The following is a 461373-nucleotide window of genomic DNA, read 5'->3' on the forward strand; positions in this document are numbered from 1 at the left end:
CGTCAGCAAAACGAATATCGCCCTGCACGCTGTTGCGGCCAATGCCGGTCACCCTGACGGTGCCGCCTTTGATCGCGCCCGCAGCCAGGAAGTAAGAAGCTGACGACGCGTCGCCTTCTACAAGATAGTTGCCTGGAGACAGATACTGCTGCGCGCCGCGCACCACAAAGCGCTGATAAGACTGGTTTTCCACCTCAACACCAAAGGTTTTCATCAGGTGCAGCGTGATATCAATGTACGGCTTAGAGACCAGGTCGCCTTTAATGCTAATGACGGTATCCTGTGGTGCCAGCGGTGCGGTCATCAGCAGTGCCGTCAGGAACTGGCTGGAGACGCTACCGTCCACCTCAACATTACCGCCAGTGAAACCACCGCGCAGACGCAGTGGCGGGTAGTTTTCCTGCTCAAGATAATCAATTTGCGCGCCGCCCTGACGCAGGGCATCCACCAGATGGCCGATCGGGCGCTCTTTCATGCGCGGCTCGCCGGTCAGCACAATATCGTTGCTTCCCAGGCACAACGCCGCCGCCAGCGGGCGCATTGCCGTACCGGCATTGCCCAGGAATAGCTCCAGCGCCTCAGCAGAACGTAACGCACCGCCGTTACCGGTGACTTCACAACGGGTACGATCCTCAGACAGCGTGTAATGAACTCCCAACGCTTTCAGCGCATTGAGCATATGGCGCACGTCATCGCTGTCCAGCAGGTTGGTGAGGACAGTGGTGCCGTTTGCCAGAGCTGCCAGCAGCAGAGCGCGGTTCGAGACACTTTTTGAACCAGGCAGATTAATGGTGCCATCTACCCGCGCGATAGGTTGTAACGTCAGGGATTCCATGAAACTCAACTCTCAACTCAACATAATAAAAAACCCGCAGCAAAACTGCGGGGGTGAAAAAAACAGCCAGTTAACCGTGACGACGCTCGAAGTCGATCATGAAATCAGTCAGAGCCTTAACGCCTTCCAGCGGCATGGCGTTATAGATAGAGGCACGCATACCGCCCACTACACGGTGACCTTTCAGCGCGTGCAGGCCCGCGGCGAACGACTCTTCCAGGAACACGCTGTCCAGGTTACTGTCCGCCAGCTGGAACGGCACGTTCATACGTGAACGGTTAGCTTTGGCCACGTCGTTACGGTAGAAATCGCTCTTGTCGATCGCGCCGTACAGCAGTTCGGCTTTCTGCTGATTAATCTTGTCCATCTCCGCCACGCCGCCTTTTTGCTTCAGCCATTTGAAGACCAGGCCGGAAAGATACCAGGCAAACGTGGGCGGGGTGTTGAACATAGAGTCGTTATCGTTCAGGACGGTGTAGTCCAGAATCGACGGGCAGGACTTATGGGCTTTGCCCAGCAGGTCTTCACGCACGATGACGATGGTCAGGCCCGCGGGGCCGATATTTTTCTGCGCACCCGCGTAGATCACACCGTAGCGGCTGACGTCCAGCGGCGTGGAGAGAATGGTGGAGGAGAAGTCCGCGGTCACAACCACGTTTTCGCCAAAGTCTGGCTCTTCGTGAATGGCGATGCCGTCAATGGTTTCGTTCGGGCAGTAGTGGAGATACGCCGCGTTGTCAGAAAGCTGCCATTCGCTCATCGGCTTCACGGCGCGCAGCCCGTCAACGGTCACTTTGGCATCGATGACGTTCGGCGTGCAGTATTTATGCGCTTCTTTTACCGCACTGGCGGCCCAGTAGCCGGCATCAACGTAGTCAGCGGTGGTTTTGTCGCCCAGCAGGTTGAGCGGGATGCCCGCAAACTGGCCGCGTCCACCGCCGTGACAGAACAATACTTTGTAGTTCGAGGGAATGTTCAGCAGATCGCGAAAATCCTTTTCTGCCTCTTCCGCCACCTGGATAAACGCTTTACCACGGTGGCTGATTTCCATCACCGACGTACCCAGACCGTTCCAGTCACAAAGTTCCTGTTGAGCCTGTTTGAGTACGTCTGCCGGTAACATTGCCGGACCTGAACTGAAATTAAAGACTTGAGCCATTTCCCCTCACCACGCTAAATGCCATAAGTTATAACTGTGGATATCGGTTTTATCATTCAGTGACACGCGCCGCAATGTCTAAAACTTTTGACCGGAGAAATGTGTCCCTCGTCACACAAAACAATCTGCCGTACCGTTGTTATAAAACCGACAAAACCGCTGTCAGATGATGCGTTTAGCCCGGCTAACCTTCGTCCATTCTGGATTCGCACAGCGGGGGCATAATTGATGAGCGCCGGCCTGCATGACCACCACGTGGCTGCATTTTATGCAGGCATACTCCCCCGCGTCAGGCACGGTCTTGTACCGTTCAATGAGCATATCCGGCAGGATGCACAGTCCGGGCTTCACTTCCTCGTCGGGGTAGTAGTAGACGCTGATTTGACCGTTCGTTTCCATAATTGCCAGACGCACCTGGCCCAGCTGTTCAACGCTGCTTATGCGAAGCTCCATAAAGAACTCAAACTCCGTCATATTGGCGCGTTGCACATTCTCCCAGGCCAGCTGTCCGTCTTCGACTATAACCACCGGTTTCCCTTCGAACAGATCCTCTAGCTTTTCGCTTTTCGACATAAGCCACATGACCAGACGGTACAGCAGCGCAAGCGTTACGAAGACAATAAAGACCGGCACCATCGGCACATCGTCATAAAAGGCAACATCCCCTGCCGCCGACCCCAGCGTCAGGATGATCAGCACCTCAAACAGCGACATCTGGCGAACGCCGCGACGCCCGGTGATTTTCAGAAACAGGAAGACGAGCACAAAGGTGTACAGGCTGCGCAGCGCCACTTCGCCTAAAAACTCTGGTGGGACTTTATCAAACGCCATCCGCTGGAGATCAAATGCTTTCATTTTTCTATGCCTTAACAGTAGGTTACTGTCTATAAGCATAGCCCAGCCATTTATTTTCGCCGGAGATAGCACCCGTCACGCAAAACCCGTATCATTGCGCGCTTTACGTACGATAAAAGTGAACGCCATGACTCAAACGTTTATCCCCGGCAAAGACGCCGCTCTGGAAGATTCCATCGCTCGCTTCCAGCAGAAACTGACCGACCTGGGCTTTAATATCGAAGAAGCCTCCTGGCTGAACCCGGTGCCTCACGTCTGGTCTGTGCACATTCGCGACAAAGACTGCGCGCTGTGCTTTACCAACGGTAAAGGCGCAACCAAAAAAGCGGCGCTGGCCTCTGCGCTGGGCGAGTATTTTGAACGTCTGTCGACCAACTACTTTTTCGCCGACTTCTGGCTGGGCGATACCATCGCCAACGGCCCGTTCGTTCACTATCCGAATGAAAAATGGTTCCCGCTGACTGAAGACGACGAACTGCCGGAAGGCATTCTTGATGCCCGCCTGCGCGCGTTCTACGATCCGGAAAACGAACTGACCGCCAGCATGCTGATCGATTTACAGTCCGGCAATGAAGACCGCGGGATCTGTGCCCTGCCGTTCACACGCCAGTCTGATGAGCAGACCGTTTATATTCCGATGAACATCGTCGGCAACCTGTATGTGTCCAACGGCATGTCCGCCGGTAACACCCGCAACGAAGCGCGCGTGCAGGGATTATCTGAAGTCTTCGAACGCCACATCAAAAATCGCATTATTGCTGAGCCCATCAGCCTGCCGGAGATCCCGGCTGACGTGCTTGCGCGCTACCCGGGCGTGGTGGAATCCATCGCTAAACTGGAAGCGGAAGGTTTCCCTATCTTTGCCTATGACGGTTCACTGGGCGGCAAATATCCGGTTATCTGCGTCGTGCTGTTCAACCCGGCAAACGGCACCTGCTTTGCCTCCTTCGGCGCGCATCCGGACTTTGGCGTGGCGCTGGAGCGTACCGTCACCGAACTGCTGCAGGGTCGTAGCCTGAAGGATCTCGACGTGTTTACACCGCCAACCTTTGATGACGAAGAAGTGGCCGAGCATACCAACCTCGAAACGCACTTCATCGACTCCAGCGGTTTGATCTCCTGGGATATGTTCAAGCAGGATGCAGACTATCCGTTCGTGGACTGGAGCTTTGCCGGTACCACGGAAGAAGAGTTCGCCACCCTGATGGCGATCTTCAACGCCGAAGATCGCGAAGTCTACATTGCCGACTATGAACATCTGGGCGTTTACGCGTGCCGTATTATCGTGCCGGGCATGTCCGACATCTATCCGGCAGAAGATCTGTGGCTGGCAAACAACAGCATGGGTGCGCACCTGCGCGAAACCCTGCTGGCCCTGCCGGGCAGCGAGTGGGATAAAGAGGATTATCTGAACCTGATCGCCCAACTGGACGAAGAAGGCCACGATGATTTCACCCGCGTGCGCGAGCTGCTGGGTCTGGCAACCGGTAAGGATAACGGCTGGTACACGCTGCGCATCGGCGAACTGAAGGCGATGCTGGCGCTGGCGGGCGGCGATCTGGATCAGGCCCTGGCCTGGACAGAATGGACGATGGAATTTAACCAGTCAGTCTTCTCTGCCGAGCGCACTAACTATTACCGTTGCCTGCAAACGTTGCTTCTGCTGTCTCAGGAAGACGGCCGTGAACCACTGCAGTACCTGAATGCGTTTGTGCGTATGTACGGTGCAGACGCCGTTGAGGCCGCCAGCGCGGCGCTGAGCGGTGAAGCGCCATTCTATGGCCTGCAGGCGGTAGACAGCGATCTGAAAGCCTTCCCGGCACATCAGTCTCTGCTCAACGCCTATGAAAAATTACAGAAGGCAAAAGCCGCTTACTGGTCAAAATAAGCGCATATAACATTAATGGCAGTAGGCGTATTCACTCGCCTGAGCTATATTACGGGGCAATTTCATTGCCCCTTTTTTTATTTTTTCACGCAATGACGTTTGATTGTAATAATTAAGTTAACCACGGGTAAATATAATAATACTTACCTGCGTTTTACTGTTACTTATTATGGCAAATACTCCATTTTAATTAACTGTTTTAAGGGAGGCGGACTGAAAAAATTCAACTCTTTTCATAACTTTTAAAATTTATTTTTATACGGATAATCAAATACTTACTCCGCTTTTGCTGTAAAACCATACACACTGCGGGCCTATAAGCCAGGCGAGATATGATCTATATCAATTTCTCTTCTATAATGCTTTGTTAGTATCTCGTCGCCGACTTAATAAAGAGAGAGTTAGTGTGAAAGCTGACAACCCTTTTGATCTATTACTCCCCGCTGCGATGGCGAAAGTTGCCGAAGAAGCGGGTGTCTATAAAGCAACGAAACATCCGATGAAGACGTTCTATCTGGCGATCACGGCTGGTGTGTTCATCTCTATCGCTTTCGTCTTCTATATCACCGCTACCACCGGTACTGCCGCGATGCCTTACGGCATAGCCAAACTGATTGGCGGCATCTGCTTCTCGCTGGGTTTGATTCTTTGCGTCATCTGCGGCGCCGATCTCTTCACCTCAACGGTGTTGATTGTTGTGGCGAAAGCCAGCGGAAGGATCACCTGGGGTCAACTGGCGCGCAACTGGCTTAACGTCTACGTTGGTAACCTGATTGGCTGTCTGCTCTTTGTTCTGTTGATGTGGCTTTCTGGCGAGTACATGACCGCCAACGGCGGCTGGGGGCTTAACGTCCTGCAAACCGCTGACCACAAAATGCACCATACATTTATCGAAGCCGTTGCTCTCGGCATCCTTGCTAACCTGATGGTCTGCCTGGCGGTGTGGATGAGCTACTCTGGTCGTAGCCTGATGGATAAAGCCATGATTATGGTTCTGCCGGTTGCGATGTTTGTTGCCAGCGGCTTTGAGCACAGTATTGCGAATATGTTCATGATCCCGATGGGGATTGTTATCCGCAACTTTGCAAGCCCGGAGTTCTGGACTGCTGTTGGTTCAACCCCGGAAAGTTTCTCTCACCTGACTATTATGAATTTCATTACCGATAACCTGATCCCCGTCACTATCGGGAACATTATCGGTGGGGGTCTGTTAGTTGGGTTGACATACTGGGTCATTTACCTGCGTGGCGGCGACCATCATTGATGGTTGTCTCAGGCAGTAAATAAAAAATCCACTTAAGAAGGTAGGTGTTACATGTCCGAGCTTAATGAAAAGTTAGCCACAGCCTGGGAAGGTTTTACAAAAGGTGACTGGCAGAATGAAGTAAACGTCCGTGACTTCATTCAGAAAAACTATACCCCGTATGAAGGTGACGAATCCTTCCTGGCTGGTGCAACTGACGCAACCACCAAGCTGTGGGACAGCGTAATGGAAGGCGTTAAACTGGAAAACCGCACTCACGCGCCAGTTGATTTTGACACCTCCGTTGCTTCCACCATCACTTCTCACGATGCTGGCTACATCAACAAAGCCCTTGAGAAAATCGTTGGTCTGCAAACTGAAGCACCACTGAAACGCGCAATCATCCCGTTCGGTGGTATCAAAATGGTTGAAGGTTCCTGCAAAGCGTATAACCGCGAGCTGGACCCAATGCTGAAAAAAATCTTCACCGAATACCGTAAAACCCACAACCAGGGTGTATTCGATGTTTACACCAAAGACATTCTGAACTGCCGTAAATCTGGCGTTCTGACTGGTCTGCCAGATGCATATGGCCGTGGCCGTATCATCGGTGACTACCGTCGCGTTGCGCTGTACGGTATCGACTTCCTGATGAAAGACAAATACGCGCAGTTCGTCTCCCTGCAGTCCGATCTGGAGAACGGCGTAAACCTGGAAGCGACTATCCGTCTGCGTGAAGAGATTGCTGAACAGCACCGCGCGCTGGGTCAGATCAAAGAGATGGCGGCTAAATACGGCTGCGATATCTCCGGTCCTGCTACCAACGCTCAGGAAGCTATCCAGTGGACCTACTTCGGCTACCTGGCCGCGGTTAAGTCTCAGAACGGTGCTGCGATGTCCTTCGGCCGCGTATCCACCTTCCTGGATGCGTACATCGAACGTGACCTGAAAGCGGGTAAAATCACCGAGCAAGACGCTCAGGAAATGATTGACCACCTGGTCATGAAACTGCGTATGGTTCGCTTCCTGCGTACCCCAGAATATGATGAGCTGTTCTCTGGTGACCCAATCTGGGCAACAGAATCTATCGGTGGTATGGGCGTAGATGGCCGTACTCTGGTAACCAAAAACAGCTTCCGCTTCCTGAACACCCTGTACACCATGGGCCCTTCTCCGGAGCCGAACATCACCGTTCTGTGGTCTGAAAAACTGCCTCTGAACTTCAAGAAATTCGCCGCTAAAGTGTCCATCGACACCTCTTCTCTGCAGTACGAGAACGATGACCTGATGCGTCCTGACTTCAACAACGACGACTACGCTATCGCTTGCTGCGTAAGCCCAATGGTTGTTGGTAAACAAATGCAGTTCTTCGGTGCGCGTGCAAACCTGGCGAAAACCATGCTGTACGCAATCAACGGCGGCGTTGATGAAAAACTGAAAATGCAGGTTGGTCCTAAGTCTGAACCAATCAAAGGCGACGTGCTGAACTATGACGAAGTTATGGATCGCATGGACCACTTCATGGACTGGCTGGCTAAGCAGTACGTGACTGCGCTGAACGTTATCCACTACATGCACGACAAGTACAGCTACGAAGCTTCTCTGATGGCGCTGCACGACCGTGACGTTGTTCGCACCATGGCATGCGGTATCGCAGGTCTGTCCGTTGCGGCTGACTCCCTGTCCGCAATCAAATATGCGAAAGTTAAACCAATTCGTGACGAAGATGGTCTGGCTATCGACTTCGAAATCGAAGGCGAATATCCGCAGTTTGGTAACAACGACGCTCGCGTTGATGACATGGCGGTTGACCTGGTAGAACGTTTCATGAAGAAAATTCAGAAACTCACTACCTACCGTAACGCTATCCCGACTCAGTCTGTTCTGACCATCACCTCTAACGTTGTGTATGGTAAGAAAACCGGTAACACCCCAGACGGTCGTCGTGCTGGCGCGCCATTTGGCCCAGGTGCTAACCCAATGCACGGTCGTGACCAGAAAGGTGCTGTTGCCTCTCTGACCTCCGTTGCTAAACTGCCGTTTGCTTACGCGAAGGATGGTATCTCTTACACCTTCTCTATCGTGCCAAACGCGCTGGGTAAAGATGACGAAGTACGTAAAACTAACCTCGCGGGTCTGATGGATGGTTACTTCCACCACGAAGCGTCCATCGAAGGTGGTCAGCACCTGAACGTGAACGTAATGAACCGTGAAATGCTGCTCGACGCAATGGAACATCCTGAGAAATATCCTCAGCTGACCATCCGCGTATCTGGCTACGCAGTACGTTTTAACTCCCTGACTAAAGAACAGCAGCAGGACGTTATCACCCGTACTTTCACTCAGTCCATGTAACTGGAATTGACTGAAATCACGCGTTAAAAAGCGTACAATAAAGGCTCCACGTCAGTGGGGCCTTTTTCTTCCCCACCCCAGTCTCTTTTGGCCGCTATCTATACTGAATGGATAACAGCCAAAACAGACTCGACATAGCCTTTGAGCTGTGCACCTACACAGGCCCCTGGATGGGCCAAATTCGGAGATATCACCGCAATGTCAATTATTGGTCGCATTCACTCCTTTGAATCCTGTGGCACTGTCGATGGCCCGGGGATCCGCTTTATTACATTTTTCCAGGGCTGCCTGATGCGCTGCCTGTACTGCCATAACCGCGATACCTGGGATACCCATGGCGGCAAAGAAGTCACCGTGGAAGATCTGATGAAAGAGGTGGTGACCTATCGCCACTTTATGAACGCGTCCGGCGGCGGTGTGACGGCATCCGGCGGTGAAGCCATTCTTCAGGCTGAGTTTGTGCGCGACTGGTTCCGCGCCTGCCACAAAGAGGGCATTCATACCTGTCTCGACACCAACGGCTTCGTGCGCCGCTACGATCCGGTTATCGACGAGCTGCTTGAAGTCACCGATCTGGTGATGCTCGATCTCAAACAAATGAACGACGAAATCCACCAGAATCTGGTTGGCGTTTCGAACCACCGCACGCTGGAGTTTGCCAAATACATTGCCAACAAAGGCGTCAAAACCTGGATCCGCTACGTGGTGGTGCCGGGCTGGTCAGATGATGACGATTCCGCGCATCGTCTGGGCGAATTTACCCGCGATATGGGCAACGTAGAGAAAATTGAACTCCTGCCCTATCACGAGCTGGGTAAACATAAATGGGTGGCGATGGGCGAAGAGTACAAGCTGGATGGCGTGAAGCCGCCGAAAAAAGAGACGATGGAACGCGTCAAAGGTATTCTTGAGCAGTACGGCCACAAGGTTATGTATTAAATAAAAGGCCCGGTTCTCACCGGGCCTTTTAATATTCTATTCAAAGACGCCGTTAATAACGGCAGTCACAATTGCCGTACTCAGGGCAATTAACACCAGGTCGTCACCCACCACGCGCCATTCATATCCCGGGTAGGACGGAAGCTGGCCCAGCATTGAGGCCGGCACGGCTTTCTTCGCTATGCCCGGAGGCAGCGGCTTTCCGCGCGCCAGGTTTTTCGCGATCCCCGGAGGCAGAGAATCATAGCCCGTTAAGCCGTAATTCAGTGCCAGATGGCGGGCACGATCGAAGCTAACGCGAGCGTCGACGTCATTACCGACATCTTTGCTGTTTTTAAAGCTCTTGTCCGATTTTCCTGGGTTATCCTGACCTTTATTTTGCTTATTACCATGGTTACCAGCGTTGCCGTTACCATGATTGCCGCTATTACCCTGCCCGCCACCGTTTCCGTGCCCACCGCCATTCCCGTTTCCAGGATTGGCCATGACCGGAGCCGTTGCAAACGTTAAAGACAACACTACGGCAAGCGCGGTAGTGGAAAAACGACGAGTAGACATGATTGCTGCCTTTTAGTGGGAGAACTCATCTGAATTATCGCCAGGCGGGTAAAACTCACAATAAGTAAAAGTCTTATATGTGACAGGGACAAAAAAGCCCGTCATCGACAGGCTTTTAATTAATCAGGCGTGTGCCACAGGCGTTGGATGTTCGCCGACTTTGCGCAGCAGCATTAACAGATAGATAAACGATACGCTGGCGATCATGATAAACAGCAGGTTATCGGAATAATTTTGCATGAGCATGGCGGTAAAGGTCGGACCGAGCAAACTGCCGATGGTGTAGCTCAGCAATAATGCCTGGTTCATCGCCACCAGCTGATGATGCTCAACTTTCTCACAGGCCCAGGCCATCGCAACCGGATAGAGCGTAAAGCCCGCAGCACCCAGAATGAACAGCGCAGGCGCCATCGCGGCGTTGCTGAGCATGGCGAGACATCCCATGATCACCACAAAAACCTGAACGCGCAGCACCAGCAGGCGACCAAAGCGATCGGCCAGTCGACCGATCGGCCATTGACCGACGATCCCTGCGCTGACCATCACCGCCATCCAGAAGCCAATCCCGGAATCGCTAACGCCCTGATGGTTAAGATAGAGCGGCATCAGGCCATAGAGTGAGCCCAGCACGATCCCGGAGATAATGCAGCCGTTCACGCCTAAACGTGCCTGGCGAAGCCTCAGCATTGGCCAGACGTGGGTGGCCTCCTGATGCTCGCTGTTCTGGTTCACGATACGGGTGAAGAGCAGCGGCAGGATCGCGGCCAGCACCATCCCCGTCACCCACGGCAGAACGCTCATCAGGTCGGTTGGGAATTTACTGACCATTAGCTGGCCGAAGACGGTACCCACGTAATAAACCATCATATAGGCGGCCAGCAGGCGCCCACGGTTACGGGAAGTACCGCTGCACATCAGGGCGCTTTCAACCACTACCCAGATCATCGCGCAGCCGACGCCCGCAATAAAGCGCCAGACCATCCAGCTCCAGAAGCCGACCATCAGGCCTAAACCGACGCATCCGGCGGCAAAAATCAGCGAGGCCAGATAATAGCTGCGGTTAAAACCAAAACGCTTAATAAGGCTGCCCGTTAATAAGGTACCCAGCAGGTTTCCGGTAAAAAAGGACGAGCTAACCATACCCACCTGCCAGGTCGGTAAGTTTTCATGGGCGAGCCATAGCGGGACGAGTGTGTTTAACACCGCGATCGCCAGGGTCAGCAAAAGCAAGCCACAGAGCAGCAAAAGCACCGGGCGGGTATAGGTGGTCATGGATTAAAAACCGTGAGGAAGTTCAGATTTCGTGCGCATCATGCCACCGGCAAAAACAAAGTCAATCCACCGATTCAGGCGTCACGCACGATATGCGCCATGTCGATTTAAAAAACTCATCCTGCTAATGCAAAGCCTGCTACAGATATTAATTATCTATTTGTTTTTATTTATTTCAGGGAATTTTTAATACGAAACGTCAGTCGAAAAATTTCATGAATGAAAAAAGAAAAGCCGGGCGCTATGTCCCGGCTTTTTATAACAAAAAATGAAATTAGCTGGCGATAGCCATACCGACGGTCATATGCAGACCATAAAACACGCCGCGACCAATCAGCTCCCCGGCCAGCACCAGCACAAAGGCCAGTGAAAGCAACGGCAGCGCAGGCTGGTAACCTTTGAGCTGAGGTGCAATCCAGCACACCAGCGCAGCCGCCAGCAACACCACGCGCCAGGCCATCAGCGCACCGTAGTCCGGCACCAGCGCAGAGGCCTGCTGGATAGAGCTGTGGATGGTGGCCAGCTCAGCCCCCTGCATCAACGCCACAACAGCACTGATGACCAGCGCCAGCAGCGAGACCGCTGGCAGCAGATGCATTCCCCAGCCGTCCACCCCAGCGACGCGCAGCAGCAGATAGCCCAGCAGAGGACCGCCGATAAACATCGTCAGGAAGAAGCTCATCGGCGTCCAGACGCTGTACCAGGTAGGAACGGTATCAATGGTGTTGTACACCCGAACCATCATCCATACGAATACCACGCCCAGAACCATGGTGACGATGAGCCACAGCGCGCGTAACCCTGACGGCAGCTTTTTCAGCGCCGCCAGCAGCCAGCCCAGCCCGCCCACGGCAAAGAAGATTGCGCCACTGGCAATCTCGTTACTCAGCGAAGAGGCACCAACTCGATTCAGGGAGTTGAACGCACGCATCGGCGAGCCCAGGTGCAGCGTGGAGGCGATAAACCCAATGCCCATCAAAACCCATAGCCCAAACATACTCAATACCAGACGCTGCTGCTGTTCGGCACTGAGATTACCTTTCATTAGCGCCAGCGCGAGTACGATAAAACCACCGACCACGCACTGCCCAAACACCGTGAAGATCATCAGCGGCCATTCATGCCATCCACTTCCCATCTCATACCTCCTTCGGGTTTGCCAGATAGCCGGTGGTGTCACCCGTCGGACGGCTGTTGGCGTTAGGTTTGATCACAATGCTCAGCTTCGTAAAGTGCGCAGACGGCAGCGGCGCAACGGCGGCAAGCTGGCCGTGCTTCTTGCGCAGCTCCTCAATCGGGCCGAAGTCCAGCGCGCGCAGCGGGCAGGACTCGACGCAGATCGGCTTTTTGCCGTCCGCCACGCGGCTGTGGCAGCCGTCGCACTTGGTCATGTGGCCTTTGGCGGCGTTGTACTGCGGCGCGCCGTACGGGCAGGCCATGTGGCAGTAGCGGCAGCCGATGCAGACATCCTCGTCCACCACCACAAAACCGTCGTCACGCTTGTGCATCGCGCCGCTCGGGCAGACCTTGGTGCAGGCCGGATCTTCGCAGTGATTGCAGGCAATCGACAGATAGTAGGCAAAGACGTTCTGATGCCAGACGCCGTTATCCTCCTGCCAGTCTCCGCCCGCGTATTCGTAAATACGGCGGAAGCTGACGTCCGGGGTTAAGTCTTTGTAGTCCTTACAGGCCAGCTCGCAGGTTTTGCACCCGGTGCACCGGCTGGAATCAATAAAAAATCCATACTGGGTTGTCATCGGTTACTCCTTACGCCTTTTCAACCTGAACGAGGTTTGTGTGGGACGGGTTGCCCTTCGCCAGCGGCGACGGGCGCTGCGTGGTCAGAACGTTGATGCAGCCCGCCTGGTCAATACGGTTTGCATCCGGGTTATACCAGGCCCCTTCCCCCAGCGCGACTACGCCAGGCATCATGCGCGGAGTCACTTTCGCTTCGATATGCACCTCTCCACGCCCGTTGAAGATGCGAACGCGATCGCCATTACTGATGCCGCGCGCTTTCGCATCCATCGGGTTGATCCACATTTCCTGCCGGCATGCGGCTTTCAGCACGTCAACGTTGCCGTAGGTGGAGTGCACGCGAGCCTTATAGTGGAAACCGGTCAGCTGTAGCGGGAATTTCTCCGTCAGCGGATCGTTGTAGTTTTCAAATCCGGGGGTGTAGATCGGCAGCGGATCGATAACGTCCCCTTCCGGCAATTCCCAGGACGCGGCAATGTTTGCCAGCGCTTCGGAGTAGATCTCGATTTTGCCCGACGGCGTGGTCAGCGGATTCGCCTGCGGATCGTCGCGGAAGGCTTTATACGCCACATGATGCCCTTGCGGATCGCGCTGCTTGTACATGCCCTGCTTGCGGAAGGTATCGAAGTCCGGCAGGTCAGGAATGGCTTTGCGGGAAAGCTCGTGCAGATGGCGCATCCACCCTTCCTGAGTGCGCCCCTCGGTGAACTGCTGTTCAACGCCAAGACGTTTCGCCAGTTCGGAGGTCATCTCATAGATGGTTTTGCACTCGAAGCGCGGCTTGATGGCCTGATCAGTGAAAATCACGTAGGACATGTTGCCGCAGGAGGCGTCCAGCGCGAAGTCCATCTGCTCAGACGCGGTGCAGTCCGGCAGCAGAATATCGGCATACTTCGCTGACGAGGTCATGTGGCAGTCAATCACCACAATCATTTCGCACTTCTTGTCGTCCTGAAGGATGTCATGGGTGCGGTTAATGTCAGAGTGCTGGTTGATCAGACAGTTACCGGCATAGTTCCAGATCATCTTGATCGGCACGTCCAGCTTGTCTTTCCCCCGCACGCCGTCGCGCAGCGCGGTCATTTCAGGGCCGCGCTCGATCGCGTCGGTCCACATAAACATCGAGATGCTGGTCTCAACCGGGTTATCCAGCGTCGGCATCCGTTCAAACGGCAGAGAATAGGAGCCTTCACGCGCGCCGGAGTTACCGCCGTGAATACCCACGTTACCGGTCAAAATTGACAGCATGGAGATGGCGCGGGTGGCGATTTCGCCGTTCGCGTGACGCTGTGGTCCCCAGCCCTGGCTGATATAGGCCGGTTTTGCCGATCCAATTTCACGCCCCAACTGAACGATACGTTCGACGGGAATACCGGTGATGGTGGATGCCCACTCCGGCGTTTTCGCTACGCCGTCGCTGCCCTTACCGAGAATATAGGCTTTGTAATGTCCGTTAGCCGGCGCGCTGGCCGGGAGGGTTTTCTCGTCGTAACCGACGCAGTATTTATCCAGGAAGGGCTGATCGACCAGGTTTTCGGTGATCATCACATACGCCAGCGCGTTTACCAGCGCCGCATCGGTCCCCGGACGGATTGGGATCCACTCATCTTCTCGCCCTGCCCCGGTATCGGTATAACGCGGATCGATGATGATCATGCGGGCATTGGATTTAGCCCGGGCCTGCTCCAGGTAATACGTTACCCCACCGCCGCTCATGCGGGTTTCACCCGGGTTGTTACCGAACAGCACCACCAGCTTGCTGTTTTCGATATCGGACGGACTGTTACCGTCTGCCCAGCCGCCATAGGTGTAGTTCAGGCCCGCAGCGATTTGCGCAGAAGAGTAGTCACCATAGTGGTTAAGGTAGCCGCCACAGCAGTTCATCAGGCGCGCCACCAGCGTCTTACCCGGCGGCCAGGAGCGGGTCATGGTACCGCCAAGCGTCCCGGTGCCGTAGTTCAGGTAGATGGACTCGTTGCCGTACTCTTTAATCAGGCGCTGCATGTTCGTCGCGATGATATCGTAGGCTTCGTCCCAGCTGATGCGCTCGAACTTTCCTTCCCCACGCTTGCCGACGCGCTTCATCGGATATTTCAGACGATCCGGATTATAAACACGTCGGCGCATTGAGCGGCCACGCAGACATGCCCGCACCTGGTGTAACCCTTCGTAGCTATCGTCACCGGTATTGTCGGTTTCGACATATTTGATTTCACCGTCCACGACGTGCATGCGCAGCGGACAGCGGCTACCGCAGTTGACGGTACAGGCACTCCACACCACTTTTTCCGGACCTGAGGCTGGAGACAGAGCCTCCGCCGCCGACGCCAGTCGGGTAAAAGGGAGCGTAAAGGCGCTGCTGGCTACGGCCAGGCCACCGATTGCCGTGGTTTTCATCAACCCACGGCGAGTGACCTCGGCAGCCATTAACGCTTCAGGCGCTTTGATTTTCATAAAGACTCACTTTGGTTGCTCACAAAGAAAAGAGAGGCGGCGGAAACCGCTATATAGATTTATTTACAACGAATCTTTTCGTTTTCAGTTTTTTATGCTGTCTTTCATTCAAAGGAGTATTACTACTTTAGAGGGAGGGGGTATTGCGTCGTATCAAATCACAGGCATAAAAAAAGCGCCCTGAGGCGCTTTTTTGTTTTAAAGCAGGTTATTAACCGATGTACTGCTGGCCTTTCATATAAGGGCGCAGCACTTCAGGGATCTCAATTCGGCCGTCTGCCTGCTGGTAGTTTTCCATCACCGCAACCAGCGTACGCCCTACAGCCAGACCGGAGCCGTTCAGGGTATGCACCAGACGGGTTTTCTTGTCGGATTTGCTGCGGCAACGAGCCTGCATGCGACGCGCCTGGAAATCCCAGACGTTAGAGCAGGAGGAGATTTCACGGTAGGTGTTCTGCGCAGGCACCCAGACTTCCAGGTCGAAGGTTTTACAGGCACCGAAGCCCATATCACCCGTGCACAGCGCCATACGGCGGTACGGCAGGCCCAGCAGCTCCAGCACTTTTTCCGCGTGGCCGGTCATCTCTTCCAGCGCGTCCATGGACGTTTCCGGACGAACGATCTGCACCATTTCAACTTTATCGAACTGGTGCATACGGATCAGACCGCGGGTATCACGGCCGTAAGAACCCGCTTCAGAACGGAAGCACGGAGAGTGCGCGGTCAGCTTGATTGGCAGATCGTCTTCGTCAATGATTTCATCACGCACGAGGTTAGTCAGCGGCACTTCCGCCGTTGGGATCAGCGCGTAGTTGCTGCTGTCTGCTTCCTCGTCCAGCGGACGGGTATGGAACAGATCGCCGGCAAATTTCGGCAGCTGGCCCGTACCGTACAGCGTATCGTGGTTAACCAGATACGGAACGTAGGTTTCGCTATAGCCGTGCTGTTCGGTGTGCAGATCCAGCATGAACTGCGCCAGCGCGCGGTGCAGGTGAGCGATCTGACCTTTCATCACCACGAAACGAGACCCGGTCAGCTTAACCGCAGCCGCAAAGTCCAGGCCCGCGTGCATTTCGCCCAGGGTCACGTGATCGCGAACCTCGAAGTCGAACTCGCGAGGCGTACCCCAGCGTTTCACCTCAACGTTGTCGTTCTCGTCTTTGCCGACAGGCACGCTGTCGTCAGGAATGTTCGGGATCGCCAGCGCGATATCACGAATTTCGGCCTGAAGAACGTCCAGTTCCGCTTTCGCCTGATCCAGCTCTTCACCCAGCTTGTTCACTTCCAGGCGTAATGGCTCAATATCTTCCCCGCGCGCTTTCGCCTGGCCGATGGATTTCGATCGAGAATTACGCTCTGCCTGCAGATTTTCAGTTTGTACCTGCAGAACTTTACGACGCTCTTCAAGAGCGCGCAGCTTATCTACATCCAGCTTAAAGCCCCGGCGTGCCAGTTTTTCAGCGACTGCGTCTGGCTCATTACGCAGCAGATTGGGATCGAGCATGCTTATCCTGTGCTTATCGAATTAAAATAGGAAAAAGTGGCCACAGCCTGCGGCCACAGGGATACTATGCCAACATTACCGCAACGACTGAGCTAACGGTAGCGTTTTATAGGGCTATTTTGATCCTGTCCAGCCAGCCAGGCGAGCTTTTCGCCAATCTTGCCTTCAAGACCTCTGTTTGTAGGGTGGTAATAGCGGGTTTGTGCCATCTCCTGCGGGAAATATTCCTCTCCGGCGGCGTAGGCATTTGGCTCATCATGGGCGTAGCGATACTCCTGCCCGTAGCCCATCTCTTTCATCAGTTTTGTCGGTGCATTGCGCAAATGAACCGGTACATCATAATCCGGACGCTCGCGCGCATCCGACATCGCCGCTTTGAAGGCAGTGTATACCGCGTTACTTTTCGGCGCGCAGGCCAGATAAACAATAGCCTGGGCAATGGCGCGTTCGCCTTCCGCAGGCCCAACTCGGGTAAAGCAGTCCCAGGCGGAGATGGCGACCTGCATGGCGCGCGGATCGGCATTGCCGACATCCTCCGACGCAATCGCCAGGCAGCGACGCGCGACGTATAGCGGATCGCCACCTGCGGTGATAATACGCGCGTACCAGTAGAGCGCCGCATCCGGGGCGCTGCCGCGCACGGATTTATGCAGCGCGGAGATCAGATCGTAAAAACGGTCGCCTTTATTGTCGAAACGCGCGCTGCGCTCACCGGCAATTTCGGTGAGCAGTTCAGGCTTCAAAACGCGCTTGCCTGCATCGTCCACTTCGGCCATATCGGCCATCATTTCCAGCGTGTTCAGCGCCCGACGGGCATCGCCGTTCACCAGTTCAGCAATCGCACGGCGCGTTTCATCCGGAAGAACGATATCCTGCCCGCCGTAGCCGCGGGCCTTGTCCTCCATCGCCTGCGTCAGAACCTTTTCGATATCTTCCGTGGTCAGCGACTTAAGCAGATAAACACGAGCACGGGAAAGCAGCGCGGAGTTCAGCTCAAACGACGGGTTTTCGGTAGTCGCGCCGATGAAGAAAATCGTGCCGTCTTCAATGTGCGGCAGGAAGGCATCCTGCTGGCTCTTGTTGAAGCGGTGAACTTCGTCGACAAACAGAATGGTGCGACGTCCGGCATTGCGGTTTTGTCGCGCCCGCTCGATCGCCTCGCGGATCTCTTTCACGCCCGACGTGACGGCCGAAATGCGTTCGACATCCGCACTGGCATAACGGGCGATAACTTCAGCGAGAGTGGTTTTACCGGTTCCGGGAGGGCCCCAGAGGATCATGGAGTGCAGATGCCCCGCTTCAATAGCGCGCGGCAAGGGTTTCCCCGCAGCCAGCAGATGTTGCTGGCCGATGTACTGCGCTAAATTTTCTGGCCGCATACGGGCGGCCAGAGGTTGAAACGCATTATCTGAAAAATCGAGCGACAGATTGCTCACTCACGCCTCTCACTTATTGCGTTGGTCGTCCACCGTTACGCCCTGCGGCGGGGTAAAGGTGAATTTTGATGCGTCTACAGCGCCGTTTTGCTGAGACTTAAGCTGATAGCTACTGCGCTGATCGTCCTGCTCAACCGCACCGAACTGGTTGATGGTACCGTTGCTGCTCACGTTGATGGTGAACTGCTTCAGGTTGCCGTTACTGCCTTTAGGCGTCAGGACAAACTCATCACCGTTTTGTTTGATGTTGTACTGCTGCCAGTCGCTGGTCTGGTTACGAGCGATCAGCATAAACGGGGTATTGCTGGTGGCATCTTTCAGCCAGGTAGCGGTCGCCTGCTCAACAAACGGGTTGTAGAACCACAGAGTTTTACCGTCAGAGACCAGAACGCTCTCGTCCGGCTGGGTCATATGCCAGTTGAACAGGTTCGGGCGTTTCACCCACAAATCCCCCTGACCTTCCTGCACCGCGTTGCCGCTGCCGTCAGTCACTTTTTGCGTGAAGCTGGCGTGGAAGCTGCTTACTTTGTCCAGTCGGCTTTTAAGGTCGCTGGCCGCATCAGCCCAGACGCTGCTGGCAACAAAACTGGAGAGTAATGCACAGGCGATGGCGATTTTTTTCATTGTTATTCCTTAAAATACGTCTTCCCGATATGGGGTTTCCGTTTCCATTCTGGACCTGCCCGAAGGCAGGCGACAGAAGAATATGCTTAATTTTTGCTGATTTACCCTTCTTTGCAATCGCTGAAGGTTATTCAAACGGCGGCGGCGCCAGCACTTCACGGTTGCCGTTATGTCCCTGCTCGCTGACGATGCCCTGAGCTTCCATTTGCTCAATGATACGCGCCGCGCGGTTGTAGCCGATACGGAACTGACGCTGTACGCCAGAGATAGAGGCTTTACGCTTTTCGGTGACGAAGTTAACCGCCTGGTCAAATAACGGATCCAGCTCTTCACCGCCGTCAAAGCCACCGCCGCCGCCTTCGCTTTCGCTGTCGGAGGTAATGCCGTCCACGTACTGCGGACGTCCGCGCGCTTTCCAGTCCTGCACCACGGCGTGAACTTCCTGATCGCGAACAAACGCGCCGTGAACACGCACCGGAGAGGTGGAATTCGGGCCAGAATAGAGCATATCACCCATCCCCAGCAGCGATTCAGCACCGCCCTGGTCAAGGATAGTACGCGAGTCGATTTTGCTCGACACGGTAAACGCGATACGGGTTGGGATGTTTGCCTTAATAAGACCCGTGATGACGTCCACGGACGGACGCTGCGTTGCCAGCACCAGGTGAATACCCGCCGCACGCGCTTTCTGTGCCAGACGCGCGATGAGTTCTTCCACTTTCTTACCGACGGTCATCATCAGGCCGGCAAATTCATCCACCAGCACCACGATGTAAGGCAGTTTTTCCAGAACCGGATGCTGGGCATCCATGCTGTCACCCGGCTTCCAGTATGGGTCCGGAATCGGACGGCCCATGCGCGCCGCCTCGGCGATTTTCTCGTTATAGCCGGCCAGGTTACGCACGCCCAGCGCCGACATCAGCTTGTAGCGACGCTCCATTTCATTAACGCTCCAGCGCAATGCGTTGGCGGCGTCCTTCATGTCGGTTACCACTTCCGTTAACAGGTGCGGAATGCCTTCGTAGACGGACAGCTCGAGCATTTTGGGGTCGATCATGATGAAGCGTACATCTTCAGGCTGCGCCTTGTAGAGCATACTGAGGATCATGGCGTTCACGCCGACCGATTTACCGGAGCCGGTAGTACCCGCAACCAGCAGGTGGGGCATCTTCGCGAGATCGGCAACGACCGGATCGCCAGCGATATCTTTACCCAGCACCACGGTCAGCGGAGACGGGTTATCGCGGAATTTGGTGTTATCCAGAACCTCACGCAGATAAACGGTCTGGCGTTTCTTGTTTGGCAGCTCAAGGCCAACGTAAGGTTTGCCTGGAATGACCTCCACCACGCGCACCGCCACGGTCGACAGGGAACGCGCCAGGTCACGGGACAGGTTTGAAATACGCGCTGCTTTTACGCCCGGCGCCAGGTTCAGTTCGAAACGGGTGATTACCGGGCCTGGCGAATAGTTCACTACATCAGCCTTGATGCGGAAATCAGCCAGACGCGCTTCAACGAGACGAGCCATCTGCTCAAGGGCAAAGGTATCCACCGGCTCGACTTCTGCCGGCGGCGGCGTTAACAGATCCAGAGACGGCAGCGGCGTGCTTGGGCGCTGCAGCGGACGGCTGTCACCATTACGCATCAGCAGCGGGTGAATCAGGCTCTCCTGCGGCTGTGGGGCTGGCTGCTGGAACTGCGGCGGTTGGGCCGGCTGCTGCGGCTGAACATGAGCCTGCGGTGCCGGCTGCTGCGGCTGAACATGAGCCTGTGGCTGCGGCGTCTGACGCACCGGTTCAACGTCTGGCATCACGCCCGGCGTGAACAGCGGTTCGCTCGGCCCGTCATCCACCAGATCTTTCATCGGTGAAAATTCAAAATCCGACAGCGAGAACGGGTTTGCCCCCGACGGCTGCTCGCCGGAATAACGCTGCTGCTGCGTTGCCGCGAACTGACGCGCTAATTCCGCTTCGGCTGCATCATCCTCATCCTGACGGGGGTGAACATCGTGTTGATACTCGTCGCCATAGCGCTGATTCTGCTGGGCGGCGAACTGACGCGCCAGCTCGTCCTGATGCTGTTCGTCAGCATCATCGTCGTATTCATTCTCACGCGCTTTCACTTCCGCCATACGCTGTGAAGGCAGTTTGATGCCGTACGACGCCAGCTCGCGGCGGGTCGGTACGCGAACGCGATTAGGGCGCGGCAGTTGAGGACCAATCCCCTCTTTCACCTGAGGACGCGGCGTACCGTCAGTCGCCGGGCTGAATAACGGAGCGGACGCGGCGGCGGCGGCGGTTGCCTGCTTCAGGGTTTCAGTTGCGGAAGCAACGGCTGGCGCTGGCTCAACAGGAGGAACGGCCGCGGAAGGGGCTTTTGCAGCAGGCTCCTGTACCGGCTCAGGTACGGGCTGATACCAGGCGGCAAGCTGCTCGCGCTCGCGGGCACGGCGCTCTTCCACTTCTTCAAAATAGTACAGCGGCGGACGAGACGGCTTCGCTTCTTCAACCACTTCAGGCTCAGGCTGCGGCGCAACGTATGGCTGTTCAGGCTCAACGTGTTCAGGTGCATAAGCCTGATACGGTTGTTGCGGCTCGCTGACAGGCTCGGGCGGCTGATAAGCTTGTTGCCACTGCTCCTGCTGGACTGGGATGTAGCTTTCAGGCTCTGGCGCAATGGTTGGCTCCGGCGTATGAACGCCAGGCGCGGTTTGCCAGTCGACCTGCGGCTGCTGAATCACGGACTCCGGCGCCGGAACTGGCGAGGACGGCATCACGGCTTCAACGGGCGCAGCATAGGCCTGCGCGGCCGTGGTTGCAGCGGCCGCAGCGGCTACCGGTTCAGTAACGGAATGGCCATTCAGCAGCGGATCGTACTCGTCATACTCGCCAGGGGTAGCTCGATTGCCGGAGAAAAGTACGTCATCAGGATCCACGGCCGCACCGCGATACTCAATCTGCTCCTCTTCATCCATGCGCTTGCCGGAGAAAAGCGCGGCATCCGTTTTACGGCCTAACGGGTTAGCAAATTTTTCGGCAACGCGCTGGCGGCGCGCCAGGGCACCTCGCAGGATACGCGCGCGACGGGACTCGCGACGCTCGGCGGGCGCATCGTCTTCTTCATACTCATCTTCGTATTCGTCTTCATCGACCCACGTATCGTCACGACGCGTGCGGTTGCTGGCAAATGTCAGAAAGGTCAGGATAAAGCTGCCAATTTTTTCAGCGATGCTCACCCAGGACCAGCCGGTAAACAGCGTCAGCCCTGCCGCCCAGATACAGAGCAGCGCCAGCGTGCCGCCGCTGCTGTGAAGCATCGGCTGCAGGGCGGAGCTCAACAGGCTGCCAATCACCCCACCGGAGGCGAAGTACCAGATATCATCAGCGTTAATCGCCGCCAGCCCACAGGAGGTGAGGATGAGCGCCAGCGCGCCTATCAGGCGTAGCGAAACGGCAAAGTAGTCGATGTAGTCGTCATTCTGCCGATGACGCCAGGCAAACCAGCATCCGCCAATAATGATGACGGGAATGGTGTACGCCATTACACCGAAAATAAAGAACAGCGTATCCGCAAGCCAGGCGCCGGGCACGCCGCCTAAGTTATGGATAGGCTCATGCCATGCGGTTTGCGACCAGCTGGGATCGGAGGGGTTAAAACTGAGTAAGGCAGCCATCAGCCAGACGGCAAAAAGGGCAATAACGATCAGTAACGCCTCAAGGAGACGACGTCCGCTGCTTAGCTTAGATAATGTGACTTCTTTGTCTTCAGTGTATTCCTGGCTCAAGAAAGGCTCTCCAGGTATCAGGCATGTCCTGCCTGTTTGCTAAAACGGACAACAGCGCCGGGTGTCCCCGGCACTGTTGCTGTATGGATTAACAGGAGTGTAATCAAACTACACTGATTTTGCACCTGTTCCGTGTTAGCGCGTCTTAATAACCAGACGATTGCTCTGTTTGACCTCTTCCATCACCACATAAGTACGGGTGTCGTTCACGCCTGGCAGACGCAGCAGGGTTTCGCCCAGCAGCTTACGGTAGGCGGACATATCAGGCACGCGGGTTTTCAACAGGTAGTCGAAATCACCGGAAACCAGATGACACTCTTGAATTTCTTCAAGTTTTTGTACAGCGGCGTTAAATTGCTCAAACACATCCGGTGCACCACGATTCAGAGTAATCTCAACAAATACCAGAAGTGAGGCATCCAGATAATGCGGGTTCAACAGAGCCGTATAGCCCTGAATAAAACCCTGTCTTTCCAGTCGACGCACACGCTCAAGGCACGGCGTCGGGGAAAGTCCCACACGTTTTGAAAGCTCGACGTTGGAAATACGCCCATCCTTTTGCAATTCATTAAGAATGTTACGATCGATACGGTCGAGATCTTTGCCAGGGCGCTTCTTGCTATCTACCATTATTATTGTCTCTCTGTATTCCTTCCCTACTCCTGCCTGGACCCTGTGCACATCACTGTTCAGAGCCTGTACCCGTTATTTATCACATCGCATGGTTATGTATTAGACGCGATGTGGATTCGGGTTCTGCGGTAAGAAGACCGTTGCCTGAAGGCAGTCACAGACATCACGTATGGCGTCTGTCCACACCATGCGTAGATTTCACTGACCCGGTAAAAATGGCATTTACGTGCATGTCTATGCGACATCCCGTACACGCGTCTTTTTTTCTTCCTTGAATGTTTTCGCAAAAGCGCAGGGGATTGTCAAAGCAAAACATCGATTTTTAGTACAAGATGCCGGATATTCATTACGGAGGGGTATTAATCCTCATTTTTCTGCCTTATAAACGAGCGCTTTTCAGTAGCAGACGTAATGTGAACGCGGCAGATCCATCGGGCGCGGCTATTGCATATATCGGAAGCAAAACTGCGGCGCTCTTTTTTTACGGCAACAAATTCCCTACAATCCAGCCCATTGCCTGCCAACAACAATGGGGATCTCATGGGCACGACCAAACACAGTAAGCTGCTAATCCTTGGTTCTGGACCTGCGGGATATACCGCAGCGGTCTATGCTGCACGCGCTAACCTGCAGCCGGTACTGATTACCGGTATGGAAAAAGGCGGTCAGCTGACCACCACCACGGAAGTGGAAAACTGGCCGGGCAACCCGAACGACCTGACCGGGCCGCTGCTGATGGAGCGCATGCACGAGCATGCCACTAAATTCGAAACCGAAATTCTGTTCGATCACATTAATAAAGTGGATCTACAGAACCGTCCGTTCCGTTTGACGGGCGACAACGGTGAATACACCTGCGATGCGCTGATCGTCGCCACGGGCGCCTCTGCCCGCTATCTCGGCCTGCCGTCTGAAGAAGCCTTTAAAGGCCGCGGCGTCTCTGCCTGCGCAACCTGCGACGGTTTCTTCTATCGCAACCAGAAAGTCGCGGTTATCGGCGGCGGCAACACCGCTGTGGAAGAAGCGCTGTATCTGGCGAACATCGCCTCTGAAGTACACCTGATCCACCGTCGCGACACCTTCCGCGCGGAAAAGATCCTGATCAAACGACTGATGGACAAAGTGGCGAGCGGCAACATTGTGCTGCACACCAACCGTACTCTGGAAGAAGTGACCGGCGATCAGATGGGCGTGGCGGGTCTGCGTATCCGCGATACCCAGAATACCGATAACGTCGAAACGCTGGAAGTGGCTGGCCTGTTTGTGGCGATCGGCCACAGCCCGAACACGGCTATCTTCGAAGGCCAGCTGGAGCTGGAAAACGGCTACATTAAAGTGCAGTCCGGGATCCACGGCAACGCCACGCAGACCAGCGTTCCGGGCGTCTTCGCAGCAGGCGACGTGATGGACCATATTTATCGTCAGGCGATCACCTCTGCGGGCACCGGCTGTATGGCCGCGCTGGACGCTGAACGCTATCTGGATGGGCTGGCTGAACAGGGTAAATAATCTTTACAAGTCAGTAACAAACGTAAATAAAGGCGGCCACTGGTCGCCTTTATTTTTCCCCACGTGTAACATGCAGATGTCTAATTTCTTATAACGTCACCTGCAAAATACGCAATGGAAAAAACCCGTCAACAAGAGTTAACACGCTGGCTCAAACAGCAAAGCGTTCTTTCCCGCCGCTGGCTTATGATCTCCCGCATTCTGGGATTTATCAGCGGTCTGTTGATTGTTGCCCAGGCATGGCTGCTGGCCCGCATTCTCAACCATATGATTATGGAGAACATCCCGCGCGAGGCGCTGCTGTTGCCTTTTATCGTTCTGGTGCTGGTTTTCGTTCTGCGTGCGTGGGTCGTCTGGCTGCGTGAGCGGGTTGGGTTCCATGCCGGACAGCACATCCGCTATGAAATCCGGCGCAAGGTGCTTGACCGGCTTTCTGAAGCCGGGCCTGCGTGGATCCAGGGTAAACCGGCCGGCAGCTGGGCGACGCTGATCCTTGAGCAAATCGACGATATGCACGATTACTATGCGCGCTATCTTCCCCAGATGGCGCTGGCGGTTTTTGTGCCCCTTTCGATTGTTATCGCCATTTTCCCGGTCAACTGGGTGGCGGCACTGATCCTGCTGGGCACCGCCCCGCTGATCCCGCTGTTTATGGCAATGGTCGGTATGGGCGCGGCAGATGCTAACCGCCGCAACTTCCTGGCGCTGGGTCGGCTGAGCGGACATTTCCTCGATCGCCTGCGCGGTATGGAAACGCTGCGTATCTTTGGTCGCGGTGAGGCGGAAACCGAAAACATTCGCCTGGCGTCCCAGGACTTCCGTCAGCGCACCATGGAGGTCCTGCGCCTGGCGTTCCTCTCTTCCGGCGTGCTCGAATTCTTCACCTCCCTGTCAATTGCCCTGGTGGCGGTCTACTTTGGCTTCTCCTATCTCGGCGCGCTGGATTTCGGCCACTACGGTACGGCGGTGACGCTTTCTGCCGGATTCCTGGCACTGATCCTGGCCCCGGAATTTTTCCAGCCATTGCGCGATCTCGGCACCTTCTATCACGCCAAAGCGCAGGCGGTGGGCGCTGCCGATAGCCTGAAAACCTTCATGGAAACGCCGCTGGCGCATCCGGAGCGCGGTGAAGTCACGCTGAATACCAGCGATCCCGTTACCCTTGAAGCGCAGGATTTTTCCATCCTGTCGCCTGAAGGCAAGGTGCTGGCTGGTCCACTGAACTTTACCCTGCCTGCGGGTCAACGGGTCGTGCTGGTGGGCACCAGCGGCTCGGGTAAAAGCTCGCTGCTGAACGCGTTGTCAGGCTTTATGGCCTACACCGGATCCCTGCGCGTGAATAAAACGGAGCTGCGCGAGCTCGATCCCGAAGCCTGGCGTAAGCAGCTGAGCTGGGTGGGGCAAAACCCACAGCTGCCTGCCTCAACGCTGCGTGAAAACGTGCTCCTCGCGCGCCCGGACGCGCGTGAAGATGAACTGCAGTCGGTTCTCGATCGCGCCTGGGTCAGCGAATTTTTACCGCTGCTGCCGCAGGGTGTTGATACCGTGGTGGGCGATCAGTCTGCCGGGCTGTCGGTCGGCCAGGCGCAGCGCGTTGCGGTGGCCCGTGCGTTGCTGAACCCCTGTCAGCTGATGCTGCTGGACGAACCCGCGGCCAGCCTGGATGCCCACAGCGAGCAGCGCGTAATGGATGCGCTTAACGCCGCATCACAGCAGCAAACCACGCTGATGGTCACCCACCAGCTTGAAGGCATCGCCGACTGGGACCAGATTTGGGTGATGGATAACGGTCAACTCGTTGAGCAAGGCGATTATGCCGCGCTTGTTGCCGCGCAGGGCCCGTTTGCCGCCCTGCTGGCGAATCGTCAGGAGGACATCTGATGCGCGCCCTGCTTCCCTATCTCGCACTGTACAAACGCCACAAATGGATGCTGACGCTCGGCATTGTGCTGGCTATCGTCACCCTGCTTGCCAGCATCGGCCTGCTTACGCTTTCCGGCTGGTTCCTTTCCGCGTCTGCGGCGGTGGGCTTCGCCGGGCTGTACAGCTTCAACTACATGCTTCCTGCCGCAGGCGTACGCGGCACCGCGATTACCCGAACCGCCGGGCGTTACTTCGAGCGTCTTGTCAGCCACGACGCGACCTTCCGCGTCCTGCAACACCTGCGTATTTACACCTTCAGCAAGCTTCTGCCCCTCTCCCCTGCCGGGCTGGCGCGTTTTCGTCAGGGCGAGTTGCTCAACCGCGTGGTCGCGGATGTGGATACGCTGGATCACCTCTACCTGCGCGTAATTTCACCCATGGTGGGCGCGTTTGTGGTGATCGTGGTGGTCACGCTGGGGCTGTGTATTCTGGATGTTCCCATCGCGCTGACCCTGGGCGGCATCATGCTGATGACGCTGATTATTTTACCGCCGCTGTTTTATCGCGCCGGTAAAACCACTGGGGAAAACCTGACGCGTCTGCGCGGTGAGTATCGCCAGCAGCTCACCTCCTGGCTGCAGGGTCAGGCCGAACTGAGCATCTTTGGTGCCAGCAAGCGCTACCGCGCCCGGATGGAAAGCACCGAGCTTAACTGGCACGAGGCCCAGCGCCGCCAGTCTGAGCTGACCGCGTTCTCTCAGGCGCTGATGATGTTAATCGGCGGTATTGCCGTCATCGCCATGCTCTGGATGGCCTCCGGCGGCGTGGGCGGTAACGCCCAGCCGGGCCCGCTGATTGCGCTGTTTGTTTTCTGCGCCCTTGCCGCCTTTGAAGCTTTAGCCCCGGTTACGGGTGCGTTTCAGCATCTGGGTCAGGTTATTGCCTCTGCACTACGCATAACGGATATTGCGGAGCAGGAGCCGGAAGTGAAGTTCAGCAGCGGAGAAACCGCGGTACCGGAGCAGGTGGCGCTAACGCTCAGCGATGTCACTTTCGCCTATGACAGGCAGGCGCAAAACGCGCTGGAAGGCATCACGCTTTCCGTAAACGCCGGGCAGCGCATCGCGATCCTTGGCCGCACGGGATGTGGAAAATCAACGCTTCTGCAGCTTCTTACGCGCGCGTGGGACCCGCAGCAGGGTGAGATTCGCTTTAACGATACCCGGCTGGCTGACTTTAGCGAAGCGGCCTTGCGTAAAACCGTCAGCGTCGTGCCCCAGCGGGTGCATCTGTTCAGCGCCACGCTACGCGACAACCTCCTTCTCGCTGCGCCAGCGGCCTCTGACGATGCGCTACGGGGGATGCTTGAGCAGGTCGGGCTGCACAAGCTGCTTGAGGATGACGGACTCAACGCCTGGCTCGGTGAAGGGGGTCGCCAGCTCTCCGGCGGTGAGCTTCGCCGTCTGGCGATTGCCCGGGCGCTGCTGCACGACGCGCCGCTGATGCTGCTCGATGAGCCAACGGAAGGTCTGGACGCGACAACCGAGAGCCAAATTCTTGATTTACTGGCAAACGTGATGAAAGGCAAAACCGTGCTGATGGTCACACACCGCCTGCGTGGACTCGCGAGTTTCGATCGCATAATTGTGATGGACAACGGACACATTATTGAGCAAGGTAGTCACGCAGAGCTGCTGGCAAAACAGGGTCGCTACTACCAGTTTAAACAGCGTCTGTAGGCTATATTTGTAGCGTCCTCACTCGCGTACTGGAGTTACGTTGTCATGCGCCTGGTCCAGCTTTCTCGCCATAATATTGCGTTCCCTTCCCCGGAGGGAGCGCTACGTGAACCTAACGGCCTGCTGGCGCTGGGCGGCGATCTCAGCCCGGCACGGCTCTTAATGGCTTACCAGCGCGGTATTTTCCCGTGGTTTTCTCCCGGCGACCCGATTTTATGGTGGTCTCCCGACCCGCGAGCCGTTCTGTGGCCTGGGCAGTTTCACTTGAGCCGCAGCATGAAGCGCTTTCACGCAAAATCACCCTATCGCGTCACGCTTAATCACGCCTTCGGGCAGGTCATTGAAGGATGCGCTGAAGATCGTCACGAAGGCACCTGGATAACCCGCGATATCATTATTGCCTACCATCAGCTACACGAGCTGGGCTACGCGCATTCCGTCGAAGTGTGGCACGGCGAGGATCTCGTTGGCGGCATGTACGGCGTGGCGCAGGGCACGCTGTTCTGCGGTGAATCGATGTTCTCCCGCGCCACCAACGCCTCGAAAACCGCGCTGCTGGTTTTTTGCGAGGAATTTGCCCGGCGCGGTGGACAGCTGATGGATTGTCAGGTGCTGAACGAGCACACCGCCTCGCTCGGTGCCGTTGAAATCTCCCGTCGACACTACATCGAACATCTGGATCGGTGCCGCGCTGAGACCCTTCCGCGCGATTTTTGGATCCCCAGAGCGCTCTTTATGCCCGATGCCTAAATGTTTTCCGCATATTTTTTATGAGGGTGTTATAATTATGCCGCAGAGTAGCTTCTGCCTGTTGCCCCGCCGCCGTTTGGGACCCCCGCTTCAGATAACGTCCTGACGTTTATCCTGTTGTTCCCCTTTACGAATGCGCTTTCCGTTCGGTTGTACCGTGACGCTTGGGCAATGCGCTGAAACTGTTTTGCTGCGTTTTAAACGCGCAATTCTTTACTTAATTGATGAATTTCGGCATTATCTTGCCGGTTCAAAACTTGGTAGTGATACCCCAGAGGATTAGATGGCCAAAGAAGACAATATTGAAATGCAGGGTACCGTACTTGATACGTTGCCTAATACCATGTTTCGCGTAGAACTGGAAAACGGTCACGTGGTAACTGCGCACATCTCCGGTAAAATGCGCAAAAACTATATCCGCATTTTGACGGGCGACAAAGTGACTGTTGAACTGACCCCGTACGACCTGAGCAAAGGCCGCATTGTCTTCCGTAGTCGCTAATTGTTTTCGCCTGTAATGGCAGATGAATATTAAATAAGGCCGGGAATATCCCGGCCTTATTTTTTTGTTAGCGCAGTCGATTATTTGAGCAACTGTTTGAGTTTCGTTTCAGCTAAGGTGCTGTCTGTTCGACAGTGCAGAGAGTAAGAGGTGTAAAGGCCTTATTTTCTATTTTGCTAAGCTGCCAGTACGGCAGTGCACATTGACGGGATGCGCAGGGTGCTGTCCAGTTCTTTCTTAGCTGCCTGTACGGCAGTGCACCGGGTAGTCGATATCGTCGCGTTCACGGTGGCTTTCTAAGCTGCCTGTACGGCAGTGCACGATGGCGTGAAAAGGCTGGTGGTCATCCTGATTTTCTAAGCTGCCTGTACGGCAGTGCACCCTGAGCGAAACCAGACCAGCGCATGCGTGACTTTCTAAGCTGCCTGTACGGCAGTGCACCGGTATACCTTTCCCGCCCTTGCCCGGTTTGATTTCTAAGCTGCCTGTACGGCAGTGCACTCTGACCTGGGCTGTTTAGATATCGGCTGCGTTTTCTAAGCTGCCTGTACGGCAGTGCACAAAACTCCGGTCTAAAACCCGTCCGTTGGCGGTTTCTAAGCTGCCTGTACGGCAGTGCACCGTTTACGGACGTTTTGAACGTCCGTTTTAACTTTCTAAGCTGCCTGTACGGCAGTGCACGCCAACCTATTGCACGTCAACGGAACGATAAATTTCTAAGCTGCCTGTACGGCAGTGCACACCATTACGGACGCCCTGGGGCAGACAGTGAATTTCTAAGCTGCCTGTACGGCAGTGCACGCTGTAGTTCCAAAGCAGCCACGCCTTCTGATTTTCTAAGCTGCCTGTACGGCAGTGCACAAAAGCCAGCGACAGGCTGGCAATGTGAGGGTTTTCTAAGCTGCCTGTACGGCAGTGCACGTCCTTGTAGAACGGCACATCCATAATTTTACTTTCTAAGCTGCCTGTACGGCAGTGCACTGAAATAATATCTCTACACCTTGATGATTTTCATACAAAAAAAGCTAAAAACCCTTCTCTGCCCCTCTTTTTCAGCCAGTAAAATACTCATTTAAAATCAATGAATTAAAATAAGTTAAAAATTAGGGTCAAACGCCCTTTTCTCATAAACTACCCGGCATAAAAAACAGCCATTCCATCACACCTGACAAATGACTATACTTACCCATGACAAATGACATTACTAAGGAGGTACTATGAGAACATGGGTCCCCGCGCAAAAACCTGCTGATAACACGCTGTGGCGCTATGCTGGTTTACCTGCAAACAGAGGTATGCGGCTGATTCAATATCTTAACCAGGGTTTACCCGTCAGCGTCCTCGAAAATATCCATGAGTGGACGGCCATGTCGAAAGCAGATATTTTGCGCGTTACAGGGATTAATGAGCGTAACGTTGCCCGACGCAAAAGCGCGGGACGGACGCTGACGCCAGATGAGAGCGAACGCGTGGCCCGTTTTGTTCGGGTGCTGGATGCTGCCGTCGATTATTTTGGCAGTAAAGAAGATGCGTGGAACTGGCTGCAGGCACCTGTGCGCGGGCTTGGGAATGTTGCGCCTGTCGACCTGATAGCCACGGAAACCGGTGCGCTGGAAGTCACCGATTTGATTGGTCGACTCGAACACGGAGTGTTCGCATGATTTTTTATCGCCTGGTGACGGGACGCTATGCCAGTGAAGCGTGGAGTGGAAGTGGTGCAAACCAGTATGGCGGGCGCTGGAATCATAAAGGCCATCCAGCTGTGTATGTTTCCACCTCCATTTCACTGGCCTCACTGGAAATTTTGGTACACGTCAGAAAAGATACCGTGCTGAATCAGTACCAGCTTTTCAGTATTGATATCCCGGATGAACAGATCGATTATCTGGATAAAACGTGGCTACCCGAGGACTGGCAGGAAAATCCAGCCCCCGTATCGACAATGGATCTAGGAACCGGGTGGTTGCAGGCTAACAGGGCCCTAGCTCTTATCTTACCTTCCTGTATCATCCCTTATGAAAACAATGCCATTCTTAACCCCTTACACCCTGCATTCCACACGGCACTCAATTCAGTTCAGCAACTGCCCTTTATTTTTGATACCCGACTGGCTGAAAAAACCGCACCCTGAACGCTGATGCGGTTATGCATCTCAGAACCAGGGAACCGTTGCCGTCGCGCTGAGTCCGTAGCTCGTAAACAGCCCGGAGACAGGTGCAGAGAGCAACTCTCCATGGCGAATAAAGAGTTTAAAAGACTGGCCCGTAGAGAGACTGCGCAGGTTAAGCCAGGGTAAATCCGTCCTCGCCTCCTGCATCGTCAGAAGACGCTGTTGCGCCTCCTCCTCTGTTAACCATCCTTTTTTAACCGAGCGTCGCATGAGCCTCTGCGCGCTACTTTTCACCTGGACGCGGCTTACACAGCGCCACTGGCTGACGTCAGGCACGGGCTGGATGCCCGAGGACATGCAGTAGTCACTTAATCCTTTTCGCCATATGAGTGATTCGAGATCGCTTAACGCCGGGTGAGTACCGTGCAGTCGTAACACCGGGCCGGACTTAATGCCATACTCAGGGAAGCTGATACCAATATCCCCCTGCCCTCGCTGCCCAAGCGCGCGGTGCAGTTTAGCCACCAGCGCGGCCATCAGCATCTCCTCGCTAAACTCCGGGTCGGGTAGGACGCGGATCTCAAGATAGTGATCCATAACCACTCCTTACTCGCCCTTTTCACCAAATACGCCGCCACGGATCAGGACGGCCATCACGTAATGTTGCTGATCAACATCCGGCTTCTGGCCTTTCGTGACCCAGTTGTCGAGGAGAGTGTAGAAATCCATTTTCTCTTTCGGTTGGCGACACGCCACACCGCGGCTGGTGACTGAGCCATAAGGTTCAACGGCTATCGCGCCCAGTTCATCAACTTTTGGATGCCAGGTATCGATAGTACGGATCGCATTGCCAATTTTTTGCGAGTGCATACCGGCGACGTCATCCACCTGATAAAGCAGACGGCTTTTGCTGCTATTGCTGTCCAGCACCAATTCCTGCGATGGGAAGATCTCCTGCCCTGCGCCGAGAAGCACCTGTGCTTCTACGTTAAGCAGAACAAATCCGTTACCGCTCAGTCCTTTCTCAATTTCCTGAGCCAGCTGGGTGAGTTGTTTATCGCAGGCGGTAAAATCACGTAATCCGTAGCCGTACGCGTCAAAGGTCCACAGCTGGCGGCCAGTGATTTTTACAACAATCTTTTCAGCACCGACACGGTTACGCCATAAAAAACGTCCGTTTGCCAGATTGGTTGCGTAACGACGCGCCAGTTCAGTAAAACCGTGTTCACTAATATACCCATCAATGACCTGCTGAAGTTCATCCTGATAAGTACGGTCGTTACACACCGAAGGCGTGGAGAGATTTCCCAACACGCGCAGGGTAAATTTAACCTGTAAGGTATCCGCGTCCGCAGGCAGCGACGCCACATCTACACGCTGGAGATTGGCTTTCTGGATCTCAGCATCCAGTTTTGCCGTATCGTTGGTAAGTGCGTTTTTGAGACGGTTTGAGATCGTACCGCGTACCGCTTTTTCCTGAATCCTGATCGGTTGCCAGATCTCTCCTTCCCAACTTCCTGAATACATCACCGCATCCGAGGTCGCCAGTTTACGTTCAAATGCCAGTACAGATGCCGTTTTAACGGCAGTGGGTGCCTTTGCCATAGATAAGTCCTTTTTAATTTAAATGTTCAGATGTCATCGGCGCGCCCGCGCCCTGACAGTAGTAACCTGTTTCCGTCGTGCGATAACGCCAGAAAATGTCTTCTAATGACCGAACTCGGTGCAGACCGCACCACTCGCCTATGCCATACACCGCTTCGGTAAACGCAAAGGGTGTTTCTGCATCACGCGCGTTTGCGACCACACCCGGAGCATACAATTCTGAGATGCGCTGATAACCGGTCATTAATGGCACCAGATACCCGGGTTTAGGTTTGGGAACGTAGAGCCAACTGGCCGGATCCCCTTCCCTGATATCGCCCTCGTCCGGCGTTTCGGCCTGCATTTTCAACGCCGCGAAATCGAGCCAGGCATCAAGCAGCGTGGCATCAGGATTGCTTTCAAGAAGCGTTTGATGATGTTCGCTCAGCCAGCGGCTGCGATCGCGCAGGGCAAAGCCCGGCATCAGTTGCCACTGTAATCGGCTCATCTCCTGAGCGCTGGCAGGCATCGCCATAACCGAAATATTCTGGATATCGACGATGATCCCCCCCGCCAGTCGAAGCGTCGGGCATATCTGAGACAGAAACTCGGCGAGGTCGCGCTGCCCGTATTCACCGTTTGGGATTTCCCCATGACACTCCAGCAGCAATGAAACCGTCATATGCATGCGGCCCTCTTCATTAAAGGAGGCCGTTTTCGCTTCACGGGTAAGGGGATTGCGGGTCAGGGCGAACTGATAATCGCGGCCAGACGTATGCGCGTGGATCTGGTGCTCGTGGCTCACGACGGCACAGCCATCAATGCGCAGCCCATGCTTTTCTGTCAACCTGCGCGACAAAGCATGGGAAAACCCCACAAAATGGGTGATCGCAGGGAAACCCCAGGTCAGGCCAGCAATCGCGTTGGCGTTTTCAACTCTCACACGGCGAAGCAGAATCAGTGAGCTCATTTCAGCGCCTCCTGGATAATTTTTTCCATCTCTCGGAGGTTGGCCCGTAAGCGCTCGCGGGTTTCCCATTCACGTTTTTCCACAGCACCTAAATCCGGCATCGACTTGCGCAGACGTGCGTTCAGCCAAAGGGAAAAATCTTCTGCCACAGCGTCCTGCCAGTCGTCTTTTTCACGCTCAAGACGAAAGGCTTCGTCTGTTTTTGTACGCCAGGGATCGAGCCAGAGCTGTTGATGGGGTTTCAGATCGGGACAGTTAAGCGTCCAGTTCTGCGCGGTTTCACGTTGAAAGTCAGATGCGATCTCGAACAAGAGATCGATAATTATATTGATATAGCCATCGCGGGCTTCGCGAATACGAAAACTGGTGTAATCGCCCGCTTTCGTCAGTAATGACACAAGCAAATGAATATGACTCTTCGCACGGCGGTCAAATTGCCCACCTCTGGCGAAAACAGAACGTAAACTCGTTGGCGGCTTTTCTGCCCTTTTCCACTGCGGCGGCTGGCAGGAAAGTAGCCAGCTCCGTCCACCGCGCACGCTGTTGAGATAGGAAATGTTTTGCGGTTTCGTACCACCGAAGTGTATTTCCGCTGAATCAGGGAATAACGTCAGCGGAGTGGGATGCCAGGTTTTCTCGCGCCTGGCTTTCCAGATGGCTTTAACATCGCCTCCAAAACGGAAGGCAATCATTTTCTGATGCAGGGCGTGAATAAGTGAGGTGGCAAACAGCGGGCTTAAGAGATGGTAATCATCATCAACCGGAAAATAATTCTGTTTCGCCAGCTTGTGTGAAGCTGGTTCGCCGGGCGTCAATGCACGGGAAAATCCGGCAATCCATTCGCTCAGTTGACTGGCGTCATCGGTAAAAGCAGCCAGCGCAGCGCGATCGCCACGTTTTAGACTAGCTAGTAGAGAATCACCATCTTCTACCCGCGTTTGCAGCAGTTTCGCGACGTCCAGTGCAGCGGCGTTACCCACCGCATCCGTTTCCAGACCTGACAGCGTCGCTGTGCTGAGATACCCTTCCTTAGCCACTGCCTCGCTGTAGATACTGCTACTTTTTGAATCCCCGTGGGTAAACTTCGCCGCATGGGTCACGAGGTTAATTTGTCCGGCTCGCTTCGCGGCATCCGTCAGCCATGCTTTCGGCTCATAGCGAAGCTCCAGTTCCCGGCGTTCTGCCGCAAGCGTTGCGCTATCAATATCGCTGCGCTTTGCGGCCTCTTTATCAAATGCTTCCAGCTTTATTTGCCGTCGTTCGGCAATAAAAGCTGTAATAAATGAGAATAGTGTTCCTTCTTTCATATATCACCCTAACTCTTGCACCTATAATCAATAAAAATATAAATCGCGCAATTATATTTAATATAAATAGCCAGAATAAAAACAAAACAGAATCATAACTAAGAAAAATAAAAACCTGATAATAATCATCGCAGTGAAACATTCCTTTATCTGAGTAAAAATAAAGTACTCCATTTCAAAACGTTCATCCACACCTATATTAGGCTTTTACCTTTAAACGACATACTCTTGCCAAAAAACCTTAAATAAATATAATGCTTATCTACTGTCGCCTAGACAGCTTAGAAGTATATGAGGCTCTTATCATTTATTTTATACTGCTGAACAAGCAGCTCGCGCCCGCGTTAGAGGGCGCGAAACACACCTAACATCGAGTGATATAGCCATTGTTCCGTCTCCTCCTCCCTGCTGACTCTTAACGTAATTTCACCATACCGTCGCGACACCGCAGCCAACTCCATTTGCTTCGTCTCGGCCAGCGCCTGTAATACCCCGGCATAATCAATTGCAATCCACGGTTCTACGCCGTGAGCCATTGATAACGGCTGTTCGCAAAACCGTTCCGAAGATTTCGGTTCACTATTTTCCTGAAGCAAACAAAATACGGGTTCGTCATCTTCTTCTTTCATTGTCAGATAAAATGACTCCTGCGGTGATGAAGCGCGAAACGGTGTCCGCCGCTGCAACTCACTATTCCACGTCAGCGGTAGCCGCCACCACGACGCGGCCACCACATCTGATTTATCGCCACCGTCCAGCAGCACGGCGCGCAACCGGGCATGCTCCAGCGTCGCCAGCACATTGCCGGGCAGATTTTCAACGATGCGCGGTATTGCATTTAGCGTGCGATAGCCCTCTTCACTGAGCAGCTCATGGAGATCGTGATGAGGCAGAAGATGGTGTTCGGTTTCAAATCCTGGCTTACAATAAGCCACCTTTTCTCCACGGAGCGCGCGCACGTTGCGTTCCAGAATCACCAGATTTTCAGTATCCGGAACGATCTGGCGATGGCGCTGAATACGCCCCGCAAACTGTATAAGTGAACGCATCGAGCTCGGCTCGATAATCCCCCAGTCGGCATCAAAATCGCGCCCGACTTCGAGAACGGATGTTCCGAGCACGACAAAAAGATGATGCTGTTCCGGTGACGTCAGCGCCTGCCTAACTTCAGGCAACTGCCAGACCTGATCCGGTTTGTGTCGCGTGAACGCGGCATCGAGTCGTTTTTCAATCGCCGCACGCACCGCCAGCGGGTGCTGGCTGTGGTACACGCAATAATGAATGCGGTAATTGTCCGGAGAAGGTAATGCCATCAGCGCCTGCGCGACGGCAACCAGCGGATTGATGTTCGCCATCCTCACCAGACCAAATGACACGGTTTTGCCGCTTTTATGCGAGCTGTGATGATGACCGTGCAGAGCGATTGTTTGCTGGTGCAACGTCTGCGCCAGTGCAGAGACAACGTCGGTAGCACAGGAAGCGTGCGGCTCCACGGCGGCCAATTTACCCAGACGAAGCTGAGGCTGCTTTGGCAGACGTTTAATCCGCTGCCTGACAAAATCGCCATGCGCCTGACGGAATTGAGCATCGTCGGCCAATTCCTGCGACTGCGCGCCGTACTCATCAAACCAGGCACAACAGATACTCACAGGTCTGCCTGAAAGACCACAAGCCACCTGCCATGCTTTGCGACCTTCACGGTAGACCTCAAACAGCGCTTCCGTGAGTGCAGGAGGAAGCGTCGCGGAGGAAAGCAGCACGCGAGAACCGAGCATTCCCGCCCAGTTCACCAGCCGGCACAGGGCATGTAAATCCTCGACGTCGAAATCATCAGGCTCATCAAGTACCAGATCGCTGGTCAGCAAACGCAACATGGCAGGGATCTGCCTGCCGCCGCGTATGCTTTCCGTTGCTGGCATCAGATGATCGATCGTTGTCACCAGCACCGGGGCACTGACAAGACGATTAAGCGCTGGTTCTTTCGCAAGCCACTGCTGAGCGATACCGCTACTGGTCGCCCCTTCGTAATGCACGTAGTGATGGCTGGCGAAGAACGTTTCGTCGCTGGCACTGCGGGTATCTTCGGCGTCATTCCCCTGATAGAGCTCCTTCACTGCTGCGGCACCGGTCACCACGGCCAGCGTATCGTCATCCAGCATCAGGCGCGACTGCAAAGCCTGACCCGTCTGCAGCGTCAGCGTGCGTAACCCCAGCGCCACGCTGAAACGACACCCTGCCTGCTCATCTGCCAGAGCGTACATAATTCGGGCATTGGCAAAGGTTTTACCGCATCCGGTCGAGGCCATATTGATGCCGAAGAAGCCCTGCTCAGCACTCTTCTCGCGCAGAGAAGACGCAACGTCCCACGCCTTGTTTTGCCAGTGAAAACGCTCTTCTTTCGCTCGTTCCCGGAACGTTTTATGCCGGGCGATGGCAGGTAATGAACGGCGCAACGCCGGAAGAGAGCGCCCCATCAACAGCGCATGATGGGCGACACCAACATTGTGCTCATCAAGTTTTTGGTTAAGCTCGGTTCCGTGGTGAGTGTTAGCCCACGCCTGTAAGGCATCATCCTGCCATCCGGAATAAGCTGGTTGAGAGGAGTAAACGCGATCGGCCAGCATTAGCGACAGGCGGGCGAGATGGAGGGTGAAGATATTATCCATCGTTCCCGCGTGAAGCAGCGCAGGCAGATTCCGGATGCGTTTACCAATCTGTCGGGCCTTCTCGCGCCAGGTTTTACTTTTTAGCGGCGTACCGTGGGGAAATTTCCAGACATTTTTAAAATCACGCTCTTTCCATTGATGGTTTTCGGTGGATTTATGATTAAGCGAGTTCCAGTCTGCGTTCAGCTGTTTCTCAAACCAACCTTCGCAGTAGATCATCTGAGGACGTGTCGAATATGACTGCGGTAAACGGTGATGCGACAAAATCAGCCATACCACCACTTTAGCCACAGGCGGGAGCTCCCCCAAAGGCTGCAGTTCTTGTCTGTGTCCATCTTCAGCGCTTTCAACATGGCCTTTTCGTCAGCGGCTTTTAGCTGAGTGAGGGATGCCAGCCACTGTTCATCGGTTTGTTTTCCTACAAACGCCTCGAACAGACGAACCGAGATCCACTCATGACGATACGGCTGGCAAATGTGCTTACTTTCACCCTTAAGCGTCTGCTGGAAGCACATCCCCGCTTTACCAAAATCATGAAACAGCCCGGCAATCGCTGCCAGCAAGGCGATGCTTTCCGCGCTGTGCCAGCGGTGTTCACTGTCGTTCTGGATAATTTACAGGGTCGTGCGATTCGTTGGCACGCGCCCTTGCGCGTTAAAACGACGCAAATTCCCGACAATCCACAGCAGTTCACTTTGACCGTTTTTTTTCAACCAGTGGCAGGCCACGGCGGTGTTACGACGTGCCGTTTTACGCAGCAGCTTGCGCAGCGTGATGGCGCCTTCCATCGTCATCGTCGTCTGCCACGCCGCGTCCCCCGTGCGCTCAGCGAACTGATCGATAATCTGGCAGCTTTGCTCGCGCGCACGTTTGGTACACCGAGAGATAATCAGCACATTCATTTTGCGACGTCCGCCAGCGAGTGCGAGGTTTCCTGCAAGGTGGCGATCATCACATCCAGCGCATCGGACTGCTGAAACGCGTTAATGCAGCGCTGACGAAACTGTTGATTATCCTCACCTTCCATAGCCGCAATAAATGCCTGCGGCATAACGAGGGCATCTTTTATTAAATCGGCAATATCAAACACCAGCCCACCACGACGGGTTTTACCGTGCATAACCGCCAGACCATGAGGGATCCCCGTCACCCATGCCGCAACTGCGGCCAGTCCGTATGCCAGATAATTGCCCTGATCGAGAAAACGGTTCGCCATATCTGCACCACCGCCCCGTTTGGCTCGGGTAAAACAGCCATAGCCCACCGTCTGGCTGGCCAGTTTGTAGAGCGATTTTGTGAGCTGTGCTTCCTGAAGCATCAGCGACGTATGATCTTGCGCGTTTTCCATACCCTGCCTTGCACGCTCCAGAATAGTCTCCAGCGCACCCCGATCGGGCTGAAAAGACGTTTCTCGCTGCATCCGCAGCCCTGCCCACTGTTTTTCGATTTGCTGTAAACGAATAAACTGAAACTGCTTTGCTGCCTGCAGACGTTTCTCTTCATCAAACCAGAATGAGACCCAGTTTTGTAAATATCCCGTCGGGCGGTATTCGCTTTGCGGGCAAAGCCATGAGACGTCAATATCCACCTCGTTCGCGGAATAAAGCGGCGTGCCGTCCGTTCCACAAAAACCAACCATCACGCCTGCTCGCGCGAACTCGCGCATTGCCATTTGCGTAACGGATGTTCCCATACCCAGCATCACTGCCGTGGTATTGGCGATGGGAATATTCCAGTAAAACGATTCTTTGCCTTCCTGAGTGACATATTCAACGCGCCCACCATTGACCTGAATACGACATTTCTCCAGGTAATAGATGTTGGCGCGTTTTGAATGGAGAATGGTTTTCAAGTCTGTAGGGGTGATGCTGTTTACGGACATGGCAAGGGCTTTTATTTCAAGGTGTTGAATGCGCGGTATGTTATCGAAAATAAGATGAAAACAAATGTGATGGGTATCAAATGAACAGTAATTGCAGTGATTATTAAGCGAAAAACACTCTTTCTCTTTGAGATGTTATTTTTACGAATAATATATAAGTAGAGATATAATTTGCGAGTGAATATATTTTTTATTTAATCTGAAAAATAGAGGGTGTAAGTGTGATGGTATTTAATGTTTAAATAAATAGAATGAATATTTGTAAGGGGATTTGTTTGTGCTGCTTGTGCGGCAGTGAACGCAGCTGTGACAAGATGAGGAGGTCAGATTGTTTTCTAAGCTGCCTGTACGGCAGTGAACTCAGTGGGTTATCGCGTGCTGGCCGCGCGGCTTTTCTAAGCTGCCTGTACGGCAGTGAACCATGTTCGCACCTGTTTGGTGCTGGTTGATTATTTCTAAGCTGCCTGTACGGCAGTGAACAAAGGTTATCGCTGTGGCAGTGGGACGCTGTGTTTCTAAGCTGCCAGTACGGCAGTGAACTTCATAAGTTCGGATATATGCAGCCAGTAAGCTTTCTAAGCTGCCTGTACGGCAGTGAACACGCGGGTGAGCTGAAGTTTGAAGGGCCAAAATTTCTAAGCTGCCTGTACGGCAGTGAACAATCGTAAACGTCACCGGATGCGGCAGGATAATTTCTAAGCTGCCTGTACGGCAGTGAACTTACGCCACCGGCTTGCATGAATTGGTTCACTTTTCTAAGCTGCCTGTACGGCAGTGAACGCCTCCCTTAATTCCTGTAAAAATTTCCGCATTTTCTAAGCTGCCTGTACGGCAGTGAACATGCGCGCCATCCTGGAAGAACTGAAACGTAATTTCTAAGCTGCCTGTACGGCAGTGAACAACTGCTGCATGCGATGGTGGCGATCAGGTCATTTCTAAGCTGCCTGTACGGCAGTGAACAATGGCTGCGTCTAGCGGCACGGAGGGCGCATTTTCTAAGCTGCCTGTACGGCAGTGAACACACGGAAATCAGCGAGTACCTCATCGCCCGCTTTCTAAGCTGCCTGTACGGCAGTGAACGTATGCAAAGTATGTCGCCCCGGTTGGCGCTTTTTCTAAGCTGCCTGTACGGCAGTGAACATGCTTCTCGTGCTGCAAGAGATGGGTTCAGCTTTCTAAGCTGCCTGTACGGCAGTGAACTGAAAGGAAACCACGCCATCTTATTGTTAGAAAAGAAAATAATCAACTTTTGCGCATAAAACCCTTTTTTCTGAAACGTAAATCCACACCTTATAAATCAATGATTTACGTTTACATCAAAAAAAGGGTTAAACCATTGGCGTCAGAGGAGCTTCCCCGATGCCTCAGATCGCACTCAGGAAATAATGTGCATTATCTTTTCTGAAGGTTGAGGTGCAAAGACATCTGCCGCCATTGAATGCGTAATGTCATGGAGCAACCCCGTCAAATGCGGCAACATATCGCGGTCAAAATGCGACACCAGCAGCACATGGTTTAACGCCCGGCAGTAGTCGCATTTCGTTTCGGTATCCTCCAGCAGCCACTCTTTTTGTCGCGGTTGCTCCGCGTCGTCCTCAAATTCAACCACCTGAAAATCACGCATTGATTCTGCAAGGCCGGTTTTAACTTCTTCCAGATAAGCCCCGAGGCAACGGCAAACGGGCTGCGTTTGTGGGAGCGAATGGCAGTCAAGCAGGATTTCGGTGAGCAGGTTGCAGCGTTTGGCAAGGGTTGGGAGATCGGGGTTGAGGGAGAGTTCGCTATAAAACTGGGAAGATTATTATTTTCCATTTGATTATGACTCCGTGTGAAATTATGAGATCTCCACCCGAACGCCAACTCAGGTGGCAGACTGAACCGGTTTGGCGTACCGACCCACACGGAAAATCGGCGCTTCAACAGAAGCCCCGGTTCAGCCCACCATAATTGAGTCTGCGGATTATATCGCTAGCTTTCAAAAGTGTGAACGAACCTGATGATAGTTGAACGTATCAACATCATTTCTCGTGTGTAATCAGGACGCCAATCCCGGCACCTGATTTTGCAGGTGCGCCGCCATTTTATGCCTGTAAATTTATCCAGCAACAAACCTCGAAAGAAAATGGAAAGCGCCTCGCAAAATTCCTCTGCGGTCTGTTGCCCTCACCCCAACCCTCTCCCACAAGGAGAGGGAGAAAACACTAAAAACGACAACACTGTTGTCGTTTTGCTTTTACCCTGGCACGCATAAAAAAACCGGGCTTTTGCCCGGTTTTTAGACCTACGTAAGAAATCAGTGAGCCGCTTCCGGCTTGTGCTTCGCCGCACTCTGGAAATCGTACGTCAGTTCGTTCTTCGCCTGATCCAGCCCCACCGTGACCTGGCCGCCGTCCACCAGCGAGCCAAACAGCAGCTCGTTCGCCAGCGGCTTCTTCAGGTTGTCCTGAATCACGCGCGCCATCGGACGGGCACCCATCGCCCGGTCGTAGCCTTTCTCGGCCAGCCAGTTGCGGGCCTCCTGGCTGACTTCCAGCGACACGCCTTTCTGATCCAGCTGAACCTGCAGTTCGACGATGAACTTATCCACCACCTGATGGATCACCTCGGTAGACAGGTGATCGAACCAGATGATGTTGTCCAGACGGTTACGGAACTCCGGCGTGAAGATCTTCTTGATCTCCTCCATCGCATCGGTGCTGTTATCCTGGTGGATCAGGCCGATGGATTTACGCTCGGTTTCACGCACGCCGGCGTTGGTGGTCATCACCAGCACCACGTTGCGGAAGTCCGCCTTGCGCCCGTTGTTGTCGGTCAGCGTCCCGTTGTCCATCACCTGCAGCAGGATGTTGAACACGTCCGGGTGCGCCTTCTCGATTTCATCGAGCAGCAGTACCGCGTGCGGATGCTTGATCACCGCGTCGGTGAGCAGGCCGCCCTGGTCAAAGCCCACATAGCCCGGAGGCGCACCAATCAAGCGGCTGACGGTGTGACGCTCCATATACTCGGACATATCAAAGCGCAGCAGCTCGATGCCCAGCGCTTTGGAGAGCTGAACCGTCACCTCGGTTTTCCCGACGCCGGTCGGGCCGGCAAACAGGAAGGAACCAACGGGCTTGTGGTCATGCCCCAGTCCGGCACGGGCCATCTTGATCGCTTCGGTTAAGGCCTCAATGGCCTTATCCTGACCAAAGACCAGCATTTTCAGGCGATTGCCGAGAGTGCGCAGCGTGTCGCGGTCGCTCTGGGAAACGCTCTTCTCAGGGATACGCGCGATGCGGGCCACCACGGACTCGATATCCGCCACGTTAACGGTTTTCTTACGCTTGCTGGCCGGCATCAGGCGCGCACGCGCTCCCGCCTCATCAATTACGTCAATCGCCTTATCCGGCAGATGACGATCGTTGATGTATTTCACCGCCAGCTCCACCGCCGCACGTACCGCTTTCGCGGTGTAACGCACGTCGTGGTGCGCTTCGTACTTGGTTTTCAGGCCGTTGATGATCTGCACCGTTTCGTCGACGGACGGCTCGGTGACGTCGATTTTCTGGAAACGACGCGCCAGCGCACGATCTTTTTCAAAGATGTTGCTGAACTCCTGGTACGTTGTGGAGCCCATTACGCGGATCTTGCCGCTGGAGAGCAGCGGCTTGATCAGGTTAGCCGCATCCACCTGGCCACCGGAGGCCGCCCCTGCGCCGATGATGGTGTGGATCTCATCGATAAACAGGATGCTGTTGGTGTCCTGCTCCAGCTGTTTTAACAGCGCCTTGAAGCGTTTTTCAAAATCACCACGGTACTTGGTGCCCGCCAGCAGCGAGCCAATATCCAGCGAGTAGATGGTGCAGTCAGCAATCACTTCCGGCACGTCGCCCTGCACAATGCGCCAGGCCAGCCCTTCAGCAATCGCGGTCTTGCCCACGCCGGATTCACCCACCAGCAGCGGGTTGTTCTTACGGCGGCGGCACAGCACCTGTATGGCGCGCTCCAGCTCTTTGTCGCGGCCAATCAGCGGGTCGATTCCGCCCACGCGAGCAAGCTGATTAAGGTTGGTGGTGAAGTTTTCCATACGATCCTCCCCGCCTGCTTGCTCTTCGCTGTTGTTGATCGGGTTGCTGGAGTCGGATGCCTGGTTAGGCTCGTCTTTTCGCGTTCCGTGAGAAATAAAGTTGACCACGTCGAGTCGGCTGACTTCATGTTTGCGCAGCAGGTAGGCCGCCTGGGACTCCTGCTCGCTGAAGATGGCGACCAGCACATTTGCGCCCGTCACTTCGCTACGCCCGGAAGACTGGACGTGGAAAACCGCGCGCTGCAGCACGCGCTGGAAGCTGAGCGTCGGCTGCGTGTCGCGCTCTTCTTCACTGGCTGGCAGCACCGGTGTGGTTTGTTCGATGAAGGCTTCGAGTTCCTGACGTAGCGCCACCAGATCCACGGAGCAGGCTTCCAGCGCTTCGCGGGCAGATGGGTTGCTTAGCAACGCGAGCAGCAGGTGCTCGACGGTCATAAACTCATGTCGGTGCTCACGCGCTCTGGCGAAAGCCATGTTTAAACTGAGTTCCAGTTCTTGATTGAGCATAGGCACCTCCCCCAATTTTATGCCTTATCAGGCCTTTTCCAGCGTACACAGCAACGGATGCTCGTTCTCCCTTGCATAGTCGTTCACCATCGCCACTTTGGTTTCCGCGACCTCGGCAGTAAAGATGCCGCAGATCGCTTTGCCACGATAATGAACGGTAAGCATCAGTTGCGTTGCACGTTCTACATCATAAGAAAAGAACTTTTGTAGCACGTCAATAACAAATTCCATCGGCGTGTAATCATCGTTCATTAACATAACTTTATACATAGATGGCGGTTTTAGCGCGTCGCGCACCTTATCTTCCGCCAGCTGGTCAAAATCCAGCCAATCGTTGGTCTTACCCATTATGCATAACCACTTTGAATCTACCTCAGATGTTAGATAACAATCATCTATTACTGTCATCCGCGATGTCTGTCACAAACTGTTGCAATAGCGTTAACTGCCTCAAATTTTGGTTGATTATTGTCCCAACTCGAGCGCCAAACGCTTGACGGCTTCTTCCGTTTCTCTAAATTGTACAAGCGTGAGATGGCGAGCTTTTGAACAGCCCCCACTCCACCACCGGTTCATTCCATCTTAACTTATAAGATTTACGAAGGATGTCGAAGCATGGAAATGGGTACTGTTAAGTGGTTCAACAACGCCAAGGGGTTTGGCTTCATCTGCCCCGAAGGCGGCGGCGAGGATATCTTCGCTCACTATTCCACCATTCAGATGGATGGTTACAGGACGCTCAAAGCCGGGCAGTCCGTCCGGTTCGATGTACACCAGGGGCCAAAAGGCAATCACGCCAGTCTTATCGTGCCCGTTGAAGCAGAAACGGTTGCATAGCTCTCTGTTTCATTGTGTACACCCCGCAGGCAAAATGCCAGCCCGATCGGCTGGCATTTTTATTTTCGGGCTATTCCCGCGCCAGCGCATCCACCGGATCCAGCCGTGCCGCGTTTCGCGCAGGCAGCCAGCCAAACAAAATCCCGGTAAAGGTGGAACATAAAAACGCGGTGAGTATCGCCATTGGCGAAAAGCCAATTTCCCAGCCGGGTAAAAACAGCTGGAGCGCAAAGGCAATCAGCATTGAAAGCGCAATGCCCATCGCGCCGCCCACCAGGCATACCAGCACCGCCTCAATCAAAAACTGCTGAAGCACGTCGCTGGCTCTGGCCCCCACCGCCATGCGGATGCCGATCTCCCGCGTTCGTTCGGTCACCGACACCAGCATGATGTTCATCACCCCGATCCCGCCGACGACCAGCGAAATCACCGCCACCAGCGTCAGGAACATCTGAAGAGTACGTGTGGTCTTTTCCGCCGTTTTCAAGAGGCCGTCCATGTTCCAGGTAAAGAAGTCTTTCTTTCCGTGGCGCAGGGTTAACAGCCGCTCCAGCTGCTGTTCCGCCAGCGCGCTGTCGTAGCCTTCCTTCACCCGCACGGTGATGGAGTTGAGCCAGGACTGCCCCATAATGCGCCCGGAAATGGTGCTGTACGGTAGCCAGACGCGCAGGATCTTGCTGCTGCCAAACATCGACTGTTTCTCTTCCGCCACGCCAATCACCGTAGCGGGCATGTTGCCCACCAGGATCACTTCCCCGACCACGCGGGTTTTATTCGGGAAAAGCTGCCTGCGCGAGTTCGCGTCCAGCACCACCACCTGCGCCCTGCCCGCCAGCTGTTCGGCGTTGAAGGTTGCCCCTTCGCTGAAGGTCATGCCGTAGACGTTGAAGTAATCTCCGCTGACGCCGTTAGCGCTGGCCGCTACGTCGATGTTGCCGTAGCGCAGACGCAGGTTCTGCGAAACGGCAGGCGTGGCGGAGTTCACCCACGGCTGCTTCTGAATAGCCGCCAGGTCGTCGTACTTCAGCGCCTGCTGATACTGCGGCTCGTCGTCGCCAAAATCTTTCCCGGGGTAGACGTCAATGGTATTCGTCCCGATGGCGCGAATATCCGCCAGCACCAGCTGTTTCGCCGCGTCTCCCACCACCACAATCGACACCACCGAGGCGATACCGATGATAATGCCGAGCATGGTCAGCAGGGTGCGCATCTTGTTGGCCGCCATCGCCAGCCAGGCCATGGTCAGCGCCTCGCGAAAGCCGCTCGAAAATTGCCCCCAGCCGGTTGAGGCAGGCAGCGCTTCTTTCGGCGCGGCCGCTCTGGACTCACGCGGCGGCGGGTTGCTGACCAGCTCGCCGTCGTGGATCTCAATAATCCGTTCAGCCTGCGCCGCCACCTGCGGATCGTGGGTGACGATAATCACCGTATGCCCCTGATCGCGAAGCTGGTGAAGGATCGCCATGACCTCTTCACCGGAACGGCTGTCGAGCGCGCCGGTCGGTTCATCGGCCAGGATAACCTGGCCACCGTTCATCAGCGCACGGGCAATACTTACGCGCTGCTGCTGACCGCCGGAAAGCTGTGAGGGCTGATAATCCACCCGCTCCGCCAGCCCGAGACGCGTTAACAGCGCCTTCGCGCGCTCGAGGCGCTTTTTACGCTCGACGCCCGCATACACCGCGGGCACCTCCACGTTCTGCGCCGCGCTGAGGTGAGAAAGCAGATGGTAACGCTGGAAGATAAAGCCAAAGTGTTCGCGGCGCAGCTTCGCCAGCGCGTCGCCGTCCAGGGTGGAGACGTCCGTTCCCGCCACGCGATAGGTACCGCTGGTGGGTTTATCCAGACAGCCGAGAATGTTCATCAGCGTCGATTTACCGGACCCCGAAGCCCCGACAATCGCCACCATTTCACCCGCTTCCACGCGCAGGGAGATGCCTTTCAGCACCTCCACCGGCCCGTCGCCGGACGGGTAGCTGCGGCGAATATCATTCAGCTCAAGCAGCGCCGTCATTGCGCGGCTCCGGGCAGGCTTTCGCTGATGACCACTTCCTCACCCTCTTCCAGCCCTTTCACCACCACCACGTCGGTGTCGTTACGCGCGCCAATCACCACTTCCCGCTCGCGGGTTTCGCCGTTGCGCAGCACTTTAACCTTGTAGCGATTGTCCCCGGCGGATTCGCCCAGCGCGGAGAGCGGAACCGTCAGCACGTTTTTGACGCCGGTGAGCTGAATATGCACCTGTGCGGTCATGTCCAGACGCAGCACGCCCTGCGGGTTCGGCACCTCAAATCGCGCATAGTAGAAGATGGCGTCGTTCACCTTCTCCGGCGTCGGCAGGATATCCTTCAGCGCCCCTTCATAGCGGGTTTGCGGATCGCCCAGCACCGTAAACCAGGCCTTCTGGCCAGGCTTAAGGTGAATCACGTCCGCTTCGGATACCTGGGCTTTCACCAGCATGGTGCTCATGTCCGCCAGGGTCAGAATGTTTGGCGCCTGCTGCGCGGCGATAACCGTCTGGCCCTGCAGGGTGGTAATCTGCGTCACTTCCCCGGCCATTGGCGCCACGATTTTCGTGTAGTCGAGGTTGGTTTTCGCCGTGTCCAGCGAGGCCTGATTGCGCTTGATTTGCGCGTCGATGGTGCCAATCTGCGCCTGCTTCACCGCCAGCTCCGTGGCGGCGGTATCCAGATCCTGTTTTGAGATGGCCTGCGTTTTCGCCAGCGCCTGCTGACGCTTCAGGGTGACCTGAGCGAGATTCCGCTCCGCCTGAGCCTGAGCGCGCTGCGCGCGCAGCTCCATCAGCGTGGCTTCCACCTCGCGGATCTGGTTTTCAGCCTGTTCAGGATCGATCACGCCCAGCAGCTGGCCTTTTTTAACCTTATCGCCAATCTCAACCGACAGCGTTTTAAGCTGGCCGCTAACCTGCGCGCCCACGTCAACCTTGCGCAGGGCGTCCAGCTTCCCCGTCGCCAGCACGTTTTGTTGCAGCTCGCCCGGGCGAACAATCAGCGTTTGATACTGCGGTACCGGCGCGTTCAGCACCTTCCATACCCAGAATCCGCCCGCTAACACCACTATCGCCAGCAGCAGAAACAGCTTTCTGCGTTTTCCCTTCAGGTTCATAAATATTCCAAATAGTTGTTCTGGCTATCATCAACGTTGATTTTATCTAAACCACTCATCAACGAAACCCCCGATCGCCGTAATCGTCGGGAATTGTTTACCCAGCGTTGATAAAGCCCCTGCTGAAATAGCGATCTTCCACCAGAAGCAGGATCTAACATGTCTTCCATCGTCGATACACCTTATTCAACGCTGTCTCAGCCAAAATCGGGCTGGCAACTGTTCAAAAGCCTGGCATCGGGAACCCTCACGCCGGGGCTGGCGTGGCAAAATCCGGCCTATCGACGAAAGTTTATGCTGCGCTCGCTGGCGACGCCGCTCACCACGTCGCGCCTGCTGGCAAACCTCGCAAAGCAGCCCCGCCTGATGCAGATCCTGGAGGTGCAGCCCGGCCTGCCGTGCCGTCTGCATCGACCGTGGCTGACCGTCAACATGGGCCGTCAGCATACGCTGGAAGCCCTGAACTATCACTATCAGATGATGAGCCGCCATCTTCCCGCGCCGCTTCTGAACGGCTATCTCTCTGGTGAGGGCATCACGCTGGTGACGTTAACCGGCAAAGACGAACAGCAGTTTAGCGTTTGCCTGCGGGCAGACGCGTTTCTGGATAAAGAAGGCGAAGCCACCCTGACCTTTGTCGATTGTCAGAACACGGTGCTGGCCGAGCTGACCTTTACGCTCTGCAACTATGAAGGGAAACCATCGCTGTTTATCGGCGGAATGCAGGGAGCGAAAGCGCATGTCCCGCACGAGCAGATCCAGCTCGCCACGAAAGCCTGCCACGGCCTGTTCCCGAAACGTCTGCTGGTTGAAGCGGTAATGATCCTCGCCGACGCCTTCCCGGTAGAACAGATCCTCGCCGTGAGTAACGCCACCCATATCTACCGCAGCTGGCGTTACCGCAGGAAAAAAGAGGGAAAACTGCTGGCGGATTACGACAGCTTCTGGCGCTCTCTTGGCGGAGAACGTCTGGATAACGGCAACTTTGCCCTGCCGCTGGCCATGCCGCGCAAGCCGATGGAAGAGATCGCGAGTAAAAAGCGATCCGAATACCGCCGTCGCTATGCGCTGCTTGATAGCCTTATCCAGCAGGTTTCACGGACGACCGGCCGTTAATCGGCCCTCCCGCGCGCCAGCCAGAGGACGCGGGAGAACATTTTACGCAGCAGCGTGGGCACGGATTCTACGCCCCGCCTTCCCGCTTCCGTCGCCACCTCTATGGCTAAATCCGGTTTTGACGACCGGTGGATCGCTTTGGCGATCACCCGGCGCATGTTCATTGGCACATCCACCGGGATCATCGCCACGCGGTGGAAAACGTCGTCAAAGCCCTGGCGGTACATAAAGTGCTCCATGTCCATCGCCGGCAGCGCGGTCAGATGGTCACGCTCCGCTTCCCGATCGTTATTGAGCAGGCCGCGCACGGTCGCCGCATATTTTTTCCCGGCCTCATCACCATCCACCAGCACGTGCCATTCAATCCCCATCCGGCGGGCGAACTTGATCAGCGGTTTCAGGCCAGACTGCGCAAACTCGATGACCTTGACCCCTTCGGCGTCGAAGTGGTGCCCGCACTGGCGCGCCAGCTCGTTAATCACCCAGGTTTCGGTTTCCCCTTCCACCAGCAGCCAGCAGCGGGCAAACAGCGACGACGCGCGGTTAAAACGGATATGGAACGCAATCCGTCGGCCATCCTCGGCGTTCAGCCCGCCCGGTCCAAGCCGGTAGGCGGTGACGCGCGACGATTCACGCACCAGACGGCAGACATATTCCACCGGCGTCAGGGATAGCAGCTCGCCGGAATTGGTGGTAGTCACGCGCTGCAGGGGGAGCAGGTTCAGCAGATGCCATGCCACGGAGAGCATGATCGGGTGCAGACGCGTCTCCGGATCTTCCACCAGCAGCAGCGGACGCGCGTCCCGGTCGAGGCGCACCGTGCCTTTCGCCTGTAAAAGCGTGGAGAATAATCCCAGCAGGATCACCCTGTGCGAGCGCCCGCCGGGGCGGTCGATCATGCGGTTGATGATATCAAGATAGCGCCAGCTTCGCTGCTCATCGTGCGAGCGGCGGCGCATCAGACGGTGACGAGACGGCCCCGTTCCCTGCTCGGAAAAGTAGTGCTCCAGCAGCTGAACCATGGCGGAAAGCCCCTGACGGATCTGGCCGTCGGTAAGGTTCTGCGGGCGCGAAACCAGCTCGCGGGCGAGGAAATCGAGCTCGCGGGCGGTGACCTCCACCTCCGGCATATCCGGCACGGTGCCGTTTCGGATCCGGCGCATAAAGCGCGCGTCGCGTAAGCGCAGCACGGGGGACAGGCGGATCAGATGACGGGCCAGCTCGTCGATGTTGTCGAGCAGGATCGGATTCCCCTTCTCATCGAGGAATTCACGCAGGGTTAGCACCCCTTCGTTGTGCGCCATTTCGCCTTCAAGGCGATAGAAAATACGGTGGAAGCCATCTTCACAGGGCACCCAGCAGGGGGACATCGGCCGGTAACGGCGCACGCGATGGCGGCCGGGTTCGGCCTCGCGGAAGGTCAAAATAATATGCAGATGCTTTTCGCGTCCGTTGACATCGCCCGGCGGAAACCAGAAGTCATCGTGGACGAAGTGGTACAGATTCTCCTCAGGCGAAAGCAGCAGCGTCAGGGCATCCAGCAGGCTGGATTTCCCCCAGGCATTTTCGCCGATAAGAACGTTGTTCTGTTCCAGCTGCAGCGACAGGCGGTTAATGCCGCGAAACCCGACAATCTCCACACGTTCGAGTAGCATAAATCCCCCGCAATTCGTCGACTTTTCCTTCAGGTTATCAGCAGTATAGCGGTACGGGGTCCGGCTGGACACTGCTATATCCCCCTGTTGCTGGTTCTGAGCACAAAAAATTCAGAATTTACCCATCAACTTTCATTTGAAAAAGCCCCTTCCGGACAAGATACTTCCGCCCGAGAATTGGACTACGATCGTTTTACCTCCAGTTTGAACAAGGAATGACATCACATTGCCTTAAATCAAATTTACTCAATTTATTTAAGTGGCGAAGGGATGTTATTGGTTTTTAAAATAATGACTCTTTGAGTCGTCATCCCTTTATGGCGATATAACCCGTGCGCGGGAAAGCGCGCGGACGTTTATTATTGAGGTGGTTATGTTCAGAAAATTAGCGGCAGAATGTTTTGGTACATTCTGGCTGGTGTTTGGCGGCTGCGGTAGCGCAGTACTGGCAGCAGCATTCCCGGAATTAGGTATTGGTTTTGTCGGTGTTGCACTGGCATTTGGTCTGACGGTTCTCACTATGGCCTATGCGGTAGGCCATATTTCAGGCGGTCATTTTAATCCGGCCGTAACGTTAGGCTTATGGGCGGGCGGCCGTTTCCCGGCAAAAGATATTATTGGCTATATTATTGCTCAGGTTATTGGCGGCATTTTTGCTGCGGCGGTTCTGTACGTCATTGCCAGCGGTAAAGCAGGCTTCGACGCCGCGGCCAGCGGTTTTGCGTCGAACGGTTTCGGCGAGCACTCACCGGGCGGCTACTCTATGCTGTCTGCTATCGTGATTGAAATTGTGCTGACCGCAGGGTTCCTGATGGTGATCCACGGCGCAACGGACAAGTATGCTCCTGCCGGCTTCGCGCCCATCGCGATTGGTCTGGCGCTGACGCTGATCCACCTGATTTCCATTCCGGTGACCAACACCTCCGTTAACCCGGCGCGCAGCACCGCGGTAGCTATCTTCCAGGGCGGCTGGGCGCTTGAACAGCTGTGGCTGTTCTGGGTGATGCCGATCGTTGGCGGTATTCTGGGCGGCGTGCTGTACCGTACCCTGCTGGAAAAACGCGATTAATGGTTTTATCCCTCTCCCCTGGGAGAGGGCCTGAGTGAGTGCAGCAAGCCGCACAACCTCATTTATACAAGCCGGGTCAGGCGCAGCCGCCACCCGGCTTTTTTGTCGCTTTACTGAGATGCCTTTATTGGGTAGTGTCTTTGACGCTTAACCGACACTCAAAAGGACGGCTGTTCATGTTCTCAGGACTCCTCATCATTCTTTTGCCCCTTATTTTGGGCTACCTTATTCCGCTGCGTCATGAATCGGCCTTAAGGCTTATTAATCGTTTTCTCAGCTGGATTGTTTACGTCATTCTGTTCTTTATGGGGATCAGCCTGGCCTTCCTGGATAATCTGGCGACGAACCTGCTTTCCATCCTGCATTATTCTGCGGTCACGGTAGTGGTTATTTTGCTGTGCAATATTGCGGCCCTGTCCTGGCTGGAGCGCACTATTCCCTGGAAAAATCACCATCAACAGGAAAAGCTCCCTTCCCGTATTGCGATGGCGCTTGAATCATTAAAGCTGTGCGGCGTTGTGGTTCTCGGTTTTTTGCTCGGGCTGACAGGGCTGGCATTCTTGCAGCATGCCACCGAAGCCAGCGAATATACGCTTATATTCCTGCTCTTCCTGATTGGTATTCAGCTTCGAAATAACGGCATGACGCTAAAGCAGATTGTCCTCAACCGTCGCGGAATGATTGTGGCCGTTATTGTTGTGGCCAGCTCGCTGGTCGCGGGGGTGATTAATGCCTTTATTCTCGATCTGCCGCTGAAAACCAGCCTGGCAATGGCGTCCGGTTTTGGCTGGTATTCTCTCTCCGGCATTCTGCTCACCGAGTCGTTCGGTCCGGCGATTGGCAGCGCCGCCTTCTTTAACGATCTGGCGCGCGAGCTGATCGCCATCATGCTCATTCCCGGCCTTGTGCGCCGCAGCCGCTCGACCGCGCTGGGCCTGTGTGGTGCCACCTCAATGGACTTTACCCTGCCGGTATTACAGCGATCGGGTGGGCTGGAGATGGTTCCTGCCGCCATCGTGCACGGCTTTATTCTGAGCCTTCTGGTGCCGATTCTGATGGCATTCTTCTCCGCCTGATACTGCGCTGGCGGCAGTGAACCTGCCGCCAAAATTGCGCTAAATCAATATCCCTCCATTTAATGCAAGAAAGCCCTTTTCACCGTTCTGTCGCAGGCATAATCTTAAACATGCATTTAAAATATAACTTTAACAGGTGTGATTATGTTCTGTGTGCAATGTGAACAAACCATCCGTACCCCGGCAGGCAACGGCTGCTCCTGGGCGCAGGGTATGTGCGGTAAAACCGCAGAGACGTCAGATCTCCAGGATCTGCTGATTGCTACGCTACAAGGCTTGTCCGCATGGGCCAGCAAGGCCCGCGAATATGGCATTGTCGATCACTACGTCGACAGCTTTGCGCCGCGCGCATTTTTCTCCACGCTGACTAACGTTAACTTCGATTCTCCGCGCATTGTGGGCTATGCCCGCGAAGCGATTGCCCTGCGTGAAGCCCTTAAAGCACAGTGCCTGAACGCCGACGCCGCTGCCCGCGTCGACAACCCGATGGCGGAACTGCAGCTGGTAAGCGACGACCTGGGCGAACTGCAGCGTCAGGCGGCAGAATTTACCCCGAATAAAGACAAAGCAGAGATTGGCGAGAACATCCTTGGCCTGCGTCTGCTCTGCCTGTACGGCCTGAAAGGTGCGGCGGCCTATATGGAACACGCGCACGTTCTCGGCCAGTACGACAACGACATCTACGCCCAGCACCACAAAATCATGGCATGGCTCGGCACCTGGCCTTCCGATATGAACGCGCTGCTTGAGTGCTCAATGGAAATCGGCCAGATGAACTTCAGGGTGATGAGCATTCTGGATGCCGGTGAAACCAGCACCTACGGCCACCCGACCCCGACGCAGGTCAACGTGAAGGCGACCGAGGGCAAATGTATCCTGATTTCCGGCCATGACCTGAAGGATCTCTACAACCTGCTGAAGCAGACCGAAGGCACCGGCGTTAACGTTTATACACACGGTGAAATGCTGCCCGCGCACGGTTATCCGGAGCTGCGCAAGTTTAAGCATCTGGTGGGTAACTACGGCAGCGGCTGGCAGAACCAGCAGGTTGAGTTCGCCCGCTTCCCGGGCCCGATTGTCATGACCTCTAACTGCATCATTGACCCAACCGTGGGCGCGTACGATGACCGTATCTGGACCCGCAGCATCGTCGGCTGGCCGGGCGTAAGCCACCTCGACGGCGACGATTTTGGTCCGGTCATCGCTCAGGCACAGCAGATGGCTGGCTTCCCGTACAGCGAAATTCCGCACCTCATCACCGTCGGCTTTGGCCGCGAAACCCTGCTGGGCGCCGCAGATTCTCTGATTGACCTCGTCAGCCGTGAGAAGCTGCGCCACATCTTCCTGATTGGCGGCTGCGACGGCGCGCGCGGCGAGCGTAACTACTTCACCGATTTCGCCACCAGCGTGCCGGAAGACTGCCTGATCCTGACGCTGGCCTGCGGCAAATACCGTTTCAACAAGCTGGACTTCGGCAACATCGAAGGTCTGCCGCGCCTGGTGGACGCGGGCCAGTGTAACGATGCGTACTCAGCAATTATTCTGGCGGTCACGCTGGCGGAGAAGCTGGGCTGCGGCGTGAACGACCTGCCGCTGTCGCTGGTGCTCTCCTGGTTCGAGCAGAAAGCGATCGTAATTCTGCTGACCCTGCTCTCTCTCGGCGTGACCAACATCGTCACCGGACCGACCGCGCCAGGCTTCCTGACGCCGGACCTGCTGGCCGTGCTGAACGAGAAGTTTGGCCTGCGTTCCGTGACCAACGTTGAAGACGATATGAAGCAGCTGCTGAGCGCGTAAGGAGTAATTCATGACCATGCCAACCTCTCAGTGCCCATGGCGGATGCAGGTTCATCACATCCATCAGGAGACTCCGGATGTGTGGACGCTGTCGCTGCTGTGCCATGACTACTATCCGTACCGTGCCGGTCAGTTTGCGCTGGTCAGCGTCCGTAATTCGGCGGATACCCTGCGCGCCTACACCATCTCCTCCACGCCGGGCGTGAGCGAATATATTACGCTCACCGTCCGCCGCATAGATGACGGCGCGGGCTCGCAGTGGCTCACCCGCGACGTGAAGCGCGGGGATTATATCTGGCTGTCAGACGCGCAGGGCGACTTCACCTGCGACGATAAGACGGAAGATAAATTCCTGCTGCTGGCAGCGGGCTGCGGCGTCACGCCGATTATGTCGATGCGCCGCTGGCTGGCGAAATATCGTCCGCAGGCCGACGTGCAGACCATCTTCAGCGTGCGCTCGCCGGAAGATGTCATTTTTGCCGAAGAATGGCGCAACTACCCGGTGACGCTGGTCGCGGAAAACAACGCCACGCATGGCTTTGTCGCGGGACGTCTGAGCCGCGAGCTGCTGCAAAGCGTGCCGGACATTGCAAACCGCACCGTGATGACCTGCGGCCCGGCGCCGTACATGGACATTGCTGAGAAGGAAGTGAAGGCCCTAGGCGTAACCCGCTTCTTCAAAGAGCAGTTCTTCACGCCGGTAGCCGAAGCGGCGACCAGCGGCGTGAAGTTCACCAAACTGCAGCCGGCGCAGACCTTCTTTGGCCGCGTGGGCACCACGCTGCTGGAAGCGCTGGAAAGTAACAAGGTGCCGGTAGTGGCCGCCTGCCGCGCGGGCGTGTGCGGATGCTGTAAAACGAAGGTCATTTCCGGGGAATACAGCGTGACCAGCACCATGACGCTGACCGAAGCAGAGATTGCGGAAGGCTACGTGCTGGCGTGTTCCTGCCATCCTCAGGGTGACCTGGTACTGGCATAAACGGTAAGCGCTCGAAGGTAAGCCCGGCAGGCGATCGCGTCTGCCGGGCTTTTTTTATCCGCAAATGCCGCCCGCCGGGGGCATGGAGCAGCCAATACGGTGACTTTCTTCTAAGCTTGTAGGCGATATCACAAAAAGGAGATGGACACCCATGAAACAGACCGTGGCTGCATACATAGCGAAAACCCTGGAACAGGCGGGCGTAAAACGTATCTGGGGCGTCACCGGCGATTCCCTGAACGGACTCAGCGACAGCCTCAATAAAATGAAAACCATCGAATGGATGCCGACTCGCCACGAAGAGGTCGCCGCCTTCGCCGCGGGGGCCGAAGCGCAGCTCACGGGCGAACTTGCCGTTTGTGCCGGCTCCTGCGGACCGGGCAACCTGCACCTCATCAATGGCCTTTTCGACTGCCACCGCAACCACGTTCCGGTGCTGGCGATTGCCGCCCACATTCCCTCATCTGAAATCGGCAGCGGCTATTTTCAGGAGACGCATCCGCAGGAGCTGTTCCGTGAATGCAGCCACTACTGCGAGCTGGTCTCGTCGCCGGAGCAGATCCCACAGGTGCTGGCCATCGCCATGCGCAAAGCCGTCCTCAATCGCGGGGTTTCTGTGGTCGTCCTGCCGGGTGACGTGGCGCTGAAGGCCGCTCCCGAAACCGCCACCACCCACTGGTACTCTGCCCCGCAGCCGACCGTCACCCCCGCCGCTGAAGAGCTTAAGAAGCTGGCGCAGCTGCTGCGTTACTCCAGCAATATCGCCCTGATGTGCGGTAGCGGCTGCGCCGGCGCGCATGACGAGCTGGTGGCGTTTGCCGGCAAGCTGAAAGCGCCAGTCGTTCACGCCCTGCGCGGTAAAGAGCACGTGGAGTACGATAACCCTTACGATGTGGGGATGACCGGGCTGATCGGTTTTTCCAGCGGCTTCCACACGATGATGAACGCCGATACGCTGATCCTTCTCGGCACCCAGTTCCCGTACCGCGCGTTTTACCCGACGGATGCCAAAATCATTCAGATTGACATTAACCCCGGCAGTATCGGCGCGCACAGCAAGGTTGATATGGCGCTCATCGGCGATATTAAATCCACCCTCGCCGCCCTGCTGCCGCTGCTGGAAGAAAAGACGGACCGCAAGTTCCTCGATAAGGCCCTGAGCGATTACCGCGACGCGCGTAAGGGGCTGGACGATCTCGCCAAACCGAGCGACAAAGCCATCCACCCGCAGTATCTGGCGCAGCAGATAAGTCGCTTTGCCGATGACGATGCCGTTTTCACCTGCGACGTCGGCACGCCAACCGTCTGGGCAGCGCGCTACCTGAAGATGAACGGTAAACGCCGCCTGCTCGGTTCCTTCAACCACGGCTCGATGGCCAACGCCATGCCGCAGGCGCTGGGCGCAAAAGCGACGGCACCGGAACGTCAGGTCGTGGCGATGTGCGGCGACGGCGGGTTCAGCATGCTGATGGGGGATTTCCTGTCGGTGGCGCAGATGAAGCTGCCGCTGAAAATCGTGGTCTTCAACAACAGCGTGCTGGGCTTCGTGGCGATGGAGATGAAGGCCGGAGGCTACCTCACGGACGGCACCGAGCTGCACGACACCAATTTCGCCCGCATCGCCGAAGCCTGCGGTATTACCGGTATTCGGGTCGAAAAAGCGTCTGAGGTGGACGAGGCGCTGCAGCGCGCCTTCTCCATCGACGGTCCGGTGCTGGTGGACGTGGTGGTTGCCAAAGAAGAGCTGGCCATCCCGCCGCAGATCAAGCTGGAGCAGGCAAAAGGCTTTAGCCTCTACATGCTGCGCGCCATCATCAGCGGACGCGGTGACGAGGTGATCGAACTGGCAAAAACCAACTGGCTCAGGTAAAACATCTGGCATCGCCTTTTTAACTATAAGGACATGCCATGATTGATTTACGTAGTGATACCGTTACCCGCCCGGGTCGCGCCATGCTCGACGCGATGATGGCCGCCCCGGTCGGCGACGACGTCTACGGCGATGACCCGACGGTCAACGAGCTGCAGCGCTATGCGGCAGAGCTCAGCGGCAAGGAGGCTGCCCTGTTCCTGCCCACCGGCACGCAGGCTAACCTGGTGGCGCTGCTCAGCCACTGCGAGCGCGGCGAAGAGTATATCGTCGGCCAGGGGGCGCATAACTACCTGTACGAAGCTGGCGGCGCGGCGGTGCTCGGCAGCATTCAGCCGCAGCCGATCGATGCCGCACCGGACGGCTCCCTGCCGCTCGATAAGGTCGCCGCGAAAATCAAAGCCGACGATATTCACTTCGCCCGCACCAGGCTGCTCAGCCTGGAAAACACCCACAACGGTAAGGTTCTGCCGCGCGAGTACCTGAAAGCGGCGTGGGAGTTTACCCGCGAGCGCGGGCTCGGCCTGCACGTTGACGGGGCGCGCATCTTTAACGCCGTGGTCGAGTACGGCTGCGAGCTGAAAGCGATCGCGCAATATTGCGACTCGTTCACCATTTGTCTCTCTAAAGGGCTGGGCACCCCCGTGGGTTCGCTGCTGGTGGGCGATGCGGACTACATCAAACGCGCCAACCGCTGGCGTAAAATGACCGGCGGCGGAATGCGTCAGGCGGGTATTCTGGCGGCCGCCGGGCTGTACGCGCTGAAAAACAACGTGACGCGCCTTAAAGAGGATCACGATAACGCCGCGTGGATGGCGGCGCGGCTGCGCGAAATCGGCGCAGACGTCATGCGTCACGACACCAACATGCTGTTTGTCCGCGTCGGAGATGAGCACGCCGCCGCGCTGGGCGAATTTATGAAGGCGCGTGGGGTGCTGATCAACGCCTCCCCGGTTGTGCGCCTGGTGATGCATCTCGACGTTAACCGCGAACAGCTAACCGGGGTGGTAAAACACTGGCAGGCGTTTTTACAGCGTTAAGGAGCATACCGTGCCGCAACGAATTCTGGTGCTCGGCGCCAGCGGGTATATCGGTCAGCATCTGACCGCTGCGCTAAGCCAGCAGGGGCATCGGGTGCTGGCAGCGGCACGCAACACTGAACGCCTGCAAAAGCTCAGCCTGCCGGGCGTTACCTGTCACAGCGTCGATCTCAACTGGCCGAAGGAGCTTCCCGCGCTGCTGGAAGGGGTTGATACGCTTTACTACCTGGTCCACAGCATGGGCGAAGGCGGCGATTTTATCGCCCACGAGCGGCAGGTGGCGATGAACGTCCGCGATGCCCTGCTGCAAACCCCGGTGAAGCAGGCGATCTTTTTAAGCTCGCTTCAGGCGCCCGCCGACGAGCAGTCCGACCACCTGCGCGCCCGCCAGCTGACGGCGGAGACGTTGCGCAGCGCGAATATTCCCGTTACCGAACTGCGGGCGGGGATCATCGTCGGCGCGGGATCCGCCGCGTTCGAAGTGATGCGCGATATGGTCTACAACCTGCCGGTGCTGACCCCGCCGCGCTGGGTACGCTCGCGCACCACGCCCATCGCGCTGGAGAATTTACTCCACTATCTGGTGGCGTTGCTGGATCACCCGGCAGAGCAGCACCGCGTGCTGGAGGCGGCTGGCCCGCAGGTGCTGAGCTATCAGGAGCAGTTCGAGCATTTTATGCGCGTCAGCGGTCGCCGCCGCTGGCTGGTACCCGTCCCCTTTCCTACCCGCTGGATATCGGTGTGGTTTTTAAACGTCATTACCTCGGTTCCCCCGACCACCGCAAAGGCGCTGATCCAGGGGCTGAAGCACGACCTGCTGGCGGACGATCGCGAACTGCGCGCATTAATCCCCCAGGAGCTGATCCGCTTTGACGACGCGGTGCGCCGTACCCTGAAAGAAGAAGAGAAGCTGGTGAACTCCAGCGACTGGGGCTACGACGCGCAGGCCCTTGCCCGCTGGCGGCCCGAGTACGGCTACTACCCGAAGCAGGCCGGCTGTACGGTAAAAACCACGGCCAGCCTGGAGGCCCTGTGGGAGGTCGTGAACCAGATTGGCGGCAAAGAGCGTTATTTCTTCGGCAATATTCTCTGGCAAACGCGCGGCGCGCTGGATCTGCTGGTCGGTCACCGGCTGGCAAAAGGCCGCCCTGCGCATCCTTATCTTCAGGTAGGGGATACCGTCGACAGCTGGAAGGTGATTATCGTCGAGCCACAAAAGCGGCTGGCGCTGCTGTTCGGCATGAAGGCGCCGGGGCTTGGGCGGCTCTGCTTTACCCTCAGTGACAAAGGCGACCATCGTGAACTGGACGTTCGGGCGTGGTGGCATCCGCACGGAATGCCCGGTCTGTTTTACTGGCTGCTCATGATCCCGGCACACCTGTTTATCTTCCGCGGCATGGCGAAACGTATTGCGCAACTGGCAGAAGAAAAGCGGGAAAATAACTAAATAAAACTCTTAATCTTTCACCTTTCCCATTGCAACACATCGTAATTCACGAAAGAATGCGCACGAAATTCTTTTCAACACAGTGGATTGTTATGAAGGTACTGGTTACCGGGGCGACCAGCGGCTTAGGCCGAAATGCGGTCGAGTTTCTGCGCAACAAGGGCATCAGCGTGAGGGCCACCGGTCGCAATGAGGCGATGGGCAAGCTTCTGCAAAAAATGGGCGCTGAATTTGTCCATGCCGATCTGACGGAGCTGGTCTCCTCTCAGGCTAAGGTGATGCTCGCCGGAATTGATACACTGTGGCACTGCTCCAGCTTTACCTCCCCGTGGGGCACGCAGGAAGCCTTCGATCTCGCTAACGTGCGCACCACGCGTCGTCTGGGCGAGTGGGCCGTCGCCTGGGGCGTGCGTAACTTTATCCATATCTCCTCTCCGTCGCTCTATTTCGACTATCACCACCATCGGGATATCCAGGAAGATTTCCGTCCGGCGCGTTTTGCCTGTGAATTTGCCCGCAGCAAGGCGGCCGGTGAAGAGGTGATCGACCTGCTGGCGCAGTCAAACCCGCATACCCGCTTTACGGTGCTGCGCCCACAGAGCCTGTTCGGGCCGCACGATAAAGTGTTCATTCCGCGACTGGCGCAGATGATGCACCATTACGGCAGCGTTCTCCTGCCGCGCGGCGGTGATGCGCTGGTTGACATGACCTATTACGAAAACGCCGTACACGCCATGTGGCTGGCGAGCCAGCCGGACTGCGATAAGCTGGCGTCGGGCCGCGCGTATAACATCACCAACGGCGAACCCTGCACGCTGCGCAGCATTGTGCAAAGGCTGATTGACGAGCTAAAAATCGACTGCCGCATTCGTTCCGTTCCATACCCGATGCTGGACATGATCGCCCGCAGCATGGAGCGCTTTGGCAGCAAATCGGCGAAGGAGCCTGCGCTGACCCACTACGGCGTATCTAAGCTGAATTTTGACTTCACGCTGGATATTTCGCGCGCGGAGAACGAGCTGGGGTATAAGCCGATTGTGACGCTGGATGAAGGAATTGTGCGCACCGCCGCGTGGCTGCGGGATCATGGGAAGCTGCATCGGTAGTTAATTGGGTGCGGCCTTGTGCCCTCACCCCGGCCCTCTCCCACAGGGTTGAGGGATCCCCCTAAAATAATGCCTGCACGGATGACCCCCTCTCCCTTGAGGGAGAGGGTTGGGGTGAGGGGGAACATATGGCTGTAGAGGTAATTCCGTTCACTTTATGTTCCTTGCTACTCTGTAACGGCATCACTTGTGAACGTGCCATGGCGGCTCAGTCGCCGCCGCCCTGGCGACCCGGGCTCCCGGCGGTAAATCGCCGCTTCGCGGTGCCCTCGGCTTATTCCTTCCGGCTTATCGGGGACGGGCGGATGTAACGTCCCTGTAAAGCCGCCCTCTCGGCGCATCCATGCGCCTCGCCCCGGCCTGCAGGAAACGCCTCAGCGATTTACAGCCGGACCAGGGCGTCGCTGACAGCCCTCAGTCATGCAGAAGCAACATTATTGCTTCTGCATTAAAAAATTACTGGGGATCTCTCAGCCCACAGGGAGAGGGCGTAAATACGAAAACGGCAACCTTTCGGTTGCCGTTTGCTGTTTATAATGCCGTCCAGGCTTCTGCCCATGCCAGGCCTGCACCTGGTTCATAGTACAGCGGTGCGTTGTTACACCAGCCGCTGTACGGGAACGGTTTGCACTGGAACAGTTTACCGTGGTTGTTCACGATATCGCCTGCGCCGTACTTGCTGTTCGCGCTCCACGCCGGATAATCGCCGGAAGTGCCTTCGTCATTAGACGGGGTGGCGGCTTTAGCTTTCACGTTCAGCAGGTAAGAGGTGGTGCTGCTCAGCTCGCCGTCGCTCACGGTCAGGCTGATTTCATACTGCTGCGCCGTTGTCGCTTCTGGCGCGCTGAAGGTCACAACCGCCTTATCATCGCCGGTAACGGTCTGGCCGTCCTGGGAACGCCAGGTATAGGTCAGCTTGTTGCCGTCTTCGTCGGTAGAGCCTTCCGCGCTCAGGGAGACCTGCGCACCGGCTTCAACCGCACCGATTGGACCGGCAATCTGCGCCACAGGCGCGTGGTTTACCACCGCCGGGATGTCATCCGGCACGGGTGCCGGGGTTTCATCCGGTGTAGGTGTCGGCGCTGGCGTCTCATCTTCAGACGGGGCTGGAGCAGGAGCCGGGGTTTCATCCGGTACGACCGCTGAACCGTCGTCGTTAACGATGTTCACGTTGAAGAACTTCTGTACACACTTGGTGTAGTCACCGTCTTTAAAGGCGCTGAACGGCGTCTGGTAACCCACCAGCTGGCAAGCGTAGGTCTTGCCGTCAGGGGTATCCGCGCTCCATCCCCAGTCCTGCTCCCAGTAGATCTTCAGCGCGCCTGCGCCACCTTCATCGAACTGCTTCATGTTGGCACAGCCAAGCACTTCGTCAGCCGGTACGGGGACTTTCAGGTAGTTAGCGAACTCTTTGTAGTATTTGATACGGTTCTGAGACTGGGCAATTTCAGTCGGACCGCCGCACTCTACGCCGCCGTTGATGATCTGGGTGGTCACGCCGAAGCCAGGGGCAAGGCCGTTGGCTTTATCGTGATCGTTCGGCTGCCAGGTGCCGTCGATAACCTGGAGCATGCTTGGTTTTGGCGGCTGTGGATAGGCGAAGAAGAAGATCGCGCTTGCCAGGTTCAGCCAGGTATCCGCCACCAGCTCAGGCTTGTCGAGCAGGACGCGAACGTCGCCGTACATCGCTTCAGAGAACGGGCCGTAGTTATAGTTGTAGGACAGCTGCTTGGCGCCGCGGCCGAAGTAGCTCAGGAAGTCGCCATCTTTGTCTTTACCGCACGGCCAGGTCTGACCCTGCCAGACGTCCGGGTTACATTCCCCGTTATAGCCGCCCTTCTGGCCTTCGCTCCAGCCCATCTCGCGCACGTAAACCAGCGCCTGACGCCATTCGGCTTCCGGACGCCAGCTTTCGTGTCCGCCGGTTTCCTGTGCGAAGTGAGCAAACATGGTTGCCAGCTCTTTACGGCAGATCGCCTCGCTGTCGCGGCCGTCGTTGTAGGTGTCGCACAGCGCCGGGAATTTACCCACGGCCTTCAGGAAGTTGCTGTAGCTGTAATCCTTCGCGCGCAGCGGGAACAGGTATTCCCAGTCGCTCTCTTTAAGGATCCCTTCAACGCGCTTCACGTTTGTCGGGTTGGCTGCACGGCCTGGCTCAATCTGCTCAACCTGAGCGTTGTCCAGCGTACGGATGGTATCCTTCACGGATTTCATCAGTGGGAAATCGGTGAGCTCTTTTTCCTTTTTAGCCAGATCGCTGGCTTTCATGGTGTAAGGCTCGCTGCTTTCCGCCTTCAGCATGGTGGCCTGAGCAATAACCGGTGCTACGCAGGCACCGGCAATAAGCACGCTCAGTAATGTCCTTTTATTCATCTCGGTTTTTCCTGTTAATTTCGATAAAATTAAATAAATCCAAACTTATTTATTAATCCGTTAATAAATAAACTCCAGACAGCTGTTTTTCATTTTCTGAAGAATACGTGCGGGTACTCTTCAAAAAAGAAAAAACTCACCAGTTGGTTTTGTCACGGGCCGCCAGTTTTAACTGCTGATACTTACGCCAGACCTTATGGGCATATACCATTCGCCTGGGGTAATTTTCTTTTTTAAGCCCGGCGTTATATGCGCCTACGGCTTCCCAGTTATACCCATAAACCTTGATCATACCCGACAGAATGGAGGCGCCAACCATAATGGAGGTGCAGGGTTCCGTCATCAGGCGATACTCGTTAATCCCCCGGCGCTCGAGCTCGGGAAAATGCGAGCTGTTAATTTGCATTAATCCGACATCGCGCGTTCCGTCATGATTGATGCCTACGGCGCGTGGGTTCATTCCCGATTCCACATTCGCGATGGCGTAGAGCAAAAACGGGTCAATATGGTAATACTGCGACGCTTTATTCCAGCAATTGGCAAACGCGCTATGGCTTAATAGCAGTAACAGAAACAGCAACCTTTTCATTATTCACCTGCGTGGTCGGTTTTTATTCTCCTCAAACACGTCCTGTTAAGTTTTTTGAATTTACTGACCACACCCGAAGCGGGGTGTGGTCAGTTATTGTGGGCTGATATCACACCCACAATTTCAGGCTCAGAAGATTATTTGCAGTCTGCTGACGCGCCTTCTTTCACCCATACATCGCTGTTGCCTGGTTTGTCACCCTTGGTCCACCATTTCGCGCGGTACTCGAAACCTTCATAGGTTGTCTTGTCACCACCGTTGTAGACCATGTCGGAGCGCCAGTTCATTTTCACCTGGCTGACCAGCTCCCATGCGTCGGCGTTAAAGCCAGGCTTGTTGCCCTGAGTCCAGTACTTCGCTTTCCATACCAGATTATCGGAGCTGACCATGTCGCCGTTGTTGTAGATTTTGCTGGATTCCCATGCCGCGTATTTGCTGGCATTGGCGTCAGCCGGGCTATCGCAGCTGCCGGTTGCAGTCCCTTCATCAGACGGCGTGTTACCTTCATCGGATGGCGTGTTGCCTTCGTCAGACGGGGTATTGTCTTCATCAGGCACAATCGGGGTAGCTTTCGGCGTTACGGTAACCTGCACGTTAGACTGTACGCTGGTTTTGCCGTCGCTTACGACAACGCTCAGGGTGTAGGTAGAGTCAGTCGTTACGTCCGGCGCGGTGATCTGTACGCTGGAGGTATCAGTACCGGTTGCGTGCATATCAGACGGAACGCTCCACGCGTAGGTCAGTGCATCACCGTCCGGATCCGCCGCCTGCACGTTCAGGGCAAACGTCTGACCGGCTTCCAGAGTCACGTTCTGCATCTGGTTAACGACCGGCGCCTGGTTGGCCTTCGGCGCTTTGTTCAGAACCTGCACGTCAGCGGTGCTGCTCAGGCCTTTCGCATCGGTCACGGTCAGACGGAACGCCAGGGTCTGGTTGCTGGTCACAGCGCCTACGGAGAAGGTCGCTTTCGCTTTGGTGCTGTTGGTCAGGGTAACGCTTGGGCCAGAGATCTGGGTCCACTTGTAGGTCAGCGCATCGCCATCAGGATCGGTTGACGCAGAGCCATCCAGGGTTACGGAAGCAGGACCGGTCACGGTTTGATCCGCCGCGGAAGCAACAGGCGCATGGTTGGTCACCACCGGCTCTGGCGTAACGCTACCCATCAGGCTTTCGTTCATCGCGTTCAGGATGTCGCCGTTATCGGAGTCGATAGACCACGCGAACAGGCCGCCCAGGTTTTTCGCCAGAACGTACTTGCCTTTAGCCGTTGTGGAACGGGCATCTTCATAAGAGATCAGCTCGCCGGTGGATTTGTTGAATACGTATGGCGCTTCAGCGTCTGCGTCGTAGCCGTATTCCCAGCCTGGCTTGCCCTTGTACTCGTTCACAATCTGGCGATAGTCAACCACGCCAGGTTCCCAGGTGCCTTTCACGCCGCCAGTCGCGGTACCGGTGAACGGGTTGTTACCGGTATAGCCGTGAACGCCAGTCCAGCCGCGACCGTACATGCCTGCACCCACGACGATTTTGCCTGGCTGTACGCCCTGCTCCAGCAGCGCGTTAACGCCATTTTCGGTGGTGTAGTTGGTCTCCGGACGCCATGCTGGCGCATGCAGCGCGGCCTGGTGACCCAGATCGGTCATGCTCCACGCGCCGTAGAAGTCGTAGCTCATCAGGAAGATGTGATCGAGGTACTGCTGCGCCGTGGTGTAGTCCACGTCTTCGATCTTATCTTTACCCGCGCCGATGGCGCTGGTCAGCTCATAGGTACGGCCGGTTTCAGCGGACAGGTCGTTCAGCATGGTGCGCAGCTCGTGCATCAGCGCGGTATAGGTTGCTTTATCCACCTGCGGGTTGCCCAGCGATTCATTCACGCCGCCGCCGCCCGGGAATTCCCAGTCGATATCCACGCCGTCGAAGAATTTCCAGGTTTTCAGGAAGTCTTTAACAGAGGAGACGAAACGTGCGCGGATGGCGGTATCGTTCATGTGGTGGAACGGATCGGACATGGTCCAGCCGCCGATGGATGGCAGGATCTTCAGGTCAGGATGGGCTTTTTTCAGCGCCATCAGCTGGCCGAAGTTGCCTTTGTACGGGTCGTCCCAGTTAGACACGCCGGACTGTGGTTTCTGCAGCGCAGCCCACGGGTCATGGATAGCCACGGTGAAGTCAGGGCGGCCCGCGCAGGCTTTTTGCAGGTTGGCGAAGCTGTTGCCGTTTTCAACGGTTTTCAGACCGTCGTTAATGCCGTCGCCGCCGCAGATTGGAATGAAGCCGTACAGGATGTGGTTCAGGTTAGACGCAGGGATTTTATCCACCGGGAAGTTACGGCCATATACGCCCCATTCAGGGAAGTAAGCGGCAACCACTTTATCGGTATGTTTTGCGAAGGTTTTGTTGTTTTCCTGCAGCGGGGTATTCAGCGGCAGGAGGTGGCTACCGTCGGTATCGGCCACGACGATCAGCTTGCTTGCGCTTTTGGTACAGCCGCTGTTGTTACAGAGCTCAACCTGCTCCTGGTAGCGACCGCCTTTTTTCACCTTGAAGGTGGCGGAACCGGATGCGCCGGCAGCACCGGACCATACGGTTTTGCCGTCCAGCAGCACTTTACCGGAGGTAGGCGCGTCGCCGCTCCAGACGTTCCACTCAACCTTAACGTCGACGCCGTCGTTATGCACCTTAACGAGGTTACCGTAGTCCACTACCGCCTGATCCACTTCAACGATAGCAAATTTGTCGTTACCGCTGCTGATTGAAGGCGTACCCGGCGCTGCGGCGAATGCAGAGCCGGAAACGGCTGCTACAAAGAGCGCCAGATAAGTAGGCTTCATAAATTTCATTATTAATTCCTGATAATATTATTTGCGAAAATTAAAACAACCATGCTTTCCATATCGCATGGGCGAGTACTGAATATATTATTTAACTAAAACCAAGAGTCATTTTTAATTATTCTAATAATATCCTCCATAAAATAGACATGAGCGATAATCCTTACAGCTTGTGCTTATAACAATACGCCGGGAATCCATATAAGTCCTTTCATTCCCTTGCCGAAAAAACTTTAAAAAAAACTTGACCAGTTAAATCAGAATGTGAATTGCAGCGTCTGTAGAATAAAAATAACCAATCCCGCCAGTGACAGCATCGGGCCGAATGGGAGGATATTCTGTTTATTAACGGATTTATAAAAAAGACAATACAGCGCAATACCGCTTAACGCCGCGGCAAGTAACAGTGAGGGCAATGCCTGCCAGCCGCACCATGCGCCCAGCGCAGCCAGCAGCTTGAAGTCGCCATAGCCTAATCCTTCGCGGCCCGTCGTCAGGCGAAATCCCCAGTAGAGCAGCCACAGGGACAGGTAACCCGCCACCGCGCCAGACACGGCATCCGTCAGGGGCAGCGTATGGCAAAACGCGTGATACAGCAGGCCAGCCCAGAGCAGCGGCTGGGTCAGACAGTCCGGCAGAAGCAGATGTTTTGCATCGATGGTGGCGAGCGGCAGCAGGCCGCACCACAGCACCCACAGCGCTAGCAGGCCCGCCAGCGACGGCGCAAACGCCGCCGTCAGGGCAAAAAAGAGCGCGCTCGACAGCTCAAGAAACAACAGCCGCACCGGTATCGCCGCTTTACAGCAGCGGCACCGGCCGCGCAGGGCGCACCAGCTCAGAACAGGAATATTCTCCCACCACGAGAGGCGATGCGAACACGCCGGGCAGTGAGACGCCGGAAAAAGCAGGTTACCCGCCCCCTCCTCTTCTTTTACAAGCGGAGGAATACGCTCTGCCACTACCCCTAAAAAGCTGCCGATAATGCTCCCCAGCGCGCCGCTCATCAGGCACAGCGCGGGCAGATTGCCAGTCTGAAGCAGCATCAGCGGGTTCATGCCACTTTCGCCCAGGACAGTTTAATCTGTGCCTTCACGTCGCTGAGATGATCCACCGGGACAAGATCCATTTTTTCCAGACGTACGCCGGAGGTTAAATTCACTTCCCTGAGCCAGTTTTTCAGTTCATACACGTTAATTCTGTCGATATTAAACGTCATAGACTGGCCGTCCTGCTGAATATTGCTCAGGCTAATGTGGATCTCTTTCGCGCTTTCTTCCACCACGCTGCGGGGATTACTGGTTTTTACTACTTTGGCCTGAAGATGGTTTTTATTAATTTCTGCACGCATCCAGTTCAGGGTCTGCTTTTGTTTCTGCAGCGTGCTGCGTTCATTTTTAATAATATTATCCAGAGGCGTCATCACCCCGTACCAGATAATGGCGCAGCAAAGCGCCGCCCCGCACGCTGCAAACAGTTTTCGCTCGCGCGGGCTATAGTTCCGGTAGCGGGCCTTTAATTGTCCTATTTTCTCTTTCATTTATATTTCCCTGTGATGATGGCAGCATAGGGCGCCTCACTGGAAACCGGCTGCAGCGTAAAGTCGAAGGTATCACTGGCCTTATTGACGAACGCCTGTAACGCAGCGGGATCCGTGGCGCTAATGTTCAGCGTCAGCTGATTCTGCGTGTCGTCATAGCCGACTTCACTCAGTTCAACCGAAGGGAGAGAGGCTTTGATCTGCTCCAGCGCGTCCAGCTGAAGAAAGACGCCTTTTTTCTCTTTCTTAATGTTCTGTCCGAAGTGGTACTTAAGGTTGGTCTTCTGCCGGAGGGTTGGAAAATAGTGCTGCGCCAGTTCAACCATCTGCTGGCGGGCCAGGTTTTCCTGATGGGCCAGCATCCAGGCCATGCCGATGCGGGGGCCAAGCAGCAGCCCCAGGCTCAGTACCGCCACGGCGGCGACAGCCGATTTCGGATAACGGAAACCGCCATGCGTTCCGCCGGCTAAGAATTCACCGTGCAGCAGGTTCGCCCTGCAGCTTTTCCACTGCGGCTGGATCAGCACCAGCGGGTGCTGCCAGGCCAGCTTTTCATCCACCTGCACGCCCGCAGGCGCATCGCCGTAGCAGACGCGCACACCCACGCCCTGCTGGCTTAACAGCAGCGGCAGCAGCCCGGCGTCGGTTTCACAGGCGCCAGACGGCGAGTAACGCATCCAGTAACCGTCATCGGTTGAGACCAGCGTAGTGCCACCGTCCTTTACCGGGAGCAGGAACGCATCCGGCAGTACCTGCACCACCGTCAGCCCGGCGTCAGCGCAGCGGTTAAGCCAGTAACGGAGGCGGTCGGCATCAATCGCGACGGCGTCCACTTCCCGTCCTTTCCTGTTCAGCACCGTCCAGTGAAGGTTGTCCACGTCGCCGATCAGCGTCTCTTCCGCCAGCCAGGAAAATTCGGCGCCGCCTTTTTTGGGCAGCGTGAAGTGACGAAAGATCATCTCGCTGGCGGGCAGCAGCAGGCACACCCTGGCGGCCAGCGCGTTTTCCGCGAGATCCGCCAGGGACGCCAGCCCCCGCAGCTGTTCCACGTGCTCGCTACCGGACTCGCACCACATTATGTTCCCGTCCTCGCGCGTGTCGGGACGAATAAAAAGCACCTGTTTCATAGAGTTCGTCTTGTGTTATTCAACCATTCGGTAGCGACGTTGCCAGGTAATCACCTTCCCGGCTTCATTATCAACATGAAGCTGGCTGACGACGCGCAGCGTTAAATCATCGGTATTGCCGGTGCTGTTGACCCGGAAATAATTACTGTTCACCGCCAGAAACGCCTGCACCTGCCTGAGGGCGTCTTTGGTCTGCGGATAATTCGTCTCCAGCTCTTTCAGAAACGCCTCCATCGACTCCCAGCCCTCTTCCGGGCGGGAGGCAAGTAGCCGCGTGGCTTCATCAACGCTGAGCGAGCCGACAAACAGCGCCGACAGCAGCGGCGCCTGTTCTTCCGTGAGCGTATTGACATCCACCTTGCTGGCGCTGTCGGGTAACGCGCACAGCACCTTACTGACCCTGCCGTATGCCGACGCCGGAAACGCGGGCAGCAGCTTTAGCTCTCCCGCGGTGCGCATCATCTGGTTCGCGGGCTGCCGGGCAGGCTCAACGCCGGCCCAGGCGTCCGCCTCCAGCCCCTCTTTGGCCGTGGTGGTATCGCCATCGAGATAGTCCAGCAACTGCTGGTAAATCTCCTCTGCGTCCCCGGAGGAAATGCCGCTGTCGGCCAGCAGCTGCTCGACGATGCGCTCTTTCACCGGCTTTTCCGGCAGCGCCCCCGCCGCCTGGGCGGCGGGCGTCGGATCGGCGGCCAGTAAATTGTTCACGTTAAAGCAGGTCTGGGCGTCCGCAATCTGGCTCACCACGGTGAAGTTTTCGCCTTCGGTTTCAACCGGCTCTGTCCACTCGCCCTTCGGCGACAGCCCCTTGCTCTCGCCGCTGGCGTAGGTCTGGAGCCGATCTTCAATCGCTTTTTGCTGGCTCTGAATGGACCAGCGCAGCTGCTGCTGGCTTACCTGATAACGGGTTTTCTGAAGGTTGCGGCAGAACTGCTGGCTGATTTTGGCGGCCAGCGCCGACATCATGACCAGCAAAATTAGCACCACCAGCAGCGCGACGCCGCGCTGTTTTCGAACCGATTTTCCGCTCATTTTTTCTCTCCTGACGGGGCGGTTACCGGCTGCGGCTGTGCTGGCGTCGCCGCATCGGCAGGCGTCGCAGGCGCTGGTTCTTTTGGCGCATCCGGCGCGGCTGGCGCGTCCGGCACGTCACCCGGCGTGGTAAAGACCCAGCGCCAGGTATCGCCATTCTCCATGGTCAGCAGCAGCTCCACGCCGTCCGGCTGATGCGCCGTATCGGTCCATTTGTCCAGCCAGCTCGCCTTCCAGAAGCGCCACGACGCCTCTTTGACGTCGCTGAGGATCGGCACCTCTTCCGGCTTCGCCTCCTCAGGAGCATCGATGACCGGCCAGATGTCCCGCCACAGCTTTTTGTCCTTAAGCCGCCAGCGCACGCGCTCAAGCTGGACCTGGCCGCTCACGCCGTTCAGCGTGGTCAGCTCCAGCGCGTCGTCATGCTGCACGAAAACCTCAGGCTCGTTGCGCGGGGCACGCGCCTGAAGCTGAAAGAAATCACGCTCCAGCAGGTTATAGGCGCGCTGAAGCTGGTTTAACCGGGTGGCCGCTACGTCGGTTGCGTTCGACGTGCGCATGGCCCCGTCGAGGATCTGCCACGCCAGGGTGCTGATGACCGCGAAGATGGTCAGCGCAATCATGATCTCCAGCAGCGTAAAGCCCTGCTGACGCTGAACGTGCTTACTCATTTACCTCTCCGGGTTCTGTCACCTGCAGGGTAATTACCGGCTTATCTTCCTCGCCCTCTGCATACACCTGCACGTCGTCGGCAAAGCGATTTTCCGCAGTCCTGACCCGCTGCCTGCGCCAGGTCCAGCTTCTGCCGCCCATCGTCTCCGTACCGGACTGCATCGCGTCCGGGAACGGCGTATTGCTCAGCCGGGCTTCCGCCAGCTGGTTTTCCGCCACCCAGCTGGCCTGGAGCGTATCGCCCAGGCCGTGAGTGAAGCGCACGTTCAGCGAGACGGAATTCATCAGCGCCAGCGCGGCGGTGGAGAAGATGACCAGGGCGACCATCACCTCCAGCAGGGTCATCCCCCGTTCTTTGCGTTTAGCCATCGTTCTCTACCGAAACAGGAGAAGCCCCCTGCGACACCACGCGAAAGCGCTGCTTTTTATCGAAGCTCTGCAGAGAAAGCGTGAAGCGGCTAATCTCCCCGTCCGGCAAAAAGACAATCTGCGGCGTCGCGTCCGTTGTCGCGGCCATGCGCTGCGGTGACAGCGAGACGTGCATCTCTTCCGGGAACTGGCCGTGGGTGATGATGCGCCCGGCGGTTAAGGGCTCCCAGCGGCGCTCGCCCTCTTTTCCGGCCCAGGTCACCAGCTGATATTCTGAGGTGGTGAGCACCAGCCCGACGATATTGCCGTCCATCACCGCACGGTCTGAACCATATTCAACGAGGGCTTTAAGCTGCTGACCGAAAATATCCGCGCCGCTGCGCGATGGAATAGTTGACACCACCATCATGGCGCAGGAGGCAAATATCACCAGCGCCAGAATAATTTCCAGTAAGGTAAACCCACGTTGCTTATTCATTACTTCTCTTTTTTATCTAAAGACCAGTTGGTAATATCATCAGCCGTATTGGCTTCGGCATCCGGGCCTGCGGAGAAAACATCCACCGCACCGTGTTCACCAGGGCTAACCAGAATATAATCATTCCCCCACGGATCTTCCGGCAGGCGGCGAATATAGCCATCGTCACGGTAGTTTTTCGGGATGGGCGCGATGTCGGGTTTAGTGACCAGCGCCTGCAGGCCCTGCTCCGTCGTGGGGTAGCGGTGGTTATCCAGCTTGTACATATCCAGAGAGCCTTCCAGCGCTACAATATCGCTGGTCGCTTTCTGGGCATCGGCCTTTTCTTTATTCCCCATCAAGTTTGGCACCACCATACTGGCGAGCACCCCAAGAATAACGATGACCACCATTAATTCGAGCAGCGTAAACCCGGCCTGACCTTTCAGGCTGTTTCGTTTTAAAGCCATATTTAACCCACCATATTATTGAGCTGAAGAAGCGGCTGTAATATTGACAGTACGATAAATAAAACTACCGTCGCCATTGTCACCACCAGCGCCGGTTCAAATACCGACAGCGTTAACGTAATTCGATGCTGTAATGCCGATTCCTGATTTTCCGCGGCGCGATCCATTAATGAACCCAATTCCCCGCTCTCTTCGCCGGAGGCAATCATGTACAGCATGGTCGGCGGAAAGAGCTTTGCCTGATCCAGAGCGTTATACAGCGACGCCCCCTGGCGCACGGTATCCGCCGCCTGCTCCAGCACCTGCCGGGCATGGAGGTTCTCGATGCCGTCCATTGCGATATACATGCCCTCCAGCAGCGGCACGCTGCTGGCCTGGAGGATGCTGAGCGTGCGGATATAGCGCGCGCTGTTGATGGCGCAGACCAGCTTTTTGATCGGCGAGCCATTCACCAGCCAGCTGTGCCAGCGAAAGCGGTTCGCCGCCTTCTTCACCCACGCCTTAAAGCCCACGATTGCGCCAAACAGGCCACCCGCGATGTAGATCCCGTACGCCTGCAGGAAATCACTCACCGCAATCAGCGTGCGGGTGGTGATCGGCAGCTGCTGTTTCATATGCACAAACTGCTCGATTACCTGCGGCACTACGGCCACCAGCAGGATGGAGATCACCGCCACGGCAACCACAGTCAGGGTGATCGGATAAACCATCGCCTGCGTCAGCTTGCTTTTCATCTTCTGACGCTGCTCGTTGTATTCCGCCAGCTTCTCCAGCACATCGCCGAGATGGCCGGTTTTTTCCCCGGCCATCACCAGCGTGCAGTACAGCTTGTCGAAGGTGCGCGGGAACTGGCTGAAGGCGTCAAAGAGCGTATGGCCCTCCACCACCTTCTCGCGGATCTCCGTCACCATCGCCGCCAGCTTTTTGTCTTCCGTCTGCTTTGAAATGGCCTTCAGGGCGCTTTCCAGCGGCAGCGACGCGTTAACCAGCGTCGACAGCTGGCGGGTAAACATCGACAGCACCGGCGTGGAGAGCTTAGCCCCGGTTTTCGCTTTTCCGGCCGTCGACGTTTCACGGGTTTCGGTGATGGTGAGCGGCATCAGCTTCTGCTCGCGCAGCGACTGGCGCACCTGCTTCGGCCCTTCCGCCTGCAGCGTGCCGCGCCGGGTTTTCCCCGCGGCATCGGTGGCGGTCCACGCGTAAAAAGCCATTATTCATCGCCCCCACGCTCGGCGGTCACGCGCATCACCTCTTCGAGCGACGTGATGCCGCTGATAACCTTCAGCAGCCCGTTTTCGCGCAGGCTGTAGGCCTGCCTGAAAAGCTCGGTCTCAATGGACATTTCATCTTTGTCTTCGTGAATGGCGCGGCGCATGGCGCTGTCGACCACCAGAAACTCGTGAATGCCCGCGCGCCCCTGATACCCGCTCTGGCGGCAGTGCTCGCAGCCAGCGGCGCGGTAGATGGCCTTCGGCGGCTTATCCATAAAGCTAAACAGCGCTTTTTCATTGTCATCCAGCGGACTGGTGGTACGGCAGTGCGGACACAGCCGACGCACCAGACGCTGGGCAATGACGCCGAGTAGCGACGAACCGATCAAAAAGGACTCGAGGCCCATATCCCGCAGGCGGGTGATGGCCCCCGCCGCACTGTTGGTGTGCAGCGTAGACATGACCAGGTGACCGGTAAGCGACGCCTGCACCGCGATTTGCGCGGTTTCGCCGTCACGAATTTCCCCGATCATCACCACGTCCGGATCCTGACGCAAAATGGCGCGCAGGCCGCGGGCAAAGGTCATGTCCACGCGCGGGTTGACCTGCGTCTGCCCCACCCCTTCCAGCTCGTATTCAATCGGATCTTCAACGGTCAGGATGTTGCGTTCATGCCCGTTGAGCGCCGACAGAATGGCGTACAGGGTGGTACTTTTACCGGAGCCTGTCGGCCCGGTGACGAGGATAATGCCGTGCGGGCGGCCGATCAGCCCTTTCAGTTTTTCCAGCTCTTCATCGATAAGCCCGAGCTTGTTGATGTCCGGCTTCAGGTTGCTCTTATCGAGCAGGCGCATAACGACGCGCTCGCCGTACTGAGACGGAATGGTCGACACGCGCACGTCGATGGCCTTGCGGCCGATGCGCAGCGAGATACGGCCATCCTGCGGCAGACGTTTCTCCGCGATGTCCAGCTTTGACATAACCTTGATACGCGACACCAGCAGCGGCGCCAGCTTCCGCGCGGGCTGCAGTACCGGGCGCAGCACGCCGTCAACGCGAAAGCGAATGCTGAGCGTGCGCTCGAAGGTTTCGATGTGTATATCCGACGCCCCGTCTTTTACCGCTTCGCCGAGAATGGCGTTGATCAGGCGGATCACCGGCGAATTTTCGTCGTTATCCAGCAGATCTTCGTTGTCCGGGATCTCCTCGGTTAACGCCATCAGATCGATATCGGCATCCATATCGTCCACCAGCTGCTGCGAAACGCCGCTGTTCTGCTGCCAGATTTTGGCCAGCATCTCGTCAAACGCTTCCGCGCTCAGGGCCTGGGGCTCAAACGTGCGCCCCAGCACCCGGCGCATCTCCAGCAGGGCAAACGCGGGCACGTCCTCGCGAATATAGACCGCGTCGTTCCAGTAAAGGATACCGTTGTCTTTCGCATAGCCGCTGGTGCAGAGCTGTTTCGTCAGTTCATCCACGCGTCACCTCCCCCTACTCTTTGAAGGGATTGCGGGTGGTGGCAGGTGCGCTCACGCCGACCGGCTGAGAATGATCCTGCTTTGGATAGGCAGGCAGGACGGCGTTATCGGTGTTCTCAACGATGCCGAGCTTTTTCTCCTCCAGGCGCTGCCGCTGGCGCGCGCGGATCTGGTCGCATTTCTCCTTCGTCGCCGCGCTGTAGTTGTCGTCATCGCGCAGCACGGTGGTATGGATGAACACCATCAGATTGCGCTTCGACGTATCCTCCGAGGTATAGCGGAACAGCTGTCCCACCAGCGGCAGATCGCCCAGCAGCGGCACTTTCGACACGTTCTGTTTGCTGACGTTTTCCATCAGACCGCCCAGCACCACCGTCTGGCCGCTGTGGACCATCACTTCGTTATTGATGGTGCGGGTATTGAAGGTTGGGCCCAGGCTGGCGTCTTCGGTGGCGCTGGCGTCAACGCTGGAGACTTCCTGCTCGATCTTAAGGTGGATCATGTCCCCGTCGTTGATCTGCGGAACAATCTTCAGCTTGGTACCGACGGTTTTACGCTCAACCGAGTTAAAGACGTTGTCGCCGCTGGTGGTCTGGGAACCCGACAGTACCGGCACGTCCTGACCCACGTTGAACGACGCCTCTTTGTTATCCAGCGTCACCACGCTTGGCGTGGAGAGAATATCGTTCTTGCCGCTGGTGGAGAGCGCGGTCAGCAGCGCGCCATAGTCACCGTTAAAGAAGCCGGTCGCCAGGCCGGTAAAGGAAGCCCCTTTCATCGTGCCGTTTTTGATCTGGCTAATGGGCAGACCGGTAGATCCGAACTGCACGCCGCCGTGCTTGCCGGTCCACTGCACGCCTAAATCCATGCCGTTACCGTCCTGTACTTCGGCGATGATGGCTTCCACCAGCACCTGCGGACGGCGAATATCCAGCTTGTCGATCACCTTCTCCAGCGAGTTCATGACGTTTGGCTGGGCGGTGATCACCAGGGAGTTGGTGGACTCATCGGCGGTGATGTTCAGCTCGCTGCTGGTGGTTGCGGTTTTGCTTTTCGGCGTACCGGCTTTGTCCTTCAGCTGCTCGCCAATACCGGTCAGCACCGGCACCACCTTCGTGGCGTTGGCGTACTTCAGGTAGAAGACGCGGGTATTACCCTCGTTGTTCTGCTCGCGATCGAGCTGGCCAATCAGCGAGCGGGTACGCGCGCGCGCGTCTTCGCTACCGCTGATCACCAGGCTATTGGTTTCATCATCGGCCACCACCTTGGTCGCCAGCTGCGGCGCGTTCTGCCCCTTCTGCTCCTCGTTGTTGAGGTTGTTCAGCATATCGGAAAGCTCTTTGGCGGAGGCATAGCGCAGAGGCACAATTTCGCGACGCTGCATGCCGGAACGATCTACGCGCTCAACCAGATCTACCAGCCGGTTCACCACCGAGGCTTTACCGGTTAACAGCAGCACGTTAGATGGTTCAAAGTGGACCACGTTACCGATCCCCGAGGCATCGTTCAGCTGGCGCAGCAGCGGTGCCAGCTCGCGCACGGGGACATTCTCCATGCGCACCACGCGGGTGATGATCTCATCCCCTTTGCCCGGGTTTTTACTGTCGGCCACCGGAACGCCCGCGGTCCGCGCCACGCTTGAACGCACCACTTTGACCATGCCGTTATCCATCGGAATAACCGACAGGCCATAGAGATCCAGCACGCTCAGGAAGAACTGATAATATTCCTCTTCCGTCAGCACGTTGTAGGTTCTGACCGAGACGGTGCCCTGAACGGACGGGTCGACCAGAATCGTTTTATTCAGATTGCGACTTACCGTATCGATAAATTCGCGGATATCGGTATTTTTAAAACTGGCGCTAAAGTTAGCTGCGAGCAGCGAACTGGAATATAACGACAATGCGGTCAGCGCCACGCACGCCCAAGGAAATTTCTTCATGATTTACACTTGTTAATTGTTTAGAACATTAACCCGAATATTTTCAAGGTGAGCGTGCCGTCTGACGACGACCTCCGCTTCTTTCATTTTCGACCAGTTGGCGATAATATTTTTCGCCTGCGCTTCTTTCGTCATATCGACGTCATTGATTTTCACCACCACGTCGCCCCGTTCCAGCCCTGTACTGCTGTAAAAAGGAGACGCATTCCGTGGATTAATATTAAAGCCCTCCAGCTGGCCCTTATCGACTAACGGCTTTAACACCAGATAATCATCGAGATGCAGGCTGTCCGCGCCCGCGTCTTTTTTCGATTTCGTTACCGGTCCGCTCTCTGCGCCACCCTTAAAATATGGCGGTTGCTTAAGGGCCAGCTTCTGCTCTACCCCCTCATACTTCACCACCACGTTATCTTTATTTATTTCATCGACATAGGCGTTATCATAGCCAACCAGCGGCTCCCCTTCCCGATAGCTCTGCTGGCCTGCGGGCGTCTTGATAACGGCAAAGGACAGCCAGGACTCATCGCTGCTGATGATGCCCTCGATTTCGGCGGAAAGCGGGGCTTTTGCGGCGGCGGGCATCTCGCTTTGACGCACCGCTGCGGTGAAAAGCCCGAAAGGTTTCTGAACGTCACGTTTTTGGAGCGGAGACTGTTCAGCTTTCGCTAACTTATTCGTGACCTTCTTATATTCTTTATAAACGACGTAACCCTGCTGGCTGCAAAAAATCAGCATAACGAGCATGATGCAGGGCGTCATTAGCCTGGAAAGGAATGCGTTCCTCATTATTTATCTGGCCTTTAGCAAAGCAGAAATAAGCAGCGATGCGCTGCATGACGTAGTGGGCAAATAATAGTAAGCCTGCTAACGAGCAACCAGTTGCTTCGCCATCAACTTTAATGAAGAAAATGATTGACCGGAAAAAAGACGAGTGTTAGAGGCTGATAGCAGGTTATTTTTACTCTGGCGTTAAATTGACCAGGGGAAGACATTACCTTACTTTCCGTCCATTGCTATTAAAGAGAAGAGACGGTCAGTCGCTATGTATCAGAGCCATTTTAAATTCACCACCCCTCCGTTCAGAAAAATTACCCGCAGGTCGGGTGATTTTCTCGTGCCTTATCATCAGGACGTGTTCAATCTTCTGAAAGAAAAAAGCCAGCAGGCAGGGATCACCGGGCTCTTTTACCACGACAATGAGCTGCTGGGGCAGTTCAGCGATGCGCTGAAGGCCAGCAGCAACGCCGTCATTTCCGTTAATGCGTTTCCAAAGCTGAGCGCCAGCAGCCTGCTGTTCAAGCTCAACCCTTCGGCACAGGAGAAGCATAAACGCCAGGCGGTCGACGCCATTATTCGCCAGTGGCGAGAGGCAAAGTCATCCCGTAAGGTGCTGGTGATTACCCACGCGCAGGCGATGAAAGCCAGCGGGTATGACGTGCTGGGCATGCTGCTCACGCGCGCCCAGGAGCTGGAGGTGCGTCTGTCCATCGTCCTGATGGGCAGCGGCGATGTGGATATGGCGCTAAAAAATTCCGCATTGCAGGAATTTGTGCTGACCTGCCACACCCTTCGCGGGCTGGTCTGTCGTGAATACCTGAGCTATGTGCAGGCTCAGTGCGAAGAGCACGGCGCAGAGACATCGCCGCTGACGCCCGCCCGCGTGAAAAAGATCCACACCCTGACTAAGGGCAACGTCTGCAAGCTGAACCAGCTGGCGCATCTGGCCATGCTGGCGGCGTGGACCGAGCGCGCACCGACCGTCGGGCCGCGTCATTTGCGTCTGGCCACCGGTGAAGTGCTTCCGGCACCGAAGCGCGGCAAGACGCTGGCCTCGGTCGGGCTGTTTGCCTCCGTTCTCTTCGCCGCCTGCGGCTGGATGATGACGTCGTCCATCACGGCAAAACTGCCGGTTGCTCTCCCGGTGCCCGCCGCCTGGAAACAGCAGGTCAAAACGCCAGAGGCGCCGGCGCTGCCGGTCATCGAGAACGAGGTGGTTAACCAGCCTGATGCCATGCATCAGCTGTACGCCATGTGGGGATATGACGCCTCCGCAGAGGATGCGCTTTGCCAGAACGCGGCAAAAGTGAACCTGATGTGTAAGCAGGGCACCGCCACGCTGGCGGCGCTGGAAGCCGTAGGGTATCCCTGGGTGAGTGAACTTAAAACGGGCGACCATATTAACTACGCGGTGGTCGCCCGGGCAGGAAAAACGTCGCTGGATCTGCTCATGAACAACCGGACCTGGCAGGTGAGCCGTGCATGGTATAACCAGCACGCCACGGGTGAGTACACCCTCCTCCACCGCCTGACGCCGTCCGGCAAAGATGAAATCACCGCCGCCAGCGACGGTAACGATCTGCAATGGCTTGATCGGCAGCTGAGCCTGGCGCTGGGCGAAAGCGAAACGCACGACAGGCGCTGGACGGCGGAGCTGATGAAGCGCACCCGCGATTTCCAGGCGAAGATGCATCTTCACGTCGACGGCATTCCGGGCGAAGACACGCTGATGCAGCTGATGCGCGAAACCCACATTGCGCCGAGCGTCCTGATTCAGGCCTCGCAGGCCACCCCGACCACGCAAGAGAAGCACGCATAATGTCTACTATCTGTCTCGCTGCCCAGCGCAGCTATACCACCGGGCAACCGGTCTGGTTTTCCTGGCGACTGCCCTCGTTCAGTAAGATCGTCAGCGTCTTCGCGCTCTGGTGTCTGGGAGCGTGCGCGCTGATCGTCGCCGGGCTTTACGCGCACGTGTACTGGAACCTGCGTCACCCTGCACCGGAGATTAAAAAAGCCAGCGTCGCGAAGCCAGAAACGGGCCTGTCGGATATGCATTATATCTATGTGACGAAGCCGTTCCCGCACCCCGAGCCGCAGCCGGTGAAAGTGCAGCAGGATTTACCGCCGTTAGAGACTATGCCGCTAAACAATGAAGAAAATGACTGGCAGCAGGCTCCCGATGGGGCGTTACCGGAGAGTTCCGTCGCGCACGACACCTCACGCGATACCTTACCCGGTACCGAAGCCCACGCGCGGGCTACGGATCCTGACCATGACGGTGCGTTAAAAGCGATGTTGATGCAGGCGCTGAAAGAACAACAGCAGGATATTTCGCAGGGAAAAGTGCCTGCGCCACCGGTTGATGAAACGCAGAGTGCGTCTCCTTCCGGCATGAAAGGAGACGCAGGAGGGGATTAGTATTTTTCGGGTAAGGTCGTCAGGCTAAGCAGCCGTCCTTTCTCTACCACGATATATTGACCTTTTTGAGATCGGAGAGAATTTTAATGATGGTGCTGCGCGCCAGGTTGGTGTATTCCTGAATATAATCATAAATATTAATGTCGCGCTGGTGCTGGACAATCAGTTCATTAATTTCAATTAAGAACTCACGCACGACGGAATAAGCGCTGCGGGCCACTAGAACATCGTCACGTTTGCTGAGCATGCAAATATACCATGCCAATACTTTGGTTAACTGAGGCCATAACCCATGCTGGGTCATTAAACGGTTAAATTCTTCTTTATTGATCGTGCGTACAACCGTATTGCTGCGTACCACGCCGTGCATATGGGCTGAATTATAAAAAATAGCGGAGAGACCGAAGATGCATTGCCCTTGCAGGGTAAACATGCATAAATCATCAGAGGTGCGGCGGAACTCAATTTCACCGCTAATGATAATATGAATGTTATCAGAATTAGCCGTTGATATTTTTTGCCATTTTTTTAACGTTTTCTCTTCATGTCCAGACGTTGCTAAAACTATGGCGTTCATTTCATCATAAGGACGTGTTTTCTTACCGAAAATACTTAACATTGTTATACCCAATTAAGATGTTAGAATGTGTAATTGCTCGACAAATAAAGATATTGTCGCGAAATGAGTTTTGTATTCTTTTAAAAATCAAAAAAACCAAACGAGAGCTGTTTTTTTAATTTGATTCATGCTGTGAATCGATGAATCCATCTTAAATGAGGGCGATTTTAAATCAATTAACTTAAAATGAATTGAGAATTTACTTAAGGTTAATCCGATGATTAATCATGAAAACGTACTCCTTCAGGGGTAATCCTGAGGATTACCCCTGCCCGTATTTCTCTAAAAGCGCTTCGGCAATGGCCATCGTTTCCATATCTGCAGTGCCGTTCCATAGCTGGGGACGGAAATGCATCTGGAACACCATAATGATGCGCTTCTGCTGCTCTGGCGTGCTGTTTTCAGGCACCTCGTAGCCGTAGCGCGCCAGCAGATCGAGCAACGCCGCGGTATCCACCGGCTGATAGCGTGGCCGCCCGTTGAGGTAGAAATTCACGCGCGCCGGATCGGGCCAGGCACCGATGCCGTGGCTCGCCAGCTCGCGCCACGGGAACAACGGGCCAGGATCGTCTTTACGCTGCGGGGCAATGTCGGCATGGGCCACGACGTTCTGCGGCTTAATGTCGTAACGGGCAATGATGTCTCTGGCGAGAGGGATCAGCGCCGCGATTTGCGCCGGCTCAAAGGGCGTGAAGGTTTTGACGCCGTCGCTTTTCTGCCAGCCGCGGTTTTCCAGCTCAATGCCGACGGACGTATCATTTATACGGTTGGTGCCGCGCCAGAAGCTGATGCCGGCATGCCAGGCCAGCTCGCTCTCCGGCACCAGCTGCCAGATGCGCGGTTTGCCCGCCGGGGCGGGGGGCCTGGCGGGGATAAGATAGTGCGAGCTGACGTTTTTATCGGTCAGGGTCGCAAGCGACGTGTCGAAATCGTCCGCGGTGTAGTGGATCACCAGCACCTTTATACGCGGGTATGCCGCCTGCGCCTGATGGCGCGTATCCAGCTCGTAAGCACCTTTATCAACGATGCCTTTTTCCTGGGCGCATCCTGCCAGCAGCAAGGCCAGCAGGAGGGGCAAGAGCGAACGCTTCATCGGCGGGTTTTTACCGCCGTGCCGCTTACGCTCACCATCAGCATGCTGGCATCTTTACCGACCGTTTCGTAGTCAATATCAATACCCACCACCGCATCCGCACCCAGCGCTTTGGCCTGCTCGCCCAGCTCCTGAAACGCGATGTCTCGGGCTTTGCGCAGCTCTTTTTCGTACGCGCCGGAACGTCCGCCAACGATGTCGCGAATGCCGGCAAAGAAGTCACGGAAGATGTTTGCACCCAGTATTGCCTCACCGGTGACCACGCCGCAGTATTCGACGATCTGCTGTCCTTCCAGGGTTGGGGTTGTTGAAAACTGCATACTTTCTCTCCTTCTTTAACGTTCAATGCGTTAGCTACAGCATTATCGGTCCGTTACGCTATGATTGAAAGGATAGTTAATAAATAAGGAAATCAACATGCGCTACTCTGCTTTAACGCTTTTAGTGCCATGCGCGCTGGTGCTCAGCGCCTGCACCACTCCGGTCACGCCGGCCTTTAAGGATATCGGAACCCGCAGCGGCCCCTGCATCGAGGGCGGCCCGGACGCCGTGGCGCAACAATTCTATGATTACCGCATTCAGCACCGCGGCAATGACCTCACCGCCCTGCGCCCGTACCTGAGCGATAGCCTGGCGAAGCTGCTTAACGACGCTTCCCGCGATCCGCAGCATAACGCGCTGCTCTCATCCGATCCGTTCTCCAGCCGCGCCACGCTGCCGGACAGCGCTGAGGTTGCCAGCGCGTCCACGATCCCAAATACCGACGCGCGCAACATACCGCTGCGTGTGAAGCTCACGCAGGGCACCCAGACCTGGCAGGATGAAGTGCTGATGATCCGCGAAGGCCAGTGCTGGGCCGTCGATGATGTCCGTTACGTTGGCGGCAGCGTTCACGCCCCGGCAGGCACCCTTCGCCAGTCGATTGAGAACCGCTAACTCATCGTTAAATAAACGTTAACCCCGTAAAATGTCCGGCATTTCAGGCGGAATGCCGACATTTATTCTCGCCCCCCCTTCCCCTTCGCTATTTTGTGCTATGTTTAAGAGTAAACACGGGTTATATTTAACTTTTAACGCAGAAATATTGCATAACTATTCTGTCAACGGTACTATCTGCGGCCTCAATTGCTATAGATTGCCTGGATGAGTAAAGACTGCCCCGATGAGTATTAAACTAAACGGCATTAACTGCTTCTACGGCGCACACCAGGCGCTGTTCGACATTACGCTGAGCTGCCCGGAGGGCGAAACGCTGGTTTTGCTCGGCCCTAGCGGCGCGGGTAAAAGCTCCCTTCTGCGCGTGCTTAATCTTCTTGAAATGCCCCGCTCGGGGACGCTGGCCATCGCCGGTAACCATTTTGACTTCGCGAAAACGCCGTCTGATAAAGCCATCCGTGAACTGCGTCAAAACGTGGGCATGGTTTTCCAGCAATACAACCTTTGGCCGCACCTGACGGTGGTGCAAAACCTGATTGAAGCCCCATGCCGCGTGCTCGGTTTAAGCAAAGACCAGGCGATGGCGCGTGCCGAAAAGCTGCTGGAGCGCCTGCGCCTTAAGCCCTACAGCGACCGCTATCCTCTGCACCTTTCCGGCGGCCAGCAACAGCGCGTGGCCATTGCCCGCGCGCTGATGATGGAGCCAGCGGTGCTGCTGTTTGACGAGCCAACCGCGGCGCTGGGTCCGGAAATTACTGCCCAGATCGTTAGCATCATTCGTGAGCTGGCGGAAACCAACATTACTCAGGTCATCGTGACCCACGAGGTGGAAGTGGCGCGCAAAACCGCCAGCCGAGTGGTTTACATGGAAAACGGGTATATCGTTGAACAAGGTGATGCGAGCTGCTTCACAAACCCGCAAACCGATGCCTTCAAAAACTACTTATCACACTGATGTGTTAGGGAAATTATAATGAAAAAAGTATTGATTGCCGCGCTGCTTGCTAGCGTCAGCCTTTCCGCTACCGCAGCCCAGACCATCCGTTTCGCCACCGAAGCGTCCTACCCTCCGTTTGAATCCATTGATGCGAACAACAAGATCGTTGGCTTCGACGTGGACCTGGCAAATGCCCTGTGTAAAGAGATCGACGCGACCTGTACCTTCAGCAACCAGGCGTTCGACAGCCTGATCCCAAGCCTGAAGTTCCGTCGTATCGATGCCGTGATGGCCGGTATGGACATCACCCCGGAGCGTGAAAAGCAGGTTCTGTTCACTACCCCTTACTATGACAACTCTGCCCTGTTTATCGGTCAGAAAGGTAAATACGCCTCGGTCGATCTGCTGAAAGGCAAGAAAGTGGGCGTACAGAACGGCACCACGCACCAGAAATTCATCATGGATAAGCATCCGGAAATCACCACCGTGCCGTATGACAGCTACCAGAATGCGAAGCTGGATCTGCAAAACGGTCGTATCGATGCCGTCTTTGGGGATACCGCTGTGGTAACCGAATGGCTGAAAGCGAACGACAAGCTGGCCGCCGTGGGTGACAAAGTGACCGATAAAGACTACTTCGGTACAGGTCTGGGTATTGCCGTGCGTCAGGGCAACACCGAGCTGCAGCAGAAATTCAACGCTGCGCTGGAAAAAGTGAAGAAAGACGGCACCTACGAAACCATCTACAAAAAATGGTTCCAGAAGTAATTCCTGATGAATGAAATTTTTCCTTTAGCAAGCGCCGCCGGGATGACCGTCGGCCTTGCCGTTTGTGCACTGATTATCGGCCTCGCGCTGGCGATGTTCTTTGCGGTGTGGGAGTCCGTTAAGTGGCGCCCCGTCGCATGGCTCGGCTCAGCGCTGGTGACCGTGCTGCGCGGGCTGCCGGAAATTCTGGTGGTCCTGTTTATCTATTTCGGCTCCTCGCAGCTGCTGTTAACGCTGTCGGACGGCTTCACCATTAATCTCGGCTTTGCGCAGATCCCGGTGCAGATGCAGATTGAGAACTTTGACGTCAGCCCGTTCCTGTGCGGCGTGATTGCGCTCTCCCTGCTCTATTCGGCCTATGCCTCACAGACCCTGCGCGGCGCGCTGAAAGCGGTACCGCAGGGACAGTGGGAATCCGGCCAGGCGCTGGGCATGTCGAAGGCGGCGATCTTCTTCCGCCTGGTGATGCCGCAGATGTGGCGTCATGCCCTGCCGGGTTTAGGGAACCAGTGGCTTGTGCTGCTGAAAGACACCGCGCTGGTGAGCCTGATAAGCGTAAATGATTTGATGCTGCAAACCAAAAGCATCGCTACCCGCACCCAGGAGCCGTTTACCTGGTACATTGTGGCGGCGGCTATCTACCTGGCGATCACGTTGCTGAGTCAGTACATCCTCAAGCGCATCGACCTGCGTGCAACGCGTTTTGAACGGAGGCCAGGCTGATGCTGGATTATTTACCCGAACTGATGAAAGGGCTGCACACCAGCCTGACGCTGACCGTGGCGTCTATCATCGTGGCGCTGATCCTGGCGCTGTTCTTCACCATCGTCCTGACGCTGAAAACGCCAGTACTGGTGTGGATTGTCCGCGGCTACATTACGCTGTTTACCGGTACGCCGCTGCTGGTGCAGATCTTCCTGATTTACTACGGCCCGGGGCAGTTCCCGTCGTTGCAGAACTATCCGGTTATCTGGCACCTGCTCTCTGAGCCGTGGCTGTGCGCCCTGATTGCCCTCTCGCTGAACAGCGCGGCCTACACCACGCAGCTGTTCTACGGCGCGATCCGCGCCATCCCGGAAGGCCAGTGGCAGTCCTGCGGTGCGCTGGGGATGAGCAAAAAGGACACGCTGGCGATCCTGCTGCCCTACGCGTTTAAGCGCGCGCTGTCCTCTTATTCGAACGAGGTCGTCCTGGTGTTCAAAAGTACCTCGCTGGCCTACACCATCACCCTGATGGAGGTGATGGGCCACGGGCAGCTGCTGTACGGGCGTACCTACGACGTGATGGTGTTCGGTGCGGCTGGCCTGGTGTATCTGGTGGTCAACGGTCTGCTGACGCTGATGATGCGCCTGATCGAGCGTAAGGCGCTGGCGTTTGAGCGCAGAAATTAACCGGGCAGATGCATAAACCATATATTCAAAGGCGGATAACCTGATGGGTTGTCCGCTTTTTTTTATTCAGCAATTAATATTTAATCATATTTATTGCATATAAATTCATTAAGTGGCATTGTACCTCCATGCCGCAGACACGGCGCATAATGACAAGACAGACGGGAGCTTCACAATGAAAAAGTTAGTTCTGGCCGCACTACTCGCTACCTTCGCCGCTGGCGCATCAGCCGCAGATAAAATCAGTTTCGGCGTTTCTGCCACCTATCCGCCGTTTGAATCGCTGGATGCCAGCAACCAGATCGTCGGCTTCGACATCGACCTGGCGAAAGCGCTGTGCAAGCAGATGCAGGCCGACTGCACCTTTACTAACCACGCGTTTGACAGCCTGATCCCGTCCCTGAAGTTTAAAAAATACGACGCGGTGATCTCCGGTATGGACATCACGCCAGAGCGCAGCAAGCAGGTGGCCTTCACCGACCCGTACTACGCCAACTCGGCGGTGGTGATTGCGAAGAAAGGGGCTTATAAATCCTTCGACGAGCTGAAGGGCAAACGCATCGGCATGGAAAACGGCACCACGCACCAGAAGTACCTGCAGGACAAACATCCTGAAGTGAAAACCGTGGCCTATGACAGCTACCAGAACGCGATCATCGACCTGAAAAATGGCCGTATCGACGGGGTATTCGGCGACACCGCCGTGGTGAACGAGTGGCTGAAAACCAACCCGCAGCTGGGAACGGCAACGGAGAAAGTAACCGATCCGCAGTATTTCGGCACCGGTCTGGGCATTGCGGTTCGTCCGGATAACAAGGCGCTGCTGGAAAAACTGAACGGCGCGCTGAAAGCGATCAAAGCTGACGGCACGTACCAGAAAATCAGCGAGCAGTGGTTCCCGCAGTAACCTCTTTTTGTCGGGTGGTCCGGCCTGCGGGGGTGGTCTGTAGGCCGGATAAGCGCAGCGCCACCCGGCAATTTCTCACAGCGGCACGAAGAATCTGAACCGCGCCCCGCTCGCCGACTCCATCAGCCCAACCCCTCCACCGTGCAGCTCCAGCATTCTTTTCACGATTAACAGCCCTAACCCGCCCCGGTTTTCCCGCGCCGCCTGCGGCTGTAGCGCCGAAGGACGCTGGAACAGATCGTCGCGCAGCGCCGCATCGACGCCCGTTCCGCTGTCAGCCACTTCAACCTGCAGCCGATCGTTCTCCTGCCACACCGCCAGCCGAATATCGCCCCCCGCTGGCGTATGGCGTATCGCGTTATCCAGCAGGTTGGTGACCACCCGTTCAATCATGGACACGTCGGCGTTCACCAGCGGCAGCGGCCCGGGGACATCAATATGCAGGTTCAGCTCACGCGTGCGGGCGGCCAGTTCAAACTTCTGCGCGACGTCAGATATCAGCTCCGCCATCGCAAAACGCTCGCGCTGGGGCCTGATGCCGCCGTGCTCAAGACGCGCCAGTTCGAACAGCTGCTGCGAGAGATGACGCACCTTTTGCCCCTGACGCAGCGCGGTGGCAAGATATTGCTGATGCTCCTGCGGCGTCAGCGTCGCGGATTTGAGCGAGAGAGTTTCGAGATAGCCCAGCAGGGAGGTCAGCGGCGTGCGCAGATCGTGTGAAATATTGGCGATAAACTCCCGGCGCTGGCGGTCGCTGTCCGCCAGCCGATCCCACTGGGAGGTGATTTTGCGCGCCAGCTCGATAAAGCTGTTGCGCAGGATTGCCACTTCATCCCGGCCGGCAGCCTCCAGCGGCTGGGCCGCCAGCCGCCCGATCGCGCTGATGCTGTCCTGCTCAAGCCCGGCCACGTCCTTCGTCAGCTGTTTAACCGGACGCGTTACCCAGTACCAGAGCAGCAGCCCCGCCAGCAGGCCAAACAGCGCCACCAGCAGCATGGACCACAGCGCCGTACTCCAGAGCGCCTTATGCCAGGCCATCTCCGCCAGCGCGTTGGACTCCTCCCCCTGCAAAATAATGTACAGATACCCCTTCAGCTCGCCGTCCTGCCGCAGCGGCGTGGCGCTGAACACCTTCCTGTTCTGGCTGCGGGGATCGTCGCCGAATACCGGCATCACCGTCCCGCTCAGGAAGCTCTGTATCGGAGCGAGGTCAATTTTTTGCCGCTTGATGTGGCCCGGCGGCGCGGCGTCTGCCAGCACGTCGCCATCGGGCGAGACGACGTAAAGCTCAACGCTCGGGTTAAAGGTCATTAGCCTATCGAACAGCGGCTTTAAGGCGCCCCGATCGACCCTGCCCTGCGCATCCAGAATCGGTTCCCGCTGGACGATCTGCTGGGCCAGTCCGCCGGAGAGCCGCTGCACCATCGCGTTACCGTACTGCATGCTGCTGTAGAGCTGCACCGCGCAGGCCACGGTAGCGCAGAGCAGCAGTAACGCCGTAAACAGCAGCGTCAGGCGCTGGCTCAGGCTAAAGCGACGCATCATGGTTCAGCTCCGCAAATTTGTAGCCTTTGCCCCACACGGTGCGAACGATCTCCGGTTCGGCGGCATCTTTTTCAATTTTGATGCGCAGGCGGTTGATGTGGGTGTTAACGGTGTGTTCGTAGCCTTCGTGCTGATAGCCCCACACCTGCTCCAGCAGGGCCAGACGCGAGAAGACCTCGCCAGGATGGCGGGCAAAGAAATAGAGCAGTTCAAACTCGCGCGGAGTGAGGTCGACGAGCTGACCGTGCAGGCGCACGGTGCGCGCCAGCGGATCGATAGTCAGGCCGTGCGCCTGAATAATGCCGTCCGTCTGCGCCTGCCCCATCGCCTGCTGGCGGCGGAACAGCGCCTTAATGCGGGCAATCAGCTCCTGCACCGAGAAGGGTTTTGCCAGGTAGTCATCCGCCCCGGTTTCCAGGCCGGTAATACGATCGGTTTCGCTGCTGCGGGCGCTAATGATGATTATCGGCAGGTAGCGGGTCATCTGGCGGATACGGCGACAAATCTCCAGGCCGTCGACGTTAGGCAGCATCAGATCGAGGATCACCGCGTCCCACGGCTGTTTTTCCAGAAGCGGTAACGCCTTTCCCCCGTCCGGCTCGTGGGTAATGGCATAGCCTTCGTCTTCTAAGTTGAGTCGCAGAAGCGCCGCGATATCGTGGTCATCTTCCACCAGCAGGATCTGCTTCATGGGTAAGCCTTCATTCAATTTTTATGACGTAAGCTTACCTGATTTCGCAGGGATGAAGAGTTCACATTTTGTTTAAGATTTCACGAGCAACGTCAGCACTTCGTAATGCGCGGTGTGCGGGAACATATCAAAGAGCTGAACGCGCTCAATGCGGTAACCCGGCAGGCTGGCGATATCTTTCGCCATGGTTTGTGCGTTACAGCTGGAGTAGACGATAACGCCCGGCGCCATCTGGCTCAGGTAGTCGCAGAGCGCCTGGCCAATGCCCCGGCGCGGCGGGTTGACCAGCACCAGCTCCGGCACGTTGCCCTGCCCGGTGGCGAACCGGGTGGAGTCGAGCGCCTGAAAGCGCAGGTTCGTTAACCCCAGCTCCGCGGCGGACTGCTTCGCGCAGGCAATCGCCTCGGCAGAAATTTCAATCCCGGTGAGCTGCATGTCCGGCGTGGCGCAGTGCAGGCCAAAGCCGCCGACGCCGCAGAACAGATCCCACATGTGATGAACATGCAGCGCGCGCACCCAGTCGCGCGCGGTGGCGTACAGCGCGCTGGCAACGGCCGGGTTAGTCTGGAAGAAGCTTTGCGGACGGATCCACAGCGGCACGTCGTTGAAACGCTCCGCCAGCGCATGCTGTTCGGTGAAGAATATCTCTTTCTCCCCTTCCATGATAGCCATATGCACCGGCTGAATATTGGCGGTGATGACCCTGAGCTGCGGCAGCCGCGCCTGGAGCCACGGCAGCGCCGCGCGCAGCTGCTCCAGTTTGCTTTCCGAACGCAGCACGAAGCGCAGCATCATGCCGCCGTCGATCTGGCTTTCGGTAAGCAGGAGGTATTTCAGCTCGCCGCGCCTGCGGGCGACGCTGTAGGGCGTTAACCCCGCGCGGGCGATAAACGGCTTAAGCGCGGCAAACACCGGCTCAAACGAGGCGGGATACAGCGGGCAGGCGGTGAGGTCTTCCGGGGTGCCGTCACGGTGCAGCATGCCCAGCAGCGGCTTTTCGACGCTGCCGCTGACCACCATTTTGGCTTTATTACGAAAGCCCTGCTCCGGCCCGCTGACGGGTGCGCACCACTCGCCCACCGCGTGGCCGGCAAGCAGCTGCTGGAGATCGGCCATTTTGGCGGTGAGTTGTTGAGAGACCGGCTGTTCTATCCACTGACAGGAGCGGCAGCGGCCGGCGTCATAGAGTGCGCACTGCATAGGAAAACCTTAAGGATCACGAGGGCTGCGATTATACACATTATTGCAGGCGGAAGAACCGCCGACTGGAGGCCGGGATAAAAAGCAGGCACAAGACCAGCATGTCCGGCAGCTTCTGCATGACCAGTGAATGGAAAATTTCGCGGCGGGAGCTGCCGGGAATGCTGAACAGTTCAGGATAACCATAGCCCAGCGAGGCGGCCCACAGATAGCTGGCTGCGGCGATCTGCGTCAGCAGATAGACCCATCGCGCCCAGTTGCGCCCTTTTACCAGCGAGAACGCGCAGTAGATTTCAATAAACACCAGCATCAGGCTGCTGAGAAACACCAGCGTCAGATTCCACGTCTGCGCGCTGCGGTGAATAAATTCCCCCATCCCGCGCGGGCCCAGCGTGTTCATTATCATCAGCACGTCCAGGCAGCGGATCATAATAATGGCGAGCGCCGCCACCTGCACCAGCGCAGGAACGTTCGGACGAGCGTGCGAATGACGTGTTTTTTGCAAGAATCCCAATGTTTTTACTTCCCTGAAAAACAGTGCCGCGTCATACGCGGCACATCACTGGAAATAATAATTCCTTCAGCCGCGTCTTGCACGCTGGATATCGCGCATGCGCTGCTTTTCCGCGCGCGCCATCAAATACCAGGCGATAAATCCGACAATTCCGACCACGCCGAGGATGATGGACGCCAGGGCGTTGATTTCCGGATTCACCCCCATGCGCACGCTGGAGAAGACCAGCATCGGCAGCGTCGTCGCGCCCGGGCCCGAGACAAAGCTGGCGATAACCAGGTCGTCGAGCGAGAGCGTGAACGCCAGCAGCCAGCCGGAGATCACCGCAGGCATAATCATCGGCAGCGTGATGATGAAGAAAACCTTCAGCGGCGTTGCGCCAAGATCCATCGCCGCCTCTTCAATGGAGCGATCCAGCTCGCGCAGGCGCGAGGAGATCACCACCGCCACGTACGCCGTACAGAAGGTAACGTGCGCCAGCCAGATGGTAAGCATACCGCGATCCGCCGGCCAGCCGATGGCGTGCGCCAGCGCCACGAACAGCAGCAGCAGCGACAGGCCGGTGATCACGTCCGGCATCACCAGCGGCGCGGTGATCATAAACGCAAAGCCGTTGGCCCCGCGGAAGCGGCCAAAGCGCACCATCACCAGCGCGGCAATCGTGCCCAGCACGCAGGCCATCGTCGCCGCCAGCGCCGCAATGGTCAGGCTTAGCCCGACTGCGCTCATCATCGCATCGTCATGGAACAGCGCGCTGTACCAGCGCGTGGACCAGCCCGCCCAGACGGTGACCAGCTTCGAGCTGTTGAACGAGTAGATCACCAGCATCAGCATTGGCGCGTACAGGAAGGTAAAGCCAATCACCAGGATCAGGATTCGCCACGGAGAGCGTACTACCGGCAGGTTGTTCATCCGTGGTCTCCCATCTGCTTCTGCTGGTGTTTATGGAACCACATGATCGGCACGATCAGCAGCAGGAGCATGACGATCGCCACCGCCGAGGCCACCGGCCAGTCGCGGTTATTAAAGAACTCCTGCCACAGCACGCGGCCAATCATAATGCTGTCCGGCCCGCCGAGCAGTTCGGGGATCACAAACTCCCCCACCGCCGGGATAAAGACCAGCATCGACCCGGCAATGATCCCGCCCCTGGTCAGCGGCACGATGACGCTGAAGAAGGTCTTCAGCGGACGCGCGCCAAGATCGAGCGAGGCTTCCACCAGCGAGTAGTCAATACGCGTCAGGGCCGTGTAAATCGGCAGCACCATAAACGGCAGGTAGGCATAAACAATCCCGATATACACCGCGAGGTTGGTGTGCAGGATCGTCAGCGGCTGGTCGATAACGCCAAGCCACAGCAGGACGTTATTCAGTATGCCGTTATTTTTCAGGATCCCCATCCAGGCGTACACGCGGATGAGGAACGAGGTCCACGACGGAAGGATCACCAGCAGCAGTAGAATGTTTCGCGTCGACGGCTTGCTGTGCGCCACCGCCCACGCCAGCGGGTAGCCCATCAGCAGACAGCAGATCGTGGAGACCGCCGCCACCTGTAACGACTGCAAGTAGGCTTCAAAATAAAGCGGATCCTCGGTCAGCTGCAGGAAATTACCGAGGTTTAAGGTCAGCGTAAACTGTCCGTCCGCCCACTCCCACAGATCGGTGTACGGCGGGATCGCCCGCACCATCTCCGCCAGGCTGATCTTAAAGACGATCAGGAACGGCAGCAGAAACAGCAGGATCAGCCAGATATACGGCATGGCGATGACCAGCTTGCGGCCGTGTGCCATCTGCGTGCGCGCCAGCCAGTGCGCGAAACCGCCCGGCGTTTTGACGCGGGCTGGAGGTTCAAGTGTACTCATGACCGCTCCTTATACCGTCAGGACTACGCAGCTGTCCGCATCCCAGCACAGGCTCACCTCGTCGCCCCAGGTCGGCTGTCCCTTGCGATACCGGTGTTCGTTCTGCAGCTGGGCGCTGAGCATCTGCCCGCTTTTCAGGCGCACGTGGTAGATAGAAAGGTCGCCCAGGTAGGCAATGTGCACCACTTCGCCCACGGCAAAGTTGTAGCCATCGGCGGGCGGCTCATCGCAGAGCATGATTTTTTCCGGGCGCAGAGCAACGTAGACCGGCACGTTGTCCATCACGGCGTTATCCGGATCCACCTTAAGCGGGTGCACCAGCCCCGGCGATTCGATCACCAGGCCGTCCTCCTCACGCGCTTTCAGCAGCCCTTCGAAGACGTTCACCGAGCCGATAAACTCCGCGCTGTAGCGGGTGGTCGGGTGCTCGTAGATCTCCTCCGGCTCGCCAATCTGCACGAACTTACCGCGATTCATGATCGCAATGCGCCCGGCCATGGTCATCGCCTCTTCCTGGTCATGGGTCACCATCACGCAGGTTGCCCCCACGCGCTCGAGAATATCCACCACCTCAAGCTGCATACGGTCGCGCAGCTTTTTATCCAGCGCACCCATCGGTTCGTCGAGCAGTAAGAGCTTCGGACGCTTGGCAAGGCTTCTCGCCAGCGCCACGCGCTGACGCTGGCCGCCGGAAAGCTGGTGCGGCTTACGCTTCGCGAACTCCTGCATGTGCACCAGGCTCAGCATCTCTGCCACGCGCGCGGTGATTTCGGCTTTCGGCAGTTTGTCCTGCTTCAGGCCGAAGGCGATGTTCTGCTCAACGGTCATGTGCGGAAACAGCGCGTAGGACTGGAACATCATGTTAATGGGCCGCTGGTACGGCGGCACGCTGGAAAGATCGACACCGTCGAGCACAATCTGCCCGGCGGTCGGCTGTTCAAACCCGGCGAGCATGCGCAGCAGGGTCGATTTACCGCAGCCGGACGCGCCGAGGAGAGCAAAAATCTCACCCTTGTAGATCGTCAGGCTGACGTCGTCCACGGCATGCTGACCGTCGAAGGACTTGGTGAGGTTACGAATTTCAAGAAGCGGGGTCAGCGCTTTACGGACTTTCGCCTGCGGGCGGGGGATCGCGTCATTCACGGGGTGCTCTCCGGCAGAAAACAAATCATGGTGCAGGCGCACCAGAACGGTGCGCCCGTTGCCGGGAGCGCTACGCGTGCCCGGCCTACAGCTCACGGGTAATTACTTACCGCTTTTCACCTTCGTCCACGCGCGGGTACGCACGCGGTCAATTTTAGGTTCCTGCACCTTCAGGGTGAACAGCTTGGCAAACACGTCGGCCGGCGGATAAATGGCCGGGTTATTACGGATCTCCTCGCTGACCATCGGCACGGAGGCCTTGTTACCGTTGGCGTAGTAGACGTGATCGCTGATGTGGGCAATCACTTCCGGACGCATCAGGTAGTTGAGGAACTGATACGCTTCTTCTTTGTTTTTCGCATCAGCCGGCATGGCGAAGACGTCGAAGAAGGCCAGCGCCCCCTCTTTCGGTATGAAGTAGGAGACATTCACGCCGTTTTTCGCCTCTTTCGCGCGGTTCGCCGCCTGCCAGACGTCGCCTGCCCAGCCGATCGCCACGCAGATGTCGCCGTTTGCCAGGTCGTTAATGTACTGAGAGGAGTGGAAGTAGCGAATATTCGGACGCAGCTTCAGCAGCAGATCGGTTGCCGGGCCGGTGTAGTCGTCGGCCTTGCTGCTGTTCGGATCTTTGCCGAGATAGTTAAGCACGGTGGCAAAAATTTCTTCCGGGGCATCGAGGAAAGAGACGCCGCAGCTTTTCAGCTTTTCAAGGTTTTCCGGCTTCAGCACCACGTCCCAGCTGTCCAGCTTAACGTCCGGGCCCAGAGCGGCTTTGACCTTATCCACGTTGTAGCCAATACCGGTGGTCGCCCACAGATAAGGCATCGCGTATTTGTTCTCCGGATCGTGTTTGGCAATCAGCTTCAGCACCTCCGGGTCGAGGTTTTTCCAGTTCGGTAATTTGCTCTTGTCCAGCGGCTGGAAGACGCCGGCGGTCAGCTGACGCTCCAGGAAGCTGGCGGAGGGCACCACCAGGTCAAAACCGGTGCTGCCCGCCATCAGTTTGCCTTCCAGCACCTCGTTGGAGTCGAAGACGTCGTAGACCACCTTAATGCCGGTCTCTTTTTCAAAACTGGCGACGGTGTCCGGCGCAATATAGTCAGACCAGTTATAGACGTGCAGCGTTTTTTGTTCCGCAGCGAGCGTGCCGGCAGAGACGGCCATCAGAGCACCCGCAACCAGACCCGATAACCATTTTTTATTCAAGGCGATCATATTGTTATTCCTTCTGAAAGCTCGTTAACAAACGAACCAAAACTGTGCAGCCTGAAGATATGCAATAATCATGCATAGTTTGTCGCTCTGCCTGAAATAAAAATAACCCCCTTTATCCGGCAGGTCCGCTCGCTTTTTTAAGCATCGCAAGAATAACTGTAGCCCGTGTCTCCGGCTATAGCCCAGACGAAAAAACGCCTTTTATCAATTTTTTATGCAGATTATGTCTACGTGATAAGCCGAAATGGCCTGAGGGGAGGTGAAAGATTCTTTAAAGAAAGGTTAAAAGCAGCAGAAAAAATGGCGTTATGCAGCCGCTCTGGCAGCGACTGCGCAAAAGTCAGACAGCCCTAGTGGAGAAAATTGGGTGCTGCATCTTTATTCTCAGCATCATCTTCCGCGCTGTACAGCAGGTGATGCGCGTTGGCTTCCATCATCACCATGGAAATTTGCTCTTCGCTCAGGCGCATAAACCAGGCGAACTGCTTAAAGGAGAGCCCGGCACCGGAGAATAATGACTGGCAAACCACCAGCTTCGGCAGATTATCATCCTGTATGTCGAGAAACGCTTTCACGGTCAAAGAACTGGCGTTAATCGCTGACAGGTCGGACGCCAGCGCCAGCAGCGCGGAAGGCTTCACCTCGGCCAGGGCCGAGAAAAGAATCACGTCGTTAATCAGATCGATTTTGGCATCGAAAATACCGTCGAAATTTTGCATGTGAGGCAGATGCAGCGCCTGGCAGGAGTCGCATTCGAAAAAAGTAATACCGGCATCATCGAGCCATTGACGTAACGTATCCAGTGTAGGTACGACCTGTAAATCCATCGCTGTGCAGCCTCTTAAATAAAAACGGTGTTCAGATTACGCAAAAAGCGCGCGCCGATCCATTCAACCGCCCGTTTTCAGGCAGAATCCCGGCGTAGCATGGCGTTCAATCCATGCAATCATTTTACCTGCAATATCGACGCCTGTGGTTTTTTCCACCCCTTCCAGCCCCGGAGAGGCGTTCACTTCCATCACCAGCGGGCCGCGCTCGGCGCGCAGCAGATCGACACCCGCCACGTCCAGCCCCAGCGTCTGCGCGGCTTTCACCGCAATCTCGCGCTCGCGCTCGCTGATGACGGCAACCCGGGCGATGCCGCCACGGTGCAGGTTGGAGCGGAAGTCGCCCTCTTTAGCCTGCCGCTCAATGGCGGCTACCACCTCATCGCCGACCACAAAGCAGCGAATGTCGCGCCCTCTGGCCTCTTTAATATACTCCTGCACCAGGATATGGGCATTCAGGCCACGAAAGGCGTCAATCACGCTTTCGGCCGCCTGGCGCGTCTCCGCCAGTACCACCCCAATACCCTGCGTGCCTTCAACCAGCTTAATTACCAGAGGTGCTCCACCCACCATGTCGATCAGATCGCTGGTGTCGTCCGGCGAATGGGCAATGCCGGTAACGGGCAGATCGATTCCCTGACGCGCGAGCAGCTGTAGCGATCGCAGCTTATCGCGGGCGCGGGAAATCGCCACGGACTCGTTGAGCGGATAGCTGCCCAGCATTTCAAACTGACGCAGCGCGGCCGTGCCGTAATAGGTTATCTGGGAGCCAATGCGGGGGATCACCGCATCAAAATGCGGGAGCTTGCGGCCTTTGTAATGAATCGACGACGCCGCTGGGTCGATGTTCATATAGCAGGACATCGGATCGAGAATCTCAACCTGATGCCCGCGTTTCGCCGCCGCTTCTCGCAGGCGCTTGCATGAATAGAGCGTTCCATCCCGGGACAATATGGCAATTTTCACCCTGCACCTCTCTGAAGACATGGGAAAGCCTGCCTATCATACACGAGGCGCAGGAGGAATGGACTATCGCGTCGCCCAGCCCTGCTTGTGCAGATATTCAAGAATGAACGGGCGGCTTTCCTTAACGATGGTGCGGCGGATATGGTCACTCCAGGTGTCGCGGCGGTTATTGCTGTCGCGCGTTAAATAGTAGTTCGCCAGCTCTTCGTCATACTGGTCCAGCACGTTCGGATCGACCGGCTGGTAATGATTCTCGTGCACCAGCATCGCTGCAGGAATACGCGGCTTGAGATCCGGGTTATCCGCCGGCCAGCCAAGGCACAGGCCAAACAGCGGCAGCACGTGCTTCGGAAGCTTCAGCAGTTCCGTCACGCTTTCGATATTGTTGCGCAGCCCGCCGATATACACCCCGCCAAGCCCCAACGACTCAGCCGCCGTGAAGGCGTTTTGCGCCATCAGCGCGGTATCCACCACGCCCAGCAGCAGCTGTTCCGCCAGCCCCAGCTCCGCCTCCGGGCAGATTTGCAGGTGGCGGTTAAAATCGGCGCAGAATACCCAGAACTCGGCCGCCTGAGCGACGTGCTTTTGCCCGCCCGTCAGGGTCACCAGCTGTTCACGCATTGCCGGATCGGTGATGCGGATAATCGAGCTGCACTGCAAAAAGCTGGAGCTGGAGGTGCCTCTTGCGCTGTCGATGATCGCTTCCCGCTGTGCCTGGGTAATGGGCTCATCGGTGAAATGGCGAATGGAACGGTGGGAACGAAGCAGGTCAATGGTTGGCGTCATCTTGTCTCTCTTTGTGTTGCGTAAAACGTATGGCAGCCAGTATAGGCAATGATCTGCGCGATGTAATTGGCGAAACATAGCCTGACTGTATCAAAGTGACAGGTGAAACCTTCTTTCCATGACGGCAGGTTATCGTGCACTATAGGCGATATTCGCCGTCAGGCTTGTTTTTTGAGGAGAGAGAAATGTTTGCAGTAATTTTTGGTCGTCCAGGATGCCCTTACTGTGTGCGCGCTAAAGAGCTGGCTGAGAAACTGACTGAAGAGCGTGATGATTTCAACTTCCGTTACGTTGACATCCACGCGGAAGGCATCAGCAAAGCCGATCTGGAAAAAACCGTTGGCAAGCCGGTTGAAACCGTGCCGCAGATCTTCCTCGATCAGAAACACATCGGCGGCTGCACAGATTTTGAAGCCTACGCCAAAGAGCATCTGGGCCTGTTTGCCGCTCAGTAATGCGAAGACGCCCTCTCCCCGAGGGCGTTTTTATTTACGTGGCTTGCGCTGTTGCAGCAGGCTACGCGTAAATAAGAAGCACAGCGCCCCCAGCGCGCACCAGAAAACGCCGCTCATTAACCACGCCACTTCCTGCCAGACGCTTCTCGACGAAAGAAACAGTACGCGCATCAGGAGCAGACAGAGGGGGGCCGCAAGCATCGCCCCGATAAGCGGCATGATCACCTCACCTTTTCGCGAGAGAAAACTGGCCACGACCCCCGGCAGGATGAAAAAGAGCAGGCCCAGCTCCGGATGACCAGAAGCTCTGAAGGCTCCCTTCACATTAAAAGCTAACGACATGCAAACGACCGTAAACAGCAAAAAACAGCTGATTGCGCCCGCCCAGTTTCGCTTAATGTTCAAATTATCCTCCTGACTTCCTCTCTATCAAATACACACTCGTCCAGCGGACGCCCAGTCAGATAAAGCAAAGTGGCAATCCTTGCCAAAGGCCGCATGCAGTGATGCGATAATAGGTAGCTGTCGAAAGCTAATACGATTAAACTAACCGCTTGCTATTGGTTTAGGGAAATTATCAGGGAGCGAGACGCGTTAGCGTTTGTCCCTGACCGTAAAAACAGTAGCCCAAATAGTCCTTTCATTCAACAACTTACTGGTAAACAAGAAGTTAGCCTCCGTGAATATAAACGTCGCAGACTTGTTAAATGGGAATTACATCCTGTTATTATTTGTGGTACTGGCGCTGGGCCTTTGTCTGGGTAAATTACGCCTGGGTTCAGTTCAACTTGGTAATTCCATTGGCGTTTTAGTCGTCTCCTTATTATTAGGTCAGCAGCATTTCAGCATTAACACGGACGCGCTTAACTTAGGTTTCATGCTGTTTATTTTTTGCGTAGGCGTGGAAGCCGGTCCGAACTTTTTTTCAATTTTCTTCCGTGACGGCAAAAATTACCTGATGCTGGCGCTGGTGATGGTCGGCAGCGCACTGCTGATTGCGTTAGGGCTGGGCAAGCTGTTTGGCTGGGACATTGGCTTAACGGCGGGTATGCTGGCGGGCTCGATGACTTCCACGCCGGTGCTGGTCGGCGCCGGCGATACGCTTCGCCATTCGGGCATGGCTGGGACGCAGCTTTCCACCGCGCTGGACAACCTGAGCCTGGGCTATGCCCTGACCTATCTGATTGGTCTGGTGAGCCTGATTGTTGGCGCGCGCTATTTGCCAAAACTTCAGCATCAGGATCTCCAGACCAGCGCCCAGACCATCGCCCGCGAGCGCGGCCTGGACACGGACTCCAAACGTAAGGTCTACCTGCCGGTTATCCGCGCTTACCGCGTCGGGCCGGAGCTGGTTGCCTGGACCGACGGGAAAAACCTGCGCGAGCTGGGGATTTACCGTCAGACCGGCTGCTATATCGAACGTATCCGTCGTAACGGCATCCTGGCGAACCCGGACGGTGATGCGGTGCTCCAGATGGGCGATGATATTGCCCTCGTCGGCTACCCGGACGCTCACGCGCGCCTCGATCCCAGCTTCCGCAACGGGAAAGAGGTGTTCGACCGCGACCTGCTGGACATGCGTATCGTTACCGAAGAGATTGTGGTGAAAAACCACAACGCCGTGGGCCGCCGCCTGGCGCAGCTGAAGCTGACCGACCACGGCTGTTTCCTCAACCGCGTGATCCGCAGCCAGATTGAAATGCCTATCGACGACAACGTGGTTCTCAACAAAGGCGACGTGTTGCAGGTCAGCGGCGATGCCCGGCGCGTCAAAACCGTTGCCGACCGTATCGGCTTTATCTCGATTCACAGCCAGGTGACGGACCTGTTAGCCTTCTGCGCGTTCTTCATTGTTGGCCTGATGATTGGGATGATCACCTTCCAGTTCAGCAACTTTAGCTTCGGCATCGGTAACGCTGCCGGCCTGCTGTTCGCCGGGATCATGCTGGGCTTCCTGCGAGCGAACCATCCTACCTTCGGCTATATCCCGCAGGGTGCGCTGAACATGGTGAAGGAGTTCGGCCTGATGGTCTTTATGGCGGGAGTAGGCTTAAGCGCCGGTAGCGGCATTGGTAACGGCCTGGGCGCCGTTGGCTGGCAAATGTTGGTTTCCGGACTTATCGTCAGCCTGGTACCGGTGGTGCTCTGCTTCCTGTTCGGGGCCTACGTGCTGCGCATGAACCGCGCCCTGCTCTTCGGGGCGATGATGGGCGCGCGCACCTGCGCCCCGGCGATGGAAATCATCAGCGACACCGCGCGCAGCAACATCCCGGCGCTGGGATATGCAGGCACCTACGCCATCGCAAACGTGCTGCTGACGCTGGCGGGTACGCTGATCGTCATTATATGGCCTGGACTCGGATAACTCTTAAGTTTGCGCGTAGTGGAAAAAATTTTCGTTACGCGCAGAACTTTTTACGCAGGGTGCAGTCATAACTAGTGCCACTGCTTTTCTTTGATGTCCCCAATTTGTGGAGCCCATCAACCCCGCCGTTTTGGTTCAAGGTTGATGGGTTTTTTGTTGCCTGAAATTCACCCATCTTACCATTTCCGCTTCCCCCTCCTCACGTAAACACATATGATTTAATGCATATGACAGAAAAACACGCAGGATCGCCAGATGCTTCACCCCGTTCAGCTCTTCAAAACCCTCTCCGACGAAACGCGGCTCTCCATCGTCATGCTTCTGCGTGAAGCGGGGGAGCTGTGCGTCTGCGATCTCTGCTCCGCCACCGGCGAGCCGCAGCCGAAAGTCTCCCGCCATATGGCATTGCTCCGGGAGTCCGGGCTGGTCATCGATCGCCGGGAGGGAAAATGGGTCCATTACCGGTTATCTCCGAACATGCCCGCGTGGGCAGCGTCCGTTATCGATAACAGCTGGAACTGCCTGCGGGAAGAGACCCGCCTGAAGCTGAAAAGCAACCTTCCGGGTGCGTGTTAAGAAGAATACATTCACAAAATCAGATATAATGGAGTAGACGATGTTTCTGGCAGGGGCGATTTTTTTATTCACACTGGTGCTGGTCATCTGGCAACCCAAAGGGCTCAGCATCGGCTGGAGCGCGACCCTTGGCGCCGCGCTGGCGCTGGCGAGCGGCGTTATCCACGTTAACGATATACCGGTGGTCTGGAATATTGTCTGGAACGCCACGGCCACGTTTATCGCGGTGATCGTTATCAGCCTGCTGCTGGATGAGTCCGGCTTTTTCGAGTGGGCGGCGCTGCACGTTGCCCGCTGGGGAAACGGTCGGGGGCGGTTGCTGTTTACCTGGATCGTGCTGCTGGGGGCAGCCGTTGCGGCGCTGTTCGCCAATGACGGTGCGGCGCTGATCCTGACGCCTATCGTTATCGCCATGCTGCTGGCGCTCGGGTTCAGCAAGCAGGCGACGCTGGCGTTTGTGATGGCGGCAGGCTTTATCGCCGATACCGCCAGCCTGCCGCTGATTGTATCCAACCTGGTCAACATTGTGTCGGCAGACTTCTTTACGCTGGGGTTCAGCGAATACGCCTCGGTGATGATCCCGGTTGATATCGCCGCGATTGCCGCAACGCTGGTCATGCTGCACCTGTTCTTTCGCAAGGACATTCCTCCGACGTACGATCTGTCGAAACTCCGGGAGCCGGCGCGGGCCATTAACGATCTGCCAACCTTCCGAACGGGCTGGATCGTCCTTGTATTACTCCTGATCGGCTTCTTTGTGCTTGAGCCTCTCGGCATTCCCGTCAGCGCCATCGCGAGTGCGGGCGCGCTGATTTTGTTTGCCGTCGCAAAACGCGGGCACGCGATTGATACCGGTAAGGTGCTGCGCGGCGCGCCGTGGCAGATCGTTATCTTCTCGCTGGGAATGTACCTGGTGGTGTATGGCCTGCGCAACGCCGGGCTGACGGAGTCTCTCTCCGGCGTGCTGGATCGCTTAGCCGGATACGGGCTCTGGGCCACCACGCTGGGAACCGGATTTATCACCGCCTTCCTGTCGTCCATAATGAACAATATGCCAACGGTGCTGATTGGCGCCCTCTCCATTGAAGGCAGCTCGGCAACGGGATTGATTAAAGAGGCGATGATTTACGCTAACGTGATTGGCTGCGATCTGGGACCGAAAATCACGCCCGTCGGCAGCCTTGCCACCCTGCTCTGGCTCCATGTGCTGGCGCAAAAAAACATGACGATCGGCTGGGGCTACTATTTTCGGACGGGCATTATAATGACGCTGCCGGTCCTGTTTGTAACGCTCGCCGCGCTGGCGTTACGTCTCTCCGTCACACTGTAGTGAGTACCTGATATGAGCAACATTACCATCTACCACAACCCGGCCTGCGGCACGTCGCGCAATACGCTGGAGATGATCCGCAACAGCGGCACCGAACCCGAAATTATTTTGTATCTCGAGTCTCCGCCCTCTCGCGACGAGCTGGTGACGCTGCTTGCCGACATGGGTATTACCCCCCGCGACCTGCTGCGAAAAAACGTCGAGCCTTATGACCAGCTGGGCCTGGCGGAAGACAGGTTTAGCGACAGCCAGCTCGTTGACTACATGCTGCAATATCCGATCCTGATTAATCGCCCGATTGTCGTTACCCCACTGGGAACGAGGCTGTGTCGCCCCTCGGAGCGCGTGCTGGATATTCTGCCCGACGCCCAAAAAGGGGCGTTTACCAAAGAGGATGGCGAAGCGGTCGTGGACGCTTCCGGTCAAAAAATTAAGGGCCGTTAACGTCACGGCGCCCTGCCGTTAATCGCAGGGCGCCTGCTCCCGCGCAATACGGCCCACCATCGCCCGGATTTCCTCCCGGGTTAAGGGCGCGCGGTCGGTTACAAAATGCAGGGTCATCCCTTCGATAAACGCGTCCAGCGCGCGGGCGGTGGCCGGATCAAACCACTGCTCAAGCGTGGTCTGACTCATCTTCATCCAGTCCTGCATGACCGTGCGCAGCGCGTTGCTGCGGTGCATAAAGGCATATAGCTGGTACATCAGCGCCATATTGTGCGGGGTGGTCACCGCTGAGCTGTGGATCAGCGTGGTTATCGCCTCGCACGCCCTCTCCCGCCCGGTAACGCCTGCAAAGAAATCCCGGTACTGCTGCGACATCTGCTGCGTAAACCAGGTGAACGCCTCTTCCAGCAGCGGCTCCATACCGTCGAAATAGTAGGTCATCGACCCCAGCGGCACGCCTGCGCAGGTTGCAATCTTGCGGTGCGTGACGGCGTGTATACCGTACTCGGCGATGGTGTCCAGCGTCGCCTGGAGGATCTTCTCCCGACGGTTGGGGTCGTTCGGTGGTCTGCTCATAAAATCCTCATCCGGTTTATGTACAAATGTACACAAAGTTGCTAGTGTTGTCGCTATCGTTGTACTTCTGGTGCTGACCCCAATGACGCTGACTTCTCCTCGCAAAGCCCTGCAACTTCGCATGTGGGCGCTGTTTATGTTCTTCTTTATCCCCGGGCTGCTGATGGCCTCATGGGCGACGCGCACGCCCGCAATCCGCGATACGCTCTCCGTCTCCACGGTGGAAATGGGGATTGTGCTGTTTGGCCTGTCGATTGGCTCGATGAGCGGCATCCTGTGCTCGGCCTGGCTGGTGAAGCGCTTTGGCACCCGCACGGTGATCCGCACCACCATGTGCTTCGCCGTAGTCGGTATGCTCGCGCTGAGCGTGGCGCTGTGGTTTGCCTCCCCCCTGATGTTCGCCCTCGGACTGATGGTGTTCGGCGGCAGCTTTGGAGCAGCAGAAGTGGCCATTAACGTTGAAGGGGCCGCCGTCGAGCAGGAGATGAACAAAACGGTGCTGCCGATGATGCATGGCTTTTACAGCCTCGGCACGCTGGCGGGCGCGGGCGTGGGGATGGCGCTGACGGCGCTGGGCATTGCCGCCAATGTGCACATATTACTGGCGGCGCTGGTCTGCATTATCCCCATCCTCACCGGCATCCGGGCTATTCCCGCCGGTACGGGACAAAACGCCTCGGATGAACAAAAGTCTGCGGCAAAAGGGTTGCCCTTCTACCGCGATCTCCAGCTGATGCTGATTGGCGTGGTGGTGCTGGCGATGGCGTTTGCGGAAGGCTCCGCCAACGACTGGCTTCCGCTGCTGATGGTGGACGGGCACGGCTTTAGCCCCACCTCCGGCTCGCTGATATACGCCGGCTTTACGCTCGGTATGACCGTCGGACGCTTTACCGGCGGCTGGTTTATCGACCGCTACAGCCGCGTCGCGGTGGTGCGTGCCAGCGCCCTGCTGGGCGGGCTGGGCATCGCGATGATTATCTTTGTGGACGTAGACTGGATTGCCGGCGTGTCGGTGATCCTGTGGGGGCTGGGCGCCTCTCTCGGCTTCCCGCTGACCATTTCTGCCGCCAGCGATACCGGCCCGGATGCGCCAACCCGCGTAAGCGTCGTGGCGACCACCGGCTACCTTGCCTTCCTGGTGGGGCCGCCGCTGCTTGGGTTCCTCGGCGAGCACTACGGGTTGCGCAGCGCCATGCTGGTGGTATTAGGGTTAGTGATTATTGCCGCACTGGTGGCGCGCGCGGTGGCAAAACCGGACGCTGAACAAACGACAATGGAGAAGGGATATGAGCGTTAAGCTGATTGCAGTCGACATGGATGGCTCCTTCCTGAGCGATGCGAAAACCTACAATCGGGCGCGTTTTCTGGCGCAGTACGCGCGCATGAAGGCGCAAGGCATTCGTTTTGTGGTGGCCAGCGGAAACCAGTATTACCAGCTGATCTCATTTTTCCCGGAGATCGCCCACGAGATCGCCTTTGTCGCCGAAAACGGCGGCTGGGTCGTTGATGCCGGTGAAGATGTATTTAACGGCGAGCTGTCGAAAGAGCACTTTTTGACCGTCGCCACCCTGTTAAACGACGTTCCCGGCATAGAGATTATCGCCTGCGGAAAAAACAGCGCCTACACGCTGAAAACCTATGACGACCTCTTTAAAGAGATTGCCCTGAAGTACTATCACCGTCTTGAAAGCGTCAGCAGTTTTGACAACCTCAACGATATTTTCTTCAAGTTCGGGCTTAACGTCTCGGACGACGAAATACCGCGCATTCAGGCGCTGCTGCATGAAAAGCTTGGCGACATCATGGTGCCGGTGACCACCGGACACGGCAGTATCGACCTGATTATCCCCGGCGTGCATAAAGCTAACGGCCTGCGGATCCTTCAGGCGCGCTGGGGCATTGAGAACAGCGAGGTGGTGGCCTTTGGCGACAGCGGTAACGACGTGGAGATGTTGCGCCAGGCAGGGTATGACTTCGCGATGGCCAATGCCAAACCGCACATTAAAGCGGTGGCCCGCTTTGAGGCGCCGAATAATAATGACGAAGGCGTGCTGGACGTGATTGATAAGGTGCTGAACGGGGAAGCGCCGTTTAATTGATTTCGTGCGCTCTGGTCCCCTCACCCTAACCCTCTCCCCGTGTACGGTCCGGGGACATAGTGAACACTTGTTCGGGGACATGGTAGACACTTACAACTAAGGCATAAGAACCCGTTTATGGAGTCGCTTATGCCCTGGGATGCGAGAGATACCATGTCATTACGTACCGAGTTTGTTTTGTTCGCCTCGCAGGACGGGGCGAACATCCGTTCCCTCTGCCGTCACTTTGGCATTTCACCTGCGACCGGCTACAAGTGGCTTCGCCGCTGGGGAGAGGAAGGTGCCTCCGGCCTTCAGGACCGCCCGCGCATACCGCACCATTCCCCGAACCGCTCATCTGACGACATCACTGCCCTGCTGCGTATGGCCCATGGCCGCCATCAACGCTGGGGCGCACGCAAGATAAAGCACTGGCTCGAAGACCAGGGGCACACTATGCCCGCCTTCAGCACCGTCCATAACCTTATGGCCCGCCATGGTCTGCTGCCGGGCACTTCACCGGGCATTCCCGTCACGGGACGGTTCGAACATGACGCGCCGAACCGCCTCTGGCAGATGGATTTTAAGGGCCACTTTCCCTTTGGCGGGGGCCGCTGCCATCCGCTCACCCTGCTGGACGACCACTCCCGTTTTTCCCTGTGCCTGGCGCACTGTACCGATGAACGGCGCGAGACCGTGCAGCAGCAGCTGGTCAGCGTGTTTGAGCGTTACGGCCTGCCGGACCGGATGACAATGGACAACGGCGCCCCGTGGGGAGACACCACCGGCACCTGGACGGGGCTGGAGCTGTGGCTGATGCGTCTGGGTATCCGGGTGGGGCACTCCCGGCCGTATCATCCGCAGACGCAGGGCAAGCTGGAGCGTTTTCACCGCAGCCTGAAGACGGAGGTGCTGCAGGGGAAGTGGTTTGCGAACGAGGGCGAGCTGCAGCGCGCCTTCGACCACTGGCGGACGGTATATAACCTTGAACGCCCGCATGAGGCGCTGGATATGGCGGTGCCGGGCTCGCGGTATAAGCCGTCTGTACGGCAGTACAGCGGCAACACACCGCCCCCGGAATACGACGAGGGCGTGATGGTCAGGAAAGTGGATATCAGCGGAAAGCTGAGCGTGAAAGGGGTAAGTCTGAGCGCAGGCAAGGCGTTCAGGGGAGAACGGGTCGGGCTGAAGGAGATGCAGGAAGACGGCCGCTACGAGGTGTGGTGGTACAGCACGAAAGTGGGGGTGATCGACCTGAAGAAAAAGTCGATCACCATGGGTAAAGGATGTTAAAAAGTGTTCACCATGTCCCCGAACACCTGTCTACCATGTCCCCGGACCGTACACCCCGGAGGGGCGAGGGGATTGCTTAGTGCTCGCATTAATTTGTGGGGAACCCTCTCCCACCGGGAGAGGGAATAAGGATTACGGTTGCAGCGCGCTTCCTACGCGTTTGTCTTTCAGGAACACCACCATTAACCCTACCCACAGCAGGCCGTTGGCGAGGTTGAACAGGCTGAACAGCCCGTTGCCGCCAAGCGCGTAAGCGTGCTTGCTCACCTCAATACCGACGGTGAAAATCAGCATTTGCAGCATGCCCATCGCGGCAGACACCGTGCCTTTACTCATTTCACTGGCGAACAGCGTCAGGCGCACCAGGCCGGCATTCGCCACGCCAATACCAAACGCGTATACACTTAGCCCCGCGGTCATCCAGAGGTAGGCATGAGACGAGGCTACGGTCGCCGCCGCCGCAATAATCAGCCCTGCCGCAATGGGCCAGCCGCCCATAATAATCAGCGAACGCACGGTGCGACGCGACGTCATACGCGCCAGCACCAGGTTACCGATAATCAGCGCGCCGAAAATCGGCACCTGCAACAGGCCATACTCATAGCTGCTAAGCTGCTCGCCGCTGATGATGATGACCGGCGACTGGGCAATCCACGCCAGCAGAGGCAGGCTGACGAAGCCCGTCGCCAGCGCGCCCGCCACAAAACGGCCGTTCTTCAGCACCGCTTTATAATCACGCCCCAGCTCTTTAAGCGAGAGCTTTTCTCCCAGGCGGGTGGCGGTCTCCGGCATCGCGCGGTGCAGACCAAAGAAGGAGACGGCCGCGAGCGCGGCAAAAAGCACAAACATCCCCTCCCACGGCGCAACGTGCACCCATGCGGCTCCCACCAGCGGACCCAGAAGCGGTGCAATCAGCGCCACGTTCGCCATCAGCGCGGTGATCTTGATGCACACCGCCTCCTCGAACGACTCCTGAATGGCGGCATAGCCCACGGCGCCGATAAAGCACAGGCTCACGCCCTGAAGGAAGCGCAGCAGGGTGAACTGCTCAATGTTTTGTGCCAGCAGCGTGGCGAGACAGGTAACGATAAACCACACCACGCCCGTCAGCATTACCGGACGGCGGCCAATACGATCCGACAGCGGCCCTAACAGCCACTGTAAAAACATGCCGCCCGCGAGATAGGCGGTCATGGATGTCGGCACCCACTCAATACCTGCGTTGTACTGCTCAACAACGGCCAGCATGCCAGGCTGGATCATGTCGTTGCCGATATAGGTAGAAAATTCGTAGAGCACCAGACACAGAGGAAAAAGTAACGCCTGACGACCCAGACGATTACCGGAAGAAGAACGGTTTATCATGCAATCTCTTTAGTATGAAAAAATCGCGATGAGTGTAATGAATTGCCGCTGTCTGAGATAGCACATTAGCGTGAAATAACAGAAATAAAGCACTTATCGTTGTTGTTTAAGGTTTCCTTAAGTTGGCCTCTCTATGATAGAGCCATTTCACGCTACCGATCGAAATCATGACACACGTCGCCAGCCCTTCAGAATTATCTAAGTTACCGACAACTAAGACAAAACGACTTTACCGTTTGCCGACCCGCTTTTATGGTTATCAGCTTTTCGTGCTGATCGTTCTTGCCCTGCTTTTTACCTGGCTTTCGCGCGATGAATCGCTCGACCGGTGGATAACCGGCTTCTGGTATGACGCCGCGGCGCACCAGTTTCCGCTACAGCAAAACCCGCTGCTGGATCTGCTGAACCATCGGCTGGCGAAATACGTGGCCATTGCGCTGGCCGCCGTGGCGCTTGTTTACGGCGCATTCAGGCGCAATGCCGGGCTGGTAACGGCCGCGCTGCTGATGGGCCTGGGAGCGCTGGTGGTCGGCGCGCTGAAAAGCCTCAGCCACCACAGCTGCCCGTGGGATCTGGTGGAGTATGGCGGCAAAGCCGTTTCGTACCCCCTGTTCAGCGCCGTTCCGGCAGACAGCGGGCCGGGGCGCTGCTTTCCCGGCGGCCACGCCTCGAGCGGCTTTATGATTATGGGGCTGTTTTTTGCCTTCTGGCGCGAACGTCCGCGCCTGGCCTGGGCCTTCGTCGCGCTGGGTGCGGCGATGGGCCTTTTGATGGGCTTCGGGCAGGTGATGCGCGGGGCACATTTTTTCTCTCACAACCTGTGGGCCGGGTGGTGGGTCTGGTTTTCCCAGGTGCTGGTTTACGGGCTGGTTTCTACCTGGTTTGCTAAAGAGTAACGATACTATGTTAGAGAATCTGAACTACGAACTGTTTTACCTGCTCAACGCCACGCCATCGTCACCGGAATGGATGATTGACCTCGCCACCTTCATTGCGAAGGATGTGATCAGCATTGTACCGGCTCTCGCCGCGATCCTCTGGCTATGGGGGCCACGCACACAGGTTACCGCGCAGCGCCACCTGGTGATCAAAATGGCGATGGCGATCGGCGTCAGCGTACTGGCAAGCTACGCGCTGGGCCACGCCTTCCCGCACGACCGGCCGTTTGTCGAACGCGTCGGCTACAACTTCCTGCACCATGCGCCGGATGACTCGTTCCCGAGCGATCACGGCACGGTTATTTTCACCTTCGCGCTGGCGTTCCTGTTCTGGCATCGCCTGTGGTCCGGGGCGGTGCTGATGGGAGTGGCGCTCGCCATCGCCTGGTCCCGCGTATACCTGGGCGTGCACTGGCCGCTGGATATGGTCGGCGGTTTCCTGGTCGGTCTGATGGGCTGCGTCAGCGCGGCCATCATGTGGAGCCTCTTTGGTCCGGCGCTTTATCGTGGATTATCACAGGCCTATCGCGTTCTGTTTGCCCTCCCGATCCGCAAAGGCTGGATACGTGACTAACCCCGGTCCGTCAGGTTACACTTGAGCCCCCGCCCTGCGGGGGCTCACTTTTTTAGCCCGAGGATCTATGGAAACACGCCGCGATGACCGCATTGCTCAGCTGCTCCAGGCGCTGAAGCGCAGCGATAAGCTGCATCTCAAGGAAGCCGCCAGCCTGCTCGGCGTGTCTGAAATGACCATTCGCCGCGATCTGAACAGCGACAGCGCTCCCGTTGTGCTGCTGGGTGGGTATATCGTCCTTGAACCGCGTAGCGCCAGCCACTACCTGTTAAGCGATCAAAAAACGCGGCTGGTGGAAGAGAAGCGCAAAGCCGCGCGGCTCGCCGCCTCGCTGGTGCAGCCGCATCAGACGCTGTTTTTTGACTGCGGAACAACTACCCCGTGGATCATCGAGGCCATCGACAGCACCCTTCCTTTTACCGCCGTCTGTTATTCCCTGAACACCTTTCTGGCGCTACAGGAGAAACCGGCGTGCCGGGTGATTTTATGCGGCGGTGAGTTTCACGCCAGCAATGCCATCTTCAAGCCGCTGAACATTCAGGACACGCTCAGCAACCTCTGCCCTGATATCGCCTTTTACTCTGCGGCGGGCGTGAACGTGCAGCAGGGGGCGACCTGTTTTAACCTCGAAGAGCTGCCGGTGAAACACTGGGCGCTTAACGCCGCGCAGCACCACGTGCTGGTGGTTGACCACAGTAAGTTTGGCAAGGTGCGCCCGGCAAGGATGGGGGAACTGTCGCGCTTCGACGCCATCGTGAGCGATTGCCGACCGGACGACGAGATTGTGGCCCATGCGAAGGCGCAGCAGGTGAAGTTGATGTATTAAGCGGGGTGCGGCCTGCTGCCCTCTCCCGCAGGGAGAGGGAGAAAACCCATAAGGTTTAGCTAAACCAGCTGCCGAACCATCCGTGGAATTTCATCAGGACGAAATCCCACATCCGGCTGAAGAAGCCGCCCTCTTCCACCGCTTCCATCACCACCAGCGGACGCTGTTCAATCGACTTACCGTTGAGCTGGAAATCAATCGTCCCGACCACCTGGCCTTTTTTCAGCGGCGCGGTGAGCTGCGGATCGGTCAGGGTATAGCTGGCTTTCAGGTTTTTCAGCTGGCCGCGAGGAATGGTCACGGAACCCGCTTCGCCCGCCCCCAGGCTCACTTCGCGCTTGTCGCCAAACCAGACGCGCTGGCTTACAAAGGTGGCGTCCGGCTTAATCGGCGTGACGGTTTCAAAGAAGCGGAAGCCCCAGGTCAGCAGCTTTTCTGATTCGTTAAAGCGAATGCGGTCGGTTTTAGTGCCCAGCACCACCGAAATCAGGCGCATATCGCCCTGGGTTGCGGAGGCCACGAGGTTATATCCCGCCCCGGCGGTTGTCCCCGTTTTCATACCGTCCACGTTGACGTTGCTGCTCCACAGCAGGCGGTTACGGTTAGGCTGGCGAATATTGTTGAAGGTAAACTCTTTCTCTTTATGGATGGCGTATTCATCCGGAACGTCATGGATCAGCGCTTTGCCCAGCAGCGCCATATCACGCGCGGTACTGAACTGACCCGGCGCGTCCAGGCCGTGAACGGTTTTAAACGTGGTGTTGGTCAGGCCCAGTTTTTGCGCGTAGCCGTTCATTAAGCCAATAAATGAATCCTGACTGCCCGCCACGTAATCGGCCAGCGCGATACAGGCATCATTTCCTGACTGGATAATGACCCCTTTATTCAGATCGGAAACGGACACCTGGTCGCCGGGCTTCAGGAACATAACGGACGAGCCTCGCAGCGCCGGGTTGCCGGTCGCCCAGGCGTCTTTCCCGACGGTGACCATGTCATCCAGCTTGATCTTGCCCGCTTTCAGCGCCTGGCCAACCACATAGCTGGTCATTATTTTCGTCAGGCTCGCCGGGTCGAGTTTTTCGTCGGCGTTACCCTCTGCCAGCACTTTTCCGCTGGCGTAATCCATCAGGATCCAGGCGCGCGCATCGACAGGTGGCGCTTCGGGCGCCGTCTGTTCCGCCGCATAGAGCGTTGGGGCAAAAAGGAAAAGCAGCGCCGAGCCTGCCGCCAGGCTGCGCAGAGAAGAAGTTTTTTGCGTCATAAATGCCACCCGAGTGTCCATTCTAAAAATCACGTCACAATCACCGTGTCGCAAGAAGCGATGAGTAATAGCGCACTACAGCGTTCAAAGAAACCTGTTCCAGGTAAAGTTTTTAAAGTTTATGCAATAACATTCAGATACGCTTTGATTACGGCGTTTTTTTTAGCATCTGTTGCGTAATTGTTAGGTTTATCTCACCATGGCAAAAAGCTGACTCGGATTCACATCTCATCGGGAGTAAATATGATTACGCTGTGGGGCAGGAACAATTCGACAAACGTGAAGAAAGTGCTCTGGACGCTGGAGGAGCTGGATTTACCGTTCAATCAAATCATGGCCGGATTGTCGTTCGGCGTGAATAAGGACGCTGACTATCTGGCGATGAATCCAAACGGGCTGGTGCCGCCGCTGCGTGATGATGAGACGGACGCCACGCTGTGGGAGTCCAATACCATCGTGCGTTACCTTGCCGCTCAGTACGGCCAGGGCCGCCTGTGGGTAGAAAACCCGGCCCGGCGCGCCCAGGGTGAAAAATGGATGGACTGGGCAAACCAGACGCTTTCCCCAACCCACCGCGTGATCCTGATGGGGCTGATCCGCACGCCGGAAGCCGAACGTGACTATCCTGCCATTCACGCCGCGCAGGACGCCTGCGAATCGCTGTTTGCCATGATGGACGACGAACTGGCGAAGCACGCCTGGTTCTCCGGCGACGCGTTTGGCGTGGGCGATATCGCCGTCGCCCCTTTTGTCTGGAACCTGACCAATATGGGGCTGAGCTGGGCTCCGCGCCCGCACCTTGAGCGCTGGATCCGCCAGCTCAGCGAACGTCCGGCTTACCGTAACGTGGTGATGATCCCGGTGAGCTGATTACGCGCCGGACGGGCTGACCTTCAGCAGCTGCCCGTCCGTCTCGTCGGTCAGCACGTACAGATAGCCATCCGGCCCCACGCGCACGTCGCGAATACGCTGATTTTTATCACCAAGAATGCGCCCGTCCTCCGTCACCTTATTGCCATCCACGCTCAGCACGATGATGTCTTTCTCCTTCAGCGCGCCAATAAACAGCTTGTTTTTCCACTGCGGGAAAACGTCGCTATTGTAGAAGGCCATACCGCTGACGGCCGGCGAGACCTTCCAGACAAACAGCGGCTTTTCCGTGCCCTCAACGTGCTCGCCTTTCGCTTCCGGGATTTTCAGGCCGCTGTAGTTGATGCCGTGGGTCGCCATCGGCCAGCCGTAGTTTTTCCCCTTCTCAGGAATGTTGATCTCATCCCCGCCGCGCGGGCCGTGTTCGTTGAGCCACAGCGTGTCGCTCCACGGGTTCATCGCCATCCCCTGCGGATTACGAATGCCGTAAGACCAGATTTCGGGGCGCGCCCCGGCGGTATTCACAAACGGGTTATCCGGCGGCACTTTCCCGTCTTCCGTCAGGCGCACCACCTTGCCCTGAAGCTTATCCAGATCCTGCGCCGTCGGGCGCTGGTTGTTTTCACCAAGGCCAATAAAGAGGTGGCCTTTGCCGTCAAACACCAGCCGTCCGCCAAAGTGGTTGCCGGTGGAGAGCTTCGGCATCTGGCGGAACACCACCTGGAATCCCTCAATGCGCGACAGGTCATCGCTCAGCCGCCCGTAGCCTACCGCGGTCCCCGCTTTTCCGTCATTATCTGCCTCGGAGAAGCTTAGCCAGACCCGCCGCGACCGTTCAAAATCCGGGGCCAGCACCACGTCCAGCAGGCCGCCCTGGCCGCTCGCCCACACCTTCGGCACGCCAACAATCGGATCGGAGAGCCCTTTCCCTGCCTGCCAGTGCTTAAGCTGCCCGTCCTTTAGCGTGACCAGCAGCCCCTTATTGTCCGGAAGAAAAGCGAGCGACCAGGGGTGATCGAGCCTGGTCTGTAACACCTCGACGTTTACCGGTTCTGGCGCAGCAAGGAGCGAAACGGGGAAAAGCAGTACGGGCAGGAAAAACAGTGAGGAACGAGGCATAACGCACTCCTTTATCGGCATATGGCTTAAAGATTAGCCACTGTTACCGGGCGCGTTAATACTTTTACAAAAGCTTAAGCAAAAGGGGGAGTTGCCTCCCCCGGGTTCATTGCCGGACAAGGGTTTCAGGCTTGTTCAGACACATGATGCAAAGAGAGAGCGTTGTCAGGCAGTTTTCAAGCTTCTCTGCGTTAACCGCAATAAAATTTGGGCAGTCGTGACGTCCGTTCATCAAACAAACCCCTGCTATGGAGAGCACCTCGGCGGAACGGCGCAGCGCCGTCAGCTCGCTGTCGGCGTATTGCGCTTTCAGGTCCGGTGCTTTTTCACGCATGTAATTGCAAAGTTCAAACAGGTTATCACGCAGATTTTCGCTTTCGCTGACTGACATATACCCTTTCGCCTTGCGGAGTTGCAGATAAGCAGCCAGGTCGAGTCGGGCGTTGACCAGCTTGTTAAGCAGATCGCGTTTCAGTCTGTCAACGGACATGCTATTTCCTCCTCTGTCAGCCATGGTACCACCTTCAGAATACGGTTAATTTTTGTACAATTTAATGCCTGAGATCAATAAACGTTAACTGATTAACATTATTTACAATGTTACAACGAATGGCGCATTCAACTGAGCCATAAAGAATGTATAAATCCCCCGCGATACGCTGTAAAATCCCGCCCTGATAATTCCATAATTGATGAATTTTTAATCTATGAGCAATGTTATGCACCAGCCGAAAATCGGCTTTGTCTCCCTGGGCTGCCCGAAAAACCTGGTGGATTCCGAACGCATCCTGACTGAACTTCGCACCGAAGGCTATGACGTGGTGCCAAGCTACGACAACGCCGACATGGTGATCGTCAACACCTGCGGGTTCATCGACAGCGCGGTCCAGGAGTCGCTGGAAGCCATTGGTGAAGCCCTGACGGAAAACGGCAAGGTGATTGTTACCGGCTGCCTGGGTGCAAAAGTGGATCAGATCCGCGAGGTGCACCCGAAGGTGCTGGAGATCACCGGGCCGCACAGCTACGAGCAGGTGCTGGAACATGTTCATCACTACGTACCAAAGCCAAAGCACAACCCGTTCCTGAGCCTGGTGCCGGAACAGGGCGTGAAGCTGACGCCGCGCCACTACGCGTACTTAAAAATTTCCGAAGGCTGCAACCACCGCTGCACCTTCTGCATCATCCCGTCGATGCGTGGCGATCTGGTAAGCCGTCCGATTGGTGAAGTGCTGGCAGAGGCCAAACGCCTCGCCGATGCGGGCGTCAAGGAGCTACTGGTCATCTCCCAGGACACCTCCGCCTACGGCGTGGACGTGAAGCACCGCGCCGGCTTCCACAACGGCGAGCCGGTGAAAACCAGCATGGTTGGCCTGTGCGAGCAGCTCGCTAAGCTCGGGATCTGGACGCGACTGCACTACGTCTACCCGTACCCGCACGTTGATGACGTGATCCCGCTGATGGCGGAAGGCAAAATCCTGCCGTACCTCGACATCCCGCTCCAGCACGCCAGCCCGCGTATTCTGAAGCTGATGAAGCGTCCTGGCTCCGTTGACCGCCAGCTGGCGCGCATCAAACAGTGGCGCGAAATCTGCCCTGACCTGACCCTGCGTTCCACCTTTATCGTCGGCTTCCCGGGGGAAACCGAAAAAGACTTCCAGATGCTGCTCGACTTCCTGAAGGAAGCGCGCCTGGACCGCGTAGGCTGCTTCAAGTACAGCCCGGTTGAAGGCGCAACCGCCAACGAGCTGGCGGATCAGGTACCGGAAGAGGTGAAAGAGGAGCGCTGGAACCGCTTTATGCAGCTGCAACAGCAGATCTCTGCTGAACGCCTGCAGGAGAAAGTGGGCCGCGAGATTCTGGTCATCATCGACGAGGTGGATGAAGAAGGCGCGATTGGCCGCAGCATGGCGGATGCCCCTGAAATCGACGGCGCGGTTTATCTGAACGGTGAAACCAGCGTCAAGCCGGGCGACATCATTCGCGTGAAGGTTGAAAACGCCGACGAATATGACCTGTGGGGCAGCCGGGTTTAATTTCTACCCCCTCACCCCAGGAAAAAGACCGCACCGATCAGTCCCCTCTCCCTTTTGGGGAGAGGGTTAGGGTGAGGGGCAAACCGTAAGGTCCCGCAAAACCTACCCTTTAATCCTCGGATCCAGCGCGTCGCGCAGCCCGTCACCAAGTAAATTAAACGCCAGCACGGTGAGGAAAATCGCCAGGCTCGGGAAGATCGCCACGTGCGGCGCAATCACCATATCCGCCCTCGCCTCGTTCAGCATCGCACCCCACTCCGGCGTCGGCGGCTGAGCCCCTAACCCCAAAAACGACAGGCTCGCCGCCGAGATAATCGACACGCCAATGCGCATGGTGAAGTAGACCACGATGGACGACACCGTCCCCGGCAGAATATGGCTGAACAGGATGGTGGCATCGCTGGCCCCCATACTGCGTGCCGACTCGATAAAGGTCTGCTGCTTGAGCACCAGCGTGTTGCCACGCACCAGGCGAGCGAAGGCGGGTATGGAAAATACCGCCACGGCGATGATGACGTTCGCCATGCCGCTGCCCATCACCGCCACCACGGCAATGGCCAGCAGAATGCCGGGAAAAGCAAAAAGCACGTCGCAGATGCGCATGATGATGCGATCCCACCAGCCTTCGTAGTACCCGGCCACCAGCCCCAGCACGGTGCCAATCGCCGCGCCTATCAGCACCGCAAAAACCCCGGCCGCCAGCGAGATTTGCGCCCCTACCAGCACGCGGCTGAAAATATCGCGCCCGAGCGAGTCCACGCCAAACCAGTGCATCATCGACGGGCCATCGTTCAGACGGTCGTAGTCGAAGTAGTTTTCCGCATCAAACGGGGCTATCCACGGTGCAACCATCGCCACCAGGATCAGCAGCAACACGAACAGCCCGGCGACCATCGCGACCGGCTGACGGCGGAATCGCCGCCAGAACTCAACCCACGGGGTGCGAATATGGTCCGGCCTGATCCCCGGCATAGCGTTCAAAATGGCCTGACGACGCCAGTTCAATAATCGCATCTTATTTATACCTGATAGCCGGGTTAATGGCGGCGTAGAGCACGTCCACCACGAGATTGATAAGAATAAATTCCAGCGAGAAAAGCAGGACTTCCGCCTGAATCACCGGGTAGTCGCGCATGTCGACCGAGTCGACCAGCAGACGCCCCAGCCCCGGCCAGTTGAAGACCTTCTCTACCACGATAGAGCCGCCCAGCAGAAAGCCAAACTGAAGCCCCATCATCGTCACCACCGGGATCATCGCGTTACGAAAACCGTGCTTGAGGATGACCCATTTCTCGCTAACCCCTTTCGCCCGCGCGGTGCGAATATAATCTTCGCTCAGCACGTCAACAAACGAGGCGCGGGTGAAGCGGGCCATCACTGCCGCAACGGCTGCGCCAAGCGTCATGGAGGGGAGAATGTAGTGCTTCCAGGTGTCGGCCCCGACGGTGGGCAACCAGCCCAGCTCGACGGAGAAAATCTGCATCAGCAGCATGCCCAGCGCAAACGCCGGGAAAGAGATGCCGGTGACCGCCAGCGCCATGCCGATTTTATCCGGCCAGCGGTTGCGCCAGACGGCGGCCACAATCCCTGCGCCCAGGCCAAATATCACCGCCCAGCCCATGCTGGCAAGCGTCAGCCAGAAGGTCGGCATAAAGCGGCTGGCAATCTCCTCCGACACCGGCCGACGCGACACCATCGAGATGCCAAAGTCACCTTGCAGTACGTTACCAATGTAATGCAGAAACTGCCGGTACAGCGGCTGGTCAAGCCCCAGCTGTTTACGCACCAGCTCGATAACCGTCGCGTCCGCTTCCGGCCCGGCAATTAACCGCGCCGGATCGCCGGGCAGCATGTGGACAAACAAAAACACCAGCACGGCCACAATCAGCAGCGTCGGGATTAGCCCCAGCAGGCGTTTACACACATAATTCAACATGAGTTTTATTTTAGATCCGCGTCGTCAAAGCTAAAGCCGGTATCCGGCATGATGTAAAAGCCGGTCAGCGCTTTGTTATGGGCCGACACCAGCTTTTCCACCACCAGCGGCACCCACGGCGACTCTTTCCAGATGATGTCCTGCGCCTCCTTGTACAGGCGCGCTTTCTCTTCCGGTTTGGTGGTTTTCAGGGCCGCGGCCAGATCCTTATCCACCTGCGGATTGCTGTAGAACGCGGTGTTGAACAGCGTTGGCGGCCAGTTCTGGGAAGCAAACAGCGGCGACAGCGACCAGTCCGCTTCACCGGTTGAAGCGGTCCAGCCGGTATAGAACATCCGCACGTTGCTCTCTTTCTGCCCTTTGCCTTCCACCTCTGCCGCGCGCTGCCCGGCATCCATCGCCGTGACCCGCGCTTTGATGCCCACCTGCGCCAGCTGCTGCTGTGTGAACTGCAGCACCTTCTGAGCGGTACTGTGATTATGCGACGACCACAGCGTGGTGCTGAAACCGTCTGGATAGCCCGCCTCTTTCAGCAGCTCCCGCGCTTTTGCCGGATCGTACGGCCACGGCTGATAGCTCTGGGCGTATTCGATGGTCGGCGGCATCACGCCCGTCGCCGGAGTGGCGTAGCCCGCAAAGGCAACCTTCACCAGCGCCTGACGGTTAATGGCGTAGTTAATGGCTTCCCGCACCTTCGGATTATCAAACGGTTTTTGCGTAACGTTCATGCTGATGTAGCGCTGCATAATCGACGGACTGGCCACCAGCTCCAGCCTGCTGTTTTTCGCCAGCAGCGCCGCCTGCTCGTACGGGATCGGGAAGGCAAACTGCGCTTCGCCGGTTTGCAGCATCGCCGCGCGGGTATTGTTGTCCACGACCGGGCGCCAGGTGATGGAATCCAGCTTCGGCAGCCCCTGCTGCCAGTATCCGGCGAACTTTTTCACCTTCACAAAATCGGTCTGGTTCCAGGTGAGCAGCTCGTACGGCCCGGTTCCCACCGGGTGGAAGCCAATCTCTTTGCCGTATTTTTTCAGGGCGGCGGGCGAAATCATGGCCGTCGCCGGATGCGCCAGAATATTGATAAACGCCGAGAACGGCTCTTTCAGAACGATCTTCACCGTCGCCGGATCGACCACCTCGGTACGGGCAATATTTTTATACAGGTTGTAGCGCTTAAGGCCGTTTTCCGGATTGCTGGCACGGTCGAGGTTAATCTTAACCGCCCCGGCGTTGAAGTCGGTGCCGTCCTGGAACTTCACGCCGGTACGGAGCTTAACGGTATAAACCAGCCCGTCGTCCGAAACGGTGTACCCTTCCGCCAGCACGTTTTTCAGCTTCATCTCTCTGTCCAGGCCAAACAGCCCCTGATAGAACGATTTCGCCACCGCCTGTGAAAGGGTGTCGTTCGCATCGTACGGATCCAGCGTCGTGAAGTTTGACCCCACTGCCACCACCACGTCTTTAGCAGCGAACGCGGGGGCGGCGGCCAGCGCGGCCGTCACGCTCGCGGCCAGCAGCCATTTACGAGCAACAAAAGGAACCATTGTGTTCTCCTGCCTGTTGTAGGTTATAACCGCGAGAATGCATTGTCCTGACGCGGTGGTGCGACAAAATGACCGGGACCGACCTCACGCAGCGCCACGCGCTCCAGGGTTTCGCCCCGTTTACGAATATTGCTCGGCATGTCGTCCTGCAGCAGCACGCGCTGGGCGTGTCGATGCTCCGGATCGGCAACCGGTACGGCGGACATCAGCTTGCGGGTGTACGGGTGCTGCGGGTTTTCAAACACCGCCCGACGCGGGCCGATTTCAACAATCTGGCCCATGTACATCACCGCCACGCGATGGCTGATACGCTCCACTACCGCCATATCGTGGGAGATGAACAGAAACGCAATGCCCATATCCCGCTGCAGGTCGAGCAGCAGGTTAATGATTTGCGCGCGGATAGAGACGTCCAGCGCCGAAACGGACTCGTCGGCGATCACCACCTTCGGGTTCAGCGCCAGCGCGCGCGCGATGCAGATGCGCTGCCGCTGCCCGCCAGAAAATTCGTGCGGATAACGCCAGGCATGCTCCGGCTTCAGGCCCACGCGCTCCAGCAGCCACGCGACGCGGCGCTGGGCGGCCTCGCCGTCGAGCAGGTTATGCACCCGCAGCGGCTCCATGATCGAGTACCCCACCGTATGGCGCGGATCGAGCGACGCGTAAGGATCCTGGAAAATAAACTGAATATCCCGGCGCACCGCCTGCAGCTTGCTGTTGGGAAGCGTATCGATACGCTCGCCGTTGAAGGTGATGCTCCCCTCCTGCGACTCCACCAGCCTGAGCAGCGCCCGACCGGTGGTGGATTTACCGCAGCCGGACTCCCCCACCAGCGCCAGCGTTTCGCCCGGCCAGAGATCAAAGCTGACGTTCTCGACCGCGTGCACTTCGCGCTTCACGCGATTCAGGATCCCGCTTCGCAGCGGGAAGCGGGTCACCAGGTCGCGCACTTCGAGAATCGGCCTGCCGGGTACCACCGTATCCTGCACGGTTTCATCTTCCTGCTGCGCCTGCTGGCTCGGGGAAATCAGCGGAAAGCGGCGCGGAAAATCGCTGCCGTTCATGGCGCCCAGGCGCGGGACCGCCGCCAGCAGCGCTTTGGTATAAGGATGAACAGGCGCATGAAATATCTGCTCAACCGTGCCGGTTTCCACGGCATGGCCCTGATGCATGACCAGCACCCGATCGGCAATATCCGCGACCACGCCCATGTCGTGGGTGATAAAGATCACCCCCATCTCCATCTCCTGTTGCAGCACCTTTATCAGCTGCAGGATCTGGGCCTGAATGGTCACGTCCAGCGCCGTCGTCGGTTCGTCGGCAATCAGTACCGCCGGACGGCACGACAGCGCCATCGCAATCATTACCCGCTGGCGCATACCGCCAGACAGCTGATGCGGATAGCGGGACAAAATCGCGTGCGCCTCGGGAATACGCACCAGCTCCAGCATTCGCCTGGCTTCGTTGAGGGCCTCATCGCCGTTCAGCCCCTGGTGCAGGCGAATAGACTCGGCAATCTGCTCCCCCACCGGAAAGACCGGGTTCAGGGAGGTCATCGGCTCCTGGAAAATCATGGCGATATCCGCCCCGCGCACGCCCTGCATCTGCGACGCGCTGAGCTCGTTGAGGTCGATAACCTGGCGGTTCCTGCGGCGGAGCAGGATCTGTTCGCTGGTGACCCGCCCGCCCGTCTGCTCAAGCAGACGCATCAGCGCCAGCGCGGTCACGGATTTACCCGAACCGGACTCGCCGACTATCGCCAGCGTTTCGCCACGGTTGAGCGAAAACGACAGGTCCTGAACCGCCGGGATAAACTGCCGCTCTTCCTGAAAGGCAATATTCAGCTGATGAACAGCCAACACTTCCCGGCTGTCCAGCTCTTCACTGTGCGGCACGCGGCGCCCCCTTATTCACGATAAATTCCTGTGCTGGGCGCATCGCCGGCATACCCCCACGCCCGGTACATCCCTTCGCTGTTGAACGGCAGGGCTACGTTTCCTTCGCGATCCACCGCAATCAGGCCACCTTCGCCGCCCAGCGCCGGCAGCTTTTCCATCACCACCCGCTCGCAGGCCTCGCTCAGGCTTAAACCGCCGTAATCCATCAGCGCGGTGATGTCGTACGCCGCCAGCGCCCGAATAAACACCTCGCCGGTGCCGGTGCACGACACTGCAGCCGTGGCGTTATTGGCGTAGCATCCTGCGCCCGGCAGCGGGCTGTCGCCCACCCGTCCCGGCAGCTTGTTGGTCATACCGCCCGTTGACGTTGCGGCAGCGAGGTTACCGGCTTTATCCAGCGCCACCGCGCCTACCGTGCCCATTTTGCTGCGTTCATCCAGCGGCGCGGAATGATCAAGCTGCGTCATCCCCGCGGTACGGGCCTCCAGCAGCTGGCGGTAACGCTCCTCGGTGGAAAAAAGATCGGGCGAGACCGCGTCCATTCCGCGTTCGACGGCAAATTGCTCCGCCCCCGCGCCCGTCAGCAGCACGTGCGGGCTTTGCTCCATCACCAGGCGCGCGGCAAGTACGGGGTTACGCAGGCGGCTGACGCCTGCCACCGCCCCCGCTTTCAGGGTGACGCCGTCCATCACGCAGGCATCCAGCTCGTGCGTTTCATCCCGCGTAAAGACCGAGCCAATCCCGGCATTAAACAGCGGGCACTCCTCCAGCAGCCGCACCGCCTCGGTCACCACGTCCAGCGCGCTTTCGCCCGCTTCCAGCATCCGCTGGCCGGTTTCCACAATAGCGTTCAGCGCATCTATATAACGCTTTTCCTGCTCGGGACTGAGCTGTGCACGGGTGATTGCCCCGGCACCGCCATGAATTGCGATAACCGCTTTACTCATTTCGCATCACCCATCAGCCTGGCTGGCTGCTTTTTCTATAAATATCATTATCGTCGATGAAACTTCAGATGATTTTTGAATATAGAAAGACGCAACTGTGATGTAAAGCGTACACCCATCGGGTCATACAGTTAGCCGCACTTTTCTGCCATAATGGGCGCTTTCGTTGTTACTCCGCAGGAGCCCACCATGGATTTTACCGCCGGACTGATGCCGCTTGAGACGGCACTCTCGCAGATGCTTGACCGCATTACTCCACTGCACGACGTTGAAACGCTGCCCCTTGTGCGCTGTTTTGGCCGTATTGCCGCGCGCGATATCGTCTCGCCGATGAACGTGCCGGGGTTCGATAACGCGGCGATGGACGGCTACGCCGTGCGTCTGGCAGATCTGCAACCGGGTGCGCCGCTGCCCGTGGCGGGTAAATCGTTTGCCGGGCAGCCGTTCAGCGGTGAATGGCCTGGGGGCACCTGCGTGCGCATCATGACCGGCGCGCCGGTGCCAAAGGGCTGCGAAGCGGTGGTGATGCAGGAAGAGACCGAACAAACGGACGACTGCGTGCGCTTTACCGCCAGCGTCAAAGCGGGACAGAATATCCGCCGCACCGGGGAGGACATTACCCTCGGCGCGACGGTCTTTGCCGCCGGGCAAAAATTGACCGTCGCCGAACTGCCGGTCCTGGCGTCGCTTGGCATCGCGGAGATCGACGTGGTTCGCAAAGTGCGCGTGGCGGTGTTCTCCACGGGAGACGAGCTACAGCTGCCGGGCCAGCCGCTGAACGAGGGGCAGATTTATGACACCAACCGTCTGGCGGTTCACCTGATGCTGGAGCAGCTGGGCTGCGAGGTGATTAACCTGGGCATCATTCCTGACGATCCGGAAAAACTGCGCGCGGCGTTCATCGAGGCTGACGCGTCTGCCGACGTGGTGATTAGCTCCGGCGGCGTATCGGTTGGCGAAGCGGACTACACCAAAACCCTGCTTGAAGAGCTGGGCGAAATCGCCTTCTGGAAGCTGGCGATTAAGCCGGGCAAACCGTTCGCGTTTGGCAAGCTTCCGCACAGCTGGTTCTGCGGCCTGCCGGGTAACCCGGTCTCTGCCGCGCTGACCTTCTACCAGCTGGTCATTCCGCTGCTGACGCGGCTTTCCGGCAACAAGGCCAGCCCGCTGCCGGTACGCCAGCGCGCGCGTGCGGCAACGCGCCTGAAAAAATCCCCGGGTCGTCTCGACTTCCAGCGCGGCATCCTGACGCGCAACGCCGACGGCGAGCTGGAGGTGAGCACCACCGGGCATCAGGGCTCGCACATCTTCAGCTCCTTCAGCCAGGGTAACTGTTTTATCGTGCTGGAGCGCGAGCGCGGCCACGTAGAGGCGGGCGAATGGGTCGAAGTGGAATGCTTTAACCACCTGTTCGGAGGCTGATATGGCGGTGGAGCTGAGCGACCAGGAGATGATGCGTTACAACCGCCAGATTGTGCTGCGCGGGTTTGATTTCGAGGGCCAGGAAGCGCTCAAGTCTGCCCGCGTGCTGGTTGTTGGTCTCGGCGGGCTGGGCTGCGCTGCCGCACAATACCTCGCCGCGGCGGGCGTGGGCAGCATGACGCTGCTGGATTTCGATACCGTGTCGGTGTCTAACCTGCAGCGTCAGACGCTGCACAGCGACGCGACCGTTGGCCAGCCGAAAGTAGAGTCCGCCGGGGTGTCGCTGGCGCGCATTAACCCTGACGTTCAGCTCACCCTGATTGATGCCCAGCTGGATGACGAGGCGCTGTTTGCGCAGATTGCGCAGCACGATCTGGTGCTGGATTGCACCGACAACGTCGCCGTTCGCAACCAGCTAAACACCGGCTGTTTTACCCACAAAACGCCGCTGGTGTCCGGCGCGGCAATCCGCATGGAAGGACAGATTAGCGTCTTCACCTATGCTGAAGGCGAACCGTGCTACCGCTGCCTGAGCCGTCTGTTTGGTGAAAATGCGCTGACCTGCGTTGAGGCGGGCGTGATGGCGCCGCTAGTCGGCGTGATTGGTTCGCTGCAGGCGATGGAAGCGATTAAGGTGCTGGCGCACTACGGCACGCCTGCGGCGGGGAAAATCGTGATGTATGACGCAATGACCTGCCAGTTCCGCGAGATGAAGCTGATGCGTAATCCGGGGTGCGAGGTGTGCGGAGGTTAAAGCAAACGGCAACCTTCAGGTTGCCGTTTTAGTGTTTGCTCCCTCTCCCTGTGGGAGAGGGTTGGGGTGAGGGCATCAGGCCGCCCCCGTCAGATCGACGTCCGTCCAAATGCCCCCTGCCAGTCCTGCTCAAACTTCACAATCGCCGCATCCACAGCCGGAGAGGTAATAAACTGCTGCGCCACGTCCAGCGGCAGCGTGATGGACTCGCACCCTGCCAGCAGGCAGTCCAGCGCCTGACGCGGGGTTTTGAAGCTCGCCGCCAGCACCTTTGACTGCGGGGCATGCAGCGTCAGCAGCTGCTGTAATTCCACAACGGTCTGGATCCCGTCTCCGCCCTGCGCGTCCACGCGGTTAACGTAAGGCGCGACATAGTCTGCTCCCGCCAGCGCGGACAGCATCCCCTGGGCAGCGCCGTATACCGCCGTGCCCAGCGTCGGGATCCCTTCTGCCTTCAGCATTTTGATCGCCGCCAGCCCTTCAGCGGTCACGGGCACTTTTACCACCAGATCGTTAATAATCGCGCGCAGCTTGCGGGCGTCTTCTACCATCCCTTCGGCGGTGGTCGCCATCACCTGCGCGAACAGGCGGCCTTTGCCGCCCAGCGCGTCGTGCAGCGCCGGCAGCAGCTCTTCCAGAGGAATTTTACCCGCCGCCACAATGCTCGGGTTCGTGGTCACGCCCGCCAGCGGGAAGATACGCGCCAGCTTTTTGACTGCCGCAACGTCAGATGTGTCGAGATAAAGTTCCATGATGTCACCCTCAAAATTAGCCTGCACTTACCCTATCACGACAAAACCTGCTCAGGAGTTGACCCATATCAAGATAACTTTCATTCGAAAGTAATTTAATCTTCATATGTAATTAGAGGGCGAGAATATGATCTTCAATATACAGCGTTACTCCACCCACGACGGCCCGGGTATTCGTACCGTGGTATTCCTGAAAGGCTGCTCGCTGGGCTGTCGCTGGTGCCAGAACCCGGAAAGCCGCGCCCGCACGCGGGACGTGCTGTTTGACGCGCGTCTGTGCCTGGAGGGCTGTGACCTGTGCCAGCAGGTGGCGCAAGGCTGTATCGACCGCACGCTGAACGGGCTGGTCATCCATCGGGAGAAGCTTGACGACGCCACGCTCGATGCCCTTACCGACTGCTGCCCGACCCAGGCGCTCACCGTCTGCGGTGAAGAGAAGCGGGTTGAAGAGATTATGGCAACGGTCCTGCGCGATAAGTCCTTCTACGACCGCAGCGGCGGCGGGATCACCCTCTCCGGCGGCGAACCGTTTATGAACCCCGAAATGGCGCGTGCCCTGTTCAAAGCCAGCCACGAGCAGGGTATCCACACCGCCGTCGAAACCTGTCTTCACGTGCCGTGGCGCTATATCGAGCCCTCTTTACCGTACGTCGATCTGTTCCTCGCCGACCTGAAGCACGTCGACGGTGAGGTTTTCAAGCAGTGGACGGACGGCTCGGCAAAACGCATCCTGGACAACCTGAAACGCCTGGCCGCTGCCGGGAAAAAAATCACCATCCGCGTGCCGCTGATCCAGGGCTTTAACGCCGATGAAGCCTCTGTTACCGCCATTACCAACTTCGCCGCCGACGAACTCGGCGTTCACGACATTCACTTTCTGCCGTATCACACGCTGGGCATGAACAAATACACCCTGCTCGGCCAACCCTACTCTGCCCCTGACAAACCGCTGGATAACCCTGCCCTGCTGGACTTCGCACAGCAGTACGCCTGCCAGAAAGGGTTAACCGCGACCTTACGAGGATAACACTATGACAACCCTGAATCTCAACACCCTCAGCGAGCGCATCAAGGCGCACAAAATGGCGCTGGTGCATATCGTCAAGCCGCCGGTCTGCACCGAGCGCGCCCGGCACTACACCGAAATGTATCAGCAGCATCTGGACAAGCCGATTCCGGTACGCCGCGCGCTGGCGCTGGCGCACCACCTGGCCGAGCGTACCATCTGGATCAAACACGACGAGCTGATCGTCGGTAACCAGGCAAGCGAAGTCCGCGCCGCACCGATCTTCCCGGAATACACCGTTTCCTGGATTGAGAAAGAGATTGACGATCTGGCGGACCGTCCGGGGGCGGGCTTTGCGGTAAGCGAAGAGAACAAGCGCGTTCTGCATGAGATCTGCCCGTGGTGGCGCGGCCAGACGGTGCAGGATCGCTGCTACGGCATGTTCACCGACGAGCAGAAAAGCCTGCTGGAGACCGGCATCATCAAGGCTGAAGGCAACATGACCTCCGGCGACGCGCACCTGGCGGTGAACTTCCCGCTGCTGCTGGAAAAAGGGCTCGACGGCCTGCGCGCGAAGGTGGCCGAGCGCCGCTCGCGCATCAACCTGACGGTGCTGGAAGACCTGCACGGTGATCAGTTCCTGAAGGCGATTGATATCGTGCTGGACGCGGTTAGCCTGCATATCGAACGTTTCGCGGCCCTGGCGCGCGAAATGGCCGCCGGCGAAACCCGCGAAAGCCGCCGCGACGAGCTGCTGGCCATTGCGGAAAACTGCGACATCATTGCCCACCAGCCGCCAAAAACCTTCTGGCAGGCGCTGCAGCTGTGCTACTTCATTCAGCTGATCCTGCAAATTGAATCCAACGGCCACTCCGTGTCGTTTGCCCGCATGGATCAGTACCTTTATCCGTACTACCGCCGCGACGTGGAGCTGGACCAGAGCCTGGATCGCGAGCACGCCATCGAGCTGCTGCACAGCTGCTGGCTGAAGCTGCTGGAAGTGAACAAGATCCGCTCCGGCTCGCACTCTAAAGCCTCGGCGGGCAGCCCGCTGTATCAGAACGTCACCATCGGCGGCCAGAAGCTGGTCAACGGTGAGCCGATGGACGCGGTTAACCCGCTCTCTTACGCGATTCTGGAATCCTGCGGTCGCCTGCGCTCCACCCAGCCGAACCTGAGCGTGCGTTACCACGCGGGTATGAGCAGCGATTTCCTCGATGCCTGCGTGCAGGTGATCCGCTGCGGCTTCGGCATGCCGGCGTTCAATAACGATGAAATCGTGATCCCGGAATTCATCAAGCTCGGCGTTGAACGAGACGACGCCTACGACTACGCGGCCATCGGCTGCATCGAAACCGCAGTCGGCGGCAAGTGGGGCTACCGCTGCACCGGCATGAGCTTTATCAACTTCGCCCGCGTCATGCTGGCGGCGCTGGAAGGCGGCCGCGACGCCACCAGCGGCAAGGTATTCCTGCCGCAGGAGAAAGCCCTCTCTGCCGGTAACTTCGTCAACTTCGATGAAGTCATGGCGGCCTGGGATACCCAGATCCGCTACTACACCCGCAAATCCATCGAGATTGAGTACGTGGTGGACACCATGCTGGAAGAGAACGTCCACGACATTCTCTGCTCGGCGCTGGTGGATGACTGCATCGAACGCGCGAAAAGCATCAAGCAGGGCGGCGCGAAGTATGACTGGGTGTCCGGCCTGCAGGTGGGGATCGCCAACCTCGGCAACAGCCTGGCGGCGGTGAAGAAACTGGTATTTGAGCAGGGCGTCATCGGCCAGCAGCAGCTGGCGGCGGCGCTGGCGGACGACTTCGAGGGGCTGACCCACGAGCAGCTGCGCCAGCGCCTGATTAACGGCGCGCCGAAGTACGGTAACGATGACGACGGCGTGGACATGCTGCTGACCCGCGCTTATCAGACCTACATTGAGGAGCTGAAGCAGTATCACAACCCGCGCTACGGCCGTGGTCCGACCGGCGGTAACTACTACGCGGGCACGTCATCCATCTCCGCAAACGTGCCGTTTGGCGCAGCGACGATGGCGACGCCGGACGGACGTAAAGCGCACACCCCGCTGGCGGAAGGGGCAAGCCCGGCTTCCGGTACGGACCATCTCGGCCCGACGGCGGTTATCGGCTCCGTGGGTAAGCTGCCTACCGGGGCGATCCTGGGCGGCGTGCTGCTTAACCAGAAGCTGAACCCGTCGACGCTGGAAAACGACAGCGACCGCCAGAAGCTGATGGTGCTGCTGCGTACCTTCTTTGAGGTGCACAAAGGCTGGCATATTCAGTACAACATCGTCTCGCGTGAAACGCTGCTGGAAGCGAAGAAACACCCTGACCAGTACCGCGATCTGGTGGTGCGCGTGGCGGGCTACTCGGCGTTCTTTACCGCCCTTTCCCCGGATGCGCAGGACGATATTATCGCCCGTACCGAGCATACGCTGTAACGAAGCATCCCCTCTCCTACAGGGAGAAGGGAAAAAAGACTAAAGCGGCAACGTCGGTTGCCGCTTTGCTTTTACTTTCGAATGAAATTAAATTTGTGCTCCCCGTCACCTTGTTATTAGAATGTTTCAAAACGCAGTGACCCAGGAGCACAGTATGACCGTAAAAGTTATCGTCACCGATATGGACGGAACTTTCCTTGATGATGCCAAGCAGTACGATCGTGACCGCTTCCAGGCACAGTTTGAACAGCTTAAAGCCCGCAACATTGAGTTTGTCGTTGCCAGCGGCAACCAGTATTACCAGCTCATCTCCTTTTTCCCGGAGCTGAAAAACCAGATCTCCTTCGTGGCGGAAAACGGCGCGCTGGTTTTCGATCATGGTGAACAAATTTTCCACGGCGAGCTGACCCGCCATGAGTCGCAGATCGTGTTTGGCGAACTGCTGAAAGACAAAGGGCTGAATTTTGTGGCCTGCGGTCTGGAGAGCGCCTACGTCAGCGACCAGGCGCCGGACGCGTTCGTGGCGCTGATGTCAAAGCACTATCACCGCTTAAAGCGTATCGGCGACTACCGCGACATTGACGACGTGCTGTTTAAGTTCTCTCTTAACCTGCCGGACAGCGATATCCCGAATCTGGTCGATAAACTGCACGAGTCCCTGGACGGCATCATGAAGCCTGTTACCAGCGGCTTCGGCTTTGTCGATTTGATTATCCCCGGCCTGCACAAAGCCAACGGCATCAGCCGCCTGCTGAAACGCTGGAAAGTCTCCCCGCAGGAGTGCGTGGGCATCGGCGACAGCGGCAACGATGCCGAGATGCTAAAGCTGGTGAAATATTCCTTTGCCATGGGCAACGCGGCAGAAAGCATCAAAGAAATCAGCCGCTACAGCACCGACAATAACAACCACCAGGGCGCGCTGAACGTCATTCAGGCCGTACTCGACAACCACTCCCCGTTCGACGCCTGATCCTCTCCTCGCCGGAGCCTTGCTCCGGCCTCTCACTCTTTTTCCGTCCTGTGGCTTGCGTCAAGTTTTTAAACTTGCATTAACTTAATTTTAACTTAAAGTATCACTTGTAGACAATTTTACTTTCGAATGAAAGATGCGAGGCAGTTATGACCTTTACCAGTGAAACGTTGCCGGCGGATCACAAAGCGGCAATCCGTCAGTTAAAACGTGAGTTACGCGCGCAGATCGGCGACGTGCAGGCGGTGTTTAATAAGCTCAGCGATAAAATTGCCACCCGCGTGGCGGAAATCAACGCCCTTAAGAACAAAGGCGAAACCGTCTGGCCAGTGATCCCATTCGCGGATGTGAAAAACGGCACCCTCACCGACGCTCAGCGCGAGGCCGTTAAACGCCGCGGCTGCGCGGTGATCAAAGGTCACTTCCCGCGCGAGCAGGCGCTGGCGTGGGATCGGTCGATGCTCGATTACCTCGACCTCAACAGGTTTGACGAGGTTTACAACGGTCCGGGAGATAACTTCTTCGGCACCTTAACGGCCTCTCGTCCGGAGATTTACCCCATTTACTGGTCTCAGGCGCAAATGCAGGCGCGCCAGAGCGAAGAGATGGCGCAGGTGCAGTCGTTCCTGAACCGCTTATGGACATTCGAGAGCAACGGCAAGCAGTGGTTTAACCCGGACGTGAGCGTGATCTACCCGGACCGCATCCGTCGTCGTCCGCCGGGAACCACATCGAAAGGGCTTGGCGCGCATACCGATTCCGGCGCGCTGGAGCGCTGGCTGCTGCCGGCCTATCAGCAGGTCTTTGCCCGCGTCTTTGACGGCAACGTGGAAAAATACGATCCGTGGAACGCCGCGCACCGTACCGAAGTGGAAGAGTACACGGTGGATAACACCACTAAATGCTCGGTGTTCCGCACCTTCCAGGGCTGGACGGCGCTGTCGGACATGATCCCCGGCCAGGGGCTGCTGCACGTGGTGCCGATCCCGGAAGCGATGGCCTATATTCTGCTGCGACCGCTGCTGGACGACGTGCCGGAAGATGAGCTGTGCGGCGTGGCGCCGGGGCGCGTGCTGCCGATATCCGAGAAGTGGCATCCGCTGCTCATCGAAGCGCTGACCAGCATTCCGGCGCTGGAGGCGGGCGATTCCGTCTGGTGGCACTGCGACGTGATCCACTCCGTCGCGCCGGTTGAGAACCAGCAGGGCTGGGGCAACGTAATGTACATTCCCGCCGCGCCGATGTGCGAGAAGAATCTCGCCTACGCGAAAAAGGTGAAGGAAGCGCTGGAAACCGGCGCGTCGCCGGGAGATTTCCCGCGCGAGGATTATGAAAAGAGCTGGCAGGGCCGCTTTACCGTGAGCGATCTGAACATCCACGGCAAGCGCGCGCTGGGCATGGCTTAACTGTCGTACAGCCCTTCCCGCTCAACGGCGGTGCGTCGTTTCCCCTGACGTATCCGCCGTACCGACTCCCGCACCGTCAGCGTGCCGTTAAGCAGCAACGTTCCCACCGGCGCGTCCGGGCGCATCAGCCGCTGCTGAAGCATATATACCGCTTCCGTCCCCAGCTCGTCACGCGGGACATGTACCGCGGTCAGCGGCACGTCCTGAATGGCCGCCAGATTAAAACCGTCGATGCTCATCACGGAGACATCCTGCGGCACGCGCAGGCCCTGCTTTTGCAGGGCGCTGATGGTGCCCGCGGCCATAAAATCGCCGCCTACCAGGAATGCCGTGGGCAGATCGTTGCCTTTCTGCTGGTTAAGCCACTCGGTCACCCGCTGCTCCGCTTCTCGTGCGCTGAAGCTCGATACCACCAGCAGATCGCGACGGTCGCTAAACGTCAGGTTATGGGCGCTCCACGCGTCGCGGATCCCCGACAGGCGCTGCTCCATGGTGTAGCGCCGCAGGCAGAGCACGTTCATCACCTCGCGGTGCCCCATCTCGAACAGGTAATCCGCTGCCCGCTCGCCAATGGCGCGATGATCCGGCGCAACGGCAGGCAGGCGCATGTGCCGGTCCCGGCAGTTAATCAGCATGCAGGGCTTCCCCACGTCCACCGCCAGATCGTGGATATGCGGATCGTCGATGCCGAGGAGGATCGCCGCCTGGGTGTCCGCCTCGTTTATTCGCGCCAGAAACAGCTGGGCGTCGCTGTCGTTTTCTTCCAGCGCGCAGTAGCGCAGCCGAACCTCGTGCGAGGCAAGCCCTTTGCTAACGCTCTGGATCACGCGGTAGTAAAAGATGTCGGACCGCTCGTCAAACGCCCGCTGTGGAGCAAATACCACCAGGCTGTTAAGCAGCAGGCGCCCCGCCGCCATGCCCTCCATCACCCCAAGCTCCCGCGCGCACGCCAGCACCTTTGCGCGCGCTTTTTCGCTGGTGTTGGCCTTTCCCGCCAGCACGCGGGAAACGGTGCTGATGGAGAGCTGGGTACGGGCAGCGATTTCGGTGATTTTAAGCCTTTTGTCCATTTTGTGATCTGGCTCCATATGTGAAATGAAAAAATTTTCACAGTGTGTTTATCAGGTAATAGCTTAGCTGAAGGCCATAATGCCCAAAAACGCCCCGCATTTATGAGAAAGTTTGCACAAAATCCACTATTCCCTGCCCGTTTTCTTTCATAAGGTGAACCTGTCACACAACTTCCATACTAGTTGTATAGCAGCCTAAGTCTCTAAAACCGATAACTTTCAAAAACCTGACGCTGCGTGACGCCTGAACCTTTGTCCCCTTACCGTCCGTCTTGTGGAGAAGAAAATGAGTCAGGACATCAATAACACCCTTGCGACAAGCAAAACGCGTCGCGTCATCAAGAACCTGCGCTGGTACGTGCTGGTGCTGTTCCTTCTTGGCGTGACCGTCAACTACATCACCCGAAACTCTTTAGGCATTCTCGCTCCGGAGCTGAAGGAGAGCCTTGGGATCACCACCGAGCAATACTCCTGGATCGTCGGCGCGTTCCAGATTGCCTATACCATTTTCCAGCCCCTGTGCGGCTGGCTGATTGACGTTATTGGCCTGAAGATTGGCTTTATGGTCTGCGCCGGGATCTGGGCGCTGATGTGTATCTTCCACGCGGGCGCCGGAAGCTGGCTGCACCTCGCTATTCTGCGCTTCTTTATGGGGGCTTCCGAAGCCGCCGCGACGCCGGCAAACGCCAAAACCATCGGTGAATGGTTCCCGAAATCAGAGCGCCCCGTCGCCGCAGGCTGGGCGGGCGTGGGCTTCTCCGTCGGCGCGATGCTGGCCCCGCCTATCATCTACTTTGCCCACGCGTCGTTTGGCTGGCAGGGCGCGTTTATGTTTACCGGCGTGCTGGCGCTGGTGTGGGTGATCCTCTGGTGGGCGTTCTACCACAACCCGGAGCAGCACCCGAACCTCAGCAGCGATGAGCTGGCGTTTATCAAGCAGGATAATGAACCGCCTGCGGTAAAACTGCCGTTCCTGACCGCGCTGAAAACCGTCTCGAAGAACAAACGCTTTTACGGTATCGCCATTCCGGCCTTTATGGCGGAACCGGCCTGGGCGGTGCTGAGCTTCTGGGTGCCGCTCTACCTCGCCAAAGAGCACGGCATGGACCTGAAGCAGATCGCGATGTTCGCCTGGCTGCCGTTCATGGCCGCCGATCTCGGCAGCGTGGCGAGCGGCTACCTCACCCGCCTCTACACCCGCTGGTTTGGCTGCACGCGCGTTAACTCGGTCGTGGCAAGCTCCGTAACCGGGGCATTTCTGATGATTTCCCTGGCGGTCGTGGCCGTGACCCGCGATCCGTATATCACCATCGTGCTGATCTCCATCGGCGGCTTCGGGCACCAGATCATCTCCTGCATGCTGAGCGCCCTGGTCGTGGAGTCGTTTGATAAGGGCCAGATGGCGACCGTCAACGGCATGCGCGGCTCGGCGGCGTGGATCGCCAGCTTCCTGTTCTCTCTGTTAATCGGCGTGACCGCCGACAAAATCGGCTTCAACCCGCTCTTTATCGCCATGGGTTTCTTCGACCTGATTGGCGCTGTTTTCCTGGTGGCATTTATTGCTGAACGTCGCGCCAAGCGCGCCTGATAGTGGATGTATTGCATATGAAAACCCTGAAAAACTGGACCGTCGATAAACAGTCGGCGAATCATCTGGAACTGCTGGTGGATAATCAGCATCGCCTGTGCCTGTACGTGCTGGAAGAGAACCTGTTCCGCGTGCTGATCAAACGTAAAGGAGAGCTGGCGCTGGACCGTACCTGGAGCATCGCCCCTGAGCAGGACGTGCCGTGGGAAGGCCGTCGTCGTGACGATATTAGCGGGTTCTCCTGCCCTGCCTGGACGCTGGCGCAGGAGGGCGACACGTTAACCGTAGCGACAGAACAGCTGCGCGTAACCGTTCATCAGCCCCTGTGGCTCGAGTGGCACTACCGTAACGACGCGGGCGAGTGGCAGCCGCTGGTCCAGGATCGTCCGACCAGCGCCTACCTGCTGAACGCCCACGGCAACGGCGTGGCGCACTATCTGAGCCGCCGCCAGGACGAGCGTTTCTATGGCCTCGGCGAGAAAGCGGGTGATTTACAGCGCAACGGCAAACGCTATGAGATGCGCAACCTCGACGCGATGGGTTACAACGCGGCCAGCACCGATCCGCTGTACAAGCACATCCCGTTTACCCTTACCCGCCGCGACGACGTGAGCTACGGCCTGTTTTACGACAACCTGAGCAGCTGCTGGCTGGATCTGGGCAACGAGATCGACAACTACCACACCGCCTACCGCCGCTGGCAGGCGGAAGCGGGCGATATTGATTACTACCTCTTTACCGGCAGCCGCGCGCTGGACGTCACTAAGGCCTTCGTTCGCCTGACCGGGAAAACGCTGTTCGGGCCGAAATGGAGCCTGGGCTACAGCGGCTCGACCATGCACTACACCGACGCGCCGGACGCGCAGAACCAGCTGATGAACTTCATCCGCCTGTGCGACGAGCACGCCATTCCGTGCGACTCGTTCCAGCTCTCCTCCGGCTATACCTCCATCAACGGCAAGCGCTACGTCTTTAACTGGAACTACGACAAGGTGCCGCAGCCGAAGGCAATGAGCCAGGCGTTCCACGACGCGGGGCTGCGGCTTGCGGCCAACATCAAGCCGTGCCTGCTGCAGGATCACCCGCGCTACGGTGAAGTGGCGGAACGCGGCCTGTTCATTCGTGATTCAGAAACCGATGCACCGGAACGTTCAAGCTTCTGGGACGACGAAGGGTCGCACCTCGACTTTACCAACCCGCAGACGGTGCAGTGGTGGCAGAACGGCGTGACCACGCAGCTGCTGGAGATGGGCATCGACTCAACCTGGAACGACAATAACGAGTACGAGGTGTGGGACGGAGAAGCGCGCTGCTATGGCTTCGGCAGGGAGATCGCCATCAAGCACATTCGGCCGGTGATGCCCCTGCTGATGATGCGCGCCTCGCTGGAAGCGCAGCAGCGCTTCGCGCCGGAGAAACGTCCTTATCTGATCTCCCGCTCTGGCTGCGCGGGGATGCAGCGCTACGTACAGACCTGGAGCGGCGACAACCGCACCAGCTGGGACACCCTGCGCTATAACATCCGCATGGGGCTGGGCATGAGCCTGTCCGGGCTGTTTAACGTCGGCCATGACGTCGGCGGTTTCTCCGGGGATAAACCCGATGCCGAGCTGTTTGTGCGCTGGGTGCAGAACGGCGTGATGCATCCGCGCTTTACCATCCATTCCTGGAATGACGATCGCACGGTGAACGAGCCGTGGATGTATCCGGGCGTCACGCCTGCCATCCGCAGCGCGATTGAGCTGCGCTACCGCCTGCTGCCGTATCTCTACACCCTGCTCTGGCAGGCGCACGCCGACGACGAGCCGATGCTGCGCCCGACCTTCCTCGATCACGAGCACGATGCGCAGACCTTCGAAGAGTGCGACGAGTTCCTGCTGGGCCGCGACCTGCTGGTGGCAAGCGTTGTGGAAGCCGGGCAGCGCGAGCGCCGCCTCTGGCTGCCGGACAACGAAACCGGCTGGTACGATTTTTACACTCACGAGTGGTTCTCCGGCGGACAGTGGATCGTCCGCAACGCGCCGCTGGAGCAGCTGCCGCTGCTGGTGCGTGCAGGAGCGGGCCTGCCGCTCAGCGAACGCATCCGGCACGTGAGCGCCGATAAAGACGATACCCGCGAGCTGAAGCTGTTCCCGGTGAAAGGCGTCGGCACCAGCACCGGTCTGCTGTTTGAAGACGACGGTGAAAGCTGGGGCTACCAGAACGGCAACGCGCTGTGGGTAGAGTGGGAAATGGTGTGCGACGCGACAACCATTAACCTGAAGGTCAACGCGCGCGGCGACTATCGCCCGGCGTGGAAAGCGCTGAAGGTGTCGTTGCCGGCGGGGGAAAAACGCAAGCTGCTGGTGAATGGGGTTGAAGGGGGCGAATGGGTGGTGTAGTTCGGCCTGATGCCCTCACCCTAACCCTCTCCCACGGGGAGAGGGGATAGAACGTAGGCCGGGTAAGGCGAAGCCGCCACCCGGTTTTTTTAACTCTCAATACCTTTGCTGCACAGATAATCTTCGTAGTTACCGGTGAAGTCCACCACGCGCTCTGGCGTAATTTCAATCACGCGGGTCGCCAGCGAGCTGACGAACTCACGGTCGTGGGAAACGAAGATCAGGGTGCCCTGATACATCTCCAGCGCCATGTTCAGCGATTCGATAGATTCCATATCCAGGTGGTTGGTCGGTTCGTCCATCACCAGGATGTTCGGTTTTTCCATCATCAGCTTGCCGAACAGCATACGGCCCTTCTCTCCACCGGAGAGCACTTTAGCAGGCTTCTTGATGTCATCCTGGCTGAACAGCAGGCGCCCCAGAATGCTGCGCACCGCCTGCTCGTCGTCGCCTTCCTGCTTCCACTGGCTCATCCAGTCGAAGACGGTGAGGTCGTTTTCGAATTCGTATTCATGGTCCTGCGCGTAATAACCAATCTGCGCGTTTTCAGACCACTTCACGGTACCGTTGTCCGGCTGCAGTTCGCCGACCAGGGTTTTCAGCATGGTGGATTTACCCACGCCGTTAGCGCCCAGAATGGCAATCTTCTCGCCCACTTCCAGCAACAGGTTGAAGTTTTTAAACAGCGGACCCTCATCGAAGCCTTTGGTAAGGGCTTCCACTTCCAGCGCGTTACGGAACAGTTTCTTGTCCTGCTCGAAGCGGATGAACGGGTTTTGACGGCTGGAGGCTTTAACTTCTTCCAGCTTGATTTTGTCAATCTGACGGGCGCGCGAGGTGGCCTGACGCGATTTAGAGGCGTTGGCGCTAAAGCGGCTGACGAAGGATTGCAGGTCGGCAATCTGCGCTTTCTTCTTGGCGTTGTCGGCCAGCAGACGTTCACGCGCCTGGGTTGCCGCCGTCATGTATTCGTCGTAGTTGCCCGGGTAGACGCGCAGCTCGCCGTAGTCCAGATCCGCCATGTGGGTACAAACCATGTTCAGGAAGTGACGGTCGTGCGAGATGATGATCATGGTGCTGTCGCGATCGTTCAGCGTCTGCTCCAGCCAGCGGATGGTGTCGATGTCCAGGTTGTTCGTTGGTTCGTCAAGCAGCAGGATGTCCGGGTTAGAGAACAGCGCCTGGGCCAGCAGCACGCGCAGCTTCCAGCCTGGCGCGACTTCGCTCATCGGGCCGTAATGCTGTTCGACCGGAATGCCCACGCCCAGCAGCAGTTCGCCCGCACGCGCTTCCGCGGAGTAGCCGTCCATCTCGCCGTACTGGGTCTCCAGATCGGCCACTTTATAGCCGTCTTCTTCGCTCATTTCGGCGAGACCGTAGATACGATCGCGCTCCTGCTTCACTTCCCACAGCTCCGCGTGCCCCATGATCACGGTGTCGAGCACGGTAAACTCTTCGAAGGCGAACTGATCCTGACGCAGCTTACCGATGCGCTCGTTCGGATCGAGCGACACGTTGCCCAGCGTCGGCTCTAAATCGCCGCCGAGGATCTTCATAAAGGTGGATTTTCCGCTACCGTTGGCACCAATCAGGCCGTAACGGTTGCCGCCGCCAAATTTGACGGAAATATTTTCGAACAGCGGCTTACTGCCAAACTGCATAGTGACGTTGCTGGTAACTAACACGGAGAGATTCCTGCGAAAAGTGTGATAAACGCGGCATTATGCCACAATTCCGAATTGAGATCCCGTGTTGCGGCAATCCACTAAACTTTAACAAATTCGAAAAAAATGTGATTTCGTACACATCTGAATTCACTGTTAGCGGGAATGCACATATAATGCGCTCCCATTACAGATTCAGTCTTATCAACTCATCGCCGGAATGGCTTAGATACCTCGCATAACATGAACATGAAATTAACAACGCTTTTTGCGGCGGCGTTAGCCGTAGTAGGTTTTTGTAAGACCGCTTCTGCGGTGACGTATCCCCTGCCTACGGACGGTAGCCGTCTGGTGGGTGAAAACCAGGTGGTGACGGTACCGGAAGGCAACACCCAGCCGCTGGAGTACTTTGCGGCGCAGTACCAGCTCGGCCTGTCTAACATGATGGAAGCTAACCCGGGCGTTGACCCGTATCTGCCGAAAGCGGGAACCGTGCTCAACATTCCACAGCAGCTGATCCTGCCGGACACCGTGCACGAAGGTATCGTGATTAACAGCGCCGAAATGCGTCTGTATTACTACCCGAAAGGCACCAACACCGTGATCGTGCTGCCAATCGGTATCGGCCAGCTGGGCAAAGATACCCCGCTGAACTGGACCACCAAAGTTGAGCGCAAGAAAGCGGGCCCGACCTGGACGCCAACGGCCAAAATGCACGCCGAGTACATCGCTGCGGGCGAGCCGCTCCCGGCAGTTGTGCCTGCCGGCCCGGATAACCCGATGGGCCTGTACGCGCTGTACATTGGCCGTCTGTATGCGATTCACGGGACCAACGCCAACTTCGGTATCGGCCTGCGCGTAAGCCACGGCTGCGTGCGTCTGCGTAACGAAGACATTAAGTTCCTGTTCGAAAACGTGCCGGTCGGTACGCGCGTGCAGTTCATCAACGAACCGGTGAAGGCGACGTCAGAGCCTGACGGCAGCCGTTACATTGAAGTGCACAACCCGCTGTCCACCAGCGAAGAGCAGATCAACAACAACGAAATCGTACCGATTAAGCTGACCAGCGCGGTGCAGTCCGTTACCTCTCAGGCGGATGTAGAAACGACGGTCGTTGACCAGGCGATTCAGAACCGTTCCGGTATGCCTGTGCGCCTGAACTAATCGCGAAACGCGTAAAAAAAGCGGGCTTTGATGCCCGCTTTTTTTTATCCGTTATTGACGATAACGATGCCGCCGTGGTCGTAACGATAGTGACAGTGCGCGTACTCCAGCGGCGTACCGTCCTCCAGATAGATCACCTGCTCCACCTCCAGCACCGGATCGGTTTGCTCGCAGACAAGATGCTGCATATCCAGCGCGCTGGGCTTCAGCGCCCGCACCACGCGATACGACCCCATGATCTTCAGCCCCAGCGTCTCCTGAACATACCGGAACACCGAACTCTCAAGATGGGTTTTATTCAGGCCGGGCACCAGGCTGAGCGGCATCACGGTGGAATCAAGCGACATCGGCTCGCCGTTCAGCAAGCGCAGACGGATAAAATCGTAAACCGGCGTATCCGGGTTAATCATCAGCGACGCCTGCTCTTTCTCGTTCGGGAAGCGCAGCTCAAAGTGCACCACCTGACTGCTCACCGTGCCCAGATGTTCCCAGGTTTTCGTGGCGCCGAAGTAGTCGCTGCCGGAGAGATCCCACTGCGACAGCTGAAGGAAGTTTTTGCGGATAAACGTGCCCTGCCCCTGGCGGGTATACACCAGCCCTTCAACGATCAGCTGGCGCATCGCCTGCTGAATGGTCATCCGGCTGGTGCTGAACTCCGCCGCCAGCGCAAACTGGTCCGGCAGCGGTTCATTGGCGGCGTACTGCTGGCTGATAATCCGTTTCTTAATTTCCCGCGCTATGGTGATGTACTTCGCCGCCATCGTCCTTCCTTATGATTAGTTTTTTGTCCCGCTGTTTTTCAGGGCCACTCGCTCGGCAACGTTGAGGAAAGGCAGGTAGAAGAATACACCAAATACGATGATTGCCAACTGCACCACCACGGCGCGCCAGTCCCCCGCCGTCGCCAGCCAGGCGCTGAGGAGCGGCGGGGTTGTCCACGGGATCATCACCACGCAGCGCGACATCAGCCCAAGCGTGGTACAGAGCCAGGCGAAGTAAATGCCGATGGCGGGCAGCAGCACAAACGGGATCATCAGCGGCAGGTTAAAGACAATCGGCAGGCCGAAAATCACCGGCTCGTTGATGTTAAACAGGCCCGGCGCCAGCGACAGACGCGCCACCTGCTTCGCCGACCGCTGCCGCGAGAAGATGAAGATAGCAATCAGCAGCGAGATGGTGCTGCCCGTTCCGCCCACCATGCCAAAGGTCGGAACGAAGATACTGTTGATGATGTGCGGGATCGGCTGACCACCGGCAAAGGCCAGCATGTTTTCGTTGGTGTTAATCAGCAGAAACGGCTCCAGCACCACGCTGTTCACCACCGACTGGTGAATACCGAGCGTGAACAGGAAGTTGCCGAAGCTGTAGATAAAAATCGTCCCCGGCAGGCTGGTGTTAATCAGCCGCAGCGGCTGCTGAATAAACGTGGTAATGAGGTGGATCAGATCCGTGTGCAGCACGTTTGCCAGCAGCGCCGCCAGCACCGCAAACAGCGACAGCGTAAGGATTGTCGGGATCAGCGCGGTGAAAGACTGGCTGACCGCCGGCGGCACGTTCTCTCCCAGCGAGATATGCAGCACCCTGAGCCGCGAAATGGCGATAAACAGCTCGGTTGAAAGCAGCCCAATCAGCACGCCGGCGAAAATGCCGGTGGAGCCGATATTGGCGAAGGTCAGCACCTGCGTAACGTTTACCGCGGCGTCGCTGCCGACGGGCGTAAGCGGGACGCGCATCGGCATCATAATGATAAAGCTGCTGACGGCGATAACCACTGCCGAGACCGGATTGTCGAAATCTTTGTTGCGCGCCAGCGACCAGGCAATCATCGGCGCCAGCAGCAGCGCGGCGATATTCAGCGTGCCGTTGACGATCGCCTCGCCCCACACCTTAAATCTCACCAGCGTGTCGCCTTCAAAAAGCCACGGGAAGACCACGTTGTTCACCAGCACCGCCAGGCCGGCGAGGATGAAAATCGGCATTACCGTGGCGAAGGCGTCGCGCAGGGAGCGAAGGTGCACCTGGTTTGCCAGGCGCGCCGAGAACGCTACAAATTTATCGACAAAAGACTGCATGTGCGGTGTGATTTTTGTTTCAGACATAGCGGAGAGTTCCCATCAATCAGTCACAAAAACGGCCCGGCAGCGTACGGCTTACATCTCGCGTCCGTTGGTATGGATGACCTGTTTTAACCACGCGTAGCTTTTCTTCGGCACGCGCTTCAGGTCTTTCAGGTCATGGTTTTCGCGGTTGACGTAGACCACGCCGTAGCGCTTACGCATGTCCCCCTGCGAACTGAGAATGTCGATCAACCCCCAGCCGAGATAGCCCATAACTTCAGCACCATCCTCAAAAATGGCGGCCTTCATGGCCTCGATATGCGCCCGGTGATAGTCGATGCGGTAGGTGTCGTCGATCGGGTTTACGCCGTCCCAGGATTCAATCACCCCGATGCCGTTTTCAATCGGGAACACCGGCATCCGCCAGTCGTTGGCGTAGCGGGTGATGATGGTGCGAAAGCCCAGCGGATCGATCTGCCAGTTCCACTCGGTGGCTTTCAGGTACGGGTTATTTTTCTCGCCGTGCAGCAGGTAATAGTTCACCGGCGTGCCGTCCGGGATCGCATCGCTGTCGAGCGTTTTGCTGGCATAGTAGCTGAAGGCCATAAAGTCGTTTTTGGTTCTCGCGAACAGCGCAAGATCCTCAGCACGGTAGATATCGCCGAACCCTTCCTGCTCCACCACCGCCATGACCGCCGGGCTGTAGCCCTGGCCGGCAAAGACGCGCAGCAGGTTCTGGTTGAGAAATTCGTCGTACTGCAGGGCGCAGAAGACATCGCGCGGTTTGCAGGTGGCCGGGTAAACCAGCTGGTGCGCCAGCATGCCGCCCATCAGCTGGCCCGGCTTTGTCTGGTGCAGGTATTCGGTTAACGCCATGTGCGCCACCATCGCATGGTGCTGGAGCTCATACAGCTCGCGCAGGGTTTGCTCCCCTTTCATATAGCCGGAGATGCGGAAGGCTTCCGGCATATGGAAAATGTTCTGCTCGTTGAAGGTCAGCCAGTACTTCACGCGGTCGCCGAAGCAGTCGATCATCTTTTTACCGTAGCGGATAAAGGCCTCCACCACGCGGCGATCGTTAAAGCCGTTGTACTCCTGCGCCAGCGACAGCGGCATATCGAAATGGTACAGGCAGATCATCGGCTCTATACCGCGGGCGATCAGATCGTCGATGAAGCGGCCGTAAAAGGCGATGCCTTCCTCGTTGAACTCGCCGTCGCCCTGCGGACAGACCCGGCTCCAGGAAATCTGGAAACGGTAGCAGTTCATACCCAGATCCTGCATCAGGTCGAAGTCTTCCCGGTACCGGTGGTAGGAATCCGTGGCAACTTTCCAGTCGGAGATGTTTTCTCCCGCCTCGCGGATGTCGTAGACCGACATTCCCTTTCCGCCCTCATTCCAGGCCCCTTCCGTCTGCATGCTGGATACCGAGTTGCCCCATAAAAAGTTGGCCGGCAGCAATTTGTTCATGCTCTCTCCCTATATGACTAGTCATTTAAAATATTATGACTAGTCATATAGGTGAAGATGAAATGTCGATCAAAGGGGAGGATCGTTTTTTGTGAGCGGCGCAATAAAAATGCGTTCGCCGCGATCGGGACCGGCTCACTGGTGCTGATGTACTAAAACGCCGCACGCGCGCCGGGCATTATCCCACGGGTACGGCTTAAGAGCTGGGCATCGGCTGGCGTTAACGCCAGCATGATGGGACTGGAGCCAGTTCCAGCAGCCCAGTGCATTGGCGGGGTCAAGCTATTGCGGTAATTGTCGAAGTTATTTAACGGTTCGCCACCGTTGACCCGGCAAAAGATTTTGTCGGCTCAAGTAGCATGAAAGCTACCGGTCGAAGATGCGTGGAGTTACCGGCACCCGGCACGTATCAGCCCTGCAATACAAAATCGTAAGGCAAGGTGTTACAATCCTTAGCGTTCTCTTCTGAACATTCAAATACAATGATGAATAAAATTCTGGTCAGTGCCTGCCTGATGGGGCTTAAAGTCCGTTATAACGGAAAAGAGAAAGCGCAGATGAGTCAACAACTTGCTCTCTGGCAACAGGAGCAGCGCCTGGTGATTCACTGCCCTGAGCTAGCTGCCGGGCTACCCGTTCCGAGACCACCTGCGGAGATTGTGTCGGCCGATGGTAGAGACGTAATGTGCGGACAAGCCAGAATAATTGAAAATACTGGAACGGATGTAACTGCTCATTATCAGCTTGCAGCCTGGCTCGCTCTGCGAGCAGCACGAGAATCAGGATGTGCAGCAGCATTGTTAACTGATGGTAGCCCAACGTGCGGAAGTCAGTTTATCTATAACGGTTCTTTCAGCAATCAGCTTAAATCGGGTATGGGAGTGGCGGCATCACTGCTCTCCGATCATGGTATTGCGGTATTTTCCGAAACCCAGTTTGCGGAGCTTGTTATCTGGATTCAAGAACGGGAACGAGCGGTTAACCACATAGAGCGCAATTCTGTTCAGAATAGGTGTGATCTTTAAGCCCGCAAGGTCGAGCAGGTAAGAACAAGTGAAAAATTCACTTGTTCTTTCGAATTAATAAAAAGGGATTTGTTTATTAACGCATGCTTTTATATCAAAAATTTTAATTACTCGTTTGAGCTTCCCACAGCATTGCCTTTTGCTCATATGAGACTTTGGCTTTAGGGGAATCATCTGCAATCTGTGAACGTCGTATAAAAGCCAACTGCTCGCGAACATCTGAAACCTCTTTACGAGCTTCAGCACGTGAAAGCTCCAGCTTGTTTGCTTTTTCCTGAGAGCGAGCCAATTCTTGATTTAGCTTATGAATTTGTTCTTTAGCTATGCTTTCATGCGATTCAAGCTTTGCAGCTAAAGTAACCTGTTCATTTCTTGCTCGTTTCAATTCTGAAGTAAGTTGTCTCTCTTTCTCTGCAGCCTGGTCCAGGCGAAGTCGCATCCCAGTCAAATTATTTTCATATGATTGTCTTTCCTGTTGCAGCGTTTGTTCAACAGAACGCAGTGACTCCTGAATGCCGTTTACTAATTTTTCTGTAGTTTCTTCGCGCTGTCGTATTGTTTGATCCTGAGCCTGAACTCTTTCTTTGAGTTGATTAATTTCCATACCGCGTTGACGGGACAAAAGTCTCTCAGATTCAAGAGATTGCGCTAGCCAGGTATTTTCAGAAAAAGCTTCCCGAAGTTTTTCTTCAAGCTCTTCAACTGTCTGCGCAGCATCAGCGAGCTCACGTTCTGCTTGTGCCGTTTGTTCTCCGGCAGCTCGGGTGACTTCTGATACTCGTCGCTCTGCTGCTCGTACAGCTTTGTTGTTTAATTCAGTTGCCAAATGAACGATACGTTCAGTAAGGGATGCTGCTACGGTTTTAACTTCCTCAGCTACTTCTACAGGGAGACCATCACCACTATTTACATTTATACTCGAATGTGATGTCTGGTATTCATCCCAAACTTGCTTCAATGTTCCCGGGTTTCCACCTCCAATTCGATTACGGAGTGCAAAGCCTGTAACGTTTCGTCCTTCACTTTGCAATGCAATGCCCGCATCGATAACTTGTTTTGGTTCATATTCTGCATCAATCATAGCGCTCTCACAATAATTTAATCATTAGTCTAAAAAATGCTAACTACCAGACCAAAAATCACAACAATGATAAAAAATACAACCAGTACTTTTGTACCTTTCTTTTTGTGGCATTTAAGTGACTCATGTAAATCCTTTTTAGTCACTACCTCAGAAATTAGTTGTTGCAAGTAAAACAGTTCTTCAGTGACCAGAGAGAAAGCCTCAAGACATTTATCTGAAGATTCTTCGTCACGTTTGATATTTTCTGTACCCTTAGGGTTATTTAAGCAATCTTCGCCCTCATTATCTGGGAATAACATTTGCCACTGGATTATTATGTCGTTAGCCATCCCCACTCTCCTTTTTCTGCAGTTTTGCCATCCAGTCAAAAACAATCATACTGTGATATCGGCTGATGTAACCACAATGCGTGCAAACAGTGAGATATTCTGCATTGTCTGGAGTAATATCAAATGCATGATTAATTGACTGATACCATACATAATGCCCCTTACCACCATCCATTTCTCTGGTAGGTATATATAACTTGTTTATCCCACATGATAAACATACCTTACTGGCCTCCCTTTCCAATAAAAATTCACGGAAGATCTCTGGACTAACCTGAGAGAAAATATGGTATAAAGACTCATCTTTGCTTGCGCATGCAACTTTTTCTATTTCACACACAAAATAAACCCTTTGAGATTTTTTATTATAAAAGCCCCTTACTTAAAGACTATAACTCTAAATAAGAAAGCTTTCTGTTTGCTGGCATCTCTTAAAGTTAAGAGATGCCGCATTTTTTATTATTTAATATTCACATTTACAAAATATTCTTTACCTAAAATCTTACCATTACCTAACCAGTCAACACCTCTAACTCTTAACAACGGCACACTCCCTGCCTGGGATAGTTCATAACCGTTAGAATCGAGTACAGCGAAAGAATTATCTTTTACTACAAAACTAACGAAATGGTTATTATTCGAAGCAGACGTAAGTAATTTAATTTTATTCAGATAAGACGGTGCGTGCTCGGTAACAATTTGGACGACTTTTTGCTGCCAGCCAGAAAAAGTGCTAATATCCTTCGATACTTCCATATTTGCAGCAATCACTCCGAACAATTCAGCATCAGCTTGTGCAATATTGAGACGAGACTGTGCACTACGGAAAAATCGTTGCTGATCCAGTTGATGTTGTTCCTGCTTTGTTTCTTCTGCTGCTTCTTTTTTCTTCCAGAATTTCCAGCTTTCAGAATCTGACGGTTTCTTAACACTCTCAGATTTTACTGGCATCATCCAGGCTGAGGTATTAACTGTATCGAACAGCGTTGAAGCCATCCAGGCAGTACAGATCGATTGCTGGCTTCTCAAATCACTGTTTAAAAGCACGGCAGTACTGCGATCTAGTTTCTCATCTTTTAAAGAATTAACAACGTCATCTTTATTTTTTGCTCCCTGAGCAATAGCGCATATCTCCTGCATTAACACATCATTTCGCTTCCCATTTACACTCGGAGTCATACGAATAAGCGTTTCTGCAATAATATTATATGAAGGAATCGATAGCGTTTTTGCTGCCTCCTGCGGAGCACCTAACACTACATTTGATGAGCAGAGGATTCCCAATCCCGCTGCAATCATGATCTTATTGAATTCACTCATTTATAATCCCTTATTAGTTTAGTTCAACAGTAACTCGGCGGTTTGGAGCCAGACACTCCACAACGGCTAGTGTTTTTGGACCCGCGCAATATTTAATGGCATTGCTCTCTCCCATTCCATATGCTTTTACAGCATTAGAAGGAATACCATTTTTAACCAGTAGTGATTTTACAGCTATTGCTCTTTTATAAGATAATGTTTCGTTTTCAGCCGCCCCCCCAAAACGATCTGTATAACCAGTAACAATAACATTTTGCCTTTTAAAATCAGGATTAAGTTCTAATATTTCCTTAGCAAGTGCTTCTATTTTACCCGAGCCAGCTATATTTAGACTAGCACTTCCAAATGCGAATAATGACTCTGCACTTAAATCCTTATGTAGCACTACTTTGTTTGTCTTGGCTGATGGCGTTAATTTTGCAAGACAGTCTTCCGGCTTAAAATAAAAACCACGAGCTTTCATTTTATCATCAAAAGTGATTTTGTATTGGCATGTCATTACTTCCCCACCAGGAGCATTAAAATGGAGTATATAATCCCACTCTTTTACAAATAAAACTCCCTCATGAAAATGAGGCGCCCCCATCAGTTCGTAAATCTGCGCCTTCGTCATATTATCTCTTACAAGCGACAGATTTTCTAATGAAACATAGGAACCTTCCTCCCTAACAGCGGATATCATTTGAGGAAATTTTGGTGATCCTGTTTTTCCAGAATCACTAACTTCACTCAATGTTCTGGTACAGCCGGCCACCAGAATAACAGCCATAAGCGGCCAATGAGAAAAAAGGTTTTTTTTCTTAGTCATAATATATTTATCTCAGTTTTACCAAGCCGGGTTAGACACCCGGCCTGGTCAGAACAATCAGATCACCACTGGTAACCGACGCCTACGTTGACACCATAATCACCCTGCGAGCTTGAGCTACCCGACAGTTTGGTAACCCATTTTCCGTTATCAGAAATAACAGAAACACCTAATGCCACAGCTGATTCTCCCTGGAATGTTCCTCCTCCCATCGCCACCATACTTGCACCCGGCGAATAAGGTTGCGGTAAACCAGCCATAGCCATTGCTCCAGCTACGCCAGCGCTCATTTTACGTCCCTGCTTCTCGACCATATTTTTCAGCTGTCCGAACTTATTGTTCGTATTCTGATTAATCGTGCCAACAGCATCATTCAGTTGGGATACATTTACTGCATCAGTAGGTGCCTCACCTGCCGCAACATTAGTAATTTGACGTTCCGCCCCAATGGAACCTACAGAAACAGAGTTATCACGGTCGGCGATAGAATTTGCCCCCAATGAAACTGAGTTTTGCGATTTTGAGGAAGAGCCATTACCTAATGCAACGCTATTTTCGCCTGATGCAGAAGAATTAGTCCCCACTGACATACTGTTATTACCTGACGCTTTTGCGCCTGCGCCGCCAGCGAGTGAATCCTTTCCTGATGGATTAGGTCTGGAATTATTACTGGTATTATTTACCTGGAACATTCCATCCTTACCCTCACTAATATTAGTGATCGTACCGCCAATATTAGTAATTTCATCACGGACGCCATTTAACTGGCCAACGTTTACAGCATCTGTCTCTTTTTCCCCAGCGGCTACGTTCGTAATCTGTCTTTCATTCCCCTCACTGCCAACGGAAACCGTATTTTCACGGTCAGCAACAGAGCCAGCCCCCAGCGCCACTGAGTTTTTACCATTCTCAGTCACAACAGCACCAGAACCCAGTGCAACGGAATTTTCAGCCTTAGAAGTTGAATTTTCACCTATAGATACTGAAGCATTTCCTGTGGCCTCGGCATTATGTCCGTTTGCTAACGCGCCTGAGCCTGATGAAATAGCACCATTGCCACTTGCAATTGAATTATCACCAGACGCAACGGCATTAGGTCCAATAGCCACAGAGTCTGTTCCAGTAGCTTGAGAATCCGCTAATGTCGAATTGGTATGGAAATACTTCATCCCTGTGTTATAGATGTTGTTGATAATGACATCACCATAATCCTTTAACTGGCTGACATTGACAGCATCTGTAGCATCAGTACCAGCTGCAACATGAGTAATTTTTTTACCTCCCGCATCAATACCGTTCACTGTTATACTTGGACCGCCATTAATGACGAGACCGGTATTTCCAAGCATTACATTGCGACCGACCGTCAATCCATCGTTAGTCAGAACACTTTGTCCCGTCGTTACTGAACTCAGGACAAGATCTTCATTGAGATCGTATGTAACCGTACCGTTCTCATGTTGCACTGTTAAATTGCCGGAAAGATCTGTTGGATTTTCATCTGCTGAAGCAAATGTAACAGTATCACCTGAATTAACCTCATAAGATGCCGCATAACCAAGGTCATTTGCATCACGGATATTCCAGCTACCACCTGCGCTTGCAGCGACTTCATTTAGCTGACCCAAGTTAACGGCATCATCTAAATTCTGCCCATCAGCCAGTCCGGTTATTCTGTTGCCATCGTTAATTGTGATATTTCCAAATTTCGGCGAGTCTGCAATTTCTATATTGAGATGACCGAAGCTATCAACGTTTGTCCGAATATTTCCACCACTGTAACTGCCTGCTGTGCTGCCCTCACCCAGCACATTCAGAGTGTCGCCCAGGTTCAGGTGGCCGCTGCCGGCGTTCCCTGCCAGGTTCAGCCCCTTCGTCGTCAGGTCGCTTCCCAGACTGGTCATCTGGTCCACATTCACCGCGTCGGTGCCCGCGACGCCCGGCGCCACGTTGCCGATCACCTTCCCGCCCGCGTCAATCCCGCCGGTGGTGATGGACGGGCCGTTCGCGATGGTCAGGCCGTCGGTGTTCAGCACGCTGTTGCCCGCGGTCACCGAGTCCAGATCCAGATCGCGGTTCAGGGTGAGGTTGATCACGCCCGCGTCGTCCGCCCCGGTCTGGGCCACGTCCAGGTTGCCGTCCGCCGAGGTGAACTTCACCTCGCCCGCCGGGCCGATGTTCGCCGCGTTACCCGCCGCGTCCGTCACGTTCCAGCCCGCATTGGCCACCGTGGCCACGTCGTCGAGCTGGTTCATGTTGACCGCATCGGTGCCCGCCACGCCCGGCGCCACGTTGCCAATTATTTTCCCGCCCGCGTCAATCCCGCCGGTGGTGATGGACGGGCCGTTCGCAATGGTCAGGCCGTCGGTGTTCAGCACGCTGTTGCCCGCGGTCACCGAGTCCAGATCCAGATCGCGGTTCAGGGTGAGGTTAATCACGCCCGCGTCGTCCGCCCCGGTCTGGTCCACGGCCAGGTTGCCGTCCGCCGAGGTGAACTTCACCTCGCCCGCCGGGCCGATGTTCGCCGCGTTACCCGCCGCGTCCGTCACGTTCCAGCCCGCGTTCGCCGCCGTGGCCACGTCGTCCAGCTGGTCCATATTGACCGCGTCCTTGCCGTCCACGCCGTCCTCAACCCCGCTGATACGACCGCTGTCGTTCACCGTGATATTGCCGAACTTCGGCGCGTCCGCCAGGGTGATGTTCAGGTTCCCCGCCGCATCCACCTCGGTCTTCAGGTTTGCCCCGCTGTAGCTGCCCGGGGTGCTGCCCCCGCCCAGCACGTTCAGGGTGTCGCCCAGGTTCAGGTGTCCGGCCCCGGTATTACCCGCCAGGTTCAGCCCCTTCGCCGTCAGGTCGCGGCCCTGGTCGGTCAGCTGGCTGACGTTCACCGCATCGGTGCCCGCCACGCCCGCCGCCACGTTGCCGATCACCTTCCCGCCCGCGTTGATGCCGCCAGTGGTGATGGACGGGCCGTTCGCGATGGTCAGGCCGTCGGTGTTCAGCACGCTGTTGCCCGCGGTCACCGAGTCCAGATCCAGATCGCGGTTCAGGGTGAGGTTAATCACGCCCGCGTCGTCCGCCCCGGTCTGGTCCACGGCCAGGTTGCCGTCCGCCGAGGTGAACTTCACCTCGCCCGCCGGGCCGATGTTCGCCGCATTACCCGCCGCGTCCGTCACGTTCCAGCCCGCATTGGCCACCGTGGCCACGTCGTCGAGCTGGTTCATGTTGACCGCGTCCTTGCCGTCCACGCCGTCCTCAACCCCGCTGATACGACCGCTGTCGTTCACCGTGATATTGCCGAACTTCGGCGCGTCCGCCAGGGTGATGTTCAGGTTGCCCGCCGCATCCACCTCGGTCTTCACGTTGGCCCCGCTGTAGCTGCCCGGGGTGCTGCCCCCGCCCAGCACGCTCAGGGTGTCGCCCAGGTTCAGGTGGCCGGTCCCGCTATTACCCGCCAGGTTCAGCCCCTTCGCCGTCAGGTCGCGGCCCTGGTCGGCCAGCTGGCTGACGTTCACCGCGTCGGTGCCCGCCACGCCCGCCGCCACGTTGCCAATCACCTTCCCGCCCGCGTCAATCCCGCCGGTGGTGATGCTCGGGCCGTTCGCGATGGTCAGCCCGTCGGTGTTCAGCACGCTGTTGCCCGCGGTCACCGAGTCAAGGTCCAGATCGCGGTTCAGGGTGAGGCTGATCACGCCCGCGTCGTCCGCCCCGGTCTGCGCCACAGCCAGGTTGCCGTCCGCCGAGGTGAACTTCACCTCGCCCGCCGGGCCGATGTTCGCCGCATTACCCGCCGCGTCCGTCACGTTCCAGCCCGCGTTCGCCACCGTGGCCACGTCGTCCAGCTGGTTCATGTTGACCGCGTCGGTGCCCGCCACGCCCGCCGCCACGTTGCCGATCACCTTCCCGCCCGCGTCGATGCCGCCGGTGGTGATGGACGGGCCATTCGCGATGGTCAGGCCGTCGGTGTTCAGCACGCTGTTGCCGGCGGTCACCGAGTCAAGGTCCAGATCGCGGTTCAGGGTGAGGCTGATCACGCCCGCGTCGTCCGCCCCGGTCTGGGCCACGTCCAGGTTGCCGTCCGCCGAGGTGAACTTCACCTCGCCCGCCGGGCCGATGTTCGCCGCGTTACCCGCCGCGTCCGTCACGTTCCAGCCCGCGTTCGCCACCGTGGCCACGTCGTCGAGCTGGTCCATGTTGACCGCGTCCTTGCCGTCGACGCCGTCCGCCACCCCGCTGATGCGGCCAGTGTCCCCGTCGTTGATGGTGACGTTGCCGAACTTCGGCGCGTCCGCCAGGGTGATGTTCAGGTTCCCCGCCGCATCCACCTCGGTCTTCAGGTTATCTCCGCTGTAGCTCCCCGCGGTGCTGCCCCCGCCCAGTACGCTCAGGGTGTCGCCCAGGTTCAGGTGGCCGGTCCCGGTATTACCCGCCAGGTTCAGCCCCTTCGCCGTCAGGTCGCGGCCCTGGTCGGCCAGCTGGCTGACGTTCACCGCATCGGTGCCCGCCACGCCCGGCGCCACGTTGCCAATCACCTTCCCGCCCGCGTCAATCCCGCCGGTGGTGATGCTCGGGCCGTTCGCAATGGTCAGGCCGTCGGTTTTCAGCACGCTGTTACCTGCGGTCACCGAGTCCAGATCCAGATCGCGGTTCAGGGTGAGATTGATCACGCCCGCGTCGTCCGCCCCGGTCTGGGCCACGGCCAGGTTGCCGTCCGCCGAGGTGAACTTCACCTCGCCCGCCGGGCCGATGTTCGCCGCGTTACCCGCCGCGTCCGTCACGTTCCAGCCCGCGTTCGCCGCCGTGGCCACGTCGTCCAGCTGGTCCATATTGACCGCGTCCTTGCCGTCCACGCCGTCCTCAACCCCGCTGATACGACCGCTGTCGTTCACCGTGATATTGCCGAACTTCGGCGCGTCCGCCAGGGTGATGTTCAGGTTCCCCGCCGCATCCACCTCGGTCTTCAGGTTTGCCCCGCTGTAGCTGCCCGGAGTGCTGCCCCCGCCGAGCACGCTCAGGGTGTCGCCCAGGTTCAGGTGTCCGGCCCCGGTATTACCCGCCAGGTTCAGCCCCTTCGCCGTCAGGTCGCGGCCCTGGTCGGTCAGCTGGCTGACGTTCACCGCGTCGGTGCCCGCGACGCCTGGCGCCACGTTGCCAATTATTTTCCCGCCCGCGTCGATGCCGTCGGTGGTGATGGACGGGCCGTTCGCAATGGTCAGGCCGTCGGTGTTCAGCACGCTGTTGCCCGCGGTCACCGAATCCACCGCCAGGTCGCGGTTCAGAGTAAACTCAACGTCACCAGCATTTGTGGAACCATTCTGTTCAACCGTCAAATTGTTATCTGTGGAAGAGAATTTAACTTCTCCATTTCCACTAATATTTGCTTTATTTCCGTTTTCATCGGTAACGAACCAGCCTGCGCTTGCTGAGATCACCGCGTTGTTTAACTGACCAACGTTTACTGCATCTGTATCCGCAGTACCTGCTGTAAGTCCGGTAATTTTTCCAGAGCCATTATCGTTAACAGTGACGTTGCCGAACTTCGGCGCGTCCGCCAGGGTGATGTTCAGATTCCCCGCCGCATCCACCTCGGTCTTCACGTTGGCCCCGCTGTAGCTGCCCGGGGTGCTGCCCCCGCCGAGCACGCTCAGGGTGTCGCCCAGGTTCAGGTGTCCGGTTCCGGTATTACCCGCCAGGTTCAGCCCCTTCGCTATCAGGTCGCGGCCCTGGTCGGCCAGCTGGCTGACGTTCACCGCGTCGGTGCCCGCCACGCCAGGCGCCACGTTGCCAATCACCTTCCCGCCCGCGTCGATGCCGCCGGTGGTGATGGACGGGCCGTTCGCAATGGTCAGGCCGTCGGTGTTCAGCACGCTGTTGCCCGCGGTCACCGAGTCCAGATCCAGATCGCGGTTCAGGGTGAGGTTAATCACGCCCGCGTCGTCCGCCCCGGTCTGCGCCACGTCCAGGTTGCCGTCCGCCGAGGTGAACTTCACCTCGCCCGCCGGGCCGATGTTCGCCGCGTTACCCGCCGCGTCCGTCACGTTCCAGCCCGCGTTCGCCACCGTGGCCACGTCGTCCAGCTGGTTCATGTTGACCGCGTCCTTGCCATCGACGCCGTCCTCAACCCCGCTGATACGACCGCTGTCGTTCACCGTGATATTGCCGAACTTCGGCGCGTCCGCCAGGGTGATGTTCAGGTTCCCCGCCGCATCGACATCGGTCTTCAGGTTTGCCCCGCTGTAGCTGCCCGGGGTGCTGCCCCCGCCGAGCACGCTCAGGGTGTCGCCCAGGTTCAGGTGCCCGGCCCCGGTATTACCCGCCAGGTTCAGCCCCTTCGCCGTCAGGTCGCGGCCCTGGTCGGTCAGCTGGCTGACGTTCACCGCATCGGTGCCCGCCACGCCCGCCGCCACGTTGCCGATCACCTTCCCGCCCGCGTCAATCCCGCCGGTGGTGATGCTCGGGCCGTTCGCGATGGTCAGCCCGTCCGTGTTCAGCACGCTGTTGCCCGCGTTCACCGAGTCCAGCGCCAGGTCGCGGTTCAGAGTAAACTCAACGTCACCAGCATTTGTGGAACCATTCTGTTCAACCGTCAAATTGTTATCTGTGGAAGAGAATTTAACTTCTCCATTTCCACTAATATTTGCTTTATTTCCGTTTTCATCGGTAACGAACCAGCCTGCGCTTGCTGAGATCACCGCGTTGTTCAACTGACCAACGTTTACTGCATCTGTATCCGCAGTACCTGCTGTAAGTCCGGTAATTTTTCCAGAGCCATTATCGTTAACAGTGACGTTGCCGAACTTCGGCGCGTCCGCCAGGGTGATGTTCAGGTTCCCCGCCGCATCGACATCGGTCTTCAGGTTTGCCCCGCTGTAGCTCCCCGCGGTGCTGCCCCCGCCGAGCACGCTCAGGGTGTCGCCCAGGTTCAGGTGCCCGGCCCCGGTATTACCCGCCAGGTTCAGCCCCTTCGCCGTCAGGTCGCGGCCCTGGTCGGTCAGCTGGCTGACGTTCACCGCGTCGGTGCCCGCCACGCCCGGCGCCACGTTGCCGATCACCTTCCCGCCCGCGTCAATCCCGCCGGTGGTGATGCTCGGGCCGTTCGCGATGGTCAGGCCGTCGGTGTTCAGCACGCTGTTGCCCGCGGTCACCGAGTCAAGGTCCAGATCGCGGTTCAGGGTGAGGCTGATCACGCCCGCGTCGTCCGCCCCGGTCTGCGCCACGTCCAGGTTGCCGTCCGCCGAGGTGAACTTCACCTCGCCCGCCGGGCCGATGTTCGCCGCGTTACCCGCCGCGTCCGTCACGTTCCAGCCCGCGTTCGCCGCAGTGGCCACGTCGTCGAGCTGGTTCATGTTGACCGCGTCCTTGCCGTCCACGCCGTCCTCAACCCCGCTGATGCGGCCAGTGTCCCCGTCGTTGATGGTGACGTTGCCGAACTTCGGCGCGTCCGCCAGGGTGATGTTCAGGTTGCCCGCCGCATCCACCTCGGTCTTCAGGTTTGCCCCGCTGTAGCTCCCCGCGGTGCTGCCCGCGCCGAGCACGCTCAGGGTGTCGCCCAGGTTCAGGTGTCCGGTCCCGGTATTACCCGCCAGGTTCAGCCCCTTCGCCGTCAGGTCGCGGCCCTGGTCGGTCAGCTGGCTGACGTTCACCGCGTCGGTGCCCGCGACGCCTGGCGCCACGTTGCCGATCACCTTCCCGCCCGCGTCGATGCCGCCGGTGGTGATGGACGGGCCGTTCGCGATGGTCAGGCCGTCGGTGTTCAGCACGCTGTTGCCCGCGGTCACCGAGTCCAGATCCAGATCGCGGTTCAGGGTGAGATTGATCACGCCCGCGTCGTCCGCCCCGGTCTGGGCCACGTCCAGGTTGCCGTCCGCCGAGGTGAACTTCACCTCGCCCGCCGGGCCGATGTTCGCCGCGTTACCCGCCGCGTCCGTCACGTTCCAGCCCGCGTTCGCCGCCGTGGCCACGTCGTCCAGCTGGTCCATATTGACCGCGTCCTTGCCGTCGACGCCGTCCTCAACCCCGCTGATACGACCGCTGTCGTTCACCGTGATATTGCCGAACTTCGGCGCGTCCGCCAGGGTAATGTTCAGGTTGCCCGCCGCATCGACATCGGTCTTCAGGTTGTCTCCGCTGTAGCTCCCCGCGGTGCTGCCCCCGCCCAGCACGCTCAGGGTATCGCCCAGGTTCAGGTGCCCGGCCCCGGTATTACCCGCCAGGTTCAGCCCCTTCGCCGTCAGGTCGCGGCCCTGGTCGGTCAGCTGGCTGACGTTCACCGCGTCGGTGCCCGCCACGCCCGGCGCCACGTTGCCGATCACCTTCCCGCCCGCGTCAATCCCGCCGGTGGTGATGCTCGGGCCGTTCGCGATGGTCAGGCCGTCATTGTTAACTATTGAATCGCCAGTTTTAATACTGCCACTATCGGTTAAATCGAGATTATTGTTTAACGCAACCTCAAGTACCCCAGCATCCGTAACACCTTTCTCATCGATTTGAATGTTGTTATTAGGTGTTTTGAACTGTAAAGAACCACCATTTTTAATAGAAACTCCATCACCATCGTTATCGAGGAAATTGAAGCTATTATCTAATACAAGCTGATCCATGGCATTCTGGAAAGCATAAAGCTGGGAACCATTTATTGCATCCGTACTGGATGCATTAACGCGACCAGCTGCAAGACTGGTAATAGTGCGCGTCACGCCGGTATCGGTATTACCAATACTCATAGTCGAAGTTGGGTTACCCCCTGCCATAGTATAAGATTGCCCACGTATCACTATTTCTGGGGTTTTGACAATCGCATCGGTTTTAGAACCAACACCTATAGCAATAGAATCAATGTCAGAAGCTTCTGCATTGTAACCAATAGCAATTGCGCCAGCAGCCGTTACATTTACACTCCCACCAATAGCAATCGCTTTTGGCGCATTATAAATAAGAGACTGCGCTCCTAAGTTAACAGCATATTCAGAGTTTTGAATTGTATTTACAGAACCCACAGAGGCAGCGAAGACACTGTTAAATATGCCATTCTTACCCATACTTCCAATATTACCAGAGTCAGCCCAACCAGCTCCGACGGTTACTGCATCATGACTATCAATTACCTGTAAATCATTACCAATTATAGTTGAATTATTGCTATTGGAATTAATTTTCCAGCCTACAGCAGTGATATCACCACTAGTTCCTTTAGAGTTTATACCAATAATTGTTGATTGGCCTGAAGCTAAACTTCCTGAACCAATTGCCATTGAACCAGATGCGCTCGGATAAGCACAGATGCCAGCAGTAACATCAGCTGTAGTACACAGTAAACCACCGTCTGCAGTATAAGCTGCATAAGCGGGAGATATACCACCTAACTCTGATAACATTAGAAATGCAGATGAAATAGCAGATAATCGAAAAAGCTTAAAAACCCCACAGGAAACCACAGCCCCACAAACGCTGTGACTTTTACCTTTTGAAACGGTGAGTTCACTGACAGGTATCAACATTCCCCTATCTGCATCCCATATCAATCTATATATTTTATTCATTTTCTTCCCTTAATTTTTCATAAAATAATATTTTTAAAGCTATAGTTGATGAAATGCCTCCCAATAGTTAGAGCAAATTAGAATGAAAAATTGTCCAGGTTATAAATCAACGCGCTGACGAACCATTGGCCTTATATGACATAAAGCTTTGACTATAGAGTATGCAGCTCCATCTCCAGACACTCTAAATTTCTGATAAGCAGAGCGCTTATAATAACTTACTCTCTTTCGCTCAATATCCTTCTGTAAATAGCTAAATCGTTTAAAAGTGAGTCCAAAATAGTTAAAAATAACCATCTCCTCTTTTTTCGACAAAGATGCTTCAGTCCTGGATAAAATAGCAGGAGTTTTGATAAAAAGTCTGTTCAGCCGATCCAGAGAAATATATCGATCGATAACCAAAGAATCTTTGTAAAAAAGAACCATGTCGTTTTTACTAAGGGTTCGAATAGAGTAGATTACATTGGTGTTATCTAAGCAAGATATTTCCTTAATGATATTTAAATCATCCACAGCTAAAAGAACAACATCATCCATAGTCCTGGCTGACGTAAGGAAAATATCTATTAACCCACCACGAGTCAGATCGTACAGGTAATAACATGTAACATTCAAATATCGTTTACCATTAAATAGAGACTGTAAACCTCTAATATAATAGTAATCGTCAGATATGATTTTAACATTCTTTCGCATAGACGCACCCTTATCCCTGGCCTCCAAATTTACTTAACAAAATGCAAAACTCTTTAACCGGAACTGGCTTTGAGTAATAAAAACCTTGCATTAAAGAAATGCCACACTCTTCAAGTGCATGTTGCTGGTTAGAATTTTCGACTCCTTCAGCAATAACTTTTACATCACAAAAACTCGATAGACTTACTATACTGTTAACTAGTTTCTTGTGTATTAATTCGTTTTTTTCAGTGATACGAGTTACAGAACGATCTAGTTTCAGCATCGCAACGTTAGTGATTCCAAAGTATCGCATTGCTGCGGAGTTTATCCCTGCATCATCAATAGCAATTTTTACACCAATTGAATCATAAAAAGCGATTGATTCGATTAACCCTTCCGTTAAATCCATAACATTTCTTTCGACGATCTCAAGCAACACTTCAACATTTGAAGGGAAGCAATGTTTAAATCTGACGATCTCTTTCTTCATCGCTTCTGACATAATCTGTGATGCAGTTATGTTCAATGTGAAAATAAACCCTTGCGGTATATTTCCTATAGCATTATATCGACTCAGTTGCTCAACTGTTTTAAGTAACAATTGCCTGGCGTAGAAATCTGCTCGACCCGGAGCTTCGAGTTCTTCTATTTGAAATTGATTTAGGATGTAACCTTTATTTGTCTCAACCCGACAAAGAATTTCTACGCCTGCAAGCGTGCCATCTAAAACATTAACAATCGGTTGCAAGAAGGGAGTTACATCCATTATAGATGCTGAGTTATAAACAGCATTGAACTCCATTCGAGACTTCCCACTATTGTTCGTTATCAGCATCGTACGTTCCCTTCTGGCCACCAGGTTGTGTTGCCCTGAACATGTATGTGTATGTTGTCAACGCCTGCGTTGATTGATCTAAACCAATGGTTACTTGCTGTAACACATTTTACATCACCCCTCCCCTTTCAGAATATTATATTAAACAAAAGCAAAAATACGGGATTAACATCTAGTGATATAAAAAAACAAAGACATTTAAACCATGAATATATAAAATACATAAAAGTATAAGATTATAATTTTACGAAACATCTCTATATTAATAAAAAAAGACTCACAAATTCCCCAAAAATATAAAAAATAATCAACAATTATCATCTTTGTTTATTTAACTTAGTGACATAGATTATTCTTATGATAAAGTAGCACTACTAAACAGGCGGGCAATAAATACACAAACTGTAGGCACAACAACTATATATAGGTCAGAAGGTTATGTTATATATTTTTAATGATAAGGTTGTTTATGATGATACTCAGTGTTCTTTAACCAACATTGATACTAATGATACAATACTGCTCCCGGCTACAGCCTCGCGGTTGTTATCACTATTCATTAAATATCAAGGAACTACGTTAACTCGCACCGAAATTTTAAACAGTGTCTGGGATGAATACGGATATAAGGCCTCGAACAATACTCTTTCACAATACATATCCCTTATCCGTAAAAACTTTCAACTTCTTGGAGACAATACTGAATTTCTGATAACTATACCGCGGACTGGATTTGTGCTGACAACGAAAGTCGAAGTCAGGCTAGTTGAAAGCTTAACTGATGCGTCTTCTTTTGTGTCTACATTGGATAACCCTTTGACACCTCTTGAACATTCGGAGTCGTTAGCTTCTTTCCATACCGAACATACCGATAATTCATTAATTATGACAAAAGATAATCTCAGTTCTTTATTGAAAGAAAATGATATTAAATACTTTCATTATATTAATGTGCTTTCATTCATCATACTTTGCTCTGTCCTGCTTTTATTTTACTTATATAGAGGGGAGATTAAAACTACGAAACTTTATCTGGCCGGAAAAATTGACTCCTGCTCAGTTTACACGCTTTATAAAAGCTCGAAGGATTTAATCGGTTCTAAATTAGTCACCATTGAACATATTGCTAAAGATAAATTACCATGCGTCGCTAATAACTTCTATATCTCACAACTTGAAGACAGTCTGCTTTATGATAAAACAGGTCGGTTATTTATTAGCCGATGTGGTTATCAGGATAATATATCTAAAGTTATCTCTACCTGTAAGAGCCTTTTTACTCATGAATAAAAAATATAAAATCTTGACGTGTTTTATTTTTATCACTCTTATAATAATCCTTACCGTTATTACCTTATGCTTTATCTCGAATAGTAATAATGTAAATTGTACTGCCGCCGTTGAAATGAACTCTCCAGGGGATCATGAATATACTTTTAATGGTACAATCAGCGTTAAGATCCGCCCAGGAACAGGCATGATCAGCATCTTTGGAACATCTGTATCAGCCAGGCAACCCGTTCCAATTAATAAACATCTTGTCAATCGCGACATAACCTTTAAGGTGCTTGGCAGAAACAAGAGTGATTTTTATTTATCTGATATATTAGTTTCTAAACACCCTGATGATAATATGACCCAAAATGAATCAGCAGGGTTATTGTTCGATCTGTTTGATTTTGAAAACAAAAGAATTACGATTCGAAAATATACAAACTCATTTATTATTGGGGATTTACCACTACCCTCCTTCATTTGCATTAAAAAGAAATAAAACACATTAAGCAATAATTATTGAATAATTTTGATTTGCGTGGATTAAAAAAGTATATGATGGGCTTTATCTTCGCCGCTACTTTCAGATTCTGGGAAAGCAGGTTATGCCTGTTAGACTCTTTCCAGTCTATTCCTTCATGCGCAGCTGGATTATTGCCAGCCCGTGGTTGCACTTACGGATTACCTGGAGAAGTATGAAGGGAACATCAGCGGGCTGCAGCCCTGGTGAATTACAAAACCAATATCAGCGCGCTGTCGTAGCGGCTATGAAAATTGCAGGTATTTCATTTACTGGAGTTTTCTGTTTGAACAAAAATGATGAGTACCATAACTTCTTAAGGCCTTCCCCCCCGGCAAGCGACGCGCCGCCGGGGGGGGAAGGAAGGTTACTGCTGCGCGAGCTGGCTGCGGCGATGCTCGCCCTGCCGCTCCAGCATCCAGCCCGGATATTCGCGCGGCAGCGCGCTGACGGCATCAAGCTCTCTAAGCTCGTCTTCGCTCAGGCGGATCCCGGTGGCGGCAATGTTGTCCTCCAGCTGCTCGACGCGCTTCGCGCCGATAATCACGCTGGTCACCGCTTTTTGATGCAGCAGCCACGCCAGCGCGATTTGCGCCACGGAAACGCCCTTACGCTCGGCAATGACGCGCATCACGTCCACGCAGTCGAAGGCGCGATCTTTATTCACCGGCGGGAAGTCAAACTCCAGTCGGCGGCCTCCGGTTTCGCTCTGCCCGTCACGACCGTATTTCCCGCTCAGCAGGCCGCCCGCCAGCGGGCTCCAGACCATCAGCCCGACGCCTTCGCTCTGCATCATCGGCACCAGCTCGCGCTCCAGGTCGCGTCCGGCGATGGTGTAATACGCCTGGAGTGAGGCGAAACGGGACAGGCCCAGGCGTTCGGAAATGCCCAGCGCTTTGGCAATCTGCCAGGCCGCCCAGTTAGAGACACCGATATAGCGAACGTGGCCGTGCTGCACCAGGTTATCCAGGGCGTGGAGGGTCTCTTCGATGGGGGTTGCCGGATCGAAGCCGTGTAGCTGATAGAGATCGATATGATCCAGCTGCAGGCGGCGCAGGCTCTCCTTCACGCTGCCGATAATGTGATAGCGCGAGCCACCGCGTGAGTTCACTCCCGCGGTACCCGTTTCGCCGAACACCTTGGTGGCGACCACCACGTTTTCGCGCGGGACGTTCAGGTTTTTCAGCGCCTGACCGAGGATCTCCTCCGAGCGTCCTTCCGAATAGACGTCGGCTGTGTCGATAAAGTTGATGCCGGCGTCCAGCGCGCGGCCCACCAGCTGCTCGGCGTCGTTTTGCCTGAGCTGGCCAATCTTGCCCCACATGCCGCCCTCGCCGCCGAAGGTCATGGTGCCGAGGCAGAGTTCTGAAACAAACAGTCCGGTATTGCCCAGTTTTTGATAACGCATAACGCTTTCCTCGCATGTCGATGGGTGTCCGTTAGTTATACCCGCCCCTCGGCCATCGCGAATGTGGCGTTCCTGTCCGTTTCTTGCCCAATCCTCCAAATCTATCCGCGCGGGGCGTCGCCAAAGACGGCGTAATCCGGGAGCTGCACCTGCTGATACGGCTCCCAGCCGCCGCCGAGGGCTTTGTAGAGCGCCACCAGGTCAAGCGCGCTCTGCACCTGCGCCTGCGCGCGCTGCTGCTGCGCCTGCGCCAGCTGCCGCTGGGCGTCCAGCACGTCGATAAAGCTGGCGATTCCCTGCCGGTAGCTGTCGCTCGCCAGGTCAAAGGCGTTTTGCAGCGCATCGATGGTTTTCGCGAGGCCCGCCTCACGCTGCTGGTCGGTGCGATAGCTCACCAGGGCATTTTCGACGTCGCCGAGCGCCGTCAGCACCGTCTGACGGTAGTCCAGTACCGCCGCGCCCTGCTGCGCGCGCGCCACCTTCACGCTGGAGACCAGCCGACCGCCCTGGAAGATGGGAATGGAAACCTGCGGGCCAAAGCTGTAGAAGTGGCTGCTCCAGTCGGTCAGCCAGCCGGATTCGCTGTTGCGCATGCCAAACTGACCGGAGAGGGTAAAGCTCGGGAACAGCTCCGCCACCGAGACGCCGATTTGCGCCGTGGCGGCATGGAGGTTCGCCTCCGCTTCGCGCACGTCCGGGCGACGCCGCGCCAGCGTTGACGGAATGCCCGTTTGCACAATATCTGGCAACGCGGGCATGGGCTGTGAAGACTGGAGTTCAGCATCCAGCGCGCCCGGCGGCTTGCCGAGGAGGATCGCCAGGCCGTTCATCGCCTGACGCGCCTGCGCCTCATACTGCGGCAGCTGGGCTTCAAGAGTGCCCAGCTGCGCCCGGGCGTTTTCCACGTCCATCTGCGGCGACAGCCCGCCGCGCTGGCGGCTCTCCGTGAGCGCCAGCGTCTGCCGGGCGCTCTCGATCTGGGTATTGAGCGTAGCGATGATGCTTTGCGCGCCATGCAGCTGTAGCCAGGCGCGAGCCACTTCCGCCTCCAGCGACACCAGCGCATCGTTACGCTGCTCGACTGCCGCCCTCTGCTGCGCCTCCGCCGCCTCCACCTGACGGCGCACCTTGCCCCACAGGTCGATTTCCCACCGGGCGTCAAAGCTGCCCTGATAAAGGTTGATCGGCTGCGTCAGCGGTCCTAACGCCCCCCGCAGCTGCGGATCGACGTTATCCAGCTGGTCGTACACGCCGTGGGATTTCAGCTCCCCTTCCAGGCCGAGCTGCTGGCGCGTGGCCTGCACGCTGCCGTTCACCGACGGGAAAAATGCCCCGCCCGCCTGGTTTATCTGTTCACGCGCGCCGGCAATGCGCAGTACCGCCTGCTGTAGCGTCAGGTTCCCGGCGATGGCGCGCTCAACCAGGCTATCGAGCTGCGGCGAGCCGAAGGTTTTCCACCAGCGCGGATTGGTCGCGGCGGAGGTAGTTTGCGATTTCACCGCGCCGTCGCCCTTATCGTTCCAGCGCGCGGCCGCAGGCGGTGCGGGCTGCTGGTAGTCCGGCCCGACGGCGCAGCCCACCAGCAGCATCATTATCATCAGGGGGTGTAAACGTCTGTGTATCATCAGTGTGCTCCTGCACTCCCCTCGCTCTTAACCGGCGAGAGCAACAAACAAAACGGAATCAGTAAAAAGGCCACCGCGCTCAGCAGGGTGAAGACGTCGATGTAGGCCAGGAAGCGCGACTGCTCGATCATCGTCTGGTACATCCGCCCGGTGGCAATGCCGGTCGGATCGCCCACCTGGGTGGTGAAGTTCTGGATCGCCTGCGCGCTTTCGCGTATCGCCAGCTGGAACTGTTCGTTAAACGGCGTAGCGTGGTACGCCAGGTGCGCGCTGTGCGCCTGCGAGCGCTCGGTAATGGCGGCCGTCGATAGCGAAATGCCAATCGAGCCTGCCACGTTGCGGAACATGGTGAATAGCGCAGCCGCATCGGCGTTGAGCCGCCTCGGAATCGAGATAAACGCGATGGTGGTCAGCGGCACGAACAGGAACCCCAGCCCAATCGACTGGGCGCTGCGGAACAGCACCAGGGTTTCGAAGTCAATATCCGGCGTCAGCGTGCGCGACCAGAAGAACGACACCGCCAGGCAGGTAAAGCCAAAGGCGATGATCCAGCGCGTCTGCACCACCGGCATCAGCTTCAGCACCAGCGGAATAGTTAAGACGATCAGCACCGCCCCGGGCGACAGCACCAGCCCGGACCAGGTGGCGGTATAGCCTAAATCCTGCTGCGCCAGCTGCGGGATAACAACCGAGCTGCCGTACAGGATCATCGCCATCCCCGCCATCAGCAGGCTGGAGACGGCGAAGTTACGGTCCTTCATGCAGTGCAGATCCACCACAGGCTTTTTGGCATACACCAGCCAGTAGATCGCGCCGATAATGCCGACCAGCGTCAGCACCGCAAAGGTGCGGATAAAGTTCGAGTAGAACCAGTCGTCGTCCTCGCCCCGGTCGAGCATCACCTGCAAACAGCCCAGACCGAGGGCGATCAGGCCGATCCCCATCCAGTCGACGGTGAGCTTCTCTTCCGATTTTTTCTCCCACGGCGGATCTTCCAGCAGCTGGTAGATCGCCAGCACCGTCACGATCCCCACCGGAATATTGATGAAGAACACCCAGCGCCAGGAGTAGTTATCGGTGATCCAGCCGCCCAGCGTCGGGCCAAGCACCGGCGCAACGATAATGGCAATCGACGAAAGACCGAAAGCTTTGCCCCTGTCCTCCGGCTTGAAGTAGTCGAGCAAAACCGACTGCTGCGTGGGCTGCAATCCGCCGCCGAAGAAGCCCTGCATCACGCGGAACAGGATAATTTGCCACAGCTCGGTGGCGATGCCGCACAGGAACGAGCAGATGGTGAACATGACGATGCAGATCAGGAAGAACTGCTTGCGGCCAAACAGGCGGCTCAGGAACGCCGAGATGGGCAGCACGATGCCGTTCGCCACCAGGTAGCTGGTGAGCACCCAGGTGGATTCGTCATAGCTGGCCGAAAGCGACCCCGCCACGTGCGGCAGCGCCACGTTGACGATGGTGGTGTCCAGAATTTCCATAAACACCGCCAGGGTGACCACAATCGCCACCGCCCACGGGTTGCTGGCGGGCTTCCAGTTTTCGTGGCTGCTGTCCGTCATTCCACGGTGACCTTCGGTTCAACCGACAGCCCCAGCGGCAGCGGCCTGTTCGGATCCAGCCCTTTATCAATGACGATTTTCACCGGCACGCGCTGAACGATCTTCACAAAGTTACCGGTAGCGTTTTCCGACGGGAAGGCGGAGAAGCGCGAGCCGCTGCCCTGCTGGATGCTGTCGATGTGGCCTTCCAGCGCCATATCCGGCCAGGCATCCACGGAGACGGTGACCCTATCTCCGGGCTTCATGCGCTCAAGCTGCGACTCCTTGAAGTTCGCCACTACCCACACGTTCGGGGACACCAGCGAGAACAGCGCCGTGCCCGCCTGCACCAGCGTGCCGGGCTGCACGTTGCGTTTGGTCACAAAGCCGTCGAACGGGGCGCGGACTTCGGTATAAGAGAGGTTCAGGTTGGCGGTTTCCAGCTGCGCTCTGGCCTGGTCGACCTGCCGCTCGCGGGCTTCGACGTTGGTCTCCTGCTGGCGAATTTGCAGCTGAACCTGCTCCGCCACCTCCAGCTGCGCCCGGGCGCTGGCAAGACCCGCCTGCGCGCTGCGCAGCTGGGCATTCGCGGAATCGATACTTTGCTGAGTGGTCGCGCGCGGGTCAACGCCGCGCTGGCGGCGATACTCCGCCTGCGCGTTCGCCATATCCGCCTGCGCTTTCAGCACCTGAGCCCTGGCTTCGTCGCGCTGGGCGGGATATTGCACCTTCGAGAGCGCCAGCTGCGCCTGAGCCTGATGCAGCTGAGCCTGCGCCAGCCCGAGCTCGGCCTTAGCCCGATCGCGCTGGGCGATGTTATCGCGAGGATCGATTACCACCAGCACGTCGCCTTTTTTCACGCGCTGGTTATCCCGCACGCGAAGCTCGGTAACGTAGCCCGCCGTTTTAGGGGCAATCGTCACCACGTCACCGTCGGTAAAGGCGTCGTCGGTGGTCTCTTCGTTACGGGTCAAAAACCACCACACCAGCGCCACAATCACCATCACGATGACCACGATGCCAAGGATAATTAACGGTTTTTTGCCCGGGCGCTTGCGCTCGTTATTATTGTTTTCCTGCTCGTCAGCAGGTGGGTTTTGATCTTCTGCCATAGTTCAGCAACGGTCCTGTCAGTGAGCGGCATCACACTATGCCGTTCACTAAAGCTAGGACGTTGCTATACATTTGCCAGGAAAAACTGACAAATTGCGCACTATATGAGAAGGAATAGTCCGAAACCGACCGCCGCTGACCAGAGCAGCATCGGGATTGACCAGAGATGGAAGCGCCACCAGATGCGGCGGTCGTTTGCCATACGCAGGGCGATCAGGTTCGCCAGCGAGCCGGGCAGCAGCCCAAAGCCACCGACGTTAACCGCCCAGGCCAGCAGCGCCGTAGGGGGAACATAGTTAAGCAGTAAAATGGTGGACGGCACGTTGCTGATGACCTGCGAAAGACCAATCGCCGTCAGCCACAGCCCCGCCTGGGACAGGCCGCTGACGCCGTGAAGAACGCTCTGCAATACCGGGAGCTGGATCAGCAGATGCACATCGATAAACATCGCCATAAAGACCAGCAGCAGCGTCCAGTCAACGCTCACCAGCACCCGCCGGGCGAGGAACAGGAAACCGCACGCCACCAGCAGCGCGCCCGCCAGGGCCTGGTTTAGCTCCAGCGCGGTGAGGAAAACGATATACAGGCCGAGGCAGCTCCAGACCAGGCGCGGCTGCCACTGCGGGCCGGCCGTACCGCTGTGGTACTGCAGCGATTTATTAGGGAAGGCAAACCAGCAGACCACCAGTAGCGTCAGCACGATCGCCAGCGCCAGCGGCGCCATCCGCCAGGTAAAGGCGGTAAACGACAGGCCGGAGCGTCCCCACAGCAAAATGTTCTGCGGGTTTCCAATCGGCGTGAGCAGCGAGCCGGCGTTAACGGCCAGCGCTTCAAAAATGATCAGACGGGTCACCGGAATTTCGCACAGCTTACGCAACGTGAGCGTAAGCGGCACCACGATAAACAGCGCCACGTCGTTGGTCAGAAACGTCGACAGCAGCGCCGCCGAGAAGACCATAAACAGCGCCAGCCTGCGCTCGGTGGCAAAGCGGCGCACCATTTTGCGCCCCAGGACGTCGAAATAGCCGCTCAGCTCAACGCCCTTGGTGAGCATCATCAGCCCGCTCAGGGTGATGATGGTGCGCCAGTCAATGGCCGCAGGCCAGGCCTGCGGCGCAAAGGGCACAAACAGGCTGAGCCCGACGCCAATAATAAGCAGCAGATGGAAAAAGCGATCGCGTTTCAGGGCCTGCAGGCCGGGGATGTTCATTCAGCGGAGGGACCGTATTTGAGCGTAAATTCGCGGAACCGTACCAGCGTCTCTTCGCTGACGTGGTGCTCCATCCCTTCGGCATCCCGACGGGCAATTTCCGGGCTCACGCCCAGCACCAGTAAAAAATTCTCGACGATCTGATGGCGCTCGCGGCTCTCCTGCGCCAGCTTTTCGCCTTCAGCGGTGAGGAACACCCCGCGCCACGGGATCATCTCGATCAGCCCTACCGACGCCAGACGTTTTAACATTTTGGCAACCGTTGGCTGTGAAACGCCCAGACGTGCGGCCATATCCACCTGACGCGCTTCCCCGACTTCACGAATCAGGTCGGAGATCAGCTCAACATAATCATCAATCAGCTCCCGGCGGTGCGCCTCACGCACCTGACGAAACCCTTCCACATGCTCTTCAACGTTCACCAGTTGCGTCGTTTTTTTAGTTGGCTTACCTGCGCGACGGTTCATTGTGCTTCCTCAATGGGGTTGACGCTTCCAGCGCCCTGTAACGGAGCGCACATTGTAAACCATAGCTCTACAAGCACAAAAAATTAACGAATTAGCCATAGCTATACAATATAGCCTGTGCTATATCTGTATGTAATGCAGTCACCCTTCACGGATCGAAGGGATCAAAAATCAGGAGGTCTTATGAACGAATTCAAGAGGTGTATGACCGTGTTTACCCACTCTCCCTTCAAAGTGCGCTTAATGCTGTTGAACATGCTGTGCGATATGTTTAACAACAAACCGCACCAGGACGACAAATCCTCCCACTAAGCGGCGTCGCGGCACGCCGCTTCATTTTCCCTTCACGCTTTCCCTGTAAACGGCCAATTCCCGATTATTTTTGCGGATTTGCAGCCCCCTTCGCAAAACATCTGTTTAGCAACTGTTGACCTTAATTCACGCTCGCACTATCTTCTTGCAGCCCTGCACAATTTGCGGCTCGCTGAAGCGGACCTCGCATTCCCTTTCCACGCACTGTCCGGCAGGCTTTGACCCTTGGCGCCAGGGTGAGCACATGGCGTTTTCGTGATAGTGATCTATGAACGTAACCCTGATTGATACGCTTGTTACCCGCAGCCGGGCCTTAAGCCCGTGGACGGGATTCTATTTTTTGCAGTCGCTGCTGATTAACTTTGCGCTTGGCTACCCCTTCAGTCTGCTTTATGCCGTCGCGTTCACCTGCATCCTGCACCTGCTGTGGCGAAGCGCACCGCGCGTGCAGAAAGTGCTTCTGGGTCTCTGCTCCCTGGTCGCCGCGGCCTATTTCCCGTTTGGCCAGGCGTATGGCGCGCCAAACTTTAATACCCTGCTGGCGCTGCACTCCACCAATATGGAAGAGTCCACGGAGATCCTGACGATCTTCCCGTGGTACAGCTACGTCGTTGGCCTTTTTATTTTTGCCCTTGGGGTGATTGCGGTTCGCCGTAAGCCGGATGCGAGAAAGGCGTGGGGTAAAATTGAAAGCCTGTGCCTGGCCTTCAGCGTGGTGACGTTTTTTGTCGCGCCGGTACAAAACCTGGCCTGGGGCGGCGTGTTTAAGCTTAAAGATACCGGGTATCCGGTGTTTCGCTTCGTCAAGGACGTGGTGGTCAATAACGAGGAAGTGCTCGACGAGCAGGCGCGCATGGCCGAGCTTTCCACGATGAAAGATACCTGGAACGTGCTGGCGGTGAAGCCGAAGTACCACACCTACGTCGTGGTGATCGGCGAAAGCGCGCGTCGCGATGCGCTTGGCGCGTTTGGCGGCCACTGGGACAACACGCCGTTTGCCAGCACCGTCAACGGCACGCTGTTTACCGACTACGTTGCCGCCAGCGGCTCGACGCAGAAATCCCTCGGCCTGACGCTTAACCGCGTGGTGGATGGCAAACCGCAGTTTCAGGATAATTTTGTCACGCTGGCTAACCGCGCCAGTTTCCAGACCTGGTGGTTCTCAAATCAGGGACAGATTGGTGAATACGATACCGCTATTGCCAGCATCGCGAAGCGTGCCGACGAGGTGCAGTTCCTGAAGAGCGGTGACTTTGAAGCGGATAAAAATACCAAAGATGAAGCGCTGCTGAAGATGACGGCGCAGGTTTTTGCCACCCAGCGCACCCAGCCGCAGCTGATTGTCCTGCATCTGATGGGGTCCCATCCGCAGGCCTGCGACCGCACGCAGGGTAAGTACGCCGACTTTGTGCAGTCGAAAGAGACCTCCTGCTACCTCTACACCATGACGCAAACCGACGATCTGCTCAGCAAGCTGTACGCGCAGCTGCGCAACAGCGGCGACAGCTTCTCCATGGTCTATTTCTCAGACCGCGGCCTGGCGTTTAAGGAGCGCGGCAAAGAGGTGCAGTATCTGGCGCACGATGATAAATTCCAGCAGAACTTCCAGGTGCCGTTCATGGTGCTGTCGAGCGATGACAAAACGCATCGCATCATTAAGGCACGCCGTTCCGCCAACGACTTCCTGAAATTCTTCTCACAGTGGACGGGCATTAAGGCGAAGGAGATAAAAAATGATTACCCGTTTATCTCCGGGAAGAAGGGTCCGCCAGTTTACATTACCAACTTCAGGTTACAGAAAGTTGACTATAACCATCTGGGGACGGATATTTTCGATATTAAGAGCAAGTGATCTCCGCTGACTCGGGCGGCCTGTTGCCCTCACCCGCGGGGAACGAACGTAAAAAACGGCAATCATGGATTGCCGTTTTGCTTTAAGCTTCTCAAAAAAAATCCGCCACAAGGGGCGGATTTTTTACTGGCTCACCGAAGTGATTAGAAGCGGTAACCTACGCCCGCGATCCAGGTGCCAACGTCAACGTTGCGGATACGGCTCTGCTCATAGGAGAAGTCCAGAGCAACGTTTTCGATTGGGTTGAACTGCATACCTGCGCCATAGGAGAAACCGTAGTCGCTGTTGCTAGCAGTACGGTTCAGACCCTGGTTTTCGGTCTGCTGGAATTTACCGTAGCCAACACCTACAACACCGTAGATGCTTGCCCAGTCATTCAGGCGGTAAGCAGGACCCGCGGTGATGCCGTAGTACTGACCTTTATTGTAAGAGCCATTTTCAGTACGATCTTTCTCGGTGTAGGTGAAAGAACCGATCACGCCCAGCGGGTTGTTGTCTTGCTCGTAACGGTACTTCAGGTTGAAACCGTTGGTTTTGTTCATCACGCCCTGCATATCGCTCTGAGCGTAACCACCAGTTACAGTTGAAGTTGCCGCTACAGCGGTACCTGCGGAAACAGCCAGAACAGCTGCCAGTGCTGAAAGACATGCAATTTTTTTCATAACCACCTCAAATGTGCTTCAAGTAAGTCCGTAAGTTTTAAATATATCAAAAAATTCTGTGAAACTCTTTGTTCTTCACGATGTCTAATGAGACCTTTCCTGTAACAGAACATTTCCAGAAGGCTCTATCTTGTTAAAATAACTCCAGATTTTCACCTTTTAACGCTAATAGTGCGCGCCATCGCCGTTACATTCATCCAGATTATTCCTAATCTTTCAGGCGATAAAATCATCAACCTTTCCTCATTTTACGGATTTTCCCTGGTTTTTTTTCAACAGTAGCTCAACCGTTGCAGCTTATTTCCATTACACTGCCACTTTTACCTCATTTGACATAAATTGACAGGAGAAAGGATGCCTGGTTTACCCCGCAAGTCTTCGGTCTGGATGCCGGTTGTAGTCATACTTATCGCGATGATGTCCATTCAGAGTGGCGCGTCGCTGGCGAAATCCCTCTTTCCGCTGGTCGGTGCGCCGGGCGTCACGGCGCTGCGCATCGCGTTAGGCACCCTGATCCTCGTGGTTATCTTTAAGCCCTGGCGGTTACGCTTTAAAAAGGAGCAGCGGCTGCCCCTGCTCTTTTATGGGCTGGCGCTGGGAGGGATGAACTATATGTTCTATCTCTCAATTCAGACCATCCCGCTGGGGATCGCGGTTGCGCTTGAATTTACCGGCCCGCTGGCCGTCGCCCTCTTCTCTTCCCGTCGTCCGGTAGACTTTATCTGGGTGATCCTTGCCGTGCTGGGGCTATGGTTCCTGCTGCCGCTGGGTCAAAGCGTGTCGCAAGTCGATTTAACGGGTGCCGCTCTGGCGCTGGGCGCAGGGGCGTGCTGGGCGGTTTACATACTAACCGGCCAGCGTGCAGGTGAAGAACACGGTCCGGCGACGGTCGCGTTAGGGTCGCTGATTGCCGCCATCATTTTTGTTCCGCTTGGCATGGCGCAGGCCACGGACTCAATATGGCAGTGGTCCATCCTGCCGGTGGGGCTGGCGGTCGCTATCCTCTCTACGGCGCTGCCCTACTCTCTGGAGATGATCGCCCTGACGCGCCTGCCCACGCGCATTTTCGGCACCCTGATGAGCATGGAACCCGCCCTGGCCGCCGTTTCGGGAATGATTTTCCTCGGCGAAACCCTGACGCTGGTGCAAACGCTGGCGCTCTGCTCCATTATTGCGGCATCAATGGGCTCCACGCTGACCATGCGTCCAGAACCTAAGGTTCAAAAAATCGACCTCGGCTAACCCCTTATATTCTGCATGGTTCATCCGCCATGCAGAATATACGCCGAATCCGTTCGCCCAAATACTTTCTTACAAAGTCGCCTTTATTGCTGAAATATGTCACCCGCCCGCCTTGCCAGAGGATAAATTAAGATTGATCTGCATCAATTTTTATAGATTCCTTTTATTTCAACTAGTTAATAATACAACCATCCTTTCGCTATTAAACCGATAGGCAGCGCCAAACCGCAGAGAAAAAATCCGGTGCTATACTTAGTTCCGTAATTACCTGGGACACAAACATCAAGAGGATATGAGATTATGAGTACCGCTAAACTGGTGAAAACGAAAGCGTCTAATCTGCTTTATACCCGTAACGATGTATCGGATAGCGATAAAAAGGCAACCATTGAGCTGCTGAATCGCCAGGTGGTCCAGTTCATCGATCTTTCGCTGATCACCAAACAGGCCCACTGGAATATGCGCGGTGCAAACTTTATTGCCGTTCATGAAATGCTGGATGGCTTCCGCACAGCACTGGTTACACACCTTGATACCATGGCCGAACGCGCCGTACAGCTGGGCGGCGTGGCGCTGGGCACCACGCAGGTGATCAACAGCAAAACGCCACTGAAAAGCTACCCGCTGGATATTCATACCGTTCAGGATCACCTGAAAGAGCTGGCGGACCGCTACGCGATCGTGGCCAACGACGTTCGTAAAGCCATCGGTGAAGCAAAAGATGAAGATACTGCTGATATCTTCACCGCCGCCTCCCGCGACCTGGATCAGTTCCTGTGGTTCATTGAGTCCAACATCGAATAATCCCTGCGGATTATCTGAATAGCCCTCGCCCCTGGCGGGGGTTTTGCACATTTATGGTGCGCACTTTTGGGCGAAACGGCCGCAAAAGTGAATAAAATGTAATAATCACCTCACACAACCGTTAACGGAAGATTGTTTTTCCGTCAGATTCTGCGCTAAATACCTCCCTGTCGGAAGCCCCTAACGAAGTGCACCAAAACGGTGCTCCATTCTGGTGCAACAAAACAGGATTGCCACGCTTATTGTGCAATGCGTGACATCATCTCCTTTGCAAAACAACAGGTTGTAAAACTGGCACGATTTTTTCATTGTGCCTGACGTTCTCGCAGGGGATCGCCCCGTGGATATAAAAGGAAATGCTATGAAGTCTGTATTAAAAGTTTCACTGGCTGCACTTACCCTGGCGTTTGCGGTGTCCTCTCAGGCCGCCGACAAGCTGGTTGTGGCGACTGACACGGCGTTCGTACCGTTTGAATTTAAGCAGGGTGATAAATACGTCGGTTTTGACGTCGATCTGTGGGCCGCTGTCGCAAAAGAACTCAAGCTGGACTACACCCTGAAGCCAATGGACTTCAGCGGCATCATCCCGGCGCTGCAAACCAAAAACGTTGACCTGGCGCTGGCCGGCATCACCATTACCGAAGAACGTAAAAAAGCGATCGATTTCTCTGACGGCTACTACAAAAGCGGCCTGCTGGTGATGGTGAAAGCGGACAACAACGACGTAAAAAGCGTGAAAGATCTGGACGGTAAAGTGGTCGCTGTGAAGAGCGGCACCGGTTCCGTTGATTACGCGAAAGCCAACATCAAAACCAAAGACCTGCGTCAGTTCCCGAACATCGACAACGCCTATATGGAACTCGGCACCAACCGCGCTGACGCGGTGCTGCACGATACCCCGAACATCCTGTACTTCATCAAAACCGCAGGCAACGGCAAGTTCAAAGCGGTAGGCGATTCTCTGGAAGCACAGCAGTACGGTATCGCGTTCCCGAAAGGCAGCGACGACCTGCGTAACAAGGTGAACGGCGCGCTGAAAACGCTGAAAGAGAACAGCACCTATAACGAAATCTACAAAAAATGGTTCGGTACCGAGCCTAAATAATTTTACCTGATCTCAGGTTTGTAACGCCCGGTGGCGCCCACGCTTGCCGGGCCTACGTTTTTTGTTTTTCACCACGGTATACAGGAATACATCATGCAGTTTGACTGGAGCGCCATCTGGCCTGCCATTCCTCTCTTGCTTGAAGGCGCCAAAATGACCCTATGGATCTCAGTCCTTGGTCTGGTTGGCGGGTTGATTATCGGTCTGGTGGCCGGTTTCGCTCGCACCTACGGCGGCTGGATTGCAAACCACATCGCACTGGTTTTCATCGAAGTGATCCGCGGCACCCCGATTGTGGTGCAGGTGATGTTTATCTACTTCGCCCTGCCAATGGCATTCACCGACCTGCGCATTGACCCGTTCAGCGCCGCCGTTGTGACCATAATGATCAACTCAGGTGCCTACATTGCGGAAATCACCCGCGGTGCGGTGCTGTCGATTCATAAAGGCTTCAGCGAAGCCGGCCTGGCGCTAGGCCTTTCACGTCGCGAAACGATCCGTCACGTGATCCTGCCGCTGGCGCTGCGCCGCATGCTGCCACCGCTGGGCAACCAGTGGATCATCAGTATCAAAGACACCTCGCTGTTCATTGTAATCGGCGTTGCCGAGCTGACCCGCCAGGGCCAGGAGATCATTGCGGGTAACTTCCGCGCCCTGGAAATCTGGAGTGCGGTCGCCGTTGTTTATCTGATTATCACGCTTGTCCTGAGCTTTGTTCTGCGTCGTCTTGAAAGAAGGATGAAAATCCTGTGATTGAATTTAAAAACGTTTCCAAGCACTTTGGCCCAACCCAGGTGCTGCACAATATTGATTTGAACATCAGGCAGGGTGAAGTGGTGGTCATTATCGGGCCGTCCGGCTCCGGTAAATCCACCCTGCTGCGCTGCATTAACAAGCTCGAAGAGATCACCAGCGGCGATTTAATCGTCGATGGTCTGAAGGTTAACGATCCGAAAGTGGACGAGCGCCTGATCCGCCAGGAAGCGGGCATGGTGTTCCAGCAGTTCTACCTGTTCCCGCACCTGACGGCGCTGGAAAACGTGATGTTCGGTCCGCTGCGCGTGCGCGGAGCCAGCAAAGCGGCGGCCGAAACGCTGGCCAAAGATCTGCTGGCAAAAGTGGGCCTGGCGGAGCGTGCCCATCACTATCCTTCCGAGCTGTCCGGCGGCCAGCAGCAGCGCGTGGCGATTGCCCGAGCGCTGGCGGTGAAGCCAAAAATGATGCTGTTTGATGAGCCAACCTCCGCACTCGACCCGGAGCTGCGTCACGAGGTGCTTAAGGTCATGCAGGATCTGGCGGAAGAAGGCATGACGATGGTTATCGTTACCCACGAAATCGGCTTTGCCGAAAAGGTGGCGTCCCGTCTGATCTTCATTGATAAAGGCCGTATCGCGGAAGACGGAAATCCGCAGGCGCTGATCGCGAACCCGCCAAGCCAGCGCCTCCAGGAATTCCTTCAGCACGTCTCCTGACAGCAGTACGCTAAGCCGGGCTTGCCCGGCTTTTTTACGCCGGATTGTTCCCAAAAACTCCCCTCCGCTTCTCGCCCTCTATACTTATCATTTTGCACGATATTTTTGTCGGAGGACGCCGTGCCGTGGATCCTGTTGCTCTTGTTTAGCCTGCTTAGCGCGCCATCGCTGGCTGTAACCATTCCTGGCGTCACCACCGGAGCCACCGCCACCCAGCAGAATGCGCCGCCGGAGCCAGACGCCGAAAAGAAAAAAGCCGCCTACAGCGCCCTGGCCGACGTGCTTGAGAACGACACGTCCCGGCAGGAGTTAATCGATCAGCTAAGGAAGGTGGCCGCCACGCCGCCTCAGGATCCGGTACCGAGCATAGCGCCGCCGCAGGTCGAAGAAGAAAAAACGGTGCTGGAAAACGTCACCGACATCAGCCGTCACTACGGTGAAGCGCTGTCGTCGCGTTTTGCCCAGCTCTACCGAAACCTGATTGGCACATCCCACAAGCCTTTTAACCCCCACACCTTCTCCGCTGCAGCCACGCAGTTTGCTATTCTGGCGGGTGCCGTATTCATTTTTTACTGGCTGCTGCGCCTGTGCGTCTGGCCGCTGTACCGAAAAATGGGCCAGTGGGGACGTAAAAAGAATCAGCAAAAAAGCAGCTGGTTACATCTTCCGGCGATGATTACCGGAGCCTTTATCATCGATTTGCTGCTGCTGGCGATGACGCTGTTTGTCGGCCAGCTGCTGGCAGACCGGCTTAACACCGGAAACAAAACCATCGCCTTTCAGCAGGCGCTGTTCCTCAACGCGTTTGCGCTGATAGAATTCTTTAAGGCCCTTCTGCGGCTGATCTTCTGCCCGCGCGTGCCGGATCTTCGCCCCTTCGCGATTCAGGATCGGAGCGCCAAATACTGGGCGGTGCGGCTCAGCGTGCTGAGCGGGTTAATTGGTTACGGCCTGCTGGTTGCCGTGCCGATTATTTCCAACCAGGTTAACGTGCAGTTTGGGGCGCTGGCGAACGTGCTAATCATGCTCTGTATAACCGTCTGGGCGCTGTACCTCATCTTCCATAATAAAAAAGCGATTACCGAGAGCCTGCTGCACCTGGCCGATCGCTCCCTCTCCTTTTTCAGCCTGTTTATCCGCGCCTTTGCCCTGGTGTGGCACTGGCTGGCCAGCGCCTATTTTATTGTGCTGTGCTTCTTCTCGCTGTTCGACCCGGGCAACAGCCTGAAGTTTATGATGGGGGCGACGTTTAAAAGCCTGGCGATTATCGGCATAGCGGCGTTTGTCTCCGGCCTGCTCTCCCGCTGGCTTTCGAAAACCATTACCCTGTCGCCGCCGGTTCAGCGGAATTACCCGGAGCTGCAAAAACGGGTTAACGGCTGGATGTCGGTCTCCCTGAAAGCGGCGCGTATTCTGACGGTCTGCGTGGCAATCATGCTGCTGCTGAACGCGTGGAGCCTGTTTGATTTCTGGAACTGGCTGCATAACGGCGCGGGGGAAAAGACCGTCGATATACTTATTCGTATCGCGCTGATCCTGTTCTTCTCCGCCGTCGGCTGGACGCTGCTGGCAAGCCTCATTGAGAACCGTCTGGTCTCGGATGTCCATGGCAGGCCGCTGCCCAGCGCCCGCGCCCGCACGCTGCTCACGCTGTTTCGCAACGCGCTGGCGGTGATCATCAGCACCATTACCATCATGATTGTGCTGTCGGAGATCGGCGTGAATATCGCCCCGCTGCTGGCAGGCGCCGGTGCCCTGGGGCTGGCGATCTCCTTCGGTTCGCAGACGCTGGTAAAAGATATTATCACCGGCATCTTTATCCAGTTTGAGAACGGGATGAACACCGGAGATCTCGTAACCATCGGGCCGCTCACCGGCACGGTGGAGCGGATGTCCATTCGCTCCGTCGGCGTGCGTCAGGACACCGGGGCGTACCACATCATTCCGTGGTCATCGATCACCACCTTTGCCAACTTTGTGCGCGGCATTGGTTCAGTGGTGGCGAACTACGACGTGGATCGCCATGAAGACGCGGAGAAAGCGAAGCAGGCGCTGCGGGACGCGGTGAGCGAACTGATGGAGATGGAGGATATTCGCGGGCTGGTGATTGGCGAGCCGTCGTTCGCCGGCATCGTCGGGCTGACGAATACCGCCTTTACCCTGCGCGTATCGTTCACCACCCAGCCGCTAAAGCAGTGGACGGTGCGCTTCGCGCTCGACAGCATGGTGAAAAAACACTTCGATCTGGCGGAGGTGCGCGCGCCGGTACAGACCTATCAGGTACTGCCATCGCCGGCTACGCCGCCACCGCCGCAGGCGCCGACGCTGTAATCGTTCTGCCCGGCGGCGCTACGCTTGCCGGGCCTGAAACCCTATTTGCGGCGTTTGTTATCGTCCATAAACGACCAGGCGATGAAGCGGCTCTGCTTCTGTCCCTGCGCCATCTCTTTTTTCACCACTTTTACGGCGCCGGCTTCGGTCAGCGCGCGGTAGAGCGGCGGCAGGTTATCGCCACGGGAGACCAGCGTCGTAAACCATTTCACCTGACGGCCAAAGCTTTTGCTTTCGGCAATCATGCGCAGAATGAACGCCACTTCCCCGCCCTCGCACCAGAGTTCCTGCTGCTGGCCGCCAAAGTTCAGCGCACCATCTTCAGCCTGGCCGAGATTACGACGCTTGCGCTCGCTTCCCGCGCGTGCGGAAGCGGCCGAGTCGTGGAACGGCGGGTTACACATGGTGGCATCGTAGCTTTCGTTCTTATGAATAATGCCGTTGAAAATGGCCGCGGCGTCCTTCTGACGGCGCAGACGAACGGCACGGCTTAAGCCCGGGTTGGCGTTGATAATGGCCTGCGCGCTGGCGAACGCGTCGGCACCGATCTCGCTGCCGGTAAACCGCCACTGGTATTCATGCGCGCCTATCAGCGGATAGATTAGGTTCGCGCCTGTACCGATATCAAGAACGGTGGCCTGGTTTGGCACCGCGCCGCCGTTGTCATCCGCCAGCAGATCGGCAAGGTGATGGACGTAATCCGCACGCCCCGGCACCGGTGGGCAGAGAAAGCCTTCAGGGATGTCCCAGTTCGCTACGCCATAAAAGTGGGCCAGCAGCGCCTTGTTCAGCGCTTTAACCGCCAGCGGATCGGCGAAGTTGATCGACGGTTCACCGGCAGGGGTCTGAACGATAAACGCCCGTAACTGAGGGCAGCTCAGGCACAGGGCATTCATGTCGTAGCGGCTACGGTGGCGGTTTCGCGGGTGCAATCCCGGCTTTTGGGAAGTCATGGCATTCTCCTTTAAACAGCCGCGTAAGATACCCTGTGAAGGCGCAGGGGTAAATATCTGTCTGAGAGGCGCAAAAAAACGACCAAAATCAGTGGCCTGTATGTCTATGATCTGTCAAGAAAATGTCAGATTATATCGTTCAAAAAATAAGCAGATCATCATCAAATTTTTGCGCTAAATCACACTCGTCAGGCTTCTAAACTTAAGGGGAATCACCTGTTGTTTCCCTCCTGAGGATGTGATTATGAAAAAGTATCTGACCTTTATTATTGCGGGTGCGCTGGCAGGCGCCTCGTTCTCTGCCTGGTCCGTTCAACCCCTGACCAACGGCAACGACACCAGCCAGCTGCGTGCGGCCGGGACCGTCTCCGTCAGCCGGGCTAGCAACCTTGATGACCTTCAGGACAAGCTGGCTGAAAAAGCCCGTCAGGAAGGAGCTAAAGGGTTTGTGGTGAACGCCGCCGGCGGGGATAACCACATGTACGGTACGGCGACCATCTATAAATAACCCCTTCCAGTCCCGAACTGCATCTGCCCGACGGATGCAGTTCTCTTTCTTTGCGCCTTGTCTGCGCGTTTTTTAACCCCATATTGATAATATGGCTTAAACCACTCAGGGGAACAGCATGGCTTCCGGTTGGGCGAATGACGACGCCGTTAATGAACAGATCAACAGTACTATTGAAGATGCCGTAGCGCGCGCACGCGGTGAAATTCCGCGCGGCGAAAGCCTGGCTGAATGCGAGGAGTGCGGGGAACCCATTCCCGAGGCGCGCCGTAAGGCCATTCCCGGCGTACGGCTTTGCATTGCCTGTCAGCAGGAGAAAGATTCAAAAAATGCATCACATTCAGGATATAATCGCAGAGGATCGAAAGACAGCCAGTTACGTTGACTTTCCTTTACCTAAGTTAACCGCGCAAGCGCTTAGCTTTACGCTCACGACTTTCAGCGAACCGCGTAGCAAAACGTGCCCTTCTCAGCGCTTCTGTAAAGCGCAGCCGCAAGAAGTGTAAATCGCACCTGCGAATTTATTAGTAATCAATAAGTTATTTGTCATTCAAATTTTTTGAGTAACCACGTCAATTCTCTTCGATTTTATCTTCCGCAAAAAAGCGTGATACTTATCACATCGACGGAACATCGTCCCCTTAACAGAATAACCTGCGAGAATTTGACAATGAAAACTATCAAATATGCTGTTGCCGCTGTTGCCCTGTCCGCTCTGTCCTTCGGCGCTTTCGCCGTAGAGCCGGTCTCTTCCACTCAGGCACAGAGCCTGAACAAAATAGGTGTGGTGAGTGCTGAAGGCGCGACCACGCTGGACGGTCTGGAAGCAAAACTGGCTGAGAAAGCAGCGGCTGCCGGCGCAAGTGGATACACCATTACCTCCGCTAACGGTAATAACAAACTGAGCGGTACCGCGGTTATCTACAAATAATCGAATGAATTATGCTCCCCCCTCACCATCCCTCTGGTGAGATGCTCCAACCCTCATTGACCCTGTTGTTGTTACCCTTTGCTTGCCCGTCCGCCACTGGACGGGCTTTTTTTTTGCTTAAAACGACTGCGCCACGCGCTGCATTCCCGCTTCCACCGTCTCCGCTTCCCCTGTCGCCACCAGGCAGCACGCCATTTGCAGCCTGATGGAGTGTGGAACAGGCACGTTTCCGGCGAGGCATTGCTCAATCCAGCGAGCGGTCGTATGCGGATCTTTCGCCTCGGGCAATATCACGCCGGTATTTTCCTCGCCGCGTTCCAGAATGGCGCGCGTTCCGGTGGAATCAATAAGCATAAGCTGAGGGCAACGCTGGGGATTGGCGTACACTTCCCCTTCCGTCCCGTGCATTAACAGCGCCCTTCCGCCAATGTCCTCAAAGAATTTACCCACGCGGGTGACGTATTCCGGGTGCGATACGCTGGAAAGGCGCAGCGCCGCATCTTCAGCAAACGGTGTCGCCAGCTTTGCCAGCGTGTGGGCGCTGTTACGGACCCCCATACGCCAGCGCATATCCAGCTGCTTTTCCAGCGGAGGACACAGCGCCCCGACCGGAATGTAGACCGGCTGATGTCCGTCAAGCCTGGCCTGCACCTGCCCGGCGTGCAGGGTTGGCGCTATGCCCAGCAGATCAAAGATTGTCTCAGTCAGGACGCGGGTTGGATCTTCCGTTACGCCATGCACAACAACCGGGAATCCGAGCCTGTGCAGCAATATTGCCAGCAGTGGCGTCAGGTTTGCCTGCTTGCGGGCACCGTTATAGCTTGGGATCACAATCGGCATCGGTTTTGCCGCCGGCGGCGTTAAGCGCAGCGTTTGCGCCTGCATGGCTTCATAAAAGCCGCGCATCTCCGCTTCACCTTCGCCTTTGATGCGTAGCGCAATCAGGATACCGCCCATCTCCAGATCGGGGACATCACCGTTTAGCATATGGGTGTACAGGGCCCGGGCCGTTTCCCGATCCAGGTCGCGGGCATGGTTCTTTCCACGCCCTACCTCTTTGATAATTTTACGATAATCCACGACATCTCTCCTTGCGGCTCTATGCAGATACTATAGCCCTGATAAATGTCGAGCGGGTAATCATTTTCCGCCCTTAGGTGCTGGAGCAGACGCTTCGAGGATAAAAATGGTCTGAAGAGAAATTGAACGAAAAATAAATCTCAGCGATAGTTCGCCCCGAATTAATCAGCCAGGTGATGATTAATGCGAGAAGTACCACACTTTCATTCAGAGGATTAAAATGAAAAAAATGATTATTGCGGGCATCGCTGCCGGGATGGCGTGTGCTTCCGTTTCTGCATTTGCATCAAGTGGTGAAGGACAAATTAATTTCACGGGTGAAATTATTGATTCCGCATGTACTGTTGTAAATGGTTTAAGCAATCCACTTAATGTTTCATTAGGTAAGGTGGCTAAATCTGCATTTTCGGGAAGTGGTTCGACGACGTCGACAACCCGCTTTAGCATTCAACTCAAAGATTGTCCTGAAACGGTCACCAGCGCCTCAGTGACTTTCGGTGGGACGCCTGACGGTAACAATAAGGATATCCTTGCGGTTACGTCAGGAACAGGCGCGGCGTCGGGAGTGGGAGTCCAGCTGCTGGATAAAACCCAAAACCCGCTGAGCTTATATACTGCTTCCACAGAATATGCGCTCACGCCAGGTGCCACAACGAACGATTTACAGTTTGGCGCACGCTATATCCAGACCGGAGACATCATTTCTGCCGGGCTGGCGAACGCCGCATCAACCTTCACCATCGTTTACAACTAATAAAACAGATATTAGCTACCCCAGTGGCTAATATCTGTTACTTCTTTATTACGGTGTCGCTATGCGCAAATATCTTCTGCTCTCCTCCTTTTTATTGATCACCACTGCCGCGCACGCCGGAATTACCATCGGCGGCACGCGCGTGGTATACCCGGAAAATAAAAAAGAATCTTCCATTGGTATCAGCAACCCGGACAATCTTGATTATCTGGTGCAGTCATGGGTAGAGACGGAAGATAACGCGCGGGAGAAAGCACCGTTTTTGATCACACCGCCGCTGTTCCGCCTGGACGGTAAACAGGACAACGTTCTGCGCATCATCCGGACCGGGGGAAATTTGCCTGCCGATCGTGAATCGCTTTTCTGGCTAAATATTAAATCTATTCCGTCTTCTAAGCGCAATGAAATCAGCAACACGCTGCAAATTGCCATTAAAACCCGAATTAAGCTTATCTATCGCCCGGCGGGTATTACCGGTAAACCGGAAGATGTTGCCGCGCAATTATCCTGGCACATGCAGGGTAACCAGCTTATTGTCAACAACCCTACGCCATTTTATATGAACTTCCAGGAAATAAAGCTGGACGGTAAAAAGGTTGACAAAGTCACCTATGCAGCCCCTGACAGTGAAACGCGTTTTGCTACCCCGGGAATATCACCGCGCGCTCGGTGAGCTGGAAAATCATTAATGACTACGGCGGCATTAGCCCGTCTTATACCGCAAAGATTAACTAACTCGCCGGGAATATCTGAACATCATTATGCGCTGGGAATATAGCACCGAACCACCCAAACAGCACGGACGCTCAATGCTAATTGCGCTGGGCTGTACCCTGCTGGGCGTTTGCGTGCAAAAAGTTCTGGCCGATGATTATTTCAACCCGGCGCTGCTGGATATTGACAACCCTGGACAGGGAAAAACCGACCTCAGTATTTACGAGATCGGCCCCGGTCAGGCTCCCGGTAAATATCACGTCGACGTCTACGTCAATAATAATAAAGTCGCCAGTAAAGAGATTGAGTTCACGCTAAAGAAAGACGCCAGCGGAAAATCGACGCTGCAGCCGTGCCTGAACGCGGCCCAGTTAAAAAGCTTCGGCATTAAAATTGATAAATTCGTGCAGGATGATAAGGCGCAGTGCATTGACCTGAGCGTTATCCCCTCCGCCAGCGCCACGTTTCACGTTAACCCTCAGCAGCTGCTGTTAAGCATCCCGCAGACCGCTATTACCCGTGTGCCGCGCGACTATGTCGACCCGCAGGAGTATGACGAGGGGATCAACGCCCTGCTGCTGAACTACAGCTTTACCGCCGGGGACAACCGCGGCAAGGGCGAGAACGGCACAGACCAGCGCAGCGAGTTTCTTAACCTGCGTCCCGGTCTTAACCTCGGGGCGTGGCGTTTGCGAAACTACTCCACCTGGAGCAAAACCAGCGGAGACGGTGACGCGGAGAGCCAGTTTTCTTCCGTGTACACCTACGTCCAGCGGGATATTATTTCCCTTGGCAGCAGCGTTAAATTCGGGCAAAGCTCGTCGCCTTCGGACGTGTTTGACAGCATTTCATTCACCGGGGCGCAGATCGCGTCGGACGACGATATGCTGCCGGACAGCATGAAAGGTTTTGCCCCCGTCATCCGCGGAACGGCACACAGCAACGCCCAGGTTATCGTCCGCCAGAACGGCTACGTCATCTATCAAAACTACGTTGCGCCGGGCCCGTTTGAAATAAACGACCTCTACCCCACCGGCGGTAGCGGGGACTTAAACGTCACCGTGAAAGAGACCGACGGCAGCGAACAGCATTTTGTGGTGCCCTACGCTTCGGTGCCGGTATTGCAGCGTGAGGGCCGCTTTAAGTACAGCCTCACCGCAGGACGCTACCGCAGCTACGACAGCGACGTCGAAAAAACGCCTTTCATGCAGGGTACGGCAATCTACGGGTTGCCTTACGGCTTTACTGCCTACGGCGGCGTGCAGGCCAGCCAGTATTACGATGCCCTTGCGCTGGGAGTCGGTAAGAATATCGGCGATCTCGGCGCGTTTTCGGTGGATGTCACCGGTGCCAAATCAGAGATGCAGGACAAGGCGCCGACCCACGGGCGCTCCTGGCGCATCCGCTACAGCAAAGATTTCGCCACCACCGGCACCCATTTTTCCATTGCCGGCTACCGCTACAACAGCAAAGGGTTTTATACGCTACAGGACACCCTGGATTCGCATACCCGCAATGACGACCGGGAAATGCCGGACACCCGACGCAGCCGGGAAGAGGCCACCGTCGATCAGTCCCTGGGCGGAAGGTTTGGATCCCTGACCCTGAGCCTGGTGAAGGAGAACTACTGGAATTCCAGCGAAAGCATGACGTCAGTGAACGTCGGCTATAACAACTCCTGGCACGGGGTGAGCTACGGCCTGAACTACGGACTCAATAAAAACACCCGTGACGGCAGCGACGACAATAACGAGAAAACCAGCGAGCAGACCATCGCCTTTAACGTCTCCGTGCCGCTCGATCGCTGGCTTCGCAACACCTGGGTCAACTACAACCTGAACAGCACGAAACACGACTCCACCCAAAGCGTGGGCCTGAACGGCACCGCGCTCGCCGGCGATAACCTCAGCTGGGGCGTCCAGCAGAGCCACGGTCAGAGCAGCGGCGACAGCACCAGCCTGAACGCCGATTACAAAGGCACCTACGGGGAGGTCAGCGCCGGATATTCACAGGATAGCCAGCAGCAGCAGCTTAACGTCGGCCTTCAGGGCAGCATGGTCGCTCATGCGCATGGCGTCACGCTGGGCCAGCCGATGGGCGAGACGGCCGCGCTGGTCGAAGCGCCGGGCGCAGACGACACGAACATTACCAATCAGACCGGCGTGAGCACCGATTTCCGCGGCTATGCCATCGTGCCGTACGTGTCGCCATACCGCCATAACACCCTTGCGCTCAACACCGAAACGCTGCCGGAAAAGGCGGACGTTGCTCAGGCCGCAAAAACCGTAACGCCGACGCGCGGGGCGATTGTTCGCGCGCATTACGAAACGCACGTGGGCAGCCGGGTATTAATTACGCTGAAACGCGCGGACGGACGCGCGATCCCGTTCGGCGCAACGGCATCGCAGCCCCATCAGGAGGGCGAATTTATCGTGGGCGATGGCGGGCAGGTTTATATGACCGGCATGCAGAAAAAAGGCAGGGTTGAGGTCAGCTGGGGGAAAACCGCCGACAGCCGCTGCTCCGCAACCTATCACCTTCCCGCAAAAGACGACGGGGCTGTTATTAACGTTACGGCGCGGTGCGTGTGAGACTTTTCGAGGTAAAAATGAACATATTGAGATTTGCCTTTGCGATGGTTGTCTTGCTCTCAGGCGCGTGCCTGATGCCGCATGCGCAGGCGGCAACCACCTGCGACAGCACCGACCTGCCTTATACCCTTGATGCAGGCACGCTTTCCGTCCCCACGACCCTCGACATTGGCGGCATCATCCCGGGGTCGGCAAAGACGCACACCGTTAACGGCAGCTGTGTCGGGCCAATGACTAATCACACCATTATTTCCTGCTATTACGGAACGGGAACGGAAGTGCCGGGCATGCCGGGCGTGTACTCAACCAACGTAGACGGCATTGGCATTGAGCTTCTGAACAGTAACGGGCAGATCGTTCGCGGAAAGGGCTACTCATGTGATACCTCCGCGACGCCCGTCGGGACGGTCAGCAGCGACAGCGGACAAACGTTCTCGTTCAGCTATACCCAGCGCTTAATCAAAACGGCGTCACACATCGGGAGCGGCACCCTGTCGGCGGCGATGGATCCCTTTGGATTCGGCGTTTTTCGTTCTGTCGGAATCTCTGGCGCGCGAAATACGAGCCACTATTCCGCCACGGTTAGCGAAAGAACGGCGACCTGCTCTATCGATCCCCTCAATCTGACGGTCTCACTCGGCGATTTCCCGGTATCACAGTTTACCCACGTGGGCAGCTATACGGCCTGGAAGTATTTCAGCATCACCACCACCTGCACGGAAGAGGTCAACCTTACGGCCTCGGTGACCAGCGCGAACGGCGTTAACGGCGTTAACGGCCAGTTTGGTGATGTCCTGAACCTTACGCCCGGCAGCGACAGCGCCACGGGCGTCGGGGTGCGAATGCTGCTTGACGGTGTCGATCTTAAATACGACTTCCCTATCCCGGTCGGTGGTAGAGCAGAGCCAGGCGTCCCGGATGTGATCCCGTTCGCCGTGCAGTATTACCAGACGGATGCCACCGTCACCGCGGGGAAAGCTAATACGATCGCCACAATCGATCTTGAATACCAGTGACGGAGCGAAGATGAAAACGTTACCCCTTTTACTCGCACTGACGAGCCTCCCGGCGGTCGCGACCGACGTTACGCTCAATATCGAAGGAAATATTTACGACACCACCTGTCAGGTGGACGGTGGCAGCCAGAATATGGTGGTGGATCTGGGGCAGGGCGTTGCCAGCGACTTCCGTGACATCGGCGATACCGGTCCGTGGAAAAAATTCGATTTAACGCTGACGAACTGCCCGCCCACGCTGACGGTCGCCACCGTTTCCGTTGACGGCCCGCGCGACAGGGACCATCCCTTCAAATTCGCCAATAGCGGCACCGCAACGGGGGTGGCGCTAGAGCTGGCCGATCGCCTGGACTACATCGTGCTTGCCCCCGAGGCCCGGTTCAGCGTGGTGATCGATGCCGGCACCCACACCGCCACTTTCCCCATGGCCGCACGCTATTACGCAACCGCCATGCCCGTGACTGCCGGCACGTTCAACAGCGTTGTTCAGGCCACCTTTACTTACCAGTAGGACCGCGCCCTCTGGCATGGATGCCTTTTTTACGCCCGGCGGCCAGTTTTGCCGGGCGTTTTTTCACTTCCGGTACCTCCGGCTGCTCAATCGGGAACACCGGCAGCGCGTTCAGCAGCCGCTGCCCGTAGTTTTTGGTGAGCAGACGCTTGTCGTATATCACCACTTCGCCCCAGCAGCCGTGGCTGCGAATAAGACGACCGACCTGCTGAATCAAGTTAAACGACGCCGCCGGCAGGCTTTGCACCTCAAACGGGTAGCGGTTGAGGCTTTTCAGCCACTCGCCTTCGGTGATGACTACCGGGCTGTCGATGGGCGGGAAGGCGATTTTATGAATATGCACCTGCGTCAGATAATCACCCTTGAGATCCAGACCTTCAGCAAAAGACTGAAGCCCCACCAGCACGCTGCGCTCGCCGTTATCAATCCGCTTGCGGTGGGTTTCCACCAGCCTGTAGCGCGGCTGGTCGCCCTGCACCAGCAGGAGTAAACGCAGATCGGTAACGTGCTCCAGAAAGCGCTGCATCGCGCGCCCGCTGGCAAACAGCACCAGCATGCCGGGGTATTTTTTGCTCTCGACCTGTTCGCGGAAGTAGGCCGCCATCTCCGCAATGTGCTGCTCTTCGTTGTCGATAAGCGGCTCAAAGTTCATGCGCGGGATGACCAGCTTGCCCTGCTCGCAGTGGTTAAACGGCGAGTCCAGCGCCACAAAGCGGTCGCCCGCTTTCTCTTTCAGGCCGCTCATCTCCTGCAGTCTTGAGAAGCTGTTCAGGGAACGCAGCGTCGCGGACGTCACCACCACGTGCGGCACGCTGCGCCAGATCAGCTTTTCCAGCTGATCCGCCACGCGGATGCCCACGCAGTGGAAGAACAGATGCACCTGCCCTTCCCGCACCTCGCGGGTCGCCCATTTCGTCACCGGCGCGCCGGAGGCCTGCGCCATCGAGGCCAGCCGCCAGAGCTTGCTCTGCGCTTCAAACATCCCCAGCACGCGGTTCATTTGCAGCAGAATGCGGTGCAAGCGCACCACGTCATGGGTACCGGTTTTCTCGCTGAGATCGTTTAAGAACATCTCCGCCAGCCCGCGCAGCTTTTCGAGGTGCTTCGCCAGCTGCTGGCAAATCTCCATTACCTCTTCCGGCAGCTCCCCCATCGCAAAGCGGTGTTCCGCCTCCTGGGCGGCGGGAAGATAGAGGTTGAGGATGTTATTCAGCGAGGAGATAAGGCCGTAAACCTCGTCGCAGTGCTCGCTCAGCCGCTCCGGGACCGCCAGCGGCGGCGTGGTTTTCGGGCGGAACTGCTCCATGCAGGTGGCCACCAGCTTGCAGAACAGATCCAGCTGTAGACGAAACCACGGCGCGGTGATTTCCGCGCTCATCTCCAGCGCGTCCCGCGCCACGTCGGGCAGATGGTGACCTTCGTCGAGCACCAGCAGCAGGTTTTTCGGCTCCGGCAGCACCGCTTCGCTCTCCAGCGCGGCCATCACCAGCGCGTGGTTTGCCACAACCACCTCCGCCTCCTGAATCTCGCGCCGGGCGACAAAGAACGGGCACTCGCGGTAGTAGTGACAGTTGCGGTTCAGGCAGCTCGCTTTATCGGTGCTGAGCCTGCGCCACAGGTCGTCGCTAATCGCCTGGCTGGTGTGATCCCGCAGGCCGTCCCACCTATAGCCGTCGAGCTCGGTTTTCAGCTTTGCACACAGCTCCTGCTCCGCCTTATTGTTTGGCGTCAGCTCGTCGTCGAGAAAGGCGAGCAGATCCTGCTGGGAAGGTTCACTGCTGGCCAGCGCCGCGAGGTTACGCGGACAAACATAGCGCCCGCGCCCAAAGGCGGCGGTGAACCGCAGGTCGGGGATGATTTTGCGCAGCAGCGGTAAATCTTTGCTGAAGATCTGATCCTGCAGCGCCACGTTGGCGGTGCTGACCACCAGCGTTTTGTCTTCTTCCCGGGCAATCGCGATGCCGGGAATGAGATACGACAGGGTTTTCCCGACCCCGGTCGGGGCTTCTATCGCCAGATGTCGCCCGTCGTCCCCGGCGAGCGTTTTAGCCACGTCGGCAATCATCTGCCGCTGCGGCGCTCGGGGGATAAAATCGGGGATCTGCTGCTGTAGCGCCTTATACCATGCGCCAATTTGCGCTTTTAGCGCCGCGGTTAAAGCCATCGGAAAACCTGGAATACTGTATAAACAGCCACTATTGTGGCACTTTCTTCCCGCTGCCGCAAAAAGAAAAGCCCGGCATTACGACCGGGCTTCCAGATTACTGCGGGTTAGCAGGCTTGCGCGGGCGGCGTCGGCGCTGCCCTTCCCCTGCCGGCTTCCCTTCGCCGCTGCGCCACGGGTTTTCACCGGCCGGTTTGCTGTCGTTATTACGACGCGGCGGTTTGCCCGGGGATTTCGCGGCGCCGCCTTCTGAACGACGCGGCTGCTGGCCGCGGCCGCCGCCGCCCTGACCGCGACCGCCGCCCTGGCGGCCGTTCTGAATCGGCTCGGCTTTGATTGACGGATCAACCTCATAGCCCGGGGTTTCGATGCGCGGGATCTCTTTCTTCAGCAGACGTTCAATATCGCGCAGCAGCTTGTGTTCATCCACGCAAACCAGAGAGAGCGCTTCACCGGTTGCCGCAGCACGGCCGGTACGGCCAATGCGGTGAACGTAGTCTTCCGGCACGTTTGGCAGCTCGTAGTTCACCACGTGCGGCAGCTCTTCAATGTCCAGACCGCGGGCGGCGATGTCGGTCGCCACCAGCACGCGGATATCGCCAGACTTAAAGTCCGCCAGCGCCCGGGTACGCGCGCCCTGGCTCTTGTTGCCGTGGATCGCCGCGCTGCGGATGCCGTCTTTGTTCAGCTGTTCCGCCAGGTGGTTCGCGCCGTGCTTGGTGCGGGTAAAGACCAGCACCTGCTGCCAGTTGCCCTGGCCGATCATCTGGGAGAGCAGCTCCCGCTTGCGTTTTTTATCAACGAAGTGAACGTGCTGCGTCACCTGCTCGGAGGCGGTATTGCGGCGCGCCACTTCCACTTCCAGCGGGTTATGCAGCAGCTTTTCCGCCAGCGCCTTGATCTCGTCGGAGAAGGTCGCGGAGAACAGCAGGTTCTGACGACGCGCGGGCAGCTTCGCCAGCACGCGGCGAATATCGTGAATAAAGCCCATGTCGAGCATGCGGTCCGCTTCGTCCAGCACCAGAATTTCGATGCTGTCCAGCTTCACCGCGTTCTGGTGTTCCAGATCCAGCAGACGGCCCGGCGTTGCCACCAGCACGTCCACGCCGCCGCGCAGCTTCATCATCTGTGGGTTAATGCTCACCCCACCGAACACCACCAGCGAACGGATGTTGAGGTAGCGGCTGTACTCACGCACGTTCTCGCCGATCTGTGCCGCCAGCTCGCGGGTTGGGGTAAGGATCAGGGCGCGTACCGGACGACGGCCTTTGGCGTGCGGCTGATTTTTTACCAGCAGCTCTAACAGCGGCAGGGTAAAGCCCGCGGTTTTACCGGTGCCGGTCTGGGCGCTGGCCATCAGGTCACGGCCCTGCAACACGGCCGGAATGGCCTGCTGCTGAATAGGGGTTGGCTCAACGTAGCCCTGCTCTGCGATGGCGCGCAGAATTTCCGGGTTCAGGCCAAGGGAATCAAAAGACATAAAAACTCCGAACCGCCCCGACCATCACAGGTGTAGTTTTCAGGGAGATATAACAAACGGGAAGGACAAAAACCACAATGTCACGAAGGTGCGGAGTGTAGCAGCTTTTGTGACGTGGCGCATAAAATATCCCCGGCGATGCCTCGACGTTTGCGCGATTCCGGCATAATCTTAATCAATCGATTGATTAATTTTTAATACCGCCATGAATACGACCCCAACGACAACCAAAGGCGAACAGGCAAAAAGCCAGCTTATCGCCGCCGCGCTGGCGCAGTTTGGTGAGTATGGCCTGCATGCCACCACGCGGGATATCGCCGCCCAGGCCGGACAGAACATTGCGGCCATTACCTACTATTTTGGCTCAAAAGAGGATTTGTACCTCGCCTGCGCCCAGTGGATCGCCGATTTTATTGGCACCCACTTTCGTTCGCACGTTGAAGAGGCCACCGCGCTGTTCAGCCAGCCAGAACCCGACCGTGCCGCCATCCGCCAGCTTATTCTTAACGCCTGTCACAACATGATCCGCCTGCTGACGCACGACGATACGCTGAACCTGAGCAGGTTTATCTCCCGCGAGCAGCTCTCCCCCACTGCCGCCTACCAGCTGGTTCACGAACAGGTGATCGCCCCGATGCACACCCATCTGACCCGGCTTGTCGCAGCCTATACCGGACGGGACGCCAGCGATACCGCCACCATTTTGCATACCCACGCCCTGTTGGGCGAAGTACTCGCCTTCCGTCTGGGGCGCGAAACCATCCTGTTACGTACGGGCTGGACACAATTCGATGAGGATAAAGCCGCGCAAATTAGCCAGGTCATTACCCGCCACGTTGATCTGATCCTGCAAGGCTTAACGCAAAGGAGCGAGAAGTCATGAAAAAACCTGTCGCCATCATTCTGGTGGTTGTTATTTTGCTTGCTGCGGGCATTGGCGGCTGGCTGTGGTATCAGAGCCAGCAGGATCGTGGCCTGACGCTCTACGGCAACGTTGATATCCGCACCGTGAATATGAGCTTCCGCGTCGGCGGCCGGCTGGCCTCGCTGAACGTTGACGAAGGCGATGCCATTAAAGCCGGGCAGACGCTGGGGATGCTGGACAAGGCCCCGTTTGAGAACGCCCTGATGCAGGCAAAAGCAGGCGTTTCGGTCGCGCAGGCGCAGTATGACCTGATGCTGGCGGGCTATCGCGATGAAGAAATTTCTCAGGCCGCCGCTGCCGTTAAGCAGGCGAAAGCCGCCTATGACTACGCGCAGAATTTCTACAACCGCCAGCAGGGGCTGTGGAAAAGCCGCACCATTTCCGCCAACGATCTGGAAAATGCGCGCTCATCCCGCGACCAGGCCCAGGCGACGCTGAAATCCGCGCAGGATAAGCTCAGCCAGTACCGCTCCGGTAACCGCGCGCAGGACATTACTCAGGCAAAAGCCAGCCTCGAACAGGCCCAGGCGCAGCTGGCCCAGGCGGAGCTGGATCTGCGCGATACCACCCTCATCGCCCCGTCTGACGGCACCCTGATGACCCGCGCCGTGGAGCCGGGCAGCATGCTCAGCGCGGGCAGCACCGTATTAACGCTCTCCTTAACGCGTCCGGTATGGGTGCGCGCCTACATTGATGAGCCCAATCTCGGCCAGATGCAGCCGGGCCGCGAGCTGCTGCTCTACACCGACGGTCGCCCGGACAGGCCGTATCACGGCAAGGTGGGCTTTGTCTCCCCAACGGCTGAATTTACGCCGAAAACGGTTGAAACCCCGGATCTGCGTACCGACCTGGTGTATCGCCTGCGCATTATCGTTACCGACGCGGACGACGCGCTGCGCCAGGGTATGCCCGTTACCGTGACCTTAAACGACGGGGAACGACATGAATGATGCGGTTATCCAGCTCAATAATCTGGTCAAACGCTTTGCGGGGATGGACAAACCGGCGGTCGCGCCGCTGAACTGTACCATTCACAAAGGCTATGTGACCGGGCTGGTCGGCCCGGACGGCGCGGGTAAAACCACGCTGATGCGGATGCTGGCCGGGCTGCTGAAGCCGGATGAAGGCGCGGCAAGCGTGCTTGGCCTCGATCCGATTAAAGACGACGCGGCGCTCCACGGCATGCTCGGCTATATGCCGCAGAAGTTTGGCCTGTACGAAGATTTGACGGTGATGGAAAACCTCAATCTGTACGCCGACCTGCGCAGCGTCACCGGCGAAACCCGGCAGAACACCTTTGCGCGCCTGCTGGAGTTTACCTCCCTCGGCCCGTTCACTGACCGGCTGGCGGGCAAGCTCTCCGGCGGGATGAAGCAGAAGCTGGGGCTGGCCTGTACGCTGGTGGGCGAGCCGAAAGTGCTGCTGCTGGATGAACCCGGCGTGGGCGTGGACCCGATTTCCCGCCGCGAGCTGTGGCAGATGGTGCACGAGCTGGCGGGCGACGGCATGCTTATCCTCTGGAGCACCTCCTACCTTGATGAAGCAGAACAGTGCCGCGACGTGCTGCTGATGAACGAAGGGGAACTGCTCTATCAGGGCGAACCCACTAAGCTGACGCAAACCATGGCCGGACGCAGCTTCCTGCTGCACAGCCCGCAGGAGTCGAACCGCAGACTGCTCCAGCGGGTGCTGAAGCTCCCGCAGATCAGCGACGGGATGATTCAGGGACGTTCGGTGCGGGCGATCCTCAAAAAAGAGGCCACCGCCGACGATATCCGCCGGGCGCAGGGTATGCCTGAAATTGAGATGCAGGAAACTACCCCGCGCTTTGAAGACGCGTTTATCGATCTGCTGGGGGGCGCGGGAACCTCGGAGTCGCCGCTTGGCGCCATTCTGCACACGGTTGAAGGCACGGCGGGCGAAACGGTGATTGAAGCGAAATCGCTCACCAAGAAATTTGGCGACTTCGCCGCCACCGACAACGTCAACTTTGCCGTGAAGCGCGGCGAGATTTTTGGCCTGCTGGGGCCGAACGGCGCGGGAAAATCGACCACCTTTAAAATGATGTGCGGCCTGCTGGTGCCGACCTCCGGCAAGGCGCTGGTGCTGGACATGGATCTCAAGGTCAGTTCCGGCAAGGCGCGCCAGCACCTGGGCTATATGGCGCAGAAGTTTTCCCTGTACGGCAACCTGACGGTTGAGCAGAACCTGCGCTTTTTCTCCGGCGTCTACGGCCTGCGGGGACGGGCGCAGAACGAGAAGATCGGCCGCATGTGCGACGCCTTCGGCCTGACCGACATCGCCTCCCAGGCGACCGACGCGCTGCCGCTCGGCTTCAAGCAGCGGCTGGCGCTGGCCTGCTCGTTGATGCATGAGCCGGATATCCTGTTTCTTGATGAACCCACCTCGGGCGTGGATCCCCTCACCCGCCGCGAGTTCTGGCTGCATATCAACAGCATGGTGGAGAAAGGGGTTACGGTGATGGTCACCACCCACTTTATGGACGAGGCGGAGTACTGTGACCGCATCGGGCTGGTTTACCGCGGCAAGCTGATTGCTCACGGCACGCCGGACGATCTGAAAGCGCAGGCCGCCGACGACGAACAGCCGGACCCGACCATGGAGCAGGCGTTTATCACCCTCATCCACGACTGGGATAAGGAGAATGCCCATGCGCAGTAACGCCCTCTCCTGGCGCCGGGTACGCGCCCTGTGCGTCAAAGAGACCCGCCAGATCGTGCGCGATCCCAGCAGCTGGCTGATTGCGGTGGTGATCCCCCTGCTGCTGCTGTTTATTTTCGGCTACGGCATTAACCTCGACTCCAGCAAGCTGCGGATCGGGATTTTGCTGGAGCAGCAGAGCGAAGAGGCGCTGGACTTCACCCACGCCATGACCGGCTCGCCCTACATCGATGCCACCATCAGCGACAGCCGACAGGAATTGATCCAGAAAATGCAGGCCGGGAAAATTCGCGGCCTGATCGTCATCCCGGTGGATTTCGCGGCCAACATGGCGCGCCCGGGCGCCGATGCGCCGATCCAGGTGATTACCGACGGCAGCGAGCCGAACACCGCGAACTTTGTGCAGGGCTACGCGGAGGGGATCTGGCAGCTATGGCAGTTGCAGCGCGCCGAGGACCGGGGGGAAAAGTTTGAACCGCTGATTGACGTGCAGACGCGCTACTGGTTTAACCCCGCCGCCATCAGCCAGCACTTTATTATTCCGGGCGCGGTGACCATCATCATGACGGTGATAGGGGCGATCCTCACCTCGCTGGTCATCGCCCGCGAATGGGAGCGCGGCACCATGGAGGCACTGCTCTCCACCGAAGTGACGCGCGTCGAGCTGCTGCTCTGCAAGCTCATCCCCTACTACTTCCTCGGCATGCTGGCGATGCTGCTCTGCATGCTTGTCGCGGTCTTTATCCTCGGCGTGCCGTACCGCGGTTCACTCATCGTGCTGTTCTTTATTACCAGCCTGTTTTTACTGAGCACGCTGGGAATGGGGCTGCTGATCTCCACCATCACCCGCAACCAGTTTAACGCCGCGCAGGTGGCGCTTAACGCCGCCTTCCTGCCGTCGATTATGTTATCCGGGTTTATCTTCCAGATAGACAGTATGCCCGCGGTGATCCGCGCCGTGACCTACGTCATCCCGGCGCGCTACTTTGTCAGCACGCTGCAAAGCCTGTTCCTGGCGGGGAATATTCCGGTGGTGCTGATTATTAACACCCTGTTCTTGATGGCGTCGGCGGTGATGTTTATCGGCCTGACGTGGCTGAAAACCAGACGGCGACTGGACTGAGGAGTAAGTATGTTTCACCGTTTATGGACACTGATCCGCAAAGAGCTGCAATCGCTGCTGCGCGAGCCGCAGACCCGCGCCATTCTGGTGCTGCCGGTGCTGCTTCAGGTTTTACTGTTTCCGTTTGCCGCCACGCTGGAGGTGACTAACGCCACCATCGCCGTCTACAACGAGGACAACGGCAGGCATTCCGTCGAGCTGACCCAGCGCTTCGCCCGCGCCAAAGCCTTTACCCACGTGCTTTTGCTGAAAAGCCCGCAGGAGATCCAGCCCACCATCGACACGCAGAAAGCGTTGCTGCTGGTGCGCTTCCCGGCGGATTTCTCCCGTAACCTGGACACCTTCCAGACCGCGCCGATGCAGCTGATCCTCGACGGGCGTAACTCCAACAGCGCCCAGATAGCGGCGAACTACCTGCAACAGGTGGTGAAGGATTACCAGCAGGAGCTGATGACGGGCAAACCTAAACCCAACAACAGCGAGCTGGTGGTGCGCAACTGGTATAACCCGAATCTGGACTACAAGTGGTTCGTGGTACCGTCGCTTATCGCCATGATCACCACCATCGGTGTGATGATCGTCACCTCGCTGTCCGTGGCCCGCGAGCGGGAACAAGGTACGCTCGATCAGCTGCTGGTCTCCCCGCTCGCCACCTGGCAGATCTTCGTCGGCAAGGCGGTGCCGGCGCTGATTGTCGCCACCTTCCAGGCCACCATCGTGCTGGGTATTGGGATTTGGGCCTACCAGATCCCGTTCGCCGGTTCGCTGGCGCTGTTTTACTTCACGATGGTGATTTACGGCCTGTCGCTGGTAGGGTTTGGACTGCTGATTTCCGCGCTCTGCTCCACGCAGCAGCAGGCGTTTATCGGGGTGTTTGTCTTTATGATGCCGGCGATTTTGCTTTCAGGGTACGTTTCGCCTGTTGAGAACATGCCGGTATGGCTACAGGATTTGACGTGGATAAACCCGATTCGTCACTTTACGGATATCACCAAGCAAATCTATCTGAAGGATGCGAGTCTGGATATTGTGTGGGGAAGCTTGTGGCCGCTACTGGTCATCGCGGCCACAACGGGCTCAGTGGCCTATGCGATGTTTAGACGAAACATCGCGTAGCTTTTTCTCTTTGGTGAGCAACGACACCACCGCAGGCCCTGCGAGGATAGCCAGACCCGCCAGGGCCAGCAGCAGGTTGTTTTGCAGCACGCGTGACAGCAGCCACAGGACGATCATTGCCGCACCGAAATACCAGGTGGTGGTGAGCTCTTCGAGCACATCACCCACTTCACGCCAGCGCGCGTCGTGATGACGCTGTAAAAACAGCATCGACAGCACGGTCACGCCGTAAAGCACGCATAAGCCTAAGCCAACACGCACCAGCGTGCCGCTCATCCAGCCCATCACCAGTACGGCCACGACCAGTAAATGCAACATTATCTGCCAGCAACTCAAACCGGTTGCGACACGAACGCGTTGTTGCCACTTCATGGCTTCTCTCCTGAAGGATTTTTCTCTGCTAATTCAGACTACCGCACTTTACGGAAAATTCCGTAACGCCGCATCTTTTTGTGACGCCTACTACACTTTATTTTCATCGGGATAGTCACCCAGGAAGGTGTTTATGAGCAAAAAAACGCAGCATTTCTCGCTTAAGGTGCTGACGATAAACATTCATAAGGGCTTCACAGCATTTAACCGCCGCTTCATTTTACCGGAGCTGCGCGACGCGGTACGCACCGTCAGCGCCGATATTGTCTGCCTGCAGGAGGTCATGGGCGCCCACGAGGTGCATCCGATGCATTTCGAAAACTGGCCCGACACGCCCCACTACGAATTTCTGGCGGATACCATGTGGAGCGATTACGCCTACGGGCGCAACGCGGTCTATCCGGAGGGGCATCACGGTAACGCCGTGCTGTCGCGTTATCCAATTGAACATTATGAGAATCGCGACGTCTCCGTTGGGGAGAGCGAAAAGCGCGGGCTGCTATACTGCCGCATCACGCCGCCGGACCTTGATTACCCCATACACGTGGGCTGCGTGCACCTGGGCCTGCGTGAAGCCCACCGTCAGGCCCAGCTGCAGATGCTGGCAGAGTGGACGAATGCGCTGCCCGAGGGCGAGCCCGTGGTGGTTGCCGGTGATTTCAACGACTGGCGGCAGCGCGCCAACCATCCGCTGAAGGTGAACGCGGGGCTGGAGGAGATTTTCACCCGCGCGCGCGGGCGTCCCGCACGGACGTTTCCGGTGCGCTTCCCCCTGCTGCGCCTGGACCGCATCTACGTTAAAAATGCCCATGCCAGCAGCCCGACGGCGCTGGCCTTACTCAACTGGCGACATCTCTCCGACCATGCCCCACTCAGCGCGGAGATACACTTATGAAATGCACATGGCAGGAAGGTAACCGCATTACGCTGCTGGAAAACGGCGATAACTTTTATCCGGCGGTCTTTGAGGCGATTAGCCACGCACAGCAGAAAGTATTCCTGGAAACGTTTATCTGGTTTGAAGACGACGTTGGCCGACAGCTGCACGGCACGCTGCTGCAGGCCGCCCGGCGCGGTATAAAAATCGAGGTTCTGCTCGACGGGTATGGCTCGCCGGATCTCAGCGATGAATTTGTTAATGAGCTCACCGCCGCGGGCGTGGTGTTCCGCTATTACGACCCCGGCCCGCGCCTGTTCGGCATGCGCACCAACCTGTTCCGCCGTATGCACCGCAAAATCGTGGTGGTGGACGAAACGGTAGCGTTCGTGGGCGGCATTAACTACTCCGCTGAGCATATGTCGGATTACGGTCCGGAGGCCAAGCAGGACTACGCCATCCGCATTGAAGGACCGGTGGTGCAGGACATTCAGCTGTTCGTGCTGGAAAACCTGCCCGGCAAAGAGGCCGCTCGCCGCTGGTGGCGACGCCGCCATCGCCCGGAAGAGAACCGCAAGCCGGGCGAAGCCCAGGCGCTGTTTGTCTGGCGGGACAACGAGGAGCATCGGGACGACATCGAGCGCCACTACCTGAAGATGCTGGCCAACGCCAAACGCGAGGTAATTATCGCCAACGCCTACTTCTTCCCCGGCTACCGTATTTTGCACGCCATGCGCAACGCGGCCCGACGCGGCGTGAGCGTGAAGCTCATCGTGCAGGGCGAGCCGGATATGCCGATTGTGAAGGTCGGTGCCCGTCTGCTCTACCGCTACCTGGTGAAAAGCGGCGTGCAGATCTATGAATATCGCCGCCGCCCGCTGCACGGCAAAGTGGCCGTTATGGATGACCACTGGGCAACCGTCGGCTCCAGCAACCTCGATCCGCTGAGCCTGTCGCTCAATCTGGAGGCGAACCTGATTATTCACGATCGCCAGTTTAACCAGACCCTGCGCGACAACCTTCAGGGGCTTATCAAGAATGACTGCGTGCGGGTGGATGAATCCATGGTGCCGAAACGCAGCTGGTGGAACGTTGGCATCGGCGTGGTGGTGTTCCACTTCCTGCGCCACTTCCCGGCGATGGTGGGCTGGCTGCCCGCGCACACGCCGAAGCTGGCGCTGGTTGATCCTCCGGTTCAACCCGAAATGGAAACCCAGGACCGCGTTGAAGCGGAAGATGGAGGGAAAACCTGATGTCAAAATCGCATCCTCGCTGGCGGCTGGCGAAAAAAATACTCACCTGGCTGTTCTTTATTGCCGTCGCGGTACTGCTGGTGGTGTACGCCCAGAAAGTGGACTGGGAAGAGGTGTGGAAAGTTATCCGCAACTACAACCGGATGGTGCTGCTGGGGGCCGTTGGGCTGGTCATCGTGAGCTACCTGATGTACGGCTGCTACGACCTGCTCGGGCGTGCCTACTGCGGCCATAAGCTGGCAAAGCGGCAGGTGATGCTGGTGTCGCTCATCTGCTACGCCTTCAACCTGACGCTGAGCACCTGGGTGGGCGGCATCGGCATGCGCTATCGCCTGTACTCGCGCCTCGGATTACCCGGCGGAACCATCACCCGCATTTTCTCGCTGAGTATCACCACCAACTGGCTGGGATACATCCTGCTGGGCGGGGTGATTTTCACCATCGGCGTCGTGCAGCTGCCTGCGCACTGGTATATCGATGAAGCAACGTTGCGCATTCTGGGCATTGTGCTGCTGTTGATTATCGCGGTCTATCTGTGGGCGTGCGCCTTTGCTAAACGTCGCCATATGACCATTAAAGGTCAGAAGCTGGTGCTGCCGTCGTGGAAGTTCGCCGTTCTGCAAATGGTGGTTTCCAGCGCCAACTGGATGGCGATGGGGGCAATTATCTGGCTGTTGATCGGGGAAGATGTGAACTACTTCTTCGTGCTGGGCGTGCTGCTGGTGAGCAGTATTGCCGGCGTGATAGTCCATATCCCGGCGGGCATTGGCGTGCTGGAGGCGGTATTTATTGCCCTGCTGGCCGGCGAGCATGTCTCTCAGGGAACGATCATCGCTGCCCTCCTTGCGTACCGCATGATCTACTACTTCCTGCCGCTGGCGCTGGCAACGGTCTGCTATCTGGTGCTGGAAAGTCGGGCGAAGAAGCTGCGGGCGAAGAACGAGAAGGCGATGGCAAAATAAAAGCAAAACGGCAACTTCGTTGCCGTTTTTAGGGTTTGTTCCCTCTCCCGTGGGAGAGGATCAGGGTGAGGGCATCAGACAGCGCCATCCTCACTAACGACGGTTGCCGAAAATACGCAGCAGCATCAGGAACAGATTGATAAAGTCCAGATAAAGCGTCAGCGCGCCCAGAATTGAATATTTGCGCAGGTTAGCACTGTCGCGAACGTCAATCTGTTCACCGATATTTTTTAGCTTCTGGGTGTCATAGGCGGTTAAGCCGACAAAGATGACGACACCGATATAGGTTACCGCCCACATCAGCGCTTCACTCTTCAGCCACAGGTTCACCAGCGACGCCAGCACAATCCCAATCAGCCCCATAAACAGCATGCTGCCGAAACCGCTCAGATCGCGTTTGGTGGTGTAGCCGTACAGGCTCATCACGCCAAACATTCCACCGGTCACCACAAACGTGCTGGCGATTGAGGAGTAGGTGTAGACGATGAAGATGCTGGAAAGCGTCAGCCCGGTCAGCGCCGAGTAGAGCATAAACAGCGTGGTCGCCATCCCCGCGCTGAGCTTGTGCACCAGCCCGGAGAGGACGAACACCAGCGCCAGCTGCGCGATAATCAGCCCAAAGAAGGTGATTTTGCTGGAGAAGATGAACATCATCAGTTCAGGCGTTTTTGCCGCATACCAGGCGATAAACGCGGTAAGCAGCAGGCCAACCGTCATCCAGCCATATACCTGAGCCATGTAGGTCTGCAACCCGCTACGGGTCTGCTGTACTATCGAATCGGAACGCGGAAATCGGTCCATGATTCACTCCTGATTAAGTAAACACACACGTTAAGACTAACACATCCTCATAAACCTGTTACCAGCGGCTGGCAGCCTGCTTGTCGCTGTCGCGCGATTCTACCCAGCGCTCGCCTTCCGGCGTCGCCTCACGCTTCCAGAACGGGGCTTTGGTTTTAAGGTAGTCCATGATGAACTCCCCTGCCGCAAAGGCGCTCCCGCGGTGCGCGCTGGTGACGCCGACAAACACAATCTCTTCGCCGGGCCACATCTCACCGATGCGATGAATAACCGTAACGCGCCCCAGCGGCCAGCGGCCTCGCGCCTCTTCCACGATCGCCGCCAGCGATTTTTCGGTCATCCCCGGATAGTGCTCGAGCGTCAACGCTTTTACGCTGTCGCCGAGGTTGTGGTTACGCACTTTTCCGGTGAAGGTCACGACCGCGCCGTCTTCATCGCGCTCTGCCAGCCAGCCGTATTCGGTACCAACGCTAAAGCGTTCAGGGCCGACCAGAATTCGGGTTTCCACCATTTTAACCCCCCGTAACCGGCGGGAAGAATGCCACTTCATCCCCTTCGGCCAGCGGGTGGGTCATTTCCACCAGCGTCTGGTTAACGGCGGCCAGCAGCTTGCCCTCGTCCAGCGCCAGCGCCCAGCGGTCGCTTTGCGCAGCCAGATGCGCGCGCAGGGCGGCGACGTTTTCAAAAGTAGCGTCCAGCGTCAGGCTGTCGGTATCCACCAGCTCGCGGACCTGGGCAAAAAAGAGCACCTTAATCATGGCTGTCCACCTTAAAATCACCGGATTTGCCGCCGCTTTTCGCCAGCAGACGCACCGGGCCAATCACCATATCCTTCTGCACCGCTTTGCACATATCGTAGATGGTCAGCGCCGCCACGGACGCTGCCGTCAGCGCCTCCATCTCCACGCCGGTCTTCCCGGTCAAGCGGCAGAGGGATTCAATACGCACGCGGTTATGCTCCGGCTGCGCCTGCAGGTTCACCTCCACCTTGCTGAGCATCAGCGGATGGCAAAGCGGGATTAAGTCCCAGGTACGTTTTGCAGCCTGAATACCGGCGATGCGGGCGGTGGCAAACACGTCGCCCTTGTGATGGCTGCCGTCGATAATCATCGCCAGCGTCTGCGGCAGCATAGTGACGAACGCTTCAGCGCGCGCCTCGCGCACCGTTTCAGCCTTGGCGGAGACATCCACCATATGCGCTTCGCCGGCGGCGTTAATGTGGGTCAGTTGTGACATAGCTTATTTCTTTAAATGGGGATGAAAATTACACGGACGGGTACGGGCATCCAGCTGCGGGGCAATAATATTCTCCCACGCGGTGCGGCAGGCCTTAGTCGAACCCGGCATGGCGAAGATCAGCGTGTTGTTCGCCACGCCCGCTACGGCGCGCGACTGAAGCGTGGAGGTGCCAATCTCTTCAAAGGAGAGCATGCGGAACACTTCACCGAAGCCTTCCACTTCGCGATCGAACAGCGGGAGCAGCGCTTCTGGCGCCTGGTCGCCTGCGGTAAAGCCGGTACCGCCGGTAATCAGCACCACCTGGACGTCCTCACCCGCAATCCACTGCGAGACCTGCGCGCGAATGGCGTAACGGTTCTCTTTGACGATCGCTTTATCAACAACCTGGTGTCCGGCTTCGTGTGCCGCCTCGCGCAGCCAGTGGCCGGAGGTGTCATCCTCTTCACCGCGACGATCGGAAACGGTAAGAATAGCAATGCGTGTCGGGATAAATTCTGCGCTTACCTGACTCATCTTCTGGTTCCTTCTAAAGCCTGATTACCCGCCGATATAAGACAGGTTCTGAGTAATTCCGGTATTGCCCTGATGCAGGAAATGGGTCTGCTTTTTGTGCGTCAGCGCCTCGGAAATGCGTGCTTCAAGCGCGTCCTGCTGGGCATCGTCTTCCAGCAAATCACGCAGATCGACGCCGCCATCTCCGAACAGGCAGAGGTGCAGTTTGCCCACGGAGGAGACGCGCAGGCGGTTGCAGCTGGCACAGAAGTCTTTCTCATAGGGCATGATAAGCCCGATTTCGCCTTCATAATCCGGGTGACAGAAGACCTGCGCCGGGCCATCGCTACGCTGGCGGATCTGATGGATCCAGCCGCGCTTCAGCAGTTCATCGCGCAGCACCATGCCGGAGATGTGATGCCGGCGGAACAGCTCGCTGCCCTCTCCGGTTTCCATCAGCTCAATAAAACGCAGTTGAATGCGGCGCGGTTTGATCCACGCCAGGAAGGTGTCCAGCTGATGGTGATTCACATCACGCATCAAAACGGTATTGACTTTGACCTTGTCGAAACCGGCCGTAAACGCCGCGTCAATGCCGTCCATCACCTGACGGAACTTGTCCTGGCCGGTAATGGCGTGGAACTGACGGGCGTCAAGGCTATCGACGCTGACGTTAATCGCCGTCAGGCCCGCTTCGCGCCAGTTCGCCACGTCGCGCGCCATGCGATAGCCATTGGTGGTCACCGCAATCTGGCGGATACGCTCGTTTTCGCGCACGGCGGCAATGATGTCAGGGAAATCACGACGCAGGGAGGGTTCTCCCCCGGTCAGACGGACCTTTTCCGTACCGAGTTCAGAGAACGCACGCGTGACGCGGCGCACTTCATCCACGGAGAGAAAGCCGTTATTGGTGACGCTGCCAGGCTTATAGCCGTCGGGCAGACAGTAGGTGCAACGGAAGTTACACACATCGGTAATCGACAAACGTAAGTAGAAAAACTTACGCGCGAAAGCATCAGTAAGTTGTGAAGCCATGTACACCTTTCCAGATACGGGAGGCACAGTCATTTCTTTCTGTACCCTGGTGGCAAATCCGCCACGGCCAGGGCGCCATATCTCTCGACACAGGCGCCAGGGCTAGAGTGTATGTTTTCAGTTTTGAAAACGTGGTTATGGCGATAGTAGCGTGGAAATCTCCACTGCGCCATTCTCGCTTTTCGCTATATAAATTTATACATAACGGTGTTATCGTGCATTTTCACTACAGAATACGCAAAAACAGCGCTTTCGCATTGATATACGTCATTATGGATTGTGAGAAGCATCGTCTTTTAGGGGTAGTTGCGTTACTGTGACGCAAGATAAAACAGGATAAGGAATGGGTATGCGCAATCGCACTTTTGCGGATCTGGACCGCGTGGTCGCACTTGGAGGAGGCCATGGCCTGGGTCGGGTTATGTCGTCGTTATCGTCACTTGGCTCACGCCTGACGGGCATCGTGACCACCACCGACAACGGCGGCTCCACCGGGCGGATCCGACGCGCCGAAGGCGGGATTGCCTGGGGTGACATGCGCAACTGTCTTAACCAGCTCATTACGGAGCCAAGCGTGGCCTCGGCGATGTTTGAGTACCGTTTTGGCGGGAATGGCGAACTTTCAGGCCATAACCTGGGAAATCTGATGTTAAAGGCGCTGGACCACCTGAGCGTGCGGCCTCTGGAGGCGATCAACTTAATTCGTAACCTCCTCAAAGTGGATGCGTTTCTGATCCCGATGTCGGAACAGCCGGTGGATTTGATGGCGATCGATGCCGACGATCACGAGGTATACGGCGAGGTGAATATCGATCAGCTTATTCTGCCGCCAAAAGAGTTGATGACCTACCCCAGCGTACACGCAACGCGTGAAGCGGTAGAAGCGATTGGCGAAGCCGATCTTATCCTGATTGGGCCGGGAAGTTTTTATACCAGCCTGATGCCGATCCTGCTGGTAAACGAGCTGGCGCAGGCGCTGCGCAGAACGCCCGCGCCCATGGTGTATATCGGTAATTTAGGTCGCGAACTCAGCCCGGCGGCGGCGAGCCTGTCGCTGGCAGACAAGCTTGAACTGATGGAGCAGTACGTCGGCAAAAAAATTATCGACGGTGTCGTGGTCGGGCCGAAAGTGGATGTGTCGGGAATTGGCGATCGCGTGGTGGTGCAGGAGCCGCTGGAGGCGAGCGACATTAAATACCGTCACGACCGCCATCTGCTGCGCGAGGCGCTGGAGAAGGCGATTCAGGAGTTGGGGTAGGATCGTTTTGTGCGGCCTGATGCCCTCTCCCACAGGGAGAGGACGAAAACACGCTGCTTTACCTAAGATGCGGCGATGAAGAGATCCCGCAGCTGATGCAGCTGGTCGCGGATTTGCGCCGCCTCTTCGAACTCCAGGTTCTGGGCGTGCTGCATCATCTGCCCTTCCAGCTCGTGGATCTTCTGCTGCAGCGCTTTCGGCGTCAGCGCGACGGTATCCTCTTCAACCACTGAACGGGCCTTGCCGCGGCCTTTCGCTTTGGTCTTCGCAATGTTCTGACCCAGCGCCAGAATATCCACCACCTTCTTGTTCAGCCCCTGCGGTGTAATGCCGTGCTCTTCGTTATAGCGCTGCTGCTTCTCGCGACGACGTTCCGTTTCGCCAATGGCTTTCGCCATCGACGGGGTAATTTTATCCCCGTACAGGATCGCCTTCCCGTTGACGTTACGCGCGGCGCGGCCAATGGTCTGGATCAGCGAACGCTCGGAGCGCAGGAAGCCCTCTTTGTCGGCGTCCAGAATGGCCACCAGAGAAACTTCCGGCATGTCCAGACCTTCTCGCAGAAGGTTGATCCCCACCAGCACGTCGAACTCGCCAAGACGCAGATCGCGGATAATCTCCATGCGCTCCACGGTATCGATATCCGAGTGCAGATAACGCACCTTCTCGCCGTGCTCTTCCAGATACTCCGTCAGATCTTCCGCCATGCGCTTGGTGAGCGTGGTAACCAGCACGCGCTCGTTGATGGCGGAACGGGCGCGAATTTCCGAGAGCAGGTCGTCCACCTGGGTTGCCACCGGACGCACTTCGATAATCGGATCCAGCAGCCCGGTCGGGCGCACCACCTGGTCCACCACGTCATCACCGGATTTTTCCAGCTCGTAGTTGCCCGGCGTTGCCGATACGTAGATAGTCTGCGGGGCAAGCGCCTCAAACTCTTCAAACTTCATCGGACGGTTATCCAGCGCTGACGGCAGACGGAACCCGTACTCCACCAGCGTCTCTTTACGCGCGCGGTCACCGCGGTACATCCCGCCGATCTGGGGGATGGTGACGTGGGATTCGTCGATCACCAGCAGGCCGTCCGCCGGAAGGTAGTCAAACAGCGTAGGCGGCGCTTCGCCCGGCCCGCGCCCGGAAAGATAGCGTGAGTAGTTTTCAATGCCGGAGCAGTATCCCAGCTCGTTCATCATCTCGATATCGAACTGGGTACGCTGGCTCAGGCGCTGCTCTTCCAGCAGCTTGTTGTTCGCCAGCAGCACCTTGCGGCGGTCCGCCAGCTCAACCTTGATCTCTTCCATCGCCTGCACGATACGCTCGCGTGGCGTGACGTAGTGCGTTTTCGGGTAGATGGTGAAGCGCTGGATAACGGACTCGACGTGGCCGGTCAGCGGATCGAACAGCGACAGCCGTTCCACCTCTTCGTCGAACAGCTCAACGCGCAGCGCCATGTCGTCCGATTCCGCCGGGAAGATGTCGATCACCTCACCGCGCACGCGGAAGGTCCCGCGCTGAAACGCCTGGTCGTTACGGGTGTACTGCAGCTCCGCCAGACGGCGCAAAATCGCGCGCTGATCGATGATCATCCCCTGCGTCAGGTGCAGCATCATCTTGAGATAGAGATCCGGATCGCCCAGGCCGTAGATCGCCGAAACCGAGGCCACCACCACCACGTCGCGACGCTCCAGCAGCGCTTTGGTCGCCGACAGACGCATCTGCTCAATGTGTTCATTCACCGAGGCATCTTTTTCGATGAACGTGTCGGAGCTGGGAACGTAGGCTTCCGGCTGGTAATAGTCGTAGTAGGAGACGAAATACTCTACGGCGTTTTCCGGGAAGAACTCTTTCATCTCACCGTACAGCTGCGCCGCCAGCGTTTTGTTGGGCGCCAGGACCATGGTTGGCCGCTGAAGATCGGCAATGACGTTGGCAATGGTAAACGTTTTACCCGAACCGGTTACTCCAAGCAGGGTCTGGTGCGCCAGCCCGTCTTCCAGCCCCTCTTCCAGGCGACGAATAGCCTCGGGCTGGTCCCCGGATGGACGGAAAGCAGAATTCAATTTGAACGGTTTACTCATGGGCAACGACCTGATGACGTAATAAGCGGCAGGTGAGTAATTTTACTCGTTGTGGCCAGGATTGCCAGTAAAAAACACTGGATGAAAAACCAGTAGCGTGTCAGGATATTTAGCGTAGCGGGGAGAGGTTTAGCGCGATCCCGACCAAAATTTTATATCAGACAAAATAAAACACCACGCTTTGGGGGTTATCCCCAGAACTATTACTTTTTTAACATTTGTCAAGGGACGATATGAAAGTTTTGTGGCAACCCGTCGTGGTGCGGTGCCGGGAATTGCATTTATCTAATTCGTTAATAAACAAAGACTATTTCATCAAGCCGCGTTTCGCATCAATTTGGGCGTAACCCGCGTATTCTCTCGCTTATCGCGTGTTTTCTAACTCTAATGCACAAGGTTATCCACAGGAATAGTGGATAACTGCCTCCAGCCCGTATGGCGCGTACTTCAGCAAATTCCCGGTTTTTCCCACGAAGCGGCGGTAAAAAATTTTTATCACTCTTTTTTGCCTGGAAAGCGCTCAATTTTTCATAAGCCGTCGGTGAGATCTTAATCACATTTCCGTCATTTTCCCCTGCACCACAATTCAACATGTTCGGCACCGGGAGCGTGCATTTGAAGCAGCCGTATTACTTTTAAGCAGTGTGTTATTCCTAAAAACGGCCTTTTTTTAATCATTATTCAGCTTCTGGCAGGCGTTTTGCAGACATCAACCTGAGCCTTACACCCACACATTTTTAAGGAGAGAAAGATGTTGAGTCTGCGTGCTGTAAATCAGTTTTACGGGAGCCAACATACGCTATGGAACGTGAATGTCGACTTTCCACAAGGGATCTGTACAGGCATCGTTGGCCTGCCCGGCATGGGCAAATCCACGCTCATGAACTGCATTACCGGAAAAGTGCCCGTCGAGAGCGGCACCATCATCTGGCATGAAGCCGGTGCGCCGCCGCGTAATTTGCTCAGCCCGTCGGCAGAACCCCCTGCGCCGCCAACGATAGGCTACGTCCCGCAGGATCGGCGGATATTTTCCCAGCTGACCATTGATGAAAACCTGCATATCGCCATGCGGGCGACGGGGAAACCCGATCCTGCCGCAAAAAGCGAGGCGTATGATCTGTTTCCGGAGCTGTATCCGCTGCGCCAGGTCCGCGCCGCTACGCTTTCGCCTGACGACCAGTATCGGCTGGCCCTGGCCAGCGCGCTGGTTAACCGCCCGCGGGTGCTGATCCTGGATGAGCCCATGCATGGCGCCGGGCAGAGTTTCGCCCACAGGCTGGGACAGCTGCTGTTGCGGCTGAATCGGGAGCTGGGAATGACGGTGCTGTTAGCGGAGCAGCAGCTGTCGTTTATCCGCCGGGTGGCGGACCGTTTCTGCATGCTCTATCGCGGGCGTAACGTGGCGCAGGGCCACGTTAACGAACTGAATGACGAGCTTATTGCACACTGGATGGCGCGGGACGTAAGGCGCTGAGATTGAGATACTGCCCGGTTTCCGCCTGCTCTGCACCGTCGGCAAGCCACGGGATCTCCCCCAGGAACGGCGCTGGCAGCATCCGCTTCAGCGTCGCCAGATACTCAGCATGGCGCTTACCCGGCGCAACCACGTCGTTGGCTATCCAGCCTGCCAGCGGCAGCCCGGCCTGCCGTACGGCCTGAGCGGTCAGCACGGCGTGGTTAATACACCCAAGCTTCACGCCAACCACCAGAATCACCGGGAGCCGTTCGGCCTGCACCCAGTCGGCAAACGTCTGCTGTTCCGAAAGCGGGGTAAACCAGCCGCCGGCCCCTTCCACCAGCACCCAGTCGGCCTGACTTTCAAGCGCGCGCAGGCCGGATGAGAGCACGGCGAACTCAATCGGACGGCCTTCATCAGCACTCACGATGTGCGGCGAGGTTGGCTCGGCAAAGGTGTAGGGATTTACCGCAGAATAGGCAAGGCTGAGGCTGCCGTTACGCTGTAGCGCCAGCGCGTCGGTATTGCGTAACCCCTCAGGGGTCATCTCGCTGCCGGAGGCCACGGGCTTATATCCGGCGGCCTTTTTCCCCAGCCGTTTCGCCGCCTGCAGCAGCGCGGCGCTGGCAACCGTTTTACCGACTTCGGTGTCCGTGCCGGTAACAAAATAACGTTCAGTCACGTTCAATAATCCCATGAAAAAGATGATAGGAGAGCGGGAACTGGCCCCGCGCCTGCGGCCAGGCCAGCTCCAGACGCTGTAGCTGACCGCGGGTGAGCGGCTTCTTCTCCCGCCCGGCGTGCAGGTGCGTGGCGCCAATGCCCTTCAGAGAGCGCATGGCGCTTAGCGCATCGCTAAATTCGAGGGTGACGGTCTGGGCCACGCCGCGATAGCGCCAGCCGTCCAGCGCCTGGATGACCTGCCCGTGGGAGAGAAACCGGTTGGCGTGCGGCTGCGCATCCACCGCCCTCCACGCCTGATTCAGCTCCGGCAGCGAACTTTTCAGCAGGGTGGTAAACGCCACCGTCCCGCCGGGCCGCGCCACGCGGTACAGCTCGCGCAGCGCCTGCGGCAGGCTGGTGCACCACTGCACCGCCAGATGGCTCCAGACCAGGTCGAACCGGGCGTCCGCCAGCGGAATGGACTCGATATCTGCCACCAGATAATGGTCCGCCGACTGCTGATGACGGGCTTCTTCCAGCATTCGCGAGGACAGATCCAGCGCCGTAACGTGGCTGCCGTTCTCGCGCCAGTAGCGGCTGTTGCTTCCCGGCCCGCAGCCCGCGTCCAGCACCTGCGCAAACCGTTTGTCGCCGAGCGCGGAGAGCAGCCCGCGCGCGCTCAGGCGCTGCAGCTCATCGTGCTGTGAATAGCTTTGCGCAGCCCGGCCAAACGCCGCGGCAACGGCCTGCTTATTGACGGGAGACATGCAGGGCCTCCAGAAGGGCGTCGATATCCCCGGCTTCGTGCGCTGCCGTGAGCGTCAGACGCAAACGCGCGGTGCCCGGCGGAACGGTAGGCGGACGGATAGCCGTCACCCACATTCCGCTTTCCCGCAGCGCCTGTGCCAGCGCCAGCGCCCGGTGGTTTTCGCCCACGATCAGAGGCTGTATGGCGCTTTGTGAATCGGTCAGGCGGAACGGGAGCTCGCTAATGCCCCGGCGAAAACGCTGAATATGTTCAGCCAGGCGCGCACGGCGTTCAGCCCCCTCTTCGCCGCGGATCACGGACAGTGACGCGCAAAGCGCCACGGCCTGCGCCGGGGGCATGCTGGTGCTGTAGATCAGATGCCGGGCGAACTGGACCAGGTAATCGGCCACCGGCTCGCTGCACAGCACCGCGGCGCCGCTAACGCCAAACCCTTTTCCGAAGGTAACCACCAGCAGCTCCGGCCTGACGCGCTGCCGGTACGCGCTTCCGCGCCCCTCTTCGCCAACGACGCCAGTGCCGTGGGCATCGTCAACCATCAGCCAGGCATTATGCCGTTTTGCGGCCTCGTGCAGGGCGGCGAGCGGCGCGCTGTCGCCATCCATGCTGAATATCCCTTCCGTCACCGCCAGCTGGAGACCTGTACCGTTTTTTTCCAGCAGGGCGTTCAGCTGAGCGACATCGTTATGGGCAAAACGCCGCAGCTGCGCCGGGCTGAGATGTGCCGCTTCGAGCAGCGAGGCGTGGCTCAGGCGGTCTGCAACAATGCGGTCCTCTTTGCCCATCAGGGCAGAAATTACCGCCTGATTGGCGGCAAAACCGGAGATAAACAGCAGCGCGCGCGGATAGCCCAGCCAGTCGGCCAGCGCCTCCTCCAGCGCCTGATGCGCGGCGGTGTAGCCGCTGACGTGCCCGGAGCCGCCGCTGCCCACGCCGTAACTTTCCGCGCCCTGCTGCCAGGCACGAACGACCTGCGGGTGCTGGCTCAGGCCAAGATAGTCGTTGCTGGAGAAATTGCAGAACCGCTGGCCTTCCCGGGTGAGAAAACGGCCTGCGCCGTGTTCCACCACCCCGCGTACCCGAAACGCATCCGCCGCCCGACGCTCGTCGAGCGCGGTACTGATGCGCGCCTGCCAGGTCATACGGCTGCCGCGTTGTAGAACCGATCGGTGTCGGCATTGAAAATCTGCTGCTCCAGCTGCTGCTGTTGCTCGTTATCCCCCGCCTGCACCCCGGTCTGGTGCGGGTTCAGCCCCAGCTTGCGGAACAGCTGAACGTCTTTGTCCTCTTCCGGGTTCGGCGTGGTCAGCAGCTTGCAGCCGTAGAAAATGGAGTTGGCCCCGGCCATAAAGCACATCGCCTGGGTCTGCTCGCTCATCTGCTCGCGACCGGCAGAAAGGCGAACGTAAGAGGTCGGCATCATGATGCGCGCCACCGCGATGGTGCGGATAAAATCAAACGCATCCACGTCGTCGTTATCCGCCAGCGGCGTGCCTTTCACCTTCACCAGCATGTTGATTGGCACGCTTTCCGGCGGGGTCGGCAGGTTCGCCAGCTGTAACAGCAGGCCGGCACGATCCTTCACCGTCTCGCCCAGGCCCACGATACCGCCGGAACAGACCTTGATCCCCGCGTCACGCACCTTATCCAGCGTGTCCAGACGCTCCTGATAGGTGCGCGTGGTGATGATGTTGCCGTAGAACTCCGGCGAGGTGTCGAGGTTGTGGTTGTAATAATCCAGCCCCGCCGCCGACAGACGCTGCGCCTGCTCGTCGTTCAGCGTGCCGAGCGTCATGCAGGCTTCGAGCCCCATCTCCTTCACGCCCTTTACCATCTGCTCCAGATACGGCATGTCGCGATCGCTGGGGTTTTTCCACGCCGCCCCCATGCAGAAACGGGTCGAGCCGGCGTTTTTTGCCTTACGCGCGGAGTCGAGCACCTGCTCCACCTCCATCAGGCGCTCGGATTCAAGTCCGGTTTTATAGCGCGCGCTTTGCGGGCAATATTTGCAGTCTTCCGGGCAGGCACCGGTTTTGATCGACAGCAGCGTGCTGACCTGAACATGGCGAGGGTCGAAGTGCTGACGGTGCACCTGCTGCGCTTCAAACATCAGCTCCAGGAAAGGTTTATTGAATAATTCAGTGACTTGCGACATCGTCCAGCGTGCGTGGTGAGCCATCGGGCTTCTCCAAAGGGTTTTGTTAATTGTCGGTTCGGTTTATACTTGTAAACCTAAAACTTTTCAAAATGGTTTACAAGTCGATTATGACCCAGGACGATCTCGCCTTCGACAGACAGCATATCTGGCACCCTTACACCTCCACGTCCCGTCCCCTTCCCGTCTATCCGGTGGCCTCCGCACACGGATGCGAGCTGCATCTCGCCAGCGGCGAGCGGCTTGTGGACGGAATGTCCTCCTGGTGGGCAGCGATCCATGGCTATAACCATCCGCGGCTGAACGCGGCGATGAAGTCCCAGATTGACCGGATGTCACACGTGATGTTTGGCGGGATCGCCCATCAGCCTGCGGTCGATCTGTGCCGCCGTCTGGTAGCGATGACTCCCGACGCGCTGGAGTGCGTGTTTCTTGCCGACTCCGGCTCGGTGGCCGTGGAGGTGGCAATGAAAATGGCGTTGCAGTACTGGCATGCGAAAGGCGAAACGCGCCAGCGGTTCCTCACCTTCCGCAACGGCTATCACGGCGACACCTTTGGCGCGATGTCGGTGTGCGATCCGGACAACTCCATGCACAGCCTGTGGAAAGGCTATCTGCCGGAAAACCTGTTTGCTCCGGCTCCGCAGAGCCGCTTCGACGGCGAATGGGACGAGATGGACATAGTGGGCTTTGCGCGGCTGATGGCGGCCCATCGCCATGAGATTGCTGCCGTGATTCTCGAGCCGATTGTGCAGGGCGCGGGCGGAATGCGGATGTACCATCCCGAATGGCTGAAGCGCATTCGAAAAATGTGCGACCGCGAGGGCATTCTGCTGATAGCCGATGAGATCGCCACCGGCTTTGGCCGCACCGGGAAGCTTTTCGCCTGCGAGCATGCGGGTATTGCGCCGGATATTCTGTGCCTGGGCAAAGCGTTGACCGGCGGCACCATGACGCTCTCCGCCACGCTTACCACACGCCACGTTGCCGACACCATCAGCGACGGCGAAGCGGGCTGTTTTATGCACGGCCCAACGTTTATGGGCAACCCGCTGGCCTGCGCGGTGGCAAGCGAAAGCCTCGCCATTCTGGAGAGCGGCGAATGGCAGGCGCAGGTGGCGGCGATTGAGGCGCAGCTGAAACAGGCGCTGAGCGCGGCGGCGGATGCGCCATACGTGACGGACGTCCGCGTGCTGGGCGCCATCGGCGTGGTCGAAACGACGCATCCGGTTAACATGGCCGCGTTGCAGCGCTTCTTCGTTGACCAGGGCGTGTGGGTGCGGCCGTTCGGTAAGCTGATCTACCTGATGCCCCCGTACAGCATATCGCAGGAGCAGTTACGCAAGCTCACGTCGGCGGTGGTTAAAGCCGTGACTATACCGGCGCATTTCACGATTTAACCCTATGGGTTACACTTTGTGAACGAGTGACTCACGAGGGTAAACCGTATGAAAATCATCAGCAAAGACTTACGCGACGGCGAAAAGCTGCCGGAACGACACGTTTTTAACGGGATGGGCTATCAGGGAGATAATATCTCTCCCCATCTGGCGTGGGACGATGTGCCCGCCGGAACCAAAAGCTTTGTCGTGACCTGCTACGATCCGGACGCCCCGACCGGCTCCGGCTGGTGGCACTGGATTGTGGCAAACCTGCCTGCGGATACGCGCGTGCTGCCGCAGGGTTCCGGCTCCGACCTGGTTGCCCTCCCTGAAGGTGCAATACAGACGCGCACTGATTTTGGCAAAGCGGGCTACGGCGGCGCGGCGCCGCCAAAAGGGGAAACCCACCGCTATATCTTCACGGTGCACGCGCTGGACGTGGATAAGATTGAGGTCGACGAAGGGGCAAGCGGCGCGATGGTGGGCTTTAACGTGCATTTCCATTCGCTCGGGAGCGCATCGATTACGGCGATGTATTCGTAATCCTGCGGTCTGATGGCCCCTCACCCCAGCCCTCTCCCACTGTACGGTCCGGGGACATGGTAGACAGGTGTTCGGGGACATGGTGAACACTTTTTAACATCCTTTACCCATGGTGATCGACTTTTTCTTCAGGTCGATCACCCCCACTTTCGTGCTGTACCACCACACCTCGTAGCGGCCGTCTTCCTGCATCTCCTTCAGCCCGACCCGTTCTCCCCTGAACGCCTTGCCTGCGCTCAGACTTACCCCTTTCACGCTCAGCTTTCCGCTGATATCCACTTTCCTGACCATCACGCCCTCGTCGTATTCCGGGGGCGGTGTGTTGCCGCTGTACTGCCGTGCAGACGGCTTATATCGCGAGCCCGGTACCGCCATATCCAGCGCCTCATGCGGGCGTTCAAGGTTATAGACCGTCCGCCAGTGGTCGAAGGCGCGCTGCAGTTCGCCCTCGTTCGCGAACCACTTCCCCTGCAGCACCTCCGTCTTCAGGCTGCGGTGAAAACGCTCCAGCTTGCCCTGCGTCTGCGGATGATACGGCCGGGAGCGCCCCACCCGGATACCATGGCGCATCAGCCACAGCTCCAGCGCCGTCCAGGTACCGGTGGTGTCTCCCCACGGTGAGCCGTTATCCATCGTCATCCGGTCCGGCAGGCCGTAACGCTCAAACACGCTGACCAGCTGCTGCTGCACGGTCTCGCGCCGTTCATCGGTACAGTGCGCCAGGCACAGGGAAAAACGGGAGTGGTCGTCCAGCAGGGTGAGCGGATGGCAGCGGCCCCCGCCAAAGGAAAAGTGGCCCTTAAAATCCATCTGCCAGAGCCGGTTCGGCGCGTCATGTTCGAACCGCCCCGTGGCGGGAATGCCCGGTAAAGTGCCCGGCAGCAGGCCGTGACGGGCCATCAGGTTATGAACGGTGCTGAAGGCGGGCATATGGTGCCCCTGGTCTTCCAGCCAGCGCTTTATCTTGCGTGCGCCCCAGCGTTGATGGCGGCCATGGGCCATACGCAGCAGGGCAGTGATGTCGTCAGATGAGCGGTTCGGGGAATGGTGCGGTATGCGCGGGCGGTCCTGAAGGCCGGAGGCACCTTCCTCTCCCCAGCGGCGAAGCCACTTGTAGCCGGTCGCAGGTGAAATGCCAAAGTGACGGCAGAGGGAACGGATGTTCGCCCCGTCCTGCGAGGCGAACAAAACAAACTCGGTACGTAATGACATGGTATCTCTCGCATCCCAGGGCATAAGCGACTCCATAAACGGGTTCTTATGCCTTAGTTGTAAGTGTCTACCATGTCCCCGAACAAGTGTTCACTATGTCCCCGGACCGTACACCCACGGGGAGAGGGTGTTCAAGTCCCCTCGCCCCTTTGGGGAGAGGGTTAGGGTGAGGGGAAACATCACAGCACCGGCGGCAGCAACCCCACCAGCCGTCCTTCGTCCAGAAGCTGCATCGCCTTATCAATATCCGGGGCAAAGAAGCGGTCGTCATCGTAGTGCGTAACGTGCTCGCGCAGCGCGTGACGCGCCTGCTCCAGCAGCGGGCTGGACGTCAGCCCTTCGCGCAGATCGATGCCCTGACACGCCGCCAGCCACTCTACCGCCAGCACGCCGCGGGTGTTGGCGGCCATCTCCCACAGGCGACGCCCGGCAGCCGGGGCCATCGAGACGTGATCCTCCTGGTTTGCGGAGGTGGGCAGGCTGTCCACGCTGTGCGGATGCGACAGCGCTTTGTTCTCGCTCGCCAGCGCCGCGGCGGTCACCTGGGCGATCATGAAGCCCGAGTTTACGCCGCCGTTGCGCACCAGGAACGGCGGCAGCTGGGACATATGCTTATCCATCATCAGCGCAATGCGGCGCTCGGACAGCGCGCCCACTTCGGCAACCGCCAGCGCAATATTATCCGCCGCCATCGCCACGGGTTCGGCGTGGAAGTTGCCCCCGGACACCACCTCGTTTTCCTGCGCAAACACCAGCGGGTTATCGGACACCGCATTGGCTTCCACCAGCAGCACCTCTGCCGCCTGACGAAGCTGCGTCAGGCACGCGCCCATCACCTGCGGCTGACAGCGCAGGGAATACGGATCCTGCACCTTCTCACAGTTGTGGTGTGAATCGGCAATGGCGCTGGTGTCGGTGAGCAGATGACGGTACATCGCGGCGGCATCAATCTGGCCGCGCTGGCCGCGCACCTCGTGAATACGCGCGTCGAACGGCCGACGCGAGCCGAGCACCGCCTCGGTGGTCAGCGCGCCGCAGACCACCGCCGACGCAAACAGATCTTCCGCTTCAAACAGGCCGCGCAGCGCGAAAGCCGTCGATGCCTGAGTGCCGTTGAGCAGTGCCAGCCCCTCTTTTGCCGCGAGGGTGACTGGCGCCAGCCCGGCTTTCTTCAGCGCCTCTCTGGCAGGCAGCCACTCCCCCTGCCAGCGGGCCTGGCCCTCGCCCAGCAGCAGCAGGGACATATGCGCCAGCGGCGCCAGATCGCCCGATGCACCGACGGAGCCTTTTGCCGGGATCCACGGATAAACTTCTGCATTAACCAGCGCCATCAGCGCCTGGATCACGCTCAGACGAATGCCGGAAAAACCGCGCGCCAGGCTGTTGATTTTCAACACCATCATCAGGCGGACAATGTCGTCGTCCAGCGGCTGGCCAACGCCCGCCGCGTGCGACAGCACCAGCGAACGCTGTAAATTCTCCAGATCGTGCGTGGCAATGCGGGTCTGGGCCAGCAGGCCAAAACCGGTGTTGATGCCGTAAGCGGTGCGCCCTTCAGCCACGATGGCCTCGACGCACGCCACGCTGTCGTTAATCGCACGGTGGGCGCTTTCATCAAGCGTGAGCGTGACCGGCTGGCGCCAGACGCGACGTAGCTGTTTGAGCGTCAGCGAGCCGGGAGTAACAGTTAAGGCGTTCATGCAGGCTTTCCTTCTGTGGCGGTAATCATCGGCAGGTTCAGCCCCTGCTCTCTGGCACAGTCAATGGCAATCTCGTAACCCGCATCCGCATGGCGCATTACGCCCGTCGCCGGGTCGTTGTGCAGCACGCGGGCAATGCGCGCGGCGGCTTCATCCGTTCCGTCACAGACGATGACCATCCCGGAGTGCTGGGAGAAGCCCATCCCGACGCCGCCGCCGTGGTGGAGAGACACCCAGGTTGCGCCGCTAGCGGTATTGAGTAGGGCATTCAGCAGCGGCCAGTCGGAGACCGCATCGGAGCCGTCGCGCATGGCTTCGGTTTCACGGTTCGGGCTGGCGACGGAGCCAGAGTCCAGGTGGTCGCGACCAATCACGATCGGCGCGGAGACTTCGCCGCTGCGCACCATTTCGTTAAAGGCCAGGCCGAGCTTTTGCCGCCACTCCAGCCCTACCCAGCAGATGCGCGCCGGTAAGCCCTGGAAGCTGATGCGTTCGCGGGCCATGTCCAGCCAGCGGTGCAGATGCTCGTCGTCGGCGACAATCTCCTTCACTTTAGCGTCGGTTTTATAGATATCCTCCGGATCGCCGGACAGGGCAACCCAGCGGAACGGCCCTATGCCGCGGCAGAACAGCGGACGAATATAGGCAGGCACGAAGCCGGGGAAGTCAAAGGCATTGCTGACGCCCATCTCTTTTGCCATCTGGCGGATGTTGTTGCCGTAATCAAAGACCGGAATGCCCATCCTGCTGAAGGCGAGCATCGCGGATACGTGTTCCGCCATCGAACGCTTGGCCGCCAGCACCGTGCCCTCCGGATCGGAATCCGCTTTTTGCTGGTACGTTTCCCAGCTCCAGCCTTTAGGCAGATAGCCGTGCAGCGGATCGTGGGCGCTGGTCTGGTCGGTAACGAGATCCGGGCGCACGCCGCGCGCCACCAGCTCCGGCAGAATATCCGCCGCGTTGCCGCACAGGACAACCGACACCGCTTTGCCTTCGGCGGTGTAGCGCTTAATTCGCGCCAGGGCGTCGTCAAGGTCGGTGGCCTGCTCGTCCACGTAGCGTGTGCGCAGACGGAAGTCGATGCGGCTCTGCTGGCATTCGATGTTCAGCGAGCAGGCTCCCGCCAGCGTTGCGGCCAGCGGCTGCGCGCCGCCCATGCCGCCCAGACCGGCGGTGAGCACCCAGCGGCCCTTCAGCGAGCCGCTATAGTGCTGGCGGCCTGCCTCCACGAAGGTTTCGTAGGTGCCCTGCACGATGCCCTGGCTGCCAATGTAGATCCAGCTGCCGGCGGTCATCTGGCCGTACATTGCCAGCCCTTTAGCGTCCAGCTCGTTAAAGTGCTCCCACGTCGCCCAGTGCGGCACCAGGTTGGAGTTGGCAATCAGCACGCGGGGCGCATTTTTGTGGGTTTTGAATACGCCGACCGGCTTGCCGGACTGCACCAGCAGGGTTTCGTCGTTTTCCAGATTCGTTAAAGACTCAACAATGGCGTCATAGCACGCCCAGTTGCGCGCGGCGCGGCCAATGCCGCCGTAAACCACCAGCTCGTGGGGGTTTTCTGCCACCTCAGGATCGAGGTTGTTCATCAACATGCGCAGCGGCGCTTCGGTGAGCCAGCTTTTTGCAGTGAGGGTGGTGCCGCGCGCGGCGCGGACATCCTGCTTGCGGTATTTATCTGACGACATTGTGTGTTCCTTATAAGGGACAGGTGATGCATTTAGATATACTTGTATAGACAAGCACACACAAGGCCGGATTTAACAGAAAAGATACAATTTTGCTATATTGCGTTAGCGATCACGCTTATCGATCTTATGACATAAAGTGGCCCTGCAGCCGGTAGCGATTCCCCGGGAACAGCAGCTTCGCGTGCGACACAATTTGCGAGGATGACCAGGTACGGCGGCGGATCAGCAGGCAGGGATCGTGCTCTTTAATGCGCAACAGCTCGCATTCCTGCGGCGTGGCGCGCACTGCCTCCACAATATGCTCCCCTTCCGTCAGCGGGGCGACGAGGGAGAGATACGCATGCGGCGTCGTTTGCGTGTAGTCCTGGTTAAGATAGTCCGGGATCAGCCCGGCGTTAACGCAGCGATCTTCAATTTGTACCGGAACGTCGTTCTCATAGTGCACCATCACCGAATGGAAGATGCGCGTGCCCTCCTTCACGTTCAGCTCAGCGGCCTGCCCGGCGCTGGCCTGCGTCTCCTCAAGCACCAGCACTTCGCAATGGTGCTGATGATGACGGGAGGTAATTTCATCGGCAATGCTGCGGATTTCAAACAGCGCCGATTGTCCTTTTGGCTCGGCAACAAAGGTTCCGACACCCTGCAAACGCACCAGCAGCCCTTCATCGGTAAGTTCGCGCAGCGCACGGTTGATGGTCATGCGGCTAAAGCCAAACTGCGCCACCAGCTCGGCTTCTGACGGAATGCGGTCGTGCGGACGCCAGACGCCCGCGGCGATTTTTTCACTGATCGCCTTTTTCACCTTTTCATAAAAAGGTGCGGGCGGGCTGGCCGGTTGCTGCGGTGAGCGTGAAAACATGCTGACTCCTGTAATGTTGTTATGCCCACCAGTGAGCTATTTGCCAGGCCAGTCGGGCGGCTAGCTTCGCGCCCTGACCGTCCCGATCGTAGTGCGGGTTAAATTCCACGAGATCTGCCGCCTGTAGTTTACCGCTTCGGCAGATACGCTCAATCACCGGCAAGAGATCCAGGGCCGGAACCCCCAGCGCCGCAGGGGCCGACACGGCGGGCATTTCTGCGCCGGGCAGCACATCGAGATCGATAGTGAGATAAACCCGGTCTGCCCCCGCGAGCACGCGGTCCAGGGAGGATAACGCATCGCGGCGAAAATGCAGATCTTCCACCAGCGTTACGTTTAGCCGCTCGGCTTCATCCCACAGCGCCTGCGTATTCGCCGCACGGCTTACGCCCAGGCAGGCGTAGTGAAACTCGCGCGATTGGGACGCGCAATAGTGCGCCAGCTGGCGGAACGGCGTGCCGGATGTCGCCCGATCAGCCTTGCGTAAATCCAGGTGCGCATCAAGGTTGATCGTCGCAACGCGTTCAGTGGCGAAGGCATCAAGCACGCCGCGCCCGTGCGCCCAGGCGGTTTCATGTCCGCCGCCGAAAATCAGGGTTCGCATCCCGGACTGCTGGCACGCGGTTACCGCATCGCTCAGCGCCCGCTGTGCCGCCTCCAGGGCGTTGCCTTCAACATAAACAGAGCCCATATCCACCAGCCGCGCGTGTCCCTGATGGCTTGCCATATTCGCCAGCGCGCCGCGCAGCACGTCTGGGGCCTGCGCGGCTCCGGGCCTGCCCTGGTTACGCTTTACCCCTTCATCACACTCAAAGCCCATCAGGGCGATGCCTGACGGCTCGGGGGAGAAGCGTTCACGCTGCCGTATCGTCTGGAAAAGGCGCTTTGCGGTGCTGGACTCGGCGCTGTCGTCACGCCCCTGCCAGACCTGCGGAGAAACGGGATGCCACAGCTTCATGCTATCTGCCCCCTAAATACGCGATGATATAAGGGATTACGCCCCGGCTCGTAAACCATCTCAACCGGATGATTGGCCTCCCAGACGACAAAGTCGGCCACGTAGCCCGCCTTCAACTGCCCGTGCGTCGCGCCGCGCCCCAGCGCCTGCGCGGCATGGCGCGTCACGCCTGCCCAGGCTTCTTCCGGCGTCAGGCCAAACTGGACGCAGGCCATATTCATCGCCAGATGCAGGCTGGCAAACGGGCTGGTGCCCGGATTGTAATCGGTGGCTACGGCCATCGGCACGCCCTGTTTTCTGAGCTGCTCCACCGGGGGACGCTGACGCTCCTGAAGAAAGTAGAACGCCCCCGGGAGTAATACGGCGACCGTGCCGCCGTGCGCCATCGCCTGGATCCCCGCCTCATCAAGGTACTCAATATGATCCGCGGAAAGCCCCCTGTAGCGGCTGACCAGCGCCGCACCGCCCAGGCTGGAGAGCTGCTCTACGTGCCCTTTTACCGGGATACCGAGCGCGGCGGCGGCCCGGAACAGGCGTTCGGTTTGTGCCGGGGTAAAGCCCACGTTTTCACAAAACACGTCCACCGCTTCAAACAGTTCTTTTTGCCAAAGCGCGGGGACGATCTCCTCACAGACCAGCGTCATATACGCGTCCGGATCCTGCCGGTACTCCGCAGGGACGGCGTGCGCCGCCAGCAGCGTCGGGCTGATGTCCACCAGGTTGTTCAGGCCGAGCTGGCGCGTAACCAGCAGCATTTTCTCTTCGGTATCGGCATTGAGCCCGTATCCCGATTTGATTTCAACGGTGGTTACCCCTTCGTTCATCAGGCGCCGGAGACGCTGCTGCGCCAGAGCCAGCAGGGTTTCCGGTGAACTGTTGCGGGTGGCCGTGACCGTGGCGTTAATCCCGCCCCCCTGAGCGCTAATGGTCTGATACGATACGCCGTTGAGCCGCTGCTCCCATTCCGCCGCGCGGTCGCCGCCGAACACCAGGTGGGTATGGCAGTCGATCAGGCCGGGAGTGACCAGACGCCCGTTGAGATCGACACACTGGCGATGCCCGGAGGGGACCTCTGATTCAGGAATAACGGCCAGAATCGTTTGGCCACGCACCACGAGAGCATGCTGCTCTTTCAGGCCATACGGTTCCGGTTCGCCTGCAACCAGGGTTGCCAGTCGGGCATTTCGCCATATCACATCGTCGGGATGAATCTGCTGCATGTGCCTTCCACTTGTCATGGGTTGTATAGACATTTATTTTCATCTGCCGCCGGCTGTCAACCGCCCTGAGGCAAAATGTTATTTATTTGTGATGACTTTCCCGTCCCCTCCGGGCAAAAGTGCAACTTTTCCCCTTTTTATCTTCCCGTTTCGCTCAACTTAGTATAAAAAAGCAGGCTATTTCGTCTATCCAGATAAGACTTGCATACCCAGGAGCATTACCTTGACTATTTCCAGGATTTCCCGTCTGGCGTTGGCACTTGCCTTTGGCGTGACTTTATCCGCGTGCAGCTCAACACCACCGGATCAGCAACCCTCTGAGCAGGTTGCTCCGGGCACCGCTTCCCGCCCTGTTCTGTCTGCGGATGAAGCGAAGAATTTCACCCGTGCGCACTATTTCTCGTCGATGGATCCAAACGCTGCCCCGTGGACGCCTTCTTCTATTAACCTGCCGAAACAGCCAGACTTCGTTGTTGGCCCGGCCGGGGCGCAGGGCGTCACGCACACCTCTATTCAGGCAGCGGTCGATGCGGCAATCACCAAACACAGCGCATCTCGTCAGTACATTGCGATCCTGCCGGGTGAATACGAAGGCACCGTGTACGTTCCGGCGGCCCCTGGCAGCATTACCATTTACGGCCTGGGCGAAAAAGCGGTCGACGTAAAAATTGGCCTGGCAATTGATTCAGAGCTCGACGGCGCGGCCTGGCGCCATCTGGTGAACCCGGCCGGCAAATACATGCCAGGCAAACCGGCGTGGTATATGTTTGATAAATGCCAGAGCAAGCGTGCCGCCACAGTTGGCGTGATGTGCTCGGCGGTATTCTGGTCTCAGAACAACGGCCTGCAGTTACAGAATCTGACCATTCAGAACACCCTGGGCGACAGCGTTGACGCAGGTAATCACCAGGCCGTGGCGCTGCGCAGCGATGGCGACAAGGTACAAATCAACAACGTCAATATTCTTGGCCGTCAGAACACCTTCTTCGTCACCAACAGCGGCGTGCAGAATACCCTCCAGAATAACCGCCTCACGCGCACCCTGGTTACCAACAGCTACGTTGAAGGTGATGTGGATATGGTGTCCGGTCGCGGTGCGGTGGTGTTCGAGAACACCGATTTCCGCGTGGTGAACTCGCGCACTCAGCAGGAAGGTTACGTGTTCGCGCCGGCCACGCAGTCCAACCTCTTCTATGGCTTCCTGGCCGTTAACAGCCGCTTTACGGCTGCCGGTGACGGCGTTGCGCAGCTTGGCCGCTCGCTGGACGTGGATTCCGCCACGAACGGTCAGGTGGTGATCCGCGACAGCGTGATTAACGAAGGCTTTAACGTGGCGAAACCGTGGGCAGACGCGGCGATCTCCAAACGTCCGTTCTCCGGCAACACCGGCACGGTGGATGATAAAGAGAAGGTGCAGCGCAATCTGAACGACGCTAACTTCAACCGCATGTGGGAATACAACAACCGCGGTCTGGGTAGCAAGGTGGTTGCCGAGCCGAAGCAGTAAAATAAGCGTAAAAGGGGGATTTTTAATCCCCCTTTTTACTGCGACTGGATACGTCAGGTACCGAACTTAAGAAACGCATCCAATAGTTGCATAATTGCAACCATGAGTTGCAGGAACAGAATTGCCCATTCCACACCGCTCATACGCCACTCCTTTGGTATAGAGCACTTCTCCTCTGGCTTACCTTTCCGCTGCCTGTCGCCCGAGGTGTGTTGGTTATGTTTTGATGTGCTCCGCAGTTTAGGCACTGTCGGCACCACCCGACAGCCAGGACTTAAAAAGGATCCTGAATTGCGGAACTGCAACACATCAAACCAACGCGCAGAATAATATCAGACCATCACTGTACATAAAAACAGTTGTGGCGAGTTTAGGAATTTATAAAGGGTAATCATATAATCAACTGATTTTATTACAAATATAGAGTTACCATCACGTCATAATTCCTTTTTTAGGCTGATGATGAATTTACATCATCCTAAGCCAATATTATGATGGCCGCGTTGGTTACGTTTTGATGTGCTCACCCGGCTACCACCGGGCGTAAAAAAACCTCGCATTTGCGAGGTTTTTTGCTTTCTGCGGATCAGTGCGCGTTAATCACAACCCACATTGGCCCCTGGCCGACCGCATAGCGCTCTTTCTCTTCCAGTAGCCCCTGCACACCCTTGATCTCATAAAGCGCGATGTGGTGGGATTTCTGCCCCGCCGCAATCAGGTATTTGCCGCTGTGATCGACATTAAAGCCGCGCGGCTGGGTCTCTGTCGGCTGGAAGCCCTCAATCGCCAGCACGCTGCCGTCTTCAGAGACGCTAAATACGGTGATCAGGCTGGAGGTACGGTCACAGGCATACAGGTGACGGCCATCCGGCGTGATATGAATATCGGCCGCCCAGCGGGTGTCGGAGAAGTCAGACGGCATCATGTCCAGCGTCTGCACGCACTCAATCTGACCGTTAGGATCTTTCAGCTCCCACACGTCTACCGAGCTGTTCAGCTCGTTTACCACGTAGGCATACTGCTGATTCGGATGGAAGACCATGTGGCGCGGGCCTGCCCCTTCCACGGTGGTCACTTCCGCCGGGCTTTGCGCGACCAGGTGGCCGTCTTCGCTCAGGGTGAACAGACAGATGCGATCCTGCTTCAGCGCCGGCACCCACAGCGTGCGGTTATCCGGGGAGATGTTAGCTGAGTGGCAACCTTCGAGCCCTTCCACCACGTCGACCGTTTCAACCGGAATACCGTCTTCCAGGCGGGTGACGCTCACGCAGCCTGCATTGTAGGAGCCGCTGAAGATAAAGTTGCCCTTATGGTCGGTAGAAATATGGGTCGGGCTGCCCGGCAGCGGTGCTTCTGCGGTATAGGTCAGCGCGCCATCATCCGGGGAGATGCGGTAGGCCAGAACGCGAAATTCCGGGCGCACGCCGACATAAAGAAAACGTTTATCCGGGCTGACGACCATCGGCTGAACCTGGCCTGGCACATCAACAACCTGAACCAGCGTAAGCGAACCTTCTGTATTCAAACGCCAGACATGGATCTGCTGACTTTCAGGACTGGCGGTATAAACGGTTTGTTTCATGAATACTCCTGATTATTTTTAACGGTGAATGCTGAATTGTAGTTCGGGATTTTGCAGGGATCCGCTCTCGGTGTACCATCCCGACAGGCCTTAAATTCAACATTAACCCGGAAGAAAAAATGACCTCGCGAGTGATTGCCCTGGATTTAGACGGAACACTGCTTACCCCTCAGAAAACCCTGCTCCCCTCTTCTCTCGAAGCCCTTAAAAGAGCCCAGGAAGCGGGGTATCAACTTCTCATCGTAACGGGTCGACATCACGTTGCCATTCATCCTTTTTATCAGGCACTGGGCTTAGATACACCTGCAATTTGTTGTAATGGCACCTATTTGTATGATTATCAGGCGAAAAAGGTTTTAACGTCCGATCCGCTTCCCGTTTCTCAGGCGCTGCAATTGATTGATTTACTGGATGAGCACGCCATTCATGGCCTGATGTACGTGGATAACGCCATGATGTATGAGCGCCCGACCGGCCACGTGATCCGCACCAGCAACTGGGCGCTGTCCCTGCCGGAAGCGCAGCGTCCGGTGTTCACTCAGGTATCTTCCCTGCGCCAGGCGGCGGAGGATGTCGACGCCATCTGGAAATTCGCCCTGACCGATGAAGACACCACCAAACTTAATACCTTCGCTAAACATGTCGAGCACACCCTGGGCCTGGAATGCGAATGGTCGTGGCACGATCAGGTAGATATTGCCCGTAAAGGCAACAGCAAAGGCAAACGGCTGACCCAGTTCGTTGAGTCTCAGGGCTGGTCAATGCGGGACGTGATTGCGTTTGGCGATAACTATAACGACATCAGCATGCTGGAAGCTGCCGGCACGGGCGTGGCGATGGGCAACGCCGATGACGCGGTGAAAGCGCGGGCTGACGTGGTGATTGGCGAGAACACCACCGACAGCATCGCGCAGTATATCTATACCCACCTGCTGTAATCAGGCGGTGATGGAGACGCTCTTGATTTGCGCGTAGAGCCACAGGCCAGGCCTGATGCCTAACTCATCCCTGGCCCACGGGCTGATGCGCGCCCACAGCGTTCTGCTGCCCACCTCCAGCTGCACTTCTACCTGACCGTTATCGTCAAAACACTGCGCCACTCTGGCGCGCAGTATATTGCGGATGCTGGTTTGCAGCGGCGGTTGCAGCACCAGAGAGACGTCCGACGCCTGAATGCGGATCCGTAAGGTCGACTGTAGCGGCGTGTCGATTTTATTGACCCACAGATGCTGATCGCCCAGCGCCAGCGCGGTCATCGCATAGTGCGGATGGTGTTCCAGCACGCTCACCTTCAGAATGCTGCTCTGCTGCTCCTTTGGCAGCCACGGATGCATGACGCTGCTGCCCCACACCTCTTCCAGGTTGCCAAAGGCCTTCACGCCGCCCGCTTCCAGCACCAGCACTTTGTCGGCCAGATGTAAGATCTCGTCCAGCGAATGGCTGACGTACAGCATTGGAACGTTGATTTCACGCGCCAGACGTTGCAGATACGGCAGCAGCTCGCGCTTGCGCGGAATATCCAGCGAGGCCAGCGGTTCATCCAGCAGCAGCAGTTCCGGCGCGGTTAACAAGGCGCGGCCAATCGCCACGCGCTGTTTTTCACCGCCCGACAGCGAAGACGGCAGGCGATCCAGCAGCGGCTCGATGCCCAGCAGCGCCACCAGCTTATCAAACTGTCCGGCCATGCTTTTCGCCATACCGTAGCGCAGGTTGCCGCGCACGCTGTAGTGGGGAAACAGGCGCGCGTCCTGAAACACATAGCCGATGCGGCGCTTCTCAGGTGCAAGGCAGATCTTCTTTTCTGCGTCATTCAGGACGCGGTTATTCAGCACAATGCGGCCGGACTGAGGACGCGTCAGGCCGCTAATCGCATTAATCAGCGACGTTTTGCCCGCCCCGGAAACGCCAAAAATAGCGGTGATGCCGCTGGCAGGCAGCGTTTCGTTCAGCGTCAACGTGTGGTTGCCCAGAGTCTGGGTAAAATTGAGTTCCAGCATCACTGTTTCCCCATCCGTTCACGGCTGAGGCGCGCCAGCCACTCGGACACCAGCAGCGAGACCAGGGCGAGCACGATCGAAATAATGCACAACCGGGCCGCCGCTCCTTCGCCGCCCGGCGTCTGAATCAGGGTATACATCGCCGACGGGATGGTACGCGTCTCGCCCGGAATGTTAGATACAAACGTGATAGTTGCACCAAACTCGCCCAGCGAACGGGCGAACGCCAGCACCGTGCCGACGATAATGCCCGGTAACGTGAGCGGCATCGTGATGGTCAGAAACACCCGCCAGCGGCCTGCGCCCAGCGTGCGGGCAGCCTGTTCTAAGCGGATATCAACCCCTTCCAGCGCCAGGCGGATGGCGCGCACCATCAGCGGGAAGGACATTACCGCCGCGGCAAGCACCGCGCCGCGCCAGCTGAAAGCAAAGGTGAGTCCAAACCAGTCGTACAGCCATTCACCGATAAAACCGCGCCTCCCCATTGAGACCAGCAGCAGATAGCCGACCACCACGGGCGGCAGCACGAGCGGGAGATGAAGAACGCTGTCGAGCAGGGCTTTGCCTGGAAACTTCACGCGAACCAGTAACCAGGCAAAGAACACCCCAAAGGGCAAGCTCAGCGCAACCGCCAGGGAAGAGACTTTCAGGCTCAGCAGCACGGCCTGCCATTCAGGTTCGGTCAATATCATTCGTGAGTCGTAAATCCGTAACGTTTAAAGATCGCGGACGCTTCCGGCCCCTTCAGGTAATCAACGAAGGCCGTCACGGTCGCATTTTTATGTCCATCAACTATCGCAACAGGATATTCCACTTTCTTATGCGAGTCTTCCGGGAAGGTGCCCACCACCTTCACGCCTTTACCGGCAACCGCATCAGAGCCATACACAATCCCGAGCGGGGCTTCGTTACGCTCTACCAGCGCCAGCGCGCCGCGCACGTCTTCCGCAGGTGCCAGCTTCGGCGACAGCGTCTCCCAGGCGCCCAGCTTTTGCAGCGCTTCCTTCGCATAAATCCCGGCCGGGACATGCGCGGGATCGCCTACCGCCAGACGGCCGCCGTTGAGCAGACGGGTCCAGTCCGTCTGTTTGTTAATGGCGATGTCGCCCTGCCTGCTGTTTGCAGGCGCGATCGCCACCAGGCTATTTCCCAGCAGGGTTTCACGGGTGTCCGTTTCAACAGCCTTTTTCTCAACCGCGTAATCCATCCATTTCTGGTCGGCAGAGATGAACAGATCGGCAGGCGCCCCGGCTTCAATCTGGCGGGCCAGCGTGGAAGAGGAGGCAAACGACGAAACGACCTCAACGTTTTTCTCTTTTTTGTATACCGCAGCAATATCCTGCATCGCGTTAGTCAGCGACGCCGCCGCAAAGACCGTGATTTTTCCCTCATCTGCCAGCGCGTGCCCGGTGAGTGAAAGCGTCAGCGTTGCCCCTGCGAAAAGGCGTACCCATGAACGTGCCATTTGAAGCTCCTGTGCGTATCGTTATATAAAAATAAATATAACGATATATCACAGGCGTTCCTAGCGCTAAATCGTACCGATTAATGAGTAAGCTCAAGGAACGTTGTAAATGATATCGGCGGAAAAGAGGGAAACTTGAGAGCAAAACGCCCGGGCTGGCCGGGCGTTTTGGAGGAAATTATTGCTGCTTTTTAGGCTGGTCCCGACGATGACCAATGTTCGAAAAGACGTTGAACACTTCACCCAGGCCGTAGATGGCACCGAGGATGATAGCCATCACTACTGGCACCATGATTACCGCGAATACCAGACTTTTCAACAACTCTAACATGGTTTTCTCCAGATCTTGTGAACGGCTTATTCTACCCTGAAAAGTAATAAAAACATCCCCTTTTGTGCGGTGCGCTTTGCGCATCAGGGCATTTGGGTCACAATAGCCTTTTTGCCGGGACACCGTTATGCAGGCCGAAATTCTCCTCACCCTACGACTTCAGCAGAAGCTTTTCGCCGATCCGCGACGCATCGCCCTGTTAAAACAAATAGAACAAACTGGCTCGATTAGCCAGGGAGCCAAAAACGCCGGCATCAGCTATAAAAGCGCCTGGGACGCGATCAACGAGATGAACACCCTGAGCGAGCAGACGCTGGTTGACCGTGCCACGGGCGGAAAAGGCGGCGGCGGCGCCGCGTTAACGCGCTACGGGCAACGGCTGATCCAGCTCTACGATTTACTGGCGCAGATCCAGCAAAAGGCATTTGATGTGTTAAGCGATGACGACAGCCTGCCGCTGGACAGCCTGCTGGCCGCCATCTCCCGCTTCTCGTTACAGACCAGCGCCCGTAACCAGTGGTTTGGTACGGTAACGGGACGCGATCGTTCCCGGGTGCAGGAGCACATTGAGATCCTGCTCGCAGACGGCACGACGCGCCTGAAAGCCGCCGTCACCGCGCAAAGCAGCCAACGCCTCGGGCTAAACGAAGGTAGCGAAGTGCTGATATTACTGAAGGCGCCCTGGATCGGCATCACGCGCTATCCCGAACATGCAGCAGAAGCGGATAACCAGTTGCGGGGAAGCATCAGCCATATTGTACGCGGTGAAGAACAGTGCGAGGTGCTGATGACCCTTGCGGACGGCCAGACGCTTTGCGCCACCGTTCCGGTAAACGACGCGGCTGAATTAGAAGAAGGTGCTGTCGTGACCGCATATTTCAATGCAGACCGGGTGATTATCGCCACATTGTGCTAAGCGCATTGACAATCCATCCGACTCTGGGTATCCCTGACATCTGTTGCTGCAAAAAATGGGATAACACATGTCATCATTGCATATTTCGCAAGGCACGTTTCGTCTTAGCGATACCCGTACCCTGTCGCTGCCTGAGTTAACCTTACGCGCCGGAGAAAGCTGGGCGTTTGTGGGCACTAACGGCAGCGGAAAATCAGCGCTGGCCCGCGCCCTGGCGGGGGAACTAACCCAGTTGAAGGGTGAGCGCGAGTGTGGCTTCACCCGGCTGACGCGCCTTTCCTTTGAGCAGCTGCAGAAGCTGGTCAGCGATGAGTGGCAGCGTAACAATACCGATATGCTCAGCCCTGGCGAAGAAGATACCGGCCGCACGACGGCGGAAATTATCCAGGATGAGATAAAAGATCCTGCCCGCTGCCGCCAGCTGGCGGAGCAGTTTGGCATTACCGCCCTGCTTACCCGACGCTTCAAATACCTTTCTACCGGCGAGACGCGCAAAGCGCTGCTGTGCCAGGCGCTGATGGGCGAGCCGGAACTCCTCATTCTGGATGAGCCGTTTGACGGCCTGGACGTACAGTCCCGCGCACAGCTGGCCGCGCTGCTGGCGAGGCTCAACCAGCAGGGATACACCGTTGTGCTGGTCCTTAACCGCTTTGATGAAATTCCTGATTTCGTACAGCACGCGGGCGTGCTGGCAGACTGTAGCCTGACCGAAACCGGGGAAAAAGCGACGCTGCTGCGCCAGGCGCTGGTTGCGCAGCTGGCGCACAGCGAAAAGCTGGACGGCATCGCCCTGCCGGAGCCGGATGCGCCATCGGCACGACGCGGGCTGGATCCCGATCAGCCGCGCATCGTACTGCGCGACGGCGTGGTGGCTTATGACGATCGCCCCATTCTTAATCACCTCAGCTGGACGGTTAATCCGGGTGAACACTGGCAGATCACCGGCCCCAACGGGGCGGGTAAATCCACGCTGCTGAGCCTGATTACCGGCGATCATCCGCAGGGGTACAGCAACGATCTGACCCTCTTCGGCCGCCGTCGCGGCAGCGGGGAAACCATCTGGGACATCAAAAAGCACATTGGCTATGTCAGCAGCAGCCTGCATCTGGATTACCGCGTGAGCACCACGGTGCGCAACGCGATCCTCTCCGGCTACTTTGATTCCATCGGCATTTATCAGGCGGTATCGGATAAGCAGCACAAGCTGGTACAGCAGTGGCTGGATATTCTGGGCATGGACAACCGGGTAGCCGACGCCCCGTTCCACAGCCTGTCGTGGGGGCAGCAGCGGCTGGCGTTAATCGTCCGCGCGCTGGTTAAACACCCTACGCTGCTGATTCTGGACGAACCGTTGCAGGGGCTGGATCCGCTGAACCGCCAGCTGATCCGCCGCTTTGTGGACGTACTGATTAGCGAGGGGGAAACCCAGCTGCTGTTCGTGTCGCACCACGCAGAGGATGCCCCGTCCTGCATTACCCACCGGCTGGAGTTTGTCCCTGACGGCGAGCGCTACCGCTATCTGCTCAGCAAAATCGATTAACTGCCGGAGGGCGCTGCCCTCCGCTTTTCAGATAACCTGCAACAATACATCTCTATCTCTTTGATCTAAAATGCACCCAGTCTGTGAAAAAGCGAGTTTGAAAAGCAGTGTAAACGATACCACTATTTTATCCCATGTCACACTTTTAGCGTCTCTGATATGCTATGGTTAATTCATACCATAAGCCTAATGGAGCGTAATATGCGAGTTCTGGTAACAGGTGGTAGCGGTTACATCGGAAGTCATACCTGTGTTCAACTGCTGCAAAGCGGCCACGATGTCGTCATCCTTGATAACCTGTGCAACAGCAAGCGCAGCGTGCTGCCCGTCATTGAACGCCTTTCGGGTAAACGACCGACCTTCGTGGAAGGCGATATCCGCAACGAAGCGTTAATGACCGAAATCCTTCGCGATCGCGAGATTGAGACCGTGATCCACTTCGCGGGCCTGAAGGCGGTTGGCGAATCGGTGGCTAAACCGCTTGAGTACTACGACAACAACGTTAACGGTACCCTGCGTCTGATTTCCGCCATGCGTGCCGCAAACGTCAAAAACTTTATCTTCAGCTCCTCCGCGACCGTCTACGGCGACCAGCCAAAAATTCCTTACGTTGAAAGCTTCCCGACCGGCACGCCACAAAGCCCGTATGGCAAAAGCAAGCTGATGGTGGAGCAGATCCTGACCGACCTGCAAAAATCGCAGCCCGACTGGAGCATTGCGCTGCTGCGCTACTTCAATCCGGTTGGCGCGCATCCGTCAGGCGATATGGGTGAGGATCCGCAGGGCATTCCTAACAACCTGATGCCGTATATCGCGCAGGTGGCCGTGGGCCGTCGTGATTCCCTGGCTATTTTTGGCAACGATTACCCCACCGAAGATGGCACCGGCGTGCGCGATTACATTCACGTCATGGATTTGGCCGACGGACACGTGGCGGCGATGCAGCAGCTGGCAGATAAACCTGGCGTGCATATTTATAACCTCGGCGCCGGGATCGGCAGCAGCGTGCTGGATGTGGTAAATGCCTTCAGCAAAGCCTGCGGCAAGCCGGTGAACTATCACTTCGCCCCCCGCCGTGATGGCGATCTCCCTGCGTACTGGGCCGATGCCACCAAAGCCGATAAAGAGCTTAACTGGCGTGTCACCCGCACGCTTGATGAAATGGCACAGGATACCTGGCACTGGCAGTCACGCCATCCGCAGGGCTATCCGGACTAAGGATTTGTCATGACGCAATTCAACCCCGTCGATCACCCGCATCGTCGTTTTAACCCGCTCAGCGGGCAATGGATTTTAGTTTCTCCGCATCGCGCCAAGCGCCCCTGGCAGGGCGCGCAGGAGACGCCTGCAAAACAGACGCTGCCTCAGAATGACCCGGACTGCTTCCTCTGTCCGGGCAATACGCGCGTGACGGGCGATAAAAACCCGGACTACAAAGGTACCTTCGTTTTTACTAACGATTTTGCGGCGCTGATGACCGACACGCCGGACGCGCCGGAAAGCCACGATCCGCTGATGCGCTGCGAAAGCGCCCGTGGCACCAGCCGCGTGATCTGCTTCTCTCCCGATCACAGCAAAACGCTGCCGGAGCTGAGCGTTGAGGCGCTGAAAGAGGTGGTGTCCACCTGGCAGGCGCAAACGGCGGAGCTGGGCCAGACCTACCCGTGGGTGCAGGTTTTTGAAAATAAAGGCGCGGCGATGGGCTGTTCTAACCCCCATCCGCACGGGCAGATCTGGGCGAACAGCTTCCTGCCAAATGAAGCCGAGCGCGAAGATCGTCTGCAAAAAGCGTATTTCACCCAGAACGGCTCACCGATGCTGGTGGATTATACCCGGCGGGAGCTGGCGGACGGCAGCCGTACCGTGGTGGAAACGGAACACTGGCTTGCCGTGGTGCCATACTGGGCGGCGTGGCCGTTTGAAACCCTGCTGCTGCCAAAAGCGCCTGTTCAGCGCATTACCGACCTCAGCGACGCCCAGCGAGACGACCTTGCGCTGGCGCTGAAGAAGCTGACCAGCCGTTACGACAACCTCTTCCAGAGTTCCTTCCCGTACTCCATGGGCTGGCACGGCGCGCCGTTTAACGGCGAAGAGAATCAACACTGGCAGCTGCATGCCCATTTTTACCCGCCGCTGCTGCGTTCCGCGACGGTACGTAAATTCATGGTGGGCTACGAAATGCTGGCGGAAACCCAGCGTGACCTGACGGCGGAACAGGCGGCAGAGCGTCTGCGTGCCGTTAGCGACGTCCACTACCGCGAATCAGGAGTCTAAAAATGAGTCTGAAAGATAAAACACAATCCCTGTTTGCTGAAAAATTTGGCTACCCTGCCACCCACGTTATCCAGGCGCCCGGCCGCGTTAACCTGATCGGTGAGCATACCGACTACAACGACGGTTTCGTGCTGCCATGCGCCATCGACTACCAGACGGTCATCAGCTGCGCGAAACGCGACGATCGTAAAGTACGGGTAATCGCCGCGGATTACGACAACGAAATTGACGAATTTTCCCTCGATGCGCCGATCGTCACCCACGAGAGCCAGCAGTGGGCCAACTATGTTCGCGGTGTGGTGAAGCACCTGCAAAAGCGCGACAAGAATTTCGGCGGGGCCGATCTGACGATCGGCGGCAACGTGCCGCAGGGTGCGGGATTGAGTTCATCTGCATCGCTGGAGGTCGCGGTTGGCACCGTGTTCCAGCAGCTTTATCATCTGCCGCTGGACGGCGCGCAGATCGCCCTGAACGGTCAGGAAGCGGAAAACCAGTTCGTGGGCTGCAACTGCGGCATTATGGATCAGCTGATCTCCGCGCTGGGCAAGAAAGATCATGCGCTGCTGATTGACTGCCGCTCCCTCGGAACCAAAGCGGTTCCGCTGCCGAAAGGGGCAGCTGTGGTGATCGTCAACAGTAACTTCAAGCGTACCCTGGTGGGCAGCGAATACAACACGCGTCGCGAACAGTGTGAAACCGGCGCGCGGTTCTTCCAGCAGCCGGCCCTGCGCGATGTTTCGCTTGAGGAGTTTAACAAGGTTGCCCACGAGCTGGATCCCGTGGTCACGAAGCGCGTGCGTCATATACTGACGGAAAATGCCCGTACCGTAGAGGCCGCCTCCGCGCTGGCGAAAGGTGACCTGAAGCGGATGGGCGAGCTGATGGCAGAATCTCATGCCTCCATGCGCGACGATTTCGAAATCACCGTGCCGCAAATCGACACGCTGGTTGAGATTGTAAAAGCCACGATTGGCGACAAAGGCGGGGTACGCATGACCGGCGGCGGGTTTGGCGGGTGTATCGTCGCCCTGATGCCGGAAGAGCTGGTCCCTGCCGTCCAGGACGCCGTGGCTAAGCAGTACGAAGCCAGAACGGGCATCAAAGAAACTTTCTACGTCTGTAAAGCATCACAAGGAGCCGGACAGTGCTAAACGAAACACCTACACTCGCACCGGATGGTCTGCCGTATCGCCTGTTAACCCTGCGCAACAGCGCCGGGATGGTGGTTACGCTGATGGACTGGGGCGCAACGCTACTTTCTGCCCGCGTGCCGATGCCTGACGGCAGCGTGCGCGAAACCCTGCTCGGCTGCGCGTCGCCAGAGCAGTATATCGAGCAGACCGCCTTTCTTGGCGCCTCCATAGGCCGCTACGCCAACCGCATTGCCAAAAGCCGCTTTGAGCTGGACGGCGCTGGATATTCGCTGCTTTCAAGCCAGGGCGAGAATCAGCTGCACGGCGGACCGGAAGGCTTTGATAAGCGCCGCTGGAAAATTGCGCAGCAAAATGACGGCGAAGTTTGGTTCTCTCTGGACTCCCTTGACGGAGACCAGGGCTACCCGGGCAATCTCACCGCGACCGCTCGCTTCACGCTGACCGAGGATAACCGCATCGTCATTGAGTACCGCGCAACGGTCGATAAGCCGTGCCCGGTCAACCTGACGAACCACGCCTATTTCAACCTCGACGGTAGCCAGAGCGATGTCCGCAGCCATAAGCTGCAAATCCTGGCGGAGGAATACCTGCCGGTCGATGAAGCAGGCATCCCCTATCAGGGGCTGAAACCGGTAAGCGGCAGTAGCTTCGATTTCCGTCAGCCGAAAACCATCGCGCAGGATTTCCTGAGCGATAACGATCAGCGCAAGGTGAAAGGTTACGACCACGCCTTCCTGTTGCAGGCAAAAGGCGATCTTGCTCAGCCTGCCGCACGGGTCTGGTCCGCTGATGAAAAGCTACAGATGACGGTGTACACCACCGCCCCTGCCCTGCAGTTCTATTCCGGTAACTATCTGGGTGGTACCACGGCGCGCGAGCACAACGCCTACAGCGACTGGCAGGGGCTGGCGCTGGAAAGCGAGTTTCTGCCGGACAGCCCTAACCATTCGGAATGGCCGCAGCCGGACTGCGTGCTGCGTCCGGGGGAAGAGTACGTTAGCGTCACCGAATACCATTTCGTTCCGCGCGCTTAAGCCCGGTGGCGCAAGCGTAGCGCCGCCATGTAAAAAGCGTCAGGCCCTCTCCGTGAGGGCTTTTTTATGCGCGTTTTGCTGAAAATAGCGACGATTGCAGACAAAATCATAACCCTGGATTCACATGCATCTTACACTCTCGAACTATTTTCGCTATGGTTAGGGTTAAGCGTTGCTGCTGGCACGGTCACGGCAATATAATGAGAATTGTTATCATTCAAAATGCTTGAGGAGTAAGAAATGGCTAATACTAAGCTTGTCCTGGTGCGCCACGGCGAAAGCCAGTGGAACAACGAAAACCGCTTCACCGGCTGGTATGACGTTGATCTGTCCGAAAAAGGCGTAAGCGAAGCGAAAGCGGCGGGTAAGCTGCTGAAGGAAGAAGGCTTCACCTTTGACTTTGCTTACACCTCTGTGCTGAAACGTGCCATCCATACCCTGTGGAACATTCTGGACGAGCTGGATCAGGCCTGGCTGCCGGTTGAGAAATCCTGGAAACTGAACGAGCGTCACTACGGTGCGCTGCAGGGTCTGAACAAAGCGGAAACCGCAGAAAAATATGGCGACGAGCAGGTTAAGCAGTGGCGTCGTGGTTTTGCGGTAACCCCACCAGAGCTGACCAAAGATGACGAGCGTTATCCGGGTCACGATCCGCGTTACGCGAAGCTGACAGAAGCCGAGCTGCCGCAGACCGAAAGCCTGGCGCTGACCATCGATCGCGTCGTGCCTTACTGGAACGAAACCATTCTGCCACGCCTGAAGAGCGGCGAGCGCGTCATTATCGCGGCTCACGGCAACTCCCTGCGTGCGCTGGTGAAATATCTGGACAACATGGGTGAAGATGAAATCCTCGAACTGAACATCCCTACCGGCGTGCCGCTGGTGTACGAGTTCGACGAAAACTTCAAACCAGTTAAACATTACTATCTGGGTAACGCTGACGAAATCGCTGCAAAAGCCGCGGCCGTCGCCAACCAGGGTAAAGCGAAGTAATTTTCGCGGACATAAAAAAAGCGTGGAGCAATCCACGCTTTTTTATTGCCTGGGGACATTTAGCCGCGACGCGCTTTTACCGCCCCGGCCAGCTGGCGCAGGATAGCGTCGGTATCATCCCAGCCAATGCAGGCATCGGTCACGCTCTTGCCGTAGACAAGCGGCTCGCTGCCCTCAAGATTCTGGTTGCCTTCCACCAGGTGGCTCTCAATCATCACCCCAATGACCGCGTGCTCACCGCCGGCGATTTGCTGACAAACATCCGCACCGACTTCCATCTGCTTTTTGAACTGTTTGCTCGAGTTCGCATGGCTGAAGTCGATCATCACCCGCGGCTCCAGGCCCGCTTTCTCCAGCCCGGCCTTCACTTCCGCCACATGTCTTGCGCTGTAGTTTGGCTCTTTGCCGCCGCGCAGAATGATATGGCAGTCACCGTTACCGCTGGTGTTCACGATGGCCGAATGGCCCCACTTGGTTACCGAGAGGAAGCAGTGTGGCGCGCCAGCCGCGTTGATCGCGTCAATGGCGACCTTGATGGTGCCGTCGGTGCCGTTTTTGAAACCAACCGGGCATGACAGGCCAGACGCCAGCTCGCGGTGAACCTGAGATTCCGTGGTACGCGCGCCAATCGCGCCCCAGCTCATCAGGTCAGCCAGATACTGCGGCGTGATCATATCAAGAAACTCACCGGCAGCAGGCAGCCCGCTGTCGTTGATCTCCAGCAGCAGCTTACGCGCAATACGCAGGCCGTCGTTGATCTGGAAGCTGTTATCCATATGCGGATCGTTGATCAGCCCTTTCCAGCCCACGGTGGTACGCGGTTTTTCAAAATAGACGCGCATCACGATTTCCAGCTCGCCTTTCAGCTCTCCGCGCAGGGCGAGCAGGCGCGCCGCGTACTCTTTGGCCGCGGCAGGATCGTGAATGGAGCATGGCCCAATCACCACCAGAAGACGATCGTCGCTACCTTTCAGGATCTTGTGGATCGCCTTGCGGGCATGGGACACCGTGTTGGCGGCATTTTCGGTGGCGGGGAATTTTTCAAGGAGCGCTACGGGAGGTAATAACTCATTGATCTCTTTAATGCGTAAATCGTCGTTCTGATAATTCATCTTGTTTCCGGCTCTGCCATATCTTTAGTAATGAAAGCAATGCTTTCAATCTAACTTGTCGGCCACGAAGTGTAAACGGGCTTTTACACTTCGCGCAGATAATTCCTGGAATTTACCAAAAATACGCAACAAAATAGCGAAAAATGAGATCTGGCCTAAGCTTTTTACTTGTAACGACTGATTTTAAATATTTATACGCGATCCCATTCTGACATTGCTCGGGAGTACGGGATCTTTCGCCACTGAACAAGATGCACTGTTGGAGAATGTTATCCAGCGTAACGATAAGAACAGGAGCACCATGATGAAAATGACGAAACTGACTACGCTTTTCCTGACGGCAACCCTTACCCTGGCAAGCGGCAGCGTACTGGCAGCCGATGCAAACTCTTCAGGCTCTACCAGCAACGGCGATGCTAATGCCGCTGCTGCTGCGGGCCAGGTCGCCCCGGATGCAAAAGAGAATATCGCCCCTAATAAGGTTGATAATAACGACATCAACACCGGCCACACCAACACCGGCGGGACAAATACCGGCACGATGAACCATGACGGCATGACCACCGACGAGGTTCACAAAAACTCAATGTGTAAAGACGGGAAATGCCCGGACCCGAATGACAAAGTAGGTAGCAATGCCGATACCAAAACGGACGGCACCACCCAGTAATCATCGGTAAGATGAAATAAGGAGAGCGCGTGCTCTCCTTTTTTATTTAAGCTCTTAAAAACGCTACACTAAAAATAATAATAAATCAGGAACGATACCATGGCGCACTCCCACTCTCATTCTTCCCCTTCCGGCGATGAAAACGCCAAACGGCTTCTGCTGGCTTTCGGCGTCACCGCCACGTTTATGGTGATCGAGGTTATCGGTGGATTGATATCCGGATCGCTGGCCCTGCTGGCCGATGCGGGGCATATGCTTACCGACGCCGCCGCCCTGCTGTTTGCCCTGCTTGCCGTGCAGTTTGCCCGCCGTCCCCCCAATGCCCGCCACACGTTTGGCTGGCTCAGGCTGACAACGCTTGCCGCCTTCGTAAATGCGATTGCGCTGGTGGTGATTACCCTTCTTATCGTCTGGGAAGCTATTCAGCGCTTCAGGCATCCGCAGCCGGTAGCCGGGACGACGATGATGGTCATTGCCATCGCCGGGTTACTGGCCAATATTCTGGCATTCTGGATTTTGCACCGCGGCAGCAGTGAAAAAAATCTGAACGTGCGGGCTGCGGCGCTGCATGTGCTGGGCGACCTGCTGGGCTCGGTTGGTGCGATTGTGGCCGCGCTGATTATTATGGGAACGGGATGGACACCTGTTGACCCGATTCTGTCGGTGCTGGTGTCGTGCCTGGTGTTACGCAGCGCCTGGCGCCTGTTAAAAGAGAGCGTGAATGAGCTTCTGGAGGGTGCGCCTACGTCCCTGGACATCGGCGAGCTCAAGCGCAATCTGTGTCGCTCCATTCCTGAAGTGCGTAACGTTCATCACGTTCACGTCTGGCTGGTAGGCGAGAAACCGCTTATGACGCTGCACGTTCAGGTTGTTCCGCCCCACAATCACGACGCGCTGCTTGAACGTATTCAGCACTTTCTTGAGCATCACTACGAGATTGCGCACTCCACCATACAGATGGAGTATCAGGCGTGTAGCGGGCCAGACTGCCACCTGAACGAGGCGCAGTCCGGCCATTCACACGCGCATCACCATTAGCGGGAAAGCGCGCGAGAGCCTCGCTCACGCGCGCTGTTAATCCACATGCGGCTACCGTTAAGGGCGATAAAGGTCAGCAGCATGTATTCCAGCGACATGGCATAAACGCCCTGACGGGCAAAAATCACCACGCTAATCACGTTGATGACCACCCACAGCAGCCAGTTTTCAACGTATTTACGGGTCATCAGGATCATTGCGGCAATTGACAGCACCATCATGCAGGAATCCCAGAACGGGAAGGCGTCCGGCTGAAGCGCAGGCATGGTGACGTTTAACCCCATACCGGACATCACCGAAACCGCAACGCGCGTCAGGAAGGCAAATACCGGATCGATATAGACTGTCATTAAGCCGATAGCCACCACGCAGACAGCGAGCCAGGCGATGGCTTTGGGCAGCGGCAGCCAGCGGATTTGCAGTTCCGCCTCCTGCTGACTGTTTTGCCGCGACCAGGCATACCAGCCATAGATATTGGCCGCAAAGAAGAACAGCTGCAAAAGCAGGCTGGCATAGAGCTGGATCTGGAAGAAGATAATTGCAAACAACGTGACGTTAATCAGCCCGAAAGCATAGTTACCGATCTTCTCAAGGCTGGCCAGCCAGATGCAGAGTAAACCGGCCAGCGTACCCACCGCCTCAATCCACGACAGGTCATAGCCGCCCGCACCAATCGGGATGTGAACCAGGATGTTCTGTGTGCTAAAAAAATCCATTTTTTCTCCGGGGCGTAACAGGTTAAGTACGTAGTGTAGCCGCAAAATCCAGCATACGGTTAAGCGGAATTAATGCACCTTCACGCAGAGCGGCATCCACATGGATCTCATGCGCGGCCCCACCGTTTTCCAGCCCCTCCGCAATGGCTTTCAGGCCATTCATCGCCATCCACGGGCAGTGGGCGCAGCTGCGGCACGTCGCCCCTTCTCCGGCGGTGGGGGCTTCAAGCAGTTCTTTTTCCGGCACGGCCTGCTGCATCTTGTAGAAGATACCGCGATCGGTCGCCACGATGAGCTGCTTGTGCGGCAGGGTTTTTGCGGCACTGATAAGCTGGCTGGTCGAGCCGACGGCATCCGCCATATCGACAATTGACTGCGGGGATTCCGGATGCACCAGGATAGCGGCGTCCGGGTATAGCCCTTTCATACGGGTGAGTGCCTGGGTCTTAAACTCGTCGTGAACGATACAGGCCCCCTGCCAGCACAGCACGTCAGCACCGGTCTGTTTTTGCACGTAGTTACCGAGATGGCGATCGGGTGCCCAGATGATTTTCTCCCCCAGGCTGTCCAGATGTTCAATCAGCTCAACGGCGATGCTGGACGTAACCACCCAGTCTGCACGCGCCTTTACCGCGGCGGACGTGTTGGCATAGACCACGACGGTCCGGTCCGGATGAGCATCGCAGAAGGCTGTGAATGCATCTGTCGGGCAGCCAAGATCGAGAGAACATTCCGCACTCAGCGTCGGCATCAGAATCGTTTTCTCAGGACTCAGGATTTTTGCCGTTTCGCCCATAAATCGCACGCCAGCGACCAGAAGCGTGGAAGCGGGATGTTTAGCACCGAAGCGCGCCATCTCCAGGGAATCCGAAATGCAGCCGCCCGTCTCTTCGGCCAGCTGCTGAATTTCCGGGTCGGTGTAGTAATGCGCCACCATCACCGCATCTCGCTCTTTCAGAAGGCGCTTGATTTTCTCACGGTAGAACTGCTTTTCATCCCGGCTTAGTGGCGCTGGCTTCGGCGGGAAGGGATAAATAGCGGCTTCGGGATCAAACATCACACTCATTATGGCTTCTCGTTTCACTGGCTTAACAATATTGCCTTTGTTTTGCAGGAGATAGCAAAAATGATGGCAACGGTGTTTTATATACTAAACAAGATAGCGAATTCGAGGCGAAATGTCATCGGGAATTGATGCCTGCAGCATTTGTCGGGCAACGGCCGGGGAACGACAGATAGCAAAAAAGCGCCTTTAGGGCGCTTTTTTACACTGGTGGGTCGTGCAGGATGACTCGGCTTCGCCTCGCCCTACGGGCCGTTGCTGAAGCAACGTTATCCTTCACGCTTAATATCTCGAGGAAGACATTAAAATTGGTGGGTCGTGCAGGATTCGAACCTGCGACCAATTGATTAAAAGTCAACTGCTCTACCAACTGAGCTAACGACCCCTTGCGGGATTTTTCTTCGAAGTGGTGGGTCGTGCAGGATTCGAACCTGCGACCAATTGATTAAAAGTCAACTGCTCTACCAACTGAGCTAACGACCCATTCGGGTGCTGACTTCGAAGATTTACTCGGTTCCACTTTTAAAGTGGTGGGTCGTGCAGGATGACTCGGCTTCGCCTCGCCCTACGGGCCGTTGCTGAAGCAACGTTATCCTTCACGTTTAATATCTCGAGTAAGACATTAAAATTGGTGGGTCGTGCAGGATTCGAACCTGCGACCAATTGATTAAAAGTCAACTGCTCTACCAACTGAGCTAACGACCCGAGTGGTGGGTGATGACGGGCTCGAACCGCCGACCCCCTCCGTGTAAAGGAGATGCTCTACCAACTAAGCTAATCACCCACTCTGTACTGCCGGAACTGCGTTAAGTGGTGGGTCGTGCAGGATTCGAACCTGCGACCAATTGATTAAAAGTCAACTGCTCTACCAACTGAGCTAACGACCCACTTTTATGCTGCTTTCACGTTGTTTGATATCCCGTGGCAACGGCGGCATATATTACTGATTTAAGAATTCAGCGCAACAAAAATTTCGATGAAGATCACTTAACTGCTTAGGAATCATGCTGCACGACCAGAAATAACGCGATTTCTGGTCATGCGATAATCAACCCATCGAAATCAAACGTTTTTGCGCCTGTTTGGCGCCGTCGGTGCCCGGGAATTTCGCAACCACCTGCTGATAAACCGCTTTGGCTTTTGCAGTGTCGCCTTTGTCCTGCATGATCACGCCGACTTTAAACATCGCATCAGGCGCTTTCGGTGATTTCGGGTAATTTTTCACCACAGAGGCAAAATAAAACGCCGCATCATCCTTTTTCCCCTTGTTGTAATTCAACTGACCCAGCCAGTAATTCGCATTTGGCTGGTAAGTGGAATCGGGGTACTTCTTCACGAAGTTCTGAAACGCAACGATAGCATCGTCCTGACGCGCCTTGTCCTGAACCAGGGCAATGGCCGCGTTGTAGTCCGTATTCGCGTCACCGCTCTGTACAGGCGCTCCAGACGACGCGGAGGGATCTGCCGCAGGTGCAGGCGTCGCCGCACCGCTTTGATCGCCTGCTGCGGGCTGTGCAGCCGCACCGCCGCTGCTCAGGCTATCCATCTGCGACAAGATTTGCTTCTGGCGTTCCACAACCTGATTAAGCTGATACTGACTCTCCTGGATCTGGCCACGAAGGGAATCGATATCGTTCTGGTTGTCGGAAAGTTGCTGCTGGAGTTGAGTTAAAAGCTGGCTGTGAGCGTTAGAGATACGCTCGAGTTGAGTGACCCGGTCTTCTACCGAGCCTGAGCCGACACTACTGATTGGTGCCTGAGCAAAAGCGGCCCAGGGGGCCGCTATTCCAACCAGTAACGACAGACTCATCAGATGATGTCTGAAGTTACTGCTCATGCAATTCTCTTAGTAAACGAGTACGGCACGACGGTTTTTGGAGTAAGCCGCTTCGTCGTGACCCAGTACTGCTGGTTTTTCTTTACCGTAAGAAACGATGGAGATCTGGTCAGCAGAAACGCCTTTACCCTGCAGGTACATTTTAACAGCGTTCGCACGACGTTCACCCAGGGAGATGTTGTACTCTGGAGTACCACGTTCGTCCGCGTGACCTTCTACGGTGACTTTGTAAGACGGGTTGCTACGCAGGAAGTTTGCGTGCGCATCCAGCATTGCAGCGAAGTCAGAACGGATGTCGTATTTATCCAGATCGAAGTAAACGATGTTGTTCTGCTGCAGCTGCTGCATCTGAAGACGCGCTTGCTCTTCAGAAGACATGTTGCCATTGCCGTTAGCGTCCATACCGGTGCCGGCACCCATCATGCCTTCGCCGCTCTGGTCATTGCTTGCGTTCTTGTTAGAAGAACACGCTGCGATTGCCATTACAGGCAGAGCGATCATCAGCCCCTTCAGCACTTTGTTCAGTTGCATTTCTAAGATTCCTTTAGTAATCAATTAATTATTATTACAGATACGGCGACCAGGCAGGTGATTTAACCTGTCCATCAGTTGCCGGAAGACGCGCTTTGAAACGCCCATCTGTAGAAACCAGATTCAGCACGGATCCCATCCCCTGAGAAGAGCTGTAGATTACCATAGTGCCGTTAGGTGCCAGACTTGGCGTTTCATCCAGGAACGTTGACGACAGTATTTGTACGCCCCCCGTTACCAGATCTTGTTTGGCAATGTGCTGCTGACCACCCGCAGTACTGACCATTACCATTGTTTTACCATCGGCACTGACGTCAGCATCCTGGTTCTGAGAACCTTCCCAGGTAATACGCTGCGCTGCTCCGCCGTTGATATTCATTTTATAGACTTGTGGACGACCCGCCTGGTCAGACGTAAAGGCGAGATTCTGGCTGTCCGGGAACCAGGTTGGTTCAGTATTGTTGCTACGGCCGTCCGTAATCTGGCGGATCTGACCAGATCCAATGTCCATCACATACAGGTTCAGGCTACCGGTTTTAGACAGGGCAAAGGCCAGCTTAGTCCCATCCGGAGAGAACGCAGGTGCACCGTTGTGGCGCGGGAATGAAGCAACCTGGCGCACGGCACCGTTAGACAGCGTCTGAATAACCAGCGCGGAACGGCCGCTCTCGAAGGTCACGTACGCCAGCTTAGAGCCGTCAGGAGACCATGCCGGAGACATCAGCGGCTGAGGAGAACGGTGAACGGTGAACTGGTTGTAGCCATCGTAGTCAGAGACGCGCAGCTCATACGGGAACTGTCCGCCGTTGGTCTGAACCACGTACGCGATACGGGTACGGAACGCACCTTTAATACCGGTCAGCTTCTCGAACACTTCGTCACTCGCCGTATGGCCAGCGTAGCGCAGCCACTGCTTGTTCACTTTATACGTGTTCTGAGCCAGAACGGTACCCGGCGCACCGCCGGTATCAACCAGCTGATACGCAACGTTATAGCCGCCGTCTGGTGCAGGCGTAACCTGACCGACAACTACCGCATCAATACCCAGTGCAGACCATGCAGCAGGCTGAACGTCCTGCGCAGTACCCGGCTGCTGAGGCAGGCGGGAACGATCTAATGGGTTAAATTTACCGCTGTTACGCAGGTCAGCTGCCACAATGCCGCCAATATCTTCAGGCGCAGCGCCCGGGCCTGCCCACTGGAACGGAACGACACCAATTGGACGCGCCGAGTCCACCCCCTGGGTGATCTCGATACGTACTTCTGCGTGCAGTACAGCTGCCCACAGCATTAAAAAACTAACTGCTACACGTAATGCCTGCTTCATCATATCTCCCTTATCTGGGTAACCTTACCCACGATAATTTAGCAGAATGTTAACAAACCCAAATAGACAAAACTACTTATCCTGTTTACGACCATAGACTGTTTTTCATACTTCCGTTAGAAGAGTTGATTACAGCTTAAAGTCCAGTTTGGCATCTTTTATCCTTTCATAAACAGCCTCACTAGGCGGTTTAGGAATGTTCGCCGATCTGGCTGCGGCCAGCGCAGCCTGACAGAGCGCAGGATCACCCCCTTCAGACGTCACGCTTTTCAACCTGCCGTCTGGCGCAAGATTGATGTGCAGTACGCATTGCTTGCCCTGATACAGGCCTGCATCAAAGAGTCGGCTCTGAATCGCAACCTGGATCTGCTTGGCATAAGCACTGATATCTGCACCTGTTGCCCCACCGTTGGCTCCGGAGGTACCGCTGTCTTTTGACGGCTGTCCATTTCCTTTCGCCCCACCGCCCGTTTTCGGTGCATTCTTACCGGAACTCAGGTCGCCCAGCAGATCGTCAACCCCTGCGGCTGCGGCAGCTTTCTCAGCGGCAGCGGCCTTTTTAGCAGCGGCTTTTTCGGCTGCTGCTTTCTTATCGGCAGCGGCTTTCTCAGCTGCAGCTTTTTTATCAGCAGCGGCTTTTTCCGCAGCGGCGGCTTTTTCTGCCGCAGCTTTCTCAGCGGCAGCCGCTTTCTTCGCCGCTTCGGCGGCCGCTTTTTTCTCTGCTTCCTGGGCGGCTTTCTTCGCGGCTTCTGCTTCGGCTTTCTTCTGTGCGTCAGCAGCGGCTTTTTTCACGGCTTCGGCTTCCGCTTTCTTCTTCGCATCAGCAGCGGCCTTCTTCGCGGCTTCTGCTTCGGCCTTCTTCTGCGCGTCAGCAGCGGCTTTTTTCGCTGCTTCTGCGGCTACTTTCGCCTGAGCATCTGCCTGCGCCTTAGCGTCTGCTGCGGCTTTGGCTGCCGCCTCCTCCGCCTGCTTCTGCTGTTCCTGCGCTTTCTTCGCTGCGGCTTCAGCCTGTTTCTGCTGCTCCGCCTGCTCTTTCGCGGCTTCCTGCGCCTGCAAACGCTCTTTCTCAAGCTGCTTCAAACGTTCCTGCTCGGCGGCCTGCTTTTCACGCAGCTCTTCCGCCTGCTGTTGCGCCTGTTTTTCACGCTGCTCTTCAGCGCGTTTTGCGCTCGCCTGCTGCTGTTGCTGACGATTATAGTTCTGCACTACCGCACCGGGATCTACCATGACGGCGTCGATGGATGAGCCTCCACCACCGCCCGATGCATCAATGTGCTCATCGAACGAACTCCAGATCAGCGCTGCAAAAAGAATCACGTGCAGCACTGCGGAGACGATTATCGCTCGCTTAAGCTTGTCGTTCTGTTCGGTTGCCTTTGACACTATCGGTTCCCAAAAACTACGCAGATGATCAAATAGGCTGAGTCATTAAGCCAACTGACTTAACGCCCGCGCTATGTAGCAAGTTCAGCGCTTTGATAATTTCATCATATGGTACGTCTTTCGCACCACCGATTAAGAAGACCGTCTTCGGATTTGACTCCAGGCGTCGTTGCGCTTCAGCAATAACCTGCTCTGGGGGGAGCTGATCCATACGATCCTTCTCGACCACCACGCTGTACTGCCCTACGCCGGAAACCTCAATGATGACCGGAGGATCGTCATTGGTGCTTACCGCCTGTGATTCTGTCGCATCCGGCAGATCAACTTCCACGCTCTGGGTGATGATGGGGGCTGTCGCCATAAAGATCAGCAGCAGCACCAGCAGCACGTCCAGTAACGGAACGATATTGATTTCGGACTTGAGCTCGCGACGACCTCGTCCACGCGATCTGGCCATGGTTTACCCCTTGTTGCTCTCGGTGCTGGTAAACGCCTGACGATGCAGAATCGCGGTGAACTCTTCCATAAAGTTGTCGTAGTTCAGTTCCAGTTTGTTCACGCGCTGGTTCAGACGGTTGTACGCCATCACCGCCGGAATTGCGGCGAACAGACCGATTGCGGTTGCGATCAGTGCTTCTGCGATACCCGGTGCTACCATCTGCAACGTTGCCTGCTTCACCGCGCCAAGGGCGATAAAGGCGTGCATGATCCCCCATACCGTACCAAACAGGCCGATATACGGGCTGATGGAGCCTACGGTGCCGAGGAATGGAATATGCGTTTCAAGATTTTCCAGCTCGCGGTTCATGGAGATGCGCATCGCACGCGACGCGCCTTCTACCACGGCTTCCGGCGCATGGCTGTTAGCACGGTGTAAGCGAGCAAACTCTTTGAAACCGCTGTAGAAAATTTGTTCGGAGCCAGAAAGGTTATCACGGCGTCCCTGGCTTTCCTGATACAGACGAGAAAGCTCAATACCCGACCAGAACTTATCTTCAAACGCTTCGGCTTCGCGCCCAGCGGCATTGAGGATACGCGTTCTCTGGATGATGATGGCCCAGGAAGCGATTGAAAAACCAATCAAAATCAACATGATAAGTTTAACCAGAAGGCTTGCCTTCAGGAACAAATCAAGGATATTCATGTCAGTCACTGCTTAAACTCCGCGACAATAGACTTAGGAAGCGCACGAGGCTTCATTATGGTTGGATCAACACAGACAATCAGGACTTCAGCTGAGTTCAGTACCGTGTTCTCTGCATTGACTATCCGCTGCGTGAAAACCAGTGAAGTTCCGCGCATTGATGTAATTTCAGTTTGGACTTCGAGCATATCGTCGAGTCTGGCAGGCGCAAAATACTCAAGCGTCATCTTGCGTACCACAAAGGCAACTCGCTCAGCCAACAGCACCTGTTGACTAAAGTGATGATGGCGCAGCATCTCTGTGCGTGCCCGTTCATAAAAAGCAACGTAGCTGGCGTGGTAGACCACACCACCGGCATCGGTATCTTCGTAATAGACACGTACCGGCCATCGAAACAGCGTTGTATTCACTTTACATCCCGGTAAAACATGAAAAGTTGGGGCTTTCAAACTTCGCTACTATACGCGCGGGAATGATGGTTTGGAATGGGGGAAAGTAAACGGAGAGTAAATTTTTATGGGCTCGGGTAAGCCCATATCGTTAACGGACATTTCTTATTCAGAAGAAGAAGAAAATCAAACCGGCGAGGAGGACCAGATCGGCAATCAGCGGACAGAAGATGCCCTGCCAGTGAATCGCTTTCGGTCGAAAGCCGACACCGTGAATGACCCCTGCACACACCGCCCACATCATCAGGAAGCCGTGCCAGATCTCAAGCTCGCTGGTTTTCGCCGCGAAGCGCGACGGGTCCCAGAAGATACAGCCTGCCAGCAGTAATGCCATCACTAAAGAAAGCGCCCGTAACGGGCGCTTATCCATTACCGCATATAACGTTGCGATAATGTTCATTAGTGTTTTTCTTCACCTGCTTTAGACGCTTCAACATGCTCAAGCGCCAGGGCAGTGATGACACCAAATGCACAGGCAAGAAGCGTCCCTAAAATCCATGCGAAATACCACATATTCAGCTCCTTACTTAATACATAGAGTGGGTGTTACTTTCGATATGTTCTTTAGTGATACGACCGAACATTTTCCAGTAACACCAGGAGGTGTAGAGCAGGATAATCGGTACGAATACACAAGCAACATACGTCATCAGGTTCAGCGTCAGCTGGCTGGACGTTGCATCCCACATGGTCAGGCTAGCGTTCATCATGGTGCTGGATGGCATCACGAACGGGAACATAGCAATACCGGCCGTCAGGATGATGCACGCCAGCGTCAGTGAAGAGAACACGAACGCCAGGGCGCCTTTCTCCAGACGAGACGTCAGCACGGTCAGCAGCGGCAGCAGCACACCCAGAGCCGGGATAGCCCACAGCGCAGGGGTATTATTGAAGTTCACCAGCCATGCACCTGCCTGACGCGCCACTTCTTTGGTCAGCGGGTTAGACGGTGCAGTGTGGTTGATGGCGGACGTCACCACGTAACCATCAATACCGTACACCACCCACACGCCGGCCAGCGCGAAGCAGACCAGCGTCACCAGCGCCGCAACCTGGGCGGTAGCACGGGAGCGCAGGTGCAGTTCACCCACGGTACGCATCTGCAGATACGTTGCGCCCTGCGTGATGATCATCGCCACGCTCACAACACCTGCCAGCAGACCAAACGGATTCAGCAGCTGGAAGAAGTTGCCGGTGTAGAACAGACGCATGTACTCGTCGACGTGGAACGGTACGCCCTGCAGCAGGTTACCGAATGCCACACCAATCACCAGCGGTGGAACGAAGCTACCAATAAAGATGCCCCAGTCCCACATGTTGCGCCAGCGGGTATCTTCAATCTTGGAACGGTAGTCGAAACCAACCGGACGGAAGAATAAAGACGCCAGCACCAGAATCATCGCCACATAGAAGCCGGAGAACGCAGCCGCGTAGACCATCGGCCAGGCCGCGAACAGCGCGCCGCCTGCGGTGATCAGCCACACCTGGTTACCGTCCCAGTGCGGGGCGATGGAGTTGATCATGATTCGACGCTCGGTGTCATTACGACCGAGGAAACGGGTGAGCATGCCCACGCCCATGTCGAAACCATCGGTGACCGCAAAACCGATCAGCAGAACACCGATCAGCAGCCACCAGACAAAACGCAATACTTCATAATCGATCATTTGATGACTCCTGTCTTAGCGTGCCGGCTGAGTAGTCACAGCAGACTGCTCGTAGTGGTAGCGACCGGTTTTCAGGCTGCTCGGGCCAAGGCGCGCGAACTTGAACATCAGGAACAGTTCAGCCACCAGGAACAGGGTGTACAGACCACAAATCAGCAGCATGGAGAAGATCAGGTCGCCTGCGGTCAGGGAGGAGTTCGCTACCGCCGTTGGCAGCACCTCACCAATCGCCCATGGCTGACGGCCATATTCCGCGACAAACCAGCCGGATTCGATAGCAATCCATGGCAGTGGGATACCGTACAGCGCCGTACGCAGCAGCCATTTTTTCTCACCGATACGGTTACGAATCACTGACCAGAACGAGGCCGCGATGATCAGCAGCATGATAATGCCGCAGCCCACCATGATACGGAACGCGAAGTACAACGGCGCAACGCGTGGAATAGAGTCTTTGGTTGCCATCTGGATCTGCGCTTCCGTCGCGTCGGAGACGTTCGGGGTATAGCGTTTCAGCAGCAGACCGTAACCGAGGTCTTTCTTCACGTCGTTAAACCGATCGCGAACGGCCTGGTCGGTAGAGCCGGCGCGCAGCTGCTCCAGCAGCGAGTAAGCTTTCATCCCGTTACGGATACGCTCTTCGTGCTGCACCATCAGATCTTTCAGGCCTGTGACCTGTTTATCGACGGAACGGGTGGCGATGATGCCCAGCGCGTAAGGAATTTGAATGGCGAAGCGGTTTTCCTGCGCGTCCTGATCGGGAATACCGAACAGGGTAAACGCTGCCGGCGCAGGCTGGGTTTCCCATTCCGCTTCAATCGCGGCCAGCTTGGTTTTCTGCACGTCGCCCATTTCGTAACCGGATTCATCACCCAGAACGATAACAGACAGAATTGCTGCCATACCGAAGCTTGCTGCGATAGCAAAAGAGCGTTTTGCGAAGGCGAAGTCACGACCGCGCAGCATGTAGTAGGAGCTGATGCCCAGTACGAACATGGCGCCGCACACATAGCCAGACGCTACGGTGTGTACGAATTTAACCTGAGCAACCGGGTTCAGGACCAGCTCAGCGAAGCTGACCATCTCCATACGCATGGTTTCGAAGTTGAAATCAGACGCGATGGGGTTTTGCATCCAGCCGTTCGCCACCAGGATCCACAGTGCGGACAGGTTGGAGCCTAATGCCACCAGCCAGGTTACCGCCATATGCTGGACTTTGCCCAGACGGTCCCAGCCGAAGAAGAACAGACCTACAAAGGTGGATTCGAGGAAGAAGGCCATCAGACCTTCAATGGCCAGCGGCGCACCGAAGATATCCCCAACGTAGTGGGAATAATAAGACCAGTTAGTCCCGAACTGGAACTCCATGGTCAGACCGGTTGCCACGCCCAGCGCAAAGTTGATACCAAACAACTTGCCCCAGAACTTGGTCATATCTTTATAAATCTGTTTGCCGGAGAGGACGTAAACCGTTTCCATGATTGCCAGCAGGAACGCCATACCGAGCGTCAGCGGTACAAACAGGAAGTGGTACATCGCGGTCAAGGCAAACTGTAAGCGCGACAGTTCGACTACGTCTAACATTATGACTCCTTGCTCATCGCATGAAGACTCCGAGAGTGGTTCCCGTTAGATAAGGATCCACACGCATGCCCCAATACAAAGTAATCTGCATCCCTTCTTCATTGCTTATTCCCGACAAGAAAAAAGCAGTGATGAAAGGTTACAAATACGTTAAGAAAAAACCAAATTGATCCCGCAAATATAATACACTGCAAAACCCTTACAATAAACAGGTTTTTATTCGAACAGATTTACGTTTTTCGACGGCGATCAATTTATAGCAAAATTACCACTTTTAGGCCATTTTGATCGGGAACAATTTAACGCCTTTTGGAGCCTTTTTCCAAGTATTAAGCATTGATTTAAATCAAAAACGGCCCACCCTGTTAATGATGTTTCTTTGTGATATGGATAGTAAAAACCATGTTAACGATATGTATATTGAAAGTCGTGAATGGTTATAAAAGGCAGAAGATAATATAAACAGATGTGATTTTTATTAACGCGGCAGGAAAAACGTATTTGGCATAAAGATAAACATATTATGTTATCCGCTTCACAGTATTTTTTTATTGCTGTGCTGGCAGGGTGCGTGGTTACATTTTATTCACTTTTAATGGTCTTGAAATTAACACCCCTGCGTGATTATTCATTAAAAAAGGCCGCCCCCTCTGCGGCCTTTTTATTGCGGCAAGCGTTACCGGTCAATCTTCAGGCTAAAAGTGCGCGACTGCCCGGGACGGAATGGCCCGGAAATGCCCGCCCCGCCCTCTCCTGCTGCGGCAAACCTCTCATTCATGTCCGTTTCGCCGCAGGCCTTAACCGCACGATTCACGGTAATCGCCACGTCACAGGAGCGGGTCTCCGAAGGGTTGTACAGGCGCAGAATCATCTCGTCACGATCTTCCGCCTTTTTAAGCGCGCTGAGTACACACCCGTTTGGCGCCAGCGTCAGCAGGCTGTAACTTGTAGGTGCGGTGACTGCGGCCCGGTTAAGCTTCATCGCATCCCACGGGATTTTGTTATAGCAGTGCACGGGCGTTAACCATGATTTCGCCTGCTGCGCAACGCCGGCACTGACAGGCGTACCGTTAAAGCTGAACAGGCTAAAGCGACAGGTTAGCTGACCACGCACCTGCGAATCCGGCACGGGCATTTTGATCCCGGACGGTCTGCCCGGTCGCAGAAGTAAATCCTCCTTCCCAAGCACCCCCACGCCGCGAAGCAGCGTCAGGGCGAAGGTTTTTTGACGCTCGCCAGTTACCTCAAATTCGCGCAACCCTTCGGTGAAAAGCGCCATTCCGTTGCGTCTTTCCTGAAGCACCGCGTAATTAAGCAGATTCCACACCGGCAGCGGCGCTTCCTTCCAGCCCTCCTCCTGCCAGCTGGCCATCGCCTCATCCCGTACGGGACGCGTCAGTGAACCGAACTGGGTGTCGGCTAACACCTCCTCTGTGGTGAAGGGCGTTGGGATCAGCACCCGAACACGATGGTCGTCCGCATGGTTTTCCAGACGCACCTCAACGTCAATACGCCGGCTGTTATGGGTGAGCGTAATCGTCATTTCAGCCTCAAGCGTCCCCGTCCGCTGACGCGCAGAACGTTCGGCAAGATTGGCCGGCACCGCCATACGATGGCGAATCACCGCCCTGCTCTGCCAGGCTTCGTGGAACACCTCCACCTGATGCTCGCCCTGCGCTGAAGTGAGTCTCCACTCCTCGCGCGAAGGCGAATAATCGTACTCATCGCCATCGTCCGAGCTCTCTTCAATTTCCAGCGCGCGGTCATAGATAAGTCCGGACGCTTTGTCGAGCAGGCGCAGGGTTCCGTCCCCATTCAGCGCAATCTCCCAGAACGCATTTTCCAGCAGGGCTTCCGGGGAATCTGCCGGTGCGAGCACCCTGCCGGCCACGTGCGGCTCGATATAAAGCGTGCGGTAACCCATTGACGGCAGGATTTGAGCGATCTGGATGTCAAATTCCATGAAGGGATCGTAGTTACCGTAATGCACAATCTGCCGGTCAATCAGACCGGGGTCGATCTCACGCGCGCCGCAGAGGTAATAAGGGATTTCATTGCCCCTGTCGTCAAGCAGGCGGAACCGGCTGGCGCGCAGACGCAGCGTGGTGTTAATGACTTCCTCGCGCGGCCACGGCGTCAGGTTAAACATCACCAGCTTGTCCTCATCGCTCTGCGGCATGTTGTCGACAATCTTGCGCATATAGAAGCGCGTCAGGTTATCGGCCATGTCTTCCGCCAGCTCGAAGCGGGACATCACCTCGCGGTGCACTTTGTCGCTACAGCAGCAGCCGATACTGTCGTGGGCGTGATTCTTGAGGATCTCCTTCCACATTTTTTCCAGCAAACCGTGGTGATACTCAAAGCCCAGCGTCCAGGCAAGCGTGGCCAGCGGCTCAAGCACGTTGACGATTTTATTCTCGATACGGGCGTGGGCGATCTTAATGTCCATCCGCGTAGAGCCAATCGTGCGGTGCACGCGCATGTATTTGCCGTCAATAAACTCCCCTTTCAGCGTCGCCAGCTCGTCGCGGCGCGCGTCGATGCGGTCAAACACCTCCTCAAAGCGGCTCATGACAAACTGACGCTGGGGATAGATTTCCCGAAGTTTATCCATCACCGCAAAAATGTTCTGCTGTAGCGGCATCTGGTCATGGCCGTTCGGCAGCAAAATTTCCTTCGTTACCGAGGCTTTTTCGAGCATCTCAAAATAGCTGTCGAGTCGTTTCCGCAGCCCGGCTTCATCCTCCGGTAAGTACTTACCAATCGCGTAACCCAGCGGCAGCACCTGCGCCGTAACTTCACTCCCGTCCTGGCTCTGCCAGAGGAATTCGGTTTTATCGGTACCGTGACGCTCGGAACAGCCGCGCCAGAACAGGGTGCGCGTGATGCCAAAACCGTTATAAATGTGCGGCAGCTGGGAAGACATCCCGAAGGAGTCCGGCAGATAGCCAATCTTCATCGGCTCGCCAAAGGCCATGCAGTCGCGAATGCCGTACATCAGATTTCGCACAATCGACTCACCGGAGACAATAGTGGTGTCCGTCTGGGTATACCACGGCCCGATGATGAGCTTTCCGGCCTCTACCAGCGCTTTCACGCGCGGCCTGCTTTCCGGCTTCACCGCAAAATAATCTTCCAGCACCGCCGTCTGGCCATCCAGGACGTAGTACTTATACTCCGCGTCCTGCTCAAGACGGGTGAGGATCTCTTCCATATTATTGACCAGAAGAATACGTGACGCTTCGGTGGTGAAGTACCACTCACGGTCCCAGTGCATATGTGGCGTGATATGAACGCGAGATACGGCTTTCATCTTCGTTTCCTGTCAGTGCGTGTTTAGGATGGAATGTCTTCGGCCACGTATTTGCCGCTCGCCACGGCCTGACGCCGCCAGAGCAGTAAAATAAGCGTGGAGATTGCGGAGCCGATCAGCGAGGCGCCAAACCAGCCCGCAGCGGCCGTCACGCCGCCGAGCCCGGCATCGTGCAGTAAGAAGAGGGAGAAAATACCGGCTCCCGGGGTGGAGAGCCCAATGCCCATCGCCCCGACAATCGCCCCGGTCGCCATTGACCCCAGAACAAATGAGCCGATGACACGCAGCGGATCCTCGATAGCCATCGGTATCGCCCCTTCCGTAATGCCCGCCAGCCCCAGTAGCCAGGTGGATTTTCCGGTTTCGATTTCGAACTGCTTAAACAGTTTCGGCGCCAGCATCGTTGACGCCGTGACGGTAAAGGCCGATACCATTTTGACGGAGGCAAAGATCGCATAAGGCCCGTAGACGCCGTTAGCCATCGCTCCCAGGCAAAATGCGTAAGAAGCCTTATTGACCGGCCCGCCCAGGTCAAATGAGCACATAAAGCCGAGGATCGCGCCCAGAAGCAGCGCATTTGCGCCGGACAGCCCGTTAAGCCAGGCGGTCAGCGCGGTATTGACCCAGGCCACCGGTTCGCCGATCGCAAACAGCATCAGGCTGCCTGCGCCGAGCACGCCGATCACCGGATAGAGATAAAAGGTCAGAAAGCCGTTGTAGCGGCTGCTCAGGCGAATATGATTTTTCACCCAGCGCATCAGGTAGCCTGCAATAAGCCCGCCGACGATTGCGCCCAGAAAACCGGCACCGATCGTATTGGCGGCTAAGCCGGCAGCGAAGCCCGGCGTGAGAGCAGGTTTATCCGCCAGCGAGTAAGCGGTATAGGCCGCCAGAACCGGCACCATCAGAATGCCGAGCATGCCGCCGCCCAGCTTACGGTACAACCACAGCCACGAGTTTTCCTGATCGAAGAGATGCTGTAAGCCCAGAACCTGCGCCAGCAGTACCGACACGGCCAGCACCGTACCGCCAGCGACAATCAGCGGTACCGCAAAGGAGATGCCGCTGAGAAGCGCCTGCTTAAGTTCCGTTTTAAGGCTCTTTTTCGCTTCAGTATCGGGATGCGCAAAACGCGCATCGGATAAAGGCCGTAGCGCCAGCGCGCGCTCAATGAGCGCTTCCGCGTGGCGCAACGGTTCCGCGACGGGAACGGAAATGGCGGGGATCCCGTGAAAGCGTTCGCTCTCTTTGATCGCCACGTCCGCAGCAAAGATGCAGGCTTTCGCCTCACGCAGCTGCTGCGCGGTGAGTCGCCCCTCAATGCCGTTCGCCCCCTGCTTCTCTACCACCACGTTGACGCCGAGCCGACGTCCCGCTTTTTCGAGATATTCCGCTGCCATATAGGTATGGGCGATCCCGGCCGGACAGGCGGTCACGCAGACGATGGTCGGGGCATTCACGGCGACGTCGGCCTCTTCAGTCTCCGGGTTCGTCTCCAGAGCAGCGAGCACCGCTTCCGGGCTGGTCGCCGTCATCACCCGGGCCCTGAGATCGTCGTCCGCCAGGCGAGAGGTCAGCGCCGTCAGCACCTGAATATGCGTCGATCCCGCCTGTGCGGGAGGAATGGCGAGCAGAAAAATCAGCTCAACCTCTTCAGGCCCGTCCACGCCCTCCCATGCCAGCGGTTCGCGCAGCGTTGCCACGGCAAAAGCCGCTTCCTTCACGACCGCTGATTTGCCATGAGGGACAGCCAGCCCCTCCCCCAGCGCTGTCGGGCCAAGCGATTCCCGATGGAACACTTCTGCCAGAAACGTATCGGCGTCGGCGATTTTGCCCAAGGCCACCAGCCGCATCGCAAGCTGGCGTATTGCCTCATCGCGGCCTGTAAACTGCGCCTGTACGCAGACAGCACGCGGATCGGTCAGGGTCGTCAGGTTCATAAAGATCCTCACATATGCAGAGTTATTGTCTGGGGAGGATTGTGGCAGACGAGATAATACATTTATGTGATCATTTTCACTTATAACTATATTTGTATGGTATTTGTATTATTTACAAATCATCCACTGAAGGCATAATTCCCTGAAAAGGTATTAAACAGGCGCGAAAGAATGGGCAATAAACCGAGGTACCGGCAGATCGCCGATGCGTTCCGCGAGAAAATCAATGCCGGTGAGTTAAAGCCAGGCGACGCCCTGCCGACGGAATCCAGCCTGCAGGAGGCGTTTAGCGTCAGCCGGGTCACCGTGCGGCAGGCGCTGAAGCTGCTCGCCGACGAGCAGATCATCGAAAGCATTCAGGGCAGTGGCTCGTATGTAAAAGAGGAGCGGGTGAATTACGACATTTATCAGCTCACCGGCTTTTACGAAAAGCTGGCGGATCGAAACGTCGATACGCACAGCGATGTAAAAATCTTCGAAGTGGTCAAGGCCGATGAGAGGCTCGCTGCAAGGCTGGCAATTAACCAGGATGACAAGGTCTGGCACGTCAAGCGCGTACGCTTCATCAGGGAAAAGCCGGTAAACCTGGAGGAGACATGGATGCCGCTGGCGATGTTCCCCGATCTTACCTGGGAAGTAATGGAAAATTCGAAATACCACTACGTTGAGCAGATCAAAAGGATGGTTATCGATCGCAGCGAGCAGGAGCTGGTTCCGATCATGCCCTCGGATGAGGCGATCGCCGCCCTGGCGCTCGATCCGGCGAAGCCGATTCTGGAAAAGGTCTCTCGCGGGTTCCTGAAAGACGGTCGGGTATTTGAATACAGTCGCAACGTGTTTAACTCTGACGACTACAGGTTCACCCTCGTCGCCAGGCGCAGACAATAAAAAAGGCCGCTTTACAGCGGCCAACCATGTCGAAACGGACATTTTTTTATACTTCAACGCCCCCCTTCCGGGGAGCAGAGAGGACTTACTTAATGATGGATTTCAGCGCTTCACCGATATCCGCCAGGCTGCGAACGGTTTTCACGCCTGCGGCTTCCAGTGCTGCGAATTTCTCATCAGCCGTACCTTTACCGCCGGCGATAATCGCCCCCGCGTGACCCATACGCTTGCCTTTCGGCGCGGTCACGCCCGCGATGTAGCCCACTACCGGCTTGGTCACGTGATCTTTGATGTAAGCAGCCGCTTCTTCTTCCGCGCTACCGCCGATCTCACCGATCATCACGATCGCTTCGGTCTGTGGATCTTCCTGGAACAGCTTCAGGATGTCGATGAAGTTAGAGCCCGGGATCGGATCACCGCCGATGCCCACGCAGGTGGACTGGCCGAAGCCGTAGTCGGTGGTCTGCTTAACCGCTTCATAGGTCAGGGTACCGGAGCGGGAAACGATGCCCACTTTACCCGGCTTGTGAATGTGGCCCGGCATGATGCCGATTTTGCATTCGCCTGGGGTGATTACGCCCGGGCAGTTCGGGCCGATCATGCGCACGCCCGCTTCATCCAGCTTCACCTTCACGGTCAGCATATCCAGCGTCGGGATACCTTCGGTGATGGTGATGATAAGCTTAATGCCTGCGTCGATCGCTTCCAGAATGGAGTCTTTGCAGAACGGAGCCGGAACGTAGATCACGGTCGCGGTAGCGCCGGTTGCTTCTACGGCTTCACGCACGGTGTTGAACACCGGCAGGCCCAGGTGCGTGGTGCCGCCTTTACCTGGCGTCACGCCGCCAACCATCTGCGTACCGTAGGCAATCGCCTGTTCAGAGTGGAAAGTCCCCTGGCTACCGGTGAAGCCCTGGCAGATAACCTTGGTATCTTTATTAATTAAAACGGACATTATTTCCCCTCCACTGCGGCAACAACCTGCTGAGCTGCATCCGTCAGACTTTTCGCTGCAATAATATTCAGGCCGCTGTCAGCCAGTTTTTTCGCGCCGAGTTCAGCGTTGTTCCCTTCCAGACGAACCACTACCGGAACGTTAACGCCCACTTCTTCTACCGCGCCGATGATACCGTCGGCGATCAGGTCGCAACGCACGATACCGCCGAAGATGTTAACCAGAACGGCTTTCACGTTGCTGTCAGAGAGAATGATTTTGAACGCTTCGGTTACGCGCTCTTTGGTTGCGCCACCGCCCACGTCGAGGAAGTTCGCCGGCTCACCGCCGTGCAGCTTAACGATGTCCATGGTACCCATTGCCAGGCCCGCGCCGTTAACCATGCAGCCGATGTTGCCGTCCAGCGCCACGTAGTTCAGTTCCCACTGTGCAGCCTGCGCTTCACGCGGATCTTCCTGAGACTGATCGCGCATTTCACGCAGATCGGACTGGCGGAACAGCGCGTTGCCGTCAGCGCCCAGCTTGCCGTCCAGGCAGATCAGATCGCCCTGGGTAGTGATCACCAGCGGGTTGATCTCGATCAGCGCCAGGTCGCGCTCCAGGAAGATGGTCGCCAGACCCATAAAGATCTTGGTGAACTGCTGAACCAGCTTGCCTTCCAGACCCAGCTTGAACGCCAGCTCGCGACCCTGGTAAGGCATTGGGCCGGCCAGCGGATCGATAGCGACTTTATGGATCAGGTGCGGGGTCTCTTCCGCTACTTTTTCAATTTCCACGCCGCCTTCGGTAGACGCCATGAACACCACGCGACGGGAGCTACGGTCCACCACGGCGCCGAGGTACAGTTCTTTTGCGATGTCGGTCGCAGCTTCAACCAGGATCTGGTTAACCGGCTGGCCGTTCGCATCCGTCTGGTAAGTTACCAGACGCTTGCCGAGCCAATGTTCAGCAAAGGCACGGATCTCTTCTTTGCTCTTAACAACCTTCACACCGCCCGCTTTACCACGGCCACCAGCGTGAACCTGACATTTAACTACCCACGGGCCGGAACCGATTTTAGATGCGGCTTCTTCTGCTTCACGCGGGGTAGTACAGGCATAACCCACCGGAGCCGGTAAGCCATACCGGGCAAACAGCTGTTTGGCCTGATATTCATGTAAGTTCATGTGTTCTATCCATCCTTCAGGGTAATCGTTATCTTCAAACCTGCAGGCCGGCGCAAGGCTTATCCGGCCTACAGGGCAGGTGACGCTAAAAGGGACTAGACGTCCAGCAGCAGACGCGTTGGATCTTCCAGCAGCTCTTTAATCGCTACCAGGAAGCCCACGGACTCGCGGCCGTCAATCAGGCGGTGATCGTAAGAGAGCGCCAGATACATCATTGGCAGGATCTCCACTTTACCGTCTACCGCCATAGGACGATCTTTAATGGCGTGCATACCCAGGATCGCGCTCTGCGGCGGGTTAATGATCGGGGTAGACATCAGCGAGCCGAACACGCCGCCGTTGGTAATGGTGAAGTTACCGCCGGTCAGGTCGTCTACGGTCAGCTTGCCGTCGCGGCCTTTCACGGCCAGCTCTTTGATTTTCTTCTCAATGTCAGCCATGCCCAGGGTATCCACATCACGCAGAACCGGGGTCACCAGGCCGCGTGGGGTAGAAACCGCCATGCTGACGTCGAAGTAGTTGTGGTAAACCACGTCATCGCCATCGATAGACGCGTTCACTTCCGGGTAGCGTTTCAACGCTTCAACCACCGCTTTCACGTAGAAGGACATAAAGCCCAGACGGATACCGTGACGTTTTTCAAACGCGTCACCGTACTGCTTGCGCAGGTCCATGATTGGCTTCATGTTGACTTCGTTAAACGTGGTCAGCATCGCGGTAGAATTTTTCGCTTCCAGCAGACGCTCGGCCACGCGCTTGCGCAGGCGGGTCATCGGCACGCGTTTTTCGCTACGTGCGCCAAGCTGAGGCTGTGCCGCTGGTGCTGCAGCAGGCGCTTTCGCTTCTGCTTTCGCATCAGAAGGCGCTTTTGCCAGATGCTTGTCGATATCTTCACGCGTCAGACGGCCGCCTACGCCGGTGCCTTTAATGGCTGCCGGATCGAGGCTGTGCTCGGCCAGCAGGCGACGGATCGCCGGGCTGAGCGCGTCGTTGCTTTGCTCTTCCAGAGAAGCCTGCTGGCGCTGGGCCGGCGTAGACGCCTTCTCTTCAGATTTGGCGCTGGACTCTTTGCCCGCGCTGTTGCCTTCACGCAGGCGACCCAGGATCTGGCGAGAGGTTACGGTCGTACCTTCATCTTCCAGGACCGCATCCAGAATGCCATCCGCTGAAGCCGGTACTTCCAGTACCACTTTGTCAGTTTCGATTTCTACCAGCACTTCGTCGCGGGTTACCGCGTCGCCTGGTTTTTTGTGCCAGGTGGCGACGGTTGCATCTGCTACGGACTCAGGCAGGTCGGGAACAAGAATATCTACGCTACTCATTATGTATCCTTTAATTAATCGACGTTCAGCGCGTCATTGACCAGATCTTGTTGCTGCTTCTGGTGAACGGACATATACCCTACCGCCGGAGAGGCGGAGGCCGGGCGACCTGCATAACGCAGAGCAGACCCAAATGGAATCACTTCACGGAAATGATGCTGGCTGCAATACCATGCGCCCTGGTTGAGCGGCTCTTCCTGGCACCAGACAAAATCATGTACGTGAGCGTACTGTTTCAGCACTTCCTGCATCGCCTGATGCGGGAACGGATAAAGCTGTTCGATACGCACGATGGCGACATCTTTCTGATCGTTCTTACGGCGCTGTTCCAGCAGGTCGTAATAAACCTTACCAGAACACATCACGACACGCTTAACGCCCTGCGGATCCAGTTCGTCAACTTCACCGATGGCCGGCAGGAAGGTGCCGTTTGCCAGCTCTTCCAGGCTGGAGACCGCCAGCGGATGGCGCAGCAGCGATTTCGGCGACATGACCACCAGCGGACGGCGCATACCGCGCAGCGCCTGACGACGCAGCATGTGGTAGACCTGAGCCGGGGTGGACGGCACGCAAACCTGCATGTTCTGTTCGGCGCAGAGCTGCAGATAACGTTCCAGACGCGCGGAGGAGTGCTCCGGCCCCTGCCCTTCATAACCGTGCGGCAGCAGCATCACCAGGCCACACATGCGGCCCCACTTCTGCTCACCGGAGGAGATGAACTGGTCGATAACCACCTGCGCACCGTTGGCGAAATCACCGAACTGCGCTTCCCAGATGGTCAGGGTGCGCGGCTCCGCGGTGGCGTAACCGTATTCGAACGCCAGTACCGCTTCCTCAGACAGCACGGAGTCCCAGACCTTGAACTGGCCCTGACCGTTATGCACGTGCTGAAGCGGAGTATAGGTTGAACCGTTAGACTGGTTGTGAACCACCGCGTGACGGTGGAAGAAGGTGCCTCGGCCCGCATCTTCACCGGACAGACGAACCGGAATGCCTTCATCAACCAGCGTCGCATAAGCCAGCGTTTCCGCGCCGCCCCAGTCGAACAGCTTCTCGCCCGCCGCCATCGCCTGGCGATCGCCATAGATTTTGGCCACGCGAGACTGCATCTCGATCGCTTCCGGCACGGTGCTGATGCGCTTAGCCAGCTCCTGCAGGCGCTTCATCTCTACCTTGTTCGGGTAGCTCTCGTCCCACTCGTGGTTGAGGTACGGCGACCAGGTGAAGGAGTGCATGTTCATTGGGCGCAGCTCTTTCACAACGCATTCACCCGCATCCAGCGCGTCGCGGTAGAGGTTGACCATCTCGGTCGCATCTTCCAGCGTCGCCACGTTTTCGCCTTCCAGCTTGTCAGCATAGATTTTACGCGGCGTCGGGTGTTTTTTGATTTTCTGATACATCAGAGGCTGGGTTGCACTTGGCTCATCCGCTTCGTTGTGGCCGTGGCGGCGATAGCAGAAGAGGTCAATGAACACATCACGCTTAAAGGTGTTACGGAAGTCCAGCGCCAGACGGGTAACAAAGGCAACGGCTTCCGGGTCATCCGCGTTAACGTGGAAGATTGGCGCCTGAACCATTTTACCGATGTCGGTGCAGTACGGGGTGGAGCGCGCATCCAGCGGGTTCGAGGTGGTGAAACCCACCTGGTTGTTGATCACGATGCGAACGGTACCGCCCACTTCATAACCACGCGCTTTCGACATGTTCAGGGTTTCCTGAACCACGCCCTGCCCTGTCACCGCCGCATCGCCGTGAATGGTGATTGGCAGCACTTTATTGCTGCTCGGCTCGTCCAGACGATCCAGACGCGCGCGCACGGACCCGATTACCACCGGGCTGACGATTTCGAGGTGTGACGGGTTAAACGCCAGCGCCAGGTGAACCTGGCCGCCCTCGGTTTCGATATCCGACGAGAAGCCCATGTGGTGCTTCACGTCACCGGTGCCAAGGTGCTCTTTATGTTTACCCGCAAACTCGTCAAACAGATCCTGCGGTTTTTTACCCAGCACGTTAACCAGCACGTTCAGACGGCCACGGTGCGCCATGCCCAGCACCACTTCGCGCGTGCCGCTCTTACCGGCATGACGAATCAGCTCTTTCAGCATCGGGACTAACGCATCGCCGCCTTCCAGTGAGAAGCGTTTCGCGCCCGGGAATTTTGCGCCCAGATAGCGCTCAAGGCCTTCGGCTGCGGTCAGTTCGCTCAGGAAACGTTTTTTCTCGTCTGCTGAGAAATTCGCGTGGCCCGCCACGGATTCGATACGCTGTTGGATCCAGCGTTTCTCTTCGGTGGAGGTAATGTGCATATATTCCGCGCCGATGGAGCCGCAGTAGGTTTGCTTGAGCGCATCAATCAGATCGCCCAGCTTCATCGTGTCTTTGCCGATGGCAAAAGAACCTACGTTAAAGCTTTCCTGGAAATCGGCCTCGGTCAGATCGTGATAGGCCGGATCGAGATCCGCCACACGTTCCTGCTGCCACAGTCCCAGCGGATCGAGATTCGCATGCTGGTGACCGCGGAAGCGATAAGCGTTGATAAGCTGCAGGACTTTAACCTGCTTCGCATTGGTGTCAGGGTCGGAAATCGCAGAAGAGTAACGTGAGGCATCCTTCGCCAGACGACGGAAATAATCACGTGTTTTGGAATGGAATTGATCCGGTTTGACCCCTGTACCAGGCAACTGCTGGAACATGGAACGCCAGTTTGCGTCCACTGAGTCAGGATCGGTTAAGAAGTCTTCATAGAGCTGTTCTATCCAGCTCTGGTTAGAACCAGAGAGGTAAGAAGAGTCCAGCCAGGCTTTCATTGCGCCGTTCTGCATCGTGATCCCTTAAGCATTTTTATGCTTACTTTCGCCGTAGAAACTACCACGCACAACACGTGTACGTGCCGGGGTTCACCTGCGAGCTCTTTTACTTTGGCCCGCGAAGGAACCTTTAGAAACTGTCTTAAGGGTTTCCCCTCACCCCGACCCTCTCCCACAGGGAGAGGGGGAAGGTCGTCGGCAGTTTTTGAAGATTTCCTGCAATCTGTTCCCTCTCCCTTTGGGAGAGGGTTAGGGTGAGGGGAACACCGCTCCCCTCTCACTACTTACGCACTGCGCTGCAGCAGCATCGACTTAATATGGCCGATGGCGCGCGTCGGGTTCAGCCCCTTAGGACACACACTGACGCAGTTCATGATGCTATGGCAGCGGAATACGCTGAAAGCGTCACTTAGCCCTTCCAGGCGGTTATCGGTTTCGGTATCGCGGCTGTCGATCAGGAAGCGATAGGCAGCCAGCAGACCCGCAGGGCCGATAAACTTGTCCGGGTTCCACCAGAATGACGGACACGACGTTGAACAACATGCACAGAGAATACACTCGTACAGCCCATCGAGTTTTTCACGCTGCTCGGGAGACTGTAAGTGCTCGCGAGCGGGTGGATTTTGCCCATTATTCAATAAGTAAGGCTTAATCTTCTCATATTGTGCATAGAATTGCCCCATGTCCACCACCAAATCACGCACGACAGGCAGGCCTGGCAGAGGACGGATAACAATTTTCTGGCCTGGGCGGTTTAGCGCTGAAATTGGCGTGATGCAGGCCAGGCCATTTTTGCCGTTCATGTTCACACCGTCGGAGCCACACACCCCTTCACGGCAGGAGCGGCGGAACGACAGGGTAGGATCTTTTTCTTTCAGCTGGATTAAGGCATCCAGCAGCATCATGTCACGACCTTCTTCCGCTTCCAGGGTGTAGTCCTGCATACGCGGAGCGTCATCAACATCCGGGTTATAACGATAAACTGAGAATTCGAGTTTCATTATCCTGTCTCCGCATTAGTAAGTACGAATCTTCGGCGGGAACGCCGGACGCAGTTTCGGTTCCATGTTGACGCTACGACGCGTCATGGATTCCGACTCTGGCAGATACAGGGAATGGCACAGCCAGTTTTCGTCATCACGATCCGGGAAGTCGAAGCGGCTATGCGCGCCGCGGCTTTCGGTACGGAAGTTAGCCGACATCGCGGTTGCGAACGCGGTTTCCATCAGGTTATCCAGCTCAAGGCACTCAACGCGCTGGGTGTTGAACTCGCTGGAGGTGTCGTCCAGACGGGCATTTTTCAGACGCTCGCGGATCGCTTTCAGCTGCTCCAGGCCTTTAGCCATGGCGTCACCTTCACGGAATACCGAGAAGTTGTGCTGCATGCATTCCTGCAGCGCTTTACGAATTTCCACCGGATCTTCGCCGTTACGGTTGCCATTCCAGCGGTTGAGACGCTCAAGAGAGGCATCAATTTCGTCGTCGGTCGCGTCACGCAGCGCGCCCTGCTCGGCGATGGATTCCTGCAGATGCAGACCCACCGCACGGCCAAACACCACCAGGTCCAGCAGGGAGTTGCCGCCCAGACGGTTTGCACCGTGAACGGATACGCAGGCAATTTCACCTACCGCGAACAGGCCAGGGATGACCACGTCTTCGCCCTGCTCGTTCACGGTCAGCGCCTGACCGGTCACTTTGGTCGGAATACCGCCCATCATGTAGTGGCAGGTTGGGATAACCGGAATCGGCTCTTTTACCGGGTCGACGTGGGCGAAGGTACGGGACAGCTCCAGAATGCCCGGCAGGCGGGATTCCAGCACCTCTTTACCCAAGTGGTCGAGCTTCAGCTTCGCGTGCGGACCCCATGGGCCATCGCAGCCGCGGCCTTCGCGGATTTCGATCATGATGGAACGCGCCACCACGTCGCGACCCGCCAGGTCTTTCGCGTTCGGGGCATAACGCTCCATGAAGCGCTCGCCGTGTTTGTTCAGCAGGTAGCCGCCTTCACCGCGGCAGCCTTCCGTGACCAGCACGCCCGCACCGGCGATACCGGTTGGGTGGAACTGCCACATCTCCATATCCTGCACCGGCACGCCGGCGCGGATTGCCATACCCACGCCGTCACCGGTGTTGATGTGGGCGTTGGTGGTGGACTGGTAAATACGGCCCGCGCCGCCGGTCGCCAGTACGGTTGCGCGGGCTTTGAAGTAGACTACCTCGCCGGTTTCAATGCACAGTGCGGTACAGCCCACCACTGCGCCATCGGCGTTTTTCACCAGATCCAGCGCATACCACTCGGAGAAGATGGTGGTGTGGTTTTTCAGGTTCTGCTGATACAGCGTGTGCAGCAGCGCGTGACCGGTACGGTCAGCCGCCGCCGCGGTGCGTGCCGCCTGCTCGCCGCCGAAGTTTTTCGACTGGCCGCCAAACGGACGCTGATAGATGGTGCCGTTTTCCAGACGGGAGAACGGCAGGCCCATGTGGTCCAGCTCCAGAATCGCTTCCGGGCCGGTTTTACACATGTATTCGATGGCATCCTGGTCGCCGATGTAATCGGAACCTTTTACCGTATCGTACATGTGCCATTCCCAGTTATCTTCATGGGAGTTACCCAGCGCAACGGTGATACCGCCCTGCGCGGACACAGTGTGGGAACGGGTCGGGAAGACTTTTGAGAGCAGCGCACAGGTCTGGCCGCTCTGGGAAATTTGCAGTGCGGCGCGCATACCTGCGCCACCCGCACCAATCACAACAGCATCAAATTCTCTGACTGGCAGTTTCATTACACACCCCACACCACAACAAATCCATAAATGACGTAAACCACCAAAGCAACAACAATAACAAGCTGAAGCGGAAGGCGAATCGCCAGCGGTTTAACGTAATCGGTCAACACCTGCCACATGCCAATCCAGGCATGAATAAGGATGGAGAACAGCGCCAGCAGGGTGAACACTTTGGTGAAGGCCGATCCGAAGAAACCACTCCAGATTTCCCACGTCAGCGTCCCGCTGGTCGCGAAGAAACCGATCATATAGATGATGTAAAGCGTGAGGACGATCGCGGTAGCGCGGACCAGAATGAAGTCATGTACGCCGTTGCGTCCTAATGCGGAGGCGTTGCTTACCATACGAGAACTCCTGCGAGAAGTGAAAGCACGACAGTGATCGCAAATGAAATGTTAGCGGTACGTTTTCCAGCCTCGAACGTCTCTTCCAGATAGCCAAAGTCCATCAGCATATGGCGAACGCCGCCAACAACGTGATAGGCCAGCGCGGTGAGAATGCCCCACATGATGAATTTCACGAAGAAGCTGTTCATGATGGCTGAGGCCTGGAGGAATCCTTCAGGGGATGAGAGGCTGGTTCCCAGTAACCACAGCAAAATACCGACCGCCACAAACGTAATCACACCTGAAACACGGTGCAGAATGGACGCTATTGCTGTTACAGGGAATCGGATCGTTTTGAGATCCAGATTGACAGGTCTTTGTTTTTTCACATTTCTTATCATGAATAACGCCCACATGCTGTTCTTATTGTTTCCTTCCTCCGGACTGCGATGCGGGTCAGACAGCGTTCCTTTTCTATAACTGCGCGTCATGCAAAACATTGCTTCCAAATGCTAAAACGACACGTTACAACGCTGGGTGGCTCGGGATTGCAGGGTGTTCCGGAGACCTGGCGGCAGTATAGGCCGTTCACAAAATCATTACAATTAACCTACATACAGTTTGTTGGGTTTTCTCTGGAACAGTGATCGGGGTCACGATAACAACATCTTTTTAATTTTTAATCATCTGATTTGACAAATGTTAAACAATATTGTTACAAACGTCATTAGAAAAGGCATATAATGCGCAAAAGTTATGAGGTCTTACTTTCACCTGACAAATAGTTATGTAACAGTGTGACGGTATTGACCGAAGTTATCAGGACAGTTATTAGTGATATACAGGTTTGAATAATTCGGACTGCAAAAACGCTGATTTGCTGTTGTTTCACTGATATTTCATTCGTTTACCTGCAAGGCGCCATAGCTCTGTACCCTGGTTTCTCCTCGTGAGCTGAGCGGTAAGCCAAATAACAATCTGGTAACGGTGATTAACAGCTGAATGCAAATCCGGTGAAAAGCAGTCTTAAGCATAAGGCGCTAAGGAGACCGTAAATGGCTGATACAAAGGCAAAACTCACCCTAAATGGTGATGATGCTATTGAACTGGATGTGCTAAAAGGCACGCTCGGTCAGGATGTTATTGATATCCGTACGCTGGGTTCTAAAGGGGTATTCACCTTTGACCCTGGATTCACCTCCACCGCATCTTGCGAATCCAAAATCACCTACATTGACGGTGACGAAGGTATCCTGCTCCATCGCGGCTTCCCCATCGATCAGTTAGCCACCGAATCCAACTATCTGGAAGTGTGCTACATCCTGCTGAACGGCGAAAAACCGACCCAGGCTGAATACGATGAATTCAAAACCACCGTGACCCGTCACACCATGATCCATGAGCAGATTACCCGTCTGTTCCATGCGTTTCGTCGTGACTCTCACCCGATGGCGGTCATGTGCGGTATTACCGGTGCGCTGGCGGCGTTCTACCACGATTCTCTGGACGTGAATAACCCGCGTCATCGTGATATCGCGGCGTTCCGTCTGCTGTCCAAAATGCCTACCATGGCGGCGATGTGCTACAAATACTCCATCGGCCAGCCGTTTGTTTATCCGCGTAACGACCTCTCCTACGCCGGTAACTTCCTGCGCATGATGTTCTCCACGCCGTGCGAAGAGTACGAAGTGAATCCGGTGCTGGAACGCGCAATGGACCGTATTCTGATCCTGCACGCTGACCACGAACAGAACGCGTCCACCTCTACCGTCCGTACCGCTGGCTCTTCAGGCGCGAACCCGTTCGCCTGTATTGCGGCGGGTATCGCCTCCCTGTGGGGACCGGCGCACGGCGGCGCGAACGAAGCGGCGCTGAAGATGCTGGAAGAGATCAGCTCCGTTGAGCACATTCCGGAATTCGTGCGTCGCGCGAAAGACAAGAATGACTCCTTCCGCCTGATGGGCTTTGGTCACCGCGTTTACAAAAACTACGACCCACGCGCAACCGTCATGCGCGAGACCTGCCACGAAGTGCTGAAAGAGCTGGGCACCAAAGATGACCTGCTGGAAGTGGCGATGGAGCTGGAGCACATCGCGCTGAACGACCCGTACTTCATCGAGAAGAAACTCTACCCGAACGTCGATTTCTACTCCGGTATCATTCTGAAAGCGATGGGCATTCCGTCCTCCATGTTCACCGTGATCTTCGCTATGGCACGTACCGTAGGCTGGATTGCGCACTGGAACGAAATGCACAGCGAAGGCATGAAAATCGCCCGTCCTCGTCAGCTGTATACCGGCTACGAGCAGCGCGACTTCAAGTCTGATATTAAGCGCTAACAGAAGCTGGGTAAGGCCCTCTCCCACAGGGTGAGGGTGAAAACATTAAAAACGGTAACTTACGGGTTACCGTTTTACTTTTATCTCTGGCAGTGCGGGCACCAGTAAAAGGGCCTCGACGAGAGCATCATCCTGTCGATAATCCCGCCGCATCGCTCACACTTTTTTCCCGCCCGATGAAACACCTTAAAGCGGAACTGCGCCCCGTGATGCCTGTTCTCATCCACCACGCCGCGCGTGCTGTAGGATAAGCGCGGAATATCGAGCAGCGCGTGGGACAGCGCGTCCAGCTGTTCATCGCTCAGCTGAGAGGCTTTACGCTGCGGCGCAAGCCCCACGCTCCAGAGGATTTCCACCCGCAGATAGTTGCCTAACCCGGCCAGGAACGCCTGGTCGAGCAGCAGCCCGGAAAATTGCCGGTTGCGGAACTTAGGGGATAACAGCCGGGCTTTAACGTCGCTCGCCGTCAGGCGCATGTCCAGCACGTCCGGCCCGACCCGCTGCAGGAACGGGTGCGTCAGCAGCTGCTCCGGCGTTAACATTTCGATATCCGACGCGCTGTAAAGCAGGATTGCTTTATCCGCCGTTTGCAGCCTGACGCGCAGCACGCGGGTGGTTTGCGGCTGCTCGTCTGCCTCCACCACGCGCCAGACGCCGTAAAGCTGATTGTGGCTGTATAACGTCAGGTTATGGGAAAAGTGGGTCAGCAACGCTTTACCGCGCGTTTCAATATGGGTCACCGTCTGCCCCACCAGCTGTGATTCGTACGGCTTCAGTTGAGGAAAGGCAAACCAGGCTTTTGTCAGGATTTTGCCCTTTATCGCCGCCTCCAGGCTATCCGCCGCGCGGCGGATCTCCGGACCTTCTGGCATAGTATTGTCCTTACATGATTATTCTGCGCTGACGAGAATGCCCTCTTCCGAGAACGCCGCCCGCAGGCGTCGCGCAAACCGGAGCGCATGCTCGCCGTCGCCGTGTAAACACACCGTATCGGCCTGAACGTTTGCCGCAGTACCATCTACGGCGATGACCCGCCCGGCGCGCACCATCTCCAGGGTCTGCGCCAGGGCCTTATCTTCGTCGGTAATCAGCGCGCCGGCCTGCGTACGCGGCACCAGGCTGCCATCCGGCTGGTATCCCCGGTCAGCAAATACTTCCTGTCGGGTGGTTAACCCCAGACGCGCGCCGGCGCGGATCAGTTCGCTGCCCGCCAGGCCCACCAGAATCAGCTGCGGATTGTAGTCCCGCACCGCGCGGGCGATGGCGTCCGCCAGCGCCGGATCCTTCGCCGCCTGGTTATAGAGCATGCCGTGCGGTTTCACGTGGCGCATCACGCCCTTCTCCGCGCGCACAATCGCGTCCAGCGCACCGGTCTGATAGAGCATTTGCGCGTACACCGTCTCAGGCGGCAGATCCATCGCCGTACGGCCAAAGTTTTCCCGGTCGGGAAAGCTGGGGTGAGCCCCAATCGCGACGCCGTTTTTAACGGCGGTACGCACGCTCTCCAGCATGGTCTGCGCGTCCCCCGCATGAAAACCGCAGGCGATGTTGACCGAGGAGACCAGCGTCATCAGCGCCGCATCGGCGCTGCTGCCCTCCCCCAGGTCGGCGTTCAGGTCAATCTTTACCATCGAGCCTCCACGCCAGCTGTTCGAGATAACGCTGCCGATCCTGTCGCGCCTTCAGCGCCTCCTCCAGCGAACACTGCACAAAATGAATCGGCTGGCCGAGGGGAATTTGCGCCAGATGGTAGCGATCCGCTTCGATGATGCAGGCAATGCGCGGATAACCGCCGGTGGTTTGCGCGTCGTTCATCAGCACAATAGGCTGACCGTTACCCGGCACCTGGATCACGCCCGGCAACAGCCCGTGGGAAAGCAGCTCCCGATCGGTCGTGCGGGTTAACGGCTGCCCCTGAAGGCGATACCCCATGCGGTTACTCTGCGGGCTGATCTTCCACGGCGAGCGCCAGAAAGACTCTTTTGAGGCCTCATCGAACTCATGATATTCCGGCCCCGGCAGGGCGCGGATCAGGTTCCCCCACAGCAGCTGCTTCACGCCCTGCGTGGTGGTGAAATGGCGCGCTGATGGCTTAATCGCCAGGCGATCGCCGTCGCGCAGCAGCCGTCCTTCATGTCCGCCCATTCCTGCTTTCTGGTCGGTACTAGCTGAGCCCAGCACCTCAGGCACGTCGATGCCCCCCGCCACCGCAAGGTAGCTGCGCACGCCGTGCAGAGGGCGTTTAAGCGTCAGACGCTGCCCGGCCTTCGCCCGCAGCCGCCAGCCGGTCCACACCGCTTTGCCGTCCAGCGTCGCGTCACAGCCCGCACCGGTTAAGGCAAACCAGGTTTCCTGACCAAACTCAATCACGCACTGGCCCAGCGTAATTTCTAACGCCGCCGTGCTGCCGGCGTTGCCTACCAGCAGGTTGGCAATCTCCAGCGACGGGCGGTCAAGCGCACCGCAGTAGCTCACGCCCGACTGACGCAGGCCAAAGCGCCCGGCATCCTGAACGGAGGTGTAAAGCCCGGCGCGAATAAGCGTTAACATACTCCCTCCTTCTGCGGGATAAAGCGCAGGGTGTCACCCGGACGCAGAAGTATTGGCGCGTCCTGGCCGGGCTCAAATAACGGCGTGGACGTGTGCCCGATAAGCTGCCAGCCTCCCGGCGAGGCGAGCGGATAAATTCCCGTCTGTTCACCGCCAATCGCCACCGTGCCCGCCGGTACGCTCAGGCGCGGCTCCGCGCGGCGCGGGGTATGCAGCTGAGGTGACAGCCCGCCAAGATACGGAAAGCCCGGCTGAAAACCCAAAAACCAGACGACATAATCGACGGCGCTATGCAGCTCCACAACCTGCTTTTCCGTAAGCCCACAGTGTTCAGCCACCACGCCCAGGTCGGGGCCGCCCTTGCCGCCATAGACGACCGGGATCTCAATCGTCCTCGACTCCGGCTCCAGCGCCTCGCTCTCCTCCCACCAGCGCTGCAGACGCTCAATCGCATCCAGCGCCCCCGCGTGCGGATTACGCAGCACCACGGTGATATTATTCATGCCCGGAATAGCTTCAACCACGCCGGGCAGATCGGGCAGACGCTGAGCCAGCCGCCAGATACGCTTTTGCGTGGCAAGCGTTACCGGAGGCTCAAGCTCCAGAACTACCGCGGTTTCACCCAGAAGATAACAACGCGCTCGCTGCACTTAACTACCTCTCATCAGGCCGGATTAGGGATATCAATAAAGGTCACATCCAGATCGGTATTTTCCGTCAGCCACTCGCTGAGGGCGCGGATGCCGCCGCGCTCGGTGGCGTGATGGCCTGCCGCGTAAAAGTGCAGGCCCTGTTCACGCGCAGAATGGATAGTCTGCTCGGAAACCTCGCCGGTAATGAAGGCGTCGACGCCGAATCGCGCCGCGCTATCAATAAAGCCCTGACCGCCGCCGGTGCACCAGGCCACGCGCTTCACGGTATCCGGCCCGGTATCGCCGCACCACAGCGGACGACGCCCCAGGCGCGCTTCGATCCATGAGGCCAGCTCCAGCCCCGGTACCGGCATTGACAGCTCGCCCCACGGAACCAGCGGCTCGATTTCGCCCATGACCGTGATGCCCAGCAGCTGCGCCAGCTGGACGTTATTGCCCAGTTCAGGGTGCGCATCCAGCGGCAGATGGTAACCGTACAGGTTGATGTCGTTCGCCAGCAGCGTTTTGAGGCGGTTGCGCTTCATGCCGCGAATTACGGGCGATTCGTTTTTCCAGAAATAGCCATGATGGACTATCACCGCGTCGGCTTCCTGACGCACCGCCTCGTCCAGCAGCGCCTGGCTTGCCGTCACGCCGGTGATAATTTTCTGCACCGTTTCGCGACCTTCCACCTGCATCCCGTTCGGGCCGTAGTCGCTAAAGGAGGTGGCGTTGAGTTTTTCGTTAATCAGGCGTTCCAGTTCACTGTTTTTCATCATCACTCTCTCAAGCTTTTCGGGCGGCTTCGTACGCCGCCAGCGTGGCGACGCGCGCCTGTTTATGGTCGACAACGGGACGGGGATAATCCAGGGTAACCCGCTGTTTATCCGCCCATGCCCAGGGGTCATGAATGGCTTTGGCGGGGACATCCTTCAGCTCAGGCAGCCAGCGGCGGATAAACGCGCCGTCAGCGTCAAATCGCTGTCCCTGCGTGGTCGGGTTAAAGATCCGGAAATAAGGAGCCGCGTCCGTTCCGGTGGAGGCCGCCCACTGCCAGCCGCCGTTATTCGCCGCCAGATCGCCATCGATGAGCTGAGAAATAAAATAGCGCTCTCCGATTCGCCAGTCGATAAGCAGATCCTTCACCAGGAAGCTGGCGGTTATCATGCGCAGACGGTTATGCATCCACCCGGTTTCATTCATCTGCCGCATAGCTGCATCAACAATCGGATAGCCGGTGCGTCCGCTCTGCCACGCCTTCAGCAGCTTTTCGTTGGACTGCCACTTTACGTTATCGGTCCAACGAATGAAGGGACGATGTTTACATAACTCAGGATGATACGTCATCAGGTGGCGATAAAACTCGCGCCAGATCAGCTCGTTCAGCCATACTGCGCCCGCGCCACCGTCCAGCGCCCGAGGCTGTTCCGCCAGCAGCCGGTGCAAGCACTGGCGCGGAGAGAGCGCGCCCAGCGCTAAACAGGCCGACAGGCGGCTGGTGCCTTCAATCGCCGGAAAATCCCGGCGCACCTCGTATTCAGCCGCGCCCTGTTTGCAGAAGTCGCGCAGCTGGGCAATAGCCGCTTTTTCGCTGGCGGGAAATAACGCTTCATCGAACGTCTGGCGGGGGTAATTCAGGCTGATTTCCGCCGGATCCGCTATCGTTTCTCCTCGCCCGGCAGGCGCGGGCACGCACTCGGGCAGCCCTTCCTTCAGGCGTTTGATAAAGGCATTTTTAAACGGCGTGAAAACTTTATACATCTCGTGATTGCCGTTCATTACGCTGCCCGGCGCGAGCATCACGCTGTCATCGAATCCTTCACAGACAACGCCCGCAAGGGTTTTCTCCAGCTGTCGGTCGCGCTGCTGCTCGTTAAATTCGTACTGGTAGTTGTAAAAAAGATGCGTTACCGCGTGCTGCCTGCAGATGGCCTGCAGCGTCTGAAGCTGCCCGGCAAAATCGTTCACCTCTTTGTAGATCAGCGGAATGCCTTTTTCGGCCAGCGAACGCTGCACATCGTTCAGGTACGCGTTGAGTAAAGCCGCCTGCCGGGGCGCCATATCGTGCTGACGCCACTGTTCAGGCGTGGCGATAAACAGGGCCAGCACCTTAGCGTCCCTGGCGCGGCAGGCGGCCGCGAGAGCGATGTTGTCGTGAATGCGTAAATCCGCGCGAAACCAAACCAGATGGGTGGGCATAAAACTCCTGGCAATTGTCCATTATGTCCGTAAGGGCATGCCGTAAAAGGAAAAAGGCACGCATTGAACTACTTTGCCATGAAGTGTAGACGGGATGAAATAAAAAAGGCCGCCCGAGGCGGCCTTAACGCTACTTGTCCTGCGTTAATACTTTTTGCAATTTTTTATGGCTACGTATCAGTAGAAGTCGCAGGTTGCCTTCTCGGCCTGATCCATCCATACCGGTTTCTCACTGGTTTTTGCCCAGACGCGGTGCAGATAGCTGTAAAAACGTGCGCGATCTTTCCAGAACAGCATCACCGGCAGGGCCAGCACGCCAGCCACTACGGCGAAAGTGCGACGCATGAAAATGATATGAGCCGGAAACTCTTTATAAAGATCCATATTTTTCTCCCCTGTAGTTGGCCGGAAACGTTCTCCGGAAAATGTGAAATCTGTGACCTGGATAAAATAATACCGCTTTGTTTGTAATTTTACTACTCATCCGACCACTCAATTTCATCCATTTAGTGAATATTTACATTCAAGCCGTAATTAAGTTACAAAAAAGTTAACGATTTACTTATCAATAGTTAAATCATGGTCTTTTCGTTTTTATACTTTTTTTACACCCGCCCCGCGGATTTTTGCGAAATCTTTGCGCCGTAAACCCTACCGTTAGCACCAATACAAATGTCACCCGGAGGTGGGTTATGAGTGCAGGTCTGATTGCCGGCATTGTGCTGGTGTTCCTGTTATTGGGTTATCTGGTTTATGCCCTGATTAATGCGGAGGCGTTCTGATGGCTGCTCAGGCGTTTTTGCTTATTGCGGGCTTTTTACTGGTGCTGTTTGTCCTTGCCAGGCCGCTGGGAACGGCGCTGGCGCGGCTGATCAACAACGTGCCCCTGCCGGGCACGGGCCACGCCGAAAACGGGTTATGGCGCGTGCTGGGCGTCAGCGACCGGGAAATGAACTGGCGGCAGTACCTGACGGCGATAGTGCTTCTGAATATCGTGGGTCTGGTCGTCCTATTCGCCATGCTGATGCTTCAGGGCAGCCTGCCGCTTAACCCGCAGCGGCTACCCGGCTTATCCTGGCATCTGGCGCTAAACACCGCGGTCAGCTTCGTTACTAACACCAACTGGCAATCCTATGCCGGTGAAACCACGCTCAGCTATTTCAGCCAGATGGCCGGATTAACCGTGCAAAACTTTCTCTCTGCGGCCAGCGGTATCGCGGTTATTTTTGCCCTGACGCGCGCCTTCGCCCGTCAGAATGTGGGCACGCTGGGCAACGCCTGGGTTGATATAACGCGTATCACCCTCTGGATCCTGGTTCCCGTGGCGCTGGTTATTGCCCTGTTCTTTATTCAGCAGGGCAGCCTGCAAAACCTGCTGCCTTATACCCCTTACACCTCGCTTGAAGGCGCCAGTGGCCTCCTGCCGATGGGGCCGGTGGCGTCGCAGGAAGCGATAAAGATGCTGGGCACCAACGGCGGCGGCTTCTTCAACGCCAACTCAGCCCATCCGTTTGAAAACCCAACGGCTCTCACCAACCTGGTCCAGATGCTGGCGATCTTCCTGATCCCCGCCGCGCTCTGCTTCGCCTTTGGCGATGTGGTTAACGATCGCCGTCAGGGACGCACGCTGCTGTGGGCCATGTCGTCGATCTTCGTGGTGTGCGTCGCGCTGGTGATGTGGGCCGAATGGCACGGCAACAGCCACTTCATACAGCTCGGGGCCAGCAGCAATATCAACATGGAAGGTAAAGAGAGCCGCTTCGGCATTCTTGCCAGCAGCCTCTATGCGGTAGTCACCACGGCGGCCTCCTGCGGGGCGGTGAACGCCATGCACGACTCTTTCACCGCGCTCGGCGGCATGATCCCGATGTGGCTGATGCAGATCGGCGAAGTGGTCTTCGGTGGGGTCGGCTCGGGTCTGTACGGCATGCTGCTGTTCGTTCTGCTGGCGGTATTTATCGCCGGGCTGATGATTGGCCGCACGCCTGAGTATCTCGGTAAAAAAATCGACGTGCGCGAGATGAAATTAACCGCGCTGGCGATCCTGGTTACCCCTGCCCTCGTGCTGCTCGGCACCGCGCTGGCGCTGATGACCGAAGCAGGCCGCAGCGGCATCTTCAACCCCGGCATCCACGGCTTTAGCGAAGTGCTTTACGCCGTATCGTCTGCGGCCAACAACAACGGCAGCGCCTTTGCAGGATTGAGCGCCAACTCGCCATTCTGGAACTGTCTGCTGGCGTTCTGCATGTTCGTGGGGCGTTTCGGCGTGATCGTTCCCGTCATGGCGATCGCCGGAGCGCTGGTGAATAAAAAAATTCAGCCGACCACTACCGGTACGTTACCGACTCACGGCGCGCTGTTTGTCGGTCTGCTGGTGGGTACCGTTCTGCTGGTGGGTGCCCTGACCTTTATCCCCGCCCTCGCGTTAGGCCCGGTCGCGGAAACTCTCTCTTTACGCTGATTTTGCGGAGAATTTGTCATGAGTCGTAAACAACTGGCCCTGCTCGAACCGACGTTAGTTCGTCAGGCCCTCATGGATGCGGTGAAAAAACTGAGCCCGCGCGTGCAGTGGCACAACCCGGTGATGTTTATCGTCTGGATAGGAAGTTTACTCACCACCGCGCTGGCGATTGCCATGGGAACGGGTCAACTGTCGGGGAATGCCACCTTCACCGCCGCCATCAGCCTGTGGCTGTGGTTTACCGTGCTGTTCGCCAACTTCGCCGAAGCGCTGGCGGAAGGCCGCAGTAAAGCGCAGGCCAACAGCCTGAAAGGGGTTAAAAAAACCGCTTTCGCGCGCAAATTACGCGAACCGAAATACGGCGCGCAGATGGATCGCGTCCCGGCAGACGAGCTGCGCAAGGGTGATGTGGTGCTGGTGGAAGCGGGCGACATCATCCCCTGCGACGGGGAAGTGATTGAAGGGGGGGCATCGGTTGACGAAAGCGCCATTACCGGGGAATCCGCGCCGGTTATACGTGAATCGGGTGGAGATTTCGCTTCCGTCACCGGCGGAACGCGCATCCTTTCCGACTGGCTGGTGATCCGGTGCAGCGTCAACCCGGGCGAAACCTTCCTCGACAGGATGATCGCCATGGTGGAAGGGGCACAGCGCCGTAAAACGCCGAACGAGATCGCCCTGACCATCCTGCTGGTGGCGCTCACCATCGTCTTCCTGCTGGCAACGGCAACCCTGTGGCCCTTCTCCGCCTACGGCGGCACGGCGGTCAGCATCACCGTGCTGGTCGCCCTGCTGGTGTGCCTGATCCCCACCACCATCGGCGGCCTGCTTTCGGCGATTGGCGTGGCGGGGATGAGCCGTATGCTGGGCGCGAACGTGATTGCCACCAGCGGACGCGCCGTTGAGGCGGCGGGTGACGTTGACGTGCTGCTGCTGGATAAAACCGGCACCATCACCCTTGGCAACCGTCAGGCATCCGAATTTTTACCGGCTCCCGGCGTGGATGAAAAAACGCTGGCCGACGCGGCGCAGCTCTCGTCTCTGGCCGATGAAACGCCGGAAGGTCGTAGCATCGTGGTTCTGGCCAAGCAGCGCTTCAACCTGCGCCAGCGCGACGTCCAGAGCCTGCAGGCCACGTTCGTCCCGTTCACGGCGCAAACCCGGATGAGCGGGATCAACATTCAGGACAGGATGATCCGCAAAGGGTCCGTTGATGCCATTCGCCGCCACGTTGAGGCGAATAACGGCCATTTCCCACCGGAAGTCGACAAATTGGTGGAAAGCATCGCGCGACAGGGGGCAACCCCGCTGGTGGTGGCGGAAGGTTCTCGCGTGCTCGGCGCGATCGCCCTGAAGGATATCGTAAAGGGCGGTATTAAAGAGCGTTTTGCCCAGATGCGGAAGATGGGCATTAAAACGGTGATGATCACCGGGGATAACCGTCTCACCGCGGCCGCCATTGCCGCCGAAGCGGGGGTGGATGATTTCCTCTCCGAGGCGACGCCGGAAGCGAAGCTGGCCCTGATCCGCCAGTATCAGGCGGAAGGCCGTCTGGTGGCGATGACCGGCGACGGCACCAACGATGCCCCGGCGCTGGCGCAGGCCGACGTGGCGGTAGCGATGAACTCCGGCACCCAGGCGGCAAAAGAGGCGGGCAACATGGTCGACCTTGACTCGAACCCGACCAAGCTCATCGAGGTGGTGCACATCGGGAAGCAGATGCTGATGACGCGCGGCTCGCTGACCACGTTCAGTATCGCCAACGACGTGGCGAAGTATTTCGCCATCATCCCGGCGGCTTTTGCAGCCACCTATCCGCAGCTGAATGCCCTGAACGTGATGCACCTGCACTCGCCGGCCTCGGCGATTCTGAGCGCGGTGATCTTCAACGCCCTGATTATTGTCTTCCTGATCCCGCTGGCGCTGAAGGGGGTGAGCTATAAGCCGCTAACGGCCGCCGCCATGCTGCGCCGCAACCTGTGGGTTTACGGTCTCGGCGGGCTGGTGGTGCCCTTTATCGGCATCAAGGTTATCGACGTGCTGTTAACGCTGTTCGGGCTGGTTTAAAAGGTGAATCAAATGACGATGTTACGTCCCGCTATACTGTTGTTTATTCTGCTGTCTCTGGTTACCGGCGGGCTTTACCCGCTGGCGACCACCGCGCTGGGCCAGTGGTGGTTTCAGGATCGGGCCAACGGCTCGCTGATTATTCAGAACGGTGAAAACCGGGGGTCGCGCCTGATTGGACAGAATTTCACAGAGGCACGCTACTTCCAGGGACGCCCTTCCGCCACTGCGGAAAGCCCGTATAATCCCATGGCGTCCGGCGGCAGTAACCTGGCGGGCAGCAATCCCGCGCTGGATAAAGCGGTAGCGGAACGCGTTGCCGCCCTGCGCGCCGCGAACCCGCAGGCCAGCCGGGAGGTGCCGGTTGAGCTGGTCACCGCCTCCGCGAGCGGCCTGGACTACAGCCTGACGCCGGAAGCGGTGGCCTGGCAAATCCCGCGCGTGGCCGCCGCCCGCCGGCTGCCCGTCGAACAGGTGAGCCAGCTGGTCGCAGAGCACACGCAAAAGCCGCTGGTCAGCGTCATCGGCATGCCGGTAGTGAACATTGTTGAGCTGAATCTGGCGCTGGACGCGCTAAGGAAAAACTAAATGACCGACGAGCCCATGCGCCCGGATCCGGACAGGCTGCTTGAACAGACGGCTGAAGCCCATCGCGGCAAGCTGAAAATTTTCTTCGGCGCCTGCGCGGGCGTCGGGAAAACCTTCGCCATGCTGACGGAAGCCCAGCGGCTGCGGGCGCAGGGGCTTGATATTCTCATCGGCGTGGTTGAAACCCACGGCCGCAAAGAGACCGCGGCGCTGCTGACGGGGCTTGCCACGCAGCCGCCCCGGCGCATCAGCCACCGCGGGCGGCTGGTGACGGAGTTCGATCTGGACGCGGCCCTCGCCCGCCGTCCCGCCCTGATTCTGATGGACGAGCTGGCGCACAGCAACGCGCCAGGCTCCCGTCACCCGAAGCGCTGGCAGGACGTTGAGGAATTACTTGAAGCCGGGATTGACGTTTTTACCACGGTGAACGTTCAACATCTGGAAAGCCTGAACGACGTGGTGAGCGGCGTAACGGGTATTCAGGTGCGGGAGACCGTTCCCGATCCGTTTTTCGATTCTGCCGATGAAGTGGTGCTGGTTGACCTGCCGCCGGACGATCTGCGCCAGCGCCTGCACGAGGGCAAGGTATATATTGCCGGCCAGGCCGAACGCGCCATTGAACATTTTTTCCGCAAAGGCAACCTGATTGCCCTGCGCGAGCTGGCCCTGCGCCGCACTGCCGATCGCGTTGATGACCAGATGCGCGCCTGGCGCGATCTGCAGGGGCGGGAGCGCGTCTGGCATACGCGGGACGCCATTCTGCTGTGCATCGGCCACGGCAGCGGCAATGAAAAGCTGGTCCGCACCGCCGCTCGTCTCGCGGCGAAGTTCGGCAGCGTCTGGCATGCGGTGTATGTCGAAACGCCACAGCTTCACGCCCTGCCGGAAAATCAGCGCCGCGCCATCCTGAGCGCGCTGCGGCTGGCGCAGGAGCTGGGCGCGGAAACGGCGACCCTCTCCGATCCGCAGGAGGATAAAGCCATCGTGCGCTACGCACGTGAGCACAATCTGGGCAAAATTGTTACCGGGCGTCGCCAGCACCGCCGCTGGTTTAGCCGTGAATCCTTTGCCGACAGGCTGGCGCGCCGCGCGCCGGATCTTGATTTAGTCATCGTCGCGCTGGACGACAGGCCCGCCCCCCTGCCCAACCGTGCGCCGGACGCGCGCACCTTTGGCGATAAATGGCGGATCCAGATCCGCGGCTGCCTGGTTGCCGTGGTGCTGTGCGCCCTGATTACGGTAATCGCCAGCCAGTGGCTGATCGCCTTCGACGCCGCCAACCTGGTCATGATCTATCTCCTGGGCGTAGTGGTGGTGGCCCTCTTTTACGGTCGCTGGCCGTCGGTGCTGGCAACGGTGATCAACGTCGTCAGCTTCGATCTGTTCTTCATTGCCCCGCGCGGGACGCTCGCCGTCTCGGACGTGCAGTACATTCTGACCTTTGCGGTGATGCTTACCGTCGGGCTGGTGATTGGGAATCTGACGGCGGGGGTACGCTACCAGGCCCGCATTGCCCGCTACCGCGAGCAGCGTACGCGCCATCTGTACGAGATGTCAAAATCGCTGGCGGTGGGCCGCACGCCGCTGGATATCGTCCAGACCAGCGAGCAGTTTATCCGCTCGACGTTTCATGCCGGTAACCTGATTTTGCTTCCCGACGAGCAGGGGCATCTTCGCCCCCTCACCTCCTCCTCGGGCATGACGCCGTGGGATGAAGCCATTGCCCGCTGGAGTTTCGATAAGGGGTTACCTGCCGGTGCCGGGACCGACACCCTGCCCGGCGTGCCTTACCAGATCCTGCCGCTGCGCAGCGCGGATAAAAATCACGGGCTGGTCATCGTGGAGCCGTCTAACCTGCGCCAGCTGATGATCCCCGAGCAGCAGCGTCTGCTGGAAACCTTCACGCTGCTGGTTGCCAGCGCCCTTGAGCGGCTGGCGCTCACGGCCAGCGAAGAGCAGGCGCGTCTGGCAAGCGAGCGCGAAAGCATTCGAAATTCGCTGCTGGCGGCGCTGTCCCACGATTTACGCACCCCGCTCACCGTGCTGTTTGGTCAGTCCGAAATTCTCACGCTGGATCTCGCGGCGGAAGGGTCAAAGCATGCGATGCAGGCCAGTGAAATTCGCCAGCACGTGCTGAATACCACGCGTCTGGTGAATAACCTGCTGGACATGGCGCGCATTCAGTCCGGCGGGTTTAACCTCAAAAAAGAGTGGCTCACGCTTGAGGAGGTCGTCGGAAGTGCGCTGAAGATGCTGGAGCCGGGGCTGGGCGGACGCCATATTGAACTGAACATGCCGGATCCCCTGACGTTAATTCACGTTGATGGCCCTCTGTTTGAGCGGGTGCTGATCAACCTGCTGGAAAATGCCGCGAAATATGCCGGAGCAAGGGCGCAGATTGGCATTACCGCCGCGATGGACGCGCAGGCGCTGCGGCTTGAAGTCTGGGACACCGGGCCGGGCATTCCCGCTGGCCAGGAACACGCCATTTTTGATAAATTCGCGCGCGGCAGTAAGGAGTCTGCTATTCCGGGCGTTGGGCTGGGGCTGGCGATCTGCCAGGCCATCGTCGACGTGCATGGCGGCACCATTTCGGCCGAGAACCGTCCGGAAGGTGGTGCCCGCTTTTGTGTTACACTTCCTCTTGAAACCCCACCAGAACTTGATGAATTGCCAGAGGATTTGTGATTAACGTTCTGATTGTTGAAGATGAGCTCGCTATCAGTCGATTTCTGCGCACCGCGCTGGAAGGCGACGGTTTGCGCGTTCACGAAGCCGGTACGCTTCAACGTGGGTTAATCGAAGCCGCGACCCGCAAGCCGGACCTGGTTATCCTGGACCTGGGGCTACCGGATGGCGACGGCATTGATTTTATTCGCGAGGTGCGTCAGTGGAGCCAGATGCCGATTCTGGTGCTCTCTGCCCGCACCGAAGAGACGGATAAAATCGCCGCGCTGGATGCCGGCGCGGATGATTACCTGATTAAGCCGTTTGGCATTGGCGAGCTGCAGGCGCGGCTTCGCGTCGCATTGCGTCGCCACAGCGCCACCGCGCCTTCCGATCCGGTATATACCTTTGGCGATATCCGGGTCGATCTTGCCGCCCGCCGCATCCTGCGGGGAGACGAAGAGATACACCTTACGCCTATAGAGTTTCGTCTTCTGGCCGTGCTGCTCAATAACCATGGAAAAGTGTTGACCCAGCGACAGCTGTTAAGCCAGGTCTGGGGACCGAATGCTGTCGAACATAGTCACTATTTACGCATTTATATGGGGCACCTTCGCCAGAAGCTTGAAGCCGACCCCGCGCGCCCTCGTCATTTATTAACAGAAACCGGTATCGGCTATCGTTTTATGATCTGAATAAGTATTCAGATTTATTTTCAATAATCCCTCCACGTCATCTTAATAAGCCATAAAAATAGCGACAAGTTTATTTTTATGGCTACGCACGGCTATTAAAAACACAAAGAAAACACTCAATTAACATGAAATCAACAAAACAGCATTTTGATCTGCATTATTCATCAAAAACGACTAATTATTTCTGTAATGATCGGTTAAGGGTGATCTAATTCACAGTTAATCGCTTTTTACCGGATAAAATGACCATGCTTTCAATTACTGAAAGGAAACTGAACATGGAAAACAATAACCGTTTAATGCCCCATATAAGGCGGACAACGCATATCATGATGTTTGCCCACCGAAACTGTTTTGACTTTCACCTCTTTAACGCCCGGTAGTCCTTCGACTTCTGGCGCATCTGCTTACAGGTCATCCTGAAACACGCTATTTTACAGGCTGTTGCCTGTGAACACCTGCGCTCATTTCTTGTAATTCAGATTCTCCGCATCCGGGCGGACTGAATTTCACTCAGCAAAAAGCAAATAACTGATTTCCGTATCAGCGGTCACGCTTTGCTTTTTTTCCGGAAACAATCGATTTCTTTCTCATAAGAAGTCGAGGGATCAATATTGCCTGAATAAAGAGAGAAAGATGAAAAAATTAAAAATTGCCGTCAGCCGTGCCTGTCCTGAATGTTTTACTACCCAGCGCGAAATGGTGGACGTTAACGCTTCGGATTATATTGACGTGGCGGCCGTGGTTCTGGCCGTCAGCGATATTTTCACTGGCGCAATTGAAGAGATAGAGGCCACGGGATTTGGCATCCCGGTGTTTATTGCCACGCATAAGGAAGAAATGGTTCCGGCTGAATTTTTGTCGCGTATTCACGGCGTTTTTGAGTACGCCGACAGCTGCAGTGCGTTCTACGGACGCCAGCTGGAAGCGGCCGCGCAGAAATACGAAACCCAGCTTCGTCCCCCGTTCTTCCGCGCGCTGGTCGATTACGTCCAGCAGGGCAACAGCGCGTTTGACTGTCCCGGGCATCAGGGAGGCCAGTTCTTCCGCCGCCATCCTGCCGGCAATCAGTTTGTTGATTTCTTTGGCGAAACGCTTTTTCGCTCCGATCTGTGCAACGCCGACGTGGCAATGGGCGACCTGCTGATCCACGAAGGCGCGCCGTGCATCGCCCAGCAGCATGCGGCAAAAGTCTTTAACGCTGACAAAACCTACTTCGTCCTGAACGGCACCTCCTCCTCCAATAAGGTGGTGCTGAACGCCCTGCTTACCCCTGGCGATCTGGTGCTGTTCGATCGTAATAACCACAAGTCTAACCACCACGGCGCGCTGTTGCAGGCGGGTGCAACGCCGGTGTACCTGGAAACGGCGCGCAACCCGTACGGCTTTATCGGCGGCATTGACGCACGCTGCTTTGAGGAGAGCTACCTGCGTGAGCTGGTGTCGGAGGTTGCGCCGGGCCGCGCGCGCGACGCACGTCCGTTCCGTCTGGCGGTGATCCAGCTGGGCACCTACGACGGCACCATTTATAACGCCCGTCAGGTGGTGGATAACATTGGCCACCTGTGTGACTACATTCTGTTTGACTCTGCGTGGGTCGGCTACGAGCAGTTTATCCCGATGATGGCCGACTGCTCGCCGCTGCTGCTGGAGCTGAACGAGAACGATCCGGGGATCCTGGTTACCCAGTCCGTGCATAAGCAGCAGGCGGGATTCTCGCAAACCTCGCAGATCCACAAGAAGGACAGCCACATCAAAGGCCAGCCGCGCTATGTCCCGCACAAGCGCCTCAACAACGCCTTTATGATGCACGCCTCCACCAGCCCGTTCTACCCGCTGTTTGCCGCGCTGGACATCAACGCCCGCATGCATGAGGGGCAAAGCGGCCGTAATATGTGGATGGACTGCGTGGTGACGGGCATTGAGGCACGCAAGCTGATCCTGGAAAATTGCCAGTTTATTCGTCCTTTCGTCCCTGAAACGGTTGACGGCAAGGCGTGGGAAAGCTGGGACACGGCGGAGATCGCGACGGATTTACGCTTCTTCCACTTCGTGCCGGGTGAGCGCTGGCACGCTTTTGAAGGCTACGCCGAGCACCAGTATTTTATCGATCCGTGCAAGCTGCTGCTGACCACGCCGGGAATAAACGCCCGCACCGGCGAGTATGACGATTTCGGCGTGCCCGCCACTATCCTTGCCAACTTCCTGCGTGAAAACGGCATCGTGCCGGAAAAATGCGACCTCAACTCCATTCTTTTCCTGCTCACCCCGGCGGAGGACATGGGCAAACTGCAGCAGCTGGTCGCCCAGTTGGTGCGCTTCGAAAAGCTGCTCCAGAGCGATGCGCCGCTGAAAGCGGTTCTCCCCTCTCTTTATAAGCAGCATCCGGAACGTTACGCGAATTACACCCTGCGCCAGATTTGCCAGGAGATGCACGACCTCTATGCCCGCCATAACGTCAAGCAGCTGCAAAAAGAGATGTTCCGCAAGTCCCACTTCCCGCGCGTGATGATGAACCCGCAGGAGGCGAACTACGCCTACCTGCGCGGGGAAGTCGAGCTGGTTTCCCTGCGCGATGCAGAAGGCCGTATCGCCGCGGAGGGGGCGCTCCCTTACCCACCGGGGGTGCTGTGCGTGGTCCCGGGGGAAGTCTGGGGCGGTTCCGTGCTGCGCTACTTTGCCGCGCTGGAGGACGGGATCAATCTGCTGCCGGGCTTTGCGCCGGAGCTACAGGGCGTGTACGTCGAGGAGCGTGACGGTCGTAAACAGGTGCGCTGCTACGTCATTAAACAACCTGCCGCTCAGCCCGCGCTGCTGAAAGGAGAAAAAGTATGAGTAAGGCCAACAAGATGGGCGTGGTGCAGCTGACAATTCTCACCATGGTGAACATGATGGGGTCCGGGATCATCATGCTGCCCACCAAGCTCGCCGAAGTGGGGACGATTTCGATTATCTCCTGGCTGGTCACCGCCGTGGGATCGATGGCGCTGGCGTGGGCGTTTGCCAAGTGTGGAATGTTCAGCCGCAAGTCAGGCGGCATGGGCGGCTACGCCGAATATGCGTTCGGCAAGTCCGGTAACTTTATGGCCAACTACACCTACGGCGTATCGCTGCTGATCGCTAACGTGGCGATTGCTATTTCCGCCGTCGGCTACGGCACGGAGCTGTTTGGCGCGACGCTCAGTCCGGTACAGATTGGTTTAGCCACCATCGGCGTGCTGTGGATCTGCACCGTCGCCAACTTCGGCGGCGCGCGCATCACCGGACAGCTCAGCAGCATCACCGTCTGGGGCGTGATCATCCCTGTGGTCGGCCTGTGCGTTATCGGCTGGTTCTGGTTCAGCCCGACGCTGTACGCGAACTCCTGGAACCCGCACCACGTGCCGTTCTTTTCCGCAGTCGGATCTTCTATCGCCATGACGCTGTGGGCCTTCCTCGGCCTGGAGTCGGCCTGCGCAAACGCTGAAGTGGTGGAAAATCCGGAGAAAAATGTCCCCATCGCGGTGCTCGGCGGAACGCTGGGCGCGGCGGTGATCTACATCATCTCCACTAACGTGATTGCGGGGATTGTGCCAAACGCGGATCTGGCAAACTCCACGGCACCGTTCGGGCTGGCCTTCGCGAAGATGTTCAACCCGGAGGTAGGGAAAGTCATCATGGGGCTGATGGTGATGTCCTGCTGCGGCTCGCTCCTCGGCTGGCAGTTCACCATCGCACAGGTGTTTAAATCTTCGGCTGACGAAGGCTACTTCCCGAAAATCTTCTCCCGGGTGACAAAAGCCGATGCGCCGGTGCAGGGCATGCTGGCCATTGCGATCGTCCAGAGCGGCCTGTCGTTAATGACAATCAGCCCGTCGCTGAACAGCCAGTTCAACGTGCTGGTCAACCTGGCGGTAGTAACGAACATCATTCCTTACATTCTGTCGATGGCGGCGCTGGTGATTATTCAGAAGGTGGCGAAAGTGGATCCGCGAAAGGCCCGGGCGGCAAATATTGTGGCGCTGACGGGGGCGATTTACAGCTTCTACGCGCTCTACTCTTCCGGTCAGGAAGCGATGCTGTACGGCGCGATGGTGACATTTATGGGCTGGACGCTGTACGGCCTGGTGTCGCCGAGATTTGAACTCAAGAATAAGCACGGCTAGGTAAAAGCAAAACGGCAACCCTGAGGTTGCCGTTTTCCATGTTTTCACCCTCTCCCTGTGGGAGAGGGCCGGGGTGAGGGCACCAGCCCGCACCAAACACCACTTACGCGTTTTTCAGCACTTCACTGACAATCTCAACCGCTTCTTTCTCAATCTGCTGGCGGTGCTCAGCGCCGAGGAAGCTTTCGCAGTAGATTTTGTACGCATCTTCCGTACCGGATGGACGCGCCGCGAACCAGCCGTTTTCAGTCATCACCTTCAGGCCGCCGATGGACGCGCCGTTGCCCGGTGCCGCCGTCAGACGCGCGGTGATCGGGTCACCCGCCAGCGTGCTTGCGCTGACCATCTCCGGAGAGAGTTTGGACAGGGCCGCCTTCTGGGCAGAGGTCGCGCCAGCCTGAATACGGTTGTAGCTTGGCGCACCAAAACGTTCCGCCAGCTCGTTGTAATGCTCCTGCGGGTTCTTGCCGGTGACAGCGGTGATTTCCGCGGCCAGCAGGCACATGATGATGCCGTCTTTATCGGTTGACCATGGGGTGCCGTCGAAGCGAAGGAAGGATGCTCCCGCGCTCTCTTCACCGCCAAAGCCGAAGCTGCCGTCGTGCAGACCGTCAACAAACCACTTAAAGCCCACCGGCACTTCCACCAGCTTGCGGCCCAGCGCGTCGACCACGCGGTCGATCATCGCGGAGGAAACCAGCGTTTTACCGACGGCGACCTCTTTGCCCCACTGCGGACGATGCTGGAACAGGTAGTTGATTGCCACAGCCAGGTAGTGGTTAGGGTTCATCAGACCCGCAGGGGTGACGATACCGTGGCGGTCGTAATCCGGATCGTTAGCAAACGCCAGGTCGAATTTGTCGCGCAGCGCCAGCAGGCCAGCCATTGCGCATTCAGAGGAGCAGTCCATACGGATCGCGCCGTCTTTATCCAGATGCATAAAGCGGAAGGTCTGGTCGACGTGATCGTTCACGATGGTGAGATCCAGCTTGTAATGCTCGGCAATACGCTTCCAGTATTCAATACCGGAGCCGCCCAGCGGATCCACGCCCAGCTTCAGGCCGGCTTTCTGGATGGCGGCCATATCAACGATATCCGCCAGCCCTTCCACAAACGGCTGCACCAGATCCTGCTCTTTCACATGACCGGAGGCCATGGCTTCATCCAGGGAGATACGCTTCACGCCGTCCAGGCCATTAGCCAGCAGCGCGTTCGCGCGATCTTCCACCACTTTCGTGACGTTGGTGTCTGCCGGGCCACCGTTCGGCGGGTTGTATTTGATACCGCCATCTTCCGGCGGGTTGTGGGACGGGGTGATGACGATACCGTCAGCCAGCGCGCCGCCTTTTTTGTTGTGTACCAGAATGGCGTTAGAAACCGCAGGCGTTGGCGTAAAGCCGTTGTTCTCCTGAACAATCACGTCCACGCCGTTCGCCGCCAGCACTTCCAGCACCGAGATAAAAGCGGGTTCAGACAGGGCGTGGGTATCTTTCCCAACGTAGCACGGACCGGTGACGCCATTTTTGGCGCGCTCTTCCGCGATGGCCTGAGCAATGGCCAGAATGTGCGGTTCGTTAAAGCTGTGGCGCGCCGCGCTGCCGCGGTGGCCAGATGTACCAAACTTCACTGCGTGTTCTGCGTTGCCCAGAACCGGTTTCAGCACGTAGTACTGCGCGGTCAGCTGAGCGACGTTAATCAAATCGCGTTGTTGTGCAGGTTGGCCTGCACGGCTGTGATTTGCCATTGCCTGGTCCTTCTGATGCAAGGGTTAAATTGTACCGCAAACCTTTTCGATCAACTCCGCCGGGAACTGCATGGACTGCATGATATGTTCGATCATGCTGCACTTGCGGCCCGTATTGGTATTGGTGATCACCCAGTATGGTGTACCGGGAACGTGTTTGGGTTTGGTTTGATTGCCATTTTGCAGCAGCGTCTGCTCGTCGCCGGCGAAGTAAACGCGAGTACGACCGTGGAGCGACTCTGTCGCCTCAGCAAACGCTTTGTTATCCAGTGAGTAAAGTGTAGACAGCACCAGCATAAAGCGGTTAACCGCCTTTTTCTGCTCTGCATATTCATCAGACAGCAGCAGCTCGCGCATGGCGCGCACTTTGTCTTTAGCCGGCATGACGGCAGGTTCTACTTGTGCGACAACGCTCGGCTGAGACACGACATCTTTAGAGACAGAAGCGGGCTGTGAGGCGGCGGAAATTTTAAGCATGCGCCGTAAAATGTCGGACGCGCTCTCCCCAATATGCCGCGTCTGGCTGGCAATATACTGATAGAGTTCGTCATCAACTTCGATTGTTTTCATCTTAATCCAGTGCGATATCTTATCTGAATACAAGTCATTGAGATTATAAGGTCTAATCCCAACAGCGGATAGCGTCAAACCAGGTTGGCGGCAAAAGTCGGATTAAACTGGATCCTTGCCCCCGGGCGGCAGAATGGTCAACATGATACCCTAACCTGACAAACCTAAAAAAAGAACTTTGCCATGAAATTGAATACCCGAGCGCAAACTGCACAATCGCCGAACAATAATTCTCCCATCGTACTGGTTCACGGCCTGTTTGGCAGCCTGGATAACCTGGGCGTGCTGGCGCGCGATTTGGTTACCGATCATGAAATTCTTCAGGTTGATATGCGAAACCACGGTCTTTCCGGGCGTTCAGAGGAGATGACCTACGCGGCCATGGCGCAGGATCTGCTGGACACGCTGGATGCGCACGATATCCAGACCGCGACGCTCATCGGGCACTCAATGGGCGGCAAGGCGGTGATGGCGCTCACCGCGCTCGCGCCCGAGCGCATTTCCGGGCTGGTGGTCATTGACGTTGCGCCCGTCAATTACGACGTTCGTCGCCACGATGAAATTTTTGCTGCGATCGGCGCCGTGACGGCGTCAGGCGCTTCCACCCGCCAGCAGGCGGCTGCCGTTATGCGCGACCATCTTGATGAAGAGGGCGTGGTGCAGTTCCTGTTGAAATCGTTTGTGGACGGACAATGGCGCTTTAACGTGCCGGTGCTGTGGGACCAATATTCGCACATCGTGGGCTGGGAGAATGTACCCGCCTGGCCGCACCCTACCCTCTTTATCCGTGGCGGTAACTCCCCCTACGTCACTGACGCGTACCGCGACACGCTGCTGGCGCAGTTCCCGCAGGCTCGCGCCCACGTGATTGCCGGTGCCGGGCACTGGGTGCACGCGGAAAAACCGGATGCCGTACTGCGCGCCATTCGTCGCTATCTCACTGATACTGCGAATTGATTAAAAAGCCAGCGACCGGAAGACGACGGGCTTCCAGTCGTTGGCGTGTGGATTTGGGTGATGTATGATGGCGCGCTTATCGCCCGGGCATTAGCAGGGCGGCGTGTTTCCCCCGAAGTCTCAGAATCATGGCCAAAGAACAAACGGACCGTACGACACTAGATCTGTTCGCGAATGAGCGTCGACCGGGACGACCGAAAACGAATCCGCTTTCGCGTGACGAACAGCTGCGTATTAATAAACGCAACCAGCTTAAACGCGATAAAAATCGTGGGCTTAAGCGTGTCGAACTGAAGCTGAATGCCGATGCCGTCGATGCGCTTAACGAGCTGGCTGAAGCACGCAACATCAGCCGCAGCGAACTGATCGAAGAGATGCTGATCGCCCAACTTGAGGCCTTACGCGGCAAGGCGTAACTCAGAAAATCCCCAATATTACCCTTTTCATGTAGCACAGAGTGCAGTCCTGCGTGATAGCTGTTTCCGCAGGGTTGCCAGTTCTGCTATTATTGCCCTTATCCGTGGACAATTTGCGCCACCATACCATTAAGTTTCAAGAGGTTATTTTACTCATGGCAATCATCGGCATTTTCTTTGGCAGTGATACCGGCAATACTGAAAATATCGCAAAAAACATTCAAAAACAGCTCGGTAAAGACGTTGCTGATGTGCATGACATCGCCAAGAGCAGCAAAGAAGATCTCGAGGGCTATGACATCCTGCTGCTGGGCATCCCGACCTGGTACTACGGCGAAGCGCAGTGTGACTGGGATGATTTCTTCCCGACGCTGGAAGAAGTCGACTTCAACGGCAAGCTGGTTGCCCTGTTCGGCTGTGGCGATCAGGAAGACTATGCTGAATACTTCTGTGATGCGCTGGGCACCATTCGCGACATCATTGAGCCACGCGGTGCGGCAATTGTCGGCCACTGGCCAACGGCGGGTTATCACTTCGAAGCCTCTAAAGGCCTGGCAGATGACGATCACTTCGTTGGCCTGGCGATTGACGAGGATCGTCAGCCAGAGCTGACCGCTGAGCGTGTTGAAAAATGGGTTAAGCAGATCCGCGAAGAGCTGAACCTGGACGACATTCTTAACGCCTGATTTCCCTGCGGCGCAGCTCCGGTTGCGCCCGTTTTCCAGGTTATACCGATTAAATTAATTGCTACAAACTTTTAACTTTTTCGTTCAGACCTGTACAATATCCCCCTGGTAAAAAGTGGGTGCCATCGAACAAGTTTGTTGGTGATACCACGTTTTTATAAGCATACTTTGCTTGAGACTTGCAGTTTTCATTTAGCCATGGCAGTTCTATAATGAGACGCATTATCCCAAGTGCATTTTCTGTCACTTCTTCTTTAGAAGTGAATCGTTTAGCAACAGGACAGATTCCGCATGACTGACAACAATACCGCATTAAAGAAAGCTGGCCTGAAAGTAACGCTTCCTCGGTTAAAAATCCTTGAAGTGCTTCAGGGGCCAGACAATCACCATGTCAGTGCGGAAGACCTTTACAAGCGTCTTATCGATATGGGTGAAGAGATTGGGCTGGCAACCGTCTATCGTGTGCTGAACCAGTTTGATGACGCGGGCATTGTTACTCGTCATAATTTCGAAGGCGGTAAATCCGTGTTCGAGCTGACTCAGCAGCATCACCACGATCACCTGATCTGCCTCGATTGCGGCAAGGTCATTGAATTTAGCGATGATTCCATTGAATCACGCCAGCGTGAAATCGCCGCCCGTCACGGCATTCGCCTGACTAACCACAGCCTGTACCTGTACGGTCACTGCGCTGAAGGTGATTGCCGCGAAAATGAACACGCGCACGACGCAAAATAAGTTAGCGTTCATACTCTGAGCCAGCCGAAAGGTTGGCTTTTTTTTGCCCAAAAAAAGCCCGGTGGCGCAGCGCCACCGGGCAGGATAACAGCAGGTTACTTACCGTTATTGCTTCGAATGTCTTCCCAAATCTTATCGCAACGCTTCGCCACTTCTTGGTCGTTACCCGTTTTACGCGCCTGAATGCAGGCCTGATAGTCCATCACGCGAACGGTTTCCTGCGTGGCGAACTGCTCGTGCGCCTTGTCTTTTTTCAGCACGTCCAGCACGCTCTGGCAGGCTTCAATCTTCTCAGGCGAGCCTTGCGCGGTATTGATGCAGGCGCTATACGCCTCCTTCAGGCGAGAATCTTCCTTTGGCGCCGGTTCCTGCGCGCACGCCACCAGCCCCGATGCCAGCAGCGCGACGATTACGATTTTTTTCATCATATTTAGTCTCCGGTTCGGCGGGAGCTAACCCGCCGGACTCTACATCAGAAGATGGTGAATGGCGCGATGACCATGAACTTCACGTCACGTTCATCCTGGAAGATGTTGCCGTAACCGCCCGCGTAGCTCGGGATATCGGAGTGGTTGTCATACTGGGTGAAGTGCAGCTTAAACATCGTGCCTTTCGCCCGGCCTTCCTGAAGGGTGTAAATCGCATCCAGACTGTATGAAGACTCCTTCAGACGGTAGTTCGGATCGTAGTAAGCGTCCGGCGTCGCCATATCCCCCGGCTTCGCGTCCCAGGCGTACGCGTAGGATGCCCCTACCGCCCAGCCCGGCAGGTTCCAGTTCTTCAGGTCATACATCGCGCCGAAGAAGACCGCTTTTTCACCGTCGGCGTTGAAGTCAGAGCGGTTATCCCACCAGATGTCCAGGCGACCGTTGGAGGAGGCGTAGGTTGGCGTCATACGCTGCAGGAAGTAGCCCTGCTGCCCTTCTGCCTTCACCCACGTCCCTTCCAGACGCAAATCGACCTGGCCTACCTTGTAGCCGAAGGTCAGCGCCTGCAGCCAGGCCGTACCGTCATAGATATCATTTACGCCGCCATCGCTGACCTTATCGCGCGTACCGTAGAACTGGTAGCTGGTGCTCAGCGGGCTGCCTGCGATATCAAATTTGTAGCTGGCTTTCGCAAAATACTGATCGATATAACCTTCAGCCTGACCAAAGGCAGCTTCCAGCACCAGATCGTTTTTGAAGTCATACTTCGCGCCGAGCGAGTGGAGATAGTCGACCTTTGTTTTCTTATCGTTTTGATAGAACTTGTCCATCTCAATGTGCCACGGCGCTTTGTACTCGTTGGTCCACATATAGGAGAAGCTCAGCGCACCCGCATCGCCGTAGTCAAAATTAGCGCCAGCTTCCGCCCCCTGATAGGTACCCGGCATAAAGCTCCAGTGCGGGGCTAACAGCGTCTGGCCGGTTGGCTGAATATAGCCACCACGCGCCCAGACCGGGCCATATTTGAATTTCGCAGCCGCTTTATACAGGCTGATGCCGCTTTTATCCCCGGACCAGTCTTCTTTATAAGCTTTGTTGCTGGAGGAGAAAGCAATTTCATTCGGGTGGCCGCTGTCGCCATTTTCCGCCATTTCAATTGCCGTAAATGCCGCAATATCCAGACCGAACATATCGGCGGCATATCCCGACTGGAAATCCAGATTGGCGTTCCAGGTGGAGTGAGAAAGGTTGGTTTTGTATTTATCTTCAGTGACGTCTTTACGGTCACGCTCACGCTGCCAGTAATAAATACCGCCCGTGAGGGTAGAATCTTCGATGAAACCGGCTGCTTTTGCTTCTGGCGCAACCACCAGTCCCGACATTGCTGTCACACCGGCGATAGCCAGCGCCAGCGCACTACGTTTGCCACTGAACGTACGCATAGATTATTCCTCTTTGACGAATTAAAACGCCTTAAACGGCGAAAAATAAAAAGACCAAACGGTCAGGGGTAGTCAGAAATACCCTCGAATTAACTACCGTCTTTAGGTTATTTTTCGCGACGCGAATTATCAATGCTTTTAATGAGGCAAAAGTCAGGATTATGACGAAGTGCACATATTTCGTAGCGGCTTGTAACAATTACCGCGGAGTGAGCGCTGGCGGGGAACAGACGCGTTTTCAGTAAGTAACAAGGTAATGAAGAATTTATTTTAAGCGGATTCCGTTTTTCATAAACAGAGAAACTTTTTTCAAAAAAATAAGTAGCACCACGTTGACCTGCATTTTTTATTTATACTTTTTCCCCCTTTGCTTAACGACATGATCGTTAAATAAAAAAACGCCGCATTACGCGGCGTTTGTTTCTCATTGACCAGTGCAGCGTTATTATTCGCCGATCTTAGTCCAGGTATCGCGCAGACCCACGGTACGATTAAATACCGGTTTTTCAGCCGTGCTGTAGCGGCTGTCCAGGCAGAAGTAACCTTCACGTTCGAACTGGAACGCTTTACCGGCTTCAGCGGCTTTCAGAGACGGTTCCGCGTAGCCCTGTTTGATGACCAGCGATTCCAGGTTGATGGTGGCGAGGAAGTCTTCCGCCGCGCCAGGGTTCGGCACGCTGAACAGGCGATCGTACAGGCGGATCTCAACCGGCAGCGCGTGCATTGCGCTCACCCAGTGAATAACGCCCTTCACTTTACGTCCATCCGCCGGATCTTTGCTCAACGTCTCTGCATCATAGGTACAGAAGATAGTCGTGATGTTACCTTCTACATCCTTCTCCACGCGCTCGGCTTTGATCACGTAGGCGTTGCGCAGGCGAACCTCTTTGCCCAGCACCAGACGCTTGTACTGCTTGTTCGCTTCTTCACGGAAGTCAGCGCGATCGATCCAGATTTCACCGCTGAACGGCACGTCACGGGTGCCCATTTCCGGTTTGTTCGGATGGTTTGGCATAGAGACCATTTCGCTGCCGCCGTGATAGTTTTCGATGACAAGCTTCACCGGATCGATAACCGCCATCGCGCGCGGCGCGTTTTCGTTCAGATCTTCACGAATGCAGGATTCCAGCGAGGCCATCTCAATGGTGTTGTCCTGCTTGGTGACGCCGATACGTTTGCAGAACTCGCGAATGGACGCGGCAGTATAACCACGACGACGCAGGCCCGAGATGGTCGGCATGCGCGGATCGTCCCAGCCTTCAACGTGCTTGTCGGTTACCAGCAGGTTCAGCTTACGCTTGGACATCACGGTGTATTCCAGATTCAGACGAGAGAACTCGTACTGACGCGGATGCACGGGGATCGTGATGTTATCCAGCACCCAGTCGTACAGACGACGGTTGTCCTGGAACTCCAGCGTGCACAGAGAGTGCGTAATGCCTTCCAGCGCATCGCTGATGCAGTGGGTGAAGTCGTACATCGGGTAGATGCACCACTTATTGCCGGTCTGATGGTGTTCCGCGAACTTAATGCGGTACAGCACCGGGTCGCGCATCACGATGAACGGTGACGCCATATCGATTTTGGCGCGCAGGCACGCTTTACCTTCTTCGAAGCCGCCGGCGCGCATTTTTTCAAACAGCGCCAGGTTCTCTTCCACGCTGCGATCGCGGAACGGGCTGTTTTTGCCAGGCTGAGTCAGCGTACCGCGATACTCACGGATTTCGTCAGCAGACAGCTCGTCAACGTAGGCCAGACCTTTGTTGATTAACTCAACCGCATAGGCGTACAGCCGATCGAAATAGTCAGAGGAGTAGCAGATATCGCCAGACCAGTTGAAGCCCAGCCACTGCACGTCGTTTTTGATCGACTCAACGTATTCGATGTCTTCTTTTACTGGGTTGGTGTCATCGAAACGCAGGTTGCACTGTCCCTGGTAATCCTGGGCGATGCCAAAGTTCAGGCAGATCGATTTAGCGTGACCAATGTGCAGGTAGCCGTTTGGCTCCGGCGGGAAACGCGTATGCACCGTGGTGTGCTTACCACTGGCCAGATCTTCATCGATGATCTGACGAATAAAGTTACTCGGGCGGGCTTCTGCCTCACTCATCGTGGATTCCTCAAAGCGTAAACAACGTATAACGGCATATGATCTTATAAGCCGGACGTAGTGACAACCCTTAAAACGTCCCGGAAGAAAATAATGGGGGCAAATGCTGCAAAAAAAAGCGGCGGAGGATATCCCCCGCCGCTAAAGGCATAACTCTACTCAGGAGCGATTACTTGCCTTTAATCTCATACAGTGGCGTTTGACCGGCAACCACCTGACCCTGCGCCTGGATAACCAGACCGCTGAAGTCGTCGATGTTGCTGCATACCACCGGGCTTATCATGGAGCGCGCATTGGCGTTCAGGTAATCCAGATCCATTTCCAGGATCGGCTGGCCTGCCACGACTTCAGCGCCCTCTTCCACCAGGCGAGTAAAGCCCTGACCGTTCAGCGCAACGGTGTCGATACCCATATGGACAACGATCTCCGCGCCTTTTTCCGTTTCCAGGCAGAACGCGTGGTTGGTGTTGAAGATTTTCACGATAGTACCGGCTGCCGGAGAGACCACGGTTTTGTCCGTAGGCTTCACCGCCACGCCGTCACCTACCGCCTTGCTGGCGAACGCTTCGTCAGGCACCTGCTCAAGCGCAACGACGTCACCTGTCACCGGAGAAACCAGCGCCGCGACGGTCACCGCATTTGGCACCGCCTGCGGTTTAGCAGCCGGAGCGTCAGCCACCGGTGCGCTATCCGCTGACGCGGCAGCAACCGGCCCACGGGCAACCACTTTTTTCATCTCGTCGCCGATAGATTCGGCTTTCGCACCCACGATGACCTGGATGGTTTGCTTGTTCAGCTTCACCACGCCAGACGCGCCCAGGCGTTTACACATTGCATCGCTTACGCGCGCAGAGTCGCCAACGGTCAGGCGCAGACGGGTAATACAGGCATCAATGGCTTTCAGGTTGTCGGTACCGCCTACCGCGGCAATGTAGCTGGTTGCCAGCTGGGTTAAACCTTCTTCGGTATTGCTGTTTGCTTCGCTGGTAACAACGTCGTCTTTCGTATCTTCACGGCCCGGCGTCTTCAGGTTAAACATGCGAATAACCGCGCTGAACAGAACGAAGTAGATAACGAAGAAGATCAGACCCATCACCACCAGCATCCAGACGTTGCTGCTTGCCGCCGGCAGGTTGTACATCAGCACGTAGTCGATAGCGCCTGCGGAGAAGGGGAAGCCAGCATGGATGCCCAGAAGAGTGGCAACAAACAGGCTGATACCGGTCAGGATGGCGTGCATGAGGTACAGCAGCGGAGCCAGGAACATGAACAGGAATTCCAGCGGCTCGGTCACGCCGGTCAGGAAGGCCGTTACCGCCACGGACAGCAGCATACCGCCAACCATTGGGCGACGCGCTTTCGGCGCGGCCAGGTACATCGCCAGCGCAGCGCCAGGCAGACCAAACATCATGATTGGGAAGAAGCCGGACATGAACATGCCCGCGGTGCCGTCGCCTGCGTAGAAGCGGTTGATATCACCGTGGAATACGGCGCCCGCCGCGTTGGTGAACTCACCAATCTGGAACCAGGCGATGGTGTTCAGCACCTGATGCAGGCCCGTTGGGATCAGCAGACGGTTGATGAAGCCGAAGATACCCGCACCCATTGCGCCCGCGGAAACGATCCACTCGCCACCCGCATGGATAGCGTGCTGCACCGGTGGCCACACGTAGCCAAAGATGGCGGCAAGGATCAGACAGAAAAAGCCCGTCGCGATCGGCACGAAGCGTTTTCCACCGAAGAAGCTCAGGAAGTCAGGGAGCTTGATACCCGCCCAACGGTTGTACACGGCACCACCGACGAGACCGGTAATGATACCCGCCAGTACGCCCATGTTGATTTCAGGGTTGATGGTCACCATCGCTTTTGTGAGGATGAAGTAACCTACGGCTCCGGCCAGTGCCGCAGCACCGGCGCTGTCTTTAGACCAGCTAGATGCCACACCGATGGCGAAAATCAGCGCCAGGTTGTCAAAAATTGCGCCGCCTGCCTGGGCGATAAACGGCACGTTGAGAAGATCGGGTTGCCCGAATCGCAGCAGGAGCGCTGCAACCGGTAGCACGGCGATAGGGAGCTGCAAAGCCCTACCGAGGCGCTGGAAAAAACCTAAAATATTCATCCTATTCCCCCTACGAGACCCGTTGTGAAGGCTCGCGCATAAACTATGTTTTTTATTGTGTCACGAACGATAGATACAGTTGATGATTCACTGGCAGTGTGAGTGTGTGAAAAATTAATTCGTATCGCAAATTAAACACCTATTTTTTGTGATTATTGTCACCAAATATCGTATTCAACCCTCCCTTTCACTGGCTAACGACGAAAACTTATTTTATCATTCAAAAAATCAAGACGGATTGATCCGGCCTGAAAGGTTCCAGGTTACGCTTAGTTCAGGTTGCACTAATCATCCGCCCACTTTTACTTAAACTTTAGAGGTGAATAATGAGACTGATTCCCCTGGCAACAGCTGAACAAGTCGGAAAATGGGCTGCACGTCATATCGTTAACCGCATCAACGCCTTCAAGCCAACTGCCGATCGTCCTTTCGTTCTCGGCCTTCCAACCGGCGGCACGCCGCTGACCGCGTATAAAGCGCTGGTGGAAATGCATAAAGCGGGCCAGGTTAGCTTCAAACACGTTGTGACCTTTAACATGGACGAATATGTCGGCCTGCCAAAGGAACATCCTGAAAGCTACCACAGCTTTATGCACCGCAACTTCTTCGATCACGTTGATATCCCGGCGGAAAATATTAACCTGCTGAATGGAAACGCGCCTGATATTGACGCAGAATGCCGTCAGTATGAAGAAAAAATCCGTTCTTACGGTAAAATCCACCTGTTTATGGGCGGCGTGGGCAACGATGGCCACATCGCGTTCAACGAACCGGCCTCTTCACTGGCATCCCGTACCCGTATCAAAACGCTGACCCACGACACGCGTGTGGCTAACTCCCGCTTCTTTGACGGCGACGTGAACCAGGTGCCTAAATACGCGCTGACCGTTGGCGTAGGCACCCTGCTGGATGCCGAAGAAGTAATGATTCTGGTGCTGGGAGCCGTGAAAGCGCAGGCGCTTCAGGCCGCTGTTGAAGGTAACGTAAACCACATGTGGACCATCAGCTGCCTGCAGCTGCATCCAAAATCAGTCATCGTGTGTGACGAACCGTCCACCATGGAACTGAAAGTGAAAACGCTGAAATACTTCAACGAGTTAGAAGCAGAGAACATCAAAGGTCTGTAATTGAATAACCGCCTCTTTATTCAGGGGCGGTCGCTTTTGTTAACCGGGGGTCAATATGTACGCTTTAACCCACGGTCGGATTTATACCGGCCATGAAATTCTGGATGACCATGCGATTGTTATCGCCAATGGCCTGATTGAACGTGTTTGCCCGCTGGCAGAACTGCCGCCGGAGATCGAACAGCGTTCTCTCAATGGAGCTGCGATCTCCCCCGGTTTCATCGACGTACAGCTTAACGGCTGCGGCGGTGTCCAGTTTAACGATACCCCAGAGGCGGTAACGGTTGAAACGCTGGAAATCATGCAAAAAGCCAATGAGAAATCGGGCTGCACCAGCTATCTGCCGACGCTTATCACCAGCAGCGACGACCTGATGAAGCAGGGTATCAGCGTCATGCGTGAGTACCAGGCAAAATATCCGAATCAGGCGCTGGGCCTGCATCTGGAAGGACCATGGCTGAACATGGTCAAGAAAGGCACCCATAACCCGAACTATGTGCGCAAGCCGGATGCCGAGCTGGTTGATTACCTGTGCGCCAACGCCGATGCGATCGTTAAAGTCACGCTGGCACCGGAAATGACCGGCACGGACGTTATCAGCAAACTGGCTGCCGCCGGGATTGTGGTATCAGCGGGTCACTCGAACGCCACGCTGAAGGAGGCGAAAGCCGGTTTCCGCGCAGGCATTACGTTTGCCACGCACCTTTACAACGCAATGCCGTACATCACCGGCCGCGAACCGGGCCTGGTTGGGGCTATTCTGGATGAGCCGGACGTCTACTGCGGCATTATCGCCGACGGTATGCATGTCGATTACGCTAACATCCGCAACGCCAAGCGCCTTAAGGGCGACAAGCTGTGCCTGGTAACCGATGCCACCGCACCGGCAGGGGCAAATATTGACCAGTTCATTTTTGCTGGTAAAACAATATACTACCGGAATGGACTGTGCGTGGATGAGAACGGCACGCTGAGCGGTTCTTCTCTGACGATGATCGAAGGGGTACGTAACCTCGTTGAGCATTGCGGAATTGCCCTTGATGAAGTGCTGCGTATGGCCACGCTTTATCCGGCACGCGCAATTGGCGTGGATAAACAGCTCGGTGGTATTGCACCCGGTATGGTTGCAAACCTGACGGCGTTCACACACGATTATAAAATTATTAAGACCATCGTTAATGGTAACGAGGTCGTCACTGAGTAAGTAAAAGTATGACACCAGGCGGACAAGCTCAAATCGGTAATGTCGATCTCGTTAAACAGCTTAACAGCGCGGCAGTTTATCGCCTGATTGACCAGCACGGGCCAATCTCACGCATTCAGATAGCCGAACAAAGCCAGCTTGCTCCCGCCAGCGTAACAAAAATTACGCGTCAGCTTATTGAGCGCGGCCTGATCAAAGAAGTCGATCAGCAGGCCTCCACCGGAGGCCGCCGCGCGATCTCCATCGTTACTGAAACCCGTAACTTTCAGGCGATTGGCGTCCGTTTAGGCCGTCATGACACCACGCTTACGCTCTACGATCTGAGCAGCAAAGCCATTGCCGAAGAGCACTACCCGCTTCCTGAACGCACTCAGGAGACGCTTGAACACGCCTTACTGAATACCATTGCGCACTTTATCGAAAGCTGTCAGCGCAAGATCCGCGAGCTGATTGCCATTTCGGTCATTCTGCCCGGCCTGGTCGACCCGGAGAGCGGCGTTATTCGCTACATGCCGCATATAAACGTGGAGAACTGGGGGCTGGTTGAGGCGCTGGAAAAGCGCTTTAAGCTGACCTGTTTTGTCGGTCACGATATCCGCTCACTGGCGCTGGCGGAGCACTACTTTGGTGCGAGCCAGGACTGCGAAGACTCCATTCTGGTGCGCGTGCATCGTGGTACAGGCGCTGGCATCATCTCTAACGGGCGCATTTTTATCGGTCGTAACGGCAACGTGGGCGAGATTGGCCATATCCAGGTTGAACCGCTCGGCGAGCGCTGCCACTGCGGTAACTTTGGCTGCCTCGAAACCGTGGCCGCCAATGCCGCCATTGAGCATCGCGTTCGCCATCTGCTGGAACAGGGTTACCAGAGCCGCGTTACGCTGGACGATTGTAAAATCGCCGCCATCTGCAAAGCCGCTAACAAAGGCGACGCGCTGGCCTGCGAAGTGATCGAACAGGTTGGTCGCCATCTGGGTAAAACCATCGCCATTGCCATCAACCTGTTTAATCCGCAGAAAGTGGTGATTGCCGGCGAGATCGTTGAAGCAGAAAAAGTACTGCTGCCGGCTATTGAAGGCTGCATCAATACCCAGGCGCTGAAAGCGTTTCGCCAGAACCTGCCGGTGGTGCGTTCTACGCTCGATCACCGCTCAGCGATTGGCGCGTTCGCGCTGGTAAAACGTGCGATGCTCAACGGGATCCTGCTCCAGCATTTGCTGGAATCCTGATCGGACCTTATAGTAACGCCTTCTTTTTTTGATGTCGGGTTGACCATGACCATTAAGAATGTAATTTGTGATATCGACGGCGTGCTGATGCACGACAACGTTGCCGTGCCGGGTGCTGCGGAGTTTCTTCATCGCATCATCGACAAAGGAATGCCACTGGTTCTTCTCACGAACTACCCTTCACAGACTGGTCAGGATCTGGCAAACCGCTTTGCGACTGCGGGCGTCAACGTACCGGACAGCGTGTTTTATACCTCCGCCATGGCAACGGCTGACTTCCTGAAGCGTCAGGAAGGCAAGAAAGCCTACGTGGTCGGCGAAGGTGCGCTGATCCATGAGCTCTACAAAGCGGGCTTTACCATTACCGATGTGAACCCGGACTTTGTCATCGTGGGCGAAACGCGTTCCTTTAACTGGGAGATGATGCATAAAGCAGCCTACTTTGTCGCAAGCGGCGCGCGCTTTATCGCCACCAACCCGGATACGCACGGCCGCGGCTTCTATCCGGCCTGCGGCGCACTGTGCGCCGGTATCGAAAAAATCTCCGGCCGTAAGCCGTTTGTTGTCGGTAAACCGAGCCCGTGGATCGTTCGTGCAGCGCTGAATACGATGCAGGCCCACTCTGAAGAGACCGTGATTGTCGGCGATAACCTGCGCACCGATATTCTGGCCGGCTTCCAGGCGGGGCTCGAAACGATACTGGTGCTCTCCGGCGTCTCGACGATTGACGATATCGACACCATGCCCTTCCGCCCAAGCTGGATATACCCTTCCGTCGACGAAATCGACGTTATTTGATCAAGAGCCACGCCTCAGGGCGTGGTTTTTTATTTCTGTAGCCAAAAAACACAGTCAAATCTAACAAAAAGCACCTTCCATTGAATAATCATCAATAAAACCGCACGAAACATACTCATTTTTTAAGATTCCGCAATCGTCATTGCACTTTTTGCGTATTCACCCGTAAAACGCTTGCGCCCTCTCCCCCTTTTGCGGCATTTTCATTAGCAAGCAACATCACAACGCAACAGGGTTAACGGAGAAGGTTATGTGTTCTATTTTTGGCGTACTGGATATTAAAACTGACGCGGGCGAACTGCGTAAAAAAGCACTTGAGCTGTCCCGCCTGATGCGCCATCGCGGTCCGGACTGGTCCGGCGTTTATGCCAGCGATAAAGCGATTCTGGCTCATGAACGTCTCTCCATTGTTGACGTCAACGCCGGTGCACAGCCGCTGTATAACGAGAAAAAAACGCACGCGCTGGCTGTGAACGGTGAAATCTACAACCATCAGGCGCTGCGCGCCGAGTACGGCGACCGCTACGCCTTCCAGACAGGCTCTGACTGTGAAGTGATCCTGGCGCTGTACCAGGAGAAAGGCCCGGAATTCCTCGACGACCTGCAGGGCATGTTTGCCTTCGCCCTGTACGACAGCGAAAAAGACGCTTACCTGATTGGCCGCGACCACATTGGTATCATTCCGCTGTACATGGGCCACGACGAGCACGGCAACTTCTACGTCGCGTCAGAGATGAAAGCGCTGGTGCCGGTTTGCCGCACCATTAAAGAGTTCCCGGCAGGCAGCTACCTGTGGAGCAAAGATGGCGAAATCCGTCAGTACTACCAGCGCGACTGGTTTGACTACGACGCGGTAAAAGACAACGTTACGGATAAAGCCGAACTGCGCCAGGCGCTGGAAGATTCCGTTAAGAGCCACCTGATGTCAGACGTGCCGTACGGCGTGCTGCTCTCCGGCGGGCTGGACTCCTCCGTGATCTCCGCCATCACCAAGAAATTCGCCGCGCGCCGCGTGGAAGATCAGGAGCGCTCTGAAGCCTGGTGGCCGCAGCTGCACTCCTTTGCCGTAGGCCTGGAAGGTGCGCCTGACCTGAAAGCCGCGCAGGAGGTGGCGAACCACCTCGGCACCGTGCACCATGAAATTCACTTCACCGTGCAGGAAGGCCTGGATGCGATTCGCGATGTGATCTACCACATTGAAACGTATGATGTGACCACCATCCGCGCCTCCACGCCGATGTATTTGATGTCGCGTAAGATCAAAGCGATGGGCATCAAGATGGTGCTCTCCGGCGAGGGTTCAGACGAGGTGTTCGGCGGCTACCTCTACTTCCACAAAGCGCCGAACGCCAAAGAGCTGCATGAAGAGACCGTGCGCAAGCTTCAGGCGCTGCACATGTTCGACTGCGCTCGCGCCAACAAAGCGATGTCCGCCTGGGGTGTGGAAGCCCGCGTGCCGTTCCTGGATAAGAATTTCCTCGACGTGGCGATGCGCATCAACCCGCAGGACAAAATGTGCGGCAACGGCAAAATGGAAAAACATATCCTGCGCGAATGTTTTGAATCCTACCTGCCGGCAAGCGTGGCGTGGCGTCAGAAAGAGCAATTCTCCGATGGCGTAGGCTACAGCTGGATCGACACCCTGAAGGAGGTGGCGGCGAAACAGGTTTCTGACCAACAGCTGGAAACCGCGAGCTTCCGCTTCCCGTACAACACGCCGGGCTCGAAAGAGGCGTATCTGTACCGTGAAATCTTTGAAGAACTGTTCCCGGTGCCAAGCGCAGCCGAGTGCGTTCCGGGTGGTCCATCTGTCGCCTGCTCGTCAGCCAAAGCCATTGAATGGGATGAATCTTTCAAGGCCATGAACGATCCGTCAGGACGGGCGGTAGGCGTACACCAGTCTGCCTATAAATAACGTTCAGATTGTCATCAGGCCCTCCGGGGCCTGATTTTTTTTGCCTCACTTTTCACCGCATAAAATCGATTAATAACCAATAATTGTCGAATATTCGGCCTCGCTGTTCGCAACCTAACCAAACAGTCACATTCCGGCTATTTTCATTGAAAAAGGTGTTGACGCTGCAAGGGTCTATACGCATAATGCGCCCCGCAACGCCGATAAGGTAACGCGAAAAAAAGATGGCTACGTAGCTCAGTTGGTTAGAGCACATCACTCATAATGATGGGGTCACAGGTTCGAATCCCGTCGTAGCCACCATCTTTTTTGCGGGAGTGGCGAAATTGGTAGACGCACCAGATTTAGGTTCTGGCGCCGCAAGGTGTGCGAGTTCAAGTCTCGCCTCCCGCACCATTCCCAGGTAAGCGTTGCACGGATGGGGTATCGCCAAGCGGTAAGGCACCGGTTTTTGATACCGGCATTCCCTGGTTCGAATCCAGGTACCCCAGCCATATTTCTTCGATTATGCGGTTCTCCGCGGTATTGGGGTATCGCCAAGCGGTAAGGCACCGGTTTTTGATACCGGCATTCCCTGGTTCGAATCCAGGTACCCCAGCCATCGAAGATTGCAGTACTGGCTACGTAGCTCAGTTGGTTAGAGCACATCACTCATAATGATGGGGTCACAGGTTCGAATCCCGTCGTAGCCACCATATTTACGTTATCGAATACTATTCGGTAAACTGAACATTGTTGGGGTATCGCCAAGCGGTAAGGCGCCGGATTCTGATTCCGGCATTCCGAGGTTCGAATCCTCGTACCCCAGCCATTTTAAAGTCGTTAAGCAGTACGTTTAACGCAATTGGGGTGTCGCCAAGCGGTAAGGCTCTGGTTTCTGATACCAGCATTCCGGGGTTCGAATCCCTGCACCCCAGCCACTTAAAACAAACAAGCCCGCTCTGCGGGCTTTTTTGTTTTTGTCGTCGGTGCGGTCTGGGCCCTCACCCTAACCCTCTCCCCGGAGGGACGAGGGAATAGTCGGAGCAAAGATTAGAGTCCGAGGGCGTATTTCAGAGCCTGACGCTTCAGGCCACCGGCGCGTTCCGCCGCCATCAATCCAATATTTCGCAATATACGCACCGGACCAACGTCATTGCTGAACCCGGCATAGAACAGATCCATCCCTGACTGCATAATGAAGTTATCCGCCATACGGCGCGTCTGGTAGCGCTTCAGCACCTGATGGCTGGCCCACGATTCCGCGTAGGCGCGGGCGTTACCTGCCACATCCAGTAGCGCGTCGACGTCACGGTATCCCAGGTTGACTCCCTGGCCTGCCAGCGGATGGATGGTGTGCGCCGCGTCCCCCACCAGGGCCAGCCCTTGACGGGCATACTGCAACGCATGGCGTCGCATCAGCGGGAATGCGCCCGCAGCAACCGGCGTGACATGCCCAAGGCGTTCCGGGAAGTGCAGCATAATCTCGCGCTGTAATTGTTCCATGCTCAGCCCCTGTAACTGACGAATACGCGCCGGCTTGTCGTACCACACCAGCGACGCCCAGTTATCAAACAGCGGCAAGAACGCATGAGGACCGTTCGGCGTAAAATGCTGCCAGGTGCTTTCGCCCGGCGCGGTCTCGCACTGGACGGTGATCAGCATGCAGGACTGATGATACTGCCAGGCATGGATGCCAATGCCCGCCATCTGCCTGACCTGCGAATTTGCACCATCCGCCCCCACCACCAGCTTCACGGCGAGTTCGTCGTCGTTGTCCAGCGTAAGAAGATAGCCGCCGTCATGACGATGAAGGGCTTTCAGCGAGGCCGGAACGCGAAGCGTCACCTTCGGGTGCGCCTCCAGCGCCTGCCAGAGCGCGAGCTGCAAGACGTTGTTTTCTACCATATAGCCCAGGCGCGGCAGCTTCAGCTCGGCGGCATCAAACGACACGTGAGCATTTTCCCACTCCCAGGTTTCAAGACGGCTATAGGGGTGCGCGCGCATCGCCAGCACCGCCTCCCAGACGCCCAGCCCGCGAAGCAAATCAACGGACGCCGCGCTAATGGCGGATATGCGCACGTCCGGCTTGCTGGCGGGATCGAATGCCGGCGGAGCAGCCTGTTCAATAACGGTTACGTCAAATCCCTGCTGCGCCAGCCCCAGCGCCAGCGCGCCGCCGACCATACCGCCGCCGACGACGGCAACTTCGGTGTGTTGGAGTGTCATGGTCACTATTCCTTATTGGAGAATGCCTTAAGTTTACCGGATTTTTGCGGTCCTGAGGTTGACAACCTTCATACTGGTCACAACCGCACCAAAGCATTACAATACGCGGCTTGCAATCCTGAGCTGAGCAAGTCGATGACCAAAAAACTCCATATAAAAACCTGGGGCTGTCAGATGAACGAATACGATTCATCCAAGATGGCCGATCTGCTGGATACCACCCACGGATACCAGCTGACTGAAAATGTGAAAGAAGCCGATGTGCTGCTGCTGAACACCTGTTCAATTCGTGAAAAAGCGCAGGAGAAAGTCTTTCATGTGTTAGGCCGCTGGAAACTGCTTAAGCGGAAAAATCCGGACCTGATCATTGGCGTTGGGGGCTGCGTTGCATCGCAGGAAGGTAAGCTGATCCGCCAGCGAGCACCCTATGTGGATATCGTCTTTGGCCCTCAGACCCTGCACCGCCTGCCAGAGATGATCAATCAGGTTCGCGGCAATCGCAGCCCGGTAGTGGACGTAAGCTTCCCGGAGATCGAGAAGTTTGACCGTCTGCCTGAGCCGCGCGCCGACGGCCCGACCGCATTCGTCTCCATCATGGAAGGCTGCAATAAATACTGTACTTACTGCGTGGTGCCTTATACCCGCGGTGAAGAGGTCAGCCGCCCGGCAGACGATATTCTGTTCGAAATCGCGCAGCTTGCCGCGCAGGGCGTGCGTGAAGTAAACCTGCTGGGCCAGAACGTGAACGCCTGGCGCGGTGAAAACTACGACGGTACCACGGGCAGCTTTGCAGAACTGCTGCGCCTGGTGGCCGCGATTGACGGCATCGACCGTATTCGCTTTACCACCAGCCATCCGATGGAGTTTACCGACGACATCATCGACGTTTACCGCGATACGCCGGAGCTGGTGAGCTTCCTGCACCTGCCGATTCAGTGCGGCTCTGACCGCGTGCTGAACCTGATGGGGCGTCCACATACGGTGCTGGAATACAAATCCACCATCCGTAAGCTGCGCGAAGCGCGTCCGGATATCCAGATCAGCTCCGACTTCATCGTTGGTTTCCCAGGCGAAACCGCTGAAGACTTCGAGCGCACCATGAAGCTCATCGGCGAAGTCAATTTTGACGTCAGCTACAGCTTCATCTTCTCCCCGCGTCCCGGAACCCCGGCGGCCGATATGGTTGACGATGTGCCGGAAGAAGAGAAAAAGCAGCGTCTGTATATTCTGCAGGAACGTATCAACCAGCAGGCCAACGCCTGGAGCCGTCGCATGCTCGGGACCGTCCAGCGTATTCTGGTGGAAGGTACCTCCCGTAAGAGCATTATGGAGCTATCCGGTCGTACCGAGAACAACCGCGTGGTGAACTTTGAAGGCACCCCGGACATGATCGGCAAATTTGTGGACGTGGAGATTGTCGACGTGCTCACCAACTCGCTGCGCGCGAAGCTGGTGCGTACCGAAGACGAAATGGGTCTGCGCATTGCTGAGACCCCGGAATCCGTTATCTCTCGCACCCGCAAAGTCAACGATTCTGGCGTAGGCATTTACCAGCCATAATCCTTCTGGCCTGCCTGTCCGGCAGGCCTTGTATTTCCTCTCAGCACCCCCAATATCTACCGTAACGCTTGCGCCTTTATTCTATGGCGTGAATAATTTCGGTAATGACCATTTTATTACGCCGTGTGGCCTCAGGTCAGTTAACCAATCAAAGAGGAACAGTTTGAACATAGATACGCGTGAAATTACCCTAACGCCCGCAGACAACGCTCGCCTGCTGAGCCTGTGCGGGCCGTTTGATGACAACATCAAGCAACTTGAGCGACGTCTGGGTATCGAAATCAATCGTCGCGATAACCATTTCAAACTCACCGGACGCCCTATCTGCGTCAACGCCGCGGCGGATATTCTGCGCAGCCTGTATGTTGATACCGCCCCGATGCGTGGCGAAATTCAGGATATTGAACCTGAACAAATTCACCTTGCCATCAAAGAGGCGCGCGTGCTCGAGCAGAGCGCAGAAAGCGTGCCGGACTACGGTAAGGCCATCAATATCAAAACCAAGCGCGGCGTGATTAAGCCTCGTACCCCAAACCAGGCGCAGTACATCGCCAACATTCTCGACCATGACATCACCTTCGGCGTGGGCCCGGCGGGTACGGGTAAAACCTATCTGGCGGTTGCCGCTGCGGTAGATGCGCTGGAGCGTCAGGAGATCCGCCGTATCCTGCTGACCCGTCCTGCTGTAGAAGCCGGTGAGAAACTCGGCTTCCTGCCGGGCGACTTAAGCCAGAAGGTGGATCCTTACCTGCGCCCGCTGTACGACGCGCTGTTCGAAATGCTGGGCTTCGAGAAAGTTGAGAAGCTCATCGAACGTAACGTGATTGAAGTCGCCCCGCTGGCCTACATGCGTGGCCGTACGCTTAACGATGCGTTCATCATTCTGGATGAAAGCCAGAACACCACCATCGAACAGATGAAGATGTTCCTGACGCGTATTGGCTTTAACTCGAAAGCGGTTATTACCGGTGACGTCACCCAGATTGACCTGCCGCGCAGCACCAAATCGGGTTTGCGTCATGCCATCGAAGTGCTGGCCGAGGTGGACGAAATCAGCTTTAACTTCTTCCACAGCGAAGACGTGGTACGCCACCCGGTGGTCGCGCGTATCGTTAACGCTTATGAGGCCTGGGAAGAGGCCGATCAGAAGCGCAGGGCCGAGCTGGCCGCAGAACGTAAGCGCGAAGCGCAGGAGCATGAACAGAAATGAGTCAGGTGATCCTCGATTTACAGCTGGCCTGTGAAGATAATTCCGGCATGCCGGAAGAGGCACAGTTTCAGAAATGGCTGGATGCCGTTATCCCCCAGTTTCAGGAAGAATCAGAAGTCACGATTCGCCTGGTGGATGAAGCGGAAAGCCACGAGCTTAACCTGACCTATCGCGGGAAAGATAAACCAACCAACGTGCTCTCTTTCCCGTTCGAAGCTCCTCCGGGCATCGAGATGCCATTGCTGGGAGATCTGATCATCTGCCGTCAGGTGGTTGAGCAGGAAGCCAAAGAGCAGCAAAAGCCGCTGGAGGCGCACTGGGCACACATGGTCGTGCACGGTAGCCTGCATCTTCTGGGTTACGACCATATTGAAGATGACGAAGCGGAAGAGATGGAATCCCTCGAGACAGAGATAATGCTTGCTCTGGGCTATGAGGATCCGTACATTGCCGAGAAAGAATAGTCAGTCACTGACTACCATGCCGCCGCGCAGGGATAGAGCGCGGCGGTTAACGTTGAACTAACAAGAGAACCCTTTACAAACGCCATGAGCGACGACAATTCACACAGTAGCGACACGACAACCACTAAAAAGGGATTTTTCTCCCTCATTCTGAACCAGCTTTTCCACGGCGAACCGAAAAACCGTGATGAACTGCTGGAGCTGATTCGTGATTCCGGGCAAAACGACCTTATCGACGAAGATACGCGCGAAATGCTCGAAGGGGTCATGGACATCGCCGACCAGCGCGTCCGCGACATTATGATCCCCCGCTCGCAGATGATTACCCTGAAACGCAACCAGACGCTGGACGAGTGCCTCGATGTGATCATCGAATCGGCCCACTCGCGCTTCCCGGTCATCAGCGAAGACAAAGATCACATTGAAGGGGTTTTGATGGCGAAAGATCTGCTGCCGTTTATGCGCAGCGATGCCGAAGCCTTCAGTATGGAAAAAGTGTTACGCCCGGCGGTGGTTGTGCCGGAAAGTAAACGTGTGGATCGGATGCTGAAGGAGTTCCGCTCCCAGCGCTACCACATGGCGATTGTGATTGATGAATTTGGTGGCGTTTCCGGTCTGGTCACGATTGAAGACATCCTTGAGCTGATCGTTGGCGAGATCGAAGACGAGTATGACGAAGAAGAGGATATCGACTTCCGTCAGCTGAGCCGCCACACCTGGACCGTGCGCGCGCTGGCCTCTATTGAGGACTTCAACGACACCTTTGGCACCAGCTTCAGCGATGAAGAGGTGGACACCATTGGTGGTCTGGTGATGCAGGCCTTCGGCCATCTTCCGGCCCGCGGTGAAACCGTTGACATCGATGGTTACCAGTTTAAGGTCGCCATGGCCGACAGCCGACGTATTATTCAGGTCCACGTCAGAATGCCGGACGACTCACCGGTGCCAAAACTGGAAGATTAATGTAAATGGCATTTGCCCCATTATTTGAACGCCAGCGCGTCCGTTTGCTGCAGGCGCTGTTATTCGGAGCCAGCGGTACGCTGGCTTTTTCTCCTTACGATATCTGGCCGGCCGCCCTTCTCTCGCTGATGGGGCTACAGGGTCTGACCCTGAACCGTCGTCCGGTACAGGCCGCCGCCATCGGCTACTTCTGGGGCCTGGGGCTGTTTGGCTCTGGTATTAACTGGGTCTACGTCAGCATCGCGCAGTTTGGCGGCATGCCGGGGCCGGTTAACGTCTTCCTGGTTGTGCTGCTCGCCGCGTATCTTTCGCTCTACACCGGCCTGTTCGCGGGGATCCTGTCCCGGCTGTGGCCAAAAACGACCTGGCTGCGCGTGGCGATAGCCGCTCCCGTTGTCTGGCAAATCACCGAGTTTCTGCGCGGCTGGGTACTCACCGGCTTCCCGTGGCTACAGTTCGGCTACAGCCAGATAGACGGCCCGCTGAAAGGCCTGGCCCCGGTCATGGGCGTGGAGGCGATTAACTTTCTGCTGATGGTGGTCAGCGGCCTGCTGGTGCTGGCGCTGGCTACGCGCAGCTGGAAACCGCTGGCAGCCGGGCTGATCCTCTTTGCCTTGCCCTTCCCGCTGCGTTATATCCAGTGGTTCACGCTGGAGCCCGCCCGCGCCACGCAGGTTTCTCTGGTGCAGGGCGATATCCCGCAGTCAATGAAATGGGACGAGAATCAGCTGCTGAACACGCTGAAAATCTACGCTAACGCCACCGAACAGGTGATGGGCAAATCGCAGCTCATCATCTGGCCCGAGTCAGCGATCCCTGACCTGGAGATCAACCAGCAGCCCTTCCTGAAGATGATGGACGATTTGCTGCGCGCACGTGGCAGCACCCTGATTACCGGCATCGTGGACGCGCGTCTGAACCAGCAGAACCGCTACGACACCTACAACACCATCATCACCCTCGGTAAGGACAGCGAATACAGCTATACCTCCACCAATCGCTACAACAAGAACCACCTTGTACCGTTTGGCGAGTTTGTTCCGCTGGAGTCGATACTGCGCCCGCTGGCACCGCTCTTCGATTTGCCGATGTCCTCGTTCAGCCGTGGCCCTTACGTTCAGCCGCAGCTGCACGCGCACGGTTTTGCCCTGACGGCCGCCATTTGCTACGAGATTATCCTCGGCGAGCAGGTGCGCGATAACTTCCGCCCGGATACCGACTACCTGCTGACCATCTCGAACGATGCGTGGTTCGGCAGGTCGATTGGCCCGTGGCAGCATTTCCAGATGGCGCGAATGCGTTCCCTGGAGCTGGCGCGTCCGCTGCTGCGCAGCACCAATAACGGCATCACCGCCGTGATTGGCCCGCAGGGCGAAATCCAGGCCATGATCCCGCAGTTCACCCGTGAAGTGCTGACCACTAAGGTCACGCCTGCCACGGGCCTGACGCCGTACGCCCGTACCGGCAACTGGCCACTGTGGATCCTGACCGCGCTGTTCGGTTTTGCCGCGGTGCTGATGAGCCTGCGTCAGCGTCGTAAATAACCCCTCACCCTAGCCCTCTCCCCCTGGGAGAGGGAACAGTCCACGCACAGTTTCACCATCCAGCTCCGCCTGTTCCCCTCTCCCTTCCTGGGTGAGGGTCAGGTTGAGGGTCAATTCTGGCACGCCTATTGCTTTGTTTATTCGCGCAAACGCAGTTTGGCTTAACGTGCAACCCTGTTGCACCAGCAACGATCGTCGGTAGCACCGAAACGGTGCAACGAGAGATTATTGCCTCTGAATGGTGCGGCGCGCTTCGCAAAAATAAACAATAACGCAGCAAAATCTTTACATTAAGCCAGACTAAATGTTAACAAGCTTGCATAACACTGCACTCGCATTGCGCGAGATATAACAACATCACAATGGGTATCAAAGCGTCACTGGCGCTGATAAGAAAGGAGTTGGGTATGCAATTACGTAAACTGGCCACAGCAATGCTGGTTATGGGAATGTCCGCGGGCGTCGTTCACGCTGAAGACGCTCCGGCAGCAGGAAGCACCCTCGACAAGATTGCCAAAAATGGCGTGATCGTGGTCGGCCACCGTGAATCTTCTGTCCCGTTCTCTTACTACGACAACACGCAAAAAGTCGTGGGCTATTCACAGGACTACTCCAACGCCATCGTTGAAGCTGTGAAGAAAAAGCTGAACAAACCTGACCTGCAGGTGAAGCTGATCCCCATCACTTCACAGAACCGTATTCCCCTGCTGCAAAACGGCACATTTGATTTCGAGTGTGGCTCCACCACCAACAACCTTGAGCGCCAGAAGCAGGCTGCCTTCTCCGACACCATTTTCGTTGTGGGAACCCGCCTGCTGACCAAAAAAGGCGGCGACATCAAAGACTTCGCTGACCTGAAAGGCAAAGCGGTTGTCGTGACCTCCGGTACCACGTCCGAAGTGCTGCTGCACAAGCTGAACGACGAGAAGAAAATGGACATGCGCATCATCAGCGCGAAAGACCATGGCGACTCCTTCCGTACGCTGGAAAGCGGCCGTGCCGTCGCGTTTATGATGGATGACGCGCTGCTGGCGGGCGAGCGCGCGAAGGCGAAAAAACCAGACAACTGGGAGATCGTAGGTACCGCGCAGTCGAAAGAAGCGTACGGCTGTATGCTGCGTAAAGGCGACGCGGACTTCAAGAAACTGATCGACGACACCATCGCTCAGGCGCAAACCTCTGGCGAAGCAGCCAAATGGTTCGACAAGTGGTTCAAAAACCCGATTCCACCAAAAAACCTGAACATGAACTTTGAACTGTCTGACGACATGAAGGCGCTGTTCAAATCACCAAACGACAAAGCTCTTAACTAATTAGAACGACAGGGGCGGGATCTCCTGCCCTCTCGATTGTCGGGAAGCATGGACAGACTATACGTTGAGTGGTCGTTCCCCACTCAGCGCAAAAATTGAGCTTCTCACCAATCTTCGAGGGTAGCGCTGCTACCCTCTTTTTTCTGGAGTTTACTATGTCAATTGACTGGAACTGGGGCATCTTCCTGCAACAGGCCCCGTTCGGCAACACCACCTATCTTGGCTGGCTGTGGAGCGGCTTTCAGGTTACCGTTGCGTTATCGATAACGGCGTGGATCATCGCGTTTTTTGTCGGTTCGCTGTTCGGCATTCTGCGTACCGTACCTAACCGTTTTCTCTCTTCGATTGGCACGCTGTATGTGGAACTGTTCCGTAACGTTCCGCTGATCGTGCAGTTCTTTACCTGGTATCTGGTGATCCCAGAACTGCTGCCGGAAGATCTCGGCATGTGGTTCAAGGCGGAACTGGATCCTAACGTACAATTCTTTGTCTCCTCCATGCTGTGTCTGGGGCTGTTCACCGCCGCGCGCGTCTGCGAGCAGGTGCGTGCCGCCATTCAGTCGCTGCCTCGCGGACAAAAGAATGCGGCGCTGGCGATGGGGCTGACCCTGCCACAAGCCTACCGTTACGTTCTCCTGCCTAACGCCTACCGCGTCATCGTTCCGCCAATGACCTCTGAGATGATGAACCTGGTGAAAAACTCGGCCATCGCCTCGACCATTGGTCTGGTCGATATGGCGGCGCAGGCTGGCAAGCTGCTGGACTACTCCGCTCACGCGTGGGAATCCTTTACGGCGATAACGCTCGCGTATGTTCTGATTAACGCTTTCATCATGCTGGTGATGAACCTGGTTGAACGCAAAGTACGCCTGCCGGGCAACCTGGGGGGCAAATAATGTACGAATTTGACTGGAGTTCTATTGTTCCCTCCATGCCCTATCTGCTGGACGGGCTGGCAATCACCTTAAAGATCACCGTCATTGCGGTTATCGTGGGTATTGTCTGGGGCACCCTGCTGGCGGTGATGCGCCTGTCGAGCTTTAAGCCGTTCGCCTGGTTTGCCACGGCTTACGTTAACGTGTTCCGCTCTATCCCGCTGGTGATGGTGCTGCTGTGGTTTTACCTGATTGTTCCCGGCTTTTTACAGAACGTGCTGGGGCTGTCGCCTAAAACCGACATCCGCCTGATCTCCGCCATGGTGGCATTTTCCATGTTTGAAGCCGCCTACTACTCCGAGATCATTCGTGCGGGTATTCAGAGCATCTCGCGCGGGCAGTCGAGCGCTGCGCTGGCGCTCGGTATGACGCACTGGCAGTCCATGAAGCTCATAATTCTGCCGCAGGCGTTCCGCGCCATGGTTCCGCTGTTGCTGACGCAGGGCATCGTACTGTTCCAGGATACCTCTCTGGTTTACGTGCTGAGCCTGGCAGACTTCTTCCGTACCGCCTCCACCATTGGCGAACGTGACGGAACGCAGGTTGAGATGATCCTCTTCGCGGGCGGGGTCTATTTTGTGATTAGTTTAAGCGCATCGCTGTTGGTCAGCTGGCTGAAGAAAAGGACGGTATAATGATTTCCCTGAAAAATGTTTCTAAATGGTATGGGCACTTTCAGGTGCTGACCGACTGCTCAACGGAAGTAAAAAAAGGCGATGTGGTGGTCGTATGCGGTCCGTCCGGTTCCGGTAAGTCCACGCTGATCAAAACCGTTAACGGTCTGGAACCCGTGCAGCAGGGCGAAATTGTCGTTAACGGCACCAAAGTTAATGACAGGAAAACCAACCTTGCCCAGCTTCGCTCCCACGTTGGAATGGTGTTCCAGCATTTTGAGCTGTTCCCGCACCTTTCCATCATTGAGAACCTGACGCTGGCGCAGGTAAAAGTGCTGAAGCGCGATAAAAAAGCGGCGCGAGAAAAGGGGCTGAAGCTGCTGGAACGCGTTGGCCTTTCTGCGCACTCGGATAAATTCCCCGCTCAGCTTTCCGGCGGCCAGCAGCAGCGCGTGGCTATCGCGCGCGCGCTGTGCATGGATCCGGTCGCAATGCTGTTCGATGAACCTACCTCCGCGCTCGATCCTGAGATGATCAACGAAGTGCTGGACGTGATGGTGGAGCTGGCGCACGAAGGGATGACCATGATGGTGGTGACGCACGAAATGGGCTTCGCCCGGAAGGTGGCTAACCGCGTCATCTTTATGGATGAGGGTAAAATTGTTGAAGACTCACCGAAAGAAGAGTTCTTCGCAAACCCGAAATCCGAACGCGCAAAAGACTTCCTCGCCAAAATCCTGCATTAATCCTCTCAGTGCGCAATCCGCGGATTGCGCACTGCCTCACGCTTTCACGTTCTTGTTCTCGTCGGCGTCACGGGGCAGCGTTAACCTTGTCACAAAATAACGCTACGTACGGAGAACGCCATGGCACAGCCTATTATTCTCGACTGCGATCCGGGTCATGATGACGCGATTGCACTCGTCCTCGCTCTTGCCTCCCCTGAACTTGAAGTCAAAGCCGTCACCTCGTCCGCCGGGAACCAGACGCCGGATAAAACCCTGCGCAACGTGCTGCGCATGCTGACGCTGTTGAAACGTACCGATATCCCTGTCGCCGGCGGCGCTGTTAAGCCGCTGATGCGCGATCTCATCATTGCGGACAACGTTCACGGGGAGAGTGGCCTGGATGGCCCGGCGCTGCCGGAGCCGGGCTTTACGCCACAACGCTGCACCGCCGTGGAGCTGATGGCAAAGGTGCTGCGTGAAAGCGCCGAGCCCGTAACGCTGGTCGCCACCGGCCCGCAGACGAACGTGGCCCTGCTGCTCAACAGCCATCCTGAACTGCACGGCAAAATCGCCCGGATCGTCATGATGGGCGGCGCGATGGGGCTGGGAAACTGGACGCCAGCGGCGGAGTTCAACATCTATGTTGACCCGGAAGCGGCGGAAATCGTCTTCCAGTCGGGCCTGCCGATTGTGATGGCGGGGCTGGATGTGACGCATCGGGCACAGATTATGGCGGACGATATTGAGCGCTTCCGTGCCATAGATAACCCGGTCGCCACCACGGTCGCAGAGCTGCTGGATTTCTTTATGGAGTATCACAAAGCGGAAAAATGGGGCTTCCGGGGCGCGCCGCTGCATGACCCCTGCACGATTGCCTGGCTGTTAAAACCGGAGATGTTTACCACGGTGGACAGGTGGGTGGGCGTTGAGACGCAGGGGAAATATACCCAGGGCATGACGGTGGTGGACTATTACTCGCTGACGGGAAATCAGCCGAATACGACGGTAATGGTGGATATCGATAGGCAAGCGTTTGTGGATCTGCTGGCGGAGAGGCTCGCATACTATAGTGCGGCCTGATGCCCTCACCCCAACCCTCTCCCACGGGGAGAGGGAGCAAACACTAAAAACGGCAACGTAATTGCCGTTTTGCTTTTACCTTTTGCGGCCTGATGCCCTCACCCCGGCCCTCTCCCACAGGGAGAGGGTGCAAACACTAAAAACGGCAACGTGATTGCCGTTTTGCTTTTACCTAGGGCTCAAACGGCCGACGCTGGAACTGATCGTGCCCGCACTTCGGACAGAGGGACAGCACCTCCGGCGTATAAACGGCAATATGGTGATGGCACTTCTCACAGACCAGGTTTCCCAGCCCCACGACTTCGCCGCTGTGATACACGCCATGGTGGTTCAAATCCTGGAACACCTCGCGCCACTCCAGCTGGGTTTTATCGGTAATATCCGCCAGCTCCTGCCACAGGCTCTCCTTAATGACCCGCATAAAGACGCTGTCGGCAATCTCGTCCTGACTCTCTTCGTAGCTACGCGCAAACTCCTCCAGGTCGCGGCGAACGGCGCGCGTCACCTCTTCCACTTCGGTTCGCGTTAACTCACCCGTTTGCGTCACGCGCGCGCGGGCCTGTTCAACCAGCGCGTCGATATCGCGCTCGCCGTTACGCAGCCGTTCCGTCAGTGTCGCCACCAGTTCGCGGTAAAATTGAGCAACCTTGTTCATCATTTTGCCTCCCGGGTAAGTAACTATTTCTAATAATAGACCTTATTTCGCCGCCGCTTTGTCAGGTGAAGCACAGACCCGGTAAATTCCTGCAAAGCGCATTTGTGCGAAAGGCTGTTTTGACGAAGACGTTTGGGCTATGCTATGCGGATCTGAATCACCACATCCATTGGCTACATTTGTAGCTGTATTGAACACAGGACCACTGGCTGCCATGCAAGAGCAATACCGCCCGGAAGAGATAGAATCAAAAGTCCAGCAACACTGGGACGAGAAGCGCACCTTTGAAGTAACCGAAGACGAGAGCAAAGAGAAGTATTACTGCCTGTCGATGCTTCCCTATCCTTCTGGTCGACTACACATGGGCCACGTGCGTAACTACACCATCGGCGACGTGATTGCACGCTACCAGCGCATGCTGGGCAAAAACGTGCTGCAGCCTATCGGCTGGGATGCGTTCGGCCTGCCTGCTGAAGGCGCGGCGGTTAAAAACAACACCGCACCGGCGCCGTGGACGTACGACAACATCGCGTACATGAAAAACCAGCTGAAAATGCTGGGCTTTGGCTATGACTGGAGCCGTGAACTGGCGACCTGTACGCCGGAATATTACCGCTGGGAGCAGAAGTTCTTCACCGAGCTGTACAAAAAAGGCCTGGTATACAAGAAAACCTCAGCCGTTAACTGGTGCCCGAACGACCAGACCGTTCTGGCGAACGAGCAGGTTATCGACGGCTGCTGCTGGCGCTGCGACACCAAAGTTGAACGTAAAGAGATCCCGCAGTGGTTTATTAAAATCACCGCTTACGCTGACGAGCTACTGAACGATCTGGACACGCTGGATCACTGGCCAGACACCGTTAAGACCATGCAGCGCAACTGGATCGGCCGTTCCGAGGGCGTGGAAATTACCTTCAACGTCGAGAATTACGACCAGACCCTGACCGTCTACACCACCCGTCCGGACACCTTCATGGGCGCGACCTATCTGGCAGTTGCCGCCGGTCACCCGCTGGCGCAGAAAGCGGCCGAAAACAACCCGGAACTGGCAGCCTTCATCGACGAATGCCGCAACACCAAAGTGGCCGAAGCGGACATGGCGACGATGGAGAAAAAAGGCGTTGCGACGGGCTTCTATGCTAAGCACCCGCTGACTGGCGAAGCGATCCCGGTCTGGGCGGCAAACTTCGTTCTGATGGAGTACGGCACCGGTGCGGTAATGGCGGTTCCGGGTCACGATCAGCGCGACTACGAGTTCGCCACCAAATACAACCTGCCGATCAAAGCCGTTATCCTGGCCGCAGACGGTTCCGAACCCGATCTGTCTGAGCAGGCGCTGACCGAAAAAGGCACCCTGTTTAACTCTGGCGAATTCAGCGGTCTGAGCTTCGAAGAGGGCTTCAACGCTATCGCCGATAAGCTGGCCTCGCTGGGCGTCGGCGAGCGTAAGGTGAACTATCGCCTGCGCGACTGGGGCGTTTCCCGTCAGCGTTACTGGGGTGCGCCAATTCCAATGGTGACCCTGGAAGACGGCACCGTAATGCCAACGCCAGAAGATCAGCTCCCGGTGATCCTGCCGGAAGATGTGGTCATGGACGGCATCACCAGCCCGATCAAAGCCGATCCTGAATGGGCAAAAACCACCGTTAACGGTCAGCCCGCGCTGCGTGAAACCGACACGTTTGACACCTTTATGGAATCTTCCTGGTACTACGCGCGCTACACCTGCCCGCAGTACAAGGAAGGCATGCTGGATTCCGAAGCGGCAAACTACTGGCTGCCGGTAGACATCTACATCGGTGGTATTGAACACGCCATCATGCACCTGCTCTACTTCCGCTTCTTCCACAAGCTGATGCGTGATGCAGGCCTCGTAAACTCTGACGAGCCAGCGAAACAGCTGCTGTGCCAGGGCATGGTGCTGGCAGATGCCTTCTACTATGTTGGCGCAAACGGCGAGCGCAACTGGGTTTCTCCGGTTGATGCGATCGTTGAGCGCGACGAGAAAGGCCGTATCGTTAAGGCGAAGGACGCTGAAGGTCATGAACTGGTTTATACCGGCATGAGCAAGATGTCCAAGTCTAAAAACAACGGTATTGACCCGCAGGTGATGGTTGAGCGTTACGGTGCCGACACCGTGCGTCTGTTTATGATGTTCGCCTCCCCGGCGGATATGACGCTGGAATGGCAGGAATCCGGCGTGGAAGGGGCAAACCGCTTCCTGAAACGCGTCTGGAAACTGGTATACGAGCACACCTCTCAGGGTGAGGCCCCAGCGCTGAACGTGGCTGCTCTGACGGAAGATCAGCAGGCGCTGCGTCGTGATGTTCATAAAACAATTGCGAAAGTGACCGATGATATTGGTCGTCGTCAGACCTTCAATACCGCAATTGCGGCTATTATGGAACTGATGAACAAGCTGGCGAAAGCCCCGCAGGACGGCGAGCAGGATCGCGCATTAATGCGTGAAGCGCTGCTGGCGGTTGTTCGCATGCTCAACCCGTTCACTCCGCACGTCAGCTTCACCCTGTGGCAGGAGCTGAAGGGCGAAGGCGATATCGACAACGCGCCGTGGCCGGTGGCTGATGAATCCGCTATGGTGGAAAACACCACCCTGGTTGTGGTGCAGGTTAACGGTAAAGTGCGCGGTAAAATCACCGTCGCGGTCGACGCAACCGAAGAACAGGTTCGCGAGCGCGCAGGCCAGGAGCATCTGGTCGCGAAATACCTTGAGGGCGTTACCGTACGTAAAGCAATCTACGTACCGGGTAAACTGCTGAATCTGGTCGTTGGCTAAGCGCGGGAGGAAACGTGCGACAACTGGCAACAATACTCTTATCTCTGGCGGTGCTTGTCACCGCTGGCTGCGGCTGGCATCTGCGCAACACTACGGCAGTGCCACCTCAGATGAAAACGATGATCTTCGACTCGTCCGATCCAAACGGACCGCTGAGCCGGGCTATCCGTAATCAGCTGCGTTTGAACGACGTTGAGCTAATTGAGAAAGGAACCCTGCGCCAGGATGTGCCTTCGCTTCGCGTCCTGTCATCGTCCCTGGCGAAAGACACGGCGTCGATCTTCCAGGACGGGCGAACGGCGGAATATCAGATGGTGCTGACCGTTAACGCAGCGGTCCTGATCCCGGGTAAAGACATTTATCCTATCAGTACCAAAGTCTACCGCTCGTTCTTTGATAACCCGCAAACGGCGCTGGCAAAAGATGCCGAAGAGCAGATTATCATCAAGGAGATGTACGATAGGGCGGCGGATCAGCTGATCCGTAAACTGCCTACTATCACAGCGTCGACGAAGGCAGGCCCTGACGTTATCGAAACACCGGATGCCCGCACGCCGGATATGCCAACGTCGCTGGGTAACTGATGATCAGGTTGTATCCTGAACAACTCCGCGCGCAGCTCAACGAAGGGCTGCGCGCGGCCTATCTGCTGCTCGGTAACGATCCGCTCTTGCTTCAGGAAAGCCTTGATGCTGTTCGCCATGCGGCCGCAGCGCAGGGCTTTGACGAGCACCACACTTTCCAGATTGATAACAGCACCGACTGGAACGCTGTCTTCTCGCTTTGTCAGGCCATGAGCCTCTTTGCTTCGCGCCAGACTATTCAGATCCTGCTGCCGGAGAACGGCCCTAACGCCGCCATCAATGAACAGCTGGCCATGCTGGTGAGTTTGCTACACAGCGATCTGCTGCTGATCGTGCGCGGCAACAAGCTTACCAAAGCGCAGGAGAATGCGGCCTGGTTTACCCAGCTCGCCACTCACGCGGTGCTGGTCACCTGCCAGACGCCAGAACAGGCGCATCTGCCAAAATGGGTTGCCGCGCGAGCGAAACAGCATAATCTGCAGCTGGATGATGCAGCCAATCAGCTTCTTTGCTACTGCTATGAAGGCAACCTTCTGGCGCTGGCGCAGGCCCTGGACAGGCTCTCCCTGCTGTGGCCTGACGGAAAGCTGACGCTGCCGCGCGTCGAACAGGCGGTGAACGATGCCGCGCACTTTACTCCCTTCCACTGGGTTGACGCGCTCCTGTCGGCGAAAAGCAAGCGAGCGCTGCATATTCTGCAACAGCTGCGCCTGGAAGGGAGTGAGCCGGTCATCCTGCTCCGCACGCTCCAGCGTGAGTTACTGCTGCTGAACAACCTCAAGCGCCAGTCCGCCCATGTGCCATTACGCACGCTGTTCGACAAGCATCGCGTCTGGCAAAACCGCCGGGCAATGACGACGGAAGCGATAAACCGCCTGAGCCACGAGCAGCTGCGTCAGGCCGTACAGCTTCTGATGCGCGCCGAGCTGACGCTGAAGCAGGATTACGGCCAGTCCGTCTGGGCGGAGCTGGAAAGCCTTTCTTTGCTGCTCTGCCATAAGGCGCTGGCAGATGTATTTATCGAAGGGTGATATGCAATCTTTACAGGCAATGTATGGCGGAACCTTCGACCCGGTGCACTATGGGCATCTTAAGCCGGTTGAAATCCTCGCGAATCTGATTGGTTTGCAGCGGGTAATCGTCATGCCCAATAACGTTCCGCCGCACCGTCCTCAGCCAGAAGCGACCAGCGCACAGCGCAAAGCGATGCTCGCCCTGGCCATCGCCGATAAGCCCCTCTTTACGCTTGACGAGCGCGAGCTGCGCCGGGATACGCCATCCTGGACATCCCAGACGCTGCGCGAATGGCGCGCTGAACAGGGCCCAGTGAAACCGCTGGCGTTTATTATCGGCCAGGATTCCCTGCTCAATTTTCCCAGCTGGTATCAGTACGACACCATTCTGGAAAACAGCCATCTGCTGGTCTGCCGCCGTCCGGGCTATCCGCTGACCATGCGTGAAGCGCAGCATCAGCAGTGGCTGGACGCGCACCTGACGGACAATATCGAAGACCTGCACAGGCTGCCCGCCGGTAAAATTTATCTCGCTGAAACGCCATGGTTTGATATTTCCGCAACGCTCATCCGCGAGCGGCTCCAGCAGGGTTTAGACTGTAGCGATCTGCTGCCCCCACCCGTGCTGGCGTATATCCACGCACAGGGGCTGTATCAGAAAAATACAGAGGCCTGAACATCGTCGGCGAAATTGTCTGTTATTGATTATCCTGCCTTGACAGGCTAAGCCATACTGATATCCTCCGCTGCCAGACTTTCCCGCCAGTCGTTGCTTTACAGAAATTGTTTTACAAAAATGGCGATGCAATCTCAGGCGGAGGGTGGGATGATACCCGCCTTCAAAAGCCGGGCGGTGACATTTGTCCCTCGGCTGACGTCAGTTCAGGTATACTGTCTGACCACGAATTCACAGTTGTACAATCTCATTCACCCAGGGGGAAAACTTGCAGGGTAAAGCACTCCAGGATTTTGTTATCGACAAAATTGATGACCTGAAAGGTCAGGACATCATCGCTATCGACGTTAAGGGTAAATCCAGCATCACCGACTGCATGATCATCTGCACCGGTACCTCAACTCGTCACGTTGTTTCGATTGCTGACCATGTTGTTCAGGAATCGCGCGCGGCAGGGCTGCTTCCGCTGGGCGTTGAAGGTGAAACGACCGCTGACTGGGTGGTTGTCGATCTCGGCGATGTTATTGTCCACGTCATGCAGGAAGAGAGCCGTCGCCTGTATGAGCTGGAAAAACTCTGGGGTTAATGCGTGAAGTTGCAGCTGGTCGCCGTCGGCACCAAAATGCCTGACTGGGTACAAACCGGTTTTACTGAATATCTGCGTCGTTTTCCTAAAGATATGCCGTTCGAACTGGTGGAGATCCCAGCAGGAAAGCGCGGCAAGAACGCGGATATCAAACGTATTCTCGATAAAGAGGGAGAGCTGATGCTGGCTGCCGCAGGCAAAAACCGCATCGTGACTCTCGACATCCCGGGCAAGCCCTGGGATACGCCGCAGCTGGCGCACGAACTGGAGCGCTGGAAACAGGATGGCCGTGACGTCAGCCTGTTGATTGGCGGACCGGAAGGGTTATCTCCCGCCTGCAAAGCGGCAGCAGAACAAAGTTGGTCACTCTCTGCGCTGACGCTGCCCCACCCGCTTGTGCGGGTTCTCGTGGCAGAAAGTCTGTATCGCGCATGGAGCATTACTACCAACCACCCTTATCACCGCGAGTAATGACTGACCAGGGTAATTTAAGCAGCGGATGAAACTACAGAATTCTTTTCGCGACTATACGGCTGAGTCCGCGCTGTTTGTGCGCCGGGCACTGGTCGCCTTTACGGGGATTTTGCTGCTTACCGGCGTGCTGATCGCCAACCTCTATAATCTGCAAATTGTCCGCTATACCGATTACCAGACCCGCTCAAACGAAAACCGTATCAAGCTGGTGCCCATCGCGCCCAGCCGCGGCATTATCTACGATCGTAACGGCACCCCGCTGGCGCTAAACCGCACCATCTACCAGATAGAGATGATGCCGGAGAAAGTCGATAACGTGCAGGATACGCTGAATGCGCTGAGAAGCGTCGTTGACCTTAATGACGATGACATCGCCGCGTTCAAAAAAGAGCGCGCACGTTCTCACCGCTTCACCTCGATTCCGGTTAAAACCAACCTGACGGAAGTGCAGGTCGCCCGTTTTGCCGTCAACCAGTACCGTTTCCCCGGCGTGGAAGTCAAAGGCTATAAGCGCCGATACTACCCTTACGGCTCCGCGCTGACGCACGTGATTGGCTACGTCTCCAAGATTAACGATAAAGACGTCGAACGCCTTGATAAAGACGGCAAGCTGGCCAACTATGCCGCCACGCACGACATTGGCAAGCTGGGGATCGAACGCTATTACGAAGATGTCCTGCACGGCCAGACCGGCTATGAAGAAGTTGAGGTAAACAACCGTGGCCGCGTGATCCGTCAGCTAAAAGAGGTGCCGCCGCAGGCGGGGCATGACGTCTATTTGACGATCGACCTGAAGCTTCAGCAGTATATCGAAACGCTGCTGGCGGGTAGCCGTGCTGCCGTTATCGTGACCGACCCGAGAACGGGCGGCATCCTGTCGATGGTTTCTATGCCAAGCTATGATCCGAACCTCTTCGTGGACGGCATCTCCAGCAAGGACTACTCCGGCCTGCTCAACGATCCAAACACCCCGCTGGTGAACCGCGCGACGCAGGGGGTTTATCCTCCGGCCTCAACGGTTAAACCGTATGTCGCCGTTTCTGCCCTGAGCGCGGGCGTCATTAACCGCAATACCAGCCTGTTTGACCCGGGCTGGTGGCAGCTGCCTGGCTCTGAAAAACGCTACCGCGACTGGAAAAAATGGGGCCACGGCCATCTGAACGTAACCAAATCGCTGGAAGAGTCTGCGGATACCTTCTTCTATCAGGTCGCCTACGACATGGGTATTGACCGTCTTTCTGAATGGATGAGCAAATTCGGCTACGGGCACTACACCGGTATCGATCTCGCGGAAGAGCGCTCCGGCAATATGCCAACCCGCGAATGGAAACAGAAGCGCTTTAAAAAGCCCTGGTATCAGGGTGACACCATTCCGGTAGGGATCGGCCAGGGCTACTGGACGGCAACGCCGTTGCAGATGAATAAGGCGATGATGATCCTTATTAACGATGGCGTGGTGAAAGTGCCGCACCTGCTGCAAAGCACCGTTGAAAACGGCAAAAAAGTGCCGTGGATACAGCCGCACGAGCCGCCGGTGGGCGATATCCACTCTGGCTTCTGGGAAATCGCGAAAGACGGAATGTACGGCGTAGCCAACCGCCCTAACGGGACGGCGCACAAATACTTCGCTGGCGCACCGTATAAAATCGCGGCCAAATCGGGTACTGCACAGGTCTTTGGTCTGAAAGCGAATGAAACCTATAACGCGCACAAAATTGCCGAACGTCTGCGTGACCATAAGCTCATGACAGCGTTTGCCCCTTATGATAACCCGCAGGTTGCGGTGGCGATGATTCTGGAAAACGGCGGCGCAGGCCCGGCGGTGGGGACCATCATGCGTCAAATCCTCGACCACATCATGCTGGGCGATAACAACACCGTACTGCCAGCCGAAAACCCGGCAGCCGCTGCGGCGGAGGACCAATAATCATGACGGATAATCCAAATAAAAAATCGTTGTGGGATAAGATCCACATCGACCCTGCCATGCTGCTGATCCTGCTGGCTCTGCTGGTTTACAGCGCTCTGGTTATCTGGAGCGCCAGCGGTCAGGACATCGGCATGATGGAGCGTAAAATCGGCCAGATCGCTATGGGCCTGGTCATTATGGTGGTGATGGCGCAAATACCGCCCCGCGTCTATGAAGGCTGGGCGCCCTATCTCTATATTTTCTGTATTATTTTGCTGGTGGCAGTCGATGCGTTCGGTGCCATATCCAAAGGCGCGCAACGCTGGCTGGATCTGGGGATTGTTCGCTTCCAGCCGTCGGAAATTGCCAAAATCGCCGTCCCGTTGATGGTTGCACGCTTTATCAACCGCGACGTCTGTCCGCCGTCGCTGAAAAATACCGCCATTGCGCTGGTGCTGATTTTCCTGCCAACGCTGCTGGTGGCCGCGCAGCCGGACCTCGGCACCTCGATTCTTATCGCCCTCTCCGGTCTTTTCGTGCTGTTCCTGTCCGGCCTGAGCTGGCGTTTGATCGGCATCGCGGTCGTCCTGCTGGCTGCCTTTATCCCTATTCTCTGGTTCTTCCTGATGCATGACTATCAGCGCCAGCGCGTGATGATGCTGCTCGATCCAGAGACCGATCCGCTGGGTGCAGGCTATCATATTATTCAGTCGAAGATTGCGATTGGCTCCGGCGGCCTGCGCGGAAAAGGCTGGCTGCACGGTACGCAGTCACAGCTTGAATTCTTACCGGAACGCCACACTGACTTTATCTTTGCCGTTCTGGCTGAGGAGTTAGGGCTGGTTGGCATCCTGGTTCTGCTTGGGCTGTACCTGCTGCTGATCATGCGCGGGCTCTATATTGCCGCACGGGCGCAGACCACCTTTGGCCGGGTAATGGCGGGTGGATTAATGTTAATTTTATTCGTTTATGTCTTCGTAAATATTGGTATGGTGAGTGGTATTCTGCCGGTTGTAGGCGTGCCGCTGCCGCTGGTGAGTTACGGGGGCTCGGCACTGATCGTGTTGATGGCCGGGTTTGGTATCGTAATGTCGATCCATACCCACAGGAAAATGTTGTCCAAAAGCGTATAAAAATAAGGGGATCGCAATGCGTAAGCAGTGGCTGGGGATCTGCATCGCTGCAAGTTTACTTGCAGCCTGCACAAGTGATGATGGTCAGCAACAGGCAACCGTCGCGCCGCCGCAGCCTGCGGTCTGTAACGGCCCGATTGTTGAAATTAGCGGTGCCGATCCCGTTTATGAACCGCTGAACCCCAGCGTGAATCAGGACTATCAGCGCGACGGCAAAAGCTACAAAATCGTTCAGGATCCCGCCCGTTTTAGCCAGGCCGGTCTTGCCGCCATCTATGATGCTGAGCCAGGCAGCAACCTGACCGCGTCAGGTGAAACCTTCGATCCGATGCAGATCACGGCGGCACACCCGACGCTGCCAATCCCAAGCTACGCGCGCATCACTAACCTGGCGAATGGTCGCATGATCGTAGTGCGTATTAACGACCGTGGCCCTTACGGTAACGACCGCGTTATCTCCCTGTCGCGCGCGGCGGCCGATCGTCTCAACACCTCTAATAATACCAAAGTGCGTATTGACCCAATCATCGTGGCGCAGGACGGTACGCTGTCCGGCCCGGGTACCGCCTGTACCACCGTTGCAAAACAGACCTACGCCCTGCCCGCTCGTCCGGACCTGAGCGGCGGCATGGGAGGCGCGTCAACGCCTTCAGAACCTGCTCAGCCGCAGGGCGAAGTGCGCGCCATCAGCAACGATACGCTGCAAAGCGACGATGCGACAGGCGCTCCGGTGAAAAGCAGCGGCTTTCTCGGCGCTCCCACCACGTTAGCCTCTGGCGTGATTGAATCAGATGAACCCGCTCCCGCGCCTGTCGTTGCGGCCCCCGCAGCACAACCCGCTCCGGTGACCGCCCCTGCTGCCACCCAAACTGCTGCACCCGCTGCGGCAAGCGGCAGCTACGTAGTTCAGGTGGGCGCCGTCAGCGATCGAGCCCGTGCAGAGCAGTATCAGCAGCGTTTAAGCCAGCAGTTTGGCGTGCCTGGCCGCGTAGAGCAAAACGGTGCGGTATGGCGTATCCAGATGGGTCCGTTTGCCGGTAAATCGCAGGCTGCGTCACTGCAGCAGCGCCTGCAGAGCGAGGCGCAACTTCAGTCGTTTATCACTGTTGCGAAGTAATTAATCGGTGGTATCCGAAATGTCAGTTTGTGTAAATGACGTTAACACTCTCATGATGAAAGTCGGATGCCTGCCTGTATAGCTTTTGCTATAGTAAGGCACTTTTTTAATTCCATCACGGATGTCGTAGTTCTGACCATGAAGACCACTTTTTCTGCTCGTTTTGTGCAGCGCATCGCGCTGACCACGGCCCTTTGCGCTGCTGCACTCTCCGCAGCACACGCGGATGACCTGAACATCAAGACCATGATCCCTGGCGTTCCGCAGATCGACGCGGAATCCTACATCCTGATTGACTACAACTCTGGCAAAGTTCTGGCAGAACAGAATGCCGATGTCCGACGCGATCCGGCCAGCCTGACCAAGATGATGACCAGCTACGTTATCGGCCAGGCAATGAAGGCAGGTAAATTCAAAGAAACCGACCTGGTGACTATTGGTAACGACGCGTGGGCAACCGGTAACCCGGTGTTTAAAGGTTCATCCCTGATGTTCCTGAAGCCAGGCATGCAGGTTCCGGTCTCTCAGCTGATCCGTGGTATTAACCTGCAATCCGGTAACGACGCCTGCGTGGCAATGGCCGATTTTGCGGCGGGTAGCCAGGATGCGTTTGTCGGTCTGATGAACAGCTACGTCTCCGCGCTGGGCCTCAAAAATACTCACTTCCAGACCGTACACGGCCTGGACGCAGAGGGCCAGTACAGCTCTGCGCGTGACATGGCGCTGATTGGTCAGGCGCTGATCCGTGACGTGCCGAACGAGTACTCTATCTACAAAGAGAAAGAGTTCACCTTTAACGGCATCCGTCAGACTAACCGTAACGGCCTGCTGTGGGATAACAGCCTGAACGTTGACGGCATTAAAACGGGCCACACCGACAAAGCCGGTTATAACCTGGTGGCTTCCGCGACCGAAGGCCAGATGCGCCTGATTTCTGCCGTGATGGGGGGCCGCACCTTTAAAGGACGCGAAACGGAAAGCAAAAAGCTGCTGACCTGGGGCTTCCGCTTCTTTGAAACCGTGAATCCGCTGAAGGCCGGTAAAGAGTTTGCCTCAGAACCCGTCTGGTTTGGCGACAATGACCGCGCCTCCCTGGGCGTCGATAAAGATCTTTATCTGACTATCCCACGCGGACGCATGAAGGATCTGAAAGCCAGCTACGTGCTGAACACCACAGAGCTGCACGCGCCGCTGCATAAAAACCAGGTCGTTGGCACCATCAACTTCCAGCTGGATGGCAAAACCATCGATCAGCGTCCACTGGTGGTGCTGGATGAAATTCCGGAAGGCAATTTCTTCGGCAAAATCATTGATTACATTAAGCTGATGTTCCACCACTGGTTTGGTTAAAAACTGAACACTTGAAAGTGTGATTTTGATCCCCATATACTACGTATCAGTAAAACTCCCGCCCCGTGGCGGGAGTTATTATTTTTTACACACACGCCGGAGCTGACATGAAAACCAAACTTAACGAACTGCTTGAATTCCCTACTCCATTTACTTACAAAGTGATGGGTCTGGCGAAACCTGAGCTGGTTGATCAGGTGGTTGAAGTGGTACAGCGCCATGCGCCGGGCGACTACTCTCCGTCGGTAAAACCGAGCAGCAAAGGTAACTACCACTCGGTCTCAATCACCATCACCGCCACGCACATTGAGCAGGTTGAAACGCTGTACGAAGAGCTTGGCAACATCGAAATTGTTCGTATGGTGCTGTAGTCCCTCTGCGGTTGCCCGGTTTGCCGGGTAACCCCTCTTCCCGCTGTGATATAATCCCCGCTACCTATTCTCCCCTGTCTTCGGAGACATCCTTTTGTACCAGGATAAAATTCTTGTCCGCCATCTTGGGCTACAGCCTTACGAGCCTGTCTCTCAGGCTATGCATGACTTTACCGATACGCGCGATGACGCCACCCCTGATGAAATCTGGCTGGTTGAACACCTGCCGGTGTTCACGCAAGGCCAGGCAGGAAAAGCCGAACATCTGCTGATGACGGGCGACATCCCGGTGATCCAGAGCGATCGCGGTGGACAGGTAACCTACCACGGTCCGGGACAGCAGGTTATGTATGTTTTGCTTAACCTGAAACGCAGAAAGCTGGGCGTGCGCGAGCTGGTGACATTGCTGGAACAAACCGTAGTGAACACGCTCGCTGAGTACGGCATTGACGCTCACCCCCGCGCTGATGCGCCGGGCGTCTACGTGGGTGAAATGAAGATCTGTTCGCTGGGCCTGCGTATCCGAAAGGGCTGCTCGTTCCACGGCCTGGCGCTGAATATCAATATGGATCTCGCCCCCTTCCAGCGCATCAACCCCTGCGGATACGCCGGCATGGAGATGACGCAAATGTGCCAGTGGGTCGAAGGCGCCACGCCTGAGGTTGTCTGGCCCGTGCTTCTGAAGAACTTTTTAGCGCTGCTTAACAATCCTGCCCACGAATATATTGCTGCTTAACCTGCTTCCGACAGTGGCTCATTTATTTGCTGAGCCACTGCTTAATTCCCGCATTTACGCTTTACAATAAACCGCATATTCTATATTTTCGAGTCGCCCATATATTAGCGCTACATATTAATTAGAACCTTAATAGTACCATCGACGGTAGCCTGTAACATGCGTGACAATCACCCAACTGCTTGTTTTCGATAATTAAGGGAAACATACCGAACACTTTACGAATCTCTGCAAGCATATTAAATAAATTCAACTATCATTCATATTGTGAATGGATACGGAGTAAGAGCGTGGAGCCTACTAATTTACCAGCCAAACGCCTGAATGAAACCAGCGGCGAAGATAAGCCGCAAATTTTTCGGACTTTACGTAATATTGATCTCAATTTATTGACTATTTTTGAGGCGGTATATGTCCATAAAGGTATCGTTAATGCTGCGAAAATTCTTAATCTCACGCCCTCCGCTATTAGCCAGTCCATTCAAAAATTGCGCGCTATATTTCCCGACCCTTTATTTATTCGTAAAGACCAGGGGGTAACGCCAACCGCGTACGCCACTCATCTCCATGAGTATATCAGCCAGGGTCTGGAATCGATTCTGGGCGCGCTGGATCTTACCGGCAGCTATGACAAGCAAAGAACCATCACCATTGGCACCTCTCCCTCGGTGGGCGTTCTGGTAATGCCGGCTATCTATCAGGCGATAAAGCAGCATGCGCCACAGCTGCTGATCCGCAACGTGCCCGTCAGCGATCCGGAAACCCAGCTGGCGCAGTTCCAGACGGATCTGATCATCGACAGCAACAGCTTCCAGGCCAGGGCGCTGGGGCAGCACGTCCTTTATTCCGACAGCCTGGCGCTCGTTTGCCGTCAACACCATCCGGCGTTGGGCGCGCCGCTGACGCCAGAAAATTTGCGCCAGTATGAACATGCGTCATTTATGGCCGAGGGGCAAAGGCAGGATCCGCTGCGACAGCGGATAGAGGAGCTGTTCCCGGACCGTCTGGTTAGCTTCAGCAGTTACAATATGTTTACCGTTGCGGCCCTGATTGGCAGCAGCGACCTGCTCTGTATCATGCCCGTAAGGCTCTTCGATCTGCTCCAGAAATGCTGGCCACTCGAGAACATTCCGCTGGGTCAGCTCAATACAGAATCTGTTGAAATCTCACTGCATTACAACAAGCTCAGCCTTCGCGATCCGGTACTGGAAAACGTCATTAACGTTATCCGCCAGGCTTTCTGATCCCGCCTTTCAGCACAAGCCCCTGCCGCACGCGGGGCAAAAGGCACAAAACAACAACTATTTTACAAATTGGCGACCTGGCAGGCTGCTTTATCGCCCCTTTAAATGATATACTGCCTGTCGTTCGTTCAAAAATAGTTGATAATTACAACATTCCCTTGAAATGAAACGCTTTCCTTCGATATTCGCAACTGGAACACGCACGCTATGAGTAAACCCATTGTGATGGAACGCGGTGTTAAATACCGCGATGCCGATAAAATGGCCCTTATCCCGGTTAAAAACGTGGCTACAGAGCGCGAGGCGCTGTTAAGAAAACCGGAATGGATGAAAATTAAACTTCCGGCTGACTCTTCGCGTATCCAGGGGATCAAAGCGGCGATGCGCAAAAATGGCCTTCACTCCGTCTGTGAAGAAGCCTCCTGCCCTAACCTTGCTGAATGTTTCAATCACGGTACCGCGACGTTTATGATTTTGGGTGCCATCTGTACCCGCCGCTGTCCGTTCTGTGACGTTGCCCATGGCCGTCCCGTTGCGCCTGACGCGAATGAACCGCAGAAGCTGGCGCAGACGATTGCCGATATGGCGCTGCGTTACGTTGTTATCACCTCCGTCGACCGTGATGACCTGCGCGATGGCGGTGCTCAGCACTTTGCTGACTGCATTACCGCGATCCGCGAAAAAAGCCCGAACATTAAGATTGAGACGCTGGTTCCGGACTTCCGTGGCCGTATGGACCGCGCGCTCGATATCCTGACCGCAACGCCACCAGACGTGTTCAACCACAACCTCGAGAACGTACCGCGTATTTATCGTCAGGTGCGTCCTGGTGCGGACTATAACTGGTCCCTGAAGCTGCTGGAGCGCTTTAAAGAAGCACATCCGCATATTCCTACCAAGTCTGGCCTGATGGTTGGCCTGGGGGAAACGAATGCCGAAATCATTGAAGTGATGCGCGATCTGCGCCGCCACGGCGTCACGATGCTGACCCTGGGCCAGTATTTGCAGCCAAGCCGTCACCATCTGCCCGTGCAGCGCTACGTGAGCCCGGACGAGTTCGACGAGATGAAAGCCGAAGCGATGGCGATGGGCTTTACCCACGCGGCCTGTGGTCCTTTCGTTCGCTCGTCATATCACGCCGATATGCAGGCGAAAGGCGAAGAAGTAAAATAAGCCCTGACATACTTTTTTACAGTTATAAAAAAAACCGGCCTCGTTAGCCGGTTTTTTTATGCAAGCCTTGCAGCATTGCCATTACTCTTTGTGGGACAGCTTCTGTGCCGTGATGTCGTCTTCGGCACTTTTCTTCGCTGCCGCGTCATCATCGTTCATTGCTTTCTTAAAGCCCTTAATGGCAGCACCCAGGTCTCCACCCAGCGTGCGTAACTTCTTGGTACCGAACAGCAGGACGACCAGTGCGGCAACCACCAGCAGTTTGGTAATACTAATCTCACCCATAAATACCTTCTTTACATGAAACAGGCTGCAAGTCAGCGCCAAAAACCTGAACGTATTAACGGACATTTGGCGCGCGCACACAATAGCAATCTGTAACAAGGTGAATCAAGCATTGTTGAAAAAAACATCATATTAATTGCGGTGGCGCAAACCTGCGGTTACGCAGAACGGGTAATTGCTGACGCGCAAGCGCTATTCGCGCTGAACTTATCTCCGTCATCAGTAACGCGGGCGCTTCCGCCGCCGCGGCAACGGTAACCCCCAGCGGATCGACTACTCTGCTCTGCCCGATATTCCTGTTACCACATTCCCCCGCGGCTACCACATAGCAGGTGGTATCCAGCGCGCGTGCGGCAAGCAGCGTCGCCCAGTGGTGCTCCTTAAGCGGTCCTTTGACCCAGGCAGCAGGCAGAACCAGCACCTCGGCTCCCTGCAACGCCAGGTTCAGCGCCAGCTCGGGAAAACGAATATCGTAGCAGGTCATTAGCCCGACGCTAAAACCCGCCACCTCAATCAGCGGCGGAATAACGCTGCCCGGATCGACCAGGCGCGACTCCTGAATGCTGAACGCATCGTACAGATGAAGTTTGCCGTAGCTCGCAACAATTGCGCCTTCACGTATGGCCACCAGCGTGTTGACCGCCCGCCCGGGCGTGGAGGGCACGTGGATGGTTAATATGGTGGTGAGCGAGTTGCCGACGCTCTCGGCCAGAAGTAGCTTTAAAAACGCCCCTTCCAGCATTTGCGCAGACTTTACCGACAGATCCGGGTCGCTGTCATCGCGTGCCAGTAACGCCTCAGGCAGCACCAGCAACGACGCCCCCATTTGCTTCGCCTGACGCATCAGGGAGACGCATTTACGCGCGTTTTCATTCCAGTCCGGCGTTACCGCAAACTGCCCTACCGCAACATACATAATTGTCTCCCGGTTAAAAACAGCGTTACACTCGACGCACTCACACATCAAATAGCAGGTATTGACAGTGTTACAACTACTTATAGCCGTTTTTATTGGCGGGGGCACGGGTAGCGTTGCACGGTGGCTCTTAAGCATGCGCTTTAACCCTCTGCATCAGGCCATACCGATGGGCACACTGGCAGCAAACCTGATTGGCGCATTTATTATCGGAATGGGGCTGGCCTGGTTTAACCGCATGACGTCTATCGACCCAATGTGGAAAGTGCTGATCACGACCGGGTTCTGCGGCGGGTTAACGACGTTTTCGACCTTCTCTGCGGAAGTTGTGTTTCTGTTTCAGGAAGGCCGCGTGGGCTGGGCGCTGGCGAACATTGCCGTTAACATGCTTGGATCGTTTGCGATGACCGCGATCGCGTTTTGGTTATTTTCTACCGCCAGCGCGCACTAAGCCCGCCAGCCTTAATGTTGGCTTAATTTTTCTCTGTCACTCTTGGCGCAAAACTGAACGAGGGTGATAGCATGAAGGAAAATCTGCTAAGCGCGGGAATGGTAGTGCTGAGCGTGTTAATCGTCGCCAGCTTTCTGAAAATCTATCTTACAGGTTGATTCAGAACGAAAAAAACCCGCTCAGTGAGCGGGTTTTGAAATTCTTGCTGACGCGTCTGAATTACAGAGCGATTACGTTAGCAGCAGAAGGGCCTTTGGCACCGTTAGTGATTTCAAACTCAACGCGCTGACCTTCAGCCAGAGTTTTGAAACCATTAGACTGGATTGCAGAGAAGTGTACGAACACGTCTTTGCTGCCATCTTCAGGAGTAATGAAACCGAATCCTTTGGACTCATTAAACCACTTAACGTTACCTTTAATCTTAGACATCAAAATTACCTTTACATTAAAAAACGACACAAATGCTGTGTCGGGTATCAGTACAACAATTGTGAGGCGTTTTGTCCAGCGGATCTTTGATAAAAAGTGACAAAAGTCGCGTTAATTTTCGCTGTCCGATTTTTATCCTTTACAATTCATTACCAGTGCATTTTTTGTCCAGCTCACCGTGCAAATTCAGTTAAAACTGAAAACGCATCCAGGCGAAGTAAACGTTTCCGTTGTTGTAGGTGCCCGGTATGTAGGTCATCTGGAACGTTGCCGGGCCATAACCGATAGAGGCGAGCGGCAGAAGCACCGGAACAGGAATGTATTTCCAGTTATCGCGTGCCGTAAACCCAGCCGTATAGCCCAGCCCCAGACGGAAGTTATCGTCTGATAACGGTCGCCAGGTCTTTTCCCAGCCGTAGCCGCCAATGGGCTCCCATTTGTTGTAGGAGTCCTTAAACGCCATCAGGTACAGGCCATGCCAGTTGCCTTTTTCATCCCAGCGAGACTGACCAAACCCGGCTCCCCACGGACGCTCGTTATAGCGGTCCGTTTTTTCTTTGTCGTAGGCAAAACGTGCATGCCAGGTAATGGCCGGAATGTAGAGATCGTAATGCTCGGGTTCGTTCCACGTTTGCGCAACATTGTCGGTGAACGTGGAGAACCAGCCTTTATCCGCAGTGCTGCTTTGCGCATTAACAACGGATGCGAAAGAGAGCTGACCAATAATAAACAATAAAATCAGGGGGAATTTAATTCGTACAATCACAATGCCATTACCATATTTAGTATTCGGTACAGACCTTAGCACAGAATACTTGAATGAATGCTTAACGGCATTGGTGTTATTCCTAATTAATCACGTACTATTAAGAACACTCTTATAAGATAAGACCAGCGTGCCTGAATAAGCACGAGCAGGTGACATATTTAACGCTGGCGTAACATTTCACACTGCGCCGCGACGCGCCGGTTCGGCTCCGGACCACGCCCACCGCCCTACACGACGGCCCCTCCCATAGCGGAGGCTATCTTCGGACACTCGCGCGGCACGGTATTCCCCCTCAGGCTTAACGCTGGAATATTTATTATTCGCAAGATTTAAAGAGAACCATAATTACGTGAAACTCTTCCACCATTCTGGAAAAGCAAATAAACCAGACCGCTAAGGCCGCTATTATTATCAGGACACCCGTTATCCGCTTAAAGGGTAACCATAAAAGGAAGAATATAAATATCAGCGCAACAGGCAGGGCTATTTTGAGCGTGGCCATTGCGCGTTTAATCTCATGGCGAGCGCGAGGATGCCCAAGCTGCCACTTCCCGGGGTTGCCTCACCGACGAAAACGACGGCGCGGATGCGGTTGCCGCGTCTGCCCGACCGGCTTTGCCAAACGCGCTCTGGCTTGCGGTACGGCAAACGGCAAGTAATAATCAAAAGATTAACACTTCACCCTCAAATTAATGACATGTAATCGCTATTAATCAGGTCAATAACGACTTAATATAAATGATGCAGGGTTAGCAAAAATATCGTCATCATCGCCTTTAGTAGTCGCTTTCTTGATTTTAATCAGCAAGAACAGGCCATTTATTCGGCACATTTCAGGCTTCTTTTTCTATTGATTATTTGTGCTCTCGGGCAGCAAGGATACAGGGGAAATCATGCTTACTTTTCTCGAACTCCTCATCGGAGTCGTGGTCATTGTCGGTGTAGCGCGCTACATCATCAAAGGGTACTCGGCCACCGGCGTGCTCTTCGTTGGCGGCCTGACGCTGCTGATTATCAGCGCGCTAATGGGCCATCAGGTTTTACCGGCCAGCGAAGCCAGCACCGGATATACCGCCACCGATATTGTGGAATATATTAAAATTCTGCTGATGAGCCGCGGCGGCGATCTGGGCATGATGATCATGATGCTCTGCGGTTTTGCGGCCTATATGACCCATATCGGCGCCAATGATATGGTCGTAAAGCTGGCCTCTAAGCCGCTGCAATATATTAATTCCCCCTACCTGCTGATGGTCGCGGCCTATTTCCTGGCCTGCCTGATGTCGTTAGCCGTTTCCTCCGCCACGGGTCTCGGCGTGCTGCTAATGGCGACGTTGTTCCCGGTGATGGTCAACGTCGGGATCAGCCGCGGCGCGGCAGCGGCTATCTGCGCCTCTCCGGCGGCGATTATCCTCTCCCCTACTTCCGGTGACGTAGTGCTGGCCGCGAAAGCGGCGGAAATGTCGCTGATTGACTTCGCCTTCAAGACCACGCTGCCGATCTCGATTACGGCCATTCTCGGCATGGGCGTGGCGCATTTCTTCTGGCAGCGCTATCTCGACAAGAAAGAGAACATCAGTCACGAGATGATGGACGTGAGTGAAATCACCACCACTGCCCCGGCCTTTTACTCCATCCTGCCGTTCACCCCGATTATTGGCGTGCTTATCTTTGACGGCAAATGGGGCCCGCAGCTGCACATCATCACCATTCTGGTGATCTGCATGCTGCTGGCGGCCCTGCTGGAATTTGTGCGTGGCTTCAATACGCAGAAAGTATTCTCCGGTCTGGAAGTCGCCTACCGCGGAATGGCCGATGCCTTCGCGGGCGTGGTAATGCTGCTGGTGGCCGCAGGCGTCTTTGCCCAGGGGCTGAGCACCATCGGCTTTATCCAGAGTTTGATCTCCATCGCCACCTCGTTCGGCTCGGCCAGCATTATCCTGATGCTGGTGCTGGTCGTGCTGACCATGCTGGCGGCAATGACAACCGGTTCCGGTAACGCCCCGTTCTACGCCTTCGTCGAGATGATCCCTAAACTGGCACACTCCTCCGGCATCAACCCGGCTTATCTCTCCATTCCGATGCTTCAGGCCTCTAACCTGGGTCGTACCATCTCTCCGGTATCGGGCGTGGTGGTGGCGGTTGCCGGAATGGCAAAAATCTCGCCTTTTGAAGTGGTAAAACGCACGTCGGTGCCGGTGCTGGTTGGCCTGATTATCGTCATTATCGCTACCGAAGTGCTGGTCCCCGGCGCTGCCTAAGCGAAATTCCTGATTTCCAAAAAGCGCCTGTTGGCGCTTTTTGTGCTTTAATAACCCCCAGAAATTAATCGCGCCCAACCAATCAGGAAAGAAAATGTTCAGGAAGGATATCGTTATCCCGTCTGGCGCAGTAGCGCTTGCACTCTGCGTATTCTCAACGCAGGCAGACCCGCTCAGGGCAACGCAGTATGCCGATTTCGATCGCTACGTTCTGGCCCTTTCCTGGCAAACCGGATTTTGCCAGAGCATGGTCGAACGTAACCGCAACGAGCCGGACGAATGCCGGCTGCAAAAAGAGAGCAGCAATAAAACCGATTTTCTGACCGTCCACGGCCTGTGGCCCGGCCTGCCTAAATCCATCGCCGCGCGCGGGGTGGATGAGCGCCGCTGGATGCGCTTCGGCTGCGCAACCCGCCCCGTGCCCGACATGCCGCAAGCAAAAGCCAGCCGCAAATGCGCCGCCGCAGAGACCGGTCTATCCCTGTCGGGCGCGGCGAAGCTGAACAGCGTGATGCCCGGCGCGGGCGGCAATTCCTGCCTTGAACGTTACGAATATGCGAAACATGGCGTCTGCTTCGGTTTTGATCCAGACGCCTACTTCGGCACCATGGTGCGCCTGAATCAGGAAGTGAAAAGCAGCGCGGCAGGGAAATTTCTGGCGGAAAACTATGGCAAAACCGTACGCCGCAGCGACTTTGATGCCGCCGTGGCTAAAAGCTGGGGCAAACAGAACGTGAAAGCGTTCAAGCTCACCTGCCATGGCAATCCGGCCTATCTGACCGAAATGCAGATCTCGCTTAAGTCCGACACCATTAACAATCCGCTCTCTGCCGGCTCTTTTGCACCACAGCCGCATCCGGGCAACTGCGGCAAACAGTTTGTGATTGATAAAGCCGGTTACTGACGCACCTGCGGGCAGATGCCGCATGGTGCGGCATCTCAGCCCCGACGCGCGTCCGGGCGCACCAGGTCAAAACGATGGCTGTCGCTGATGCCGTAGTAGGCCGACGGCCCGCCCGCACGCAGTATGGGCTGCGCTTTCGCGGTCTGGTAAATCCCCTCTTCCAGCAGCGTTTCGGCAATATGAACGCCAACGACTTCGCCAAGCACCAGCCAGGTATCAATCGGCGTGCCATCGGCGCCGGTAAGCTGAATACACTGTGATAAACGGCATTCAAAATTGACCGGGCTTTCAGCCACGCGCGGCGCGCCCACAAGCTGGCTGGCTGCGGGCGTCAGGCCTGCAAAGGTAAATTCATCTTCACCATGCGCAAGCGTGGCGGACGTTTCATTCATCGCCCCGGCCAGATCGCGCGTGGCGAGGTTCCAGACAAACTCCCCCGTTTCGGTAATATTGCGCACGCTGTCCTTCCAGCCGTTGCTGGAAAATCCAATTATCGGGGGACGATAGTTAAAGCAGTTAAAGAAGCTGTACGGGGCAAGGTTCAGCTGGCCGGCCTTGTCGCAGGACGAGATCCAGCCAATGGGACGCGGGCCGATAATGGCGTTCAGCGGGTCGTGCGGCAGGCCGTGTCCCTGAGAAGGTTGGTAAAAGTACATATTGCTCTCTCTGCGGTGGGGCTGCTATGCGCGTTGTCCTGGTTCGGTTTCCCCAGCGTAACCAAATTTCAGTGCAGCGTGAACCGGAACGCCTGGATTATTGCCAAAAATTCATATGGCGCATGAATGTGACGCTCATCACTTCAAACTTACCGGTTCAGACAGTATCATCAGACACGTTAAACCCTCGCTGCCAGACGGCGAGGGTTTTCTTTTGGATTGGTTTCTGCGTTACGCGCAGCATTAACGACATGGAGTAAAAATGTCCAGACCCACAATTATCATCAACGAACTCGACGCAGAACGTATTGACCGCCTGTTGGAAAAACCACAATTTGCCGCGCTGCCGGTCGCCGATGCGCTGAACGAGGAGTTAGACCGGGCGCAGATGTGTACGCCTGAGACCATGCCGCACGATGTGGTCACCATGAACAGCCGGGTGAGGTTCCGTAACCTGACTACCGGGGAAGAGCTGACCCGCACGCTGGTTTATCCGGCGCAGATGACCGACAGCAGCACGCAGCTTTCGGTTCTGGCTCCCGTGGGCGCGGCGCTGCTTGGGTTACGCACGGGCGATACCATCCACTGGGAACTGCCGGGCGGAGCCTCAGCCCACCTCGAAGTGCTCGAGCTGCTCTACCAGCCCGAAGCTGCCGGCGATTACCTGCGTTAATCCCTTCTGAACAAGCGCTCCCGCTTTGCACAGAGGATGCACCTGCATCCTCTTTCCGCAACCTCGTCGCGGCGGTGCTGTCGCTTAAACGCCACCGGTGAGCGACATCACACGACGCCGCCGGGGAAGGCATTCACCAGCCCCTTCACCTGCTGCTGCGCTGCCTCCGGCGTATCTGCCCCGGGCACCAGAATGACCTTGCGGCACTCCTCCTCCCGCTTTTCGAAAATCTTATAGGCACGCTCCGCATCCGCAAGCGGCAGGTAATGGGTCACAATGTCCTCCGGCGTCAACAGCCCTTTTTCGATAAGCGGCAGCAGTTCCCCCAGCCAGGCATGCACGTGCGTCTGCCCCATCTTAAAGCTCAGCCCCTTATCGAAGGCATCGCCAAACAGGAAGCCGTGAATGAAGCCGGCATAGACGCCCGGTACGCTGACCACGCCGCCGCGGCGCACCGCAGCGATACACTGACGCAGCGCCTTGCCGCTGCTGCCTTCAATTTTCAGGTTACTGAGGATCGTTTCCGTCGTGCTGCCCTTGGCCTCAAATCCGACGGCATCAATAACCGCATCCACCCCGCGCTGCCCGGCCGTCTGCTCGATAATTTTTTCCGCCGCGTCGTTATCGTCATCGAAGTTGATGGGAATGGCGCCGTAGCGCTCCTGGGCAAACCGCAGCCGATAGGGATGATGGTCAACCACAAAAATCTGCTCGGCCCCAAGCAGACGCGCGCAGGCAATGGTCAATAGCCCCACCGGCCCGGCACCGAATACGGCAACGCTGGAGCCTTTCTGGATCTGGGCATTTTTCGCCGCCTGCCAGGCGGTAGGCAGAATATCCGACAGGAACAGCGCTTTGTCGTCAGACAGCAGCTGCGGCACTTTAAACGGCCCCACGTTGCCTTTCGGCACGCGCACATACTCCGCTTGTCCGCCCGGTACGCCACCGTAAAGATGGCTGTAGCCAAACAGCGCCGCAGGGGCGGGAATTTGCTTTTTGTTCAGCGCCGCGCCCTGCCCGCGGTTCGTGTTTTCGCAGGCTGCGTACTGTTGCATCTGGCAAAAGAAGCAGTCGCCGCAGGCAATCACAAACGGGATCACCACCCGGTCCCCCTTCTGCACGTTTTTCACCTCGCTCCCGCACTCCACCACTTCGCCCATAAATTCATGACCAAAGATATCGCCGTGCTGAACCTTAGGAATTTTTCCGCGATACAGATGCAGATCGGAGCCACAGATTGCCGTGGCGGTTACGCGCAGGATGATATCGTCTGGCTGTTCAATGCCGGGATCGGGAACATTATCGACCCGAACATGGTGGGGACCGTGATAGGTAAGAGCTTTCATGCAACCTCCGAAAGGGTGTGGGTAAGCTTATAAAAGGGTAGCTACCTCACGGGATCTGCCCCGGAATCCGGCTGTTTTGAGATTTATCCTGGCGAGATAAAAAAGTGCTGTCGGGATTACAGAAACCATTTATATTTTGTGGTTGAATGATTACAGCGTTCATAAACAAGGAGAAACGGTTATGTATCAAACAATCATTATGCCGGTTGATGTTTTCGAAATGGAACTGAGTGATAAGGCTGTACGTCACGCGGAATTTCCCGCGCAGCAGGACGGGATTATTCATCTTCTGCACGTTTTGCCGGGCTCGGCCAGCCTGAGCCTGCACCGCTTTGCCGCCGACGTGCGTCGCTTCGAAGAGCATTTGCAGCACGAAGCCGAAACGCGCCTGCAAACCATGGTCGGGCATTTCAGCATCGATCCTTCCCGCATTAAAACGCACGTCCGCTTCGGTAGCGTACGCGACGCCGTTAACGAGCTTGCCGGGGAGCTGAACGCGGACGTGGTGGTGATCGGTTCGCGCAACCCGTCTATCACGACTCACCTGCTGGGGTCGAACGCGTCCAGCGTGATCCGCCACACCCACATTCCGGTGATGGTCGTCAGATAAAAAAGAGGCCACCTTTGGGTGGCCTCCTGTATTGCAGGTGTCGTCTTACTTTCTTTTATTATGCCGTTTTGGTGCGGATCAGATAATCAAACGCGCTCAGAGAGGCTTTCGCACCTTCGCCGGTTGCGATGATAATCTGCTTGTACGGTACGGTAGTGCAGTCGCCCGCCGCAAATACGCCCTTCACGCTGGTTTCGCATTTAGCATCAATCATGATTTCGCCCATGCGGTTGCGCTCAATCGCGCCGTCCAGCCAGGTGGTGTTAGGCAGCAGACCAATCTGTACGAAAATCCCCGAAAGCGAGACGCTATGCACATCGCCGCTGATACGGTCACGGTATTCCAGGCCGGTCACCTTGCTGCCGTCGCCCTTCACTTCCGTCGTCTGGGCATTCAGCACAATGTCGACGTTCTTCAGGCTACGGACTTTGTCCTGAAGGACCTGGTCCGCTTTCATCTCTGGCGCAAACTCGAGCAGCGTAACGTGTTCGACAATCCCGGCCAGGTCAATAGCCGCTTCCACGCCGGAGTTACCGCCGCCGATCACCGCCACGCGCTTGCCTTTGAACAGCGGGCCGTCGCAGTGCGGGCAGTAGGTCACACCCTTAGTACGATACTGATCTTCACCCGGCACGTTCATGTTGCGCCATTTCGCACCGGTGGCAATAATCACGCTGCGCGCTTTCAGCACCGCGCCAGAGGCGGTTTCAATCTGGTGTAAGCCACCCTCCACCGCCGCCGGAACCAGTTTGCTGGCGCTCTGGCTGTCGATAACGTCCACATCGTAATCGCTGACGTGCGCTTTCAGCGCGCCTGCCAGCTTCTGGCCTTCGGTTTTCGGTACGGAGATGTAGTTCTCGATGTCTACGGTATCCAGCACCTGGCCGCCGAAACGTTCGCCCATCAGGCCGGTACGGATCCCTTTACGTGCAGAATAAACCGCAGCCGCCGCGCCCGCCGGGCCGGAACCGACAATCAGCACATCGTATGCATCACGCTGGCTCAGCTCTTCCGCCGCGCGTTTTTCTGCGCCGGTATCCACTTTGGCAACGATTTCGGTCAGCGTCATGCGGCCCTGGCCGAACTCCTGGCCGTTCAGATAAACCGCCGGAACGCCCATCACGTTGCGTTCGGTGATTTCGTTCTGGAACGTACCGCCGTCAATCGCCGTGTGCTTAATGCGCGGGTTCAGAACCGACATCAGGTTCAGCGCCTGCACCACGTCCGGGCAGTTGTGGCAGGAGAGCGAGTAATAGGTTTCAAACTCAAAATCACCGTCAATATCGCGGATCTGCTCCAGCAGCGCCTGCGCTTCCTTAGACGGGTGTCCACCGGTCCACAGCAGCGCAAGAACCAGTGAGGTAAATTCGTGACCCAGCGGAGAGCCGGCAAAACGCGGCCCCTGGTCGGAGCCCGGGTTGGCGATCAGGAAAGAAGGCTTACGGACGGCAAGCGCGTTATCTTCCCTGAACGTCACCTTCGGCGACAGCTCGGCGATCTCTGTCAGCAGCGATTTGATTTCTGCCGATTTCGCGCTGTCGTCCAGCGTGGCAATCAGCTCAACTGGTTTGGTCAGTTTCTCAAGGTAGGCCTTGAGCTGGGTTTTCATGTTAGCGTCGAGCATTATTCTTCCCTCTCTTAAAACGTCATCATGCAAGCCGCCTTACAGGGCCGCCTGAATGCAACTTGCATCATGGTGCTGGAATGAAATGGGCGCAGGTGCGCCCATGTGTAGGCCCGTGCAGGCGTTGTGCCGCCGGGCTTTGCAGGCTTAAATCTTGCCGACCAGGTCCAGGGATGGAGCCAGCGTTGCTTCGCCTTCTTTCCATTTCGCCGGGCATACTTCGCCTGGGTGAGACGCAACGTACTGAGCCGCTTTCACCTTACGCAGCAGGTCAGACGCATCACGGCCGATACCTTCAGCGGTAACTTCGATAGCCTGGATAATGCCCTGCGGGTCAACAACGAAGGTGGCACGGTCAGCCAGGCCTTCATCTTCACGCATGTTGTCGAAGTTACGGGTCAGGGCGCCAGTCGGGTCGCCGATCATCGCGTATTTGATTTTCGCGATAGTTTCAGAGCTGCTGTGCCACGCTTTGTGGGTGAAGTGGGTATCGGTAGACACAGAGTAAACGTCTACGCCCAGCTTCTGCAGTTCTTCGTAGTGGTCTGCCACGTCGCCCAGTTCGGTCGGGCAAACGAAGGTGAAGTCAGCCGGATAGAAGAAGAACACGCTCCAGCGGCCTTCGGTATCTTTCTCGGTTACTTCAATGAACTCACCGTTTTTGAACGCCTGGTTTTTGAAAGGTTTAATTTTGGTGTTAATCAAGGACATCTGTACTTCCTCCGTGTTTTCGTTGAGATGTAAGGTAACCAACTTTCTTCATCGGGGCTAATGCGTATGCTTTATCAAATCAATCAGCCAAACCTAACAACCCGAACAAGACAACCATGTGAACGAAATGCGGGAAAGGCGCAAAAGTAAAAAGGCCGCCCCTTGGGGCGGCCCTGATACCTGAACTTCCCACAGGAACTTTCAGTGCCAGCCGGAGCTGGCGTTGCGTTGCGCTCTACATACCTTTATATCAAGGCCGTAACAGCACGTTGATTACAACACCGCCAACGGCACGGAGCAATCCGCCAGAGGGGCATTCGTGTCTATGGCTGTGATAGGTTTTACCGAACGCTGCATATGATGCCGTACAGACGCACCGGCGGGAAAAATAAGAATGAGTGATAAATACTTGTCTATATATAAATGACACTATTTTTATTCAATTCTGTTTTCTCTTTTAAAGATAAAAATACCTTAATACTCTTTGAAGAACTATTTCATTAATCTATCATCGTGATATATTAAGCCCATATTTAATGATAATTAAGCGAGTTAACCACCAGGATGGTAAATGGTTAACTAAGTTCTATAGTTATCAGTGATGAGATAACGCAACGCAGCACGCTCAGGATGAAAAATGGCAAACCTCTACGATCTCAAAAAATTCGACCTTAACCTGCTGGTCATATTCGAATGCATATACCAACATCTCAGCATCAGTAAGGCAGCGGAAACGCTCTACATTACGCCATCAGCAGTCAGCCAGTCGCTACAGCGGCTGCGTAACCAGCTCAACGATCCGCTGTTTATCCGCTCGGGCAAAGGGATCACGCCCACGACCGTAGGGGTCAATCTTCATCATCATCTTGAGCAAAACCTTAATCAGCTTGAGCAAACCATCAATATTATGCATGGGTCAGCGCTTAAGAAGAATTTTGTAATCTATTGCCTTCAGGTTCTGACAACCAACAATCTTATTAACCCCATGAAATTATTGATGAGGGAGCATAATTACGAGATTGAACTTCACGATATGCTGCTCTCTGCTGACTCTGCCGAAGACCTGCTTGCGTACCGCAAAGCCGACCTCATTTTCTCGATGGCCCCCGTCAGCAACCGCTCTATGGTTTGCGTTCCCTATGCTCGCTTCGACGTGATACACGTTTGCAGCCAGGATCATCCGCGTATAAAGGATTTTGCGACCTTAGAAGAACTTCAGGCCGAAAAATTTACGATGTTTATGAGCGATGCGGCGGGCGTTAAACACTATCAGTCAAAAACGGAAGAGGTCCATTCTGACAGGACGATCGGTTTTCGCACCGACTCGCTGTTTTCAATCATGGCTATGGTAAGCGCGTCCCATTTAATTGGATATGTGCCAGAAGCGCTGTTCACCAAATATCAGGACGTATTACGCCTTAAAAGAATTGAAACGCCCTTCACGCTGCCGCCTATCGAAGTATTTATGATCTATAACCGTTCCGCGCTTAACAGTTCAGTATTTTCGAAATTCATTGATGAAATCACCGAGAAGTGACGTGATATGGCTGTGGCCCTCACAGCCAGTTCATTGCTCTTAAATATCACTCCCACTTATAGTTATCGAAAACATTTTTATTTTTGATTTACCTGCCTTTATTTTCACTATTATTATTCTCTCTCCTGTATTGACACAACCATCCGGTATTTATTTCCAGGAGGAGTTTGCCCTTGTCAATTTATAAGTATCCACTCAATCAAAATGTCCTTGAAGCCGCGACAGAGCGCATTACGTGGGCACTTGAGCATTTACCCAGAGTCTGCGTTTCATTTTCAGGGGGCAAGGATTCCACCGTCATGCTCCATTTAACGGCGCAGCAGGCCCGAAAATTGGGAAAGAAAATCCACGTGCTCTTTATTGACTGGGAAGCGCAGTTCACCTCCACTATTGATCATGTGAATAACATGCTCGCGCTGTACGCGGATATCATTGAGAAAAGCTGGTGGGTAGCCCTGCCGCTGACCACGCAGAACTCGCTTTCACAATTCCAGCCAGAATGGCAGTGCTGGGAGCCGGGTAAAAACTGGGTGCGCCAGCCGCCTGCTGGTGCGGTGACCAGCCCGGACTACTTTGATTTCTATCAGCCGGGCATGACGTTTGAAGCCTTCGTCCGCGCCTTTTCCGACTGGTTTGCCAAAAAACGCCCTGCCGCCATGATGGTGGGCATCCGCGCCGACGAATCCTACAATCGCTTTTTGACTATCGCCAACGCGCGCAAGCAGCGCTTTGCGGATGACAAACCCTGGACGACCGTCGCTCCCGGCGGCCACGCCTGGTACGTCTATCCGCTTTACGACTGGAAAACCGCCGATATCTGGACATGGTTTGCCAAAACGGGCGGCTGCTATAACCCACTGTATGACCTGATGTTTCAGGCCGGCGTCCCCCCGCGCTATATGCGCATCTGCGAACCCTTCGGTCCCGAGCAGCGTCAGGGCCTGTGGCTGTATCACGTTGTCGAGCCGGAGCGCTGGGCAACCATGTGCGAACGCGCAAGCGGCGTGCGCAGCGGCGGCATCTACGCCGGGCAGGACAATCACTTTTATGGCCACCGCAAAATCCTGAAACCCGACGCGCTCAGCTGGCGAGCGTACGCCATGCTGCTCCTGGACAGCATGCCGCAGCCCACAGCGGAACATTACCGCAATAAAATCGCCGTTTATCTGCACTGGTATCAGAAGAGAGGCATGGCCGATATTCCCGACACCCAGGAGGGCGATATCGGCGCCAGGGATATTCCGTCCTGGCGACGGGTGTGCAAAGTATTGCTCAATAATGACTACTGGTGTCGTGCCCTTTCATTTAGTCCCAATAAACCGAAGCACTATCAGCGGTACAGCGAACGGATCAAATCTAAACGCAAGGAGTGGGGGATCTTATGCAACAGCGATTAATAAGCGAACTGAATAACTATCTTCAGTCGCTTTCCGAAGATGAACGTATTGAAGCCATTAACGCCTTTCGTCAGGCCATCCATGAAAATAGCCCTTTTCGCGAACAGCCTGTCGACTGCGTGCTGTGGATCAAACAGGAGGAGATCGGCGCGAATGATTACAACCCCAATAACGTCGCGCCTCCTGAAAAGCGGCTGCTGTGTCGTTCTCTGGAGATGGACGGCTTCACCCAGCCCATCGTGGTGACGGAAAGTGGTGCCCGCCACTATGAAATCGTCGATGGCTTCCATCGTCATGAAATTGGGACCACCCGGGCGGGGCTGAAACGCCAGCTTAAAGGGTATCTTCCGGTCACCTGCCTGCGCAAAGAGCGGCAGAAAAAGTTCGACCGAATGGCGGCCACCATTCGCCACAATCGCGCGCGCGGCCGGCATCAGATTCACGCCATGTCAGACATCGTGCGTGAACTGGTGCAGCTTGGCTGGGACAACGTGAAAATCAGTCAGGAGCTGGGGATGGACAGCGACGAGGTGCTGCGGCTCAAGCAAATCAACGGCCTGCTGGAACTCTTTGCAGACCGTCGTTACTCAGAAGCCTGGACGGTAAAATAATCAGAGCGCGCTAAGGCGTTCAGCCGCCGCCAGCAGCGTCGATTCCTGTTTCGCGAAACAGAGACGAATCAGCCTGTGCGGGAAGGGATCGGCGCAAAAAACGGATAACGGGATTGCCGCTACGCCCACCTCTTTCGTCAGCCACCGGCAGAAGCTGACGTCATCCAGATCGGAAATGGCGCTGTAGTCGGCCAGCAGGAAATAGGTGCCTTCACACGGCAGGATCTCCAGACGGCTTTGGCTCAGGGCATTTACAAACAGATCCCGACGCGCGCGGTAAAAATCCGGCAGCTCGCGGTAGTGTCCGGGCTGGCTGCGCAGCATATCCGCCAGCGCCAGCTGGGCTGGCGTGTTCACCGCAAACGTCAGGTACTGGTGCACTTTGCGCAGCTCAGCGCTGATGGCGGCGGGCGCCACGCAGTACCCCACCTTCCAGCCGGTCATGTGGTAGGTTTTACCGAATGACGACACCGCAACTGCACGCTCGCGAAGCTGCGGATGGGCCAGCACGCTGGCGTGACCCTCCTCTGCAAAGCAGATATGCTCATACACCTCGTCGCTCAGAACATAGATTTCACGTTCGGCGATGGCCTGCCACAGGGCTTCAACGTCGCGCTTTTGCCACACCGTCGCCGAGGGGTTGTGCGGCGTATTCAGGATCACCAGCCGGGTTTTGTCGCTCAGCAGCGCGGCAAACGCCTGCCAGTCGGGGCGGAAATGCGGCGGCTGGAGCGCCACGCGTTTTACCACGCCCCCTGAAAGCGCGATAGCCGGGGCGTAGCTATCGTAGCTCGGGTCAAAACAGATAACCTCATCGCCCGTACGCACCAGGGCGGTTATCGCCGCATACAGCGCTTCGGTCGCCCCTGCGGTTACCGTGATCTCGCTGTTCGCATCGGGCCTGTGGCCGTACAGCTCAGCCGTCTTATCGGCAATGGCTTCGCGCAGCGCCTGCACGCCGGTCATCGGCGCATACTGATTCGATCCCTGCGCAACGTGGTACGCCAGACGCTCCTGCAAAAAGGTCGGGCCGTCAAAGTCCGGGAACCCCTGCGAGAGATTAATGGCGTTGTGCTGCTGCGCCAGGGCGCTCATCTGCGTAAAGATCGTGGTGCCGAGGCTGGGTAGTTTACTCTTCGGAATCAATGCGTTATCGCTCACGGTGCAGTACCTGCATGTAATACTTATGTTGCTGACACTATAACACGATGTTAGTCTTTGGCAATCAAGACGCTTAGACGTCTAAACTATATCAATATTCCCGGCCGCCCGGGAGGGAAAGGAAATGACAGACAACCTGCAACTCACACAGCTGGTCGAGGCCTGCCGCTGGATTGGCGCCAGAGGCTGGGCACCCGCCACCGGCGGTAACATGTCGGTGCGTCAGGACGAACGTCTGTGCTGGCTCAGCGAATCCGGCAAAGACAAGGGTAGCCTCACCACCGACGATTTTCTTCAGGTGGAGATAGCCACCAGCCGCGCGCCGTCTGGCCGTAAGCCGTCGGCAGAGACCGGGCTGCACACCCTGATTTATCGCCTTTTCCCGGAGGCCAACGCCGTGCTGCACGTTCACACGGTGAACGCCACGGTGCTGTCGCGTCTGGTCAACGAGGACGAGCTCAAGATCTACGGTTTTGAGATGCAAAAATCCCTCACCGGGCAGACAACGCATCTGGATACGGTCGCCATCCCGGTGTTTGATAACGACCAGGACATCGACGCCCTCGCCTCGCGAATCGCCCAATACGCGCAGGAACGCCCGCTTAATTATGGTTTTCTTCTGCGCGGCCATGGCTTAACCTGCTGGGGACGCGACGTGGCCGAAGCCCGCCGTCATCTGGAAGGACTAGAATTCTTATTTGAATGTGAAATGCGTTTACGACAACTGGAGAGAGTATGATTCGCGCGATTGTGACGGATATTGAAGGGACCACCAGCGATATTCGTTTTGTCCATGACGTTTTGTTCCCCTACGCGCGTGAGCGGCTGGCGGCCTTTGTGACCGCGCAGCAGTACGCCGAGCCGGTCAAATCAATTCTGGACAACCTGCGCGAAGAAATCGACGCTCCCCACGCCAGCATCAGTGACCTTATCCATACGCTGTTCGCCTTTATGGATGAAGATCGTAAATCCACGACGCTGAAGGCCCTACAGGGAATTATCTGGCAGGACGGCTACGTGAACGGCGACTTTACCGGCCATCTCTACCCGGACGTACTGCCCGCGCTGGAAAAATGGAAAGCGCAGGGTATTGATCTGTATGTTTATTCTTCTGGCTCCGTGGCCGCGCAGAAACTGTTATTTGGCTACAGCGACGAAGGTGATATTACTCATCTGTTCAGCGGCTATTTTGATACGCACATTGGTGCCAAGCGCGAGGTGCAGTCTTATCAGAACATAGCGGCGCAGACGGGTATCGCCCCGTCGCAGATCCTGTTCCTGTCGGATATTCATCAGGAGCTGGACGCGGCTGAACAGGCTGGTTTCCGCACCCTGCAGCTGATTCGCGGTGAAGATGACGGCGCGAGCCATCACCATCAGGTTCACCAGTTTGACGAGATTAACCCGGAGCAGATCCCTTCATGAGCGCATTGACCATTTATTCTGATAAAGACGCGAGTAAGCCCCTGTGGCACAGCACCGACGCTGCCGGAATCGCCCAACGGCTCAACGCCAAAGGCGTGCGTTTTGAGCGCTGGGCGGCGGATCGTGATATAGGACAGGATCCCGCACCCGAGGCGGTGATCGAAGCCTATCAGCATGCGATCGATAAGCTGGTGGCGGAAAAAGGCTATCAGAGCTGGGACGTGATTAGCCTGCGCGCCGACAACCCGCAGAAAGACGCGCTGCGCGCGAAGTTCCTGAACGAGCACACCCACGGGGAAGACGAAGTGCGCTTTTTCGTGGAAGGCGCGGGATTGTTCTGCCTGCACATTGGCGATGAGGTGTACCAGGTGCTGTGCGTGAAAAACGACCTGATCTCCGTACCGGCGGGCACGCCGCACTGGTTTGATATGGGTTCCGAGCCTAACTTTACGGCCATTCGTATATTCGATAATCCGGAGGGCTGGGTGGCCCAGTTTACCGGTGATGCAATTGCGGATGCGTATCCGCGCCTGGCCCAGGTGAAAGCAAAACCGCAGCTATAGCTGCGGTTTTTAATGTTTGCTCCCTCTCCCTGTGGGAGAGGGCTGGGGTGAGGGCATCAGCGCGCATTACCCCTTCAATCCCTTCACATACCCCACCAGCTGATCCAGCACTATCCCCCACCCTTCATGAAAGCCCATCTGCTCATGCTGCTCGCGAATTTCCCGGGTTGGATGGCGCGCAATCGCCGTATAGCGGGTTTTGCCTTCTCCGACATCTTCCAGCAATAAAATCGCCGTCATAAACGGCTTTTCGGCCGGCTTCCACCCTTCGGTATAGCCGTCGGTAAAAACCAGCTTATTGCCGGGATCGATTTCAAGGAACACGCCCCGGTTATCCATCCGCTGCCCGTCCACGTCGAAAACGGTATTGAACCGTCCGCCCACGCGCAGATCGAGATCGCATTCGATCACCTTATGGGGGGCAGGAATAAAGAAGTTCTTGATATGCTCTGGCGTGGTCCAGCAGAGCCATAGCAGGTCGCGCGGTGCGTCCACCACGCGTTCAAGTTTTAAGTCAGTTTCAGGATCGAGCGTCACGATATCGTCCTCTTAAGGGAACCCCTTAAAGGATAGCCGGACTCAGGCAAATTTCCCTTTCGCCACCTCTTGCGGCGTGACAACGCCCGTATCCAGCACCCAGCCGCTAATCAGCGAGGCTGGCGTGACGTCAAACGCCGGGTTATAAACCTGCGCGTTTTCCGGCGCCCACTGGACCGCGCCGAAACTTCCCGCCACGCCGGTCACTTCGCTGGCAGCGCGCTGCTCAATCGGGATCGCCTCACCGTTCGGACAGTCCGGATCGAGCGAGGTATGCGGCGCGGCGACGTAGAACGGAATGCCGTGAAATTTCGCCAGCACCGCCAGCGAGTAGGTGCCAATTTTGTTCGCCACGTCGCCGTTGGCGGCAATACGGTCTGCCCCCACCCACACGGCATCCACCTCCCCTTTTGCCATCAGGCTGGCCGCCATGGAGTCGGTAATCAGCCGATACGGCACGCTCAGTTCGCCAAGCTCCCAGGCGGTCAGCCTCCCGCCCTGTAACAACGGGCGCGTCTCATCCACCCAGACGTTGCTGACGTTACCTTCCTGATGCGCCCGGGCAATCACCCCCAGCGCCGTACCGACGCCCGCCGTAGCCAGCCCGCCGGTATTGCAGTGGGTCAGCAGGCGGCTGCCGGGCTTCACCAGCGCGCTGCCCGCCCGTGCGATGGCGTCACAAAGCCGCTTGTCCTCATCAATCAGGCGTAACGCCTCGGTTGCGAGCGCTGAAACAAAATCGTCCTGCCGGAGCGCAAGCCTCATACGGTCGAGATTGTTCATCAGGTTCACCGCGGTCGGACGGGACGCGCGAAGCGTTTCCAGCGCCACCGCCAGTTCGTCACGGGGTTTACCGTTTTCCGCCAGCACCGCCAGCAGCAGGCTTGCAGAGAGACCAATCAGCGGCGCGCCGCGCACCCGCAGGGCATGAATATGCCCGACCAGCGCCTCTACCGTAGAGGCGTCCAGCCAGCGTTTCTCCTGCGGAAGGGCCTGCTGGTCGAGAATAAATAGCCGGTTATCCGCCACCCGCAGGCTGGTCGTCTGTAATGTCTGCATGTCGTTAATTCCCTGTTGCGTTGTTGTAGCACATTGTGTCAGGATGAAATCCAGATGTATAGACGTCTACATGTCTTAATTAGTAAAACTCGTGAGGAGCAGGCCATGTCGCAATACCGTACCTTTACCGCTCAGGACGCCGTGGAGTATGCCAGGCAGTTTGGCGGTCTTGACGATCCGTCATCGCTGGTAGAGGCGCAGGAAGTGGGCGACGGCAACCTCAATCTGGTCTTCAAAATTTTCGATGCTCAGGGTGTAAGCCGCATCATCGTTAAGCAGGCGCTGCCCTACGTGCGCTGCGTCGGCGAGTCCTGGCCGCTGACGCTGGACCGCGCCCGCCTTGAGGCGCAAACCCTGGTCGAGCATTACCGGCACAGCCCGCAGCATACGGTGAAAATCCACCACTACGATCCGGCGCTGGCGGTGATGGTGATGGAAGATCTCTCCAGCTACCGCATCTGGCGCGGCGAGCTGATTAACAACACTTACTACCCGCAGGCAGCGCGTCAGCTGGGTGAATACCTCGCGCACGCGCTGTTCCACACCAGCGACTTTTACCTGCACCCGCACGACAAAAAGGCGCTGGTGGCGAAATTCATTAACCCGGAGATGTGCGAGATCACCGAAGATCTGTTCTTCAACGATCCGTACCTGATCCACGAGCGCAACAGCTACCCTGCCGAGCTGGAAAATGACGTCGCCGCCCTGCGCGACGACGCCCAGTTGAAAATTGCCGTGGCCTCCTTGAAGCACCGCTTCTTCTCGCACGCCGAAGCGCTCCTGCACGGCGATATTCACAGCGGATCGATTTTCGTGGCAGAGGGTAGCCTGAAGGCCATCGACGCCGAGTTCGGCTACGTCGGCCCGATTGGCTTTGACGTGGGCACCGCCATCGGCAACCTGCTGCTGAACTTCTGCGGCCTGCCGGGGCATCTGGGCATTCGCGATGCCGCCGCCGCGCGCGAGCAGCGCCTGAGCGATATTCAGGAATTGTGGAATACCTTCGCGGAACGCTTCCAGGCGCTGGCACGTGAGAAAACGCGCGACGCCGCGCTCAGCGCGCCGGGCTATGCCTCCGCGTTTCTGAAAAAGGTCTGGCACGACGCCATCGGCTTCTGCGGCACCGAGCTGATTCGCCGCAGCGTGGGGCTTTCTCACGTTGCGGATATCGACACCATTGCGGATGACGCCATGCGCCACGAATGCCTGCGCCACGCGATTACGCTCGGCAAGGCGCTGATTGTCGTTGCCGACCGTATCGACAGCGCGGAAGAGCTGGTGGCGAGAGTGCGTCAGTACGGCTAAAAAAACCTCCCTGTCGGGAGGTTTAGGCGTCATTTTTGGGTGAGCGTGGTGGACACGGTGTAATCAAGTGACCACGACGAGTGCCAGTCCTTACCGGCAAACTTGATATCCCCCCGGTATACCCCGCTCGGGAGATCCGGGTTATCGGCCTGCACATACTTCAGGCTTGCGCAATAGCCCGTGGTTTCCCAGGTGCTACACAAAACCGCCACGTTGAACGGACGAGTGGAACAGTCAGAGCCGCGCTGCGCGCGAATTTTCACGTCACGGGTATTGCCCTGTTCGTCCTTCATCGGCACGACAAGCGTGCTGTAACCTTCTGCGGTCCACACCAGAGACGTCGACCCCTTTGTGCTGCCCGTTGCCACGAACCCCAGCGAAGGGAAGCCAAATATTGCGCCCGTACTGAATGCCCCTGTCGAACCGGTGATGCTCCACATGGCTGAATAGCTGGCAATAAACACCACCGTTTGATCGGTTTTAGCGGCGTTATTGATTGCAGCGCTCACCTTTGCCGTACCGGTATCCGGGCCGCTCAGCTTCACGGTCGCTGCGCCGCTGCCGTTAGTCACGCTGGTTTGCGCTGAAAGCGTATTAAGCGTGGTGCTCCAGCTGACCGTCGCATTTTTAACGGCATTACCGTTTACGTCTTTCACCACCGCGGTGTAGGTAATGCGGTCGGTGTTGACCACCGCGTGGTCAGAACTGGCCTTGAGGCTCTCAACCCTGGCGGTGGTCGCATCGCCAGTGAATGTTACTGGCTCCGCGTTTATCGCCGCCGTTGAACCGACAACTGTTGCGCTAACCGTTGCCGTTCCGGCCGTTGTCGTTGACGCCGTTACAGCCGCCTGACCCGCTTCATTGGTTTTTGTGCTGGCGCTGGCAAGCTTCACGCTGCTGTTATCTACACGCCACGCAACATCCACACCGCTAAGCGGGTTATGGTTGACGTCCTCGACGGTGGCGGTCCAGCGTATGGTCGCGTTCCCGTCAGCCACCGCCTCTTTTTTATCCGCACTGAGGCTCGTAAATTGCGCGGTAGCCGGATTACCGATCACAGAGAGAGCAAGGGTCTGGCCGTTACCGTTAACCATCGCGGTTACGGTGATGTTTCCCGCCTTGCGCGATGAGAAGCGCGTTTCAGCCTGCCCTTGCGCATTGGTCATCGCTGAAGCTGGCGTCAGGATCACGTCGGCGGCATGAGTGCTGCTCCAGCTAACGGCGGCGCCTGGTACAGGGTTCTGATGGCTATCCACCACGGTTGCGGTTAATACTACGGTATCGCTGTCGGCCACGATGCCGGTCGTTTTATCCGCAGTTACGGTAGCTATCTTTGCCGTCGTGTTGTCACCCGTGAAGGTCAGATTCAACACGCTTGATCTGCTGCTGCCTAGCGTTGCCTGAAGAGCATAGTTCCCGGCCGTGTCAGAGCGTAACGTCACGCTCGCCTTACCGGATGCATCCGAAACGCTGGCCGTATCGGATAACGTCGCGCCGGAAGGGCTCACCTTCCAGTCAACCTGCGCCCCGACTACCGGGTTATTATTGGCATCCACAACGGTCGTGCTCACCGTAATACCGTCGGTGCCGTTGGCAACCGCCGTCACGCTGTCGGCGGCCATCTCCGTCAGTTTCGCGGTCGTGAGATCGGCTGTAAAGGTTGCGCTGTCAGCACGAACGGGTGCGCTTTCCGCGGTCCGGGCCGTTATAACCACGCTGCCTGATTTCAGCGAGGTAACCACCAGCGAAGCATTTCCCCGCGCGTCCGTCAGCGTGGTGTTGTCGGCGAGCTTAACGTCATCGTTATCTGCCGACCAGTTAACCGCCACACCCGAAATCGCGTTTCCCTGCAGATCGCGCACCTGTGCCGTCCAGGTAATACCGTCGCTGCCGTTTGCTATAGCCTCTTGTTTATCTGCTGTTACCGCGGTAATGCGCTGGGTGCTGGTATCGGCCACGAACGTCACGGCCTCGGCTTTCACAGCATTTTGCTGGTTCACGTTTGCATAAACCAAGACAACGCCCGTCTTTGCCGACGATAAAGATAATGTGGCGTTACCCGCGCTGTCCGTCACTGAGGTTTTGCTCGCAACCTGAGTCCCATCCTCACGCTTAACGGTCCAGTTGACCGTAACGTTGCCAAGGGGATGATCGCTGCCGTCAGCAACCAGTGCGGTATAGGTTACGCTGTCGCTATTATTCGCCACGACCTTCTGCTTATCGGCAGTTACCGTTTCCACCCGGGCGCTGGCAACATCCGCAATAAATTTCAGAGCTGGTGTCGAGAGCGTGTTTCCCCCCTCCAGCTGCGCGCTTACCACGGTTGAAATCACATCGCGGCTGTTCAGCCGGATGCTGGCCTCCCCGCGTTCGTTGGTGGTGGACTGCTTATCTGACAGCAGAGCCGCTGCATTATCCGCAGACCACATCACGACCTGCCCTGACAGCGGAGCGCCATACTGGTCGACTACGCTTGCGACAATCGAGACCGACGTTACCCCATCTGCTGGCGCACTCAGCGTCGACGGCTCAAGGGTAGCGATCTCAGGATTAACGGAAATCGCCTCCTCAGTAACAGACGCGGTAGCGAGTTTAACCGTTCCGTCGATCAGCGCCTGCACCGTGATGGTCGCCGGCGTGGTGCCGCTGGTGAGCGTCGCCGTGTAAACGCCGCGCGCCGATTCGCGGAACTGGCTTACCTCTGGCGCTACCGCCACGGCAGCAGACGCCACGCTATTTTTTAGCGTAAGCGCTGTACTGATGCGCTCCGCCAGGCCGGTGGCAACTTCTCCTGAGGCGGTTTTCAGCGTCAGCGTTAGCGCAGACTGGCTGGTACCATCCGCCGGAAGCCTGGCGGGTGATGCCGTCAGGCTGGACTGTAAGGCGTTAACGCCCATGCCGTTAACGCTCACCTCCATTCGCGCGGTATTAGAGGTATTGCCGTGTTTGTCGGTGGCGGTAGCGGTTAGCGGATAGACGTTTGAGCCGCTGCTCTGCCAGGCTGGAAGCGTAATTACCGCCTGGGCCGGATCGGCACCCACGGTAATTTTCCCCCCGTGGCGGATCAGACTGTCGCCGCTCCACTCGATGCGCTCGAGCCCGTATTTTGACGTCACTTTTGCCGTGACGGTCTGCCGGGCGTTCTCCTCACCGGCAATGTTTTCGGGCAGCGAGAGCGAAATCAGCTCCTGCTTGCGATAATCAAGAACGATATTGTTATTACGCTCCACCAGCGCCTTGCGTGACCCCATCAGCCTGCGTTGAGCCCCTACCCGATCTGCGTCAAGCTGGGCAGCCAACGGCACGCCAGGCGCCCAGTTCAGGGCAAAGCTTATTTGCGTGTCCGACGCCTCGCCTTTGCCCATTTTTTGGTTTACGCCCAGGGTAATCAGCGGAACGGGCGTGTAGTTCAGACCAACCGTCACCGCGTAAGGATCTTTCTGACGATCGTCTTCATCGTCTCCGAAAAGCCCGACGTGCTCGCCATAGTATTGTTCGTAGATGAGGTTCGCCCCAAGCTGCGGATAGGCTGGAAGATAGCCGGTTGCACGCAGGTCAAAACCGTTCGCCACGCGCTCGTCATAATCCTGATAGCGTGAAGACGACATCCAGTCGCTCAGGCGATAATAGCCATTCGCAGAAAGCCGCAGATAGTCCCAGCCTGCCTCAGCCCCCACGCCCAGCCGCTGATGCTGGTTCGCCGACACCTGACGATCGTAAAAGGCGTTCACGCCCCACATCCAGCTGGAATTAAATTCGCGGTAGCCCAATCCGGCATTAACGATATTTCTGTCATCGTGACGACGCCCGCTCAGTTGGGTAAACACCAGCGAGGACTGTTGCTCATATAAAGGGATAAGCAGATCCAGATCCGCGTCCTGAATGGAAAAATGCTCATCGGTACCAATATTCAGACGCGTGGTACCAAATTGATTTAACCAGGACTCAATTTCCTGCGTGGCGGTATTTGTCGCCTGGGACGTAATTGCGCTTGCGACAGAACGGCCGCTGCCGCTCTCCAGCAGCGACCCCGCCTGCACGGCGGTTTGCGCTACCACCCGCTCGGTGCTTTGCGGCTCAGATACCTTATCCTGAGCGGCGACGGGCGTCGCTCCCAGCGAAAATAACGACGGCGGAAGCAGCTGCAGTGCTATTTGCAACCAGGCTGCACATTTTTTCAGGCTCATTACATTCATCCTTGAATAAAAAAGAGCCATAGTACGTATCAGGACTTAAAGATAAAGTCGGTGCGTTTATTTTAAGAATCCATAAATATAATCATTCACCAAATATATATTTCAGCCTCCTTCCTTTTTATCCCAAATATTCAATCACCGATAAACCCGCATTATAATCCGTGCTGTAAATAATCCCCTGCGCATCCACAAACACGTCGCACGACTGGATCACCTGCGGACGGTTCGGGCGCGTATCCATCATCCTTTCAGGAGCAGCAGGTACCAGCGCCCCCGTTTCTACCGGCCGGTACGGGTTCGAAATGTCGTACGCGCGCACGCCCGCGTTCTGATACGTCGCGAAAATCAGCGTTGAGCTGACGAAGCTCCCCGGCCGGTTTTCGTGCAGGTTATGCGGGCCGAAGTGCGCGCCTTTTGCCACATAGTCACGCTCATCCGGCTGCGGGAAGGTGGAGATGCTCACCGGGTTCGCCGGCTCGCGGATATCAAACAGCCAGATGAGCTTTTCGCCGTCCTGCTGGTTATCCAGCACCGCTTCGTCGAGCACCACCAGCAGGGAGCGGTCCGGCAGCGGCAGCGCGGTGTGCGTCCCGCCGCCAAACGGCGGGCTCCAGCTGCGATGGCTAATCAGCTTCGGCTGCGCGCGGTCTTTCACGTCCAGCAGCGTCAGGCCGCCGTCGCGCCAGCTGCCGTAGGCGGTATCCCCGGCGATGATGGCGTGATGCAGCGCGTAGCGTTTGCCTTCCGGCCAGTCCGGCCGTTCACCTGCGGCCTGGTTCATCCCCGGCAGCCACCAGCGCCCCGCCACTTCGGGCCTGCGCGGATCCGCCAGGTCGATGGTCAGGAAGATGTAATCGGTAAAACCGTCGATCAGCGCCGACACGTACGCCCAGCGCCCGCCGACGTACCAGATACGGTGTATGCCAATGCCGCTCAGCGACAGAAAGCCGATTTCACGCGGCGCGTCCGGCACGGAGATGTCAAATACGCGCAGGCCCGCGCTCCAGCCTTTGTCCTGCACGTCGCTGACGGTCTCCCCCACCTGGCGGGTGTAGTAGACCTTCTCGTCGGCGAAGCGGGCATCGGCAAACAGATCCCGGGCGTTGATGACCAGCAGCAGATCGTCGTGCGCCTGGAGGTGCACGTTCCAGGTACCCGGCGGCGCGGGCACGTAGCCCGCGGGTTTTGGATTTTTTGGGTCGCGCACGTCAACAATCGAAAAGCCCTGCGACACCATATGGCCGATATAGGCGAAACCGCGATGCACCATCAGCTGCACGCCGTCCGGTCGACCGCCCTGGTCGCTATGGCCAATCAGCCGCATATTGCGGCTGTACTCTGGGGGTGGCAGTGTCGTCACCGTTAGCTCCTGTTGGTTTTCCCCCTCTTCCTGTCGGAGAGGGCCAGGATGAGGGCATCAGGCTGCACCTGACGCCACCGGACCTGGTTTATTTATTTTTCGCTTCCAGCGTCGCAAACCACGGCGCAATAAAATCTTCCGTCTGGCCCCAGCCCGGAATGATTTTCCCCAGCGACGCCACGTTCACCGCGCCCGGCTGGGCGGTCAGCAGCGCCTGCGGGATCGCGGCGGCCTTGAAGTCGTAGGTCGCAGGCGTCGCTTCCCCGGCAATCTTGTTGGCAATCAGGCGCACGTTGGTCGCCCCAATCAGCTTCGGATCCACCGCCACGCTCACCTTCCACGGGCTGCCCGGCTCGCGCATCAGCTGCAGATCCTGGTTGGAGATGTCGATGCTGTAGAGCTTAATTTCGGTGCGGCCGTTCTCTTTGAGGGCCTTGTACGCCCCCTGGCTGAAGGCGTCCCAGGTGCCCCAGATAGCGTCGATTTTGCCTTTCGGGTATTTCGCCAGGATCGCACCCACCTTGTTGGCGGTATCGCCCTGCACGTCAGAGGAGACCGCGCCGATGGACTCCAGCTCTTTGATGTCCGGGTACTGTTTTTGCAGCTCCTTATACGCCGCCTGACGGCGCTCCATCGGCGGGAAGCCCGCCACCCACAGCCTGACGATATTGGCCTTGCCGTTGAAATCTTTTGCCAGCTGGCCGAAGGAGAGAGTCGTCAGGGAGGCATCGTCCTGCCGGGTGACGGTTACGCCGGGGATGTCGCCGTTAACCGCGGTATCAAACACGGCGACTTTGATCCCTGCCTCCACCGCCTTCTTCACCAGCGCGGTCGAGTACGGGTCGCGGCCCTGAGAGAGAATAATCCCGTCATACTTCTGGCTGATGGCCTGGTTCACAAAATCCTGGAATTTGGCGTCATCGCCGTTGCTTAAAAAGGTGCTGACCTTAAAGCCAAGCTTCTTCCCTTCCTGAATGGCACCGGCGACAAACTGCGTGGTGTTGTCGTCGGAGCCAAGGTTGCGGATCACCGCGATGCGGATCGGGCCGTCGTGGTTAGCAATGGCCGCCGGCACCGGCGCGGCCGCAAAGCCCGGCAGAGAAGTGAGTAACCCAAGCGCTACCAGAGAGCGTGCAATCTTTTTCATTTTTTATCCCGTTGCGTTGTCAGCGTTTTTGTATGTAGGTAATCGCCAGCGCTACCGCGAGCACCAGCCCTTTTATAATGTCCATGGCGTAATACGGCACGGAGAGCATTACCAGCCCGTTCGACAGCACGCCAAGAATAACCGCCCCGACCAGCGTCCCCAGCGCGTTCGGCTTGCCGGACCCGGCCAGCGAAAAGCCGATCCACGCCGCGGCTACCGCATCCATAAGGTAACCACCGCCCGCATTGACCTGCGACGAACCGATGCGCGAGGCCAGCAGAATGCCGCCCAGCCCCGCCAGCAGCGAGGCAATCACGTAGGCCGTCACCCTGTAGCGCGTGGTGCGAATGCCGGAGAGGCGCGCGGCCTCCGGGTTGCCGCCAATGGCGTACATGCGTCGGCCGTGCGTGGTCAGCGACAGCCCAAGCTGCGCCAGAAGCGTCACCGCCAGCATGATGATGACGATGGTTGGCACCTGCCCCAGCAGGCCAAACGCTGCCGGAATGGTGCCTTCCGCCATGTCGCCGCTCGGCAGCACCATGTTTTCGGTAATCGAGCCGCCGTAGCTGTAGGTCATCGCCACGCCCTGAATGACGAACAGGCTGGCAAGCGTGGCGAGCATGTCCGGGATGCGCAGGATGACGATCAGAAAGGCGTTAAACAGGCCGACCAGCATACAAAGCGCGAGGGTGATCAGGATCGACTCGGTGGTGCCGAAGCCGTGCCAGACGAACAGCGAAATCACCAGCGCGTTCGCCAGCGACGCCGTGGATCCAACGGAGAGATCGAACCCGCCAACGGTCAGCGAAATCGACACGCCGACGGCGATCACCGTCACGATGGCGATCGAGCGCAGAATGTTGATGATGTTGTTCGGGTCGAGGAAGCTGTCCGACGCCAGGCCAAAGATGGCCACCAGCGCGACGACGGTAAGCAGCATGCCCCACCGGTAGAGAAAGTCGAAAAGTTGCTGACGGCCAGATACCGTCGCCGTTACTGAAAGGGCCTTGCTCACGACGCCGTTCCTCCGGTTGAATAAAAAAGTAGTGTCTCTTCCCGGGCTTCGGCTCCGGCGATTTCCGCCACGATGCGCCCGTCCCATAGCACGCAGATGCGATCGCACAGCCCCACCAGCTCGGCAAACTCGCCGGAGGCGTAAATCACCCCTTTGCCTTCCCGCGCCAGGCCGTCGATCAGCTGAAACAGATCGGTTTTGGCCTTTACGTCCACGCCCTTGGTCGGCTCGTCGAAGATCAGCACGCTGGCATCATTGCGCAGCCATTTGCCGATCGCGACCTTCTGCTGGTTGCCGCCGGAAAGCCGACGCAGCACCTGCCCCGGCCCGCGCGTTCGCACGCCGACGCGGGCAATGACCTCTTCCGCCCAGCGCCACGCCTGACGATGGCCGAAGAAACTCCAGCGCGAGAAGCTGTTATCTGCCGTCACGGCCAGGTTCATGCTCACCGGCTCGTCAATAAAGATGCCTTCCTTGCGCCGCTCCTCCGGCACCAGCGCCAGCCCGCGCTGCACAGAGTCGGCCGGATCGCGCGGTTTCCAGGGCTGATGATTCAGCTCGCCGCGCGCCGTGAGGCTTTTGGTGGCGCCAAACAGCGCCTTGCAGAGTTCGGTTTTCCCCGCGCCCGCCAGCCCGGCAATCCCGAGGATTTCGCCCTTGCGCAGGTGCAGGGAGATATCTTTCAGCAGCGCGTCGTCATGCAGCCCCTCCACCCGCAGCAGCGTCTCTTCACCGTGCGCAGGGCGCGCGGGCGGATAGATATCGCTCAGCACGTGGCCGAGCATCTTCTCGACGATCGCTTCGCCGCTGAGGTCCGCCATCGGGCCAGACTCAATCAGCCTGCCGTCGCGCAGCACCGTCAGGGTGTCGCAGATGGCCTTCAGCTCGTGGATGCGGTGAGAAATAAACACCACGCCGATGCCCTGCTGCTTTAAGCGCCTCACCACCGCAAACAGGCGCTCGCTTTCGTGTGCGTCCAGCGGCGCGGTGGGCTCATCAAGAATTAAAAAACGGCAGTGGTGCGACAGCGCCCGCGCCAGCAAAATCTGCTGCTTTTCGGTCAGCGAACAGCCGTCGACGGAACGGCGCACGTCCAGCGCCACGTCGAGCTGCGCCAGCGCCTGCCGCGCCTGCTGGCGAACGGCGCGCCAGCTGTAGCGGTGCCCCGGCTGCGCCAGTTGGTCGAGCATAATATTCTCGGCGATGCTTAACCCCGGGATCAGCGCCACGTCCACCTCCTGCTGCACGAGGTGAATGCCCAGCCGCTTCGCGTCAAGCGGTTCACGCACGCTTACCGGCTGGTTGTTGATGCAGATTTCGCCTTCGTAATGACCGTGCGTTCCGCACAGCACCGCCATCAGCGTCGATTTCCCCGCGCCGTTGGCGCCGGTCAGCGCATGCACCGATCCGCCGTTCAGGGTAAAGTCCACGCGCGACAGCGCCTGAAAGCCGGAAAAGGCCAGGCTGATACCGCGCATCTCAAGGCGACTGGAAACCATCCGCGTAAATCCTTCATTACTCTTCTGAACTCTTCTGATTTATCGAATTTTTCACAGCTCCGGTTGACTGACAACGACGGAAAAGGCATAAGATAAAGCGAAATATTATTAGCCATCCGGATGTCCAGACATAACATCGGGTTAGCGCTTGCTAAAAAAGGACAACACCATGAGCAACACCGATATCCGCGTCGTACCCGGCCCGGCGAACTACTTCTCGCACCCTGGAAGCCTTGCGCGTCTGAATGACTTTTTTACCCCAGAGCAGCTTTCCCGCGCGGTGTGGATCTACGGCGAGCGGGCCATCGAAGGCGCGCGCCCTTTTCTGCCGGAGAGCTTTAGCACGCCGGGAGCAAAGCACCTGCTGTTTAAGGGCCACTGCAGCGAGCGCGACGTCACCCGTCTGGTGAACGACGCCGGCAGCGATACCCGCGTGGCGATCGGCATCGGCGGCGGTGCGGTAATGGATACCGTTAAGGCCGTGGCGCGTCGTTTAGGGGTGCCGTTCGTTGGCATTCCCACGATTGCCGCTACCTGTGCGGCGTGGACGCCGCTCTCCGTCTGGTACAACGATGCCGGTCAGGCGCTGCAGTTCGAGATTTTTGACGACGCCAACTTCCTGGTGCTGGTGGAGCCGCAGATCATCCTTAACGCTCCGGCGGAGTACCTGCTGGCGGGGATCGGCGATACGCTGGCGAAATGGTATGAGGCGGTCGTACTCGCGCCGCAGCCTGAAAACCTGCCGCTGACCGTGCGTCTTGGCCTCAACGGCGCGCTGGCGATCCGCGACGTGCTGCTGGAGCGCAGCGAAGAGGTGCTGGCCGACCAGCAGCGCGGCGACCAGACGCAGGCGTTTCGGGACGTGGTGGACGCCGTTATCGCCGGTGGCGGTATGGTCGGCGGTCTGGGCGAACGCTATACCCGCGTGGCGGCGGCACATGCGGTGCACAACGGCTTAACCGTGCTGCCGCAGACGGAAAAATACCTCCACGGCACGAAGGTGGCCTACGGCATTCTGGTGCAGAGCGCCCTGCTCGGCCAGGACGACGTGCTGGGCCAGCTGGTAGCGGCCTATCAGCGCTTTAACCTGCCGACCACGCTTCGCGCGCTGGAGGTCGATATCCATAACCGCGACGAACTGGACAAGGTCATTGCCCACACCCTGCGCCCGGTGGAGTCGATTCACTATTTACCGGTTACGCTCACGCCAGACGTTCTGCGCGCCGCGTTTGAAAAGGTGGAATCCTTCAGCCGTTAATCGCGCCGACGGGCTATACCTAATGATGATTCTCACCACTCTCGTAACGAGGTCATCATGCAGATCGATTTATCAGGTAAGAAAGCGCTGGTTACCGGCGCCAGCCGGGGATTGGGCCGTGCTATCGCGCTGTCGCTGGCGCGCGCCGGTGCCGATGTGGTTATCACCTATGAAAAGTCCGTCGATAAAGCCCAGGCGGTCGCCGATGAGATAAAAGCGCTGGGGCGGCACGGCGAGGCCATTCAGGCTGACAGCGCCAGCGCGCAGGCGATTCAGGACGCCGTCACCCAGGCGGCACGCTCCCTCGGCGGGCTGGATATTCTGGTCAATAACGCCGGGATTGCGCGCGGTGGCCCGCTGGAGTCCATGACGCTGGCGGACATCGACGCGCTTATCAACGTCAACATTCGCGGCGTGGTGATTGCCATTCAGGAAGCGCTGGTGCACATGTCCGACGGCGGGCGCATCATCAATATCGGCAGCTGTCTGGCAAACCGCGTGGCGCAGCCCGGCATTGCCGTTTACTCCATGACCAAATCTGCTCTGAACTCCCTCACCCGCGGCCTGGCGCGCGATTTAGGCCCGCGCGGCATCACCGTTAACCTTGTTCATCCGGGACCGACAAACAGCGACATGAACCCGGAGGACGGGGAGCAGGCGGAAGCCCAGCGCCGGATGATTGCCGTCGGTCACTACGGCCAGCCGGAAGACATCGCGGCGGCGGTCACCTTCCTCGCCAGCCCGGCCGCCGGACAGATCTCCGGTACGGGGCTGGACGTGGACGGCGGTTTGAACGCCTGATCGCAGATTTTCTGTAAGCCTCTGTCGCCCGGCAGAGGCATTTTCGAGCCGCCCCGACGGTTTGCGTTTTGCCCCTTTTTTCCGCTTTTTGTCCGGTCTACAGTCCCCCATAAGAAATTCGGAATTTATCTAATAGTCTTATTATTTCCTTATGTTTTGTGTGGGCGTACAGTGGAGGTACGGATGAAGATTGTCTGGTCAAAAACGGCAGAGAAACAATTTTCTAAAATCGATAAGCGGTATCAAAACCGCATTAAATTCAGGCTGGAGAAGATGGACGATAAAGCTTCACCTGTATCGGATATCAAGAAATTATCTTTTCCCGAAAACCACTACAGGCTGCGTTTAGGTGATTACAGGGTCATCTACACCTTTGGGGATCCGCCGGGCGATACCTGCTACGTAGTGGCAGTAAAACGCCGAACAACTACCACCTACCTTCATGAGGAACATACGGAATATGGCTATTCAGTTCATAAAGGATGAAGAAGGAAAAAACCAGTATGTCGTCATTCCTTACGGTGAATACTTTCGTATGCGCTTAGCCATGCTGGAGTACGACGACGACGATGAAAACGACTGGGAGGATATTCCTTATGAGTCAGACATCTACGACAACGTAGGCCTACCGGGAGAGGTCTGCAACGTAATGCACAGCCAGAACGTCAGCCTGCAGGCCGCATGGCGCATCCTGCGCGGCATGTCGCAGCAGGAGGTGGCGGAGAAACTTGGCATCAGCCAGTCCGCCGTATCACAGCTGGAAGCGCTGGACTCCCGTCCGCAAAAGCGCACCCGTGAAAAGCTGGCGGCGATTTACGGCTGTAAGCAGGAGCAGATCAGCCTCTATTTACCGAAAGAGGGCTAACAGCACTTCGCCCCGCCCTTACCGCCGTAGCGGGCGTCCTGACGGTCGCGGAAAAATGCTTCGTACGTCATTGGCGTCTGGTCCGGATGGTTGACGCGCATATGCTCAACGTAGTTATCGTAGTCCGGCACGCCAATCATCATTTTGGCGGCCTGGCCCAGGTACTTACCTGCTTTGGAAAGGGTGTCGAACATAGGTCATTTCTCTTTTTTTTTCCCCTCACCCCGGCCCATACACCCCAAAGGGAGAGGGGGTTCTAAGTTCCCTCTCCCCTATGGGGAGAGGGTTAGGGTGAGGGGTATATCTGGTAAATTAATGCGCCCCTTTAGCCTGGCTCACAATCTCGTCCAGGTTTTCAGGCATCGGCTCATACGGTGTCTCTTTCGCCGTCGGCTTGTCGACTTTCAGCGCCGCCAGCGCGGTTTTGAGAGAATACAATGCCAGCACCACAACCACCACCATAAAGAAGATGGTCAGCCCGGCATCCAGACGGTTGTTAAACACCAGCTGCGACAGCTGCGACTCCGTATACTGCGGCGGGATCGCGCCGCTGTCGATCATCGCCTGGAACTTGTTAGCAATCGCCAGGAAGCCCACCTTGTTGTCCGGGCTGAAGGCTTTCTGCCAGCCCGCCGTCAGGGTACAGATCAGCAGCCACGCGGTAGGCACCAGCGCCACCCACGCGTAACGCTGGCGCTTCATCTTGAATAGCACCACCGCGCAGAGCATCAGCGCCATGCCCGCCAGCATCTGGTTGGCGATACCGAACAGCGGCCAGAGGGTGTTAATCCCGCCCAGCGGATCCACCACCCCCTGATGCAGGAAGTAGCCCCACGCCAGCACGCACAGCGCCGTCGCCAGCAGGTTAGCCGGAAGCGAATCGGTGCGCTTCAGGTTCGGAGAGATCACCCCCAGCAGGTCCTGGAGCATAAAGCGCGCCGCTCGGGTACCCGCATCCACCGCCGTCAGGATAAACAGCGCTTCAAACAGAATGGCGAAGTGATACCAGAACGACACGTCCATCAGCCCGCCCAGCGCGCCGTGGAGAATGTAGGCCATGCCCACCGCAAGCGTAGGCGCCCCGCCTGCGCGGGAGATAATCGACTGCTCGCCCACCTCGTTAGCGATATGCGTCAGCGTTTCAGGGGTAATCGCAAAGCCCCAGCCGCTCACCACCTGTGCGGCAGAGGCAACCACGTCAACGGTTCCGGCCGGAGCCAGCACCGCCATCGGGCTGTTCATTGCGAAGTAAACGCCCGGATCGATAATGCAGGCGGAGACCAGCGCCATGATCGCCACGAAGGACTCCATCAGCATGCCGCCGTAGCCGATCAGGCAGGCCTGATTTTCATTCGCCAGCATCTTCGGCGTAGTGCCCGAGGCAATCAGCGCGTGGAAGCCGGAGACCGCGCCGCAGGCGATGGTGATAAACAGGAACGGGAACAGGTTGCCGGTCCAGACCGGGCCGGTGCCGTCGATGAACTTAGTCAGCGCAGGCATGGTCAGGGTCGGGCGCATAATCAGAATGCCGATCGCCAGCCCGACGATGGTACCGATTTTCAGGAACGTTGAGAGATAGTCGCGCGGGGCCAGCAGCAGCCACACCGGCAGCACCGCCGCCACGAAGCCGTAGCCCACCAGCATCCATGTCAGCTGTACGCCGGTGAAGTCGAAGAACGGTGCCCAGGTCGGGCTTTCCGCTACCCAGCCGCCGGAGATAATGGCGAACACGAGGAACACCAGGCCAATCACCGACACTTCACCAATGCGCCCCGGGCGCAGGTAGCGGATGTAGATCCCCATAAACAACGCCAGCGGAATGGTGAAGGCTACGGTATACGTCCCCCACGGGCTGTGGGTTAGCGCCTTCACCACGATCATCGCCAGCACCGCAAGGATGATCACCATGATCATAAAGGTGGCCACCAGCGCAATCACCCCGGCGGTTGCGCCCATCTCCTCTTTCACCAGCTCACCCAGAGAACGGCCGTCGCGGCGGGTGGAGACGAACAGCACCATAAAGTCCTGCACCGCGCCCGCCAGCACCACGCCCGCGAGGATCCAGATCATTCCCGGCAGGTAGCCCATCTGCGCCGCCAGCACCGGCCCCACCAGCGGGCCCGCTCCGGCGATGGCCGCGAAGTGGTGACCGAACAGCACCTTTTTATCGGTCGGCACGTAGTCCAGCCCGTCGTTATGGCGCACGGCTGGGGTCATGCGCGTGCCGTCAACGGCCAGCACGGTGTTGGCGATATAGCGGCCATAAAAACGATACGCAATCAGATAAATGCAGACGGAGGCGACGACGATCCAGAGCGCATTGATCTGCTCCCCCCGGTTGAGGGCGATATAGCCCAGGGCAAAGGCTCCCACAACGGAGAGCACCGCCCATGTAAGGTATTTCCCTGAGTTATTCATAGCTGTTGTCCGGTGTTGTGAAACGGTGAGATGTTACATTTTGTTTCTAGAACAACGGATAAGATTTAACAACTTTGAAACGCAATAATGCGTGGTCAAACCAGAGATTTACACCACAGTGTTAAGCCGATCACTTTCGTGACGTCCTCGGTCACACTTTTGCCTTTTTCGTCCAGGCACCGTCTTACGGAATGATTTGTATCATTTTTTTTGGTCATAACCTCGCCAGAATGATCCTGCGCAATCGCGTGCATACAAGTAAAAGGATATGAACAGTTCAGTACCTCAGGATAGTAAGGTCGGGCCCGGCGCGTACTTCGCGCTGGCGTTTGCAGCCGTTTTCTTCTCCGGCCTTCTGGGCGGCAAAGAGTGGTATGGCGTCTTTGATTTCACCACCCTCAACGGCGCGTTTGGCAAAGTGGTCAGTAAAGCCAGCCTGGACGACGGCACGCTAACGACGTCCAGCAGCGCCTTTCGCGGCGTCGGCGGCAGCGGCGCGATGGACGGATTTCTCTTCGCGCTTGGTTTAATTCCGGCGGTCATGTTTGCGCTGGGGACGATCAACGTGCTGGAGCACTACGGCGCGCTCCGTGCCGCCCGCAGACTCTTAACCCCTCTGCTGCGCCCGCTGCTGGGTATTCCCGGTACCGCCGGGCTGGCGCTGATTGGCAGCCTGCAAAGCACCGACGTGGGCGCGTCCCTCACCCGAAACCTGTCTGATGAAGGGCAAATCAGCGAAAAAGAGAAAGACGTCTTCGCTATGTTCCAGTTCTCTGCCGGGGCGATGATCACCAACTTTTTCTCATCGGGTGCAATCCTCTTTACGCTGGTGGCCGCAGACGGCACGGCAGCGGTTCCCACGTCCATCGGCGCCTGCATTGCCGTCATGTTCATCATGAAAATCGTGGGCGCAAATCTGCTCCGACTGTTCCTGTCCTTCACCGGTAAAGGAGACGCCGCATGAGTGCCCCACAGTCTAATCCCGTCATTACCGATGTGTTTATCGAAGGCGCGCGCAAAGGCTGGGGCATCGCCACCAGCAGCACCCTGCCCAACGTGGTGATGGCGTTTATCATCATCAAGGCGCTGGAAATTACCGGAGCCCTGAAAGGGCTGGGCCTGGTCTTCGCCCCGCTGATGGGGCTGTTTGGCCTGCCGGGTGAGGCCGCCGCCGTGCTGATTGGCGGCTGGATGTCGATGGGCGGCGGGATCGGCGTTGCCATCGGCCTGTTTGATAAGGGCATTCTTACCGGCGAGCACCTGGCTATCCTGGCGCCCGCTATCTACCTGATGGGCTCGCAGGTGCAGTACCTGGGCCGCATTCTGGGCGTGATCGGCACGCGCGCCAAACGTATTCCGCTGATGATCGCCATCTCGGCGATCAACGCTTTCTTAGCCATGCTGCTGATGCGCATTATTCTCTGAACAGGACGTGAATATGAAACTTGATGATTATATTACAGAGCTGAAGACCCTTGTGAACGTGGACTGCGGTACCCAGACCCTTGCGGGTGTCGCAACCGTGGCGGACATCATGCAGCAGCTGTGGCAGCGCGAAGGCTGGCATACCGAACGGGTAGATCTTGGCGAAAAGGTTGGTCCCGGCGTGTTTGTCAGCAACAAACCTCAGGCTGAACGGTTTGACGTGCTGCTGGTGGGGCATCTGGATACCGTGTTTGCCCCCGGCACCGTCGCCGGGCGCCCGATGAGCGAAGACGATACCCGGCTGTACGGCCCCGGCGTCTCGGATATGAAGAGCGGACTTCTGAATATACTGTGGGCGATGCGCGAGCTTGATGCCGCAGACAAAGATCGGCTGGCTATTGCCGTGGCGATGAACCCGGATGAAGAGACCGGCTCGGTCTACTCCCACGAATGGATCGGCGAGCTGGCTAAACGTTCCCGCTGCGTGCTGGTATGCGAAGCCGCCAGAGCGGACGGCTCGCTGGTGAAAGCGCGTAAGGGGATGGCGGGCTATCACCTGACGTTCAGCGGCGTGGCGGCGCACGCGGGTAACGATCCGGAGAAAGGCCGCTCGGCGATTACCGCGCTGGCAAACAGCGTTATCGCCATTAATGCGCTAACCGACTGGGATCGCGGCACCACGCTCAACATCGGGGTGATTCACGGCGGCAGCGCGGCCAACGTGGTGGCGGATAACGCCGTAGCCGAACTTGACGTGCGCTTCTGGGAAAACGACGAGTACAACCGGGTGAATCAGGCGCTGGAGGCGTTATGTGAAAAAGGCTTTTCAGACGGCGTGACCACCACGCTGACGCGGGTTAACCATAAACCGGCGATGGCCGCGAGTGAAGACACTCAGGCGCTGATGCGTCTGGTTGAAGCGGCCGGAAAGGAGGAAGGTATCACCATTACCTGGCAGGCGGTCGGCGGTGGCAGCGATGCCAACCACACCGCCGCGCTCGGCATCCCAACGCTTGACGGCTTCGGCCCGATTGGCGCCGGGTTCCACAGCACCGCGGAATGGCTGGATAAAGCGTCCATTGCGCCGCGAATTCGGTTACTGAAGCGGGTCGTTTCGATGCTCTAAGGTTTTCCCTACCCCTCACCCTAACCCTCCCCCCAAAGGGGAGAGGGGACGGCTCAGCGCCCTCTTTTCTCCCTCGCCCCTTTGGGGAGAGGGCCGGGGTGAGGGGTGAGGGCAACAGGCCGCACAAAATTAACCCAGCACCATCGTACTCAACCGGCACGTACAGCACCGCCGTCCCTGCTCGTCGAACACCACGATCTCCCAGCTCTGGCTGGAACGCCCCAGATGCAGCGGCTGACAAACGCCGCGCACCTTTCCCTGCGACACCGCGCGGTGATGCGTGGCGTTCAGCTCCGTGCCCACCACGTTCTGCCCCTCGCGGGTCATCAGAAAACCGGCCATCGATCCCAGCGTTTCCGCCAGCGCCGCCGACGCGCCGCCGTGCAGCAGGCCAAACGGCTGGTGGGTGCGCGCATCCACCGGCATCTCGGCTTCCAGCGTGTCGTCCCCGAGGCGGGTATAGACGATGCCCAGATGCGCCACCATGGTGTTCTGGCTGGTGGCGTTCAGCGCCTCAAGCGATAAATGACGTTTCCAGATCATTACGCCCCCAGCGTGGAGCCGCCGTCCACCACGATATCCTGCAGGGTGATATGGCTGGCGGCGTCGGACGCAAGGAACAGCACGGTGGCGGCAATCTCCTGCGGACGGGCGATTTTGCCGAGCGGAATGCCGAGCTTAAACTGCTCGCCGAAGCCGCGAATGCGCTGCTGTTCCGCATCGTCGCTTTTCCACAGGGTACGCTGCATGTCGGTATCCGTTGAGCCGGGCGACACCAGGTTACAGCGCACGCCGCTGTCTGCCAGCTCCAGCCCGACGGTCAGGGCCAGGCTTTTGAGCGCCGCTTTCGAGGCACCATACGCGCTCATGCCGATGCGCGGCGTATGCGCGGCGTCTGAGGCTATCGTCACTATCGCTCCGCCCTGCTGACGGCGGAACTGGCCCATCGTCTGCTGGAACAGGTTAAACGCGCCGCCAACGTTGACCGCAAACGTCTGCTGCCAGTCCTCCTGCGAGAGTTGGTCCGTGGCCCCCATGCGCAGAATGCCGGCGGCGTTGACCAGCACGTCCAGACGTTCAAGCGAGGCCAGCAGGCGCCCGCACACCTCACTTACCTGCGCGGCATCCGCCACGTCCAGCGTCTCGGTGGCAAACGGATAATCGCCCTGCGGGAAGGCCAGGTCGAACCCGGTCACCCGCGCGCGCGCCTCCGCAAACGCCCGCGCGGTCGCATAGCCAATGCCTTTGCCCGCGCCCGTCACCCAGACGGTTTTACCCGTGAAGTCAAAGCTCATCACTTCACCTCGCGGGAGAGCAGCGCCCACCAGGCATCGAGGGTAGGATTTTTTGCCAGCATCACGAAGTCGATATCGCCGTGCACTTTGCGCCAGCGGGCGGCCAGCGCCATCATGCGCACCGAGCCCAGACCGTAGTCGATCAGGTTTTCGTCATCCATCGGCTCGTCGGACTCGTCCAGCAGCGGCAGGATCAGCTCACGCAGCGCCGCTTTGGTCGCCGGTACGGACGGCAGCAGTTCGTCGGTCATCACCACGCGGCCCGAGCGCCCGGCGACGTATTTCAGCGACATCAGGTGCTCGTCGCGGGTGAAATCCGCCAGCGCGTCGGCGATAAAGAACGGCTTGATGTCGCGCATAAAGGCGTCGGTGGCGGTGGTCATGCAGCCGATGTGGGCATAAACGCCGGTGATCAGCAGCTGGTTGCGGCCGGTCTCTTTCAGCATCTGCTCCAGCAGCGAGCGGTGAAACGCGCTGTAGCGCCACTTCACCAGCACGGTGTCCGCTTCGTCCGGGGTCAGTTCGGCTACGATGCGCTGCTGCTCCGGCGAGCGGGTCAGGCCCGGCCCCCACATGTCGTTCAGCAGGGCGCGGTCCTCATCGCTCTGCTCTTTCGGCTGCGCGGTGTAGTACACCGGGATATGGTGTTCCTTGCAAAATGCGCGAAGTCTGGCGATGTTCGCCACCACCTGCTGCATCATCGCGCTGTTTTCGCCCCAGAAGTTCAGGAAATATTCCTGCATATCGTGGATCAGCAGCGCGGCACGCTCCGGCTCAAACGCCCAGTTCACCTTGTTAGTCGGCAGGTCTGCGGCGGTTGGCAGCGCGTATGCGGATAATTTTGGAATGGCCATTCTCTGTTCCTCAGCCCCGGGCGCGTTCAGCGAGCCACAGGCGCAACTGTTTTTTATCGACTTTGCCGACCGGCGTTAGCGGAAGCGCGTCCACGCTCTCCACGCGGTCCGGCAGTTTAAATTCGGCAACGCCCTGCTCGCGCAGGAAGCGGCGCACCTCGACCGCACGCAGGGGCTGTTTCACCACCAGATACGCGCAGCTCTTCTCGCCCAGCAGGCTGTCCTCCATGCTCACCAGCGCGGCGTGGATCACCGCGTCATGGCGCAGCAGCAGGTTTTCGATCTCTTCGGCGGCGATCTTCTCCCCGCCGCGGTTGATCTGATCCTTCTCGCGCCCCTGCACGGTGATGTACCCCTGCTCGTCAATGGCGATCAGATCGCCGGAGCAGTAAAAGCCGTTGGCGTCAAAGGCGCTGGCGTTGTGTTCCGGGCTGTTGAAATAGCCGCGGAAGGTATACGGGCCGCGCGTCATCAGACGCCCGACCTCACCGCGCGGCAGCGGGTTGCCGTGCTCGTCCGCCACCCACACTTCGTCATCCGGGCACATCGGGCGGCCCTGGGTGTTGATGATGCGTTCCGGCGCGTCGTCGAGCGCGGTGTAGTTCACCAGCCCTTCCGCCATGCCGAACACCTGCTGCAGCTGGCAGCCTATTTCCGCCGGAATACGCGCGGCGAGCGTGGCGGAAAGCCTTGCCCCGCCCACCTGGAGCAGCTTCAGAGATCTCAGCTGCGCGTTTCCCGCGCCGTCGGCAATCGCCTGCAGCCACAGGCTTACCGCCGGGGGCACCAGCGAGGTGACGTTAATCTGGTGCTGTTCGATCAGCGGGAAGCAGAGCGTGGCGCTCGGATCGTTCGCCAGCACCACGCAGCCGCCCGCGGTGAACACGCCTAACGATCCCGGCGAGCTCATGGCGTAGTTATGCGCTGCCGGGAGCGCGTTCAGGTAACGGGTTTCGGCGGTAATGCCGCAGATCTCGTTGCTGCGACGAATGCTGTAGTCGTAGTCGTTATGCGTGCGCGGGATCAGCTTCGGCGTGCCGGTGCTGCCGCCGGAGAGCTGGAAGAACGCCACCTCGTCGGCAGGCGTGGGGTTGGGGATAAAATTGTCCGCCGGGCGGGCAATCGCCGCCTCCAGCGCATGTTCGGCCCTGTCACCGCGCAGCAGCACCACGCGCACCGAGCGGTGTTCATCCACGAAAGCGTTGAGGAACTCATCGCCCGCGAACAGCGCGTGGCCGCGGTCGGCAATCAGTACGGCGGGCCTGATCTGCGCCGCGTAGGCGTTCAGCTCGCTGCGCTGATGGCTAAAGAGCGCGTTGACCGGCGCGACGCCAATCTGCAGCAGCGCGAAAAAGGTAACGTAAAACTCGGCCACGTTGCCGAGCTGCACCAGCGCGGTTTCGCCGCGGTGCAGCCCCTGCGCCTGAAGGGCAGACGCCAGGTTGTTCACCGCCTGATGAAACGCGCGGTAGGTAATGTGACGATCGCCGTCGATAATCGCGACCGCATCGCTGTCCGCGCGATCCGTCAGAATGTGGGTCAGCGGCAGATCCTGCCAGTAGCCTTTCTCACGGTAGCGGCGGGCAAAATCCTCAGGCCAGCGGGTAAAGGGGATGGTCATGGGTATTCCTTAGTGCAAACCAAAAACGTTGAGCATGGTGGAGAGCTTCACGCCGGTTTCGCGCCACTCGCCCACCGGCGAGGAGGCCGGCACGATACCCGCCCCGGCAAACAGGCGAACGGTGTTCTGGTGCAGACGCGCGCAGCGGATAGTCACCACCCACTCGCCGTTACCTTCGCTATCGCACCAGCCGACGATGCCCCCGAACAGCTCGCGGTCGAACGGCTCCAGTTCGGCAATCAGCTCTTTTGCCGCCTGGTGCGGGAAACCGCTCAGGGCTGGCGTCGGGTGCAGCAGGCAGGCCAGCGTCAGGGCGTTCTCGTTTTCACGCGCTTCACCCTCTACCGGCGTCGCCAGATGCCACAGCGTTGGCGTGGTGATGAGCTGCGGGGAAGCGGGCATGCTCAGATGATGGCTGCGCGGCTCCAGAACGGCCTTCATCGCCTGCGTCACCAGGTCGTGCTCGTGGCGGTCCTTTTCGGAGGCCAGCAGCTTAGTGCCCGCCTCGCGATCCAGCACGTCGTCAGGCTGACGGCGCGCGGAGCCCGCCAGCGGCAGCGAGCTAAAGCGGGCGCCCTCTTTGCGCAGCAGCAGCTCCGGGCTGGCGCCCAGCAGCACGCCGCCGTCTTCCAGCGGCACGTGGAAGTTGTAGCTGGCCGGGTTCTGGGCGATAAGACGCTCCATCAGCACGCCGCTATCGATTCGCCTGTCGGTGGCGATATCAATCAGGCGCGACAGCACGACCTTGTTCACCTGCGGCGTGGCGGTCAGCGACGCGGCGCGGGATACCATCTCTTCGAAAACCGGCTGCGGCGGAATTTCGGTGCGCTGCCGGACGTTCAGCGTCTGTGCGCCGGAGGCGTAGCGTGCCGACTGCTGGCGCGCCGGGCGCGAAAAGGTCTGCCAGCGCTGCGGAATAAACAGCGACGACGGTTTGCGGGTATCGAAGGGAATTGCCCCTACCATCACCGGGTGAGCAATGCCGCTGTCTTTCGCGTGACGGAAAGCCTGAGCTAATTTCTGCTGGAAGTGACCCGACGGGTCGTCTCCGCCGACGGCGGATTCGGAGAAGCGGGCAAAACAGCCTGAGGTGGTAAAACTGCGGTAAGGCGACATAAAGAAAAAGCTGTCTGATTGCAGCGCGGTCGCGGTGTGCTGAACTTCCTCAGCCAGGGACGTGTCCATATCATCCTCCTCAAAATGATAAAAGAAGCAATAATGATTATCATTTATATTTTCGTCGGCTAACCTAATCCCACAGCGCCCCGCTGTCAACCGCCGGGCAAACAACTTGTGCGACAAATGCTTGCATCCCTTATCCGCAACCATGAAAATGAGAAGCATTATCTTCAGTAAAAACAGGATGCCGCTCTGTGAAAATCGCTGCCGTTTGCCGTAATGCCCTTCTTTTGACAGGACTTTTTGTTTTAGGACTAACCTCAGCGGCCGCCGCCGACTGGCCGCGTCAGGTCACCGACAGCCGCGGCGTGCACATCCTTGAGAGCAAACCGACGCGCATTGTCTCCACCAGCGTGACCTTAACCGGCTCCCTGCTGGCGATTGACGCCCCGGTTATCGCCAGCGGCGCCACCACGCCCAACAACCGCGTCGCGGATGCGCAGGGCTTCCTGCGCCAGTGGGGCGAGATTGCAAAGCAGCGCAAGGTTGCCCGTCTGTACATTGGCGAGCCGAGCGCGGAAGCGGTGGCCGCCCAGATGCCGGACCTGATTCTAATTAGCGCCACCGGCGGGGATTCCGCGCTGGCGCTCTACGATCAGCTCTCCGCCATCGCCCCGACGCTCGTCATCAACTACGACGACAAAAGCTGGCAGGAACTGCTGACGCAGCTCGGCACCCTTACCGGACACGAAAAGCAGGCCGCCGAACGCGTTGCCGCCTTCGATAAGCAGCTCGCGCAGGTGAAGCAGCAGATGACGCTGCCGCCGCAGCCGGTAAACGCCATCGTCTACACCGCCGCCGCGCACAGCGCTAACCTCTGGACCGCAGAATCGGCGCAGGGCAAGCTTTTGCACCAGCTGGGCTTCACGCTGGCGGACCTGCCTGCCGGGCTGCACACCTCCAAAAGCCAGGGCAAGCGCCACGACATTATTCAGCTGGGCGGTGAAAACCTGGCAACGGGGCTGAACGGCGAAGGGCTGTTTGTGTTTGCCGGTGACCAGAAAGACGTGGACGCGATTTATGCCAACCCGCTGCTGGCGCATCTGCCTTCGGTGAAAAACAAGCGCGTCTGGGCGCTGGGAACGGAGACGTTCCGCCTGGATTATTACAGCGCGATGCTGGTGTTAGAGAGATTAAACGCATTGTTTAAATAGGCCTTTTCCCTCCCTCTCCCCGCGGGAGAGGGCCGGGGTGAGGGCATCAGGCTGCACCGTCGTTCAATACAACCTCCTGCCTGAACCGCCGCAATTCCGCTAATACCACCAGCAAAATCACGCCGACAATCGCCAGTACAAACCCGCTGCTGCTCGCCGAGGCTACCGGGGTCATTATCGCCCCCAGCCCGCCGAGGATCGCCGCGCCAATGGCATCGCCCGTCACGTTCTGCGCGGTCCACAGGCCGTTAATGCGCCCGAGCATCCCTTCCGGCGTCTGGGTCTGGATCAGGGTGTACTGTAGAAGAGAGCTGATAGCGCTCAGCCAGCCAAAAATGACCAGACACAGAACCCCCAGCGCCCAGACCGGCATCAGGCTGAAGAAGCCGATGGCGATAAACGAGGCCAGGGTTGCGACCAGCATAATCAAGCCCGGGCGCGCGCTCTGCGCCAGATTGCCGCTGGTGAGCGCCCCGAACGCTGCCCCGAGCGGAATGGCGGCGTACAGCACGCCAATCTCCGAGGCGCTCATCCGCCACTCGCCCGCCAGCGCCGGGTATAGCACGCGCACGGCGCTCGCCATCGTCAGCAGGCCGCCGAGCAGCGCAATGCCGCCGATGAGTGGGCTGCTGAACAGAAAGCGGATTGCCGCCATCAGGGATTTAAGCGGATGCTCGCGCGGCTGCGGCGGAGGGGGCAGCAGCGGCAGACGCAGCAGCGTCAGGGTGGTAATAAACGTTCCCGCCGCCGCCAGGCCGTAGTTCCACGCCACGCTGCCGGTTGCCAGCAATAATCCGCCAACCATCGGCGAAATCACCGAGCCGAGGCGCACGGTGAGCATGGTGATCGCTCCGGCCTGCATCAGATTCTCGCGCCCGACCAGCGCGGGCGTGGCCGCCAGCAGCGCCGTTACGCCCAGCGAAGCAAAAAAGCCGTCCCACAGGCCGAGCGCGTAAATGGCAATCAGCGACGGCTCCGGCAGCATGGCGTTCAGGCACAGCCCGATAAAGCCCACGCCGCAGGTGCCGCGCGCCAGCAGGATCAGCTTTTTACGCTCGTAGCGGTCCGCCAGCACGCCGCCGACCATCAGGCCGATAAACATCGCCCCGCCGGTTAAGGTCACGGATAACCCCACCAGCCAGCTGGAGTGGGTCATGGCCTGGATCTGCACGGGCACGGCAACGCCGAGCAGGCCGAGGGATAAAATGGAGATAAAGCGGGCGATAAAGACGGCGCGAAATGCCGGGTGCGTCTTGAGCAGGCTGAGGTTAAGCAGCCAGGATTTTTGATTCATGACAAGGCCTTGAGTCTATTTCTACCAATTCCATGGGCGCACATGCTAACATAGCCAAATAAGATAGATAACGATAATCACTATCATTATCAAATCATGGATGTTGCTATGTCGTTTTCCTCTTCTGCGGTGCGCGCCGTTGCCGTGCCCGCGTTATTGCTACTGCTAATCCTTGCGATTGCACTCAGCCTGCTGGTCGGCGCCAGGCCGCTGCCCGCGTCCGTTATTGTCGATGCGCTCTCCGGTACCTGCCAGAGCGCCGACTGCACCATCGTGCTCGACGCTCGCCTGCCCCGCACCCTTGCGGGACTGCTGGCCGGCGGCGCGCTCGGGCTTGCCGGTGCCCTGATGCAAACCCTTACCCGAAACCCGCTGGCGGACCCCGGCATTCTCGGCGTCAATTCCGGCGCCAGCTTTGCCATCGTGCTCGGCGCGGCGCTGTTCGGATTAACGTCACCCTCTGAACAGCTGGTGATGGCCTTCTGCGGCGCGCTGGCCGCCTCGCTGGTGGTCGCCTTTACCGGCAGCCAGGGCGGCGGGCAGCTGAGCCCGGTGCGCTTAACCCTGGCGGGCGTAGCGCTCGCGGCGGTGCTGGAAGGCTTATCGAACGGCATCGCCCTGCTCAACCCGGACGTCTACGACCAGCTGCGCTTCTGGCAGGCCGGTTCGCTGGATATTCGCACCCTGGATACGCTAAAGGTGGTGGTTATTCCGGTGATGATTGCCGCCGCCGTGGCGCTGTGCTTAAGCCGGGCGCTGAACAGCCTGAGCCTCGGCAGCGACACCGCTACCGCGCTCGGTAACCGCGTGGCGCGCACGCAGCTGACTGGCCTGCTCGCCATCACCGTGCTGTGCGGCAGCGCGACCGCCGTGGTCGGTCCGATTGCCTTTATCGGCCTGATGATGCCGCACGTGGCGCGCTGGCTGGTGGGGGCGGATCACCGCTGGTCGCTGCCGGTGACGCTGCTGGCCACCCCGGCCCTGCTGCTGTTTGCCGACGTGCTGGGCCGCCTGCTGGTGCCCGGAGAGCTGCGCGTCTCGGTGGTGAGCGCCTTTATCGGCGCGCCGGTGCTGATCTTCCTGGTACGACGCAGACGCGGAGGTGGCGCATGATGGCCCCGTCCCGTCGCCTGGTCACCAGCGTCTCCCTGCTGGTCATGGCCCTGCTGCTGCTGGCGGTCTGGAGCCTGCAAAGCGGCGCCGTCACGCTCGATTTCGCGCAGGTCCTTCACGCCCTCACCGGCAGCGCGCCGCGCAATATCACCCTGGTGGTGACGGAGTGGCGACTGCCGCGCGTGGCGATGGCCATTCTGGTGGGCGCGGCACTCGGCGTCAGCGGCGCGATTTTCCAGTCGCTGATGCGCAACCCGCTCGGCAGCCCGGACGTGATGGGCCTCAATACCGGAGCCTGGAGCGGCGTGCTGGTGGCGATGGTGCTGTTTGGCCAGCACCTGACGGCCATCACCTTTACGGCGATGGCCGGCGGCATTGTCACGTCGCTGGCTATCTGGCTGCTTGCCTGGCGCAACGGCATCGACACCTTCCGCCTGATCATTATCGGTATCGGCGTGCGCGCGATGCTGATGGCCTTTAACACCTGGCTTTTACTGCAGGCCTCGCTGGAAACCGCGCTCTCGGCCGGGCTGTGGTATACCGGTTCCCTCAACGGCCTGACGTGGGGCAAAACCTGGCCCGCCGCGCCGCTGATTTTGCTGATGTTTATAGCCGCGCTGCTGCTGGTGCGGCGCATGCGGCTGCTGGAGATGGGCGACGACACCGCCTGCGCGCTGGGCGTGGGGGTAGAGCGTTCGCGCCTGATGCTGATGCTGGTGGCCGTGCTGCTCACCGCGGCCTCCACCGCGATTGCCGGACCGATCTCGTTTATCGCCCTGGTCGCCCCGCACATTGCGCGGCGTCTTAGCGGTACGGCGCGCTGGGGGTTAACCCAGGCCGCGCTGTGCGGGGCGACGTTACTGCTGGCTGCCGATCTCTGCGCCCAGCGGCTGTTTATGCCTTATCAACTTCCGGTAGGCGTGGTGACCGTCAGCCTCGGCGGAATTTACCTTATCGTTTTGCTCGTTCAGGAGTCACGCAAGAAATGACAGACTCAACCACCCGCTTGCGCGGCGAAAACCTCACCCTCGCCTACGGCAAAAAAATCATTGCCCGTGATTTGACCGTCTCCGTACCTGACGGCCACTTTACGGCGATCATCGGCCCGAACGGCTGCGGTAAATCGACGCTGCTGCGCACCCTCAGCCGCCTGATGGCCCCGGCTGAGGGCAGCGTATTTCTCGACGGCGAGCAGATCCAGCGCTTCGCCAACAAAGAGGTGGCGCGGCGCATCGGGCTGCTGGCGCAGAACGCCACCACGCCGGGGGATATCACGGTGCAGGAGCTGGTTTCGCGCGGACGCTATCCGCACCAGCCGCTGTTTACCCGCTGGCGCAGGGAAGATGACGAGGCGGTGAACCGCGCGATGCGGGCGACGGGGATTACCGATCTCGCCCTGCAAAGCGTGGACACCCTCTCCGGCGGACAGCGGCAGCGGGCGTGGATCGCGATGGTGCTGGCGCAGGAAACCTCCATCATGCTGCTGGACGAGCCGACGACCTGGCTGGACATCAGCCATCAGATTGACCTGCTGGAGCTGCTGAGCGAGCTGAACCGCACGCAGGGCTATACCCTGGCGGCGGTGCTGCATGATTTGAATCAGGCGTGCCGCTACGCCACGCATCTGATTGCCTTGCGCGACGGCGAGATTGTGGCGCAGGGCGCGCCGAAGGAGATTGTGACGCCAGAGCTGATCGAGCGGATCTACGGCATGCGCTGCATGATTATTGACGATCCGGTGGCGGGCACGCCGCTGGTGGTGCCGCTTGGAAAGCGTGCGGTCTGATGGCCCCTCACCCTGACCCTCTCCCCAAAGGGGCGAGGGGACGATTACACCCTCTCCCCTTTGGGGAGAGGGCTGGGGTGAGGGGAACAATTATCCCAAAATCTCCTTCAACACCGGTCCTATCTTCTCAAACGCCTGCGGTGAAATGATATCCACGTGGGCGCAGTCCTGGCTGTACACCTCCAGTTCACCCACCCACGGCGCCCACGCGACCTGCGGATCCATCGTTCGCGTGCGTTCGGCAACGAACAGCGTCGCTTTTCCGTCAAAGCGTGAGCTGCGTGCCGTGGTGAGCAGCCGCACCGCGTCGGCGTAGTTGCCCTCAATGGCGTTAAACAGCGCGCTGGAGCCCTGCCCCTGCTGGGCGGCAATAAACGCCTGACGCTCGCGCTCGATCTCTGCCAGCACCTCCGGGTCGAGGCCGTTGGCCTCTTTCTCCGCCCAGTTCTGGGTTTCCGGCGGCCAGGTGTCCAGCAGGCCGAGGAACGCTACGGTTTCGCCCTGCTCGCGCAGACGCGCCGCAATCCCCTGCGCCAGCGTGCCGCCGAGGGAATAGCCGAACAGGTAGTACGGCCCCTGCGGCTGCTGCTTACGCAACGTGCTCAGATGATGTTCGATCACCCCATCCAGATCCGCGCACTGCTGCATCGGCCCGTCCGGGCGCGGCGACTGAATGCCGGTAACAGACCAGCGCGGGCTGAGATAGCGCGCCAGCACGCTGAACTGCCAGGCGAAGCCGGACGCCGGATGGAAGCAAAACAGCGTCGGGCCGTCGCTCTCGCGCAGCGGGAGCAGGGTTTCATACCCCAGACGCTGCGCCTGCTCGTCGCTCATCTGCGAGTCCAGCAGGACGCTAAGCTTGCTGACCGTAGAGGCGACCATAACCTGCCCCGGCGTGACCTTACGGCTAAACGCGCGGCTGAGCTGTGCCGCCAGGCGCATCGCCAGCAGCGAGTGGCCGCCGAGGGCAAAGAAGTCGGCTTCGATATCGTTCACCTCGCAGCCCAGCAGCGCCGAGAACGCCTGCGCCACGGTAACTTCGGTTTCGCCTTCCGGCGCGCGGCCGGAGGTTTTGCTGGTCAGCTCCGGCAGCGGCAGCGCCTTGCGGTCGAGCTTGCCGTTTGCGCTTAACGGCAGCGCGCTGATTTGCAGCAGCACCACCGGCACCATGTGCGGCGGCAGCTGTGCCTTCAGCGATTCCAGCAGCGCGTCGCGATCCAGCGGCAAACCGGATTCAGAGACCACATACCCCACCAGCTGGCGCGCATCGCCACCCGTTGCCGCCGCCTGGTTGAACACGCAGGCGTGCGCCACGGCCTGAGCCACGTCCGGCAGCGACAGCATCGCCCGGTCGATTTCGCCAAGCTCGATGCGCTGGCCGCGAATTTTCAGCTGATCGTCGCTGCGGCCTAAGTATTCCACCGCGCCATTGTCCAGCCAGCGGGCAACGTCACCGGTGCGGTACATGCGCTCGCCGGGGGCAAACGGATCGGCGATAAAGCGGCTGGCGGTGAGGTCGGGACGGCCCAGATACCCCTGCGCCAGCTGAATGCCGGTGAGATACAGATCCCCCGCCACCCCGAACGGCACCGGGCGCATCATCGCGTCCAGAATGCGCAGCCCCGTGTTCCACACCGGGAAGCCGATCGGCACGCTGTTGCCCTTAACGGCCGCCAGCTCTGGTCCAAATGCCGGATACCAGCTGACGTCCACCGCCGCTTCGGTCGGGCCGTAGAGGTTATGCAGCGGCACATGGGTGAGCAGCTCCCACTCGCGGCACAGCCCGGCAGGCAGCGCTTCGCCGCTGCAGAACACCTGCTTAAGCGACGCGCAGCACGCCACGTTTTCCGGCGTCAGCGAGGCGACAAACGCCGCCAGCATCGACGGCACGAAGTGGGTCGTCGTCACGCCGTACTGTTCGAAGAAGCTCTGCATCGCCTGCGGATCGCGGTGCGCGTCCGGCTCGGCCATCACCAGCTTCGCCCCGGCGATAAACGGCCACCAGAACTCCCAGACCGACACGTCAAAGCTGCACGGCGTTTTCTGCGCCACCACGTCATTCGCCGCCAGCGGGTAGCTGTCCTGCATCCACTTCAGGCGGTTAACGATGGCGGTATGGCCGACCATCACCCCTTTCGGACGCCCCGTCGAACCGGAGGTAAAGATGATGTACGCAGTCTGCTCCGGCTTCGCCAGCCGCAGCGGTTCAGCACCCGCGGTCGGTAATAGGGTGTTGTAACTAAACGAAGGTATCGGGAGATCGCTAAAGCGCGGTAGCTGCTCGTCGGTGGTAATCAGCAGCGAGGGCTTCGCGTCCTCCAGCATCATCCGCAGGCGATCGTCCGGGTAGCCGGTATCCAGCGGCAGCCACGCGGCGCCTGCCTCGACGATGCCGTGCAGCGCCAGGGTCAGAAATACCGAGCGCGGCAGGGCCACCGCCACGCTGTCGCCGGGCTTCACGCCGCGTTCGCGCAGCAGGTTCGCCAGCGCGACGACCTGCTCGCGCATCTGGCGGTAGCTCAGCTCAACGTTTGCATCCGCCAGCGCGGGGGCGTCCGGGGTTTTGCTCGCCTGCTCCGCCACCAGATCCGCAAGCGTGGTGGACGGTAGCGCCAGCCCGGTATCATTGATGCGCGCAAGCTGGGCGTACTCCTGCTCTGTAACGGTTTCCACTTCACCGCAGCGCAGGTCCGGGTTGGCGGCAAACTGCGTCAGCATCGCGTTCAGGCGCGAAACGTGGCGGGCAAGCGTCGCCTCGTCGTAACGCTCTTTATTGGCGAGAACCTCGATGCTCAGCCCGCCCTGCTCGTCGGGGAATAATGCCAGCTCCAGATCGTTCACCGGGCCGGTGGCCAGCGTGTGGGTGGTGGCCTCCACGCCGTCGATATCCAGCTGATAATCGAATACCTTGACGTTCAGCACCGGGCCAAACAGGGCTTCATCGCCTGCGGCACGCCCGCTGTCGCGCACGATCTGCTCGGCGTCGTAGCGCTGGTGGCGGCGCATTTTTTTCAGCTGGTTCGCCAGGCGAAGCGCCAGCTCCGGCAGGCTCTCCTGCGGATTGATATTGACCGCCAGCGGCAGCACGTTGAGCACCGGGCCGGTCGCGGTCAGCGCGGCGGAGCCCATGCGGCGCATAAAGATAAACCCGGCGGCGTAGTCCGGCCGTCCGGTCAGGCGGCCCAGCCACAGCGCCACCAGCGCAAGCGCCAGGTCGGTGCGCTGCGCCTGTCCTGCCGCCTGCGCAAGCTGGCTGAAGGCGCGGCCGTCCATTGCAATTTTCAGGCGCAGGATGTCGGTGGTGGCGGCACGCCCCGGCAGCGGCGCGGAGGAGAGCGAGACCGGAGGAGGAAGCTGCCTGCGCTGCCCGGCCCAGAAGGCACCGTCGCGCTGATACGCCTCGCTGTCGCGGTAGCGCTGATACTCGTCAACCACCTCAGCGAACGGCGTAAACGGCGAGGCAGGCGCGGGTTCGCCCCGTTTCCAGGCGGCGTAAATCGCGGCAATCTGGCGGGTAATGGCCGGGAAGCTGAAGCCATCCACCACCAGATGGTGATAGCGCTGATACCAGTACCACTGGCGCTCGCCGACCTGAATCAGCTGGTGAAACGCCAGCGGCTGACCGCCGTCCACGCGCAGGTTCTGATTAAGATCGCTTTCCATCAGCGCCACGGCGGCCTCGTGAGAGTCAACGCGAACGATGGACGGCTCGGGCAGCGTTATGGCTTCATCAACCCACTGCCACACCTCGCCGTTATCCTCGGCAAAACGCATCCGCAGGGTATCGGCCTGCATCATGCCTTCAGCAATCGCTTTTGCCAGCAATGGCGCGTCAATGTCGCCCTTAAGCTCGGTATAGTGCGCCACGCTCCAGGCATTCGGCAGGGTGGAAAGCTGTTCCGCCATCCAGATGCCCGGCTGGGCGGCGACGAGAGGAAGACGGTTCATGCGCTCTCCCCCGCAAAATGGGACGGGACAAGCGTTTGCCAGCGCTCAGCCAGCCACTGCCGGCACGCCTCCTGGGACTGCGGCTCGCATACCACGCGCCAGCCTGCGGGCAGGCCGCACTGCTGCGGCCACAGGCTGTACTGCCCCTGGTCATTTTGCAAAATGGCGAACTGCCCCTGCGGATTATCGAAAGGATTGCTGAATTCCATACAGACTCCGTTATTGAATAAGCGGCTGCCAGAGGGTCATCAGCCCCTGCGTCAGCCCACCGCGCCAGCAAAGCGCATCGTGTCCGCCGTCAACCTGACGCCAGACAACCGGCTGCTGTGGGTGTAGTTCGGCGTAAATGGCCTGATTCGCGCGCAAAATGAGCGGCTCGTTGCGCCCGGCTTCAAGAACGATGCGCAGGCCGCGTGCGGCTTTCTCACCCGCTTTGAGTTGGGCGATAAGCAGCCCTTCCTGCTGCCCGCCGCGGTGCGGCCACCAGTAAGAGCCGGACTGGCTCAGCACGCAGCCAAAGCGCTGCGGCCAGTTGAGTGCGGCATAGAGAGAGGAGAGACCGCCGAAGCTCTGACCTGCGACTACCGTACGGTCGGCGCGGTCGCTGAAGGGCGTTATGCTTTTTACCTGCGGGAGGAGCTCTTCCTGCACCGCCAGCCAGAAATCGGCGTTGCACGGCAGCTCGCGGCTGCGGTGTGCGGTATCAATCATGTCGATCAGGACGTAGACCGCGGGCGGCAGCCTGCCGTCAACGGTCAGCGCCGTCAGCGCAGGCCAGACGGGCATGCTTTCCGCCCAGAACTGCCCGTCAAGCAGCACCGCCAGCGGGCGCTCGGGGCTGACGTCTCCGGTGGTAAAGATCCACACGCGGCGGCGGTTCTTCAGGCGCGCGCTGTTCCACTCAATGCAGAGCGGCGCCTGATACGGCGTATCGGGACGATCCCAGCCGGGCTGAAGGGGCGCGTCCGGCATCTCCAGCGCCGAGACGGCATGGCCGCGCCCGCCGCGCCAGCTAATGGGGTTGAGCGGATCGGACACCGCGTGCGGCAGCAGTTTGCGCCAGCCTTCACGCAGCGCCATGCGGTCCGGCTGCTCGCCTTCAAACACGGCACCGGCAAAATCGTTTTCATTTACGGAGGGGATAAAACAGTAGCTGCCGCGCCACTCGGGGCTGAACTCGCCCTGCCACCCCCAGACGTCTGTATCCGGGATGCGTTCAAGGGACTGCGGGCGGGCATTTTGATGGTGATCGGTCACGCCGGTGATGTAAAGCCAGACGCGTTTCACCGTAGACGTGTCCTGCGTTCCTGCCGGGTCCCGCCACCAGAAGGTGACGCGATAGTTCTCCTTATGGCGCTCCCACTCAGGCCCGTTTTTTGACTGCCACCACGCTTCACTTCCCGTCGTTAACGCCGTCACCCTTATAACCCCATGTTTAACAGTCTTTTTTGTTTCAGAGCAAATTTTATTGATAATATTATTGATAACTATTTGCATTTGCAATAGCGTAGTGCCCGCGCTGTGGGAAGCGCGCTCAAAAGCAACCATAAAAGCGGGACATCTAATGAATAAGAAGATTCACTCTCTGGCCTTGCTGGTCAATTTAGGGATTTACGGCGTCGCGCTGCCCGCCATGGCAGACGACAGCACCGCCTCCGCGCAGCACGAAGACACCATGGTAATCACCGCCGCCGAGCAGAATTTGCAGGCGCCGGGGGTTTCCACCATTACCGCCGACGAGATCCGCAAAAACCCGCCCGCGCGCGACGTGGCGGAAATCATCCGCACCATGCCGGGCGTTAACCTGACCGGGAACTCCACCAGTGGCCAGCGCGGTAACAACCGTCAGATTGATATTCGCGGCATGGGGCCGGAAAACACCCTGATCCTGATCGACGGCAAGCCGGTAACCAGCCGTAACTCCATCCGTCTGGGCTGGCGCGGCGAGCGTGATACCCGCGGCGACACCGGCTGGGTGCCGCCAGAGATGATCGAGCGTATTGAGGTCATTCGCGGTCCGGCCGCCGCCCGCTACGGTAACGGCGCGGCAGGTGGCGTGGTGAACATCATCACCAAAAAGTTCGACGACCAGTGGCACGGCTCCTGGAACACCTACCTGAACGCGCCGGAACACAAAGACGAAGGTTCCACCAAACGCACCAACTTCAGCCTGAGCGGCCCGCTGGGCGGCGACTTCAGCTTCCGCATGTTCGGTAACCTGGACAAAACCCAGGCCGACGCCTGGGACATCAACCAGGGTCACCAGTCTGACCGTACCGGCGCTTACGCCAACACCCTGCCCGCAGGCCGTGAGGGCGTAGAGAACAAAGACATCAACGGCGTGGTGCGCTGGGACTTCGCGCCAATGCAGTCCCTGGAGTTTGAGGCGGGCTACAGCCGCCAGAACAACCTGTATGCGGGCGACACGCAGAACACCAACAACGACAACGCGCTGGTGAAGAAAAACTACGGCAAAGAGACTAACCGTATCTATCGCCAGAACTTTGCCGTCACCTGGAACGGCGGCTGGGATAACGGCATTACCACCAGCAACTGGGCGCAGTACGAACACACCCGCAACTCCCGTCTGGGCGAAGGGCTGGCGGGCGGTACTGAAGGTCTGTTCAACAGCAATAACTTCACCGACACCGATCTCTCCGACGTGATGCTGCACAGCGAAATCAACCTGCCGATTGATTTCATCGTTAACCAGAACCTGACGCTGGGCACCGAGTGGAACCAGCAGCGCATGAAGGACTCCACCTCCTTCACGCAAACCCAGCAGGGCGGCACCGTTCCGGGCATGAGCGACGACCGTAGCCCGTACACGTCAGCGGAGATTTTCTCCCTGTTCGCTGAAAACAACATGGAGCTGACCGACAGCACCATGCTGACCCCTGCCCTGCGCTTCGACCATCACACCATCGTGGGTAACAACTGGAGCCCGTCGCTGAACCTGTCGCAGGGCCTGGGGGATGACTTCACGCTGAAGATGGGCATCGCGCGCGCCTATAAGGCACCGAGCCTGTATCAGACCAACCCGAACTACCTGTTATACAGCAAGGGCCAGGGCTGCTACGCAAGCTCCGACGGCGTGGGCTGCTACATGATGGGTAACGACGATCTGAAAGCGGAAACCAGCATCAACAAAGAGATTGGCCTGGAGTGGAAACGCGACGGCTGGCTGGCGGGCGTGACCTGGTTCCGCAACGACTACCGCGACAAGATCGAAGCGGGCTATGCGCCGATTGGCCAGACGTCCACCAGCAAAGTCACTACCGACATCTACCAGTGGGAAAACGTGCCGAAGGCGGTGGTGGAAGGTCTGGAAGGTTCCCTGAACGTGCCGGTCAGCGACACCATCAGCTGGACCAACAACATCACCTACATGCTGCAAAGCAAGAACAAGGAGACCGGCGACCGTCTGTCGATCATCCCGGAGTACACGCTGAACTCGACCCTGAGCTGGCAGGTGCATCAGGATGTGTCATTGCAGTCGACCTTCACCTGGTACGGCAAGCAGCAGCCGAAGAAGTACAACTACAAAGGTCAGCCGGTGACCGGGTCTGAGAAAGATGAAGTCAGCCCGTACAGCATCGTTGGCCTGAGCGCGACCTGGGACGTGACCAAAAACGTCAGCCTGACCGGCGGCGTGGATAACGTCTTTGATAAGCGCCAGTGGCGCGCGGGGAATGCCCAGACCACCGGGAATACCGCGACGGGTGCCTATATGTACGGCGCGGGGGCTTATACATATAATGAGCCAGGCCGCACGTGGTATATGAGCGTAAATACCCGATTCTAGGTAAAAGCAAAACGGCAACCACGTTGCCGTTTTTAATGTTTGCTCCCTCTCCCTGTGGGAGAGGGCCGGGGTGAGGTCGAGGTAAAAGCAAAACGGCAACCCCTTTGCCGTATTTAATGTTTGCTCCCTCTCCCCGTGGGAGAGGGCCGGGGTGAGGTCGAGGTAAAAGCAAAACGGCAACCTCGTTGCCGTTTTTAATGTTTGCTCCCTCTCCCTGTGGGAGAGGGCCGGGGTGAGGGCACCAGACCGCACTATTCGTTGACAGAGGAAATCTCATGCACACCACCCACCGCACCTTCGCGCTCGCCAGCCTCACCCTCCACCACGTCACCTTCGACCCCACCACCTTCACCGACGCCGATCTCCTCTGGCTTCCGCATCACGCGCGGCTCGCTGATGCCGGACGCAAACGCAAGGCCGAGCACCTGGCGGGCCGTATTGCCGCCGCGCACGCCTTACCGGGCCACCCCATCCCCGGCATCGGCCCCAGCGGCGAACCGCTCTGGCCGCAGGGGATTTCAGGCAGCATCACCCACAGCGGCACGCGGGCCATGGCCGTCGTCGCGCTACACCCGGCCCTTATCGGCATCGATTGTGAAACGATCCTCCCCGACAACGAGGCCAGAGAGATAAAAGACGGCATCATTGATGCGCAGGAAGAAATCGTGCTGGCCCGTTCGGGATACCCGTTTGCCCTCGCCCTGACGCTGGCGTTCAGCGCCAAAGAGAGCCTGTTCAAGGCCCTCTTTCCCCGGGTGCAGGCCTGTCTGGGTTTTGACAGCGCCCGCGTCACCATGCTCGGCGATAAGACGCTTACGCTGGCGTTGACCCGTCAGCTGGCGGGCTTTAACGAAGGTGCCGCCTTCACCCTCCACTGGCAACAGCACGGCGAACAGGCGATCACCCTGCTGTCGCGCGCTCCTGCCGACGAGCCTTCAGGCTGGTCACCACAAAGGTCACGATAAACACGACCGCGAACAGCACCACAATGGTCGGCGCGGGCGCGCTGTCGAGATAGTACGACGCATACACCCCGCTTACCGACACGAGGGCTGAAACGGCAACCGCCACCAGCAGCGCCGCGTGAAAGCGCCGGGCGATCAGCACCGCAACCGCACCGGGCGCAATCAGCAGCGAAATCGACAGAATAATCCCCACCGCTTTCAGCGTCGCCACGATGGTCAGCGAGACCATGCACAGTAAGCCGTAGTGCAGCCAGCGGGCGCGCAGCCCGCTTGCCTGCGCCTGCTGAGCGTCAAAGCAGAACAGCAGGAAGTCGCGCCACTTCAGGCCAATCACCAGCGCAATCAGCCCCGCGACGAGGCTGCTTTGCAGAATGTCCATCCCGTTTATGCCCAGCATATCGCCAAACAGAATGTGGTCGAGATGCACCTCGGGTTTGACGGCGATATAGAGGATCAGCCCGGCGCCAAACATGCCGGAAAAGACAATCCCCATCACCGTATCCTGCTTGATGCGGCTGTTATCCTTCAGGTATCCGGTGGCGACCGCGCAGAACAGGCCGGCCACAAACGCCCCCAGCGCCAGCGGCAGGCCCATCATCCATGCCAGCACCACGCCGGGGAATACCGCGTGGCTCATGGCGTCACCCATCAGCGCCCAGCCTTTCAGCACCAGGAAAACCGACAGCAGCGCGCAGGGCACGGCCACCAGCAGCGATATCAGCAGCGCGTTGTTCATGAACGCAAACTGGAAGGGTTCGAGAAGCAGCGCCATCATAGTTGCGCCTCCTGGACGTGACGCGCCCGACGGCGGCTGGCGAGCAGCCCGTGCTTCGGCGCAAAGACGAACGCCAGCAGGAACAGCAGCGTCTGGGCGACCACGATAATGCCGCCGGTCGCGCCGTCCAGGTAATAGCTGGCCCACGCGCCGAGGAAGCTGGTGAGGCTGCCAATGGCAACGGCAATTATCAGCAGGCGCGGGAAGCGGTCGGTGAGCAGCCACGCGGTCGCGCCGGGCGTGACCACCAGACAGATCACCAGAAATGCCCCGACGGTTTGCAGCGCCGCTACGGTGGAGACCGCCAGCAGGGTAAAGAACAGGATCTTCAGGCGCGCCGGGCGCAGGCCGATGGCGCGGGCGTGGTTCTCATCAAAAAAGGTCACCATCAGATCTTTCCATTTGAACAGCAGGATAATCGTCGACGCCGCGCCGATGATCGCCAGCTGAACGATATCTTCCGGGGCGATAGCGAGGATATTGCCGAGGACGATAGTCTGAATATTTACCGAGGTCGGGTTGAGCGAGACCATAAACAGCCCCAGCCCGAAAAACGAGGAGAAGATCAGCCCGATGATGGCGTCTTCTTTCAGGCGGCTGCGCTGGTTCAGAAATAGCATGCTGCCCGCCGCCAGCCCGCCGGACAAGAACGCCCCCAGCGAGAACGGCAGCCCGAGCATGTAGGCGCCCGCCACGCCCGGCACGATGGAGTGCGAGAGCGCATCGCCAATCAGCGACCAGCCCTTAAGCATCAGATAGCAGGAGAGAAACGCGCACAGCCCGCCCACCATCGCCGACACCCACATCGCGTTGAGCATGTACTCATAGTCGAAGGGTTCAAGAAGCGCGTTCATTTTGCCTCCTGCCGGTGGGTAATAAAGGGCCGCTCGTCGTCGGTAATAATGCGGTCTTCTGAGCCGCTGAGCACCACGTGGCGCAGCACGCCGCTAAAGGCGCGCTCAAGATTCCCGGCGGTGAAGGTGGTTTCCGTCGGGCCGCTCGCCAGCACGGTGCCTTTTACCATCACCGTGTAATCGCAAAACGCCGTGACCGAGCCCAGGTTATGGGTCGACACCAGCATGGTTTTGCCCTCGTCGCGCAGCTCGCGCAGCAGGCTGATGATTCTGGCTTCGGTTTTGACGTCCACGCCGGTAAACGGCTCGTCGAGCAGGATCACCTCCCCCTCCTGAGCAATAGCGCGAGCCAGAAACACGCGCTTCTTCTGCCCGCCGGACAGTTCGCCAATCTGCCGATGGCGCAGCTCAAGCATATCCACGCGCTTCAGCGCCTCGGTCACGATCCGCCGATCGTTTTCCTTTGGCCGACGCAGAAACCCCATATGCCCGTAGCGGCCCATCATCACCACGTCTTCGACCAGCACCGGAAACGACCAGTCAACCTCTTCCGACTGCGGGACGTAGGCGACCAGGTTCTGGCGCAGCGCCCGGTGAGGCGGCAGCCCCTCAATGGTGATGGAGCCGCTCGCCGCCCGCACGAAGCCCATCACCGCCTTAAACAGCGTGGACTTGCCGGAGCCGTTCACCCCCACCAGGGCGGCAATCGATCCGCCCGGCACGCTGAACGACGCGTCGCGCAGCGCCGTGTGCCCGTTGCGGTAGGTCACGGTCACGTCCGTGACGACAATCCCCTTGCGCATGGTTACTCCTTCATGCCGTCACGGATGCCCTGCACCAGCGTGCGGGTGGTGACGTTCAGCAGGTCGATATAGGTCGGCACCGGGCCGTTTTCCGCGCTCAGGGAGTCGACGTACAGCACGCCGCCGTAGTGGGTATCGGTTTCACGGGCCACCTGACGCGCGGGCTTATCCGATACCGTGCTTTCGCTGAACACCGCCGGGATGCGATGTTTTTTCACCAGATCGATAACCTTGCGCACCTGCTGTGGTGTGCCCTGCCGATCGGCGTTGATCGGCCACAGGTAAAGCTCCTTCAGGCCCAGATCCCGCGCCAGATAGGAAAACGCGCCTTCGCTGGTCACCATCCAGCGCTTGTCTTCCGGGATCTCGGCCACCTGCTTGCGCAGCGGCTCAAGGGTAGCGACGATCTTCTGCTTGTAGGCTTCAGCGTTGCGCTGATAGGTCTGCGCATTCGCCGGATCGTACTTCACCAGCGCGTCGCGGATGTTATCGACGTAAATCAGCGCGTTGTCGGGAGACATCCACGCGTGCGGGTTGGGCTTGCCGTTATAGGGCCCTTCGCTGATGCCCATCGGCGTAATGCCCTTGGTGACAATCACCTCCGGCACGCCGTTCAGGTGCTGATAAAAACGCTGGAACCACAGCTCCAGGTTCATGCCGTTCGCCAGGATCAGCTGCGCCTTCTGCGCGCGTTTGATATCGCCCGGCGTGGGCTGATACTCGTGAATTTCCGCGCCCGGTTTGGTGATAGAGGTCACTTCCGCGGCGTCACCCGCCACGTTTTTCGCCATATCCGCGATGACGGTAAAGGTGGTGATAACACGGAACTTTTCGGCCGCCAGCGCGCCGGTGGTGGTCGCCGTCATGAGCAGCGCGCCGAGTAACAGACGCTTCAATCCTTGCCGTGGGTGCATCGCAGAAGTCTCCTGATATGGTTAAATTCAAAGCAAAATTAGCCCGTGCTATAAGATATAGCACAGGCTATATTTAAATGAAAATGGTTATCATTAAAGTTGTGTCAACCTGGACTGTCAGGTGAAATTTTTAGGAAATGTGCTTTCTTTTTTCTCTCACGGTCAGGAGTATTATTTACGGCTAATACCCATACTAAAAGCATGGAATTAGCATGCCGGTTAATGAAAGAATTCACCCCACTTCAGGAACCCCGATTAATCCGGGCGGGATCCGACAGCTCACAATTGGTGAAATCGCCCTGGCGAAGACGCTTTACGGTTACAGCATTCGCTATCATCTGGTTTGGGTGCACAGGGAAAGCTATCTTCCTTTTAATTTGCAACCCGTTGATGTGGCGATGAGTCCCGATGGGGAGATGTGGTACAGAGAGGAAACGTATTCGCCGGATTTTTCGCTAGAAGATGACATTGTTAAAAAACATCGATTCATGCATGAGATGATGCATGTCTGGCAAACTCAAAAAGGAATGTTTGTTAGAACAAGAGGCTTATTCTCGGGCATTGCTGACTATACGTATAGTTTAGATAAATCAGATTTACAGCATTATGGATTAGAACAACAGGCATCTATTGTAAGTGATTACTGGCTATTGAAATACTTTGGTTTGGAGAGGAATGAAGAATTATTACAATACAGAGACTTAAAGCTTAGGGAAAGCTTGTATTTCCTTCTGCAGAAATACAAAAAAGTCTTAAAGGGATTTCCAGGATGAAACACACATTTATCATCTTTATCCTCTGCATTTTAATAACTGGATGTCCAGGAGGTAATCGCGCTCCCAAAAACAGATTTACGTTTATTAATGGCAACCACTTATGTTTTAGCACCGATAAAAATGATGTCCTGAACTTTTACACTATTTATTCAAGCAAAGATCATAAAATTACTATCATAACAGGGTCGGAATATAAAAATTTAAATATATCCTACCCGGACACATGTTTAAATATAAAATGGGAAAATGGACGTACTTACGTTATTCATTACGGATTAAACAATAAAAAATATGTACACCAATTTGATGTCGATAATAACGGAAAACAAATCAACTTAGGAGAATTATAATGTCATTACCCGCTTACTTATTTCTCTTCGATGAGAACGGAATGCAGGTTCAGGGCGACTGTATAATGCCAGGCCGGGAAGGTGCTATTGAAATCATGAACAGCAGTTATGGCATTAAGCAGGCAGTGGACAGCCATACCGGGAATATGACCGGAACACGGCAGCATAGTCCGGTTATCGTGCATAAGCAATTAGATAAAGTGAGCCCTTATCTTGCCGTGGCCGCCTGCGAGGGCAGACGGCTGCAAAAAGCCATCATCAAATATTATGAAATTGTTGAAGCGGGAGCAGAAAGAGAGATCTACACCATTACGCTTGATAGCGTGGTGATCTCATCTCTGGATTTCACGCATGTTTATTACCCGGGCAGCTCAGCACCGAATATGCATGAAGTTGTGGGGCTTCGATTCCGGGGCATTCAGTGGAATTATGTGAAAGGCAATATTCTTTATGCCGATTCATGGATGAATCCAGCTCAGAAAGAGAAGAGTAACGCATAATTTATCTGGCTCATAAAGATCAATGCATGCTGCCGTTCAGAAACGGCGATCCTGGCATTCCCTGGATCGCCTGGTTAATCTTAAGCGCTACCCTTTTCCACTTTCGTTCACGGGCAAATCCCCCGTATCAATTAACGCTCCCGGAAACGTCTCCAGCCACTTCATCATCTTCAGTTTGTTGGTATAAGTTGCACTGACGCCTTCCAGACAGCCCCACAGCTCACGGGAATTTTGCGGCGTAATCACAATACAATCCGGCATCACGCGGATCTTCACGGCTATTCCTGCTTTAAACCCTGCGCGGGTTAACCACGTGCCGGTTAACGGCAGATAGTTGCGCTCCATTCGAGTATAAAGTTCCACACAGGCGGCACCCGCCTCTCCTCTTTCATGAAGATACGCAGAGTGAACCGGCTCGTCATGCAACGCCCGGATGCGTTTTTTGCGTAGCTTCTCGCGATTTTCTTGCTGAATCTCTAAATCTGCATTTTCTGTTTGGGCAATAGCCCGCTCTGGCATAGAATTCTTCGCAGCCATAATCAACTCCGTTTAGTTGTTTGTGGTTAGCGGTATGAAGGTGGTCGCACACCTTTGTACCGCGATTCCTTTTTGTTGCCTTTTTACATATTCATACCTGTTCTTAGTGCCTGGTTAACTGCGGCTATTATACTGCTATGGATAAATGCACAGGGGTGGAATATGAGGGAAATGCGAGGCGGCTCGAGGAAGTAACGAAAAATAGAAAGGTAAATCTTAAGAAATGTAATATTGCCTTTAGATCGATTGCACATTTAACGCCTGATGGCGCTTCGCTTATCCGGCCTACGAGATTGGCTCGCGGTAGGCCGGGTAAGGCGAAGCCGCCACCCGGCATCAATTTAGAATGCGATTCGCTTACACATCCGGGAACATCACGCTATTCCCCGGCGCTTCCCGGTGCAGATGGATAAAGTTCAGGTGTCGTTCATACTGGTCCAGAATGTCCGTAATCACCTGCTCCTTGCTGTAGTCCATCAAATCATTCCCCTGGCTGCCTTCCAGCAGGAAGGTCTCCAGCCGGTAGTAGGTCGATTTGCCGCTGCGCGCACGGTAGGTAAACCCGGGCACGGAGTACTGCTGCGGCCAGATCTGATAGACAAAGTTCTGCTCGTCGCCCATGTGCACCAGCAGATCCAGGTGCCCAAGGGTCTCGCCCTCTTCCGGCGGCAGGTTTTTTAGCTCGACGTAGGCACCGCGCAGGCGCAGCTCCTGAGCTACTTCCTCCATCGCCGGGAAGCAGACCGTCTCCATCATCTGGCTGGTATAGCGCGTGCCGGGATAATTCATCAGGCGCGACAGGCGTTTCTTCCAGCTCAGACGGTCCTGGGCGCCCATCGGACGCGGCGCGGTGTCGCGGCTGGCGCTTTCGCGGCGGTAATCTTCCACCTTGAGCGATTTATACAGCCCGGCCATCACGAAGAAGATGACGAAGCTGAACGGCAGCCCCATGATCACCGTGGTGTTCTGCAGCGCCGAGATCCCGTTGGTCATCAGCATGCCGAGCGTCAGCAGGCCGATGGCGACGGACCAGAAGATGCGCAGCCAGTTCGGGGCGTCGCTGTTGATGTCCTTCAGCTTCGAGGTGAAGTTGCCCAGCACCAGTGCGCCGGAATCCGCCGAGGTGACGTAGAACAGCAGCCCGGTAATGGTCGCCACGGAGGCGCTAAAGGTAAACGCCGGATACTGCGCCAGCAGGCTGTAGAAACCGCGCTCCGGGTGCGCCATCGCTTCCTGAGCAAAGGTCGCGTTACCGTGAATAATCTCGTGCAGCGCGCTGTTGCCGAAAATGGACAGCCACAGCAGGGTAAAGGTGAACGGAATGATCAGCGTACCCATCACGAACTGGCGAATGGTGCGCCCGCGCGAAATACGCGCCAGGAACAGGCCAACGAACGGCGACCAAGCCACCCACCACGCCCAGAAGAACAGCGTCCAGTTGTTCATCCACTCCACCGGGCGGTCAAAGGCGAAGCTGTTCAGCGTCATGCCCATAAAGCGGTTCACGTAGTCGCCCACGTTCAGCACTAAGGCATTGAGCAGGAACGAGGTGTCCCCCATAAACAGCACAAACAGGATCAGACCAAGCGCCAGCGCCACGTTCAGCTCGGAGAGCACGCGAATGCCTTTATCCACGCCCGACGTCACTGAAATGGTGGCGATAATGACGGAGAGCGCAATCAGCGCCGCTTTGGCCGCCATCGAATCCGGGATATCAAACAGCACGCTCAGCCCGTAGTTGAGCTGCACCACGCCAATGCCAAGCGTGGTGGCGATACCGAAGATGGTACCGATCACCGCCGCAATATCAACGCTGTGTCCAATCGGGCCATTAATCTTTTTACCGAAAATCGGATAGAGCGCGGAGCGGATGGTGAGGGGTAAATTATAACGATAGCTAAAGTATCCGAGCGCCATCCCCATCAGGGCGTACATCGACCAGCCGGTCAGGCCGTAGTGGAACAGCGTCCAGACCATCGCCTGGCGCGCGGCCTCCATCGTCTGCCCTGCCCCTTCCGGCGGCTGCATATACTGCGTGACCGGTTCGGCCACGGAGAAGAACATCAGGTCGATGCCGATACCGGCGGCAAACAGCATCGCCGCCCAGCTCAGCAGGCTGAACTCGGGCTTGGACTGCTCTGGCCCGAGCTTCACCGAGCCGAAGCGCGAGCAGGCTATGCAGACCACGAAGACAATATAGAGCGTCGCCGCCAGAAGGTAGTACCAGCCGAAGGTCTTCGACACCCAGTTCAGGGTGCGGCCAATCCACTCGGCAGAAAAATCGCTAAAGAAGATCGTCGTCAGGGAAAACAACAAAATCAGCCCGGCGGAAGTGTAAAAAACAACCGGATTGATTTTGTCTTTTTCTCTGTCTTGTGAAAGGTCTGTCATCCAGTATCCCCACTGTTTTTGTAACTATTAAAATTCAAAATCGCAACAATTAAGACACATTTTATATTGAACGTCCAATCAAAAACCGCTTTAATGTATTACCAACGCTGATGAATGGAGTGGCAAAAATGCCCAAAGTGGGGATGCAGCCGATCCGGCGCAGGCAGCTAATCGACGCCACGCTGGAAGCAATTAATGAAGTGGGAATGCATGACGCAACCATCGCGCAGATCGCCCGTCGGGCGGGCGTTTCCACGGGGATCATCAGTCACTACTTCAAAGATAAAAACGGCCTGCTGGAAGCGACCATGCGCGACATCACCGGCCAGCTGCGCGATGCGGTTTTAAGCCGCTTACGCGCCCTGCCCAACGGCAGCGCAGAGCAGCGATTACAGGCGATTGTTGGCGGCAATTTTGATGAAACCCAGGTGAGCGGCGCGGCGATGAAGGCCTGGCTGGCCTTCTGGGCGAGCAGCATGCATCAGCCGATGCTCTACCGCCTGCAGCAGGTCAGCAGCCGCCGGCTGCTCTCAAATCTGGTGTACGAATTCCGCCGGGAGCTGCCGCGTGAACAGGCTGAGGAGGCGGGCTACGGGCTGGCCGCCCTCATCGACGGGCTATGGCTGCGCGCGGCGTTAAGCGGCAAACCGCTGGACAAAACTCTGGCTCAATCGCTCACCAGCCACTTTATCAGCCAGCATTTACCGACCGAATAACCGAGGAGAAATTATGTCCCGAATGGCAGAACAGCAGCTTTATATAAATGGTGGTTATGTATCCGCCACCAGCGGTCGCACCTTCGAGACCATCAACCCGGCTAACGGTGAAGTCCTGGCGAGCGTGCAGGCCGCCGGGCGAGAGGACGTCGACCGCGCCGTGGAAAGCGCGACGCGCGGGCAGAAGATCTGGGCGGCGATGACCGCCATGGAGCGCTCTCGCATCCTGCGTCGCGCCGTCGATATCCTGCGCGAGCGCAACGACGAGCTGGCAAAGCTTGAAACCCTCGACACCGGTAAAGCGTATTCGGAAACCTCAACCGTTGATATCGTCACCGGCGCGGACGTGCTCGAGTACTACGCAGGGCTGATCCCGGCGCTGGAAGGCAGCCAGATCCCGCTGCGCGACACCTCGTTCGTGTACACCCGCCGCGAGCCGCTGGGCGTGGTGGCGGGCATCGGCGCGTGGAACTACCCGATCCAGATCGCACTGTGGAAATCCGCGCCGGCGCTGGCGGCGGGCAACGCCATGATCTTCAAGCCGAGCGAGGTCACCCCGCTCACCGCGCTTAAGCTTGCCGAGATCTACACCGAAGCGGGCCTGCCGGACGGCGTGTTTAACGTCCTGCCGGGCGTGGGCGCGGAAACCGGCCAGTTCCTGACCGAACATCCGGGGATTGCCAAAGTTTCCTTCACCGGCGGCGTTGCCAGCGGCAAGAAGGTGATGGCGAACTCGGCGGCCTCGTCCCTGAAAGAGGTAACGATGGAGCTCGGCGGCAAATCCCCGCTGATTGTGTTTGACGACGCGGATCTGGATCTCGCGGCGGACATCGCCATGATGGCCAATTTCTTCAGCTCCGGCCAGGTGTGCACCAACGGCACCCGCGTGTTCGTGCCCGAGAAATATAAGGCCGCGTTTGAGCAGAAAATCGCTGAGCGCGTGGGCCGCATCCGCGCGGGCGATCTGTTCGATGAAAACACCAACTTTGGCCCGATGGTGAGCTTCCCGCACCGCGACAGCGTGATGCGCTACATCGCCAAAGGCAAAGAGGAAGGCGCGCGCGTGCTGTGCGGCGGCGACGTGCTGAAGGGCGACGGCTTTGACAACGGCGCGTGGGTCGCCCCGACCGTGTTCACCGACTGCACCGACGAGATGACCATCGTGCGCGAAGAGATCTTCGGCCCGGTGATGTCCATCCTCACCTACGCGTCCGATGAAGAAGCCATTCGCCGCGCCAACGACACCGACTACGGCCTGGCGGCGGGCATCGTCACTGCCGATCTGAACCGCGCGCACGGCGCCATTCATCAGCTCGAAGCGGGCATCTGCTGGATCAACACCTGGGGCGAATCCGCCGCAGAGATGCCGGTCGGCGGCTACAAGCACTCCGGCATTGGTCGCGAGAACGGCGTCATGACGCTTCAGAGCTACACCCAGGTGAAGTCCATCCAGGTTGAGATGGGTAAATTCCAGTCCATATTTTAACCGGGAGGTTTATTTGCAATTTGACTACATCATTATCGGGGCCGGCTCCGCCGGCAACGTACTGGCAACACGACTGACCGAAGATCCGAACACCACCGTGCTGCTGCTGGAGGCAGGCGGGCCGGATTACCGCTTTGACTTCCGCACCCAGATGCCCGCCGCGCTGGCGTTCCCGCTTCAGGGCAAGCGCTACAACTGGGCCTATGAAACCCAGCCTGAGCCGCATATGAACAACCGCCGCATGGAGTGCGGACGCGGAAAAGGGCTGGGCGGCTCCTCGCTGATCAACGGCATGTGCTACGTGCGCGGCAACGCGATGGATCTGGACAGCTGGGCTAAAGAGCCGGGCCTGGAGCACTGGAGCTACCTCAACTGCCTGCCCTACTACCGCAAGGCAGAGACGCGCGACGTGGGCCCGAACGACTACCACGGCGGCGACGGTCCGGTGAGCGTCACTACCTCTAAACCGGGCGTAAACCCGCTGTTCGAAGCGATGGTGGAAGCGGGCGTGCAGGCGGGTTATCCGCGCACCGACGATCTGAACGGCTACCAGCAGGAAGGCTTCGGCCCGATGGACCGCACGGTCACGCCGCAGGGCCGACGCGCCAGCACCGCGCGCGGCTATCTGGACCAGGCGAAACCGCGCCCGAACCTGACCATCCGCACCCACGCCATGACCGATCGCATTCTTTTTGACGGCAAGCGCGCGGTGGGCGTCGAGTGGCTGGAGGGCGAAAGCACCATCCCGTCCAACGCGACGGCGAAAAAAGAGGTGCTGCTGTGCGCCGGCGCCATTGCCTCTCCGCAGATCCTCCAGCGTTCCGGCGTGGGCAACGCCGAACTGCTTAAGCAGTTTGATATCCCGCTGGTGCATGATTTACCCGGCGTGGGCGAAAACCTGCAGGATCACCTGGAGATGTACCTTCAGTATGAATGTAAAGAGCCGGTCTCCCTCTACCCTGCCCTGCAGTGGTGGAACCAGCCGAAGATTGGCGCGGAGTGGCTGTTTGGCGGCACCGGGGTGGGTGCGAGCAACCACTTCGAGGCGGGCGGGTTTATCCGCAGCCGCGAGGAGTTCGAGTGGCCGAACATTCAGTACCACTTCCTGCCGGTGGCGATTAACTACAACGGCTCAAACGCGGTGAAGGAGCACGGCTTCCAGTGCCACGTCGGCTCCATGCGCTCGCCGAGCCGCGGGCACGTGCGCATCACGTCGCGCGATCCGCACCAGCATCCGGCAATCCTGTTCAACTATATGTCCCACGAGCAGGACTGGCAGGAGTTCCGCGACGCGATCCGCATCACCCGCGAAATCATGCACCAGCCCGCGCTGGACAAGTACCGCGGTCGCGAAATCAGCCCGGGCATCGACTGCCAGACGGATGAACAGCTGGACGAGTTTGTGCGTAATCACGCCGAAACCGCTTTCCACCCGTGCGGCACCTGCAGGATGGGTTACGACGAGATGGCGGTGGTCGACGGCGAAGGCCGCGTTCACGGGCTGGAGGGATTACGCGTGGTGGATGCGTCGATTATGCCGCAGATTATTACCGGCAACCTGAACGCCACTACCATCATGATTGGTGAGAAGATTGCCGACGCGATCCGCGGGCGCGAGCCGCTGGCGAAGAGTACGGCGGCGTATTATGTGGCGAACGGCGCGCCGGTTCGCCGCTAAGGCATTATCCCTCTCCCCGGTGGGGAGAGGGAAAGGCGATCACCCTTCCGGCATTGCGGAGGAGTGGTGAGAGGAAATTTTCCACGCTTTTCCGTCCCACGCATAGGTGAAGGTATAGCGTGCCGTCACGGACGATTTATCGGCGAAGGTAAAGGTATACGTACCCGTATCAATGGCTTTATTGCAGCCCAGACGAATTGTGCGGGTATCTATTTTGCCGAACGGCTTCTTCTTCAGAAAATCCTGGAAGTAATCCACGCGCTCCTGGTCGGTCAGCCGGACCTGATTCGAAATTGTCGGCAGCAGAACCGCATCGCTCAGGTAATTCTCCGCAACCTTATGGGCATCTCCCGTCTGAAGCGAGGCATTCCATTTATCAAAGAGCGCTTCAATTTGCTGATTATCAGCCTTTACGCAGTCGGGCGCGGTCGCGGCAACAGCAGAAGACGAGGCAAGGCCGAGAAGTACAGTAAGAGAGACTAACTTTTTCATAAACCATTTTCCTTATGTGGTTTTGTTCCTGTGAAGCGCACTATCCCGATTATCCCGCTGCGTGACAATCCCCATTACTTATTATTACGATTTTTACAAAATGCCGATAAATGGCGGATATTTCTACTGCCGCGTTAACCCGCCACAATAAAAATATATTAAAAACATGAAGTTAAATTGTAATGTAATATTCATGAGCGCTTACAGGCTGAATTATTTTGTTACCGTTAATTTCAACAAACAACAAATGTTGAAAATACAACTTTTTGTTTAAGTAATATCATTGCCTCCTACTCGCCAGGCGCTATTGAGAGGATCGCATTATGCTGAACAGTAAGTTATGTCTGAACGTCTCCCTTATTATCCTGAGCCTGCTACTCAGCGGCTGCGTAATCGGGGAACATCACTCAACCGAGCACCATCGTTCGGATCATCATCCCTGGCACCATGAATCCTCCCGCGCGCACGGCTGGCATGATTTTCATGGCCATCATGGCCATCACGGACGCCATTAATCCCCCCCGGCAGGCACGTACGGTTTCAGGCGGTGTTTTATAATGAATGACTCCCGTACGTGGCTCGTCCTGTAATGAGAATGAAGACAACCGCATGACAACTTTTCGCGTCAGGGACATTTTTATCCTGGGTTTTCTTAACTTCGCGCTGTTTGTCGGGGCGGGTAACATCATTTTCCCCCCCTTAATCGGCTTACAGGCGGGAACCTCAATCTGGTATGCCGCAACGGGATTTTTGATTACGGGTGTCGGATTGCCGGTTCTTACCGCGATTGCCATGGCGAAAGCAGGCGGATCGCTTTCGGCCATCACCAGCCCAACGGGGCGCCTCTGCAGTCTGGCACTGACCGTTACCTGTTATCTCTGTATCGGGCCGATCTTCGCTATTCCACGTACCGCCACCGTTTCATACGAACTGGCATTGCAGCATTATCATTTGAGTAAAAGCGGGTTGGCCCTGTGGAGCGTTCTCTTCTTCAGCCTGGTGATTCTGGTATCGCTTTATCCAGGACGCCTTCTCGATACCGTAGGGAAGTTTTTATCCCCCCTGAAAATCATCGCCCTGCTGGTACTGACGTTCACGGCCATACTCGTCCCGGCAGGCGTTCCGATGCCGCCACAGGGGCTATACGCTACTTCGCCCTTTTCTCAGGGGATCACCAATGGCTATCTGACGATGGATACGCTGGCAGCTTTGGTCTTTGGTTTGGTAATTGTCAGAGCCATCCAGTCCAGAGGCGTGACCTCTCCCGGCCTTATCACCCGATACGCCTTGTATTCCGGGCTGATTGCAGGCGTGGGGCTGGTGGTGGTCTATGCAGGCTTGTTCCGCCTTGGGCTGAGCAGCAGCGGGCTGACTGAAGGCGCAACAAATGGAGCCCAGGTGCTCAGCGCCTATGTGCATTACAGCTATGGACCTGCCGGAGATCTGTTTCTGGGCGTGCTGATGACCCTTGCCTGCCTGGTCACGGCTATCGGGCTGACGTCTGCCTGTGGAGCCTGGTTCAGCGATCGCACCCGCTTCAGCTATCGAACCTGTATCTGGTTTTTTTCCATCGCCTCCATGCTGATATCCAATATCGGGCTGACTCAGCTAATCGCCTTATCTGTACCGATTTTGACGGCGATTTATCCGGTATTTATCGTGCTTATTCTGACCTTTTTCTTACGGTCATCATTCCGCTCTGCGACGCTGGTGATTGTGCCTGCGGCATTTGTCACCTTTCTTTTTGGTCTGGCAGACGCGCTTAACGCCGTGGGGGGACCATTGTGGCTGAACGCGCTGAGCAGCAGGATGCCGCTTCACGGTCAGGGGCTAGCCTGGCTGCTGCCTGCCGCAGGCACACTTTCGTTAACGTTCGTTATTGACCATATACGGTATAAACAACAAGCCTGTTAACAGGACATTGAGGAATCGAGATGTTTGAAGATAATCAAAAAAAACTCTATATCATTGTTAACCGCACGCAGGATCCGGCACTGCTTCTGAATGCCACCGCCCATCTGGCCGCCGGGATCATGCGAAAGGCGGATGACGTGCTCTTTCATGATTACCCAAACGATGAAAGTCATCTGAATGCTTACCTTAGCCATTATCCGGTTGTCATCCTACAGGCAAAAAACAGCAATCAGCTTAAGACAGCGGCGCTGAAGTGTCAGGAAACGGGGATAATGCTTAACTTCTTTACCACCACGATGCTGGGTAAGTCCTCTGAAGCCCAGATCCAGGCAACCAAAGCCGCCTCCCTGGAAGAGCTGGAGTTTGTGGCCATTGCGCTTTATGGGGATGCAGAAACAATTGCGCCCGTCACAAAAAAATTCTCCGTGTTTCGGCAGGCCTGATAACTTTTCCGCATCATATTTTCTTCCCTCCCCCCCACCGCCACGCAATGAATCGGCATTTTGCGCACCTGACAGGGTGCGCTGGCTCACACAAAATTAAACATTGAGTTTAAATTACAACTTAATGTTGATAGAATTTTCTTACACGATTGGGTAAACCGAAGTAATACGAAGCAGGCAGATGAATGAATAGCTACGTTTTTCTTTTATTATCAATAGCATGTGAAGTTATTGCGACAACTGCATTAAAATTATCCGACAGTTTTACTCGTTTATGGCCTTCCCTTATAACCGTGATTTTCTATATTGCGGCCTTCTGGTCGTTAACCATACCGATGAGAACAATACCCACGGGAATTATCTATGCGATATGGTCAGGAGCCGGAATCGTGCTGATTAGCCTTGCGGGATGGATTATATATGGCCAAAAGCTGGATATAGCTGCCGTGGCAGGAATGGCTCTTATTATTGCCGGCGTGGTGGTGATAAATCTTTTTTCGAAAACGGCAGGACACTGAAGAGTTGCTCTATCGCTTCAGATTTCAAGTCACCGGTACAATTTATGATCAAAAATCTTTTAATCTGTTTCGCTGTGTTTCTTGTTCTCCTGCTAACGCTTGAAATTCTTTATATCGAAAAGCGTCATGTTAATTTTTTTCGTGATGGGGTAAGAAACGTTGAGGAAGTCTTGTCCTTGTGGGAAGAGCATTAACCGTACTGATATACACTGTATGAACAGCTCTTTTTCTACAAAATGTTCAAATATCTAATTTTATTCAAATTCAATGCAATGTTCGATTAATGTAAATTATTGCCTTCATATTTGACAGCTGATTAATTAGGTGCTTGTCAATGTTAATCTGATGGATAGGCAATAACTATTATGTACTCTTTACGGAGGTAGCTAAACTGCATTTAGAGTATATTATTTGTTAAAAAGGTAAATGAGTGGAAACAACTAAATTATGGATTTCATTAGGCACTATTGTCAGCCCTATTACTGGAACGTTTTTCACTAAAATAGTCACACAACATAATCATAAATACCTGCTCTGGTATAAGGGCGACTATCTTATCAAACCGGGTGATAAAATTAAGGTTAGTAACAACGGTTTTGTCGTTTCCGGGCAATTGCGCTCGGTGAACATTATCCAGATTGATAAATATAGTCCGACCCTCTGGCGGGTAATGCACAATATGTCCAGCTGTCCTGGTGACAGAGAACCTGAAAATCCATATTGTTCGTCGACGACCCGATGCATTTTCAAGTCCTGCCCTCACGGCAAAACACGTCTGAACGTACAAAATCGCTGAGAGCAGCATTACCTGAGCCTCTTTCTTAAGAGGCTTTCAGACGTTAATCTATTACCAGAATAAAAAGCTTAGATTCGTTGATATTCAGACAAAAAAACTCAGTCTTTTCTCTCCGACTAACGTAACTCTCTACCACTAAACTCACTACTTAGATATAAAAACTCAGCATTTAACACCACCCGAACAAATCAACCCCTTATTTTCATCCAACCACCTCCTGCAAAATACAATAATCCGGGAAAACACGTCACACATTGCCCTCTTTATTAATTGATTTTAGAATTCGTCATACAAAAAATCACTTTAAAATAGATAAAGAGGCAACTGAAATGCGTCTGGCATCATGCGCTGTTGCGTTAGTTATTATCGCTTCATTAGCGGGCTGTAAATCTGAAGAGGGAAAAGCCTTTATTGGCAACTGGATTGAGGATTCAAATTCAAAAACTCCCGCCAAAATAACCATATCTGAGGATAAGTCTGGAGACAATCATCTCTTTGCAGTGAAAATAACTGACCTGATATGGGATAAAGAAACGGGAATTCATTACAATACGAAGAAAATAAAAGCCATGGCAAACAAAGAACATTTTTTGTCAGCTTACAACGGCGATAACTTCATCATCTTTGACGATCGCCTAATCTATAACGGCGATCGTTATAAAAGAGTTGAATAGTGCTCTTTCTGAGGCGCTGAATCGCCCCCAGCTACGTCAACAGGCGTAGCGATTGAGGGGCGAACAAGTATTGTAGCGTTAAAAATCACAGAATTGTGAAACAACAGTTTATGACTAATGCATTCATATTATGCCAATTGATTTAATTCTAATGTTTTAAAAATAAGTTACCGTATAGACTAATTTCCCGTTCGCCTTGCCCGCCGTCACACGATCTTCCGTCTGAATATACCTTGCCGAGAGAGGGATAGTTACACTGCTGGCACCATCAGCGGTGAAAGTTCCGGATAAACTGCTGCTGAAATCAATAACGTGTGAATCAGCCGATGTTGTATCACCGGAACTGAGTTGAATGCCGATCCCCGTGGCGGCAGTGGGATCGCTGGTATCAACAGACATAATGCCGTTGGCTGAGTCCAGCACTGAACTGACGGGAGACAATGAAACTGCCCATGTATTCCACTGCATGGTAGAGGAATCCGAACTATTATCATCTGACCAATAACTACTTAAATTACTCCCACTAAATACTCCACAGTTAGTCAACGTAATGTTTGCCGCAATCCATGGCGAGGAACTCCCTTTGACATTAAAGCGCTTTGTGGACCATTGCCCTAATGAAACGCTGAAATCAGGGGTCGTGCAGGTTGGCAGGGTTACGTTAATCGCCCCCGAAAAATTCAGGGTATAGAGCAGAATATTGCTTTCTTGTCTTCCCAGCGCTGCCGTAAACGTAGGCAGGTTACCGGCGTTGATAACCCCTGCACTAATCGGACCCGTTTTTACCAGTGCTATATATGCTCGGGCATATTCACCGGGGTCAGTACAACTTTTATTACTTGCAGCACAGTTGGTACCAACAATGCCCGGAGCGGGTATACGAGAACTCATCATTGTTATTGTCACGCCAATACCAGCTACGCCTGTTTCGTATATATGCCCGTCCCAGGAATCTGGCCCTCTCCAGTCTTCAGGGGAAATAATGCTACCGGTCCAGGAAGAGAGTGGCATCGGAACGTTTAGCAAAGACATAACATATAACCAGGTAGCATTATTATCACAATTCACCGTAGCACTTGCATAGCTTGGCAAATATTTCTGTTGATAAATGATGGTCCCGTCAGGTATATCATTGCTCACCGAAATGGTTGATAAATTAAGCGGCATCGTCACGCTACTGGCTGTTTTAAATACAGAAGCGCTGTCGAGCGTACACGTTACCGCCAGGACTGTTTTTGAAATAGTCACCAGACACAAAAAAACAGTCATTCTAATCCAACCAAATGTCTTCATCCCTCGCCCTTATATTAGCCAAATGTTTTTCGATACATTTTATAGGTCGAACCCACTTTAAAAAGTTCAGCATCCGACTTTATATTAAGCTTATCCATCAGGCGTCTTTTATAGGTGCTGATTGTTTTCACTGACAAACCATAATATCTTGACATATTATAAGGAGTTAAACCAAGCAAAAACCACGACAGCACGTTCAGCTCCTGTTTTGAAAGCTTCATACTTTTCCTGGTTTGAACAAGATTGGTCTTTCTTTCATAATGCCGATTTATCCCCAGGACCAGAAAATCTTGCATCTCACTGGCATTTAACCTGGTCGTTAAATAATCCCACCTTTTTTCAAGGCAAAAAATCCTGACCAACGACTCCATATCCGGCCCGGCCATAATCATATTTTGCTCATCAGCCGTATGCATCCATTTAACTATCTCATCGGAACGGATTTTGCACAGCATATATTTCTCTGTTAAAAAGGGATGCGAGGCGATTATCTCCACCATTGCTGAAAAGAAAAATTCATTATCGGTAAATACACAGACTAAAACTTTCATTATCTTCCTGACGTTATTGCGTCGTTTAATTACAGATTGCGTCGAAGGTCAGCAATTTTTTTCCCGCCGTGGACGGGAGTGAATAATTCATTTTGCAGCGGGACGCTGCGCTGTCCGCCCAGCGAAGCTCCAGCACGCCACTTTGCTGCGTAAGGCGGGCATACAGGCGGCTCCCCTGCCCGACGTATCCCACAGTCTGATTACTGGCATTGATGGCACGGGCAGAAAAAGGCACACCTTCACCGTTGTTCCGGCGTACCGTCACCAGCACCGGCACGCCCTCAGCGGCGCGATATTTGACCTTCACCACGGCTCCCGCGTACGGGATCACCTGTTGGCTGGTGCTGTCGAGATCCAGGTCATCCTCTACCGAGGCGGTATCTATCGACACGCTGTTTTTCTGATAGGGCATCAGGTTTGGCACCAGCGCATAACCCGAACCGTTAACGCGCGTACCGGCATAGCCCGGTATATCAGCGCCTTCCGCCCCCTTCGCCTCAACCAGCGCGAAGGTATTGCCTGTCCATGGAGAGAAAGTGATTCCGCCAGAATGCGCCACCGTGGTACCGCTCATCCCAACCGAGCCGCTTTTCCACGCGTTGCCCTGGGCATAGTTTGCCGTAAGCGTGGAAACCGGCCCGGTCCAGGCTCCACCAATTTGTCCCGAATCCCCTGCCTGATGCTGATGTGATGCCCCGGCATTCCAGCTAAACTGCTGTCGCTCACCTGCGCTGCCGGAAAGCGCAATCTGCTCGCTGAAATGTCCCTGGCCGTCTCGTGAAATCTGTCCGGTAAGCAGCGGCGCGGAAGTTCCTCCCAGCGGCATGTTGAAGCTCAGCGTCCAGGTGTTTTGAAACACGCCTCCCGCCGTGCGGCTACGGTTAACGCCAAGGCTCCAGTTCATTTTGCCTGTTGCCAGGGAATAGCCAGCCTGATACTGCTGGTCGTGGCCTTTTCGTCCCCAGTAATCCTGTAGAATACCGGTCACATACAGCTGCCCCCAGTTATCGGGGAGCCCCTGGTTGAGGGTTAGCGTCACCCTGTTGCGTGTTTTACCTGTCCGCCAGCTTGCCGTCTCCCCCGGATGCCGCTGACGCAGGAGTGAGGCGTCGGTCAGCGAAAGATAATTTCCCGTCGAGTATCGCCAGGTAGCCAGTGAGAGCTGCGTTCTGCTTGCCGGTATAAATTTGCTGTAGCTCACCCTGATACTTTCACCCCGCAGCGTCTTATCGCTTAACCGGGTTTGTGACCAGGTGGTGTCGATTGACATCGCCCCGACAGGCGTCCCCACGGCAAGACCTGCCTGCATGGCCTTATAAAACGCGGTAGCCTGGATCCCTCCCGAGCCGGTAAGGCTGTTTGTCAGCCCCCGCTGATACGTCACTTCACCAAATGCCGGTCGTTCGCGAAGATAGTCCCCCCTCAGCCTGCCCGCCGTCGCGCTGTAACGGTTGGTTCCCGGGCGCAGAAGCTGTGCAACCGATGCATAGGGGACGTCAAAAAAATGTAGCGAGCCATCCGCCTCACGTACCGTGACGTTCAGATCGCCGCCATATCCGCTCGGATACAGATCGTTGATAACAAATGCTCCGGGCGAGACTGACGCTTCATAAATCAGTTTTCCGTTCTGATGAACCATTACCTTCGCACTGGTTTGCGCCACGCCGCGGATTTCCGGCGCGTAGCCCCGCCGGGAGGCGGGCAGCATCCTGTCATCGCTCGCTACCGAAGCCCCCGTGAACGCCACAGAATCAAATAGCTGCCCGGAGGTGTTCGATTCACCTAACGTCAGGTTCCCCTCAATACCCGCCAGCGGATGCTGAACGTAGCTGTTGAGCACCATATATTTTTTCTGCTGCATGCCATTTTGCTGCTGCCAGCTTAACGTCCCGTTATGGCGAAAATACCAGGATCCGATATTCAGCCCGCCATTCAGCGCCGCATACAGGTTGTTATATTCTCCACTGCTATTTTCACTGCGGTAGCCATTCACGTTATAGCCCAGTAACAGCGCGGGGATCCCGGCATCCCAGAGTGCCGGGTTTACGGCGTCGCGCGCGGCATGGCTCAGCATGGCCTGAGGAATACTGATATCAAGCCGCTGTCTGCCGCCGTTAAATTCCAGATGACTTTCAGGCATAACCGCATGCAAATCGCACCATTGCCCTGAGCTATTTGCACACAGTTTGCTTTCTTTTAACTGCAACCCTGCCACGGTAGCGGGCGACAAAAGAATACGCTGAGAGGCGGCGCCTTTTCCGCTAATACGAATGTCATCGATCATGATGAGCTTATCGTTCAGATAAATATCAGCCCGGTACCGGCCAGCCGGCAGGCCGTTGTTCATATAGGCCGACAGATCGACGTTTTCCGGATGTGCGATGCGCAAAAAATTACTGTCAAACTGTATGTCATCATCAGCCTGAGCTCCGGAAGAGAAAAACAGAGCAGAAATAACCCCGTAAGCCACGGTTGAAAGCGCAGGCCATACCGATAATCTCCTCTTCATAACATCCGAATCCTGTGAATTAATTTTTCAGGAAGCCGCTTGCGGAACGTTCAGCGCCATAATCATTGATGTAGGTCCAGCTGACGTCCCCGCTACTGGAGAGAAGCTGTCCGCTTTTTATGGTGAAGATTTTTTTGCCCCAGGCGGGCACTACATCTCCGGTAGCCTTCCACCTGCCGGAGGCCACGCCTGCCAGGGAAACGTTCCATGGGGTGTTATTTTTTGCCTCCAGCTGAGTGGAGGATATTTTTCGCCAGCTAAGCTGCTGAGCTGCGGCCTCGGGTTTTCCGACAAGCCCTTCAGGGCGATAAAACAATTTAATGCGTGTCCGGAATGCCATTTGCAGTTTATTTACTGCCGCTTTATTAACCGCCGGGATTTCCAGAACGTTTATCCAGAAAACCGATTCCCGATCCTGAGGTAGCGTATTCTCCAGAGCAGAGATGCGTAATGATTGCCCCTGTTGCGAATTAATTCTGGCTATAGGCGGCGTTATAATAAAAGGTATATTGAGTATATCGGGCGATGAATGAATATCGCCGTCATCGATCCAGTTTTGCGTCAGCACCGGCTGCGCACCATGATTTTTAACTTCCAGCGCTATCTCTTTTTTGCCCTGCGGATAGATAACGCGCGTTCCGGAAAGCGAGACCGCTGCCGCTGCAATATAGCTAAAAAACCACAGTAAAATAAACGTACCGAGTAATTTAAATTTCATACCTTTCCATTTTGGTAAAAAACGGCCTGATTACTCAGGCCGACGACAGACCTCAAGAAGAACACTCCCTGTTTAATTATTGTTATATCCGTACCTTACAAATAGATCAGAGATAAATAATGCTGTACGTTACTGAGCTGGCTACGGCTCCGGACGTCGCCGCCCCGGTAGCATAATAGCGGACGGCATAATTCAGCGTGCCGGTACCGGAAGACGCATCTATAGTGGTGCCGGACGTGGACTGTGAAGCATAGTCACCCGCCATAATGACGGAACTGTTGTCATCCACATCAAGCAGCTCTAGCTCCACGTTTGTCGCCCCCGCTGTATCCGAGTTGTTTAAGCGGCCGGTGCTGTTAACCTGTCCCCCCGCCTCAAAAAAAGCGCGGGTTTTGGTATTGGCAGGATCGCAGCCGGTTAAATTAATCGTGAATGTGGTTGCCCCCGCGGTCGCCCCCGCCGTTTTTAACGCTGATGCTGGTACGGCGGGCAAGGTTACCGTTGCATCGGCAGTACCGTTATTTACCACAGCCGCGCAGGTTTCACTGTTTACCGAACCGGTAAAGCTGATCGTGCCTGAACTCGCGGCATGGGCGAGCGTGCCAGTAAAAACAAAAGAGCATAACGCCAGAAAGACTTTAACATTTTCAGACATATGTATATCTCATTAAATAAGAGTTTAGCTGCTTACACAGTTAATATGCATCATCATTAATATCGGCTTGCGTAATAAAGAAAACCTTCACTTTTTCCAGCGAATAGGTCTTGCCTTTATTCGACTGAATAAATTCGTAAGGGATCCCCAGCGTAAACAGGCTCAGTTTAAGCTGTCCTATTGCATGCCACAGCTGTCTGCTGGATGATTTAAGGCCATACTTTTCCCATACCTGATGCAATAATTCATCACGGCTGACCTCTTTACGAACAGCATGTTCCAGAAGATAAGTAAAAAGATTCATTTTTGTTTTCTGAAACCGCATCCTTCCCTTTTGGGGCACCTGCGGATTATCGAACCATCCAACGAGCAATGTTTCCCGGTTAATCCAGAGTCGGGATCCGTTATTAAATTCCACAATATAACCGCTACACGCGGCCTGAAAGGCGACAAGTTCCTTATTCTTTTCTATACCAACACCTCCCAGAGCTGCCTTTAGGATTAATACCACTCGCAATGTGAGGTTATATTGTGTTTAGTAACGATAAATGTGTCAATCAGTGAAAAAATCAATCTCTTAAACCGCACAACACGCAAAAAAGCAGTGATACATGCTGCTTAAAGCACTCGGCGCATACAAAAAAACCACCCCCACCAGTAATTCCACAGTTTATAAATGATAATGTTGAATTGTAATAAGCGATCAACTTGTGAGTTTTTTTGTCTAAAAAAATATTTTTTTTAGAAGTTTATACCGGAAGCGCAAAAGCGTAACGACATAAAGGATAGTGATTATGTTTTTGTCAGGATGCATTTTTTATATTCGTCGCATCTTACACAACGAAAACAGACGGACTTCAGGCAGAAAAGATGCGGAAGAGTTGATAAACGTAGTTACTGATGCAAAGCAAAATGACCGAGCAAACCAGACCTCGTTCCGTCCACCTGACCCATCTGGTGTTTTTTTGACGAACAGTGTTCATATAACCCCCTTGACGACTGCCAGTAGGGCAACACTATCAACACCAAAACAGATAATCAACTTTTTGTTGAATTAATGCCGCTGCAGATCTGATTAAGGCACCCGCAACCGGTGCCTCAAATGTCATTCGTCAGGAGTGCTCATCTGCTTACGCAGGGTGCAATTACCCGGCCAAGCTCTTCATTAGTCTGCTTTGACCCCGAGATAAGCGTAATATCCAGAAAGCTGGCCCCTGTGGTATGCGTCATATCAACCTGGGCAATCAGCCGGTTCCCCTCAGAGATATCAAAAAAGTTAGGCGTGTCCCGCTCGGGGAAGATGTACTCCACCTCATAGCCTTCGGCGCCGAGCGCGCTTCGCATACAGTGATATCGTCCGTCCAGACCGGGATGCGATGAAACGGTAAAAGGTTTATAGGTGGTCGCATCGCCAAAAGGACGCACCAGCTGGCATGCCGTGAGGAGCGTTACGGCAACAATCACAGTTAAAAATTTCATTTTATCCTTTAAGCATTAAGCAGTTACGGTCAATTCAACCGGTTGGTTCGGCATAAAATGTACCCGCACACGCCGCCTTTATCAACTTTTTGTTGATAATTAAACACTATCGATATACTTTAACGCTACCAGGACTCTCGCTTGCGGCAAAAAGGCCGGGTAAGGAAAGTAGCGAGGATTTAAACAGGACATCTGACCATGCAGAACATACAGGAACAACGATGAAATCAGATTACGCAAAACAGATTGAACTGATTTCCGGGCCGCTGGAAGCGGCAATGGAAGCTCTTGCAGGTACGCTGTCGGCGAACCAGGAGATAGTCCTGCACAACCTCACCACGCCCGATCGGTCCGTAATAAAGATTGTCAACGGGCACGTCAGCGGCAGAAAAGCGGGTGACAATCTGTTATCCGGTCCTGAAAAAGACAAAGGATTTGCCCTGTTGCTTAAAAAAAGCGAGGACAGCACCCCGGTAACGGTAAAAAATTATAAAACCGTCACGGCGTCCGGACGGACCCTCAACAGCGCCTCGACAATTTACTATAGTGAGGAAGGGGTACCGCTGATGGCCTTTTGCATCAATATCGATACCTCGCCTTACGACCAAATGCGCAAGTGCCTCGACGCGATAACGGGCGGCCCACTTCCCGATTCAGACCCGCAGGATATGAACCTGGGGGGCATCATTGAGCAGTCAATCCAGGAAATCATCGATAAACATTCGGTCCCGGGCAAAAAGGTACAGAAAGCGCAGCGGCTTAAAATAGTCGCTGAAATGCACGCTAAAGGCATTTTCAAAATGCGGGGTGGCGTCCAGCACGCGGCGCAGGCCCTGGGCGTGACCCGCTATACGGTTTATAACGATCTTGAGGTGATGGGTGAAAAATAACAGTCCCCGACGCATTCCGTTTTACCAGGTAGACGCCTTCTCTGACGGCCCCTTTACGGGGAATCCCGCGGCCGTCTGCCTGCTGGACGCCTGGCCGGAGGAGCTTGTTCTCCAGCGCATCGCTACCGAAAACAACCTTTCCGAGACCGCGTTTGTGGTTCCACAGGATGACGGCTTCGCGCTTCGCTGGTTCACCCCCGCGGTAGAGGTGGATCTCTGCGGCCATGCGACGCTTGCCGCCGCGAGCGTTCTCTTTAGCCGTGACGACGCCTGCAACAGCGTGCGTTTCTTCACCCGCAGCGGCGAGCTGACCGTGACCTCACACGATGGGCAATACACGCTCGATTTCCCCCAGGCGATCCCGTCCCGGATCGCCGCCCCGGAAGGGTTGTTTAAGGCGCTTGGGCTGGAGGAAAACGCCGGTGAAACCTGGCTGGCGTCCGATCTTATCGTGGTTATCGATGATGAGGACAGGCTGGATGCCCTGAAGCCTGATTTTTCCGCGCTGGAAAAGTTTAACGCGCGCGGTGTGGTGGTCACTGCCGCCTCACGCACCTTCGATTTTCGCTCACGCTGGTTCGGCCCTCAGGTGGGGGTAAATGAAGATCCGGTGACGGGTTCGGCTCACACCTTTCTGGCACCGCTGTGGAGTGAAAAACTCTCGAAGAAGAGGTTACGCGCGCAACAGGGCGGAAGCCGTAAAGGCGAACTGATTTGCCACGTTAAGGATAACGGGCGTATCGAACTCTCGGGCAAAGCGTGCCTGATGATTGAAGGAACCTTTATTCTGTAAGCACACGGATGTGAAGCCTAAACGCGGGTGAAACAGTTCAGTCGAGCGGCTGTTCCGCATTTTTACACCAGTAAACACGCTTATATTTTATTTAACAGTGTGAGATTTATTTAATGACGTTAACGAAAAGCGCTGCTGCCCTGCTGGCTGCAGTATCCATTGAAGTTATCGCCACAACCTTATTATCGTTATCAAACAGTTTTCAGCGCCCCGTAGTGGGGTTATCTGCGGTAATAAGCTACGGCGTAAGTTATTATTTTTTATCGATTGCATTACGCCGGATTCATATCGGCGTGGCCTATGCCATCTGGTCAGCGGTCGGTTTATTCAGCATTACCGCTATACAATACCGCTGTTTTGACTATACGGTGTCCCAGAGGGCATGGGTGGGCCTGGGGATGGTCATCGCGGGAACCATTATTCTGAACCTGGCGATCAAGCAAAACAAATAACACTGTAATTAAAAATGTATATTATTCTGAACTGCCTTTTCTGGCTGATTATTTCCGTCACAATGGAAGTCACCGGCACGCTATTACTCCCGGAGACCAGACATTTTAAAAATATTCCATTAACCATTCACTGCATGGCTTGCTACGCTATTTCTTTTTATTCTCTGTCAATGCTTATGGGATATATTTCACCTGTCGTCGCCTATTCCGTCTGGGCGGGGCTGGGGATTGTGATGATAACCGTGATGAGCGGCATTTTTTATCATTTAAAAAGCAGCATTCTGGAAAAGATCGGGATTGGCTGCATCGTGACCGGGCTGGCGATCGTCGCCTTTTAACAGGAGAAACGGCATGACGACGGAGATGCTTTCACTGCGCGTGGTTCAACTTCGTGACGCCTACCTTCAGGCAAAACCTTTCGTCTCGGCGCATCGGGCCGTGAGCGTAACCCGGGTCTATAAAGACAATCCGGGAATGAACAACAGCCTGCTCAGGGCGCTGGCCTTTCAGCGTGCCTGTGAGACTGCGCCGCTGCATGTGGCGCAGAATGAACTTATCGTCAGCCATCCTGCTGGCGGCGCACGCGGGGGAGAAGTTTCGCCAGAAATCAGCTGGCGCTGGCTGGCGGAAGAGCTGGAGACCCTTCCCACGCGGGCGCAGGATCCCTATCAGATTGATGAGGAAACAAAGCGTCTGCTTCGCAAAGAGGTATTCCCCTACTGGCAGGGGCGCTCCCTTGATGAAATGGCGCAAACGCGGCTCAAGACCCACGGGCTGTGGGAGTGGTGTCATGACGACGGCATCTGCGACGTCACGATCAAAACCCAAAACGGCGGCGGCGATTCCTGTCCGGGTTATGACACTATCTTGCTGACCAGAGGGATAAAGGGGATCCGCGAGGAGGCGGCATCGCGGCTTCTCGCGCTCGATCCCGCTACGCCCGAGGGCTGTGATGCCTTCAATTTTTACAGCGCCATTCTGCACACCTGCGACGGCGTGGTGACCTATGCCCGGCGTTATGCGCACTATCTGAATGCGCTTGCGGAAAAGGAAGGCGATCCGCTGCGTCGCGATGAGCTGCTGCATCTGGCCGGGATATGCCGCCGGGTGCCGGAGCAGCCGCCGCAGCATTTCCACGATGCGCTGCAGGCTATCTGGTTCGTACACTCCCTGTTTATGCTGGAAGAGAACCAGACCGGCATATCCCTCGGCCGCGTCGATCAGTACCTCTGGCCGCTGCTGGCGCGCGATCTGAACGACGGCACGCTCAATCTTCAGCAGGCTGAGGAACTCCTCTGCTGCTGGCTGATAAAAATGGCCGAAACCCTGTGGATTTGCAGCGAATCGACGGCAATGTATTTTGCTGGCTACCAGCCGTTTATCAATCTCGTGGTTGGCGGCCAGAAGCGCGAAGGTGGCGATGCGACCAACCCGCTGACGCTGGCGATCATGGATTGTTCAGCGCGTTTAAAAATCTACCAGCCGGGTTTAGCGGTACGTATACATAACCAGTCCCCTCAGCCGTTTTTGCGCAAAGTGGTCGACGTGGTACGCAGCGGCATAGGTTTTCCGGCCTGCCATTTCGACGATGCGCATATCCGCATGATGCTGCACAAAGGGTTTAGCTATGAAGATGCCCGGGACTACTGCCTGATGGGCTGCGTCGAGCCGCAAAAATCAGGAAAAATGTACCAGTGGACGTCGGTAGGCTATACCACCTTTACCGCGGCTATCGAGCTGGCTCTGCATAACGGCCAAAACCAAAACGGGAAGCCGTGCGGCCCCGCCACGGGCGACGTGTCCCGGTTCAGTCGTTATGAAGACGTTGAATCCGCGGTCCGGGCCCAGCTCTCCGCTATCGTCAGAAACGCCGCGCAGGCGACGCTTATCGTCCAGAAGCTGCATGCAGAGCATGCCAGAAAACCGCTGATGTCATGCTTTATTGAAGGGTGTATCGCCACAGCAAAAGACGTCACTCAGGGAGGCGCACGCCTCAACGCAGGGCCAGGCCTCATCTGGACCGGGCTTGCCGACTGCGTAAATTCGCTAATGGCCATCAAAACGCTGGTTTTCGACACCGCCCGCTTCACGCTGCGGCAGCTCGTGGAGGCGCTCGACCACAATTTTGTCGGCTATGACGACATACTGACCGCCTGTCAGCGAGCGCCGAAATATGGCAACGATATTCGTGAGGTGGATGAAATCGCCCGCGAGCTGGTGCGTTTTCTCGAGCAGGAGCACCGCCGCTACCGGATGCTGTATGCGCCGTTTGCGTTTGGCACGCTCTCTATTTCAAACAACACCCCGTTCGGGCTTATCACCGGCGCGCTGCCCTCTGGCCGGCTGGCGGGTAAACCGCTGGCCGATGGCATCAGCCCGGCCCAGCAAACGGATTACCTCGGCCCGACTGCCATCATCAACTCCGTGAGCCGGATCAACGTCGAGGAGATGGATATTGGCATGGTGCATAACATCAAGCTTATGTACGGGATGCTGGAGACGCCTGAAGGCCAGAACAGCCTGATCCACCTGCTGCGCACGGCGAGCATTCTGGGCAATGCCCAGCTCCAGTTCAGCTACGTGGACGACGAGACGTTGAGAAAGGCGCAAAAGCACCCCGCAGACTATCGCAACCTGATGATCCGGGTGGCGGGCTACAGCGCCTTTTTCGTTGAATTAAGTAAAGAGGTCCAGGATGAGATCATCAGCAGAACCACGCAGCGGCACTTCTGAACAGACGTACGGCTGGATCTCAAACATTCAGCGGTTTTCGCTACATGACGGGCCGGGCATCCGCAGCATTATCTTCTTAAAAGGCTGCCGGATGCGCTGTGCCTGGTGCGCTAACCCGGAAGGGCAAACCACCGGCCGGGATGTTTTCTACCATGCCGACCGCTGCCTGCATTGTGGCAAATGTGCTGACCTGTGCCCGACGAGGCTGCACGGCATGGACCACAGCGTGCATGTTCTTGAACGCGACCGCAGATGCGCGGGCTGTCGGTTATGCGAAGCGCGCTGTCCTGCCGCCGCGCTCAATATTGTCGGAGAGCATGTTAGCGCGGATACCGCCTTTGAAAGGGTCATGGCTGATGAAGTCTGGTTCCGCCAGTCCGGAGGCGGCGTCACGCTCAGCGGCGGCGAGGTGGCGATGCAGCCTGAATTTGCGCGCGTTTTAGTTGAGCGGCTCAAAGCGGAGGACATTCATACCGCAATTGAAACCGCGGGCTACGCTTCCTGGCACGCTATTCATCAGGCAACGTCAGGCTGCGATCTGATCCTGTACGATTTAAAAAGCGCGGAGGATGCGCTGCACGTCCGTTATACCGGCGTCAGCAATAAGACGATTGTGCGCAATCTTGCGCGGCTATTACAGGGCGGGCAACAGATTATTATCCGTATTCCCGTGATCCCCTATTTTAACGATGCCCCGGATCGGGCCGATAAATTACTGTCGCTGATCTCCGCGCTAACTAAGGGAAGAGAAAACTTTCAGGGGGTGGAATTACTCCCCTATCACCGTTTCGGTACGGGAAAATATAAATTACTCAACAGGGAGTACGGCTGGAACACAGGTACAGCTAATGTCGATAACTTCTTATCGATTGCACATCACTATCGCCTGCCGGTAAAGGTGTCGGGTACGCTCGCAGGTTAATGGAGAGAAAATCATGTCTACGAAACCAGATGAAGTCTCTGAAGCGGGCGTTACGCCCCTCGAACGTCGCGTTGTTATCGTGACGCTCCTGTTTATGTTTTTGATATATGCAGCGTTACTGATATCTCCCTGGTTGTGAAGTGAATTTCAGTAACCTTATTCGGCCATTGTGGTCTTTTTAATTACAGGCATTAAGATGAAAAAAGTAGTAGCAGTAATAAGTCTCGCATTTATGACCCTGACGGTTGCAGGGTGCTCCAGCGACTATGTTTTACAAAAGAAAAATGGTGAAATGATTATCACCCACGGAAAACCGGAAGTGGATGAAGACAACGGCTTAATTACTTACGAAGATATCGCGGGCAATGAACATGCCATCAACCGCGATCAAATTAGTCAGATGATCGAGAAATAACGTACAGGGGCAGAGCGGCTACAGTGCCCTCTGCCCTATACCTCTTTCCGCTGGCGAAATGCCTCAATCCGCCGGACCTGCCGCCCTTCCCCGTCGAAATTATCCGCCGCCAGCCAGGCACGCAGTTCCGCATCCCTTTGCGGCCACTCGCCGTCGATAATGGAGAGCATATCGCTGTCGCGATTGCGTCCTTTACGCACCAGCTTCTGGCGCAGGCGCCCTTCCCAGACAAACCCCAGCCGCTCCGCCGCCCTGCGCGAGGCAACGTTCATCGAATCGCACTTCCACTCCAGCCGACGATATTTATGCTCAAAGGCATTTTTCAGCAGCAGCCACACCGCTTCGGTGCCGATGCGGGAGCCTTTCATCCTGCGCGACCAGGTGACGTGGCCGATTTCCACCGAGCCCTGAAAGCGCTCTATCGCCATATAGCAGAACAGCCCTACCGCCTTTTCGGTACGTAAATCCATCACTGCAAAGGGCACCAGATCGTCATCCATCACCTTGCCAAGCACCCAGTGCGCGGTGGCTTCTACGCTTTCAGGCCGGGAGCTGGCAAGCCACGTCCAGTCGCTGTCGTCCCCCAGCGCGTAGGCTTCGTATAAATCAGCCGAATGGCGATCCGCATCCAGCGGCTCCAGACGGCAATACTGACCGGCGAGCGGGGTGCGGGTTAAGGCCCTGGCGCATTTCCAGTCCGGGACGATATCGTTAACGGTTTGACCATGTTGATTGATTTCGGGCACGGCGGAGACTCCCTGATCCCTGAAAGGTAAGGAGTGAGTTATAGCAGGTTAAAAAGCGGACGAAAAGGAAGAACGTGCGGGCCGGGTAAGGCGTCGTCGCTACCCGGCACAAGGTTACTTCAGCAGTTTTACCGTAGCGTCGATGTCGATTTCATCTTCGGTAAAGATCATCGTCGTGTTCTGGAAGGTGGTGATTGCCAGCTTCTTCACCGTGCGCATTTCGCCCGGTTTTTTCTCGGTTTTCGGCTTGATGCTGTTCATCAGCAGCCCCACCGACAGCACCGCGTTCTCTTTGTCGATTTTAGCATCCACGGGCTCTTCTTCGCTGAACACCACGAAGGATTTGATCGAGGTGAGCTTCACGCGCTCGCCCGCAATATAGAGGTGCTTACTCTCCGGGATCACCTTCACCGCATAGGCGGAAAGGCCTTTGCTGTTGGTGGTGGGCTCGAAGGTCACCGCGGCATCTTTCTTAATCAGATCGGGGTTGGCGACCTTAATCACATGAAAATAGCGGTTGTCGCCGTTTTCATCTTTGATAAATCCAAAGCCTTTATCTTTAAACCACGTTGTGATTGTACCGTTCATCGCTGTTACCGCCTGTCAGATCTCAAGACTAAAGTTTTGCAGCGCGCAGTGTAATCCACAATGGCTGACGAGACAAAAAAAAGCCCCTGCACGGGGGCAGGGGAAAGTTCATGTCAGAGCTTATCGTTATTTTTTAGTTAAATACCATCCCGCCGTCAATCAGCAGAGACTGGCCGGTCATGTAGTCAGAGTCTGGCCCGGCAAGGTAAGACACGCAGGCAGCCACGTCTTCCGGTTCGGACAGGCGGCCAAGGGTAATGCGTTTGGCAAAGGTTTCGGTCCCGTAGCCGAGCGGTTTACCCGCCGCTTCGGAGACCTGACGGTCGATCTCTTCCCACATCGGCGTTTTAACGATGCCGGGGCAGTAGGCGTTAACGGTGATCCCCAGCGGCGCGAGGTCGCGCGCGGCGGTCTGGGTTAAGCCGCGCACCGCGAACTTGCTGGAGCTGTACACCGCCAGCTCAGGGTTACCGGTGTGGCCCGCCTGGGAGCAGGCGTTGATGATCTTGCCGCCGTGCCCCTCTTTGCGGAACGCGTCGATCGCGGCCTGCATGCCCCAGATCACCCCCTTCACGTTGATGTTATAGACCTTGTCGACAATCTCCGGGGTGATGGATTCGATCGGCGTGGACGGTGCCACCCCGGCGTTATTGACGATAACGTTGAAGCCGCCCAGCGCGGTGCGGGCTTTCTCGACCGCCGCAAACACCTGGTCGCGGTCAGACACGTCCACCTTCACGGCGACGGCCCTGCCGCCGTTGCGGGTGATTTCATCCGCGACCGCTTTCGCCGTCTCTTCGTTATAATCCGCGATGGCGACGGCAAAGCCGTCCTTCACCAGACGAAGCGCGATCGCTTTCCCAATCCCCTGGCCGGAGCCGGTTACGAGAGCCACTTTTTGCATTTCTCTGTCCTTATATTGATTCACAAAATCTGGCTGAGATGGAGCTGGCCCATCAGCAGCGGGTTATCGCTGTAGTCGACGGGAATGGCCACCACGGCCGGGCCATCGACATCCATTGCCGCGCGCAGCGTCGGCTCGAGCGCAGCCGCGCTCTCCACAGCAAAGCCCTTCGCGCCGAACGCGTCGGCATAGGCCTTGAAATCAACCGGGCCAAACTCCACGCCGGAAAGACGCTGGTATTTTTTCTCTTCCTGAATTGCCACCATGTTATAGGCGTTGTCCACCCAGATGATGTGCAGGATATTGGCGTTGAGGCGCACGGCGGTTTCCAGCTCCATGCTCGACTGTAAAAAGCCGCCGTCCCCGGATACTGAGACCACCTTGCGCCCCGGGTTAACCAGCCACGCGCCAATGGCCCACGGCAGCGCCACGCCCATGGTCTGCTGACCGTTGGAGATCATCACCTGACGCGCGCGGAAGCTGTAGAGGTAGCGGGCGATCCAGATGTGGAAGCTGCCCATATCGACGGTGAGCGTTACGTCGTTATTTACGATGTCCTGCATGGCGCGCACGATGCGCAGCGGATGCAGGGCAAACTGGTTGAGCGACGCGCCGCGGCGGTCGAGCAGATCCCGCTGATGCTGGCGATCGACCAGAATTTCCGAGGCGCGCTGGCTCAGCTCAAGCTTGCGATCGATGCGGCTGGCGAGCAGGTTCAGCGTGGCGGCAATATCCCCTACCAGCTCCAGGTCAGGAACATAGTTGCGCTCCTCATAGGCGGGCAGCACGTCAATATGCACCAGCGTGGCATCGCCGCTGTTCCACATGGACGGCTCGTACTCCACCGGGCTGTAGCCGATGCAGATAATCAGGTCCGCCAGATGCAGCAGCCGGTCGCCCGCCTGGTTGTTAAAGAGACCGACGCGCCCGGCGAAGCGGGTGAAGTGCTCCTGGTTCACCGCCCCGGCAGCCTGATAGGTGCTGGTGACCGGAATACGGCTTTTCTCCAGCAGCTTGTGCAGCGCGGCGCTGTTGGCGGGCTGGCTGGCCATCAGGCCAAGCAAAATAACCGGATTTTTGGCCTTTTCGATAAGCTTCGCCACGTCGTTAATGGCCGACTCCGGTGCCGGGCCCATCAGCGCCGCGCTGCTGGCGGGCAAAATCGCCCCCGTGGTGGGCTGGTCGACAATGTCCTGCGGCAGGCTGACGAACGCCCCGCCCGGCCTGCCCTGCTCGGCGGCGCGAAACGCGTTGGAGACCACCTCGGCAATCGCGTCCGGAGAGTTAACCTCCACGGCATACTTCGTCACCGGGCTGAACATGGCGACGGTGTCCATGCTCTGGTGCACCAGCTTCGCCTTATCCGCCCGCTTCACCGCCCCGCCCAGGGCCACCACCGGGTCGCCTTCGCTGTTGGCGGTGGCGATGCCGGTGATCAGGTTTGAACAGCCCGGCCCGGAGGTGACCAGCGCGACCCCGGCCTTGCCGGTTAGCCGCCCTACCGCTGCCGCCATAAACGCCGCGTTCGCCTCGTGGCGCACCGGGATGATTTCAATGGACGAGTCCAGCAGGGAGTCGAATACCTTGTCGATTTTCGCACCCGGGATCCCGAACACCTGCTTCACGCCCTGCGCTTCCAGCTGGCCGACAACCATATCGGCGCCGTGCGCCCACTGACGTGACTGTTTATCACTGTTCACGGTAGTTCTCCTGTTAGTTTTCGACGGAACGGATCGCTGCATCAAGATTGCTGGGGTGAAGGTTGGCCTGTAAAAACGCGCTGTCGGCGGGCAGGTCAATCATCAGCTTGTGTATTTCACCGAAGGTGAGCACCCCGCTCTCCAGCTGGTAGTCGAGCAGATGTCCCCCGCCCTGGCGGTCGTCGGTAATGAAGTGTTCGTGGTAGCCCGCCACGTTAATGCCCTGCATATGCTGCGGGGTGCGGAACCCGACCAGCACCCCTTCGCGCTGGTTAAAGCGGAACACCGGCTGGTCGTCCAGCACGTCGGTCATCGCGCGGTACGGCGGCGTCTGGCGCGGTACGGTGCGGGTATGGGCGTGGCGGAAGTTGCCGTCAATGCGCAGCGCGCAGAACAGGTTATCGGAGGGGATCTGCTTGTCGATCGCGTCGTGGATCTGCTGGCGGCTGACCGGCGTACTGAAGGTGATACGATACTGCGGCTGGAACCAGGTCATCACCGCGAACGGCGTTTTCTGCTCCGGCTTCGCGGCCCGGGCGCTGCCGTCGGCGCGCAGCTGGTACACCTGGCTGCTGAAGGCAATCATTTCGCCGTCCAGCTCGTTAAACGTGCCGAGCCCAAAATCACCGTGTGCCAGCAGATCGGCGATGGTGGTCTCCCCTTCGTACACGCCGCTTAGCAGGGCGCTCATTAGCGATGTCTGATAGATCACGCTGTCAGGATGACGGGCGGAGAACCCGCGCAGGGTCTCGCATAAGCTCGCCTCACAGTCGCATGCGGATGAATGCATCATCATGCTCGTCCTCTTCAACTTTATTTATAAAGGTTAAATAAATGTTGACCCGATTCAGCAGAGAGTTCCAATATAGAATCCATGCTGGTTTGAGACGTTTTAGATATGGAACTTCGTTATCTGCGCTATTTTGTCGCGGTTGCACGCGAGCGACACTTCACCAGGGCGGCCAAAGCGCTGGGTATTTCACAGCCTCCACTGAGCCAGCAGATCAAACGGCTTGAGGAGGAAGTGGGCACGCCGCTGTTCAGACGCCTGACGCGGGGCGTGGAGCTGACAGAAGCGGGAGAAGCCTTCTACGAGGACGCCTGCAAGATCCTGGCGCTGAGCGACGCCGCGCTGGAGAAAGCCCGCGGTATCGCGCGCGGGCTGAACGGCAGCCTGTCGATTGGCATCACCAGCTCCGACGCCTTTCATCCCAAAATTTTCGCGCTGATCCGCCAGTATCAGGTGCAGAACATGGCGGTGCAGGTTCACCAGGTGGAAGCCAATATGTCCTCGCTGACGACGATGCTGGCGGAGGGTGAGCTGGATATCGCCTTCGTGCGCCTGCCGTGCGAGAGCAGCAAGGTGTTCGAGCTAAAAATACTCGACCGGGAGCCGATGGTGGTGGCGCTGCATCGCGACCATCCGCTGGCGGCGCGCGGCGATCTGGCGCTGGATGAGCTTAAGGATACGCCGGTAGTGCTGTTCCCGCAGGAGGTCGCGCCGGGGCTGTACGACCGCGTCTACGGCAGCTGCGAGCGGGCCGGAATTGATATGCAACATACGCTGCAATCCTCACAGCTCTCCTCTTCCCTGAGCATGGTTTCCGCCGGCGGCGGCTTCGCGCTGGTGCCACAGTCGATGGCGGCCATTTCTCCGCCGAATGTCACCTACCACGCGCTGAGCTCACCGGAGCTTTATACCGATATCGCGCTCTGCTGGCGGCGCTTTGAACGCTCGCGGACGGTGAAGCGGTTTCTGGCGATGATGAGCGAGGGGGAACGGGAGCAGGGATGAACCATTTCAGAAACTGCGGATTGTATTGATACTAAAATTATTGCGAAGCGGGTTTTGAGGCTGAATTGGAAGGGAATATGGGCAGGCTGCTATATACAACTCAGGTGCCATTACCCTTTAAAAATAAATAACCCACACAGGTGCGGGTTATTTTTTGTCAGTACAGCTTAACTGCTCGGACTATTGTCTTCATCGCTATCGTACGCCACACTGATATTTAGCGCAGGTTACAGTGGAGAAACGTTTCCAGCTGCAGGACCTTTTGCGCCATTCTCAATGGTAAAGGAAACTTTCTGACCTTCATCAAGCGTTTTGAAGTTGTCGCTCTGAATTGCAGAGAAATGTACGAATACATCTTTGCTGCCGTCGTCAGGGGTGATAAAGCCAAAACCTTTATCTGCGTTGAACCATTTTACTAAACCAGTCATTTTATTAGACATAGATAAATCCTTAATTTATGAGCCACATAAGCGCGGCGATGATAGCCTGTATTTCGAGAGTTACTTATTTGGCACTTAGGAGGAGGCTCACGAAGAAGGAGTATCTACTGATAACACCTGAACTGAGGACTGCTTTACTAAAACTGCTTTCATAAGGTCTGTATTCCAAACCGATGACGTTATTAAGACACAGCGAAATTTATTGCGCAATGATTATTATTATTTATTTTAACCATTTAAACGCCCGGATGGCTGGTCGCGGTGCCAGACATCGTTCTGGCTTGAGGTCTACCATGTACTACAAAATGGCTACGCTTTCATTGTGCCGGGAGTTTGGGCTGGTTTGTTCACAGGCGGGAAAATCCTCCCGCGCGACGCAGACGTTATTAGAAGGGTTGCTAAAAATGAAAAGGTCTGCGTAAAACGTAACCGCAGTGCAACTGTGTCCGGCGGCGCTGCGCCTGCGCGGGCCTACGGGTCGTATCGCGGTAGTTTTGTAGGCCGGGTCAGGCGTAGTCGCCACACGGCAATGCCCTTCTGGAAGCCGCCTCGCAAACCTGCAAGCAACCTTCTGTAATTCAGGGTTATCCCTTTTCATCTCTTCTTCTCGGTCGTACAGTGCCTGCGTTGCGGCACATCCGTAACCGGGCGTAGGAACCCGTTAGCATAACATGACATTTTTTTGCACAACGAGGATGCTAAATGGCTACTACACCTAACTTTTCTTATGCGCTCTCTGAAGAAAGCGCTGTTCATCACCTCATAAATACTTCAATTTCCGATTTTGCGGATCTTTTCGAGCTGGCTGATACCTGCGCCGCGTATGTCAACGTACTGGTGGAAACTGACGACACAGTGACGTTTACCACGCTCTGTGAGCGATTGCTGGCTGCGCTGAAGCGGCTGCGTGAATGCTGTGACTCAGAGCTTCCGTCGTATCTTGTTGAGCAGTTGATTGCAGGGGAAAAGATTACCTCCTGCGTGCCGGACTGCTGGCAGGAAACGGCGTTGCAGGTGGACTATGCCGTGGCGTTAACGCTGGCGGTGATGAGCGGGACGTTGCCTGCGAACGTGGCGAAAGAACTCACCGGACTGCTGCATGATATGGTCTGGCTGTTAGCGGAGTTTGTGAAGGAGCCTTATATTCCGGCGCACTGAGGCGGGTGATGGTAGGCCGGGGTTCTGCTGGGTAAAAAGCAGGATTTCGGCCTTACGCAAAATGCAATGTTGTTTGTTGAATGACTGTTGCTGCTAAAAGCGAAAAGCGGAGCATATTTGCGCAGCCAAGGCGCCAGAACGATTTCTTTATAGCCGAGATATGTTGTCATTAATGCCGCCAGCAGACTTTATTAGGGCATTATTTATGTTAATTTCAATTGTCTCTACTACTGCTTAGGTTAAAATATGCATTCAAACTATGAAGTGATTAACACAGTTCCTCTTCCAGAAGATTTTTGCCGTTTACGCATCATCGCCGGGTTAACTCCTCGACCTCTTGAATCGGCAAAACGCGCGCTTCCTGCAAGCTGTTACGGAGTACACATTGTGTGTGCCGGAAATGTTGTAGGGATGGGGCGCATTGTTGGCGATGGTGCCCTGAACTTCGAGATCGTTGATATTGCTGTTGACCCGGAGCATCAGGGAAAAGGCTTGGGACGAGAAATAATGCAAAACTTAATGTTATGGTTTAAACAGCATGTGTCAGCTGGTGCCTATATTACCCTGATAGCCGATGTTCCCGCGCTATATGAAAAATTTGGCTTTAAGAACGTTCGGCCTGAAAGCGAAGGCATGGCTCTGATCTGGGGATTATAGAAGTAATCCCGTTCTCTTTATTATACGCACGGCACTTAATAGCTATGTCCGCACATGGCACAAGGCGGACATATCTTTCACAGTCACCTAATAAAGTGTTCGCACTCATTAAATGAGCACCGTCATCACGATCATATGAAAACTACATTCTATCAATGTTTCGATACTGTCAACTCATCCGTCGCGTCAAGATTACGAGGATGCTCTGGGGTTGGTGGCGTATCTGATTGAGCATGACCCAGATAACCCGCTGGTAGAGATGCTCACTGCGAAAATCGATGAATACGAAAACGAGTTTTCGGAGTTTGCAGAATTTAACGCGCGAGTAGCCAGCATTCCGTCAGGCGTTGCGTTATTGCGAACGCTGATGGATCAGTACCAACTCACACAGAGCGATTTCTAAAATGAGATAGGCAAGAAGTCTCTGGTGAGTCGAATGCTCAACGGACAGCGCACGTTAACGCTGGATCATATGCGCGCGCTGGCGAAGCGTTTTGGCGTGTCGGTGAGTGCATTTGTGGGGAATTTATTAGGATGTAATTTTCTGTGCAGCATCATTTTAAGGATAAATTGATCTTATCTGGGATCGGTATATTCATGCTTTGTTTATGCGTCTATTCACTATGTCATTCACATAATGTTCAATCGAAATATTGTGCTCCCGATTAATCTGAGTAATGAATGCGCTAAGATGCTCTTGCGATGCAAAAAGGGTAGTGGCAATGAGGTTATCAAAATCGTTCTGAGAAAATCGTTTATATCCCTTCAACGTCGAGCGTTGGAGCAAAGTGTGTGCGGTCACTTCCAGAATGGCTCGTCGGTAATGATCGGACAGCAGGACATCAAGATCTGTCTGACGAATATAAAACTCGAAATGAAAGCTGACAAATCCCGATTCGACAGGTAGTGAATAAATTAGTTTATCACCTAATTGCTCGACGTAAGGTTCATATCCTTCTCCCATTACTCGCGTAGTCTGCATATAACCTCTCTACTTTCATGTATTAGATTCATTCCACTTGAATAAATATACAGCATTACTCTTTAAAATCTTGCTTAAAATAACTGTAAGAATCACAGAGCACATCACCTAGCTAAAAATAACATTTTCGCCGTACTGGTTTACTTTGAAAGAAAATAATTACCCATAAAAATAATTATAAAACGCATTGAAATTTTCATTACCGATAAGTGGTACAATCCTTTCCCGCAGCTCATCAATGAAATTACCTTTTACTTCGTCATTATCATCTGCTATGTCAAAGATATCGTAGTGACCATATACCAAATCAATAAGCTCCGCTAAAGAAAATATGAATTCAGAGAGACTATCAGCTATCTTAAATGGCTCAATAACATCATAACTTGCATAAACATAGGAACTCCCTTCAACGATAACCGCAATTATAGGTTTACCTCCGCCTAAATCATTACCAATAACAAGATAATTATCTGGTAAGTATTCGTAACCACTTTGAGCCTTCAAGAGTTCACTGACTGAGTGAAGTTTAATTGGCGTGAAGCCTGTTTCAATCTTTAACTTTTCAGGATTATAATTTTTATATAAAAATCCCAACTCTGTCGAACGAGGTAAGTTGGACGGGAAGGTTTTATCCAAGTCATTGACTGCATTGAAACTCCCGGGCAGCGAGTATTTATTACATATAGCAATGAGTTTTTTTAATGCTTTTTCAATCTCATTCACCATTGTCTCATACGCATCCATAAAAATAGCCTTCAGTCATAACCCATTAACTTAGCATAATATTTCCAGAATGCATTATCTTCTGACAAGCTAAGTAAATCAATTTTTAATTAATCTCTCGCTCTTAAAAACAAAGCTCTATGAAGTTATCGTTCTCAAGATAAAAATTTAAACCTGATATGAAATCTTCTACAGATGGTTTTTCTCTTTGGATAGAGATATTATGTAATACATCTATAAATTGTTCTCCATAGAAAAAAAGCTCTAGCGAATTTCCGACAACAAAATCAGGGTATACTTCCTCATCGTCATCACTAATGACAGGATAGCTTTCCAAATAACAAACAAGATCTACTTTTGCAGATAACTCATATTCTTTTGTATACACACAAAAATTATCTAATGTATTCCCACCCATAATTTTATATATTAAGTCATCTAAACCATACGCTTTTCTGTATTCTAACCGACTCATACGCACAATCCTTGAGGCTTATCTTTCATACTTTGCAAAGCAAGTAGTTAATGTTAAGTTCATATATTCCACTGAACTGTAATTTAAATGATTTTTATAATCCGGGAAATTATTCCCCGGACCATTTTGACTAATTGAAATCTTACTCCTATTAATAAATAGGATCAGCAAAGTCTATTCCTTTTACGTCATTCTTAGAAAGGAACTCTTTAAATTCATTTGAAATAATTATGCAAGATTTATACTCACTACATCTTGCCATACTAAAATCTTCAATAACATTTTCTTTGAAGACTACTTTACTAAACTTCCTTGGACCATTAGGTAAATAACTTAATATAGGTTGGCTTTCAGAAGCTTCCATATCGATGCATGAAACCTCTCTTAGTATATTAATTATTTTATACCCTTGATATTTTTTTTCATTTACAGATACAGTTGCATCAATAAGTTGAACATCAGTCCGAAAAACATCGTGACAAGAAATTAGCGATGCTAGTCTGGGTGATATGAATATAGGCCCATCACTATAATAGAAATCATATGTAAGCAGTGCCTTCTCACTCACCTTAGATTTTAATGTAAATAAATACCCCTCGTTAGTCTCAATTGATTTACATTGGGAAAAAGCACTTCCAGATATATCAGAGTGCTGGTATTCAAACCAATAACTATTGGGGTAATCAGAAGCAATTCGTAGCTCATACATACTTAGCACCTCGCTTTTCTAACCGAGTTTTTGTTAAGAATAGTTTTACCACCGCGTAAATCGGCACGTTCATTTTTTATGATTTCACTAACAGCCTGTTTATACTCTGATTGTTTCCAGCCGTTTTCCTTCCCGTATTCATATATAGCATCCATCTGGTCACCTATATTTTTTGTATAAACAGGGTGAGACCCACTATGGATTGTTCTTGTCGGATGGTAATCAGCTGACTTAGGTAAATAAATAACATTTTTAATATCATGGATATTAAAATCAGCCGCTTTTATTAATTCATGACCTTTTAACTGTTGTGGAATAATATGATGCTTTTGGAAACCAGTAATACTCGGCATCGTGTTATAGGTCAGCAATCCAAGCGGATCAATCCACCCCAACGGATTCGGCGCATACTGATAAAGATTCCACCCGCCATTCAGACCAATCGGATCCTGCACAATAAACCGCCCGACCTGCGGGTCGTAGTAGCGGAACAGGTTATAGTGCAGTCCCGTTTCACCGTCAGCGTACTGCCCGGCATAGCGAAGCGGCTGGTGTGCCATCGCCGTGCGGTTCACAAGCCTTGAGAACCCTTCGCTCTGATGGCGCACCTCGCCAAAGCTGCCGTACTGGCCGCTCCAGCGCACCGCGCCGCGCTCGTCGGTCACCTCCAGCGGCGCGCCGTTCAGGTCGGTACTGAACCAGTAAATCTCACCGCTGCTCTGGTCATGAAGATGGTCCACACGCGCCAGCGGGCTCCAGGCCTCATTCGGGTCGTAGATATAGGTGCTGCACGGCCCGGTATCCTGCTGCTCCTGCAGCAGGCGATAGCCCTGCCACAGGAAGCGGGTGTTGGTGGTGCCGTGCGCGGTGGTGACGGTTTTGCGCGTGCGGCGGCCCAGCGCGTCGTAGTGGTAGCGCGCCTCAAACCGCCCTTCCGGCCCGGTTCCCCGGGCGGACACCAGCCGGTTCTCGGCGTCATACGCATAATGCTGCTCGTACAGCCCGATGCGGCGGCTGACCAGGTTGCCCCAGGAGTCGTATTTCATGAACAGCGCCTGCCAGTGCTGCAGGCGGTTATCCGTGACTGGCGCGGCATCGTCACTGGCGGCGAGGTTATCCGCCGCGTCATAGCTGAACTGCGCGCGGCTGTAGCCCTGTCGCGCCTCGTAGTGCTTCAGCAGACGCCCTTCGGCGTCGTAGCCGTAGTCCACCTCTCCGCGCAGGGTGTCGCTGACGCCGGAAAGCTCGCCGCGCGCGGTGTAGCGGTACAGGCGTTCCAGTAGCGCCTGCTCCGGCAGGGTCACGTCCGTGCTCAGTTCGCTGCGCTGCAGGGTGCGTCTGCCGAGGCTGTCATACTGACGAAGCTGCTCGCGCGCGCCCTGGGTGCGGCGCACCTCGCGGTGCAGGCGGTCGCGGGTGAACTCGGTCACCAGCTGCTGCCCGAAGCGGATGGCGCTGACGTGGCCGGAGCCGTAGTGCAGCCAGGCCAGCTTTTGCCCGCCGGGCAGCGTCAGGCCGGTCAGGTTGCTCAGGGCATCCCATTCATAGCCCACCGCGCCGTTAATGCCGGACTCGCTCAGCACGCGTCCGGCGTCGTCGTGGCGGTAAGCGATCTCATCGCTTTCAATCCCCAGGGCAACGCCTTCGGCGGTTGGCGTGCGGCGGATGCGGGTAATCTGGCCGCTCGGGTCGCGGAAATAATGGTACTCCGCGTGGCGCTGGGTACGCCCAATCAGCAGCCCGCTGTCGTCATAGCGGAACTGCTGGACGCGACGGGCAATGCCGCCGTCGGCGGCAGGCCGGCCGTTTTCTTCGAGCGCGCAGAGGAACCCTCGCGCGTCCCACTGCATATGGCGCACGGTCTCGTCCGGGCGCGTTTCGCTGAGCGGGCGGCCCACGGCGTCATAGGTGAAGCGGTATTCCGCCCCGTTGCCGTTATCGAGCCGCAGCAGGTTGCCGCGCGGGTCGTAGCGCCACTGGCGCATGCGGCCGATACGGTCGGTGAGGCTGACAGGGAGGCCGAGCGCGTTATAGGCCCAGCTCACCTCGCTTTCCAGCGGGTCGCGCCAGCCCGTGAGCTGGCCGCGTTCGTTCCACACCAGCGACTCGCGGCTGCCGTCCGGGTGGATCACGGCGCTGAGCAGCCCGGCACGGCTCCACTCCCGGCGCGTGATATTCCCTTCCGCATCTTCGCTTTCAACCAGCTGCCCGAAGCGGTCGTAGGTGAAGCGGGTCACGCTGCCGGAGCAGTCGGTGCGCTGCGTCAGCAGCCCCTGGTGGTTCCAGACCAGGCGCACCACGCCGCCGGTGGCGTCGGTGATGCTCTCAGGCAGGTTTTCTTCATCGTCGGGATAGCCATACGCGGTGGTGCTACCGACCGGATCCGTTTCCGACAGCAGGCGACCGCGAAGGTCGTACATGGCCTGCGATGAGGTGCCGTCCGGGTAGACCGTGCGGGTGATGCGGTCGGTCAGGCGATGCCAGTGATACTCCGTGCGGCGGCCCGCCGGGTCCGTCTCGCTGGTCATGCGGCCGTACTTGTCCCACGTGCTGCGGCGCATCGCGCCGCCGGGCAGAATGACGTCGCAGAGCTCGCCGTCGCGGTAGACAAACGTCGTCTGGCGGCCGTCGTAATCCGTGAAGCGCGCGACGTTATCGTCGTCGTCCACCAGCCAGTGCGCCTGCGCGCCGTCTTCCCGGGTCGCGCGGCGGGTGCCGTTATCAAAATCGTATTCGAACGTCAGCCGTTCGCCGCCGCTGTGGCGGAAGCCGACCACGCGCGGCAGGCCGTCGATCTCCTGCCAGCGGTATTCGCTCAGCAGGCCGTTGGCGTCCTCGTGGGCGCTCATCAGCCCGTCCTGCCAGCTGAAGCGTCGGCGCACGCTACCGCCCCGGCCGGTCACGGAGACCAGCTGGCGCTGTTCATCATAAGCGTAACTGACCAGGCAGATCTCGTCATCCAGCCAGGCGCCGAGGAGCCTGTCACGGTCGTAGCGGCAGACCACGCGCTGGCCAGCGCTGTCGGTCAGGGCATGCAGGGTATTATCCGCATTCCACTCGAAGAGAATATCGTTGCCGCAGGGTTCGGAGATGCGCTGGAGCAGCGACGGGGCATCATCCCGCAGCGGCGCATAGTGCCAGCGCTCGCCGCTGACGTCATACACCGACCAGCTGTCGTCCTGGTGATGTTCAAGCCAGTTTTTTTCGCTCTCGCAGTAGGTGCGCATGCCTTTCGGCACTTTCGGGAAGGCGACGTAATCGCCGGACGGCGCGCGCCACACCAGGCCGTCCTGATAGGGCTCCAGGCGGCTTTCCCAGAACAGGCTCCAGCCGCGGCCCAGCACGCTGTCGCCGGGGTTGCCGCTGCGCCAGTAGCGCTGCCAGCGCACCGGAAGGCGCGAAGGCAGTACGAAGTCCAGCTCATCATCCCCGCTGAGAAACTTCTGCCCGCTGACGATATCCACCGGGCGGGCGATGATCCCCGCGGCCGCCACGCCGGTCATCAGCGTACCGGCACGGCAGGCGATGCGGGCCAGCTTATTGATGCCGGGGATTTTGCCCAGCAGCTTAGAGAGTGCCCCGACTTTGCCGGCCGCTCCGCCCCAGCCGCCGAGAAGCCCGGCGAACAGCAGGGTCAGATCGGAAACCTTATAGAGCCACTCGGGCACTTCAGACTGAATGGGCAGGGTTTGCTGCGGATCGCCGCCGATAATAACGTTGTCCGAACCGGTCATCACCTTCGCGTCGCAGGTGGTGCGATCCCCGATGCGGGACGCAGGCTGGCTGTTAATGGAGACTCGCTTAGAGCCTTCGGCCATCTGCTGCGAGCCGTCGTCAGAACAGTCGACGGTGCTATCGGTGGCAAGGGCGGCGGGTTTACCGTTGATAAACACGTTGGGCGAGCCGGAGGTGATGACGCCTTTCTTCGTCATGCTGGACGCCCCGGCGTCGGCTATGCTGTCCCGGGCGGCGGTCGCCAGCTCCCCGGTGTAATAGCCCACGGCGAGGCTCGCGCCAACGAGCAGGACGCCCACGCCAAGACAGGAGACGCCGAGACCCGCAATAAACATGGCCCCCGCCAGAATGCCCCCGGCGGCGGCAATCAGGCCACCGACAATCGTTCCGGCAATCATCCCGGCCAGCGCACCGGAGTGCCCGATATCATCATCAACGCGTGCAGCTTCAAACATAACGACTATCCCTGATGTTAATCGTGGAGGCGAAAGCTCCTGAGAAGATCGCCCAGCAGCGCGCCGTCAGCATCGCTCAGCGCACGTGCGCAGGTCATGGTGAAAACCAGAACGTTATCGCCCCCGGTATTAAACACGGCCTGCTGCTGCCAGATGCGCTTCGCGTCGCGCAGGTAGCTGGCGTGGACGATTTCGCCCTGTGAAAGGCTTTCGCCAAGCGTAGCGGCGCGGCGCTCACCCTGCTTCCAGCCTTTAAGATGTTTTGCCATCAGGGCGAGCTGGCGATCGATATACGCGGCAAGCGCTTCGCCGGGGTTGAGGGCATCGCGGGAGATGTTGAACGCGGGCGCATCCCCGGCAGGCAGAGCGAAAACGTTGACGGTACGATCCTGATAGCCATCAGGGAGGCTGATAAGCCCTTCATTTATATGGTACTTCGGAGATGATTCTGACATTGAGCGGGTCCCACCACATTTTTCAGAAGCAGCAAGTTTCTCATATGTGTTTGATACTGACTATCCCCCTGAAAAGAGAGAGCCGCGTCCGTTGTCTATACTCAACACACAACAGACAACGGAGTGCGCCATGCCCTTACCCGATTTCAAATCCTCTGAACCCTACACGCTCGGCATCGAGCTTGAGCTTCAGGTCGTCAACCCGCCGGGCTACGACCTGAGTCAGGACTCTTCCGCGCTGATCGCTGCCGTTAAAGACGACATTAAAGGCGGCGAGGTCAAACACGACATCACCGAAAGCATGCTCGAAATCGCCACCGGCGTGTGCCAGAACATCGACCAGGCGGCGGCGCAGCTCTCGGGGATACAGCAGAGCATCCTGCGCGCGGCGTCCGAGCAGCATATTCAGATTTGCGGCGGCGGAACCCACCCGTTCCAGAAGTGGCAGCGTCAGGAGGTGTGTGACGATGAGCGCTATAACGTCACGCTGGAGCGCTTTGGCTATCTGATTTTACAGGCGACGGTGTTCGGCCAGCACGTGCACGTGGGGTGCCGAAACGGGGACGACGCCATTTATCTGCTGCACGGCCTGTCGCGCTTCGTGCCGCACTTTATCGCCCTCGCCGCGTCCTCCCCCTACATGCAGGGCACGGACACGAAGTTCTCCTCGTCGCGTCTTAACATCTTCTCCGGGTTCCCGGACAACGGCCAGATGCCGTGGGTCAACGGCTGGCAGGAGTTCGAAGGACTTTTCCGCCGCCTGAGTTCCACCAGCATGATCGACAGCATTAAGGATCTGCACTGGGACATCCGCCCCAGCCCGCACTTCGGCACCGTGGAGGTGCGGGTGATGGATACGCCGCTGACGCTCGGTCACGCTATTAATATCGCCGGGCTGATCCAGGCCACCTCGCACTGGCTGCTGACCGCGCGGCCGTATAAGCATCAGGAGCGGGATTTTCTGCTGTACCGCTTTAACCGTTTTCAGGCGTGCCGCTACGGGCTGGAGGGGATCCTGACGGACGTGCATACGGGCGAGCATAAAACCGTCGCGGAAGACATTGCGTGGCTGCTGGAGCAGGTTGCGCCGTCGGCCGAGAAGCTCGGCGCAACGAGCGCGATTAAGGAAATTGCCCTGCTGTTAAAGCAGGGCAAGAGCGAGGCGCAGCGCATGCGCGACTTTATCGCCGACGGCGGCTCGCTTATTTCTCTGGTTCAGAAGCACAGCGAGCTGTGGGCGACGAGTCCGTAAGGGCGTGCCCCCACTCGCGCAGGCGCTGGAACAGCACGAACAGCGTGGGGATGAAGAGGATCCCCACCACGGTCGCCACCAGCATGCCGCTGAACACCGTGGTGCCGATGATGCGGCGGCTCTGGGCACCGGCTCCGGTTGCCAGCATCATCGGCAGGACGCCGATAATGAACGACACGGCGGTCATCATCACCGCGCGAAAGCGGCGCGACGCCCCTTCCCGCGCGGCATCAACGATCGCCATCCCGTCCATTCGCTGCGCGCGTGCAAACTCCACGATCAGGATCGCGTTCTTGGCGGCAAGGGCTATCAGCAGCACCAGGCCAATCTGCACGTACACGTCATTGGCGTAGCCGGCGATCCACAGCCAGACCAGCGCCCCGCCGATGGCGAACAGCACCGAGAGCATCACGCTCGCCGGGAGCGTCCAGCTCTCGTACTGGGCGACGAGGAACAGCCACGCCATCACCACCGCCGCCAGCACGATCCATATCGCCTGATTGCCGGTCTGCTGCTCCTGATATGACATGCCGCTCCAGGCATAGTCATAACCCGCGGGCAGGCTCTGCGCCAGAATCTCGCCCATCGCCGCCATCGCGGTGCTGCTGCTCACCCCTTGGGCTGCCGAGCCGCTCACCGATACCGACGGGAACTGGTTGTACTGCTGGATAAAGGGCGCGCCAACGGTCGGCGTGATGGTGACGAGGTTGCTCAGGCGCACCCGCTCGCCGCTGTTGCCGCGCACGAACAGCTCGCTGATTTGCTCGGCGCGCTCGCGCCACTGCATCTCGTTTTGCATCACCACGTGGTAGACGCGGTTGTTGACGCTGAAATCCCCGGCGCGCGTGCCGCCAAAGGCGGTTTGCAGGCTGCTGAAGATGCGGGACACCGGCACGTCGAGGCGGGCCGCGCGCTCGCGGTCAACGGTCAGCGTCAGCTGCGGCACGTTGCTGCTCCAGGTGGTGAAGACGCGGCTCAGCTGCGGGTGCTGGTTGGCTTTCGCCAGCACTTCACGCGTCACGCGCTCCAGCTCCGCCGGGCTCTGCCCCGCCTGCGCCTGCATGCGCAGGTCGAAGCCGGAGGCGTTGCCCAGCCCCGGCAGCGTCGGCGGCGCGAAGGTCATGATGGTCGCTTCTGGCAGGGCCAGCAGCTGGCGCTGAAGGGTGCCCATCACCTCGTCCAGCGGCGGACGCTCGCTCCAGTCCTTCAGCATGATGGAGATAAACCCGCCGTTGGAGGCGCTGGTGCCGTTGAGGATGTTAAACCCGGACACCTGAATCACGTCTTCAACCGCCGGATTTTTGGCGATCAGCTCGCGCGCGGTGGTCATCACCGCCTCGGTACGCTCCAGCGACGCCGCTTCCGGCAGCTGGACGCTGGCGAAGAAGTAGCCCTGGTCCTCCTGCGGCAGGAAGCCTTTTGGCATAGACGTAAAGCTGAACGCCACCACGGCGGCCGCGCCCGCGGTGGCCAGCAGCGCCAGCCACGGGCGCTGGTTGAACATCGTTACGATGCGGGTGTAGGCGCCGCGCGTGGCGTCCAGCCCCCGGTTGAACCCGCGGAAAATCGCCGCAGGCTTCGCCGGGCGCGGGCGCAGCAGCATGGCGCACAGCGCGGGCGTTAACGTCAGCGCCACGAGGCTTGAAAGCGTCACGGCGGTGGAGAGCGTTACCGCAAACTGGCGGTACAGCTCGCCGACGATCCCCGGCAGCAGCGCCACCGGCACAAACACCGCCAGCAGCACCAGCGTCGTCGCAATCACCGGCCCGGCAATCTGGCGCAGCGCCAGGGCGGTGGCCGCCGTGCGGCTCTGCCCTTCCGCCATCAGCGTTTCGACACTCTCCACCACCACGATGGCGTCATCCACCACCATGGTCAGCGCCAGAATAATGGCAAACAGGCTGAGGGTGTTGGCGGAGTAGCCCAGCGTGTAGAGCACCGCAAAGGTGCCCACCAGCGACACCGGAATGGCGAGGGCGACAATCAGCGTTGCCCGCCAGCTTTGCAGGAACAGGGAAACCACGACGACCACCGCCAGCATCGTCAGCGCCAGGGAGACGCCGATCTCTTTGATGGTGGCGGCGACAAAGGTGGTGGTGTCGAACTTCACCTCATACGCCAGGTCGTCCGGGAAGCGCGTCGAGAGGCGCTCCAGCTCCGCGCGCACCGCGTCGGCGACGCGCAGGGCGTTGGCGGACGGGGTCGGATAGATGCCAAGATAGGCGGAGTCATGCCCGTTCAGCTGCGCGCCGGAACTGTAGCTGCGCGAGCCGAGCTCGATGGTGGCGATATCCTTCAGGCGCACCAGCTGGCCCATCTCCCCCGCGCGGATAATAATGTCGGCAAACTCTTCGGCCTGGTTCAGTCGCCCCAGCCCGTTGATGGTCAGGGTCTGCTGCTGGCCGTTGAACACCGGCGGCGTGCCGACCTGGCCCGCCGCGCCCTGCACGTTCTGCTCGCGCAGCGCCTGCGCCACGTCGTCGGTCGTGACGTTCAGGGCGTTCATGCGGTCCGGGCGCAGCCAGATGCGCATGCTGTAGTCGCGCGCGCCAAACATCTGTACCTGCCCGACGCCCGGCAGGCGAGACAGCGCCTCGCGCACCTGGGTGCTGGCGTAGTTGCTGACGAACAGCGGCGTGTGGGTGTTGTTCGGTGAGTAAAGACTTACCCCCATCATCAGGTTGGTGGCGCGCTTGCGTACCTGCACGCCGTTTTGCTGCGCCTCGGCGGGCAGCTGCGCCAGGGCCTGCGCCACGCGGTTTTGCACGTCGATGGCGGCGAGATCCGGGTCGGTACCCGCCGCGAAGGTGATGTTCAGGCTGTAAGTGCCTTCATCAGCGCTGGTGGACTCCATGTAAAGCATGTGGTCCACGCCGTTAAGCTGGGTCTCCAGCGGCGTGGCGATGGCTTCCGCCACGTCAGCCGAGCTGGCCCCCGGCCAGCTGGCAGAGACGTTGACCACCGGCGGCGTGATCTGCGGATACTGCTCCACCGGAATAATTTTCAGCGCGATGGCCCCCAGCAGGGTAATGACCAGCGCAATCACCATCGCGAAGCGCGGGCGTTTGATGAAAAACGTCAGCATGATGGCTCCTTAATTCAGTATCTGGACGGCAGCGCCGGGCTGTACGCGCTGCGCGCCGTCAGCAATCGCTCGCTCACCGGGCTTCACGCCGGAGGCGATCTGGACCTGCTGGCCAATCTGCCCGGCAATTTTCAGCGGACGCATTTCGGCTTTGCCGTCGGCGTTAACCACCCAGGCAAAGAACCCGTCGCCGTTCTGCTGGACCGCGGCGGCTGGCAGGGTCAGCACGGGCTGTTTGCTGACGGGTCGCAGAAACACATTCGCATTGCCGCCGGGCAGCAGCTGATGGCGCGGGTTGGCGAACTCGGCGCGCAGCATCACGCTGGCGGTGCGCGGGTCGATGCGGTTATCCACCGACGTCAGCTCGCCGCTGATGCGCTCGCCGTTGCTGTCAATAACGGCCTGCCAGGCCTGTTTCATGGCGCCGATATCCGCATGCTGTCCGGCTTTGGTGGCAAACGCGCCCTCTTCCAGCGCAAAGGCGATGCGGATGGGATCGAGCTGAACTACCTCCACCAGCACGCCGCTTGCGGGGTTGACCAGGCTACCGACGTGGAAGCTGCTGTGCCCCACGCGGCCGTCAATCGGTGAGGTGATGCGCGTGTAGTTAAGGGTGACGTTGCGGGTCTCCAGCCGGGCTTTCGCCTGCTCGAGCGCGGCGCTGGCAACGTCGCGCTGCATGCGGGCGTTGTCCACGTCGTGGCGGCTGATGGCGTTGCTGCTGCCCAGGCTTTCAAAGCGGGAAAGCTGCTGCTGCGCCTGACGCAGCGTGGCTTCGGCGCTTCTTACCTCGGCCTGCGCCAGACGCACGGCGGCGCGCGGCTCGGCGTCGTCCAGCTCAAACAGCACGTCACCTTTTTTGACGTACTGCCCGTCGCGGAAGTTGATTTTAGTTATCACGCCTTCCGTGCGCGCGCGCAGCTCAACGGTGTGGATGGCTTCGATGCGGCCCGGGATCTGGCGCCCGGCGGCGTGGTCGATCTGCTCCACGGTGGCAACGCGAACGGGGATGGCGGCGGCAAATGCGGGCTGCAGGGTAGCGACGAGGAGTGCGAACAGGAGCGGGAGTTTCATGGGAGTACCTCAGTATTGTCCCCTCACCCTAACCCTCTCCCCAAAGGGGAGAGGGGACGTAAACACCCTCTCCCCTTTGGGGAGAGGGCAGGGTGAGGGGTAAGGTTTTAGTTATGCAGCCTTACGGAACCTGCGGGTGAGTCGCTTCTCGATTTCGACGACGAAGAACATCACGCCCGCTACCGCAAGCGTCACGAACCAGTAGCGCAGCGGCAGCGCTTCGGTGCCGAACAGCATCTGCATAAACGGCAGGTAGATAATGGCCGCCTGGAGCAGGAACAGGACGCCCGTTACCAGCCAGATCCCTTTGTTCGCCAGCAGGCCGCGGTTCAGGGAGAACCCTTCGGTGTTGCGGCAGTTAATCATGTACACCCACTGGGCGCAGACCAGCATCTGCAGCAGCACGGTGCGGATGAACTCCGCGCTGTGGCCGCGCGGGGCCAGCCAGGCTTCGAGCGCAAAGGCGGCGATGGCGATCATGGTGCCGACGAAGGCCACGCGCCAGACTGCGTAAACGTCCATTACGTGCTGCCCGGTCTGGCGCGGCGGGCGCTTCATAATGTTGCGCTCGGCGGCTTCAAACGCCAGGCCGAAGGAGAGCGTGGCGGAGGTCGCCATGTTCATCCACAGGATCAGCACCGGCGTCAGCGGAATGATGTTCCCCGCCAGCAGCGCAATCACAATCAGCAGCCCCTGCGCCAGGTTGGTCGGCATGATGAACAGGATGGTCTTCTTCAGGTTGTCGTAAACGCGACGCCCCTCTTTCACCGCGCTGGCGATGGTGGCGAAGTTATCGTCCGTCAGGACCATGTCCGCCGCCTCTTTGGTCACTTCGGTGCCTTTAATGCCCATCGCGATGCCCACGTCGGCCTGACGCAGCGCCGGGGCATCGTTCACGCCGTCGCCGGTCATGCCGACGATTTCGCCTTTCTCCTGCAGCGCTTTCACCAGGCGCAGCTTATGCTCCGGGCTGGTTCGGGCGAAGATGTCATACTTCACCGCCGCGTCCGCCAGCTCGGCGTCGTCCATTTTTTCCAGCTGATAGCCGGTCACCGCCTGCTCGCTGTTGGTGATCCCCAGCATCTGGCCGATGCTCATCGCCGTCTGCGGGTGATCCCCGGTGATCATCTTCACGCGGATCCCCGCCTGCTGGCAGGCGCCGATTGCGTCAATCGCTTCCGGGCGCGGCGGATCCATCATCCCGGCGATGCCGAGGAAGATCAGGCCGTGGCTCAGGTCGTCGTGCGTCAGCGCCTGCTCGCCGTTTGCCGGCCTGAACGCTGCCGCCACCATGCGCAGCCCCTGACGCGCGTAGCGCTCCATCTCGGCTTCCCAGTAGCCCAGGCTGAAGGCTTCCGCACCGTTACGGGTCAGCTGCTGCGCGCACAGGGCGAAAATCACGTCCGGCGCGCCGGTGATTAAAATCTGCTCCTCACCGCCAATCTGGTAGTGGGTGCTCATGTACTTGCACTGCGAGTCGAACGGGATCTTGTTAACCAGCGTGGTCATGACCGGCGCGAGGCGGGCTTTCGCCGCCAGCACCTTCAGCGCGCCCTCGGTAGGCCCACCAGTGATGCCCCACAGACCGCGCTCGTCCTGAATCAGCTGGCTGTCGTTACACAGGTCAACGGTGCGCAGGTACTGCTCCAGCACGGTGCCCGGCTGGATCTGCACCGGCTCGTCGCTGCCTTCCAGGTAGATATTGCCCACCGGCTCGTAGCTGTTGCCGTCCACGCGGTAGCAGGCGTCAGCGGTGATGATGGCTTTGACCGTCATCTCGTTCATGGTCAGGGTGCCGGTTTTGTCCGAGCAGACCACGGTCATCGCGCCCAGGGTTTCAACCGTCGGCAGCTTGCGGATGATGGCCCGCTTGCGCGCCATCGCCTGTACGCCCAGGGAGAGGATGATGGAGATGATCGCTGGCAGACCTTCCGGTACGGAGGCCACCGCCAGGCTGATCAGAGAGAGCAGCAGCTCGCCCATCGGGATCTCGCGGAACGCCAGGCTGAAGATAAACAGCGCGGCCATCATCGCCAGAATAATGGCGAAGATCGCCTTGCCCAGCTTATCCATCTGCACCAGCAACGGCGTGCGGTGTTTTTCAATGCCCGCCATCATCTGGTTGATATGGCCGAGTTCCGTCTCCTGCCCGGTGGCAATTACCACGCCGACGCCACCGCCCGCGCTTACCGTCGTGCCGGAGAAAACCAGGTTCGTGCGGTCGCCCAGCGGTAATTCGCCGCTCAGCGGATTGGTGTGTTTGTCCACGACCGTGGATTCACCGGTCAGAATCGCCTCTTCAACGCGTAAATTATGCGCTTCAATTAAACGCATATCCGCCGGAATACGATCCCCCGCGCGTAAAACAATAATATCGCCCGGGACGATTTCCGTCGTCGGTATCGTTTCATGGTTACCGTTGCGAATAACGCGCGCTTCGCTGGAGAGCATATTGCGAATACTCTTCAGTGATTTTTCCGCGTTGCTTTCCTGAATGTGGCCAATTAAGGCATTGATGACCGCCACGCCAAGAATGACCAGCGTATCGACCCAGTGCCCCATTACCGCCGTTAAAACGGCAGCCGCCAGCAGAACATAAATCAGCACGTCGTTAAAATGCGCGAGAAAACGCAGCCAGCCCGGCTTGCCTTTTTTCTCCGGCAGCGCGTTAGGGCCATGTTTTTGCAAACGCGCCTGCGCGTCTGCCCGGTCCAGGCCGCTGGCCTGGCTACGGGTGTGAGCAAGGACCTGCTCGACGGACTGCTGGTACGCCTGCCCGCCTGCGGGTGGCATATTCTGTGAGAGATTTTTTTTGGTCATGGTATTTTTCCTTCAATATCCGGTGGACGGAAGCCGGAATTCCTTTCTGGCTTTAATTAATTCATTTTTAAGTCTTGCGGGTTAAATTGATCTACCGCAATATAATGACTACCAGGTTATTCAAAACTGATTAAAATTATTTCTACGCGGTGATTTTTACAAAATATTTCTAAACCAACATTAAACGAGGAGGAAGCATGTTTGGTATTTATCGCGGACGGCGCCTGGCGTTATACATTGTCGCAGCCATTGTTATTGCCACGTTAATTGGCTATAGCACCTATAGCTTTGTAAAATTATTTTCGTAAGGAAGACGTTTATTTACATAACGCGATATTAATTTAATCGCCCCGGGAATAATATTCTTTTCTGGTTATTTATTCGCAGAATAACGGTGGCCTTTGACTCAATTTTGCCCGCCGGGATTATATTGCTTTACGTTTCAGGATGCCGGACAATGACATTTTTAACTGACGATTAACATTACGATGAAACACCCGTTAGAATCGCTGCTTACCGCGGGAGGCATCTTATTGCTGGCCCTGCTCTCCTGCCTGCTGTTACCCGCGCCGTCGCTTGGGCTGGTGCTGGCGCAAAAGCTGGTTCAGACCTTTCACATGGTCGATCTGAATCAGCTTTACACCATCCTGTTCTGCCTGTGGTTTTTAGCGCTCGGCGCCATCGAGTTCTTTATCCTGCGTTTCGTCTGGCGCCGCTGGTTTTCACTGGCGTCGTAAGCCGGTGAAATCGCGCATCCCGTGGATCAGCGCTTCACACCAGGCCGCATAGTCGTGCCCGCTGGACCACGGATGGAAGCTGACGCGGTAGCCTTTCTCCCGCAGAATCTGTTCAAAATCCAGGGTGGTACGATAAATGCCGCCGCCCGGCCCCGCGGTTTCAAACTTCCCGGCCTGAAGCCAGAAGCGTACCGGATAGTGCGGCGACTGCTGGTACTGACGCGTCAGCCAGCCGGGCGCTTCCCCCTTCGGCGCCCACCAGTAAGAGCCGGAAAGGCTCAGCACGTTGCCAAACAGGCGCGGGTAGCGCAGCGCCACCCATGACGACGCAATGCCCCCGTAGCTTGACCCCGCCAGCACCGTTTTCTGCCGCTGCATCGCAATGCCCTGCCCGCGCAGCCACGGCAGCAGCTCGTGCGCCATAAAATCGGCGAAATCCGGGTTCGGCGGCAGCTCCTTGCCGCGTCGGGCATGATCGAGGCTGTCGATAAACACCACGTTAATCGCCGGCAGGCGATGGCGGGCAATCAGACCATCCAGCACGTTGGCAAAATGATGCTCGTCCTGATAAATCTGCCCGTCGAAGAGGATTAACGTCCAGCGTGCGGGCTGTGCGCCGCGCGGTTTGTAGATCGTCACTTCGCGAGCATTGCCGAGGATGGTGCTGCTCAGCATCTGGCGGCTCAGCGTCCCGTTCACCAGCGGCTGTGCCGTAGCCTGGACGGAGCAATAGCGCGCCGGGCTGAGATCGAGCAGGGATGAGCGATTCCAGCGATCGGACTTCTGTTCCCCAAAAGCGTTCGGATTAAGCGGATCGGCCTGCGCGCTCACCAGTATCGCGCGGCGCTGGTCGCGAGGGGAGCCCTCAACGATCGGCACATCGGGCGCGAGCTTGTACTGCATTACCGTGTCGGCGGGCACCACGTAGCTGCGGAACCAGACGTCGCTGTTGCCCAGTCTGAACAGCGGATCGTGATCCCCCGCCGGAGAGCCGAGAATAAAGACGTTATTCCGCGCGCCGCGCCACAGGAAGGTCACACGCCTGTGGCGCGCGTCCACCGGCTCCACCATCGGCGTTCCCTCCCGGACTTGCGTCTGCCAGAACGCGTCGGTACTGCCACCGGCAGCCACCGTTTTTGCCAGCGCCCTAAGCGTCGGGCTTTCCGGCTCCAGCATCTGCACGCGCGGTAACGCGGAGGTCTCTTTCATCCGCCACTGAAAACGCCACGGCTTGCCCGCTTCGCCGCGCAGCAGCAGGGAGGTGCCCTGCTTCACCGGCAGGGCAAAAAGCAGCGTGTGTTCACCATCCGCAGGACCGCTTTCGACCAGCGTACGGATGCGGCGGTTTTGCTCGTCCAGCAGGCGTGCATCCGTCACGCCGTTCAGCGTGGCGGAAACGTAATTTTCACCCAGCTCGGGCAGCAAAAAGCAGACTTCTCCGCTGGCGTCAAACTTTCCCTGAACGTCTCCCAGCAGGGACGACTGTTCGCACGTTGCCGCCACGGCGGGCAGCGCGCCGATCCCCATCAGCAACCCACTCCATACCCTTTTCATTAATGCTTGTTCCAGAACGAAATTTGGCACTAACGCTAATGCAAATGTTAATGATTTGCAATATCATCAAATTATTGCGGTCGGAGGACGTTTAGGAGAGAGACGGTGAATTATCGCTGCCAGGAAGGGTTTGTCCCGTCACCCTAACCCCTTTGGGGAGAGGGTGACGAGAGAGGTATTTCAGTGCGCCCGACTATGATTCTCTTTGCGGTACGCGCCGGGCGGCTGGTGGAAGGTGCGGGTGAAGATGCGCGTAAACGTCTGCTGCGAGTCAAAGCCGTAGCGCAGGCAGATGTCGTAGACGCGTTCGTCTGATTCACGCAGATCGCGCGCCGCCAGCAGCAGCTTGCGTTCGCGGATGTAGCGCCCCAGACTTTCGCCTTTGTACTGCATAAACAGCCGCTGCAAATGCCATTTTGAGTAACCCGCGTGGCGGGCAATCTCCTCGATGCGTAACGGCTGGTGTAGATTGTCATCGATCCATTCGACAATGGTTTCAATGACCTGAGCGGAAATCGTCATACTGCTCTCCCCCTCTGCTTCTCGCTTGAACATTATTCCCACCACTCGCGAAATTCTTGCGTGGTATCACTCACCCGAACGGGCTCGCCCAGCTCCGGCGTCAGCAGCCGGTAGTTTTTATCCTTACTGGCTTTCGCCAGCTGGATCAGCGGATCGTTCCAGGTATGCTTCGCCAGCACGAAACGTCCGTTATGCCCCGGCACGACCGCTTTGGCATTCAGATCCGCCGAGGCCTGTGCGGTTTCTTCCGGATGCATGTGGATGTACTTCCAGTCCTGGTCGTACTGGCCGTTTTCCATGATGGCAAGGTCCACCCCGCCGAACTGCTCGCCGATGGCTTTGAAGTGCGGGCCATAGCCCGAGTCACCGCTGTAGTAGCTCTTCTGCGCCGGGGTGACAAACATAAAGCTGCCCCACAGGGTCTGGTCACGCTTAATGCCGCGCCCGGAGAAGTGGCGCGCCGGCAGCACGTGCACCGTCAGGTCATCGGTAATGTGCACCGACTGGTTCCAGTCGCGCTCGCTGACGATCGCCGGATCCATCCCCCAGTAGCGCAGATGCGATCCCACGCCCAGCGGCGTTACCGCGCGCTTTACCTTCGGCAGTAACGCCCGGATGGTGGCGTAATCCAGATGGTCGTAGTGATCGTGAGAGATAATCAGCAGGTCAATTTCGGGCATGCTCTGCGCGCTCCACGGGTACTCCCCCGCAAAGGCTTTATTGAGGAAGGAAAACGGCGCGGCGTAGTTACCCAGAACCGGATCGATCAGGATGCGTTGCCCCGCCAGCTGCATATACCAGGACGAGTGGCCGAGCCACACCAGCGTGTCCTGCTCAGGCGGCAGGCTCGCGAGATCGGTTTTCACCAGCGGCAGCGGCTGCGCGGGACGGGCGTTTTCGGTTTTACGGGTCAGGAACTGCCACCACGCCACCAGCATATTTTGTTGCCCGGTAAAGCCCGGCGTAGGGAGCGTGTTGTGGAATTTCCCGTCGCGATACTGCGGGGAGGCTTCCACTTCAGTAAGCTGCGCACCCTGCGGTGGCTGGCCAAATCCGGCATTCAGAACAAACGGTAAACTGGCAGCTGAAGCAATAATCATGACTAACACCACGCAGATGAATAGAGGCTTTTTCATGTCCTGACCCGCCAACGCGCCCCGTCCGGTGGATTGCGCAGGTGACTCTTGATTATGAGTGAGTAAGCACTCATTATAGATAGGATGCTTACGTCGTCAAGAAGGTTTTCGATCTTTGACATTCCGCGTTGCAGCATGGCAAAGCACGTGTTTCAATCAGGGTTTTTACAATTGACGGGAGGAAAAATTTAGTGGCACGTCCGAAGAGTGAAGATAAAAAACAGGCCTTACTGGAAGCAGCAACCGCTGCATTTGCGCAGTCAGGTATTGCCGCCTCAACGGCGTTAATCGCCCGTAACGCGGGCGTCGCTGAAGGTACGCTGTTTCGCTACTTTGCTACCAAAGACGATCTGCTGAATGCCCTCTACCTGCACCTGAAGCAGGATCTTTGCCAGACCATGCTGGCGAACCTCGATCGCACCATCACCCTGCCGAAAGAGCACACCCGTAACATCTGGAACAGCTACGTGGACTGGGGCATTCGTAACCCCGTGGCGCATGCGGCCATCCGCCAGATCGGCGTCAGTGAAAAGCTGAATGCCGAAACGGAGCAGGCGGTGAAAGACATGTTCCCGGAGCTACACGAGCTGTGTCGTCGTTCGGTCCGCCCGGTGTTTATGTCTGACGAGTTCCGCACCTTCGGTGATGCCATTTTCTTATCGCTGGCGGAAACCACCATGGAGTTTGCCACCCGCGATCCGTCCCGTGCCCTTGATTTTAAAGCGCTGGGCTTTGAGGCCATGTGGCGCGGGCTTGCCCAGGAAGATAACGATGGACAGTAAATCCCTGCAGGAGCACGCAAAGCGCGTGGCGCTGGAGCTGCCTTTTACCGAACACTGCTGGCCGTTTGGCCCCGAGTACGACGTGTTTAAGGTTGGCGGCAAGATTTTTATGCTGATGGCTACCGTCCGCGGACGGCCTCACGTCAGCCTCAAATCGGATCCGGAAAAATCACTGTTAAATCAGCAGATCTACCGCGGCGTTGAGCCCGGTTACCATCTGAATAAAAAGCACTGGATCTCCGTTTTCGGCACCGACGACATCACCCCCGAACTGGTCACCGACCTGATTGCGGACTCGTGGAATCTGGTCGTCGACAAACTGCCAAAAAAAGACCAGAAGTGGCTACGCCCGGCCTGATTGTTCGTCTGAAACGAACAGGTTAAGCGCTCGAATCGCACTTATCTTTTCCCGCTTCGCGCGGTAATCTGCATGCCTTTCACGCCCGCCAGCGGGCGAATGTTAATACCAGGAGTTGTTATGGATATCATTTCTGTCGCCCTGAAACGCCACTCTACCAAGGCGTTCGATCCGGCTAAAAAACTGACCGCTGAAGAAGCGGCAAACATCAAAACGCTGCTGCAATACAGCCCGTCCAGCACGAACTCCCAGCCGTGGCACTTTATTGTTGCCAGCACTGAGGAAGGTAAAGCGCGCGTGGCAAAATCTGCGGCGGGAATCTACGTGTTTAACGAACGCAAAATCATGGATGCCTCTCACGTGGTGGTGTTCTGCGCGAAAACTGCGATGGACGACGCCTGGCTTGAGCGCGTGGTCGATCAGGAAGAGGCCGACGGTCGTTTTAACACCCCAGAAGCGAAAGCCGCGAACCATAAAGGCCGCTGCTATTTTGCCGACATGCACCGCGTCGATCTGAAAGATGACGACCAGTGGATGGCGAAGCAGGTTTACCTGAACGTCGGTAATTTCCTGCTGGGCGTGGCCGCGATGGGCCTGGACGCGGTGCCGATTGAAGGCTTCGATGCCGCAATCCTCGACGAAGAGTTCGGCCTGAAAGAGAAAGGCTTCACCAGCCTGGTGGTGGTGCCGGTTGGGCATCACAGCGTGGAGGATTTCAACGCCACGCTGCCGAAGTCTCGCCTGCCGCTGAGCACGATTGTGACGGAGTGCTAAGCGCTTCAGGCACGCCGGGTACCGGCGTGCCTGTTTTCAGTAAAGCGTTATCTGCGGATGCTTTACCCCGCATACCAGAGCATAACGCGTTAACGTATCAAGACTCGCCCGGGTAATATTCGCTTCCATTCTTGATACCGTCGGTGCGCTGACGCCCATACGCTCCGCCACCTGAGCGCGCGTCAGGCCTGCATGGTCGCGCCACTGCGCCAGCATCTCTCGCAGGCGTTCCTTGCGCGCTTCAGCATCAAAAGAATCCCGCACCGCAGAATCGCTTAGCAGCTCTGCTCTTAATACGTCCCAGTCAATAATCTTCTTGCTCATCCAACATCTCCTGTTGTCGTTTCAATGCCAGACGAAGTTCAGCGATGGGCGTTTTTTGCGTTTTCTTGATAAACACTCGCAGCAGAAAAATGGTCCTTTCCCGCTGGTATACGTAGATCCCACGGCTGTGGATCAGCCCGACGGTTCTTATTTCAAACAAGCCATGGGGTAACGGCTTGCTGTCAGGCTCCCGTAGTACGGTCGGGTTAGTGCGTAATTTATCAAGCTGGCGAATCAGCTTCGCCTGTACCCCCGCAGGCAATGAGAGGATCTCTTCTCTGACGGCCTCATGAACCACAAGTCTGAACACGGCGTATCATCCCTGATAATATTAGCATATAAGGCAATTTGCATTAAAGGCTAATTTTGCCTTTCCTGACCTACCTTACCTGCTTTTAGCGGTCTGGGCCGAATCCGCGTCATTTCCCTGAAAGCGTCTCGCAAAAAATTATTTCCCCTGCGCCTCGAGCCACGCCATCGCCCTCTCCCCCGCCTCGTCCACCGGTAAATAGACCAGCAGCCGCGAGCCGTTTCGCGGCGCGGAGTACCAGTACATCTGCTGCAGCGTAAAATCTCCCAGCTCGGGATGGGTAAACAGCTTGAGCTGGTTCTCCACGCCGCGCACGTCGTTGCGCTGGTGCCACAGGGCCTTAAACTCCTCAGACACCGCAAAGAAGCGCGCCAGCTTCGCTTCCCAGAGCGGGTCGCCACGGTGCTCGGCCATCGCCGCGCGGAAGTAGGAGACAAAAATCGGCAGCACGTCATCGCGCTTGCCGAGCCGCGCGCGCCATGCCGGATGGGTGAGGAACAGGTAAATACAGTTGCGGTCTTCCGGGGGGATGTCATTGAAATCAACGCCCATCAGGTGCCCGAAGCTCGCATTCCACGCCACGATATCGAAATTCGGTTTCTGGATGCTGGCAGGCTTCGGCATCAGGGTATCGAGCAGGCGGCGCGTGCCTTCGCTGATGCCCTCGCAGCAGACCGCCTGCAGGGCCTCGCCCGGCGGCAAACCGGCAAGCACGAAAAGATGTCGGGCTTCTGTTGGAGTGCACTGCAGCGCTTTCGCCACGGCGGCCATCACCGCGCCCGACGGGTTGACGTCACGGCCCTGCTCCAGCCAGGTGTACCAGGTCACGCCGACGTCAGCGAGCATCGCCACCTCCTCACGGCGCAGCCCCGGCGTGCGGCGGCGTCCGCTGCGCGGCAGGCCGAGGCGCTGGGGATCGAGGCTCTCGCGCCGGGCGCGCAGAAAAGCGCCCAGCTGCTTGCGGGTGTCATCCTGGAGAGAGACGACGGGTTCAGACATCAGCGCCATAAATGCTCCTGCATGGTAGTGGCAATACCAGTATAAGCAAGAACTGGTACCCGTTTATCAGATGGTTGATGCTACGACTCTACGCTGTTTGAAGCAATGGAGTCACCATGAATACGTCACTTGTTTCACCGGGTCGCGCAGGCCTGATATTGCTGTTAACCGGCCAGATGCTGCCGCTGATTGATACCTCGATAACGAACGTCGCGCTGGACGCCATCACGCGCTCCTTACACGCCACCGCCACCGAGCTGGAGCTGATTGTCGCGCTTTACGGGGTGGCCTTTGCCGTCTGTCTGGCGCCCGGCAGCAGGCTGGGGGATAACCTTGGCCGCCGTCGCCTGTTTATGTGGGGCGTGGCGAGCTTTGGCCTGGCCTCGCTGCTGTGCGGCATGGCGGGCAACATTGAACAGCTGCTGGCCGCGCGAATCGTTCAGGGCGCTGGCGCGGCGCTGATAATGCCGCAAATTCTGGCCACGCTGCACGTGACGCTCAAAGGCACCGCGCATGCGAAAGCGATCAGCCTCTTCGGCGGCATCGGCGGGATTGCGTTTATCGTCGGCCAGATGGGCGGCGGCTGGCTGGTGTCGGCGGATATCGCCGGGCTGGGCTGGCGTAACGCCTTCTTCATCAACGTGCCGATCTGCCTGGTAGTGCTGGCGCTGAGCCGTCGCTACGTGCCGGAAACCCGTCGCGAAACGCCGTCGCGCATCGACTGGACCGGCACCGTCCTGCTGGCGCTTATTCTCTGCTGCCTGCTGTTCCCGATGGCGCTCGGCCCGCAGCAGCACTGGTCGTGGCCGCTGAAGGCCGCGCTGACAGCGATTATCCCGCTGGGATACCTGATGGTGCTGAACGCGCGTAAAAAAGAGCGCGATGACGCACATCCGCTGATCCCGCCGCGCCTGCTTCAGCTTCCCAGCATTCGTTTTGGCGTATTAATTGCGATGCTCTTTTTCAGCGTCTGGTCCGGGTTTATGTTCTGCATGGCGCTGACCATGCAGAGCGGCCTGGAGATGGCGCCGTGGCAGTCCGGGAACAGCTTTATTGCGCTGGGGGTGACCTATTTTATTTCCGCCTGGTTCGCCCCACGCCTGATTGCCCGCTACAGTACCAGCGCCATCCTGCTGAGCGGGCTGGCCGTTCAGATTGTCGGCCTGCTGGCGCTGATGGCCACGTTCCGCTACTGGGGTATGCAAAATACCGCGCTGACGCTGGCCCCCGCCACCGGGCTGGTGGGTTACGGGCAGGCGCTGATCGTGAACAGCTTCTACCGCATCGGGATGCGCGATATCCAACCTGACGACGCGGGGGCCGCGAGCGCGATTTTAAGCACGCTGCAGCAGGCCGCGCTGGGGCTTGGCCCGGCCATTTTCGGCGCGATTCTGCTGCACGGGCTGCATAATGATCACGGCGATTATACCCAGGCCATTAACGTCTTCCTTATGGTGGAGACCGGCCTGATGGCGATCCTGGCGCTGGTGACGCTGTGCATGCGCCATCGCCTGCGCCTGCCGGCAGTGAAGGCCTGCCAGGCGGCCAAATAAGCCGTCGAATTTGCATAATAGATCCGCAGCCGCCATTATGGGGCTGCATCAATACAGGAGACGTTATGCAGGAATTAATTGCTCAGGTTGAAGAGTTAGGGATTGAAATTAATCACACCACCTCTTTAGTGATTATCTTTGGTATTATTTTTCTTACTGCCCTTATCGTTCATTTTATTCTGCACAAAGTGGTGCTCCGCGCCTTCGAGAAACGCGCGCGGGCCAGCAGCCATTTATGGCTGCAGATCATTACCCAGAACAAGCTATTTCACCGTCTGGCGTTTACCCTTCAGGGGATAATCGTCAACGTTCAGGCGGTTCTGTGGCTGCAAAAAGGCAGCGAAGCGGCGGAAATGCTCACCACCTGCGCGAAGCTGTGGGTGATGGTATATGCCCTGCTCTCCTTCTTCTCGCTGCTGGACGTGATCTTTAACCTGTCGCAGAAAATGGCCACCGCGTCACAGCTGCCGCTGAAGGGGATATTCCAGGGCATCAAGCTGGTGAGCGCCATTCTGGTGGGGATCTTAATTATCTCCCTGCTGATCGGCCAGTCTCCCGCCATTCTGATAAGCGGCCTGGGCGCCATGGCAGCCGTTCTGATGCTGGTCTTTAAGGATCCGATTCTCGGTCTGGTTGCCGGGATCCAGCTCTCCGCCAACGACATGCTCAAGCTCGGCGACTGGCTGGAGATGCCGAAATACGGCGCCAACGGCACGGTGACGGACATCGGCCTGACCACCGTGAAGGTGCGCAACTTCGATAACACCATCACCACCATCCCGACGTGGGCGCTGGTCTCCGACGCGTTCATCAACTGGAGCGGCATGTCCGCCTCCGGCGGCCGCCGCATCAAGCGCAGCCTGAATATCGACACCACCAGCATTCACTTCCTCGACGAGCAGGAGCAGCAGAAGCTGATTCAGGCGAAGCTGCTGAAGCCCTATCTGGCCGCGCGCCATGAGGAAATTAACCTGTGGAATCAGCAGAACGGCGAAGGGGAATCGGTATTAAACCTGCGCAAGATGACCAATATCGGCACCTTCCGCGCCTACCTGAACGAATATCTGCGTAACCATCCGCGCATTCGCAAAGATATGACGCTGATGGTGCGCCAGCTGGCGCCGGATGCCAACGGCCTGCCGATTGAAATATATGCCTTCACCAACACGGTCATCTGGGCGGAATATGAAGATATTCAGGCCGATATTTTCGACCATATATTCGCGGTGGTGGATGAATTTGGCCTGCGCATTCACCAGTCACCAACCGGGAACGATATTCGCTCCCTGGCGGGCGTTATCGCTAAATAATCAGGCGCTGGCGCGGGAAATAAAGCGCCAGCCCATCATCACCCTTTCCGTGGGCGCATCCGGGTTGTCGATCTTATTCAAGAGCAGATCGACCGCCTTGCGCCCGATATCCCGCGAGGGCTGCTCGATGGTGGTGAGTGAAATCATCTCCGCCAGCTCGGTGCCGTCAAAACCAACAACCGCGATATCCTCCGGCACCCGCAGCCCTGCCTGCTGAATGGCGCGCAGCGCGCCCGCCGCCAGCGTATCGGAAACGGCAAATACCGCATCCGGCGGATTTTCCTTCAGCAGATTTTGCATTGCCGCCATGCCCGCGCCGGAGCTGAGCTCGCTGGCGTACTCCACCGCCTGATAGTCGAGATCCCGCAGGTGAATGACGCTTTTATAGCCGCGCTCGCGCAGGCGCGCATACTTATAGCTGAGGTCGTGGTTGATCAGGGCGATACGTTTGCGCCCGCCGTCGGCAAGCTGGCTCACGACGTGCTGGGAGGCATCGACGTCGTTAATCCCCACGCAGGAAACTGCCCCCGCATCCGCGTATTCCGCGCACTGCACCCACGGCGCGCTGCCGATGAGGGCCGCCAGTTCAGGCAGCTTCGAGAAGGCGTCCATGGTGATAATGCCGTCGACGATTTTGCCGGACAGCAGGCTCAGGCCCGAGCGGGAGCGCTCAATATCCGAGCCGGAGTTGCAGAGCAGGATCCGGTAGCCGTTCTTCTCCGCCTCGGCTTCGATCCCCTTAACCACCTCGGCGCAGAACGGGTTGGCAATGTTCGAGACCATCACCAGGATCATATAGCTGCGGGCGGTGCGCAGCTGACGCGCCAGCAGATTGGGCTGGTAGTTACTCTCCCTGATCGCCTGCATAACGCGCTCGCGGTTTTTCGCCTTCACCGTATCGCTGTTATTCAGCACGCGGGAGACCGTCGCCACGGATACCCCGGCCAGCTGAGCGATTTTCTGAATTGACATAGCGACGATACATCCTGCGGTTAGCGTTTTGTGCAGGCTATCATAAATTTGTTGCCCGGCGAACCGGGCAACGCGTCATTGTTCAACGCGCACCCAGCGCTGCTGCTGATGGCTTTTCACAATGGCATCAATGATATACATCACGTTTGCGCCGTCATGGAAGGTTGCGAACAGCGGCGCCTCCGGCATCGCGCCCGCCTGTACCGCCCGGTAGAACTGCGCCATCATATTTTTGAAGGCATCCGGCCAGCCTTCAATGTGCCCGCCGGGGAAGTGGGCGCTGTCGGCCACATCGCGGTTCATCAGCCCCGGATCGTCGCTCAGCGCCTGGTTGGCCTGCGCGCGATGGCCGATCCACAGCCGCTGAGGGATTTCCTGATCCCACGCGACGGACCGCTCGCTGCCGTTTACCTCAAACGTCAGGCGGTTTTTGCGCCCGGCGCTCACCTGCGAGACGCTAAAGCTGCCCTTGCTGCCGTCGTCAAAGCGGAACAGCACCGAACCAAAATCTTCGGTGGTAACCGGTTTGTCTTCATACTCCGCCCGCTCGCCGTGGGAGAAGGTCTGGTTTCCCCCCACGCTGGCCTTACGCGTCGGCCAGACGATGGATAAGTCGGCCATTACCTCTGTAATACGCCTGCCGGTCACGAACTGCACCGTATCGCACCAGTGGGAGCCGATGTCCGCCACCGCCCGCGATGCGCCGCCGAGGGCAGCATCCACCCGCCAGTTGTAGTCGGTTTCCAGCAGCATCCAGTCCTGCAAATAGCTGCCGTGCGAGGCAAACAGCCGCCCGACGCTGCCCGCGCGCATCATGCTCGCCGCCTGGCGCACCATCGCAAACTGGCGATAGACGAAGCTCACGCCGTGCACCACGCCCGCCTGCTCCGCCAGGGCCACCAGCTCGCGCGCCTCTTCCGGGGTCATGCACAGCGGTTTTTCGGAAAATACGTGCTTGCCCGCGCGCAGGATCTTGCGGTTGATCTCCGCGTGCAGGTGGTTCGGCGTGCAGTTGTGCACCACGTGCAGATCGGGGTACGCGAGCAGCTCCTCCACGCTGCCGCAGGCGTGCGGCACGTTAAGCTGGCGCGCTTTCTCCTGCGCCCGGGCAAACGATCCGTCGCAGAGCGCCACCACCTGCACAAACCCGAGGCGCCTGAGCGCCTCGATATGCGCCGGGCCGATAAACCCGCTGCCGATAATGCCGACGTTAATCATCGTTGCCCCCTGCGGCAAAATCATCAAACGCGCGTCCGGAAACGGGAATGATGTGGCGGCGGATAAACTCGCTGCCCTCCCTCGCGCCGGTATCGCCATCCTTCAGGCAGCACTCCCACTCCAGCACCGCCCAGCCGTCGTAGTCGTACTGGGTCAGCTTGCTGAAGATGCCCCGAAAGTCGATCTGCCCGTCGCCGAGCGACCGGAAGCGCCCGGCGCGTCCGATCCACGGCTGATAGCCGCCGTAAGCGCCGCTGCGCCCGCTGGGGCGAAACTCGGCGTCCTTAACGTGAAACGCTTTAATACGCTTATGGTAGATGTCGATGAAGGTCAGATAATCCATCTGCTGCAGCAGCATATGGCTCGGATCGTAGAGGATGTTGCAGCGCGGATGGTTATCCACCAGGGCAAGAAAACGCTCGAAGGTCACGCCGTCGTGCAGATCTTCCCCGGATGCAGCTCAAAGCAGACGTCAACGCCCTGCTCGTCGAAGGTGTCCAGAATCGGCCGCCAGCGGTTAGCCAGTTCCTGAAACGCTTCCTGAAAACGCTGCTCGTTATGCGGCGGCCAGGGGTAGAAAAACGGCCACGCCAGCGAGCCGGAGAAGGTGGCATGGGCCTTCAGGCCTAGCCGGGCGGACGCCACCGCCGCCTGCATCAGCTTTTCCGTTGCCCACGCCCGGCGCGCCGCATCGTCACCGCGCACGGACGCGGGGGCGAAGTGGTCAAACGCGTCGCTGTAAACCGGGTTCACCGCCACGAGCTGCCCTTCCAGATGGGTCGACAGCTCGCTGATGACCAGCCCGTGAGCGGCCAGCCTGGCGGTAACTTCGTCGCAGTAGGCCTGGCTCTCTGCGGCTTTCTCGACATCAAAAATGTGCGGATGATTGCAGGGGATCTGCACCGCCCTGTAGCCCTTCGCCGCGGCCCATCCGGCCAGCCCGTCGAGCGTGTTGAACGGCGCCTTCTCACCAATAAACTGCGACAGAAAAATACCCGGTCCCTTAATCGTTTTCATACCACCTCCAGAACGTTACGCCTTGTCATCGTCATACCTAAACGTGAGAAGGAAAATCAGCGCGATCGCCGCGGCAGCCACCGCCGGGATCCACCAGAATGTCACCCACGCCTGCGGCACGGCCTGCCCGGCCACCAGGCGGTTATAGAGCGCGCCGGAAATCTGCGAGCCGAGCAGCATGCCGATGCCGTAGGTAAACATTACGATCATGCTCTGGGCCTGACCTTTTACCTTTTCACCGGCGACCCGGTCGGTATAGATAAAGCCGACGACAAAGAAGAAATCGTAGCAGACGCCGTGCAGCAGAATGCCGAGATAGAGCAGGATGCGCCCCTCCTCGCTGACGCCCAGCGCGAACATGGCATAACGCACGAACCACGCCAGCATGCCGATCAGCAGCATCACCTTCACGCCCAGGCGGCGGAACAGCAGCGGGATAACCAGCATAAAGAAGATTTCGGACATCTGCCCGAAGGACATGGCGGTGCTAACGTCGGCAATGCCGGCATCCGCCAGATACGAGGCGGTGTAGGCGTAGTAGGTTCCCAGCGGGACGGAGATAAGCATCGCGCAGACGGAGAAGACGAAAAAGTGGCGGGTTTTGAGCAGCGCGAAGGCATCCGCGCAGAAGAGATCCCGCACCCTGACCGGCAGGCCTTTCGCCGGAGCCGGCGTGTGCGGCAGCGTCAGGCTGTAGAGAGCCAGCAGCACGGAGCTTGCCGCCGCCACCTGGAAGATGGTGACGCTGGACGCCACGCCGGTGACGCCGATAAAAATGCCCGCCACGATCCAGCCGATGGTGCCGAATACGCGCACCACCGGGAAGGTTTTATCCACGTTCGCCAGGCTGTGAAAGGCGATATTGTTGGTCAGCGCCAGCGTCGGCATGTAGCAGAGCGTGTAGCCAAACAGCAGGCCAATCAGCAGGGCGCCGTTTTCGGCAATCAGCGCTCCCGGCACGAACCACAGGATTGCCGCGCCCGCCAGGTGCATCACCGCCATGACCTTCTGCGAGGCGAAGAAGCGGTCCACCAGCATCCCGAGCACGAACGGCGAAAGAATGGAGGCGATTGGCCCGGCGGAGAACGCATCGCCAATCAGCAACGACATGTTGTGCCGGGTCATTACCAGGCCGAGCGTGACCGACCAGCTACCCCAGATGAAGAATTGCAGAAACATCATCAGCGAGAGACGCGGCACCAGCAGCCGGTGTTGCGTTATCGCCTTTTCACCCCTTTCAGTTGACACCATGATGAGCCCCACCCTCAAAAAGTAATCGATTACAAAACGGTTCACGTAAAAAGTAATCGATTACAAAATAAAGATCCTGCGGATCGTCGAAGATTTGGGAGGGGGGTCACGATAAAGGTGGAGCGGTACATTAAGGGCCCGGCAGGCGCAGTGCCGCCGGGCTTAAACGGGTGCGGCCGGGGTGCGGTCTGGTGCCCTCACCCCGACCCTCTCCCACAGGGAGAGGGGGCAAACATTAAAAACGGCAACCAGGTTGCCGTTTTGCTTTTACCTTCGAGAGAGCTTAAACGCGACAAACAGGAACGCTACCCACACCGGCAGCAGCATCGCTGAAAGGCGCATCTCATCCATGGTGCACATCAGCACCAGAATCAGCGCCAGGAACGCGATACAGATATAGTTCCCCGCCGGATAGAGCAGTGCTTTAAACTGCGTCACGCGGCCCTTGCGGCGCATGGCGGCGCGAAAGCGCAGGTGCGCCAGGCAGATCATGATCCAGTTCAGCAGCAGCGTGGCGACAACCAGCGCCATCAGCAGACCAAAGGCCTGTTTCGGCAGCAGGTAGTTGATCAGCACCACCAGCGAGGTGATAGCGCCGGAAAGGAACAGCGAATTGACCGGCACGCCGCGACGGCTGACGCGGGTGAGGAATTTCGGCGCATTCCCCTGCACCGAAAGGCCAAACAGCATGCGGCTGTTGGAGTACACCCCGCTGTTATACACCGACAGTGACGCCACCAGGATAACGAAGTTCAGCGCCGACGCCACCACGTTGCTGTTCAGATCGTGGAAAATCATCACGAACGGGCTGCTGTCGGATTTCACCTCCACCCACGGATAAAGCGCCAGCAGAACGACCAGCGAGCCGATATAGAACAGCAGAATACGGTAAACCACCTGGTTGACCGCTTTAGGTATGCTTTTGTGCGGGTCGCGCGCTTCGGCCGCGGTGATGCCAATCAGCTCCAGCCCGCCGAAGGAGAACATGATCACCGCCAGCGAGAGGATCAGCCCCTTCCAGCCGGTCGCCAGGAAGCCGCCGTGCTGCCACAGGTTGTCGATGGTCGCCCGCTCGCCGCCGTGGCCGGAGAACAGCAGCCACAGGCCGAAGCCGATCATGCCGATAATCGCCAGCACCTTGATCAGCGCGAACCAGAACTCGGTTTCGCCGTACAGGCGCACGTTTACGAGGTTAACGGCGTTAATAATGATGAAGAAGGCCGCGGCCCAAATCCACGTCGGCACGTCCGGCAGCCAGTACTGCATATAGATGCCTGCGGCGGTCAGCTCGGCCATTCCCACCAGCACAAACATTACCCAGTAGTTCCAGCCGGAAAGGAAGCCTGCGAACGGGCCCCAGTATTTATAGGCAAAGTGTGCGAAGGAGCCTGACACCGGCTCTTCGACGACCATCTCGCCGAGCTGGCGCATGATCAGGAAGGCGATAATTCCCGCGATAGCATAACCCAGCAGAACCGCCGGACCGGCCATCTGAATGGCGGGGCCGATACCGAGAAACAGCCCGGTACCGATCGCGCCGCCAAGGGCAATTAACTGAATATGTCGATTTTGCAAACCACGTTGCAGCGTCGGATTCTGATCCGACGAGGCTTCAGCGCTACCACGGCCTGAAGCGGATGACGCGTCTTTCACGCCCTACCCCTGTCTCTTTTTTAGAAGGGGCACGTTTTAACACTTCATGCTGGTGGTAGCAAGCTTAACGCCGGGCCACCGCCTGCGCCCGGCGGATAAACGTCACGACCCGATGATCCCGCCGTCCGCTTTGGTAATCACCACCGTTGACGATCGCGGTCGGCCGTTCGGGCTGGCGTCAGGCCAGTTAGAGACGGCGCGCGGATTGGCCGGATCGGTAATATCATCCCCGCCCTCCCCCGGATGCTGAATATTAATAAACAGCGTGCGGTTGTCCGGCGTAAACGCAATGCCGGTGATTTCGCACCCGCGCGGGCCGGTCAGGAAGCGGCGATACTCATTGGTGCCCGGAATGGTTGCCACCATCTGGTTATTGCCCATCCCCTCGTACGCTTTCTTATTGATGGTGCTGGAGGAGACGTCGGTCTGGATCCACAGGACGCCCTGGTGATCGAAGGACAGCCCATCCGGGCTGCCGAACGCCGCGCCCAGCATGGAGCCTTTAGACTTAGGATCGTCGCCGTCGGTGCGCCCGGCCATCACAAGAATATCCCACTTAAAGCGGGCAGCGGCAGGGTCTGCTCCCTCTTCGTGCCAGTGCATAATATGACCAAACACGTTGTTGGCGCGTGGGTTGGCGGCATCGACCGGCGCCTTGCCCTCCTTCCCGCGATCGCTGTTGTTGGTGAGCGTACAGTAGACGCTGCCGCTGGCGTGCGGATCGACCGCTATCCACTCGGGGCGATCCATTTTCGTCGCCCCCACCACGTCGGCCGCGAGGCGGGTTTTGATCAGCAGATCGCCCTGGCTTTCGAAACCGTTGCTTTTATCCAGCCCATTTTGCCCGAAGATCAGCGGCAGCCAGTCGCCGCTCCCCTCCTCGTTGAACCGGGCAACGTACAGCGTGCCGGACGTCAGCAGGTTCATATTGGCTTCACGGTTCGCGGGATCGTATTTTTTGTCCGAGACGAATTTATAGATGTACTCAAACTTCTGATCGTCCCCCATGTAGACCACCACGCGGTTATCGGCGGCGAGCGTGACGGCAGCGCCCTCATGCTTGAAGCGACCGAGCGCGGTGTGCTTGCGCGGCGTGGAGGTTGGGTCGTAGGGATCAATCTCTACCACCCAGCCGAAACGGTTGGGCTCGTTAGGGGTTTTATCGACGCTGAAGCGGTCGTCCACCTCGTTCCAGCGGTACGATTCATCGGTGTCGCTGATGCCGTAGCGTTTTTCCAGCGGGTTGAGGTCGGCTTTTTTCACAAAAATGTCCGACCAGTTCTCCTCGCAGGTGAGATAGGTGCCCCACGGCGTGTGGCCGTTGGCGCAGTTTTGCATGGTGCCCAGCACGCGCTCCCCCTGCGGGTCGGCGGCGGTTTTCATTAGGTCCTGATGCCGCGCCGGGCCGGTGAGCTGCATTGGCGTATTGACGGTAATACGGCGCGCGAACGAAGACGGACGAA

At 56.8% G+C, this 461373-nt stretch carries 409 protein-coding genes, 12 tRNA genes, 7 pseudogenes, 2 CRISPR repeat arrays and 1 riboswitch (2 of these 431 cut by a window edge); of the genes and pseudogenes, 200 read left to right on the top strand and 228 right to left on the bottom strand.

The genetic code is table 11. From position 1 onward, the window contains the following. The 3 genes from aroA to HWQ14_RS19725 form a co-directional block, all read right to left on the bottom strand. Nucleotides 1-835, bottom strand: partial view of a 3-phosphoshikimate 1-carboxyvinyltransferase gene (gene aroA / locus HWQ14_RS19715; protein WP_176610726.1) — the 5' portion only. It extends 449 nt beyond the left edge of the window; 835 of the gene's 1284 nt are visible here — the first part of the coding sequence; its start codon is at nucleotides 833-835; its stop codon lies off the left edge, out of view. A 70-nt stretch (nucleotides 836-905) separates the two neighbouring features. Then, nucleotides 906-1994 (bottom strand): 3-phosphoserine/phosphohydroxythreonine transaminase, encoded by a 1089-nt coding sequence (gene serC / locus HWQ14_RS19720; RefSeq protein ID WP_148421052.1) that lies wholly within the window; start codon nucleotides 1992-1994, stop codon nucleotides 906-908. Nucleotides 1995-2156: 162 nt separating this feature from the next. Further along, entirely contained in the window at nucleotides 2157-2849 is a 693-nt protein-coding gene (locus tag HWQ14_RS19725) for a DUF421 domain-containing protein (protein ID WP_176610727.1), read from the bottom strand. 127 nt (nucleotides 2850-2976) lie between these two features. Between HWQ14_RS19725 and ycaO the strand changes: the two genes are divergently transcribed. The 4 genes from ycaO (at nucleotide 2977) to pflA (ending at nucleotide 9274) form a co-directional block, all read left to right on the top strand. Continuing rightward, the gene (gene ycaO, locus HWQ14_RS19730) at nucleotides 2977-4737 is read left to right on the top strand and encodes a 30S ribosomal protein S12 methylthiotransferase accessory factor YcaO (protein ID WP_176610728.1); all 1761 of its coding nucleotides are present in this window, start codon (nucleotides 2977-2979) and stop codon (nucleotides 4735-4737) included. Nucleotides 4738-5143: 406 nt separating this feature from the next. Then, entirely contained in the window at nucleotides 5144-6001 is an 858-nt protein-coding gene (gene focA, locus HWQ14_RS19735; RefSeq protein ID WP_176610729.1) for a formate transporter FocA, read from the top strand. Nucleotides 6002-6052: 51 nt separating this feature from the next. Then, nucleotides 6053-8335: a formate C-acetyltransferase gene (pflB, locus tag HWQ14_RS19740; RefSeq protein ID WP_003858247.1), complete on the top strand. Its 2283-nt coding sequence runs from the start codon at nucleotides 6053-6055 to the stop codon at nucleotides 8333-8335. Between the two features lie 198 nt (nucleotides 8336-8533). Further along, nucleotides 8534-9274 carry a pyruvate formate lyase 1-activating protein gene (pflA, locus tag HWQ14_RS19745; RefSeq protein ID WP_003858250.1) on the top strand — a complete coding sequence of 247 codons (741 nt, stop codon included), beginning with the start codon at nucleotides 8534-8536 and terminating at the stop codon, nucleotides 9272-9274. A 36-nt stretch (nucleotides 9275-9310) separates the two neighbouring features. Here pflA and HWQ14_RS19750 read toward each other — a convergent pair whose 3' ends face one another. The 10 genes from HWQ14_RS19750 to lrp all read right to left on the bottom strand — a co-directional run bounded on the left by HWQ14_RS19750 (nucleotide 9311) and on the right by lrp (nucleotide 23294). Continuing rightward, nucleotides 9311-9832, bottom strand: a complete 522-nt coding sequence (locus HWQ14_RS19750) for an anti-virulence regulator CigR family protein (protein ID WP_176610730.1) — start codon at nucleotides 9830-9832, stop codon at nucleotides 9311-9313. 123 nt (nucleotides 9833-9955) lie between these two features. After that, nucleotides 9956-11104 carry an MFS transporter gene (locus HWQ14_RS19755; protein ID WP_176610731.1) on the bottom strand — a complete coding sequence of 383 codons (1149 nt, stop codon included), beginning with the start codon at nucleotides 11102-11104 and terminating at the stop codon, nucleotides 9956-9958. A gap of 274 nt (nucleotides 11105-11378) precedes the next feature. Then, nucleotides 11379-12242, bottom strand: coding sequence for a dimethyl sulfoxide reductase anchor subunit family protein (locus HWQ14_RS19760; RefSeq protein WP_176610732.1), 864 nt, complete (start codon nucleotides 12240-12242; stop codon nucleotides 11379-11381). A gap of 1 nt (nucleotide 12243) precedes the next feature. After that, nucleotides 12244-12861 carry a DMSO/selenate family reductase complex B subunit gene (locus HWQ14_RS19765; protein WP_176610733.1) on the bottom strand — a complete coding sequence of 206 codons (618 nt, stop codon included), beginning with the start codon at nucleotides 12859-12861 and terminating at the stop codon, nucleotides 12244-12246. A gap of 10 nt (nucleotides 12862-12871) precedes the next feature. Continuing rightward, complete coding sequence (gene dmsA, locus HWQ14_RS19770; protein ID WP_176610734.1) at nucleotides 12872-15316, bottom strand: dimethylsulfoxide reductase subunit A; 2445 nt, start codon at nucleotides 15314-15316, stop codon at nucleotides 12872-12874. A gap of 211 nt (nucleotides 15317-15527) precedes the next feature. After that, nucleotides 15528-16820, bottom strand: coding sequence for a serine--tRNA ligase (gene serS / locus HWQ14_RS19775; RefSeq protein ID WP_148418764.1), 1293 nt, complete (start codon nucleotides 16818-16820; stop codon nucleotides 15528-15530). A gap of 92 nt (nucleotides 16821-16912) precedes the next feature. Further along, complete coding sequence (gene rarA / locus HWQ14_RS19780; protein WP_148418763.1) at nucleotides 16913-18256, bottom strand: replication-associated recombination protein RarA; 1344 nt, start codon at nucleotides 18254-18256, stop codon at nucleotides 16913-16915. Between the two features lie 9 nt (nucleotides 18257-18265). After that, nucleotides 18266-18880: an outer membrane lipoprotein chaperone LolA gene (gene lolA / locus HWQ14_RS19785; RefSeq protein WP_148418762.1), complete on the bottom strand. Its 615-nt coding sequence runs from the start codon at nucleotides 18878-18880 to the stop codon at nucleotides 18266-18268. A gap of 127 nt (nucleotides 18881-19007) precedes the next feature. Then, the gene (locus HWQ14_RS19790) at nucleotides 19008-22664 is read right to left on the bottom strand and encodes a DNA translocase FtsK 4TM domain-containing protein (RefSeq protein WP_176610735.1); all 3657 of its coding nucleotides are present in this window, start codon (nucleotides 22662-22664) and stop codon (nucleotides 19008-19010) included. A gap of 135 nt (nucleotides 22665-22799) precedes the next feature. After that, nucleotides 22800-23294 carry a leucine-responsive transcriptional regulator Lrp gene (gene lrp, locus HWQ14_RS19795; protein ID WP_000228469.1) on the bottom strand — a complete coding sequence of 165 codons (495 nt, stop codon included), beginning with the start codon at nucleotides 23292-23294 and terminating at the stop codon, nucleotides 22800-22802. 543 nt (nucleotides 23295-23837) lie between these two features. On the opposite strand from lrp, the gene trxB reads away from it, so the two are divergent. From trxB to HWQ14_RS19830, 7 genes are all read left to right on the top strand, one after another. Continuing rightward, nucleotides 23838-24806, top strand: coding sequence for a thioredoxin-disulfide reductase (gene trxB, locus HWQ14_RS19800; RefSeq protein ID WP_176610736.1), 969 nt, complete (start codon nucleotides 23838-23840; stop codon nucleotides 24804-24806). A 114-nt stretch (nucleotides 24807-24920) separates the two neighbouring features. Continuing rightward, nucleotides 24921-26687 (top strand): heme ABC transporter permease/ATP-binding protein CydD, encoded by a 1767-nt coding sequence (cydD, locus tag HWQ14_RS19805; protein ID WP_176610737.1) that lies wholly within the window; start codon nucleotides 24921-24923, stop codon nucleotides 26685-26687. After that, nucleotides 26687-28408 (top strand): heme ABC transporter ATP-binding protein/permease CydC, encoded by a 1722-nt coding sequence (gene cydC, locus HWQ14_RS19810; RefSeq protein WP_176610738.1) that lies wholly within the window; start codon nucleotides 26687-26689, stop codon nucleotides 28406-28408. Before cydD ends, cydC begins: the two co-directional genes overlap by 1 nt. 45 nt (nucleotides 28409-28453) lie before the next feature. Further along, nucleotides 28454-29158: a leucyl/phenylalanyl-tRNA--protein transferase gene (gene aat, locus HWQ14_RS19815; RefSeq protein ID WP_176610739.1), complete on the top strand. Its 705-nt coding sequence runs from the start codon at nucleotides 28454-28456 to the stop codon at nucleotides 29156-29158. 283 nt (nucleotides 29159-29441) lie between these two features. After that, nucleotides 29442-29660, top strand: a complete 219-nt coding sequence (gene infA / locus HWQ14_RS19820; protein ID WP_002211347.1) for a translation initiation factor IF-1 — start codon at nucleotides 29442-29444, stop codon at nucleotides 29658-29660. A 173-nt stretch (nucleotides 29661-29833) separates the two neighbouring features. Then, nucleotides 29834-30641: a CRISPR direct-repeat array (repeat unit 28 nt; unit sequence TTTCTAAGCTGCCTGTACGGCAGTGCAC). A 236-nt stretch (nucleotides 30642-30877) separates the two neighbouring features. Continuing rightward, entirely contained in the window at nucleotides 30878-31321 is a 444-nt protein-coding gene (parS, locus tag HWQ14_RS19825) for a type II RES/Xre toxin-antitoxin system antitoxin (RefSeq protein ID WP_176610740.1), read from the top strand. Then, the gene (locus HWQ14_RS19830; protein ID WP_176610741.1) at nucleotides 31318-31791 is read left to right on the top strand and encodes an RES family NAD+ phosphorylase; all 474 of its coding nucleotides are present in this window, start codon (nucleotides 31318-31320) and stop codon (nucleotides 31789-31791) included. The genes parS and HWQ14_RS19830 overlap by 4 nt, the downstream gene beginning before the upstream one ends. 21 nt (nucleotides 31792-31812) lie before the next feature. Here the strand turns inward: HWQ14_RS19830 and cas6f are convergent, their stop codons facing one another. The 9 genes and pseudogenes from cas6f to clpS all read right to left on the bottom strand — a co-directional run bounded on the left by cas6f (nucleotide 31813) and on the right by clpS (nucleotide 45100). Next, the gene (gene cas6f, locus HWQ14_RS19835) at nucleotides 31813-32367 is read right to left on the bottom strand and encodes a type I-F CRISPR-associated endoribonuclease Cas6/Csy4 (RefSeq protein ID WP_176610742.1); all 555 of its coding nucleotides are present in this window, start codon (nucleotides 32365-32367) and stop codon (nucleotides 31813-31815) included. Between the two features lie 9 nt (nucleotides 32368-32376). Then, nucleotides 32377-33375, bottom strand: a complete 999-nt coding sequence (csy3, locus tag HWQ14_RS19840) for a type I-F CRISPR-associated protein Csy3 (protein ID WP_176610743.1) — start codon at nucleotides 33373-33375, stop codon at nucleotides 32377-32379. Between the two features lie 13 nt (nucleotides 33376-33388). Beyond that, complete coding sequence (gene csy2, locus HWQ14_RS19845) at nucleotides 33389-34324, bottom strand: type I-F CRISPR-associated protein Csy2 (protein WP_176610744.1); 936 nt, start codon at nucleotides 34322-34324, stop codon at nucleotides 33389-33391. Next, a complete protein-coding gene (gene csy1, locus HWQ14_RS19850) occupies nucleotides 34321-35631 on the bottom strand; it encodes a type I-F CRISPR-associated protein Csy1 (protein WP_176610745.1) in 1311 nt (436 codons plus the stop codon). The genes csy2 and csy1 overlap by 4 nt, the downstream gene beginning before the upstream one ends. A gap of 344 nt (nucleotides 35632-35975) precedes the next feature. Next, nucleotides 35976-39199: pseudogene (gene cas3f, locus HWQ14_RS19855) on the bottom strand (type I-F CRISPR-associated helicase Cas3f). Beyond that, nucleotides 39196-40179, bottom strand: a complete 984-nt coding sequence (gene cas1f, locus HWQ14_RS19860) for a type I-F CRISPR-associated endonuclease Cas1f (protein ID WP_176610746.1) — start codon at nucleotides 40177-40179, stop codon at nucleotides 39196-39198. The pseudogene cas3f and the gene cas1f overlap by 4 nt, the downstream one beginning before the upstream one ends. A 332-nt stretch (nucleotides 40180-40511) precedes the next feature. Then, nucleotides 40512-41379: direct repeats of the CRISPR family, unit length 28 nt; unit sequence TTTCTAAGCTGCCTGTACGGCAGTGAAC. A gap of 175 nt (nucleotides 41380-41554) precedes the next feature. Further along, nucleotides 41555-41974, bottom strand: a pseudogene (locus HWQ14_RS19865) (hypothetical protein); the annotation flags it as partial. 498 nt (nucleotides 41975-42472) lie between these two features. Next, nucleotides 42473-44752: an ATP-dependent Clp protease ATP-binding subunit ClpA gene (gene clpA / locus HWQ14_RS19870; RefSeq protein WP_148418755.1), complete on the bottom strand. Its 2280-nt coding sequence runs from the start codon at nucleotides 44750-44752 to the stop codon at nucleotides 42473-42475. A 27-nt stretch (nucleotides 44753-44779) separates the two neighbouring features. Further along, nucleotides 44780-45100, bottom strand: coding sequence for an ATP-dependent Clp protease adapter ClpS (clpS, locus tag HWQ14_RS19875; RefSeq protein WP_006174393.1), 321 nt, complete (start codon nucleotides 45098-45100; stop codon nucleotides 44780-44782). 267 nt (nucleotides 45101-45367) lie between these two features. Here clpS and cspD point away from each other — a divergent pair, with 267 nt between their 5' ends. Further along, on the top strand, nucleotides 45368-45589 hold the full coding sequence (gene cspD, locus HWQ14_RS19880) for a cold shock-like protein CspD (RefSeq protein WP_006809408.1): 222 nt from the start codon (nucleotides 45368-45370) through the stop codon (nucleotides 45587-45589). 70 nt (nucleotides 45590-45659) lie between these two features. On the opposite strand, the gene macB is transcribed toward cspD, so the two are convergent. From macB to HWQ14_RS19895, 3 genes are read right to left on the bottom strand one after another with little or no spacing between them, the layout of a single operon-like run. Further along, nucleotides 45660-47600, bottom strand: coding sequence for a macrolide ABC transporter ATP-binding protein/permease MacB (gene macB, locus HWQ14_RS19885; RefSeq protein WP_176610747.1), 1941 nt, complete (start codon nucleotides 47598-47600; stop codon nucleotides 45660-45662). Further along, the gene (gene macA, locus HWQ14_RS19890) at nucleotides 47597-48712 is read right to left on the bottom strand and encodes a macrolide transporter subunit MacA (RefSeq protein ID WP_148418753.1); all 1116 of its coding nucleotides are present in this window, start codon (nucleotides 48710-48712) and stop codon (nucleotides 47597-47599) included. The genes macB and macA overlap by 4 nt, the downstream gene beginning before the upstream one ends. Then, the gene (locus tag HWQ14_RS19895) at nucleotides 48709-48882 is read right to left on the bottom strand and encodes a hypothetical protein (protein ID WP_176610748.1); all 174 of its coding nucleotides are present in this window, start codon (nucleotides 48880-48882) and stop codon (nucleotides 48709-48711) included. Before HWQ14_RS19895 ends, macA begins: the two co-directional genes overlap by 4 nt. On the opposite strand from HWQ14_RS19895, the gene HWQ14_RS19900 reads away from it, so the two are divergent. Then, nucleotides 48872-49828, top strand: coding sequence for a VirK/YbjX family protein (locus HWQ14_RS19900; protein WP_176610749.1), 957 nt, complete (start codon nucleotides 48872-48874; stop codon nucleotides 49826-49828). The genes HWQ14_RS19895 and HWQ14_RS19900 overlap by 11 nt on opposite strands. On the opposite strand, the gene HWQ14_RS19905 is transcribed toward HWQ14_RS19900, so the two are convergent. Then, nucleotides 49825-51483: an ATP-dependent endonuclease gene (locus HWQ14_RS19905; protein WP_176610750.1), complete on the bottom strand. Its 1659-nt coding sequence runs from the start codon at nucleotides 51481-51483 to the stop codon at nucleotides 49825-49827. The genes HWQ14_RS19900 and HWQ14_RS19905 overlap by 4 nt on opposite strands. A gap of 373 nt (nucleotides 51484-51856) precedes the next feature. On the opposite strand from HWQ14_RS19905, the gene aqpZ reads away from it, so the two are divergent. The 8 genes from aqpZ (at nucleotide 51857) to HWQ14_RS19945 (ending at nucleotide 61867) form a co-directional block, all read left to right on the top strand. Further along, nucleotides 51857-52552 carry an aquaporin Z gene (gene aqpZ, locus HWQ14_RS19910; RefSeq protein WP_176610751.1) on the top strand — a complete coding sequence of 232 codons (696 nt, stop codon included), beginning with the start codon at nucleotides 51857-51859 and terminating at the stop codon, nucleotides 52550-52552. A gap of 176 nt (nucleotides 52553-52728) precedes the next feature. Continuing rightward, nucleotides 52729-53628, top strand: coding sequence for a lysine exporter LysO family protein (locus tag HWQ14_RS19915; protein ID WP_176610752.1), 900 nt, complete (start codon nucleotides 52729-52731; stop codon nucleotides 53626-53628). Between the two features lie 144 nt (nucleotides 53629-53772). After that, the gene (gene hcp, locus HWQ14_RS19920) at nucleotides 53773-55425 is read left to right on the top strand and encodes a hydroxylamine reductase (protein WP_176610753.1); all 1653 of its coding nucleotides are present in this window, start codon (nucleotides 53773-53775) and stop codon (nucleotides 55423-55425) included. Nucleotides 55426-55435: 10 nt separating this feature from the next. Continuing rightward, nucleotides 55436-56404, top strand: coding sequence for an NADH oxidoreductase (hcr, locus tag HWQ14_RS19925; RefSeq protein ID WP_176610754.1), 969 nt, complete (start codon nucleotides 55436-55438; stop codon nucleotides 56402-56404). Nucleotides 56405-56555: 151 nt separating this feature from the next. Further along, nucleotides 56556-58274 (top strand): ubiquinone-dependent pyruvate dehydrogenase, encoded by a 1719-nt coding sequence (poxB, locus tag HWQ14_RS19930; RefSeq protein ID WP_176610755.1) that lies wholly within the window; start codon nucleotides 56556-56558, stop codon nucleotides 58272-58274. 38 nt (nucleotides 58275-58312) lie between these two features. Then, entirely contained in the window at nucleotides 58313-59314 is a 1002-nt protein-coding gene (gene ltaE / locus HWQ14_RS19935; RefSeq protein ID WP_176610756.1) for a low-specificity L-threonine aldolase, read from the top strand. A 10-nt stretch (nucleotides 59315-59324) separates the two neighbouring features. Further along, complete coding sequence (locus HWQ14_RS19940; protein WP_176610757.1) at nucleotides 59325-60761, top strand: SDR family oxidoreductase; 1437 nt, start codon at nucleotides 59325-59327, stop codon at nucleotides 60759-60761. A 92-nt stretch (nucleotides 60762-60853) separates the two neighbouring features. Continuing rightward, nucleotides 60854-61867 (top strand): NAD-dependent epimerase/dehydratase family protein, encoded by a 1014-nt coding sequence (locus HWQ14_RS19945; RefSeq protein WP_176610758.1) that lies wholly within the window; start codon nucleotides 60854-60856, stop codon nucleotides 61865-61867. Between the two features lie 531 nt (nucleotides 61868-62398). Here the strand turns inward: HWQ14_RS19945 and HWQ14_RS19950 are convergent. The 15 genes from HWQ14_RS19950 to gspC form a co-directional block, all read right to left on the bottom strand. After that, on the bottom strand, nucleotides 62399-64240 hold the full coding sequence (locus HWQ14_RS19950; protein ID WP_176610759.1) for a glycoside hydrolase family 19 protein: 1842 nt from the start codon (nucleotides 64238-64240) through the stop codon (nucleotides 62399-62401). Nucleotides 64241-64376: 136 nt separating this feature from the next. Then, the gene (iagB, locus tag HWQ14_RS19955; protein ID WP_176610760.1) at nucleotides 64377-64829 is read right to left on the bottom strand and encodes a type III secretion system invasion protein IagB; all 453 of its coding nucleotides are present in this window, start codon (nucleotides 64827-64829) and stop codon (nucleotides 64377-64379) included. Nucleotides 64830-64966: 137 nt separating this feature from the next. After that, nucleotides 64967-67669, bottom strand: a complete 2703-nt coding sequence (locus tag HWQ14_RS19960; RefSeq protein WP_176610761.1) for a glycosyl hydrolase family 18 protein — start codon at nucleotides 67667-67669, stop codon at nucleotides 64967-64969. Between the two features lie 248 nt (nucleotides 67670-67917). Next, nucleotides 67918-68715: a prepilin peptidase gene (locus tag HWQ14_RS19965; RefSeq protein ID WP_176610762.1), complete on the bottom strand. Its 798-nt coding sequence runs from the start codon at nucleotides 68713-68715 to the stop codon at nucleotides 67918-67920. Further along, nucleotides 68712-69197, bottom strand: coding sequence for a type II secretion system protein M (locus tag HWQ14_RS19970; RefSeq protein ID WP_176610763.1), 486 nt, complete (start codon nucleotides 69195-69197; stop codon nucleotides 68712-68714). The genes HWQ14_RS19965 and HWQ14_RS19970 overlap by 4 nt, the downstream gene beginning before the upstream one ends. Continuing rightward, complete coding sequence (gene gspL / locus HWQ14_RS19975) at nucleotides 69194-70324, bottom strand: type II secretion system protein GspL (protein ID WP_176610764.1); 1131 nt, start codon at nucleotides 70322-70324, stop codon at nucleotides 69194-69196. Before gspL ends, HWQ14_RS19970 begins: the two co-directional genes overlap by 4 nt. 15 nt (nucleotides 70325-70339) lie before the next feature. Beyond that, complete coding sequence (gene gspK / locus HWQ14_RS19980) at nucleotides 70340-71356, bottom strand: type II secretion system minor pseudopilin GspK (protein ID WP_176610765.1); 1017 nt, start codon at nucleotides 71354-71356, stop codon at nucleotides 70340-70342. Then, on the bottom strand, nucleotides 71353-72027 hold the full coding sequence (gspJ, locus tag HWQ14_RS19985) for a type II secretion system minor pseudopilin GspJ (RefSeq protein WP_176610766.1): 675 nt from the start codon (nucleotides 72025-72027) through the stop codon (nucleotides 71353-71355). Before gspJ ends, gspK begins: the two co-directional genes overlap by 4 nt. Further along, nucleotides 72020-72397: a type II secretion system minor pseudopilin GspI gene (gene gspI / locus HWQ14_RS19990; RefSeq protein WP_148418734.1), complete on the bottom strand. Its 378-nt coding sequence runs from the start codon at nucleotides 72395-72397 to the stop codon at nucleotides 72020-72022. The genes gspJ and gspI overlap by 8 nt, the downstream gene beginning before the upstream one ends. After that, complete coding sequence (gspH, locus tag HWQ14_RS19995; RefSeq protein ID WP_148418733.1) at nucleotides 72390-72875, bottom strand: type II secretion system minor pseudopilin GspH; 486 nt, start codon at nucleotides 72873-72875, stop codon at nucleotides 72390-72392. Before gspH ends, gspI begins: the two co-directional genes overlap by 8 nt. Continuing rightward, on the bottom strand, nucleotides 72875-73324 hold the full coding sequence (gene gspG / locus HWQ14_RS20000; protein ID WP_148418732.1) for a type II secretion system major pseudopilin GspG: 450 nt from the start codon (nucleotides 73322-73324) through the stop codon (nucleotides 72875-72877). The genes gspH and gspG overlap by 1 nt, the downstream gene beginning before the upstream one ends. A gap of 2 nt (nucleotides 73325-73326) precedes the next feature. Beyond that, nucleotides 73327-74535: a type II secretion system inner membrane protein GspF gene (gspF, locus tag HWQ14_RS20005; protein ID WP_176610767.1), complete on the bottom strand. Its 1209-nt coding sequence runs from the start codon at nucleotides 74533-74535 to the stop codon at nucleotides 73327-73329. Continuing rightward, nucleotides 74535-76013 (bottom strand): type II secretion system ATPase GspE, encoded by a 1479-nt coding sequence (gspE, locus tag HWQ14_RS20010; RefSeq protein ID WP_176610768.1) that lies wholly within the window; start codon nucleotides 76011-76013, stop codon nucleotides 74535-74537. Before gspE ends, gspF begins: the two co-directional genes overlap by 1 nt. Before the next feature lie 13 nt (nucleotides 76014-76026). After that, nucleotides 76027-77955 carry a type II secretion system secretin GspD gene (gspD, locus tag HWQ14_RS20015; protein WP_176610769.1) on the bottom strand — a complete coding sequence of 643 codons (1929 nt, stop codon included), beginning with the start codon at nucleotides 77953-77955 and terminating at the stop codon, nucleotides 76027-76029. A gap of 12 nt (nucleotides 77956-77967) precedes the next feature. After that, nucleotides 77968-78699, bottom strand: coding sequence for a type II secretion system protein GspC (gene gspC, locus HWQ14_RS20020; protein WP_176610770.1), 732 nt, complete (start codon nucleotides 78697-78699; stop codon nucleotides 77968-77970). Nucleotides 78700-78997: 298 nt separating this feature from the next. Here gspC and HWQ14_RS20025 point away from each other — a divergent pair, with 298 nt between their 5' ends. Together HWQ14_RS20025 and HWQ14_RS20030 are read left to right on the top strand one after the other, a co-directional pair. Further along, complete coding sequence (locus tag HWQ14_RS20025; protein ID WP_176610771.1) at nucleotides 78998-80551, top strand: ExeA family protein; 1554 nt, start codon at nucleotides 78998-79000, stop codon at nucleotides 80549-80551. Beyond that, nucleotides 80551-81153 carry a hypothetical protein gene (locus tag HWQ14_RS20030; RefSeq protein ID WP_176610772.1) on the top strand — a complete coding sequence of 201 codons (603 nt, stop codon included), beginning with the start codon at nucleotides 80551-80553 and terminating at the stop codon, nucleotides 81151-81153. The genes HWQ14_RS20025 and HWQ14_RS20030 overlap by 1 nt, the downstream gene beginning before the upstream one ends. On the opposite strand, the pseudogene HWQ14_RS20035 reads toward HWQ14_RS20030, so the two are convergent. The 3 genes and pseudogenes from HWQ14_RS20035 to HWQ14_RS20045 form a co-directional block, all read right to left on the bottom strand. Then, a pseudogene (locus HWQ14_RS20035) lies at nucleotides 81150-81772 on the bottom strand (helix-turn-helix domain-containing protein). The gene HWQ14_RS20030 and the pseudogene HWQ14_RS20035 sit on opposite strands and share 4 nt — an antisense overlap. 262 nt (nucleotides 81773-82034) lie before the next feature. Then, a complete protein-coding gene (locus HWQ14_RS20040; protein ID WP_176610773.1) occupies nucleotides 82035-82865 on the bottom strand; it encodes an N-acetylmuramoyl-L-alanine amidase in 831 nt (276 codons plus the stop codon). Further along, nucleotides 82862-83185, bottom strand: coding sequence for a heavy metal-binding domain-containing protein (locus tag HWQ14_RS20045; RefSeq protein ID WP_148418723.1), 324 nt, complete (start codon nucleotides 83183-83185; stop codon nucleotides 82862-82864). The genes HWQ14_RS20040 and HWQ14_RS20045 overlap by 4 nt, the downstream gene beginning before the upstream one ends. Before the next feature lie 97 nt (nucleotides 83186-83282). Here HWQ14_RS20045 and HWQ14_RS20050 point away from each other — a divergent pair, with 97 nt between their 5' ends. The 6 genes from HWQ14_RS20050 (at nucleotide 83283) to artJ (ending at nucleotide 87804) form a co-directional block, all read left to right on the top strand. Beyond that, complete coding sequence (locus HWQ14_RS20050; protein WP_148418722.1) at nucleotides 83283-83801, top strand: lipoprotein; 519 nt, start codon at nucleotides 83283-83285, stop codon at nucleotides 83799-83801. A 226-nt stretch (nucleotides 83802-84027) separates the two neighbouring features. Beyond that, a complete protein-coding gene (gene artP, locus HWQ14_RS20055) occupies nucleotides 84028-84756 on the top strand; it encodes an arginine ABC transporter ATP-binding protein ArtP (protein WP_176610774.1) in 729 nt (242 codons plus the stop codon). A gap of 18 nt (nucleotides 84757-84774) precedes the next feature. After that, entirely contained in the window at nucleotides 84775-85506 is a 732-nt protein-coding gene (artI, locus tag HWQ14_RS20060) for an arginine ABC transporter substrate-binding protein ArtI (protein WP_006174322.1), read from the top strand. Nucleotides 85507-85512: 6 nt separating this feature from the next. Then, nucleotides 85513-86229: an arginine ABC transporter permease ArtQ gene (gene artQ, locus HWQ14_RS20065; RefSeq protein ID WP_176610775.1), complete on the top strand. Its 717-nt coding sequence runs from the start codon at nucleotides 85513-85515 to the stop codon at nucleotides 86227-86229. Next, the gene (gene artM, locus HWQ14_RS20070; protein WP_176610776.1) at nucleotides 86229-86897 is read left to right on the top strand and encodes an arginine ABC transporter permease ArtM; all 669 of its coding nucleotides are present in this window, start codon (nucleotides 86229-86231) and stop codon (nucleotides 86895-86897) included. The genes artQ and artM overlap by 1 nt, the downstream gene beginning before the upstream one ends. Before the next feature lie 175 nt (nucleotides 86898-87072). Then, on the top strand, nucleotides 87073-87804 hold the full coding sequence (artJ, locus tag HWQ14_RS20075; RefSeq protein ID WP_148418718.1) for an arginine ABC transporter substrate-binding protein ArtJ: 732 nt from the start codon (nucleotides 87073-87075) through the stop codon (nucleotides 87802-87804). Between the two features lie 75 nt (nucleotides 87805-87879). Here artJ and HWQ14_RS20080 read toward each other — a convergent pair whose 3' ends face one another. The 11 genes from HWQ14_RS20080 to nfsA form a co-directional block, all read right to left on the bottom strand. Beyond that, nucleotides 87880-89349 carry a sensor histidine kinase gene (locus tag HWQ14_RS20080; RefSeq protein WP_176610777.1) on the bottom strand — a complete coding sequence of 490 codons (1470 nt, stop codon included), beginning with the start codon at nucleotides 89347-89349 and terminating at the stop codon, nucleotides 87880-87882. Continuing rightward, nucleotides 89333-90040 carry a response regulator transcription factor gene (locus tag HWQ14_RS20085; protein ID WP_148418716.1) on the bottom strand — a complete coding sequence of 236 codons (708 nt, stop codon included), beginning with the start codon at nucleotides 90038-90040 and terminating at the stop codon, nucleotides 89333-89335. Before HWQ14_RS20085 ends, HWQ14_RS20080 begins: the two co-directional genes overlap by 17 nt. Nucleotides 90041-90112: 72 nt before the next feature. Beyond that, a complete protein-coding gene (gene rlmC, locus HWQ14_RS20090; RefSeq protein ID WP_176610778.1) occupies nucleotides 90113-91240 on the bottom strand; it encodes a 23S rRNA (uracil(747)-C(5))-methyltransferase RlmC in 1128 nt (375 codons plus the stop codon). Between the two features lie 40 nt (nucleotides 91241-91280). Next, nucleotides 91281-91778: a YbjO family protein gene (locus tag HWQ14_RS20095; protein WP_148418714.1), complete on the bottom strand. Its 498-nt coding sequence runs from the start codon at nucleotides 91776-91778 to the stop codon at nucleotides 91281-91283. Nucleotides 91779-91820: 42 nt separating this feature from the next. Continuing rightward, complete coding sequence (potI, locus tag HWQ14_RS20100; protein ID WP_176610779.1) at nucleotides 91821-92666, bottom strand: putrescine ABC transporter permease PotI; 846 nt, start codon at nucleotides 92664-92666, stop codon at nucleotides 91821-91823. Continuing rightward, nucleotides 92663-93616, bottom strand: a complete 954-nt coding sequence (gene potH / locus HWQ14_RS20105) for a putrescine ABC transporter permease PotH (protein ID WP_176610780.1) — start codon at nucleotides 93614-93616, stop codon at nucleotides 92663-92665. Before potH ends, potI begins: the two co-directional genes overlap by 4 nt. A gap of 9 nt (nucleotides 93617-93625) precedes the next feature. Further along, nucleotides 93626-94759 carry a putrescine ABC transporter ATP-binding subunit PotG gene (gene potG / locus HWQ14_RS20110; protein WP_148419178.1) on the bottom strand — a complete coding sequence of 378 codons (1134 nt, stop codon included), beginning with the start codon at nucleotides 94757-94759 and terminating at the stop codon, nucleotides 93626-93628. A 102-nt stretch (nucleotides 94760-94861) separates the two neighbouring features. After that, nucleotides 94862-95974, bottom strand: a complete 1113-nt coding sequence (gene potF / locus HWQ14_RS20115) for a spermidine/putrescine ABC transporter substrate-binding protein PotF (RefSeq protein WP_176610781.1) — start codon at nucleotides 95972-95974, stop codon at nucleotides 94862-94864. A 350-nt stretch (nucleotides 95975-96324) separates the two neighbouring features. Next, entirely contained in the window at nucleotides 96325-96801 is a 477-nt protein-coding gene (locus tag HWQ14_RS20120; protein WP_148418709.1) for a YbjN domain-containing protein, read from the bottom strand. 63 nt (nucleotides 96802-96864) lie between these two features. Continuing rightward, nucleotides 96865-97767: a 30S ribosomal protein S6--L-glutamate ligase gene (rimK, locus tag HWQ14_RS20125; RefSeq protein WP_148418708.1), complete on the bottom strand. Its 903-nt coding sequence runs from the start codon at nucleotides 97765-97767 to the stop codon at nucleotides 96865-96867. Between the two features lie 63 nt (nucleotides 97768-97830). Beyond that, nucleotides 97831-98553, bottom strand: a complete 723-nt coding sequence (gene nfsA / locus HWQ14_RS20130; protein ID WP_148418707.1) for a nitroreductase NfsA — start codon at nucleotides 98551-98553, stop codon at nucleotides 97831-97833. A gap of 185 nt (nucleotides 98554-98738) precedes the next feature. On the opposite strand from nfsA, the gene HWQ14_RS20135 reads away from it, so the two are divergent. Further along, the gene (locus tag HWQ14_RS20135; protein ID WP_014169305.1) at nucleotides 98739-99008 is read left to right on the top strand and encodes a GrxA family glutaredoxin; all 270 of its coding nucleotides are present in this window, start codon (nucleotides 98739-98741) and stop codon (nucleotides 99006-99008) included. A 30-nt stretch (nucleotides 99009-99038) separates the two neighbouring features. Here HWQ14_RS20135 and HWQ14_RS20140 read toward each other — a convergent pair whose 3' ends face one another. Then, nucleotides 99039-99413: an inner membrane protein YbjM gene (locus HWQ14_RS20140; RefSeq protein ID WP_176610782.1), complete on the bottom strand. Its 375-nt coding sequence runs from the start codon at nucleotides 99411-99413 to the stop codon at nucleotides 99039-99041. Nucleotides 99414-99687: 274 nt separating this feature from the next. Here HWQ14_RS20140 and HWQ14_RS20145 point away from each other — a divergent pair, with 274 nt between their 5' ends. From HWQ14_RS20145 to arsC, 4 genes are all read left to right on the top strand, one after another. Next, nucleotides 99688-101373, top strand: a complete 1686-nt coding sequence (locus HWQ14_RS20145) for an aspartate:alanine antiporter (protein WP_176610783.1) — start codon at nucleotides 99688-99690, stop codon at nucleotides 101371-101373. A gap of 255 nt (nucleotides 101374-101628) precedes the next feature. Continuing rightward, the gene (locus tag HWQ14_RS20150) at nucleotides 101629-101949 is read left to right on the top strand and encodes a metalloregulator ArsR/SmtB family transcription factor (protein WP_176610784.1); all 321 of its coding nucleotides are present in this window, start codon (nucleotides 101629-101631) and stop codon (nucleotides 101947-101949) included. A 40-nt stretch (nucleotides 101950-101989) separates the two neighbouring features. Then, complete coding sequence (locus HWQ14_RS20155; RefSeq protein WP_176610785.1) at nucleotides 101990-103279, top strand: arsenic transporter; 1290 nt, start codon at nucleotides 101990-101992, stop codon at nucleotides 103277-103279. Between the two features lie 12 nt (nucleotides 103280-103291). After that, a complete protein-coding gene (gene arsC, locus HWQ14_RS20160; protein WP_176610786.1) occupies nucleotides 103292-103723 on the top strand; it encodes a glutaredoxin-dependent arsenate reductase in 432 nt (143 codons plus the stop codon). A gap of 18 nt (nucleotides 103724-103741) precedes the next feature. On the opposite strand, the gene HWQ14_RS20165 is transcribed toward arsC, so the two are convergent. Continuing rightward, nucleotides 103742-104299, bottom strand: a complete 558-nt coding sequence (locus HWQ14_RS20165) for a TetR/AcrR family transcriptional regulator (RefSeq protein ID WP_176610787.1) — start codon at nucleotides 104297-104299, stop codon at nucleotides 103742-103744. A gap of 82 nt (nucleotides 104300-104381) precedes the next feature. Here HWQ14_RS20165 and HWQ14_RS20170 point away from each other — a divergent pair, with 82 nt between their 5' ends. The 3 genes from HWQ14_RS20170 to HWQ14_RS20180 all read left to right on the top strand — a co-directional run bounded on the left by HWQ14_RS20170 (nucleotide 104382) and on the right by HWQ14_RS20180 (nucleotide 107670). Then, nucleotides 104382-105596, top strand: coding sequence for an MFS transporter (locus HWQ14_RS20170; RefSeq protein ID WP_176610788.1), 1215 nt, complete (start codon nucleotides 104382-104384; stop codon nucleotides 105594-105596). After that, a complete protein-coding gene (locus HWQ14_RS20175; RefSeq protein ID WP_176610789.1) occupies nucleotides 105586-106398 on the top strand; it encodes a Cof-type HAD-IIB family hydrolase in 813 nt (270 codons plus the stop codon). Before HWQ14_RS20170 ends, HWQ14_RS20175 begins: the two co-directional genes overlap by 11 nt. A 129-nt stretch (nucleotides 106399-106527) precedes the next feature. Further along, nucleotides 106528-107670: an IS481 family transposase gene (locus HWQ14_RS20180; protein ID WP_432418025.1), complete on the top strand. Its 1143-nt coding sequence runs from the start codon at nucleotides 106528-106530 to the stop codon at nucleotides 107668-107670. 132 nt (nucleotides 107671-107802) lie between these two features. Here the strand turns inward: HWQ14_RS20180 and HWQ14_RS20185 are convergent, their stop codons facing one another. Beyond that, nucleotides 107803-109035, bottom strand: a complete 1233-nt coding sequence (locus HWQ14_RS20185) for an MFS transporter (RefSeq protein ID WP_176610790.1) — start codon at nucleotides 109033-109035, stop codon at nucleotides 107803-107805. Between the two features lie 167 nt (nucleotides 109036-109202). Here HWQ14_RS20185 and HWQ14_RS20190 point away from each other — a divergent pair, with 167 nt between their 5' ends. From HWQ14_RS20190 to deoR, 3 genes are all read left to right on the top strand, one after another. Next, the gene (locus HWQ14_RS20190; RefSeq protein ID WP_176610791.1) at nucleotides 109203-109931 is read left to right on the top strand and encodes a phosphatase PAP2 family protein; all 729 of its coding nucleotides are present in this window, start codon (nucleotides 109203-109205) and stop codon (nucleotides 109929-109931) included. Nucleotides 109932-109938: 7 nt separating this feature from the next. Further along, on the top strand, nucleotides 109939-110547 hold the full coding sequence (ybjG, locus tag HWQ14_RS20195) for an undecaprenyl-diphosphate phosphatase (RefSeq protein ID WP_148418698.1): 609 nt from the start codon (nucleotides 109939-109941) through the stop codon (nucleotides 110545-110547). Between the two features lie 67 nt (nucleotides 110548-110614). Next, nucleotides 110615-111373: a DNA-binding transcriptional repressor DeoR gene (gene deoR, locus HWQ14_RS20200; RefSeq protein ID WP_176610792.1), complete on the top strand. Its 759-nt coding sequence runs from the start codon at nucleotides 110615-110617 to the stop codon at nucleotides 111371-111373. Nucleotides 111374-111428: 55 nt separating this feature from the next. Here deoR and dacC read toward each other — a convergent pair whose 3' ends face one another. Further along, complete coding sequence (gene dacC / locus HWQ14_RS20205) at nucleotides 111429-112634, bottom strand: serine-type D-Ala-D-Ala carboxypeptidase (protein WP_148418696.1); 1206 nt, start codon at nucleotides 112632-112634, stop codon at nucleotides 111429-111431. 243 nt (nucleotides 112635-112877) lie between these two features. On the opposite strand from dacC, the gene HWQ14_RS20210 reads away from it, so the two are divergent. Further along, complete coding sequence (locus tag HWQ14_RS20210) at nucleotides 112878-113504, top strand: glutathione S-transferase family protein (RefSeq protein ID WP_176610793.1); 627 nt, start codon at nucleotides 112878-112880, stop codon at nucleotides 113502-113504. Here the strand turns inward: HWQ14_RS20210 and HWQ14_RS20215 are convergent, their stop codons facing one another. Next, a complete protein-coding gene (locus HWQ14_RS20215; protein WP_176610794.1) occupies nucleotides 113505-114623 on the bottom strand; it encodes a PQQ-dependent sugar dehydrogenase in 1119 nt (372 codons plus the stop codon). Between the two features lie 106 nt (nucleotides 114624-114729). Then, a complete protein-coding gene (bssR, locus tag HWQ14_RS20220) occupies nucleotides 114730-115113 on the bottom strand; it encodes a biofilm formation regulator BssR (RefSeq protein WP_176610795.1) in 384 nt (127 codons plus the stop codon). Between the two features lie 217 nt (nucleotides 115114-115330). Here bssR and rimO point away from each other — a divergent pair, with 217 nt between their 5' ends. Next, nucleotides 115331-116656, top strand: coding sequence for a 30S ribosomal protein S12 methylthiotransferase RimO (gene rimO, locus HWQ14_RS20225; protein WP_176610796.1), 1326 nt, complete (start codon nucleotides 115331-115333; stop codon nucleotides 116654-116656). Between the two features lie 102 nt (nucleotides 116657-116758). Here the strand turns inward: rimO and gsiD are convergent, their stop codons facing one another. Genes gsiD through iaaA form a run of 5 tightly spaced genes read right to left on the bottom strand, consistent with a single transcriptional unit; the run spans nucleotide 116759 to nucleotide 122981 of the window. Continuing rightward, nucleotides 116759-117670 (bottom strand): glutathione ABC transporter permease GsiD, encoded by a 912-nt coding sequence (gene gsiD, locus HWQ14_RS20230; protein ID WP_148418691.1) that lies wholly within the window; start codon nucleotides 117668-117670, stop codon nucleotides 116759-116761. Between the two features lies 1 nt (nucleotide 117671). After that, nucleotides 117672-118592: a glutathione ABC transporter permease GsiC gene (gsiC, locus tag HWQ14_RS20235; protein ID WP_148418690.1), complete on the bottom strand. Its 921-nt coding sequence runs from the start codon at nucleotides 118590-118592 to the stop codon at nucleotides 117672-117674. Nucleotides 118593-118597: 5 nt separating this feature from the next. Beyond that, complete coding sequence (gsiB, locus tag HWQ14_RS20240) at nucleotides 118598-120136, bottom strand: glutathione ABC transporter substrate-binding protein GsiB (protein WP_176610797.1); 1539 nt, start codon at nucleotides 120134-120136, stop codon at nucleotides 118598-118600. Between the two features lie 23 nt (nucleotides 120137-120159). Then, complete coding sequence (gene gsiA, locus HWQ14_RS20245; RefSeq protein WP_176610798.1) at nucleotides 120160-122031, bottom strand: glutathione ABC transporter ATP-binding protein GsiA; 1872 nt, start codon at nucleotides 122029-122031, stop codon at nucleotides 120160-120162. Between the two features lie 11 nt (nucleotides 122032-122042). Beyond that, nucleotides 122043-122981, bottom strand: a complete 939-nt coding sequence (gene iaaA, locus HWQ14_RS20250) for a beta-aspartyl-peptidase (RefSeq protein WP_148418687.1) — start codon at nucleotides 122979-122981, stop codon at nucleotides 122043-122045. Between the two features lie 189 nt (nucleotides 122982-123170). Between iaaA and moeA the strand changes: the two genes are divergently transcribed. Next, nucleotides 123171-124403 carry a molybdopterin molybdotransferase MoeA gene (moeA, locus tag HWQ14_RS20255; protein ID WP_176610799.1) on the top strand — a complete coding sequence of 411 codons (1233 nt, stop codon included), beginning with the start codon at nucleotides 123171-123173 and terminating at the stop codon, nucleotides 124401-124403. Between the two features lies 1 nt (nucleotide 124404). After that, nucleotides 124405-125157: a molybdopterin-synthase adenylyltransferase MoeB gene (moeB, locus tag HWQ14_RS20260; protein WP_176610800.1), complete on the top strand. Its 753-nt coding sequence runs from the start codon at nucleotides 124405-124407 to the stop codon at nucleotides 125155-125157. 89 nt (nucleotides 125158-125246) lie between these two features. Here moeB and fsa read toward each other — a convergent pair whose 3' ends face one another. Beyond that, a complete protein-coding gene (fsa, locus tag HWQ14_RS20265) occupies nucleotides 125247-125909 on the bottom strand; it encodes a fructose-6-phosphate aldolase (RefSeq protein WP_176610801.1) in 663 nt (220 codons plus the stop codon). Nucleotides 125910-126036: 127 nt separating this feature from the next. Here fsa and HWQ14_RS20270 point away from each other — a divergent pair, with 127 nt between their 5' ends. The 4 genes from HWQ14_RS20270 (at nucleotide 126037) to HWQ14_RS20285 (ending at nucleotide 131749) form a co-directional block, all read left to right on the top strand. After that, entirely contained in the window at nucleotides 126037-126936 is a 900-nt protein-coding gene (locus HWQ14_RS20270) for a glycyl-radical enzyme activating protein (protein WP_176610802.1), read from the top strand. A 4-nt stretch (nucleotides 126937-126940) separates the two neighbouring features. After that, nucleotides 126941-129373: a formate C-acetyltransferase/glycerol dehydratase family glycyl radical enzyme gene (locus HWQ14_RS20275; protein ID WP_176610803.1), complete on the top strand. Its 2433-nt coding sequence runs from the start codon at nucleotides 126941-126943 to the stop codon at nucleotides 129371-129373. A gap of 154 nt (nucleotides 129374-129527) precedes the next feature. After that, nucleotides 129528-130343: a Cof-type HAD-IIB family hydrolase gene (locus HWQ14_RS20280; protein ID WP_176610804.1), complete on the top strand. Its 816-nt coding sequence runs from the start codon at nucleotides 129528-129530 to the stop codon at nucleotides 130341-130343. A gap of 149 nt (nucleotides 130344-130492) precedes the next feature. Next, nucleotides 130493-131749, top strand: coding sequence for a DUF1479 domain-containing protein (locus HWQ14_RS20285; RefSeq protein ID WP_148418680.1), 1257 nt, complete (start codon nucleotides 130493-130495; stop codon nucleotides 131747-131749). Here HWQ14_RS20285 and HWQ14_RS20290 read toward each other — a convergent pair. Next, on the bottom strand, nucleotides 131746-132819 hold the full coding sequence (locus HWQ14_RS20290) for a LacI family DNA-binding transcriptional regulator (protein ID WP_176610805.1): 1074 nt from the start codon (nucleotides 132817-132819) through the stop codon (nucleotides 131746-131748). The two genes, HWQ14_RS20285 and HWQ14_RS20290, sit on opposite strands and share 4 nt — an antisense overlap. A gap of 286 nt (nucleotides 132820-133105) precedes the next feature. Between HWQ14_RS20290 and HWQ14_RS20295 the strand changes: the two genes are divergently transcribed. After that, nucleotides 133106-134407 (top strand): MFS transporter, encoded by a 1302-nt coding sequence (locus HWQ14_RS20295; RefSeq protein WP_176610806.1) that lies wholly within the window; start codon nucleotides 133106-133108, stop codon nucleotides 134405-134407. A 17-nt stretch (nucleotides 134408-134424) separates the two neighbouring features. Then, a complete protein-coding gene (locus HWQ14_RS20300; protein ID WP_176610807.1) occupies nucleotides 134425-136788 on the top strand; it encodes a glycoside hydrolase family 31 protein in 2364 nt (787 codons plus the stop codon). An 89-nt stretch (nucleotides 136789-136877) separates the two neighbouring features. On the opposite strand, the gene HWQ14_RS20305 is transcribed toward HWQ14_RS20300, so the two are convergent. Further along, nucleotides 136878-138473 (bottom strand): ABC-F family ATPase, encoded by a 1596-nt coding sequence (locus HWQ14_RS20305; protein ID WP_176610808.1) that lies wholly within the window; start codon nucleotides 138471-138473, stop codon nucleotides 136878-136880. A gap of 222 nt (nucleotides 138474-138695) precedes the next feature. Between HWQ14_RS20305 and ldtB the strand changes: the two genes are divergently transcribed. Beyond that, the gene (gene ldtB, locus HWQ14_RS20310; protein WP_148418676.1) at nucleotides 138696-139616 is read left to right on the top strand and encodes a L,D-transpeptidase; all 921 of its coding nucleotides are present in this window, start codon (nucleotides 138696-138698) and stop codon (nucleotides 139614-139616) included. Nucleotides 139617-139660: 44 nt separating this feature from the next. Here ldtB and HWQ14_RS20315 read toward each other — a convergent pair whose 3' ends face one another. From HWQ14_RS20315 to HWQ14_RS20325, 3 genes are read right to left on the bottom strand one after another with little or no spacing between them, the layout of a single operon-like run. Further along, nucleotides 139661-140377 (bottom strand): GntR family transcriptional regulator, encoded by a 717-nt coding sequence (locus HWQ14_RS20315; RefSeq protein ID WP_148418675.1) that lies wholly within the window; start codon nucleotides 140375-140377, stop codon nucleotides 139661-139663. A 15-nt stretch (nucleotides 140378-140392) separates the two neighbouring features. Next, nucleotides 140393-141715: a PTS sugar transporter subunit IIC gene (locus HWQ14_RS20320; RefSeq protein ID WP_176610809.1), complete on the bottom strand. Its 1323-nt coding sequence runs from the start codon at nucleotides 141713-141715 to the stop codon at nucleotides 140393-140395. Between the two features lie 51 nt (nucleotides 141716-141766). Beyond that, nucleotides 141767-143143: a glycoside hydrolase family 1 protein gene (locus tag HWQ14_RS20325; protein ID WP_176610810.1), complete on the bottom strand. Its 1377-nt coding sequence runs from the start codon at nucleotides 143141-143143 to the stop codon at nucleotides 141767-141769. Nucleotides 143144-143625: 482 nt separating this feature from the next. On the opposite strand from HWQ14_RS20325, the gene HWQ14_RS20330 reads away from it, so the two are divergent. Further along, nucleotides 143626-144168: a DUF523 domain-containing protein gene (locus HWQ14_RS20330; protein WP_176610811.1), complete on the top strand. Its 543-nt coding sequence runs from the start codon at nucleotides 143626-143628 to the stop codon at nucleotides 144166-144168. A 103-nt stretch (nucleotides 144169-144271) separates the two neighbouring features. Here HWQ14_RS20330 and HWQ14_RS20335 read toward each other — a convergent pair whose 3' ends face one another. The 9 genes and pseudogenes from HWQ14_RS20335 to HWQ14_RS20370 all read right to left on the bottom strand — a co-directional run bounded on the left by HWQ14_RS20335 (nucleotide 144272) and on the right by HWQ14_RS20370 (nucleotide 158761). Continuing rightward, nucleotides 144272-145249 carry a DNA-binding protein gene (locus tag HWQ14_RS20335; protein ID WP_148418671.1) on the bottom strand — a complete coding sequence of 326 codons (978 nt, stop codon included), beginning with the start codon at nucleotides 145247-145249 and terminating at the stop codon, nucleotides 144272-144274. A 29-nt stretch (nucleotides 145250-145278) separates the two neighbouring features. Next, nucleotides 145279-145581 (bottom strand): hypothetical protein, encoded by a 303-nt coding sequence (locus tag HWQ14_RS20340; protein WP_176610812.1) that lies wholly within the window; start codon nucleotides 145579-145581, stop codon nucleotides 145279-145281. After that, nucleotides 145574-145921: a hypothetical protein gene (locus HWQ14_RS20345; protein ID WP_176610813.1), complete on the bottom strand. Its 348-nt coding sequence runs from the start codon at nucleotides 145919-145921 to the stop codon at nucleotides 145574-145576. The genes HWQ14_RS20340 and HWQ14_RS20345 overlap by 8 nt, the downstream gene beginning before the upstream one ends. A 119-nt stretch (nucleotides 145922-146040) precedes the next feature. Beyond that, on the bottom strand, nucleotides 146041-146901 hold the full coding sequence (locus HWQ14_RS20350) for a hypothetical protein (RefSeq protein WP_176610814.1): 861 nt from the start codon (nucleotides 146899-146901) through the stop codon (nucleotides 146041-146043). A gap of 13 nt (nucleotides 146902-146914) precedes the next feature. Beyond that, nucleotides 146915-147709 carry an OmpA family protein gene (locus HWQ14_RS20355; RefSeq protein ID WP_176610815.1) on the bottom strand — a complete coding sequence of 265 codons (795 nt, stop codon included), beginning with the start codon at nucleotides 147707-147709 and terminating at the stop codon, nucleotides 146915-146917. A 62-nt stretch (nucleotides 147710-147771) separates the two neighbouring features. Beyond that, the gene (locus HWQ14_RS20360) at nucleotides 147772-156432 is read right to left on the bottom strand and encodes a YadA-like family protein (RefSeq protein WP_245166421.1); all 8661 of its coding nucleotides are present in this window, start codon (nucleotides 156430-156432) and stop codon (nucleotides 147772-147774) included. A 93-nt stretch (nucleotides 156433-156525) separates the two neighbouring features. Further along, a pseudogene (locus tag HWQ14_RS23545) lies at nucleotides 156526-157248 on the bottom strand (ESPR domain-containing protein); the annotation flags it as partial. Between the two features lie 99 nt (nucleotides 157249-157347). Next, nucleotides 157348-157944 (bottom strand): hypothetical protein, encoded by a 597-nt coding sequence (locus HWQ14_RS20365; protein ID WP_176610817.1) that lies wholly within the window; start codon nucleotides 157942-157944, stop codon nucleotides 157348-157350. A gap of 10 nt (nucleotides 157945-157954) precedes the next feature. Further along, nucleotides 157955-158761, bottom strand: a complete 807-nt coding sequence (locus HWQ14_RS20370; protein WP_176610818.1) for an EAL domain-containing protein — start codon at nucleotides 158759-158761, stop codon at nucleotides 157955-157957. Between the two features lie 438 nt (nucleotides 158762-159199). On the opposite strand from HWQ14_RS20370, the gene HWQ14_RS20375 reads away from it, so the two are divergent. Next, nucleotides 159200-160051 carry a winged helix-turn-helix domain-containing protein gene (locus HWQ14_RS20375; RefSeq protein ID WP_148420730.1) on the top strand — a complete coding sequence of 284 codons (852 nt, stop codon included), beginning with the start codon at nucleotides 159200-159202 and terminating at the stop codon, nucleotides 160049-160051. 187 nt (nucleotides 160052-160238) lie between these two features. Beyond that, nucleotides 160239-160535 (top strand): hypothetical protein, encoded by a 297-nt coding sequence (locus HWQ14_RS20380; protein ID WP_176610819.1) that lies wholly within the window; start codon nucleotides 160239-160241, stop codon nucleotides 160533-160535. Between the two features lie 388 nt (nucleotides 160536-160923). Here the strand turns inward: HWQ14_RS20380 and HWQ14_RS20385 are convergent, their stop codons facing one another. The 6 genes from HWQ14_RS20385 to mntR all read right to left on the bottom strand — a co-directional run bounded on the left by HWQ14_RS20385 (nucleotide 160924) and on the right by mntR (nucleotide 167929). Beyond that, nucleotides 160924-161964: an aldo/keto reductase gene (locus HWQ14_RS20385; protein ID WP_176610820.1), complete on the bottom strand. Its 1041-nt coding sequence runs from the start codon at nucleotides 161962-161964 to the stop codon at nucleotides 160924-160926. Between the two features lie 101 nt (nucleotides 161965-162065). After that, complete coding sequence (locus HWQ14_RS20390; protein ID WP_176610821.1) at nucleotides 162066-163589, bottom strand: efflux transporter outer membrane subunit; 1524 nt, start codon at nucleotides 163587-163589, stop codon at nucleotides 162066-162068. Next, on the bottom strand, nucleotides 163589-165160 hold the full coding sequence (locus HWQ14_RS20395; protein ID WP_176610822.1) for a DHA2 family efflux MFS transporter permease subunit: 1572 nt from the start codon (nucleotides 165158-165160) through the stop codon (nucleotides 163589-163591). Before HWQ14_RS20395 ends, HWQ14_RS20390 begins: the two co-directional genes overlap by 1 nt. Continuing rightward, nucleotides 165157-166251 (bottom strand): HlyD family secretion protein, encoded by a 1095-nt coding sequence (locus HWQ14_RS20400; protein WP_148420735.1) that lies wholly within the window; start codon nucleotides 166249-166251, stop codon nucleotides 165157-165159. Before HWQ14_RS20400 ends, HWQ14_RS20395 begins: the two co-directional genes overlap by 4 nt. Nucleotides 166252-166352: 101 nt before the next feature. Then, the gene (locus tag HWQ14_RS20405; protein ID WP_176610823.1) at nucleotides 166353-167462 is read right to left on the bottom strand and encodes an anion transporter; all 1110 of its coding nucleotides are present in this window, start codon (nucleotides 167460-167462) and stop codon (nucleotides 166353-166355) included. Continuing rightward, on the bottom strand, nucleotides 167459-167929 hold the full coding sequence (gene mntR / locus HWQ14_RS20410) for a manganese-binding transcriptional regulator MntR (RefSeq protein ID WP_148420737.1): 471 nt from the start codon (nucleotides 167927-167929) through the stop codon (nucleotides 167459-167461). Before mntR ends, HWQ14_RS20405 begins: the two co-directional genes overlap by 4 nt. Before the next feature lie 183 nt (nucleotides 167930-168112). Here mntR and mntS point away from each other — a divergent pair, with 183 nt between their 5' ends. Further along, the gene (mntS, locus tag HWQ14_RS20415) at nucleotides 168113-168241 is read left to right on the top strand and encodes a manganase accumulation protein MntS (RefSeq protein WP_032645368.1); all 129 of its coding nucleotides are present in this window, start codon (nucleotides 168113-168115) and stop codon (nucleotides 168239-168241) included. A 268-nt stretch (nucleotides 168242-168509) separates the two neighbouring features. Further along, nucleotides 168510-170093, top strand: a complete 1584-nt coding sequence (locus tag HWQ14_RS20420) for a phosphoethanolamine transferase (protein WP_176610824.1) — start codon at nucleotides 168510-168512, stop codon at nucleotides 170091-170093. Between the two features lie 143 nt (nucleotides 170094-170236). Here the strand turns inward: HWQ14_RS20420 and ompX are convergent, their stop codons facing one another. Then, nucleotides 170237-170755: an outer membrane protein OmpX gene (gene ompX, locus HWQ14_RS20425; protein WP_003858450.1), complete on the bottom strand. Its 519-nt coding sequence runs from the start codon at nucleotides 170753-170755 to the stop codon at nucleotides 170237-170239. Between the two features lie 354 nt (nucleotides 170756-171109). On the opposite strand from ompX, the gene rhtA reads away from it, so the two are divergent. The 6 genes from rhtA to ybiO all read left to right on the top strand — a co-directional run bounded on the left by rhtA (nucleotide 171110) and on the right by ybiO (nucleotide 177709). Continuing rightward, nucleotides 171110-171997 (top strand): threonine/homoserine exporter RhtA, encoded by an 888-nt coding sequence (rhtA, locus tag HWQ14_RS20430; RefSeq protein ID WP_176610825.1) that lies wholly within the window; start codon nucleotides 171110-171112, stop codon nucleotides 171995-171997. A 300-nt stretch (nucleotides 171998-172297) separates the two neighbouring features. Then, the gene (dps, locus tag HWQ14_RS20435) at nucleotides 172298-172801 is read left to right on the top strand and encodes a DNA starvation/stationary phase protection protein Dps (protein ID WP_000100801.1); all 504 of its coding nucleotides are present in this window, start codon (nucleotides 172298-172300) and stop codon (nucleotides 172799-172801) included. Between the two features lie 361 nt (nucleotides 172802-173162). Continuing rightward, entirely contained in the window at nucleotides 173163-173906 is a 744-nt protein-coding gene (glnH, locus tag HWQ14_RS20440; RefSeq protein ID WP_176610826.1) for a glutamine ABC transporter substrate-binding protein GlnH, read from the top strand. 93 nt (nucleotides 173907-173999) lie between these two features. Further along, complete coding sequence (gene glnP / locus HWQ14_RS20445; protein WP_003858462.1) at nucleotides 174000-174659, top strand: glutamine ABC transporter permease GlnP; 660 nt, start codon at nucleotides 174000-174002, stop codon at nucleotides 174657-174659. Further along, a complete protein-coding gene (gene glnQ / locus HWQ14_RS20450; RefSeq protein ID WP_022647522.1) occupies nucleotides 174656-175378 on the top strand; it encodes a glutamine ABC transporter ATP-binding protein GlnQ in 723 nt (240 codons plus the stop codon). Before glnP ends, glnQ begins: the two co-directional genes overlap by 4 nt. Nucleotides 175379-175498: 120 nt before the next feature. Next, the gene (gene ybiO / locus HWQ14_RS20455) at nucleotides 175499-177709 is read left to right on the top strand and encodes a mechanosensitive channel protein (RefSeq protein WP_176611234.1); all 2211 of its coding nucleotides are present in this window, start codon (nucleotides 175499-175501) and stop codon (nucleotides 177707-177709) included. Between the two features lie 41 nt (nucleotides 177710-177750). Here ybiO and rlmF read toward each other — a convergent pair whose 3' ends face one another. After that, nucleotides 177751-178662, bottom strand: coding sequence for a 23S rRNA (adenine(1618)-N(6))-methyltransferase RlmF (gene rlmF, locus HWQ14_RS20460; protein WP_176610827.1), 912 nt, complete (start codon nucleotides 178660-178662; stop codon nucleotides 177751-177753). A 244-nt stretch (nucleotides 178663-178906) separates the two neighbouring features. Here rlmF and mcbA point away from each other — a divergent pair, with 244 nt between their 5' ends. From mcbA to ybiJ, 3 genes are all read left to right on the top strand, one after another. After that, entirely contained in the window at nucleotides 178907-179170 is a 264-nt protein-coding gene (gene mcbA, locus HWQ14_RS20465; RefSeq protein WP_148420744.1) for a DUF1471 family periplasmic protein McbA, read from the top strand. Nucleotides 179171-179288: 118 nt separating this feature from the next. Then, on the top strand, nucleotides 179289-179555 hold the full coding sequence (locus HWQ14_RS20470) for a DksA/TraR family C4-type zinc finger protein (protein ID WP_148420745.1): 267 nt from the start codon (nucleotides 179289-179291) through the stop codon (nucleotides 179553-179555). A 285-nt stretch (nucleotides 179556-179840) separates the two neighbouring features. Further along, a complete protein-coding gene (ybiJ, locus tag HWQ14_RS20475) occupies nucleotides 179841-180101 on the top strand; it encodes a DUF1471 family protein YbiJ (protein WP_148420746.1) in 261 nt (86 codons plus the stop codon). Between the two features lie 117 nt (nucleotides 180102-180218). Here ybiJ and ybiB read toward each other — a convergent pair whose 3' ends face one another. Continuing rightward, entirely contained in the window at nucleotides 180219-181181 is a 963-nt protein-coding gene (ybiB, locus tag HWQ14_RS20480) for a DNA-binding protein YbiB (protein ID WP_176610828.1), read from the bottom strand. 220 nt (nucleotides 181182-181401) lie between these two features. On the opposite strand from ybiB, the gene HWQ14_RS20485 reads away from it, so the two are divergent. The 5 genes and pseudogenes from HWQ14_RS20485 to HWQ14_RS20505 all read left to right on the top strand — a co-directional run bounded on the left by HWQ14_RS20485 (nucleotide 181402) and on the right by HWQ14_RS20505 (nucleotide 186767). After that, a complete protein-coding gene (locus HWQ14_RS20485; protein WP_176610829.1) occupies nucleotides 181402-181935 on the top strand; it encodes a fimbrial protein in 534 nt (177 codons plus the stop codon). A gap of 61 nt (nucleotides 181936-181996) precedes the next feature. After that, nucleotides 181997-182670, top strand: a pseudogene (locus tag HWQ14_RS20490) (fimbrial biogenesis chaperone). Between the two features lie 74 nt (nucleotides 182671-182744). Further along, the gene (locus HWQ14_RS20495) at nucleotides 182745-185240 is read left to right on the top strand and encodes a fimbria/pilus outer membrane usher protein (protein ID WP_245166422.1); all 2496 of its coding nucleotides are present in this window, start codon (nucleotides 182745-182747) and stop codon (nucleotides 185238-185240) included. 17 nt (nucleotides 185241-185257) lie between these two features. Next, nucleotides 185258-186256 carry a fimbrial protein gene (locus tag HWQ14_RS20500; protein WP_245166423.1) on the top strand — a complete coding sequence of 333 codons (999 nt, stop codon included), beginning with the start codon at nucleotides 185258-185260 and terminating at the stop codon, nucleotides 186254-186256. A 10-nt stretch (nucleotides 186257-186266) separates the two neighbouring features. Next, the gene (locus HWQ14_RS20505) at nucleotides 186267-186767 is read left to right on the top strand and encodes a fimbrial protein (RefSeq protein ID WP_148420752.1); all 501 of its coding nucleotides are present in this window, start codon (nucleotides 186267-186269) and stop codon (nucleotides 186765-186767) included. Here HWQ14_RS20505 and dinG read toward each other — a convergent pair. Both dinG and rhlE read right to left on the bottom strand, forming a co-directional pair. Continuing rightward, nucleotides 186754-188931 carry an ATP-dependent DNA helicase DinG gene (gene dinG / locus HWQ14_RS20510; RefSeq protein WP_176610832.1) on the bottom strand — a complete coding sequence of 726 codons (2178 nt, stop codon included), beginning with the start codon at nucleotides 188929-188931 and terminating at the stop codon, nucleotides 186754-186756. The two genes, HWQ14_RS20505 and dinG, sit on opposite strands and share 14 nt — an antisense overlap. Nucleotides 188932-189028: 97 nt before the next feature. Further along, the gene (gene rhlE, locus HWQ14_RS20515; protein WP_176610833.1) at nucleotides 189029-190411 is read right to left on the bottom strand and encodes an ATP-dependent RNA helicase RhlE; all 1383 of its coding nucleotides are present in this window, start codon (nucleotides 190409-190411) and stop codon (nucleotides 189029-189031) included. Nucleotides 190412-190616: 205 nt separating this feature from the next. On the opposite strand from rhlE, the gene cecR reads away from it, so the two are divergent. From cecR to HWQ14_RS20540, 5 genes are read left to right on the top strand one after another with little or no spacing between them, the layout of a single operon-like run. Beyond that, nucleotides 190617-191294, top strand: a complete 678-nt coding sequence (cecR, locus tag HWQ14_RS20520; RefSeq protein WP_148420755.1) for a transcriptional regulator CecR — start codon at nucleotides 190617-190619, stop codon at nucleotides 191292-191294. Then, a complete protein-coding gene (gene hlyD, locus HWQ14_RS20525) occupies nucleotides 191291-192286 on the top strand; it encodes a secretion protein HlyD (protein WP_176610834.1) in 996 nt (331 codons plus the stop codon). The genes cecR and hlyD overlap by 4 nt, the downstream gene beginning before the upstream one ends. Beyond that, nucleotides 192279-194018 (top strand): ATP-binding cassette domain-containing protein, encoded by a 1740-nt coding sequence (locus tag HWQ14_RS20530; protein ID WP_176610835.1) that lies wholly within the window; start codon nucleotides 192279-192281, stop codon nucleotides 194016-194018. The genes hlyD and HWQ14_RS20530 overlap by 8 nt, the downstream gene beginning before the upstream one ends. Further along, nucleotides 194008-195141, top strand: coding sequence for an ABC transporter permease (locus HWQ14_RS20535; RefSeq protein ID WP_176610836.1), 1134 nt, complete (start codon nucleotides 194008-194010; stop codon nucleotides 195139-195141). Before HWQ14_RS20530 ends, HWQ14_RS20535 begins: the two co-directional genes overlap by 11 nt. 9 nt (nucleotides 195142-195150) lie before the next feature. Next, the gene (locus HWQ14_RS20540; RefSeq protein WP_148420759.1) at nucleotides 195151-196257 is read left to right on the top strand and encodes an ABC transporter permease; all 1107 of its coding nucleotides are present in this window, start codon (nucleotides 195151-195153) and stop codon (nucleotides 196255-196257) included. Here the strand turns inward: HWQ14_RS20540 and HWQ14_RS20545 are convergent. Further along, nucleotides 196219-196629, bottom strand: coding sequence for a YbhQ family protein (locus tag HWQ14_RS20545; protein WP_006809522.1), 411 nt, complete (start codon nucleotides 196627-196629; stop codon nucleotides 196219-196221). The genes HWQ14_RS20540 and HWQ14_RS20545 overlap by 39 nt on opposite strands. Before the next feature lie 133 nt (nucleotides 196630-196762). On the opposite strand from HWQ14_RS20545, the gene HWQ14_RS20550 reads away from it, so the two are divergent. From HWQ14_RS20550 to HWQ14_RS20560, 3 genes are read left to right on the top strand one after another with little or no spacing between them, the layout of a single operon-like run. Beyond that, entirely contained in the window at nucleotides 196763-197524 is a 762-nt protein-coding gene (locus HWQ14_RS20550; RefSeq protein ID WP_176610837.1) for an endonuclease/exonuclease/phosphatase family protein, read from the top strand. Further along, on the top strand, nucleotides 197521-198759 hold the full coding sequence (clsB, locus tag HWQ14_RS20555) for a cardiolipin synthase ClsB (protein ID WP_176610838.1): 1239 nt from the start codon (nucleotides 197521-197523) through the stop codon (nucleotides 198757-198759). The genes HWQ14_RS20550 and clsB overlap by 4 nt, the downstream gene beginning before the upstream one ends. After that, nucleotides 198759-199721, top strand: a complete 963-nt coding sequence (locus HWQ14_RS20560; RefSeq protein ID WP_176610839.1) for a lysylphosphatidylglycerol synthase domain-containing protein — start codon at nucleotides 198759-198761, stop codon at nucleotides 199719-199721. The genes clsB and HWQ14_RS20560 overlap by 1 nt, the downstream gene beginning before the upstream one ends. Before the next feature lie 93 nt (nucleotides 199722-199814). On the opposite strand, the gene HWQ14_RS20565 is transcribed toward HWQ14_RS20560, so the two are convergent. The 6 genes from HWQ14_RS20565 to moaA form a co-directional block, all read right to left on the bottom strand. Next, nucleotides 199815-200522 carry a Bax inhibitor-1/YccA family protein gene (locus HWQ14_RS20565; RefSeq protein ID WP_176610840.1) on the bottom strand — a complete coding sequence of 236 codons (708 nt, stop codon included), beginning with the start codon at nucleotides 200520-200522 and terminating at the stop codon, nucleotides 199815-199817. 58 nt (nucleotides 200523-200580) lie between these two features. Continuing rightward, nucleotides 200581-201033, bottom strand: coding sequence for a molybdopterin synthase catalytic subunit MoaE (moaE, locus tag HWQ14_RS20570; RefSeq protein WP_176610841.1), 453 nt, complete (start codon nucleotides 201031-201033; stop codon nucleotides 200581-200583). Nucleotide 201034: 1 nt separating this feature from the next. After that, the gene (moaD, locus tag HWQ14_RS20575; RefSeq protein ID WP_176610842.1) at nucleotides 201035-201280 is read right to left on the bottom strand and encodes a molybdopterin synthase sulfur carrier subunit; all 246 of its coding nucleotides are present in this window, start codon (nucleotides 201278-201280) and stop codon (nucleotides 201035-201037) included. Next, nucleotides 201273-201758, bottom strand: coding sequence for a cyclic pyranopterin monophosphate synthase MoaC (moaC, locus tag HWQ14_RS20580; protein ID WP_148420766.1), 486 nt, complete (start codon nucleotides 201756-201758; stop codon nucleotides 201273-201275). Before moaC ends, moaD begins: the two co-directional genes overlap by 8 nt. A gap of 3 nt (nucleotides 201759-201761) precedes the next feature. Next, nucleotides 201762-202274, bottom strand: a complete 513-nt coding sequence (gene moaB / locus HWQ14_RS20585; protein WP_148420767.1) for a molybdenum cofactor biosynthesis protein B — start codon at nucleotides 202272-202274, stop codon at nucleotides 201762-201764. 24 nt (nucleotides 202275-202298) lie between these two features. Next, on the bottom strand, nucleotides 202299-203288 hold the full coding sequence (gene moaA / locus HWQ14_RS20590) for a GTP 3',8-cyclase MoaA (protein WP_148420768.1): 990 nt from the start codon (nucleotides 203286-203288) through the stop codon (nucleotides 202299-202301). Continuing rightward, a riboswitch (molybdenum cofactor riboswitch) is annotated at nucleotides 203276-203410 on the bottom strand. (Overlaps the previous gene by 13 nt.) A gap of 227 nt (nucleotides 203411-203637) precedes the next feature. On the opposite strand from moaA, the gene yvcK reads away from it, so the two are divergent. Beyond that, nucleotides 203638-204546 carry a uridine diphosphate-N-acetylglucosamine-binding protein YvcK gene (gene yvcK, locus HWQ14_RS20595; protein WP_148420769.1) on the top strand — a complete coding sequence of 303 codons (909 nt, stop codon included), beginning with the start codon at nucleotides 203638-203640 and terminating at the stop codon, nucleotides 204544-204546. A gap of 62 nt (nucleotides 204547-204608) precedes the next feature. Here yvcK and uvrB read toward each other — a convergent pair whose 3' ends face one another. After that, nucleotides 204609-206624 (bottom strand): excinuclease ABC subunit UvrB, encoded by a 2016-nt coding sequence (uvrB, locus tag HWQ14_RS20600; RefSeq protein WP_176610843.1) that lies wholly within the window; start codon nucleotides 206622-206624, stop codon nucleotides 204609-204611. A gap of 751 nt (nucleotides 206625-207375) precedes the next feature. Between uvrB and HWQ14_RS20605 the strand changes: the two genes are divergently transcribed. After that, nucleotides 207376-208098: an ABC transporter ATP-binding protein gene (locus HWQ14_RS20605; RefSeq protein ID WP_176610844.1), complete on the top strand. Its 723-nt coding sequence runs from the start codon at nucleotides 207376-207378 to the stop codon at nucleotides 208096-208098. On the opposite strand, the gene bioD is transcribed toward HWQ14_RS20605, so the two are convergent. From bioD to bioB, 4 genes are read right to left on the bottom strand one after another with little or no spacing between them, the layout of a single operon-like run. Beyond that, nucleotides 208061-208762 (bottom strand): dethiobiotin synthase, encoded by a 702-nt coding sequence (gene bioD, locus HWQ14_RS20610; protein ID WP_176610845.1) that lies wholly within the window; start codon nucleotides 208760-208762, stop codon nucleotides 208061-208063. The two genes, HWQ14_RS20605 and bioD, sit on opposite strands and share 38 nt — an antisense overlap. Further along, nucleotides 208755-209510, bottom strand: a complete 756-nt coding sequence (gene bioC, locus HWQ14_RS20615; protein ID WP_176610846.1) for a malonyl-ACP O-methyltransferase BioC — start codon at nucleotides 209508-209510, stop codon at nucleotides 208755-208757. The genes bioD and bioC overlap by 8 nt, the downstream gene beginning before the upstream one ends. Beyond that, nucleotides 209494-210651 carry an 8-amino-7-oxononanoate synthase gene (gene bioF / locus HWQ14_RS20620; RefSeq protein ID WP_176610847.1) on the bottom strand — a complete coding sequence of 386 codons (1158 nt, stop codon included), beginning with the start codon at nucleotides 210649-210651 and terminating at the stop codon, nucleotides 209494-209496. Before bioF ends, bioC begins: the two co-directional genes overlap by 17 nt. Then, nucleotides 210648-211688 (bottom strand): biotin synthase BioB, encoded by a 1041-nt coding sequence (bioB, locus tag HWQ14_RS20625; RefSeq protein ID WP_148420775.1) that lies wholly within the window; start codon nucleotides 211686-211688, stop codon nucleotides 210648-210650. The genes bioF and bioB overlap by 4 nt, the downstream gene beginning before the upstream one ends. 86 nt (nucleotides 211689-211774) lie before the next feature. On the opposite strand from bioB, the gene bioA reads away from it, so the two are divergent. Together bioA and HWQ14_RS20635 are read left to right on the top strand one after the other, a co-directional pair. Next, on the top strand, nucleotides 211775-213064 hold the full coding sequence (gene bioA / locus HWQ14_RS20630; RefSeq protein ID WP_413815246.1) for an adenosylmethionine--8-amino-7-oxononanoate transaminase: 1290 nt from the start codon (nucleotides 211775-211777) through the stop codon (nucleotides 213062-213064). A 48-nt stretch (nucleotides 213065-213112) separates the two neighbouring features. Then, on the top strand, nucleotides 213113-213589 hold the full coding sequence (locus HWQ14_RS20635; RefSeq protein WP_014169213.1) for a kinase inhibitor: 477 nt from the start codon (nucleotides 213113-213115) through the stop codon (nucleotides 213587-213589). Between the two features lie 93 nt (nucleotides 213590-213682). On the opposite strand, the gene HWQ14_RS20640 is transcribed toward HWQ14_RS20635, so the two are convergent. From HWQ14_RS20640 to hutI, 6 genes are all read right to left on the bottom strand, one after another. After that, the gene (locus HWQ14_RS20640) at nucleotides 213683-214825 is read right to left on the bottom strand and encodes an IS481 family transposase (protein WP_432418026.1); all 1143 of its coding nucleotides are present in this window, start codon (nucleotides 214823-214825) and stop codon (nucleotides 213683-213685) included. 155 nt (nucleotides 214826-214980) lie between these two features. Further along, entirely contained in the window at nucleotides 214981-216501 is a 1521-nt protein-coding gene (hutH, locus tag HWQ14_RS20645; protein ID WP_176610850.1) for a histidine ammonia-lyase, read from the bottom strand. Beyond that, nucleotides 216498-218186 carry a urocanate hydratase gene (gene hutU, locus HWQ14_RS20650; protein ID WP_176610851.1) on the bottom strand — a complete coding sequence of 563 codons (1689 nt, stop codon included), beginning with the start codon at nucleotides 218184-218186 and terminating at the stop codon, nucleotides 216498-216500. Before hutU ends, hutH begins: the two co-directional genes overlap by 4 nt. Nucleotides 218187-218313: 127 nt before the next feature. Next, entirely contained in the window at nucleotides 218314-219048 is a 735-nt protein-coding gene (locus HWQ14_RS20655) for a histidine utilization repressor (RefSeq protein WP_176610852.1), read from the bottom strand. A 19-nt stretch (nucleotides 219049-219067) separates the two neighbouring features. Next, nucleotides 219068-220006 (bottom strand): formimidoylglutamase, encoded by a 939-nt coding sequence (hutG, locus tag HWQ14_RS20660; protein ID WP_176610853.1) that lies wholly within the window; start codon nucleotides 220004-220006, stop codon nucleotides 219068-219070. Next, nucleotides 220003-221226 (bottom strand): imidazolonepropionase, encoded by a 1224-nt coding sequence (hutI, locus tag HWQ14_RS20665; protein ID WP_176610854.1) that lies wholly within the window; start codon nucleotides 221224-221226, stop codon nucleotides 220003-220005. Before hutI ends, hutG begins: the two co-directional genes overlap by 4 nt. A gap of 223 nt (nucleotides 221227-221449) precedes the next feature. Between hutI and HWQ14_RS20670 the strand changes: the two genes are divergently transcribed. Continuing rightward, nucleotides 221450-222733, top strand: coding sequence for a putative acyl-CoA thioester hydrolase (locus HWQ14_RS20670; RefSeq protein WP_176610855.1), 1284 nt, complete (start codon nucleotides 221450-221452; stop codon nucleotides 222731-222733). A 53-nt stretch (nucleotides 222734-222786) separates the two neighbouring features. Here the strand turns inward: HWQ14_RS20670 and tisB are convergent, their stop codons facing one another. Then, nucleotides 222787-222876, bottom strand: coding sequence for a type I toxin-antitoxin system toxin TisB (gene tisB, locus HWQ14_RS23435; RefSeq protein WP_148420784.1), 90 nt, complete (start codon nucleotides 222874-222876; stop codon nucleotides 222787-222789). 443 nt (nucleotides 222877-223319) lie between these two features. After that, the gene (gene pgl, locus HWQ14_RS20680) at nucleotides 223320-224315 is read right to left on the bottom strand and encodes a 6-phosphogluconolactonase (RefSeq protein WP_176610856.1); all 996 of its coding nucleotides are present in this window, start codon (nucleotides 224313-224315) and stop codon (nucleotides 223320-223322) included. Nucleotides 224316-224434: 119 nt separating this feature from the next. Between pgl and HWQ14_RS20685 the strand changes: the two genes are divergently transcribed. After that, a complete protein-coding gene (locus tag HWQ14_RS20685; protein ID WP_176610857.1) occupies nucleotides 224435-225253 on the top strand; it encodes a pyridoxal phosphatase in 819 nt (272 codons plus the stop codon). On the opposite strand, the gene modC is transcribed toward HWQ14_RS20685, so the two are convergent. The 4 genes from modC to HWQ14_RS20705 form a co-directional block, all read right to left on the bottom strand. After that, nucleotides 225254-226312, bottom strand: a complete 1059-nt coding sequence (modC, locus tag HWQ14_RS20690) for a molybdenum ABC transporter ATP-binding protein ModC (RefSeq protein WP_148420787.1) — start codon at nucleotides 226310-226312, stop codon at nucleotides 225254-225256. After that, entirely contained in the window at nucleotides 226312-227004 is a 693-nt protein-coding gene (gene modB, locus HWQ14_RS20695; RefSeq protein WP_176610858.1) for a molybdate ABC transporter permease subunit, read from the bottom strand. The genes modC and modB overlap by 1 nt, the downstream gene beginning before the upstream one ends. Further along, nucleotides 227001-227777: a molybdate ABC transporter substrate-binding protein gene (modA, locus tag HWQ14_RS20700; protein WP_148420789.1), complete on the bottom strand. Its 777-nt coding sequence runs from the start codon at nucleotides 227775-227777 to the stop codon at nucleotides 227001-227003. Before modA ends, modB begins: the two co-directional genes overlap by 4 nt. A 178-nt stretch (nucleotides 227778-227955) precedes the next feature. Continuing rightward, nucleotides 227956-228108: an AcrZ family multidrug efflux pump-associated protein gene (locus HWQ14_RS20705; protein ID WP_003858549.1), complete on the bottom strand. Its 153-nt coding sequence runs from the start codon at nucleotides 228106-228108 to the stop codon at nucleotides 227956-227958. Nucleotides 228109-228235: 127 nt separating this feature from the next. Here HWQ14_RS20705 and modE point away from each other — a divergent pair, with 127 nt between their 5' ends. From modE to gpmA, 7 genes are all read left to right on the top strand, one after another. Further along, nucleotides 228236-229024: a molybdenum-dependent transcriptional regulator gene (gene modE, locus HWQ14_RS20710; protein ID WP_176610859.1), complete on the top strand. Its 789-nt coding sequence runs from the start codon at nucleotides 228236-228238 to the stop codon at nucleotides 229022-229024. Nucleotides 229025-229091: 67 nt separating this feature from the next. Beyond that, nucleotides 229092-230564: a molybdate ABC transporter ATP-binding protein ModF gene (modF, locus tag HWQ14_RS20715; RefSeq protein ID WP_176610860.1), complete on the top strand. Its 1473-nt coding sequence runs from the start codon at nucleotides 229092-229094 to the stop codon at nucleotides 230562-230564. Between the two features lie 201 nt (nucleotides 230565-230765). Then, complete coding sequence (galE, locus tag HWQ14_RS20720) at nucleotides 230766-231782, top strand: UDP-glucose 4-epimerase GalE (RefSeq protein WP_176610861.1); 1017 nt, start codon at nucleotides 230766-230768, stop codon at nucleotides 231780-231782. Between the two features lie 9 nt (nucleotides 231783-231791). Beyond that, on the top strand, nucleotides 231792-232838 hold the full coding sequence (galT, locus tag HWQ14_RS20725; RefSeq protein ID WP_176610862.1) for a galactose-1-phosphate uridylyltransferase: 1047 nt from the start codon (nucleotides 231792-231794) through the stop codon (nucleotides 232836-232838). A 2-nt stretch (nucleotides 232839-232840) separates the two neighbouring features. Then, entirely contained in the window at nucleotides 232841-233989 is a 1149-nt protein-coding gene (gene galK / locus HWQ14_RS20730; protein WP_148420794.1) for a galactokinase, read from the top strand. Further along, a complete protein-coding gene (galM, locus tag HWQ14_RS20735; RefSeq protein WP_176610863.1) occupies nucleotides 233983-235026 on the top strand; it encodes a galactose-1-epimerase in 1044 nt (347 codons plus the stop codon). The genes galK and galM overlap by 7 nt, the downstream gene beginning before the upstream one ends. Nucleotides 235027-235266: 240 nt before the next feature. Beyond that, a complete protein-coding gene (gpmA, locus tag HWQ14_RS20740; RefSeq protein WP_148420796.1) occupies nucleotides 235267-236019 on the top strand; it encodes a 2,3-diphosphoglycerate-dependent phosphoglycerate mutase in 753 nt (250 codons plus the stop codon). Between the two features lie 59 nt (nucleotides 236020-236078). On the opposite strand, the gene aroG is transcribed toward gpmA, so the two are convergent. Continuing rightward, a complete protein-coding gene (aroG, locus tag HWQ14_RS20745) occupies nucleotides 236079-237131 on the bottom strand; it encodes a 3-deoxy-7-phosphoheptulonate synthase AroG (RefSeq protein ID WP_176610864.1) in 1053 nt (350 codons plus the stop codon). Between the two features lie 304 nt (nucleotides 237132-237435). On the opposite strand from aroG, the gene HWQ14_RS20750 reads away from it, so the two are divergent. Both HWQ14_RS20750 and zitB read left to right on the top strand, forming a co-directional pair. Beyond that, on the top strand, nucleotides 237436-237801 hold the full coding sequence (locus HWQ14_RS20750) for a protein YbgS (protein WP_176611235.1): 366 nt from the start codon (nucleotides 237436-237438) through the stop codon (nucleotides 237799-237801). A 99-nt stretch (nucleotides 237802-237900) separates the two neighbouring features. Further along, nucleotides 237901-238839 (top strand): CDF family zinc transporter ZitB, encoded by a 939-nt coding sequence (zitB, locus tag HWQ14_RS20755; RefSeq protein WP_176610865.1) that lies wholly within the window; start codon nucleotides 237901-237903, stop codon nucleotides 238837-238839. Here the strand turns inward: zitB and pnuC are convergent. From pnuC to mngA, 20 genes are all read right to left on the bottom strand, one after another. Further along, nucleotides 238836-239555, bottom strand: a complete 720-nt coding sequence (gene pnuC / locus HWQ14_RS20760) for a nicotinamide riboside transporter PnuC (protein ID WP_176610866.1) — start codon at nucleotides 239553-239555, stop codon at nucleotides 238836-238838. The two genes, zitB and pnuC, sit on opposite strands and share 4 nt — an antisense overlap. A 22-nt stretch (nucleotides 239556-239577) precedes the next feature. Then, nucleotides 239578-240621: a quinolinate synthase NadA gene (gene nadA, locus HWQ14_RS20765; protein WP_176610867.1), complete on the bottom strand. Its 1044-nt coding sequence runs from the start codon at nucleotides 240619-240621 to the stop codon at nucleotides 239578-239580. A gap of 306 nt (nucleotides 240622-240927) precedes the next feature. Next, nucleotides 240928-241003 (bottom strand) — tRNA-Lys (locus tag HWQ14_RS20770). A 22-nt stretch (nucleotides 241004-241025) separates the two neighbouring features. Next, nucleotides 241026-241101: transfer RNA gene (locus HWQ14_RS20775), tRNA-Lys, on the bottom strand. A gap of 146 nt (nucleotides 241102-241247) precedes the next feature. Continuing rightward, nucleotides 241248-241323, bottom strand: a tRNA-Lys gene (locus HWQ14_RS20780). Between the two features lie 3 nt (nucleotides 241324-241326). Beyond that, nucleotides 241327-241402, bottom strand: a tRNA-Val gene (locus HWQ14_RS20785). Between the two features lie 27 nt (nucleotides 241403-241429). Continuing rightward, nucleotides 241430-241505 (bottom strand) — tRNA-Lys (locus HWQ14_RS20790). Between the two features lie 161 nt (nucleotides 241506-241666). After that, a complete protein-coding gene (cpoB, locus tag HWQ14_RS20795) occupies nucleotides 241667-242455 on the bottom strand; it encodes a cell division protein CpoB (RefSeq protein WP_176610868.1) in 789 nt (262 codons plus the stop codon). Nucleotides 242456-242464: 9 nt separating this feature from the next. Next, complete coding sequence (gene pal / locus HWQ14_RS20800) at nucleotides 242465-242986, bottom strand: peptidoglycan-associated lipoprotein Pal (protein WP_003858578.1); 522 nt, start codon at nucleotides 242984-242986, stop codon at nucleotides 242465-242467. Between the two features lie 34 nt (nucleotides 242987-243020). Continuing rightward, entirely contained in the window at nucleotides 243021-244313 is a 1293-nt protein-coding gene (gene tolB / locus HWQ14_RS20805; RefSeq protein WP_045308832.1) for a Tol-Pal system beta propeller repeat protein TolB, read from the bottom strand. Between the two features lie 129 nt (nucleotides 244314-244442). After that, the gene (tolA, locus tag HWQ14_RS20810) at nucleotides 244443-245696 is read right to left on the bottom strand and encodes a cell envelope integrity protein TolA (RefSeq protein ID WP_176610869.1); all 1254 of its coding nucleotides are present in this window, start codon (nucleotides 245694-245696) and stop codon (nucleotides 244443-244445) included. A gap of 28 nt (nucleotides 245697-245724) precedes the next feature. After that, entirely contained in the window at nucleotides 245725-246153 is a 429-nt protein-coding gene (tolR, locus tag HWQ14_RS20815; protein WP_003858589.1) for a colicin uptake protein TolR, read from the bottom strand. A gap of 3 nt (nucleotides 246154-246156) precedes the next feature. After that, a complete protein-coding gene (gene tolQ / locus HWQ14_RS20820; protein WP_003858590.1) occupies nucleotides 246157-246849 on the bottom strand; it encodes a Tol-Pal system protein TolQ in 693 nt (230 codons plus the stop codon). Beyond that, on the bottom strand, nucleotides 246846-247250 hold the full coding sequence (gene ybgC / locus HWQ14_RS20825) for a tol-pal system-associated acyl-CoA thioesterase (protein WP_003858593.1): 405 nt from the start codon (nucleotides 247248-247250) through the stop codon (nucleotides 246846-246848). Before ybgC ends, tolQ begins: the two co-directional genes overlap by 4 nt. Before the next feature lie 148 nt (nucleotides 247251-247398). Then, nucleotides 247399-247689 (bottom strand): cyd operon protein YbgE, encoded by a 291-nt coding sequence (ybgE, locus tag HWQ14_RS20830; RefSeq protein WP_176610870.1) that lies wholly within the window; start codon nucleotides 247687-247689, stop codon nucleotides 247399-247401. Continuing rightward, entirely contained in the window at nucleotides 247689-247802 is a 114-nt protein-coding gene (cydX, locus tag HWQ14_RS20835; RefSeq protein WP_006177208.1) for a cytochrome bd-I oxidase subunit CydX, read from the bottom strand. The genes ybgE and cydX overlap by 1 nt, the downstream gene beginning before the upstream one ends. A 14-nt stretch (nucleotides 247803-247816) precedes the next feature. Then, nucleotides 247817-248956 carry a cytochrome d ubiquinol oxidase subunit II gene (gene cydB, locus HWQ14_RS20840; RefSeq protein WP_148420803.1) on the bottom strand — a complete coding sequence of 380 codons (1140 nt, stop codon included), beginning with the start codon at nucleotides 248954-248956 and terminating at the stop codon, nucleotides 247817-247819. Between the two features lie 15 nt (nucleotides 248957-248971). Then, on the bottom strand, nucleotides 248972-250540 hold the full coding sequence (cydA, locus tag HWQ14_RS20845) for a cytochrome ubiquinol oxidase subunit I (RefSeq protein ID WP_148420804.1): 1569 nt from the start codon (nucleotides 250538-250540) through the stop codon (nucleotides 248972-248974). Between the two features lie 676 nt (nucleotides 250541-251216). Continuing rightward, entirely contained in the window at nucleotides 251217-253853 is a 2637-nt protein-coding gene (mngB, locus tag HWQ14_RS20850) for a mannosylglycerate hydrolase (RefSeq protein WP_176610871.1), read from the bottom strand. Between the two features lie 23 nt (nucleotides 253854-253876). Then, nucleotides 253877-255793: a PTS 2-O-a-mannosyl-D-glycerate transporter subunit IIABC gene (gene mngA / locus HWQ14_RS20855; RefSeq protein ID WP_176610872.1), complete on the bottom strand. Its 1917-nt coding sequence runs from the start codon at nucleotides 255791-255793 to the stop codon at nucleotides 253877-253879. A 171-nt stretch (nucleotides 255794-255964) separates the two neighbouring features. Between mngA and HWQ14_RS20860 the strand changes: the two genes are divergently transcribed. Next, nucleotides 255965-256681: a GntR family transcriptional regulator gene (locus HWQ14_RS20860; RefSeq protein ID WP_148420807.1), complete on the top strand. Its 717-nt coding sequence runs from the start codon at nucleotides 255965-255967 to the stop codon at nucleotides 256679-256681. 85 nt (nucleotides 256682-256766) lie between these two features. Here the strand turns inward: HWQ14_RS20860 and sucD are convergent, their stop codons facing one another. The 8 genes from sucD to sdhC form a co-directional block, all read right to left on the bottom strand. Continuing rightward, entirely contained in the window at nucleotides 256767-257636 is an 870-nt protein-coding gene (sucD, locus tag HWQ14_RS20865; RefSeq protein ID WP_006809578.1) for a succinate--CoA ligase subunit alpha, read from the bottom strand. Continuing rightward, nucleotides 257636-258802 (bottom strand): ADP-forming succinate--CoA ligase subunit beta, encoded by a 1167-nt coding sequence (gene sucC, locus HWQ14_RS20870; RefSeq protein ID WP_017384968.1) that lies wholly within the window; start codon nucleotides 258800-258802, stop codon nucleotides 257636-257638. Before sucC ends, sucD begins: the two co-directional genes overlap by 1 nt. A gap of 95 nt (nucleotides 258803-258897) precedes the next feature. Then, entirely contained in the window at nucleotides 258898-260124 is a 1227-nt protein-coding gene (odhB, locus tag HWQ14_RS20875) for a 2-oxoglutarate dehydrogenase complex dihydrolipoyllysine-residue succinyltransferase (RefSeq protein WP_148420808.1), read from the bottom strand. Between the two features lie 14 nt (nucleotides 260125-260138). After that, nucleotides 260139-262946, bottom strand: a complete 2808-nt coding sequence (sucA, locus tag HWQ14_RS20880) for a 2-oxoglutarate dehydrogenase E1 component (RefSeq protein ID WP_176610873.1) — start codon at nucleotides 262944-262946, stop codon at nucleotides 260139-260141. A gap of 269 nt (nucleotides 262947-263215) precedes the next feature. Beyond that, on the bottom strand, nucleotides 263216-263932 hold the full coding sequence (sdhB, locus tag HWQ14_RS20885) for a succinate dehydrogenase iron-sulfur subunit SdhB (RefSeq protein ID WP_148420810.1): 717 nt from the start codon (nucleotides 263930-263932) through the stop codon (nucleotides 263216-263218). A 15-nt stretch (nucleotides 263933-263947) separates the two neighbouring features. Beyond that, on the bottom strand, nucleotides 263948-265714 hold the full coding sequence (sdhA, locus tag HWQ14_RS20890) for a succinate dehydrogenase flavoprotein subunit (RefSeq protein ID WP_014883036.1): 1767 nt from the start codon (nucleotides 265712-265714) through the stop codon (nucleotides 263948-263950). Further along, the gene (gene sdhD, locus HWQ14_RS20895) at nucleotides 265714-266061 is read right to left on the bottom strand and encodes a succinate dehydrogenase membrane anchor subunit (RefSeq protein ID WP_010428702.1); all 348 of its coding nucleotides are present in this window, start codon (nucleotides 266059-266061) and stop codon (nucleotides 265714-265716) included. The genes sdhA and sdhD overlap by 1 nt, the downstream gene beginning before the upstream one ends. Beyond that, the gene (gene sdhC, locus HWQ14_RS20900; RefSeq protein ID WP_176611236.1) at nucleotides 266055-266459 is read right to left on the bottom strand and encodes a succinate dehydrogenase cytochrome b556 subunit; all 405 of its coding nucleotides are present in this window, start codon (nucleotides 266457-266459) and stop codon (nucleotides 266055-266057) included. Before sdhC ends, sdhD begins: the two co-directional genes overlap by 7 nt. A 639-nt stretch (nucleotides 266460-267098) precedes the next feature. Here sdhC and HWQ14_RS20905 point away from each other — a divergent pair. Beyond that, nucleotides 267099-268382, top strand: coding sequence for a citrate synthase (locus HWQ14_RS20905; RefSeq protein WP_176610874.1), 1284 nt, complete (start codon nucleotides 267099-267101; stop codon nucleotides 268380-268382). An 80-nt stretch (nucleotides 268383-268462) separates the two neighbouring features. On the opposite strand, the gene nei is transcribed toward HWQ14_RS20905, so the two are convergent. From nei to HWQ14_RS20940, 7 genes are all read right to left on the bottom strand, one after another. Further along, nucleotides 268463-269254, bottom strand: a complete 792-nt coding sequence (gene nei, locus HWQ14_RS20910; RefSeq protein ID WP_176610875.1) for an endonuclease VIII — start codon at nucleotides 269252-269254, stop codon at nucleotides 268463-268465. Between the two features lie 18 nt (nucleotides 269255-269272). After that, nucleotides 269273-270013 (bottom strand): 5-oxoprolinase subunit PxpA, encoded by a 741-nt coding sequence (gene pxpA, locus HWQ14_RS20915; protein WP_176610876.1) that lies wholly within the window; start codon nucleotides 270011-270013, stop codon nucleotides 269273-269275. Next, the gene (gene pxpC, locus HWQ14_RS20920; RefSeq protein ID WP_148420814.1) at nucleotides 270000-270932 is read right to left on the bottom strand and encodes a 5-oxoprolinase subunit PxpC; all 933 of its coding nucleotides are present in this window, start codon (nucleotides 270930-270932) and stop codon (nucleotides 270000-270002) included. The genes pxpA and pxpC overlap by 14 nt, the downstream gene beginning before the upstream one ends. Then, the gene (gene pxpB / locus HWQ14_RS20925; protein ID WP_176610877.1) at nucleotides 270926-271582 is read right to left on the bottom strand and encodes a 5-oxoprolinase subunit PxpB; all 657 of its coding nucleotides are present in this window, start codon (nucleotides 271580-271582) and stop codon (nucleotides 270926-270928) included. The genes pxpC and pxpB overlap by 7 nt, the downstream gene beginning before the upstream one ends. A 14-nt stretch (nucleotides 271583-271596) precedes the next feature. Beyond that, nucleotides 271597-272340, bottom strand: a complete 744-nt coding sequence (locus tag HWQ14_RS20930) for a type 2 GTP cyclohydrolase I (protein WP_176611237.1) — start codon at nucleotides 272338-272340, stop codon at nucleotides 271597-271599. 10 nt (nucleotides 272341-272350) lie between these two features. Continuing rightward, complete coding sequence (gene phrB, locus HWQ14_RS20935; protein ID WP_176610878.1) at nucleotides 272351-273763, bottom strand: deoxyribodipyrimidine photo-lyase; 1413 nt, start codon at nucleotides 273761-273763, stop codon at nucleotides 272351-272353. Between the two features lie 177 nt (nucleotides 273764-273940). After that, complete coding sequence (locus tag HWQ14_RS20940) at nucleotides 273941-274147, bottom strand: YbfA family protein (protein WP_003858637.1); 207 nt, start codon at nucleotides 274145-274147, stop codon at nucleotides 273941-273943. 308 nt (nucleotides 274148-274455) lie between these two features. Between HWQ14_RS20940 and kdpF the strand changes: the two genes are divergently transcribed. The 9 genes from kdpF (at nucleotide 274456) to potE (ending at nucleotide 286386) form a co-directional block, all read left to right on the top strand. Then, entirely contained in the window at nucleotides 274456-274545 is a 90-nt protein-coding gene (kdpF, locus tag HWQ14_RS20945) for a K(+)-transporting ATPase subunit F (RefSeq protein WP_014069365.1), read from the top strand. Beyond that, a complete protein-coding gene (gene kdpA, locus HWQ14_RS20950; RefSeq protein WP_176610879.1) occupies nucleotides 274545-276224 on the top strand; it encodes a potassium-transporting ATPase subunit KdpA in 1680 nt (559 codons plus the stop codon). The genes kdpF and kdpA overlap by 1 nt, the downstream gene beginning before the upstream one ends. Nucleotides 276225-276242: 18 nt before the next feature. Next, a complete protein-coding gene (gene kdpB, locus HWQ14_RS20955; protein WP_176610880.1) occupies nucleotides 276243-278291 on the top strand; it encodes a potassium-transporting ATPase subunit KdpB in 2049 nt (682 codons plus the stop codon). A 12-nt stretch (nucleotides 278292-278303) separates the two neighbouring features. Next, nucleotides 278304-278879 (top strand): potassium-transporting ATPase subunit KdpC, encoded by a 576-nt coding sequence (kdpC, locus tag HWQ14_RS20960; protein ID WP_148420819.1) that lies wholly within the window; start codon nucleotides 278304-278306, stop codon nucleotides 278877-278879. Further along, nucleotides 278880-281567 (top strand): two-component system sensor histidine kinase KdpD, encoded by a 2688-nt coding sequence (gene kdpD, locus HWQ14_RS20965; RefSeq protein WP_176610881.1) that lies wholly within the window; start codon nucleotides 278880-278882, stop codon nucleotides 281565-281567. Continuing rightward, nucleotides 281564-282241 carry a two-component system response regulator KdpE gene (gene kdpE / locus HWQ14_RS20970; RefSeq protein ID WP_148420821.1) on the top strand — a complete coding sequence of 226 codons (678 nt, stop codon included), beginning with the start codon at nucleotides 281564-281566 and terminating at the stop codon, nucleotides 282239-282241. The genes kdpD and kdpE overlap by 4 nt, the downstream gene beginning before the upstream one ends. 278 nt (nucleotides 282242-282519) lie before the next feature. Further along, on the top strand, nucleotides 282520-282624 hold the full coding sequence (gene speFL, locus HWQ14_RS20975; RefSeq protein WP_003858645.1) for a leader peptide SpeFL: 105 nt from the start codon (nucleotides 282520-282522) through the stop codon (nucleotides 282622-282624). Nucleotides 282625-282877: 253 nt separating this feature from the next. Continuing rightward, the gene (gene speF / locus HWQ14_RS20980) at nucleotides 282878-285076 is read left to right on the top strand and encodes an ornithine decarboxylase SpeF (RefSeq protein ID WP_176610882.1); all 2199 of its coding nucleotides are present in this window, start codon (nucleotides 282878-282880) and stop codon (nucleotides 285074-285076) included. Then, a complete protein-coding gene (gene potE / locus HWQ14_RS20985; RefSeq protein ID WP_176610883.1) occupies nucleotides 285073-286386 on the top strand; it encodes a putrescine-ornithine antiporter in 1314 nt (437 codons plus the stop codon). Before speF ends, potE begins: the two co-directional genes overlap by 4 nt. A 103-nt stretch (nucleotides 286387-286489) precedes the next feature. On the opposite strand, the gene pgm is transcribed toward potE, so the two are convergent. Then, nucleotides 286490-288130, bottom strand: coding sequence for a phosphoglucomutase (alpha-D-glucose-1,6-bisphosphate-dependent) (pgm, locus tag HWQ14_RS20990; RefSeq protein ID WP_148420824.1), 1641 nt, complete (start codon nucleotides 288128-288130; stop codon nucleotides 286490-286492). A 24-nt stretch (nucleotides 288131-288154) separates the two neighbouring features. Beyond that, on the bottom strand, nucleotides 288155-288700 hold the full coding sequence (gene seqA / locus HWQ14_RS20995) for a replication initiation negative regulator SeqA (protein ID WP_176610884.1): 546 nt from the start codon (nucleotides 288698-288700) through the stop codon (nucleotides 288155-288157). 183 nt (nucleotides 288701-288883) lie between these two features. On the opposite strand from seqA, the gene ybfF reads away from it, so the two are divergent. The 4 genes from ybfF to fur all read left to right on the top strand — a co-directional run bounded on the left by ybfF (nucleotide 288884) and on the right by fur (nucleotide 291497). Beyond that, complete coding sequence (gene ybfF / locus HWQ14_RS21000) at nucleotides 288884-289657, top strand: esterase (RefSeq protein WP_176610885.1); 774 nt, start codon at nucleotides 288884-288886, stop codon at nucleotides 289655-289657. 128 nt (nucleotides 289658-289785) lie between these two features. Next, complete coding sequence (gene ybfE, locus HWQ14_RS21005; protein WP_176610886.1) at nucleotides 289786-290073, top strand: LexA regulated protein; 288 nt, start codon at nucleotides 289786-289788, stop codon at nucleotides 290071-290073. A 155-nt stretch (nucleotides 290074-290228) separates the two neighbouring features. Next, nucleotides 290229-290759 carry a flavodoxin FldA gene (gene fldA / locus HWQ14_RS21010; RefSeq protein ID WP_014069353.1) on the top strand — a complete coding sequence of 177 codons (531 nt, stop codon included), beginning with the start codon at nucleotides 290229-290231 and terminating at the stop codon, nucleotides 290757-290759. Nucleotides 290760-291050: 291 nt separating this feature from the next. Then, entirely contained in the window at nucleotides 291051-291497 is a 447-nt protein-coding gene (gene fur / locus HWQ14_RS21020) for a ferric iron uptake transcriptional regulator (protein WP_003858655.1), read from the top strand. A gap of 95 nt (nucleotides 291498-291592) precedes the next feature. Here the strand turns inward: fur and chiQ are convergent, their stop codons facing one another. The 4 genes from chiQ to nagE all read right to left on the bottom strand — a co-directional run bounded on the left by chiQ (nucleotide 291593) and on the right by nagE (nucleotide 297596). After that, complete coding sequence (gene chiQ / locus HWQ14_RS21025; protein ID WP_148420867.1) at nucleotides 291593-291922, bottom strand: ChiQ/YbfN family lipoprotein; 330 nt, start codon at nucleotides 291920-291922, stop codon at nucleotides 291593-291595. Nucleotides 291923-291969: 47 nt separating this feature from the next. Then, complete coding sequence (gene chiP, locus HWQ14_RS21030; protein WP_148420829.1) at nucleotides 291970-293367, bottom strand: chitoporin ChiP; 1398 nt, start codon at nucleotides 293365-293367, stop codon at nucleotides 291970-291972. A gap of 445 nt (nucleotides 293368-293812) precedes the next feature. After that, complete coding sequence (gene glnS / locus HWQ14_RS21035) at nucleotides 293813-295477, bottom strand: glutamine--tRNA ligase (protein WP_176610887.1); 1665 nt, start codon at nucleotides 295475-295477, stop codon at nucleotides 293813-293815. Between the two features lie 169 nt (nucleotides 295478-295646). Continuing rightward, nucleotides 295647-297596 carry a PTS N-acetyl glucosamine transporter subunit IIABC gene (gene nagE, locus HWQ14_RS21040; protein ID WP_176610888.1) on the bottom strand — a complete coding sequence of 650 codons (1950 nt, stop codon included), beginning with the start codon at nucleotides 297594-297596 and terminating at the stop codon, nucleotides 295647-295649. Nucleotides 297597-297922: 326 nt separating this feature from the next. On the opposite strand from nagE, the gene nagB reads away from it, so the two are divergent. The 12 genes from nagB (at nucleotide 297923) to HWQ14_RS21100 (ending at nucleotide 304789) form a co-directional block, all read left to right on the top strand. Beyond that, nucleotides 297923-298723, top strand: coding sequence for a glucosamine-6-phosphate deaminase (gene nagB / locus HWQ14_RS21045; RefSeq protein ID WP_148420835.1), 801 nt, complete (start codon nucleotides 297923-297925; stop codon nucleotides 298721-298723). A 55-nt stretch (nucleotides 298724-298778) separates the two neighbouring features. Continuing rightward, complete coding sequence (gene nagA, locus HWQ14_RS21050; RefSeq protein ID WP_176610889.1) at nucleotides 298779-299927, top strand: N-acetylglucosamine-6-phosphate deacetylase; 1149 nt, start codon at nucleotides 298779-298781, stop codon at nucleotides 299925-299927. An 8-nt stretch (nucleotides 299928-299935) separates the two neighbouring features. Beyond that, the gene (gene nagC / locus HWQ14_RS21055) at nucleotides 299936-301156 is read left to right on the top strand and encodes a DNA-binding transcriptional regulator NagC (protein ID WP_148420838.1); all 1221 of its coding nucleotides are present in this window, start codon (nucleotides 299936-299938) and stop codon (nucleotides 301154-301156) included. 45 nt (nucleotides 301157-301201) lie between these two features. Next, nucleotides 301202-301954, top strand: coding sequence for a ribonucleotide monophosphatase NagD (gene nagD, locus HWQ14_RS21060; RefSeq protein WP_148420840.1), 753 nt, complete (start codon nucleotides 301202-301204; stop codon nucleotides 301952-301954). A gap of 250 nt (nucleotides 301955-302204) precedes the next feature. After that, on the top strand, nucleotides 302205-303869 hold the full coding sequence (asnB, locus tag HWQ14_RS21065; protein WP_176610890.1) for an asparagine synthase B: 1665 nt from the start codon (nucleotides 302205-302207) through the stop codon (nucleotides 303867-303869). Between the two features lie 226 nt (nucleotides 303870-304095). After that, nucleotides 304096-304172 (top strand) — tRNA-Met (locus HWQ14_RS21070). 8 nt (nucleotides 304173-304180) lie between these two features. After that, a tRNA-Leu gene (locus HWQ14_RS21075) sits at nucleotides 304181-304265 on the top strand. A 23-nt stretch (nucleotides 304266-304288) separates the two neighbouring features. Beyond that, nucleotides 304289-304363: transfer RNA gene (locus HWQ14_RS21080), tRNA-Gln, on the top strand. 32 nt (nucleotides 304364-304395) lie between these two features. Further along, a tRNA-Gln gene (locus tag HWQ14_RS21085) sits at nucleotides 304396-304470 on the top strand. Between the two features lie 17 nt (nucleotides 304471-304487). Beyond that, nucleotides 304488-304564: transfer RNA gene (locus tag HWQ14_RS21090), tRNA-Met, on the top strand. A gap of 41 nt (nucleotides 304565-304605) precedes the next feature. Continuing rightward, nucleotides 304606-304680: transfer RNA gene (locus tag HWQ14_RS21095), tRNA-Gln, on the top strand. Between the two features lie 34 nt (nucleotides 304681-304714). Further along, nucleotides 304715-304789 (top strand) — tRNA-Gln (locus HWQ14_RS21100). 112 nt (nucleotides 304790-304901) lie between these two features. Here HWQ14_RS21100 and ubiF read toward each other — a convergent pair. After that, nucleotides 304902-306077, bottom strand: a complete 1176-nt coding sequence (gene ubiF, locus HWQ14_RS21105; protein ID WP_176610891.1) for a 3-demethoxyubiquinol 3-hydroxylase — start codon at nucleotides 306075-306077, stop codon at nucleotides 304902-304904. A 135-nt stretch (nucleotides 306078-306212) separates the two neighbouring features. Between ubiF and miaB the strand changes: the two genes are divergently transcribed. From miaB to rihA, 10 genes are all read left to right on the top strand, one after another. After that, the gene (gene miaB, locus HWQ14_RS21110) at nucleotides 306213-307637 is read left to right on the top strand and encodes a tRNA (N6-isopentenyl adenosine(37)-C2)-methylthiotransferase MiaB (protein ID WP_148420843.1); all 1425 of its coding nucleotides are present in this window, start codon (nucleotides 306213-306215) and stop codon (nucleotides 307635-307637) included. A gap of 163 nt (nucleotides 307638-307800) precedes the next feature. Next, nucleotides 307801-308847: a PhoH family protein gene (locus tag HWQ14_RS21115; RefSeq protein WP_148420845.1), complete on the top strand. Its 1047-nt coding sequence runs from the start codon at nucleotides 307801-307803 to the stop codon at nucleotides 308845-308847. Further along, the gene (gene ybeY / locus HWQ14_RS21120) at nucleotides 308844-309311 is read left to right on the top strand and encodes an rRNA maturation RNase YbeY (RefSeq protein ID WP_003858677.1); all 468 of its coding nucleotides are present in this window, start codon (nucleotides 308844-308846) and stop codon (nucleotides 309309-309311) included. The genes HWQ14_RS21115 and ybeY overlap by 4 nt, the downstream gene beginning before the upstream one ends. An 84-nt stretch (nucleotides 309312-309395) precedes the next feature. Next, complete coding sequence (gene corC / locus HWQ14_RS21125; RefSeq protein WP_148420847.1) at nucleotides 309396-310274, top strand: CNNM family magnesium/cobalt transport protein CorC; 879 nt, start codon at nucleotides 309396-309398, stop codon at nucleotides 310272-310274. Between the two features lie 5 nt (nucleotides 310275-310279). Next, a complete protein-coding gene (gene lnt, locus HWQ14_RS21130) occupies nucleotides 310280-311818 on the top strand; it encodes an apolipoprotein N-acyltransferase (protein ID WP_176610892.1) in 1539 nt (512 codons plus the stop codon). Nucleotides 311819-312225: 407 nt separating this feature from the next. Next, nucleotides 312226-313131 carry an amino acid ABC transporter substrate-binding protein gene (locus HWQ14_RS21135; protein ID WP_148420851.1) on the top strand — a complete coding sequence of 302 codons (906 nt, stop codon included), beginning with the start codon at nucleotides 312226-312228 and terminating at the stop codon, nucleotides 313129-313131. 155 nt (nucleotides 313132-313286) lie between these two features. Continuing rightward, nucleotides 313287-314027: a glutamate/aspartate ABC transporter permease GltJ gene (gene gltJ, locus HWQ14_RS21140; RefSeq protein ID WP_148420853.1), complete on the top strand. Its 741-nt coding sequence runs from the start codon at nucleotides 313287-313289 to the stop codon at nucleotides 314025-314027. Then, entirely contained in the window at nucleotides 314027-314701 is a 675-nt protein-coding gene (gene gltK / locus HWQ14_RS21145; protein ID WP_148420855.1) for a glutamate/aspartate ABC transporter permease GltK, read from the top strand. Before gltJ ends, gltK begins: the two co-directional genes overlap by 1 nt. Then, nucleotides 314701-315426 (top strand): amino acid ABC transporter ATP-binding protein, encoded by a 726-nt coding sequence (locus tag HWQ14_RS21150; RefSeq protein ID WP_176610893.1) that lies wholly within the window; start codon nucleotides 314701-314703, stop codon nucleotides 315424-315426. Before gltK ends, HWQ14_RS21150 begins: the two co-directional genes overlap by 1 nt. 120 nt (nucleotides 315427-315546) lie before the next feature. After that, nucleotides 315547-316488: a pyrimidine-specific ribonucleoside hydrolase RihA gene (rihA, locus tag HWQ14_RS21155; RefSeq protein ID WP_176610894.1), complete on the top strand. Its 942-nt coding sequence runs from the start codon at nucleotides 315547-315549 to the stop codon at nucleotides 316486-316488. A 172-nt stretch (nucleotides 316489-316660) separates the two neighbouring features. Here rihA and HWQ14_RS21160 read toward each other — a convergent pair whose 3' ends face one another. Continuing rightward, entirely contained in the window at nucleotides 316661-317143 is a 483-nt protein-coding gene (locus HWQ14_RS21160; RefSeq protein WP_003858689.1) for a zinc ribbon-containing protein, read from the bottom strand. A gap of 214 nt (nucleotides 317144-317357) precedes the next feature. Between HWQ14_RS21160 and leuS the strand changes: the two genes are divergently transcribed. The 14 genes from leuS to lipA all read left to right on the top strand — a co-directional run bounded on the left by leuS (nucleotide 317358) and on the right by lipA (nucleotide 332306). Then, nucleotides 317358-319940 (top strand): leucine--tRNA ligase, encoded by a 2583-nt coding sequence (leuS, locus tag HWQ14_RS21165; RefSeq protein ID WP_148419195.1) that lies wholly within the window; start codon nucleotides 317358-317360, stop codon nucleotides 319938-319940. 14 nt (nucleotides 319941-319954) lie between these two features. Next, nucleotides 319955-320524, top strand: coding sequence for an LPS assembly lipoprotein LptE (gene lptE / locus HWQ14_RS21170; protein ID WP_176610895.1), 570 nt, complete (start codon nucleotides 319955-319957; stop codon nucleotides 320522-320524). Further along, the gene (gene holA / locus HWQ14_RS21175; protein WP_148419199.1) at nucleotides 320524-321555 is read left to right on the top strand and encodes a DNA polymerase III subunit delta; all 1032 of its coding nucleotides are present in this window, start codon (nucleotides 320524-320526) and stop codon (nucleotides 321553-321555) included. The genes lptE and holA overlap by 1 nt, the downstream gene beginning before the upstream one ends. Nucleotide 321556: 1 nt before the next feature. Further along, the gene (nadD, locus tag HWQ14_RS21180) at nucleotides 321557-322213 is read left to right on the top strand and encodes a nicotinate-nucleotide adenylyltransferase (RefSeq protein ID WP_148419201.1); all 657 of its coding nucleotides are present in this window, start codon (nucleotides 321557-321559) and stop codon (nucleotides 322211-322213) included. A gap of 268 nt (nucleotides 322214-322481) precedes the next feature. Next, nucleotides 322482-322799 (top strand): ribosome silencing factor, encoded by a 318-nt coding sequence (gene rsfS / locus HWQ14_RS21185; RefSeq protein ID WP_148419205.1) that lies wholly within the window; start codon nucleotides 322482-322484, stop codon nucleotides 322797-322799. Between the two features lie 3 nt (nucleotides 322800-322802). Continuing rightward, a complete protein-coding gene (rlmH, locus tag HWQ14_RS21190) occupies nucleotides 322803-323270 on the top strand; it encodes a 23S rRNA (pseudouridine(1915)-N(3))-methyltransferase RlmH (RefSeq protein ID WP_003858701.1) in 468 nt (155 codons plus the stop codon). 28 nt (nucleotides 323271-323298) lie between these two features. After that, nucleotides 323299-325200, top strand: a complete 1902-nt coding sequence (gene mrdA, locus HWQ14_RS21195; protein WP_148419206.1) for a peptidoglycan DD-transpeptidase MrdA — start codon at nucleotides 323299-323301, stop codon at nucleotides 325198-325200. Nucleotides 325201-325202: 2 nt separating this feature from the next. Further along, entirely contained in the window at nucleotides 325203-326315 is a 1113-nt protein-coding gene (gene mrdB, locus HWQ14_RS21200) for a peptidoglycan glycosyltransferase MrdB (protein ID WP_148419208.1), read from the top strand. Between the two features lie 16 nt (nucleotides 326316-326331). Further along, nucleotides 326332-327432 (top strand): endolytic peptidoglycan transglycosylase RlpA, encoded by a 1101-nt coding sequence (gene rlpA / locus HWQ14_RS21205; RefSeq protein ID WP_176610896.1) that lies wholly within the window; start codon nucleotides 326332-326334, stop codon nucleotides 327430-327432. A gap of 138 nt (nucleotides 327433-327570) precedes the next feature. Continuing rightward, complete coding sequence (dacA, locus tag HWQ14_RS21210) at nucleotides 327571-328782, top strand: D-alanyl-D-alanine carboxypeptidase DacA (protein ID WP_148419212.1); 1212 nt, start codon at nucleotides 327571-327573, stop codon at nucleotides 328780-328782. A 107-nt stretch (nucleotides 328783-328889) separates the two neighbouring features. Further along, nucleotides 328890-329153 carry a DUF493 family protein YbeD gene (gene ybeD / locus HWQ14_RS21215; protein WP_003858718.1) on the top strand — a complete coding sequence of 88 codons (264 nt, stop codon included), beginning with the start codon at nucleotides 328890-328892 and terminating at the stop codon, nucleotides 329151-329153. A gap of 94 nt (nucleotides 329154-329247) precedes the next feature. After that, nucleotides 329248-329889 (top strand): lipoyl(octanoyl) transferase LipB, encoded by a 642-nt coding sequence (gene lipB / locus HWQ14_RS21220; protein WP_176610897.1) that lies wholly within the window; start codon nucleotides 329248-329250, stop codon nucleotides 329887-329889. Nucleotides 329890-330179: 290 nt separating this feature from the next. Beyond that, the gene (locus HWQ14_RS21225) at nucleotides 330180-331133 is read left to right on the top strand and encodes a YbeF family transcriptional regulator (protein WP_176610898.1); all 954 of its coding nucleotides are present in this window, start codon (nucleotides 330180-330182) and stop codon (nucleotides 331131-331133) included. A gap of 207 nt (nucleotides 331134-331340) precedes the next feature. Next, complete coding sequence (gene lipA / locus HWQ14_RS21230; RefSeq protein WP_006809637.1) at nucleotides 331341-332306, top strand: lipoyl synthase; 966 nt, start codon at nucleotides 331341-331343, stop codon at nucleotides 332304-332306. 81 nt (nucleotides 332307-332387) lie between these two features. Here the strand turns inward: lipA and tatE are convergent, their stop codons facing one another. Together tatE and HWQ14_RS21240 are read right to left on the bottom strand one after the other, a co-directional pair. Continuing rightward, nucleotides 332388-332591, bottom strand: coding sequence for a twin-arginine translocase subunit TatE (tatE, locus tag HWQ14_RS21235; RefSeq protein WP_003858723.1), 204 nt, complete (start codon nucleotides 332589-332591; stop codon nucleotides 332388-332390). A gap of 127 nt (nucleotides 332592-332718) precedes the next feature. Then, nucleotides 332719-333507 (bottom strand): deaminated glutathione amidase, encoded by a 789-nt coding sequence (locus HWQ14_RS21240; protein ID WP_176610899.1) that lies wholly within the window; start codon nucleotides 333505-333507, stop codon nucleotides 332719-332721. Between the two features lie 67 nt (nucleotides 333508-333574). On the opposite strand from HWQ14_RS21240, the gene crcB reads away from it, so the two are divergent. Further along, complete coding sequence (gene crcB / locus HWQ14_RS21245; protein ID WP_176610900.1) at nucleotides 333575-333958, top strand: fluoride efflux transporter CrcB; 384 nt, start codon at nucleotides 333575-333577, stop codon at nucleotides 333956-333958. Nucleotides 333959-334177: 219 nt separating this feature from the next. Here crcB and cspE (HWQ14_RS21250) read toward each other — a convergent pair whose 3' ends face one another. Together cspE (HWQ14_RS21250) and pagP are read right to left on the bottom strand one after the other, a co-directional pair. After that, the gene (cspE, locus tag HWQ14_RS21250; protein WP_002439184.1) at nucleotides 334178-334387 is read right to left on the bottom strand and encodes a transcription antiterminator/RNA stability regulator CspE; all 210 of its coding nucleotides are present in this window, start codon (nucleotides 334385-334387) and stop codon (nucleotides 334178-334180) included. Nucleotides 334388-334577: 190 nt separating this feature from the next. Then, the gene (pagP, locus tag HWQ14_RS21255) at nucleotides 334578-335153 is read right to left on the bottom strand and encodes a lipid IV(A) palmitoyltransferase PagP (RefSeq protein ID WP_148419224.1); all 576 of its coding nucleotides are present in this window, start codon (nucleotides 335151-335153) and stop codon (nucleotides 334578-334580) included. An 896-nt stretch (nucleotides 335154-336049) separates the two neighbouring features. On the opposite strand from pagP, the gene dcuC reads away from it, so the two are divergent. Both dcuC and rna read left to right on the top strand, forming a co-directional pair. Then, nucleotides 336050-337417, top strand: a complete 1368-nt coding sequence (gene dcuC / locus HWQ14_RS21260) for an anaerobic C4-dicarboxylate transporter DcuC (RefSeq protein ID WP_148419226.1) — start codon at nucleotides 336050-336052, stop codon at nucleotides 337415-337417. A gap of 94 nt (nucleotides 337418-337511) precedes the next feature. Then, nucleotides 337512-338321 carry a ribonuclease I gene (rna, locus tag HWQ14_RS21265; protein ID WP_176610901.1) on the top strand — a complete coding sequence of 270 codons (810 nt, stop codon included), beginning with the start codon at nucleotides 337512-337514 and terminating at the stop codon, nucleotides 338319-338321. Between the two features lie 35 nt (nucleotides 338322-338356). Here rna and HWQ14_RS21270 read toward each other — a convergent pair whose 3' ends face one another. Further along, the gene (locus HWQ14_RS21270; protein ID WP_148419230.1) at nucleotides 338357-338977 is read right to left on the bottom strand and encodes a flavin reductase family protein; all 621 of its coding nucleotides are present in this window, start codon (nucleotides 338975-338977) and stop codon (nucleotides 338357-338359) included. 262 nt (nucleotides 338978-339239) lie between these two features. On the opposite strand from HWQ14_RS21270, the gene rnk reads away from it, so the two are divergent. Next, the gene (gene rnk, locus HWQ14_RS21275; protein WP_148419232.1) at nucleotides 339240-339650 is read left to right on the top strand and encodes a nucleoside diphosphate kinase regulator; all 411 of its coding nucleotides are present in this window, start codon (nucleotides 339240-339242) and stop codon (nucleotides 339648-339650) included. 107 nt (nucleotides 339651-339757) lie between these two features. On the opposite strand, the gene HWQ14_RS21280 is transcribed toward rnk, so the two are convergent. After that, on the bottom strand, nucleotides 339758-340996 hold the full coding sequence (locus HWQ14_RS21280; RefSeq protein ID WP_176610902.1) for a zinc-dependent alcohol dehydrogenase: 1239 nt from the start codon (nucleotides 340994-340996) through the stop codon (nucleotides 339758-339760). Nucleotides 340997-341177: 181 nt separating this feature from the next. Here HWQ14_RS21280 and uspG point away from each other — a divergent pair, with 181 nt between their 5' ends. Further along, entirely contained in the window at nucleotides 341178-341606 is a 429-nt protein-coding gene (uspG, locus tag HWQ14_RS21285) for a universal stress protein UspG (protein WP_176610903.1), read from the top strand. Between the two features lie 58 nt (nucleotides 341607-341664). On the opposite strand, the gene ahpF is transcribed toward uspG, so the two are convergent. Then, nucleotides 341665-343230: an alkyl hydroperoxide reductase subunit F gene (gene ahpF, locus HWQ14_RS21290; protein WP_176610904.1), complete on the bottom strand. Its 1566-nt coding sequence runs from the start codon at nucleotides 343228-343230 to the stop codon at nucleotides 341665-341667. 147 nt (nucleotides 343231-343377) lie between these two features. Beyond that, nucleotides 343378-343941, bottom strand: coding sequence for an alkyl hydroperoxide reductase subunit C (ahpC, locus tag HWQ14_RS21295; protein WP_014882974.1), 564 nt, complete (start codon nucleotides 343939-343941; stop codon nucleotides 343378-343380). Between the two features lie 637 nt (nucleotides 343942-344578). On the opposite strand from ahpC, the gene citR reads away from it, so the two are divergent. From citR to HWQ14_RS21310, 3 genes are all read left to right on the top strand, one after another. Beyond that, nucleotides 344579-345478: a DNA-binding transcriptional repressor CitR gene (gene citR / locus HWQ14_RS21300; RefSeq protein WP_176610905.1), complete on the top strand. Its 900-nt coding sequence runs from the start codon at nucleotides 344579-344581 to the stop codon at nucleotides 345476-345478. Nucleotides 345479-345651: 173 nt separating this feature from the next. After that, on the top strand, nucleotides 345652-346875 hold the full coding sequence (locus HWQ14_RS21305) for a phosphoadenosine phosphosulfate reductase (RefSeq protein WP_148419242.1): 1224 nt from the start codon (nucleotides 345652-345654) through the stop codon (nucleotides 346873-346875). Then, nucleotides 346860-347486: an IbrB-like domain-containing protein gene (locus HWQ14_RS21310; protein WP_176610906.1), complete on the top strand. Its 627-nt coding sequence runs from the start codon at nucleotides 346860-346862 to the stop codon at nucleotides 347484-347486. Before HWQ14_RS21305 ends, HWQ14_RS21310 begins: the two co-directional genes overlap by 16 nt. On the opposite strand, the gene HWQ14_RS21315 is transcribed toward HWQ14_RS21310, so the two are convergent. Beyond that, a complete protein-coding gene (locus HWQ14_RS21315) occupies nucleotides 347487-348647 on the bottom strand; it encodes a pyridoxal phosphate-dependent aminotransferase (RefSeq protein ID WP_176610907.1) in 1161 nt (386 codons plus the stop codon). A 124-nt stretch (nucleotides 348648-348771) separates the two neighbouring features. Here HWQ14_RS21315 and HWQ14_RS21320 point away from each other — a divergent pair, with 124 nt between their 5' ends. The 3 genes from HWQ14_RS21320 to HWQ14_RS21330 are packed head-to-tail and all read left to right on the top strand — an operon-like array spanning nucleotide 348772 to nucleotide 350635. Continuing rightward, nucleotides 348772-349386, top strand: coding sequence for a methylthioribulose 1-phosphate dehydratase (locus HWQ14_RS21320; protein WP_176610908.1), 615 nt, complete (start codon nucleotides 348772-348774; stop codon nucleotides 349384-349386). Continuing rightward, nucleotides 349383-350072 carry an acireductone synthase gene (gene mtnC / locus HWQ14_RS21325; RefSeq protein ID WP_148419250.1) on the top strand — a complete coding sequence of 230 codons (690 nt, stop codon included), beginning with the start codon at nucleotides 349383-349385 and terminating at the stop codon, nucleotides 350070-350072. Before HWQ14_RS21320 ends, mtnC begins: the two co-directional genes overlap by 4 nt. Beyond that, nucleotides 350069-350635 (top strand): 1,2-dihydroxy-3-keto-5-methylthiopentene dioxygenase, encoded by a 567-nt coding sequence (locus HWQ14_RS21330; RefSeq protein WP_176610909.1) that lies wholly within the window; start codon nucleotides 350069-350071, stop codon nucleotides 350633-350635. The genes mtnC and HWQ14_RS21330 overlap by 4 nt, the downstream gene beginning before the upstream one ends. Nucleotides 350636-350701: 66 nt before the next feature. On the opposite strand, the gene HWQ14_RS21335 is transcribed toward HWQ14_RS21330, so the two are convergent. Both HWQ14_RS21335 and mtnA read right to left on the bottom strand, forming a co-directional pair. Further along, entirely contained in the window at nucleotides 350702-351172 is a 471-nt protein-coding gene (locus HWQ14_RS21335) for an SRPBCC family protein (protein WP_176610910.1), read from the bottom strand. Nucleotides 351173-351214: 42 nt separating this feature from the next. Further along, nucleotides 351215-352231, bottom strand: a complete 1017-nt coding sequence (gene mtnA, locus HWQ14_RS21340) for an S-methyl-5-thioribose-1-phosphate isomerase (protein WP_176610911.1) — start codon at nucleotides 352229-352231, stop codon at nucleotides 351215-351217. Nucleotides 352232-352336: 105 nt separating this feature from the next. Between mtnA and mtnK the strand changes: the two genes are divergently transcribed. Continuing rightward, nucleotides 352337-353536 (top strand): S-methyl-5-thioribose kinase, encoded by a 1200-nt coding sequence (mtnK, locus tag HWQ14_RS21345; RefSeq protein ID WP_176610912.1) that lies wholly within the window; start codon nucleotides 352337-352339, stop codon nucleotides 353534-353536. Nucleotides 353537-353565: 29 nt separating this feature from the next. On the opposite strand, the gene HWQ14_RS21350 is transcribed toward mtnK, so the two are convergent. The 5 genes from HWQ14_RS21350 to HWQ14_RS21370 all read right to left on the bottom strand — a co-directional run bounded on the left by HWQ14_RS21350 (nucleotide 353566) and on the right by HWQ14_RS21370 (nucleotide 362753). Beyond that, a complete protein-coding gene (locus tag HWQ14_RS21350; RefSeq protein ID WP_176610913.1) occupies nucleotides 353566-357723 on the bottom strand; it encodes an Ig-like domain-containing protein in 4158 nt (1385 codons plus the stop codon). Between the two features lie 127 nt (nucleotides 357724-357850). Next, the gene (locus HWQ14_RS21355; RefSeq protein ID WP_176610914.1) at nucleotides 357851-359092 is read right to left on the bottom strand and encodes an LVIVD repeat-containing protein; all 1242 of its coding nucleotides are present in this window, start codon (nucleotides 359090-359092) and stop codon (nucleotides 357851-357853) included. Between the two features lie 88 nt (nucleotides 359093-359180). Next, nucleotides 359181-360239, bottom strand: coding sequence for a sugar ABC transporter substrate-binding protein (locus tag HWQ14_RS21360; protein ID WP_176610915.1), 1059 nt, complete (start codon nucleotides 360237-360239; stop codon nucleotides 359181-359183). Nucleotides 360240-360258: 19 nt separating this feature from the next. Continuing rightward, complete coding sequence (locus HWQ14_RS21365; protein WP_148419261.1) at nucleotides 360259-361254, bottom strand: ABC transporter permease; 996 nt, start codon at nucleotides 361252-361254, stop codon at nucleotides 360259-360261. Next, nucleotides 361251-362753, bottom strand: coding sequence for a sugar ABC transporter ATP-binding protein (locus HWQ14_RS21370; protein ID WP_176610916.1), 1503 nt, complete (start codon nucleotides 362751-362753; stop codon nucleotides 361251-361253). The genes HWQ14_RS21365 and HWQ14_RS21370 overlap by 4 nt, the downstream gene beginning before the upstream one ends. A gap of 169 nt (nucleotides 362754-362922) precedes the next feature. Here HWQ14_RS21370 and HWQ14_RS21375 point away from each other — a divergent pair, with 169 nt between their 5' ends. The 4 genes from HWQ14_RS21375 (at nucleotide 362923) to HWQ14_RS21390 (ending at nucleotide 365677) form a co-directional block, all read left to right on the top strand. After that, entirely contained in the window at nucleotides 362923-364011 is a 1089-nt protein-coding gene (locus HWQ14_RS21375) for an oxidoreductase (RefSeq protein ID WP_176610917.1), read from the top strand. 57 nt (nucleotides 364012-364068) lie between these two features. Then, complete coding sequence (locus tag HWQ14_RS21380; protein ID WP_176610918.1) at nucleotides 364069-364812, top strand: SDR family NAD(P)-dependent oxidoreductase; 744 nt, start codon at nucleotides 364069-364071, stop codon at nucleotides 364810-364812. A 183-nt stretch (nucleotides 364813-364995) separates the two neighbouring features. Then, nucleotides 364996-365298, top strand: coding sequence for a type II toxin-antitoxin system RelE family toxin (locus tag HWQ14_RS21385; protein ID WP_176610919.1), 303 nt, complete (start codon nucleotides 364996-364998; stop codon nucleotides 365296-365298). Then, nucleotides 365273-365677: a helix-turn-helix domain-containing protein gene (locus HWQ14_RS21390; RefSeq protein ID WP_176610920.1), complete on the top strand. Its 405-nt coding sequence runs from the start codon at nucleotides 365273-365275 to the stop codon at nucleotides 365675-365677. Before HWQ14_RS21385 ends, HWQ14_RS21390 begins: the two co-directional genes overlap by 26 nt. Here the strand turns inward: HWQ14_RS21390 and HWQ14_RS21395 are convergent. Beyond that, on the bottom strand, nucleotides 365674-365871 hold the full coding sequence (locus HWQ14_RS21395) for a YbdD/YjiX family protein (protein ID WP_014169079.1): 198 nt from the start codon (nucleotides 365869-365871) through the stop codon (nucleotides 365674-365676). The two genes, HWQ14_RS21390 and HWQ14_RS21395, sit on opposite strands and share 4 nt — an antisense overlap. Nucleotides 365872-365989: 118 nt before the next feature. Then, nucleotides 365990-368095, bottom strand: coding sequence for a pyruvate/proton symporter CstA (gene cstA / locus HWQ14_RS21400; RefSeq protein WP_148419273.1), 2106 nt, complete (start codon nucleotides 368093-368095; stop codon nucleotides 365990-365992). Between the two features lie 268 nt (nucleotides 368096-368363). On the opposite strand from cstA, the gene HWQ14_RS21405 reads away from it, so the two are divergent. Genes HWQ14_RS21405 through HWQ14_RS21415 form a run of 3 tightly spaced genes read left to right on the top strand, consistent with a single transcriptional unit; the run spans nucleotide 368364 to nucleotide 370646 of the window. Continuing rightward, nucleotides 368364-369059, top strand: a complete 696-nt coding sequence (locus HWQ14_RS21405; protein ID WP_176610921.1) for a nucleoside recognition domain-containing protein — start codon at nucleotides 368364-368366, stop codon at nucleotides 369057-369059. Beyond that, the gene (locus HWQ14_RS21410) at nucleotides 369056-369520 is read left to right on the top strand and encodes a YjiG family protein (protein WP_148419277.1); all 465 of its coding nucleotides are present in this window, start codon (nucleotides 369056-369058) and stop codon (nucleotides 369518-369520) included. The genes HWQ14_RS21405 and HWQ14_RS21410 overlap by 4 nt, the downstream gene beginning before the upstream one ends. A gap of 13 nt (nucleotides 369521-369533) precedes the next feature. Continuing rightward, nucleotides 369534-370646: a M20 family metallopeptidase gene (locus HWQ14_RS21415; protein ID WP_176610922.1), complete on the top strand. Its 1113-nt coding sequence runs from the start codon at nucleotides 369534-369536 to the stop codon at nucleotides 370644-370646. Between the two features lie 129 nt (nucleotides 370647-370775). Here the strand turns inward: HWQ14_RS21415 and entH are convergent, their stop codons facing one another. The 5 genes from entH to entC are packed head-to-tail and all read right to left on the bottom strand — an operon-like array spanning nucleotide 370776 to nucleotide 375601. Continuing rightward, on the bottom strand, nucleotides 370776-371189 hold the full coding sequence (gene entH, locus HWQ14_RS21420) for a proofreading thioesterase EntH (RefSeq protein WP_148419281.1): 414 nt from the start codon (nucleotides 371187-371189) through the stop codon (nucleotides 370776-370778). Further along, nucleotides 371189-371941, bottom strand: coding sequence for a 2,3-dihydro-2,3-dihydroxybenzoate dehydrogenase EntA (gene entA / locus HWQ14_RS21425; RefSeq protein ID WP_176610923.1), 753 nt, complete (start codon nucleotides 371939-371941; stop codon nucleotides 371189-371191). The genes entH and entA overlap by 1 nt, the downstream gene beginning before the upstream one ends. Next, the gene (locus HWQ14_RS21430; protein ID WP_176610924.1) at nucleotides 371941-372795 is read right to left on the bottom strand and encodes an isochorismatase family protein; all 855 of its coding nucleotides are present in this window, start codon (nucleotides 372793-372795) and stop codon (nucleotides 371941-371943) included. Before HWQ14_RS21430 ends, entA begins: the two co-directional genes overlap by 1 nt. Nucleotides 372796-372805: 10 nt before the next feature. After that, nucleotides 372806-374416 (bottom strand): (2,3-dihydroxybenzoyl)adenylate synthase EntE, encoded by a 1611-nt coding sequence (gene entE, locus HWQ14_RS21435; RefSeq protein ID WP_176610925.1) that lies wholly within the window; start codon nucleotides 374414-374416, stop codon nucleotides 372806-372808. 9 nt (nucleotides 374417-374425) lie between these two features. Continuing rightward, entirely contained in the window at nucleotides 374426-375601 is a 1176-nt protein-coding gene (gene entC, locus HWQ14_RS21440) for an isochorismate synthase EntC (protein WP_176610926.1), read from the bottom strand. 188 nt (nucleotides 375602-375789) lie between these two features. Here entC and fepB point away from each other — a divergent pair, with 188 nt between their 5' ends. Then, nucleotides 375790-376749, top strand: a complete 960-nt coding sequence (fepB, locus tag HWQ14_RS21445) for a Fe2+-enterobactin ABC transporter substrate-binding protein (protein ID WP_176610927.1) — start codon at nucleotides 375790-375792, stop codon at nucleotides 376747-376749. A 46-nt stretch (nucleotides 376750-376795) separates the two neighbouring features. On the opposite strand, the gene entS is transcribed toward fepB, so the two are convergent. Beyond that, nucleotides 376796-378043 (bottom strand): enterobactin transporter EntS, encoded by a 1248-nt coding sequence (gene entS, locus HWQ14_RS21450; RefSeq protein WP_176610928.1) that lies wholly within the window; start codon nucleotides 378041-378043, stop codon nucleotides 376796-376798. Nucleotides 378044-378151: 108 nt separating this feature from the next. Between entS and fepD the strand changes: the two genes are divergently transcribed. The 3 genes from fepD to fepC are packed head-to-tail and all read left to right on the top strand — an operon-like array spanning nucleotide 378152 to nucleotide 380942. Next, nucleotides 378152-379156, top strand: a complete 1005-nt coding sequence (fepD, locus tag HWQ14_RS21455; protein WP_176610929.1) for a Fe(3+)-siderophore ABC transporter permease — start codon at nucleotides 378152-378154, stop codon at nucleotides 379154-379156. After that, nucleotides 379156-380145 carry an iron-enterobactin ABC transporter permease gene (gene fepG / locus HWQ14_RS21460; protein ID WP_176611238.1) on the top strand — a complete coding sequence of 330 codons (990 nt, stop codon included), beginning with the start codon at nucleotides 379156-379158 and terminating at the stop codon, nucleotides 380143-380145. The genes fepD and fepG overlap by 1 nt, the downstream gene beginning before the upstream one ends. Beyond that, nucleotides 380142-380942 carry an iron-enterobactin ABC transporter ATP-binding protein gene (gene fepC / locus HWQ14_RS21465; RefSeq protein WP_176610930.1) on the top strand — a complete coding sequence of 267 codons (801 nt, stop codon included), beginning with the start codon at nucleotides 380142-380144 and terminating at the stop codon, nucleotides 380940-380942. Before fepG ends, fepC begins: the two co-directional genes overlap by 4 nt. 90 nt (nucleotides 380943-381032) lie before the next feature. Here fepC and entF read toward each other — a convergent pair whose 3' ends face one another. Genes entF through fes form a run of 3 tightly spaced genes read right to left on the bottom strand, consistent with a single transcriptional unit; the run spans nucleotide 381033 to nucleotide 386309 of the window. Beyond that, the gene (entF, locus tag HWQ14_RS21470) at nucleotides 381033-384890 is read right to left on the bottom strand and encodes an enterobactin non-ribosomal peptide synthetase EntF (protein WP_176610931.1); all 3858 of its coding nucleotides are present in this window, start codon (nucleotides 384888-384890) and stop codon (nucleotides 381033-381035) included. Continuing rightward, nucleotides 384887-385099, bottom strand: coding sequence for an MbtH family protein (locus HWQ14_RS21475; RefSeq protein WP_176610932.1), 213 nt, complete (start codon nucleotides 385097-385099; stop codon nucleotides 384887-384889). The genes entF and HWQ14_RS21475 overlap by 4 nt, the downstream gene beginning before the upstream one ends. A 10-nt stretch (nucleotides 385100-385109) precedes the next feature. Then, nucleotides 385110-386309: an enterochelin esterase gene (fes, locus tag HWQ14_RS21480; protein WP_176610933.1), complete on the bottom strand. Its 1200-nt coding sequence runs from the start codon at nucleotides 386307-386309 to the stop codon at nucleotides 385110-385112. A 145-nt stretch (nucleotides 386310-386454) separates the two neighbouring features. Here fes and HWQ14_RS21485 point away from each other — a divergent pair, with 145 nt between their 5' ends. Together HWQ14_RS21485 and entD are read left to right on the top strand one after the other, a co-directional pair. Next, nucleotides 386455-388695, top strand: a complete 2241-nt coding sequence (locus tag HWQ14_RS21485) for a TonB-dependent siderophore receptor (protein ID WP_176610934.1) — start codon at nucleotides 386455-386457, stop codon at nucleotides 388693-388695. 275 nt (nucleotides 388696-388970) lie between these two features. Next, nucleotides 388971-389660, top strand: coding sequence for an enterobactin synthase subunit EntD (entD, locus tag HWQ14_RS21490; RefSeq protein ID WP_176610935.1), 690 nt, complete (start codon nucleotides 388971-388973; stop codon nucleotides 389658-389660). Here the strand turns inward: entD and HWQ14_RS21495 are convergent. The 4 genes from HWQ14_RS21495 to HWQ14_RS21510 are packed head-to-tail and all read right to left on the bottom strand — an operon-like array spanning nucleotide 389596 to nucleotide 393006. Then, on the bottom strand, nucleotides 389596-390435 hold the full coding sequence (locus tag HWQ14_RS21495) for a metal ABC transporter permease (RefSeq protein ID WP_176610936.1): 840 nt from the start codon (nucleotides 390433-390435) through the stop codon (nucleotides 389596-389598). The two genes, entD and HWQ14_RS21495, sit on opposite strands and share 65 nt — an antisense overlap. Then, complete coding sequence (sitC, locus tag HWQ14_RS21500; protein WP_176610937.1) at nucleotides 390432-391289, bottom strand: iron/manganese ABC transporter permease subunit SitC; 858 nt, start codon at nucleotides 391287-391289, stop codon at nucleotides 390432-390434. The genes HWQ14_RS21495 and sitC overlap by 4 nt, the downstream gene beginning before the upstream one ends. After that, complete coding sequence (locus tag HWQ14_RS21505; protein ID WP_176610938.1) at nucleotides 391286-392092, bottom strand: manganese/iron ABC transporter ATP-binding protein; 807 nt, start codon at nucleotides 392090-392092, stop codon at nucleotides 391286-391288. The genes sitC and HWQ14_RS21505 overlap by 4 nt, the downstream gene beginning before the upstream one ends. A 2-nt stretch (nucleotides 392093-392094) precedes the next feature. Next, entirely contained in the window at nucleotides 392095-393006 is a 912-nt protein-coding gene (locus HWQ14_RS21510; RefSeq protein ID WP_176610939.1) for a metal ABC transporter substrate-binding protein, read from the bottom strand. 212 nt (nucleotides 393007-393218) lie between these two features. Here HWQ14_RS21510 and HWQ14_RS21515 point away from each other — a divergent pair, with 212 nt between their 5' ends. The 3 genes from HWQ14_RS21515 to HWQ14_RS21520 are packed head-to-tail and all read left to right on the top strand — an operon-like array spanning nucleotide 393219 to nucleotide 394632. Further along, a complete protein-coding gene (locus HWQ14_RS21515) occupies nucleotides 393219-393779 on the top strand; it encodes a type IV secretion protein Rhs (protein WP_176610940.1) in 561 nt (186 codons plus the stop codon). Beyond that, a complete protein-coding gene (locus tag HWQ14_RS23470; protein WP_330690388.1) occupies nucleotides 393776-394132 on the top strand; it encodes a putative T6SS immunity periplasmic lipoprotein in 357 nt (118 codons plus the stop codon). Before HWQ14_RS21515 ends, HWQ14_RS23470 begins: the two co-directional genes overlap by 4 nt. Further along, nucleotides 394132-394632 carry an Hcp family type VI secretion system effector gene (locus HWQ14_RS21520; RefSeq protein ID WP_176610941.1) on the top strand — a complete coding sequence of 167 codons (501 nt, stop codon included), beginning with the start codon at nucleotides 394132-394134 and terminating at the stop codon, nucleotides 394630-394632. The genes HWQ14_RS23470 and HWQ14_RS21520 overlap by 1 nt, the downstream gene beginning before the upstream one ends. Nucleotides 394633-394719: 87 nt before the next feature. On the opposite strand, the gene HWQ14_RS21525 is transcribed toward HWQ14_RS21520, so the two are convergent. Together HWQ14_RS21525 and betT are read right to left on the bottom strand one after the other, a co-directional pair. Then, nucleotides 394720-395169 carry a SymE family type I addiction module toxin gene (locus HWQ14_RS21525; RefSeq protein ID WP_176610942.1) on the bottom strand — a complete coding sequence of 150 codons (450 nt, stop codon included), beginning with the start codon at nucleotides 395167-395169 and terminating at the stop codon, nucleotides 394720-394722. Between the two features lie 357 nt (nucleotides 395170-395526). After that, nucleotides 395527-397560 (bottom strand): choline BCCT transporter BetT, encoded by a 2034-nt coding sequence (gene betT / locus HWQ14_RS21530; protein WP_176610943.1) that lies wholly within the window; start codon nucleotides 397558-397560, stop codon nucleotides 395527-395529. Between the two features lie 128 nt (nucleotides 397561-397688). On the opposite strand from betT, the gene betI reads away from it, so the two are divergent. Genes betI through betA form a run of 3 tightly spaced genes read left to right on the top strand, consistent with a single transcriptional unit; the run spans nucleotide 397689 to nucleotide 401440 of the window. Next, nucleotides 397689-398276, top strand: a complete 588-nt coding sequence (betI, locus tag HWQ14_RS21535) for a transcriptional regulator BetI (RefSeq protein ID WP_023334836.1) — start codon at nucleotides 397689-397691, stop codon at nucleotides 398274-398276. Between the two features lie 13 nt (nucleotides 398277-398289). Then, nucleotides 398290-399762 (top strand): betaine-aldehyde dehydrogenase, encoded by a 1473-nt coding sequence (betB, locus tag HWQ14_RS21540; RefSeq protein WP_176610944.1) that lies wholly within the window; start codon nucleotides 398290-398292, stop codon nucleotides 399760-399762. 13 nt (nucleotides 399763-399775) lie between these two features. Beyond that, nucleotides 399776-401440: a choline dehydrogenase gene (betA, locus tag HWQ14_RS21545; protein WP_176610945.1), complete on the top strand. Its 1665-nt coding sequence runs from the start codon at nucleotides 399776-399778 to the stop codon at nucleotides 401438-401440. Between the two features lie 39 nt (nucleotides 401441-401479). On the opposite strand, the gene HWQ14_RS21550 is transcribed toward betA, so the two are convergent. After that, the gene (locus tag HWQ14_RS21550) at nucleotides 401480-401932 is read right to left on the bottom strand and encodes an SgcJ/EcaC family oxidoreductase (RefSeq protein ID WP_176610946.1); all 453 of its coding nucleotides are present in this window, start codon (nucleotides 401930-401932) and stop codon (nucleotides 401480-401482) included. A 323-nt stretch (nucleotides 401933-402255) separates the two neighbouring features. Here HWQ14_RS21550 and HWQ14_RS21555 point away from each other — a divergent pair, with 323 nt between their 5' ends. From HWQ14_RS21555 to HWQ14_RS21580, 6 genes are all read left to right on the top strand, one after another. Beyond that, nucleotides 402256-402447, top strand: coding sequence for a hypothetical protein (locus HWQ14_RS21555; protein ID WP_148419325.1), 192 nt, complete (start codon nucleotides 402256-402258; stop codon nucleotides 402445-402447). Between the two features lie 94 nt (nucleotides 402448-402541). Continuing rightward, nucleotides 402542-403846, top strand: coding sequence for a branched-chain amino acid transport system II carrier protein (gene brnQ / locus HWQ14_RS21560; RefSeq protein ID WP_176610947.1), 1305 nt, complete (start codon nucleotides 402542-402544; stop codon nucleotides 403844-403846). A gap of 20 nt (nucleotides 403847-403866) precedes the next feature. Further along, nucleotides 403867-404289: a DUF2000 domain-containing protein gene (locus HWQ14_RS21565; RefSeq protein ID WP_176610948.1), complete on the top strand. Its 423-nt coding sequence runs from the start codon at nucleotides 403867-403869 to the stop codon at nucleotides 404287-404289. Between the two features lie 185 nt (nucleotides 404290-404474). Then, nucleotides 404475-404807, top strand: coding sequence for an SMR family transporter (locus tag HWQ14_RS21570; protein ID WP_148419331.1), 333 nt, complete (start codon nucleotides 404475-404477; stop codon nucleotides 404805-404807). 430 nt (nucleotides 404808-405237) lie between these two features. Beyond that, nucleotides 405238-405603: a hypothetical protein gene (locus HWQ14_RS21575; RefSeq protein ID WP_176610949.1), complete on the top strand. Its 366-nt coding sequence runs from the start codon at nucleotides 405238-405240 to the stop codon at nucleotides 405601-405603. A gap of 329 nt (nucleotides 405604-405932) precedes the next feature. Further along, complete coding sequence (locus HWQ14_RS21580) at nucleotides 405933-406277, top strand: hypothetical protein (protein ID WP_176610950.1); 345 nt, start codon at nucleotides 405933-405935, stop codon at nucleotides 406275-406277. Nucleotides 406278-406433: 156 nt separating this feature from the next. Here the strand turns inward: HWQ14_RS21580 and HWQ14_RS21585 are convergent, their stop codons facing one another. From HWQ14_RS21585 to HWQ14_RS21615, 7 genes are all read right to left on the bottom strand, one after another. Next, a complete protein-coding gene (locus HWQ14_RS21585; protein ID WP_176610951.1) occupies nucleotides 406434-407570 on the bottom strand; it encodes a fimbrial protein in 1137 nt (378 codons plus the stop codon). 14 nt (nucleotides 407571-407584) lie between these two features. Further along, a complete protein-coding gene (locus tag HWQ14_RS21590) occupies nucleotides 407585-408121 on the bottom strand; it encodes a helix-turn-helix transcriptional regulator (protein ID WP_176610952.1) in 537 nt (178 codons plus the stop codon). Nucleotides 408122-408146: 25 nt separating this feature from the next. Beyond that, nucleotides 408147-410630: a fimbria/pilus outer membrane usher protein gene (locus HWQ14_RS21595; protein ID WP_274857452.1), complete on the bottom strand. Its 2484-nt coding sequence runs from the start codon at nucleotides 410628-410630 to the stop codon at nucleotides 408147-408149. 19 nt (nucleotides 410631-410649) lie between these two features. Further along, nucleotides 410650-411348 carry a fimbrial biogenesis chaperone gene (locus tag HWQ14_RS21600; protein WP_176610954.1) on the bottom strand — a complete coding sequence of 233 codons (699 nt, stop codon included), beginning with the start codon at nucleotides 411346-411348 and terminating at the stop codon, nucleotides 410650-410652. A 106-nt stretch (nucleotides 411349-411454) separates the two neighbouring features. Beyond that, nucleotides 411455-412003 carry a fimbrial protein gene (locus HWQ14_RS21605; protein WP_176610955.1) on the bottom strand — a complete coding sequence of 183 codons (549 nt, stop codon included), beginning with the start codon at nucleotides 412001-412003 and terminating at the stop codon, nucleotides 411455-411457. 40 nt (nucleotides 412004-412043) lie between these two features. Beyond that, on the bottom strand, nucleotides 412044-412421 hold the full coding sequence (locus tag HWQ14_RS21610; RefSeq protein WP_176610956.1) for a hypothetical protein: 378 nt from the start codon (nucleotides 412419-412421) through the stop codon (nucleotides 412044-412046). Nucleotides 412422-413125: 704 nt separating this feature from the next. Continuing rightward, a complete protein-coding gene (locus HWQ14_RS21615) occupies nucleotides 413126-413482 on the bottom strand; it encodes a hypothetical protein (RefSeq protein WP_176610957.1) in 357 nt (118 codons plus the stop codon). 221 nt (nucleotides 413483-413703) lie between these two features. Here HWQ14_RS21615 and HWQ14_RS21620 point away from each other — a divergent pair, with 221 nt between their 5' ends. From HWQ14_RS21620 to HWQ14_RS21650, 8 genes are all read left to right on the top strand, one after another. Next, nucleotides 413704-414372 (top strand): helix-turn-helix transcriptional regulator, encoded by a 669-nt coding sequence (locus tag HWQ14_RS21620; protein ID WP_148419337.1) that lies wholly within the window; start codon nucleotides 413704-413706, stop codon nucleotides 414370-414372. Further along, complete coding sequence (locus HWQ14_RS21625) at nucleotides 414362-415165, top strand: PhzF family phenazine biosynthesis protein (RefSeq protein WP_148419339.1); 804 nt, start codon at nucleotides 414362-414364, stop codon at nucleotides 415163-415165. Before HWQ14_RS21620 ends, HWQ14_RS21625 begins: the two co-directional genes overlap by 11 nt. Nucleotides 415166-415278: 113 nt before the next feature. Then, entirely contained in the window at nucleotides 415279-415617 is a 339-nt protein-coding gene (locus HWQ14_RS21630; protein WP_176610958.1) for a DMT family transporter, read from the top strand. Nucleotides 415618-415631: 14 nt separating this feature from the next. Next, complete coding sequence (locus HWQ14_RS21635; protein ID WP_176610959.1) at nucleotides 415632-415955, top strand: DMT family transporter; 324 nt, start codon at nucleotides 415632-415634, stop codon at nucleotides 415953-415955. Between the two features lie 13 nt (nucleotides 415956-415968). Then, nucleotides 415969-418350, top strand: coding sequence for a choline trimethylamine-lyase (cutC, locus tag HWQ14_RS21640; RefSeq protein ID WP_176610960.1), 2382 nt, complete (start codon nucleotides 415969-415971; stop codon nucleotides 418348-418350). Then, nucleotides 418313-419272: a glycyl-radical enzyme activating protein gene (locus HWQ14_RS21645; RefSeq protein WP_176610961.1), complete on the top strand. Its 960-nt coding sequence runs from the start codon at nucleotides 418313-418315 to the stop codon at nucleotides 419270-419272. Before cutC ends, HWQ14_RS21645 begins: the two co-directional genes overlap by 38 nt. Nucleotides 419273-419285: 13 nt before the next feature. Beyond that, a complete protein-coding gene (locus tag HWQ14_RS23440) occupies nucleotides 419286-419411 on the top strand; it encodes a hypothetical protein (protein WP_256122498.1) in 126 nt (41 codons plus the stop codon). Nucleotides 419412-419468: 57 nt separating this feature from the next. Then, entirely contained in the window at nucleotides 419469-419687 is a 219-nt protein-coding gene (locus tag HWQ14_RS21650) for a YgdI/YgdR family lipoprotein (protein ID WP_148419344.1), read from the top strand. A 35-nt stretch (nucleotides 419688-419722) separates the two neighbouring features. On the opposite strand, the gene HWQ14_RS21655 is transcribed toward HWQ14_RS21650, so the two are convergent. The 5 genes from HWQ14_RS21655 to budA form a co-directional block, all read right to left on the bottom strand. After that, nucleotides 419723-420433: a GNAT family N-acetyltransferase gene (locus tag HWQ14_RS21655; RefSeq protein WP_176610962.1), complete on the bottom strand. Its 711-nt coding sequence runs from the start codon at nucleotides 420431-420433 to the stop codon at nucleotides 419723-419725. Between the two features lie 114 nt (nucleotides 420434-420547). Then, complete coding sequence (locus HWQ14_RS21660; protein ID WP_176610963.1) at nucleotides 420548-421021, bottom strand: cold-shock protein; 474 nt, start codon at nucleotides 421019-421021, stop codon at nucleotides 420548-420550. A 133-nt stretch (nucleotides 421022-421154) separates the two neighbouring features. Beyond that, a complete protein-coding gene (locus HWQ14_RS21665; RefSeq protein ID WP_176610964.1) occupies nucleotides 421155-421925 on the bottom strand; it encodes a (S)-acetoin forming diacetyl reductase in 771 nt (256 codons plus the stop codon). 20 nt (nucleotides 421926-421945) lie between these two features. After that, nucleotides 421946-423625 carry an acetolactate synthase AlsS gene (alsS, locus tag HWQ14_RS21670; RefSeq protein ID WP_274857458.1) on the bottom strand — a complete coding sequence of 560 codons (1680 nt, stop codon included), beginning with the start codon at nucleotides 423623-423625 and terminating at the stop codon, nucleotides 421946-421948. Nucleotides 423626-423638: 13 nt separating this feature from the next. Then, nucleotides 423639-424418 carry an acetolactate decarboxylase gene (gene budA, locus HWQ14_RS21675; protein ID WP_176611239.1) on the bottom strand — a complete coding sequence of 260 codons (780 nt, stop codon included), beginning with the start codon at nucleotides 424416-424418 and terminating at the stop codon, nucleotides 423639-423641. 105 nt (nucleotides 424419-424523) lie between these two features. On the opposite strand from budA, the gene HWQ14_RS21680 reads away from it, so the two are divergent. Then, nucleotides 424524-425420: a LysR family transcriptional regulator gene (locus HWQ14_RS21680; RefSeq protein ID WP_148419348.1), complete on the top strand. Its 897-nt coding sequence runs from the start codon at nucleotides 424524-424526 to the stop codon at nucleotides 425418-425420. A 227-nt stretch (nucleotides 425421-425647) separates the two neighbouring features. On the opposite strand, the gene cspE (HWQ14_RS21685) is transcribed toward HWQ14_RS21680, so the two are convergent. Further along, nucleotides 425648-425860: a transcription antiterminator/RNA stability regulator CspE gene (gene cspE, locus HWQ14_RS21685; protein ID WP_022647355.1), complete on the bottom strand. Its 213-nt coding sequence runs from the start codon at nucleotides 425858-425860 to the stop codon at nucleotides 425648-425650. Between the two features lie 702 nt (nucleotides 425861-426562). Here cspE (HWQ14_RS21685) and HWQ14_RS21690 point away from each other — a divergent pair. The 3 genes and pseudogenes from HWQ14_RS21690 (at nucleotide 426563) to HWQ14_RS21700 (ending at nucleotide 428249) form a co-directional block, all read left to right on the top strand. After that, the gene (locus tag HWQ14_RS21690; RefSeq protein WP_176610966.1) at nucleotides 426563-427018 is read left to right on the top strand and encodes a hypothetical protein; all 456 of its coding nucleotides are present in this window, start codon (nucleotides 426563-426565) and stop codon (nucleotides 427016-427018) included. 246 nt (nucleotides 427019-427264) lie between these two features. Next, nucleotides 427265-427675, top strand: coding sequence for a GNAT family N-acetyltransferase (locus HWQ14_RS21695; protein ID WP_176610967.1), 411 nt, complete (start codon nucleotides 427265-427267; stop codon nucleotides 427673-427675). A 151-nt stretch (nucleotides 427676-427826) separates the two neighbouring features. Continuing rightward, nucleotides 427827-428249, top strand: a pseudogene (locus tag HWQ14_RS21700) (helix-turn-helix domain-containing protein). 21 nt (nucleotides 428250-428270) lie between these two features. On the opposite strand, the gene HWQ14_RS21705 reads toward HWQ14_RS21700, so the two are convergent. The 6 genes from HWQ14_RS21705 to HWQ14_RS21730 all read right to left on the bottom strand — a co-directional run bounded on the left by HWQ14_RS21705 (nucleotide 428271) and on the right by HWQ14_RS21730 (nucleotide 435209). Continuing rightward, entirely contained in the window at nucleotides 428271-428657 is a 387-nt protein-coding gene (locus tag HWQ14_RS21705) for a hypothetical protein (protein ID WP_176610968.1), read from the bottom strand. Nucleotides 428658-428816: 159 nt separating this feature from the next. Continuing rightward, a complete protein-coding gene (locus HWQ14_RS21710; protein WP_176610969.1) occupies nucleotides 428817-429401 on the bottom strand; it encodes a hypothetical protein in 585 nt (194 codons plus the stop codon). Nucleotides 429402-429504: 103 nt separating this feature from the next. Then, entirely contained in the window at nucleotides 429505-429855 is a 351-nt protein-coding gene (locus tag HWQ14_RS21715; RefSeq protein WP_176610970.1) for a DUF7716 domain-containing protein, read from the bottom strand. A gap of 151 nt (nucleotides 429856-430006) precedes the next feature. Then, a complete protein-coding gene (locus HWQ14_RS21720) occupies nucleotides 430007-430564 on the bottom strand; it encodes an imm11 family protein (RefSeq protein WP_176610971.1) in 558 nt (185 codons plus the stop codon). A 2-nt stretch (nucleotides 430565-430566) separates the two neighbouring features. Next, nucleotides 430567-434754, bottom strand: a complete 4188-nt coding sequence (locus tag HWQ14_RS21725) for an RHS repeat-associated core domain-containing protein (protein WP_176610972.1) — start codon at nucleotides 434752-434754, stop codon at nucleotides 430567-430569. 17 nt (nucleotides 434755-434771) lie between these two features. After that, entirely contained in the window at nucleotides 434772-435209 is a 438-nt protein-coding gene (locus HWQ14_RS21730) for a DcrB-related protein (protein ID WP_176610973.1), read from the bottom strand. A 130-nt stretch (nucleotides 435210-435339) separates the two neighbouring features. On the opposite strand from HWQ14_RS21730, the gene HWQ14_RS21735 reads away from it, so the two are divergent. Beyond that, the gene (locus HWQ14_RS21735; protein ID WP_176610974.1) at nucleotides 435340-436461 is read left to right on the top strand and encodes a YbdK family carboxylate-amine ligase; all 1122 of its coding nucleotides are present in this window, start codon (nucleotides 435340-435342) and stop codon (nucleotides 436459-436461) included. Here HWQ14_RS21735 and HWQ14_RS21740 read toward each other — a convergent pair. The 3 genes from HWQ14_RS21740 to HWQ14_RS21750 form a co-directional block, all read right to left on the bottom strand. Next, nucleotides 436412-439546 (bottom strand): efflux RND transporter permease subunit, encoded by a 3135-nt coding sequence (locus HWQ14_RS21740; RefSeq protein ID WP_176610975.1) that lies wholly within the window; start codon nucleotides 439544-439546, stop codon nucleotides 436412-436414. The genes HWQ14_RS21735 and HWQ14_RS21740 overlap by 50 nt on opposite strands. A 9-nt stretch (nucleotides 439547-439555) precedes the next feature. Continuing rightward, nucleotides 439556-440620, bottom strand: coding sequence for an efflux RND transporter periplasmic adaptor subunit (locus HWQ14_RS21745; RefSeq protein ID WP_176610976.1), 1065 nt, complete (start codon nucleotides 440618-440620; stop codon nucleotides 439556-439558). A 111-nt stretch (nucleotides 440621-440731) separates the two neighbouring features. Beyond that, nucleotides 440732-443440 carry a cation-transporting P-type ATPase gene (locus HWQ14_RS21750; protein WP_176610977.1) on the bottom strand — a complete coding sequence of 903 codons (2709 nt, stop codon included), beginning with the start codon at nucleotides 443438-443440 and terminating at the stop codon, nucleotides 440732-440734. A gap of 488 nt (nucleotides 443441-443928) precedes the next feature. Here HWQ14_RS21750 and HWQ14_RS21755 point away from each other — a divergent pair, with 488 nt between their 5' ends. Next, nucleotides 443929-444177 carry a DUF1158 domain-containing protein gene (locus HWQ14_RS21755; RefSeq protein ID WP_176610978.1) on the top strand — a complete coding sequence of 83 codons (249 nt, stop codon included), beginning with the start codon at nucleotides 443929-443931 and terminating at the stop codon, nucleotides 444175-444177. Here HWQ14_RS21755 and HWQ14_RS21760 read toward each other — a convergent pair. From HWQ14_RS21760 to HWQ14_RS21770, 3 genes are all read right to left on the bottom strand, one after another. Then, nucleotides 444163-445731 (bottom strand): alpha/beta hydrolase-fold protein, encoded by a 1569-nt coding sequence (locus HWQ14_RS21760; protein WP_176610979.1) that lies wholly within the window; start codon nucleotides 445729-445731, stop codon nucleotides 444163-444165. The genes HWQ14_RS21755 and HWQ14_RS21760 overlap by 15 nt on opposite strands. Before the next feature lie 180 nt (nucleotides 445732-445911). Further along, the gene (locus HWQ14_RS21765; RefSeq protein ID WP_148419361.1) at nucleotides 445912-446253 is read right to left on the bottom strand and encodes a RamA family antibiotic efflux transcriptional regulator; all 342 of its coding nucleotides are present in this window, start codon (nucleotides 446251-446253) and stop codon (nucleotides 445912-445914) included. Nucleotides 446254-446285: 32 nt separating this feature from the next. Beyond that, entirely contained in the window at nucleotides 446286-447389 is a 1104-nt protein-coding gene (locus HWQ14_RS21770; protein ID WP_176610980.1) for an MBL fold metallo-hydrolase, read from the bottom strand. Nucleotides 447390-447580: 191 nt separating this feature from the next. Between HWQ14_RS21770 and HWQ14_RS21775 the strand changes: the two genes are divergently transcribed. The 3 genes from HWQ14_RS21775 (at nucleotide 447581) to nfsB (ending at nucleotide 449303) form a co-directional block, all read left to right on the top strand. Further along, nucleotides 447581-448171 carry a TetR/AcrR family transcriptional regulator gene (locus HWQ14_RS21775; RefSeq protein ID WP_148419363.1) on the top strand — a complete coding sequence of 197 codons (591 nt, stop codon included), beginning with the start codon at nucleotides 447581-447583 and terminating at the stop codon, nucleotides 448169-448171. Further along, on the top strand, nucleotides 448161-448529 hold the full coding sequence (locus HWQ14_RS21780) for an MmcQ/YjbR family DNA-binding protein (RefSeq protein ID WP_176610981.1): 369 nt from the start codon (nucleotides 448161-448163) through the stop codon (nucleotides 448527-448529). The genes HWQ14_RS21775 and HWQ14_RS21780 overlap by 11 nt, the downstream gene beginning before the upstream one ends. A gap of 120 nt (nucleotides 448530-448649) precedes the next feature. After that, nucleotides 448650-449303: an oxygen-insensitive NAD(P)H nitroreductase gene (gene nfsB / locus HWQ14_RS21785; protein WP_176610982.1), complete on the top strand. Its 654-nt coding sequence runs from the start codon at nucleotides 448650-448652 to the stop codon at nucleotides 449301-449303. A gap of 36 nt (nucleotides 449304-449339) precedes the next feature. Here the strand turns inward: nfsB and HWQ14_RS21790 are convergent, their stop codons facing one another. The 3 genes from HWQ14_RS21790 to HWQ14_RS21800 all read right to left on the bottom strand — a co-directional run bounded on the left by HWQ14_RS21790 (nucleotide 449340) and on the right by HWQ14_RS21800 (nucleotide 450945). Beyond that, nucleotides 449340-449627, bottom strand: a complete 288-nt coding sequence (locus HWQ14_RS21790; protein WP_176610983.1) for a helix-turn-helix domain-containing protein — start codon at nucleotides 449625-449627, stop codon at nucleotides 449340-449342. After that, nucleotides 449608-449937 (bottom strand): type II toxin-antitoxin system RelE/ParE family toxin, encoded by a 330-nt coding sequence (locus HWQ14_RS21795; protein ID WP_176610984.1) that lies wholly within the window; start codon nucleotides 449935-449937, stop codon nucleotides 449608-449610. The genes HWQ14_RS21790 and HWQ14_RS21795 overlap by 20 nt, the downstream gene beginning before the upstream one ends. Before the next feature lie 138 nt (nucleotides 449938-450075). Beyond that, nucleotides 450076-450945 (bottom strand): helix-turn-helix transcriptional regulator, encoded by an 870-nt coding sequence (locus HWQ14_RS21800; protein WP_176610985.1) that lies wholly within the window; start codon nucleotides 450943-450945, stop codon nucleotides 450076-450078. 107 nt (nucleotides 450946-451052) lie between these two features. Here HWQ14_RS21800 and HWQ14_RS21805 point away from each other — a divergent pair, with 107 nt between their 5' ends. Further along, the gene (locus HWQ14_RS21805) at nucleotides 451053-452489 is read left to right on the top strand and encodes an MFS transporter (RefSeq protein ID WP_176610986.1); all 1437 of its coding nucleotides are present in this window, start codon (nucleotides 451053-451055) and stop codon (nucleotides 452487-452489) included. A gap of 65 nt (nucleotides 452490-452554) precedes the next feature. Next, nucleotides 452555-453799 (top strand): mechanosensitive ion channel family protein, encoded by a 1245-nt coding sequence (locus HWQ14_RS21810; RefSeq protein ID WP_148419370.1) that lies wholly within the window; start codon nucleotides 452555-452557, stop codon nucleotides 453797-453799. On the opposite strand, the gene HWQ14_RS21815 is transcribed toward HWQ14_RS21810, so the two are convergent. From HWQ14_RS21815 to HWQ14_RS21840, 6 genes and pseudogenes are all read right to left on the bottom strand, one after another. After that, on the bottom strand, nucleotides 453800-454771 hold the full coding sequence (locus HWQ14_RS21815) for a LacI family DNA-binding transcriptional regulator (protein ID WP_176610987.1): 972 nt from the start codon (nucleotides 454769-454771) through the stop codon (nucleotides 453800-453802). Between the two features lie 75 nt (nucleotides 454772-454846). Further along, nucleotides 454847-455989, bottom strand: coding sequence for a Gfo/Idh/MocA family protein (locus HWQ14_RS21820; RefSeq protein ID WP_176610988.1), 1143 nt, complete (start codon nucleotides 455987-455989; stop codon nucleotides 454847-454849). Further along, a pseudogene (locus HWQ14_RS21825) lies at nucleotides 455982-457006 on the bottom strand (sugar phosphate isomerase/epimerase family protein). The gene HWQ14_RS21820 and the pseudogene HWQ14_RS21825 overlap by 8 nt, the downstream one beginning before the upstream one ends. Before the next feature lie 15 nt (nucleotides 457007-457021). After that, nucleotides 457022-458257: an MFS transporter gene (locus HWQ14_RS21830; RefSeq protein WP_176610989.1), complete on the bottom strand. Its 1236-nt coding sequence runs from the start codon at nucleotides 458255-458257 to the stop codon at nucleotides 457022-457024. Nucleotides 458258-458524: 267 nt separating this feature from the next. Next, the gene (gene pheP, locus HWQ14_RS21835; RefSeq protein ID WP_176610990.1) at nucleotides 458525-459910 is read right to left on the bottom strand and encodes a phenylalanine transporter; all 1386 of its coding nucleotides are present in this window, start codon (nucleotides 459908-459910) and stop codon (nucleotides 458525-458527) included. 102 nt (nucleotides 459911-460012) lie between these two features. Beyond that, on the bottom strand, nucleotides 460013-461373 hold the 3' portion of the coding sequence (locus tag HWQ14_RS21840; protein WP_176610991.1) for a PhoX family protein. 613 nt of this gene lie beyond the right edge of the window; only the last 1361 of its 1974 coding nucleotides appear in the window; its start codon lies off the right edge, out of view; its stop codon occupies nucleotides 460013-460015.

The sequence above is a fragment of the Enterobacter cloacae genome (assembly GCF_013375935.1).
Classification (GTDB): domain Bacteria; phylum Pseudomonadota; class Gammaproteobacteria; order Enterobacterales; family Enterobacteriaceae; genus Enterobacter; species Enterobacter pasteurii.

Excerpts from the sequence above, each read along its gene's own strand:
- serC (WP_148421052.1), bottom strand. The coding sequence starts at position 1,994 with ATGGCTCAAGTCTTTAATTTCAGTTCAGGTCCGGCAATGTTACCGGCA.
- HWQ14_RS19725 (WP_176610727.1), bottom strand. The coding sequence starts at position 2,849 with ATGAAAGCATTTGATCTCCAGCGGATGGCGTTTGATAAAGTCCCACCA.
- ycaO (WP_176610728.1), top strand. The coding sequence starts at position 2,977 with ATGACTCAAACGTTTATCCCCGGCAAAGACGCCGCTCTGGAAGATTCC.
- pflB (WP_003858247.1), top strand. The coding sequence starts at position 6,053 with ATGTCCGAGCTTAATGAAAAGTTAGCCACAGCCTGGGAAGGTTTTACA.
- pflA (WP_003858250.1), top strand. The coding sequence starts at position 8,534 with ATGTCAATTATTGGTCGCATTCACTCCTTTGAATCCTGTGGCACTGTC.
- HWQ14_RS19750 (WP_176610730.1), bottom strand. The coding sequence starts at position 9,832 with ATGTCTACTCGTCGTTTTTCCACTACCGCGCTTGCCGTAGTGTTGTCT.
- HWQ14_RS19755 (WP_176610731.1), bottom strand. The coding sequence starts at position 11,104 with ATGACCACCTATACCCGCCCGGTGCTTTTGCTGCTCTGTGGCTTGCTT.
- HWQ14_RS19760 (WP_176610732.1), bottom strand. The coding sequence starts at position 12,242 with ATGGGAAGTGGATGGCATGAATGGCCGCTGATGATCTTCACGGTGTTT.
- HWQ14_RS19765 (WP_176610733.1), bottom strand. The coding sequence starts at position 12,861 with ATGACAACCCAGTATGGATTTTTTATTGATTCCAGCCGGTGCACCGGG.
- dmsA (WP_176610734.1), bottom strand. The coding sequence starts at position 15,316 with ATGAAAATCAAAGCGCCTGAAGCGTTAATGGCTGCCGAGGTCACTCGC.
- serS (WP_148418764.1), bottom strand. The coding sequence starts at position 16,820 with ATGCTCGATCCCAATCTGCTGCGTAATGAGCCAGACGCAGTCGCTGAA.
- lolA (WP_148418762.1), bottom strand. The coding sequence starts at position 18,880 with ATGAAAAAAATCGCCATCGCCTGTGCATTACTCTCCAGTTTTGTTGCC.
- lrp (WP_000228469.1), bottom strand. The coding sequence starts at position 23,294 with ATGGTAGATAGCAAGAAGCGCCCTGGCAAAGATCTCGACCGTATCGAT.
- trxB (WP_176610736.1), top strand. The coding sequence starts at position 23,838 with ATGGGCACGACCAAACACAGTAAGCTGCTAATCCTTGGTTCTGGACCT.
- cydD (WP_176610737.1), top strand. The coding sequence starts at position 24,921 with ATGGAAAAAACCCGTCAACAAGAGTTAACACGCTGGCTCAAACAGCAA.
- cydC (WP_176610738.1), top strand. The coding sequence starts at position 26,687 with ATGCGCGCCCTGCTTCCCTATCTCGCACTGTACAAACGCCACAAATGG.
- aat (WP_176610739.1), top strand. The coding sequence starts at position 28,454 with ATGCGCCTGGTCCAGCTTTCTCGCCATAATATTGCGTTCCCTTCCCCG.
- infA (WP_002211347.1), top strand. The coding sequence starts at position 29,442 with ATGGCCAAAGAAGACAATATTGAAATGCAGGGTACCGTACTTGATACG.
- parS (WP_176610740.1), top strand. The coding sequence starts at position 30,878 with ATGAGAACATGGGTCCCCGCGCAAAAACCTGCTGATAACACGCTGTGG.
- HWQ14_RS19830 (WP_176610741.1), top strand. The coding sequence starts at position 31,318 with ATGATTTTTTATCGCCTGGTGACGGGACGCTATGCCAGTGAAGCGTGG.
- cas6f (WP_176610742.1), bottom strand. The coding sequence starts at position 32,367 with ATGGATCACTATCTTGAGATCCGCGTCCTACCCGACCCGGAGTTTAGC.
- csy3 (WP_176610743.1), bottom strand. The coding sequence starts at position 33,375 with ATGGCAAAGGCACCCACTGCCGTTAAAACGGCATCTGTACTGGCATTT.
- csy2 (WP_176610744.1), bottom strand. The coding sequence starts at position 34,324 with ATGAGCTCACTGATTCTGCTTCGCCGTGTGAGAGTTGAAAACGCCAAC.
- csy1 (WP_176610745.1), bottom strand. The coding sequence starts at position 35,631 with ATGAAAGAAGGAACACTATTCTCATTTATTACAGCTTTTATTGCCGAA.
- cas1f (WP_176610746.1), bottom strand. The coding sequence starts at position 40,179 with ATGTCCGTAAACAGCATCACCCCTACAGACTTGAAAACCATTCTCCAT.
- clpA (WP_148418755.1), bottom strand. The coding sequence starts at position 44,752 with ATGCTCAATCAAGAACTGGAACTCAGTTTAAACATGGCTTTCGCCAGA.
- clpS (WP_006174393.1), bottom strand. The coding sequence starts at position 45,100 with ATGGGTAAGACCAACGATTGGCTGGATTTTGACCAGCTGGCGGAAGAT.
- cspD (WP_006809408.1), top strand. The coding sequence starts at position 45,368 with ATGGAAATGGGTACTGTTAAGTGGTTCAACAACGCCAAGGGGTTTGGC.
- macB (WP_176610747.1), bottom strand. The coding sequence starts at position 47,600 with ATGACGGCGCTGCTTGAGCTGAATGATATTCGCCGCAGCTACCCGTCC.
- macA (WP_148418753.1), bottom strand. The coding sequence starts at position 48,712 with ATGAACCTGAAGGGAAAACGCAGAAAGCTGTTTCTGCTGCTGGCGATA.
- HWQ14_RS19900 (WP_176610749.1), top strand. The coding sequence starts at position 48,872 with ATGTCTTCCATCGTCGATACACCTTATTCAACGCTGTCTCAGCCAAAA.
- HWQ14_RS19895 (WP_176610748.1), bottom strand. The coding sequence starts at position 48,882 with ATGGAAGACATGTTAGATCCTGCTTCTGGTGGAAGATCGCTATTTCAG.
- HWQ14_RS19905 (WP_176610750.1), bottom strand. The coding sequence starts at position 51,483 with ATGCTACTCGAACGTGTGGAGATTGTCGGGTTTCGCGGCATTAACCGC.
- aqpZ (WP_176610751.1), top strand. The coding sequence starts at position 51,857 with ATGTTCAGAAAATTAGCGGCAGAATGTTTTGGTACATTCTGGCTGGTG.
- HWQ14_RS19915 (WP_176610752.1), top strand. The coding sequence starts at position 52,729 with ATGTTCTCAGGACTCCTCATCATTCTTTTGCCCCTTATTTTGGGCTAC.
- hcp (WP_176610753.1), top strand. The coding sequence starts at position 53,773 with ATGTTCTGTGTGCAATGTGAACAAACCATCCGTACCCCGGCAGGCAAC.
- hcr (WP_176610754.1), top strand. The coding sequence starts at position 55,436 with ATGACCATGCCAACCTCTCAGTGCCCATGGCGGATGCAGGTTCATCAC.
- poxB (WP_176610755.1), top strand. The coding sequence starts at position 56,556 with ATGAAACAGACCGTGGCTGCATACATAGCGAAAACCCTGGAACAGGCG.
- ltaE (WP_176610756.1), top strand. The coding sequence starts at position 58,313 with ATGATTGATTTACGTAGTGATACCGTTACCCGCCCGGGTCGCGCCATG.
- HWQ14_RS19945 (WP_176610758.1), top strand. The coding sequence starts at position 60,854 with ATGAAGGTACTGGTTACCGGGGCGACCAGCGGCTTAGGCCGAAATGCG.
- HWQ14_RS19950 (WP_176610759.1), bottom strand. The coding sequence starts at position 64,240 with ATGAATAAAAGGACATTACTGAGCGTGCTTATTGCCGGTGCCTGCGTA.
- iagB (WP_176610760.1), bottom strand. The coding sequence starts at position 64,829 with ATGAAAAGGTTGCTGTTTCTGTTACTGCTATTAAGCCATAGCGCGTTT.
- HWQ14_RS19960 (WP_176610761.1), bottom strand. The coding sequence starts at position 67,669 with ATGAAATTTATGAAGCCTACTTATCTGGCGCTCTTTGTAGCAGCCGTT.
- HWQ14_RS19965 (WP_176610762.1), bottom strand. The coding sequence starts at position 68,715 with ATGAACCCGCTGATGCTGCTTCAGACTGGCAATCTGCCCGCGCTGTGC.
- HWQ14_RS19970 (WP_176610763.1), bottom strand. The coding sequence starts at position 69,197 with ATGAAAGAGAAAATAGGACAATTAAAGGCCCGCTACCGGAACTATAGC.
- gspL (WP_176610764.1), bottom strand. The coding sequence starts at position 70,324 with ATGAAACAGGTGCTTTTTATTCGTCCCGACACGCGCGAGGACGGGAAC.
- gspK (WP_176610765.1), bottom strand. The coding sequence starts at position 71,356 with ATGAGCGGAAAATCGGTTCGAAAACAGCGCGGCGTCGCGCTGCTGGTG.
- gspJ (WP_176610766.1), bottom strand. The coding sequence starts at position 72,027 with ATGAGTAAGCACGTTCAGCGTCAGCAGGGCTTTACGCTGCTGGAGATC.
- gspI (WP_148418734.1), bottom strand. The coding sequence starts at position 72,397 with ATGGCTAAACGCAAAGAACGGGGGATGACCCTGCTGGAGGTGATGGTC.
- gspH (WP_148418733.1), bottom strand. The coding sequence starts at position 72,875 with ATGAATAAGCAACGTGGGTTTACCTTACTGGAAATTATTCTGGCGCTG.
- gspG (WP_148418732.1), bottom strand. The coding sequence starts at position 73,324 with ATGGCTTTAAAACGAAACAGCCTGAAAGGTCAGGCCGGGTTTACGCTG.
- gspF (WP_176610767.1), bottom strand. The coding sequence starts at position 74,535 with ATGGCTTTTTACGCGTGGACCGCCACCGATGCCGCGGGGAAAACCCGG.
- gspD (WP_176610769.1), bottom strand. The coding sequence starts at position 77,955 with ATGAAGAAATTTCCTTGGGCGTGCGTGGCGCTGACCGCATTGTCGTTA.
- gspC (WP_176610770.1), bottom strand. The coding sequence starts at position 78,699 with ATGCTCGTTATGCTGATTTTTTGCAGCCAGCAGGGTTACGTCGTTTAT.
- HWQ14_RS20025 (WP_176610771.1), top strand. The coding sequence starts at position 78,998 with ATGTATCAGAGCCATTTTAAATTCACCACCCCTCCGTTCAGAAAAATT.
- HWQ14_RS20030 (WP_176610772.1), top strand. The coding sequence starts at position 80,551 with ATGTCTACTATCTGTCTCGCTGCCCAGCGCAGCTATACCACCGGGCAA.
- HWQ14_RS20040 (WP_176610773.1), bottom strand. The coding sequence starts at position 82,865 with ATGAAGCGTTCGCTCTTGCCCCTCCTGCTGGCCTTGCTGCTGGCAGGA.
- HWQ14_RS20045 (WP_148418723.1), bottom strand. The coding sequence starts at position 83,185 with ATGCAGTTTTCAACAACCCCAACCCTGGAAGGACAGCAGATCGTCGAA.
- HWQ14_RS20050 (WP_148418722.1), top strand. The coding sequence starts at position 83,283 with ATGCGCTACTCTGCTTTAACGCTTTTAGTGCCATGCGCGCTGGTGCTC.
- artP (WP_176610774.1), top strand. The coding sequence starts at position 84,028 with ATGAGTATTAAACTAAACGGCATTAACTGCTTCTACGGCGCACACCAG.
- artI (WP_006174322.1), top strand. The coding sequence starts at position 84,775 with ATGAAAAAAGTATTGATTGCCGCGCTGCTTGCTAGCGTCAGCCTTTCC.
- artQ (WP_176610775.1), top strand. The coding sequence starts at position 85,513 with ATGAATGAAATTTTTCCTTTAGCAAGCGCCGCCGGGATGACCGTCGGC.
- artM (WP_176610776.1), top strand. The coding sequence starts at position 86,229 with ATGCTGGATTATTTACCCGAACTGATGAAAGGGCTGCACACCAGCCTG.
- artJ (WP_148418718.1), top strand. The coding sequence starts at position 87,073 with ATGAAAAAGTTAGTTCTGGCCGCACTACTCGCTACCTTCGCCGCTGGC.
- HWQ14_RS20080 (WP_176610777.1), bottom strand. The coding sequence starts at position 89,349 with ATGATGCGTCGCTTTAGCCTGAGCCAGCGCCTGACGCTGCTGTTTACG.
- HWQ14_RS20085 (WP_148418716.1), bottom strand. The coding sequence starts at position 90,040 with ATGAAGCAGATCCTGCTGGTGGAAGATGACCACGATATCGCGGCGCTT.
- rlmC (WP_176610778.1), bottom strand. The coding sequence starts at position 91,240 with ATGCAGTGCGCACTCTATGACGCCGGCCGCTGCCGCTCCTGTCAGTGG.
- potI (WP_176610779.1), bottom strand. The coding sequence starts at position 92,666 with ATGAACAACCTGCCGGTAGTACGCTCTCCGTGGCGAATCCTGATCCTG.
- potH (WP_176610780.1), bottom strand. The coding sequence starts at position 93,616 with ATGAGTACACTTGAACCTCCAGCCCGCGTCAAAACGCCGGGCGGTTTC.
- potF (WP_176610781.1), bottom strand. The coding sequence starts at position 95,974 with ATGATCGCCTTGAATAAAAAATGGTTATCGGGTCTGGTTGCGGGTGCT.
- HWQ14_RS20120 (WP_148418709.1), bottom strand. The coding sequence starts at position 96,801 with ATGGATTTACAGGTCGTACCTACACTGGATACGTTACGTCAATGGCTC.
- nfsA (WP_148418707.1), bottom strand. The coding sequence starts at position 98,553 with ATGACGCCAACCATTGACCTGCTTCGTTCCCACCGTTCCATTCGCCAT.
- HWQ14_RS20135 (WP_014169305.1), top strand. The coding sequence starts at position 98,739 with ATGTTTGCAGTAATTTTTGGTCGTCCAGGATGCCCTTACTGTGTGCGC.
- HWQ14_RS20150 (WP_176610784.1), top strand. The coding sequence starts at position 101,629 with ATGCTTCACCCCGTTCAGCTCTTCAAAACCCTCTCCGACGAAACGCGG.
- HWQ14_RS20155 (WP_176610785.1), top strand. The coding sequence starts at position 101,990 with ATGTTTCTGGCAGGGGCGATTTTTTTATTCACACTGGTGCTGGTCATC.
- arsC (WP_176610786.1), top strand. The coding sequence starts at position 103,292 with ATGAGCAACATTACCATCTACCACAACCCGGCCTGCGGCACGTCGCGC.
- HWQ14_RS20165 (WP_176610787.1), bottom strand. The coding sequence starts at position 104,299 with ATGAGCAGACCACCGAACGACCCCAACCGTCGGGAGAAGATCCTCCAG.
- HWQ14_RS20170 (WP_176610788.1), top strand. The coding sequence starts at position 104,382 with ATGACGCTGACTTCTCCTCGCAAAGCCCTGCAACTTCGCATGTGGGCG.
- HWQ14_RS20175 (WP_176610789.1), top strand. The coding sequence starts at position 105,586 with ATGAGCGTTAAGCTGATTGCAGTCGACATGGATGGCTCCTTCCTGAGC.
- HWQ14_RS20180 (WP_432418025.1), top strand. The coding sequence starts at position 106,528 with ATGCCCTGGGATGCGAGAGATACCATGTCATTACGTACCGAGTTTGTT.
- HWQ14_RS20185 (WP_176610790.1), bottom strand. The coding sequence starts at position 109,035 with ATGATAAACCGTTCTTCTTCCGGTAATCGTCTGGGTCGTCAGGCGTTA.
- HWQ14_RS20190 (WP_176610791.1), top strand. The coding sequence starts at position 109,203 with ATGACACACGTCGCCAGCCCTTCAGAATTATCTAAGTTACCGACAACT.
- ybjG (WP_148418698.1), top strand. The coding sequence starts at position 109,939 with ATGTTAGAGAATCTGAACTACGAACTGTTTTACCTGCTCAACGCCACG.
- deoR (WP_176610792.1), top strand. The coding sequence starts at position 110,615 with ATGGAAACACGCCGCGATGACCGCATTGCTCAGCTGCTCCAGGCGCTG.
- dacC (WP_148418696.1), bottom strand. The coding sequence starts at position 112,634 with ATGACGCAAAAAACTTCTTCTCTGCGCAGCCTGGCGGCAGGCTCGGCG.
- HWQ14_RS20210 (WP_176610793.1), top strand. The coding sequence starts at position 112,878 with ATGATTACGCTGTGGGGCAGGAACAATTCGACAAACGTGAAGAAAGTG.
- HWQ14_RS20215 (WP_176610794.1), bottom strand. The coding sequence starts at position 114,623 with ATGCCTCGTTCCTCACTGTTTTTCCTGCCCGTACTGCTTTTCCCCGTT.
- bssR (WP_176610795.1), bottom strand. The coding sequence starts at position 115,113 with ATGTCCGTTGACAGACTGAAACGCGATCTGCTTAACAAGCTGGTCAAC.
- rimO (WP_176610796.1), top strand. The coding sequence starts at position 115,331 with ATGAGCAATGTTATGCACCAGCCGAAAATCGGCTTTGTCTCCCTGGGC.
- gsiD (WP_148418691.1), bottom strand. The coding sequence starts at position 117,670 with ATGCGATTATTGAACTGGCGTCGTCAGGCCATTTTGAACGCTATGCCG.
- gsiC (WP_148418690.1), bottom strand. The coding sequence starts at position 118,592 with ATGTTGAATTATGTGTGTAAACGCCTGCTGGGGCTAATCCCGACGCTG.
- gsiB (WP_176610797.1), bottom strand. The coding sequence starts at position 120,136 with ATGGTTCCTTTTGTTGCTCGTAAATGGCTGCTGGCCGCGAGCGTGACG.
- iaaA (WP_148418687.1), bottom strand. The coding sequence starts at position 122,981 with ATGAGTAAAGCGGTTATCGCAATTCATGGCGGTGCCGGGGCAATCACC.
- moeA (WP_176610799.1), top strand. The coding sequence starts at position 123,171 with ATGGATTTTACCGCCGGACTGATGCCGCTTGAGACGGCACTCTCGCAG.
- moeB (WP_176610800.1), top strand. The coding sequence starts at position 124,405 with ATGGCGGTGGAGCTGAGCGACCAGGAGATGATGCGTTACAACCGCCAG.
- fsa (WP_176610801.1), bottom strand. The coding sequence starts at position 125,909 with ATGGAACTTTATCTCGACACATCTGACGTTGCGGCAGTCAAAAAGCTG.
- HWQ14_RS20270 (WP_176610802.1), top strand. The coding sequence starts at position 126,037 with ATGATCTTCAATATACAGCGTTACTCCACCCACGACGGCCCGGGTATT.
- HWQ14_RS20275 (WP_176610803.1), top strand. The coding sequence starts at position 126,941 with ATGACAACCCTGAATCTCAACACCCTCAGCGAGCGCATCAAGGCGCAC.
- HWQ14_RS20280 (WP_176610804.1), top strand. The coding sequence starts at position 129,528 with ATGACCGTAAAAGTTATCGTCACCGATATGGACGGAACTTTCCTTGAT.
- HWQ14_RS20285 (WP_148418680.1), top strand. The coding sequence starts at position 130,493 with ATGACCTTTACCAGTGAAACGTTGCCGGCGGATCACAAAGCGGCAATC.
- HWQ14_RS20290 (WP_176610805.1), bottom strand. The coding sequence starts at position 132,819 with ATGGACAAAAGGCTTAAAATCACCGAAATCGCTGCCCGTACCCAGCTC.
- HWQ14_RS20295 (WP_176610806.1), top strand. The coding sequence starts at position 133,106 with ATGAGTCAGGACATCAATAACACCCTTGCGACAAGCAAAACGCGTCGC.
- HWQ14_RS20300 (WP_176610807.1), top strand. The coding sequence starts at position 134,425 with ATGAAAACCCTGAAAAACTGGACCGTCGATAAACAGTCGGCGAATCAT.
- ldtB (WP_148418676.1), top strand. The coding sequence starts at position 138,696 with ATGAACATGAAATTAACAACGCTTTTTGCGGCGGCGTTAGCCGTAGTA.
- HWQ14_RS20315 (WP_148418675.1), bottom strand. The coding sequence starts at position 140,377 with ATGGCGGCGAAGTACATCACCATAGCGCGGGAAATTAAGAAACGGATT.
- HWQ14_RS20320 (WP_176610809.1), bottom strand. The coding sequence starts at position 141,715 with ATGTCTGAAACAAAAATCACACCGCACATGCAGTCTTTTGTCGATAAA.
- HWQ14_RS20325 (WP_176610810.1), bottom strand. The coding sequence starts at position 143,143 with ATGAACAAATTGCTGCCGGCCAACTTTTTATGGGGCAACTCGGTATCC.
- HWQ14_RS20330 (WP_176610811.1), top strand. The coding sequence starts at position 143,626 with ATGATGAATAAAATTCTGGTCAGTGCCTGCCTGATGGGGCTTAAAGTC.
- HWQ14_RS20335 (WP_148418671.1), bottom strand. The coding sequence starts at position 145,249 with ATGATTGATGCAGAATATGAACCAAAACAAGTTATCGATGCGGGCATT.
- HWQ14_RS20340 (WP_176610812.1), bottom strand. The coding sequence starts at position 145,581 with ATGGCTAACGACATAATAATCCAGTGGCAAATGTTATTCCCAGATAAT.
- HWQ14_RS20350 (WP_176610814.1), bottom strand. The coding sequence starts at position 146,901 with ATGAGTGAATTCAATAAGATCATGATTGCAGCGGGATTGGGAATCCTC.
- HWQ14_RS20355 (WP_176610815.1), bottom strand. The coding sequence starts at position 147,709 with ATGACTAAGAAAAAAAACCTTTTTTCTCATTGGCCGCTTATGGCTGTT.
- HWQ14_RS20360 (WP_245166421.1), bottom strand. The coding sequence starts at position 156,432 with ATGAGTATTGGTAATACCGATACCGGCGTGACGCGCACTATTACCAGT.
- HWQ14_RS20365 (WP_176610817.1), bottom strand. The coding sequence starts at position 157,944 with ATGCGAAAGAATGTTAAAATCATATCTGACGATTACTATTATATTAGA.
- HWQ14_RS20370 (WP_176610818.1), bottom strand. The coding sequence starts at position 158,761 with ATGCTGATAACGAACAATAGTGGGAAGTCTCGAATGGAGTTCAATGCT.
- HWQ14_RS20375 (WP_148420730.1), top strand. The coding sequence starts at position 159,200 with ATGTTATATATTTTTAATGATAAGGTTGTTTATGATGATACTCAGTGT.
- HWQ14_RS20380 (WP_176610819.1), top strand. The coding sequence starts at position 160,239 with ATGATCAGCATCTTTGGAACATCTGTATCAGCCAGGCAACCCGTTCCA.
- HWQ14_RS20385 (WP_176610820.1), bottom strand. The coding sequence starts at position 161,964 with ATGCGTTATCAAAAACTGGGCAATACCGGACTGTTTGTTTCAGAACTC.
- HWQ14_RS20390 (WP_176610821.1), bottom strand. The coding sequence starts at position 163,589 with ATGATACACAGACGTTTACACCCCCTGATGATAATGATGCTGCTGGTG.
- HWQ14_RS20395 (WP_176610822.1), bottom strand. The coding sequence starts at position 165,160 with ATGACGGACAGCAGCCACGAAAACTGGAAGCCCGCCAGCAACCCGTGG.
- HWQ14_RS20400 (WP_148420735.1), bottom strand. The coding sequence starts at position 166,251 with ATGGCAGAAGATCAAAACCCACCTGCTGACGAGCAGGAAAACAATAAT.
- HWQ14_RS20405 (WP_176610823.1), bottom strand. The coding sequence starts at position 167,462 with ATGAACATCCCCGGCCTGCAGGCCCTGAAACGCGATCGCTTTTTCCAT.
- mntR (WP_148420737.1), bottom strand. The coding sequence starts at position 167,929 with ATGAACCGTCGCGCAGGTAAGCCAACTAAAAAAACGACGCAACTGGTG.
- mntS (WP_032645368.1), top strand. The coding sequence starts at position 168,113 with ATGAACGAATTCAAGAGGTGTATGACCGTGTTTACCCACTCTCCCTTC.
- HWQ14_RS20420 (WP_176610824.1), top strand. The coding sequence starts at position 168,510 with ATGAACGTAACCCTGATTGATACGCTTGTTACCCGCAGCCGGGCCTTA.
- ompX (WP_003858450.1), bottom strand. The coding sequence starts at position 170,755 with ATGAAAAAAATTGCATGTCTTTCAGCACTGGCAGCTGTTCTGGCTGTT.
- rhtA (WP_176610825.1), top strand. The coding sequence starts at position 171,110 with ATGCCTGGTTTACCCCGCAAGTCTTCGGTCTGGATGCCGGTTGTAGTC.
- dps (WP_000100801.1), top strand. The coding sequence starts at position 172,298 with ATGAGTACCGCTAAACTGGTGAAAACGAAAGCGTCTAATCTGCTTTAT.
- glnH (WP_176610826.1), top strand. The coding sequence starts at position 173,163 with ATGAAGTCTGTATTAAAAGTTTCACTGGCTGCACTTACCCTGGCGTTT.
- glnP (WP_003858462.1), top strand. The coding sequence starts at position 174,000 with ATGCAGTTTGACTGGAGCGCCATCTGGCCTGCCATTCCTCTCTTGCTT.
- rlmF (WP_176610827.1), bottom strand. The coding sequence starts at position 178,662 with ATGACTTCCCAAAAGCCGGGATTGCACCCGCGAAACCGCCACCGTAGC.
- mcbA (WP_148420744.1), top strand. The coding sequence starts at position 178,907 with ATGAAAAAGTATCTGACCTTTATTATTGCGGGTGCGCTGGCAGGCGCC.
- HWQ14_RS20470 (WP_148420745.1), top strand. The coding sequence starts at position 179,289 with ATGGCTTCCGGTTGGGCGAATGACGACGCCGTTAATGAACAGATCAAC.
- ybiJ (WP_148420746.1), top strand. The coding sequence starts at position 179,841 with ATGAAAACTATCAAATATGCTGTTGCCGCTGTTGCCCTGTCCGCTCTG.
- HWQ14_RS20485 (WP_176610829.1), top strand. The coding sequence starts at position 181,402 with ATGAAAAAAATGATTATTGCGGGCATCGCTGCCGGGATGGCGTGTGCT.
- HWQ14_RS20495 (WP_245166422.1), top strand. The coding sequence starts at position 182,745 with ATGCTAATTGCGCTGGGCTGTACCCTGCTGGGCGTTTGCGTGCAAAAA.
- HWQ14_RS20500 (WP_245166423.1), top strand. The coding sequence starts at position 185,258 with ATGAACATATTGAGATTTGCCTTTGCGATGGTTGTCTTGCTCTCAGGC.
- HWQ14_RS20505 (WP_148420752.1), top strand. The coding sequence starts at position 186,267 with ATGAAAACGTTACCCCTTTTACTCGCACTGACGAGCCTCCCGGCGGTC.
- dinG (WP_176610832.1), bottom strand. The coding sequence starts at position 188,931 with ATGGCTTTAACCGCGGCGCTAAAAGCGCAAATTGGCGCATGGTATAAG.
- rhlE (WP_176610833.1), bottom strand. The coding sequence starts at position 190,411 with ATGTCTTTTGATTCCCTTGGCCTGAACCCGGAAATTCTGCGCGCCATC.
- cecR (WP_148420755.1), top strand. The coding sequence starts at position 190,617 with ATGAATACGACCCCAACGACAACCAAAGGCGAACAGGCAAAAAGCCAG.
- hlyD (WP_176610834.1), top strand. The coding sequence starts at position 191,291 with ATGAAAAAACCTGTCGCCATCATTCTGGTGGTTGTTATTTTGCTTGCT.
- HWQ14_RS20530 (WP_176610835.1), top strand. The coding sequence starts at position 192,279 with ATGAATGATGCGGTTATCCAGCTCAATAATCTGGTCAAACGCTTTGCG.
- HWQ14_RS20535 (WP_176610836.1), top strand. The coding sequence starts at position 194,008 with ATGCGCAGTAACGCCCTCTCCTGGCGCCGGGTACGCGCCCTGTGCGTC.
- HWQ14_RS20540 (WP_148420759.1), top strand. The coding sequence starts at position 195,151 with ATGTTTCACCGTTTATGGACACTGATCCGCAAAGAGCTGCAATCGCTG.
- HWQ14_RS20545 (WP_006809522.1), bottom strand. The coding sequence starts at position 196,629 with ATGAAGTGGCAACAACGCGTTCGTGTCGCAACCGGTTTGAGTTGCTGG.
- HWQ14_RS20550 (WP_176610837.1), top strand. The coding sequence starts at position 196,763 with ATGAGCAAAAAAACGCAGCATTTCTCGCTTAAGGTGCTGACGATAAAC.
- clsB (WP_176610838.1), top strand. The coding sequence starts at position 197,521 with ATGAAATGCACATGGCAGGAAGGTAACCGCATTACGCTGCTGGAAAAC.
- HWQ14_RS20560 (WP_176610839.1), top strand. The coding sequence starts at position 198,759 with ATGTCAAAATCGCATCCTCGCTGGCGGCTGGCGAAAAAAATACTCACC.
- HWQ14_RS20565 (WP_176610840.1), bottom strand. The coding sequence starts at position 200,522 with ATGGACCGATTTCCGCGTTCCGATTCGATAGTACAGCAGACCCGTAGC.
- moaE (WP_176610841.1), bottom strand. The coding sequence starts at position 201,033 with ATGGTGGAAACCCGAATTCTGGTCGGCCCTGAACGCTTTAGCGTTGGT.
- moaD (WP_176610842.1), bottom strand. The coding sequence starts at position 201,280 with ATGATTAAGGTGCTCTTTTTTGCCCAGGTCCGCGAGCTGGTGGATACC.
- moaC (WP_148420766.1), bottom strand. The coding sequence starts at position 201,758 with ATGTCACAACTGACCCACATTAACGCCGCCGGCGAAGCGCATATGGTG.
- moaB (WP_148420767.1), bottom strand. The coding sequence starts at position 202,274 with ATGAGTCAGGTAAGCGCAGAATTTATCCCGACACGCATTGCTATTCTT.
- moaA (WP_148420768.1), bottom strand. The coding sequence starts at position 203,288 with ATGGCTTCACAACTTACTGATGCTTTCGCGCGTAAGTTTTTCTACTTA.
- yvcK (WP_148420769.1), top strand. The coding sequence starts at position 203,638 with ATGCGCAATCGCACTTTTGCGGATCTGGACCGCGTGGTCGCACTTGGA.
- uvrB (WP_176610843.1), bottom strand. The coding sequence starts at position 206,624 with ATGAGTAAACCGTTCAAATTGAATTCTGCTTTCCGTCCATCCGGGGAC.
- HWQ14_RS20605 (WP_176610844.1), top strand. The coding sequence starts at position 207,376 with ATGTTGAGTCTGCGTGCTGTAAATCAGTTTTACGGGAGCCAACATACG.
- bioC (WP_176610846.1), bottom strand. The coding sequence starts at position 209,510 with ATGTCTCCCGTCAATAAGCAGGCCGTTGCCGCGGCGTTTGGCCGGGCT.
- bioF (WP_176610847.1), bottom strand. The coding sequence starts at position 210,651 with ATGACCTGGCAGGCGCGCATCAGTACCGCGCTCGACGAGCGTCGGGCG.
- bioB (WP_148420775.1), bottom strand. The coding sequence starts at position 211,688 with ATGGCTCACCACGCACGCTGGACGATGTCGCAAGTCACTGAATTATTC.
- bioA (WP_413815246.1), top strand. The coding sequence starts at position 211,775 with ATGACCCAGGACGATCTCGCCTTCGACAGACAGCATATCTGGCACCCT.
- HWQ14_RS20635 (WP_014169213.1), top strand. The coding sequence starts at position 213,113 with ATGAAAATCATCAGCAAAGACTTACGCGACGGCGAAAAGCTGCCGGAA.
- HWQ14_RS20640 (WP_432418026.1), bottom strand. The coding sequence starts at position 214,825 with ATGCCCTGGGATGCGAGAGATACCATGTCATTACGTACCGAGTTTGTT.
- hutH (WP_176610850.1), bottom strand. The coding sequence starts at position 216,501 with ATGAACGCCTTAACTGTTACTCCCGGCTCGCTGACGCTCAAACAGCTA.
- hutU (WP_176610851.1), bottom strand. The coding sequence starts at position 218,186 with ATGTCGTCAGATAAATACCGCAAGCAGGATGTCCGCGCCGCGCGCGGC.
- HWQ14_RS20655 (WP_176610852.1), bottom strand. The coding sequence starts at position 219,048 with ATGTTTTCACGCTCACCGCAGCAACCGGCCAGCCCGCCCGCACCTTTT.
- hutG (WP_176610853.1), bottom strand. The coding sequence starts at position 220,006 with ATGAAGCTGTGGCATCCCGTTTCTCCGCAGGTCTGGCAGGGGCGTGAC.
- hutI (WP_176610854.1), bottom strand. The coding sequence starts at position 221,226 with ATGCAGCAGATTCATCCCGACGATGTGATATGGCGAAATGCCCGACTG.
- tisB (WP_148420784.1), bottom strand. The coding sequence starts at position 222,876 with ATGAGCGGTGTGGAATGGGCAATTCTGTTCCTGCAACTCATGGTTGCA.
- pgl (WP_176610856.1), bottom strand. The coding sequence starts at position 224,315 with ATGAAACAAACCGTTTATACCGCCAGTCCTGAAAGTCAGCAGATCCAT.
- HWQ14_RS20685 (WP_176610857.1), top strand. The coding sequence starts at position 224,435 with ATGACCTCGCGAGTGATTGCCCTGGATTTAGACGGAACACTGCTTACC.
- modC (WP_148420787.1), bottom strand. The coding sequence starts at position 226,312 with ATGCTGGAACTCAATTTTACCCAGACTCTGGGCAACCACACGTTGACG.
- modB (WP_176610858.1), bottom strand. The coding sequence starts at position 227,004 with ATGATATTGACCGAACCTGAATGGCAGGCCGTGCTGCTGAGCCTGAAA.
- modA (WP_148420789.1), bottom strand. The coding sequence starts at position 227,777 with ATGGCACGTTCATGGGTACGCCTTTTCGCAGGGGCAACGCTGACGCTT.
- HWQ14_RS20705 (WP_003858549.1), bottom strand. The coding sequence starts at position 228,108 with ATGTTAGAGTTGTTGAAAAGTCTGGTATTCGCGGTAATCATGGTGCCA.
- modE (WP_176610859.1), top strand. The coding sequence starts at position 228,236 with ATGCAGGCCGAAATTCTCCTCACCCTACGACTTCAGCAGAAGCTTTTC.
- modF (WP_176610860.1), top strand. The coding sequence starts at position 229,092 with ATGTCATCATTGCATATTTCGCAAGGCACGTTTCGTCTTAGCGATACC.
- galE (WP_176610861.1), top strand. The coding sequence starts at position 230,766 with ATGCGAGTTCTGGTAACAGGTGGTAGCGGTTACATCGGAAGTCATACC.
- galT (WP_176610862.1), top strand. The coding sequence starts at position 231,792 with ATGACGCAATTCAACCCCGTCGATCACCCGCATCGTCGTTTTAACCCG.
- galK (WP_148420794.1), top strand. The coding sequence starts at position 232,841 with ATGAGTCTGAAAGATAAAACACAATCCCTGTTTGCTGAAAAATTTGGC.
- gpmA (WP_148420796.1), top strand. The coding sequence starts at position 235,267 with ATGGCTAATACTAAGCTTGTCCTGGTGCGCCACGGCGAAAGCCAGTGG.
- aroG (WP_176610864.1), bottom strand. The coding sequence starts at position 237,131 with ATGAATTATCAGAACGACGATTTACGCATTAAAGAGATCAATGAGTTA.
- HWQ14_RS20750 (WP_176611235.1), top strand. The coding sequence starts at position 237,436 with ATGAAAATGACGAAACTGACTACGCTTTTCCTGACGGCAACCCTTACC.
- zitB (WP_176610865.1), top strand. The coding sequence starts at position 237,901 with ATGGCGCACTCCCACTCTCATTCTTCCCCTTCCGGCGATGAAAACGCC.
- pnuC (WP_176610866.1), bottom strand. The coding sequence starts at position 239,555 with ATGGATTTTTTTAGCACACAGAACATCCTGGTTCACATCCCGATTGGT.
- nadA (WP_176610867.1), bottom strand. The coding sequence starts at position 240,621 with ATGAGTGTGATGTTTGATCCCGAAGCCGCTATTTATCCCTTCCCGCCG.
- cpoB (WP_176610868.1), bottom strand. The coding sequence starts at position 242,455 with ATGAGCAGTAACTTCAGACATCATCTGATGAGTCTGTCGTTACTGGTT.
- pal (WP_003858578.1), bottom strand. The coding sequence starts at position 242,986 with ATGCAACTGAACAAAGTGCTGAAGGGGCTGATGATCGCTCTGCCTGTA.
- tolB (WP_045308832.1), bottom strand. The coding sequence starts at position 244,313 with ATGAAGCAGGCATTACGTGTAGCAGTTAGTTTTTTAATGCTGTGGGCA.
- tolR (WP_003858589.1), bottom strand. The coding sequence starts at position 246,153 with ATGGCCAGATCGCGTGGACGAGGTCGTCGCGAGCTCAAGTCCGAAATC.
- ybgE (WP_176610870.1), bottom strand. The coding sequence starts at position 247,689 with ATGAACATTATCGCAACGTTATATGCGGTAATGGATAAGCGCCCGTTA.
- cydX (WP_006177208.1), bottom strand. The coding sequence starts at position 247,802 with ATGTGGTATTTCGCATGGATTTTAGGGACGCTTCTTGCCTGTGCATTT.
- cydB (WP_148420803.1), bottom strand. The coding sequence starts at position 248,956 with ATGATCGATTATGAAGTATTGCGTTTTGTCTGGTGGCTGCTGATCGGT.
- cydA (WP_148420804.1), bottom strand. The coding sequence starts at position 250,540 with ATGTTAGACGTAGTCGAACTGTCGCGCTTACAGTTTGCCTTGACCGCG.
- mngB (WP_176610871.1), bottom strand. The coding sequence starts at position 253,853 with ATGAAAGCCGTATCTCGCGTTCATATCACGCCACATATGCACTGGGAC.
- mngA (WP_176610872.1), bottom strand. The coding sequence starts at position 255,793 with ATGAACCTGACGACCCTGACCGATCCGCGTGCTGTCTGCGTACAGGCG.
- HWQ14_RS20860 (WP_148420807.1), top strand. The coding sequence starts at position 255,965 with ATGGGCAATAAACCGAGGTACCGGCAGATCGCCGATGCGTTCCGCGAG.
- sucD (WP_006809578.1), bottom strand. The coding sequence starts at position 257,636 with ATGTCCGTTTTAATTAATAAAGATACCAAGGTTATCTGCCAGGGCTTC.
- sucC (WP_017384968.1), bottom strand. The coding sequence starts at position 258,802 with ATGAACTTACATGAATATCAGGCCAAACAGCTGTTTGCCCGGTATGGC.
- odhB (WP_148420808.1), bottom strand. The coding sequence starts at position 260,124 with ATGAGTAGCGTAGATATTCTTGTTCCCGACCTGCCTGAGTCCGTAGCA.
- sucA (WP_176610873.1), bottom strand. The coding sequence starts at position 262,946 with ATGCAGAACGGCGCAATGAAAGCCTGGCTGGACTCTTCTTACCTCTCT.
- sdhB (WP_148420810.1), bottom strand. The coding sequence starts at position 263,932 with ATGAAACTCGAATTCTCAGTTTATCGTTATAACCCGGATGTTGATGAC.
- sdhA (WP_014883036.1), bottom strand. The coding sequence starts at position 265,714 with ATGAAACTGCCAGTCAGAGAATTTGATGCTGTTGTGATTGGTGCGGGT.
- sdhD (WP_010428702.1), bottom strand. The coding sequence starts at position 266,061 with ATGGTAAGCAACGCCTCCGCATTAGGACGCAACGGCGTACATGACTTC.
- sdhC (WP_176611236.1), bottom strand. The coding sequence starts at position 266,459 with ATGTGGGCGTTATTCATGATAAGAAATGTGAAAAAACAAAGACCTGTC.
- HWQ14_RS20905 (WP_176610874.1), top strand. The coding sequence starts at position 267,099 with ATGGCTGATACAAAGGCAAAACTCACCCTAAATGGTGATGATGCTATT.
- nei (WP_176610875.1), bottom strand. The coding sequence starts at position 269,254 with ATGCCAGAAGGTCCGGAGATCCGCCGCGCGGCGGATAGCCTGGAGGCG.
- pxpA (WP_176610876.1), bottom strand. The coding sequence starts at position 270,013 with ATGGTAAAGATTGACCTGAACGCCGACCTGGGGGAGGGCAGCAGCGCC.
- pxpC (WP_148420814.1), bottom strand. The coding sequence starts at position 270,932 with ATGTTAACGCTTATTCGCGCCGGGCTTTACACCTCCGTTCAGGATGCC.
- HWQ14_RS20930 (WP_176611237.1), bottom strand. The coding sequence starts at position 272,340 with ATGAAAAACAGTGAACTGGAACGCCTGATTAACGAAAAACTCAACGCC.
- phrB (WP_176610878.1), bottom strand. The coding sequence starts at position 273,763 with ATGCCCACCCATCTGGTTTGGTTTCGCGCGGATTTACGCATTCACGAC.
- HWQ14_RS20940 (WP_003858637.1), bottom strand. The coding sequence starts at position 274,147 with ATGGATCTTTATAAAGAGTTTCCGGCTCATATCATTTTCATGCGTCGC.
- kdpF (WP_014069365.1), top strand. The coding sequence starts at position 274,456 with ATGAGTGCAGGTCTGATTGCCGGCATTGTGCTGGTGTTCCTGTTATTG.
- kdpA (WP_176610879.1), top strand. The coding sequence starts at position 274,545 with ATGGCTGCTCAGGCGTTTTTGCTTATTGCGGGCTTTTTACTGGTGCTG.
- kdpB (WP_176610880.1), top strand. The coding sequence starts at position 276,243 with ATGAGTCGTAAACAACTGGCCCTGCTCGAACCGACGTTAGTTCGTCAG.
- kdpC (WP_148420819.1), top strand. The coding sequence starts at position 278,304 with ATGACGATGTTACGTCCCGCTATACTGTTGTTTATTCTGCTGTCTCTG.
- kdpD (WP_176610881.1), top strand. The coding sequence starts at position 278,880 with ATGACCGACGAGCCCATGCGCCCGGATCCGGACAGGCTGCTTGAACAG.
- speFL (WP_003858645.1), top strand. The coding sequence starts at position 282,520 with ATGGAAAACAATAACCGTTTAATGCCCCATATAAGGCGGACAACGCAT.
- speF (WP_176610882.1), top strand. The coding sequence starts at position 282,878 with ATGAAAAAATTAAAAATTGCCGTCAGCCGTGCCTGTCCTGAATGTTTT.
- potE (WP_176610883.1), top strand. The coding sequence starts at position 285,073 with ATGAGTAAGGCCAACAAGATGGGCGTGGTGCAGCTGACAATTCTCACC.
- pgm (WP_148420824.1), bottom strand. The coding sequence starts at position 288,130 with ATGGCAAATCACAGCCGTGCAGGCCAACCTGCACAACAACGCGATTTG.
- seqA (WP_176610884.1), bottom strand. The coding sequence starts at position 288,700 with ATGAAAACAATCGAAGTTGATGACGAACTCTATCAGTATATTGCCAGC.
- ybfF (WP_176610885.1), top strand. The coding sequence starts at position 288,884 with ATGAAATTGAATACCCGAGCGCAAACTGCACAATCGCCGAACAATAAT.
- ybfE (WP_176610886.1), top strand. The coding sequence starts at position 289,786 with ATGGCCAAAGAACAAACGGACCGTACGACACTAGATCTGTTCGCGAAT.
- fldA (WP_014069353.1), top strand. The coding sequence starts at position 290,229 with ATGGCAATCATCGGCATTTTCTTTGGCAGTGATACCGGCAATACTGAA.
- fur (WP_003858655.1), top strand. The coding sequence starts at position 291,051 with ATGACTGACAACAATACCGCATTAAAGAAAGCTGGCCTGAAAGTAACG.
- chiQ (WP_148420867.1), bottom strand. The coding sequence starts at position 291,922 with ATGAAAAAAATCGTAATCGTCGCGCTGCTGGCATCGGGGCTGGTGGCG.
- chiP (WP_148420829.1), bottom strand. The coding sequence starts at position 293,367 with ATGCGTACGTTCAGTGGCAAACGTAGTGCGCTGGCGCTGGCTATCGCC.
- glnS (WP_176610887.1), bottom strand. The coding sequence starts at position 295,477 with ATGAGTGAGGCAGAAGCCCGCCCGAGTAACTTTATTCGTCAGATCATC.
- nagE (WP_176610888.1), bottom strand. The coding sequence starts at position 297,596 with ATGAATATTTTAGGTTTTTTCCAGCGCCTCGGTAGGGCTTTGCAGCTC.
- nagB (WP_148420835.1), top strand. The coding sequence starts at position 297,923 with ATGAGACTGATTCCCCTGGCAACAGCTGAACAAGTCGGAAAATGGGCT.
- nagA (WP_176610889.1), top strand. The coding sequence starts at position 298,779 with ATGTACGCTTTAACCCACGGTCGGATTTATACCGGCCATGAAATTCTG.
- nagC (WP_148420838.1), top strand. The coding sequence starts at position 299,936 with ATGACACCAGGCGGACAAGCTCAAATCGGTAATGTCGATCTCGTTAAA.
- nagD (WP_148420840.1), top strand. The coding sequence starts at position 301,202 with ATGACCATTAAGAATGTAATTTGTGATATCGACGGCGTGCTGATGCAC.
- asnB (WP_176610890.1), top strand. The coding sequence starts at position 302,205 with ATGTGTTCTATTTTTGGCGTACTGGATATTAAAACTGACGCGGGCGAA.
- ubiF (WP_176610891.1), bottom strand. The coding sequence starts at position 306,077 with ATGACACTCCAACACACCGAAGTTGCCGTCGTCGGCGGCGGTATGGTC.
- miaB (WP_148420843.1), top strand. The coding sequence starts at position 306,213 with ATGACCAAAAAACTCCATATAAAAACCTGGGGCTGTCAGATGAACGAA.
- ybeY (WP_003858677.1), top strand. The coding sequence starts at position 308,844 with ATGAGTCAGGTGATCCTCGATTTACAGCTGGCCTGTGAAGATAATTCC.
- corC (WP_148420847.1), top strand. The coding sequence starts at position 309,396 with ATGAGCGACGACAATTCACACAGTAGCGACACGACAACCACTAAAAAG.
- lnt (WP_176610892.1), top strand. The coding sequence starts at position 310,280 with ATGGCATTTGCCCCATTATTTGAACGCCAGCGCGTCCGTTTGCTGCAG.
- HWQ14_RS21135 (WP_148420851.1), top strand. The coding sequence starts at position 312,226 with ATGCAATTACGTAAACTGGCCACAGCAATGCTGGTTATGGGAATGTCC.
- gltJ (WP_148420853.1), top strand. The coding sequence starts at position 313,287 with ATGTCAATTGACTGGAACTGGGGCATCTTCCTGCAACAGGCCCCGTTC.
- gltK (WP_148420855.1), top strand. The coding sequence starts at position 314,027 with ATGTACGAATTTGACTGGAGTTCTATTGTTCCCTCCATGCCCTATCTG.
- HWQ14_RS21150 (WP_176610893.1), top strand. The coding sequence starts at position 314,701 with ATGATTTCCCTGAAAAATGTTTCTAAATGGTATGGGCACTTTCAGGTG.
- rihA (WP_176610894.1), top strand. The coding sequence starts at position 315,547 with ATGGCACAGCCTATTATTCTCGACTGCGATCCGGGTCATGATGACGCG.
- HWQ14_RS21160 (WP_003858689.1), bottom strand. The coding sequence starts at position 317,143 with ATGAACAAGGTTGCTCAATTTTACCGCGAACTGGTGGCGACACTGACG.
- leuS (WP_148419195.1), top strand. The coding sequence starts at position 317,358 with ATGCAAGAGCAATACCGCCCGGAAGAGATAGAATCAAAAGTCCAGCAA.
- holA (WP_148419199.1), top strand. The coding sequence starts at position 320,524 with ATGATCAGGTTGTATCCTGAACAACTCCGCGCGCAGCTCAACGAAGGG.
- nadD (WP_148419201.1), top strand. The coding sequence starts at position 321,557 with ATGCAATCTTTACAGGCAATGTATGGCGGAACCTTCGACCCGGTGCAC.
- mrdA (WP_148419206.1), top strand. The coding sequence starts at position 323,299 with ATGAAACTACAGAATTCTTTTCGCGACTATACGGCTGAGTCCGCGCTG.
- mrdB (WP_148419208.1), top strand. The coding sequence starts at position 325,203 with ATGACGGATAATCCAAATAAAAAATCGTTGTGGGATAAGATCCACATC.
- rlpA (WP_176610896.1), top strand. The coding sequence starts at position 326,332 with ATGCGTAAGCAGTGGCTGGGGATCTGCATCGCTGCAAGTTTACTTGCA.
- dacA (WP_148419212.1), top strand. The coding sequence starts at position 327,571 with ATGAAGACCACTTTTTCTGCTCGTTTTGTGCAGCGCATCGCGCTGACC.
- ybeD (WP_003858718.1), top strand. The coding sequence starts at position 328,890 with ATGAAAACCAAACTTAACGAACTGCTTGAATTCCCTACTCCATTTACT.
- lipA (WP_006809637.1), top strand. The coding sequence starts at position 331,341 with ATGAGTAAACCCATTGTGATGGAACGCGGTGTTAAATACCGCGATGCC.
- tatE (WP_003858723.1), bottom strand. The coding sequence starts at position 332,591 with ATGGGTGAGATTAGTATTACCAAACTGCTGGTGGTTGCCGCACTGGTC.
- HWQ14_RS21240 (WP_176610899.1), bottom strand. The coding sequence starts at position 333,507 with ATGTATGTTGCGGTAGGGCAGTTTGCGGTAACGCCGGACTGGAATGAA.
- cspE (WP_002439184.1), bottom strand. The coding sequence starts at position 334,387 with ATGTCTAAGATTAAAGGTAACGTTAAGTGGTTTAATGAGTCCAAAGGA.
- dcuC (WP_148419226.1), top strand. The coding sequence starts at position 336,050 with ATGCTTACTTTTCTCGAACTCCTCATCGGAGTCGTGGTCATTGTCGGT.
- rna (WP_176610901.1), top strand. The coding sequence starts at position 337,512 with ATGTTCAGGAAGGATATCGTTATCCCGTCTGGCGCAGTAGCGCTTGCA.
- HWQ14_RS21270 (WP_148419230.1), bottom strand. The coding sequence starts at position 338,977 with ATGTACTTTTACCAACCTTCTCAGGGACACGGCCTGCCGCACGACCCG.
- rnk (WP_148419232.1), top strand. The coding sequence starts at position 339,240 with ATGTCCAGACCCACAATTATCATCAACGAACTCGACGCAGAACGTATT.
- HWQ14_RS21280 (WP_176610902.1), bottom strand. The coding sequence starts at position 340,996 with ATGAAAGCTCTTACCTATCACGGTCCCCACCATGTTCGGGTCGATAAT.
- uspG (WP_176610903.1), top strand. The coding sequence starts at position 341,178 with ATGTATCAAACAATCATTATGCCGGTTGATGTTTTCGAAATGGAACTG.
- ahpF (WP_176610904.1), bottom strand. The coding sequence starts at position 343,230 with ATGCTCGACGCTAACATGAAAACCCAGCTCAAGGCCTACCTTGAGAAA.
- ahpC (WP_014882974.1), bottom strand. The coding sequence starts at position 343,941 with ATGTCCTTGATTAACACCAAAATTAAACCTTTCAAAAACCAGGCGTTC.
- citR (WP_176610905.1), top strand. The coding sequence starts at position 344,579 with ATGGCAAACCTCTACGATCTCAAAAAATTCGACCTTAACCTGCTGGTC.
- HWQ14_RS21310 (WP_176610906.1), top strand. The coding sequence starts at position 346,860 with ATGCAACAGCGATTAATAAGCGAACTGAATAACTATCTTCAGTCGCTT.
- HWQ14_RS21320 (WP_176610908.1), top strand. The coding sequence starts at position 348,772 with ATGACAGACAACCTGCAACTCACACAGCTGGTCGAGGCCTGCCGCTGG.
- mtnC (WP_148419250.1), top strand. The coding sequence starts at position 349,383 with ATGATTCGCGCGATTGTGACGGATATTGAAGGGACCACCAGCGATATT.
- HWQ14_RS21330 (WP_176610909.1), top strand. The coding sequence starts at position 350,069 with ATGAGCGCATTGACCATTTATTCTGATAAAGACGCGAGTAAGCCCCTG.
- mtnA (WP_176610911.1), bottom strand. The coding sequence starts at position 352,231 with ATGCAGACATTACAGACGACCAGCCTGCGGGTGGCGGATAACCGGCTA.
- mtnK (WP_176610912.1), top strand. The coding sequence starts at position 352,337 with ATGTCGCAATACCGTACCTTTACCGCTCAGGACGCCGTGGAGTATGCC.
- HWQ14_RS21350 (WP_176610913.1), bottom strand. The coding sequence starts at position 357,723 with ATGAGCCTGAAAAAATGTGCAGCCTGGTTGCAAATAGCACTGCAGCTG.
- HWQ14_RS21360 (WP_176610915.1), bottom strand. The coding sequence starts at position 360,239 with ATGAAAAAGATTGCACGCTCTCTGGTAGCGCTTGGGTTACTCACTTCT.
- HWQ14_RS21370 (WP_176610916.1), bottom strand. The coding sequence starts at position 362,753 with ATGGTTTCCAGTCGCCTTGAGATGCGCGGTATCAGCCTGGCCTTTTCC.
- HWQ14_RS21375 (WP_176610917.1), top strand. The coding sequence starts at position 362,923 with ATGAGCAACACCGATATCCGCGTCGTACCCGGCCCGGCGAACTACTTC.
- HWQ14_RS21380 (WP_176610918.1), top strand. The coding sequence starts at position 364,069 with ATGCAGATCGATTTATCAGGTAAGAAAGCGCTGGTTACCGGCGCCAGC.
- HWQ14_RS21385 (WP_176610919.1), top strand. The coding sequence starts at position 364,996 with ATGAAGATTGTCTGGTCAAAAACGGCAGAGAAACAATTTTCTAAAATC.
- HWQ14_RS21390 (WP_176610920.1), top strand. The coding sequence starts at position 365,273 with ATGGCTATTCAGTTCATAAAGGATGAAGAAGGAAAAAACCAGTATGTC.
- HWQ14_RS21395 (WP_014169079.1), bottom strand. The coding sequence starts at position 365,871 with ATGTTCGACACCCTTTCCAAAGCAGGTAAGTACCTGGGCCAGGCCGCC.
- cstA (WP_148419273.1), bottom strand. The coding sequence starts at position 368,095 with ATGAATAACTCAGGGAAATACCTTACATGGGCGGTGCTCTCCGTTGTG.
- HWQ14_RS21405 (WP_176610921.1), top strand. The coding sequence starts at position 368,364 with ATGAACAGTTCAGTACCTCAGGATAGTAAGGTCGGGCCCGGCGCGTAC.
- HWQ14_RS21410 (WP_148419277.1), top strand. The coding sequence starts at position 369,056 with ATGAGTGCCCCACAGTCTAATCCCGTCATTACCGATGTGTTTATCGAA.
- HWQ14_RS21415 (WP_176610922.1), top strand. The coding sequence starts at position 369,534 with ATGAAACTTGATGATTATATTACAGAGCTGAAGACCCTTGTGAACGTG.
- entH (WP_148419281.1), bottom strand. The coding sequence starts at position 371,189 with ATGATCTGGAAACGTCATTTATCGCTTGAGGCGCTGAACGCCACCAGC.
- entA (WP_176610923.1), bottom strand. The coding sequence starts at position 371,941 with ATGAGCTTTGACTTCACGGGTAAAACCGTCTGGGTGACGGGCGCGGGC.
- HWQ14_RS21430 (WP_176610924.1), bottom strand. The coding sequence starts at position 372,795 with ATGGCCATTCCAAAATTATCCGCATACGCGCTGCCAACCGCCGCAGAC.
- entE (WP_176610925.1), bottom strand. The coding sequence starts at position 374,416 with ATGACCATCCCCTTTACCCGCTGGCCTGAGGATTTTGCCCGCCGCTAC.
- entC (WP_176610926.1), bottom strand. The coding sequence starts at position 375,601 with ATGGACACGTCCCTGGCTGAGGAAGTTCAGCACACCGCGACCGCGCTG.
- entS (WP_176610928.1), bottom strand. The coding sequence starts at position 378,043 with ATGAATCAAAAATCCTGGCTGCTTAACCTCAGCCTGCTCAAGACGCAC.
- fepD (WP_176610929.1), top strand. The coding sequence starts at position 378,152 with ATGTCGTTTTCCTCTTCTGCGGTGCGCGCCGTTGCCGTGCCCGCGTTA.
- fepG (WP_176611238.1), top strand. The coding sequence starts at position 379,156 with ATGGCCCCGTCCCGTCGCCTGGTCACCAGCGTCTCCCTGCTGGTCATG.
- fepC (WP_176610930.1), top strand. The coding sequence starts at position 380,142 with ATGACAGACTCAACCACCCGCTTGCGCGGCGAAAACCTCACCCTCGCC.
- entF (WP_176610931.1), bottom strand. The coding sequence starts at position 384,890 with ATGAACCGTCTTCCTCTCGTCGCCGCCCAGCCGGGCATCTGGATGGCG.
- HWQ14_RS21475 (WP_176610932.1), bottom strand. The coding sequence starts at position 385,099 with ATGGAATTCAGCAATCCTTTCGATAATCCGCAGGGGCAGTTCGCCATT.
- HWQ14_RS21485 (WP_176610934.1), top strand. The coding sequence starts at position 386,455 with ATGAATAAGAAGATTCACTCTCTGGCCTTGCTGGTCAATTTAGGGATT.
- entD (WP_176610935.1), top strand. The coding sequence starts at position 388,971 with ATGCACACCACCCACCGCACCTTCGCGCTCGCCAGCCTCACCCTCCAC.
- HWQ14_RS21495 (WP_176610936.1), bottom strand. The coding sequence starts at position 390,435 with ATGATGGCGCTGCTTCTCGAACCCTTCCAGTTTGCGTTCATGAACAAC.
- sitC (WP_176610937.1), bottom strand. The coding sequence starts at position 391,289 with ATGAACGCGCTTCTTGAACCCTTCGACTATGAGTACATGCTCAACGCG.
- HWQ14_RS21505 (WP_176610938.1), bottom strand. The coding sequence starts at position 392,092 with ATGCGCAAGGGGATTGTCGTCACGGACGTGACCGTGACCTACCGCAAC.
- HWQ14_RS21510 (WP_176610939.1), bottom strand. The coding sequence starts at position 393,006 with ATGCACCCACGGCAAGGATTGAAGCGTCTGTTACTCGGCGCGCTGCTC.
- HWQ14_RS21515 (WP_176610940.1), top strand. The coding sequence starts at position 393,219 with ATGCCGGTTAATGAAAGAATTCACCCCACTTCAGGAACCCCGATTAAT.
- HWQ14_RS23470 (WP_330690388.1), top strand. The coding sequence starts at position 393,776 with ATGAAACACACATTTATCATCTTTATCCTCTGCATTTTAATAACTGGA.
- HWQ14_RS21520 (WP_176610941.1), top strand. The coding sequence starts at position 394,132 with ATGTCATTACCCGCTTACTTATTTCTCTTCGATGAGAACGGAATGCAG.
- HWQ14_RS21525 (WP_176610942.1), bottom strand. The coding sequence starts at position 395,169 with ATGGCTGCGAAGAATTCTATGCCAGAGCGGGCTATTGCCCAAACAGAA.
- betT (WP_176610943.1), bottom strand. The coding sequence starts at position 397,560 with ATGACAGACCTTTCACAAGACAGAGAAAAAGACAAAATCAATCCGGTT.
- betI (WP_023334836.1), top strand. The coding sequence starts at position 397,689 with ATGCCCAAAGTGGGGATGCAGCCGATCCGGCGCAGGCAGCTAATCGAC.
- betB (WP_176610944.1), top strand. The coding sequence starts at position 398,290 with ATGTCCCGAATGGCAGAACAGCAGCTTTATATAAATGGTGGTTATGTA.
- HWQ14_RS21550 (WP_176610946.1), bottom strand. The coding sequence starts at position 401,932 with ATGAAAAAGTTAGTCTCTCTTACTGTACTTCTCGGCCTTGCCTCGTCT.
- HWQ14_RS21555 (WP_148419325.1), top strand. The coding sequence starts at position 402,256 with ATGCTGAACAGTAAGTTATGTCTGAACGTCTCCCTTATTATCCTGAGC.
- brnQ (WP_176610947.1), top strand. The coding sequence starts at position 402,542 with ATGACAACTTTTCGCGTCAGGGACATTTTTATCCTGGGTTTTCTTAAC.
- HWQ14_RS21565 (WP_176610948.1), top strand. The coding sequence starts at position 403,867 with ATGTTTGAAGATAATCAAAAAAAACTCTATATCATTGTTAACCGCACG.
- HWQ14_RS21570 (WP_148419331.1), top strand. The coding sequence starts at position 404,475 with ATGAATAGCTACGTTTTTCTTTTATTATCAATAGCATGTGAAGTTATT.
- HWQ14_RS21580 (WP_176610950.1), top strand. The coding sequence starts at position 405,933 with ATGCGTCTGGCATCATGCGCTGTTGCGTTAGTTATTATCGCTTCATTA.
- HWQ14_RS21585 (WP_176610951.1), bottom strand. The coding sequence starts at position 407,570 with ATGAAGACATTTGGTTGGATTAGAATGACTGTTTTTTTGTGTCTGGTG.
- HWQ14_RS21590 (WP_176610952.1), bottom strand. The coding sequence starts at position 408,121 with ATGAAAGTTTTAGTCTGTGTATTTACCGATAATGAATTTTTCTTTTCA.
- HWQ14_RS21595 (WP_274857452.1), bottom strand. The coding sequence starts at position 410,630 with ATGAAGAGGAGATTATCGGTATGGCCTGCGCTTTCAACCGTGGCTTAC.
- HWQ14_RS21600 (WP_176610954.1), bottom strand. The coding sequence starts at position 411,348 with ATGAAATTTAAATTACTCGGTACGTTTATTTTACTGTGGTTTTTTAGC.
- HWQ14_RS21605 (WP_176610955.1), bottom strand. The coding sequence starts at position 412,003 with ATGTCTGAAAATGTTAAAGTCTTTCTGGCGTTATGCTCTTTTGTTTTT.
- HWQ14_RS21615 (WP_176610957.1), bottom strand. The coding sequence starts at position 413,482 with ATGAAATTTTTAACTGTGATTGTTGCCGTAACGCTCCTCACGGCATGC.
- HWQ14_RS21620 (WP_148419337.1), top strand. The coding sequence starts at position 413,704 with ATGAAATCAGATTACGCAAAACAGATTGAACTGATTTCCGGGCCGCTG.
- HWQ14_RS21630 (WP_176610958.1), top strand. The coding sequence starts at position 415,279 with ATGACGTTAACGAAAAGCGCTGCTGCCCTGCTGGCTGCAGTATCCATT.
- HWQ14_RS21635 (WP_176610959.1), top strand. The coding sequence starts at position 415,632 with ATGTATATTATTCTGAACTGCCTTTTCTGGCTGATTATTTCCGTCACA.
- cutC (WP_176610960.1), top strand. The coding sequence starts at position 415,969 with ATGACGACGGAGATGCTTTCACTGCGCGTGGTTCAACTTCGTGACGCC.
- HWQ14_RS21645 (WP_176610961.1), top strand. The coding sequence starts at position 418,313 with ATGAGATCATCAGCAGAACCACGCAGCGGCACTTCTGAACAGACGTAC.
- HWQ14_RS23440 (WP_256122498.1), top strand. The coding sequence starts at position 419,286 with ATGTCTACGAAACCAGATGAAGTCTCTGAAGCGGGCGTTACGCCCCTC.
- HWQ14_RS21650 (WP_148419344.1), top strand. The coding sequence starts at position 419,469 with ATGAAAAAAGTAGTAGCAGTAATAAGTCTCGCATTTATGACCCTGACG.
- HWQ14_RS21660 (WP_176610963.1), bottom strand. The coding sequence starts at position 421,021 with ATGAACGGTACAATCACAACGTGGTTTAAAGATAAAGGCTTTGGATTT.
- HWQ14_RS21665 (WP_176610964.1), bottom strand. The coding sequence starts at position 421,925 with ATGCAAAAAGTGGCTCTCGTAACCGGCTCCGGCCAGGGGATTGGGAAA.
- budA (WP_176611239.1), bottom strand. The coding sequence starts at position 424,418 with ATGATGCATTCATCCGCATGCGACTGTGAGGCGAGCTTATGCGAGACC.
- HWQ14_RS21680 (WP_148419348.1), top strand. The coding sequence starts at position 424,524 with ATGGAACTTCGTTATCTGCGCTATTTTGTCGCGGTTGCACGCGAGCGA.
- cspE (WP_022647355.1), bottom strand. The coding sequence starts at position 425,860 with ATGTCTAATAAAATGACTGGTTTAGTAAAATGGTTCAACGCAGATAAA.
- HWQ14_RS21690 (WP_176610966.1), top strand. The coding sequence starts at position 426,563 with ATGGCTACTACACCTAACTTTTCTTATGCGCTCTCTGAAGAAAGCGCT.
- HWQ14_RS21695 (WP_176610967.1), top strand. The coding sequence starts at position 427,265 with ATGCATTCAAACTATGAAGTGATTAACACAGTTCCTCTTCCAGAAGAT.
- HWQ14_RS21705 (WP_176610968.1), bottom strand. The coding sequence starts at position 428,657 with ATGCAGACTACGCGAGTAATGGGAGAAGGATATGAACCTTACGTCGAG.
- HWQ14_RS21710 (WP_176610969.1), bottom strand. The coding sequence starts at position 429,401 with ATGGATGCGTATGAGACAATGGTGAATGAGATTGAAAAAGCATTAAAA.
- HWQ14_RS21715 (WP_176610970.1), bottom strand. The coding sequence starts at position 429,855 with ATGAGTCGGTTAGAATACAGAAAAGCGTATGGTTTAGATGACTTAATA.
- HWQ14_RS21720 (WP_176610971.1), bottom strand. The coding sequence starts at position 430,564 with ATGTATGAGCTACGAATTGCTTCTGATTACCCCAATAGTTATTGGTTT.
- HWQ14_RS21725 (WP_176610972.1), bottom strand. The coding sequence starts at position 434,754 with ATGTTTGAAGCTGCACGCGTTGATGATGATATCGGGCACTCCGGTGCG.
- HWQ14_RS21730 (WP_176610973.1), bottom strand. The coding sequence starts at position 435,209 with ATGTCAGAATCATCTCCGAAGTACCATATAAATGAAGGGCTTATCAGC.
- HWQ14_RS21735 (WP_176610974.1), top strand. The coding sequence starts at position 435,340 with ATGCCCTTACCCGATTTCAAATCCTCTGAACCCTACACGCTCGGCATC.
- HWQ14_RS21740 (WP_176610975.1), bottom strand. The coding sequence starts at position 439,546 with ATGCTGACGTTTTTCATCAAACGCCCGCGCTTCGCGATGGTGATTGCG.
- HWQ14_RS21745 (WP_176610976.1), bottom strand. The coding sequence starts at position 440,620 with ATGAAACTCCCGCTCCTGTTCGCACTCCTCGTCGCTACCCTGCAGCCC.
- HWQ14_RS21750 (WP_176610977.1), bottom strand. The coding sequence starts at position 443,440 with ATGACCAAAAAAAATCTCTCACAGAATATGCCACCCGCAGGCGGGCAG.
- HWQ14_RS21755 (WP_176610978.1), top strand. The coding sequence starts at position 443,929 with ATGAAACACCCGTTAGAATCGCTGCTTACCGCGGGAGGCATCTTATTG.
- HWQ14_RS21760 (WP_176610979.1), bottom strand. The coding sequence starts at position 445,731 with ATGAAAAGGGTATGGAGTGGGTTGCTGATGGGGATCGGCGCGCTGCCC.
- HWQ14_RS21765 (WP_148419361.1), bottom strand. The coding sequence starts at position 446,253 with ATGACGATTTCCGCTCAGGTCATTGAAACCATTGTCGAATGGATCGAT.
- HWQ14_RS21770 (WP_176610980.1), bottom strand. The coding sequence starts at position 447,389 with ATGAAAAAGCCTCTATTCATCTGCGTGGTGTTAGTCATGATTATTGCT.
- HWQ14_RS21780 (WP_176610981.1), top strand. The coding sequence starts at position 448,161 with ATGGACAGTAAATCCCTGCAGGAGCACGCAAAGCGCGTGGCGCTGGAG.
- nfsB (WP_176610982.1), top strand. The coding sequence starts at position 448,650 with ATGGATATCATTTCTGTCGCCCTGAAACGCCACTCTACCAAGGCGTTC.
- HWQ14_RS21790 (WP_176610983.1), bottom strand. The coding sequence starts at position 449,627 with ATGAGCAAGAAGATTATTGACTGGGACGTATTAAGAGCAGAGCTGCTA.
- HWQ14_RS21800 (WP_176610985.1), bottom strand. The coding sequence starts at position 450,945 with ATGGCGCTGATGTCTGAACCCGTCGTCTCTCTCCAGGATGACACCCGC.
- HWQ14_RS21805 (WP_176610986.1), top strand. The coding sequence starts at position 451,053 with ATGAATACGTCACTTGTTTCACCGGGTCGCGCAGGCCTGATATTGCTG.
- HWQ14_RS21810 (WP_148419370.1), top strand. The coding sequence starts at position 452,555 with ATGCAGGAATTAATTGCTCAGGTTGAAGAGTTAGGGATTGAAATTAAT.
- HWQ14_RS21815 (WP_176610987.1), bottom strand. The coding sequence starts at position 454,771 with ATGTCAATTCAGAAAATCGCTCAGCTGGCCGGGGTATCCGTGGCGACG.
- HWQ14_RS21820 (WP_176610988.1), bottom strand. The coding sequence starts at position 455,989 with ATGATTAACGTCGGCATTATCGGCAGCGGGTTTATCGGCCCGGCGCAT.
- HWQ14_RS21830 (WP_176610989.1), bottom strand. The coding sequence starts at position 458,257 with ATGGTGTCAACTGAAAGGGGTGAAAAGGCGATAACGCAACACCGGCTG.